Here is a 403965-nt window from a genome sequence, read left to right as displayed (position 1 = left end):
CGCCCCGCTGACGATCGAGGTGCCGCTCGACACCCACAGGGCAGAGCCGATCAAGGCGGGAACGCTTGCGAATATCCGGCTCGATACCCTGCCCGACGCGCCGCAATCGGCCACGCTGACGCTGATGCGCGTGTCTCCCCCGCCGCAGACCACGCCCCCGCTTGCCGTGTTCACGATCGAGAAGCCCGGCCCGCAAGTCCGTCCCGGCATGAAGGCCACCGTCGAGATCGAACTGCCCGAGCGGCAGAACGTGCTGCTGGTCCCCAATGCCGCGCTGGAATTCGAGCCGGGCGCGCGTGGACCGCAGCGGCGCGAGCGCATCTTCGTGCTCGACGGCGGCGAGCCGCGCCGGGTCTACGTCACCGTCGGCGCCAGCGACGGCAAGCGCACCGAAGTCTTCGCGAACGACCTCAAACCCGGCGATCGCGCGATCATCGGTTGGCGGGACGCGACGGCCGGAGGCGGCCAGTCAGGCGGATGAAAGGTTCCTCCTGCAACAATTGCCGCGTCCGTGCGTATGGGCATTCGACGGAAAATCCGAGGCAACAAGGGTAAGCAGCATTCTGAACGACGACGCGCAGATGTCGCGCCGCACGGCCATGGGGCTGATGGCGGCGCTCGCAGCGGCAAGCGCCCTGCCTGACGGGGTGAAGGCCGCGACGGGCGGGCGTCTCGGTACGCCCGAGCCGTTTTCGTGGGATCGCCTGGTGGCACAGGCCCGCGATCTCGCCCGCAAGCCTTATGCGCCGATCGCCGAATCCACGCGCGCCGCCGCCGACTACGATGCGGCCGGGAAGCTGACTTACGGCGATGCCCCGATGGTTGCGGGCAACGTGCGGCTGTTCCCCGCCGTGCGCGGCACCGCGCCCAAACCAGTGACGATCGCGGTGGTCGAGGGCGGGCAGGCGCGCGCGATCGTCGATACCAGCGATCTGTTCGTCGGCGGTCACAACACCGACGCCGTAGGCTTCCGCGTCATGGACGCGACCGGCCGCAGCGACTGGCTGGCCTTTCAGGGCGCGAGCTATTTCCGCTCCTCCGGCGACCGCGACCAGTATGGCCTCTCGGCGCGCGCCATCGCCATCGACACCGGCCTTGCCACCGGCGAGGAGTTTCCCGACTTCACCCGCTTCTGGATCGAGCAGACCGGCGCCGACAGCGTGCGCATCCATGCCCTGCTCGACGGGCCGAGCCTTGCCGGCGCCTATGCCTTCGATTGCCGCAAGACGGCGAACGGGGTGACGCAGGACGTCACTGCCGCGCTGTTTCTGCGCAAGGACGTCAAGCAACTGGGCCTCGGCGCCGCGTCGAGCATGTTCTGGTACGACCAGTCGAGCCCCGCCCGCGCGCGCGGCGACTGGCGGCCGGAAATCCACGATTCGGACGGCCTCGCGATCTGGTCGGGCAATGGCGAGCGGGTCTGGCGGCCGCTGGAAAATCCCGCGGTGGCGCGGCTTCATGCGCTGCGTTCGGATTCGCCAAAGGGCTTCGGCCTGCTGCAGCGCGACCAGGCTTTCGATCACTATCAGGACGACGGCGTATTCTACGACCGTCGCCCCTCGCTCTGGGTCGAGCCCAAGGGAGACTGGGGCGCGGGCGCGGTCGGCCTCTATGAAATGCCGACGGGCAGCGAGACGCTCGACAACATCGCGCTGTTCTGGCGCCCCGACCGTCCCGCCAAGGCCGGGCAGCGCCGCGATTTCGCCTATCGACTGACCTGGACGTCCAAGGACCCGACCATCGATGGCGGCTCACGCTGCGTCGATGTCTTCGAAGGCCCCGGCGGCAGTCCGGGTTCGCCGCCGCTGGAAGGCGTGCGCAAGTTCGTGTTCGATTTCTCCGGTCCCGCGCTGGCGGGCCTCGACCGGACCAGCGGCGTCACGCCCGATACCGACTTGCCCAAGGCTGCGGTGGTCTCCGCCGTCGCCTATCCGGTGGCGCGGTCTGACGGGCGCTGGCGAGCGATGATCGACGTGCGATCCGCCGCCCTGACCCAGCCCCAGTTCCGACTTTTCCTCAAGCGCGGCAACTCCGCGCTCAGTGAGACCGTTATCAAGGCTCTAGAATCGTGAGTGCGACGCCGATGAACCATTCGCCGATGCTTCCGGCCGAATCGCCCATGGCGATGCCGATCCAGAACCTGTGGGGCAATCCGCCCGGCGCGCGCGAGGTGAAGACCGCGCCGCACGGGATGCTGGTCAAGCGCCTGCTGCTGCTCGCGCTCACTGCCGCCATCGGCCTCGCCGCATCGAGCACGGTCCGCATGGAACTCTCGCGCGACGGGCTCGACTGGGTCGAAGCGCTGCTGCTGGTGTTCTTCGTGCCGCTGTTCTGCTGGATCTCGTTCGGCTTCGTCACCGCGACGATGGGCTTCCTCAAGCTCATCACCGGCGAGCATCCCGGCTTCACCGCGCTGCCCAGCCCGGCTTCCAGCCTGCGCCACAAGACTGCCGTGCTGATGCCGGTCTACAACGAGGGCGTCGAGGAAGTCTTCGCCCGCGTGCGCGCCATGGCCTACTCGATCGCCGAAGCCGGCGGCGCGCCATGGATCGACTTCTTCGTCCTCAGCGATTCCAACCCCTTCCACGGCAAGCGCGAGGAAGCCGCCTGGCACGAACTGGCCGATCACGCGCCGATCAAGATCTACTACCGCCGCCGCGAGAAGAACATCGCGCGCAAGCCCGGCAATATCGCCGAATGGGTCAAGCGTTTCGGCGGCGCCTACGAGAACATGCTGATCCTCGACGCCGACTCGATGATGAGCGGCGAGACGATCGTGGGCATGGCCTCGATCATGGAGGAGCGCCCCTCGATCGGCCTGCTCCAGACGGTGCCGATGATCACCAACGCCCGGACCCTGTTCCAGCGCTGGATGCAGTTCGCAAGCGAAGCCTACGGCCCGATCGCGAGCGCCGGACTGCTGTGGTGGTCGGGCTCGGAGGCCAACTTCTGGGGCCATAACGCGATCGTGCGCACCCGCGCCTTCGCCGAGGCCTGCGGTCTTCCCGAGCTTCCCGGCAAGGCTCCGTTCGGCGGCCATATCCTCAGCCACGACATGCTCGAATCCGCCCTGCTGCGCCGGCGCGGCTGGGCCGTCCACATGGTCATGATCGGTGGTTCCTACGAGGAATTCCCGCCCACGATCATCGACATGGCGATCCGCGACCGGCGCTGGATGCAGGGCAACCTGCAGCACCTGCAGCTCCTCGGCGCCTCGGGCCTGCACTGGGCGAGCCGCCTGCACCTGCTGATTGGCGCCTCGGCCTACCTCACCTCGCCGGGCTGGCTGCTGCTGATCCTGACGATGATCGGCCAGGTCGCGACGCATGGCGATGGCGGCTTCGTCACCCTCGCCCCGCCAAGCGTGCTGGCGCTGACGGTGATGCTGCTGTTCGGCCCCAAGATCATGGGGCTGATCTGGGTCCTGGCCGACGGCGAGCGGCGCCGCAGCTTCGGCGGCGGCTTCGCGGCCGTCCGCTCGGTCCTGCTGGAGACGGTACTGGCGATGCTGCTCGCGCCGATCACCATGGTGACCCAGACCAAGGCGCTGCTCGGCCTGCTGCTGGGCATCTCGGCGGGCTGGAACACCCAGACCCGCGATGCCCGCCGCATCACCGTGCGCGAGGTGCTGCCCGACTTGCGCGAGCACCTGCTGCTCGGCGCGGGCCTGACGGCGACCGCGTTCCTCGACATGACGACGGCGATCTGGCTCTCGCCGATCATCGTCGGCCTGTTCCTCTCGCCCTGGCTTATCAGCCTGTCGTCTAGCGAGAACCTCGGCGACAAGGCGGACGCGGCCAAGGTTTTCCGCGTGCCCGAACCTGGCATCGTCGAGGCCAGCGAAGATCCGCGCAAGGAGGCCGCGATCCTCACCGAAGGTCAGTCGCTGGTCGAAGCCTGAACGAAAAACCGCGCCGCCGCTTCGGGAGCGGACGGGAAGTAGCCATGCATGTAGCTCGCCGTGAGCGAGCCGACGCGATAGAGCGCTTCCCCGTCCCGCCCGTCCGGCGTGCTGGCGCGAGCCTCCGGGACGAGCCCGGTTTCCAGCCGCGAATAATGAAACGTGTGCCCGCGCAAGGTCCCTCCCGGCAGCGCGATGTGCTGCATGCCGAGGGCGGCGAAACGCCGCTGCATCGCGGCGTGCCCCTCCAGCAATCCGAGCAGATCGGCCCGATACCCCTCTACGTCCGTCAGCGATGCACAGGCGTAGAGCATGCCCCCGCACTCGGCGAGAATCGGCCTGTCCGCCGCATGATGTGCCCGGATCGCTTCCAGCATCGGCGCATTGGCGGCAAGCGTCTGCAGATGCAGTTCCGGATAACCTCCGGGGAGCCAGATCGCCTCGCAATCGGGCAATCGCGCGTCATGAAGCGGTGAGAAGAAGGCGAGCTGCGCGCCTGCCCGTTCCAGCCATCGCAAGTTGGCGTGGTAGATGAAGGCGAAAGCCTCGTCCCGCGCGATGGCGATGCGCAGACCCGCCAGATTGGGGCTCTCCTCCGGGACCTCAGGCGCCGGGAAGCTCACCGGCGGCGGCAGGTCCAGCACGGCATCAGACAGCAGGCTCGCCGCCCGATCCAGTCGCGCGCCGAGATCCGCGACCTCGGCTGCCTGCACCAGCCCGAGGTGCCGCTCGGGCAGCGTCACTCCGGCCTCGCGCGGGAAAGTGCCCAGCCACTTCACCGACGCAGGCACGCCCTGCTCCAGCAATTCCGCGTGCCGCGCGCTGCCGACGCGGTTGGCGATCACCGCATGGACCTCCAGCCCCGGCCGGTAGGTCGCGAGGCCGTGGACCAGGGCGCCGAACGTCTGCGCCATCGCCGATCCATCGACCACCGCCAGCACCGGAAAGCCGAAGCGTTCGGCGAGGTCGGCGGCGCTGGGGTCACCGTCGAACAGGCCCATCGCGCCTTCGACGAGGATCAGGTCGGCCTCGCGCGCCGCTTCGTGCAGGAGGGCGCGGCACTGCGCCTCTCCGCACATGAACAGGTCGAGCTGATGGACCGGCGCGCCGCTCGCGACTTCGAGCACCATGGGGTCGAGGAAGTCCGGCCCAACCTTGAAAACGCGCACTTTTCTGCCCGCGTTGCGGTGTCTTCGGGCCAGAGCGGCAGTCACCAGCGTTTTGCCCTGACCCGAGGACGGAGCGCTGATCAGGTACGCCGGGCAGGCGGGGGCATCTTCTTGGCGCGGAGTGTCCATCGCCCCCGCACCTATGGTTTCCGGCAGGTCGGCGCAAGCATTGGCCTCTTGCGCGGCGCCCCGGCGCACGATACTTGCCGCGCCGCGACAGGTTCCCCGCGAGGGGATTGAAAGGGAACGCGGGTGAGATACCCGGGCTGCCCCTGCAACTGTAAGCGGAGAGCCGTTCTGCCACATGCCATTGGGGGTGCAAGCCCCTGAGAAGGCGGCCGAAATCGGCGACGACCCGTGAGCCAGGAGACCTGCCCGTCGCCGTCGTTCTTCGACCGGACAGGGTGTGCCGGACGAACGGGGGAAGTGCATTCCTCGCGCAACGACAGCCATCGTTCCGGCGGCCTGAGGGGGCTTGCGGGAGGTGTTGCGCTGCCTGTCCGCGCCCACTGTCCCAATATCCTTCACCGGCCGACGGAGCACCGCCGTTCGCATGAAGGAATACAAGTGAAACAGTATCTTATCATTACCACCGCCGCCATCGCACTGCTCGCTTCGGCCTCTCCGGCATTCGCCGACACAGCGGCACCCAACGATACCACAACGGCACCTGGCGATACCGACGGCGACACTCGGCAAGATGACAACATCGTCGTCGGCGCGCTTCGCACCCCCGTCGCGATCGAGCGCGTCTCCGCCACCGTGACCGTGCTGGGCGAGCCCGCGATCGTCGCCCTGCAGCCCATCGCCCTGACCGATGCCCTGCTGCGCACCCCCGGCGTCTCGATGTCGCGCAACGGCGGCTACGGCACCACCACCTCGCTGCGCATCCGCGGCGCCGATGCGGGCGAGACCGTCATGGTGATCGACGGCATGCGCCTGTCCGACCCCTCGGCGACGGCGGGCGGCTACGGCTTCTCCAACCTGCTGCTCGACGACGTCGACCGGATCGAGATCCTGCGCGGGCCGCAGTCGATCCTGTGGGGCAGCGACGCGACCGGCGGTGTCGTCAACGTGCGCACCCGCCGCCCGACCGAGCGGCTCGAAGGCAGCTTCGCCGTTGAGGCCGGAACCCATGACACCGTCTCCGCCCGCGCGGGCGTGGGCGGCACCTCGGACCTCATCGACTGGCGCCTCTCCGCCTCGCGTTTCACCACCGACGGTATCTCCGCCCGCGCGAACGGGACCGAGGCCGACGGTTTCCAGCGCAGCGCCGCCAGCGGCACCGTCACGGTGCGCGTCGTCCCCGGCGTCAGCCTCGACCTGCGCGGCTACTGGGCCGACGGGAAGAACGATTTCGACGGCACTTCGGGCGACACCCTCGCTTATGGCACCACGAAGGAATGGTCGGGTTACGCGGGCCTCAACTTCGCGCTGCTGGACGGCAAGCTCGTCAACCGCGTCGCGGTGCTGCAGAACGTCACCGACCGGGAGAACTTCGACCCCACCCGCTCGATCCGCGCGATCACCTTCGACGCGCACGGCCGCCTGCGCCGCTACGAGTACCAGGGCACCTACACCTTCAGCGACGCGATCCAGGCCGTGTTCGGCGCCGAGCGCGAGGAGCAGCGGATGACCACCGCCTCGCCGACGAACTCCGCCGCGCCCTACACGCTGACGCCCTACTCGGTGGACATGGACAGCCTCTACGCCGAACTGCGCGTGAGCCCGGTCAAGGGCCTCACCCTCGACGGCGGCGCGCGCTACGATCACCAGTCGCGCTTCGGCGGGCAGACCGTGTGGAGCGCAGGCGCGGCCTATACCCCCAACGAAGGCGCCACGGTGCTGCGCGCCAGCTATGACGAGGGTTTCAAGGCCCCCTCGCTCTACCAGATGTACAGCGCCTACGGCACCGCCGACCTCGCCCCGCAGAAGGCGAAGGGCTGGGAAGTGGGCGCCGAGCAGAACTTCGGCGAGGCGCTGCGCCTCACCGCCACGTGGTTCCAGCGCGACACCGACAACCTGATCGACTTCGCCTACTGCCCGACCAGCGGCACCCTGCCCGCCGCGTGCTACATCCCCGGCACCACGACCACGCGCTTCGGCTACTACGCCAACGTCAAGACGGCGAAGGCCAGCGGCCTGGAACTCGCCGCGTCGGCGAAGCTGGGCGTGCTTTTCGCCGAGGGCAACTACAGCTGGACCCGCGCCGAGGACCGCACTGAGGGCGCCTCGACTTATGGCCGTCAGCTGCAGCGCGTACCGCGCCACATGGCCAATGCCGAAGCGGGCATCGACCTGCCGCAAGGGCTTCGCGCCAGCGTCGCGGCGCGCTACTCGGGCGAGACCTTCAACGCCGCCACCGGCACCGCGAAGCTGGACGACTACTGGCTGATCGACTTTCGCGCGCAAGTGCGGATCAAGGAGAACCTGATGCTGCAAGGCCGCGTCGAGAACCTGACCGACAAGGACTACCAGACGGCGGCGGGCTATTCCGCACTGGGACGCACGGTCTACGTCGGCGTGCGCAGCCGGTTCTGATGACAAGGAAGGCCCACCCCCGCCCCCTCCCGCAAGCGGGAGGGGAGAAGCACAGCCCTCCCGTTTGCGGGAGGGCCGCGAGACTAGGCAGCTTGCTGCCTAGTCGCAGCGGGGTGGGCCTCACCACCAATACCAAGGTGACACCCCCATGCTGACGCCCGTACCTCCCGGCCCTTCGGTGGTCGTCTGCAATACCTGCCGCCACACCGCCGACGCCCGCGAGGACGAGACCGGCCAGCGGGGCGGCGCCCTGCTCGAAGCGGCGATGCGCAGCGTTCAGGCCGCCGACCCCGAACTGCAGGGCGTGCAGATCCAGGCCATGCCCTGCCTCTTCGCCTGCAGCCGCCACTGCACCGTCCACATCCGCGCACCGGGCAAAGTCGGCTACGTGCTGGGCGACTTCACGCCGGACGAAGACGCCGCCCGCGCCATCCTCGAATATGCCGCGCGCCATGCCGAAAGCGAGCACGGCTGCGTGCCCTTCAAGGAATGGCCGCAAGGCGTGAAGGGCCACTTCATCACCCGCACGCCCCCGGAAGGCTACGTCTGCACATGACCCGTTTCGCCGATCCCGCCTCCTTCGCCGCTGCCCTTGCCGCGCTGCCCGAACCCGACGAGGCCAGCCGCACCGCCGCGCTGAACCGTCAGGCCCGCCTCACCAAGCCGACCGGCGCGCTCGGCCGACTGGAGGACATCGCGGTGTTCATGGCCGGATGGCAGGGCAGCGAGCGCCCCGAGGCGGACCCGGTGCAGGCGGTCGTCTTCGCGGGAAACCACGGCGTCACCGCGCAGGGCGTCAGCGCCTACCCGCCCGAAGTCACCGTCCAGATGGTCGCCAACTTCGAGGCGGGCGGCGCGGCGATCAACGCCCTGACGGCGGCGTGCGGCGCGCGGCTCTCGGTGGTGGCGCTCGATCTCGACCGGCCGACCGGCGACATCACCCGCGAGGCGGCCATGAGCGCGGAGGAATGCCTCGACGCGCTGAACCAGGGCGCCGCCGCGCTAGGCGCCGATACCCGGCTGCTGCTGGTGGGCGAGATGGGCATCGGCAACACCACGCCCGCCGCCGCGCTCTGCGCCGCCGTGCTGGGCGGCTCCGCGCAGGACTGGGTCGGACGCGGCACCGGGATCGACGACCTCGGCCTCTCGCGCAAGGCGGTGGCGGTGGAGGCAGCCGTGGCGCTGCACTCCGGCGCCGCCACCGACGCCTTCGAAACGCTGCGCCTTCTCGGCGGGCGCGAGATCGCCGCGATGGCGGGGGCGATCCTCGCCGCGCGGCTGGCGCGGGTGCCGGTGCTGCTCGACGGGTTCATCGCCTCGGCCGCGATCCTGCCGCTGCTGCGGGACAACCCGCGCTTCACCGATCATTGCATCGCCGCACACTGCTCGGCCGAGGCGGGCCATGTGCTGCTGCTGGACAAGCTGGGGCTGGAGCCGCTGCTCCACCTCGGCCTGCGGCTGGGCGAAGGCACCGGCGCGGCGCTGGCGGTGCCGATCGTGCGCGGGGCTCTGGCGACGCACAACCGGATGGCGACGTTCGACGAAGCGGCGGTAACCGATAAGGCATGAGCGGCATCGCGCTCCACCTGATGCGCCACGGCGCCCCGGCAAGACCGGGCCTGCTGCTGGGCCACCGGGACGAGCCCGCATTGCCGTCCGAGACCGCCCGCTGCGTCGCGCGCGCCGAGGGGCTGACGTTCGATCGGGTGATCTCCTCCGACCTCTCGCGCACGCACGATCCCGCCGCGCGCATCGCCGCCGCGCGGGGGCTGGAGCACCGCGTCGATCCCGACTGGCGCGAGCTGGATTTCGGCGACTGGACCGGCCTTGCCGCCGCAGAGGTCGACCCTGCCGCCTATGCACGCTTCTGGCAGGACCCCGACGCCCACGCCCCGCCAGGCGGCGAGCGTTGGTCGGCCCTGCGCGCGCGGGTGGAGCGGGCACTGGCGGGGATCACGGTGCCGAGCCTCGTACTGACTCACGGCGGCGCGATGCGCGCGGCGCTGGCGGTACTGTTCCACATGGAGCAGCCGCAAGTCTGGGCCTTCGACCTGCCCTATGCGAGCTTGCTGAGCCTGCGCCTCTGGCCCGGCGAAGGCGCGCAGATCGTGGGGTTGTCGTAATGGCCTGCCTGCGTCCTCGTCGTCCCGGACTTGCTTCGGGACCGCTGGCCGTGAACAACCCACCGGGCTGCAGGCGCCCTGCCGAGCGCGCGCGCCTGAAGACAGCCACCGGTCCCGGATCAAGTCCGGGACGACGGGAGTGTGCGCCTTCATGAAGCACCTCGTCCTCGCCCTTCAGTTCCTCACCCGCCTGCCGCTCCCCGCCGTTCAGGCCGACGCGCAGGATTTCGCCAAAGCCATGCGCTGGTTCCCGGTCGCCGGGCTGGCGGTGGGCGTGGCGGTGGCTCTGCCCTGGTGGTTTTTGGGGTGGCTGCTCCAGCCGCGCGATCCGTGGCTGGGCGCTCTGGCCGCGCTTGCCGGTTGGGTGGCGATCACCGGCGCGCTGCATCTCGACGGCCTCGGTGACGTGGCGGACGGTGCGGGAGCCGCCCACGGCGACCGCGCGCGCCTCTCCGCCGTCATGGCCGACCCGCACGTCGGCAGCTTCGCCGTCGTCGCGATCGGCCTGCAGCTGCTCGCCAAGCTGGTGCTGCTCCACGCGCTGGCGCCCGCGCAATGGCCCGCGCTGGTCATGGTGCCGGTGCTGGCGCGCATCGCCCCGATCGGCTGGACGCTGTTCCTGCCGCCGCTGCACTCCGGCCTCGGCTCCCGCTTCCGCGAGGGCGTCAGCCGCCTGCACCTGATCGGCTGGAGCCTCGCCGCGATCCTCGCCGCCGTGCTGACCTCGCCCGCGCTGCTGGCGCTGTTCGTCGCCGTGCCGCTCTGGGGCTGGTGGCTGCGCGCGAAGCTCGGCGGCATCTCGGGCGACGGCCACGGCGCCGGGATCGAGCTTGTCGAGACCGCCCTGCTGCTCGCGCTGGTGCTGCTGCCGTGACCCCCGACCTGCTCCACCACGGCGGCCGCCTCGCCGAAGCCGCGCGCCTTTACGGCGGCGATCCGGCGCAGTGGCTGGACCTCTCCACCGGCCTCAATCCCGCGCCGTGGAGCCCGCCCGAAGACTTGCGCATAGACTGGCACGCCCTGCCCGATCCCGAAGCGCTCGCCGCCCTCGAACGGACCGCCGCCCGCCATTTCGGCGCCGAGCCCCGCCACGTCTGCGCCGTCCCCGGCAGCGAGACCGCGCTGCGCCTGCTCGCCGGAATCTTGGACCTGCCCGGCCGCGCGCTGGCCCCCGCCTACCGCACCCATGCCGAGGCCTTCGCCCGCTCCCGTCCGATCACCTTCGCCGCGCCGGCCGAGGGTGCCGAGGCCGTCGTCCTCGCCAACCCCAACAACCCTGACGGCCTGTTGCGCGAACCCGCCGCCGTGCTCGACTGGCACGACGCCATCGCCGCGCAAGGTGGCTGGCTGATCGCCGACGAAGCCTTCGCCGACTGCCACCCGCAAGCCAGCGCCGCCCGCCACGTCGCCGACGACCGCCGCCTCATCGTCCTGCGCTCTTTCGGCAAGTTCTTCGGCCTTGCAGGCCTGCGCCTCGGCTTCGTGATCGCGCCGAGGCACGTGCTGGACCGCCTGCGCGCCCTGACCGGCAGCTGGCCCCTCCACACCGCCGCGCTCGAACTCGGCAGCGCCGCCTATGCCGACGCCGCGTGGATAGAGCGCACCCGCGCCGAACTCCCCGGCCGGGCCGCCGCGCTCGACGCGGTGCTGGAGCGCCACGGCCTGTCCCCGCAAGGCGCCTGCCCGCTGTTCCGCTACCTCTCGGGCGTGGACGCAGGCGCGCTGTTCGAACGGCTGGCCAAGGCTCGCATCCTCACCCGTCCCTTCGCCGAGCGCCCCGACACCCTGCGCCTCGGCGTCCCCGCCGATCCCGCCGCGCTGGACCGCCTCGACCGGGCGCTTGGTGATGGCTGAACCCATCGCCGCCGCCGCGCTCGCGATCGAGGCCGCGCTCGGCTGGCCCGCCCGGCTCCATGCCCTGACCGGCCACCCGGTCGGCCTCTTCGCCCGGATCATCCGCGCTTGCGAGCGCCGCCTCAACCGCCGTGACGCCTCGCCCGCGCAGCGCCGCCTCGCGGGTGTCCTTGCCACTGCGCTGCTCGTCGCCCTCACCGGCGGCCTCACTCTCGCGATCGAGATCGCCGTCCGCGCCTTCGCAGGCGCATGGGCTTGGCCGATCCTCGCCCTGCTCGCCTGGCCCGCGATGGCCGCGCGCAGCCTCGACGACCACGTCCGCCCGATCCGCGACGCCCTGCTACGCGGCGACTTGCCCGAGGCCCGCCGCACCGTCGGCATGATCGTCGGCCGCGACACCCGCAACCTCGACGCGCCCGCCACCGCCCGCGCCGCCATCGAGAGCCTGGCCGAGAGCTTCTGCGACGGCGTCGTCGCGCCGCTGTTCTGGCTGCTCCTGCTGGGCCTGCCGGGCGCGTGGATGCTCAAGGCGATCAACACCGCCGACAGCATGATCGGCCACCGCGAGGAGCCTTACGGCCCTTACGGCTGGGCCGCCGCGCGCCTAGACGATCTCGTCATGCTGATACCCGCCCGCCTCGCCGGAATGCTGCTGTGCGTTGCGGGCATGGGGGCCGGGCTCAAGGGCTGGCGCGTGATGGCCCGCGACCACGCCCGCCACGCCTCGCCCAACGCGGGCTGGCCCGAGGCGGCGATGGCGGGCGCGCTGGGCATCCGCCTCGCCGGTCCGATCGCCTACGACGGCGTGCTTGCCGACAAGCCGTGGATCGGTGAAGGCGGCATCGCGGCACCGCACCACCTCTCCCGCGCGCTAACGATCTACCGACGCGCCTGCCTGATACTGGGACTGATCGCTATGGGAATCGCATGGCTGGCCTGATGCTGCAGGGAACCGGCTCCGACGTCGGCAAGTCGGTGCTGGTCGCAGGGCTCTGCCGCGCCGCCGCCAACCGGGGCCTTCGCGTCCTGCCGTTCAAGCCACAGAACATGTCGAACAATGCCGCCGTCACGCCCGAGGGCGGCGAGATCGGCCGCGCGCAGGCGCTGCAGGCCATCGCCGCGCGCGCGCCGCTCCATGTCGACATGAACCCGGTGCTCCTGAAGCCCCAGGCCGACCGCACCTCGCAGCTGATCGTCCACGGGAAGGTGCGCGGCACGCTGGGCGCCGCCAACTTCCGCGAGGCGCGCCGCCCGCTGCTCGGCGAAGTGCTCGAAAGCTACCGCCGGCTGGAGGCTCGCTGCGACCTCGTTCTCGTCGAAGGCGCGGGCTCTCCCGCCGAGATCAACTTGCGCAGCGGCGACATCGCCAACATGGGCTTCGCGCGCACGGCCGGGGTGCCGGTGGTGCTGGCGGGCGACATCGACCGGGGCGGCGTCATCGCCGCCGTGGTCGGCACCCGCGCGGTGATCGATCCCGAGGACGCGGCGATGATCCACGGCTTCATCATCAACAAGTTCCGCGGCGATCCCGCGCTCTTCACCGACGGCTACGAGGCGATCGAGCGCCTGTCCGGCTGGCGCGGCTTCGGCGTCCTGCCGTGGGAGCCCGCCGTCGCACAGCTGCCGAGCGAGGACGCCGTGATCCTCGAACGCGGGCTCGGCGCGAAGCCGGGCAAGCTGCTGGTCGCCTGCCCGATCCTGCCGCGCATCGCCAACTTCGACGACCTCGACCCGCTGCGGCAGGAGAGCGGCGTGGACGTCGCGATGATCCCGCCCGGCACCCCGATCCCGGCCGAGGCGGCGCTGATCGTCCTGCCCGGCTCCAAGGCGACGATCGCCGACATGGCCTTCCTTCGAACACAGGGCTGGGACATCGACGTCCTCGCCCACCACCGGCGCGGCGGGGCGGTACTGGGCATCTGCGGCGGCTACCAGATGCTCGGCCGCAGTATTGCAGACCCCCACGGCATCGAGGGGCCTCCGGGCGAAGTCGCCGGGCTCGGTCTGCTCGACGTGACGACGGTGCTGGCAGGCCGCAAGACGCTGCAGCAGGTCGAGGGCACGGCGATGAACGCCCCGTTCACCGGCTACGAGATGCACATGGGCGTGACCGAGGGGCCTGACGCCGCCCGGCCTTTCGCACGACTGGCGCAGGGCCGCGCGGACGGCGCCATCGGGCGAGACGGGCGGACTTTCGGCACCTACTGCCACGGCCTGCTCGCCAAGCCGGGCCTTCGCGGCGCCCTGCTCGCACGAATCGGCGCGCAGTCGGACGGCTTCGACAACGACGCCCGCGTCGATGCCGCACTCGATGCGCTGGCCGAGACGATGGAGCGCCATCTGGACATTGACGGGCTGCTCGCCCTGGCGGGAGTTACCTTATGATGCGCAGCCTTCTGGTCTTGGGCGGCGCCCGTTCGGGCAAGAGCCGCCATGCGCAGGCGCGCATAGAAGCGCAGCCCGGCCGCCTTTGCTACATCGCCACCGGGCAGGCATTCGACGGTGAAATGACCGAACGCATCGCCCGGCACCGCGAGGATCGCGGGCCGCGCTGGACCACGCTGGAGGAACCGCTCGATCTGGCAGGCGCCATCGACAGGGCCGCGCGGGGGGCGGACGCGGTGCTCGTCGACTGCCTGACGCTGTGGCTATCGAACCTGATGCTGGCGGACCTGCCGCTGGACGGGCCGGTCACAGCTTTGCAGGAGGCGATCCGTCGCTGCCCGGTCCCGCTGGCGCTGGTATCCAACGAGGTGGGCCTGAGCATCGTCCCCGAGAACGCCCTCGCCCGGCGCTTCCGCGACGAAGCGGGACGCCTGAACCAGACCATCGCCGCGACGGTCGATGAAGTCGAATTCGTCGCTGCGGGGCTGCCGCTCAAGCTGAAATAGAGAAATTCCGCCTCAATTGGGCAGTGAATGTCGCCGATCCTGCGCAAACGGATCGTGGCGATAGCCGGCTTCCCATGCGGCTCTCTGCTGGGGACTGGCGTAAGGATTGCTCGAAAGCGGAATACCGGCCTGCGCGGCCTTGATGCCCCAGAAATGGGCACGTTGAACATTGGACAATGTGCGGCTCATGACTTGCGGATACTGCCTGCTGCAACGCGGCAACGCACGCGCAAGATGCAGGTGTTAACGCATGTTAACGGCAGACAGCGCCATGAACGCGATGAACTGCGCGGGGCGATGAGACGTCAATGTGGGGATATGGTGCACCCGACAGGATTCGAACCTGTGGCCTCTGCCTTCGGAGCAATTTGTCCTGGCTATCCGAAAAGCACGCTAGGACACGCTATGATACTACACTGCCTTGAAATGTATGGACAATTCGGTTTCCCCCGCCGAAATCTGTATCCGGAACTTCGCTCCAACTTTCATCCGCCTGCTTCCGTGGTGCTTCCGTGGAGGCAACCGGCTCTCCAAGGAGGAAACGCGTAATGGCCAAGCTGACGAAGCGCGTCGTGGACGCAGCCGCGGTCCGTGTGAAGGACTACTTCATCTGGGACGACGAGCTGCCAGGCTTCGGCCTTCGCGTTTTCGCGTCCGGAAAACGCAGCTACCTTATCCAATATCGAGCCGCAGGTCGAACCCGTCGCTACACGATCGGTTTCCATGGCATCTGGACGGCGGAGACGGCGCGGCAAGAGGCGAAGGTGCAGCTCGGCCGCGTTGCGCAGGGTGATAACCCCTCGGAGGAACGCCTGCTCGATCATCAGGCAGTCACTGTCAAAGAGCTGTGCGCGATGTATCTCAAAGATCTCGAAGCCGGTCTCATCCTCGGGAAAGGTGGTCGACCGAAGAAGGCAACCACCATTATCACCGACACCGGTCGGATTCATCGGCACATCATCCCGCTCATCGGCAGCCGTCGGGTTAAGGACCTGGCGAAAGCCGACATCGCCAAGGTTTTGAAGGACATCATGGCTGGCAAGACGGCGGTGTCGGTGAAGACGAAGAAGCTACGCGGCAAGGCCGTTGTAACAGGCGGCGCCGGCACGGCCACACGAACGATTGGACTTCTTGGCGGCATCTTCACCTATGCAATGGAAGCCGGGATCATTATCACCAATCCGGCACACGGCATCCGCAAGCCCAAGGACAATGTACGCGATCGTCGTCTCATCGAAGCCGAGTACCGGATCCTGGGCGAGATTCTTCGCGAAGCGGCTGCAACCCCGAAATTTGAAATGACCGTCGAAATCATTCGCCAGATCGCGCTTACTGGCTGCCGCCGCAGCGAGATAATCGGTCTCATGTGGACCGAAGCAGACACCGACGCGAGTTGCATGCGTCTCGTGGACAGCAAGGAAGGTGCCTCGGTTCGTCCCATCGGGCTTGCTGTGGTCGAGTATCTGGAAGAACGCCGCAAGACCGCGACGGGTACGTATGTCTTTCCCGGCCAGGGAGAGGACAACGCCTTCGGCGGCTTTCCCAACCATTGGAGGCAAATTTTTAGAGACTCCCCGCTGTCCGATGTGACGCCGCATGTCCTGCGCCATAGCTTCGCGAGCATCGCAAATGATCTTGGCTTCACCGAAGTTACGATCGCCGCACTGGTCGGTCACTCCAAGGGCACGGTCACGAGCAAGTACATTCACACGCTCGACACGGCCCTCATTATGGCTGCCGACACGATCTCAGGTTATATCCAAGGGCTGCTCGATGGGGTCAAATTTAGGCAGACTACCTATGCGCTTGACCGGGATTCTCGGAAGGCCGCGCTCGCGCTTTTCCTCCGCAAGGCCAGTGGGGAAGATGCGCTGAAAGTCGGAGAGCAACGACTTGCTGCCTAGCCTGCTGATGGAGGACAGGCGGCTTTGGCAAGACCTCGCCATCGTGTTCGCGCAAGCAGTAAGAACACCTCCATGTTCCAAACATCTCTAGAACCGGCCACGCACGCGATGGATTGGTTGGTTCCATTCGTAAAGCTTGCGCAGCATTTTGGATTCGTCGTGTCCCACATGACGGTCACTGTCTCCGTGTGCCGCCGCGCTGACTGATACGTCCATATCTGTCGCATTGCCCCATTATCTCTGTCTGGAACGATGGAGAGCCGCATGAGCCACGAACAATATTTGACCCTCGATCTGATCGCCCGCTTGGCGGGGCGCTTTGGCCCGACAAGCCGCGTGGCGAAAGAACTGCCCGGTTGGCTCGAATATCTGACCGAGGTCGACTGCCCTGAACGCCCCCGCTCACGCCCCGGTGCGATCTGGTGGACGAAGTTCCGCCAGATCAGCCGCAATCTGGTGCCGAAGGCCGGTGGCGGTGATGGAGAAATCCTGAACCGAAACTGCGGCGCACTGGGCGCACATTTCGGCCTGTCGCAGGTTGATGTCGGAATTCTGACCTTCGCCGCGCACTACAAGGTGTTCGACGGATTTGAGCATGTCGTCGATGGCGCGCTGGACACGAAGGAGGTTACCCTCCCGCTTCTGCTGTCTTGGTTCTGCGGGGCGGTGGAGCCCGAAATCCGGGCGGCACTGCGGCCATCGGGGAGACTCGTTGCGTCGGGGCTGGTGCAGCGCAATCGTGGCGGGCGTTACAATCGCATGCCATTCGATCTGTCGGAAAGGCTGCTGACGGCGCTCATGGCGGATGTGAGCGGTGTTGGCGACCTGATCGGCATCATGTTCCCGACTGCGCAACCTCCGCAAGCAGAATGGCAGGATTTCGAGGGGCTGGGGCATCAAGCCGAAATCATGCGCGACCTGACCGTCCGGGCTCTGGCCAGCCGGGCTCGGGGTGTGAACATCCTGCTCTATGGTCCGCCCGGCACAGGCAAGACCGAATTCGCCAAGGTGCTGGCCAGCCAGATCGGTGCCGAGCTTCGTGCCGTGGGGGAAGCCGATGATGAAGGTGGTGAGCCCTCCCGCCGAGAACGTTTGGCCGAGATGGGCATGGCCTGCCGGATGCTGGGCGAGCGGTCTGACACGATCCTGCTTTTCGATGAGATGGAGGATCTGTTCGGGGGCGCCAACCCCTTCTACGGCAATGACCGCCCATCCAAAGTCCATGCCAACCGGATGCTGGAGACCAACCCGATCCCTGTGATCTGGACCACGAACTCGGTGGAAGCCTGCGATCCAGCCTTCCTGCGCAGGATGAGCTATTCCGCGCTGATGCGTCCACCTTCCGGACGAGTGCGGGCGCGGATCTGGCAGCGACTGGAAACCCGCCACGCGGTCGGTATCCCCATGGCCAGCCTGCCGGACCTCGCCGAGCGACATGATCAGGCACCTGCGCTGGTCTCGGATGCGATGCGCGTCGCCCGGCTTTGCGATGGCGGCGATCAGATGGTCACACGGGTGCTCGATGCGGCGACACGGCTGGCAAGGGGCGGTGCCGACCCGGCACCGCGCCACCATTCCGAGGCGCCGTGGAGCCCCGAACTCGCCAATGCCGATCTCGACCTGCGCCTGATCGAGACGCGGCTGGCGGCACCCGACGCACCGCGGCGGGTCAGCTTCTGTCTCGACGGTCCGGCCGGCACCGGCAAAAGTGCCTGGGCGCGGCAACTGGCCCGCACTATCGGCATGCCGGTGATCGAAAAGCGCGCATCAGATCTGATCTCGAAATGGCTGGGTGAGAGCGAGCAGAATATCGCGCGCGCCTTTGCCGATGCCCGTGCAGATGGTGCAATGTTGATCTTCGACGAGGCGGACAGCCTGCTTGCGGATCGCCGTAATGCTGAGCGCAGCTGGGAGGTCAGCCAAGTCAACGAGATGCTAACCTGGATGGAAAGCCACCCCCTGCCATTCGTCTGCACCACCAACCTAGTCGAAAAGCTGGACGCCGCAACGCAGCGCCGTTTCACCTTTCGCATCCGGTTCGACCATCTCTCGGGCGATCAACTCGATTCGGCATGGCGCGCCCATTTTCCCCTGCCAATCCCCGATGGGCTGTTACGTCTCGACCGGCTTGCGCCGGGTGATTTCGCGAATGTGGCCCGCAGGATGCACGCATTGGACGAGACCCGCCCGCGGGAAATCCTGCGGGAACTGGCCCGCGAAGCGGAAGCAAAAGAAGGGGCGACGCGCCCAATCGGCTTTGGCCGTTGACACCCCCTATGCCGCGCCGCGAAGCTGGCGCGGTATTTGGCCGGAGGCACCATGCGCTACGCCCGTCAGGAAGATCTGCAGAAACTGGCTCTGACGATGCAGGGCTCGGCCGAAGGGATTTGCCTTGTCGATATCGAGCGGGAATTCGGCGTGTCGCGCCGGACGGCAGAACGCATGCGCGACGCTGTGCGCAATACCTATCCGCAGATCGAGGAAATCCTCGGCGACAGCGGTCGGAAATACTGGCGCTTTCCGCCGGGTTCTTTGGGAAAAATGGTTGAGCCGACACTGGACGAACTGACCGCCGGACACAGGGCAGCCGCCATCGCACGGCGTGAAGGCGATGATTTGACCGCCGAAACGCTGGAGCGTCTGCTTGCGAAGGTGCAGGCAATGTTTCGTGCAGATCGACGCCGGACGGTTGCGGCCGATCTGGAGGCTCAGCTTATGGCCGATGGGGTCGCCTTCCGCCCAGGTCCACGCGAGAAAATCGCACCCGAGATACTCTCGGCCCTGCGCGAGGCAATTCTTGCGGGCGTCATGGTTTCGACCGACCACCGCGCTCGCAGCACGGGCAAACTGTCACGCAACGCCCGCCTTGGTCCTGTCGCCATGCTCTTCGGGCAAGGCCGCCAATACCTGCTGGCCTGGAGTGAGTACCAGGATGATCTGCGCCTGTTCGCTCTGGCCGGGTTTGAGCGGGTTTCGCTGGAGCCTGACGTCTATACCCGGCCCGCAGGGTTTGATTTGCAGGAATGGCTGTCCGAAAGCTTCGGTATCTGGCGCGATAATGATCCACAGGATGTCGAATGGCGTTTCCTGCCAGACGTGGCGGACGAGGCGGCGGGATATGTGTTCCACCCGAAGCAGACATTGGAACGGCTGGAGGATCGATCGCTGGTCGTGCGGTTCAGGGCCGGTGGACGGCAGGAAATGGAGTGGTATCTGGCTCGATGGGGGGATCGGGTGGAGGTCCTATCGCCAGGATAGTCGGAGATAAGTCTTCAGCGAACCACGTGACCCAGAGAATGCCCTGCGATTGTGCTCGCATCAATGCCGTGGCAAAGATTCATACGACCGGATTTGACGTATCCCTGCTCTATTAAGCAGAGACCCGGTTCAAGGAGATACATTTGTCCCGCACGAGCACCACCCACCCCCTTCGCATTGACAGCCTGCCGCTTGCAAACGGCCAGATCGGCCTCACACTTTGCCCAGGCAAGCAGGGGGACAGCGTGTTCGGCGCAGCTTGGGCCCGTGATCTGGCGCTTGATCTTGATGCGGTTGCGTCCTGGGGCGCAGATATGGTGCTCACGCTGATCGAGGACCACGAGTTCGACATGCTGGCCGTCCGCGGGCTGGGCGAGGCGTTGAAAGCGCGCGGCATGGAATGGCTGCATTTCCCGATCCGTGATGTCGATGTGCCTGCCGCCGACAGTGCAGGACTCTGGCGCGGGCTGTCGCGCCGGATCCATGACAGACTCGAACGTGGCGGCAAGGTTCTAATCCATTGCCGGGGCGGTCTGGGCCGTGCCGGGACGATCGCGGCCCTGCTGATGATCGAACGGGGACAGAGCGCGGCGCGGGCTATCGCAGAAGTGCGTTCTGTTCGGCCCGGCGCCGTTGAAACCCGCGCACAAGAGCAATGGTTGCGGGATCAGGCCAGTGGGTCGAGCGACAGCGCCAAGACCTTGCAGGCTTGCTTGCTGGGCGGCGCCATGGGGGACAGTCTCGGCGCCGACATCGAATTCCACTCTCTGGTGGCCATCCAGGCGCGCTTTCCGGCGGGGCTCACCGACTTGCCCCCCTATGGCGGACAGCGGGGCGCTATTACCGATGACACGCAGATGACATTCTTCACCGCCGAGGGCATGATCCGCGCACGGATCCGAGGCCAGTTGCGCGGCATTTGTCACCCGCCTTCCGTCGTTCATCACGCGCTGCTGCGATGGTACCGGACGCAGGAAGGGCATTCGCGAGCAGAGACAGATGATATAGGTCTGATCGAGGACCGCAGGCTTTGGTCAAAATGCGCCCCGGGCATGACATGTATGTCGGCCCTGGGTGCCAGCGGCCGTTTCGGCGACCCGGCCCGCAATGACAGCAAGGGCTGCGGCACGATCATGCGGGTCGCCCCAGTTGCTCTGATCGCGCCGCGCGATCAGGTGAGAGCCTGGGCGATCGAGACCTCGGCCCTGACCCATGGCCATATCACCGGCCAACTCGCAGCCGCCGCCTGGGCGGAGATGCTGGCCGATGTCGCAGCGGGCGAGCCGCTGGAGCGGGCCGCCGAGCGGATCGCCACGGAGTATGCCCGGCTGGACGGTGGCGATGAGACCGCCCACGCCATTCACGCAGCTCTTACGGCGAGGCAAGACGGGCGGCCCGAAACCGTCGAAAGCCTGGGCGGCGGCTGGACGGCCGATGAGGCGCTGGCCATCGCACTTTACGCCTGCCTCCGGGGGAGCGGCCTGGACGAGTGCCTGCGCATCGCGGTGACCCACGGCGGCGACAGCGATTCCACCGGCGCGATTGCAGGCAATATGTTGGGCGTCATGACCCCCGATGCCGTGCTGTCGCATCCATGGGCGACCGTCATTCAGGGTGCCGATATTATCGGCCGCCTCGCGCGCGATCATGACCGGCTGTTACACCGTCCGGACGCAGCCGATGCACTATTCGAATTCTATCCGGGGGGGTAATCAAATGCCAGGTCTGCAAGAACTTGCGGGCAACAACCGCCGGTGAGATGACGCGTCAAACGCCACTTATCACGCCGCTTTCTGTATTGACCCTCGCGCGCCGGATACGCTTCATGAAAGAAGCAAGACATTTCAAAAAGAGCTGTTTAAACATATGTCTCAATTCGATTACTTTCGCGAAAAGTTGCGGTGTCTTCGTGATCAGGACCCGGTGCTTGATAGATTTTCATCGACACCATGAAATCTGCAGCTGATTGGGACTGGGGCGCCGCCCATTATCCGGTGATTGACTGATCCATAGCGCCGGCGCGCCCCACATTCGGACTGAAACAAGCATGCATTACCCGTTCCTCGTCATCGATCCACGTTCCGGTTTGCAGTATCGGCTGACAGATACCGGCTTGGCCGAGCTATCTCTGGCTCCGATCCCGCCGGAGTGGTCGCCGGGGCGCGCCATATCCGAGGTGCCTGATCCTGTCTGGGCGGATAGCCTCGCCAATGCACCGGTCGAGACGATTTCGGCGGTGACGACGGCGCTGGAAGATCTGGTGCTGGCCACGCCTGACTTGCGGGTGCCTGTAGTCGATCACCTGTCTGACAGCCGGGCAAAGCGGCATCTCTCGGCACTGATCGGTCTATGGCGGACATTGGGGGACGGTCTGCCCGAAGGTCTTGCACCGCTGCGCCATGTGCTGAACCTCTCCAATGGGCGCTTTCTCGACCCGGTTCCGGTGGTCGAAGGCTCGATCGATCCGCTGGCGCCTGCCGCGATGCAGACGCTTTATGCCCGGTTGAAGGAGGAGTTCGGTTCGGTTCCGGCTTCCCCTCGACTCCGAGCGGCGGCACTCGGCAGCCGGCTCCACGCCCTACAGGGCGGGGTGACCGCACAGCAGCTCGAAGCCGCGCCTCTCGATGGCAGCCTCGCTTTCTTCGGTCTGCGCGATCCGGCGGCTGCGGCCGACTTCTCTGCCGCCCGCGCCCGTGCGCTGATCGATGACGGCCTTCCGGCGCGCGAGATTTCCGTGCTTACCGCAGGTGATCCGCGCCAGATCGCCCGCGCTTTTGCCGCCCAGGGCGTGCCGCTCTCGGGTCTGCCCGCAGCTTTGCCCCAACGCGATATCATCGGTGAGACCGCGCTGCATCTGACGCTGGCCAAACGCCCGCCGACCCCAGCGATGGTACTGGCGAGCCTCGCGCTTTCGCCATTGATGCCGTGGTCCGCCCAGACCGGGCGCGATCTGTCCGAAAGTCTGATGGGCGGTGACTTCCGCGGCGCGATCTTGACCGCCACTCCTGCGCACAAGGAACTTTGGGACGACATCCGCGCCTCGGCTAGCAGCTTGGCGCAGTTGCGTTTTCTGCTCGATCGCATTTGCGATCAGCTTGCGCAGGGCGATCAGGTCCGGGCGCGTCTGCCGGTCCCGCCGGGCGAAGGCGCCCCCGACTGGGAGGCGATCTTGCGCGGTATTCAGGTCATGCCGCACACCAGCGCGGAGCCGGACCGCAATCTGGAAGGCGTCAGCCTGTGGGCCGCCCATGAAAGTCCTTGGCGGTCCTGTCGGCACCTGATCGTGACCGATTTCACCGACGGGCTTTACCCCACCCGGCCGCGCGCCAACCCATTGTTTCTGGACAGCGAGATTGCTGCGCTCCGCGAAGCCACCGGCCTAGCATTGCGTGGCCGGGCCGAGGGGCTGGCGCAGGGGCTTTCGCTCTTCGACCAGCAGCTGCAGGCGGTGACGGACAGCATCACCTTCCTCGTTCCGTGGCGCGATCTGTCGGGTGGGCGCTTGCAACCCTCGGCGGGGCTTTCGCTAGTGGCGCGGGCCATCTCCGGCGTCGAGGATGCCAGCGACCTGATCACCGATCTGTCGCGTCTTTCACCCGGCGACTGGCCGGTCGCGCATCATCATCTGCCGCCTTTGGCTGAGGCTCTCGAACTGCCTGAGGCGCTGGATTTTGCGGGCCAAGACCTACTCTCCTTGCGGCGCAAGGATGATGGCACGGCGAAACCGCAATCGCCCTCGCGGCTGGAAACGCTGCTGGTCAGTCCGCTCGCCTGGCTCCTGGGCGAGGTGGGGGCGGAGGACATGTCCTGGTCGGCCGAGGAACTGGACGTCATGGCCAAGGGCAATATCGCGCATGACGTTTTCGAACATGTCTTCCTGAAGGATCTGTCCATCCCGGACCCCGACACATTGGCCGCCGCGGTGCCCGAAGCCTATGAGCGCGCTCTGATCCGCCATGCCGGCTACCTGCGCAGCCCGTCATGGGAGATGGAGCGCAGGGGGCTTGAGCGCGAGATCATGGCCGCCGCTCTGCGCTGGCGCGACCATCTGCTGGCGCTCAAGGCAAAGATTATCGGTAACGAGATCTGGCTGGCCGGTGAGGCGCATGGCATCAGCCTGCATGGCAAGGCGGATGCGATCATCGAGCTGCCGGATGGCGCGCTGCTGATCGTTGACCACAAGAAAAGCAGCACTTCGGGGCGGCGTAAGCGGATGGAAGCGGGTTGGGATCTGCAGGCAGGCCTTTATCGGGACATGATCGCGCGACCGCATCGGCGCGAGGGCGACGGGATGGATCCCTTGATCGGCCGCAAGGTCGCCGTTGCCTATCATCTGATGAATGACGGCGGTCTTTTGACATCCGGCCTGCCGCTGACTGATGGCTCGCCTGCCCGCGACATGGGCGATGCAGTGAATGAAGGCGCTGTAGAAAAACTGGCCGAGCGGCTGGAGGAACTCGGCGCAGGCCGGGTGGTGCTAAACACATCCGAGGATGAAGCCTTCTTCAAGAAAGAGGCCGGCTTCACCCCCTATGCGCTGACTGATGGCTCGGCCTTCGTCACCGCCTTCATCCGTCAGATCGAGGAGGAATGACCATGGATCAGGGACTGGTCATCGTCCCCGCCGGCGCGGGCGCGGGCAAAACCCATCGCATCAAGACCCAGCTTTCCGACTGGGTGAAGCGCGGCGTGGTGCGGCCTGAACGCATCCTTGCTGTCACCTTCACTGAGGCCGCAGCGGGCGAGTTGCGCGAACGGATCCGCGCCGGGCTTTTGGCTGATGGATTGGTTTCCGAGGCAATGGCGGTTGAACGTGCCTATGTCTCCACGATCCACGGGCTTGGCCTCAGGCTTCTGACTGAGCACGCGCTGGCGGCGGGTGCCTCACCGCAGCCGCGCCATCTGGGCGATGCCGAGCGTGACCTTTTGATCCGTCAGGCCCTGGCCCATGCCAAATCGCTCGACCCGATCAAGGCCGAGCCCGAGCGTTTCGGCTATGAGGCGAACTGGCAAAAAGGCGCGACAGTCGAGGACAACTTGCGCGGTAGGGTGCTTTCGATGATCGACCTTCTGCGCGGCCTTGGTGACAAGGGGCGAGATCCCGGTCTGATCGCGCAAGCGCTCTCGCGGCTTGATGAGGTTTACGGCGAAGTGCTGACGGATCCTACTTCCGCCGGTGCTGCGCTGACTGCCGCAGTTCTGGCGATGGTCGCGGCCTTTCCCGAAGGCGGCATGGCCACCGTTACCGCCAAAGGCCCGCGTGAGACGCTTGAGAAGAACCTTGTTCTTTTCCGCCGCGTGTCCCGTGATCCAGGGCTGCTCGGCCGGGACTGGGGCCTCTGGCAAGGCCTGCGCGGATTGTTCACCTCGAACGGCCGCACGAAAACACCCGACGGCTATGACGATCTGGCGACCGCCATCATCGAGGCAGCTGATGTCCTGCACGCCCATCCCGGTCCGCTTGCGGATGCGAAGCTGCATCTGTCGTGTCTGATCGCCTGTGCGCAAGAGGTGATGGAGGCCTATGATGCCCGCAAGAAGGCCTTTAGCCTAATCGATTTCGCCGACATGATCGTGGGGGCCGAGCGGCTCTTACGGACAGATCCGGCTGTGCGGCGGGCCGTGCTGGATGAAATCGATTGTGTCATCATCGATGAATTCCAGGACACCAACCCCGTGCAATTCGCGCTTTTGTGGCAACTCGGGGCGCATGCGCCTCGCACGCTGCTGGTGGGCGATGTGAAACAGTCAATCATGGGCTTTCAGGGTGCCGATGCGCGGCTTTCGCAGGCCTTGGCGGCGGCGAACCCCGATGCAACGCAGCCGTTGGACCGCAACTGGCGATCGACGCCTGCGGTGATGGACTTCGTCAATGCGATGGGTGCGAGCCTCTTTGGTGCGGGCTACAATCCCCTGGTGCCAACCCGCGATCCGGTCGCTGGTCCTGCCATTGAAGTGCTGAATGCGGCCAAATCGCGCGGCGTACGTACAGCATCGAAGCCGCAGGAGCATATCGCCGAGCGTGTCGCCCGCATCCTGACCGACGGCGATACCATCACCGATCGTTACACGCAGGCGACGCGCCCGGTACGGCCCTCGGATATCGCGCTCCTCGTATGCCGCCACACTACCGCCGCCCGCTATGCCGAGGAGCTGCGCGCTCGCGGCGTTCCCGTGCGCATCAGTGAAGATGGCTGGGCACAAAGCCCCGTCGTTACCGCAGCCCGCGCCGCGCTGGCCTTTGCCGCGAACCCCGCCGACATTCATTCGGGGCTCTTGTTGCGCACGCTTGGCCCCGATCCGCTGCCCCTGCAAGCGGCGCTTTCCTCACAGATCGAAGGGCGGTTGGCGGATGATCCGGTGCTGATGCGGCTTGTAGCCCTGTCGGCCCGGCTGGCAAGTCTGCCGGTTGCTGCGGGCCTCGATCTGGTGCTTGATGCCGCCGACCTGCGGCTTTGGGCCGATAGCCAGCCCGATGCGGCCCAGTCCCGCGCTGATCTTTTGCGCCTCGAGGCCGAGGCCGGTGAGTTCGAGGCCGCGCATCGCGACCTCAAGGCTGCCTCGGGCTTCCATGGCGAGACCGCGAAAGTGTTCCTCGGTTGGCTCGATGCCCGCGCGGATGAGCGTGACTTCGACCGCCGTCCTGATCCGGCAGCCAACAGTGCCGAGGCGGTCGAGATCGTGACCTGGCATGCCTCAAAGGGGCGCGAATGGCCGATCACCGTAGTGGCCGAGTTCGACAATGGCATCGAGGAATGGGCCGGCTCTACCGCAACGCGTTTCGATGCGCTCGACCGGATCGACGATATGGCCGTTGTGCTTGGCTCTGCCGCGCTGATCCACACGCCTGGGTTTGCGGCCCCCGAGGCCGAGCGTCGCTTCATCGAAGACCGCCGCCCGGATTTTGAGGCCAATGCGAAAAATCTCATTTATGTCGCGCTGACCCGTGCCCGTGACCGGCTGGTGCTGGAATGGCCAGGCTTTCTCAAGGATCGCGAGGAAGACGCGCTCGAGGCAAAAAACCTGTTCCACCTTCTTGAGGACAGTTGCGCCCCGCAGATCGCGGCCGGCTGCCTGCGGATCGGTGGCGTGGACTGCCCTGCGGTCATCACGCAACTGCCCGACCAGGCGGGCTTTACCGAATATGCGAATGGGGCGACCACTGTGGCTTCCCGCTTCGGTCCGGCGACGGCTTTGCCCGCAGCGCCCCTGACGCCCTGGCGACTGCAACCGTCACAAACCCGCAGTGCGGGTGCTGCGCCGGAAACCTGCAGTATCGACCTTGGTGCGCCATGGCCCAAGACGCTTAACGACGCCACACGCGGCACGGCCCTCCATCTGGCCTTGCGTACCTGCCTGACCCGGCCTGAACTCATCCCGGCACTGGCCGCTGCCACCGGGCTCGAGGAAACCACGATCACGCTGGTTTCCGAGCGCGCCGAGACGTTGAGAAACTGGCTGGCGGCCGAGGGCTATACCGACCTGCGCGCCGAAATCCCGGTCCTTGGGTTCTCGCCAGAGGGGGCCGAAATCCCCGGCACCATCGATCTTCTGGCCGTTGGATCAGGGGGATGCATACTTATCGACCATAAATCCGGCGGCGGGGGCGAGGGTTTCGGTTCCTACTGGCCACAGCTGTCAAGCTATGTGGCACTGGTGGCAAAGCTGTTCCCGCACCACCCGCTGAAAGGGGTGGCGGTGTTCTGGGTCGACCACGGGCGGCTAGAACTGGCCGGGCCACAGGCCGGCAGCGGGTCGCCGGACGCCGCCGAACCACTTTCACCCAACGAGTAGCCCGATGTCCTACCTTGCCTGGATTGATTTTGACCCTGAAGAACGGCGGAGAGCTCAGACCCTCATCGATCTGTTCAAGCAGCCAGAGGCACGTGACGAGCTTGGCCTGGGTACGATCAGGGACGGGCTGGCTGATCTCCTTTTCCCGGGCACCAGCACTATTCAGACACGGCTACGCTACATGCTGTTCGTTCCCTGGATCTATCGGGAAGCACAGCAGCGCAAGGCCAGTCAAGCAGAGCGAACGATTATCGCCCGGGATCTTGAGTTCGAACTGAGTGAAGCGCTTTTGCGCGGCGGAGAGCGCGAAGATGTGATTGGCCGCCTTGCCGGAAGGAGCCTGAAGAGACTCGCGTCGAGCGTTTATTGGGCTGGCATGCATACGCTTGGCATCCGCACGCTAGCGGGCAATCAGGCAACATTCTTGTCCTATGGGCGGGAGAGTTTGAAGGATCATGATCTCAGATTATGGGGCACGGGCCTTCCCAATGCGCCCGAGAACCTGTTCGAGCAAACGAGCTTTACACTGTTGCCTGAGGAAGTTGGTTTCCTGCGCGATCGTATTGCTGGCAGTGCCAAGGCAAGTTTGCTGAACGAACTTGCCTCTAAGCAGAAGAACTTCAGCGAGGATTGGGCATGGCAGGTCCGCGAGGACACCGTGTCAGACCGCAATCGATCCATTCTCCGCCATGCGGAACGCTTCTCGGGCGTGATGCACGGTGCAAGCCTCCTCTACAATCTGCTGCTTGCATTGCGAGCGGCGGAGCGCCCGAATGCCAAAACCCATGGCGAAGCATCCGCATTGATCGAAGATTACCGCCAATTACTTGAGGATTGGCGCGGAGATCTTCAGCACCTCGCGCTGCAAAGCTGGGACTTGGACGACCTTTTCCAGATCGTTGGATTGACCACTCACAACCTTACCCAGTCCTCTCGGGAGTTCGTTAGAGGCTGGCTCGCCATTGCGCTGCAAAGCTCTAAGTCGTTGGAGACAGACCACGAAGCCATCGATCTGCTCAGAAAGCGCGAACAGTCGCTGAAGCGGATGAAGGCCCGGCTGCTCCACGATGCACCCCTCGAACGCTGGTCAGGCGCTTCAGGTCTCGCACGGCTGGATTTCCGCTGGGGAATTGCGCGGCGTTATCTCGGGGAGCTTGTCGATGTCGGCTGATTCGTCTTTCGACCCTGAGAACCGTGAGCTTTATACTGCACTTGTTCGTGCCCCGGATGGGTACAGGTTCGGGCATGCCGTCGCTACGACGTACTCACTCGATTTTGAGACGGCGCTTGCCATTCCGATCAGCATCGTGTTCCGCGATGCTGAGAACAGAGACGAAATGCTGCGAAGCCCTCTCGCGTTGCTGCAGAGTGTCGAGCGGATGGCCGACCGCATTGCCGTCTATTGCGATCGGGGCCGCATCAAGGAGGCTCACCCGAATGCTGCGAGGCTGATGGCACTTTACGAGAAGACGATTGTGGAAGTTGCGGCGCCGGGTGGAGGCGCCTTCCATCCGAAGCTGTGGTGTATTCGTTTCGAGCCCGAAAAGAAAACCGATCCCGTTCGAATGAGAGTGGCAATCCTGTCGAGGAACCTCACAAATGATCGTTGCTGGGATCTCGCTTTGGCTCTCGATGGTGCAGTACACGATGAGGAGAATGAGAATAACCGCGCGCTGACGAAGTTGCTGCGGGCCCTGCCCAGGCTAGCCAATCCAGCCACCCGGCCTGCGCCGCCCAAGTTCCTGCCTTCGCTGATCTCGGATTTGGAACGAACCTGGTGGGAGGGCCTGCCTGCTGGCGCAACAAAGGTCAGCTTCGCCGTCAATGGTCTTGATGGTGACGGCTGGGCGCTTCCCCGAGGCGAGAAGCTGGCGGTTCTTTCACCTTTTATCTCTGCTCCCGCGCTGAAAAGGCTGTCCGACGGATACGGCTCGCGAGATAATCTCCGGCTCATCTCGAGAGCAGAGGAACTCGACTGGATAGATCCCGAGACACGCGAGCTTTTCACGATCTCGACTCTCGATGAGCGTGCAACGGAGTATGAGGCTGAAGGAGTGGATGGGCCAAGTTCGGCCGATCTCGAGGGACTTCATGCGAAAGCCTACCTCGTCGAGCGAGGATCGCGCCTCCAGATCCACCTCGGTTCGGCAAATGCTACCACGGCTGCGATGATTCCCACCAAGCGCGGGAAGACGCAAAATGTCGAGGTGATGGCAACATTGGACGGTCCGAAGACGCGCATGGGTACGATCGACAACGTCCTGTTCTCCGAGGCGTTCCAGCGGCTGCTCGCCACCTACACGCCGAGCGAACCACCGACGCAGGACGCGGCCATGGCGGCGGAAAAGGCGCTGGAGAAGATGCGGTCAGACATCTCGGCGCTGCCACTTGATCTCCACTGTTCCGAAGAGGACGACCTGATCCACCTTGAACTGCAGATTGCCACCAAAGAAAAGCACGTTCTGCTGCCGGATGGCGTCAGGTGCTTCGTGCGGGCGATCACAGTCCCTAATGAACGCGGATATGATGTAGGCAGGTTGCTGTGTGGCTCCGATACAGAGCTTGCATTGGGTGCTGTTCCTCTTGGCGACGTTACGCGCTGGCTCGGAATTCGGCTGCTCGATGAAGCGACGAAGGTGGAACTGACGTTCACACTTGGTGCGCGCTTGGTCGGCGTTCCAGAAGGCCGGGACGCAGCTGTTCTTCGTGCCCACATCGCGAACGTGGACAACTTCTTCCGTTATCTCAGTCTGCTGCTCGGCACGCTTGGTGAAGGAAGCTTTCTGGAAAGCGACACGGGCGGCGAAGGTCAGTGGCTTCGTCGCTTGGGCGAGGGAAACACCTCGCTTCTCGAGCCGATGATGCGGGCGCTCAGTCTAGAAAGCGGCGAGCTAGAAGAGATCGGCCGGCTAATCGAACGGCTTGAAGACCCAGACGGTGGAGAAACCATTGTTCCCAAGGAGTTTCTGGCACTGTGGCAGAATTTCAAGCCGCTTGTAACGAGCAAGAGGGGGCGCCGGTGACTTACAGCGCTGTCGAGCACCTTGCGTTGCTGAAGCCGTTTCAGCAAACGACTGTCGACTACGTCTTTCGAAGGCTGTTCACGGATAAATCACCGACAGATCAGTTCCTAGTCGCTGACGAGGTCGGGCTCGGGAAAACCATGGTTGCCCGCGGCGTGATTGCGAAGACCATCGAACACCTGCTGGGCAAGGTCGACCGCATCGACATCGTTTACATCTGCTCCAATCAGGCGATTGCTGAACAGAACATCAAGTCGCTCAATGGGCTGGGCTCTGCAACCAAGCCACTCAATACCCGCCTTACGCTGTTGCCGCTTGAGATCGAGAAGGAAGGCGGGATTGCTTCGCGAACCATCAATCTGATCAGCCTCACCCCTGGAACGGCGCTAGACCTTAAGTCATCCCTTGGGACTGCACCGGAACGGGCGCTGATCTTTGAAATGCTCCGTGAGCGTATCGGTCTGCGCCATCGCGGCATCCAACGAGTGTTCCGTGGCGGCGTTTCCGATGAGAACTGGCCGGGCTGGACGGCATGGATCCGAAGCGAACGGATTTCGCGAGATATCGCTGATAAGTTTAACCGGGTGGTCGATGATACATTTATCGAAAGGATTCGTGAGGCGGCAGATCTCGCCAGAAGGCACAAGCATCCCCATTACCCCGACGACCAGCGCCCCGCAGCGATGATCGGTGAGTTGCGCCGAATGCTTGCGAAGATCTGTGTGGACGCATTGACGCCGGACCTCATCATTCTCGACGAATTCCAGCGCTTCGCTGAACTCCTGCACGATCATGATGTCGAGGTAGCGCCTGAAAAGGCAGCTGCCGCAGAATTGGCGCGGGCCTTGTTCTCATACAATGGGGAGGATGGGTCGAAGGCGAGGCTCCTGCTTCTGTCCGCCACGCCTTATCGCATGCTAACGCTGAGCAGCGATGCGCCGGAAGAGGGCGAGCATTACGACGACTTTTTACGGACAATGCGCTTTCTGTTCGGCGATGCTGAAGGCCCGGCTCGCGTAGAGGAATTGAAGAGCGAGCTCATCAAGTTCAGGCGATCGCTCCAGTCGATGCCAGATGCCCGAGCGGCAGCAGTAGCGCAACGAGACAGACTACATGGTATCCTGAGCCAGGTCATTGCCCGCACTGAACGCGTTGATTCTACCGAAGATCGCAATTCGCTCGTCCAAGAAGTCATGCCCGAGGTAGCGATCGCCACCGATGATCTGCGAGAGGCGAAGGCAGTAGCGAAAGTTGCAGAACTCGTAGGTGCTCCCAGCATCGTCGAGTACTGGAAATCGGCTCCTTACCTGTTGAACTTCATGAGGGGGTACAAGCTGCGCGACCGGCTTCAGGCATTGAAACCCAAGCCGGCCGCAGAACTGTGCAAGGCCATTAGAGAGGCCTCAACGCACTTCATCAGCAAAAAACAGGTTGAGGACTACGCGGCGATTCCATTTCGCAATGGGAGGATGCGTGCCCTTGCGGATCTGGCGTTCAATGACGCCCTTGATCGATCGCTCTGGATCCCGCCATCGCGTCCCTCATTCGGCACGCCAAGGTCGGCCACAAAGGCATTGGTCTTCTCAGATTGGTCAATGGTGCCGGATGCGATCGCGGCTTTGCTTTCGCACGAGGCGAGCCGCCGAATGGGTATGTCGCCGGATCTTGTCAGCCGGACCAGCAGGCCGATTGGCGTCGATGAGCTTATGCCGATGCTCTACCCGTCGCCGTCGTTGGCAGAGCTTGTTGATCCTCTCGCTTTGGAGCGGCGGTTCGGCCGCGCTGAAAGCTACGATATTTTGCACGCTCAAGCCTGCATGGTTCTGCGTGAACAGCTTGCGGTGGACGCCATCGCAGAATTCGCTCAAACAAGTGACCGGCTCCTCGCACTTGCCCTGGACAGGACGCTCGAGCGCGAAGTGGAATGGTCGAATGTCGGCGTCGTTGACCATGAGGCGCACGACGAACATGGAGCGATGTCTCGGACCATCGCCACACTTCGCGATGCACTCCAAACTGACGAGCATCAGGGCGATGTCGACCCTGACACAGTGATCGAAAAGCTCGCCAGCCTTGCGCTTGGCTCGCCTGCGGTATGTGCGCTGCGTGCACTTTCGCGACTTTGCCCGGAGATCGCCACAGACGACCCCGTATTGATCAGTGCATCAATCGGGATCGCGCTCGGTTTTCGCAGCCTATACAATCAACCCGAAACCCGCGCATTGCTCGCTGAAACCTCGCCTCTCAATTATTGGCGCGATATCATAGAGCACGCCGCGCGAAACGACCTTCCGGCGGTTTTGGACGAATATCTTCAGCTCGTCCTGGAAAGCGAGCGCGCCGAAAACTTAGCCCCGCAGGATCGCGCGAAGATCATTGCATCAAACGTGATTGCTGTGGTCGCCTTGCGCCCTGCCCAGATCACGTTGGACCACTGGTCGACAAAAGCGGGTCGTCTGTATGATCAGACATTCGAAGTGCGCGCCCGTTTCGCCATGCGTTTTGCAACAAAAGCCGAGGAAGAAAAGGGTGTACGCCGAACATCCGTGGTCCAGGCAGCTTTCAAGTCGCCGTTTCGGCCATTTGTTCTCGCTTCCACGTCGATTGGACAGGAAGGATTGGATTTTCATCCCTACTGCTCCCGGATTGTGCATTGGAACCTCCCGAGGAACCCTGTTGATATCGAGCAGCGTGAAGGACGGGTCCATCGTTACAAAAACCATGCTGTTCGGCGCAATGTCGTCGCTGCTTTTTCGGCCACTCCTCTCGCTGCGCAGAGCAGGCAATCACCATGGGTCTCCATGTTTGAGGCAGCGCAAGCTGATGAGGTTTCAAAGGGCCGCTCGGGAGACATCATTCCGTTCTGGGTCTACCCAGGTAATCACAAGATTGAGCGGGTCGTCCTCATTCCGCCCTTCAGCCGCGAGAAGGAACGCTACAAGGATCTCATCACATCTCTGGCCACTTACCGGCTGGCCTTTGGCCAACCGCGCCAAGATGAATTGATTAGCCTCTTCTCGGGTATGGACGACGACTTTATCCAAGAATTATCGGAGCTTCAGATATCGCTTAGGCCAAACTGACACAGCACGCAGAGAGGGGCACCTCCAGCGCAGCACGAGATCGATCAGTCATCTTCGCGCCTGGCTTGAAACCAGAGGGGCATAAAGCATCCGCCCGTGAGCGCACCGAGACTGGCAAAGACTTGAGGGGAAAGCCTTCCCCTGCGGCCGAGCCAAGGTCTCGGCCGACCCCTTCTGCGGGGGCGCCCCGCAACGCCCCGAGAGTGAGAGTGCAGACGGGTTTTCCGTGACGGGTTGAGGGTTGGAGGAGTGGCCTCCGGCGCCCGTCGCGGAGACATTCCGATGGCCAGACAGGACAGCGCGCGCGCAGGCGGCGCCCGCAGCAATCTCCACGACGACATCACCAACAAGATCATCGGCGAGCTGGAGGACGGGCGGCTGCCCTGGGTCCAGCCCTGGGGGACGGCGGCGGCGAAAGCACCGCTGGCCATGCCGAGGAACGCCGCGACGGCGCGGCAGTATTCCGGGATCAACGTCCTGATCCTCTGGGGCGCCGTGGTCCAATACGGCTATCCGACCCAACATTGGCTCACCTTCCGCCAGGCCCTGTCGCTCGGCGGCAATGTCCGCAAGGGCGAGCGTGGCACCACCGTGGTCTATGCCGACCGTTTCACCCCCGAGGACGAGAAACGCCGCGCCAGGGAAACAGGCGAAGAAGCAGGCAGCATTCCCTTCCTGAAGCGCTTTACCGTGTTCAACGCGGCGCAGTGCGAGGGTTTGCCCGAGGACATTGCCGTTGAAGCGCCACCACCGCCGCCCGGCATGATCGAGCCGAGAGTCGAGGCACTGATCGGCGCAACCGGCATCGACGTCCGCATCGGCGGCGATCGTGCCTTCTATGTCCCGTCGCTCGACTACGTCCAGGTGCCACCGCCGGCTGCCTATTTCGAGTCCATCAATTGGCACAGGACCGCCCTGCACGAGATGGGCCACGCCACGGGTCATGCCTCGCGGTTGGGGCGGGATTTTTCGGGCAGCTTCGGCACCAAGAAATACGCCTTCGAGGAACTGGTAGCCGAGATGAACGCGGCTTTCTGCTGCGCCTCGCTCGGAATCGTGCCGACCGTGCGCCATGCCGATTATATCGGTTCCTGGCTCGAAGTGCTGCGCGAGGATAATCGCGCCATCGTCCGCGCCGCCTCTCAGGCCAGCAAGGCGGCCGACTGGCTGTTGGCGCATTTGCCCGATGAGGAGCATGCCGAACCGCACGACAATCTCATCGAGCGGAGGGCTGCGGCATGATCCTCCTGACCCGCACACAGCGCGCGCAGCTCCTCGCCAATGGCCGGCAGAGCGATGTGGATCACATCCCCGTCGTCAAATTCTACAATCCCCTTGGCGCAGGCGTCTGGCTTGCGACCGAGCTGGACGAGGACGGCGACATCATGTTTGGTCTGGCCGACATCGGCTATCCCGAACTCGGTAGCTGGTGCTTCGGTGAGCTGGAGGCGATCCGGCTCCCCTTCGGCATGGGGATCGAGCGGGACGTGCTTTTTACCGGCATATTCCCGATCTCGGTCTGGGCTGAAGCTGCGCGCATGGCTGGCAGCATTCGCGCAGCCGAGAAAATCCTGTCCGCCGGTTCCGCAGTGATACTGCACGGACCTTGAATCCCACCGATACAGAAAGCCGGAAAGCCTGAGATCCGGCTGTCTGGCTTTGCGTTTTGCGCCGCTCTCTCGGAGGTAGAGGGCGGCGTCTCTCGTCGTGACGTGGTGAAAGTTCCGGCGCCGGGCCGGCTGCCCGTCGGGAACCACGATCATGACGCGACACATGAGCAAACTCGCTATCAATCGGCAGCCGTGCCAGTTTTCAGCGCAGGAGCAGGCCGTTGTCTACGAGGCGCGCCAGATCCTGCTGCGCCATCTCAACCAGAATCCGGTTCTATCCACATGGCAGGCGGTTCTGGACTATTGCGCGCTGACCATCCGGGGTGATGTCGAGCGCTTCCATGTCCTCTATCTCGACCGGAAGAACCGGCTCATCTCGGACGAATGTCTTGCCATAGGCACGGTTGATCATGCCCCGGTCTATCCCCGGGAAGTGCTGCGGCGGGGCCTGGCACTCAACGCCAGTGCGCTGATCATCGTCCACAATCACCCATCCGGCGATCCCGAGCCTTCGGCTGCGGATCTGGCGATGACCAAGGAAATCCAGAAGGCCTGCAAGGTCCTGGGCGTGGCGCTGCATGATCATATCATCGTGGGTGGCAGACGGGAGGTCAGCCTGCGGAGCCGCGGTGAGATCTGATGGACGGGGATTTGGCGGGCGGCAGCCAGGAGAGGAAAAGGAGGGATGGGATTTTCGTGACGGGCTGATAGCCGGAGAGAGAGGCTCCCCGGCGTCCGTCATGGAGTAACTGACATGGCCACTGCCGTTCAGAAGATCACCCTGTCGTCCTCGCGCGACATTCCGTTCAACAAGCTGGTGCTTTCCCAGTCCAACGTCCGGCGCGTCAGGGCCGGTGTCTCGGTCGAGGAACTGGCCGAGTCCATTGCCCGCCGCGGTCTGATCCAGTCGTTGCATGTCCGCCCGGTGCTGAATGACGATGGCGTGGAGACCGGCATGTTCGAGGTGCCCGCCGGCGGCCGGCGCTTCCGGGCGCTGGAACTGCTGGTGAAGCAAAAGCGCCTCGCCAAGGTCGCCCCGGTGCCCTGCGTGGTGTCCGAGGTAACCGGCGATGTGCTGATCGACGAGGTGTCACTGGCCGAGAATATCGAACGCGCCCCGCTGCATCCGCTCGACCAGTTCCGCGCCTTCCAGACCATGCGCGAGAAGGGCATGACCGAGGAAGCCATCGCGGCCGCCTTCTTCGTTGATGCCAAGGTGGTGAAACAGCGCCTGCGACTGGCTTCGGTCTCACCCACTCTGCTCGACATCTATGCCGAGGACGGCATGACGCTGGAACAGCTCATGGCCTTTACCGTCACCTCTAACCATGCCCGCCAGGAACAGGTCTGGGAGGCGATCAAAGACGGCTGGCAGAAAGAGCCATATACCATCCGCCGACTGCTGACCGAGACCACGGTGCGTGCCGCCGACAAGCGGGCGGTGCTTGTCGGCATCGACGCCTATGAGGAAGCCGGTGGCTGTGTACTGCGCGATCTGTTCCAGCAGGATGATGGCGGTTGGCTCCAGGACCCGGTGCTGCTCGACCGGCTGGCGAACGAGAAGCTGCAATCCGAAGCGGAAACCATCGCCACCGAGGGCTGGAAGTGGGTCGAGGTCGCCATGACCTTCCCCTACGGTCACGATCATGGCCTTCGCCAGCTTGTAGGCACCACGGTCGATCTGGCCGAGGACGAGCGCGCCACCCGCGAGGCGTTGCGCGAGGAATATGACCGGCTCGAAGCCGAATATGCCGAGGCCGATGAATTGCCCGACGAGATCGATACCCGTCTGGGCGAGATCGAGCAGGCGCTGGAGGCTTTCGAGCGCCGTCCGATGACCTTCGACCCGGACCAGATCTGTAAGGCAGGCGTCTTCATCAGCATTGATGCCGATGGCATCTTGCTGGTCGAACGCGGCTATGTTCGCCCCGAGGATGAAGCGCCGGCGGAACCGGAGGCGGAAGTCGTCGATCCCGAGACCGGGGAAGTCCTTCAACGGGCCGAACCGCAGGCCAGCCACCAGCGCGCGGTCATCATGCTCGGCGGCCAATCCCCCGAGCCGGAAGAGGAAGACGAGATCGATGCCATCAAGCCGCTGCCCGACCGGCTGGTCAGCGAGCTGACCGCCCATCGCACGCTGGCGCTGCGCGATGCCGTGGCATCGAGCCCGCATGTCGCGATGACAGCGCTGTTGCACCGGCTGGTGACGGATTGCTTCCTGCCGCATTCCACCAAGGGCTGCCTGGAGGCGCAGGTCCGCGAGGTGCATTTCCCGGCGCAGGCCGAGGATCTGCGCGACAGCGCCTCGGCCAAGGCAATCCAGGACCGGCATGAACGCTGGGGCGATCATATCCCGGCCGATGATGCGGCGCTCTGGGATTGGCTGGTCGATCTGGACGACGGATCCCGCATGGACCTGCTCGCCCATTGCGTGAGCTTCGGCGTCAACGCGCTCTACGAGAAGCCGAACCCTTATAGCGGCATGGGCGTCAGCCAGCACGGGCTGGAGATCCGCCTTTCGCAGGCCGACCGGCTGGCGCGTTCGACCGGCCTCGACATGGTGGCGGTGGGCTGGCAGCCGACGGTCGGCAATTATCTCGGCCGCGTGACCAAGCCGCGTATCATTGAGGCCGTCCGCGAAGGCGCCGGTGACCGTGCTGCTGAGCTGATCGAGCATCTGAAGAAGGGCGACATGGCGAAAGAAGCCGAGCGTCTGCTGGCCGATACCGGCTGGCTGCCCGAGCCGCTGCGTATGGTGGATGTGGATATCGAGGCGGACGTGGCGCAGGCCACCGACGCTGAAGCCGACGATCTGCCCGATTTCCTCTCGGGCGATGGTGAGGAGGACGATCCGGCTGACGACGAGGAAGAGCAGCACATGGTCGCCGCTGAATAACCCTCAAACGGGGCGGCTTCGGTCGCCCCGTCCACTCCGTTTCCGCAACTCGCCCGGTCCTTGTGACCGGGCTTTTTCTTTGGAGGCCAGCGATGCCCGCGACCATCAACATCGACCAGATCTTCCGTGAAGATCGGGAGAATCCCCCAACGGAGCGCACACTGCCCTGGGAAGAGACCCGCGACGGCCTCACCGTCATCGTGGAACCGAAACCCCATTGGGCCGAAGACATGCGGGCGTTCTGGCTCGATGCCCGCGAATATTGCCGCTACGTCGAATGGACAGCACATGGCGGTCGTGCCCGATTTTTTGGTCATATCAACACGTCAGGCGATGACCTGATGATGAAGGCGCGCGCGATGATCGCCCGCGAAATCGCCGATGGGCTTTGGGGCTGAAGACCCCGGTCGTTCTGGTCTCGAACCGTCAGCATGGGATGGTATCGCCCGAACGGGGTCCATCTCCAGCTTCACCATGAAGTTTGTCGTTTTCGTACCCGGGCAAGCGGCTGCCGATCCCGGCCTGAAGGGAACACGATCCTGCTGACAGCATGGTGGCAAGGCTGGCGCGGCAGAGCATCTGCGATGGGTATCCGGCACCTGTCAGATGCGATGAACCACCCCCGCTTCCATTCGCAAACCTTGGTCCGATCCGTCTCTTCATCAATCAACCCGTAAAGGGTCGGCTTACGCGCACGTGCCGCCCTCGGGGATTCGGAAAAAGAGTCCGAACGCCCTCGGGTGATTGCAGATCCGGTCAGACACTTCGGGCGCCTGTCGCGCGGGGGATAATCCCCCGCCTCCCAAAGACAGGAGCCGGAACCCATGTCCTATGCAGATGCCACCGCCTTTGCCGCCAGCCTCGCCTCCACGCTGATGGTCGTGATCGTCGTGTTTCAAGCCGGTGACGGCACCCACGCCGCTTGCCCCGCCGCCGAATTCGACGGCGACGACGACATGGTGAAGCTGGAGCTGGATCCCTTTGCCTGAGGCGCAAATGCGCCTCATCCCCGATGGCCCGGACGCGGTAGTCCCGCGAACGGGCCTTTAGCCCTGCGATGGTTACCCATCGCCGGCAGCGGAACCGGGGACGGCCCCGGTCAGAGAGGAAGAGTGCGGGCCGTTCGGCCGTGACGGGTTGAAGGCTGGAGAGAGAGGCTTTCCGGCGCCCGTCATGGAGTGATCCCGATGATCCTTTCCCGCCATGATACTTTTCGCCCGATCGGCCAGATACTAGCGATCGATGTGCTGCCCGCGCTCTACCGGGCGCAAAAGCTGCCGCTGCGCATCTCCTGCCTCGGCGTGGCCAGCACCGGTGCCGGTGATGATGCCGGCAGTTTCGACCGCATGATCCCGCTCGGGGAATGCCCATCGCCGGAAGAAGCCATGCGTTTTGCGGCCTTGCGCCTGTCGCGCAGCGACATCTGCACCGGGCCGGACAGCTTCCCCCATTTCCGCCCGCGCATCATGCTCATCCGGGACCGCGATCATGGATTGGTCCTCGCCGGCGAAATCCGCGCGAGCGTTATTCTCTGGCAACAGCCTGTCACCTCGCACGCCGAGGCCCGCCGGATTGTCACCGAGGCCAGCCGGTTGCGCGGCCTTGCCTTCAGAACGTCCGCGCCTGCCGAGGCTCGTGAGCTTCGCTACCGGGCCGCTGTGCTGGAAACCCGGCTGGTCGATCCCTTCTGGCGCGAAGCCGCGGCCGATCTGCTCCGTCTGCCGCAGGCCGCCTGAGCTTCACCTGTTCCATTCATCCGGCCCGGTCACGCACCGGGCCTTGTCATGTCCGGAGACCGTCATGGCCGATTATTACACCCATTTCTCCTGCCTGCTCGACGTGGGCACACCCGAAAACGCCGCTCGCGCGCTCGACCTCTACAATACGCTGGCGGGTGAAAATGCCGCCGAAGATCCGCCCTCGGACGGATTCCTGCTCTCGATCCAGCCCGAACATGGCGGCACGCAGCTCTGGGTGCGCGATGACGTTACCGGCGATCCCGAGCACGTCATCCAGTTCGTCAAACGCTGCGCGAAAGAGTTCGGCCTGACCGGCCTGTGGGGGATGCAATACGCCAATAGCTGCTCGAAGCCCCGCATCGACGGGTTCGGCGGCGGCGCTCATGTCCTCGACCTCGCCACCGGCGAGACGGTGGACTGGATTTATACCGATGGCTGGCTTTCCACCGTGCTGGAGGGAGGCGATCCCTATGAGTGAGATCATCGAAACCACCGTCTATCGCCTCGACGAACTATCGGATGCGGCGAAGGACAAGGCGCGCACTTGGTATCGCGAAGGCGGCTTCGACTACGACTGGTACGATGCCGTCTATGAGGATTTCCAGCGCATCGCGGAAATCCTCGGCCTGGACCTCAAGACCCGATCCGTCCGGCTCATGGGGGGCGGCATCCGGCAAGAACCCTGCATCTGGTTTCGGGGCTTCTGGTCGCAAGGGGATGGCGCGTGTTTTGAGACCTTCTATGCCCACCGGAAAGGCGCTCCGCACCGGATCAGGGAATATGCGCCGCAGGACGCCGAGCTGCACCGGATCGCCGATGCCTTGCAGGCGATCCAGCGGCGCAATTTCTACCAGCTTCGCGCCGAGGCCAGCCATCGCGGTCACTACTATCACGAATATTGCATGGCGATCTCGGTCGAGCGCGACAGTCCGACATATCAGGACATGACCGCCGATGCCGAGGAGACGGTCATCGAGGCGCTGCGCGATCTGGCGCGCTGGCTCTACCGCCAGCTTGAACGCGAATACGACCATCTGTCTTCGGACGAGGCGGTCGATGAGACCATCGCTGCCAATGATTACACCTTCACCGAGGCCGGTCGCCGCTTCGGGTGATGATGACAAGCGCCCCACCATCCGGCTGGGGCGCTTTTCTCATATGGCCGTTGGAGAGCCAGAGGGGGGCCGGAAGGGGTTAAGTCCGAGCGGTTGAGAGAGAGCGCTGTCCGGGCTTGTCCCTCCCGCTCTCCTGAGGTTCCTTGACATGAACATGGTGTTCCCCGTGGCCGATCCGGTCACGCCGCTGGCGGCTGCGCCTGCGGTCCTGACTGCTGCCAATCTTCTACTTCCCCATATTGAGCGCGGCCAGCGCATCGACGCCGCAACGCTGCGAGCAGCGATGGAAACGGCCTTCGGTGCGTCCGATGCGACCGGCGCCTGGGACTGGAAACTGGCCTATGAGGCTTGCGAGGTCGCCACGGTGCTGTTCCTGCGCAAATACGGAAAAGCACTTTTCCGTAAAGCCGATTCTCCGGCTGCACGAGCTCCCGTACTGGCTAAGATCGCGGGGCTATTGCCGACGCAGACCCGCCGCTCCGAGGAAAGCCAGAACTTCCAGCAGTTCTCGACGCCTCTGCCTCTCGGCCTGGCCGCACTGTCGGCAGCCGCGATTACGCCTGATGACGTGGTGCTGGAACCCTCGGCAGGCACCGGCCTCATGGCGATCCTCGCGCAGACCGCTGGCGGTTCGCTGATCCTCAACGAACTGACTGAGACCCGCGCCGATTGTCTCGCCTCGCTCTTTCCGGCCTCTCCCGTCACACGCTTCGATGCCGCCCAGATCGACGATCATCTGGCCCCGGATGCCATCCCGTCCGTGGTGCTGATGAACCCGCCATTTTCGGTCATGGCCAATGTCAGTGGCCGCGTCACTGACGCCGCATACCGGCATGTCGCTTCGGCATTGGCCCGTCTCGCCCCTGGCGGACGGCTGGTCACAATTACCGGCGCAGGCTTCAGCCCCGAAGCTCCGGCCTGGCGGGGCGCTTTCATCCGCCTGCAGGAACGTGGGCGCGTCGTGTTTACTGCCGCCATCGACGGTACGGTCTATGCAAAACACGGCACCCGCATCGACACGCGGTTGACCGTGATCGACAAACTGCCCGCCGACGATCCGGCCAGCTTTCCGGGCTCGCCGGGCATCGCGCTCGATATCGCGACCCTCATTGGCTGGATCGGGTGCCAAGTTCCGCCGCGCCTGTCGGTCGAGTTGCCGAAGCTTGCCGTATCGGCTCCGGTCGCTGCGGCGAAGACCGTGCGCGGCTATCTCGCGCGCTCGGCAGTCTCCCGATCTGTCGCTGCGCCGGCCAATGATCCCGAAGGCGTGGAACTTGCCTATGAGATAGTGGACTGGACGCCGCCCGAAGGCGCACGTCTGTCGGATGCGATCTACGAGGAATATGCACTGCAATCGCTGCGCATCCCCGGCGCGCAGCCGCATCCGACCAAGCTGGTGCAATCCGCCGCAATGGCATCGGTCGCACCGCCCAAGCCCTCCTATCGGCCCATGCTGCCCGCCGACATCTGCGCGCGCCTGTCCGATGCCCAGCTTGAGACCGCGATCTATGCAGGCGAAGCCCATGCCGATCATCTCGCCGGCGCCTGGACCGTGGACGAGCATTTCGACAATGTGAGCGCTGCGCCAGAAGATGCTACCGGTTCTGTCCGGTTTCGCCGGGGCTTCATGCTCGGTGATGGGACCGGCGCGGGTAAAGGCCGCCAGTCTGCCGCGATCATCCTCGACAACTGGTTGCGCGGACGGCGTAAGGCGGTCTGGATCTCCAAATCCGACAAGCTGATCGAGGACGCACAGCGCGACTGGTCGGCGCTCGGCATGGAACGTCTGCTGGTCACGCCGCTGTCACGATTCCCACAGGGCAAGCCGATCACGCTGTCAGAAGGCGTCCTTTTTACCACCTATGCCACGCTCCGCTCCGACGACCGGGGCGAGAAGGTTTCCCGCGTGCGTCAGATCGTCGATTGGTTGGGGTCCGATTTCGATGGAGCAATCATCTTCGACGAGAGCCATGCCATGCAGAATGCCGGTGGCGGCAAGGGAGAACGCGGCGATGTCGCCGCCTCGCAGCAGGGCCGTGCGGGTCTGCGGTTCCAGCACGCCTTGCCCGATGCCCGCGTGGTCTATGTCTCGGCAACCGGTGCCACTACTGTCCACAATCTCGCCTATGCCCAGCGGCTCGGTCTCTGGGGCGGGGAGGATTTCCCCTTCGCGACCAGGGCCGAGTTCGTCGAGGCGATCGAGGCTGGCGGCGTGGCAGCGATGGAGGTACTGGCCCGCGATCTGCGGTCCCTCGGCCTCTATACTTCCCGGTCGCTCTCCTATGATGGCGTTGAATATGAACTGGTCGAGCACCCGCTCACCGACGAACAGCGCCGTATCTATGACGCCTATGCCGGGGCCTTCGCCGTCATTCACAACAATCTCGACGCGGCGATGGAGGCCACAAACATCACCGGCAGCGAGGGGACGCTGAACCGGCAGGCCAAATCCGCCGCGCGCTCGGCTTTCGAGAGCACGAAGCAGCGCTTCTTCGGTCATCTTCTGACGTCCATGAAGACGCCGACCCTGACCCGGTCCATCGAGGTCGATCTGGAAGCGGGCCATGCCGCTGTGATCCAGATCGTCTCAACCGGCGAGGCACTGATGGAGCGGCGGCTGGCCGAGATCCCGACCGATGAATGGAATGACATTTCCGTGGATGTCACGCCGAGGGAGTATGTAGGATCGTATTTGCAGCATTCCTTCCCGGTGCAGCTCTATGAGCCGTTCACCGACGGCGAGGGAAATCTGTCGTCACGGCCGGTTTTCCGCGACGGTCAGCCGGTGGAATGCCGCGAAGCCGTCGCCCGGCGAAATGAAATGCTTGAGCAACTGTGCTCGCTGCCACCCGTGCCGGGGGCACTTGATCAGATCGTGCAGCGCTTCGGTACCGACATCGTGGCCGAGGTCACGGGGCGTTCCCGGCGGATCGTTCGTCGCGGTGAAGGTGCGGCTGCACGCCTGGCGGTCGAGAACCGCGCGCCTTCCGCGAACCTTGCCGAAACTTCGGCCTTCATGGATGACCAGAAGCGCATCCTCGTGTTCAGCGATGCTGGCGGCACCGGGCGCAGCTATCACGCCGAGCTCTCGGCGCGGAACCAGCGACTCAGGGTACATTACCTGCTGGAACCGGGCTGGAAGGCGGATGCCGCCATTCAGGGGCTGGGGCGCACCAACCGCACCAATCAGGCGCAGCCGCCCTTGTTCCGGCCTATCGCCACGGACGTCAAAGCCGAGAAGCGGTTCCTCAGCACGATTGCCCGCCGCCTCGACACGCTGGGGGCCATCACGCGCGGCCAGCGCCAGACCGGCGGCCAGGGCCTGTTCCGGCCCGAGGACAATCTGGAATCCACCTATGCCCGCGATGCTCTGCGCCAACTCTACCTGCTGATAGTGCGCGGCAAGGTCGAGGGGTGCTCGCTGGAACGCTTCGAGACCGCGACGGGCCTGAAGCTGATGGACAGCAATGGCGTGAAGGACGATCTGCCGCCGATCACCACCTTCCTCAACCGGCTGCTGGCCCTGACCATCGAGCTTCAGGGCATCCTGTTTTCAGCCTTCGAGCAGCTTCTACAAGCCCGGATCGACGGGGCGATTGCTTCGGGCACCTATGACATGGGGCTGGAAACGCTTCGGGCCGAAAGCTTCAACGTCACCGACCGGCAGGTAATCCACACCCATCCGGGCACCGGAGCGGAGACACGGCTCCTGACCGTCACCGAGCGTAAGCGCAACCAGCCGGTGACGCTGGATGCGGCGCTGGCTGAACGCGATGATCCGCGCGCAAAGCTGCTGGTCAACGAGCGCTCTGGCCGCGCTGCCGTACAGATCCCGACCACCAGCGTCATGCTGGATGATGGCGAGATCGAACGCCGCGTCCGACTGATCCGGCCGATGGAGGCGATGAATATTCCTGTGCGCGCAATGGGCGAGACCCATTGGGTTGAGACCGACCGTGCTGCCTTCGCCTCGGCCTGGACCGCAGAACTGGCCGAGGTGCCGGAATTCACCGATAATATCCTGCATATGGTGACGGGGCTGCTTCTGCCGATCTGGAAGCGCCTGCCGCAGGAATCCTCCCGCGTCTATCGCCTTCAGAGCGATGAAGGTGAGCGCATCATCGGTCGCCGCGTCTCCCCCGCATGGGCCGCCAATGCCTCGACCAGCGGTGTCAGCAATACCCTGACACCAGACGCCGCCCATGCCGCGCTGCTCGAAGGCCGGACCATCCTCGATCTGGCGGAGGGACTGCAACTGCGCCGTGTCCGCGTCATGGGCGCGAACCGTATCGAGCTGACCGGATTCACCGACGCGATGCGGGATCGGCTGCGGGCTTACGGCCTCTTCAGCGAGATTATCTCGTGGAAACTGCGCTTCTTCGTGCCGGTGGGGGCATCCGGGCCGGAGATCACCGGCAAGCTCTTCGACCGCTTCCCGGTCGAGCGCATTGGTGAGCGGGAGGCAGCGTAATGGCGCGTCTCAGCGCCACCGAACTGGCGCAGCGTCTCGGTCGACAGGCCGAGGCGGTATGCCGCCATTATCTGTCGAACGGTCGCAAGCACGGCAACTACTGGCAGGTTGGCGATGTGCAGAACAATTCGGGCCGGTCGATGTTCGTTCGCCTTACCGGGCCGGAATCCGGCAAGGGGGCGGCGGGAAAATGGAGCGATGCGCAAAGCGGTGAATATGGCGACTTGCTCGACGTCATCCGCGAAAGCCTCGGTCTGACCGACTTCGCTGATATTGCTGAGGAAGCCCGACGCTTCCTCAGCCTGCCGCATCCCGAGCCGGAGCCACCAGCCCGGCAGTCTCGAACACCGCTCGCGCCATCGGGATCATCCGAGGCAGCACGCAGGCTCTGGCGCATGACGCAGCCACTGATCAGCTCCGTCGCAGAGACGTATTTACGCCGACGCGGTATTACGGATTTACGCGGAACCGCAAATCTGCGCTTTCATCCGAACTGCTACTGGCGACCCGAGGGCGATGGTCCGACGCAAGTCTGGCCCGCCATGATTGCTGCCGTCACCGACCTCGATGGCAGGATCACTGGCGCACACCGCACCTGGCTCGCCCGCGACGGGTCCGGCAAGGCGCCTGTCGATCCGCCGAGGAAAGCGATGGGAGACTTGCTCGGGCACGCCGTCCGGTTTGGCGATACGCAGGATGTACTGGCAGCGGGGGAAGGCATCGAGACCATCCTGTCGCTGCGGCAGGCCGTGCCAATGATGCCGTTAGTCTCCGCGCTCTCGGCCGGACATCTCACAGCAATCCTGTTCCCGCCGCATCTGCGCAGGCTCTATATCGTTCGCGACAACGATCCCGCAGGCGACAGCGCGCGGGATAGTTTGGTGGACCGGGCCATCGAGGCCGGAATCGAGGCGATCACGCTCTCGCCCATGCTGGGGGACTTCAACGACGATCTTACCGCCCGCGGGCTGGATGCGCTTCGGGCACAGATCCGGGTGCAGATCGCCCCCGAGGATGTCAGCCGCTTCATGGCCCTGACGCCATAGCCGCCACCGGGGCCGTGATCGGGCAGGATCGATCCTGTCATGAGCGCGGGGCTGCACCATCATCGGCAGAGGACCACGCCTTGGCCTTCTGAGAGGGCGATCGGCCCACAAACACTCCGGTCCGGCAATGGCGGCGCCCGACTGATTTCCGTCGGCGGCAGAGCCGCCTTTACAGCGCGAAACAAATCAGCCGGGCTTTGCCATCAAGGCCCTCGCAAAGGGCTCGGGCTGCCAGACCGGAGCACCCGTGGGCTTTCGTCGCCATGAAGGCCGCGACGGTCGCGGTCCAACCGAAGGACGCATCCCATGGACGCACATGACGAATTTGAACGCGATCACAGCACATCCCCGACCGGCCATGTCATCGAAGACCTCGAACTCTATGGCTACCGTCCCACCGAGGACGAGGCCGATCCCCGGATCACGCCTGAAGACAATGTCATCCAGGGCGCGGTCGCCGACATCTTCGATGCCCTGATTTCCACCATGGCCGACACCAGCCTCGATTTCGACCTCGACGAGATCATGTGGTCCACCGTGAACACCTTCCACCGTGCCGTGGAGCGAATCGAACGCAAACTCGACGATAACGAGCAAGCCCAGAAGCGCCTTCAGCGCGAACAGGACGGCAGCGAGGTCAAATCCGTCCAGTTGGAGACCCTGATCGGCGCGGGTCAAAGCCTGATCGAGCGCCGCGACAGCATGGAGACCTTCCGCGACACCGCTGCCGACATCTATCTGCGCACCACCGGCACGCCCTGGTCACAGCGCTCCGGCTCACGGGTCAACCATCGCCAGATGACCTCGGCCATGATCGACAGCCGCGACTTCATCGCCGCCAAACGCCGGGCCGATAACGAGGTGCTGCTGCCCGCCGGACCGAAGATCGCCTTTTCGGGCGGCGACACCACCGATCACAAGACGATCTGGGCCAAGCTCGATCAGATCCATACCAAACACCCGGACATGGTGCTCATGCATGGTGGATCGCCGAAAGGCTCCGAGCGCATCGCGGCCACCTGGGCCAATAATCGCAAGGTCGCGCAGGTCGCCTTCAAGCCCGACTGGACAAAACACGCCAAGGCCGCGCCCTTCAAGCGCAACGACCAGATGCTTGGCATCATGCCGATCGGCGTCATCATCTTTCCCGGCACCGGCATTCAGGACAACCTGGCCGACAAGGCCCGCAAGATGGGCATCCCGGTCTATCGCTTCGGAACGGGCAGCGCGTGAGCGCTGCCTTTCCCATTGCCATAAGCCGGATGGTCGAAACCACCGATCATTCTGGCTCGCGCCGGCAAGCATGTTCATGCTATATTCCGCCTTGCGCCATGGTGGTGGTGGAAGGCGCAACCGTTCAATCCCTTGCACGGAGACACCACCATGATCGTTCTCGGAATTCTTGTTTCCATCGCGGCCATCGGCACCATGTGCTGGTTGCTGTTCAATCTCGCCGTCTTTTCCCTACCGTTCTTCATCGGCTTGACCGCAGGCACCTGGGCCTATGGCACGGGTTCTGGCTGGCTTGGCGCGATTCTCGTCGGCCTCGTCGCCGCTGGCCTGACACTGGCCGTCGGTCAGGGCTTGCTCATGCTGATCCGCCCGATCTGGGCGCGGCTGCTGATCGCGCTGGCCTTTGTCGCACCGGCTGGTGTTGCCGGGTTTCATGCAACGCTCGGTATCGTCAAACACATGATGCCGTCCGAAACTTGGCAGATCATCTTTTCGGTGATCGGCGCAGCCGCTGTGGGCGTGACGGCCTTTCTGCGCGTCGCGGGCATGGCTGCAACCGCGCCTGCGGACGGGAGCTTCGCCCGCATGTGAGGGGGCAATGCCGTTGCGGAGAGCCCTTAGCTGCCAGTCGGCTGCTCTCTTTGTATGTCCGCTTGCAACTCATGCCGTTCGAAGGTGAGGCTATGGAACGGCAGGTTTCACTAGGACCGGTCGCTTGTCGAGCGGCTGGCTGACTACCGTAACCACAAGCTGTTCATCTTGAGGTGCGCACGGCCTGAACGTTCGGACTTTCGAATTGAAAAGTTGACAACGGCCATGCCAACGCATGAACTCCAACGATGGGGATCATAAAAAACATTAAATCATTGCAAGGAATGGGGATATACGCCGACCGCGGCGCTCGCTCGACCTCTCTCCAGTTCCGCCGCTACAATCTCGTCTACGGATTCAATGGGTCGGGGAAGAGCACCCTGTCTCGCCTCTTCGCGAGTCTCGAGGCCGGCGGACCGCACCCCAAGCTCCCCGCGGGTGGCACATTCGAGGTGGAGCTAGACGATGGCTCAGCGTTTGGATGCCCTAACAATCCCATCGGCCTCGAGCAGCGGCTGCTGGTCTTTAACTCGGACTACATCGAGCAGAACCTGCAATGGGCCGCAGGGCGCGCGAACCCTGTGTTCTACATCGGCACGGACCAGGCTGAAGCCGCTAACGAGCTGACGAAGGTCGAAGGCGACATCATCCAGGCGGATGCAAAGAGGGATACTGCATCCGCAACAGAGACGGCAGCGGAGAAGACGTTCGCCAACTACAAGAGGGAGCGCGCCAAGTCGGTCGCATCCCGCCTCCACCTCGGCAGCCGCAAGTACGAGGCGCCGGCTCTCGCCAAGGATTACGACGCCTGGAAGGACGATGATCGGCCCGCACTCACGGACGACGAATTGAAGGCGGCCGAGGACATGCGCCGGCTTGAAGAGCCGATGCCGCGCCTCGAAGCGATGTCGTTCGAAAAGGCCTCCATCGAGACTGCCTACCGCTTCATCGCCGACGTCTGCGGCCAGTCGCTGGCGACGGTGGCGCTCGACGAGGTGCAGCAGTATCCCGACATACTGCTTTGGCTGAAGCACGGGCATGAGTACCACGAAACTCGCGGGATCGCGGACTGCCTCCTCTGCGGTAACGCGATCTCGGCCGAGCGTCGCGGGCTCCTCGCCGCCGCCCTCGACGACAGGGTCGATCAGTTCGTCGCACGCCTCAATAAGACTGCCGAGCGGCTGAGCGGTCTCATCCAGTCATCGACCCAAATGGGCGCCAAGATACCCGCCTTGGACGATTTGGCGACGGAGCTGCGGGCCGCTTTCAGGGATGTCCGTGAGAATGTGTCGAAGGACGTGCGCCTGCTCGCGAAGCAGCTAGGCACGCTGCAGACGGTACTCTCCGCGAAGCTGGAGCGTCCAGCCACGCCCGCCGACATGACGGATGTCGCCGCAGAGGCGGATGTCCTCGCCACCGCGGAGCGGCTTGCTGCGGGCGTCGCGACCATCAACGAGGCCATTGCGGCCCACAACCAGGCGGTTACCGATTTCGCGAAGCACAAGGAAGCCGCCGAGACCTCGATACGGCGACACTTCATCGTCGACTGCCGCGACGACTACGCGAAGACGGCGAAGGAGCTCGACGACGCGACGGATAAGCTGAAGGTCGAAACCGACGGTGCTGCGGCGCTGCGGGAGAAGGCTCGCGAACTCCGCCAGCAGATAAGGACACACGGACCCGCCGCCGGGGTAATCAACAAGCTGATCGCGGCGTATCTTGGACACGGCGAACTCACGATCAATCCCGTCGACGAGGGCTACGAACTCCAGCGGCACGGCACGCCGATCACCGGCGCCCCGAGCGAGGGCGAGAAGACCGCGATTGCGATATCCTACTTTCTGTCGTCCATCGAGGCAGACAATCGGAAGCTGAAGGACGTGATCGTGGTCGTCGACGATCCGGTGTCGAGCCTGGACACGAAGGCGCTAAACTTCGCGTGCTCCCTCGTGAAGACCCGCCTCGAAAAGGCCGCGCAGGTGTTCATCCTCACCCACAACCTGCAGTGCATGAACGAGTTCAGGAAGGCCTGGAAAGGCAGGGCCCGTCCTCCGGCTGGCAAGGACCCGACGGCGACGTTCCTCTTCATCGACGTGACGATCCCGGAGGGGCAGCCCCGTCGGTCCTCGAAGATCATCGAGATGTCGAAGCTGCTCCGCGAGTACGATTCCGAATACCACTTCCTCTTCAGCCACGTGCTCAGGTTCGTAGAGCAGCCCGACGCTTACGACGACCATGGCTACATGATCCCCAACGTGATCCGGCGGGTGCTCGACGTGTTCCTGGCCTTCAAGTGCCCAGGCGGCGGTGGGCTGCCCGGACAGCTCGACAAGCTGTGCACCGACTACCCCGAGCTGGATCGGGAGCAGCTGGCCGCCCTCGAGCGGCTCGCCCAGGTCGAATCTCACTCTGACAACATTGACGACTTGCTGTCCTTCTCGACTATGACGCTGGAGGAAACGAAGGGAGCGGCTGCCGCGCTCTTCGATATGATTGAGAAAGTCGATTCCAAGCACATCGAGCGTCTGAAGAGCCTCTGCCGCTAAACGCTCAACGACGGTGCAGATGGAGGCAGGCGCTTTTACTGGCGCTCCCGGGGATAAATAGTGATGACCGAATTTCGTTTTCTACACGCCGCCGATATCCATCTCGACAGCCCTCTCCGTGGCCTGTCGCGGTACGAGGGGATGCCGGAGGACGATATCCGCGGCGCAACCCGGGCCGCCTTCGACAATCTCGTACAGCGTGCCATCGACGAGGCCGTCGACTTCGTACTGATCGCCGGCGACCTGTTCGACGGCGATTGGAAGGACATGGGCACGGGGCTCTACTTCGCCCGCGCCATGGGGCGACTCAACCAAGCCGACATCCCGGTCTTCCTTCTCTCGGGCAACCACGACGCGGAGTCTGTGCTGACGCGCAGTATACCTTGGCCACCGAATGTGAGGCTGTTCGGCTCCAAGCGACCCGAGACCTACACGCTTCCCGACCTCGCGGTCGCTGTGCACGGCCAGAGCTTTGCGACGCCTGCCGTGACGGACAACCTCGTGCTCGCCTACCCCGACGCGACAAACCACCACTTCAATATCGGGATGCTTCACACTGCCCTGGCCGGCCGGCAGGGACACGCCGCGTACGCCCCGTGCAGCCTCGATGACCTCAAGTCGAAGCATTACGACTACTGGGCGCTAGGCCATGTCCACGAGCACGAGATCGTATGCGAGGACCCGTACGTCGTGTTCCCCGGCAATACGCAGGGACGCACTATCCGGGAGACCGGCCCGAAGGGTGCCGTGATCGTGACGGTCGAGGATGCGCAGGTCGTCGCCATCGAGCGCGTCGAGCTCGACGTTCTGCGCTGGGCGCGTGTTGAGGTGGAATGCACCGATGCCCCGGCGGACGCCGTCTCATCACTCATGCGCGCCTCGCTTCTGTCGGCTTGGCAGGGCAACGCTGCTGGCCTGCCACTCGTCGCGCGGGTCTCGCTGACGGGGCAGACCCCGGGCGCAGGTGCCCTCCACGACGGGGTGGGGTCTCTCCGCGACGACGCCCGCGCGGTGTCGGCATCGATCTCGCCAGACCTGTTCATCGAGAAGGTGAAGGTGCTGGTCACCTCGCCGGCGCAGGCGCAGCAGATGGTGATCGGGGACGACCTCGCATCGCTCATCGGACAGGCGGCGACCGACCCGACCCTCGCCGCCCTGCTCGCCGAGGACCTCGCCCCGTTTCTGCTAGCCGCGAAGACCTCGCTGGGCCAATTACCGGAGGAGGCTGACGACGAGGGCCTGCGGCGGTCCGCGAGCGATGGCGACTGGACTGCGGTGTTGGCGACAGCGACGCTCGCGCTCCAGTCACGCCTGACCGGAGAGGCGTAGAGATGCGCTTCGTTACCCTCGCACTCGAGCGTTACGGTCACTTCGACGACTGCACGCTCACATTCCGCAACGGCGAACCCGACCTCCACGTGGTCTACGGCGCGAACGAGGCCGGCAAGACCACGTCGATGGCGGCGGTCTCGGACCTGCTGTTCGGCTTCCCCGGCCGGTCGCCCTACAACTTCATGTACGATTACTCGCTGCTTAGGGTCGGCGCCGTACTCGAAGACGCGGGCCAGACGATGTCCTGTCGGCGCAAGAAGGCGCTCAGCGGATCGCTGCTCGGCCCCGACGACAAACCCATCGACGAGGGGCCACTGCTCGCGATGCTCCGAGGTCAGACGCGAGAGACATTCGGTCTGTCATTCAGCCTAGACCAGGAGGGCCTGCGGGCTGGCGGGAAGGCGATGGTGGAGGCGCGCAATGATCTCGGTAGGGCGCTGTTCGCCGCCGGATCCGGCCTCACGGGAATCTCCGACGAACTGGCGCGCCTCGAGCAGGAGGCCGACGCGATCTGGGGGCCTCGGGCGTCGAGCAAGAGGTCGTTCACAGTCGCGCAGCGAGAACTCGAGACAAATGCCCGGGCCATTCGCGAGCGTTCGCTGAGGCCGAAGACCTGGCTCGACGGCAAGGCAGCGGTGGCGACGGCGCAGGCCAAGCTGGAAGACGCGCGGGGACGGCGGGACGAACTGCTTGCCGAGATCAGCCGAGCGGAGCGATTACGGCGGATCGCTCCCTTGGCACGTCTTCGGACAGATCATCTGACGGCGCTGGCCGAGTACGGCGCCACCGTCGACATCCCGGCACAACGCGAGGACATGGCCGAGGCCGCGATGGCCGACGCCGCGCTCGCGACAAGGGCGAAGGCCGCTGCCGCCAAGCTAGCCGAAGAGGCGGCCGAACGCATGAAGGCGCTGGTGGCCGACGCGGCGACCCTCGCCCAGGCCGACCTCATCGACGAACTGGTGACGGCATCGGGCGCGGTCGAAAAGGCTGGCAGCGACATGGTCCGGCTGACGACCGAGCAGGCCACGCGCTCCGGCCGGATCGAGCGCCTCCGGGAGGAAGCCGGCGCACTGGCGGCGGATCCACCATCACGGATCGCAAGCGCGAAGCTGCGCGAACTGGCGCTCGCGCATATCGAGGACAAGTCGGCACTGAGTCAGATCGCCGAGAGCGAGCAGGAGCTCGAGGAGCGGCGGAGGGCTGCACCAGTGAACACGTCGACTGTCGACGACGGCTCGCCGGATGAGCTGAAGACGGTGGTCGCCGCCGTCGACGCAGCACGCGCGCTCGGTGCCGACATCGACGCCCGATGCCTGAAACTGCGTAGGACCGCCGACTCGGCCGCCACCACGCTCGCCCAGGCGCTCGTCCGGCTCGCTCCGTGGAGCGGCGGCGCGTCGTCACTTCTCGAGCTTCCAAGGATCGGCCAGGTCGAAGTCGACGAAGTGCGCAAGATGGTCTCCGATCTGACCACCGAGGTCGACCGCGAGCTGGCGACCGCCGCCCGCTCTAAGGCGGAGGCCGCATCGCTCTGCCTCCATATGGAGCAACTGGCGTCAGGCAAGGCGGTATCGGCCGACGAGATCGCGAGCGCGCGGGCCGAACGCGATGAACGCTGGCGTCCGCTGCGCGATCACGTGCTCTCTGAAATTCGCCTCGACGCTCCCAATGAGGCCGTCGCCGCATTCGAGACCACCCTCGCTCAAGCCGACGAGCGCAGCGATCTCAGGTTCGCGGCAGCCGACGAGTCGAGCCGACTTACCGACATGGGCAACCGCGCAGCGAAGCTGCTGCTGGATGCCGATCAGGCGGACATCCGGGCCCAGACCTTCACCGGGCGCCGGGAGGCAGCGCGAACTGCTTGGGGTAAGAAGCTCACCGCTGCGGGCCATCCCGACATGGAGCCGATCCGCTTTCTTGCCTGGAGCTCAGAAAGGGTCGCGGCGGAATCGGCGCACGCCGCGTCCGTCGTCGCCGCCGAAGAGGCCGATGCGACCAGCGCTCGGAGGGCGTCCGTCCTTGCGGGGCTCGCCTTGTGCCTGCCGGAAGGTGATGTCGCACGTGTGGGGGTCGAGATCGCTCCCGCGCTTGCCTCCGCCGCGCGCTTGAGGACCGACCTCGAGACGGCGCAGCAGCAGCGGCGGCTCGACGAAGCCGAGGCGGCCCGAATCGAGCAGGACGCCGAAGCGCTCGGGCGGCGTAGGAAACGACTCGAGGATGCCGCATCCACCCGTACCGACCAGTGGCGCCAGCAGCTGGAGCAGACCGGGCTCAGCCTCGAGATAGAGAGCGCGGTCGCCACGCTGGACGTGCTCGAGGAGCTGCGCGTCGAGATCGCAGCCCAGTCGGACCTCAAGGGACGACTGGATGGCATGGTCCGGGACGCCGGTGAGCACGACGGCAGGGTCGTCGCGTTGGCCGATGCTCTTGGCATCCCAGCGGCGAAGGAATCCGGCGATCGACTGGCCATTATGCGCACCAGGCTCACGGCCGCGCGGTCCACCGCCACCGTACTCGACAGCCTGCAGGCGACGGTCAGCAACCGCGACGAGGAGATGGCGACGGAGGACGCGAAGTTGACGGCGGCGCTGGATTCGCTGGCCGCCCTGATGGAGGAGACGGGAGCAACGGACATCGACGAGCTGACCGGCGCGATCGAGCGCTCGCGGGCGGTGCGTGCCCTGCGCGCGTCAGTCGCCGACACCGACGCAGCGATCAAGTCGGCCGGCGATGGCAAGGGTCTGGAGGAACTGCTCGGTTCACTCGAGGGCGTCGACCCGGATGGTCTCGCGTCCAGGACGCAGACCCTCTCGTCGGAACTCGCCGACCTCAACGCGGAAGTGGACGCTGCGGCGGCTGCACATGGGGACGCGCGAAGGGCATTCGCCAGCCTGGAGCAGGAGGGTGACAGCGCAGTCGACGCGGCGACCGACGCGGACCATGCCCGCGCCGAACTGGCCGTCCTCTCCGAGCAGTACATCCTGAAGCGAGCCGAGGCGATCACGCTGCGCTGGGCCATCGAGCAGTACCGCGAGCGCCACCAGGATCCGATGCTGCTGCGCGCGTCCGAACTCTTCTCCACCCTGACGATCGGGCGCTACGCTGCGCTGAGGATCGACAACGACGCGGGCATGCCGCGTCTGCTCGGGATACGAGACGACGGCAGGGCGGTGGTCGAGATCGGCGCCATGAGCGAGGGCACGACGGATCAGCTTTTTCTGGCGTTGCGCCTCGCCGCCGTCGAGCAGTCCGTCGCTTCCGGCATCCGCCTGCCGTTCCTCGCCGACGATCTCTTCGTCAACTTCGACGACGAGCGGTCGGAGGCCGGCTTCCGCGTTCTCGCGGACCTGGCCAAGTCCACGCAGGTCCTGTTCTTTACTCACCATCCCCATCTCGCGTCGATCGCACGTTCGGTAGTCGGGGCTGACGTCCACTCCGAGTGCTCGCTGGCTTGAGAGCGGTGCCGCCCGGACTGTTTCCGGAGTCTAAGCCAGAGTGGCCGGCGGTCAGCTTATTGACGGATGGGCTGCGCTTCGTGGACGCCACCGCGCTGATGCATCTTTCGCGCGGCCCGACCTGTGATCCACTGCAATCGGCCGAGGTACTGGACAGGGTACTAGGCGGCCTCGACGAGAAGACCGGCTACGTCTCGCAGGTATAGGCGTGAGTTCGCGGTGGTGGCCTGCACAACAGGGAGTGCCCGACGACTCCAACCGGCTGCATCGTCGCCGACGTCACCGAGGGGTTGAACGCCAAAAGGGAATCCCCACTCTGCAGCGATCCCGTCCGACGCCCCGCGAATGACCGACGCGAAACTCGTCATTCACTGTCGTGAGCAGTAAGGGCGGTTTTGTCCCAATTGCTGCGCCGAACGGCTATCCTATATGGTGCGGGCAAGGTGGCGGAATCGCCTTGTGCGCGCCTGTGGACGGTTGAGGGAATCGGATGCAGACACGGATAACTGCCATCTTCGCCAGGAGGCAGACAACGTCGGAGCGTAGATCCCGGATCGGTATTAGTCAGGACACGGCCAGAGTTGGATCGCTGGACGGGCAACGCCGATATGCGGGGGCAGGTCCGGGTCAGCCGGGGCGTGGTCATTGGAGCAGGCCGGGAAGAAGGATGCGCATGGCCTGAAACGCAAGGCGTATATGCCGGTGTTGCCGGTCTGGTCATCCTGATGGACCTCGATGTCGGCACGTCTCCGTTAAGCCTCCGTGTCTCAACCGCTCCAAACGGCCTCTTCAATGGCCTGATCTGGCCGAAGACCAGCGCAAGCGCTTCGACTGCTTTAACGCAACAGCGTCGTCATAACTTTCTTCCCCTGACGGCAGAGCCGCCATTCCTCGCGCGCCAAGAAAGTTTCTCCTGTGCTGTCCAGCCCCCGCAAACGGGGGGTGCGGAAGCGTTCGTCTCCGGCCGGTCGATCGCCATAGAGGCCGCAATGGTGCGGGCTCGGAAACGGAAAACGGAGACTTAAAATGGCGACCATCGGCACCTTCAAGAAAACCGGCTCGAACGAATTCACCGGCGAAATCGTCACCCTCAGCGTCCAGGCCAAGGGCGTGCGCATCGTTCCCGAACTGCGCGCCACTGGTGACAACGCCCCGAGCCACCGGGTTCTGGTCGGCCGCGCCGAGATCGGTGCCGCCTGGTCCAAGCGCTCGAACGAGGGCCGCGAGTATCTGGGCCTCAAGCTGGACGATCCGAGCTTCAACGCCCCGATCTACGCCAACCTCTTTGACGACGAGGATGGCGAGAGCCACTCGCTCATCTGGTCCCGCCCCAACGGTCGCCGCGGCGACTGAGGCGCGGCACAAAGGCTCCGACCGAAAGGTCGGGGCCTTTCTCATACCCGCGGCAAGCCATTACGCCCACATCCCTGTCCGGGAAAATTCGCTCAGCCGGTCAGGATCGGAAGCATGGCTTTCACATGGGCGTCGATCCGCTCCAGCACGGCCGAGGGAACGGCCTCGCGTTCTGGCAGGGTCCACCACTGCGCATCGATGCGCCTCACCGTCTCGGCGACGGCTTTGAGGACGGCCGGCTCGGGAAGCCGTGCCCGGTTGGCAAACGTCTTCCAGCGGGCCGGAGTCAGACCCTTGAATGCCCGTTCGCCGCCGAGTGACAGCGCCAGCCCATCGGCTGGAATATAGGGCACGGTCGAAAGCATGTCGTAGATCGGCGCAAGGGCGGGCGTGTCGCCACCGCCCGGATAGATCAGTGACCAGTTCTTGAGGTGCATGTCGCCATTGCCCATGACCACCGAGAAGGTCAGTCGCCGGACAAACTCCAGTGCGGCAAAGGGCGAGATCGCCACGTTCAGCACGGATGCGATGTCGTGGGAGGCCGCCCCGTCATATTTGCGCGCCGGGTACAGGCCGAAGACCTGCGCGAAATCTTCGATATGGATGCGCTGTCCATCGGTTCCACGATCGAAGCGCCGAACCAGCAGGACCAACCCTTCGGCAAGCGTCTCGAACTCTTCGGGAATGCCCTCGAACTGGTCGCGGCCGACCAGTTCCCGCTCGGGCACGTCCATGCCGATGGCTTCAGCAAGCGCAAGGTTCGCGAACTCGTTCTCCGACACACCCGGAAAGGCCGTGGACGGGAACTTGGCGATATACTGCCCTTCGCCATCACCGAGCGGCAAGGTCAGCCCGCCGCCCTTGCCGGTGTTCTTCATCACCGAGAGTTTCATCTGCACGCCCGCCAACGAAAAGCGCGCTTTCGGCTTGTCTGGAGATGCCGCCGTAGCGGCACCCGGTTGGCCGTCACTGGGCAGAACCCGCACTGCGCCCGGCAGATCCGCACCAAGAGCCGCGAGGAGATCGAAATCATTCCCTGGCCGAACATGGGCGGCGTGGTGTTTTTCCATCGCCTCGCGCAGCCTGTCTTCGGGCAGGAGATTGGCGAAGAAGGGCGGCAACGCGCCTGCGACCGGGCGTGGGTCTTTGCGTAGGCCGCCCGTCGCGGCACGCAACGACAAGCTCAGAACCGGGTAACCTCCTGTGGCGCGGTACGCCGGGTCAAGGCTGAAAGCGTTGAAGTCGCCGGGTGTTCTGACAATCGTGCCAACCCTCACACTGTTCAGGAACACGTCCAGTGACGGGATGGTCTCAGCGGTGCGGGCGGCTATCATCGTCGCTCTCCGGTTGCGGGCTGAAGGCGGGGCGATCCTCTTCAGCCTCAGGGCGCAAGAGCGCCTCGATGGCGGGCACCATGGCCTGGGGAACGAGCATCATTTCCAGACCGAGCGCTCGGGCAATATTGATCAAGGTCGTGGTGCGTGCTGCCGCCGCCCCGGTTTCAACATCGCGGTAGCGCGGACGCGATATGCCGGCCAGATCGGCCACCTGCTCCTGGGTCAGTCTGGCGGCCAGTCGGGCGCGGCGAAAATGGTCGCCGATCAACCCGAGCGCTTCTGCTTCCATCTTCATATGATTCCTTTGCGGATCATTTCTACGACATTGATCTGGAAACGTATCATGCTCTGGCGTGAATGCCAAGAATATGATCTTCAGACATATCATCTTCGAGAAATTGGATCGTTTGGGGCTCTTTTGGTGGCCCGACCGGTGCGGATGCCGATCCGAGTATCAGCGCCCCACAACCTTGCCGAGGCAGGCGAATCGGACGGGCCTGTGCGTTGTCCTGCGCAAATAACCTCTTGCCCAGATTCGACGATTTCATCTGGCAGAAAAGGAAAGAGCGACTAAAATAGCCGTAGTTCTGGAATGCGCGCCGGTCGCGATGGGAGGTGATCATGCATGATCACCGCTCGACAGTCGCGGGCCGCACGCGCGTTACTGGGTTGGACGCAGGAGACGCTCGCTGACAAGGCCCGAATATCGCTGACTGCCCTGAAGCGCCTTGAGTCCGAGAGCCGGCTCGAGGTGTATGAGACAACGCGGGATCAGGTACGCCGGGCGCTTGAAGCAGCAGGGATTGTTCTCTTGTCCACGGATCGCGGGCAAGGAGTGTTGCTAGTTCATGGCCAAGACGAGAAGAGACACCGACAGATCTACGACGGCTGATTGGCGCAGGCCCCATCATCGATCTGCGGCGGCGGCCTGTGTCTTGCGGCGATCCTCGACATGACATCTGCGGCCCCCTCCTTCGACGACATTGCGCCCATTAGCGACGAGCTCACCGAGTATGATCGCGCGCATATCAAGCTCTATATGCGGCTACTCGATGCCGCCGACGATGGCGCGGAATGGAGCGAAGCCGTCGATGTGCTGTTCGGCATCGACCCTGTTCAGGAACCCGAGCGCGCCAGGAAAATCCATGACAGCCATCTGGCACGGGCGCGCTGGATGACGCAAAGCGGCTATCGCCAGCTGCTCCACCGTCCGACGGATCGCGACTGACCTCGGCGCCGACCCCAGAATGATGCCCTATGGGCATCATTCTATGTCCCCTATCTGGCTTCCTTCCGTATAGGAACGCCGCAATCTTTTCACGCTCCACCTGTGCAATTTCAACCAGGAGCGGAGCAATGAAGCCGGATACTTCCCGCTGGCGAGACCAGAGCCAATATGAATTCTACGATGCGCTGCCCGTTGAGGGCGTTGCGTGGGAATGCTTACGCCGTAACGCTGCCTATCAAGCCAGCTTCGATGATCTTGTAACGCAAGACGCCGGACATCTTCCCCTTTCGGATGATGACCAGCGTCGCTGGGGGTTGCGATTTCCCGGCAGACCCCAAGCATTCCGCGCTCAACCAACCGGTCATCTGGTCGCCGCTTGCCAACCCGGCCGTGCTGATGCTTGGCGCCACCCCCGATTTTCTTACCCCTTCGCCGGCCGCGTTATCCGTCGAACCTCATGATGCCATCCGCGGGCCAGAGGGGGCGTACGGTGCGTGCCGCGCACGGGATGGCGTTCAATATGTGATCCTCTCGGACACCGATGCTGATGCCCAGCCCGCGATCATTCTGCCGCTTGACGACGATCTGCCGGACCGGCTCGAAGCCATTCTCAGGCTCTGGCACACGCTGACTGCGAAACCGGCGCGCCGAGACCCCAGGATGACGCCGTATCAGCGCCGGCGCTTCCGCCTGATGATGCAAGCCGCTGACGGAAATGCCAACCACGCGACCTATCGCGCGATTGCCATCGCGATCTACGGAGAGGACCGCGTACGGGCCGAGCCGTGGAAGACATCGGCTTTGCGCGCCTCTGTCATCGCCCTTGTCCGATCCGCCGCCGCGCTCATCGATGGCGGCTATCAAGACCTTTTGCGCCATCGTCGCAAACCCTGACGCTGACGCCTGATCGGGGGTGAGGATTTCACCCCTTCGATCTTCCTCATCCCCCATGCCGGCGTTCCTTCGCCACCGTGCGCATGACACGCCGCTGATCGTCAGCGGCATCCTGCACAACCACGGAGGCCCGCCCCATGCGACCTGATCTCGCCGCCTTGCCGCCACGATACCTGCGCACCAAGGAAGCCGCCGACTTCCTCAGCCTGTCAGCGCGCACGCTGGAAAAGCACAGGACCTACGGAACGGGGCCTGCCTATCACAAGCTCGGCGGCCGCGTTGTCTATTCGGTCGAGGATCTGGCGGCCTGGGTCGCGCGGGGATCCGTTACCTCCACGTCCGATCCGCGTGGACAGGTTCTCCCGGCAAAACCTCTGCCGGTGACACCGTTCACCTCGCCCAAACGCGTTACGCGCTGAACGCGGCTGCAGCTCCTCATGGCACCTCAGCACCGATCCGGCTCGGAACGCGGACAACTCGATCTGTTTCGGGCGCTTCCCGGTGAATTCGCACCACGAGACGCACAGGATCTCATGGCTTACCCCTTCTTCTCCCTTTCCAAATCACACCGCATCCGCCCGATTGATTTTGCCGCGGGCGACGTCTCGATCCGCGTCGAAGCTGTTCCCGACCACGGCATGGCGACGATCTGGGACGCTGATATTCTGATCTGGGCCGCAAGCCAGATTGTCGAGGCGCGCGATGCAGGCCTGCGCACTTCGCGCCTGATGGCAGCAACGCCCTATGAGATCCTCACCTTCACGGGGCGCGGAACCTCGCAGCGGGACTATCAGCGGCTGAAGGCAGCGCTCGACCGGCTGCAATCGACCACGGTCGCAACCTCGATCCGCCAGCCCGCCAACAGACGGCGGCATCGCTTTTCCTGGATCAATGAATGGCGGGAGCGGACCGATGCCAATGGTCGCTCGGACGGCATTGAGATGATCGTTCCTGACTGGTTCTACAGTGCTGTCCTGGATGAAGCGCTGATCCTCACCATCGACCGGGCTTATTTCGACCTGACCGGCGGGCTCGATCGCTGGCTTTATCGTCTCGTGCGCAAGCATGGTGGACGACAGAAAAACGGCTGGCGGTTCGATTTCCGCCACCTGCACCAGAAATCGGGAAGTCTGTCGCCGTTCAAGCGCTTCGCGTTCGAGCTGCGCGACATTATCCGCCGCCAGCCGCTGCCGGGTTACACTCTATTCGCCGAGGTCGAAACCGGAGGCCGGATGCTGCTCGCTTTCGAGCCTGTTCCCGCCTGTGGAAAACCTGTGGATAGTCTCGTGCTATCGGGAACCCGCACTATCGTGCCATCAGGAACCGGCGGCTCGTGCTATCGGGAACCCAAACAGCGCTTATCCTACGGGAATAAAAGCGAAAATCGTGCCCTTAACTTAGACTCTAACACAGAATCTAACTTTGAAGAGCGCCGGCGCGATGTGGCAAAGCTCATCGCGCAGGCTGGTGCGGCCCTCAGGATGGGTGCCCACAAAGGCAAGCTGAGCCCCCCAGAGCAAGAATCGCTCGCGCCGACAAACACGGCTGAATTTCCTCTCGGCAAACCGGGAGGGCGGCCATGATCGTCGCTCTCCTCAATCAGAAGGGCGGCGTGGGCAAGACCACGCTGGCGCTGCATCTCGCAGGGGCCTGGGCCGCGAAGGGGCAGCGCGTCATCCTGATCGACGCCGATCCGCAAGGCTCCGCGCTCGACTGGTCGCAGCGGCGCAGCCATGAAGGGCTGCCGAGGCTGTTCAGCGTTATCGGCCTGGCCCGCGACACATTGCATCGCGAAGCGCCGGAGTTGGCGCGTGATGCGGATCACATCGTCATCGACGGGCCACCCCGCGTCGCCGGTCTTATGCGCTCCGCGCTGCTCGCCGCCGACCTGGTGCTGATCCCGGTCCAACCATCACCTTTCGACGGCTGGGCTTCGGCAGAGATGCTGGCGCTGGTGACGGAGGCGCGGATCTACCGGCCCGAACTGGCCGCACGCTTCGTCCTCAACCGCTGCGGCGCGCGCACAGTCATCGCCAGGCTGACAGCCGAGACGCTGGCCGATCACGATCCTCCCTTGCTCGTCACTACCATCGGCCAGCGCGTGGCTTTCGCTGAGAGCGCGCAAACCGGACGGCTCGTTTCCGAGACCGACAGCGGGGAACGCGCCATGCGCGAGATTGCGACGCTTGCGGCCGAGATCGACGGCCTCGGGATCGGGAGGGCACGGGCATGACACGTCCTCCCGCCAAGGCCCGTTTCGCATCGCGTCCGGGCGATCCCGATGGTTGGATCAGGGCAGCGGATGCGCCGCCAACCGGCAAAGGCGCCGGCGAGGCATTCACCGCGCGCCTGACCATCGACATCACCCCCGAGCTGCGCGGGCGCATCAAGGTCGCCGCCTTCCGGCGGGGCATCACCGTCGCCGTCATGCTCCGCGGACTGCTCGACCGCGAGTTTCCATCCTCCGAAGGAGATCAACCATGACCGGAAAGATGGCATGCCATGCGCATGGCCGTCCGCTCCCGGACGGGCCAGCGCCCTTCACCACATTGATCGAACTGACATTCCAGAAGCAGAAGGTGGAACACTGGATACGTTTCGGCCGCAAGAGCTTTGAGCAGATCATCGACCGCCGCCGCAGCATCGTCGGCTTCGCACCCGAGAGCATCTTCGCCTTTGTCCGTTGGGCTTCCAACGACTACGGCACCATCATTTCGCGTCTCGACATCCTGCGCGCCATCGGACGCGGCGAACCATTCCAGACAGTTCCCTTCGTTCGCCCCGGTGGCGAGATCCTGTTGCGGATCGATGGCTGGCCAAAGGTACAGCGGGCGCTGGCCGTGATCGACGCCGTGGAGGCACTCAGCGTCGATGCCGCTGACGCATCGCCGGATTACTGGCGGCACGTCCATAACCGCCTGAGCGCGGGTCAGGAGCCAAACCCTTACACCCCGGAGCGCCATGCCGCGTGGATCGGCCGCCGGAGGCTCGCGCCATGAGCCGCCGCCATATCCTTGTTCTGGCGACGCTGGCGGTCGGCGCTCTTGTCGCCACGGCTGTCGCTGATCTGCCGACCCGGCTGGTCTGGAATGTCACCGCCAGTGCCCCCATCGGCTTCTACACCATCAAACCCGCCGATGCGCTCGAAGTGCCCGAACTGGTCGCCCTCATGCCGCCCGAACAGCTGGAGCAGTTCATGGTCGAGCGCGGCTATATCGGTCGCGGCGTGCCGCTCCTGAAGCGCGTCCTCGGCCTGCCGGGACAGCGTGTCTGCCGCAGCGGCGTGACCATCACCGTCGACGGCGTGGAAATGGGCGACGCGCTGGAGCGCGACCGCGTGGGCCGCGATCTGCCGGTCTGGCAGGGCTGCCGCATCATCCGCGACCGCGAACTCTTCCTCATGAATTGGGAGGTCCGTGACAGCCTGGACGGCCGTTACTTCGGACCTGTTCCCGCCAGTTCCGTCATTGGCCGAGCGCTGCCGCTCTGGACCGATGGGGAAGGCGATGGCCGCTACCAATGGCGCGCGGCCACGCACTGAACCCACCCCTAAACATCAACTACAGGAGACTTATCATGCCACAGATCGGACAGTTCACGCGCGATGCAACCGGCTTTACCGGGCGCGTTCACACCCTCACACTCTCCCGCGAACTCACCATTGTTCCTGCGGAACATTCGGATGCCGAAAACGCGCCGGCCTATCGCGTTCATTGCGGCGATGCTGATGGTCCGGAGGTTGGGGCGGCCTGGACACGCACTGGCGAAAAGGCCGGTGAATATCTTTCGGTGTTGCTCGATGATCCCGCCTTGCCGCAGCCGATCCGCGCCAACCTGTTCCGTGACGACGATGCGGGTACGTCCTGGTCGCTGCACTGGACCCGTCCGCGACTGCGCGAAGATCGGGACTGAGATCATGCGATCCCATGCCCTTCTTCTCTTCACGGCCTTGCTGTCGCTTGGCAGCGGCGTGACGCAGGCCATTGCTCAGGTGACGCTGCAACCTGCGCCTATTTCTGTGCATCCGCATGCTGCGTTTATTGCCGAGGCGTCACAGCGCTTCGGCATTCCAGAGCACTGGATTAGCGCTGTTCTGCGCGTAGAAAGTGCGGGCGATGTGCTCGCCGTGTCGTCGGCGGGTGCGATGGGATTGATGCAGGTGATGCCCGGTACATGGGCGGGCTTGCGCATCCGCCATGGACTCGGCCGCGATCCCTATGATCCCCGCGACAACATCCTCGCGGGCACAGCTTATCTGCGTGAGATGTGGGACCGCTACGGCAATGTGGCGGCGATGCTCGCCGCCTACAATGCCGGTCCCGGTCGCTATGACGAGCATCTCGCAACAGGCCGTGTTCTGCCCGCCGAGACGCGCGCCTATATCGCCACGCTCGCGCCGCTTCTCGGCGGCGCGGCCGCGCCAGATGCGCCGACAAGCGTGCCGCCACCACCACCGGATTGGCGCGAAGCTCCGCTGTTTGTCGCGCAATCCGGTGGCAATGGAGCTGCCGCCAATACGCCGTCGCGCGACGCACGCGCATCCGTTCCTGTGCGGGATCCTGTTGATGCGGAACCGCAGGATGGCCACATATTCGTGGCCCGCGCGAGCGATAGAGATGCGCCATGAGCATGGCGTTCCTGCGCTCTTTCGGTCCGGTTCCAGTGTGCAGTCAGGCAGGTTTACGCCTGGCAGCATTCCCGGCAGGAAGGGCAAAAAGGGAAGGAAGGGCGGAGGGCAAGATAAAAGAACATGGCACTCCATCGCGCCAGTTCGGGAAATTCTTGTTGTCTGCACACTGGTTAGCGGGGCCGCAGGCGGCACCACGGTTTTGGGCATCGCGTGCCGCGATTGGTCGCAATCCCTTGGATTTGCTGGGTTTTGACCGGCACTACGGCGGTGAAATGACCGGTTTCCGGCAATTTATGCCGGGGCCGCGCCGATGAGCGCCGACGACGAGAACCGCTTTCGCCCGAAGCCCGGCCGCATTCGATCCGACACGCCCAAGGCGGGCAAGGCGAAGAGCTTTCTGACGCAGGCGAAGAAGCTCGCCCGCCAGCAGGGCAATGCGCATTCCCGGTATTCACCCCGCTCTGGCTCCGGCAAGGCCGGAAAGAGTGGGAAGGCGTCATCCGGTGCCGATGGGCCTGGCATCAAGCGGGGGCGCGGCGCGTCCTTTGTTCGCGCCCGCAGCCTGACGGGTGGCTGGCGACACAGCACGGCGGGAGTGCGCCGCTGCGTCGTCAAAACCCGCTATGTCCAGCAGGCCGGAAAGAACGGCAAAGCCGCGGCCCATCTGCGCTATATCCAGCGGGATGGGACATCGCGTGATGGTGAGCGCGGTCAGCTCTATTCCGCGAATGACGACCGCGCCGATGGCGAGGCTTTTCTTGATCGCGGCAGGGATGATCGTCACCAGTTCCGGTTCATCGTCTCGCCCGAGGATGGCGTGGATCTCACCGACCTGACCGAACACACCCGCGATCTGATGAACAGCATCGAGACCGACCTTGGCACCCGGCTCGATTGGGTGGCGGTCAATCACTACAACACCGGCCAGCCCCATGTGCATGTCATCGTCAACGGCCGCGACGACAAGGGCGCCGATCTTGTCATCAATGGCGACTATCTCGCCAATGGTATCCGCGAGCGGGCGAGCGAGCTGACCACGCTGGAGCTTGGCCCTGTCACCGAGATCGAGCAGTCCCGCAAGCTGTCGGCCGAGATCGACCAGGACCGTTACACCCGCATCGACCGGGCGATGACGGAGGAGGCCAATGATCGTTTCCTCGACCTGCGCCAAGAGCCGGGCGATCCGCGTCGCCAGTTCAACCGGACGCTTCGCCTGCGCCGTCTCGCCAAACTGGAAAAGATGGGGCTCGCCGCCGAGCACGCGCCTGGCGTCTGGGAACTTGGCGCGAAGATGGAGTCGGCGCTGCGCGAACTGGGCGAGCGTGGCGACATCATCCGCGACATGCACAAGGCGCTGAAGGCCGATGGGCTGGAGCGTGACCCGATGACATTCCAGCTTCACGACGCCGCGCCCGCGACGCCAATTACAGGCCGCATCGTGGACAAATATCTCACCGATGAGATGGGCGAGAACCTGACCCTGGTGGTGGACGGGATCGACGGGCGCACGCATCATGTTCCCGGCATCGATCCCGCCCGCGTCGAGGACGCCCGGATCGGCAGCATCATCGAGGTCGGTCCCGCCGACACGGCAGGGCGTCCGTCTGATCGCACCATAGCGACCATCGCCGAAGACGGCATCTATCGGCCGAGCCGTCATCTCGAACAGGCCAGGTTTGAGGGGCGCGTGCCGGGCGGGGATTATGAGGGCTATGTGGATTCCCATGTCCGGCGGCTGGAGGCGCTGCGTCGTGCCGGGATCGTCGAGCGGATCGACGGCGATCAATGGCGCATCCCCGAGGACTTTGAGAGCCGTGCCGCGACCTATGATGCCGGTCGCAACCGGCTGGCCAGCATCCGTGTCGTCTCGACCGTTGATCTGGAAAAGCAGATTGGTGCCGATGGCGCGACCTGGCTTGACCGGCGGCTGGTGACGCCGGATGCCTCGGATCTCGCTCCAGTAGGGTTCGGGCAGCAGGTGCGCGAGGCGATGGATCAGCGCCGTGAACATCACATTGAACAAGGCGACGCCACCCGAAGTCGCGAAGGCCGCATCCTCTATCGTCGCAATCTCCTCGCCAATCTACGGAAACGCGAGGTGGCGCGGGTGGGAGCCGAGATGGCCGAGAGCAAGGGGGTGCCGTTCAGGGCGGCTGCCGATGGCGAGAATGTCAGCGGCAAGTTCACGGGGACCGCGCAGCTATCCAGCGGCAAATTCGCCGTGGTCGAGAAGAGTCATGAATTCACCCTTGTCCCGTGGCGACCGGTCATCGACCGCCAGCTCGGTCGTGAGGTGATGGGCGTCGTGCAGGGCCAATCGGTATCCTGGCAGTTAGGGCGGCAGCGAGGATTGGGGATATGATCCTGGACTGGCCTTGGGGCTGCGTAAATTGTTCTGGCTAAGCCGGAAAGGGAACCGCCCTTGAACTGACCCATCCGATTTGCCGCCGATAGTATCCGACAGCGCTTCGGCTCGGCCTTTCCTGTTGCCACTCGCGTAACCGCCTATTCTCTGATCGGCTCCATCTCTCTTGCCTATTGGAGCCTGTATGCGTGGAGGCCGAATACTCTGGGGCCAGATCATTGTCGTGTTCACCATCGTTATGGTGATGGTCTGGGCCGCGACGCAATGGGTCGCCTTCCGTCTAGGGTTCCAGCCCCAGCTTGGCAATCCTTGGTTCGATGTCGCGGGATGGCCTGTCTACTATCCTCCAGCTTTCTTCTGGTGGTGGTTTTCCTTCGACGCATATGCGCCCGGCATTTTCACCGAGGGCGCGATCATCGCCACATCCGGGGCGATGATCGCCATCGCCGCCGCCTTTCTCATGTCGATCATCAGGGCGCGCGAAGCACGCAATGTCGCCACCTACGGGTCGGCGCGATGGGCAGAGGATAAGGAAATCCATGCCGCCGGTCTGCTCGGCCCCGATGGCGTTGTGCTGGGCCGTCACAGCAAAGAGTATCTGCGCCATGACGGACCTGAGCATGTTCTTTGCTTCGCGCCCACCCGATCGGGCAAGGGTGTCGGCCTTGTCGTGCCGACACTGCTGACGTGGCCAGGAAGCTGCATCGTCCATGACATCAAGGGCGAGAACTGGAACCTGACGGCGGGCTTTCGTTCCCGTCACGGCCGGGTGCTGCTCTTCGATCCAACCAACGTCCATTCCGCAGCTTACAACCCGCTGCTGGAGGTGCGGCAAGGCGAATGGGAAGTCCGTGATGTGCAGAACATCGCGGACATCCTGGTCGACCCCGAGGGTAGTCTCGACAAGCGCAACCACTGGGAAAAGACCAGCCATTCGCTGCTGGTCGGCGCGATCCTGCATGTCCTTTATGCCGAGAAGGACAAGACGCTGGCGGGAGTTGCGAGCTTCCTGTCCGACCCACGCCGTCCAGTCGAGGCGACCTTGCGCGCCATGATGGATACGCCGCATCTGGGCGAAGCCGGGGTGCATCCGGTCATCGCCTCGTCGGCGCGCGAGCTCCTCAACAAGAGCGAGAACGAACGATCAGGCGTGCTGTCGACCGCCATGTCCTTTCTCGGTCTATACCGAGATCCGGTCGTGGCCCGCGTGACAGAACGCTGCGACTGGCGCATCGCCGATCTGGTCGGGACCGATGAGCCTGTCAGCCTCTACCTCGTCGTACCGCCATCCGACATCAACCGCACCAAGCCACTGATCCGTCTGATCCTCAACCAGGTCGGGCGGCGGCTGACCGAGGAACTGGAAACTGCCGGCAAACGGCATCGTCTCCTGTTAATGCTGGATGAGTTTCCTGCGCTCGGGCGGCTGGATTTCTTTGAATCGGCGCTGGCTTTCATGGCCGGCTATGGACTGAAAGCGTTCCTGATCGCGCAGTCGCTCAACCAGATCGAGCGCGCCTATGGTCAGAACAACGCCATCCTCGATAATTGCCATGTGCGCGTTGCCTTTGCCGCAAATGATGAACGCACGGCCAAGCGGATCAGCGATGCGCTCGGAACGGCGACCGAAATGCGCGACTCCACCAACTATGCCGGTCACCGCCTTGCGCCATGGCTCGGGCATCTGATGGTCTCACGGCAGGAAACGGCGCGGCCGCTGCTGACGCCGGGCGAAATCATGCAGCTACCGCCCACCGATGAGATCGTCATGGTCGCGGGCGTGCCGCCGATCCGTGCCGCGAAGGCGCGCTATTACGCCGATGCGCGGCTTCAGGGACGGGTGTTGCCGCCGCCAGATCTGCGCAAGCAGCCGACGAAGATTGCCATGCCGGCGTGCGATGACTGGACGAGCCGCATCGTCCCGGCGGCTAATACCAGCGGTTCGGGTGCGGGCGCAGTCGATGGCGATCCCGCCAATGCCGGTATCCGCCGTGAGCCGGAGCTGCCCGAACACGAGGAAATCGTTCCGCCACCGCCATCCCCATCGCAGGAGTTCGACATCCTCGATGATGAGCCAGACGTTGATGCCGGCAAGGCCCGAGCCATGCGTCAGCGGATGCGCATGGTGGCGCGGCAAGCGTCACTCGACCCCAACGACGGCATCGAGCTTTGAGATGGGAAACAGCCATGACCACCCGCACTCGCATGAACGTCTATTTCGCGCCCGATCTGCTGAAGCAGGTCGAGGCCCTGGCACTACGCCGCAATGTATCCAAATCCGCAGTGATCGAGGCCGCGGTGGCGTCCTTCCTGTCTGGTGATACAACCGAGCGGCTGGAAGCTGCCATGTCGCGCCGCCTCGACAAGCTTGGCCGCCAGCTCGACGGTCTGGATGAGGATTTCGCTGTGTTGGGAGAGACTCTGGCGCTCTTTATCCACTTCTGGCTGACGGTAACGCCGCCGTTGCGGGATTCCGCGAAGGAATCAGCTCGGGCGAAGGGAAACGAAAGGTTCGAAGGTTTCCTTCTGACTCTTGGACGCAAGCTGGCAACGGGCGACAGGTTTTTGAAGGACCTGTCGCGGGATATGTCAGGTGAGCAACTGGCCGACGAAACACCAATGCCACCGCAGGATCATTGAAAACCGAATTTGATAACTGCTTTGTGCTTTTCGCCAACCCAGTCGTAAAGCCCGAACGTCGCGCCTGAAAGCCGCCGTTAAAACGTGCACAGCGAATGGTACGCGCCCCGGGCGACGGACGTCGGATGGTAGCGTAAACTGTGGGTCAACTGCGGGATTGGGATGTTGGACAGTTACAAAAGAATTGGAGGTAAACGCCCCTAAGATACGTCTGTAGAATTCGTTTTTGCATGGACGCTTTAGCGCTTCATGAGCGGCAGCAATTCTCGTAGTGTATGTGGGGGGAGTCCAACACATTGACATTGCACACCTGTTCGCCGCCGAAAAACGCTCTGGATCGCTGGCTCACCAAATATCCGAGCGATGTCGATAACTACGGCCATCTTCTGCTGGAGCAGAATTGTGAGTGCGACGAAGATCTGATCCAGGATTTCGTCGGCTACTTCGAATCAGCGCACACTGATGCACGAGCTTATTTTCATGAGCAATTGGGCATCGACCTTCATCCCGATGCTGACGCGCCCGGCGCGCATGCAACCTATCCCAATATGCTCCCATCGATTACGCGGCGTGGGCTCTTCGGTGAAGTCATGGCCGGCATGCTCACCGAGCATTATGAGTTCGTCGGCGGTCACCACTGGGTAATTCCAGTTTTCCTGTTCCGCTTTCACGAAGATGCCGAGGCCTATCTCTTCGCTCTGGCGCGCGACGAGGAGCGCAAGCGTGAGGTTTATGGTCGCCGTGGTTCGGATTTCTTGGCGCTGGCACTCAATGACGCGGGCGAAGTGATCCGTTTCATCGCCGGTGAGGCCAAATGGCGTAAGAAGCTCCAGCCTGCGGTTGTCGCCGACCTCCTGTATGGAAAGAAAAAGACCGATCCGGCGACGGGGATCGCGGCACACGACGGAAAAGGCATTTGGTTTCAGATCAATCGGGACATACCGGCACCGCACGGGTTGCGGCAATTGCAGCGACTACTCCGAGAGATTGATCCAGATGCCTTTTCGGCCGCGATCGCCACGATTGATCGCGTGCTGGTAGTCAAGGGCGCCGAGCCGTTGCCGCGCACTAACCTGATCATGATTTCCGGTGGTGACGTGCCTAGTCGAAAGGCCAAGACATCTCTCATCCCATGGGAAGCCCTTCCCGATGACTACACTGCGCCGCACGACCTTCAGGTAGTCGAGCTTATTCTGACCGACGGCGAAGATCTGATCGACGGCGTCTATGACGCTTTGTGGCGCGCCTGATGCCTGCCTACGATCCGGAGCGCCTCGACCTCGCCAACGGCGCCCGCATTGGATTGGCCCTCGAGAATGAAATCTCCGCCAACCAGGCCCGCTCATACGTGCGCTGCCTTCAGATTGGCTGGCAGGTCGACACGATCGGATGGAGCCAAGCCGATTCGGAAGGACAGCTCGCCGATGCGCGCCGCCTGCTGCACGCGGCCGAGATTTTCGCCGAGATTGAAGGCTATGAAGCGCCACGGGCTATCGACTGCTACCGAAGAGCAGGCGAAATTCTCGAATGGCTGGCGCGGTCCAACGACGGGACTAAAATGTTTGCCCCGATCGAGTTACTCTCTGGGGCGGCATTCCAGCTCGGCGGTCTCCCTGCGATGGCTTCGGGCCTACTTGGCCAGCTCGACCTCGACGAAGATGGACCCGCGCTTTTTGCTGCCTTTCTTCGGGCCGATTTCGATGAGGTCCTGACTCTCGCGATGGCTTTCTGGAAGCAGCACCCCGGCCTAACTGCCGCAGACGCTTCCCCACGCATTCTCGAAGAGCAAAACGACGACCGCCTCGCGTGGTACTTTACCGTTGAGCTAGTCCGGGCGCTTGGTCTCTTTGCGGATTCCGCACGGCGCGGTGATGATGCCCGCCTCAGAAAGGCTGCCGCCAAACTCAAGGCTTTAGACTCAATGGCGGTCCGCACCTTCAGCGACGACGTCTCACTGCTGATCGGCCTCCTACGCCAAGTGGGCGAGCGATTTGCAGCTGCGAGCATCTATCGGTCGGTGCGGGCGCTCGGCCAACTGAATCTCGAACGCATGCCCCGTATGCTAGCCTTTGGGCGCGATCAGTTTGCGCGAGGACGAGGTATCCTCTGGTCTTCGCAACTGGCGGGTATCACCCGACTACTGGAGAATTCGTCCTTCGCACTCTGTACGCCAACGGGGTCGGGCAAAACGCTCGTTGCCAACCTCGGTCTCATCAAAGAATTGCTGCTGCGCGATCATGGCGATGTTATACCGCTTGCGCTCTACGTCGTGCCGTCGCGCGCGCTCGCCGGCGAAGTCGAGGCAAAACTGACCTCTGAACTCGGGCGCGATCTGATCATCACCGGGCTCTATGGTGGCGCGGATTGGGGCATTACCGACTACTGGCTCAACGCTGATCGCCCGACCGTTTTGATCGCGACGGTCGAGAAGGCAGATGCGCTGATGCGCTACCTTGCGCCGCTGCTCCTCGGCCGGCTGCGGTTGCTCATTGTCGACGAGGCGCACCAGGTGTTGCCCGAAGACACCGAGAGTGGCCGTAATGCCTTTGCCGATCACAGCAGTCGTGCGCTGCGGCTGGAGAGCTTTGTCGCGCGTTTGCTGACACAGGCCCCCGACATCGTCCGCATCGCGTTGACAGCGGTCGCCGGTGGCGCGGCCGGGCCGGTCGCGCGCTGGATGGAAGGCGACGCGGACGCGCAGGCGATAGGCACCCGCTATCGCAGTACCCGGCAGGTCATCGGAGTGCTCGAGACCGCATCGGAACGACGCAGTACGATGTTGCTCGACTTGATGAATGGTCGGCCACTCTACGTACGGGGCCGCGACGCCCCTGTGTATCTCAACCTCACCATACCTCCGATGGCACAGCTCCCGCCAGACATGCGCCGGAGCCTGTACTGTTTCAATCAGGTCACGGTTTTATGGACTGCGCTTCATCTCGCTGCGACCAATCGTCGGATTTTGATCTCGTTGGCTCAGAAGCCCGAAGAGACGATGGGCTGGTATGCTAAGTCATTCGATCTGCCGGCCTGGCAAGGGCTCTCTGCCTATGTCCCGCCCGAAGGTAGGCTTGGCGCCATGTTCGCAGAAGCAAGAGCAGCCTGTGTCGATTATTGCGGCCCGGAATCCTATGAAGTCGCGCTGCTGGACCGCGGCATCGCGACAAGTCATGGGCAGATGCCGCAACGCCTGCGTCGCCTCATGGTGCAGATGATCGACGAGAAGGTCTGTCCGATCACGGTCGCGACAGCGACCCTCACGGAGGGCGTGAATCTTCCTTTTGATATCATCTTCGTGACCTCGCTCAAGCGCAGCGCGTACGACAATGTGAAGCAGAAGCCGATCATCACGCCGTACACACCGGCGGAATTTCGTAACCTTGCCGGCCGGGCCGGACGCCCTGGTGCCACCAAGGGAATGGAAGGCCTGACCCTCGTCGCGCTCCCGACGACGATCGCCACCACTGCGAACGGCCAGAAGCAGACACAGCACAATCAGGTGGGCGCTCTTAGGGAAGATTATAACGTGCTTCGTGAGAACCTGCGTCTCGACGAGCTTGCCGGCGACGCCACTCTCAGCCCGCTGGCAATGTTGCTTCAGGAGCTTCGCAACAAGGCGTCGCTATATTTCGGCCACGTAACCGACGAGGCATTTCTCTGCTGGCTGGATCAGGTTCAGCCCGAGGAACTGAGCGACGATGCTGGCACCGGCGCCACCAGTGACTTAGCGCGACTGGCGGATACCGTTGATGAGCTCGATTCCTTTGTCATGACCGCGCTTGAGGAACTCAGTCTCCTCGACGACGGTCTCGATGGCGCGCAGGCGGAAGCCAAGCTTGCGGCGCTCTGGCAGAAGACATTCACGATGGCGGCAGCGGCGCAGGAAGCCTGGCTCGAACAAGCAATCGTGCGGCGAGGACGCGCCATTGTCGAAGAGATTTATCCCGACGCCGAAGAACGACGTCGGCTCTACCAATATGGCTTCTCACCCTATGTCGGCCGCCGCTTCGAAGCCGTCGCACCAGCCATCTCCGAAAAGCTGACCGAAGCCCTGAACTATGGCAGCGATACGCCTGCGCAACGACTCGCCCGGTTCACGGCGCTAGGAGAATTGCTCAAGAGTGATCGCGGGTTTGGATTCCGCGTTCGCGACACCGTGGGCGATCAGAACATACTCGCGACCTGGACGGACGTCCTCGCCTGGTGGATGCGCGGACCGGGTGGTGAAGTGCCGGAAGCCGGTAATTTGCGTGCCCGGCAACGCTTCGTTGCCGATAATTTGGAATTCAGGCTCGGAGTGGCGATCGGTGCTGTCGTCGCCCAAAAGTGGACGGCTGGGGCGGGTGATCCGCTTGCTGTGCCTTCGCTTGATGCATGGAAGGCCACGACCGGATTGCCTTGGTTTGGTTTCTGGGCACGAGAACTGCTGCGATGGGGTACGCTCGATCCGTTCGTTGCATTCGCCCTTGCCCAAGGGCGGGCTAAGACCCGTGAAGATGCGGAAGAGTTGCGATCATCGTTCGATGAATGGCTTGAGGCAGAAGTCAAAAATCCGACGAGCGAAGATCTCATCAGCCCCCAGCACTTTCTCGCGTGGGAGCGCGGCTTGCCTGCTCGTGAGCGGGAACGCGTCGAGCCAGTGCCGGATGAAGCCGAGCTTACAGGCACAACCGGAGCGATGCGGCGGTACAGTGTGCTGCCCATCACTGGTGACGAGGAAGTGCTCTGGGTCGATGCGGCCGGATACGAACTCGCGCGATCGTCCGACGAACCTAGGCACTATGACTCCAGCGACATCGCCAATGATTATGTGCTTGATACGGTTGCACAGCCGAGCGTGCGTCGTGTGTTTGCGCGCTCGCGTTGGCGGTGATGACTGTTCGAGATTTTTCGTGATTGCCGCGAAACGCGACTTCGCTCCTCTGTTCGCTGGCCCTCCGATTTTCCGCCGTCGGCCGCCGATGCCCGCACGCGCGTAAACATCTGTTGAAACAGCCCCAAATCAGGTTCTTTTAATCGACCCCGATCCGGGGTCCGTCTTTTGCGCGCCCCGTCATGAACGGGGCCGCCATGACCGCATCACATCAGAAACCCGAGACGATTGCCCGTGGCGCGCGGATGCTGCGCACCGCGCTCGGGGTATCCATTGCCCGGTTTCTGGAAGATCCCGGCGTGGTCGAGGTGATGCTGAACCCGGATGGCCGCATCTGGGTCGACCGGCTCTCCGAGGGTCTGGCCGATACGGGGGAGAGATTGTCCGCCGCCGATGGCGAGCGGATCGTCCGGCTGGTCGCCCATCATGTCGGCGTCGAGGTTCATGCCCGTAGCCCACGTGTCTCAGCCGAACTGCCCGAGACCGGCGAACGGTTCGAAGGACTGTTGCCGCCGGTAGTCGCCGCACCGACTTTTGCCATCCGCAAGCCTGCCGTCGCCGTCTTCACGCTCGACAACTATGTGACAGCCGGAATCATGACCAGCCTTCAGGCCGAGGTGCTGCGCCTGAACGTCGCCACCAGAGCCAATATCCTTGTCGCGGGCGGCACCTCGACCGGCAAGACCACGCTGACCAACGCGCTGCTGGCCGAGGTCGCGAAGACCACGGATCGCGTCGTCATCATCGAGGACACACGCGAACTGCAATGCGCCGCGCCGAACCTTGTGGCCATGCGGACGAAAGATGGCGTGGCGACGCTTTCCGATCTGGTTCGTTCCTCACTGCGCCTGCGCCCCGACCGCATCCCTATCGGCGAAGTTCGCGGCCCCGAAGCCCTCGACCTGCTCAAAGCCTGGGGCACCGGACATCCCGGCGGGATCGGCACCATCCATGCGGGTTCCGGCATCGGCGCGCTGCGCCGCCTCGAACAGCTCATCCAGGAAGCCGTTATCACAGTGCCGCGCGCCCTGATCGCTGAGACGATCCACCTTGTTGCTGTCCTCGCCGGACGCGGATCTTCCCGCCGTCTCGTCGAACTCGCCCGCGTCGATGGGCTCGGCCCCGACGGCGACTACGCCATCACCCCCGCAACCACCTCGAAAGGAGATCCTTCATGATCCGCACGATTTCGCGCGGCTACCGCTTCATGGCAACCGCTGCTACCGCCGTTTCCATCAGCCTGATGTTCGCCCCGGCTGCGCACGCTTCAGGCTCGTCCATGCCGTGGGAAGCGCCCCTCCAGAGCATCCTTCAGTCGATCGAAGGACCGGTTGCCAAGATCATCGCCGTCATCGTCATTATCTCCACCGGCCTTGCACTGGCCTTCGGCGATACAGGCGGCGGCTTCCGCAAGCTGATCCAGATCGTATTCGGTCTATCCATCGCCTTCGCGGCGTCGAGCTTCTTCCTGTCGTTTTTCTCGTTTGGCGGCGGGGCGCTCGTCTGATGGCGGTCGGCTTTGAGCAACTCGACGCGGTGCCGGGATTTTCCGTCCCGGGCCACCGCGCGCTGACGGAACATATCCTGCTCGGCGGCGCACCGCGCTCCATCGCCATCATCAATGGCACGCTGGCCGGAGCCGTGGGTCTCGGCCTGCGTCTCTGGCTGGTCGGTCTCGCCATCTGGGCTGTGGGGCATTTCCTCGCGGTCTGGGCGGCGAAACGCGATCCGCTCTTCGTCGAGGTCGGACGCAGGCATCTGCGCATCCCCGGTCATCTTTCGGTGTGAGGGCGCAGCCATGATGAATCTCACCGAATACCGACGCACCGCCACCCGTCTCGCGGATTTCCTGCCCTGGGCCGCTCTGGTCAGTTCCGGTGTTGTGCTGAACAAGGACGGCAGTTTTCAGCGCACCGCCAAATTCCGGGGGCCGGACCTCGATTCCGCTGTCGCGGCCGAACTCGTCGCAATCGCGGGCCGGATCAACAATGCCGTGCGCCGCCTTGGCTCTGGCTGGTCGATCTTCGTTGAGGCGCAGCGTTCGGAGGCTGCGACCTATCCTGGCAGCACGTTTCCCGATGCGGCCTCGGCTCTGGTCGATGCCGAACGCAAGGCTGTCTTCGAGGAAGCGGGCACGCATTTCGTGTCCGGCTATTTCCTGACCTTCCTCTGGCTGCCGCCTGCCGAGGATGCCGCCCGTGCCGAGACCTGGCTCTATGAAGGCCGCGAGCAATCCGGCGTCAATCCATGGGAGGTGATGCGGGGCTTTATCGACCGCACCGACCGCGTGTTGGCGCTGCTCGATGGCTTCATGCCCGAATGCCACTGGATCGATGACGCGGCGACGCTGACCTATCTCCACTCGGCCATTTCCACGAACCGCCACCGCGTACGCGTGCCGGAGATGCCGATGCATCTCGACGCCCTGCTGGCCGATCAGCCGCTGACCGGCGGGCTGGAACCGCGCCTGGGCGACCAGCATCTGCGGATCCTGACCATCACCGGCTTTCCGACCGCGACGACGCCCGGCCTGCTCGACGAGATGAACCGGCTGGCCTTTCCCTACCGCTGGTCCACCCGCGCGATCCTGATGGACAAGACGGACGCCACGAAGCTGCTGACCAAAATCCGCAGGCAATGGTTCGCCAAGCGCAAATCCATCGCCGCGATCCTGAAAGAGGTGATGACCAACGAGCAATCGGCGTTGGTGGACACGGATGCATCGAACAAGGCGCTCGACGCTGACATGGCCCTGCAGGAACTTGGCGCCGACATGGCCGGCATGGCCTATGTCACGGCCACCGTCACCGTCTGGGATGCCGACCCGCGCATCGCTGACGAGAAGCTGCGGCTGGTTGAGAAGATCATCCAGGGTCGCGATTTCACGGCCATGCCGGAAACCGTCAATGCCGTCGATGCCTGGCTCGGTTCTTTGCCCGGACATGCCTATGCCAACGTCCGGCAGCCGCCAGTCTCGACGCTCAACCTTGCCCACATGATCCCGCTATCGGCCGTGTGGGCGGGGCCGGAACGGAACGAACATTTCGGAGCGCCCCCCTTGCTTTACGGCAAGACCGAGGGTTCGACGCCGTTCCGGCTTTCCCTTCATATCGGCGATGTCGGCCATACCCTCGTCGTCGGCCCGACCGGCGCGGGAAAATCCGTGCTGCTGGCGCTGATGGCGCTGCAGTTCCGCCGCTACGAACGCTCCCAGATCTTCGCCTTCGATTTCGGGGGTTCGATCAGAGTGTCCGCACTCGCCATGGGAGGTGACTGGCACGATCTGGGCGGCGGACTGACCGAAGGTTCGGAGACCTCCGTCTCCCTCCAACCGCTGGCGCGCATCGACGACAGCTATGAACGTGCCTGGGCCGCCGACTGGATCGGCGCAATCCTCATGCGTGAAGGCATTACACTCACGCCCGACGTCAAGGAACATATCTGGACAGCACTGAACTCCCTGGCCTCTGCGCCGATCGGGGAGCGCACCATCACCGGCCTTGCAGTGCTGCTCCAATCCAATGATCTCAAGCAGGCACTGCGGCCATACTGCGTTGGCGGCGCCTATGGACGGTTGCTCGATGCTGAAGCTGAACATCTCGGTCATGCCGACGTGCAAGCCTTTGAGATCGAGGGGCTGGTCGGCACGGGCGCTGCGCCTGCGGTGCTGGCCTATCTGTTTCACCGCATCGGCGACCGGCTCGACGGGCGCCCAACGCTTCTCATCATCGATGAAGGCTGGCTGGCGCTGGATGATGAAGGCTTTGCCAATCAGCTCCGCGAATGGCTGAAGACGCTCAGGAAGAAGAACGCGTCCGTCATCTTCGCCACGCAATCGCTCTCCGACATCGACGGCAGCAACATCGCGCCCGCCATCATCGAAAGCTGCCCGACACGGCTGCTTCTCCCGAACGAGCGCGCCATTGAGCCGCAGATCACCGCGATCTACCGCCGCTTCGGTCTCAACGACCGGCAAATCGAAATCCTCGCACGGGCGACGCCCAAGCGGGACTATTATTGCCAGTCGCGGCGCGGCAATCGGCTGTTCGAGTTGGGGCTCAGCGAGGTCGGCCTCGCGCTCTGCGCCGCTTCCGCCAAATCAGACCAGACCCTGATTGCAAACCTCATGGCTGAGCATGGGCGCGATGGCTTCCTTACCGCCTGGCTACGCCATCGCGGCGCCGATTGGGCCGCAGATCTGATCCCGAACCTCACCAATCGCACTGAACCGACCGAACCCGCTGTTCCGGCCGCGCCAGATCATTCCCAGCCAAACCACCCCCATGAAGAGGAGACCCTGCCATGATCCGTATTCCCGTTCGCCGTCTCGTCGGTACTTCCGCACTGGCCGTCGCGCTCGCCGTACCCGTCGCGCTTTCGCCGATTCTGGTGAGTCCGGCCCATGCGCAATTCGGCTTCGGCCGCATCGTCTTCGATCCCTCCAATTACGCGGAAAATGTCCTCACGGCCGCGCGCACACTGGAGCAGATCAACAACCAGATTCAGAGCCTCCAGAATGAGGCGACCATGCTCATCAATCAGGCCCGCAATCTGGCGAGCCTGCCGTATAGCTCGCTCCAAACCTTGCAGCAGAATGTGCAGCGCACGCAGCAGCTTCTGAGCCAGGCGCAGAACATCGCCTTCGACGTCCAGAACATCGACCAAGCGTTCCAGCAGAAATACGGCAGTATCTCCCTGTCCGCTACCGATACCCAACTCGTCGCCGACGCGCGGTCCCGCTGGCAGAATACGGTTGGCGGCTTGCAGGACGCCATGCGCGTGCAGGCCGGTGTTGTCGGCAATATCGACACCAACCGCACCGAGATGTCTGCCCTTGTCGGTCAGAGCCAGAACGCCACCGGCGCATTGCAGGCCACGCAGGCGAGCAATCAGCTTCTGGCCCTGCAATCACAGCAGCTTTCCGACCTGATCGCGCTGATGTCGGCCAATGGCCGTTCGGAATCGCTGATCGAGGCTGAACGTGCGACCGCCGCCGAACAGGGCCGCATTCAACGTGAACGCTTTCTGACACCGGGATCGGGCTACCAGCCCGGCAACGCCCGGATGTTCGGCAACGGCAACAACTGACCCGACAGGAGGGGCGCGACATGGACGGCAAGCTGCTGGCCCGGATCGGCGCGATAATATTCGTCGCCATCGCGATTACCGCCACGGTGATCGAGATGACCCGCGAGGACGAACCGGCGCAAAGCCGTCCGGCTCCTGCGCTTCAACCTTCTGCCGATCCGCTCCGCCAGAGCCTCCGTCGTTGTCAGCAGCTAGGTGAGGCTGCCGTGAACGATCCCGGCTGCCTCGCCACTTGGGCCGAAAGCCGCGACCGGTTCCTCGGCCGAACGCCGGTGCCCGCAGCCCCGCATCAGAACGGGGGACAGTGAACCATGGGCGGCACCGGCGTCATCGACAATTTCCTGGGCGTCTTCACCACCTATATCGACAGCGGTTTCGGCCTGCTCGGCGGTGAAGTTGCTTTCATCGCCACCACCCTGATTGTCATCGACGTGACGCTGGCCGCGCTTTTCTGGTCCTGGGGCGCCGATGACGACATTATCGCCCGGCTGGTCAAGAAGACGCTGTTCGTCGGTGTCTTCGCCTATCTGATCGGCAACTGGAACAATCTCGCGCAGATCATCTTCGACAGCTTCGCCGGTCTCGGCCTGAAGGGATCGGGGACCAGCTTTTCCGCCGCCGATCTGCTGCGGCCCGGCAAGGTGGCGCAGACCGGTCTCGATGCCGGTCGCCCGCTGCTCGAATCCATCTCAGACATGATGGGCTACTGGTCGTTCTTCGAGAACTTCATCCAGATCGCCTGCCTGATGTTCGCCTGGGTGCTGGTGCTGCTGGCCTTCTTCATCCTTGCCGTGCAGCTCTTTGTTACCCTGATCGAGTTCAAGCTGACGACGCTTGCGGGCTTCGTCCTCATCCCCTTCGGCCTGTTCGGCAAGACCGCCTTCATGGCCGAGCGCGTGCTGGGCAACGTCGTCTCCTCTGGCATCAAAGTGCTGGTGCTCGCTGTCATCATTGGCATCGGCTCGACGCTGTTTTCGCAGTTCACGGCAGGTTTTGGTGGCGCGACGCCGACCATCGACGACGCCATGGCCATCGTGCTGGCCGCTCTGTCGCTTCTCGGCCTCGGCATTTTCGGCCCCGGCATCGCCTCCGGTCTCGTCTCCGGTGGTCCGCAGCTTGGTGCTGGCGCTGCCGTCGGAACCGGCCTTGCCGCTGGCGGCATGGTGCTCGCCGGTGGCGCTGCCGCAGGTATGGCCGCGAAGGGGGGAGCAGCGGCACTCTCCGGCGGAGCCGCTGCTGTCCGTGGCGGTGCTGCCGCTGCAGGTGCGGCAAGCGCCGCCTATAGTGTCGGCTCTCTTGGCCAGTCCGGTGCAGCAGGTGTTGCCTCCGGTCTGGGCGGTGTCGCTCGTACTGCCGGATCGGCTGCCGCGTCACCGCTGAAGCGTGCCGCCTCGAAAGCAGCGGAAAGCGTCAAAACCAGCTTCTCCGACGGTGCGCGGGCCGGGCTCGGCGTCACCGGAGGATCGTCCACGCAGGGAACTATTGGCGGTGCGAGTGCCGCCGCTTCCGCAGCGCCTGCCGCTCCGGCGGGCGGCCCGCCTGCATGGGCGCAGCAGATGCACCGCCGTCAGGCTCTCAATCACGGCACCACCATGGCCGCCCATGCCGTCCGCTCCGGCGACAGCCACGGCGGCGGCTCTTCCGTCAACATGTCCGAAAGCGACCGCTCATGAACATCTTCAGACGCCCATCGACCCATTACGGCAAATCGCCCGAACCGGAAACGCCTTACCAAAAAGCCGCGCAGGTCTGGGATGAGCGTATCGGATCGGCCCGCGTGCAGGCGAAGAACTGGCGCTACATGGCCTTCGGCTCGTTGATCCTGTCTGCGGGCTTCGCCGCCGCGCTTGTCCTGCAATCGGCACGCGGGACTGTCGTGCCCTGGGTGGTGCAGGTGGATAATCTCGGCCAGGCGCAGACCGTTGCCGCAGCGACGGCCGACTATCGCCCGACAGATCCGCAGATCGCCTTCCATCTGGGCCGCTTCATTGAGCAGACGCGCTCGATCCCGGCCGACGCCATCATCGTGCGTCAGAACTGGCTGCGCGCCTATGAGTTCACCACGGACCGGGGCGCCGCCGCGCTCAACGACTATGCCCGCGCCAACGACCCGTTCACGAAGGTCGGCCGCGTGGCTGTAGCGGTCGAAGTCTCCAGCGTCATCCGGGCCTCGAACGACAGTTTCCGCGTCGCCTGGACCGAGCGCCATTACGAGAACGGGCAGCTTTCCACGACCGAGCGCTGGACCGCGATCCTGACTATCGTGATCCAGACGCCGCGTGACGCCGAGCGTCTGCGTGCCAATCCGCTCGGCATCTACGTCAATGCAATCTCATGGTCGCGGGAGATGAGCCAATGACCCGCACGTTCCCCCGCAATTCCGGTTTCCCGGTTTTCCGTAAACCTGTCATCGCGGCTTTGCTGCTCTCGGCCACCATGCTGGCGGGCTGCGCCACCAACCGCACGCCGCAGTTCAGCTACGATGCCGAAGTTCCTGCGCTGCCGACCGTGCAGGCTGCTGTCACCGATGACCGGCCCCGGCCATTGCACACGCCGCCGGCATGGACGGTCGCGCGCGGCGGAACCGCAGCAGGCACGCCGGCAGGCCGCGTCGAGAACGCGAATGCCGCCGCTCGCGTCGAGCCGCGTCGCGAAGGCTACTATAACGCCATCCAGATCTACCCCTGGTCGGAAGGCGCACTTTATCAGGTCTATGCCGCGCCGGGGCAGATCACCAATATCGCGCTGGAGCCGGGCGAGAGCCTGACCGGCGCGGGGCCGATCGCGGCGGGCGATACCGCTCGCTGGATTATCGGGGATACCGAAAGCGGCAGCGGTGTGAACCGCCGCGTCCACATCCTCGTCAAGCCATCGCGGCAGGACATCTCGACCAATCTCGTCGTCACGACCGACCGGCGCACGTACATGATCGAACTGCGCGCCCGCGAGGCGCTCTATATGCCGTCCGTTGCTTGGGCTTATCCGGCACCACCGGCAAGTCAGCGCCAGACCGTTCCGGCAGCACCGATCATCCCGGTCGAGGCCGCGCGCAACTATCGCTACGGACTTACTGGCGACAGCCCGCCGTGGCGGCCGATCTCCGTCTTCGACGACGGCCGCCGGATCTATGTCGTCTTCCCGCGCGGCATCGTCCAGGGCGAGATGCCGCCGATCTTCGTTCTGGGATCCGATGGCGAGCCTCAGATCGTTAATTCCCGCATCCATCAGAACATCCTGATCGTCGATCGCCTGTTCGGTGCGGCCGAGCTGCGCCTGGGCAGCGGCAATCGTCAGCAGACCGTCAGGATTGTTCGCATCGAACAAAGACAGGCGGCCCAGCCCGCGAACACCGGGGAGTCGCCGTCATGAGCGAGGAGACCACCACGAATGCCGCGCCGATGCGCCTGCGCGCCGAGACACCGCGTGTCACGCGCCTGTCGCGCAAGATGCTCGCCGGTGTCGCAGCCGTCGCGTTGCTAGGGATCGGTGGGGCGCTGATCTATGCACTCCAGACCCGTGATCTGAGCGGTGGTGGCGAAGAACTCTATTCAACCGAGAACCGCCCCACGGCCGATGGCCTGTCCGGCCTACCGCGCGATTATACCGGCCCGGTCCTGGGACCGGCATTACCGGGCGATCTTGGCGGTCCCATCCTCGACGCCCAGAACAGTGGTCAGCCCGTCGCACCGCCCGCTATGGCGACGCCCGCCCGCGACCCTGCTGAAGAGCGGCGCCTCGCTGAAGAGGAAGCCGCGCGTCTGAGTACGGTCTTCTTCCAGTCAGGGCAGAGAACAGCAGCGACACCCAGTTCCGCAATGTCTGGCCTCACAGGCCTTGACCTTGGCAGCCAACCCGCAGCGCAGGACAGGCACACGGCTTTCCTTAATGGTCCGGTGGACCGCCAGACCGTTGCCTTGGATCGCATCATGGCGCCTGCGTCGCCCTACATTCTTCAGGCCGGAGCCGTGATCCCGGCGGCGATGATTACCGGCATCCGCTCCGATCTGCCGGGGCAAATCACAGCGCAGGTCACGGAGAATGTCTATGACAGCCCGACCGGCTCGCTGCTCCTGATCCCGCAGGGCACGCGCATCATCGGCCAGTATGATGCGGGCGTCACCTTCGGACAGCGCCGCGTGCTGCTGGTCTGGAATCGTCTGATCTTGCCCAATGGCCGTTCCATCGTTCTGGAGCGCCAACCGGGCGCGGACGCTTCCGGCTATGCCGGACTGGAGGATGGCGTCGATTATCACTGGTGGGATCTGATGAAGGCGGCAGGGCTGTCCACGCTGCTCGGCATTGGCACCGAGCTGGCGACCGATGACGACGACCGGCTGATCCGCGCCATCCGCGACGGGGCGCAGGACACCATCAACCAGGCCGGACAACAGATCGTCCAGCGCCAGTTGCAGGTTGCCCCGACACTGACCATCCGGCCGGGCTTCCCGGTCAGGGTCATCGTCACCCGCGATCTTGTGCTCGAACCCTACAGGAACTGACCATGGCAAAGCTGAAACTTGGACCCATCATTGAGGACAAACCCGTCAAACTCACGCTGGAATTGCCGGGGCCGCTCCATCGGGATCTCGTTGCCTATGCCGAGGTGCTGGCCCGGGAGACCGGGCAGCCTGCCACCGATCCCGTCAGGCTGATCGTACCGATGTTGGAGCGGTTCATCGCAACGGATCGGGGCTTTGCCAGCGCCAGACGAGCCCGCTCATGAGGCGGGAGGCCTATCAGAACAAGTCGCCGCGATGATCTCCATCAGCGTGTCGACGGCCTCTCGCGCCGTGTTCCATTTGGTGGACTGATCCATTTCCCGGTTCTGAAGGGTGAGGCTCACCGCGCCGTGTACCGTTGACCAGAACATGAAGCTGTAGCGGCTGAGATCCATGCTAGGCAAAAAGCCTTTGTCCTGAGAACAACGAAGTCCCGTCAGCAATAGATTCAATACCTGACTTCCAGCTTCGCTCGACCATGGGTCGTCGCTGACCCCGAGCCTCGGCGGCGGTGTGAACATCAAGCGGTATAGCGTGGAGTTTTCCAGAGCAAAGCGGACATATGCATAGCTGCCATCACGCAAATAACCGAACGGGTCACCGCGCATCTGCTCGAAGACAGCCAGCTTTTCTCTGTAGAGCCGGTTAAAACCCTCGTCCCGAACGGCGCGCAGCAAGGCGCTCTTGTCGTGAAAGTGGCCGTAAAGCGCTGGCGCCGTGCAGCCTATGGCATGCGCAACCGCGGTCAACGGTACGTCGAGGTCGCCGCGCTCCGCCAGCAGCCGGATGGTTTCGTCGACTGCGCGACGAGCAATATCAAGTTCTTGCTCCTTCCGGGGGCGAGCCATGGACATCCTGTCCCAACTGATCGTGAAAACTAAACGCGATTTACTTTTTTCGTTGACGGGGCGGATGTCAACAAGCAGCATTTCGGTAACTGAACGCCGTTTAGTTTGAGATTATGCGGAGAGGCGATGAGCGCGCGCAGATTCAAGCATCGTGGCGCGTGCATCGAAGGTGAAGCGCGCAGGCCGTTTCTTGCTCGGATGGTGGCGGGGTATTCGCCAGAAACCGAACACGGTTCCGGGTGACACGCCATGCCTGCGATCCGGAACAATCAGCCATCGCCTGATGATGCCCTCACGAACATTGTTGAGGGGAATGCCCGCAAGTCCGCAGTCCGGCTGCACCAGTTGCGATATTTTGTTGCTGCCGTCGACTATGGGAGCTTCCGCAAGGCCGCTACGGCGCTTGCCATCCAGGAGTCTTCCATCAGCCGACGGATCCGTGATCTCGAAGATGAATTGGGGGCGTCGCTTTTCGTGCGATATGCTGGCGGGGTGCGATTGACCGTCGCCGGGCGGGAATTCCTGCGCAATGCCCGCCATGCTCTTCGCCAGATCGACATCGGGGTGACCAAGGTGGCAGCGGTCGGCCGGGCAGAGCAAGGGCTGGTCAAAGTAGGGATATTCTCGTCCCTCGCATCAGGATTTTTGTTCGATTTGCTGCGTGCTTTCGGGTCGCGTCACCCGAAGGTGCAGGTCGACATCATTGATGGCAGTCCGCCTGAACACGTCGCTGCGGTTCGCAATCTCAATCTCGATGTCGCATTCATAACGGGCATGCCGGCTTGGGACGGTTGTGAAGCCGAGCACCTGTGGTGCGAGAAAGTCTTTCTGGTGTTGCCCGACGATCATCCTTTGGCAGATAAGCCCGACCTCGGCTGGGCCGATTTGGCCTCGGAACGGTTCATCGTGAGCGACGGTGCGCCGGGGCTGGAGATTCACGAATATCTTGTCGCACGACTTGCGGGTCTCGGCCGCAAAGTGGAGATTCAAACCCAACAGGTCGGGAGAGACAACATCCTGTCGCTGGTTGCGGTCGGCCAAGGCCTCACTCTGACGAGCGAAGCGACGACCGTCGCGCGGTTTCCGGGGATCACCTACCGGGAACTAGCGGGTGAGGTTTTGCCATTCAGCATGATCTGGTCCGCCATAAACGATAATCCTGCATGCCGGCGACTGTTGAGTCTGGCTCGGGCTGCTAGCAAGCAGGCATGAAACGCCGTCGCCGGTAACGGCGGCCACACAATCCACGTGGCTCACGCGCCCTTCGGCCATGCGGCCATATATAGAGGCGCGACAGCGCTGATTCCCCATGGTGACAGGCATCATTCCTCATATGTTTGTTCACCGATTCCAATTGATCTTCCACCGTTGCTTGGATAGTAAGATTGAAGGTCCAGAAACTGTGCCTGCATAGTTACGGTATGGATCATATCACTGGGAGTGCGCGGTGGGGGCGGGAAAGCCAGATCTCAGGTGGGGCGTAGAGCGTCGGTTCGAATTCATCGAGTTCCGTCTGTTTTGGGATGGGCATGTGAATCGCAGCGATCTGATGGATACGTTCGGCGTCTCGGTGAACCAGGCGTCTACCGATCTGAATCGGTACATCGGTATGGCTCCAGGCAACATGGCCTACGATAAGAGCGCCCGAACCTACATCCGGGGAACCGAGTTCCAATCCCTTTTTCTGAAACCGGATGCCAGCCGTTACCTCTCTCAGCTGCGCTCGGTCGCCGACGGTATTCTTGACCGTGATGAGGCATGGATGGGCCAATTCCCGTCCTACGACGCGGCACCGACCCCCGCGCGAGGAGTCAATGCCAAGACACTGCGCTCGGTCGTGGCCGCAATTCGGCGGTCCGAGGCGATCGAGGTCAAGTACCAGTCGCTATCCCAGCCGGAGTCACGCTGGCGCTGGATCGCGCCACATGCGATCGCATTCGACGGATTCCGTTGGCACGCGCGGGCCTTCTGCCTCACTGACCAGCTCTTCAAGGACTTCCTCCTTTCCCGGATCATTGAAACGCGCGGCACAAAGCCGAGCGGTGTCGGAGCTGATGCGGACGCCGATTGGAATGACCAGGTAACTTTGGAAATAGGGCCGCATCCGGAGCTGTCCGACACACAGCAGAAAGTCATCGCCCTCGATTATGGTATGCGCGGGGGTAGCGCCAAGATCCCTGTGCGGAAGGCACTTCTCTATTACGCCCTCAAGCGGCTGGGCCTAGACACCGATCCATCTGCGCGGCGTCCGCAGGATCAGCAAATCGTGCTGCTCAACGGCGCGCTGCTCGACCCCAGGGCGAAGGCTCAGGCATCCGCCTATCGGATGGAGGGTTGAACGATGATCGAGAAACTGGATCGCCTTGTCGAGGATATATCGGGTCTTAACAGCAAGTTGGTAATCTTGATCGGGCCACCCCGGTCTGGCAAGAGCGATTTCCTCGGGCAGTTGGCCACACGTCGGCAAGCACGTGTTCTAAACGTCGGCGCCGCGCTTGGTCGCGAGTTGCTTACAGTACCGAGCACCAGAAGACATTTGCATGCGGCAGACCTGCTGAAGGAACTCGCAGATAGATTTTCCAGTCGCGGGCTCTTGCTCGTGGACAACATCGAGCTGCTGTTCGATCGTACGCTGCAGCTCAGCCCGCTAGATTTACTGAAGCGACATGCTCATGCGCGTCGCGTCATTGCGGTGTGGCCAGGAGATCTTCGGGACGACCGACTTTCCTACGCCACGACAGAACATCCAGAACATCAGGACTATGGCATCGACGGCCTGGTCCCGTTCAAGATTCATTGAAGGGGGAACACGGGATGCCGATGCGTTATGGCGATCTCATTCAATTCGAGCCGATCGAGTCGGTCATTCAGCTTCTGGACGCTAACCGCCCGGATGAGGCGAAGAAGCTTGTATCGACCTACGTCATTTCCGACGACATGGCCGAACGGATAGCGAAGCAAATGATCCCCCAGCTCTCGTTCGACGAGGCTGTGGACCACAAGGGCGTACTAATTGTCGGCAACTACGGGACCGGTAAGTCGCACCTGATGTCGGTGCTCTCGCTGGTTGCTGAGGACGCGGCCTATGTCCCGATGATCCGCCATCCGAAAGTAGCCGAGGCCGCCGAGGCGATCGCGGGCAAATTCAAGGTTCACCGGATCGAGATCTCCAGCCAGATGTCCTTGCGGGACATCATTACGCAACAGCTTGAGGTATTCCTCGAAAAGCACGGCGTCAGCTATTCCTTCCCCCCAGCGGACAAGGTCATCAATAACAAGGCTGCCTTTGAGGAGATGATGGCGGCATTCGCAGAGGTCCACCCGAACCACGGCGTCCTCCTCGTGGTCGATGAGTTTCTTGAATACCTGAGATCCCGAAAGGATCACGATCTGGTTCTTGATCTGTCGTTCTTGCGTGAGATCGGCGAGGTCACAAAGCATCTCCGCTTTCGGTTCGTCGCCGGCGTTCAGGAAGCGATCTTCGACAGCAGCCGATTCCAGCATGTCGCTGATAGCCTTCGTCGTGTGAAGGATCGTTTCACGCAGATCCTGCTTGCCCGCCAGGACGTCAGCTTCGTGGTGGCCGAACGCCTCCTTAAAAAGACGGCAGATCAGCAGAACAAGATTCGCGCCTACCTTACGCCATTCGCCAAATTCTATGGCTCAATGAACGAGCAATTGGATGAATACGTCAGGCTTTTCCCGGTGCATCCGGACTACATCGGAACTTTCGAGCGGCTTGTATTTACCGAAAAACGCGGTGCTCTGGTTACTCTCCGGGACCAGATCCAAGCCATCCTCAACGATGAGGTGCCCGATGATCGACCAGGGCTGATCGGTTACGACAAGTTCTGGGAGACGGTCACATCAAACTCCGTGCTGCGCGCAGATCCGAACATCGGACCGGTGCTCAAGGTGTATGAGGTGCTGTCGGAGCGGGTGAAAAAAGCGTTCACGCGCCCTGCATACAGGCCGATGGCCATCCGGATTATTGACGGGCTTTCGGTCCATCGCCTGACAACGGGTGGTGACATCTATGTTCCCGTAGGCCCAACCGTCGAGGAACTCCGCGACACGCTCTGCCTTTTCCAGCCCGGCATCGAAGACATGGGCGGAGAGCCGGAAGCCGACTTGCTGTCCCTTGTTCAGACCGTCCTGCGGGAGACGCTGAAGACCGTCAACGGCCAGTTTATTTCCAAAGCACCGGACACTGAGCAGTACTATCTCGATCTGAAGAAGGACGTGGACTATGACGCCCAGATTGAGAAGCGGGCTGAAGCCCTGTCCGATGATGCGCTGGATCGTGCCTATTACAATGCAATCCGGCAACTAATGGAGCGCACCGACGAGACGAGTTACGTCACCGGCCATCAGATCTGGCAATACCAGATCGAGTGGCAGGATCACCGCGTCGAGCGCAGTGGCTATCTCTTCTTTGGTGCTCCGAACGACCGGCCGACGGCCCAGCCCGAACGAGATTTCTACATTTATTTCATTCAGCCGTTCGAGCCCCCGCGGTTTCGCGACGACCACAAGGCGGACGAGGTTTTTTTCCGGCTCAAAGGCCTCGACGACGCGATCCGGCGTCACCTCTCCTTCTACGCTGCGGCTCAGGATCTTGCCTCCACAGCCAGCGGTGGGGCGAAGTCCATCTACCTCGACAAGGCCAAAGACGCCCTGCGCGACATGAGCAAGTGGCTGCAGGAAAAGCAGATGTCGGCCTTCGACGTCACCTACCAGGGCAAGACAAAGTCCCTGCAGGAGTGGACCAAGGGCGTCTCGCTGCGTGATAAGGCCCGGCTTGGGCCGGAGGAGCGGATCAACTTCCGCGACGCCGTAAACGTCATCTCTGGCCTCGCGCTGAATAATCAGTTCGCTGAGGTCGCGCCCGAATATCCGACATTCGCCGCGCTAGTGACCGAGGCAAACCGGAAGCAGCTCGTCGGCAACGCTCTGCGCGCGCTGGCGGGCGGAAACCGCACGAAGGACGCAGTCGTCATTCTTGACGGGCTGGAGATGCTCGATGGTGATCGTATCGATCCCACGCGGTCCAAGTACGCACAGGAGGTGTTAGCCCGACTGAATGCAAAGGGGCATGGCCAGGTCCTGAATCGCAGCGAACTGGTCAGCGGCGATGCCGACGTTGAGTATTTCGCGCCGATTAAATTCCGCCTTGAGCCCGATCTTTTGGCCACCGTACTCGGCGGACTGGTCTACGCCGGCGACATCGTTTTGGCGATCACCGGCGACAAGATCGACTCCGGCAAGATCACGCTGCTTGCCGAGCGGCCCCTCGATGAGCTGAAGCAGTTCAAACACGTCGAGGCGCCGAAGGAAATCAATGTTGCCGTCCTCCGCTCACTGTTCGAGGTGTTGGGCCTGCCGCCCGGACTCGCTCAACAGGCAACGCAAGGCTCGGACGAACCTGTCAAACGCCTCCAGGAGGAAGTCAGCAAGCTGACGCGGCGTGTGCTCAGCGTAACTACGGACATGACCGGTCGGCTGAGCTTCTGGGGACAGCCGCTTTTGCGGGATGAAGAGATCCGCGATTGGCGCACCAAGCTTGATGCGCTGAAGGCTTTCTCCGAAAGCCTGGCGCCCTATAACACGGTCGGCAAGCTCAAAAATCTTCGCTTTGGTGCTGATGATATCGCGGCCCAGAAGAAGAACCTCGAAGTCCTGGAAGCTGTCGAGGGGATGCTGGAGCTGGTCACCGAGCTCGGCGCAACGGCCAGCTATTTGTCGCAGGCCGAGATGGTCCTGTCAGCGGATCATACCTGGGTGAAGCAGGCGCAGGAGACCCGGAGGCAGCTTCTTGACAAGCTCGCGTCGGATCGGACAGCGCAGCATGCGAGCGAGTATCGGCAGACACTCGCCCGACTGAAGAAGGATTACATCACCGCCTATGTCGGGCAGCATAGCAAGGCGCGCCTTGGGGTTTCTGAAGACAAGACGAAATCCGCGCTCCGCAAAGACTCGCGGCTGGCCGCGATGCGGGCGCTGGCGGGCATCTCGCTTATGCCGACCAGCCAGTTATCCAGCTTCGAGGAGAAGCTGGATAAACTGAAAAGCTGTGCCTCGCTGATCGACTCCGAACTCTCGGCATCACCGGTCTGCCCGCACTGCAACTTCCGCCCGGCTAACGAGCAGGGTGATCTGCTTCCGGCCGCCAATGTCCTGAAGCAGCTCGATGACGAGCTTGACCGTCTTTTGGAAGGGTGGGTGCAGACGCTGGTCGACAACATCGAGGATCCGATCATCCAGTCAAACTTTGAGCTGCTGAAGGGCTCGTCGCGCAAGATCGTCACAGGCTTTGCCGAAACGAGAACTCTTCCAGAGTTGGTCACGCCTGAGTTCATCGCCGCAGTTCAGGAGGCACTATCCGGTCTCGAAAAGATCGACGTCACCGGGGAGGACATCCGGAAGGCGCTGCTCCAAGGCGGATCGCCCGCTACGCCAGAAGACCTGCGCAAGCGGTTCGAAACCTTCCTGAACGACCGCTGCAAAGGCAAGGATACCAGCAAACTTCGATTCGTGGTGGAGTGAGATGTCGCAACTGGCGTGCTGTAAAAAGATTGAGATAAACCGATGAGTGACCTTCTGAGCAACGCGACCAAAGACGGCGGTTCTGTCGAGTGCCTCGGCTTGACCTTTCCCAGCGACGATGCCCGGCGCGAGCATTTTCTGAATCTGCTGGCGGAGAAGCTGCGGGATCCGGCGTTCCGGGCTCAAGAAGGGTTTCCGGTGGGGACCGACGAGGCCATTTTGGCGATGTCGGATCCGCCCTATTACACGGCTTGCCCGAACCCCTGGCTGGCGGAGTTCGTGAGGCATTACGGCCACCCCTATGACCCGGCTGAGAAGTATGCGCGCGAGCCGATGGCGATTGACGTGTCAGAGGGGAAGACCGACCCTCTCTACAGGGCGCATTCCTACCATACCAAGGTGCCACATTTGGCCATCGTGCCGTCGATCCTGCACTACACCGAGCCCGGCGATATCGTGCTGGACGGCTTTGCCGGTTCGGGGATGACCGGTGTTGCGGCGCAGTGGTGTGGCACAGCGCCCGCCACCTATCGGCACAAGCTGGAGATGGAGTGGAAGAAGGCTGGCACTCCGGCACCGAAATGGGGCGCGCGACGAGTGGTGCTGAACGATCTGTCGCCTGCCGCGACTTTCATTTCCGCCAACAACAATTTGCCGTTCCTTGCTGATGCATATGAAGAATCTGGGAAAAGATTGCTTGCAGAGCTTTGGACCTCGATTCGGTGGATGTATGAGACTTTGCACTCAGACGGTAAGACGCTTGGTCGAATTGAATACACCGTTTGGAGTGAAGCGTTCATATGCCCAAGTTGCAATGGGGAGAACGTCTTCTTGGATGCTGAGAAGGTCTCCTATGAGGGTCAGCGTGACCGAATACGCTGCAGCTCATGCGGAGCCGAAGCTCGAAAGGAGGAAATGGCGCTCGCTCAAGTTCAATTTTTGGAGGATGGCCAAGTCCAGTGGCGCCCTAAGCGTGTAGCTGTTTCAATTTTCTATAAAATTGGGTCAAAGGTATTTGAGAAGAAGCCCGACCAAATCGATCTCGAGGTATTGAAGAGAATTGATGAACTTGAGATTCCAGAGAATTTTCCACATGTTGCATTTCGCTCATCAAAGACCTTCAACGAAGGACGGATGCGAACCACTAACACAAGAAATACGAGAAGTATTTTTCTGCCAAGAGCGGCACATGCGATAGCGAAAATCTGGGCTTTAGCCGAGGGCGAACACGATAAAAAACTGAGAATGAATCTGCTCTATAGCATAGAGCAGGCAATAATTAGTATGAGCGTTTTTAATCGATATCGACCGACTGGATATTCACAGTTTGGGCAGCATCTAACCGGAGTTTTTTATGTTGGCTCACAGCATGCTGAGTGCACGCCTTGGTATATCCTTGAGGGAAAATTTGGTCGCGTCGAAAAAGCATTTCAGACTTTCAGAACGAAATTCGGAAATGCCATTGTCAGCACTGGATCGTCGACGGCACTGCCTTGCCCGGATGGAACCATAGATTACGTCTTCGTCGATCCACCTTTTGGGTTTAATATCTTCTATGCTGACCTAAACAATATTGTTGAGGCTTGGCATCGAGTTATTAGCGAAGTTGGCGGAGAGGCAGTAATTGATGATTATGCTGGAAAGGACATTCACGTTTATCAAAGATTGATAAGGGGATGTTTCTTAGAGTTCTTTAGGGTGCTCAAGCCTGGCCGATGGATGACAGTTGTCTTTTCAAACAGCCAAGCTAAAGTTTGGAATGCTATCCAAGTCGCATTGCAAGAAGCTGGCTTTGTGGTGGCCGAGGTTACAACTCTCGACAAAAAGCAAGGCAGCTTTAAGCAAGTTACATCCACCAATGCCGTCAAGCAGGATCTAATTATCTCTGCTTACAAGCCCAATGGCGGGCTGGAGCAGCGACTGGCTGAGCGTGGTGCTGCCCCTGAATCCGCATGGGATTTCGTGCAGACCCACCTTCGCCAACTTTCCGTCTCAAAGTCGAAGGACGGCGTGCTGGAGTTCGTCGTCGAGCGGGACCCCCGCCGCATCTACGACCGGATGATTGCTTGGTTCGTGCGCCACGACGTTCCAGTGCCGCTGTCAACCGAAGAATTCCTCGACGGGCTACGCAGCCGTTTCTCCGAGCGCGACGGAATGGTCTTTTTGCCAGATCAGATCCCGGAGTATGAACGCAAGCGTGCACAGGCGGCTCAACCACCTCAGATGGAAATGTTCGTGGCCGATGAGCGCAGCGCCATTGACTGGCTGACCGACTTCCTGCGCAAGCGGCCGTCAACTTATCAGGAAGTGCATCCCGAGTTCACGACCCAGCTTGGTGCTGGCTGGAAGAAGCACGAAACCCGTCCGGAGCTGTCGGCGCTACTGGAAGACAACTTCCTTCGCTACGACGCGTCGGGCGAGGTGCCGAGCCAGATCCACAACTACCTTTCAACGAATTTCCACGACCTGCGAAACCTCGAGAAATCCGACCCTCGCCTGAGAGCGAAAGCGAAGGATCGTTGGTTCGTGCCTGACCCCAACAAGGCGCAGGATCTGGAAACGAAGCGCGAAAAGGCACTGTTGAAGGAGTTCGACGAATACCGCACGGCCCCCGGGCGGCGGCTGAAGGAGTTCCGCCTCGAAGTGCTTCGCGCGGGCTTCAAGTCCTCGTGGGCGGCACGGGATTTCAAGACCATCATTGCGATCGCACAGAAGGTTCCCGAAGAGGCTCTGCAGGAGGATGAGAAGCTGCTGTTCTGGTACGACAGTGCGCTGACGCGCATGGAGGCCAATGCGTGACGCGTGGGGATCTCGAACACGGTATCGGTGAGTGGTGCTGGCATGAACGTCATGCCTCGCCCTGCCGTGTCGTGGATCGGGAGGAGATCTGGGGCGAGACTGCCTATCGGGTCTGGCTACCCGGCAAGGATGCCGTCGTCCGCGCCCGCTCGCGCGACCTGATCCCGCTCGATTCCATCCAGCCCACGGTCGAGCACATCCTCCACACGGCCGCGGCAGCAAAGCTGCTGGATGCGCTGGAGGACAACCTTCTGCTGGCGCCGATCCAGTCGAGCGTCGTGCCGCTGCCGCACCAGCTCTACGCGCTCAACCGGGCCATGAGCCGGGACAGGATCCGCTATCTGCTGGCGGACGAGGTAGGCCTTGGCAAAACGATCGAGGCTGGGCTGATCCTTCGCGAGTTGAAGTTGCGCGGCATGGCACGGCGGATCCTCGTCGTCGCGCCCAAAGGCCTGGTTCGCCAGTGGCAGGCCGAGATGCGGCTGCATTTCGGCGAGACGCTGCAGTTCGTTGAGCCGTCCGAGCTGTCGGCCTTCCGCCAATGGCGAAGCGAGGAAGAAAACCTGTGGCGCCTGCACGATCAGGTCATCTGCTCGCTAGACTCGGTCAAGCCGATGGAGGGGCGGCGTGGCTGGAGCGCCGAGCAGCTCAGTACCTATAACCGCGAGCGTTTTGAGGATCTGGTCTCGGCGTCCTGGGATCTGGTCATCATCGACGAAGCGCACCGGATGGGTGGCAGCACAGATCAGGTGGCGCGCTACAAGCTGGGCGCGGCACTGGCGGAAGCTGCCCCTTACCTGCTGCTGCTTTCGGCCACTCCGCATCAGGGAAAAACCGACCAGTTCCATCGGCTGATGCAGCTTGTTGACCGGGATTCCTTTCCGGATGAGAGCAGCATCAATAGCGACCGTGTCCGCCCGTTCGTGATCCGGACCGAAAAGCGCGCGGCGATTGATGCGGAAGGCCAGCCCCTGTTTAAGCCGCGCATGACGCGACTTCACGCGGTAGCTTGGTCCGAACGGCATGCTGCACAAAGGCAGCTTTACGAAGCCGTGACCGATTATGTGCGCCATGGGTACAACCAGGCAATGGCAGCCAAGCAGCGGCATGTCGGTTTCCTGATGATACTGATGCAGCGGTTGGTAACATCGAGCACAGCTGCCATTCGCACCACACTAGAGAAGCGCCAGGCGCTCCTCGATCAGCCGCAACTCCAGGCCTCGTTGTTCGACGGCACCGATGTCGATGAATGGGCCGAGCTGGACGGGCAGACGCAGGTGGACATCGCCGTGCAGGCTAGAGGCTGGGAGACGGAGAAAGCCGAGGTCGAAACACTTTTGAACCTCGCGCGTGCGACCGAAGGCCAAGGCACCGACGCGAAGGCGGAAGCGCTTCTCGAGCTGATCTACAAGTTGCAACAGGAGGAAAATGATCCGGCACTTAAGATGTTGGTGTTCACTGAGTTCGTGTCGACGCAGGCGATGCTGGTCGAATTCCTGGAAAGCCGCGGCTTCTCGATTGCCACCCTGAATGGCGGCATGGACCTCGACGCTCGGGCCAAAGCGCAGCAGGCCTTTGCGCGCGACGTGCGCATCATGATCTCGACCGACGCTGGCGGCGAAGGCCTGAACCTTCAATTCTGCCACGTGATCGTCAACTTTGACATGCCGTGGAATCCGATGCGGGTCGAACAACGCATCGGCCGCGTCGATCGCATCGGCCAGCCCCATGTTGTGCGGGCGTTCAACTTTGTTCTCGAAGATACCGTCGAGCACCGCGTCCGGGAAGTGCTCGAGACCAAGCTCGCGATAATCGCGGAGGAGTTCGGCGTCGACAAGGCAGCGGACGTGATGGACTCGGTCGAGACTGAACCGTTGTTCGATGAACTGTTCGTGCAGGGACTTCAGAACCCCGACGCTATCGAAAGTGAATGTGATGCGGTCGTCTCGCAGCTTCGATCGACCATCGCGGAAACCAGCAAGAGCAGTGAGCTTTTGTCGGATAGCCACGAGCTTGATGCGGACGATGCCCGCAAATGGCGGGACCATCCAGCACAGTTCTGGCTGGAGAGGGCGATCACCACCGGGTTGCCCGCGCGTGGTGGAAGTGCTGTCAAAGAAGGCGACGCATGGCAGGTTCGTTGGGCGGATGGCAGCGAGTCGGCAAAGGTCTGCTTCGACGCGAGAACAGCGGAAGAGCGGCCGGACATCGAATGGGTCACGCTCGAAGATCCCCGCGCCCGGGCAGTTATCAGCGATCTGCCGCGCCACGTTTCAGCTCAGCCTTTGGCAACAGTCCGGATTACGGGACTTCCTGACAGTGTCCGCGGCGTGTGGTCGCTTTGGGAAATCAGCCTGTCCGCTGATGATTTTAGCCGGCGGCGTTTCCTATCCGTGTTCGTCAACGACGAAGGCCGAACCTTCCTGCCAACAGCTAAACGCATCTGGGATCTTCTTTTGACGGAACAGGTCGAGCCGGTTGGATCGATCTCTGCGGAAGATGCTGACTGGTTCGCTCGCTCAAGGGGTGCCGCTCTTGCGCAGGGCGAGCGCATGTTCACCGAGCTGGTTGAGGAACACAGGACCCGTATTCAGGAAGAGCGTGAACGCGCGAAATACGCCTACGATGCCCGACACCAAGCCATCGGCCGCGTTGGCCTGCAGACTGTTCGGGATTTCCGCCGCAAGCGCCTACAGGCTGATCACGATGCCCGCATGGCGCAGCTTAATGCCGCAGATGCCTATATCCCGGATCTCAATGCCGTACTCATGTTGCGCGTCGGCGAAGCAGCCCCCGGCGCATCATGAGCGCTTGGACCAACCGCATATTGCAGGAGTTCCCTGCGGACCTGTCTCGCTTCTGGATCGCTTGCGACCCCGACGATCTCCTGTTGGATGAGCGCGTCCTACACGACCTTCGGGAGCGGGGTTTCGAGGTGCTGCCGTTTGAGGATCCGGTTGCCTTTAGGGCTGAATACGAAGAGCGCTACCGGGCCGCTTGGGATCGAGGTGAAGAAGGGTCTTCAAAGGCGCTTGTCCTGCAGCTGTGCGGAACCGATTTGAATACACTGCCCTGGGACTACGTCCGTATGGGGCGCAAAGTCAGCCTGAGCCTGGCCGACCTGATTCCAAGGCTGAGCTATGGAGTAATCCGACAGGTCGATTCGGAATATCATGAAGTCCTGTTTCTGGCACACAACAAGCATTCAACTCAGCCCCTCGGGGAAGGTGAAACCAAGAACTTCATTCTTACCCACATCTTTCGCATCAGCCCTTACTTGCTCAACAAACCCGAGGATTTTTGGCGGGAGGTTCTAAGGCTCCACTACCGGGGAGCTGGTCTGCCGGATCTGCTCGCCAAACATGTTGCAGCAATATTGAAGGACACGCCCCTCGGCGGGCTGCCTATCGTAGAGCTGCTTTCGTCGAAGAGCTACATGGTGCGCACCGTGCAGGATGCATGGAGCCGATTCTTGTCGCAGTACGGGATCCAGAGCGATCGCACTTCGAATGACGACGCGATGGGTGCGCGACCAGAGGTTTTGGTCCCGTTTGAGCATCCAGATGTAAAGGTCATCGTTGATACGATGTTCCTCGAAGGAGCCCTACAGCCTGTCCGCGCACATGACTTGCCTCGCGATTTACCGGAATGGATTAAGGTTGGGCTGGTTGACGATCCCCGGGCGCTCGGCGAACTCATATCGGAAGGCGCAAAGAGGATTGCCGCGGACTTGCCAGCCGTCGAAGCATCGTATCGAGACTGGGTCGAAATGGCGCGGCGCCTGGGTGAGATTATCGCGCGCTTCAATGGTTTGAACGCAGGAACAGTCGAGCCCATTCAGCAACAGATCCACGCGCTACAGCGCGCCGCAGACGATCGGCTGAAGGACTGGCTCTTTCACCATTACGCGGACCTGCCGTCTCTTCCGGCCGCGAAAGGTCCGGTGATGGTTCATCACGTGCCACGATATCTAGCCTTACGTCGGAACGCCGGTGAGGATCGGGTGGCGCTTCTCGTATTCGACGGCTTGGCGATGGATCAGTGGATCCAAATCCGAGAATATTTGGTGGCACGCCTACCCGACTTTTCCGCAGATGAGGGCGGATGCTTCGCATGGCTTCCGACTCTGACCTCCGTCTCACGACAGGCTTTATTCTCAGGTCTCAAGCCGCGTGAATTTTCGAACTCGATTGAGACAACGTCCCAGGAGCCATCTCTGTGGACGCGCTTCTGGCAGGAGAATGGTCTTCGTAAGCCAGATGTCGTTTATCAGAAGGGCTTGAAGAGGACGGACCAATTGGCCGACCTAGAGGAGGCTATTGCCAGGCCCAATGTTAAGGTCGCCGGGATAGTCGTCGACATGATCGATGAAATCGTTCACGGCGCGATGCTCGGCAAGCGTGGTATCGCCGGGCAAATCAGCGCATGGTGCGACACCGGCTTCGTCGAAAAGTTGTTCCTGCTCCTCGCTGAGCATGGATATCAAATCTACCTAACTGCCGATCACGGGAACGTCGACGCGGACGGCATTGGCCGGATCAATCAGGGGGTAGTGACCGAGCTGAAAGGTGAACGGGTCCGAACTTACCGCAGTGAGGCGCTGGCGGCGTCAGTACCATCCGACATCGATGCCTTCCGTTTCGATAGCCCAGGCCTACCGCCTGATTTCTTGCCGCTGTATGCAGCGACCAGGGGCGCTTTTGTTCCAAAGGGAGACCAGATCGTCGCGCACGGCGGAATCTCGGTGGAAGAGTTGATTGTTCCTTTCGTCAAAATTGAGATCGCGAAGAGGACGTCATGAGCTCGCCGTCGCCACAAATAGGCTTCGACCGTTTCATCCAGTTAGATTGGGCGACGGCTGCGCTGCGTGTCAGAACGGGCTTAACCACAACCGATGATCTCTCGGATCTCCTAGATTCCGCGCATGCGGGAGCAGCCGCGAAGAAGAAGACGAAAACTGTACTCAACCGCTTGTGGTTGGAACCGCGGCCGGATCTTGTTGAATTTGCTGATCGCGGCATCGAATTATATCGCGAGACACCAGATGCGACCGTTTTCCCCCTGACTTGGGGCATGGCCATCGCAACATATCCGTTTTTCGGGAAGGTAGCGGAGATTGTTGGTCGTCTGACGGCGCTCCAGGGCGACTGCACGTCCGCTGAAGTCCACAGGAGAATGGCCGAGATTTACGGGGAACGAGAAGGCACTCGCCGCATGACGAATATGGTCCTCCAGTCACTGGCGAACTGGGGCGCTATTACCCGTACCGAAAGGGGCAAGGTGATCCTACGCCAGACGCCGGTCAAACTACTGGGATCTTCCGTAGTCGCTTGGCTCGTCGAAGCGTGCTTGCGATATACTAGCTGTGCACTCTCGGTAACAAATATCGAGTCCAGCCCATTCATTTTCCCGTTCGACCTTGGTGGTTCCACCGCATACCTTATTTCGCGGTCGAGCGCGCTTGAAGTACGGGTTGACAGCGGGAGCAATCAAATCGTCGGCCTGGTGCGGTGAACGCTTCCGCGGGCGCCTGCCGAAACGTGCTCGTGCGATGTGTCACCAGTTTGGTTGTGAAACAATGGGGAGCTAGGCTCGACCCATAAAGCCAACCCTTAAGGAGGGTGGCGCGCCGATCAGAACAAATCTATGAACATCTATCAAATCGTAAGCGCGTAGCCGAAGCCGTTATGGCCTGAAGTTCCAGGGCATGAGGTCGGCGATCTGGCTGTTGGGCCAACCGCCAGCGATGCGCTCGAGGGTTTGGGTCAGCCAGGCATTGGGGTCGATGCCGTTCATTTTGGCCGTGGTCAGCAGCGTGGCGATTGTCGCCCAGGCCCGCCCACCACCATCGGAGCCGGCGAACAATGCATTCTTGCGCGTAATGGCCTGGGGTCTGATCGTCCGTTCAACAATGTTGGAGTCGATCTCGATGCGGCCGTCGGTTAGGAAGCGTTCGAATGCAGCGCGGCGGCTCAAGGTGTAGCGGATGGCCTCGGCCAGTTTGGATTTGCCTGAGATGCGCGGCAGTTCCTTTTCGAGCATGACGAACAGCTCGGTGACGATGGGGCGGGAGCGCTCTGCGCGGATGCTGGCGCGCAGTTCGGCACCATGGCCGCGGATGTCCTCCTCGATGGCCCAGAGCGGCGCCATGGCCTTGACCACGGCACTGGCAAAGGGCGAGCCATCGCTGGCATGCAGGTCGAAGAACTTGCGGCGCGCGTGTGCCCAACACCCGGCCAGGGTCATGGCATCATTGGCGCCACGGTCCTTGCCCAGCCGGTTGTACGCCGCATAGCCGTCGACCTGCAGGATCCCGCGATAACCATCCAGATGCTGGGCGACGCAATCGCCTGACCGAGAGTCCTCGAACCGATAGGCCACCATGGGTGGTCCTGATCCACCGAACGGTCGATCGTCCCGGGCATAGGCCCAGAGCCAGGCGGTTTTCACCTTGCCAGAGCCCGGCGCCAATGTCGGCAATCGGGTCTCGTCGGCAAAGACGCGCTCGCCTTGCTTGATCGTGTGCAGCACATACTGGGCCAGCGGCTCGAGCTCGAAGCCGAGCCGGCCCATCCACTGGGCCATCAGCGAACGGTCCAGTTCCACCCCGTCGCGGGCATAGATCTCTTGCTGGCGGTAAAGCGGCAAGCCATCGGCGTATTTGCTGACCGCCACCTGGGCCAGCAGCGCCTCGGTGGGGATGCCGCCGACAATCAGGTAATCGGGCGCCGGCGCCTGCACGATGCGATCTTCGCCGTCAGCCAGGCGGTAAGCATATTTGGGGCGGCGGGTGACGATGACGCGGAACGTGGCAGGGGTTACATCGAGGCGCTCGGAGACGTCCTCGCCAATGCGAACAGCTTGGAGGCCCACGCAGTCGGTCGGCACCTCTGGTTCGATAATCTGCTCGACCCGCTCCAGGTGCGGCGCAAAGCCCTTGCGGGGGCGAGACGGCCGCACCGCCGAAGCGCCCGCACGCTTGTCTTGTCCGGCCCGGATCTCGCCAAGGCCGGTCTGCAACTCATCGAACACGAAGGCCAACTGCTCGGCATCGAGCGGATCGATGCGCAGCTTTTCCGAGCGTGTCCCGAACTGCGCCCGCTTGAGCATGGCGACGATCGATTCCAACCGAGCGATCTTTTCGGCATCGGCAGTCTTTGCCGCGCGCATGGCAACGATCTCGGCTTCATGGGCCGCAATTTCTGCCTGATGGACGCTAATTTCTGCCCGATGGGCCGCGATCGTGGCCTGCAGCGCCAGGCGCTCCTGATCGGCCGATGCCTTCTGGGCATGGGCAGCAGCGATCATCGCCTTGAGGGCGTCAACATCATCGGGAAGCTGCTGCGGATTGGCCGGGATCATGCCTGTAGGATGGCACAAAAAGTCCCGGCTTGCCTCAGTTTTTGTGCCACTGAGTCAGTCTGCCGCAGGCTTTTACCCGGCCGATTGTGGCCGGCTCACTGGCACCGCACGCACCCGTTTCCAGTCCATGCCATCGACCAGGGCCAGCAGTTGAGCATGGCCTAATTGGACCCGGCTGTGACCGATCCGCGGCCAGCAGAACGCCGCCTTCTCCAACCGCTTGGCGTAAAGGCACAGGCCGGTGCCATCCCACCACACGATCTTGATCCGATCAGCCCGTTTCGCGCGGAACACGTAAAGCGAACCATTGAACGGATCGGCACCCGCATCCCGAACCAGACCGACCAGCCCATCGGGTCCCTTCCTGAAGTCCACAGGCTGGCTGGCCAGGAACACCTTCACACCCGAGGGGATCATGCGGAGCGGACGGCGCGGATGACACGGCGCAGGTGATCCTCGCCCACCATGGGGCCGACGCGGACCGTGGCACCCGCAATGCCAATCTCGATAACCCCGCCCCCGGTGCCAGCGTCCTCGTCGTGTCACTTCTCAGCAGAAATCAACACTGTTCGACAGAACGGACATGCTGAAGCCGATCTTGTGGATTGCCACCGCGCCGCACCAGTTTCGGTTTCTCCGCTGGCCCGACTCGACAACGTTCCCTATCGATTTGTCGTGGACGGAGTTGTGCGATGGGGAAACGGAGGCTTCCCAAAACTCAGGATCGATCGAGGCTCTTCGATGTACCGACTGACGAGGACAACCTGATCAGGCACTACTCGTTGTCGGCGGCCGACCGGCTTGAGATTGGACTGCGACGGCGGGAACACACCAGCTTGGCTTTGCTGTCCAGCTCTGCCTGATGCGATTCCCGGGCCGATCGTGATCACGCGGCCTGCTTGATGGCCTATCTGGGCACAAGGACAGCAACAGCGCAGGACCGTCGAGCTGCGTTACTGGGAGCAATTCAGGCGGCCACCCTGTCCGACGATGGTGCAGCGATAAGGAATTGCATTGTCGCCGCATTTCGCGAATGTGAGCTTCTTCTGCCAGCCATCGATACTATTGAACGCATAGGTCTTGCAGCGCGCGCCATTGCACGTAGACGGGCTGAAAGAGCGCTGATAGAGTCGACACGCACACAATTCTCGTCTGTCCGAAATGCGGCTATCAACGCCTGTCCGTCGACACCGACCGTTCTGCGGGAACCGCCCACGCACTGTTTGGCTTAACTGTCGTGCAGAGCTTACGGCACACCAGCGCCGCGACTCACTCTACTCAGCTGGGGTCACGGTCAGTTCAACCGGCTCGAGACCATCGACCTCACCTCGAATGTGCTGACCGGCCACGACGGGTCCGACACCGGCCGGCGTTCCGGTATAGATCAGATCGCCCGGGGCCAAGTGGTAGAATTGTGAGAGGTGCTCCAGCAATTCACCTGGGCTCCAGATCAAATCAGACAGATGCGCATCCTGCTTAATCGTGCCGTCGACCGACAGGCTGATACGCCGTGGGCCCATTTCGCCTATGCCCTCGCGCCTGGTGATTGGGCCGATGATTGCCGATCGCTCGACGTTCTTGCCGATGTCCCAGGGACGTTGCTTTGCGCGCGCATCGAGCTGCAGATCGCGCCGGGTCATATCGAGGCCGCAGGCGTAGCCGAATACAGCGGCCTCGGCGTCCGAACGCGACGCGCGGAAAATCGGCTGGCCGACAGCCAGGACCAGTTCCATCTCATAGTGGAAGTTCGACGTGCCGGGCGGATAGGGCACCGTGCTGCCGCTGGCGACGAGGGTCTGGGCATCCTTCATGAAATAGAAGGGCGCTTGACGATCGACCTCGGCGCCCATCTCCTTGGCATGGTCGGCATAGTTGCGGCCCACACAAAATATACGGTGGACTGGGTAACGGCCCGGCTCACCAGTCACGGGCACTGTAGGATAGGTCGGCGAGGCGAACAGTCGATGCGCTGTCGTCTGCTCTTCTTTGCGTTCGAAAGACATTCTCGCTCCAAATGAGGACCGCGGTCGTCGCGGTGGCATGGATTGGCGTAAGTATCGCCAGCAAGCGACCCGCGGGTCGCCTGCTGACCGCCGGCGTGGCGTCAGGCCGACGAAACGAGCGGATCCGCAGCAGCGACGAGCGGCTCGGTCCAGGCGTTGTGGCCATAGACCCAATCGGCGTCCGTCTTGTTCTTCATCCAAGTGTTCTCCGCTGCTGTTTTTTGGATTGCCGACGTGCGAGGCTTGCGAACCGCTTCATATAGCTTCAGGGCTTCCGAAATCCCGTCGCGATCGACTTGCTGGATGCAACGCGACAGCACCGCGGCGTCTTCAATCGCAGTTGCGGCACCCTGCGCCATGTAGGGCGTCATGGGATGGCACGCATCGCCCAACAGGGCGACGCTGCCCGTGCTCCAACTCGCCAGCGGCTGACGGTCGACAAGAGCCCATTTGTGTACGCTGGGGCACGCCTTGAGCACTGCCTGCACTTCCGGATGGAACCCGGCATAGTGATCGCGCAGCATGTTAACATCGCCCTGTGTCGACCAGGACTCGATCGAGAACCCCTCCTCTACCAGACTGGTGACGAAGTAAACTTCCGACTTCTCGCGCGTCGTATAGTAGATGACGATATGCTTGTCGGGGCCCCACCACTTGGTGCGGTCAGCGATCTGCAATTCGCCCATAAGGCTCGCCGGGAAAGTCGTGCGATAGGCAACGCGGCCGCTGAATACAGGATCTGTCTTGCCGAACAGGATTTCCTGCGTCTTGGAGTGCACGCCATCAGCGCCGATGATGAGATCGGCCTCGATAACGGTCCCGTCAGCAAAATCCGCCTTGGGTCGGCCGCCATTGGGTTCAATGCCCACCAGCTTCTTGTTCAGATGCAGAATACCCTCGGGTACGGCCGACAGGATGCCCTCGTGCAGATCACCGCGATGCATGAGCAGGAAGGGCGCGCCATAGCGAGACTCGATGGCCTCGCCCATCGGCAGGACATTGGTAATCGCACCAGTGTCCCAGTCCTTGCTGACGCCAAAATGCGGGTAGAACGCCTTTTTTCGTAGCCAGCTTTCCAGCCCGAGTTCACGCAGCACCACGGTCGCGTTCGGACTCTGCTGGATGCCTGCGCCGATACGGGCGAGCTGGTGCGCCTGCTCGTAGATATCGACCTTGCAGCCAATGCGCGACAGCATCGCAGCAACGGCCAGTCCCCCCATCCCCGCCCCGATGACGGCAACTTCGATTGGCTTGCTCATACTCAATTCTCCTTCGTTCCCGTTGACGGCCGCGCGCCCTAAGGCTCAGACCAGGGCCGGATATGATCCACCGTCTAGGTGCAGATTCTGGCCTGACATGAAGCCTGCCAGTCCGCTGCAGACAAAAGCGCAGGTCGCGCCGAACTCTCGCGGATCACCCAGTCGCCGCGCGGCGATGGAGCGAACCTGCATTGCGCGGGCCTCTTCATAGGTGACCGCGTGTCGTTTCATCATGTCGTGTGCCATGTCGACCTGCCGCTGCGTGTCGAAGCGCTCTGGCAGAAGATTGTTGATCGTCACATTGTACGGCGCGGCGGCAAGTGACAGCCCCTTGAGGGCAGCCGTCAGGCCACCCCGGGCGCCCGCCGAAAGCGTCATGTGCGGACGCGGCGTCGTTACCATCGCAGACGTAATGTTGACGATGCGCCCGAAACGACGTTCCTGCATGCCCGACAGAAAGCGACGCACCAGCATCAGCGGCGCCACCATGTTGCTCTCAAGAGCGCGCCGCCAATCCTCCTCGGTATTGAGCATGAAATCGCGCGGGTTCGGCCCCGCGCAATTGTTGACCAGAATGTCGGGCTCCGGACAGGCAGCGGCGAGAGCTTCCTGTCCCTCGCGCGTCGTAACGTCGGCCGCGATCGGCGTAACTGCCCAGCCCTTTGCGGCCATCGTCGCCGCAACGTTCTCCAGATTGGCGCGATCGCGACCGTTGATCACGACATGAACGCCCTCGGCGGCCAGTGCTTCCGCACACGCAAGGCCCAACCCCCTGCTGGACGCACAGACGATTGCCTTTTTCCCTTGAAGCCCCAGATCCATAACCTGCCACTATCCAATCGTTCTAGTATTGCGCTGCTGCCGAAAATTATTCATGCGACCAGGTCCGCAGAGGCTGCCTTCAGATTCAGCTCATGCCTTACGAGATGGCTGCGCGTGATTGATCCCGGGGCCGATAGAATGCGACGCGATAACATATGCAGGGACGGCGCCTGAGCCGTTTCGCACACCGCAAGGCGGTCTTGACGGAACCCGAAGACTGCGTAAGCCCCATTGGGTAAATGACAGTCCAGCCAATCATCGATGCCGAGCGACAGGCCGGCAATCTGCAACATCACGCCGACCTGCTCGCTCCAAAAGAGGGGCAGACCGATGGCCGGCACCGGTCGTCCGGCCAATGCGGCCGCAACGATGCGCCCGTGCTCGGTGGCGCTCTGCACTGACTCCAACCGGACTCGCCCGACCCCACCCGCCCACGTCACGGTGCAACAATCACCGATAGCCATGATGTTGGGTGCGGATGTCCGGAATTGACTGTCGACGACTATGCCGTTGTCGATCTCCAGTCCGGCGTTGGCGGCCAGTGATGTTTCGGCGTCTATGCCGATGGCCACCAGTACGAGATCAACGTCGAGGCGCTCTCCCGATGCGAGCACGACAGTCGCCAGTCTGCCATCGATGCCCTCGAATGCAGTTACCGATGCGCCCAGGCGCATGTCCACGCCGGCGTCGACATGGCGCTGTCCGAGATGCGCCGACATGAGGGGCGATAGAGCGCGCGCAGCAGCCCGTGTGCCTGCTTCCAGCACAGTAACGACACATCCGGCAGCGGTGGCCACCGAGGCGAACTCCAGCCCAACAAAGCCAGCGCCCACGATCGCTACTCGCAGGCCGCCACGCAGGCGGTCGCGCAGTACCGTTGCGTCGGACAATCGCGTAAGACGGAATACCCCGTCAAGCTCTGCTCCGGGCACCGGCAAGCGGCGCGCCCGCCCGCCGCACGCCAATATGAGATTGTCGAAGTCCATGGCCGAGCCATCGGCGAGATGCAGAGCCTGCGCCGCCCGATCGATGCCAACCGCGGTTCCGGTTGTCAGCTCGATACCTGACGTTTCGTAAAAGCTAGGCAGCCTGAACGCTAGGCTCCCGACGTCGGCCTTGGCGGAAAGATAAGCCTTGGAGAGCGGGGGCCGCTGGTACGGCGCCACGTCTTCGCCGTTGACCAGTACCAGGCGTCGCCCGAGGTTCGCTTCGGCCAAGCTGGCTGCAGCTTGAAAACCAGCATGTCCCGCGCCAACGATGACAATCGGGCCGCTCATCAGTACTGAGCCTCGGGAACGATGATCGTAGCGCCGTCATTGTCGCTTCCGAGAACTACCTGACAGCCGAGCCGGCTGCTCGGCTTTCGGGGACTGGCCGTGCATTCGAGCATCTCATTCTCGACCGGGTTGATCTCGGACTGACTGCCGATGAACTCGTCCAGATATACGTGGCAGGTACAGCACAGGGCCGAACCACCGCACTCGCCGACAATTCCCGGAACGCCGGATTGCACGGCCGCACGCATGATCGACGTCCCGCTGTCGCAGACGACGTCGTGCTCGGTCCCATCTGGCAGGCGGAAAGTGACTTGAGGCATGGTCTTGATCTCAGTTCGGAAGGATGCGCACCGGCAGCGACGAAAGCCCGCGCAGTGCGTTGTTCAGGCGCCACACAGGTTCGCCGGTAAGCTCGAACGAGCGAACGCGACGAATGAACTGGGCGAAGATGACTTCGGCCTCAAGCCGCGCGATCAACTGGCCCAGGCAGCCGTGAATGCCCGTACCGAAGGCGACGTGGCCCTGCGTATCACGGCCGATGCGCACATCATTGGGGTCCTCCCAGCGATCTGGGTCGCGATTCGCCGCGCCTAGAAACAAGATGACCTTTACCTTGGCTGGAATGACGTGTTCACCGACAACGACCTCGCTTGTGGTCGTCCGCAAAATGGAGTGAATCGGCGATTCCCACCGCACAATTTCATCGAAGGACGGACGGATCAGGCTCGGGTTATCCACTAGCCGCTGCCACTCTGCGGGATAGCTGGCGAACGCCAGGACGGCGTGAGCGAGCCCATTGACTGTTGTGTCCATGCCGGCCGTGAGCAATGAGCGAATGACGCTAGCCGCTTCCCTTTCGGCAATCTCGCCGCGCAACGCCGCGTCCCAGATCTGACGCCCAAGGCCGCCAGGAGCTAGGTTCTCCATCTTCGTCTGGTCGAGTAGCCACTCGACCACGGGACGGCCGATCTTGTCCGAACGTTCATAGATGTCATTCTCCGGACCGAAGGCATTGAACACCATGTCCGAAAACGGCAGCAGCTTCTCGCGCCCTTCAAGGCCAAGCCCCATGGCGTCAGGGAAAACCTTGACCGGGAAGAACTCGGCCATATCCTTGACCGCATCGAACTCACGCAGGTCCAGCAATCGATCGACGAGCTGACCCGCCTCTTCTTCAAATCTGCTTCGCAGCTGCCGTATCACCAGCGGCGAGAGCACGCGTCCGATGACGGCACGCATGGCGGTGTGATTAGGGGGATCGGCCTCCAGCAGCAGCGACTGTGTTCGCCGCATCGTCCCTTCGGAGAAGCGTTCTAGCCCAACGCCATCCGCCGAACTGAAAGTCTTCCAGTCACCCAGCGCGGCCGCCACGTCCTTGTGACGAATGATGCCGTAGACATCATATGCGGCAAAGTGACTGACCGAGCCGGCAGCTCGCAATTGCTCGTGAAACGGATAAGGCGACGACAAATAAGCTTCGGAGAACGGATCGAACTCGCTCGCTGAATAACTGCGCATTCTGTGTGTCCTTGTCTCAGCCGGCTAGCGCTCAGGGATGGTCGAGTAGCAGAAAGGCTTTGGAGGTGAAGTGATCCGCCAGGCCCTCGGTGCCCATCTCAGAGCCGATGCCACTATTCTTGACGCCGCCGAATGGCCCTTCGGCCATTGCTGCGGCGAAACTGTTGATCGATACGGTGCCCGCCTGCACCTCGTCCCGAATCCGTCGCATCGCCGTCATCGAGTTGGTGAAGGCATACGCAGAGAGGCCAAATTCAGTCGCGTTGGCGCGTGCGATCGCCTCGTCAAGTGTATCGAAACCCACTATCGGCGCGATCGGGCCAAAAGGCTCTTCATGCATCATCCGCGCCGTGTCGGGCACGTCGTCGAGGACAACTGGCGGATAAAAGAGCGGACCCGGCAGAGCTCCACTCTGGGGATGCGGCGTAACATGGCGCGCACCTTTGGCGATGGCATCCTCGACCAGAGCCTCGACGGCCGCGACCCGACGTGTGTTGGCGAGCGGCCCCATGCGAGTCTGGGCATCGGCACCATTTCCTACGATGAGCTTTGCCGCAGCGGCGGCGAACTTGTCGACGAACTCTGCCTTGATACTGTTGTCCACGATGAAGCGACTGGGCGACATGCAGATCTGACCGGCATTGCGGAACTTCGCCGCTACACTCAATTCCACCACGCGATCGACGTCGACGTCATTCGTCACGATGACGGGAGCATGACCGCCAAGTTCGAGCGTAATCTTCTTGAGCTGCTGCGCTGCCAGCCCAGCCAGGCGCCGACCCACCGAGGTGGAGCCGGTGAACGATATCTTCCGAATTCTCGGATCGGCAATCAGTTGCGACGACACCTGCTCCGGATCGCCAAAGATGAGGTTCACCAAACCGGGCGGCACGTCCAGTTCGTGGATGAGACGCGCGATCGCGACCAGTGCTCCCGGCGTCTCTTCGTCTGGTTTGATGACGATCGGACAGCCCGCAGCTAGCGACGTGGCAATCTTGCGGCAGGAAAGCGCCACCGGGAAGTTCCACGGTGCAAACGCGGCGACTGGTCCCACGGGCTCGCGCAGCACGGCGAAATCACTGCCGGGCAGTCGAGATGGGATGATCCGTCCGTATACACGCTTGCCCTCCTCCGCCATCCACTCGAAAGCATCGGCAGCGTTGCCGACTTCGATCTCGGCTTCCGCGAGGGGCTTGCCCTGGTCAGTCGTCAGGATCGCCGCCAGGTCGCGCTGCTTGTTGCGAATGGATGCCGAGATCGCTTGCAAAACGCGAGCACGGACCAATGAGGTCTGGCTCTTCCACGGTCCGAAGGCGGCGGCCGCCGCCGCTGCCGCGCGCTCGATATCCCCGGCTTGAGCCAACGGCAGGTCGCCGACAGTCTCACCTGTGGCCGGGTTAATCACCGGCCGCGTCGGCAAGCCCGCGTCGATCTCTTGGCCAGCAATGAAAAGTGCGAGTCGGGGATACATCTTTGCCTCAGTTCTTCCAGTCGGTCGCGAGCTGGACGACAGCGTCACGGTCGACCAGGGCCGCTGCCTCGGCGAACAGGCTGCCATCAACGATGTCGCTTACGGTGATCGAGGCCGAAGCAACGCCCTCCGACTTCAGCACGTCCAGCAGGCCCTGCGTTCTGTCGGCATCGAACGGACGGATACGTTCATTGCCCGAGGCGTTGTCGAGTTCGAAGTTGAGCTCGGACAGGCCGACCTCGACTGCCGCAGCCTCATCACCCGCTGGCCTCGCTTCCGGCTGGATCTTCCAGTAGATGCGCAGAGCGGCTTCCGGGTTGGTCTTGACGAACAGTTCCGCCTTCAGCATAGCACCGAGGAACCGCACCAGCTTGTCGCGCTGGCCGGCCAGGGTCGCGTCCGACACGAACAGGCCGTAATTGCTGAAGCCCGAGATAGCATCGTCCTTGAAGTAGCGGAAGGCAAAGCCAGAGCGCTCGAGCGCGGCGAATGCCGGACGGTGCAGGGCCAAGGCTTGGACTTGGTTCGTGCGCAACGCATTCAACGCGGAATCGCCCATGCCGACCGGTGCGAAGGAGGTATCGGCAAGCGTAAAGCCCGCTTCCTTTGCCATCGCCTTAGCGTAGTAGATGCTGGAGCTGCCCATGCTCAGTACTCCGATGGTCTTGCCTTCGAGCTGGGCGAACGTGGTGATGTCGCTGTCGACCGGTACGCCGACATAGAACAGGTTCTGATCGCCAATCGTCGCGATGAATTTGCCTCCCATTCCCTTATCGAACGAGGCAACGTAGGGCTCGAGCGTGATCAGGCCGACATCGCCGTGGTCAGACGCGACCAGTTGGGTCGCGACGGCGCCGTTCTGGGCATAGTTCACATCGGGCTCAAGACCAGCCGTGGCCAGGAAGCCAGCTTCTTGCGCAACGTAGAATTCCACCATCGACACAGATGGCGGCGCGCCCTGGATAAAACGCAGCGGCTCGGCATTTGCCGTTCCGATAGCTGCGATCGCTAGTACTGATGCCGCAATAAACTGTCGCACAAAATTAGAATGCATGTCTTCCTCCTTCGTTATTTTCTTTGGCGCCGCTCTGCTTCAGGTCGGCAGGATTCGTTCAGTTTGCGACCAGGCAACCAGCGGCATCGAGACAAGCTTGAGAATTGCATGCAATCCGAGCCCCATGGCCGACATGAAGAACAGCACGGAAAACACGCCCTCGACGTCCGCCATTGCCTGCCGCTGCACGATGATCGCACCCAGGCCAGCCGAGGCGCCGATGAACTCACCAACAATTGCGCCAGTAACCGAGAAGACGATCGCCACTTCGAGCCCGGCGAACAGAAACGGCAGCAAGCTAGGGAAGCGTACCTTGAAGTAGGTTTGCAACGGCGAAGCTCGAAGCGAGCGCATGAGCAGGATGCGTCTGGCGTCGACGGTGCTCAGGCCGACGACAACGTTCACCAGGATCGGAAAAAACACGATCGTTGCAACGGTGACGATCTTGGACGTGATACCAAAGCCAAACCAGATCAGGAACAGCGGCGCCAACGCCACCTTCGGGACCGTCTGGAACGCCAGAATTATCGGATAGAGCGCGCGGTTCACCTTCGGCATCAGGCCCAGCATCGTTCCTATGCCCACACCGAGCACCGCAGCAATCGCGAATCCGATCAGTACTTCGGTCAACGTCAGCATAAAGTGGGGCACGATGGCACCGCTCGACAGGTCGGCGATAATCTTGGCACCGACACTCGCAGGTGTGGGGATAAGATAGGCCGGCACCGCGAAGGCCAATGTGGATACGTGCCAGACACCAATCAGGGCGATGACAACCAGAGTGGAGAGTAGCCAGTTCGGCAGCAGGCCAAGCAACACGGGGCGGCTGGCATTTTCAGTTGAGACGCTCATGCGTGTTTGGCACCTTCGTCAAAGATCGCTCGGATGTGCGAGATATGTCGACCCAGCAGATCCGAGGACAGCAGGTCGATAGGGCGCGGCCGCGGGATATCTATCCGCACGATCTCCTTGACCGTCGAGGGACGCCCCGTCATCACCATCACGCGGTCCGACAGGAACGCCGCTTCCGAAATTGAGTGCGTAACGAAGACCACAGTGGCTCCCGTCTGCAGGCTGATACGCTGAAGTTCCAGGTTCATCTGATCGCGGGTCATCGCGTCGAGCGCGCCGAACGGCTCATCCATGAGCAGCAATGACGGGTCCAGCGTCAGCGCACGGGCGATAGCAACTCGTTGCTGCATGCCACCCGACAGCTCATTGGGAAATTTGTCCTCAAAGCCCTTCAGGCCGACCAACTCGATCATATCGAGCGCTTTCTGGCGGCGAGCGGACCGCGACACCTTGCGGACCTCTCCCGGAAGCTCGACATTGCCGAGCACGTTTCGCCACGGTAGCAGAATGGCATCCTGGAAGACGATGCCGAAGCGGTTTTCATCTCCATCGGCCACTGCGTGGACGATGCGCCCCTCGCTGGGGAGCAGCAACCCGGCGATCATCATCATAAGGGTGCTCTTGCCGCAGCCAGATGGGCCCAGGATCGAGACGAACTCGCCCGCGCTGAACTCGGCGGTGACACTGTCAACGGCTCTGATCGTACCCCTGCCGACAGTCGGGTAGGTTTTGGCAACTGCATCCAGTTGCAGGACACGACCAGCCGAGGCAGTCGGCTGCGCCACGCGACCATCTGCCGAAACGGGCCGCTCTAGCTTTGCGATCACGTTCAAATCCCCTCCCCCTCCTCAACAACGATAAAGGCTGTATCGGATCGTGACGACTTTGGCTACGAGATCGTTTTTGAGTCAATAAATATTTTTCTTGCAGCCATAATATGATTCAGGCAGATCGGAGGGAACCTGGAGGTCCTGTCATGTTTGATTACATCATCGTGGGTGGCGGCTCTGCCGGATCTGTACTGGCCAACCGGCTGTCGTCTGACAGCAAGCGGCGCGTCCTGCTACTGGAGGCCGGCCCGGACATCCGTCGCGCCTCGGCGCCCGCCTCAATTCAATCGGCGGACCCGATGGCGGGGCTGCAACCAGCCTATCTATGGCCGCAAATGAAGGCGAGACAGACCGCCGCCACCGCACCACGATTCTACGAGCAGGGTCGCGTGATCGGTGGCGGTTCCACGGTCAATGCGCAGGTCACCAATCGCGGTCTGCCAGCAGATTACGACGAATGGGCACAACTCGGCGCGAACGGCTGGAACTGGGCTGCGGTCCTACCCTATTTCCGGCGCCTGGAGCGTGACCTCGACTATACGGGCCCCCTGCATGGGAACGACGGCCCGATCCCTATACGGCGTATTCCCAAAGCCGGGTGGCAGCCATTGGCCAAAGCCGTAGCAGCGGACCTCGAAGACCTTGGGTTCACCGATATCGGCGACCAGAATGGCACTTTCATCGATGGCTACTTCTCGTCTGCAATCTCCAACATCGACGGTCGCCGCGAAGCCGTCGCATTTAATTATCTCGATGATGCGGTCCGCCAGCGGCCCAATCTCGAGATCAAGACCAACGTGCTTGTAGATCAGGTGCTGTTGTGTGACCATGTCGCCGTCGGCGTCAGACTGGCCGACGGCACCGAGCTGAATGGTCGGCAAATCGTCCTCAGCGCCGGCGCCTTGCAGACGCCGGCCATCATGATGCGATCGGGTCTCGGGCCTGCCGAGGTCCTTAAGCGCGTGGGCCGCAACGTCGTTCGCGACATGCCGGGCGTCGGTCGAAATTTGCGTGAACATCCTGGCCTCACCTTTTCCGGCTATCTGCATCACGCCGGAGGCGTTGCAAGACCCAGGCCAGATCGTCCGGGAGAACTGTGCTTCAGATTTTCGTCGGAGGCGCCCGGTGCGCCGCGGTCAGACATGTATATGGCGGTGTCTGTCCGGTCCGGCTGGCATGCCGTCGGGCAGCGGCTTGCCCTCTTCTTCGTATGGCTGAACAAACCGCTCTCGACTGGTCGCGTTGAGATCCCCTCTCTCGACCCGCAAGTGATGCCGGAAGTTGACTTTAACATGCTCGATGTGGCGGCCGATCGCGACCGGCTGGCGCGCGGCGCTGTCACTGCGATTCGCCTTATGAAGGGCCCGCGGGTCGGGAAACTGCTGACAGACCCCTTCCCTGCCGTCTACGATCGTCGCGTCAGGCGCACATCCGCTCGCACATGGAAGAACCGTCTCCTGATGAACGTTCTCGGGCGGGCCTTGGACATCAACTGGTTGCGGCCACTGCTGATCAGGAGCCTTATCGCCTCGACCCGTGTCGACGATCTGCTGGCGCAGCCGGCCGTCATGCAAAATTACATCATGCGCGCCGCCGCGGGCGTCTGGCACCCTGCCGGTACATGCAAGATGGGGGCGGCCGATGACGCGCTTGCCGTCACGGACAGCTCTGGCCGGGTGAAGGGCATCGATAGGCTGTCCATCTGCGACGCCTCGGTGATGCCGACACTTCCCGCGGCAAATACGAACATTCCGACGATCATGATCGCCGAAAAGATGAGTGCCGACTGGCTGGGCACGGCCGGCATCTAGCGGCCGGCCCGGCCGAAGGTGTCAAACGATACTGCTTGCGAAGTTGGCGACGAGTGTCCCAAATGCTTCCGGCTTGTCGATCACCGAAAGATGTCCAGCGCCCTCGATGACGGCCATATTTGCACCGGCAATCATGTCGCGCAGGCGCGCCGCTTCAGCGACAGGCGTACTTGAATCTTCGTCGCCCACGATCACCAGAGTCGGTGCGCGAATGGCGCCTAAGCGCGCTGTCCAGTCCTGACTCTGGATCGACGTCAACTGGAGTAAGAAGACATCGGGAATGGTTGGACGGGACAAATCAGCGAAGGCCCTCACCGCTGCCTCGGATGCGGCCTTGGCAAGCCGGCTTCGCGAATACTCCACTGCATAGGCATCGGCGCCGATCTCAGCTATTCGCGCTGCGGCCTGCGCGACGCGGGCGGCACCGCCGGGGCGACCACCAGCCGAGCTGTCGGCGATGATCACTCCTCGCACCCGGGCCGGCGTATCAAGAGCGATCTGCATGGCCGCGTGACCGCCCATCGACAGCCCAACCGGTATGAACCGATCAATGCCCAGAGCTGCACAGAGCAACGCCCCGTCGCGAGCAAAGCGTTGCACCGAAATCTCGCCTCGCGCCGGACTGTCGCCGTGACCTCGAGCGTCGAAGCTCACGACTGTGAAGCGTTTGCTCAGCGTCCGCGTGACGTCATCCCACAACGCAACGGATCCACCCAGCGAGTGTAGGAGCAGTAGCGCCGGTCCCGAGCCCGACATCCGGTAATGGATTTCGGTGTCCTCAATCTGCTGATACGGCATGATGTTTCCTTGTTGATCGACTGCGCTATTTTGAAATATTGATTGACATTTTGTCCATCAAAAACTATTTTTGCATAATTTGGTGGGGCTATGTTCCCCAGAAACAGCCCTTGGGAGGGTTTGCGTGGAACATCGATCGATGTCCCCTGATCGCGACGCGCGCCGAACACTGATTTCGTATGTATATCACGAACTGCGCGCGATGATCATTGACGGAGTGGCGATCCCAGGCAGCAAGCTGCACATCGTCGAGTTGAGCAAGAGGTTCAACGTCTCGCCGAGCGCGACGCGCGAGGCGCTTTCGAAACTCGCGGCCGAACGTCTGGTCGAGCTCGAAGAGCAGCGCGGCTTCCGCGTTGCGGGCGTTTCCGTGCGTGAGCTGCGGGATATCACCTTTGTTCGCGTCCAGATCGAGCAACTGGCACTGCGCCGCGCGGTTGAGCTAGGTGACACCGAGTGGGAAGCGGGCGTAGTGGCCGCCTTCCACCGGTTGGTTAAAACCAAATATTTCGACGACGAAGCGGCGGGCGAAGGAAAAGAGGACTGGAGTGCTCGTCATCGCGACTTCCACCGCGCCCTCATAGCCGCCTGCGATTCCGAATGGCTCCTGCGCTTCCACGATAATCTGTTCGATCAATCGGAACGCTATCGCCGGCTTAATCGCATCTACCAGAACGCCGAGATGGCGGGCCTGCGCCGCGACGTTCTTGCCGAGCACAAGACGTTGACGGAAGCAGCCCTGGACCGGGACGCCGATCGCCTGTGCACGGTCATCGCACAGCACCTCAACGGCACTGCCGAGCGCGTCATCGCCAAGCAGAGCGCCAATCTTGCCGCTAGCGCGAGCGTCGCTGATAAGGAAGCGCGTACGCGGCGTCGGACAACGCCTGCAGCGAAAGACCGCGTCACGTCACGATGAGAATAGGACGTCCGCCACCGCCGCCTCGTCTCGGTGCAACGCGCGCGCCCATCGGGTCCTGCGATTGCCATGTTCATGTTCTAGGCCCCCAGTCTGCCTTCCCTCTAGCGGCCGACCGCAGCTACGACTCGGTCGATCTGGCCGCGAGCGACGTCATCCACCACCTCAATACGCTGGGACTTGAGCGCGCGGTTGTTGTGACGCCAACGGCCTATGGTGCCGATAATTCGGCTACGCTGTCCGCCATTCAGCAATTCTCGTGTCGGTTGCGCGGCATTGCTGTGCTGGATGGCTCTGAAAGTGACACGACCCTTTCGACTCTCAGTTCCGCCGGTTTCAAGGGGGCACGGCTAAATCTGCTGAGGAGCGGTGCCGGCCTGAAATATGTCGGAGGGGCTACCCTAGCCGATGCCGAACGGCTCGCGCCGCGCCTACGCAAGCTAGGCTGGCATCTGCAGCTGTTCATCCACTTTCGTGATCTATTGGCTGACCTCGACAGATATTTGGCATTAGGCGTGACTCTCGTCGTCGATCATCTCGGCCGGGCTCTCCCCGACGATTTGGCGACAGAAGACTTCGGACGCTTTCTGGACCTGCTTGCTACCAATAGCGTCTGGTGCAAACTGAGCGGCGCAGACCGGCTTTCATCCGACGGCGCGCCCTTCACAGACATTGACGCTGTTGCCCGCCGCATAGCCGATGCGGCCCCAACAAAAGTCGTATGGGGCTCTGACTGGCCGCATGTTGCCTATTTTGATCGGGATCCACCACACGCCGCTGACTTACTAGATGCGCTATTCCGCTGGGCCGATCCTGCGGCGCTACGTCAGATCTTGTGCGAGAATCCCGCCAGGCTGTACGAATTTTGACCGAACAATCAGGGCTCTGCTGTTTAAGGGCGGTGCTTCACCGGCTTGTTTACGATCAGCCGAACGCACGACAAGCCAGCGTTTAATCAGGTCACCGGTCCGAACTTCTTCGACCGCATAAATGCGACCGCCGGAGGGCGCGGTCGATCCCGCCCTGGAGTCACTCCTGAACGAAACCCACGCTATTGCGACCGGGGCAACCATCCAGAGCGAGGGGCTGGCCGAAGCCATCAAGGTCGCGCAAGCCAACACATCGGGCACCACCAGCGCTGCGCCGGCGGGCGCCACCGTCACCCTGCCGAACGGTGCCAGTTCCATCACCGAGAGCTTTGGCGACTGGACGGTCAATTGCGCGATTCAGAACAACCAGAAGTTCTGTACAATGTCCCAGGCCCAGGGCAACAACCAGACCGGGCAGCAGGTGTTCGCCATCGAGCTGAGGGGACCTGTAGAGGGTACGACCACCGGCGTCCTCGTCATGCCCTTCGGCCTCGACATCCAGGAAACCGTCAACCTCAGAGTCGACGACCAGCAGCTCGGCCAGGGCGCTCGCTTCACCACCTGCGTTCCCACCGGCTGCATCATCCCGGTCAAATTCCCAACCATCGCAACCGACGCCCTCAAGAAGGGCACGACCCTGCTCGTCACCGCCAGAGGCGCAGCCTCGGGCAGCGAAGCCGTCGAGTTCAAGGTCTCCCTAACCGGCTTCACTGCCGCGGCAGCGCGAACCGAACAGCTCGCGAAATAAATCCATGTCGCCAAGTTATCGCATCGGCAGCTGCATGTGGCCCGACAATCCGTCTCGCCACGGGTTGATCGGCCAACTGCTAATTTGGCCATGGCGATCGTGGCGCACCGGTCGGACCCTTCCTCATCGGACAAGGACCGCCTATGATCCTCGTTCGCTATCCTCGTCGTGGCAATCGTGGGGGCGGCCTTGGGATTGCTCAGCATCTCCCGCCGCCCACGACATCACGGCCTGAAGGCCGAGCCGTAGGTGCCGTCCCACATCCTGCTGGATGGTCTCACCGTGGCTGTTCCTGGGATCGCAGTGCTCCGGATCTACGGTGATGGTAACGGATGGTCTACCGCCGGACTCCCTGTCGTTCCCGCAGCATCCGACAAAACCGAATGGATGCTCGCCGCAGGCACCGCGCTGCACGGCCGCCTCGTATGGATTCTCATCGCGCTCATAGCAGGTCACGTTGTGATGGCCGTCGCCCATGCCTTGCTCAGGGACGGGACCATGTCGAGGACGGCTGGCCCGCTCGCAACCAGACCCAAACGCTCCTGACATAGTAACCGCTCGGGAGTGCTCCGGTCCAAATGCTGGCCCCAACGACCTTGTGATCGACGCCAATGTAGTATATTTATTGCGAAAGATACTAGATAAGGTGAGCCATGCGAATGTCCTATATGACGAGCGCCGCGTTCAACCAGAATCCGAGCAAGGCCAAGAAAGCAGCAGACCAGCAACCCGTCGTCATCACCGATCATGGCGAAGAGGCCTATGTTCTGGTGCGCTACGCCGAATTCGCCGCGAACTGGAAGCGCTCGGCCAGCCTTCTCGAGTCGCTGCGTGACCCGCAGGCGGCTGACGACAAGGACTTCCTTCCCGATCGGACCAGCTTCGAAGGCAGGGATGTCGAGTTCTGATGGCGCTCCTGCTCGATACCAATGTCGTATCGGCGGCGCGCCGTCCCGACCGTCAGGACGAGGCGTTCCGCCTCTTTCTGCGCGACTACGATATCGGCGAGGCTTTCATCTCGTCGGTGACGCTGATGGAGATCAGGTTCGGCATTCAGCGTGAGGAAGGGCGCGATCCCGAATTCGCCCGCGATCTGACCCGCTGGCTCGACAAAATCGTACTCCCTGTCTTCGACGGGCGCGTACTCGACTTCTCGCGTGAAGCCGCGCTTGCCGCAGGCACGCTGCCCACGGCGCAGAAACGACCGACCGCCGACGCGATGATCGCGGCGACAGCGCTGACCCATGGGCTGGCCGTCGCGACGTGCAATGTCGCGGATTTCTTGCCGCTCGGCGTGCAGTTGGTAAACCCCTGGACCTATTCAGCCACCAGCAATCCCATTGGCTGACTTTGGTTCACCAAGCATCGGCGAGCGTCTCCAACCGAAAGGACGTAAGGCATGTACAAGCACATTCTCATCTCGACCGATGGTTCGGACGTGGCGCAGAAAGGCGTCGATCACGGCCTGTCGCTGGCCAAAAGTCTCGAAGCCAAGGTTGACCATCGTCACCGTGACCGAGCGCTTTCCCATCTATGCCGGCGCCGCCGGACCCGGGTGGGTTCCGGGGCCGGACGAAATGGCCGAGTATGACGCCGGCCAGAAGGAAGCTGCCGGCAAAGTCCTCGCGGACGCGAAGGTAGCTGCAGACAAGCTCGGTGTTGACGCCGAAACCCTGCATGTTCCCGACGCGCAGCCTGCGGAGGCGATCATCGCTGCTGCCAAGGATCGCGATTGCAGTCTGATCGCGATGTCTTCGCACGGACGCAGGGGTATCGGCCGGCTGCTTCTCGGCAGCCAGACCTCCGAAGTTCTGGCGCATAGTCCGGTACCAGTGTTGGTCGTGCGCTGAGTAGAGGTCAAACTGATGGAGGAAGGGTGATGACAGGATTGCCGGAGGGCATGGTCGCCTACAGTCGCTCCCCAGAATTCACGGAGGCGACGTTGCCGGCCGCGCTACGCCGTCAACACAGCACCAAGGCCGGAACATGGGCGTTGATCCACGTGCTCGAGGGTGAGCTCATCTACCGGATTTATGAACCCGCCTCGCAGACGACGCTGACGCCCGGAACGCCGGGCGTCGTGGTCCCGGAACAGTTGCACGAGGTCGAGCCGCTCGGCGCGGTGCGCATGTATGTCGAGTTTTATTCGGCTCCGAAGGGCGAATAGGGGACCGACCGGTAGTATATCGGCAGACCTGGAGGATTGGAATGTGACATCGCTCTACGAGCACCTTCCCGAAGCCATCCGTCATAGCGTTGACGAACTGGTCGACGAATTGCGCGCAGAAGACTGGCCAACGCGCTTCCTGGCCCTGATCGGCCTGCTTGGCGAAAAGCTGAAGGAACGCGCCGATCCCGGTCCTGCCTTGCTGTTGCAGCAATGGGCGGGCCTCGTGACCGCCGTAATGGAGAAGCTGCCGCCGGACATCGATGTGATGGAAAGCGCCGCGCTGATGAGCATCAGCTATAACGACACCTGGCGGGCGCAGGCTCTTGCCCGGATCGATCGGGACTTGGAGTTCATGGACAATCTGGTCGAAACATACCCAGCCTGGCCCGACATTGTGGAAAGCCTCGCTGAAGCCGGAGCGCGCCGCCCGATCCGCCGCTGAGCGAAAAAATGCACCGGCGCCACGGTCAGCGGGCAATCAATCCTTGTCCTCCGGGGCCACCCCGGAAACATCCTCGAACCCCAGCTCATCCAGCAGTTCTGTCACTGCCGCGTGCGCCTTCTTCATGTTCGCCTCGGCCTTTTCCCACGGTCTTTCGAGATCGGCGAACAGCTTGTTATATCGCAGCAGCTCTTCTCCAGAACGGCGGTCAATGGTCTCCCCAGCCCTGACGCGGGCCGCAATCGCAAGCACCATCGCCTCCCTTTCCGCTTCGAGCGTCTCAATCTGGCGGGCCAGTTGGTCATAAGGCACGCGGGCCTTTTCATAGGCTTGCATGGCGCGCCTTGCCCTTAGTCGTTGAAGCAGGTTGGGCTCGCGTGCCACGCGCCATCCGTCGTTGCTCTCCACTTCGTGCCTCCTTCAGCAGTGCCAGGAGAGTGGGAGAGCGTGCACGGCTGGTCAACCCGTCGAATCTGCCGGGTTGCACGAAGTCACCGTCGCCCGTCGATGATCTGTTTCCGTATCTCTTCTATCCTATATGATCCGTGGCCAGATCATCCTAATTGACAACAACAGAAATGATCCCTATACGATTCCTTGTCGGCGGAGTTGATCTGTTAGGAGATCATTATGCAATCTGAATCTGATGCACTGCGAGAAATCGGCCTTCTGCTGAAGCAAGCCCGGCTGAGTTCGGCAATGACACAAGAGCAGGTCGCGGACCTCGCCGGCATCTCTCGCCCTCGTTATCGCGACATCGAGACGGGCACCGCTGCCGCCCGCGCCACGACCTTGGTCAACATCGCGCGCGCCCTTGGTCTCGAGATGATGCTGATACCGCTGTCCATGGTGCCTGCGGTCAACGCGCTGCTGCGGCCGAGCGACGAAGACGACCTTCCTGCCTTCCTGACTCAGCCGGACGAGAGCGATCATGGCTCAAACCGTTAAGGCCCCGAAGTCCATTCCCTCACTCGATGTTCTGCTGACCGACGTCAAGGTCGGAACGATCGTCAGGACGCCGGGCGATTTCAACGCCTTCAGCTTCGATGAGGCCTATCGTGCAACGGGCGGCTTTCCGGTTCTCAGCCTGTCCTTCCGAGCCGCGGCCGGCGGATTGCGCAAGGACCCAAAACCGCTTGCCGGCACCCTGCCGGCCTTCTTCGCCAATCTTCTTCCAGAAGACAAGCTGCGCGAAGCGATGGAAAAGCACCACGCCGGCAGTGTGCGTGCCGGCAACGATTTCGACCTTCTCGCCGCCCTCGGCGCGGACCTGCCAGGCGCTGTCCGCGTCCTGCCGAGCGACGGCACGACTATCGTCGCCGAACATTCCGGACACGGCAAACCAAAGGCGCGGTTTTCTCTCGCAGGCGTGCAGATGAAGCTGTCTGTAATGAAGAACACCGGCAAGGGCGGCGGCCTGACCCTGCCATTGGGCGACGGGCAGGGCCAATACATCGCCAAGTTCCCTTCGACCTCGTTCCCGGGGGTTTCGGAGAATGAGTTCGCAAACCTGGCGCTGGCGGCGGCAATCGGTATGGACGTACCGGAGCGCGAACTCGTCGAGAAGTCTGATTTCGAAGGCATACCGGAAGAGTTCGACACGCTGTCCGATGGCAAGGTTCTTCTCGTCAAACGCTTCGATCGCGGACCCGAAGGCGCGCGCATCCATATCGAGGATTTCGCCCAGGTCTTCGGCATCTATCCAGCGCGCAAATACGAGGGTGCGGCCTATCACGATATCGCCTCGGCGCTGGGCATGGCGGTTTCGCCAGCCGCCGCGCTCGAATTCGTGCGCCGCCTGGCTTTGACGGTGATCACGGGCAATGGCGACATGCACCTCAAGAACTGGTCGCTGATCTATCCCGGCAATAGCGACAAGCCCAAACTCTCCCCGATCTACGACGTGCTATCAACCGTGCCCTATATCCCGGCTGACACTTTGGCGCTGTCGCTCGGCGGCGAGAGATCCTTCAAGGCGCTGACAGCGCCCCGCTGGAAGGCTTTCGCCAATCGCGCGAAGCTGGCGGAACCCGCGGTTCTGAAAGCATAGGTAATCGGGCTCGCTCTGAGCATGAGGCGGGTTCCCTGATATAATTGTTGGTCTTTTGGACCACTGAGAAGCAGGGAGACTATGATGGGACATTATGTTGGTGTTGACGTTGGCCTGCGGTCGTCGTCGCTGTGCATTATCGACGAGCAGGGCAAGGTATGCCTTGAACGTGAAGTTGCCTCGGAGATCGATGAGATTGCCGACGCGATACGAAGCTTTTCCGAGCATGTTGATGGCGTTGCGCTGGAGACCGGCAACCTCACACCGTGGCTGACGGCGGGGCTGCGGGCCGAAGGCTTCCGCGTTGTCGTGATGGAAGCCCGGCAGGTGAAGACGACCCTGTCGAGCCTGCGCAACAAGACCGACCGGAATGATGCACGCGGCATTGCCCAAATCCTGCGCACCGGCTGGTACCGCGAGGTGCATGTGAAGAGCCTTGAGAGCCAACGGCTGAAGACGCTGCTGGCGGCACGCAAAGCGCTGTTGCGGCGGCGCATCGACCTCGAAAACGAGGTACGTGGCCTGCTCAAGGTCTATGGCTTCAAACTGCCGGCGCAGATCTATCATGCCCGGTTCGACGATATGGCGCGCCAGGCTGTGATTGCAGATCCCGCGCTGGCCGAAGCGCTTGGTCCGCTGCTGGATGCCCGCAGTCACCTTTACCGCGTATTTCTCGAGATCGATAAGCGCGTCAGGTCCATCGCGCATGATGATCCGATTTGCCAGCTGCTCATGTCCGCGCCGGGCGTCGGCTTTGTCGCTGCGCTGACCTTCAAGGCAGCAGTGGATGACCCTAAGCGCTTCCGACGCTCGAAGACGGTGGCTGCCCATTTTGGGCTTACCCCCAGACGCTACCAGTCTGGAGAAAAGGACAATCCAGGCCACATATCCAAGGCCGGAGATGTCGAAGTTCGGTCGGCGTTGTTCATGGCGGCCAACACGATCATGAACGGCCGCGGCCAGCCTTCATCGCTGCGCAGCTTTGGTGCCCGGCTGGCGCGCCGGAAGGGTCGCAAACGCGCAATGGTCGCCGTGGCGCGGAAGCTTGCTGTCCTGCTCCATGCCATGTGGACCGATGGCACTCTGTTCTGCAACGTCGAGAAGGAGGCGCTCGCCTGACGATGTGTTCGCCTACCAGGAAAACCAGCTCGTCGTTGCAGTTCGTCCGGTGCGGACGAGGGAGCCGGGGCCAAGCCGCAAATGTCTGCTGCGCATCATAGCGCGTCTGAAAGCAAGGCACCCCGACCCGATCCGACCAATGCTTGTGGCAGCTCCGGCTCGCGCCGGTACGCCGACCACGAAAAGAAGCGTGACCCGCCCAAGACGAAACGCAGTGGAAGAGAAGATTGGAGCTTGACCTCAATGCCCGATTAAAGAAGCAGTCATTGAGATTGTCGAGCGGGTAAACGCCACCTGGTGGGAGCTGCCCGAACGCGCGGTCATTCCGGGGAAGGTGCTCGAACGCATCGACGAACATGTGAAGACGATGACGCCGATATTGGGATCCTGCGCGGATTGAACCCGCCAAACGGACATGATGCTTCCTGTTCATTTCCGCAGATCGATCTCCGAGACAAAGGCTTCGCCGATGTGGAGCCTGGCGCCGTAGCGTCCCCCGTCTGAGAGCGGCGGTGCAAAAACCGGCCACGGTAGCGGCGGGATAGTCCGGCCGCGGGCGGAGTAAAATCCGGCCACCTATTTCCCTTCTGCATTGAACGCAGGAGGGACAGGGGATCTACACCGTGGAACTTTATCTGAAGGTTCGCCTGGCCGTCTCGGAAGGGATGAGCCGGCGTCAGGCAGCGAAGCATTTCAACATATCGCGCGACAGCGTTGCCAAGATGCTGTCGTATTCGACTCCTCCCGGCTATCAGCGCCGGTCACCGATCCGACGTCCGAAGCTGGATGCATTTGTTTCGACCATCGATCATTGGCTGGATGAGGACCTGACGGTTCCGCGCAAGCAGCGCCATACGGCCAAGCGAGTGTTCGACCGGCTGCGTGCCGAATGCGGGTTCACCGGCGGCTACACGATCATCAAGGATTACATGCGCGAGCGAGAGCAGCGCTGCCAGGAGATGTTCGTGCCGCTGTCGCATCCGCCCGGCCATGCACAGGCGGACTTCGGCGAGGCGATGGTGGTGATCGGCGGTGTCGAGCAGAAAGCCCGTTTCTTTGTGCTCGACCTGCCGCATAGCGACGCCTGCTATGTGCGAGCCTATCCCGCTGCGGTGGCTGAGGCGTGGGTCGATGGCCACATCCATGCGTTCGCCTTCTTCGGGGCCGTGCCGCAATCGATCGTCTACGACAATGATCGTTGCCTGGTGGTCAAGATCTTGCCCGACGGCACGCGCAAGCGAGCGGCGCTGTTCAGCGGCTTCCTGTCCCACTACCTGATCCGGGATCGCTACGGTCGCCCCGGCAAGGGCAACGACAAGGGGAATGTCGAGGGCCTCGTTGGCTATGCTCGTCGCAACTTCATGGTTCCGATCCCACGGTTCACGACATGGGATGTGTTCAACACCTGGCTGGAAGAGCAGTGCCGCAAGCGCCAGCACGACAGGCTGCGCGGCGAGAGCGAGACGATCGGAGAGCGGCTGCAGCGCGATCTCGCCGCCATGCGCGCATTGCCGGCTTCGCCGTTCGATGCCTGTGACCAGGCCAGCGCCAGAGTGACGGCGCAATCCCTGGTCCGCTACAAGACCAACGACTACTCTGTTCCGGTCGCCTATGGCCACAGGCAAGTCTGGGTCCGGGGTTATGTCGACGAGGTGGTGATCGGCTGCCGCGGCGAGATCATTGCTCGTCATCCCCGGAGCTGGGAACGGGAAGACGTCGTCTTTGATCCCATCCATTACCTGCCGCTGATCGAGCAGAAGATCAATGCATTGGATCAGGCCGCCCCTCTTCAGGGATGGGAATTGCCCGAAGAGTTCGCCACGCTGCGCCGCCTGATGGAAGCACGTATGGCCAAGCAGGGCCGCCGTGAGTATGTGCAGGTGCTGCGTTTGCTGGAAAGCTTCGATCTCGTCGATCTGCACGGGGCGGTGAAGCAGGCCCTCCAACTCGGCGCGATCAGCTTCGACGCCGTCAAGCATCTTCTCCTGTGTCGGGTGGAGCGCCGGCCGCCACGGCTGGACCTGTCCATCTATCCTTACCTGCCAAGGGCGACGGTCGAGACGACGTCGGCGAAGGCATACATGCGCCTCCTGTCATCGGATGCAGGAGAAGCGGCATGAGCGCCGAAGCGCCTGACAATCCCCCTGCGATTTTGCTTTCCCATTACCTCAAGACCCTCAAGCTGCCGACCTTCCAGCGCGAGCACCAGAAGCTGGCCCGGCTATGCGCGTCCGAAGGCGTGGACCATGTCGGATACCTTGCTCGTCTTGCCGAGCGGGAGATGATCGAGCGGGACCGCCGCAAGGTCGAACGCCGTATCAAGGCGGCGAAGTTCCCGGTCGTCAAAAGCCTCGACAGCTTCGACTTCACCGCCATTCCGAAGCTCAACAAGATGCAGGTATTGGAATTGGCGCGCTGTGAATGGATCGAGCGCCGCGAGAACGTCATCGCGCTCGGCCCCAGTGGCACGGGCAAAACTCATGTCGCCCTCGGTCTCGGTCTGGCCGCCTGCCAGAAGGGCTTGGCAGTCGGCTTTATCACGGCCGCCGCTCTCGTCAGCGAGATGATGGAGGCTCGCGACGAACGGCGTCTTCTGCGCTTCCAGAAGCAGATGGCTACCTACAAGCTCCTCATCATCGACGAGCTGGGCTTCGTGCCGCTCTCCAAGACCGGGGCGGAACTGCTGTTCGAGCTGATCTCGCAGCGTTACGAACGCGGCGCGACGCTGATCACCAGCAATCTGCCTTTCGATGAATGGACGGAGACGTTGGGCTCCGAGCGTCTGACCGGCGCACTGCTCGATCGCATCACCCACCACGTCAACATCCTCGAGATGAACGGCGAAAGCTACCGTCTCGCCCAAAGCCGCGCCCGAAAGGCAGGCTGAAGCCCTCACGAAAATAGCCGACGCCGCAAGCGGGAAACTCTAGTCGGGCTACGCCCTCCCGCCGTTCCCCGCTTGCGGCGCCAAGTGGCCTACTTTTGCGCCGCCCAACGGCCTGGTTTTGCTCCGCCGTTGACACCCGTCAGTCGTCGTGCGCTCCTTTGCCGTCCTCATATTTCCGTCCACTTCCTGGATCGGCTCCTCGACAAGAGGATGGTTCGACAGGTTGCCAAGGAAGTCCAACCCGACGCCGTAGCGGATACGGACCGAACGGATGACACGTCTGTCGACAGTGATCGGGGCGGGAAGATCGAATTCGATCTGGCGGCCGAGATAGCGCTGCTTGTCAGCAGTGAAAGCGGTCCGCTCGCGCCGGTTCTTGAGTTCCTCGGCGGCGCGCGCCTCTTTGGCTTCCACCGTCTCGCGTCGCATCCGCTCGTAGCGCCCCGTCGTTGGTCTGGCGCGGGGCGTTGCTCCGGAAGGAGCCGACATCGCAGTCGAGCTTGCGCCAAATCCGGCAAGCCGCAGAGACCGTGCACTGACTGCCCTTATAGGCCCAGTCGGCCCGAAGCTGCGATTTTGGCCAAGTTGAAGAACGTTGTGGGAACACGGCGGATGGCGTTGACGGCTGACTTGGCGGGGAATGTCGTTCCACTCCGGTAGAAGGAGTGGTTTTATGGGTTTTGGTCTTTCGAATGGAGATCTGATCGGGCGCTGGAGCCTGAGTTTTTCCGACATTGATTTTGTGAACGGCAAGCCGGAGGTGGCGCGGCTGGGATTGGCGGTTCAGTGTTGATTTCCGCTGAGAAGTGACCCGGTTCTGGAGTGAACCCCTGGGACTGGACCAGCGCAGCGTTCCAAACTAAGCCGCCTGTTGGGCGAGTTGGGTTTCAAATTCCTCTGGTGAGCGATAGCCAAGGGCGGAGTGGAGCCTTCGGGTATTGTAGATTTCCTCGATGAACCTTGGCAACCTGTCGACGACATCGGTAAAGGTTTCGTATTCGCAGAGATAGACCTCCTCGACCTTGAGCGTTTTCATGAAACTCTCGGCCTGCGCGTTATGATAAGGATTGCCGATGGCGCTCATCGAGCCCCGCAGTCCGGCGGCTTCAAGCTCATTGCGATACCGCTCGCTTGCGTATTGGCAGCCGCGGTCCGAATGGTGAATGCACCCGGGAGGTGGTTTTCTGTTTTCCAATGCAGATTGCAGCGCTGCCAGGGTCAGCGACGTATCGATCTGCCTGGACAAGGCATAGCCGACCACCTTACGGCTGCACGCATCGAGAATGACCGCGAGATAGCAGAAGCCGCGTGCAAGGCGGATATAGGTCAGATCAGCTACCCATGCCATATCAGGCCGCTCCGGGATGATGTTGCGGTATAGGTTCGGGTAGATCGGCGAGGTATGAGCGCTGTCGGTCGTTTTCACGAACCGCTTTCGCGGCTTAATCCCCAATCCGTTCTCCCTCATGATCCTGGCGATCCTTTTGTGATTGATCCTATGACCGCGGCGGTGCAATTCGTGGGTGATGCGACGATAGCCATAGCCAGGCAGATCATCCTGAATGGCCTCTATCAGCTCGACCACTTCCGTATCTGCGATCCCGCTGGACTTGTTGGGGCGGTAATAGAATGTACTCCGTGGAAGACCGATCATTTGGCATCCCCGCCTGATGGAGCAATGCGCGGGCCGGTGACAATCGATGAGTTCTCGTTGACGGGTCCTGGAGAGGGGCGCGGCGTTTTTTTGGCCATGTCCAGTTCCATGGTCAGTTGCCCGACCTTGCGCTCAAGAGCTGCAATGCGGCCCTCGTATTCCGCAACGACGCTTGCTTCGGCTTCTTCCTGATTGAGTTCGCCACGATCGAACTGGGACAGCCAGAGCTGGATGAGATTGGCGGAAACTCTATAGGTGCGCTGCGCGTCTCGGCGCCCGATGGCGCCATTGCGGATGTCCTGGCAAAGCTGCAGCTTGAACTGCATCGAGTGACGGCGGTAGGGACCTCTTGGTGACATGGACCTTCTCCATTCAAGGCCCACAGAGCGTATCAGCTTTTCTTCCTCGCTGGTCCAGTCCCAGGGGTTCACTCCATTCAGGGAGATTTTTCCACTGAGAAGTGACCCATGTTTGAACGCTATCCTGCTCGTTTTGGGCGGGAGATTCAGGAGTGTTGGACATGGCGTTTTTGAGCGTTATCCGGCGCTGGCATTTCCGGGACGGTTTATCGATCCGGGAGATTGCACGGCGCACCGGCCTGTCCCGGAATACCATTCGCAAATACCTTCGGACCGATACGATTGAGCCGAAGTTTCATGTGCCGGATCGACCAAGCAAGATCGATACTTTTGCCGAGAAGCTGTCGGGCTGGCTGAAGGCCGAGAGTCGTAAGCCTCGCAAGCAGAGGCGTACGGTCAAGCAGATTCATCTGCCGATCTGGTGAGCCTGGGTTTCGAAGGCTCTTATGGCCGTGTGGCGGCCTTTGCCCGTCGATGGAAAGAGGAACGCCAGCGCGAGCAGAATGTGAGCGGCAAGGGCGTTTTCGTTCCTCTTGCTTTTGAACCCGGCGAAGCTTTCCAGTTCGACTCACATGGGGAGAGAATGGTCAAGAATCGTTTTCCGTTGGCGTGTTCCTTTCCATCGCTATTTCGGCATCCATGGTCTGAGCCTTTTCTCCAGCACGGGCGTGTTTCCCTCGCCGGTGCAAACTCACATACGGTCGCTGTTCGAAACAGCTGCACCCTTATCCCGCTTACGTTGCGGCTGAGGCTCAGGAGGACGGGGCCATACTGGAGCACGGCGGTTTAGGCCAAATCGAACTGCGGCTCGCCCACCTGGATCCGCCCGGAATTGATCAGTCCCGGGAGATTAAAATAGCTGACAAACCCATCCTCATGCTGTTTTCATACTGGCACCCTCGATTACGACACCAGCTGTCACGTATTTCCACAAGGCGACCAACAGCTTCCGGGCCAGCGCGACAATCGTGCTCTTTTTCATGCGCCCATTATTGGACTCTACTCTCGCCTTGAACCAGATCGTCAATGCCGAGCATGGCTGGTGCCGCACCCACAGCCACGCCAATTGGATCATTGTAGTTCGTAGTCGCGCATTGCCGGCTTTGGAGACCCCTTGGTCCCGATCGATTGTGCCGCTCTGCCATGGAGAGGGCGCCAATCCGGCATAGGCCGCCACTTGTCTTCGATTATCGAAGTGGCGGAAAAGCCCTTCACCCCAGAGGATTGCAACAAACTCGGTGCCAAGGCCCCGGAGATGGAGAAGCATCTGGATGGACGCGGGTTTGGCGGTGTCGGAATTTTCTTGCATGAACAGCAATGCATCCCGTTCCCGCTCGACGACCACAATTTGGTCCAGCAATAGTTCGAGGCGGTCCAACTCACGGCCAATTTGCATTTTGACGTGAGGTGGCAGAGGACGACCATCGCCTGTGGCGAGTGCCTCCAATCGTTGACGGCGGTCGCTGCGCACGGGTCTGTAGTCGCTGATGCCCTGAGCAAAAAGAAGGCCCTTGATGCGATTGACGTGCTTGATGCGCTCGGCGATCAGAACCTTGCGCTCTCTGCAGATGCGGCGTCGATCTTCTTGCTCAGGTTCCGGCACTTTCACCATGGCGCAAACTCGAGGTTCACCGCGTTTGTAGGCCAGCAACGTTCTGACCAAGGCTTCGCCGTCTAACTTGTCTGTCTTGGCACGCCGGCTTCTGCGGGAAACGGCCACAGAAGCGGGATCCACGACATGACTTTCAATGGCGTTGGCCTGCAAAGCACGGTGTATCCAGAAGCCATCGAGTCCTGCTTCTTGGATCGTTATCACCGGATATTCAACGCCAGTTCGGGCCTTCGTTCTCGACTGAAGCTGTGTGAAGCGTTCCAACAATGCGGCCATATCGCCGCCTTTCACAGAGTGCTTCGACATTTTACCGCCGCTGCCGGGCGAGGTTGACGTTACAAGCCAGGTCGAGCGACTGAGTTCCAGCGAGACGAAAATCGCGGCGAAATCGCTGCCGAGAGCAGTTGATGCTTCGGAATTTTGTACCGTGTCCATAAAGTGCACTCCGTAAAACCGAGGAAATAGTCTGCCTCACTCTGGCTGAGTATCGGCCGTCTTTCATCCCCATGGGATCTGGAGCGAGGACTGGGCGCTGATCGGGGGCGAGCGGATCAAGCTCCAGGTAGCCCATACCAAGCTCTGCTACAGCCGGGCCTTTATGGTGCGGGCCTATCTGCTCCAGACCCATGAGATGCTGTTTTGAGCGGGCTCGTGTCCAGTCGGGCGATGACACCGTGATCGATCCGGCCAAAATCACGGCGTTCTCCGACCTCATGACGGACATTCTCGATTCGGCAGAAAACCCTGCGCGCAAGGCGTGGCTGCGATCTCTCATCTCGAAGGTCGAGGTCGATGCCGACCGTATCCGGATCGTCGGCAGCAAGGATGTGCTCAATGCCGCAGTGGCGGCTTCGGCAAATTCGGGTGAAAACGTTCAGAAATGTGTACCGGAATGGCGCACCCGACAGGATTCGAACCTGTGACCTACGGCTTCGGAGGCCGTCACTCTATCCAGCTGAGCTACGGGTGCATCAATGTTCAGATAGTATCCGCGATTGAGCAGGGTCAATCCCGAAACCATATTCTCGAATCGGCGCTCTTTGTGCAGGTCCGAAGCCTGCCAAATTCCGCCGTTCGCGCTCTACAACCTCCTTCAAGTTTGCTTCCGTGGTGCTTCCGCGACCCAGAGAGCGGTTTTCATGCTTCCGTCGATTTCCGCCAACTACTTGGCTTTCCTCGATTTTTTTAGCACCCCCAACAAGAACTCTTGACTTAGCGTTGCCTTCGGAGGGCAGCGCTCTATCCAGCTGAGCTACGGGTGCAGTGCCAGCGCGGTTAGCAGACGGAAGCGGGGCTTGCCAGCGCCAAATGCGATGACTTGTCAGTTCTCGATATGTTCCTATGATGGCGATCATGGCCGAAGCTGATTCGCTCTCCCTCGCCCCTTCGCATGGGCATACCGCCGTGGACGTGGCTCGCGGGATCGCCCGGCTGTTCGCCCGCAACGGCATCTGGTGCATGCCGGAAATGCCGCTGCGCTGTGGGCGGCGGGCCGATCTCATGGGGATCGACGCCAAGGGGCACGTCATCATCGTCGAGATCAAGGTGGCGCGCGCGGACCTGCTCGGCGACGGCAAGTGGACCGACTATCTCGACTACTGCGACCGGTTCTACTGGGGGCTCTCTCCTTTGCTGGACCGCAGCCCGCTTGAGAGCGAGGCGTTCCTGCCCGACAGTTGCGGGGTGATCGTGGCCGATGGCTACGACGCGGAAATCCTGCGCCCCGCTCCCCTGCGCCAGCTTGCCGCCGCCCGGCGCAAGGTGGAGACGGAGCGTCTGGCGCGCGCCTCGCTGCGGCGGCTGGTGACGCTGGGCGATCCGCATACGCTGCAGTGGGGGAGCGAGGGCTAAGAGAGCCCACCCCCAACCCCTCCCGCATGCGGGAGGGGAGCGAGACTTGGTCCTGACCGCAGGGAAGTGCCTAGCCGCAGCGGGGTGGGCACCACGCCAGGCTATCCGCCACAGCCGGGCACTTCTGCAACTTATCCGCAATTTTCTTGCGCTTTGCCGTAATTCACACTAAGTGACCCGCCAGCAACCGGCGTGCGGGGTCCGCCCCGCCGCAATCCGAGAGCAGCGTGAGGTCGCGGCATCCAGCCAAGACCGGCCCGGACTGGCGGTTGCGACCAACTAGCTTCCTTCCTCACGCAGGGTCGCCGCAACGACACCTCGCTGTGCGCGCGCCTTTTTTCAAAAGCCTTGCGCGCCCCGCACTTTTGAAAGTGACGCATGTCCTATTTCTCCGAACTTGGCCTCGCCGAGCCGATTCTCCGCGCGCTCGCCGTCAAGGGTTACACCGATCCCTCGCCTATCCAGCGCAAGGCGATCCCCTCGCTGCTCGAAGGCCGTGACCTCCTCGGCATCGCGCAGACCGGCACCGGCAAGACCGCCGCGTTCTCGCTGCCTTCGCTCCACCGTCTCGCGCAGGACCCCAAGCCGCGCCAGAACGCCGGCTGCCGCATGCTGGTGCTCTCGCCCACCCGCGAACTCGCCGCGCAGATCGCCGAGAACATGCGCGGCTACGCGAAGTTCCTGAACCTGACGGTCCAGTGCATCTTCGGCGGCGTGCCCGTGGGCAAGCAGGCCCGCGCGCTGGAGCGCGGCGTCGACATCCTCGTCGCCACCCCCGGCCGTCTGCTCGACCTGATCGACCAGCGCGCGCTGACGCTGCGCCACGTCGAGATCTTCGTCCTCGACGAAGCCGACCAGATGATGGACCTGGGCTTCATCGTCCCGCTCAAGCGCGTCGCCGCGCTGCTGCCCAAGACGCGCCAGAGCCTGTTCTTCTCGGCCACCATGCCGCAGGCGATCGCCGACCTCGGCCGCCAGTTCATCAACGACCCGGTCAAGGTCGAAGTGGCGCCGCAGTCGACCACCGCCGAGCGCGTCGAACAGTTCGCCACCCACATCAACCAGGCCGAGAAGCAGGCGCTGCTGACCCTCTCGCTGCGCGCGGGCCTTGCGCCTGATGCCGAGGAGAAGGCATCGCACGGCGCCATCGACCGCGCCCTGGTGTTCACCCGCACCAAGCACGGCGCCGACCGCGTGGTGCGCCACCTCGTCGCCGCCGGTATCCCGGCAGCCGCGATCCACGGCAACAAGAGCCAGGCCCAGCGCACCGCCGCCCTCGGCGGCTTCCGCCAGGGCACCGTGCGCGTCCTCGTCGCCACCGACATCGCCGCGCGCGGCATCGACGTCTCGGGCGTTTCGCACGTCTATAACTTCGAGATCCCGAACGTCGCCGAACAGTACGTCCACCGCATCGGCCGCACCGCGCGCGCCGGCGCCACCGGCGTCGCCATCAGCTACGTCGCGCCGGACGAAAAGCCCTACATCCGCGACATCGAACGCCTGACCCGCGTGAAGCTCGACCCGCTGGCGCTGCCGGAAGACTTCCAGAACCAGGCCGCACGCCTGCCCGCACCCTCGCGCAAGGTGGAGCAGCCGCAGGGCGAGCGCCGCCAGGGCGGCGGCGGACAGCGCGGCGGCAACGGCGGCGGCCGTGGCGGCCAGCCGCGCCGCGATGGCCAGCGCGGCGATCGTCCGCAAGGCGAGCGTCGTGAAGGCGGCGAGGCCGAAGGCGAGCGCAAGCGTCGCTTCCGTCCGCGCGGCCCCAAGGGGCTGGGCGCGCACAAGGGTGCGGTGAAGCGCGCAGGGTAAGAATGAAATAAAGGGAATCTGGGGCCATTGCCCCAGACCCCATTACTGTCGTCGTTGTTCGCGCAGCTACCTAGCGCGCTCCCTGCAATGGGCAGCACCGCGAAGCTGCGCGCGTGACCACGGCAGTATGGGGGTCTGGGGCCTTTGGCCCCGGGCTTTCTCTTTTTATCTTCCCCTTCCCCTCCTGAGGGCATACTCCCCGCGCCCATGGCGCTCGACGCTCCCCTTGTTGCGGTGCTTGTTTCCGCCTTTGCCATGACGGCGATCGTGGGCGTCCGTTATCTCCTCACGTCCGGCCTGTTCGCCTGGATCACTGCGCGAGTGCGGCCCGGCCATTACAAGGGCCTGGACCGCCAGATCCGCAGCGAGATCGCATGGTCGCTCGCCTCGGCCGCGATCTACGGCATTCCCTCAGGCGTCGTCGCATGGGGCTGGCGCGAGCATGGCTGGACGCGCATCTATACCGATGTGCACGACCAACCGCTCTGGTGGCTGCCGGTTTCGGTACTCGTCTACCTTTTGCTCCACGACACGTGGTTCTATTGGACCCATCGCTGGATGCACCGGCCACGGGTATTCCGCATCGCCCATGCCGTCCACCACGCCAGCCGCCCGCCTACGGCGTGGGCGGCGATGAGCTTCCATCCGACCGAAGCGCTGACCGGGGCCGTGGTGATCCCGGCGCTGGTGCTGCTGGTGCCGATCCACGTCGGCGCGCTGGGGATCGTGCTGACAATCATGACGGTGATGGGGATCACCAATCACATGGGCTGGGAGATGTTTCCCCGTGCCCTCGTTCATTCGCCGCTCGGGCGCTGGCTCATTACCGCCAGCCATCACCAGCGGCACCATGAAAGCTATCGATGCAACTACGGCCTCTATTTCCGCCACTGGGACCATCTGTGCGGCACCGATGCCGGGCTGTCACAGGCGTTCTCGCGGCCCTAAGCCTGGTCGTAGTGCTGGCCGGGGCGACGGCGCCGCAGAACACGGACGTGTCGGTTTCGGTGACGGACATGCGCTCGGCGAAGGGGCAGGTGCTGGCCTGCCTGACGACGCGGCCCGATGCCTTTCCCGATTGCGAGAAGGACCCGCAGGCCCGCAAGCTGACGGTCCCGGCGGCAAGCGACCTCCATCTGGACTTCGGCGCGGTGCCGCAGGGCCGCTATGCAGTGTCGCTGATTCACGACGAGAACGGCAACGGCAAGCTCGACACCCGGCTGATGATCCCGCGCGAAGGCTACGGCTTTTCGCGCGACGCGCCAGTGCGGATGGGCCCGCCCAAGTTCGCACAGGCCGCGTTCGATGTCGCGGGGGAACCTGTCCGCCTGGCGATCCGGATGCGATATCTGCTCTGACCGACTTGCCCCCGCCACCGCCGCGCCTTACGCCTGAAATGTGAGACGGGAAGAGGACAGGATCGAGCAGGCCGTCGAAAAGACGGTCGAGGTGGCAACGGCGGACCTTGTACCGCCTCCGCCGACGGGCGCGTTCTCGCCTTTTCGCTATCCGGTGTTCCGCGCGATCTGGACCGCCAACTTGTTCTCGAACCTCGGCGGCACGCTGCAGGGCGTTGCGGCCGCCTGGATGATGACCGAGCTGACCGCCTCGCACCAGCTCGTCGCGCTAGTGCAGGCATCGGCGACGGTTCCGATCATGCTGTTCGGCGTCTTCGCGGGCGCCATCGCCGACAACTATGACCGCCGCCTCGTCATGCTGACCGCGCAAGTGGGGATGCTGGTGGTCTCGGCCGCGCTGGCGGCGATGGCCTACGCGCACATGCTGACGCCGTTCCTGCTGCTGGCTTTCACGCTGAGCGTCGGCATCGGCACTGCGCTGAACTCCCCGGCATGGCAGGCCTCGGTGCGCCAGCAGGTAGAACCGCGCGAGCTGCCGCAGGCGATCGCGCTCAATTCGATCTCCTTCAACATCGCCCGTTCGGTCGGCCCGGCGCTGGGCGGATTGCTGATCTCCATTTGGGACGTATCGTTCGCCTTCGCTTTCAATGCGATAAGCTACATCGGCCTGATCGGCGTGCTGTTGTGGTGGAAGCCGCCGCCGCGCCAGATCGAGCGCCGCCCGATCCTGCCCGCCGTGGGCGTCGGCATCCGTTACTGCGCCACCAACCCGCAGCTACGCCGCATTCTGGCGCGCTGCTTCGCACTCGGGTTCAGCCTTGCCGCCTACCAGTCGCTGCTGCCGACCGTGGTGAACGGGCCGATCCATGGCGATGAGCTGGACTACGGGTTGATGCTCGGCCTGTTCGGCATCGGCTCGATCACCGCCGCCCCGCTGACCGGGCCGATCCGCCGCAGGATCGGGCTCGAGGGCATTCTCGCGATGGGGGCGGTGATGTTCGTGTTCTCGCTGTCGCTGATCGCCGAGGTGGACCGGATCGCCTACGCCCTGCCCGCTGCCTTCGTATCGGGCATGGCCTGGGTGATGATCCTGACGACGCTGAATACGGCCGTGCAGCTGCGTTCCCCGGATGCGATCCTCGGCCGGTGCCTGTCGATCTACCAGGCGGTGACCTTCGGCGGGATGGCCCTGGGCGCGTGGACCTGGGGGGCGCTGGCCGACTGGAGGGACCTGCCCTTCGCGCTGCACGCCGGATCGATCTTCCTGATCGTCTCCTTCGTGGCCTTACGCATCCTTGCCCCGCTGCCCAAGCCGGGCGAGGGAATCATCAAGCAGGCCTGATGATTCCGGCAAGCTCCACGGGCGCAACTTAATCCTTATTACACCATGTTGCGCCAGAACCGGCCCTCTACAGGGGCGAGTCGGGATTCGACATGGACAGTTTGCGCGGCGAGTTTTCGGGTGAAGGCAATTCCGAAGGGGAAGACGTCACCGCCGCCGCCCCGGTCGCCAAGCCGGGCAACGACGAGCGCCGCATGCAGGTGCGCGCCTACAATTTCTGGGCAAGCCTGCTGGGCGAGAAGACCTTCCCCGACATCGCCGACCTCGATCCCGCCAACTTGCCCGATTTCGGCCCGCGCAGCGTCCTGCTCGACTTCACGGACGGGATCGAAGATCCCGCCATCGCCTATGTCGGCGCGATGCTGGTGCAGGAGTGCGACGCGCAAGGGACGATCCGTCGCCTTGCCGATGTGCCCAGCGGCTCGCTGCTCTCCCGCATCACCGACCACTACATGCAGATCCTCGCCAATGAGGCGCCGATCGGGTTCGAGGCCGAGTACGTCAACCCGCAGGGCATGACGGTGCTCTATCGCGGCATCCTGATGCCCTTTTCGCGCGACGGGCAGCGGATCGACTACATCTACGGCGTGATCAACTGGAAGGAGAGCGCCGAGCCGCTGCCTCCCCGTCGCCAGCCGGGCGAGGCCGACGACGGCATGGACGGGCGCCCGGCCATGCTGCGCGCGCCCGAACCGCTGACCGACTGGGCGGACGGGCCTGCGGATTTCGGCAGTGGCGACTTCTCACTTCCCGCGATCGACGCCTATACCCCGATGGAACTGCCGAGCCCCGGCTTCTCCTTCGAGGCCGAGCCGACCTCCTTCGTCGATCACGCAATGGGCCTCGCCGACTGGCTCGCCTCCGCGCGCGAACTGGCGCTGCTGGCCCGGCGCAGCGAGGAGCGCTCGCATCAGGCGCTCTACGACGCGATCGGCCGCGCCCACGACTTCGCGCTGGCGGCGCAGGACGCCCCGGAAGACCTCGCCGAACTGATCGAGGACGCAGGGCTGAAAGCGCAGGAACGCGCGCCGCTGTTGCCGCTGGTCAAGCTCGTGTTCGGCGCCGACTACGACAAGACCCGCCTGACCGAATTCGCCACCGTCATCGCCCATGCCGGACGGATCGGCCTCGCGGTCGGCACGCTCTCCGCGCATCTCGCGGCGACGCCCGGCGGCGTGAAGGCGCTGGTCCGCGAGGAACGCCGCCTGCGCCGCGAGGAAGCCGGCACCGTGCCCGCGAATGCCCGTGAACGCCTCGCCAGCGAACTGCGCGCGATCGAGGCACGCCCGCTGGCAGAACTCGATGCCACAGGCGAGGAATTCACCGTGCTCGTCGCGCGGCGTCTGGCCAATGGCGAGGTCGTGCTGGTCGGGGAAGTGAGCGACGACGAAGCGCTGCTACAGCGGGCGGCAAGGCGGCTGTTGGGCTAAACCTCCCTTCGTCATTGCGAGCATAGCGAAGCAATCCAGGGCGGCGTAGTGTTGCCCTGGATTGCTTCGCTATGCTCGCAATGACGAAAGAGGCGTGGGCCTCGACACCTCCACCCCAACCGTGCATGCATGCGGCTTCATCGCCGGTTAAGCCCCCGGGGTCCCCAAGAGAGCCGATGCCCAAGCTGCGACTACCTGCCCTGCTGTTCGCGATTCCCGCGCTGCTCGGGGCCTGCGCCGCTCCCGCTTCGGCCCAGTCGATCCTGCGCGATGCCGAAACCGAAGCGCTGCTGCGCGACATGGCCGCGCCGCTGGTCAAGGCCTCGGGCCTGAGGCCGGGCGACGTCGACATCGTCCTCGTCAACGATTCCTCGGTCAACGCCTTCGTCGCGGGCGGGCAGGCGGTCTACGTCAATTCCGGGCTCATCGACGAGGCGGACACCGCCGCCGAAGTGCAGGGCGTCGTCGCGCACGAACTCGGCCACGTGACCGGCGGCCATGCGGTGCTCAACATGGGCGGCAAGGGCGCGACCAATATCTCGCTGCTCTCGCTCCTGCTCGGCGCGGCGGCCGCGGCGGCGGGCGGCGGCGAGGCGGCGATGGGCGTCATCATGGCCGGGCAGCAGGCGGCGATGGGCAAGTATCTCGCCTATAACCGCTCGCAGGAAGCCTCGGCCGACGCGGCGGGCGCGCAGTATCTGTCGAAGGCCGGGATCAGCGGGCGCGGCTCCATCGCCTTCTTCGAGAAGCTCCAGAACATGGAGTTCCGCTACGGCTACCGCCCCAAGGACGGGGACGAGTTCTACTCCAGCCACCCCCTGACCGGCGACCGCATCGCCACGCTCAAGGACACCTACGAGAAGGACGCCGCCTGGGAAAAGCCGGACGACGCGGCGATCCAGAAACGCTTCCTGCGCGCCAAGGCCAAGCTCTTCGGCTTCCTTGCCGAGCCTTATCAGGTCCTGCGCAAGTACCCGATGACCGACAACTCGGTCCCCGCCCGTTACGCCCGCGCCTATGCCTTCCATCGCGAATCGAAGTTCGCCGAGGCCCGCGCCGAAACCGAGGCGCTGATCGCCACCGATCCGAACGATCCCTATTTCCTGGAGCTCGACGGCCAGATCCTGCTCGAGGCGGGCAAGCCTGCCGAAGCGCTGCCTATGCTGCGCAAGGCCAACGCGATTTCCGGCAACACGCCGCTGATCGCCACCCTCTTCGGCCACGCGCTGATGGCGACCGAGGACCCGGCAAACTACAAGGAAGCGCAGGAAGTCCTCAAGACTGCCGCCGCGCGCGACCGGGAGAACCCTTTCACCTGGTATCAGCTGGGCATGATCTACGCCGCCAACGGCGACATGCCCCGCGCCTACCTCGCCAGCGCCGAGCAGCAGGTGCTCTCCGGCCGCATGGAGGAAGCCCTGCGCAGCGCCCAGGCGGCAGAGACGGGGCTGGCGCAAGGCTCACCGGACTGGATCCGCGCGCAGGACATCGAGATGCAGGCGCGTGCCGAACTGGAACGCGACAAGAAGCGGCGCTAAAGCGTCCGCAAAACGCCAATCAAGACAGGTATTTATCAACGTCATGAGTACAGCCGGCAAGTTCGCAATGGGGATCGTGGGACTGGCCGTCGTCGGCGGCGCAGGCTGGTACGGCGGCCGCATCGCCGTGCAGCACGTGGTCCACGACTACATCCTCGAAAACCCTGAGATACTGCCGCAGGCGATGGACGAACTGCGCCGCCGCGAAGCCGCCAAGGCGCTCGGCGGAGTCCGTCAGGCGGTCGAGACGCCCTTCCCCGGCGCCGTGCTCGGCAATCCGAACGGCAAGGTCACGCTGGTCGAGTTCTCCGACTATGCCTGCGGTTACTGCCGCCAGAGCCTGCCCGACGTCGCCCAGCTGATCGCGAAGAACCCGGACCTGCGCATCGTCGTGCGCGAACTGCCGATCATCAGCCCGCACAGCCCGGATGCCGCCAAGATGGCCCTCGCCGCCGCCGAACAGGGCAAGTACGCCCAGTTCCACGATGCCATGTACAAGGCCGGACAGGTCGATGCGCCCACCATCGAGGCAGTCGCCAAGGCCATCGGCCTCGACATGGACCGCGCCCGCCGCATCGCCGCCAGCCCGACGGTGGAGGCCGAGCTTGGCCGCAGCATGGAAATGGCCCAGCGCCTCGGCTTCTCCGGCACCCCCAGCTGGATCGCGGGCGACAAGCTCATTCCCGGCGCGGTCGGCTTCGACCAGTTGTCGGAAGCCGTGAAGGCCGCACGTGGCGCATGATTTGAAACCTTTACAAGATCGTCTAGGTTTGCCCGCATGAGCGTCCTGCCTATCCAGCCCATTCCCTTCTTCGCCGACAAGGACCGCGCGTTCTGGCGCCTGCAGTTCATCGGCTGGGGCGGCGCCATGGTGCTGCGCACGATGTCGACGCTGGCGAACAACCAGTCCTCGGCCTCGCTTGTCCTGGTCGTCATCGCCACGATCACGGGCTTCTCCGTCTCGCTGGTGCTCTCAGTGATCTATCGCGCGCTGATCAAGCGCCGGCCGATCGTCACCTGGGGCCTGACCGCGCTGATGCTGCCGGTCGCGGTGGCGCTGCACGCGTTCATAGACGCCTGGGTCATCTCGCTCTGGCGCGGCGAGGGGGACAGCTTCGCGCAGCTGTTCCTCGGCGTCTTCTACTTCGACGCGACGCTGCTGGGTGCGTGGACCGCCCTCTACTACATGGTGAACTTCTACCTGCAGGTGGAGGAGCAGAACGACCAGCTGATCCGGCTGGAGACCCAGGCCACCAGTGCCCAGCTGGCGATGCTGCGCTACCAGCTCAACCCGCACTTCCTGTTCAACACGCTGAACTCGATCTCGACGCTGGTGCTGCTGAAGCAGACAGAGCCCGCCAACGCGATGCTCAGCCGCCTGTCCTCGTTTTTGCGCTATACGCTCATCAACAAGCCCTCCGCACGCGTCACCGTGGAGCAGGAGGTCGAGACCCTTCAGCTCTACCTCGACATCGAGCGCATGCGCTTCGAGGAACGGCTGCGCACCACCTTCACCATCGATCCCGCCACCGAAGCCGGGTTGCTGCCCTCGCTGCTGCTCCAGCCGTTGGTCGAGAACGCCATCAAGTACGCCGTCAGCCAGCAGGAAGCCGGGGCCGAGATCACCGTCGCCACGCAACTCATCGGGCCGATGCTTCGCATCACCGTCTCGGACACCGGGCCGGGCTTGCAAAGTCCCACGACCGACAACAGGCTATCGGGCATGACCTACGATGGAGGGGAGCCGGTTTCCACCGGCGTGGGATTGTCCAACATCCGCGACCGCCTGTCGCAGGCCTATGGCGAGAACCACCGTTTTGAAACGATCGAACCGCTGGAAGGCGGCTTCGCAGTCGTGATAGAACTCCCTTTCGAGCGCCGCGAAACCACCGAGGACATGTCCGAACCCGCGCGTCAGCCCGTTCAGATGGCGCGATGAAACAATCCTGCCCCGTGCGCGTTAGCCGCACCGGAGACACATACCTATGACCATTCGCACGATTCTCGTCGACGATGAGAAACTCGCAATTCAGGGCCTGCAACTGCGGCTCGAAAAGTACCCCGACGTCGAGATCATCGACACTTGCGCGAACGGGCGCGAGGCGATCCGCAAGATCAAGACGGAAAAGCCCGACCTCGTCTTCCTCGACATCCAGATGCCCGGCTTCGACGGCTTTTCCGTCGTCAAGGGCGTGATGGAGATCGAACCGCCGCTGTTCGTCTTCGTCACCGCCTACCAGGAACACGCCGTCCGCGCCTTCGAGGCGAACGCGGTGAACTACCTGATGAAGCCGGTGGACGAGAGCAAGCTGGACGACACCCTCGCCCGCGTGCGCCAGCGCCTGTCCGAGAAGCGCAGTTCCGAAGAAGCGGAGAAGCTCAAGACGGTCCTCGCCGAAGTCGCCCCCGACGCGGTGGATCACATGCCCGAGGAGACGGACCCGAACTCGGACCGCTACGAAAAGCTCATCAATATCAAGGACCGCGGCCAGATTTTCCGGATCGACGTCGACTCGATCGAGCACATCGAGGCTGCCGGCGACTACATGTGCATCCGCACCGCCGACAACTCGCTGATCCTGCGCGAGACGATGAAGGACCTCGAACGCCGCCTCGACCCGCGCGTGTTCCAGCGCGTGCATCGCTCGACGATCGTGAATCTCAATCAGGTGCGTCAGGTGAAGCCGCATACGAACGGCGAATGCTTCCTCGTGCTCGATTCGGGCGCGCAGGTGAAGGTTTCGCGTTCATATCGGGACGTAATCGCGCGGTTCGTTCACTAAGAATTGGGAAGCGTAGAAGCAGGGGAGCATGCCCCCCTGCACCCCAGTACCGTCGTCGTCGTGCGCGCCGCTTCTTGGGGTGCTGACCTCAACCTTCGTCATTGCGAGCGTAGCGAAGCAATCCAGGGCGGCCTTCAACTGCTCTGGATTGCTTCGCTACGCTCGCAATGACGAAATGAGTTGGAGGCGCCGCAGGCTATGTGATCTCCCATCCATCACCCCAGACGCCGCTGCACGCGCGACGACGACAGTTCCGGGGTCTGGGGCAATGGCCCCAGGACTTCCCCTTTCTTCACTCGACAACCCGCAGATAAAGCGCAAATAACCCGGCCATGACCCAGTTCTCGCTTCCGGCTTTCGACCTCACCGCATTCGTCACCGCCACTTTGGCCGAAGACCTTGGCGAAGGTCTTCCCGGCGGCGGCCGTGACGTCACTTCGGAAAGCGTGATCGACGCCGACGCGAGGTTCTCCGGCGTTATGGATTCGCGCGATCCGATCACCGTCGCGGGCCTGCCGATCGCGGCGGCGTTCTTCCGCCAGCTCGACCCGGCGATGGAGATCGAGATACTCATCGAGGAAGGCGCGCAGGTCGCTCCCGGAACGCAGCTGATGCGCCTGACCGGCAATGCCCGCGCCATGCTGACGGGGGAGCGCAGCGCCCTCAACACCGTGCAGCACCTGTCGGGCATCGCCACGATGACCCGCGAGTACGTGGACGCCATGGCCGGGCACGCGACCCTGCTCGACACCCGCAAGACGATCCCCGGCCTGCGCCATTTGGAGAAGTACGCAACCCGCATGGGCGGCGCGCAGAACCACCGCATGGGCCTGTGGGACGCGGCGATGATCAAGGACAATCACGTCCTTGTCGCCGGCGGTGTCGGCCCGGCGGTGGCCCGGGCGAAGGCGGCGGGCGTGGCGCAGATCATCTGCGAGGTCGATCACCTCGACCAGATCGAACCGGCCATCGCGGCGGGCGCCCATCACCTGCTGCTCGACAACATGAAACCGGACGTGCTGCGCGAGGCCGTCGCGGTGGTAGCGGGCCGGGTGCCGACCGAGGCTTCGGGCGGCGTCAACCTGGGGACCATCGGCGCCATCGCCGCCAGCGGCGTCACGTACGTCTCGGTGGGGCGCCTGACGCAGAGCGCCCCGGCCGCCGATATCGGGCTGGACTTCACGCCGCTGTGAGGCTGGCCGCCACTATCACAGCGGCTTTGGCCGTGCTTCCGGCTCCGGCGCTGGCACAGGCCTACCAATGCTCCGTACCGCGCCAGATCGCGCCGGTAAGGCCGCTGACACCCGACGGCCCGGTACGGCGCACGGCGATCGCGGGCTACACGCTGTCCGCCAGTTGGTCCCCCGACTACTGCAAGACCAGCGGCGATACCCGCTCGATGCAGTGCAACCGCGCCAGTGGCCGCTTCGGCTTCATCCTGCATGGCCTGTGGCCCGAAGCGGCGCGTGGCCCCTCGCCGCAGTGGTGCGGCGCGCAGACCGTGCCCTCGCCGCAGGTCCTGCGCGAGAACCTGTGCATGACGCCCTCGCCCGGCCTGCTCGCGCATGAGTGGGCCAAGCACGGCAGTTGCATGGTCGCCAGCCCGCAGAAGTATTTCCGCGTCAGTGCGATCCTGTGGCGCTCGATCCACTGGCCCGACGCCGATCGCCTTTCCCGCAAGCGCGACCTCACGGTGGGCGATCTGCGCGAGGAATTCGTCGCGGCGAATCGGGGCTGGCCGCGCGAGGCCGTGGGCATCCAGATCAGTCGCACCGGATGGCTGCGCGAGGTTCAGCTTTGCTACGGCAAGGACTTCCGCCCTGCGCGGTGCGAGGCGCGCCAGTTTGGCCCGAGCGATTCGACACCGCTGAAGATCTGGCGCGGGTTATAATCGTCGTCCCGGACGACGTTATCGTTTGGCCTGGAAGAACCCGCGCAGCATTTGCGCCGCCTGCGCCTCGCCGATCCCCGCATAGACCTCGGGCCGGTGCAGGCACTGCGGATGTTCGAAGACCCGCGCGCCATGCTCCACCGCGCCGCCCTTGGGATCGGAGGCCGCGTAATAGACCCGCCCGATTCGCGCATGGGCAATGGCGCCTGCGCACATCGCGCAAGGCTCCAGCGTCACCCACAGCTCGCAACCCTCCAGCCGTTCGTTACCGAGAAGCCGGGCAGCCGCGCGAATCGCCTCGATCTCGGCGTGGCTGGTAGGGTCGTGGCGTTCGCGCGGGGCGTTGCGGCCGGTGGCGATTACACGGCCATCCTTGACGATCACCGCGCCGATGGGCACTTCGCCGGAATCGGCGGCGGCCTGCGCCTCCTGCAGGGCAAGCGCCATGGGTTCGGGAAGAGGCCAGCGAGTCATTCGTCCGCGCTAGCCCTTCAAAAACCTGTGTGCAACTTGACCTTGGGTGGGGGAATCGGTAAGGGCGCGCCTTCCCGTACTTAACGGCAAGCAATTTTCGAGCGAGAAAGACTATGTCCCGCATCTGCGAACTGACTGGCAAGGGCCGCCAGGTTGGCTGCAACGTCAGCCACGCGAACAACAAGACCAAGCGCGTCTTCCTGCCCAACCTCCAGAACGTCACCCTGATGTCGGAAGGTCTGGACCGCAGCTTCAAGTTCCGCGTCTCGACGCACGGCCTGCGTTCGGTCGAGCACAACGGCGGCCTCGACAACTGGCTGCTGAAGACCTCGGACGCCAAGCTGTCGCCGCGCGCCGCCAAGGTGAAGCGCGACCTCAAGAAGACCCAGGCCGCCTGATTGCCTGCTCCTCCTGACGGGGGAGCGCATCGGGAATACGGGTTTTGAAAAAAGCGTGCGAAGCTCTGCTTCGCGCGCTTTTTCGCGTATGAACTCGCCCCCTATTTAGGCCAGGGCAACTGCTTCGGATCGACCGAGAGCTTCCACAGCAGGGTACGCTGGAGCACCCGCATCGCGTTGTCGTCCGACATCAGCCATACGGTGATTCGTCCATCCGCCCGCGGCACCGCCGCAATCGCCTCGAAATTATCGACCGGCAGGACAGAGGCGAGCGAGGCCAATGGCGCCGAGTGCCAGACGTTGCCCGGCCTGATCCGCGCGGTATCGGCAATGACGATCCGCCCGACAAATCGCATGGGCATCGGCCAAAGCAGACGCCGCATCAGGATCAACGCGCGCCCGTCAGGCAATACCGCCATGTCCACGACCGAAAAATTGTCCGGGCCGTCGAAGCGGAACCGCTGGGGGTGCGGATGGCTGATGGGGTCGCCCGAGAATATCAGCGCGTCGTGAAGACGCGATTCGCGCCAGGAAGGTGTAACCTCGCGTATCGTCACGAAGCGGCCGTCCTTCAGGCGCGCCAGCGCTTCGGGGCCGGTATTGACGCCCCAGCCGCTCATGGCCGGGGGCGTGACTTCCCCGGTCGCCCTGAACTTGCCGTCTACCTTCACAATCGAGTTCCGGCCCTCAAGACCCAGCCAGTAACCGCCCGAAGCGGGATCGCGCGTCGCCGACTCGACGTCGCGAGCGGCCTTGGTCGCCGCCTTGCGTTCAAAACGGATCCAATTGGGCCGTGGTGGCAGGCCGGGAACGCCGGGAGGCGCAAAGCGCAGGATATCGCCCGAATCATTGAACGCCGTCAGTCTGCCGTCGGGCTCCGGGACCAGCGCAGAATAGCCGAACACCATCGTGTGCCTCGACTTGATCTGCCACGCCCCCTCCAACTTGAACGGTCCAAGATACTCGGCCAGCTTTCGTCGATCGGGCAGGTCTTCCGGCACGACGGCATCGATGACCGGCAGATCCTTGGGCGACTCGTGGCGAGGCGACCGCCCCCACGTGATCCAGAGCAGCGGTGAAACGACGAGGAGAAGAGCAATGCTGCGGCGCACAAGCGCTGAATAGGGAGCCTTGCCCGATTGGCAACCCCGCTTGGCGCAAAGTCAGTTGGCGGGAAGGAAAAGCAGCGGATCGAGCCGCGCGTCATTCCACTTGATCGACCAGTGCAGGTGCGGCCCGGTGGCCCGTCCGGTCATGCCGATCCGGCCGATGACCTGGCCCTGCCGCACGTGCTCGCCTTCTTTCACAAGGATTTGCGAGCAATGCAGGAATGCGCTGTTGAGGCCCATGCCGTGGTCCAGCATCAGCAGGTTGCCTTCCAGCGTGAAGGGCTTGTCCGCCGCGAGGATGACCACGCCATCGGCCGGAGCGACGAAGGTAGCGCCGCTGCCGCCGGGTGCGAGGTCCAGCCCGGAATGGTACGCTCCCGGCTCACCTCGATAGATGCGCTGCGAGCCGAAACGGCCGGAAATGCGCGCCTTGATCGGCCAGACGAAGCGCTGCCGCCAGCCCTGCGCGTCATTGACGAGGGCACGCGCCGCCTCGATGCGCGCAAGTTCGGGGCGACGCAGCGCCATGAACGCCTCGGACGGGCCGCCGGGCTTGCGGGGGATATTGACGTTCTCGATCTGCCACGCGCGCGGCGCGACGGAGAGACGCTGCTCACCGAGCGTGCCGTTGGAATAGGATATGCGCAGCACCGCCTGCGCCCCGGCATCGCGGTCGAAGGCGACGAACCATCCGCCATCAGGCGCCACCTTCACTGGATTGCCATCCAGCGAGAGCGAGCGCACTCCACCGGGCAAAGTCCCGCGCAGCCAGCCGCCTTGCGTTAACTCGCCAACGAAAGGGAGCGTCACGGGTCGCGGCGGTGCGGCCGGGGCCACCGGGGCGACGCGTTGCGCGGCGCGCAGGGCCACAAGCGGCAGCGACACGGCCGCAGCGGCCGCGATCACCGCCAGCGATACGAGCCCCTTCACGCGGCGCGTCATGGTGGCGGGCTCAGACCTGTCCGAGGAGACGTTTCGTCGCGATCTCGGCGGTCGCGTAGGCTTCCTGGCGCTCGACGCTCCAGTAACGGAGGGTTTCGAGCGAAATCTGCTCGCCGGTTACGGCGCACGTGACGTAGTGGCCCGGGCTGAGCACGCGAAAGCCGTTCGGGCCGTAAGCGAGCTTGGCGGGGCGGTCTGCGGAGGACATCAACATGGCCATGATCCTAGCAGAGCCGCCGCCTCAGAACAAATCGCCCTGTCGTGGAGGGCTTGAAGACTGTCGCGCGGGCTTGGCCGGTGCTGGCCGCGGCGTGGCGGCCTCGGTGCCCTCTCCCGTGGTGACCGGCAGTTCGCCGTCACGGAATTCTATCACCAGACTGCCCTCGCGCAGCGCCGCTTCGCGTGTGGTCAGCGCGGCGCCCGAAGAGGACTTCACCAGCGCGTAACCGCGCTGCAGCGGCAGGCGCGGGTCAAGCTGTGGCAGCACCCGGTTGACCGGCGCCAGCGCATCGCGCGCCAGCATCCAGCGCCGTTCGAGCAGGCGCGGGGTCAGGCCGATGCGCGCCAGCCGCTCGTCGCAGACCTGCACGCGGTGGCGCAGCAGCGGCAGCGAGAGACGGCCCGCGACCTGCTGTAGCGAACGCCCCTTGGCGGTGGCGCGGTCCTGCAGGCCCCGGCGCAGACGCTCGGAGAGTTCGTCCAGTTTCTGCGCCTTGGCGGCGAGGATCGCCTCGGGCTTGGGCAGGCGCTGGACGCGCGCGTCCAACCGTTCGCGCCCCAGCGTAACCGGACGCAGCGCGCAGCGGCGCATCCGCAAGCCCATCTCGTCGATCTGGTTCACCAGTTCGGCACGCACCGGCACTGCCATTTCCGCTGCAGCGGTGGGCGTCGGTGCGCGGCGGTCGGCAGCATGGTCGCACAAGGTGGTGTCGGTCTCGTGCCCGACCGCCGAGATCACGGGGATCGTCGAATCGGCGACGGCGCGCACGACGATCTCCTCGTTGAAGCTCCACAAGTCCTCGATCGAACCACCGCCGCGCGCGACGATCACGAGGTCGGGGCGGGGAACCGGACCGCCGGGCTGGATGGCCGAGAAGCCGCGCACCGCGTTCGCCACTTGCGCCGCCGCGCCCTCGCCCTGCACCAGCACCGGCCAGACCAGCACCCGGCTGGGGAAGCGGTCGGCAAGGCGGTGGAGGATGTCGCGGATCACCGCGCCGGTGGGCGAGGTCACCACGCCGATCACTTGCGGCAGGTAGGGCAGCCCGCGCTTGCGCTCGGGCGCGAACAGGCCCTCGGCGGCGAGGCGGGCGCGCAGTTTTTCGAGCAGCGCCAGCAGCGCGCCTTCGCCCGCGATCTCCATCGTCTCTATCACGATCTGGTACTTCGAGCGACCCGGATAGGTCGTCAGCTTGCCGGTGGCGATGACCTCGACGCCGTCCTCGGGGCGGAAGGCAAGGCGCTGGGCGCCGCCTTTCCACATCACCCCGTCGATCACCGCCTTGTCGTCCTTGAGCGCGCAGTAGAAGTGCCCGGAGGCCGCGCGCTTCACGCCCGACAGTTCGCCGCGCAGGCGCACGAAGCCGAAGCGGTCCTCCACCGTGCGCTTGAGGAGATTCGAAATCTCGCTGATCGAGAGCGGCGCGGCGTTGTCCCCGGCCGACTCCTTCGCTACCAGCCCCCCCGAACGACCGTCATTGTAATCATCGTCGTAGAATTGATCGGAAGGCACGGGAAATGAACATCCTGCTACTGGGCTCGGGCGGCCGCGAACATGCGCTGGCCTGGAAGCTGGCGCAATCCCCGCGCTGCGATACCCTGTGGGCCGCCCCCGGCAACCCCGGCATTTCTAGCCTCGCGACGTGCATCGACCTCGACGCGACCGACCACGCCGCCGTGCTGGCCTTCTGCGAGGCGAACGTGATCGGCCTCGTCGTCATTGGCCCCGAGGCGCCGCTGGTGGACGGCCTTGCCGACTCGCTGCGGGGTGAGGGCTTCGCGGTGTTCGGCCCCGGCAAGGCAGCGGCGCAGCTCGAAGGCTCCAAGGGCTTCACCAAGGACTTGTGCGCCCGCGCGAACATCCCGACCGGCGGCTACGAGCGCGTTTCTTCCGAAGCCAGCGCCATGGCCGCACTGGCGAAGTTCGGCGCCCCGGTCGTCATCAAGGCCGATGGCCTTGCAGCGGGCAAGGGCGTCACCGTGGCGATGACCATGGACGAGGCAGAAGCCGCCGTGCGCGACATCTTCGCCGGGCGCTTCGGTGAAGCGGGCGCGGAAGCGGTGATCGAGGAATTCCTCGAAGGCGAGGAGGCCAGCTTCTTCGCGCTGACCGACGGCTCCACCATCGTCCCCTTCGCCTCGGCGCAGGACCACAAGCGCGTCGGCGACGGCGATACCGGCCCCAACACCGGCGGCATGGGCGCCTACAGCCCGGCCAAGGTGCTCACCCCCGAACTGCAGGCCGAGGCGATGACGAAGATCATCGCGCCGACCGTGCGCACCCTCGCCAACGAGGGCATGCCCTATTCCGGCGTGCTGTTCCTCGGCCTGATGCTGACCGCCAAGGGCCCGCAGCTGATCGAGTACAACTGCCGCTTCGGCGACCCGGAATGCCAGGTCATCATGATGCGGCTCGAATCGGACCTCGTCGAACTGCTCCACGCCTGCGCCGAGAACCGCCTTGCCGCGATCGAGCCGCCGCGCTTCTCGGACGACGTCGCGCTGACGGTGGTGATGGCCGCCGACGGCTATCCCGGCACCCCGGCCAAGGGCGGCGCGATCCGCAACGTGGCCGAAGCCGAGGCGGAGGGCGCCAAAGTCTTCCACGCGGGCACCGCGCTGAAGGACGGCGAACTGGTCGCCAGCGGCGGGCGCGTGCTGGCAGTCACCGCCCGTGCGGGCAGCGTGACCGAGGCGCAGGCCAAGGCGTATGCTGCCGTCGATGTCATCGACTTCCCCACCGGCTTCACCCGCCGCGACATCGGCTGGCGCGAAGTGGCGCGCGAAAAGAGCCATGCTTAAGCACGCCGACCCGATCCTGAAGCTGTGCCTCGCGCTCGGCGCCCTGATGGGCGGGGCGGGCGTGGGCTACTACTACGGCATCTACCTGCCCGCGCAGGACATCCACCAGCAGACGCTGGCGATGGCGGAGAAGCAGTCGAAGGCCGCCGAGCAATCGCGCGCACTGGCCGAACGCGCGCGGCGGGAACAAGAGGCCCAGGCGGCCTACAGCCAATGCACGGATCTGGCCGAAAGCGCTTATCGCCAGCGCTGGACGCAGGCCTGCCAGGCGATGCACGACGCCGACCAGGCCGCCTTCGACGACTGCGCCGACAACCTGTTCAGCACCCGCAGCGGCTGCCTTGCCAAGCATCCGATCCGCCCGGCGCAGGACTGCGCGCTGCCTTCGCAGGCGGCGCAGTCGCTGTCAGCGGCGCGGGATCAGAGGAAGGCGCAGTGCGCCGCGCAATTGCAGAGCGCGCAGCGGGGCGGGCAATAAAACGTCGTCCCGGACTTGATCCGGGACCGCTGGCCGTGAACAGCCTTGCCATCGACGGGGCGCCCTGGCGATGGCGCTAGCCTAAAGACAGCCACCTGTCCCGGATCAAGTCCGGGACGACGGTTCCACCTCACCGTCCACCAGCAGCTTGACCACCATCGCCAGCCGCTTGGCGTCCTCGCGCGCCAGATGTTCCTTGGGGAGCAGGCGCTTCGCCTCTTCCAGCGCGGCGACCACCTGCGGACGCGAATAGCCGCCGTCCTTGAGGAATTCGCCGAGGTAGTGCACCGGAAACGGCAACTTCGCGCCCACCGCCTGACACAGCACTTCGAGCCAGAATTCGTCGAGATCGGCATCGGCATAGACCGGGCACCCGGCCACGAACTCGGCCATTTCCGCCAGAACCTGCGCGGGTGGCAGGCCCTCGTCGTCGAGCATCTGCCGGCTGATGCCGTGCAGCGCCTCGGCCTCGTCCGACCAGTCCCAGTAGCGCCAGGCCTCGGCGGGTCGGATGAGCCAGGCCCGGTTCGAACCGTCGATCCGCGCCACCGCGACTTCGATGGGATAGGACTGCCCATATTCGGGCAGGCAGCTCGCTTCGAAGTCGATCAGCGCGGGACAGCTCAAACCGGGTCTCTCCTTACATACGTGCAGCGACGAAGTCCGCGAGGTCACACTCAGGACGCGCGCCGTAGTGCGAGATGATCTCGCTCGCGCAGATTGCGCCCATCTTGAGGCTTTCCTCAAGCCCCTTGCCGCACACGTGGCCGTAGAGGAAGCCCGCCGCGAACAGATCGCCGGCGCCGGTGGTGTCGACCACGCGCTCGATCGGCTGCGCGGCGACTTGTGCCCGCTCGCCGCCCGAGAGCGCCACGGCGCCCTCGGCGCCCTTGGTCACGACCAGCACCGAGACCTTGGCCGCCAGCATCGCGATGCCGTCCTCGAACGAAGACAGGCCGGTCAGTGTCGCCAGTTCGGTCTCGTTGCAGAAGAGGAGGTCGATCAGGCCATCGTCGATCAGCGACAGGAAATCGCCGCGGTGCATGTCGATGATGAACGATTCCGACGGCGTGAAGGCGATCTTGCGGCCGGCGGCGCGGGCCGCCGCGATCGCCTTGCGCATCGCCGCGCGCGGCTCCACCGGATCCCACAGGTAGCCTTCGAGGTAGAGCACGGCCGCCTCGGCGATCGTTTCATCGGCCACCATGTCGGCGGACAGCAGGTGCGAGGCGCCGAGGAAGGTGTTCATCGTGCGCTGGCCATCGGCGGTGACGAAGATCAGGCAACGCGCGGTCGGCGTCTCACCGGCGCGGGCGGGAACCTCGAACTCGATGCCACCGGCGCGGATGTCGTGGGTGAAGACCTCGCCCAGCTGGTCGTCGGCGACCTGACCGATGAAGCCGCACTTGGCGCCCAGCGCGGCGAGGCCCGCCAGCGTGTTGGCGGCCGACCCGCCCGAGACTTCGCGGGCCGGGCCCATCGCGTCGTAGAGGGTGCGGGCCTGATCGCCGTCGATCAGCTGCATGCCGCCGCGCACCAGGCCGAGTTCCTCGATCTGCGCGTCCGAGCAGTTGCCGATGACGTCGATGATGGCGTTGCCGATGGCGATGACGTCCAGACGGGGTTGCGTCATGGGGTGGGTAAGTCCTTCAGTGGAGGCCGGAAACAGGTCCGGGAATTTCGATTGCCCGAGCGACTAGCGCGCGGCCGGATGCGCTGCAAGGTGACGCAGGTTTACACGGTTGACACGGTCCAGAGGAAAAAGGTGTCACCTTGCGGCGTTTCCGGGCGGTTTCGGGCTCGAAAGTGTCACCTTGCGGGCTCCGATGTGTCACCTTGCTCCGCAAAGGTGTCACCTTGTGCGGGCGATGTGTCACCTTGCGGGCCGAAGGTGTAACCTTGCGCCGCTTGCAAGCTGACAGGTCCGGGAAGCGGGCAATCCGAAGCATGGCGCCGGAATACCCCGGCCCTGCACTTGTAGGAAAGCCGCCGTTCCCCGCAGGCGCATGGGCTTCGGGCGATGGCCCGTTGACTCGGCCGCGCCCTCGGGCGATGCCGCCTGCAATCATGAGCACGACGTCTTCCGGGAGAGTTCCCCTGCAGCCCCGCTTCCTTCTTCCGCTTGGTGCGGCTGCGCTGGCGCTTGCCCTGTCGGCCTGTTCATCGACCGGCGGCAACGTGGCGAGCACGCCCGCGCCGCCACCCGGCAAACGGATCAAGGGCGTCCCCGTCACCCGCCAGCCGACCCGCGCCGCACCGCGCGACGCCGCCGTGCAGATGGCGCCGGGCCTCGAAGGCGTGATCGGCGCCAACCAGGGCCAGCTCACCCGCATGTTCGGGGAGCCCCGCCTCGACGTGTGGGAAGGTGACGCGCGCAAGCTGCAGTTCACCGGCACCGCCTGCGTGCTCGACGTGTTCCTCTATCCCAGCACCAGCTCGAAGGAGCCGCACGCCACGTACGTGGAAACGCGGCGTTCCTCGGACGGGCAGAACGTGGACCGGGCCGCCTGCGTCGCGGCGCTGAGGCAGAAGTAAGGGCCGGCGGGCAGGAAACGCTCACCGGCCCATGCCCGCTCAGAACAGCTTGTAGGCGGTCAGCTTGGCACGCTGCGCCGTCAGCAGCAGATTGCCTGGCGTGATCGCCAGACGGCCGCCGGTCGGCGCCGTCCAGACGATCTTGTGCCCGGCATCCTTGAGGTCGATCGCCCAGGTCTCATTCTCGGTCGAGACGAAGACATGGCTTGCGGTGGCCACGACATTGCCCGCGAACGTGTCCGAGGTGGGAATCGAGGTCGACCACTTGACCTCGCCCGTTGCCGCATTGATCGCGCTCAGCACGTGGGCATCGTCCCGCACGGCGTAGATCGTATCGCCGGCATAGGCGAAGGCCGTCGTGTACCGCACGATCGAGCGCCACGATGTCGTCTCGGTATTCAGGTCCAGCGCGATCAGCTGGCTTGCGGTGTAGAACGTCCGATTGGCCGAATAGAGAAAGACCTTGCCGCCCGATCCCAGGACCGGCGCGCTGAACCAGTCGTAGCTCTGCTGCTGGTATCCGGAATCGGCGACGCTGCGCACGAGTACGCCGGTGCCCCGGTCGATGACGTCCAGCGCCCGGCCCGAATAGTAATAGACATAGTTGTCATCGACCGCCGGGCTTTCTCCCGCCCAGACGCCGTAGCTCCCGAACGTCTCCCAGCGCTTGGCGCCGGACAAGGCATCGAAGCCGTAGACCACGTTGCCGTAGTACCCCGCCGACATGTAGACGGAGCCCGCCGAAGCGACCGGCTGGTTGAATGTCGACCATTGCGACGCGAAGTGCATCTGCTGCTTGAACGCGCCGGTAGCGAGGTCGAACACCCATTGCGGGTTCGTGCCGCTCGAACTCTCCATCGAGGTCACGTGCACCAGTCCGTCGGAGATCGCGGGACCGCTGAGATAGCCGGAGGCATAGACCTGCGAGCCCAGATCGTAGTTCCACTTCTCGACGCCGTCCGCAGCATTGAGGCCGCGCACCGTGCCCCGATACTGCCAGGTCCCGCCGGTCGACGGCTCGACGGTCGTGATAGCCACCATGTCGGCCGTCGCGGCCGGGGCCTGGATCGACTGCCCAGCGTATTCCCAGGCCTTCACGAAGTCCGCGACCTTGTAATTCACCGGCACGTAGCCGGTATGGGCACCGTTGCGCTGGAAGGTGCCCCACGCCTGCAGCGGCACGTCGAGGTTGACGGTGAAGGTCTGGGTAGAACCCGGATAGACGGTGCCGCATGCCGCATCGGTGCAGAGGCGGAAGGTCACCTCGGTAGAGGTCTTGCCGCCCGCCGGAAGATCGACGGTGGCGAACTTCACGGTGTAGCCCTGCCCTGCCGCAACCGGCGTACCATCGAGGACGAAGCGCCGGTCGGAGAACTTCACGTCGGCCACGACATTGCCCGAAGACGATCCGGTGTAGCTGGCGCCGATCTCGAAATGGCCGGTCTGGCCTTCGGCGGAGCTGACGTTCAGCGTCGGGGCTGACATCGTGACGTTCAACGTCGCCAGGGGCGGAGGGCCTCCGTTGCCATTGCCATCGTCACCGCCGCACGCACCCACCATGGCGGCCGCAGCAATCGCCGCGCCCCAGTACACGATCTTCATGAAATCCCCCGTTCGCCTGCGGGCTGCAGGCGGTCATCGGGTGCATCAGAAAGTCCGAAAATACAAGGTAATGAACGAGTTGTAATAACAGGCGGGACAGACGCAAAAACCTCCCGTTCCTGTGCTCCTCACCCCACCCGGATCGGCGGCAGCACGTCCAGACCCGCATCGCCGGCCTCGTCAACCAGTCCTTCGGGGTCCGGGTGGATCAGGATCTCGGTGCCGGGAAATTCCGCCTTCAGCCGCGCTTCCAGAGCATCCATCACCTTGTGCGCCTCGCGCACGGTCATGTTCGCATCGACCCAGACGTGGAACTGCACGAAGTCGCGGTTACCCGACGTGCGCGTGCGCAGGTCATGCACTCCGGTGATGTCCGGGTTGCGGGCGAGCACTTCGAGGAAGCGCTGCTTCTTTTCCGCCGGCCACTCGTGGTCCATCAGCTGGTCGAGCACCTCCTCGGACGCCTTCCAGGCGCCCCAGGCCAGCCACAGCGCGATGCCGAGGCCGAACAGCGGGTCCGCGCCCGAAACGCCGAGGTACTGGTCGATCACCAGCGCCGCGATCACCGCGACGTTGAGCAGCAGGTCCGACTGATAATGCACGCTGTCGGTCGCGATCGCGAGGCTGCCGGTCCGGCGGATCACATGGCGCTGCCAGGCGATCAGCGCGAACGTCACCACGATCGCCGCTAGCGAGACGCCGATGCCGGTGCCCGCCGCCTCGACCCTTGCGCCCGCGAAGAAATCCTCCACCGCGCGCGCGGCGATGCCCAGCGCCGAGATCGAGATCAGCACGATCTGGAACAGCGCCGCGATCGCTTCTGCCTTGCCGTGGCCGAAGCGGTGCTTGTCGTCGGGCGGGTGCGCGGCGATCCACACGCCCAGCAAGGTCGCCACGCTGGCGACGAGGTCAAGCGCGGTGTCGGCCAGGCTCCCCAGCATCGCGGTGGAGCCGGTGGACCATGCCGCCCAGCCCTTGATCGCGATCAGCAGGCTCGCCGCGCCGATGCTGGCGAAGGCCGCGCTGCGGTTGAGAGCGCCCCAAGAGGCCGAGGCGTCGCTCACGGATAGAGCAGCGAACTGGCCCAGCCTTCCGGGCCGTGCGCGAAGCGGCGGCGCTCGTGGAGGCGATAGGGGCGGTCGTGCCAGAACTCCATCGCCTGCGGGCGCACGCGCCAGCCGCCCCAGTGCGCGGGACGCTCGACCTCGCCGCCCTCGAAGCGGGCACGCACGTCCTCATAGCGGGCGAGGAAGGTTTCACGCGAATCGAGCGGGGCGGACTGGTCGGACGCCACTGCGCCGAGCTGCGAATCGCGGGCGCGCGAATGGAAATAGGCCTCGGCCTCGGCCTCGCTGACGGACGAGAGCGTGCCTTCGATGCGGATCTGGCGGCGCAGGCTCTTCCAGTGGAACAGCAGCGCGACCTGCGGGTTGGCGGCAATCTCCTGCCCCTTGCGGCTGTGGCCATTGGTGTAGAACACGAAGCCTGAGGTGTCGTAGCCCTTCAGCAGCACCATACGCACCGAGGGCTGGCCGTCCGGCGTCGCGGTGGCGAGTGCCATTGCGTTGGAATCGTTGGGTTCCGTTTCGCGCGCTTCATCGTACCACTGCGTGAACAGCGCGAAGGGATCGCCATGCGGGATAACCTCGCGGGCGTCGGTTTCGGAAGGATGCGCTATGGTCACTGTGCGAATTCCTGCGTTTCGAGATGGGAACCCTTGCGCGGATGCCCGGTTGCACGGGAGATGGCCTTGATCGCGGACAAGTCTCCTGTGCGAACTAGGGAACGCAAACGTTCCGCGCAACCTGCGAGAGCGCTTGTCCAAACCCGCCACGCAACCTAGCTAGGGGCATCATGGCAGCAGATCCCTATACCACCCTTGGCGTGCCCCGCGGTGCGAGCGAAAAGGACATCAAGTCCGCCTACCGCAAGCTGGCGAAGGAACTCCACCCCGACACCAACAAGGACAACCCGGCGGCGGCCGCGCGCTTCAACGACGTGACGCGCGCCTATGACCTGCTGTCCGACAAGACCAAGCGCGCCCAGTTCGACCGGGGCGAGATCGACGCCGAGGGCAACCCGGCCAGCCCCTTCGGCGGCGGCTTCGGCGGAGGCGGCTATGGCGGCGGTCCCGGCGGCCAGCGCGGCTTCGGCGGCGGTTTCGGCGCCGAGGAAGGGATCGACCTCGAAGACATCTTCGGCGGCATCTTCGGTGGCGGCGGCCGCGCCGGGATGGGCGGCATGGGAGGCGGCCGGGGCCGCGCCGCGCCCAAGGGCGCCAACGTGAACTACCGCCTTGCCGTGCCGCTGACCGACGCGGCGGAACTGAAGCCCCAGCGCATCACCCTGTCCGACGGCAAGACCATCGACCTCAAGCTGCCCGCAGGCGTCGAGGACGGCACCCAGATGCGCCTTGCGGGCAAGGGCGAGCCCGGCCCCGGCGGCAATGGCGATGCCACCGTCACCGTCCACATCCAGCCGCACGCCTTCTTCCGGCGCGACGGTGACGACTTGCGCCTCGACCTGCCGATCACGCTGGACGAAGCGCTGCTCGGCGCCAAGGTCAAGGCGCCGACGCCTTCGGGAGCGGTGATGCTCTCGGTTCCGGCGGGCTCCAGCTCCGGCAAGGCGCTGCGGCTCAAGGGACGCGGGATGACGCGCAAGGACGGCACGCGCGGCGACCAGTTGATCACCCTGCAGATCACGCTACCCGAGGGCGATGCAGACCTCGCCGCCCGCCTCGAAGGCTGGAGCGACAGCCGCGACGTGCGCGGGAAGTTTGGCGTCTGATCCTGACCATGAGGCGCTGAGCAGGAAGCTGCGGCGTAAGGCGGGACCGGGCACCCGGACATTCCGCGTAATCGGCCGCGTCGTGTCGGGCACCTGGGACGACGGGTTCATCCATGCGGGCAACCTTGCCTACATGAGCCTGCTGTCGCTGTTCCCCTTCTTCATCGCGCTGGCCGCGATCCTCTCGGCGCTGGGCGAGCAAGACCAGATGGGCGCCTCGATCGACACCATCCTGCGCGCCCTGCCTCCGCGCGTGGGCGACGTGCTGCGCCCGGTGGCCCACGACGTCGCCGCCGCGCGCCATGGCTGGCTGCTGTGGATCGGCGGGTTCCTGGGCATGTGGACCTCTGGCAGCCTGATCGAGACCATCCGCGACATCCTCCACCGCGCCTACGACGCGAAGAAGCGCCACCGCTTCTGGCGATCCCGGCTGGTGTCGAGCGCGGTGATCTTCGGCTCGGTGCTGCTGCTGCTGATCTCGCTGTCCTCGCAAGTGCTGCTCTCGACCGCCGAGACGGTGCTGGCGACGCTGTTCCCCCGGCTCGATACGCTTTCCGAGCAAATGGCGCTCACTACGGCGATGAGCGGAGGCGGCATTTTCGTCTCGATCTATCTGCTGTTCTATCTGCTCACCCCTTCGGCATACCAGAAGCGGCGCTACCGCAAATGGCCCGGAGCGGCGTTCGTCACGCTATGGTGGCTGCTGGTCGCCTGGGCGCTGCCGAAAGTGTTGCAGAGTTTCCTCATGTACGATTTGACGTACGGAAGCCTCGCCGGAGTGATGATCGCGCTTTTCTTTTTCTGGCTTGTCGGCTTAGGGATGGTCATAGGCGCGGAGTTGAACGCGGCGCTCGCGCAGGCGAACGAGGGTACAGGTGTCCCCGTGGAATTCGGCGCGGGTTCCGGCCCGGCGAACGGGCCCAACGATTAAAGTGGTTACAGGAAGAAACGAATGACCGGTCTGATGCACGGCAAGAGGGGGCTCATCATGGGCCTCGCCAACGACAAGTCGCTGGCCTGGGGTATCGCGAAGAAGCTGCACGAACAGGGGGCCGAACTGGCCTTCGCCTATCAGGGCGAGGCGCTGGCCAAGCGGGTGAGGCCGCTGGCGGAAAGCCTCGGCTCCGATTTCCTCATCGACTGCGACGTGTCGAACATGGACGCGATCGACACCGCCTTCGCCACTCTGGCGGAGCGCTGGGAGACGATCGACTTCGTGGTCCACGCCATCGGCTTCTCGGACAAGAACGAGCTGCGCGGCAAGTATGTCGACACCAGCCTCGACAACTTCCTGATGACGATGAACATCTCGGCCTACTCGCTGGTCGCCGTGACCAAGCGCGCGATGGCGATGATGCCGAATGGCGGCTCGATCCTGACGCTGACGTACTACGGCGCCGAGAAGGTCGTGCCGCACTACAACGTCATGGGCGTGGCCAAGGCGGCGCTCGAGGCCTCGGTGAAGTACCTCGCCAACGACCTCGGCCCGCAAGGCATCCGCGTCAATGCGATCTCGGCCGGCCCGATCAAGACGCTGGCCGCCAGCGGCATCGGCGACTTCCGCTACATCCTCAAGTGGAACGAGCTGAACTCGCCGCTGCGCCGCAACACCACGATCGAGGACGTGGGCGGCTCGGGCCTGTACTTCCTGTCGGACTTGTCCTCGGGCGTGACCGGCGAGACGCATCATGTGGACTCGGGTTACCACCTCGTCGGCATGAAGCAGGAAGACGCGCCGGATATCGCGCTGGCCTGAGGGCCTTCTCGAACTGCCGAAGTACAAAAGGCCGGAGCTGATGCTCCGGCCTTTTCCATTTTCGTCGTCCCGGACTTGATCCGGGACCGGTGGCTGTCTTTAGAAGTAAGCGATAGGCAAGGCACCCTGCCGTGGGCCGGGTCGGTCTCGGCCAGCGGTCCCGGATCAAGTCCGGGACGACGAAGTCTCAGCGAACCTCCGCCGCCTTGGCCGGAGCAATGACGTCCACCTTCACCTTCTCCGGCGCGTTGGCTTTCACGAACAGTTGCCATGACGAGACCGCCAGCACCGCCGCCAGCAGCGGCTGCAGCACTTTGTCCGGCGCGCGGGAGGACAGGTAGCTGCCCACCACCACGCCCGGAATCGAGCCGATCAGCAGGTTGGTCAGCAGCGTTCCGTTGACGTCACCCATGATCCAGTGCCCGGTGCCCGCGATCAGCGTCAGCGGCACGGCATGGGCAATGTCCGACCCGACGATGCGCGCCACCGGCAGACGAGGATAGAGCACGAAGAGCACGGTGACCCCGATCGCTCCCGCCCCCACCGAGGACACCGAAACGGCCACACCGATCAGCGCACCCAGCGCGATCGTGCCGCCGAGTTCCACTATCGGCGAACGCTGCGCGGCACCGTCATGGGCATGGCGGAACAGCCACTTGCGCCCGATGACCGCGAGCGAAGTCAGCGCCAGAAGGCAGGCCAGCGAGAGGAGAATGACGTGCTCCGTGGACTTGCCGACCGAACCCATCCGGGCCATCACCAGCAATGTCACCACGGCGGCGGGCACGCTGCCCATGGCCATGCGGCGCACGATCTTCCACTCCACGCTCTCGCGCGAGCCATGGACCGCCGATCCGGCGATCTTGGTCACGGCGGCGAACAGCAGGTCGGTGCCCACCGCCGTCTTGGCGCTGACGCCGAACAGCAGCACCAGCAGCGGCGTCATCAGCGAGCCGCCGCCCACCCCGGTCAGTCCGACCAGCAGACCGACGAGCAGCCCCGCGATGGCATGGAAAAAATCGATCGAACCCGTCACGCCCATCGCGAACCCGTATCCTTGCCTGGCTTATGTTGTCGGGCGCCGTTCCAGCCGGTTTGCCCGCCCAAGACAAGCGGAATTCGGGTTTCAGGGGGTGAAGAGGGGCTTGTGAGGCGTCTGCCCCAGCAAAACCGTAACCCTCCTCAACTCGTCATTGCGAACGTAGCGAAGCAATCCAGGGGAGTATGAAACCGCTCTGGATTGCTTCGCTACGCTCGCAATGACGAAGGTGTGGCGCTTTACTTGACGCTTGGCGGCGGCGGGGTAGCGCCGGCAGCCGCATCCTGCTGCGCCTCCTGGCGCTGGCGCTGCTCGAAGTAGGCCTTCTCCGCTTCCTCGACCCGCGCCTGGTCGGCGGCTGCATCGGCATCAATCGTGGAGAGGCGCTTTTCACGTTCGGCCTGGATCAGTTCGCTGAAGCGGACTTCCGAGCCGTTAGCCTTTTCCGCATAGGCACTGTTGATGAGCTGCTGCGTGCAGCCCAGCCAGCCGCCCGAACCCGCCGGCGAACAGCTCTGCGTGCCGAAGCGACCCACGGTTTCGTATGCCTGGACCTTGTTCGCCCATGCCTCGGACTGGGGCTGGTCGATGCCGCGCAGCGGCTCGGGGATGCGGTAGCGTTCTTCCTCGGGCTTGCGCGCGCAGACGGTGATGTCGCCCGAGGCCGATTGCGGGCACGGATCGTCGCCGTAGATGATCAGCTGGTTGACCTTCTCCCCGCCCGGATCGGTAAGCCCGGCGTCCTGTGCGAATGCGGCGGGCGCGACGGCCAGCGAAAGAGCGGCAGCTGCAGCAGTGAGGAGAAGGCGGGTCATCGGTGGCTCCAGCAGGTATCGGCCCGGAGGCGTCATGATCGGGTCGCACCCGATATAGGCAGGCTACGGGTTGAATGACAGCTTAAGAGCGTTTTCTAATCGGGTGGAAACGCCCGATGACTCGGAAAACGCGGCAAATACAACCAGACAACCCGCGAGAGGTCAGATCCGTTCCGACAGCTTGATGGCCACGCGGCAGCCCATGCGGATCGCGTGGAACAGCAGCGGATAGGCCGGGGCCTTCTCCGCGCCCGCCGCCAGCGCGGCATCACGGTGCTCGCGCTCCTCGTCGCGGAACTTCAGGATCGCGGCGCCAAGTTCGGGGTCTTCGTCGCCCAGTTCCTCGAGCTGCTCGGTATAGTGGCGGTCGATCTCGGTCTCGATCGCGGCGGTGCAGGCCATCGCCGCCTCCGGCCCGATCAGTGCCGTCGCCGCGCCCAGCGCAAAGCCCGCGGCCGACCACACCGGCTGCAGCAGCGTCGGACGCACGCCGCGCTGCGCGATCATCGCGTCGAACTTCGCCTGATGCTCGGCCTCCTGCGCGGCCATGCCGGCGATCTCGGTCGAGTGCGGACCGCGCGTGCCCATCACCGCCAGTTGGCCCGCGTAAATTCGGTTGGCGCCGAATTCGCCCGCCTGATCGACCCGCAACATCCGTTCGCTGCGCTTACTCATCGCGTTCATCTCAAGCCTTTCGGTCGCTGCGGGCGATGAGGGCGAAGACCGCCAGCGCGCCCAGCGTCGAGAACAGGAAGTTGAAGCCCGCCAGCGAAATGCCGAAGAGGCTCCACGGCGCCACGTCGCAGCGGATCACCGGCGCCTTCATGATCGCGTCGAGCGGATCGCCGCCTGCCGCGAAGGGGCTGGCGGTGCAGGCGGTCACGCCTTCCCACCACTTATATTCGACCCCGGCGTGGAAGCCGCCGATCAGCCCGGACACCAGCACCGCCAGCGCCGCGACGGCCACCAGCGGGCGCACCGGCCGCCAGAAGAACGCCAGCAGCGCGAAGACGATGGCCAGCATGTGCGGATAGCGCTGCCACCAGCACATCTCGCAAGGGTTGAGCCCGAACACGTACTGGCTCACCAGCGCCCCGCCCAAGGCGATGACGGGAATGCCAAGCGCCAGCATACGCGCGGCGCGCACAGACGGTGCGGCGGAAACGGCCATGCCCTTCGTGCCCCTGCCGTCAGTTCTTGGAAACGGCGGCAAGCGCGGGCTTGCCCGCCGTACGCTGCAGCGTGGAGATCGCGTAGTGCAGCTGGAAGTCCTTGATGCCCTGCTTTTCCAGTTCGGCGGCGGTCACCTTGAAGCGCGGATCATCCTGCTTGTCGGTTTCCAGATCCTTGTCCTTGAGCGCCGCCTCGTTGATGAGGTGGCCGCGCAAGTCGGACTCGCGCACCGCACGTTCGGCGCGGGCACGGGCGTCGGGATCGGACAGCTGCGGAACCTTGATGTCGGGGGCGATGCCGCCCTCCTGCACCGAGTGGCCGGAAGGCGTGTAGTAGCGCGCCGTCGTGATCTTGATCGCGCTGTTCTGGTCGAGCGGCAGGAACGACTGGACAGAGCCCTTGCCGAACGTGCGCTCGCCCATGATCACCGCGCGGTGCTGGTCCTGCAGTGCGCCAGCGACGATCTCCGAGGCCGAGGCCGAACCCGCGTCCACCAGCACGACGACCGGCAGGCCCTTGGCGACGTCGCCCTTGAACACCGATTCGGCGCGGTAGAACTGGTTCTCGTTCGCGTTGCGCCCGCGCTGCGAGACGATGTCGCCATGGTCGAGGAACAGGTCGGACAGCGCCACCGCTTCGTCCAGCGAACCGCCGGGGTTGGAGCGCAGATCGAGCACGAGGCCGGTCAGCTTGCCGCCCTTCACCGCCGCCTGCTTCTTGAGGTCGGAAATGGCGTTGTTCACGTCGTTACCGACATCGCGCGAGAACTCGTTGACCGAGATCACGCCGACGTTGTCCTTGAATTCCCAGGTCACCGGCTCAAGCTCGATCACGCCGCGCGTCACGGTGACGTCGAACGGCGCGTCGCGGCCCGGGCGGAAGATCGTCAGGCGGATCGAGGAGCCCGCCTCGCCGCGCATCTTCGATACCGCCTCGTCCAGATCGCGCTCGTAATAGAGCACGCCATCGAGGTGGGTGATGTAGTCGCCCGCTTTCAGCCCCGCCTTCTCCGCCGGGCTGCCCTTGAACGGCGAGACGATCTTCACCGCGCCGTCATCCTCGACCACCGAGAGGCCGAGGCCGGTGTACTTGCCGTCGATCATCGTCTCCAGCCGCTGCAGCGACTGGCCGTCGAGGTAGTTCGAATGCGGGTCGAGGCTGGCCAGCATGCCGTCGATGGCGCCCTTGAGCAGCTTGTCGTCGCTCACCTGGTCGACATAGTTGTCCTTCACGATCTGGTAGATCGTGAAGAGCTTGTCGAACTCGTGACTGGTGCGCGTGTCCACCGCCGACAGGCCAGAGGTCGCCACAGGCAGCACGGCCACGGCGGAAACCAGCAGGGTAGCCCTGAACAGCTGGGGGATTAGCGGGGCAATCTTCATCGGGCGTGATGCCTCTTCAATGCGTCGGTCCGGCGCGGTGGCCGGCGGGGGTTCATGACCGTCATCCTATCGTCCGATGACCGTGAACGCCAGCGGAACGGCAGGATTTGCGTTCATATAGGAGGCATCAGGTTAATTGCCCGAAAAACCATGTCGTCGTCCCGGACCTGATCCGGGACCGCTGGCCGTGAACAGCATTGCAAGCGGTGAGGCGCCTTGACGACGGCGCGTGCCTAAAGACCGCCACCGGTCCCGGATCAAGTCCGGGACGACGCCTTACAATGCCCGGATATACTGAAGCGGATTGACCGGCGCCCCGCCCTGCCGCAGCTCGACCATCACGCGCGGATCGCCCGGCCCGGTCACGCCGATGGGAGACCCGGCGACCACTTGCGCGCCCACTGCCACGTCCAGCCGCGCCAGGCCCGTGACAAGCGAGGTCCAGCCGCCGTCGTGCTCGATGATGACGATGCTCTGGAAGCCGCGATACGGCCCCGCGAAAGCCACTCGCCCCGGCGCCGGAGAGACCGCCTGCGCATGCGCGCGCGGGGCCATGACCAGCCCGTTGGAGCGCGCCTGCCCCGGCGCATCCTCGCCGAATCCGGTCACCAGTCGCCCGGTCACCGGCAGCATGTAGCTGGACAATCCCTCGGGCAGCGGCGTGAACTGCCCGGCGCCGATGACTTGCGCATCCTCCGGCCGGGCGGGCCGCATGATCGGCCCCGGCAGCGCCGCGAGGCTCGCCCGCAGTTCCCCTTGCCGGCCGACCTGCACCACCAGATCGCCCAGATCGCGCGCCTTCTCCGCCAGCGCCAATGCCCGGTCGCTTTCCCGCGCGGCGATACCGCTGGCTTCGCGCCCGGCCAGCCGCTGGCGCGATTCGATGGCGGCGAGTTGCCCGCGTCGCTCGCGCATCTGCGCCTGTGCCTGCGAGAGCCCGGCCGCGGCGGCCTTGGCCTGCTGCTCCAGCGCCCGCCCACGCTCGATCGCTACCCGCAGGCCCGCCGTGCGCGCCTCCACCTCGGGCAGCATCGTGTCGAGCAATGCCCGCATGTAAACCGCATCGCGTACCGAACCCGGCCGCAGCAAGGCCAGCAACGGAGGCCGCCGCGACAGCCGCTGCAATGACCCGGTGAGTCGCGCCAGAGGCCCCTGCTTCTGCGCCAACTGTGCCCTCAGGCCCTGCCGCTGCGAAGCGATCAGCCGGATCTGCGCGCACTGCACGGCGATCTGCGCATCGGTTTCCTGAATCCGCGCGGCGATAGCGGCGGCCTCACGCGCAGTGGTTTCGGCCTGCTCGGTGACTTCGCGGGCACGTGCCTCCAGCTTTTCCGCCCGCTTGCGAGCCGCTGCACCTTCGCGCCGGGCGGCGATCATGTCCGCCTGCGCCTGCCGCGCATCGACCGCCGGGTCGAGCACCGCAAGCCCGCCCTGCTGCGTCAGCGCCTGCGTGGCAAACGCGACGGAGCCGAGCGCGGCGACGGTCAGGAGAATGCGGTGGGCGGGCTTCACGGCGTCGTGTTAGGACAGCCGGAGTCAGGCGGGAAGAGACGAAATGCGCCTTTATCCTCCCTGTTCCGCAGGAATGGGGAGGGGGACCGCCGACGAAGTCGGTGGTGGAGGGGGAGAAGACCCCTCCGTCAGCGCTTCGCGCTGCCACCTCCCCATTCCTGCGGAACAGGGAGGATAAAATGCCTTCACCTTGGATGGCGCGCGGCCAGCGCAATTCCGGCAAGGTTCTGCTGACGCTTGATCCACCGTATGCGCGCAGGACGAACCTGAGCCGCCAGCGCAAGGAAGCGCGCCGCGTGCCGCCCCACGCCATGCCCGTCGCGCAAGGCCCGGTTGGCCTGACGCACAACCTCCACCGCATCGCCGATCAGCTCGACATGCTCCAAACCCTGCGCCCGGCAGACCTCCAGCGCATGGATCAGGGCCAGCCACTCGGCATCGCTGTTGGTGCCGCAGCCGCAATCCTCGAAGACATGCGCCACCCCGCGTATCACCACTGCGACTTCGATGGGGCCGGGATTCGGACGGCAGCCGCCGTCGAAGAAGACCTTCAGGCGCTTCATCAGCCCGAGCGGTGGTAGGGATGCCCGGCCAGGATCGCGGTGGCGCGCCACAGCTGTTCGGCGAGCATCGCGCGGACCATCAGATGAGGCCAGGTCATGCGGCCGAAGCACAGAAGGTGGTCGGCCTGCGCCCGCGCCTCGTCGCCGTGGCCGTCGGCGGCGCCGATCAGGAAGCGGCATTCGCGCACGCCCTCGTCGCGCCAGCGGCCGAGCAGCGCGGCGAACTCTTCCGAGCTCATCAGCTTGCCCCGCTCGTCGAGCAGGACTTCACGGACCGGGGTATGGGCGGGAGGAGGCACTTTGCCGCCGACATCGGGCAGCTCGCTGTGCCTGAACGGCCAGGTGATGCGCTTCGCGTAGCGATCCAGCATCTCACCCTCGGGCGAGCGGGCGATCTTTCCGCGAGCGATGATGTGCAGCAGCATGGGTTCAGGGTGCAATCAGGCCGGAACGCGGGGACGGAGCAGGACCCCCGCGTGATTTCCTTGCGATTTTCCGGTCACCGTCGCGACCGGAGGATCATCCTCTAGACAGCGGTCAGGCTGCCCCGGACGGGCCGTCGAAGCCCCACATCCGCTCGAGGTTGTAGAACGTGCGCACTTCGGGACGGAACAGGTGGACGACCACGCTGCCCGCATCGACGAGCACCCAGTCGGCCGCCGGAAGGCCCTCGATACGCGGATGGCCGAAGCCGTTCTGCTTCAGTCGCTCGCCGAGTTTCTGCGCCATGGACGCAACCTGGCGGGTCGAACGGCCCGAGGCGATCACCATGAAGTCGGCGATGCTCGATTTGCCGTCGAGGTCGATCGTCACCAGCTCCTGCGCCTGATCGTCGTCCAGCGACGAGAGCACGAGGTTCAGCAACGGATCATCGCTTTCGATCGTGACCGGAAGCGGGGTGGCGCCGGTTGATTCCGGCTGTAGTTCTGCCTGTGGCATCTTGGTTGGGTTCTGCTCCTTTCAAAACCGACCGGGCAGGATGAAGGCCATCCTGCCGCGTTCGATCGTTTGCCGTGTAAGCCGGGTATGCGGGAAGATGGCCTGAAAGCCGATCATTCCGCCGTTCCGGGGATCAAGTGGTACGTGACCGCGTCACGCGAAGGTCGATCTGAGAACCTTCGTGCCCAGTCCGGATCGGCCTGGCGTATCGCCGTTGCCGACCGCGTATCGGGGTCGAATCGCAATGTCACCAGCGCGGGTGCGCTCCACTCTTCCGGACCGCGAAGACTGGTCAGGGGTCTCCGGAATTTCCCCAGCCAGGCCATCGCGGGGCTCGCGAGGGCAGCGCCATCATACCCCGGACGCGCGATTACCGCAATCGGCATGAGTCGGCACAGCGTCCGCCAGTCCTTCCAGCGGTGCAACTGGGCGAGGTTGTCCGCCCCCATCAGCCATACGAAGCGCCGTTTCGGGTAGCGGTGAAGGAGCGCGCGGAGGGTGTCGACGGTGTATCGGGTGCCCAGTTCGCGCTCGATCGCGGTCGGCCTGATTCTCGCCCCCCGTGCCTGCCTCAGCGCCGACTTCATCCGCGCGGCCAGCGGCGCCATCCCGGCCTTGGGTTTGAGCGGATTGCCCGGCGAGACCAGCCACCACACTTCGTCGAGCGCAAGCGCCTCGACGGTGAACAGGGTGACGCGGCGGTGTCCACCGTGGGCCGGGTTGAAACTGCCGCCGAGCAGGCCCGTGACGGGGCCGGGGCGGGTTCGGGTCCGCCTCAGAACCAGATTCAGGGCCGGGCCTGCCCGGTTCCGCGCACCTGCCACTTGTAGGTGGTCAGACCCTCCAGAGCCACGGGACCGCGCGCGTGCAGGCGGCCGGTGGCGATACCGATCTCGGCGCCGAGGCCGAACTCGCCACCGTCGGCGAACTGGCTGGAGGCATTGACCATCACGATCGCGCTGTCGACTTCGGCAAGGAAGCGCTCGGCCGATTCCGCGTCTTCGGTAACGATCGCATCGGTGTGGTGCGAGGAATGCGCGGCGATGTGCTCAAGCGCCGGTTCGATGCCGTCGACCACGGCCACCGCCAGAACGGCGTCGAGGTATTCGGTGTCCCAGTCCTCCTCGCTGGCAGGCAGCACGCGCGGGTCGAGCGCCTGCGCACGGGCATCGCCGCGCAGTTCGCAGCCCGCGTCGAGCAGGCCGGCAACGACCGATTCGCTCTCGGGGAACTGGGTGTCGAGCAGCAGCGTCTCCATCGCCCCGCAGATGCCGGTGCGGCGCATCTTGGCGTTGAGCGTCAGGTCGCGCGCCATCCCGGCATCGGCCGAGGCATGGACATACGTGTGGCAGATGCCGTCGAGGTGGGCGAGCACGGGCACCCGCGCATCGGCCTGCACCCGCGCGACGAGGCTCTTGCCCCCGCGCGGCACGATCATGTCGATGAGGCCCGCCGCCGTCAGCATCGCGCCGACCACCGCGCGGTCCTGCGTCGGGACCAGCTGGATCGCCGCCTCGGGCAGACCCACGGTGGCGAGACCCTTCGCGAAGGCGGCACGGATCGCGTGGTTGGAATGGATCGCCTCGCTGCCGCCGCGCAGCAGCACCGCGTTGCCCGAGCGCAGGCACAGCGCGGCAGCGTCGGCGGTGACGTTCGGGCGGCTTTCGTAGATGATGCCGATCAGGCCGATGGGAATGCGCACGCGCGACAGCTTGAGGCCGTTGGGGCGTTCGCTGGAAGCGATCACCTCGCCCACCGGGTCGGGCAGGCCCGCGACCTGATCGACCGCATCGGCGATCCCTGCCAGCCGCGCCGCATCGAGCCGCAGGCGGTCGAGCATCGCACCTGACAGTCCCTTAGCCTCGCCAGCCGCGATGTCCTTCGCGTTGGCTTCGAGAATTTCCCCTTCCGCCTCGCGCAGCGCCGTGGCGGCGGCGCGCAGGGCGGCGGCCTTATCGGCGTCCGTCAGCTTCGCCAGCACGCGCTGCGCGGCCCGGCCGTCGCGGGCCAGTTGCTCGACAAGCGCCTCGGGCGAAAGCGCTGCAGGTTCGGCGATCAGAGTGCTCTGCAAAGTCATGGGCGCGGCCTATCATTCCAGCGTGCAGTTGTCACCGGAATGCAGCCGCCAAAATGCACGCATGCAATCGATTCGTATGTCGTCTCACGGTCGCGCCAAGGTAAGGTTCCTCGGCTCACCGCTATCTGTTTTCGACTCGCCCCGATTCCGCAGAGGTTCGGGCCAAGCCGATTCGCTTTGGTAACTACCGCCTGCTACCGGCGCGATCCGGGACTGAGACATAGATTTCAAGCGGGGTCGTTTTGCTTTCCAAGTCAACCGGGGCGTTCATCCAGCGCCTCAGGACGGCGTTCCCCGACCGCGAGTTCATCATGCGGTCGCAGGGACAGGTCCGTTTCATCCGCGTTTCCGCGCGGGCACAGAAGATCGCCGCAGGTGCGGCCGTCGGCGTGCTCGGCATGTGGGCCGCATCGGTCGGCGCTCTGGCGCTCTCGCAGGCATCCGTCGGCAGCGAAAGCGCTGCCCTCGCCGAGCGCGCGGCCAATGTCGCCAAGGCCGAGAAGAGCGTCGCGCAGTACCGCCGCAACGTCGATTCGGTCGCGTCCGACCTCGCCCGCCGACAGCAGTTCATCGAACAGATGGTCGATGCGCATATCCAGGAACTTCCCGAGGAGTCCGGAGATACCCGACCTACCGCGCAGACCGAAGCGACCGCGAAGAAAGTCAGCGCCGCCGTTCCCGGCGTCGGCAACCTTGCCGACATCGAGGCGAAGCAGCTGGCGCTGGTCGATCGTCTCACCCGCTACGCCGACCAGCGTTCGGACGCCGCGATGGCCTCGATCCGCAAGCTGGGGCTCAATCCCAATGCGATGATTTCGCGCGCGCGCATGGCCGAGGGTGGTCCGCTGGTGAAGCTGGCGACCGGGGCCGACGGCAGCGTCGATCCGCGCTTCCTGACGATGGGCAAGAGCCTTGCCCGCATGGACGCGCTGGAGAACGGACTCGCCTCGATCCCGCAGGTGAGCCCGGCGCACGTCGCCTACGTCTCGTCCAGCTACGGCTATCGTTCGGACCCCTTCACCGGCGGCGCCGCGTTCCACGCGGGCCTCGACTTCCCGGGGCCGATGGGCTCGCCGATCTACGCCGCCGCCAAGGGGCGCGTCACGTTCGTCGGGCAGAAGTCCGGTTACGGCAACTGCATCGAGGTGACGCACGGCAACGGGCTGATGACCCGCTACGGGCACCTTTCCGGCTTCCGCACCCGCGTGGGTCAGGACGTCGATGCCGGGGCGCTGATCGGTGCAATGGGCAGCACCGGGCGCTCGACCGGCCCGCATCTCCACTTCGAGGTTCGCGTGAACGACCATCCGGTCAACCCGCGTCCGTTCCTCGAAGCGGCACGTCTTCAGGGGGCGAACAACAGCAGCAACAGGGGCCAGGAGGAGAACCACTGACATGGCCAAGGCCTTCATAAGCTCGCGTGCGAGCATCAACAGTTCGAGCTTCTCGATGCTGGGCGGCGACACCGTCATCAGCGGAGACATTTCGGCAAGCGCCGACCTGCACGTCGACGGCAGCGTCAACGGCGACATTTCCTGCAAGGCCCTGATCCAGGGCGAAGGCAGCGAGATCAACGGCGCGGTGCGGGCCGAATCGGTACGCGTCGCAGGACTCGTGCGCGGATCGGTTTCGGCGCGCGAAGTCGTGATCCTCAAGACCGCGCGGATCGAGGGCGACGTGTCCTACGACACGCTGACCATCGAGCAGGGCGCGCGCCTCGAAGGGCGCCTGTCGCCCAATGGCGGACAGATGCCGCCGTCGATCGCTCGCCTGCCCGCTTCGGCGCCGATCGAGGTCATCGCCGAGGAAGACGAAGAGGAGCTTTCGGCGGCGGCGGAGTGAGGGCTCAGCCGTGACCCTTCGACAAGCTCAGGGTGGGCGGAAGTAGTGTAAACCTCAAACCCCGCTCAGGCTGAGCTTGTCGAAGCCCCCCGAGAGCGGACACGAAAAAGGGGACATGGGATCAGCTCCCATGTCCCCTTTTCGATTCAGCCGTCAGGCCAAAGCGAAGTTACTCGCCACGAGCCTCGGCGGCTTCGGCAGCGCGCTTGGCTTCAAGCCAGGCGGCGACTTCGGCTTCCTGCGCGGCTTCCGACGCGGCCTGGACCTGCGCCTGACGCTCTGCGCGCAGTTCGTCGATCAGCGCCTGACGGTCATCGACCAGGCGCTCATCGCCCTCGCCGGTGTCCTGGATGCCCGCCTTCTTCGCGGCCTTGGCGACGAGGGCGTCCAGCTCGCGCTGCGAGCACAGGCCCAGCGTGACCGGGTCCTTGGGCGTGATGTTGGCGATGTTCCAGTGCGAACGGTCGCGGATCGCCGCGATCGTGTTGCGCGTGGTGCCGATCAGCTTGCCGATCTGCGCGTCCGAAACCTCGGGGTGGTTGCGCAGGATCCAGGCGATGCCGTCCGGCTTGTCCTGACGCTTCGACACCGGGGTGTAGCGCGGGCCCTTGGTACGGTTCTGCGCGAGCGGCACCTTGTGCATGCGCAGCTTGTAGTCAGGGTTGGCCTGCCCCTTCTCGATCTCTTCCATCGTCAGCTCGCCCGAGCGAACGGGGTCGCGGCCGGTATACTTGCTGGATGCCAGATCGTCGGCCATCGCCTGCACTTCGAGCATGTGCAGGCCACAGAATTCTGCGATCTGCTCGAAAGTCAGCGAGGTAACGTCGACCAGCCACGAGGCGGTCGCGTGCGGCATCAGCGGAGTGGGCTGGCTCATTCTCTATCTCCGGCGGAAACAATAAGGGCCGCCCCTTCGCGGAGCGGCCTCACGGTTTCGATTTAGGGAATTTTTGCCGAAGGAGCAAGCAAAAGGGGCCGAAAATTGCGTCATTCCGTCGATGCGTTTCACGTGAAACGCGCATTTCGTCATGATTTGACGGCACTCAAAGGCACCCAAGGGTACCATAAGTGCACCTTTCACACCTCCAGCACGATCTTCCCGACGTGGTCTCCGGCCTCCATCCGCGCATGCGCGGCGGGGGCTTCGGCGAACGGAAAGCGCGTGTCCATCACCGGGCGCAGCAGGCCTTCCTCGACCAGCGGCCAGGCGCATTCGAGGATCTCCTGCGCAACCGCTTCCTTGAACGCGTCCGTGCGCGGGCGCAGCGTCGAACCGGTCAGCGTGTAGCGCCGGGTCATGACCACCGCCATGTTCACCTCCGCTTTCGCACCGCCCTGCACCGCGATGGTGACGTGGCGGCCATCGGGCGCGAGGCACTTGAGGTTGCGCGCGACGTAGCTGCCCGCGACCATGTCGAGCACCACGTCGACGCCGCGCCCTCCGGTGATCCGCGCGACTTCCTCGACGAAGTCGGTGGCCTTGTAGTCGATCGCGTGATGCGCGCCGATCTTCAGTGCCGCCGCGCACTTGTCGGGCGAGCCGCAGGTGACGATCACCGTCAGCCCGAAGTGCCGCCCCAGCATCGCCGCCATCGTGCCGATGCCGCTGGTGCCGCCGTGGACGAGTAGCCACTCGCCCTCACGCGCCAGGCCGCGCTCGAAGACGTTGTGCCAAACGGTGAAAAGAGTTTCCGGCAGCGCCGCGGCTTCCGCAAGGGACAAGCCCTCGGGCACCGGCAGGCAGTGCCCGGCCTTGGCGATGCAGTACTGCGCATAGCCGCCACCCGAAACGAGCGCGCAGACTTCCTGGCCGGGAAGGAACTGGCTCACACCTTCGCCCAATGCCGCGATGGTGCCGGAAACCTCCAGCCCCGGGATCGGCGAGGCGCCCGGCGGCGGCGGATAATTGCCAAGCCGCTGCACCACGTCGGGGCGATTGACGCCCGCGAAGGCGACCTTGACCAGCACCTCGCCGGGGCCGGGCCGGGGCACCGTGACGGTTTCAGGGCGCAGGACTTCGGGGCCGCCGGGTGCATCGTAGCCAACGGCGGTCATGGTGACAGGAAGGTCAGCTAACATGAACCTCCCTGTGCCACAGGATGCGGGGGGTGGGGAACTCCCTTTCTTGGCCCTGCCTCCCGAAGCGGGACGGTGCCTGCGGCCGCACTGACAAAGTCTCTCGATTTTATGATGATAGTGGTGTTCACTCCACTTCGGGTCGCAGCCGTACCGTGCGGATGGGTTCATCAGAGGAAGTACGGAAGTGGGCGTGTCGACTATAGCTCTATCCGTTCTGTTGGCGGGCGGCGGAGCCAACCTTCAGGATCACCCGGCGATCGGGACGCCGGGCGCGGTGACGACTCCCGTGCCGGAAGTGGCTGCACAGCCGCTGGCCGACCACGCGCCGACCATTCACGCTCCGGCCCCGCCTGCGGGAACGCCCCCGCCCGGCAGCGTGCCTGCGGCGGAGGACGAGAACGTCATCATCGTCAGTTCCAGCCCCCGCCAGATAGAGGCCGACCCGTTCTCGGGCGTCAATGCGGCCAGCTTCGCGGTGGTTGAGGCGGTGGACAAGGTGGTCGTCGCCCCGGTCGCGGGAACGTACGAGCGGGTCGTGCCCAAGCCGATCCGCAACGGCCTGCGCAACTTCCTTATCAACCTCGCGGAGCCGATCGTCTTCGTGAACTACCTGCTGCAGTTCAAGCCGGGCAAGGCGATGGAGACGGCAGGCCGCTTCGTCATCAACAGTACGGTCGGCGTCGCCGGGCTGTTCGACATGGCCAAGCGCAAGCCGTTCCGCCTGCCCTACCGCGAGAACGGATTCGCCAACACTTTCGCCTATCACGGCATCGGCAACGGGCCGTACCTGTTCGTGCCCGTGCTGGGTCCGACGACGGCGCGCGATCTGGTCGGACGCGTCCTCGATCTGGCGGTGTTGCCCACGCTGATCGGCAAGCCGTTCAACAAGCCGGTCTACGGGCTTTCCACCGGCATCGTGAAGTCGATGAACGACCGAGTCGCCTTCGACGAGCAGATCAAGGCCAACCGCGCCGCCGCCGACCCTTACGTAGCCACGCGCGATTTCTACCTCAAGCGTCGCCAGGCCGAAGTGGACGCGCTGCACAGCCCGGAATACCGCGCGCGCAAGGGCATTGCGGAGCCGGGGGTGGACGGCAAGTAGTGGGTGGAGAGCGGGGCGCAAACACGGGGCGCCCGCTCAAACACGCCCGTCATCCCAGCGAAGGCTGGGACCGCTGGCCGCCGTGCTGAACGCTGCGGGCTGGGCGTATGCGGCAAGCACGCAACGTCCGCTCAAAAACGCTCGTCATCCCAGCGAAGGCTGGGACCGCTGGCCGTCATGCTGAACGCTGGCGTGCGGGGCTTTTGTGGCAAGTGGTTTGCGAACGACAGTGCGCAACAGGGTCATAGCGGTCCCAGCCTTCGCTGGGATGACGGGCGTTTTCACCATGGCGGGCGCTTTGAACGGCGCCCCCGCTCACAACAAACGCTCGAACAGATCCGCCCATTCCGGATTGGCTTCCTCGATAAGCCGGATCTTCCATTCCCGCTTCCACGCCTTCATCGCCTTTTCGCGCCGAATCGCATCCTCGATCCGGCCGTGCGGCTCGATCAGCACCAGCCGCTTGAGTCCGTATTTCCGACAGAACGCCGACCCCGCACCGCCGCGATGCTGCATCATGCGCGCGGGCAGGTCAGCCGTGACGCCGATGTACAGCACGCCATGGGGCTTGTTGGTGAGGATGTATGTCCAGCCAGGCATCACGGCAGCGTAGAGCAGACGGCCAGCGGTCCCAGCCTTCGCTGGGATGACGACAGAGTTTTAACCCGGCCTCGCGCCGGAACACATATCCTCCGGCCAGTCGAAGGACCCATTGACAGCCTCGCATTCCAGTCCGATGCTGCACCGCAATGGACGAAGAAGACCGACCTCTGCGGCGGTCATCCGAGGGCGACTTCGGAGCCGCCAGCCACCTCGCCGGTGAAAGCCTCGATCGCTATTCGCTGGACGAACTCGACGCGCGGGTTGCGCTTCTCGAAATCGAGATCGCCCGCATCCGCGCGCACCGGAACGCATCATCGGCCCACCGCCTCGCGGCGGACGCCCTGTTCAGGCCGCGATCATCTTGAGAATCGCAGCCTCCTCTGGCAGCCTTCGGGCGACCTCGGGCGCTTACCCCCATGGCCACCCTCGCAACCATCCTGAACGTCCCTATATCAACCTCGTAACCCTGACCCGCCAATCTCCCCTGCGGGCCGGGAACCTCCCGGGAGAGCCGTCCCTCACGATGAAGGTCGCCTAAATGCCAAGTTTCGCCCAAAGCCTTGAAAAGACCCTGCACTCGGCTCTGTCTCACGCGTCTGAGCGGAGCCACGAGTACGCGACGCTCGAGCACCTGCTGCTCGCGCTGATCGACGACACCGACGCGGCGCAGGTCATGCAGGCCTGCGGCGTGGACCTCGGCGATCTGGGCGACGTGGTGCGCCAGTATCTCGACCAGGAATACCAGTCGCTCAAGACCGAGGAAAAGGGCGATCCCGCCCCGACCGCCGGTTTCCAGCGCGTGATCCAGCGCGCGATCCTGCACGTGCAGTCGTCCGGCAAGGACACCGTGACCGGCGCCAACGTGCTCGTCGCGCTGTTCTCCGAGCGGGATTCCTACGCGGTCTACTTCCTGCAGCAGCAGGACATGAGCCGCCTCGACGCCGTCAGCTATATCAGCCACGGCATCGGCAAGGGCGGCAAGCGGATCGAGGATCGCACCGCCAAGGGCTCGTCCGACGAAACCCCGCCCACGCCCGAGGACAAGGCCGAGGCCAAGGCGTCCGCCAACAAGAAGGACTCCGCGCTCGACCAGTTCACCGTCAACCTCAACGAGAAGGCGCTGGCGGGCAAGGTCGATCCGCTGATCGGCCGCGGCCCCGAAGTGGACCGCACGATCCAGATCCTGTGCCGCCGCTCCAAGAACAACCCGCTCTACGTGGGCGATCCGGGCGTGGGCAAGACCGCCATCGCCGAAGGCCTGGCGCGCAAGATCGTCGAGGGCGAAGTGCCTGAAGTGCTGACCGAGGCGGTGATCTACTCGCTCGACATGGGCAGCCTGCTGGCGGGCACCCGCTATCGCGGCGACTTTGAAGAGCGTCTGAAGCAGGTCGTCTCCGAACTGGAGAAGATGCCGCACGCGGTCCTCTTCATCGACGAGATTCATACGGTGATCGGCGCGGGCGCGACCAGCGGCGGGGCGATGGACGCCTCTAACCTGCTGAAGCCGGCACTGTCGGGCGGGACGATCCGCTGCATCGGCTCGACCACCTACAAGGAGTTCCGCAACCACTTCGAGAAGGACCGCGCCCTGCTGCGCCGGTTCCAGAAGATCGACGTGAACGAGCCCACGGTCGAGGATACCATCAAGATCCTCAAGGGCCTGCGCACCGCGTTCGAGGATCACCATCGCGTCAAGTACACGCCGGATGCGATCAAGACCGCGGTTGAGCTTTCGGCCCGCTACATCAACGACCGCAAGCTGCCCGACAAGGCGATCGACGTGATCGACGAAGTGGGCGCGATGCAGATGCTGCTGCCACCCAGCCGCCGCAAGAAGACCATCACCGCGCGCGAGATCGAGCAGGTCATCGCAACGATGGCCCGCATCCCGCCCAAGTCGGTCTCGTCCGACGACAAGAAGGCGCTGGAGAACCTCGAACGTGACCTGAAGCGCGTGGTGTTCGGCCAGGACAAGGCGATCGGCCTCCTCGCCACCGCGATGAAGCTGAGCCGCGCTGGCCTGCGCGATCCGGACAAGCCGATCGGCTCGTTCCTGTTCAGCGGGCCTACGGGTGTCGGCAAGACCGAAGTGGCCCGTCAGCTCGCCAGCATCATGGGCATCGAGCTGAAGCGCTTCGACATGTCCGAATACATGGAGCGTCATTCGGTCAGCCGCCTGATCGGTGCGCCTCCGGGCTATGTCGGCTTCGATCAGGGCGGCCTTCTGACCGACGCGATCGACCAGAACCCGCACTGCGTCCTCCTGCTCGACGAGATCGAGAAGGCGCACCCCGACCTGTTCAACATCCTGCTGCAGGTGATGGACAACGGCCGCCTGACCGATCACCACGGCAAGACCGTCGATTTCCGCAACGTGGTGCTCATCATGACCACCAACGCGGGCGCTTCGGACATGGCCAAGCAGGGCATCGGCTTCGGCGACACCTCGAAGGAGGATGCCGGCGAGGAAGCGGTGAAGCAGATGTTCACCCCCGAATTCCGCAACCGCCTCGATGCGATCGTGCCCTTCGCGTACCTCGCCAAGGACACCATCAGCCGGGTCGTGGACAAGTTCATCCTCCAGCTGGAACTGCAGCTGGCCGACCAGAACGTCCATATCCAGTTCGACTCGGACGCACGCAGCTGGCTGGGCGACAAGGGCTATGACAAGCTCTACGGCGCGCGCCCGATGGGCCGCGTGATCCAGGAGAAGGTCAAGCAGCCGCTGGCGGAAGAACTGCTGTTCGGCAAGCTGGCCCACGGCGGCGAAGTGCACGTCTCGGTCAAGGAGAACGCGCTGAACTTCGAACTGACCCCCTCGGCGCCCAAGGTGTCCAAGACGAAGAAGAAGGTGCCGGTGAAGCGGGCGAAGAAGCCCGGTCCGCAGGCGGATACCAACGCCGACGATTGATCCGGGAATTGCCCACCCCTGCCCCCTCCCGCAAGCGGGAGGGGAATGAGAGACCGGTGTTTTGCCTTCCCGCCTGCGGGGAGGGCCGGGAGACTTACGAGCGAAGCGAGTTAGTCGCACCGGGGTGGGCGCGTGACCACACAACATGGAGAGGCCGGGAACCACACGGGTTCCCGGCCTCTTCTGCTATCCATGCCCCGCGATTTCTCCTGGATCAGACCCGAGCCCTGGGGCATCCACGTCGTCCCCGCCGACTGCTGGATCGATCCCGCCCGCCCCGTCGATCGCGCGCTGGTGACTCACGGCCATGCCGACCACGCCCGCGGCGGCCATGGCGCGACGTTCGCCACCCCCGAAACCCTCGCCATCATGAAACTGCGCTACGCCACCGAGGAAGGCGCGGTGCCCGTCCCCTACGGAACCCGCATCGCCCTGCCGGGCAAAGTCCACGCCACCTGGATTCCCGCCGGACACGTCCTCGGCTCCGCGCAGATACTGCTCGAACACGCGGGCGAGCGGATCATCGTCACCGGCGACTTCAAGCGCCGCGCCGATCCCACCTGCCCGCCCTTTGAGGTCACCCCTTGCGACGTGCTCGTCACCGAGGCGACCTTCGGCCTGCCCGTCTTCCGCCACCCACCGGTGGAGGAGGAGATCGCCAAGCTGCTCTCCGCCCTCGCCGCCAATCCGGAGCGCTGCGTGCTCGTCGGCGCCTATGCGCTGGGCAAGGCCCAACGCCTGATCGCCGAACTGCGCCGCGCCGGGCACCAGGACACGATCTGGCTCCACGGCGCGATGGAGCGGATGTGCCGACTGTATGAAGAATGGGGCGTCGATCTGGGCGACCTGCGGCTGGTGTCGGATGCTAGCAAGGAGCAACTCACCGGCGCGGTGATCGTCGCCCCGCCCTCGGCGCTCAACGACCGGTGGAGCCGCCGCCTGCCCGATCCGATCACGGCGATGGCCTCCGGCTGGATGCGGGTGCGCCAGCGCGCGCGGCAGCGGATGGTGGAACTGCCGCTGGTGATCTCCGACCACGCCGACTGGGACGAACTGACGCAGACCGTGGTGGACGTGAACCCCGCCGAGACATGGATCACGCACGGGCGCGAGGAAGCCATGCTGCGCTGGTGCGAGCTGAACCAGAGGAAGGCGCGGGCGCTGGCTCTGGTGGGGTATGAGGATGAAGATGATTGAAGAGAAGTCCTGGGGCCCCAGAGCTTATCGGCGCCCCAGCCCCCTTTACTGTCGTCGTCGTGCGCGCAGCCGCCTCAGCCCCACTTGGCGCCGCAGGCCATTTGTCTCCCGGCTCGAAGTGAGCGCGAAACGAGGCTGCGCGCGCGACCTCGACGCTATGGGGGTCTGGGGCGATGGCCCCAGAACTTCTCTTTCCTGATGGAACACTTCGCCGCCCTTCTCGACGCGCTGGTCTACACCCGCAGCCGCAACGCCAAGCTCAAGCTGCTGGCCGACTACCTGCGCGACACGCCCGATCCGGATCGCGGCTGGGCGCTTGCCGCGCTGACCGATGGGCTCGATTTCCCGGCGGTGAAGAGTTCGACCATCCGCAATCTCCTGACCGAGCGGATCGACCCGGTGCTCTGGACGCTCAGCCGCGAATACGTGGGCGATTCCGCAGAGACCGCCAGCCTGCTCTGGCCCGAACCGGCGGAGGCACCCTCTCCGCCTACGGTGTCGGAGGCGGTGGATGCGCTTTCCCGCATGACGCGCGCCAACGTCATGGTGGAATTGCCGAAGCTGCTCGACCGGCTGGATGCCAACGGCCGCTATGCCCTGCTCAAGCTGGCGACTGGGGCGATGCGCATTGGCATTTCGGCGCGTCTCGCCAAGACGGCTTTCGCGCAGGCTTTCGACGTCGCGGTGGAGGATGTGGAGGAGCACTGGCACGGCCAGACGCCGCCTTATGCCCCGCTGTTCGACTGGGCCGCGCACGGTGCCGAGCCTCCCAATTCCGAAGATCTGCCGCTGTTCCGGCCCTTCATGCTGGCGCACGGGCTGGAGGACACGGAGGTCGATCTGGCCGACTATGCCGCCGAATGGAAGTGGGACGGCATCCGCGTGCAGGTGGTTCGGGCGGGCGGAGAAACGCGCGTCTATTCCCGCTCCGGCGACGACATTTCCGCCACTTTCCCCGAGGTCGCCGAGGCGCTGCATATCGACGGCGTGCTGGACGGCGAACTGCTGGTACGCGGTGCCCATCAGGGCGGCGAAGAGGGCGGCGCGGCCAGCTTCAACGCGCTGCAACAACGCCTCGGTCGCAAGACCGTCTCGAAGAAGATGCGCGAGGAATATCCCGCCTTCGTGCGCCTCTACGACGTGCTGATCCTGGAGGGGCAGGACTTGCGCCCCCTCCCCTGGAATCAGCGCCGCGCCGCGCTGGAGGCGCTGTTGCCGCGCCTGCCCGCCGACCAGTTCGACATCTCCACCGTGATCCCCGCCGCCGACTTCGCCGACCTGTCCGCCATCCGCGAACGCGCGCGAGACGATGCGATCGAGGGGGTAATGCTCAAGCGGCGGGACAGCCCCTATGTCGCGGGGCGCAAGACCGGGCTGTGGTACAAGTGGAAGCGCGATCCGCTGCTGATCGACTGCGTGCTGATGTATGCCCAGCGCGGATCGGGCAAGCGCTCCTCGTTCTATTCGGACTACACCTTCGGCTGCTGGGACGGCGATCCCGATGCCGGAGCGGAGCTGCTGCCGGTGGGCAAGGCCTACTTCGGTTTCACCGACGAGGAACTGAAGTGGCTCGACCGCCACGTGCGCAACCACACCGTGGGCCGCTTCGGCCCGGTGCGTGAGACGGACAAGTCGCTGGTGTTCGAGGTGGCTTTCGATTCGGTCCACGCCAGCAAGCGCCACAAGTCCGGAGTCGCCATGCGTTTCCCCCGCATCAGCCGCATCCGCGCCGACAAGCCCGCGCACGAAGCCGACCGCATCGAAACCCTGCGCGCCCTGATCCGCGATTGACCGCGATCAATGCGTGCGTGCGGACGATGCGCTAGAGGGGCAGCATGGAACAGCCCTCCCCCGTACCGGACACCCCCTACCACCGCCTCGGCGGCGCTCCGGTGTTCGAGGCGATCGCCAACCGCTTCTACGACCTGATGGACAGCGATCCGGCCTATGCCGAGCTGCGCGCGATGCATGCGGCGGACCTGACGCCGATGCGGGCCTCGCTGCCGAAGTTCCTCGCCGGGTGGGCGGGCGGCCCGCGCGACTGGTTCGAGGCAAACCCCGGCCGCTGCATGATGAGCCTGCACGCGCCCTTCACCATCGAGGCGCTGACGGCGAACCAGTGGGCCGATGCGATGGAGCGCGCCATCACCGACGTCGCGCCTGAGCCTGCGGAAATCGCGACGTCGATGCGCGAAGTGCTCGGCAGGCTGGCGCGCGGGATGGGGCGGTAGGTCCGTGTTCCTCCCTGAGCTTGCTCGGGGAGGTGGCGCCGACGAAGTCGGTGACGGAGGGGGAATTTCCCGCCTCCTGCCCCTCCACCACCGCCTGCGGCGGCGGTCCCCCTCCCCTAGACAAGCTCGGGGAGGAACCCGCATCAGTTCACCCGGAACTGCTTCTCACGCGATGTTGCGCCTCGCAGCAGTTCCAGCCGCGAAGGCGCCACGCCCAGCGCGCGGGCGAGCAGGTCGCGCACGGCGGCGTTGGCCTTGCCGTCCTCCGGCTTTGCGCGGACTTTGGCGGTGAGGCGGTTCCCGGCGATTTCCAACGCTTCGACTTTGGCGCCCGGGGTTACGCGCAGGGCCAGGGCTCCTTCCGCATCGACCAGCGCTCGCAGCGCCTCGGCATCAGGCAGCATCGCCCTGGGCCGCGCCATCAGCCCTTCAGCCCGAGCGCCTCGGCATGCAGGCGGCCATTGAGGACATAGCCCTTCACGCCCGCCTGGTTGGCGACAACGGCCTCGTCGGTCAGATCGCGCAGGTACTTTGCCGGGCGGCCCATCCAGAGCTGGCGAGCACCGATGCGCTTGCCGGTGAGCTGCGAGCCCGCCGCCAGCATGCCGTCGCTCTCGACATAGGAGCCGTCCATCACGATCGCGCCGAGGCCGATGAAGGCGCGGTCTTCCAGCTTGCAGCCGTGCAGCATGACCATGTGGCCGATCAGCACGTCCTCGCCGATGATGGTGGCGTAGCCTTCGGGGCGATGCGGCTTGGGGCTGTCGCAATGGACGACGGTGCCGTCCTGGATGTTGGTGCGCGCACCGATGACCACGCGGTTGATGTCGGCGCGGATCACGCAGTTGTACCAGATGCTGGCGTCGGCGCCGATCTCGACATCGCCGATGATGCGGCAGCCGGGCGCGATGAAGGCGCTGGAATGGATGCGCGGCGCCTTGCCGTTGAAAGGCGCGATTGTGATGTCGTTACGGTCGGTCATGGATTCCCCGTCAGCCTGCTCCAGCGGACATACGGCAGGATGGAAGCGTGATCGTCCGTCCAGGGTTCCGGCGCCCGTTCTTCAAGCTTGCTCCATGGGGCATCGGGGTGCTGCCTTGCAAGCCTGTCGAGCACGGCCCGATCCGCCGAAAGCGCGATCCAACGCGAGGGGGTGTAGCGCACTTCGTCCTCGGGAAAGTCCAGCCGCGAAAGCGCCATGAGCGCGCTCGCTCGCGCATTGGCGCCGACCACCGGCGCAAGGTCGATGTAGCGGTTGGAGATGTGCAGGATCAGCAGCCCCCCCGGCGTCAGCGCGCGGCGGTAGACCGCCAGCGCCTCGGTCGTCAGCAGGTGCATGGGGATGGCATCGGAGGAGAAGGCGTCGATCACCAGCACGTCGAAGCTGCGCGGCGCGACGTGTGCCAGTTCCAGCCGGGCATCGCCGATCACCACGCGGGCCTTGGGGGTGCAGTCCTTGAGGAAGGTGAACTGCCGCGTCGTGGAGAAGCGCAGCACCACCGGGTCGATCTCGAAGAAGGTCCAGTCCTGCCCCCGCTGCGAGCGGCAGGCGAGCGAGCCGGTGCCGAGCCCGACGACGCCCACGCGCGCCTGCGGCCCCTCGATGGCGGGTACTGCCGCCAGCGCGAGGGCGACGCCGGAGCCGGGACCGTAGTAGGTCAGCGCATCGTGCGTGTGCGCGGGATCGAGCGCCTGCATGCCGTGTAGCGTGGTGCCGTGGGCGAGCGTGCGGAACCGCCCTTCCGCATCATCGCGCAGGGTATAAATGCCGAAATAGCTGCGGGTGCGCTCATGCTCCAGCGTCGCGCGCACGGTCCAGAATCCGCCCTGCCCGACCATCGCGATCAGCAGCACCGCCGCGAAGCCCCAGCGCCAGGCCATGACCATGATCCCGAGGCCAACGAGGAACACCGTCAGCATCAGACTGAACAGCACCTCTTCCGGGTCGAGCATCGTCTCCAGCAGCTCCCAGCCGAGGAAGCCTGCGAAGGCCAGCACCACGCCGAGCGCGATGCGCGCCATGCCGGGCTCCATGTCGGCGTTGTCGCGCCAGTTCAGCAGCGGGCGCAGCGGCATGAGCAACGCGGCGGCGAGGACCAGCAGGGGGTGCTCCCAGGCCCAGTCGAACACCAGCGGCGCGATCAGCGCGGTGAACACGCCGCCCAGCGCTCCGCCCGCCGACATGACGAGGTAGAAGCGGGTAAGCTGCGCCTCTCCCGGCCTCAGGTCATAGAGCCGCGCGTGCAGCGTCGTCGCCACGCAGAGCAGCAGCAGGCAGGTGCCCGCCACCGCCCACAAGGTGCCCGACCCGTTCGACAGCATCGCGTAGCTGCCCATGAACAGCACCACCACCGGCGCCACGCGGCTGACGACGGTGGCAGGGCCGCGCCGGTCGGAGAACGCGATCACGAAGCTCAGCAGGTAGAGCCCGAGCGGGATCACCCAGAGCAGCGGCATCGCGAAGATGTCGGTGGTGAGATGCGTGGTGGTCGAGAGCATCAGCCCCGAGGGTACTGCCGACAGCAGCAGCCACAGGCCGATGGTGCGGCCGGGGATGCGCTCGGCTGCGTGGGCCTGCGTAACCGGCGCGGGAGCAGTCCGGCGGCTGAACCCCGCGAGCGCCACCAGCACCACCAGCACCGCAAAGCCGCCCGACCACGCGAGGCTCTGCAAGCGCACGCTCAGCAACGGCTCGGCCAGCAGCGGATAGGCGATCAGCCCTGCGAAGCTGCCCAAGTTTGAGGCGGCGTAGAGCGCCCAAGGTGCACCCGCTTCGGGCGCAGCGGCGAACCAGCGCTGCATCAGCGGCGCCTGCGCGGAGACTACGAAGAATACCGGGCCGATGCTCGCGCCCAGCAGCAATGGCACCCATGCGGCCTCGGGCAGCCCGGCGATGCGCGGCATGTCGATCAGGCCGACCGGAAGCGTCAGCGCGGCGACCAGCAGCAGCGCGAGGTGAATCATCGCCTGCCGCTTCAGCGCGAACCGGCCGAGCCAGTGCGCATAGGCGTACCCCGCCAGCAACAGCGCCTGATAGACCAGCATCGCGCTGTTCCACACGTTCGGCGCGCCTCCGAGCCGGGGCAGCGCCATGCGCGCCACCATCGGCTGGACGAGGAACAGCAGGAAACTGCCGACGAGGATGGTGGCGACGAACAGGCCGCGGCGTGGCGGGGTTGTCCGGGCGGTTTGCAGCATGTGCTCGGCGGTGTCGGTCATTGCGGCAAGACAGGTACGTGGTGCCGGCAGGGAAGGATAGACCTTCACTCGTCATTGCGAGCGCAGCGAAGCAATCCAGGGCAGTTTGGCGCCGCCCTGGATTGCTTCGCTGCGCTCGCAATGACGAAGTGTGTGGTGATGACCTACGGCTAGCGCCCCGCGCGCCCAATGCTCCGCCACACCCCGGCGGTGATCGAATGGACGATCGTATCGCCCACCGGCGGCTCGAACCGCGCATCGACGAAGTCCAGTTCCGCGCGCCGCACCATGCCGAGGCGCAGCATCAGGCCCCAGCTGGCGGTGTTCTCGATATTGGTGATGGCGAAGATCTCCGCCGCCCCGAACCGCTCGAACCCGGCATCGAGCGAGGCGATGGCGGCTTCCTTCGCATATCCCTGCCCCCAGGAGTCCTCACGGAACCGCCAGCCGATCTCCATCTCGCCGGGGAACGTCGCCCCCGGCGCGTCGATAACCTTGAGGCCGCAGAAGCCGAGCACCGCGCCGTCGTCCTTGCGCTGGGCGATCCAGAAGGTGTGGCCGAGACGGTGCTGGAAGCCCAGCACGCGCTCCTCGAACAGCGCCACCTTGGCATCGTCCATCACCCCGCCGAGGTGGCGCATGACGGCGGGCGTATTGGTGCCCTCGGCAAAGCGCGCGATGTCGCCCTCACCCCAGTCGCGCAGGATCAGGCGGTCGGTCTCGATCCTAACCACGCAGCAGCCGCGCCGCATGGGCAGCGTGATATGTCAGCACGCCCGAGGCGCCGGCGCGCTTGAAGGCGGTCAGCGTCTCCAGCACCATGGCGTCGCGATCCGCCGCGCCCGCCGCGACGGCGTGCTCGATCATCGCGTACTCGCCGGACACCTGATAGGCGAAGACGGGCACCTCGAACGTGTCCTTCACCCGGCGGATGATGTCGAGGTAAGGCAGGCCCGGCTTCACCATCACCGTGTCGGCGCCTTCGGCGAGGTCCATCTCGACCTCGCGCAGCGCTTCCTCGGTGTTGCCGGGGTCCATCTGGTAGGTCTTCTTGTCGCCCTTGAGCAGCCCGCGCGATCCGACCGCGTCGCGGAACGGGCCGTAGAACGCCGAGGCGTACTTGGCGGCGTAGCTCATAATCTGGACGTTGATGTGACCCGCGTCCTCCAGCGCGTCACGGATGGCGGCGATGCGGCCATCCATCATGTCCGACGGGGCGATGATGTCAGCACCCGCGTTGGCCTGGTTGAGCGACTGGCCGACCAGTGCCTCGACCGTCTCGTCGTTGAGGACGTAGCCCGCATCGTCGATCAGCCCGTCCTGTCCGTGGCTGGTGTAGGGATCGAGCGCCACGTCGGTGAGCAGGCCGATTTTATCGCCCAGTTCCGCCCGGATCGCGCGGATCGCGCGGCACATCAGGTTGTCCGGGTTGAGCGCCTCGGCCCCGTCCTCGCTACGGCGATCGGGCTGGGTGTGCGGGAACAGCGCGAGCACCGGGATGCCGAGGTCCACCGCTTCCTTCGCCCGTTCGACGATGAGGTCCACCGACCAGCGCGACACGCCCGGCAGCGCGGCGATGGGCTGCTCCACGCCTTCGCCCTCGGTGATGAAGAGGGGCCAGATGAGGTCCGCCGGGGTCAGCACCGTCTCGCGGTGAAGCGCGCGGCTCCAGGCGGTGGCGCGGGTACGGCGGAGGCGGGTGTGGGGATACGTGCCGGTCATGGCGGGGTGCTTGCCGGAAAACGAAGGCGGGGGCAATCGGGGGAGGGTTGCGATTTGCGCGGGTTGGAGTGCGCGGGACTGCCTTGATCCTCCCTGTCGCGAAGCGATGCGGAGGTGGCAGTCGCGCAGCGACTGACGGAGGGGGCCGGCTCCCCTCCACCACCGACTTCGTCGGCGGTCCCCCTCCCCATCGCTGCGCAACGGGGAGGATAAGGCATCACCGCCCCAACTTGTCGATCTCGCGCGTGGTCTCGACCGGATCGCTCGCCACCGGCTCGATCGATCCCAGCGCCGCACCCGGAGTCACGCCCAGCAGTGCATTGAGCCGCGCCTTGAAGGCATCGCGCTCGCGCCCGTCGATCTCGGGCCGCTGGATCACCGCGATTCCCGCCGGGTTGATGGTGCGCCCGCCGCGATAGGCCTCGAAGTGCAGATGCGGTCCCGTCGAAAGCCCGGTGGAGCCCACATAGCCGATCACCTGCCCGGCTCGCACATGCGTACCATTGCTGACGGCGATGCGGCTCATGTGGCCGTAGCCGGTGCCGAGACCGCCGCCGTGCTGCAGCCGCACGTAGTTGCCGTGCCCGCCATGCCGCCCGGCGAACGTCACCACGCCGTCCGCCACCGCATAGATCGGCGCTCCGTAAGGCGCGCCGAAGTCGATACCGGCATGCATCCGCACATAGCCGAGGATCGGATGGCGCCGCCCGCCATAAGGCGAAGTGATCCGCGTGCTCGCCACCGGCTGGCCGATCGGCACCGCGCGCGGCTGGCCGATGGAGCTGGCGGCGAACATCTGCCCATCATTGCCCCAGCGCATCAGCTGCAGCTGCGGCTTCCCGCCCCGCGCGACGCCTGCATAGAGCAGGTCGCCCACCTCGCGCTCGCCCTTGGCCGAGCGTTTGTAGGACAGGATCATGTCGAATTCGTCGCCCGAGCGCAGGTCGCTGTCGAGGCTGAGATACTTGTCCACCGCGCGCAAGTACGACTGGATCGCCCCCACCGGCGCCCCGGCATTGCGCGCCGAGCGGTAGAGGCTGGAGCCTACGGTGCCGCGAATGCGCAGCGGGGTCTCGTCGACCCGGATCGGATGGCGCACCGCCATCAGACCACCGGCACCGCGCTCGATGGAAAGATCGAGGTCGAAGCGCGCCCGGAACGACAGCGAATCGAGCGCCCGCGCCGCGCCCTCGGCGGGACGGCGGCCCAGCGTGATGTCGAACTGCGTGCCCGAACCGATTTCTCCGGCCGGCACGACCTGGCTGACCAGCTGCGTCACTTGCGCCACCTCGGCCGATCCCAGTCCCGCGCGCTGGAGCAGGCCGGGGAGGGTGTCGCCCTGTCCCAGCGTCGAGGTCAGTTGCACGGTCGGCCGCTCGGGCACGCCGGTCAGCGGGCTGACCAGCGGCGTCGCGCCCATGTGGCGGCCGGTGTCGGCCCCCAGCGCGAGCGGGGCGATCGACTGGCTGCGGAATTCGCCCTGCTGGCTGGCGCCCAGCGGCATCGTCGCCGCAGCCTCGACCGCGCTGAAACCGGGGAGCAGCGCCAGCGCCGCGCCGCTCAGGCCCAGCATCGTGGCGAGCCCGCGCAGCCACTTGCGACTGCCGATGTCGGCGGCAAGGTCGGGGGCCAGTTCGATACGGTCGCACCAGCTCTCGACCCGGGCGCTCAGGGAAGGGCGGGGTGAAGCTTCGTCGTCCCGGACCTGATCCGGGACCGCTGGCCGAGAACGGCCTTGCTCTGCGGGAAACACCAGAAGCACGGCATCGTCGCGCCGCGTGGCCGCAGGCGTCAGCCCGTCCGGGTTCTGAGTTTCAGCGCGATCATCGCGATCGCGCTGCTGCGGCTTGAACACCTTCGCGCGGTTCCCTCGTTGCAACCCTTTGGTCCGCAGCGGCGGACCTCGCGCAATTTCCCTGCCCGAACAAGGTTACGAACATCCTAAGACTGTGGATTCAGGGGGGTCTGCGGGATACCCCGAGTCTTGCGAGCGGCGGGCTGCGGTGCCACATTCACCGGCATAATGGTTCAGCACCGGAACGGCTCGGCATTAAAGGACGCTCCCGGCGCGGTGAAGGCGGTGCTTGGCCCGACCAACACCGGCAAGACACACCTCGCGATAGAGCGGATGTGCGCCCACTCCAGCGGCATGATCGGCTTCCCGCTGCGACTGCTGGCGCGCGAGGTCTACGACCGCGTAGTCAAGATCAAGGGCGAGGCCAGCGTCGCGCTCATCACTGGCGAGGAGCGGATCGAGCCGAAGAACGCCCGCTACCTGCTCTGCACGGCCGAGGCGATGCCCGTGTCCGAACGCTCGATGGCCTTCGTCGCCATCGACGAGGCGCAACTGGCGGCGGACCGCGAGCGCGGCCACGTCTTCACCGACCGCCTGCTGCACGCACGGGGTCGCGAGGAGACGATGATCCTCGGCTCCTCCACCGCCGAGCCGCTGGTGAAGGCGCTGGTGCCCGGGGTGGAGGTCGTCACCCGCCCGCGCTTCTCCACCCTGACTCACGCGGGCGCGAAGAAGCTCAGCCGCGTGCCGCCCCGCAGCGCCATCGTCGCCTTCTCGACCGAGCAGGTCTACGCCATCGCCGAGATGCTGCGCCGGTTCCGGGGCGGCGCGGCGGTGGTGATGGGCGCGCTCAGCCCGCAGACGCGCAACGCCCAGGTGGCGCTCTACCAGTCGGGGGAGGTGGACTACCTCGTCGCCACCGACGCGATCGGCATGGGCCTCAACCTCGATGTCGAGCATGTCGCCTTCGCGGGCCTCTCCAAGTACGACGGCCGCCGCCACCGCCGCCTGACGCCGCCCGAGATGGCGCAGATCGCCGGGCGGGCAGGGCGCCACCAGAAGGACGGCAGCTTCGGCACGCTGACGGGAACGGGCGGCCACGATTCCGAATTCGATCCGGAAGAAATCTACGCGATCGAGGAACACCGTTTCGCGCCGCTGACCAAGCTGTTCTGGCGCGAGCCCGAGCCCCGCTTCGACAGCCTCGCCACCCTGATCGCCGACCTCGAGACGCCGCCGCTGCGCCCCGAACTCGCGCCTGCGCCCGAGGCCATCGACCTTGCCGTGCTCAAGCGCCTCGCGGACGAGGGACCAGTGGCCGACACCGTTCGCGGATTCGGTCAGGTCCGCCGCTTCTGGGACGTGTGCCGCCTTCCCGACTTCCGCCAGCAGGGCGTGGAGACGCATTCGCGCTTCGTCGCGCGGCTGTGGCAGGACCTCCGCAGCGGCGAACTCGGGGCCGATTTCGTCGCCGGGCAGATCGCGCAACTGGACCGCACCGGCGGCGACATCGACACGCTGCAGGGCCGCATCGCCGCGATCCGTTCGTGGGCCTACATCGCCCAGCGTCCCGATTGGGTACTCGCCCGCGACGAAATGGCCGCCCGCGCCCGTGCGGTTGAGGCTCGACTTTCGGACGCACTTCACGGAAAGCTGACGGAACGATTCATCAACCGCAGGACGGCCGTTCTGATGAAGAAGCTGGGACCGGATACCGGACTGCTCTCGGTCCGGCTGGAAGACGAGGAAGTGCTGGTCGAGGGCGAGCACATCGGCTCGCTGCGCGGCTTCACCTTCCAGGTCGATCCCGGCGCGCGCCTGTCTGATCGCAAGCTGCTGCTGGCGGCGGCGGAAAAGCACTTGTCCACGCTGCTCGGCACGCGTGCGGATGCGCTGGTCACGGGCATTCACGAAGGCACCGCCGCGATTACCCTGGCCGACGGCGCGCTTGTCTGGGACGGGCAGAAGCTGGCGAGCCTCGCGCCCGGCCGCGCGCTGCTGACGCCGGTGATGGTGCCCGACCGCGCGCTCGATGCCGTGCCCGACGTGTCGCGCAAGGCGCTCGTCGCCGCGCTGGAAGTGTGGCTGGAGGCGGCGCTGAAGCCGCTCGCCCCGCTCGCCAAGCTGGACGAGGCGAGCCGCGCGACCGACGCCGGGTCGGACTTGCGCGCGCTGCTCATCACCCTGGTCGAGCGCGGCGGCATGACCGCGCGCGAGGATTCGGGGCTGGGCCGACTCGACAAGCAGCGCCGCACGATGCTGGCGCGGCTGGGCGTGCGGGTAGGGGCGCTCGACCTTTTCGTGCCCGCCATGCTGCGCACGCCGGTCATCGCGCTGTGGCGGCAGCTGGCGAAAGTTTCGGGCAAGAAGGAGGGCGGAGCGCCCGCTCCCGACATGCCGCCGGTGCTCCCTGCCGGAAACCACCGCCCGCCGCCCGGCTACCGCGCGCTGGGCAAGCAATTGCTGCGCCTCGACATGGCCGAGAAGCTGCTGCGCGAAGCGCATGAACTTCGTGCGGCGGAAAAGCGCGGCAGCTTCGCGCTCGATCCGGCGCGGGCGGTCTCGATGGGACTGACGACGTCCAGCTATGCGCGGCTGCTCCGGCTCGGCGGATTCCAGCCGCTGATGCCGCGCGCGCTGGCGGAAGGACAGCACGGGCCGCCCGCCCCGGTGCGCTGGCGCTGGCGTCCGCCCCGCCGCCAGGCCGAGCCCGAGCGCGCGGCCCCGGTGCGGCGCGACGGCGCCTTCGCGGCGCTTGCGGACATGGTGCGGTAGCCGGGTGCGGTAGGGAGGACCGATGGCGACAGGGATGCGCGTCGACAAGCTGCTGTGGTTCCTGCGCCTCGCCAGGACCCGGCCGGTCGCGCAGACGCTGGCCGAAGAGGGCCACATGCGGCTCAACGGCCGCCGCATCGACCGCGCCCACCAGAAGATCGCGGCGGGCGACGTGCTGACGCTTCCGATAGCTGGAGGCGTGCGGGTGATAGAAGTCCTATCCTTGCCCGAACGGCGCGGACCCTATAGCGAAGCTGTCAGCTGCTACAGAGTGCTTGACGGCAGGCCCGTCGATCCCATAGCTGCGCCCGAATCGAATGACGCCTGAAGGAAGGATACCGCACTCATGACGTATGTCGTCACCGACGCCTGCATCAGGTGCAAGTACACGGACTGCGTGGAAGTCTGCCCCGTGGACTGCTTCTACGAAGGCGAGAACATGCTGGTCATCAACCCCAGCGAATGCATCGACTGCGGCGTGTGCGAGCCCGAATGCCCGGCGGAAGCGATCCTGCCCGACACCGAGAGCGGCCTTGAGCAGTGGATGGAGATCAACGCCAAGTATTCGGCGGAATGGCCCAACCTCACCACCCGCAAGGACGCGCCGGACGATGCCGACGCGATGAAGGGCGAGGAAGGCAAGTTCGAAAAGTATTTCTCGCCCGAACCCGGCGAAGGCGACTGATCCTGCTGCGGCGGGCCTGAGGCTCGCCGATCAAAACCCGCAGATTCCCGTGGTTTGCGCTTTGTGCAACAGAGCCACGGAAGACCCATGAGGCGCGAAACGGAAACGTTTACGCGCCTCTGGATTTTTTGGCATATTGCTGCTATATAATCGTTCAACTGCCCGAGCCTTCTGCTCGTTCGGCAGGCATTTTCATTGCGAGGCAGGGTTCGAAAGCAGACGGTTGGGAGAGTGATCTGACCGGGCGCGGAGACGATTCGTCTCCCTGTCGCACCCCCGGTTATCTCCCGATTTGAACAAACTGGAACCCTGCAGGTGAAAGGACGATACATGGCAACCAGGATCGATGCATTCGATGTTGGAGATTACGTCGTTTACCCGAAGCACGGTGTTGGTCGGGTTATTGAGCTGCAGAAGCAGGAAATCGCCGGGATGCAGCTCGAGCTTTACGTGTTGCGGTTCGAGAAAGAGCGCATGACCCTGCGCGTTCCCGTCAACAAGGTCGAATCGATCGGCATGCGCAAGTTGTCTTCGGACAAGACCCTGCGCGAAGCGCTCGATACCCTCAAGGGCAAGCCCAAGGTGAAGCGCACCATGTGGTCGCGCCGTGCCCAGGAATACGAAGCGAAGATCAACTCGGGCGACCTCGTGTCGATCGCAGAAGTGACCCGCGACCTGTTCCGCGCCGACGACCAGCCCGAACAGAGCTATTCGGAGCGTCAGATCTTCGAAGCCGCTTCGTCGCGCCTGGCCCGCGAACTCGCGGCAATGGAAAAGACCGACGAGCAGGCCGCGCTCAAGAAGATCCTCGCGATCCTCAACGAGCACGCGCCCAAGTACTACGACACCGCCGAGACCGCCTGATCCTTTCAGGCGTTCCACGTGAAACCATGGGGCCGCTTCCGCAAGGGAGCGGCCCCTGTCGTTTGTAGTCCGGCGTTTTAGAGGCGATTGTTCATTGCGCTATCATCCGGCGCGTGTGAAATTGGCGTGGTGAAACGAATTGTCCTCCCTGTCGCCGTGCTGATGGCCCTGCCGATGCTCTCGGGCTGCGTGCGCACCGCCGCCAGCATCGTCACCGCCCCGGTACGCGTGGCGGGCAAGGCGGTGGACTGGACCACCACCAGCCAGTCCGAATCCGACGAAAAGCGCGGTCGCGCCCTGCGCAAGCGGGATGAGGAACTGGGCAAGCTCAACCGCAGCTACGAGAAGAACACCCGCGACTGCCAGCGTGGTTCCGAAGCCGCCTGCGACCGTGCGCGCAACGATTACGGCGCGATGCAGGACTTGCGCGAAAAGGCGATCTGATCGCGCGCGGGGAGGGCGATGGTGACTCCTCCCATCCTTCGACAAGCTCAGGATGAGCGGGTGGGAGGTTTATAACACCCTTCGCCGAGAGGTTTAAACTACCTCCGCTCACCCTGAGCTTGTCGAAGGGTCACCGCTGAGCTTGAGGAAAGCTCCAGCTATCAATGCACCGGCGGATCGACCGGCGGCACCTTGCCGACCGGCGACACCGGCTCGCCGGGTTCGCGCGGGGGGAGGGCGTTTTCCGGCACTTCGTCGATCTGCATCGCCGGAGTCGGCACCTTCTCGAGATTGCGCGCGGTCACCCGGATCTGGTCGCCGTCGATCACGATCTCGTTGAAGCTCGGCGGGGTGGAGCGGATGCGCTTCGACAGCGTGCCCGCACCGATCATCCGCAGCGGCCCGGCGGGCGTCTGCTCGGTCAGGTCGAACGGGTCGTGGATATGGCCCGAGAGCACCGCCATGACCTTGCGCCCGGCCAGCACTTCCATCGTGCGGGTGCCGTTGATGGTCAGCAGCTTACCGTCCGCGCGGCGCTCGGGCAGCGGGTGGTGGCAGGTGACGAGGACGCGCGTGCCTTCGGGCAGGGCGTCGATCTGCGCCAGCGTCTGCTTCAGGGCATGATCGGTCACCCAGCCGTTCGACCAGGGAAAGCGCTGATACTGCGCGCGCGTGGTCGTGCGCAGCGGCACGATGGCGAGGTTGGGGAGGTCCAGCTGGGTCTCGACCATCCGCTCGATCGCCTTGAACCGGCGGTAGGGGTCGAAGAAACGCTGGTAGAGGTTGAAGTAGGGGATGTCGTGGTTGCCCACCTCGACCGTCACCGGCACGTCGAGGCCCTGAATCCACTCGCACGCGGCCTGGAATTCGGGGTGGCGGGCACGCATGGTCAGGTCGCCGGTGATCGCGACGGCATGCGGCATCTCACGATCGATGCAGGCCTTGGCCCAGTCGATGGCCTGCTGATCGACCAACCCGAAATGGATGTCGCTCAGGTGGAACAACCGCAACGGACCGTTGTACATCGAGGCCGTCTTGCCGTGCATTATCCGTCGAACTCCTTCGTCGTCACCAGGTCGACCTCGCAGGTGCCCAGTTCGAAAATTTCCTCGGCGGCGCCGTCGAACGGCTCGCCGTCTATCAGCAGGCCCATCGGCTCGCCCGTGGGGCAGACCAGCCGTAGCCTGGGGTGACGGCCCAGTTCGTCGTGCGGGCCGTCGCGAAAATTCCGGTTGAGCAGGGCGATGCCTTGCCCGGCGTAGTCCCCCAGCGACTCGGCATAATAGCCGTTCGCTCGCAGGCCGTCGTCCTTGGGAACAACCGTGATCGCGGCATAGCCTTCCTCTCGTCCCCCGTCGACCTCCGTACTACCGACCTCGGCGCACATGACTTTCGGGCCGTTCGCGGACTGGGCGATCGCCTCGCGCGTCGAGGCGACGAAATCGATCACGTTCATCGCGCGCATCGCCTCGCGCACTTCGTTCCACACCGTCCCCGGCCCGGCGAGCGCGCCGGTGAGGCCGATGCCGTGGCGGGAGACGATCACCGGCGGACGCAACGTGCTCAGCGCCGCGCCGGAAAGTCGCGCGACGATCTCGGGCGCAGGTACGTCGCCGTGCATGCGCTTGGCCAGCAGGTTCATCGTCCCGCCCGGCAGCACCAGCACGGCACCGCCCCAGCCATAGGCCTCCATGACCACCGAGTGTGTGGTGCCGTCACCGCCGAATACCGCCAGCATATCCACGCCCGCCGCATCGAGATCGGCGGGCTGAGGGGCGGGATCGTCGGGAAAGCGCAGCACCCGGTCAGGGCCGAGGCCAGCCGCCTCGAAGGCTGCGAGCAGTTCCTCCACCGCCGCGTCGTTGTTGCTGCCGCTGGCCGCGTTGCAGACGAGCCAGACCTTTGCCGAAGATGTGCCGTTTGAAGTCATGCCCGCACAAGCGCCCGAGCCGGGGCAGGGTTCCCCGGCGAAGTTCCCTTCAAACGCGCCCGCTGAAGACCAGCCAGGCGGACACGCCATTGAGGGCGGTATAGAGCGCGTAGAGCAGCGCCCAGCCGGTCGATCCCGACGCCGCGACGATCATCACGCCGACCAGCATTACGAACTCGACGATGAGGCTCAGCCGCCCGCCAAGCGCCTGGAAGAACCACGGCACATGCATCAGCATCGGGTGGTTGCTTTCGAGCAGCGCCTTGTGCGCGGCGAAATTGACGATTCCGAGGCAGAATACGAGGATCAGGGGGGTCATGTGCGGCCAGTCTATCGACTGCGCGGCGACAGCGCCACCGCCTTGCGCACGATTCGATCGCCCGTGGCGCACGACGCGTCATCATCTTGCATGTCGTTCGTCGACTACAAATGTCGTTGGTCCGTCTGCCTGCGCCTTCGTCGGATCACTTCTGCCCGCAATCGACCTTCGCGTGATCGTCCGCCGGGTGTGAGGCACATCACACTCATCGAGCCGGACGGAACACAGTTCTTCCCCACGGCTCACACCGTGAGGAGGAAAATACCATGTTCAAGACCGCACCCAAGACCGCCATCTTCGCCGCCGCAGCCCTCTGCACCGTCGGCCTGTTCTCGGCCCCGGCCGCCTTCGCCAAGAGCGTCGAAGTCCGCTACGCCGACCTCGACCTCGGCACCGTCGAAGGGCAGGGCATGCTGCAGAAGCGTATCAACAAGGCCGCCCGCAGCGTCTGCCGCGTCAGCCGTCCGACGACGGGCACCCACATCGACAGCAACGTCGACACCGAGTGCTACCGTCAGGCCCGCCTGAACGTGCAGCAGCAGGTCGCCGCCGCGATCGACAAGGCCGACGACACCCGCCTCGGCGGCTAAGGCTTAAACCCCATCAATCCAGGTCCCAAAAGAAGAAAAGACCCGGAAAAATCCTGATGGCGGGCTTAGCGGCCCGCCATTTTCTTTACGCCGGGAAGATACGTTCGACCGATCCGCAAGGCCTCTCCGTCCGCCGTTTCCGCCGACCAGACGCCAAGCCCTTCGTGGCGCAAGCCCGAAACGTGGATGCGTTGCAGGATGCAGCTGCGATGGATACGGATGAACCGCTCGGGGTCGAGGCGCTCCTCCAGACTGGTGATGGTCTGGAGCAGCAGGTAGCTCTGCGCCCCCACATGCAGCCGCACGTAATCGCGCTCGGCATCGATGCGCTGGACTTCGGCGGCGGGCACACGCACCAGTTCGGATCGGTGCGGCACCCAGAATTCGTCGAGCCACTGGCTGAGCGCCGGAACCTGCGCCCGCTCGCCCCGGCGCGACACCACGCGGGTCACGGCGCGCTGCAGGCGATCAGGCGCCACCGGCTTGAGGACATAGTCCACCGCATCGAGATCGAACGCCTCGACCGCGAACTCATCGTGCGCGGTCACGAAGATCACCGCCGGAGCGTCCGGCCGACCACCCAGCGTGCGCGCCACGGTGAGCCCGTCGGTCTCCGGCATCGTCAGGTCGAGCAGCACCAGATCAGGCGTCAGCGCATCGATCAGCCGCAGCGCGGCCTGGCCGTCGCTCGCCGTGCCGATCACGGAAATTCCTTCGATCCGGGAGCAGATCACCTGCATGCGCTCGACCGCCAGCGGCTCGTCGTCGACGATCAGGGTGCGCAGGGGAGCGGCAGGCGCCGCGCCTTCGGGCTCAGACATTACCCGCCTCCAGCGGCATGCGCAGGATCGTCGCGAAACCGCCGTTCGGGCGCTTGCCGTAGGAGATCGTCGCAGCCTCGCCGTAACGCGCCCGCAGGCGGTCGCGCACGTTGTTGAGGCCGATGCCGCAACCCTCGGTCTTGCTCTTCAACTCGCCGCTCATCTCTCCGGGTCCATCGTCATGGACGGCGACGACGAGCTGGCCACCCTCGCGCCGCGCCTCGATGGCAATGGTCACCGGCCGCTGCGTCGCGGCGACGGCATACTTCACGGAATTCTCGACGAGTGGTTGCAATATCATGCCCGGAACTTTCGCATCGAGAACGGCCTCGTCAATATCGATATGCGTTAGCAATCGATTGGGGAAGCGGACTGCCTCGATCGCGAAGTAAAGGCGCTGCAGCTCTATCTCGTCAACCAGCGAAAGATCGTTGGTGGGATCACCTGACAAAGTGCGGCGGTAGAACGTCGACAGCGTCTGGATCATCTCTTCGGCATCGTCCTGCCGTCCGACCATGACCAGCGCCGACAGCGAATTGAGCGTGTTGAACAGGAAGTGCGGATTCACCTGATAGCGCAGCGAACGCAGTTCGGCCTGTTCGGCGGCGCGGCGGTATTCGCCCTCGCGCCGTTCTGCCGCGCGGGCCTCCTCGGCCTTGGCGAGCGCGAAGTAGAGCGCCACCCACGCGAGCACGAGGAAATAGCGGCCGAACGCCGTGTCGGCGATGTTCGCCCAGCGCCCGAAATTGGCGCCGAGGGCAGAGTTGGTCTTGATCGTGATCGCCGAGGAGTGCTGCGGCTGGGCTGCGCCGCTTTCCTCGCTCGGCGCATCCGTCGGCTCGTCCGGAACCTCGCTGGATCCAGGTGCTGGCGGGGCGGGGGGAGCGGGCGGCGGCAGGATCTTGGGCAGGTCCACCAGGATGTTGCCGGCCTCGTCCTGCGTGATGCGCACGTTGCCCGCAGCCACTGCTGCCGCATCTTCCTCGCTGCCGTAGGCTGCCGGGCGTTCTATGTCGGAGAAGATCACATCGTTGACGATGCTGAGCACCAGCGACAGCGGGAAAGCGCCGATCAGCACGATGGCGAAGCGGACCCGGCCCGATTTGCGATCCAGCAGTTGCAGCAGCGGCCAGACGGCGGCCATCACCAGCATCGAGACGATGCAGATCGTCAGGCGCCGCGACAGGAACGACCAGTCGAGGTCGAACCCCATGACCAGACCGCGCAAGCTGGCCACGATGAAGTAGCAGGCCCACAAGGCCGCCAGCGACAGGAGGACGAGCCGCGCCGGAACGCGGGGAGGGGGTGCTGCTTCGGACATTACCGCCCGGTCTAGCGCGAAAACGGTTCGTCGCACCACACCTTCCATCGGACGGAGATTGTCGTTGGTCGAAGGGGGGGTCTAGCCGAAGGGGCTTCGACAAGCTCAGCCTGAGCGGACTCTATATTCCGCTCGGGCTGAGCTTGTCGAAGCCCCCTCCTCATCAGGAGGAGGGGGCAATCGGTTACGCCAGCAGGTGTTCCTCGGCGATCTTGGTCTTCCACACCGGCGGGGCCAGCGTGTGGACGTTCTTGCCTTCGGAATCGACGGCCACGGTCACCGGCATGTCCTGCACGGTGAATTCGTAGATTGCCTCCATGCCGAGGTCCGCGAAGCCGACGACCTTGGCTTCCTTGATCGCGCGGGCGACGAGGTAGGCGGCGCCGCCGACCGCCATCAGATAGGCCGACTTGTGCTTGGCGATGGACTCGGTCGCCGCCGGGCCGCGCTCGGACTTGCCGATGCTGGCGAGCAGGCCGAGGTCGAGCATGGTGTCGGAGAACTTGTCCATGCGGGTGGCGGTGGTCGGGCCGGCCGGGCCGACGACTTCCTCGCGCACCGGATCGACCGGGCCGACGTAGTAGATCACGCGGCCCTTGAAATCGACCGGCAGTTCCTCGCCCTTGGCCAGCATGTCGGCGATGCGCTTGTGCGCGGCGTCGCGCCCGGTCAGCATCTTGCCGTTGAGCAGCAGGCGGTCGCCCTGTTTCCAGCTCTGGACTTCCTCAGCGGTCAGCGTGTCGAGGTTGACCTTGATCGCTTCCTTGCTGGGCTTCCACTCGACCTTGGGCCATTCGTCGAGGTTCGGCGTCTCGAGGAAGCTCGGGCCGGAACCGTCCAGCGTGAAGTGCGCGTGGCGGGTGGCGGCGCAGTTCGGGATCATCGCGACGGGCTTGCCCGCAGCATGGCACGGCCAGTCGAGGATCTTGACATCGAGGATCGTGGCAAGGCCGCCCAGGCCCTGCGCGCCGATGCCGAGCGCGTTGACCTTGTCGAAGATCTCGATGCGCAGCGCCTCGATGTCGTTCTGCGGGCCGCGCTGCTTGAGCTGGGCCATGTCGATCGGCTCCATCAGGCTCTGCTTGGCGAGCTTGACGCAGTGCTCGGCGGTGCCGCCAATGCCGATGCCCAGCATGCCCGGCGGGCACCAGCCGGCACCCATCTGGGGCAGCATCTCGATGACCCAGTCGACGATGGAATCGCTGGGATTCATCATCTTGAACTTGGACTTGTTCTCAGACCCGCCGCCCTTGGCCGCGACGTCGACCGAGATCTTCGAGCCCGGGACCATCTCCACCGACAGCACGCAAGGGGTGTTGTCCTTGGTGTTGCGGCGGGTGAAGGCGGGATCGGCCAGCACCGATGCGCGCAGCTTGTTCTCGGGGTGGTTGTAGGCGCGGCGCACGCCGTCATCGACCACGTCCTGAAGCGAGCGGTCGGATTCGAGGCGGCAGTTCTGGCCCCACTCGATGAAGACGTTGACGATGCCGGTGTCCTGGCAGATCGGGCGGTGACCCTCGGCGCACATGCGGCTGTTGGTCAGGATCTGGGCGATGGCGTCCTTGGCCGCCGGGCCCTGCTCCGCTTCGTAGGCGTCGCCCAGCGCGCGGATGTAATCCATCGGGTGGTAGTAGCTGATATACTGCAATGCGTCGGCGACGGACTCGATGAGGTCCTCTTCGCGGATGGTCACCATTTCTGTCATGGAATTCTCCGGTCTTCTTGGCCCGATCTGGCGGATAACGTCGGATTTTTGCCGCTCCATAAGCCGCATGGGCGTGATCGTCAAAGTGCTTGATCGGATCGACGGGCGTTGTTTCATGGGGCTTGGCCTGAGAGGCCGGTTCGCATAGAAGCGGCCGCATAGTGTCGTCTTCGCGATTGCAGCGATCTGCCGCAAGCCCCGCGAGCGAGTGAGGGAATACACGAATGACCTTGACCGAGGACCGGTCGGCTCCTGCCACCGACTTTTCTGCCGCCCGTCGCGCCATGATCGTCAGCCAGCTGCGGACCAGCGGCGTGAACGAGCCCTGGGTGCTGGAAGCGATGGCCGGTGTTCCACGTGAAAACTTCGTGCCCGCCGAACTGCGCGACGCCGCCTATATCGACCGCGCCGTGCCGCTGGGCGATGGCAAGTTCCTCGGCGCCCCGCTGGTGCAGGGCAAGATGCTGCAGGAAGCCGTTCCGGCGAAGACCGACAAGGCGCTGATCGTCGGCGACGGCGAAGGCTACCTCGCCACGCTGCTGCGTCCGCTGGTCGGCTCGCTCGACGCGGTAGCACCTGCCGCTGCCGATGAAGCCGCTTCGGGCGCATACGACCTCATCGTCATCGACGGCGCCATCGAAGTGCTCCCCGATGCCCTCTCCGCACGTCTCGCCGAGGGTGGCCGCGTGGTCACCGGCGTGACCGAGCGCGGCGTGACCCGCCTTGCGGCCGGCACCAAGGCAGGCGGCGTGACCTCGCTGCTGCCGCTGGCGGAGCTGGGGATTCCCGTGCTTCCCGAATTCGCCGCTCCCAAACGCTGGAGCTTCTGAGCATGGCCCGGATCGCGTGGCGTTCCGGGCTGCTCGCGGGGGGATGTCTGATACTGACGGCCGGCGCGCCTGCGCGGGCCGACACCCTGCGCGATGCGCTCGTTTCCGCCTATCAGACCAATCCCACGCTGGAATCGGCGCGCGCCCAGCAGCGCGCCACCGACGAAGGCGTGCCGATCGCCAGGGCTGCAGGGCTACCCAGCCTCAGCACGACCGAAACTTACACCAAGAACCTGAAGCAAAGCGAAAACTCGCTCACGGCTCCCTCGAAGATATTCACGGCGGACGCCCAGCTGGGCGTGCCGATCTATTCGGGCGGCGCGGTCAGGAACCGGGTCAAGGCTGCCAAGCTGCGCGTCGGCGCCGGTCAGGCCGATCTGCGCGGCACGGAGGCTTCCGTCTTCTCGCAGGTCGTCGCGGCGTACATGGACGTGATCCGCACGGAAGCGATCGCCGGGCTTAACCGCAAGAACGTGGCGGTCCTGCAGACCAATCTCGATGCGACCAACGACCGGTTCCAGATCGGCAACCTCACGCGCACCGACGTCGCCCAATCGCAGTCGCGCCTAGCGACTGCGAAGAGCGACCTGCTGACGGCGGAAGCCAACCTTGCCGCCGCGCGCGAAACCTACATCCGGTTCGTCGGTCATGCACCCGAAGCGCTCGACGCGCCGCCGCCGCTGCCGAACCTGCCCGCCAACGCCAGCGAAGCGGCGACGATCGCGCTCGATGCGAACCCGGACATCATCGCCGCACGCGAACGCAGCAAGGCCGCGGACAAGGACATCGACGTCGCGGGCGCCAGCCGCCTGCCGACGCTACGGCTCTTCGGCCAGGGCACGTACAACAACTACTTCAACACGCTGGCGCGCGGCGCGGTGAACGCGAGCGTGGCGCAAAGCGATTCGTCTGCGCAGGCCGGGGCGCAGCTGTCGATCCCGATCTTCCAGGGTGGCCTTCCCGCCGCGCAGCGTCGCCAGGCACAGGCGACGGCTTCGGCCACGCTGGAGCAGGAAATCGCCACCGAACGCGACGTGATCGCGCAAGTCCGCTCGGCCTTCACCTCCTACGTCGCGTCGAACGACCTGATCCGCTCCTCGCAAGTCGCAGTGGATGCGGCGACGCTGAGCCTCGAAGGCGTGAAGGCGGAGAATTCGGTGGGTCGGCGCACGATCCTCGACATCCTCAATGCCGAGCAGGAATTGCTGAACGCGCAGGTCACGCTGGTGACCGCGCGGCGCAATGCCTACGTCGCCGGGTTCTCCCTGCTCGCGGCGATGGGCAAGGCCGAGGCGCGCGATCTGGGCCTCGACGGCGGCACCCTCTACGATCCCGACGTCAATTACGAACGCGTGCGCGGCAAGTTCTTCGACTGGGACGACGACGATGCGCCAGTGGCCCGGTCCACGCGCACCGTTGACACGCCGGTGCAGGACGGCAACATTCCCGCTTCGCAGGAGCCCTGATCCCGTTTGCGGATAAGGACTTGGATGCGCGGGACTACAGGGATTTAGGCAGATGCGTCAGAACGGTGAACCTTCGGTCGAGGAGATCCTCCAGTCGATCAAGCAGGTCATCGCGCGCGATTCCCGCCTCGAAACCCGTACCAGCCGCACCGAACGCCTGATGCGCGAGCCGGAACCGCTCTACGCCGACGAGGATGAGGACGATGTGCTCGAACTCCAGGAAGCCTCGCAGATTACCGCAGCGGGCGAGACCGACGAAGGCCCGTTGCTGCACGATCAGGCGCGCGATTCGATGCGCGAATCGCTCGCCGCGCTCGCCATGCTGTCCGAGCCCGGCGCGCAGCCGCAGATCGTCCGTTCGGGAGAAACCTCGCTGGAGGCGCTCGCCAAGGAGCTTCTCCGCCCGGCACTGACCGAATGGCTTGACCGCAACCTGCCGGCTATGGTCGAACGCCTCGTCGCTGCCGAAATCGCGCGGATCGTCGGCAAGAAGGGCTGATGGGGCTTCGACAAGCTCAGCCTGAGCGGCGTTGAGAGGTTTACAACTACACCCGCTCACACTGAGCTTGTCGAAGGGTCACGGCTGAGCTTGTCGAAGCCCCATCGTGCGGACGGGCTGGACCTGAGGCCCCGCACTTCCTACCTTCACCGGGTATGCCGAAACCCGATCCCGCGCTGCTCGATCCCGCGCGTTACCCGTTTTCCTGTCGCATCGAGCCGCGCTTCGGCGATCTCGACGTCAACATGCACATCAACAACGTGGCGATGGCCGGATTCCTCGAGGATGGCCGCGTGCGCTTTCACCGTGCCAGTCGCTATCGCGAGGGACTTGTCGGTCTGTCCTCGATGATCGTCAGCATCGGCATCGAATATCTCGGCGAGGCGCACTATCCCGATGCCCTGACCGTCCATACCGCCATCGAGCAGGTCGGGCGTTCCAGCCACGGCCTCGTCCAGTTGGTGACGCAGGACGACCGGATCGTCGCGTTCTCCCGCTCCACGATGGTAACGGTCGGCGAGGACGGCCCTGCGCTGATGCCCGCCACTTTCGCCAGCCAGACCGAGGAATGGAAACTGCGGCCATGAGCCACCACGCCATCGCCAAGGCCGAGGAAGCCTTCGCCAAGACCGGCAGCGACATGATCCGCCGCCACATCTTCATATGCGCCGAACCGCAAAAGGGCGAATGCTGCTCGCCCGAGAAGGGGCAGGCCGCGTGGAAGTTCCTCAAGAAGCGGCTCAAGCAGCTCGGGCTGGACGGAAAGGGCGGCGTGGCCCGTACCAAGGCGGACTGCCTGCGCATCTGCCACGCCGGGCCGGTCGCGGTCGTGTGGCCGGACGGAGTCTGGTATCACTCGTGCGACGAGGACGTGCTGGAGCGGATCATCCAGCAGCACCTCATCGGAGGGGAGCCGGTCGAGGAGTTTCGACTGCACGCGCCGGGAGATTGAGGCTCACCCCGTCCGGCTAGATCGCTACGCTCTCAAGCCTCCCAGCCCTCCCGCAAGCGGGAGGGCTGACGCACATCTCCCCTCCCGCTTGCGGGAGGGGCAGCGAGACTTGGGAGCTTGCTCCCTAGTCGCAGCGGGGTGTGGCTGACGGCGGGCCCTTACTTGTAAGGATCATCATCCTCGAGCGGATCGACGATCGCCTCGTCATGCCCGGTCCCGCTCGACAGGAAAGCAAGCCCCATCAGCGCCGAGGCCAGCAGCATGGTGAAACCGATGCCCAGCGCGGTCGCGATGTAGAAGTGGATCGAGACCATCCCGTTGGAGCGGTACAGCAGGATTATCGACCCGATCACCAGCCCGACCGTGATCGTCATCATCCAGCGCATGATGCGCAGGTAGCGCGCCCAGGCATGGGCAGCCTTGCCGGGATCGTCGAGGGGCGAAGACGGTATCATCGCGCCCTATCTGGGCCTGACGGCGTCTCATCGCAAGCATGACGTGACGAGTCCGACGCGGCTGTGATACGCTCCGCCCCGGGGGCAAGCTGCGGGAACAGAGGCTCCTTTCAGGAACAGGGAGAGCTGACGATGACCATCGGTCGAATTATCGAAGGCCGCGATGCCGTAGTCACCTGCGACGTTGCCATGACCGTGCGCGAGGCCGCCGGAATCCTCGCCGAAAAGAGAATCGGCGCAGTGCCGGTGATGGAAAACGGCGAAATCGCCGGAATCTTCTCCGAACGCGACGTAATCTACAAACTGCGCGAACTGGGCGCCGACATGCTCGACATGCCGCTCGGCCACATCATGACCGCGCTGCCCGTGACCATCGAGCCCGAAACCTCGGTCATGGCGGCGCTGTCGCTGATGACCCGCCGCCGCATTCGCCACCTGCCCGTGGTGAAGAACGGGCGCATGATCGGGTTCGTATCGATCGGCGATCTGGTGAAATACCGGATCGACAAGATCGAGAACGAGGCTGCCGCGATGCGGGATTACATCCAGACGGCGTAAGGGCTTCGACAGGCTCAACCTGAGCGGAGTTGAAGGTGTGGCACCACGTCCGCTCACCCTGAGCCTGTCGAAGGGTCACCCCGAGCTTGTCGAAGGGTCAGGCCGCGCCTACATCGGACGCATGGAACAGCAGACCGTGACTCTCAGCCCCTCGGCCGCCGCGCGCGTCGCCGCGATCGCGAGCAAGCAGGGCAAGCCCGCAATCCTGCGGCTTGCCGTCGAAGGCGGGGGCTGCTCGGGCTTCCAGTACAAGTTCGGCCTCGCCGACGCCCCCGACGCGGACGACAGCGTGGCCGAGACCGACGGGGTGAAGCTCCTCGTCGACTCGGTCAGCCTCGACCTCGTCCAGGGCTGCGTCGTCGATTTCGTGGAGTCGCTGGGCGGCGCGGCGTTCCGGGTGGAAAACCCGAATGCCGCCGCAGGCTGCGGCTGCGGGTCCAGCTTCTCGGTATGAGGATCTCCACCTTCAACATCAACGGCGTCAAGGCACGCCTGCCCCGTCTGCTCGAATGGCTCGAGGAAACCCGTCCCGCCGTCGCCTGCCTGCAGGAGATCAAGACGCAGGACGAAGGCTTCCCGATCGCCGAGTTCGAAAAGCTGGGCTACAAGGGCATCTGGCACGGCCAGAAGGGCTTCAACGGCGTCGCCATCCTCGCCGACGGGGAAATGCCCGTCGAAGTCCAGCGCGGCCTCGATGGCGAGCCCGAGGACGAACATTCGCGCTATCTCGAAGCGCAGGTCTTCGGCGTGCGGGTCGTGTGCATCTACCTGCCCAACGGCAATCCGCTGCCCGGCCCCAAGTTCGACTACAAGCTGCGCTGGATGGAACGCCTGCGCCGCCGCATGGACGTGATCAAGGCCGAGGAAGTGCCGGCCATCATCACCGGCGACTACAACGTCATCCCGACCGACCGCGACGTCTGGACGTCCTCTGCAATGGCCTCCGACGCGCTGATGCAGCCGGAATCGCGGGACGCCTACTTCCGCCTCCTCGGAGACGGCTGGACCGACGCGCTCGCCACGCACAACCCGCGCGGCGGCGTGTGGACCTACTGGGACTATCAGGCAGGCGCCTGGCAACGCGACCACGGCTTCCGCATCGACCACTCGCTGCTCTCGCCCGAACTGGCGGACCGGCTGGCGGCGTGCGGTGTCGACAAGGTTCATCGCGGGCGGGAAAAGGCCAGCGACCATGCGCCTGTGTGGGTCGAACTGAAGGCCGCCTGAAACAAAAAATCCTCCCCGTCGCGAAGTGATGGGGAGGGGGACCGCCGACGAAGTCGGTGGTGGAGGGGAAAACCCCTCCGTCAGCCCTGCGGGCTGCCACCTCCCCATTCCTACGGAACAGGGAGGGTCAGCGATCAGCGATAGAAGATGTGGTTATCCACCTGAGCCAGCTTCGTCAGCTTGCTCCAGCGCGGCGACACGCGCTTGGCGTGGAAGAACAGCGCACCCTTGGCCTTGCTCTTCCAGGCGCCGTCCTCGGCGATCTGGGCGATCGCGACGGCTTCCTGCCAGCTGGGCGAATTCTCGCGCACGGCAGGCATCGAGCGGCCGCGAATGAACGAGAACTGCGAGGGCTGGTAGACCACGCCGCAATAGCTCGTCGGGAAGCGGCCCGACTTGGTGCGGTTGACGATCACACGGCCAACGGCGAGCTGGCCTTCCAGCGATTCACCGCGTGCTTCGAAGTAGATCGCGCCGGCCAGGCAGCGCATGTCGCGCGACATGTCATCCGGCGTCTCCTGCTGAGACACCAGTTCCTGAAGGGAATCCGCATCGGGGGCGTCTGCTTCCTCGGTCTCGGTCTCGGCGGCGGGAAGCGCCTGCACGACCGGTTCGGAAACGAACTGCGGGGCGGGCTTCGTTTCTACCAGCGTCGGAATGAAATCCGATGCGGCGGCGCCCGAGCCCGTGGCGCCTAGAAGAGCGGTGAGAACCGTCGCGGCCAGCGCAATCGCGCTCGCCCACTCAACTTTCTTTCGCATTCAAACTTGATCAAAGGCGGTGAACCGGTCCGACACAGGCTGGAACGGAATGCCACGAAGTGACGTTCTGTTTCCGTCGAGCCTGCCGACGATTCCCCGTCTGCGTGCTAGCCGGACAAGCCGAAGTGCTGTCCGAGCCGCTTTCGCGTCAGTGAAGGGGGCCTTTAGGCTGTGGGCCGGGCAAGTCAACCCGCACCGGGTCAGGCCCCGATGAAGCGTTCGGCGTCTGCGCCATCGAGTTCGACGATCCACACGTCGGGGTCCTGACGCTTGCGCCGGTCTAGGTACTCCTGAAATTCGAACGGGTTTTCAGGATCCTGAGTCTTGGAGCAGCGCCAGCGCCGGGTGCCGTCGAGTTCGGGCATCCGTTCATGAAGGCGCACATTCGATCCATTGTGCGAAAGAACGACAAGAATCGTCCCGGCGTCCTGTTCGCCTTTAGCCAGCACCGTCGCGAATCCGCCCTCGCCATTGACGCGGCGAATCAGCGCGGAAACCTCGAGGTGAGCGGGGAGGCGGGAATCCATCAGGCTTGCGGAATCGAATAGCCGGGCAGGCTGGAGAGCGCGATGCGCGATCGCATGAACGTTCCGGTGCCGCGCCCGCATTCCTCGCCGTCCTCGTCGATCAGCCAGGACTCGGCCACCAGCACGCGGCGGCGACCGCTCACCCAGCGGCCCTCGCACACGATACGGCCGCCCTTGATGGGCTTGGACAAGTGCAGGTTGAACGAGGTCGTCAGCAGGAAGCGATCGGTGACGTGAGTGTTGGCGGCGTAAAAAGCCGCATCGTCGAGCATCTTGAAATAGATGGTCCCGTGCGCCGCCCCGGCCGCATGGAAACAGTCGGGCTCGACCAGGAACGTGATGCGCGCATGCCCATCGCCGACGATTTCCAGCTTTGAGCGGAACATCTGGTTGATGGGGGCGGAGGCATAGAGCCCCTCCAGCGCGCGCCAGTGAAGCCCGGCGCCGCCCTGAATCTGGCCTTCGGCAGTGTCTTCAGGCTGCATCGCGGTCGATGACGTTGCTCAGCAGGCTGTAGAGCGCTTCGGTGCCCGGAGCGGCCAGCAGAGCTTCGTGCATGCGCTCGTCACGCATCATGCGCGAGATCGCCGCCAGAGCATGAAGGTGGGTCGCGCCCGCTCCTTCGGGGGAGAGCAGGCCGAACACGAGGTCGATCGGCACGCCGTCCGCGGCTTCGAATTCGACCGGGGAAGCGAGGCGCATGAACACGGCAACGGGACGCGTCAGCCCGGCCATGCGCGCATGGGGGATGGCGATGCGTCGCCCGAACCCGGTGCTGCCAAGCTGCTCACGCTCGGTGATGCGCGCCAGCACAGCCTGATGGTCGAGACCATAGACCGAAGCGAACCGAGCCGCGAGGCGGTCCAGGATGATGTCCTTGCTGTCCGCGTCGAGGGTGATGACAGCCTCGGGCGCCAGCGAAAAAAGCCCACTCATTGCGTTTCTGATACTTGACCGGTTGCCAACATTGCATGCTCCGAAACCCCCGGCGGAAAACCGGGGGTTCGTTTCTTCCTCTCGTTGCGATCAGAAGCTGTGCGCGAAAAGCGTCAGTGCGGTTCGACCCAGCCGATCGACCCATCACCGCGGCGGTAGACCATATTATGCCGCCCGGTGCCAGCATTTTTGAAGAAGAGAGCCGTAGTATTGCGCAAGTCGAGCATCATTACCGCGTCCGAAACGGTGGCTTCGGGAACGTCCACCCGGGTTTCGGCAATGACCACCGGGGCGTCGGCTTCGAGGTCGTCCGTGTCGTTGTCTGCGACGTTCTCCTCGAAGATCGTGTAGGCGGCGTCCTCGGCCGCATTGGCATGGGCCGTCTGTTCGGAGCGGTCCTTCAGGCGGCGCTTGTAGCGGCGCAGCTGCTTGTCGATCTTCTCGGCGGCCTGATCGCAGGCGACATGCGCGTCCTGCGCCATGCCGCTGCCCTTGAGCACGAGGTTCTGCATCACGTGCATGATGATGTCGCACTTGAACGCCCCGGCCGGCGCTCGGCCGAAAGTGACGTGAGACGACAGCGCCCGGTTGAAATACTTCTCGATGATCGCCGTGAGCTTGTCGTTGGCGTGGACCTGCAGGGCCTCGCCGGTTTCGACCTGGTGACCAGAGACGCGGATATCCATGGGCGTTTCTCCTTAGACTTAGAGTTCAGGCACCCCAGAGCGGGGTATCGACCGACTTGAGAAACTCTGCGTGCGCAGAGAGTTCCGCCTCGGTAGCCGCGTGGGGACGCGGCTGACGGAAAATACGGTTCTTCGTGTTGAGAACCTTGATTTCCGTCACGATCTCAGTGGTTTCTGCAGAAAGTTCGAGGCCGATCTGACGGCCTCCCCGCAGTTCCACGTAAACTTGGGCAAGCAGTTCGGAGTCGAGCAGCGCGCCGTGCTTGGTGCGGTGGCTGCGGTCGATCCCGTAGCGACTGCAAAGCGCGTCGAGCGAGAGCTTGGCGCCGGGATGGCGCACTTTGGCGAGCGCCACGGTATCGACCATGCGCTCACGCGAAACCTCGGGAAGCCCGCATAGCTTCAGCTCGGCGTTGATGAAGTTGAAGTCGAAGTTGGCGTTGTGCGCCACCATCGCGCTGTCCTCGATGAAGTCGAGGAATTCCTGCGCGCAGGCCGAGAACAGGGGCTTGTCGGCGAGGAAGGCGTCGGACAGGCCGTGCACCGCCTCTGCCTCCGCGGGCATGCCGCGTTCTGGGTTGAAATAGGCGTGGTAGGTGCGCCCGGTCACCACCCGGTTGACCATCTCGATGCAGCCGATTTCCACCATGCGGTCCCCGTTTTTCGGGTCGAAGCCGGTCGTTTCGGTGTCGAAGATGATCTCTCTCATCCCTCTCCATATCTGCCTGTGCGCCCCCATGTGCAAGGGGCTGGAGCGGATTATTCGGCTCGCCTCAGCGCCTGCACGATACCGGCCACCTGTTCGCGGGTCGCATCGAGCGTAGTGCCGGTGTCGATCACGTAGTCGGCAAGCGCGCGCTTCTCGGCATCGGGCACCTGAAGTGCCAGAATCTGCTCGAATTTTTCTGCAGTCATGCCCGGCCGCGCGAGCACCCGGCGGCGCTGTTCCCCGCCCGGGGCGGACACTACCGCGACCGCATCGAGGCCCTTTTCGCTGCCCTTTTCGTAGAGCAGCGGAATGTCGAAGACGACCAGCGGCGCCTCGGCATTGTCCCGCAGGAAGTCCCCCCGCATCGCCGCGACGGCGGGGTGGACGATTCGCTCCAGAGTCGCGAGCTTGTCCTTGTCCTGGAACACGACGGCACCCAGCAGGGGTCTAACGACACCTGACGCATCCGTAGTGCCGGGAAAGGCCGCCTCGATCAGCGGCACCAGCGCGCCGTTCGGACCCTGCAGTTCGTGCACCGCCGCATCGGCATCGAACACCGGCACGTCGAGGTCGCGCAGCATCTGCGCGACGGTCGACTTGCCCATGCCGATCGATCCGGTCAGACCCATAATTTTCATGACAGAATCAGCTCGCGCAGAGCGGCATCGCGGTCGCGGGGAGGGCGGGCGCCGAAGAAATGCATGAATGCCGAGTCCGCCTGCCCGATCAGCATGGAAAGGCCGTCCACCGTCTCGAATCCGGCGCCGCGTGCATCCTGCAGGAACTGCGTGTCGAGCGGACTGGTGACGATATCGTAGACCACGCTGCGCGGCGGCGCGTGGCTGAAGTCGAAGGCCAGCGGCGGCTGCCCGGTCATGCCGAGCGGGCTGGCGTTGACGACGAGGTCGAAGCACTGCTCGCGGTCGTCGAAGGCGAAGTCGGTGGCGTCGGCGAAGTGGTCGAGGCCGATGGCGTGGTGCTCGCCGCCCGGCGCGAGTTCGTCGAGCATGGCGCGCGCCTTGGCCGGATCGCGGCCCGCGAGGACGATGACGAAGTGCTCGTTGGCCAGCGCCGCGATGATCGCCCGCGCCGCGCCGCCGGTCCCGAGGATGCGCGCCATGCGGAACAGGTGCGTCTTCGCCAGTTCATCGCGCACCGGCTCCAGGAATCCCGGCGCGTCGGTGTTGTAGCCGGTAAGGGTGCCGTCGGACTCGCGCACGACGGTGTTGACCGCGCCGATCTGCGCGGCGAGCGGGTCGAGCCGGTCCATGAGCGGCAGGATCGACAGCTTGTGCGGCATCGTCACGTTGCAACCGCGCCAGTCGGGATCGGCGCGGCGCTTCGCGAGATAGTCGCCGAGGTCCTCCAGCTTGACGAGGCAGTGGTCGTAGCGGCCTTCGATCCCCAGCTCGGCAAGCCAGAAATTGTGGATCGCGGGCGACTTGGACTGCGCGATCGGATCGCCGATCACTTCGGCATAGCGTGTCATCGCGTCAGGACTCCCAATCCGCGCAGCGCCGCCTGCACCTTGAGCAGCGGCATGCCGAGGATCGTGAAATAGTCGCCGTCGATCTTCTCGAACAGCTGCACGCCGCGTCCCTCGATCCGGAAGACGCCGACGCAGGCACCGACTTCGGGCCATTCCGCGTCGAGGTAGCTCTCGATGAAGGCATCGGACAAATCCGCGACATGCAACTGCGCCACCGCGTTCTCCGCCCAGAGCACTTCGCCATCGCGCACGAGGGCAGCCGCGCTGTGCAGCTCCATCACCTTACCCGAGAAGAAGCGCAGATGCTCGGCCGCGTTCTCCCGGCTGGCGGGCTTGTCGAACCGCCGCTCACCGCAGGACACGAGGGAATCGCTACCGAGCACGACCGCACCCGATGTTTCACGTGAAACATTCAGGGCCTTTGCCTTCGCGAGTTCCAACGCGACTTCGGGCGCGGAGGCATCGCCGAGCGCCGCCTCGATCCCGCGTTCGTCGACATGGGCGGGCTGGGCGCGGTAGGCGATGCCCGCCGCTTCGAGCATGGCGCGGCGCGAGCCGCTCTGGGATGCAAGAACGATCATGGAAAACTCTGTCAGATGGGCTTCGGGCCGACCTGGCCGGTCTGGCCCGCCGCCTTGCGTTCGTTATAGAGGTTGATCACCGCCGCGGCGGTCTCCTCGATCGAGCGGCGGGTGACGTCGATCACCGGCCAGGAATTGTCCGCGAACATGCGCCGCGCATATTTCAGCTCGCTCTCCACCGCATCGGTCGCGACATAGTCGGTGTCGGGCGACTGGCTGAGCGAGAGCAGGCGGTTGCGGCGGATCTGGATCAGCCGATCGGGCGCGGTCGTCAGGCCGACCACCAGCGGATGGCGCAGCCCGAACAGCATCTGCGGCGGCGGGCTTTCGACGACGATCGGAATGTTCGCCACCTTGTACCCGCGATTGGCGAGGTAGATCGAGGTCGGCGTCTTGCTGGTGCGCGACACCCCGGCGAGCAGGATGTCGGCTTCCTCCCACTCTTCCCACAAAACGCCATCGTCGTGGGCAATGGTGAACTGGATCGCATCGACGCGCGCGAAATAGGCGTCGTCGAGCCGGTGCTGGCGGCCCGGACGTCCCTTCGCCTCCTGCCCCAGCAGCGCCTCGAGCGCGTCGGTCACCCCGTCGAGCACCGCGATCGCTGGCAGGCCGAGTTGCTGGCACCTCTCTTCGAGGCGCCCGCGCGTCTCCTCGTTGACCAGGGTGAAGAAGACGAGGCCCGGGTTCGCGGAAATCTCGCCCATGATCCGATCGAGGTGCTGCTGCGAGCGGACCATCGGCCAGAAATGCCGCAGGACTTCACCGTCGTCGTCGAACTGCGCGAGGGCCGCCTTGGCGATCATCTCCAGCGTTTCGCCGGTGGAATCTGACAGGAGGTGCAGGTGGAAACGCGCCATGCCGGCTCAGGGCCTCCGAAGGGCAAGGGGTGTGGATATGTGGCGGCATAAACCATGGGAGGAGCCCGGTGACAACTCGGTGAAAACTCCTCAGCGGCATTTCCTGCCCGCTATGGGGATTCACCGAGTCAGTTTCTGGACAGGCGGGCCGACTCTTCCCACACCCTGTGGACAAGGCGAACAACCTTTCGTTGACTCACTCTCGTCCAAGAGTCGCATCTGACTCTTCAATCTGTTCATCCGGGGGTAAATCGGGCAAGGCGAGCCAATCCCCGATATCCACAGGGCCAACAGACTCCATCATCCTTATATAAAATTTCTATTTTTTTTGTTGGGACGTGACGCGATGCCCGGAATCCTCCTCGAAACTCTGCGCGGAAACAACGCGCGCAGGCGGCCGCTGTGGCTCATGCGCCAGGCTGGCCGCTACTTGCCCGAATACCGCGAGTTGCGCGCCGAAAAGGGCGGTTTTCTCGCGCTCGTCTACGATACGGACGCCGCCGCCGAGATCACCCTGCAACCGATCCGCCGTTTCGGCTTCGATGGCGCCATTCTGTTCTCCGACATCCTCATCGTGCCTTACGCGATGGGGCAGGACCTCCAGTTCCTCGCCGGAGAGGGGCCGAAACTGACTCCCCGGCTTGTGGACAATGCGCTGGAGGGGCTGACTCAGGTGCCCGAGCGTCTTTCGCCGATCTACGAGACCGTGCGGAAGGTTCGCGTGGCGCTCGATAGCGACAAGACGATGCTCGGTTTCGCCGGTTCGCCCTGGACCGTCGCGACCTACATGGTGGCAGGCGAGGGGAGTCGCGACCAGCACGACACCCGCGCCATGGCCTATCGCGATCCGGGCGCCTTCGGAGCAATCATCGATGCGGTGATTCAGGTGACCGTGGAATACCTGTGCGGCCAGATCGAGGCCGGCGCCGAAGCGGTGCAGCTGTTCGATTCATGGGCAGGCAGTCTCTCGCCCGCGCAGTTCGAGCGCTGGGTGATCGCCCCCAATGCCGCGATCACCGCTGCCGTGAAGGCGCGTCACCCCGAGACTCCGATCATCGGCTTCCCGAAGGGCTCGGGCGAGAAACTTCCCGCCTATGCCCGCGAAACCGGAGTCGACGCGGTCGGAATCGACGAGACCATCGACCCGATCTGGGCCGCGCGCGAACTTCCCCAAGGGCTGCCGGTGCAGGGCAATCTCGATCCGCTGCTCCTGCTGGCGGGCGGCGAGGACCTCGACCGGCAGGCCCGCGCGGTGCTTGACGCATTCGCGGACCGTCCCCACGTGTTCAACCTCGGCCACGGCATCGGCCAGTTCACCCCGATCGCGAATGTCGAGCAGTTGCTGGCGATCGTTCGCAGCTGGGAGCGTTGAGTCTCGGTTGAGACTGGCATGACGACGCGCTAAAGGGCTTCCACCATGGCAATTCTCGCAAGTCTCTATCCCTGGCTCAAGGCCGGGCACGTCATCTTCGTGATCTTCTGGATGGCGGGGCTGTTCATGCTGCCGCGCTATTTCGTCTATCACCAGGAGAGCGATCCCGGCTCGGCGGAGGAAGCGCGCTGGGTCGATCGCGAGGCGAAGCTGCGGTCGATCATCCTGACGCCCTCGATGGTGCTCACGTGGGTTCTGGGGGTGCTTACAGCGCTTTCGATCGGTGCGTTCGATCAAGGGTGGCTTCATGCCAAGTTGCTCTTCGTGGTGGCTCTCTCGGGCTATCACGGCTGGCTGGTCGGTTATGCGAAGAAGCTGGCGCGCGGCGAGCGGCCGCTGACCGGCAAGAAGCTGCGCCTCCTGAATGAGGTTCCGGGCCTGGCGGCGGTGGTGATCGTCATTCTGGTGGTCGTGAAGCCGTTCTGAACGGAGTGAAGTGATGATCGTTTCCCTGCTTGCCGCCGCGTTGTCTCTCTCCGCGCTGCCGCAGGCAGATCAGGACGATCTTCACTGTCTGGCCTATCTCTCGGTTGCGGCCGGGAAGGTGCAGGGGGACTTGCGGACGAAAGTGGACGGCGGCGCGCTGTACTACTTCGGCCGGATTCAGGCGCGTTCCCCGCAACTGGACATCACTGCCGCGCTGGACGCGATCCTCGAGGCGCCGGGGTACGGGGCACAGACCTATCAGGCCGACAAGGCGCGCTGTCATGCCCAGCTGGACCCGCTCGCAGGGCAGTTCGAGACTTGGAAGGACAAGTACGAGGGCGCTCGCTAGGCCCACCCCGCTGCGACTAGCTTCGCCTTCGGCTCGGCAAGTCTCGCTCCCATCCTGCTTGCGGGAGGGGTTGGGGGTGGGCTTTCGCGCCTCGATTTCGATTCACCCCACCGGCCTGCCGCCCTGCGGATTGACTCGTTGACCGAGCCGCCGCGAATGCGTATCTGAGCGGCGTTCCGGCAACAGGGCGCGAGCCTTTGTCTCCTGCCTGGATCTGCTTTCCCCAAGCCCATCGATCCCGCCGGCCGACACTACAAATCCATCTGGAATTCACGAAAATGCATCTCAAAGAACTCAAGAAGAAGTCATCGGCCGAGCTGGTCGAAATGGCAGAGGAACTGGGCGTCGAAAGCGCCTCCACGCTGCGCCGCCAGGACCTGATCTTCGCCATCCTCAAGGAAGTGGCCGAAGACGGTGAGGAAATCATCGGACAGGGCACCATCGAAGTGCTGACCGACGGTTTCGGCTTCCTGCGCAATGCCGAGGCGAACTACCTCGCCGGCCCCGACGACATCTACGTCTCGCCGAACCAGGTCCGTAAATGGGGCCTGCGCACCGGTGATACCGTCGAAGGCGAAATCCGCGCCCCCAAGGAGGGCGAGCGCTACTTCGCCATCACCAAGCTGATGAGCGTCAACTTCGACGATCCCGACGCGGTGCGCCACCGCGTCAACTTCGACAACCTGACGCCGCTCTATCCGAACGAGCGCCTCCGCCTCGACTCCCTCGACCCCACGGTCAAGGACAAGTCGGCCCGCGTGATCGATCTCGTCTCGCCGCAGGGCAAGGGCCAGCGCGCGCTGATCGTGGCGCCGCCGCGCACGGGCAAGACCGTGCTGCTGCAGAACATGGCCAAGGCCATCACCGACAACCACCCCGAGGTGTTCCTCCTCGTCCTGCTCGTCGACGAGCGCCCCGAGGAAGTCACCGACATGCAGCGCAGCGTGAAGGGCGAGGTCATCTCCTCCACCTTCGACGAACCCGCGCAGCGCCACGTCCAGGTCGCCGAAATGGTGATCGAGAAGGCCAAGCGCCTCGTCGAGCACAAGCGCGACGTGGTCATCCTGCTGGACTCGATCACTCGTCTCGGCCGCGCCTACAACACCGTGGTGCCCAGCTCGGGCAAGGTGTTGACCGGCGGTGTCGACGCGAACGCCCTGCAACGCCCCAAGCGCTTCTTCGGCGCCGCGCGCAACATCGAGGAAGGCGGCTCGCTTTCCATCATCGCCACCGCCCTGATCGACACCGGCAGCCGCATGGACGAAGTCATCTTCGAAGAGTTCAAGGGCACCGGTAACTCGGAAATCGTCCTCGACCGCAAGGTGGCCGACAAGCGCATCTTCCCGGCGCTCGACGTCGGCAAGTCCGGCACCCGCAAGGAAGAACTGCTCGTGGCGAAGGATCAGCTCACCAAGATGTGGGTCCTGCGCCGCATTCTCATGCAGATGGGCACCATCGACGCGATGGAGTTCCTGCTGGACAAGATGAAGGACTCCAAGACCAACGAGGACTTCTTCGCCACGATGAACCAGTAGGCGCCCGGGGAGACGATGTTGGATATCCTGACGATCCTTGCCGCAGCACCCCAAGCGGCAGGGGGTATCCAGAGCCCGGCGGAGATCTGGCACCACATCGTCACCGACTTTGCGAACATCGGCACCCCGGCGGCGCTTTCCGCGTTCCTCCAGGTGCTGATGATCGACGTCGTCCTTGCGGGCGACAACGCGATCGTCGTCGGCGCACTGGCGGCGGGGCTCCCGGCAGACCAGCGCAAGAAGGTCATCGCCATCGGTGTCCTCGCCGCGCTGGTCCTGCGCATCGGCTTCGCGCTGGTGGTGACCTGGCTGCTGGGCATAGTCGGCCTCGTCTTCGCCGGCGGCCTGTTGCTGCTGTGGGTCGCGTGGAAGATGTACCGCGAACTGCACCATAGCCCGGTGGGCGAGCATTCCGTCGGCTCGCCCGAGATCGAGGGCGACGAACGCTCCGGTCTCGCGCCTTCCAAAAGCTTCGCTTCAGCCGCCATTTCGGTGGCGGTGGCGGACGTGTCGATGTCGATCGATAACGTGCTCGGCGTGGCCGGTGCCGCGCGGGAGCATCCCGGTATCCTCATCGTCGGCCTGATCGTTGCGGTGGCGATGATGGGCCTCGCCGCGAATTTCATTGCGCGGTACATCGAGCGGTATCGCTGGATCGGATGGGTCGGGCTTGCCGTGATCCTCTATGTCGCGGTCAAGATGATCTATGAGGGGTGGACTGATCCAACCCTTGGAATTATCACGCTTTTTTGAGATTGAGAGATAAATCTGGGGCAGTGGCCCCAGATTTATCCTGCCTGCTTCTACGGAACCAGGATCGTAGATCCCGTCGTCGACCGACTCTCCAGAGCCCGATGCGCATCCGCTGCGTCCTTCAGAGCGAAGGTCTGCCCGATCTTCGGCTTCAGCACTCCCGAAGCAATCCGATCGAACAGCTTCTTCGCGCTCGCCGCCAGCAGTTCGGGCGTCGCTACATGGTCCGCCAGCGTCGGCCGGGTGACGTAGAGCGATCCCCCTCGCATCAAATCGAGCAATGCGATCGGCGGCACCGTGCCAGACGCATTGCCATAGCTGACCATCATCCCACGCTTGCGCAGCGAGGCGAGCGACGCCTCCCAGGTTGCGGCGCCGACGCCGTCGTAGACGACGTTGCACATGGCCCCGCCGGAGATGTCCCGTACCGCCTCGGGCAGTTCGGCAAAGGGGCAGTGCAGCGAGTGTTCTCCCGGCACTTGCGCGGCTTTCTCGGCGCTGCCCGAGTGTGCAATCACCGTCACGCCCTTGTCGAGCAGCCAGGGCACCAGCAGAGAGCCCACGCCCCCTGCCGCGGAATGCACGAGCGCGACGTCACCCGCCTTCGCGGGGAAGGTGTCTTCGGCCAGATAGCAGGAAGTCAGCCCCTTGAGCATCACGGCGGCGGCGATTTCGGGTGCGACGCCTTCAGGGATGCGCATGGCCTTGGCGGCGGGGATCGCGCGATGCGTGGCATAGGCCCCGCCGTTCTGCGTCGTGCCGACGCGGTCACCCACCGCGAGGTCGGCGACGCCTTCGCCCACTGCGACAATCCGCCCGACGCTCTCGGAGCCGAGGCTGATCGGCAGGGCATCGGGGTAGAGGCCCTTGCGATAATAGGTATCGATGAAATTGAGCCCGACCGCTTCGGTCTCGATTACCACTTCGCCGGGAGCAGGCGACGGGATCGCGAAGTCCTCCCGCTCGATGACTTCCGGGCCACCGTGGGCGCGCACGATCATGCGATAGCTGCTGGTCATGTCCCGTCCTCTCAGCCGATGTGCGCGGCGAAGAAGGCTTCGGTGCGACCGTCGGCAAGTTCGGCGCCGGCCTCGTCGCGGCGCGCACCTATCTCAGCCGCGAAGCCATGGTCGAGCCCTTCGTAGTCATGCAGCGTGACCTTCGGGTGATCGTCCAGTCCTTCGTGCATCGCCTTCTGCGCTTCGGGGCTGACGAAGTGGTCGGCGGTGGGGATATGCAGCATGAGGGGGCGGGCGATCGCGTGCTTCTCGTTCAGCATCTGGTCGATCATCACGCCGTAGTAGCCGACCGAGGCGTCGATGTCGGTCCGCGCGGCGGCCATGTAAGCGATCTTGCCGCCCATGCAGAAGCCGACGAAGCCGACTTTCTCGACCTGCTTCTCGCGGCGGATCCAGTGGATCGCGGCTTCGATATCCCGCATGCCGAGGTCGAAGTCGTGGCTCATCATATGGCCCAGCGCGGCCTGCATTTCCGCCTCTACGTAAGGGCTCAGCTCGATGCCCGGCTTCTGCCGCCAGAACGTGTCAGGGGCGACTGCGAGATACCCTTTCGCGGCCCACTGGTCGGCCTTGCGGCGGATGCCTTCGTCCACGCCGAAGATTTCCTGCTGCACGATGATCGCGCCGCGCGGCGTGCCTTCGGGAGCGGCGACGTAAGCAGGGAAGGTGCCGTCACCGTCGAGGGTGGGAATCTCGGTGTTCGTGGCCATGTCTGTTCTCCTGTTCGCTTTGCGGCGAGTAAGGCACTTGGATTGGACTTTGCCAAGCGCATGTGTCAGTCATGCTGCGATAATTCAGCGGGAGCCGAGCGATGAAGGTCAATGTCGAGGTCGAATGCTCCCCTGAAGAGGCGCGCCGTTTCCTCGGCCTGCCCGACGTCACCCGTGCGAACGAGGCTTACGTCGATGCGCTGACCAACGCGATGCAAGGCACCACCAACTTCGACCAGATGAACGAGCTGGCCAAGCAGGTCGCGCCGATGGGGCAGATGGGGCTGAAGCTGTTTCAGCAGTTCCTCGAAAACGGCGTGGCCATGGCGATGAGCGGCGCCAAGCCAAAGAAGGGCGAGTAGCGTCCGCTTCGCCTCCCTGCTAGGGGAGGGCGGGCATATGGACGATACGATCTTCGCGCTTTCCAGCGGCTCTCCGCCTGCCGCCATCGCCGTAATCCGGATAAGCGGACCGAGAGCCGGCGAGGCGCTGTCGAGCCTTGCCGGGGCCATCCCCACACCGCGTCGCGCCAGCTATAAGCGCCTGAGTGTTTCACGTGGAACAGTGCTCGACCATGCGCTTGTTCTCTGGTTTCCCGGGCCGAACACGGCAACCGGCGAGGACCTGGCCGAACTGCATCTGCATGGTGGCAAGGCCGTCGTCGCTGCGGTCGAGGGGGCACTGGCCGATCTTCCCGGTTTGCGCCGCGCCGTCCCGGGGGAGTTCACCCGCCGTGCATTCGCCAATGGCCGCATCGATCTTGCCGAGGCCGAGGGGCTGGCCGACCTGCTCTCGGCCGAGACCGAACTGCAGCGGCGCAGCGCCATCGCCATGGCGGGCGGGGCCTTGTCCCGGCAGGTGGATGACTGGCGCATGCGAGTGCTCACCGCATCGGCGTCGGTGGAGGCGGTTCTCGATTTCGGGGATGAAGACGATGTCGCGGACCTCCCTGCCGACTTCATCGCTCGCATCGACGCCCTGGCGACCGAAGTGTCCGACTGGCTCTCGCGTCCCCGCGCGGAGACTCTGCGCGAGGGCTTTCGCGTGGTGCTGGCCGGTCCGCCAAACGCAGGCAAGAGCACCTTGTTCAATGCGCTGGTAGACGACGAGGCGGCGATCACCGCGCCACTGGCCGGAACCACCCGTGACGTCCTGACGCGCGCCGTCGCGATCGGCGGCGTGCCGTTCGTCTTCGCCGACACTGCCGGTCTGCGCGACGACACGGACGATGTGATCGAGGCGATCGGTATCGATCGCGCCCGTGCGGCGTTGGACCGTGCCGACCTCGTGCTGTGGCTTGGAGCGGCGGGGGAGGGGCCTGACGCGGCGTGGGAAGTGACCCCGCAGATCGACACACCCTCAGCTCGGCCGAACCCGGCTGCGCGCCATGCGATTTCAGCGGTGACCGGCGAGGGCCTCGATGCCCTGCGCGATGACCTTATCGAGACTGCGCGGCACGCGATGCCGCGACCCGGTGATGCGGCCCTCAATGCGCGGCAGCATGCGTTGCTGACCGATGCCGAACTGGCCTTGCGCGCGACACGGCATGAGACCGACCCGTTGCTGGTCGCGGAGTGCCTGCGCCGCGCGCGCGTGGCGTTCGATGGTTTCGTCGGCCGGGCGACGACCGAGGACATGCTCGACGCTCTGTTCGCCCGCTTCTGCATTGGAAAATGAGCGATGTTCCACGTGGAACATGCCGAGGTGCTTTGACGTGAAATCCGCGACGCGGTAAGGCGACGTCATGCACTCCTTCGATGTGATCGTGATCGGCGGCGGCCATGCCGGCTGTGAGGCGGCGGCAGTGGCCGCCCGCATGGGCGCGCGCGTGGGGCTCGTCAGCTTCGACCTCGACGCGGTCGGGGCGATGAGCTGCAACCCGGCGATCGGCGGACTGGGCAAGGGCCATCTCGTGCGCGAGGTCGATGCCTTCGACGGACTGATCGCGCGAGCGGCGGACGCAGCGGCGATTCACTATCGCATGCTCAACCGGTCGAAGGGCAGTGCGGTTCAGGGCCCGCGCGTGCAGGCGGATCGCGTACTGTTCAAGGCGGCGATCCAGCGGCTGCTCAAGGAGCAGGGCGATCTCACGCTCGTCGCTGGTGAAGCGTCTGCGCTGGTGCTCGAAGGCGGCCGCACGGTCGGTGTCGATCTTGCCGACGGCACCCGGCTGAGCGCGCCCGCGACGATCCTGTGCACCGGCACGTTCCTCGGCGGCACGCTGTTCCGGGGTGAGGAGCGTCTGGTCGGGGGTCGCATCGGCGAGGCATCGGCGCAGCGGCTCGCCGCGCAGATGCGCGATGCGGCGCTGCCGATGGCGCGGCTCAAGACCGGCACGCCGCCCCGGCTCGACGGGCGCACCATCGACTGGTCACGTCTGGGCGAGCAGCCTTCGGACGGCGAGGCCTGGACCATGTCGCCGATGGAGCAGCGGCGCGCGGTGCCGCAGGTGTTCTGCGCGATCACCCGGACCAACCCGCGCAGCCATGACGTGATCCGCGCGAACCTCCATCGGTCCCCTCTGTTCTCCGGCGCGATCGGGGCGCAGGGGCCGCGCTACTGTCCCTCGATCGAAGACAAGATCCACCGCTTCGCCGACCGGGACGGGCATCAGATCTTTCTGGAGCCCGAGGGGCTGACGACGCACCTCGTCTATCCCAATGGCATCAGCACCTCTCTTCCTGCCGACGTACAGCTGGAAATGCTGCGCACAATGGACGGGCTGGAGACGGTGGAAATGGTCGTGCCGGGCTATGCCGTCGAGTACGACCACATCGATCCGCGCGCCTTGCGGACCAGTCTGGAACTGCGCGAGATTCCCGGGCTCTATTGCGCGGGCCAGATCAACGGCACGACCGGATACGAGGAAGCGTCCGCGCAGGGTCTGGTCGCCGGGCTTCATGCTGCGGCTTCCGTGCTCGGCCGCGATGCGCCTGCGCTCGACCGGGCGAACAGCTACATGGCGGTGATGGTCGACGACCTTACGCTGCACGGCGTCAGCGAGCCTTACCGCATGCTGACCGCGCGCGCGGAGTATCGTCTGCGTCTACGCGCCAACAATACGACGACTCGCCTGACGCCTCTGGCAATCGAGGCCGGGGCCGTGACCGCTGCGCGCCGGGACTGGTTCGCTCGCCGCGAGGAGGCGAGGGCGGCTCTGGGCCAGGCGTTCGATGCGCCCTTGGCCTCGACTGAACTGGCGGCGGCGGGACTGCCGGTTCGCTCCGATGCCGGGCGTCTGCCGCTGCGCGAATGGTTGCGCTTCGGCGGTGTCGATATGGCCGGGCTGTCGCCGTGGATCGATCCCACCCTTCGCGCCGACGCCGATCTCGTCGAGGAGATGGCCGAGGACGCGGCTTATGCGCCTTACCTTGAAAGGCAGGAGCGCGAACTGCGGGACTTGCGCGCCAGCGAAGCGCTGAGCCTCGGCGACGATTTTCCTTACGACCGGATCGCCGGCCTCTCCCGCGAGATGGTTGAGCGGCTGACGAGGGCGCGTCCCGCGACCCTAGCGGCAGCAGGACGGATTCCGGGAATCACTCCGGCGGCGCTGGCGGCGTTGCTTGTCCATGCCCGCAGGGAGGCCGCGTGATCACGACCGAAGATGAGGCGCGCGAATGGCTGCGTGCGCTGCCCGAATGCGATGCGATGGCAATGGAGCGACTGGAACTGCTCGTCGCCATGCTGGCGGAAGAGAACCAGCGCCAGAACCTCGTATCGGCCGCCAGTCTAGATCAGGTCTGGCTGAGGCATATTGTCGATAGCGCGCAGTTGCTGCCGCATGTTCCACGTGAAACATCGACGCCCTGGATGGACCTTGGAACCGGCGCGGGATTTCCAGGGCTGGTGATCGCGGCGCTTCGGCCCGAATGCGAAGTGGTGATGGTCGAATCGCGCGCGCGGCGAATCGAATGGCTCGACCGCGCGCGAATCGCGATGGGACTCGATCGCGCCTCGATTGCCGGACAACGCCTCGAACTGGTCGAAAGTCGTCAGGCAGCCGTCATCTCCGCGCGTGCTTTTGCGCCTCTCGACAAATTGCTGACGTTATCCGCGCGATTTTCCACAAGTGACACCGTGTTCCTGTTGCCCAAAGGGCGGTCTGCCGGTCAAGAATTGCAGGACCTTCGCAAGTGGCGGCATGTGTTCCACGTGGAACAGTCCCTGACGGACCCGCAGGCGGGCATCATTGTCGGCACCCTTGCCGACGGGAAGGGTAAGATCGGGTGATTCGCATTGCCATCGCCAACCAGAAAGGCGGCGTCGGAAAGACGACGACGGCAATCAATGTCGCGACCGCGCTTGCCGCTACCGGGTGGAAGACACTCCTGATCGACATCGACCCGCAGGGCAACGCATCCACGGGAATCGGGGTCGGGGCCTCGGAACGCGGAGCGTCGTCCTACGACGTGCTCGTCGACAAGGTGCCGGTGTCGCAGTGCGTCATGCCGACGCGGATTCCGAATCTCGATCTGCTGCCCGCGACGGTGGACTTGTCCGGGGCCGAGGTCGAACTGGTCAGCGCCGACGACCGCGCGCATCGCCTGCAGCGCACGCTGACCCCGGACCTCGGCTACGACGTCTGCCTGATCGACTGCCCGCCCTCGCTGGGCCTGCTGACGCTCAACGCGCTCAATGCCGCCGATACCCTGCTGGTGCCGCTGCAGTGCGAGTTCTTCGCGCTCGAGGGGCTCAGCCAGCTGCTGCAGACGGTGGAGCGGGTGCAACAGCGCTTCAACCCCGATCTCGGCATTATCGGCATCGCGCTGACCATGTACGACCGCCGCAATCGTCTGACTGAACAGGTCTCAGACGACGTGCGCTCCGTGCTGGGCAAGCTGGTGTTCGAGACCGTCATTCCGCGCAACGTGCGCCTCTCCGAAGCGCCGAGCCATGGGGTTCCGGCGCTCATCTACGATCACGCCTGCGCCGGCAGCCGCGCCTACATGGCGCTCGCGCGCGAGCTGATCACCCGATTGCCCGAAAAGAGGAAAGCGGCATGAACGACGACTCCATCGTGCGCTTCAGCGTACCCCAGCCCAAGGCGGGCGGGCAGAAGCCCAAGGGTCTTGGCCGTGGCCTCGGCGCGCTGCTGGGCGAAAGCCGACGCGAGGAGCCGGTCCCGGCGACGGGCGAGGGCGGTACGGTCGCGCCTACGCGCGGTGGCCTGGCGGTGCTGTCGATCTCCGACATCAAGCCCGATCCGCATCAGCCGCGTCGCTATTTCGAGGAATCGGCGCTGGAGGAACTCGCCGCGTCGATCGCGCAGCGCGGGGTGATCCAGCCCATCATCGTGCGCCCGCTCGATAATGGCCGTTACCAGCTGGTCGCCGGTGAGCGGCGCTGGCGTGCGGCGCAGAAGGCGCAGCTTCACGAGATTCCGGCGCTGGTCCGTGAACTGTCCGACCGAGAGGTCATGGCGCTGGCGCTGATCGAGAACCTCCAGCGCGAGGACCTCAATCCGATCGAAGAGGCGCGGGCCTACAACCGCCTTGCCGAACTGGAGGGCATGACTCAGGCGGAGATCGCCCGCATGGTCGACAAGAGCCGCAGCCATGTCGCCAACTTCCAGCGCCTGCTCGCTCTGCCCGACGGCGTGATCCTGCTGGTCGAGAAGGGCGATTTGTCGATGGGCCATGCCCGCGCCCTGATCGGCTGCGACGACGCCGAGGACATAGCGGTGGCTGCCGTCTCCAAGCAGATGTCGGTGCGCGACGTGGAAAAGCTGGTGCGCAAGAAGCAGCGCGGCGACGTGGCACCCCGCCGTTCCGCACGCGCGGCGCGGAGTGGTTCGGAGGATGCGGACATCGCGGCGGTGCAGAACCACCTCGAGGAATTCCTCGGCTTGCCGGTGAAGATCAGCGCCGATGCCGATCCTTCGACCGGCACCGTGACGATCCGCTATGCCACGCTCGATCAGCTCGACCTGATCTGCCAGCGGCTGACCGGCGGCGCGATCTGAACTTTCGTCATTGCGAGCGAAGCGAAGCAACCCAGGGCAGCAATAGGCCGCTCTGGGTTGCTTCGCTTCGCTCGCAATGACGAAGTGATTTACTTGATCGGCACCCGCTTGTCGGGGACGATCTTCACGCGCTTGTCCGGGACCACCTTGCTGCGGCGGGGAATGACGCGGCGGGCGGGGCGGACCGGCACGTCCTCGTAGACGTATTCGACGGTCTCGGTGCAGTTCGGCTTGGGCTGGGCGACCGGGACCATCATCATGGGCTGGGTCATGCAGCAACCCTGCGCCGGGTAGCCGTAGGCGGGGTAGTAGCCCTGCGGCGCGTAACCGGGGTAAGCGCCGCCACGCTCGTAGCGGGCATAATAGTCGTCGAGATAGGCTTCGCATTCGTCGCGGTTGCGGCCGCGATCCTCGGCCTTGTCGATGGCCGCTCCGGCGACGGCGCCTACGGCCGCGCCTGCTACCGTGCCGACGGTACGATTGCCGCGCCCCGCGATGCGGTTGCCCGCAACGCCTCCGACCAGGCCGCCGATGACCGCGCCACCGACGCCGGAATCGCGCGAGGACAGGCGCTGACGGCAATCCGCGAGCCAGGCTTCGCGCGGATCGTAGCCGCGCCCGTCATAGTCCCGATCATAACCGTAGGGACCGGCTTCGGATTCGCGGTGCGGGCCATCATGGGCGAGCGCCGGTGATGCGGCTAAGGACAGCGTCGCGATGACGACGGCATGCAGGGGAAGACGCATCGAGGGCACCCTTTCGCGAGAAACGCGGGGCGATGAAAGTCAGCCCCGTCAGTTAACGCGAAATTTAGCATCGTGATCCGCGCAAAACCAAGCGTCTTGCGCGGATGTGCTGCCGGTGTCCCGTTTTGGTGCGGGCTCAGATGGCCAGAGATCAGATGGCCAGCGAGGCGACCTGTGCGAGAAGCTGCATCCCGGCAGCGTCCTCGTCATCGAAGCGGCCGGGGGTGGGGCTGTCGAGATCGATCACCGCAATGACCTTGCCGTCGCGCAGAACCGGCACCACGAGTTCGGAGCGGCTGTCGGCGTCGCAGGCGATGTGGCCGGGGAAGGCATGGACGTCGGGCACGACCTGCGTGGTGCCGAGCGCTGCCGCCGTACCGCATACACCGCGGCCGAAGGGGATGCGGATGCAGGCGGGCTTGCCCATGAACGGGCCGAGCACCAGCTCGTCCTCCACCGTGCGATAGAAACCGGCCCAGTTGAGGTCGGGCAAGAACTGCCAGATCACCGCCGCCAGATTGGCCATGTTGGCGATGGGATCGGGCTCTCCCTGCACCAGCGCATCGGCGGCGCGGGCGAGGGCGCTGTAGAGTTCGGGCTTGGGGAGATCGGCGTCTGCGGCAAAGTCGTACATGCTGCGCATTTAGCGCAAGTCTTTGTTGTCGGCCAGCCGGTGCGGCTCTATCTCTTTGCGCATGAATCCGATCGTCAAGAAGACCGCCATCGCCTCCGCCGTGATCGTCCTGGCTGCCGCCGGGTTCGTGTACTGGGGCCTGAACTCCAACACCTCGGAGCTGCCGAGCGATGCGACGGCAGGCAAGAACCCGCAGCTGGTCGAACCCAAGGCGCAGTGGATACCCAGCATCAAGCTCGCCAAGCCGGTGGGCTGGGCTGCGGGCGAGGCACCCAAGGCGGCTCAGGGACTGACGGTTGCTCGCTTCGCGGAAGGGCTCGATCATCCGCGCACCATGCTCACGCTGCCCAACGGCGACGTGCTGGTGTCGGAGACGAATGCTCCGGCCGGGAACAAGCCGGGTGGGATCACCGGCTTCGTCATGGGCCTGATGTTCAACCGCGTCGGCGCCGGGGAGGCTTCGCCCGATCGCATCGTGCTGCTGCGTGACGCCGACGGCGACGGCAAGGCCGAACTGAAGACGACGCTGCGCAGCGAGGACATGCACTCGCCCTCGGGCCTCGCCTACCGCGACGGCAAGCTCTACGTGGCGAACCACGACAAGGTGCTGGAATTCGCCTTCACGCCCGGCCAGACCAAGCTGGAGGGCCGGCCGCTGCGCACGATGATCGACCTGCCGCCCGCCGGTAACCACTGGATGCGCAACCTGCTCCTGAGCGAGGACGGCAAGCATCTCTACGTCGCGGTCGGCTCTGCCAGCAACGTTGCCGAAAACGGCATGGAGGAAGAGACCGGGCGCGCGATGATCTGGGAGGTCGACGTTCAAACCGCCCGCCGCCGCCAGTTCGCGGTCGGCATGCGCAATCCCAATGGTCTGGGCTGGAACCCCTCGACCGGCGAGATGTGGGCGACGGTGCAGGAGCGCGACATGCTTGGCCCGGATCTCGTGCCGGACTACCTCACCAATGTGCCGGTCGGCGCGCAGTACGGTTGGCCGTGGGTCTACTGGAAGGACACTTTCGACGAACGCGTCCAGTGGCCGATGCAGACTTACATGATCGAATATACCCGCAAGCCCGAATATGCGCTCGGCGCTCATGTCTCGGCGCTGGGGCTGACGTTCGCTAATGGCGGCAATCGCATGGGCAAGGGCTATGAGAACGGCGTCTTCATCGCCCGCCATGGGTCTTGGAATCGCCGTCCCTCGGCGGGCTACGACGTGGTGTTCATTCCCTTCGATGCCAACGGCAACCCGAAGGACGTGAAGCCGCAGCCGGTGCTGACCGGGTTCCTCAAGGACAACGGCGATACCGACGGCCGTCCCACCTGGGTCACGTGGGACAAGGGCGGCGCGCTGCTCGTCAGCGATGACACGGCGGGGATCGTCTGGCGCGTGGTGTCGCCGGGGGCGCAGCCCTCACCGGCGATCAAGCCCGTCGTCACCGAGCATATGAAGCCGCGTGAGGACATCAAGGACCCGACTTCTCCGGAAGAGGCGGCGAAGTTGATGGGTGGATTCCGGAAGGAAGACGATCGGCTGTTGCCGCAGTAATTAGAAGAGGAAGTTCTGGGGCCATCGCCCCAGACCCCCATACCGTCGTCGTCGTGCGTGCAGCTACGGTGATGCGCGCACAGCGACGACGGTAATGGGGTGCAGGGGTATTAACCCCTGCTTTTATATTGTCTTCCCTGCTCGTCCTGCCAATTCATTGACGTACTGCCAGGCCACGCGTCCAGACCGCGCCCCACGCCGCCGCGACCATTCCAGCGCGTCCGACGGCTCCCACTCCAGTCCAAACTCGCCTGCATAGCCACCGATGATGGCGAGGTAGGAATCTTGGTCGCAGTTGTGGAAGCCGATCGAGAGGCCGAAGCGATCGGCCAGAGCCAGCTTTTCGTCCACCGCGTCACGGGCGTTGATGGGATCGTCCTGCTCCGACATCGAGCGGCCGACGATGGCGCGGCGGTTCGACGTGACGGCGAGGCGCACGTTCGCGGGCCGTGCCTCGACGCCGCCTTCCAGCCACGAGCGCAGGATGCGCGGCCCGGCGCCGTCGCCTTCCTCGAAACCGAGATCGTCGATGAAGACGAGGAAGCTGCGGTCGACCTTGCCGAGTGCGGCGAAGAGGTCGGTCACGCCGGAGAGCGCTTCTTGCGCCACCTGCACCAGCGCGATGCGCCCCGGATGCGCCGTGTCGGCGGAGCGGACGGCCGCGCGCAGCAGGGCCGACTTGCCCATCCCGCGCGAGCCCCAGAGCAGCATGTCATGCGCGGCGTGTCCGGCGGCAAGGCGCTCGACGTTGGTGACCACACGGTCCTTCTGCGTGTCGATACCGCGCAGCAGGGGCAGGGCAGGGGCGTCGAGTTGCGTGACCGATCGCGCGGCGCTGCCCGTCCATACGTAGGCGGGATGCGCGAGCCAGTCGGTCGCGGTCGGGGCGGGTGGCACGAGGCGTTCCAGCGCTTCGGCGATGCGGGTGAGAACCTGGGTATGCTCCGCGGGCTGGGTCGTCATCTTTTGCATGTCCTTGGCATTCGTCGCCGTGGGGCTATAGCGACGGGGTATGGAGCACGCCAGCCAGCCCGAGATGCTTGAAGCCTGTCCCGCCGGGATCGAAGCCGCCGCGCGTCTGTTACGGGAAGGGCGCCTTGTCGCGGTGCCGACGGAGACGGTCTATGGCCTTTCGGCAAGAGCGGACCGGGACGAGTCCGTAGCGGCGATCTACCGAGCCAAGGGGCGGCCGAGTTTCAATCCGCTGATCGTCCACGTGGAACATCTCGTTTCGGCGCAGGTGCTGGCCGAGTTCGACGATCGCGCGCTGTCATTGGCTGAGGCGTTCTGGCCGGGTGCCTTGACCATAGTTCTGCCATTGCGAAAGGGCGCGCCGATTGCCGCTGCGGTCACCGCCGGGCTCCCCACGATCGCGCTGCGCTGTCCGGCGCACCCGGTGATGCGGGCGGTCATTGCGGCGACGGGCCTGCCGATCGCGGCGCCCTCGGCCAATCGCAGCGGCGGGGTCAGCCCGACCGAGGCAGGGCATGTCGTCGCCTCGCTCGGGGCGAATGTCGATGCGGTGGTCGATGGCGGCGCCTGTGAGGCAGGGCTGGAATCCACGATCGTCGCATTGCGGGACGGGGGGCGCTGGCAGGTCCTGCGTCCCGGCCCCATCGCCGAGGATCGCATTGCCGCTGTACTCGGCGGCGCGAGCGAGCCGGTGACCTCGCAGGCCATCGAGGCGCCGGGGCAACTCGCCAGCCATTACGCGCCGGGCAAGCCGGTGCGGCTCGATGCGATCGAGGCAGAGGCTGACGAATTTCACATCGGTTTCGGCGCAGTGGCGGGGGAGGTAACCCTGTCGGCGAGCGGAGATCTGATCGAGGCGGCCTCGCGGCTCTATGCGCTGCTCCATGCCGGAGCGGCCGCAGCGCAGCCGCGCATCGCCGTAGCCCCGATCCCGGAGGGCGACATAGGCGCTGCCATAAACGACCGCCTGCGCCGGGCTGCAGCCTGATACGACAAGGCCCGCACCGTCACTGACGATGCGGGCCTCGTATGTTCCACGTGGAACGTTTCTCAGTAATCGTGGTCGATATCGCCGATGCCGTTCATCCGGCTGCGCAGCGTCTCGGGCTTGCGGACGAGGGTGACGTTGCCCGCGCCGTTGATCTCCACATCCACCACGCCGGTGGCGCCAATCGTTACGTCGCCCACGCCGTTGATCCGGATCGTGGCGTCGCGGCCCTGCACCTTGCCGAGGTCGATGTTGCCCGCACCGTCGGAGGTCACGAACGTCCGGGCGACCTTGCCCGATGCATCGAGGTCGATGGCGCCGCGAGCGTTGATGCGCAGGCTCTCCTGGTCGAGACCGTGGAGGTCTACGTCGCCCGGTGCGTCGAGGTCCAGCCCGGCGATCTCGGGAGCGGTGATCCGCACCTTGAGGCCACGATGGATCCGGGCACTGCCGTTAAGCGAGAGGCGGCCGTTTGCCCAGACCAGCCGGTCGACCACGCTGGCGGGGCCTTCGACGGTCATCTCGGCCTTGTCACCACGCGTGAACTCAAGGTCCACCGGCACTTCCATGGCGAGCTGGCTACCCGACTGGATGGCGAACACGCGGGACTTGCGCGGTCCCTGGTCGTGGTGATCGTCGCCGCCGTCGAAGTACCAACCCTTCGTCTCGAATTCCTGTTTCATTTTCTCGCCGCCGAAAGTCCAGGCGAGGGCGAAGGCGGCGATCGACAGGATCAGGCCGCTGGCGAATACGATGAGCAGTTTCCTGAGCATCACTTGGTCCTCCTTGTCGTCGTCAGTCTTCGGGATGGATGGCGGGTTCGAGAACGCGGTAGTGCAGGCGGCCGAACCACATGAGGGCGTTGACCACGCCGATGCCCACGATGGTGAGCAGGGCGCCGATGCCGACCGCAGCACTCATGGTGCCGAGGCCCAGCAGGATCGCGATCAGCGGGCCGCCGGGGAAGCCGGAGAAAGGCCCGGCAATCAGCATGAAGCCGCCGCCGACGAAGGCCGCCAGCACCGCCACGAACAGGCCGAAGACCACGCCCAGAACCGGCAGCACGATCGGCAGCAGGATCAGGATGTCGATCGTGGCGAGGCCCATGAAGGCAAGGATCGCGCCCCAGGCGGACGACGGCGTGCGATCACTCTTCCAGTTGCGGAAGCCGGTTTCGAAGCGCAGTTCGCGGGCAAGGCGGCTCGGGTTGCCGAGGGCCGTCGCAACCTCCTCTTCGCTGCGGCCCTCGGCAAGGCCGGCTTCGAAGTGCTCTTCGTAGTCGGCGACGATGTCGTCGATGGCGTCCTGCGGCATGCCCTTGAGGCCCGCCTTCAGGCGCTTGATGAATTCGTTACGCATCATGGCTGGGCTCTCCTTCCTGAATCGGGCCTTCTTGTACGGCAGTCGGCTCGGCGGCATCGTCGAGCAACGTGTCGACGGCCTTGGTGAAGCCGCGCCATTCGGCGATCTGCTCGGCAAGGCGCGAGCGGCCGGTTTCGGTGAGGCTGTAGTACTTGCGGGGCGGGCCGGACGGCGATTCCTCAAGGTAGGTCTTCACCAGGCCTTCGGACTGCATGCGGCGCATCAGCGGGTAGATCGTGCCTTCGCCCATATCGACCGCGTCGGCCATGCGGCTCGCGATCTCGTAGGCGTAGCTGTCCCCCCGCGAGAGCAGCGCCAGGACACAGAGCCCCAGCACCCCTTTCTTCAATTGGATTTCGATTTCGGACATCGAATCATCTCCTGCGGATGCCCATCGTATATAACCAGCTACTGTGTATTGCAAGATACCTTGCTTAGAAAAGTACAGGTCTAGGCAAGATACCTTGCTATCAATAGGTATCGATCAATGGACTTCGGCTGATTTCCGGGGTTTTCGGCGAGGAGGAGGGCAGCTAGGTTGCGGCGCGATGACCACGCCTTACCATCCTCCGGTCAAACGTTCGGTGGAGATCGCCGGGCACAAGACCTCGATCAGCCTCGAGCCGGTGTTCTGGGACCTGCTCAAGCGCGCCGCCGCGCAGGAGGGGTTGCCGGTGAACGCGCTCGTCGCGCGGATCGATGCGGAGCGACTGGAGGCCGAGACGCCGCCGGGGCTGGCCGGGGCGGTCAGGGTCTGGCTGGCGACTTCGGTTCTGGGCTAGCCTTCAGGCGGCGCGGCTGAGCCTCGGTTCGGCGGGCTTGCGCATCAGCATGTCGAGGCTGACCGGCCCCCATCCAAGTCCGTGCGCGGCCACGCAGTTGTGACCGGGGCGGCTCCACGCGTACCGGGTATGGCCGTGGAGTACGAGCGCATCGTCTTCCAGCGCCTTCGCAGGGTCGTTGATGAGGGTCAGAGTTCCATGGGCCGTATCGAGGCGCTGCATGTCGCAGACGCTGGCGTAGCGGCCCGTTGCGAGACAATTCCACGCTTGCGGGTCATTCGGTCCACGCACAAGGTGCTTGATGCCGGGAAGGCTGCCGAGATGGACGGGGTTTCCGACATTGCCGAGAATCCAGACGGTGTCGTCGTCGGCCACGCGGGCGCGCCAGACCTCGCAGATGCGGCGGGTCATCTCGGCGCTATCGGGAAAGCCGTAGGGAATCGCGTGAAGGGCGCTCTCGCCGTTGAAGTTCAGGTCCGCGACAAAGTGGATCGCCATCATCTTCTTCCCGTCCCGGAGGCGGCCATCCCGGCGCTCCGACAAGGGTTTCAACGGGTTAGGTAAACAATTCGTTCCAGCCAGGATGCGGGGAATCAGCCAGGCCGCGGGAATTTGCGACGGATGGCAAAAGGGCGGGGAAGCCTTTGCTTCTCCCGCCCTTTCTAGCGACCGCGACTGGAGATCAGTATGTCGATGGAGGATCGCTCGCCGGGAAGCTCTCGTCGATCGCTTCGTCGGTCTTGTCCCAGCTCTTGGGCGGGGTGTTCATGTGCTCCGGACCGGAATCGCGCACGCCGCCTGCGAACTCGGCTTCCTGCTTCTTCTCGGTCGCGTATTTGTAGAGGGCGTAGCCGACCGCTCCGGCGGCCGCCAACTTGATGAGGCCCATGTTCGTCTCTCCTCTCGGCAGTTCGAGAGGCAAACGCGCCATGGGCCTTCGGAGTTTCCTCAGTCGCCGCCGACGCGTTCGATCTGCGCGCCGACCAGTGCCAGCTTCTCCTCAAGGCGCTCGTAGCCGCGGTCGAGGTGGTAGAGGCGGTGCACCTGCGTCTGGCCCTTTGCGGCGAGACCGGCGATCACGAGGCTCATCGAGGCGCGCAGGTCGGTCGCCATGACGTCGGCACCGGTGAGGCCCTGTACGCCGTGGACGATCGCGGTGCGACCCTTGGTCTCGATCCGCGCGCCCATGCGGTTGAGTTCGGGAACGTGCATGTAGCGGTTCTCGAAGATGGTCTCGGTGAGCACGCTGGAGCCTTCGGCCATGCACAGCAGGGCCATCAGCTGGGCCTGCATGTCGGTGGCGAAACCGGGGTAGGGGGCGGTGGAGATCGTGACGGGCCTCAGCTTGCCGTCCGAGGCGACATGGAGGCCGTCGGCCTTGGGCTCGACGTGGACGCCTGCATCGCGCAGCGCCTGCACGGTGGCTTCCATGTCCTCGATCTTCGCGCCTTTGAGCAGCACTTCACCGCCGGTGATGGCGGCGGCGCAGGCGTAGGAGCCGGCCTCGATGCGGTCGGGCATGACCATGTAGGTCGCGCCGTGGAGGCGGTCGACGCCGTGGATGGTGAGGTCGCTCGTGCCGATACCCTCGATCTGCGCGCCCATCGCGACGAGCAGGTTGCACAGATCGACGATCTCGGGCTCGCGCGCGGCATTGTGCAGGGTGGACTTGCCCTTGCACAGCACGGCGGTCATCAGCGCGTTCTCGGTGGCGCCGACGGAAACGACAGGGAACGAGTAGCGCCCGCCCGGCAGGCCGCCGTCAGGGGCGATGGCGCGCACGTAACCGGCGGCCAGTTCGATCGTCGCGCCCAGCGCTTCCATGACCTTGAGGTGCAGGTCGATCGGGCGGTTGCCGATGGCGCAGCCCCCGGGCAGCGACACGGTCGCCTCGCCCATGCGCGCCAGCATCGGTCCAAGGACGAGGATCGAGGCGCGCATCTTGCGCACGAGGTCGTAAGGCGCGACCGAACTGGTGATACGCGTGCCCTGAAGGGTCATCACGCGGCCGAAGTCTTCCGGACGGCTGCCCGCGATCGCGGTGGAGACGCCGAACTGGTTCATCAGGTGCTGGAAACCGTCGATATCCGCCAGACGCGGCAGGTTGCGCAGCGTCAGCGGTTCTTCGGTCAGCAGCGCGCAGGGCAGCAGCGTGAGCGCGGCGTTCTTGGCGCCGGAAACGGGAATGGTGCCGGAAAGGCGCTTGCCGCCCTCGATGATGATCTTGTCCATCACCGTCCTTTAGCGCCAAACGCGCGTGCTTCAACGGGATCGGATGCAATTTCGCGGCGGATTAAGGGTTCGGTAAGATTAACATGGGGTTGTTGCGCTAAGACTATTTCCGGGCTTTAAACGCAACCGCAACATGAGCGAGGCATTATCCAGACCCATGAGTGACTCGAACTTCCGCAAGCCGGTCCGAAAAGCCGTCTTTCCCGTCGCCGGTCTCGGCACCCGTTTCCTGCCCGCCACCAAGGCGATCCCCAAGGAACTTCTTCCGGTCGTCGATCGGCCTCTGATCCAATACGCCGTCGATGAGGCGCGCGAAGCCGGAATCGAGGAATTCGTCTTCGTGACGGGCCGTGGCAAGACCGCGATCGTCGAACATTTCGATACTGCTTACGAACTCGAAGCGACGATGACCGGGCGCGGCAAGTCGCTCGACCCGCTTGAGCCGACCCGCATCCAGCCCGGCAACCTCGTCACTGTGCGTCAGCAGGTGCCGCTGGGCCTCGGTCACGCGGTATGGTGCGCCCGCGCCGTCGTGGGGGATGAGCCTTTCGCGATCTTCCTGCCCGACGAACTGATGTACGGCACGCCCGGCTGCATGGCGCAGATGATCGAGGCCTATAACGAAGTGGGCGGCAACCTCGTCTCGGTGCTCGAAGTGCCGCATGAGGAAGTGTCGAGCTACGGCGTGATCGCGCCCGGCGAGAGCCGGGGCAACCTCACCGAGGTCAAGGGTCTGGTCGAGAAGCCCAAGGTGGACGAGGCGCCTTCGAACAAGATCGTCTCGGGCCGCTATATCCTCCAGCCTGAAGTGATGGGTCTGCTTGAAACGCAGGGGAAGGGCGCGGGTGGCGAGATTCAGCTGACCGATTCGATGGCCAAGCTGATCGGCCAGCAGCCGTTTCATGCGGTGACCTTCAACGGCCGCCGTTTCGACTGCGGTTCGAAGGTCGGCTTCGTGGAAGCGACGCTGGCGATCGCGCTCGATCGTCCCGACATGCGCGACGATGTGCGCGCGATCGCGAAGAAGCTGCTGGGCTGATCAGACAAGCCGAATGGTGATGAAAAAAGCGCGCTGCTGTAAGGCGGCGCGCTTTTTCGTGCGCAATCGGCAGGGCGTGCTGGACCCTTCGACAAGCTCAGCCTGAGCGGGGTATGGGGTAAACCTCCCAATCCCGCTCAGGCTGAGCTTGTCGAAGCCCTCCGGGGCACAGAACTTTACTGCCGGACTGGATCCGTCAGCCGCGCCATGATCGAGGCTACGTAGGCCCGGGTCTCGCGGATATTGGGAATGCCCCCGGCCTTGAGCACGCGGGCGGGACCGGCGTTGTAGGCCGCCAGCGCCTTTTCCAGATCGCCGCCGAAGGCATCGAGCTGCATGCGCAAGTAGCGCGCGCCGCCCTCTAGGTTGGCCATGGGATCGGCGGGATCGACGCCCATCTGCGCGGCGGTGCCGGGCATCAGCTGGGCCAGCCCACGCGCACCGACGGGTGAGAGCGCCAGTTCGTTCCAGCGGCTTTCCTGCCAGACCACCGCTTCCAGCAGAGTCGGGCTGATGTCGTACTTGGCGGCTAGCTGGGCGACGCGCTCACGCCAGCGGGTCGGGCCTGCCGCGTCGAGTGCTTCGGTGATCGATTGCGGGTGCAGGCGGGAATCGACCTCCATTGGGGCCGATTCCACCTGCTCGGGGGCGCGAGCGACGGTGCTGCCGATGAAGCCCACGCCGGACGAGGGATCGACTTGCGCGAGGTCGGATGCGGCGGGGAGGGTAGCCGGGCCTCCGGCGACCCATTCGGCCCCCGCATTGCCGATCTGCAAGACGTCCGCGCAGGCCATGCCGGGCAGTAATGCACAGGAAACGGCGACGAGCACGCCGAATGCCTCGATCCGCTTCATCGATTCGTATCCCTCACCATCGCCGCCGTCCTACCGCATCCGCGAGATTGAGTCACACGCGGATGCGGCGCCGCGGTAGAGCAGGTTACCGGATGCCCAGCGCGGTGCGGATCGAGCGCCACGACAACAGCTTGAAGTTCTGCGCCTCGGGGGCGTTGTCGCCGTCCTGCGCCATGAACAGCCCTTCGGGATACTGCGGTCCGAAGTCGCCGAGCACGACTTCGATGCCGTCGGTATCGCTGGTTCCGCCCAGCGTGCCGCCATTGATGCGGAAGCGGCCTGCGGGCTTGCCGGAGGCGAGGTCGAACAGCGCATAGGCGTTGTCGCCCTGGCTGGAGGCGACGAGCCAGGCGCGGCCTTCGGCGTTGCGGGCGATGGCAAGGCCCTCGATGTCGTCGACCAGACCGTCCGTCTCACCCACGCGGGCGTAGGAACTGGCGGTCAGGGTGGGGGTGCCAAGCGGCACCTTCCAGATCGCCACGTCCTCCTCGGCTACGTAGAGCGTCTTCGTCACGTCATCGACGACGCAGCCCTCGGACTGGGTCGCGAACTTGACGTCGCGCAAGTGCTCGGCCGCGATCTTGCCGGCCTTCTCGACGAGGCGGCTCTCGGCGACCGTACCGTCCTTGAGCACGACGTAGGCGCGGGCGAGTTCGCCCGCCGCGAGCGGAGCACCCATGCAGAAGCCGTAGGCCTCCGCCGGGGCATGGCCGGCGGGCAGGAACGTCCCGGAGCCGAGCACCGAGAGCTTGCCGGTCGCGCCGTCGAGGCCGAACAGGGCGATGCGCGGTTCGGCGCGGTCGGTACGATCGCTGGCGCCGACGAGGATGCGGGTGGAGCCGTCCGCCATGCGCACTTCGCGCAGGTCCGCGTTGTTGAGCGCACCGGCGGGCGAGAAGTCCTTCACCGTGCCGTCGAGGGCGTAGACGTAGAGCCCGGCCTTCTTGTCGGTGCCCAGGATCAGGCTGGCGGCGGGATTCGCCGCATTGCGCCAGATCGCCGGGTCGTCCGCCGCATCGGCATTGCCGGTGCCTACGGGCGCGGTCTCGCCTTCTGCCGGGATATCGGTGGCGGGATAGTGGGGACGTGGGGCCTCGGGGGCAGCGGTGCCGGGGGCGATGGTCGTCGTCGCGCAGGCGGAAAGCAGGAGGGCCGGGAGCAAAGCTCCCGACCCCAGCTTCACGACATCGGCGATGCTCGTGAGGTTGCGCTTCATCAGAACGACATCCTTGCGCCGAACTTCACGGTCGAGCCGTACTCCTCGTACTGGAGGAGACGCTGCGCGCCCGCGTAATTCTGGTAGGCGTAGTACTTGGCGTTGTTCACGTTGACCCAGTCGGCGAAGAGGCGGATGTTCTCGGTGACCTTGTACTTGGCCGAGAGGTCCAACTGGAAGTGCTGGTTGACGATGCGGTCCTGATCCACGGCGTCGCCCACCTCGTCGAGGTACTTGTCGCGGAAGGTCCCGGCGGCACGCAGACTGATCGGACCCTTCTCGTAGCCCAGAACGACGTTGAAGGTGTTCTTCGACGACTTGGGCAGGTTGATTCGGCGCGCGATCTGGTCACCCTCGTCGTTCTCGTAGAACACCGAGCCGCGGGCATAGGTATAGGTGTAGTTCACCTGCGTGAGCAGACCGTCGAACGGCGCCGGCAGCATCGAGAAGACCTGACTGTAGCCAAGCTCGATCCCGGCGATCTCGGCCTTGTCGCCGTTCACCGCCTGCTGGACTTCGGTGTACTCGACGCCGTTGAAGGTGCCGCTGGCGGTCGAGGTCTGGTCGTAGATGTAGTCCTTGACCGACTTGTAGAAGGCCCCGAACGTCAGCGCACCGTTGTTGGCGAAGTAGTATTCGAAGCCCGCGTCGAAGTTCCAGGACTGGTAAGGCTTGAGCGCGGGGTTGCCGAATGTGCCCTCGCCGTCCTCGTTGATGGTATAGCTCGGCGCCATGTCGCCAAGGTTCGGGCGCACGACCGTCTTGTAGCCGGCGAAGCGCGCGACAAGGTTCTGCTGCGGGCTGTAGCGCACCGTCAGGCTGGGCAGCCAGTTGGTGTAGTTGCGCTTGTAGGTAACCGGCGAGACGGCGATGACGGCGTCGCCGTCGTCGTTCTCCGAAACCGCGACGAGGTTGCCGCTCATGTCATTGTGGGTACGCTCCACGCGCACGCCACCGATCACGCGCAGCGTCGCAGAGTCCCACCGGCCGAGCAGGTAGGCGGCGGTGACGTCTTCCTTGACCTTGTAGTCGCTGGTCGAGCTGTCGATCAGGCTGTCGTCTTCGTTCAGTTCGAAGCCGGCGCTGTTGGCGAGGTAGAAGTCGGCCGAACCGCTCTTGTTGGCGACTGGACCCATGTTCAGCAGCCGGTAGGTCTGCTTGCCCAGCACGTCGGCGAGGGTGAAGTCGCCGTCGTAGTCGTCGAAACGGCTCATGTTGAAGTTGTAGGACTTCGTGCGCCAGCGTGCCTTGGCGCCGCCCTGGATGGTGAAGTCGCCGTTGTCGCCCGCGAACGTGCGTGCGAGGTCGGCCTTGGCGGCCCATTCCTCGTCCTGGCTGTCCGAGAGGGTGGTCAGTTCGAGGCGGTCGAACTTGTAGTCGCTCGCGGTGTCGATGCCGCTTGAGGTGTAGGTCGGGAAGTACCGGCCAGAGTTGTCGACGGAGACGGCGGCGCCCGAATTGTTCTCGAACTCGCCGGTGAAGCGCATCGGGTCGAGCGAGAAGGTCTCCTTCTCCGTCGATTTGGCGTAGCTGGCCTGCCAGTTGAACTTCCAGGTTCCGGTGTCTGTATCGCTGCCGATCGATACGGTACGGATACGCTGGCGCTCGAAGCGGTCCTTGAGGTCGCGTTCGACGGTCAGTTTGTCGCCGTCGTCGAGGTCCGCGGTGTCGAAGCTGACCGTCGAGCCCGAGGCCGTTGCAAGATCGCCGAAGTCGCCGAAATCGAAGGTCGTGCGGCGGCGGTATTCATGGTCGTCGAATTGCGACCAGTTGCCGCGCACGTAGGCCTTGGTCGTGTCCGAGACGCGCCAGTCGAACGAAAGTGCCGCGTTGATGCGGGTGCGCTCCACGTCGTAGTCGCGGTATTCGAGGGTTTCGCCGTAGACCGCGCCGTCGTCGTTCTCGGTCCAGTCGGCCATCTCGACGTTGTCGGTCTCGAACTTGCGCTTGTAGTAGCTGACCGATCCGGCGACGCCGAAGTCCTCGCCCAGCTTCTGGGTGAAGTCGAACGAACCCTTCGGGGTCACCTTGCCCGAGTAGTCGTTCCAGCTGCCCTCGGCACTGACGTTGTAGCGGTTCTTCTTCGAATCGAAGGCGCTGGTCGTGTTGATCTGGATCGAGGCACCGACGAAGTCGCCGTCCATGTCGGGCGTGAAGCTCTTCTTGACCTCGATCGATTCGATCGTGTCGGCCGAGATCACGTCGAGCGCGACCTGGCGCACGTCGGATTCGGGTGCGGGGACGCGCACGCCGTTGAGCGAGGTCGAGTTGAGGTTAGGGTCGAGGCCGCGCACGGCCACAAAGCGCCCTTCGCCCTGGTCGTTGAGGATGTTGACGCCCGGCAAGCGACGCAGCGATTCCGCCACGTTCTGGTCGGGAAACTGGCCGACCGCGTCGCGCGTCAGGACTGATTCAACACCGTCAGCGGCCTTCTGGCGTGACAGGGCGCTGGTGAGGTTCGCGGTCTGCCCGGTGACGAGAATGTCGCCACCGCCGATCGCGGGGAGGTCGAAGCTGCCGTCGATCCGGCCCGTGGCGGGCACCGAGACGCTCTTGGTGATCACTTCCGCGCCGACGTAGCGTGCTTCGAGCGTGTAGGTGCCTGCGGGCACGTCACCGAAGACATAAGAACCGGCGCGATCGGTCTCGACCTGGCGGTTGAGTTCCACGATGCGAACGGTGGCCGACTGCAGCGCGCGGGTGCCGGTGGCGTCGTTGACGTGGCCGGCGACTTCACCCGCGTGAGCGATGGTGGCGAACGATGCCGAGGCAAGCAGCCCGGCAACGAGCTGAAGCGAACGATTCATGGTGCGGAATATTCCCTGTTACGGAGTCTAGTGTCCTGGGGACGTGCACCTAGGGTTGCTTCATGACAGTTGCGTGAGATTGGAAAGACACAACGATGACAGTTGCTGTACCGCAACAAAACGTAACAGTCGGCGCGCGGCGCAACGCGAAAACGCGGCGTCAGGTCATCGGATCATGTCAGGGGAAAAAGAGAGGGGGAATGGTGCTGCTAGGGAGGATTGAACTCCCGACCTCGTCATTACCAATGACGCGCTCTACCACTGAGCTACAGCAGCACATATTCCAGGCCCGGGTAACCGGGGCGTCTGTCTGCCGGGCCAGAAGCCCCCGAGACAGGGGGGCGCTATTGTCCGCGCGGCGTTCGATTGTCAAGCGCCTCTTGTGCTTTCTTTTTCGGAGCGGCAATGCAGCGGGCGATGAACGCGCCGCAATCGCCTCGAAAACCCACGAAGGAAGAGCGTCTCGCCGCCAAGCTGCGCGAGAACCTGCGTCGCCGCAAGGCGCAGGCTCGTGCCGTATCGGCGCTTGGCGAATCGCCCGACAGCAAACCGCCACTGGCCAAATCGCCACCGGAAAGCTAGGGGCTGCGGCAAGACCGCGTCGGTCCTTGACAGTATAGGGAGCCTACATTGCCTCGCCTGATCCTGCTTCGCCACGGCCAGAGCCAGTGGAACCTTGAAAACCGCTTCACCGGCTGGTGGGACGTCGACGTCACCGAAAAGGGCGAGGCCGAGGCCCGCGCTGCCGGTGCGCTGCTCAAGGACAAGGGCCTGCTGCCCGACGTCGCCTTCACCTCGCTGCAGACCCGCGCGATCAAGACGCTGCATTTCGCGCTCGAAGCCGCCGGTATCCTGTGGATCCCCGAAACCAAGGACTGGCGCCTGAACGAGCGTCACTACGGCGGCCTCACCGGCCTCGACAAGGCTGAGACCGCCGCCAAGCACGGCGAGGATCAGGTCAAGATCTGGCGCCGCAGCTTCGACATTCCGCCCCCCGTCATGGACAAGGGCAGCGAGTTCGACCTCTCGGCCGAACCGCGCTACGCGGGCATCGACACGCCGATGACCGAGAGCCTTAAGGACACCATCGCCCGCGTCCTGCCCTATTACGAAGGCTCGATCGTGCCGCACCTCCATGCCGGTTCGACCGTGCTGGTCGCCGCGCACGGCAATTCGCTGCGCGCGCTGGAAAAGCACCTCTCGGGCATCTCCGACGAAGAGATCACCGGTCTGGAGATCCCGACCGGCCAGCCGATCGTCTACGAGTTGGACAACGATCTCAAGGTGCTCGACCGCTACTACCTCTCGGAGCGCTGATCCGTGACTGCACCAGTTGCAATCGTCATGGGCAGCCAGTCCGACTGGCCGACCATGATCAAGGCCGCCGAGATGCTCGACAAGCTGGGCGTCGCTTATGACGCCCGCATCGTCTCGGCGCACCGCACGCCCGAGCGGCTGGTGGACTTCGCGCATGGCGCGGACGGCGAAGGCTTCAAGGTGATCGTCGCCGGGGCAGGGGGCGCTGCCCACCTGCCCGGCATGATTGCCGCGATGACGCATCTTCCGGTGCTCGGCGTGCCGGTGCAGAGCAAGGCGCTGTCGGGACAGGACAGCCTGCTCTCGATCGTGCAGATGCCTGCGGGTATCCCCGTCGGCACGCTGGCGATCGGCGAGGCGGGCGCGGCCAATGCCGGTTTGCTGGCGGCGGCGATCCTGGCCACCTCGGACGAGGCGCTGGCGGGACGCCTCAAGGACTTCCGTGCGGCGCAGACCGCGAGTGTGGCGGAAAAGCCGGTCTGATGTTTCCCGCTCGGCTGAGGTGCTTCGACACGCTCAGCACGAGCGGGGTTGGGTTTTAGAATTTCAGCACTAAGTCCGCTCACCCTGAGCTTGTCGAAGGGCACCGGCACAAGGCAGGCGTAAAGGCGTAATGATCTCTCCCGGCGAAACCATCGGCATTCTTGGCGGCGGCCAGCTCGGGCGGATGATCGCCATGGCGGCGGCGCAGCTGGGCTATCGCTGCCACGTCTACGCGCCCGAGGCGGACTCGATCGCCGCCGACGTTTGCGCCGCCTTCACTTGCGCCGCATGGGACGATGCCGAGGCCATGGCGAAGTTTGCCGCCGACTGCGCGGTGGTGACGTACGAGTTCGAGAACGTCCCCGTTGGCCCGCTCGCGGCGCTGGGCGACACGCCGCTGCTCGCCCACGCCCGCGCTCTCGAAACCGCGCAGGACCGCCTGAACGAAAAGCGCTTCGTCACTGACCTCGGCGGCACCCCCGCCCCCTTCGCCCCGGTGGATAGCGCGGAGGATCTTGCGCAGGCCATCGCCGCGATCGGCGCGCCGGGCATCCTGAAGACCCGCCGCGACGGCTACGACGGCAAGGGCCAGTGGCGGATCATGACGCCCGCGGACGCTGCCGCGCTGGACCTGCCTGCGACGCCGCTGATCTACGAGGGCTTCGTCACCTTCTTTGCCGAATTCTCGGTGATCCTGTGCCGCGGCGCGGACGGCGAGGTGCGCTTCTTCGACAGCGCCCACAACGTCCATGAAGGCGGCATCCTGGCGCTCAGCACCGTGCCCGCGCCCGCCGACCTGCTGGAGCAGGTGCCCGCCGCGCGCGAACTCGCGACGAAGGTTGCCGATGCGCTGGACTATGTCGGCGTGCTGACGCTGGAATTCTTCGCCACGAAGGACGGCCCCGTCTTCAACGAGATGGCCCCGCGCGTCCACAACTCGGGCCACTGGACTATCGAGGGCTCGGTCACCAGCCAGTTCGAGAACCACGTCCGCGCGATCTGCGGGCTGCCGCTGGGCGACACCGGCCTTGCCGCCAAGGGCGTGGAAATGCGCAACCTCATCGGCGACGAGGCGCACGACTGGCCGACCATCCTCGCCGACCCGGCCAACCACCTGCACCTCTACGGCAAGGCCGCCGCCCGTCCGGGGCGCAAGATGGGCCATGTGACGCGGCTGATCCTGAGCTGATGGCGCAGGAGGTCTTCCTCATCTACGCCCGCGCCGAAAACGGCGTGATCGGCCGCGACGGCGCGCTGCCCTGGCGGCTCCCGGCGGACCTCAAGCGGTTCAAGGCGCTGACCATGGGCAAGCCGATGGTGATGGGCCGCAAGACCTTCGACAGCTTTCCCGCGCCACTGCCCGGTCGCCGTCACATCGTGCTGACCCGCGACACCGGCTGGAGCGCGGAAGGCGCCGAAGTCGCGCATTCGGTGGACGAGGCGTTGGCGCTTGCCGGAGAAGGCGAAGTCGCGGTGATCGGCGGGGCCGAGATCAATGCTCTCTTCCTCCCGCTCGCCGCCCGGATCGAGCTGACCGAGATCGCGGGCGATTACGAGGGCGATACCGTAATGCCCGAAGTCGGCCCCGAGTGGGTTGAAATTGCGCGCGACGCCCATGCGGCGGACGGTGCCCGACCGGCACATGCTTTCGTGACTCTCACACGCGCCCTATAGCCGAGACGCCCATGATTCGCCTCGACAACCGCCAACCCGTTCCCGAATCCCTGCGCGGTGCCGTGCTGGCGCTGGGTAACTTCGACGGGTTCCACCAGGGCCACCAGGCGGTGGTGGGAGAGGCGATCGGCTGGGCGAAGGCGCAGGGCCGCCCGGCCATCGTCGCCACCTTCGACCCGCACCCCGTCCGCCACTTCAAGCCTGATGCCGAGCCCTTCCGTCTGACGACTCTGGAGCAGCGGCAGGAACTGTTCGCGGCCGCCGGCGCGGATGCGATGCTGGTGCTGCACTTCGATTCGGCGATGGCGGCGATGCCCGCCGTGCAGTGGATCGAGGAGATGCTGGTGCGTCACATGGGCGCGGTCGGCGTCGTCACCGGCGAGGATTTCACGTTCGGCCGCGCCAAGGGTGGCAATCCGCAATTGCTGCGAGAGGTCGGCGCGGCGCACGGGCTTGAAGGCCGTACCGTCGGCCCGGTCAGCGACGCGGGCGGCACCGTCTCGTCGAGCCGCATCCGCGAGGCGCTCAAGTCCGGCGACTGCCAACTGGCCGCACGCCTGCTGACGCGGCCGTTCTCGATCCGGGGCCGGGTGCAGCATGGCGACAAGCTGGGCCGCACCATCGGCTTTCCCACCGCCAACCTCGACATGGCGAACTACCTGCGCCCGCTTTACGGCATCTATGCGGTGACCGGGCGCATGCCGGACGGCCGCGTGGTCCACGGTGCGGCGAACATCGGCATCCGCCCGACGTTCGACCCGCCCAAGGAACTGCTGGAGCCGCACTTCTTCGACTTCGCAGGTGACCTCTACGGACAGGAGATCGAGGTGGCGTTCCACCATTTCCTGCGGCCCGAGGCGAAGTTCGATTCGCTCGACGCGCTGATCGAGCAGATGGACCGGGACTGCGTGAAGGCGCGCGAATTGCTGGCGGGGCTATCCTGACGTCGTCCCGGACTTGATCCGGGACCGCTGGCGGTCTTTAGGCGAGCGTTGTCGCGCAGGGTGCCGCGCCCGTGAGGTCGGCTGTTCATGGCCAGAGGTCCCGGATCAAGTCCGGGACGACGCCTACTTCCAACGATCGCGCATTTGTTCTAGTGCCCCGCGATCATGACCGAACAGCGCGACTATCGTAGCACCGTCTTCCTGCCGAAGACCGATTTCCCGATGAAGGCCGGACTCCCCCAGAAGGAGCCAGGCATTCTTACGCGCTGGCAGTCGGAAAAGATTTACGAGAAGACCCGTGACGCCCGCCGCGGCCGCGACAAGTTCGTGCTGCATGACGGCCCGCCTTATGCCAACGGCGACATGCACATCGGCCACGCGCTGAACCACATCCTCAAGGACATGGTCGTCCGCACCCAGACCCTGCTGGGCAAGGACGCGCCTTACGTTCCCGGCTGGGACTGCCACGGCCTGCCGATCGAGTGGAAGGTCGAGGAAGAGTACCGCAAGAAAAAGAAGAACAAGGACGAGGTTCCGGCGGAGGAATTCCGCGCCGAATGCCGCGCCTATGCCCAGAACTGGGTGAACGTGCAGCGCGAGCAGCTCAAGCGCCTCGGCATCAACGGCGACTGGGACAACCCGTACCTGACGATGGACTTCCAGGCCGAGGCGACCATCGTCGGCGAACTGCTCAAGTTCGCCGAGAACGGCATGCTCTATCGCGGCGCCAAGCCGGTGATGTGGTCGCCGGTGGAGAAGACCGCCCTTGCCGAAGCCGAGGTGGAGTACGAGGACATCACCTCGACCCAGATCGACGTGGCGTTCGAGATCGTCGAATCCAAGGTGCCCGAACTGGTCGGCGCCCATGCCGTGATCTGGACGACGACGCCGTGGACGATCCCGGTGAACCAGGCTTTGGCTTACGGGCCGGAGGTTGAGTATCGGCTATTCGCACTGTCGGGGCGCAAATTTCTAATTGCAGCTGATTTGTTTGCATCGGCGATGGTCCGCTGGCAGCTAGGTCAGCGTCCTATCGGCGCTGGTCTCGACGAAGATGGCAACCGTATTGGCGTTGATGGCAATCCAGTTGCGGAACTGCCGGAGTTCTTGGCAACCATCAAAGGCTCCGACCTCGCCGGCACCATCGCCCGTCACCCGATGCACGCGCTCGGCGGGTTCTTCGTCGAACCGCGTCCGCTACTGGCGGGTGATTTCGTCACCACCGAGAGCGGCACCGGCCTCGTCCACATGGCGCCCGACCATGGCGAGGACGACTTCGATCTGTGCAAGGCCAACGGCATCAACCCCAAGTTCGTGGTCGAGGCCGACGGCAAGTACCGCGAGGACTGGCTGTGGCTGGCCGGGCAGGGCTCGGTCATCAATCCGAAGTTCAACGCCCCCGACGGCCCGATCTGCTCTGACCTGCGCGAAGCGGGCGGCCTGCTGGCGGCTTCGGCGGATTACAAGCATTCCTACCCGCACTCGTGGCGTTCCAAGGCCAAGGTGATCTACCGCTGCACCCCGCAGTGGTTCGTGCCGATGGACAAGGCGATGACGCATATCTCGCCCAAGACCCCGGCCGACAAGCGCTGGGAGAACGAGGGCGGGGCGATCGATCCCGCCGAGGAAAACCTGATGGACGCGCCGACGCTTCGTCAGGCGGCGCTGCAGGCCATCGCCGAAACCCGCTTCGTTCCCGACAAGGGCCGCAACCGCATCGGCGCGATGGTCGAGGGGCGCCCCGACTGGGTGCTCTCGCGCCAGCGCGCATGGGGCGTGCCGATCACGCTGTTCGTGCATCGCAAGACCGGCGAATACCTCGTCGATCCCGCCGTCAACGAGCGTATCCGCGCCGCGATCCTGGCGAAGGGAGTCGATGGCTGGTCGGACGAAGCCGCGCAGGACCTGCTCGGCAACGGCTACAACGCCGACGATTACGAGCGTGTCGCCGACATTCTCGACGTCTGGTTCGATTCCGGCTCCACGCACGCTTTCGTTCTGGAATCAGGCCGTTGGCCCGATCTGCTGCGCCCCGAAGGCTATACCGGCCCGAAGGCGGATCTCTATCTCGAAGGCTCCGACCAGCATCGCGGCTGGTTCCAGTCCTCGCTGCTGGAAAGCTGCGCCACGCGCGGCCATGCGCCGTACAAGGCGGTGCTGACCCACGGCTTCACGATGGACGCCAAGGGCATGAAGATGTCCAAGTCGCTGGGCAACACGATCAGCCCGCTCAAGGTCATGGAGACCAACGGCGCCGACATCATCCGTCTCTGGGCGCTCTCGGTGGACTTCACCGAGGACCACCGCATCGGCGACGAAATCCTCAAGGGCGTCGCCGACCAGTACCGCAAGCTGCGCAACACCCTGCGCTACCTGCTGGGCGCACTGGACGGCTTCGACGAGGCGGAGCGCCTTCCCGTGTCGGAGATGCCCGAACTGGAGCGCTACGTGCTTGCGCTGCTGGGCAAACTCGACGCGACGCTGCGCGGGGCGATCGATGCCTTCGACTTCAACACCTACGTCCGCTCGCTGCTCGATTTCTGCAACGAGGACCTCTCGGCGTTCTTCTTCGATATCCGCAAGGACTGCCTCTACTGCGACGCGCCGACGGACCCCAAGCGCCGCGCCTACCGCACGGTGCTGGACACGCTGTTCCACGCGCTGATCCGCTACGCCGCGCCGGTGATCGTGTTCACCGCCGAGGAGACCTGGGGATCGCGCTATCCGGACGGCGACAGCGTTCACCTGCTCGAATGGCCGGAAGTTCCGGCAGTGGATCACGAACCCGGGGACAATCCTGATCTTGACGGTGCTCACGATCTTGAGCGGAAGTGGGATCGCTTGCGAGTTGCTCGAGCCAAGGTGACAGAGCAGATTGAACCGCTACGTCGTGAAAAGGTAATTGGCTCTGGCCTTCAAGCGAAGGTCGAGTTGGGTGATGCCGTGCTACCCGTCGGGGACTTCTCGGAAGCTGATCTCGCCGAGCTGTTCATCACCGGGACAGTCACGCGCGGGCAGGGCGAGGAGGTGACCGTCACCCCCTCCACCGACCACAAGTGCGGCCGCTGCTGGCGGCATCTCCCGGAAGTGACCGAGGACGGCGCGCTGTGCGACCGCTGCGACGACGTCGTGGAGCCGGTGGAATGAACCCCTGGATGAAGCGCGCGATCGGCCTGCTGGTCGCCGTGGTCGTCTATGCGATCGACCAGGGCATCAAGGGCTGGATCACCGAAGGCATCGATCTCGACCGGATCGGGCAGGTCTATGTCCTGCCGTTCTTCAACCTGACGTGGACGCAGAACTTCGGTGTCTCGCTGGGCCTGTTCACTGCGGGTTCGCCCGAGGGCCGCTGGGCGCTGGTCGCCATGACCGGCGCGATCGCGGCCTTCGTGTTCGTCTGGCTGCTGCGCGAGCGCAAGCTGCCGGAGATCGCGGCGCTCGGCATGGTGCTGGGCGGGGCGGCCGGAAACATCCGCGACCGTTTCGGCGTCGGCTATGTCATCGACTATGCCGACCTGCATTTCGGAGCATGGCGGCCCTTCCTGATCTTCAATCTTGCGGACGCCGCCATCACCATCGGCGTCCTGATTATCCTTGCCCGTTCCCTGTTTTCGCGCGACAAGCCCGAGACAGAGGCGCAACCCGCCCCGATTGCAGATTAAACGCGAGTTGAATTTGATGCGCATGAAGAAAACCGCTGCCCTCCTCCTCGTCGCGACGGGCGCGGTCATGCTGTCCGCTTGCGGCAGCACCGGCCTGTTCAACCGTGCTCGCCCCGACGAGTTCGCCGTGCAGCGCCAGACCCCGCTGGTGGTGCCGCCCGACTTCTCGCTGAGCCCGCCGAAGCAGGGCCAGCCTCGCCCGACCGACGATTCGGTGCAGCAGCAGACGCTCGATGCGCTGTTCGGCGGCCCGCAGGCCCGCAGCGACATCGAGAAGTCGGCGCTCAGCCTGGCCGGCACCGCCGAGCCGTCCATCCGCTCGACGGTGGGGGATCCGCAGACCTACACGGTCGCCAAGGGTCAGCTGACCCGCGCGATCCTCGCCGCGCCGGAAGGCGACGGGCGTGACGCGCAGACTGCCGTGGGCGGTTGATCTTTGCGCTGGAACGTAACGAGAAGGGCCGGGCGAAAGTCCGGCCTTTTTCGTATCGGCAAGGCGCAACCCCGTCATCCCAGCGAAGGCTGGGACCGCTGGCCTGTTACTGCCAGAGCGATTGCCCCACCCTTCGTCATTGCTTCGCTGCGCTCGCAATGACGCTTCAAGGTTTAGCTATCGTCAAAGCGTCCGGTCGAGGGTCGGGCTTTGCGCGGCCAGCGGCCCCAGCCTTCGCTGGGATGACGGGGTTTGTTTTGCGATGCCCGCCCTAATTCTTTCTGCGCATGAAAAGGGGCACGCGGGTCGCCCCGCGTGCCCTCTCAATCATGGCCTAGCCCGCCAGCAGGCTTGTCAGCCGTCGCCGGTGACGCCGTCGTCCTCATCCTCGACGCTGCTGACGAGGAGCTTGTCGATCTTGAGCCCGTCCATGTCGATGACTTCGAAACGCCAGCCCTGATCGGTGAAGTGCTCGCCCTCGCGTGGGACCTTGCGCAGTACGTGGAGCACCAGCCCTGCGAGGGTCGCGAAATCACGGTCCTCGGGCAGCGTGATGCCGAGGCGATCGGCCAGCGAATCGGCAGGCATGGCGCCGGAAACCAGCAGCGATCCGTCCTCGCGCTCGGTCACCATGGGCTCGTCGCCCTCGTCCTGGTGCGAGACGAAGTTGCCCGCCAGCGCCGCGAGAACGTCGGAGGGGGTCACCACGCCTTCGAGGTGGCCGTATTCGTCGTGGACCACAGCCATCGACACTTCGGCGGTCTGCAGCTTGCGCAGGGCATCCATGGCGTCGAGCTGGTCGGGGATGACCTCGGCCTTGCGCATCATCGCGCGGACCTCGACCGTCCGGCCCTCGACCAGCGCGGCGAGCACTTCCTTGACCTTGAGGATGCCGACCACGTTGTCTGGTGCGCCTTCGCCCGCCACCACCGGCAGCAGCGAGTGCGGCGAGGCGGCGATCTTGGCGCGCAGCTGGGTCTCGTCGGCGTCGGCGTCGATCCAGTCGATCTGGTTGCGCGGGGTCATCAGTTCGCGGACGGGACGCTCGGCGAGACGCATCACGCCGGTCATCATCGCGCGCTCCTCCTCCTCGATAACGCCGGTGCGGGTGGCCTCGGCGAAGATCATGTGGAGTTCCTCGGCGGTGAGACGCTCGGTATCGCCGCTGCGGATCGAGAACAGGCGCAGGATCAGGCCCGAGGACTTGTCGAGCAGCCAGACGAACGGACCCATCGCCGTCGCCAGGATGCTCATCGGGCGGGCCATGACCAGCGCGACCGGCTCGGCCATGCGCAGGGCCAGTTGCTTGGGCACCAGTTCGCCGACGACGACGCTGGCGTATGTCGTGGCAATGATCACCAGCGCGAAACCCAGCTCGCCTGCGAAACGGACCGGCACGCCGAGCGTGGCGAGGCGATCGCCGACCGGCTGGCCGAGACTCGCGCCCGAATAAGCGCCCGCGATGATGCCGATCAGGGTGATGCCGATCTGCACGGTGGAGAGGAAGCGGCCCGGGTCGGCTGCCAGTTCCATCGCGGTCAGGGCGGCCCGGCTGCCCTTGTCGGCGGACATCTTGAGGCGCGGCGTGCGCGCGGAGACGATGGCCAGTTCGGACATCGAGAACAGGCCGTTCAGCAGAATCAGCCCGATGATGATGAGGACGTCGGTCCAGGGAAAGGGTGTCACAGTGCTTCCACCGCTAGCAGAGATTGTGCGCCGCGCGAAGAACCTGTGTTGCGCCGCAACGCTTTGCAATCTGCCTTGTGGGTGGGAACCGCATGCAATGCTGTGTGTTGAAGGGCGCACAAGCCATTCGCCGTTCATGTTCACTACCGCACAGATGTCCGGTATAAGGGCACATCAAGAGGAAGGGACACCCAAGAGATGAAAAAGTCGCGCCTGATCACTTCGGCCGCCGCGGTCTTCGCGCTGGTTTCGGTTTCCGCCTGCGTCACCGACCCGAACACCGGTGAGCGCAAGGTTTCGCGCACGGCGATCGGCGGTGCCGGCGGCGCGGGCCTTGGCTATCTGCTGGGCAGCGTCATTGGCGGCAAGACCGCGCGCATCGTTGGTGCCGGTATCGGCGGCGTCGCGGGCGGCGTCGTTGGCTACCAGATGGACAAGCAGATCAAGGAGCTGAAGGAACAGACCGCCGGTTCGGGCATCGACGTCACCCAGCAGGGCGACGGCATTCTGGTGAACCTGCCGGACGTGACGTTCGCGGTGAATTCCACCGTCGTCAGCCCTTCGTTCCAGACCTCGCTCGACAAGGTCGCGCAGTCGATGGTGCAGTATCCGAACAGCCTCGTCGACGTCTACGGCCACACCGATTCGACCGGCTCGGCCGCCTACAACATGGACCTGTCGAAGCGCCGTGCCGATTCGGTTGCGCGCTACCTGATCAGCCGGGGCGTCTCGTCCTCGCGCATCCAGACGCAGGGCATGGGCATGAACTACCCGGTCGCGGACAACAACACGCCCGAGGGCCGTGCCCTCAACCGCCGTGTCGAGATCAAGATCACGCCGGTCACCACCGACGACGCCAACTCGGCGAAGTAAGAGCTTCCGCAGGAAGCGGGATCGGGGAAGGGGCCGGTGCGGGAAACCGCACCGGCCCCTTCTTCGTAACCACGTGATTTCCATAGAGTAACTTGAAACGCCGCAATATCGGCGTAGTCTGCCCGCGAACTGGGTTCGGGGGGACTTGATGCGTTTCAGGATTGTGATGGCGGCGCTGGCTGCGTGGCTCTCGGCAGCGCCAGCCCAGGCGGCCTGGACCGAGGCGTCGAGCGAACACTTCGTCATCTACGCCAACGATTCCGACAAGGACATCACCCGCTTTGCGCAGCAGCTCGAGCGGTATCACGCGGGGATGGCCTTCGTTCTCGCCACCAAGGTCGCCAAGCCCAGTCCGTCGAACCGCGTCACGGTCTATGTCGTGAAGAACACTCGCGAGGTGCGTGAACTTCATGGCGGCGACAACAAGTTCGTCGGCGGCTTCTACGTGCCGAGGGCGGGGGGCTCGCTGGCGATCGTGCCTGCGGTGCAGAGCGGCAGCGGGCCGGTGACCTGGTCGATGATCGTGCTGCTTCACGAATATGCGCACCATTTCCTGATTTCCAGCAACGTCTCGGCCATGCCGCGCTGGCTGAGCGAAGGGTCGGCGGAGTTCTTCGCTTCGGCCAAGTTCGAGGCGGACGGCGGGCTCTGGCTGGGCCGTCCCGCCAATCATCGCGCGGGGGAACTGCTTTATGCGCAGGACGTCAAGGCGGCAGACCTGCTCGATCCCACCGATTACGACAAGCGCAAGCACACCAGCTACGACGCCTTCTACGGCAAGAGCTGGCTACTCTATCACTACCTGACCTTCGGGGCGGACCGCAAAGGGCAGTTCACCCGCTATACGGACCTGCTCGCGAAGGGCCGAGGGCAGCGGGCGGCGGCGCTGGAGGCGTTCGGAGACTTCGACAAGCTGGAAAAGGATCTCGACCACTATCTGAAGCAGCGGAGGATGACGGCGCTGACGCTCAAGCCGGAACTGCTGACGATCGGCCCTGTGTCGCTGCGCACGCTCTCGGCGGGGGAGGCGGAGATCATGCCGGTGCGCATCCGCTCGCGGCGCGGCGTGTCGAGCGAGGAGGCAGCGACGCTGCTGGTCGAGGCGCGGGCGATCGCGGCGAAGTATCCCGATGATGCAGCGGTGCTCGCCGCGCTGGCTGAGTGCGAATATGACGCCGGGCACGACAAGGAGGCCGTCGCCGCCGCCGATACCGCGATCAGGCGTGATCCCTCGCAGGTCAATGCCTATGTACAGAAGGGCTATGCGCTGTTCCGCGAGGCCGAGGATAGCAAGGGCGACGACAAGGAGCGCGCGGCGGCCTACAAGACCGCGCGGGCGCCTTTCATCGCGCTCAACCGGCTGGAGAACGACCACCCGCTACCGCTGATCTACTTCTACCGCAGCTTCGTTGAGCAGGGCATGCAGCCGCCGCAGCTGGCGGTTGACGGATTGATCCGGGCGGTGGAACTGGCACCCTTCGACCTTGGCCTGCGCATGACGCTCGGGACCACGCTGCTGCGTCTAGGCCGTTCCCCGGAAGCCCGGATCGTGCTGGGGCCTGTAGCGAACAATCCCCACGGCGGCGGCATGAGCGCCTTCGCTCACAATCTGATCGAGCGGATGGAAAAGGAGCCGTCCTGGAAAGGTGAGGACATGGGCACGGAAATGCCCAGCGACGCCGAGGGTGAGGGGGCGGAAGGGAATTGAGGCGGGGCCGCTACCGTCCGATCAGGCCGAATAGCGACGTGCGCGGTCGGCAAGTCGCTCGACAGCGGCAGCATGGATACCGTTGGACGAAACCAGCACGCCGAACGCGCGCGGATCGCGCTTGTTGTAATTGAGCGGCTGGCCGAAGGCATCGGTTACGGCCGCCCCTGCTTCGCGCGCGATCAGTCCGGCGGCGGCAATGTCCCACTCGTAGCCCCAGCGCAGCGTCGCCAGAAGATCGGCCTCGCCGGATGCGATCATCGCCATGCGCAGGGCGATCGAATTGGGCTGCTCGACGAGAGTGAGGTCGGCATCTTCGAGCGCCAGCTTGTGCGCCGGGACGCGCGATCCGGCCAGTACTTCGCGGCTGCTTGCGGAGAGCCGGACGCCGTTCAGCCATGCCCCTTTACCCGCCTCGGCCGACCAGAACTCGCCGCCATCCTCACGGTTGCGCACGGGGGCGAAGAGGTAGCCCAGCAGCGGGCGGCGGGTGTTCACCAGCGCCACCGAGATCGCCCAGCCCTTGCGACCATGAATGTAGTCTCGGGTGCCGTCGATCGGATCGACCAGCCAGACCAGTTCATGGTCCTGCCGATCCTGCGTGTCGGCCGTCTCTTCCGAAAGCCATCCTGCCGCAGGCAGCAATGCGCGCAGTTCGCGCTTGAGGTAGGCATCGACCGCGAGATCGGCGGTGCAGACCGGGCTTCCCGGCGTCTTTTCCCACGATTCGAGCGCGTGCCCATCGCCTGGCCATCCGGCAAGGGCGATGCGTCCGGCCTCCCGGACGATGGCTTCGAGTCGCTTTCTGTCGATCATCGGGCGCGCTCCCGCATCAATTGCTATTGAGAACTGATATCAAATAAGGTCGATGAAATTCGACGTGGCTATGCATTTGCGCAGGCGCCGGGCCTTTTCAAGGGCGCCGGGATGTGCTTAGGCGGACGCCGAACATATGGCTACGGCGCCTTCCCCGGGAACCTCCAGCAGAAAGCGATTTGAGCGATGAACATTCACGAATATCAGGGCAAGGAACTCCTCGCGAAGTATGGCGTGGGCATTCCCGCCGGCATCGCCGCCCTCACCGTCGAAGAGGCAGTCGCCGCTGCCAAGCAGCTTCCCGGACCGCTCTACGTCGTCAAGGCGCAGATCCACGCAGGCGGCCGCGGCAAGGGCAAGTTCAAGGAACTCCCCGCTGACGCCAAGGGCGGCGTGCGTCTTGCCAAGTCGATCGAGGAAGTCGAGGCTTTCGCCAAGGAAATGCTCGGCAACACCCTCGTCACCATCCAGACCGGTGAAGCGGGCAAGCAGGTCAACCGTCTCTACGTGACCGACGGCGTCGACATCGATAAGGAATACTACCTGTCGATGCTCGTGGACCGCAAGACCGGCCGCGTCGCCATGATCGTGTCGACCGAAGGCGGCATGGACATCGAGGAAGTCGCCCACAACACGCCCGAGAAGATCACCACGATCACCATCGATCCGGCCGAAGGCTTCCAGGCGCACCATGGCCGCGCCGTCGCTTTCGCGCTGAAGCTGTCGGGTGACCTCAACAAGCAGGCCCAGAAGCTCGCCAAGCAGCTCTACACCGCGTTCATCGCGATGGACTGCGACATGGTCGAGATCAACCCGCTGGTCGAATCGAAGGGCGGCGAGCTGCTCGTCCTCGACACCAAGATGAGCTTCGATTCGAACGCTCTCGCCCGTCACCCCGACATCTTCGCCCTGCGCGACGAGACCGAGGAAGACCCGGCCGAGATCGAAGCCTCGAAGTACGACTTGGCTTACATCAAGCTCGACGGCGACATCGGCTGCATGGTCAACGGCGCCGGCCTCGCCATGGCGACGATGGACATCATCAAGCTGAACGGCATGTTCCCGGCCAACTTCCTCGACGTCGGCGGCGGCGCCAACAAGGAGAAGGTGACCGCGGCGTTCAAGATCATTCTCGCGGACCCCGCCGTGAAGGGTATCCTCGTGAACATCTTCGGCGGCATCATGAAGTGCGACATCATCGCCGAGGGCATCGTTGCCGCGGCGAAGGAAGTGAACCTGCAGGTTCCGCTCGTCGTCCGCCTCGAAGGCACCAACGTCCAGCAGGGCAAGGACATCCTGGCCAACTCGGGCCTCGCGATCGTCCCCGCCAACGACCTGGGCGATGCCGCCAAGAAGATCGTCGCCGAAGTCCAGGCCGTCGCCTGATCCTTTCGGTGATGCGCATCATGCGCACGATCATATAGCGAATATTGAGACGGCGGGGGTTTCGCGACCCCCGCCGTTTCTGCATGTATGCGTTGCGCGAAGTTTCTCTTTTCCCGTCGCAAGCTCTTAGCGCTTTAGCGAGGCTTGACGTCGAGGCAGAGGAACGCGATAGCTCGCACCAGAATTTAATCGTGCGGTTAAATTTGCCGTCCCAGCAGTGAGAGGACAGATCGCAATGAAGATCATCGTGCCCGTTAAGCGGGTCATCGATTACAACGTGAAGCCGCGGGTCAAGGCCGACGGCACGGGCGTTGACCTTGCCAACGTCAAGATGAGCATGAACCCCTTCGACGAGATCGCCGTCGAGGAAGCCATCCGCCTCAAGGAAGCGGGCAAGGCCGAAGAGATCATCGCCGTCTCGGTCGGGCCGGCAAAGGCGCAGGAAACCCTGCGTACCGCGCTCGCCATGGGCGCCGACCGCGCGATCCTGATCGAGACCGACGCTGAAGTCGAACCGCTGGCCGTGGCCAAGATCCTCAAGGCCATCGTGGCCGAAGAGAACCCCGGCCTCGTGATCCTCGGCAAGCAGGCGATCGACGACGATTCGAACCAGACCGGCCAGATGCTCGCCGCGCTGACCGGCCGTCCGCAGGGCACCTTCGCCTCGAAGGTCGATGTTGCCGGCGACTCGGTCTCCGTGACCCGCGAAGTCGATGGCGGCCTCGAGACGGTGAAGCTGTCGCTCCCCGCCATCGTCACCACCGACCTGCGCCTCAACGAGCCGCGCTACGCTTCGCTGCCCAACATCATGAAGGCGAAGAAGAAGCAGCTCGATGTGAAGTCGCCCGCCGACTACGGCGTGGACATTGCGCCGCGTCTCAAGACCCTCAAGGTCTCCGAGCCGCCCGTCCGTTCGGCCGGTATCAAGGTTGCCGACGTCGACGGCCTCGTCGCCAAGCTCAAGGAACTGGGAGTCGCATAATGAAGACGCTCGTTTGGGTCGAACACGACAACGCCTCCGTCAAGGACGCTACCCTCTCCGCCGTCACCGCTGCTGCCAAGCTGGGTGAAGTCCATCTCCTCGTCGCCGGTTCCGGCGCGCGCGCCGTGGCTGACGCCGCTGCGCAGATCGCTGGCGTGGGCAAGGTTCACTTCGCCGACGACGCGGCCTACGAGCACGCGCTGGCCGAGAACATCGCGCCGCTGATCGTGGACCTGATGGGTCACCACGACGCCTTCGTCGCGCCGGCCACCACCACCGGCAAGAACGTCGCCCCGCGCGTTGCCGCGCTGCTCGACGTCGCGCAGATCTCGGACATCCTCTCGGTCGAGGGCGAGAAGACCTTCACCCGTCCGATCTACGCGGGCAACGCCATCGCCACCGTCGAATCGAGCGATCCGAAGCTCGTCATCACCGTGCGCGGCACTGCCTTCGCCAAGGCCGAGGCCACTGGCGGCTCGGGCGTGGTCGAGGACGTGACGGGCGCCGGTGATGCGGGCCTCTCCAGCTTCGTGGGCGCGGAAATCGCCAAGTCGGAGCGTCCGGAGCTGACCAGCGCCAAGATCATCGTCTCGGGCGGCCGCGCGCTGAAGGACTCGGAAACCTTCGAGGCCACCATCATGCCGCTCGCCGACAAGCTGGGCGCCGCCGTCGGCGCTTCGCGCGCTGCGGTCGATGCGGGCTACGTGCCCAACGACTACCAGGTCGGCCAGACTGGCAAGATCGTGGCACCGGAAGTCTACATCGCGGTCGGTATCTCGGGCGCGATCCAGCACCTTGCGGGCATGAAGGACTCCAAGACCATCATCGCCATCAACAAGGACGAGGATGCCCCGATCTTCCAGGTGGCCGACGTGGGCCTCGTGGCGGATCTCTTCACTGCCGTGCCGGAGCTTACCGGCAAGCTTTGAAATCTGAGAATCCCCGTCTGTCACAAATGCTTAACCCTCGGATGCAAATCCGGGGGTTATTTGCTGGGTATCGTGTGGATGTCAGTGCCTGCACGATGTGCATGGTCGGGGGACGTTGCAATCATGAGGCATCGGAATTTTTGGGCTCTTCTTGCGATGCTCTGCGGGTTGACCGTCGGAACCTGCTGCCACGCCAAACCCAAAATCACGACGTTGCCCGCGATTTCGCAATGGTTGGTAGATTACCAAAAGACGAGTTGCGTCATGGTTCGACGCTTCGGTACCAGTAAAAGACCGGTTTTGCTGAGCATGAGGACATACGGCCCCGGTCGCGATTTCGAAGTTACCGTTGCAGGCGAGATCGCTGCACGGCTGCAGCAGGCGCCGCAATTCGGAATCGCCTATGGCCTCCACGAGCTTTCGTTTCCCAGTCTGCATCACAACGCACGCGCGGGCGCATACGGTCCCGCGGTTCTGTTTTCGAGTGCATTGGCTACCAGGAAGCACCGGCAGGTGGGGGGCTTCGCAGCCGAGCCGATGCCGGATTCTGATTTCGAGGCCACGGTCGATCGGATCAGTCTGGCGACGTCGCATCAGACATTCGTTCTCGACACCGGCAGTGTTCTTCCGGTGCTTTCCGCGCTGCGGACTTGCACCGACGCGCTGGTGCGGAATTGGGGCCTTGACCCAGCCGAGCAGGCCGAGCTTACGCGTCGCCCTAAAGTGGCAGACAAAAAATGGATCTCCGAGATACTCAAGGGTTTCCCGTCTGAACTCGAATATCAGGGCAAGGATGGGCGCCTGAACTTGCGCGTCATGGTGGACAAGGCCGGACAACCGACGCAGTGCGAAACGGTAAACGCCTTCAGGAATGCCAACTTCAATACTAAAGTTTGCGAAATAGTAATCGGCATGGCCAGATTCGAGCCTGCGCTTGATAGCAACAGCCAGCCTGTCGCCTCGTTCTTTTCAGGCAGTATCGTATACGTTAACTGACGCCGCACTCAGCGGCCGCCAGGCAAGCGCTCGAACAGCATGAGCATCGTATCGTCGCTGACATGCGCGCCGTAGCGCGCGAAGCCGAGGGCTGCCGCGACGCGTTCCGACGCCGCATTGCCCTCCTCGATCATGCAGGCGATGCGTTTTGGACCATGTGCTGGATCGAACCAGCCGAGCACGGCCTCCATCACTTCACCCGCCACGCGCTTGCCCCACCAGTCGCGGCGGACGATCCAGCCCGCCTCGGGAACGTCGTCCATGCCGACATCGTGGCCGAAGCCACGCCACGAATGGAAGACACCGCATGCAGCGATGATGCTGTCTGCGCCATGCGGACGCACCATGAAGGTGCCGTAGCCATAGAGCATCCACGACCCCGCATTCCGCATCAGGCGGTCGAACTGCGGCTGCCGTTCGGCTGAAGCAGGGCCGAGGTAGCGGCGGGTTTCCTCGTCGTCGATCAGGGCACAGAGCTGGGGCAGGTCGCTCGCCACCGGGCGCCACAAGTCGAAACGGTCGGTTGTCAGCAGTGGTCCATCGGTCATAGCAGCCGATCGATCGCATGGATGCATAGGCCGAACAAGCCACCCACCAGCGTGCCGTTGATGCGGATGAACTGCAGGTCGCGGCCGACTGCGCCTTCGAGGCGGTTGCTGATCGTGCGGGCGTCCCAGCGCTTCACGGTGCCCGAGACGAGGCCGACGATCTCCTCGCCATAGCGCGCGGTGACGCCCACCAGCGTGCGGCGCGCGAAGCGGTTGATCTGGGCCTGCAGGCGCGGATCGCCCTGCAGTGCGGTGCCCAGTTCGCCGAGCATGGTCGTCAGTTGCCCCGCCAGCGCCGCGTCGGGATTGCGGGCGGCGTCGATCAGCTTGCGGCGCAGGCGTTCCCAGACCGACTGCCACCACTGGCCGACGGCGGGATTGGCGATCAGTTCGCGCTTGGCGTTTTCCACCCGCTCGCGTGTTTCCGGATCGTTGACGAGGCGGTCGGCGAGGCTTTCCAGCATCTGCTCGACCTTGAGCTTCAGCGGATGGTCGGGCTGGACGATCATCTCGGCGAGCAGCTTGTAAAGGCCGTCGAGCACCGAATTGGCGATGCGGGTGTCGAGGCCGGTCAGGCGCAGCAGGCTGTGGGCGCGCTCGCGGATCATGGCGCGTACCATCTCCTCGTTCGCCTCCAGAGCCTCGCCCACCCAGCGCACTGCACCTTCGACGAGCGGCAGGTGGCGACGGTCGGCGATCATCGCGCTGAGCATCTGGCCGAGCAGGGGGCCGACTTCCACCCGCTCCAGCTGGCGTGCGAGGCCCGACCGGACCTGGTTGCCGAGCCGTTCGGGATCGAGTGATTCGAGCACGTCGGCGATCAGGTTCGCCGCGCCCGCGCGGATGCGCGATTGGCCGCCGCGTCCCGGGTCAGCAAGGAAAGTGCCGGCGGCGGCCGCGAAGTTGAAGGCGTTCACGCGCCGCGCGACGACTTGCGGGGTGAGGAAGTTCTCGCGCAGGAACGTCGCCATCGAATCGGCGATGCGGTCCTTGTTCTCCGGAATGATCGCCGTGTGCGGGATCGGCAGGCCGAGCGGGCGGCGGAACAGCGCGGTTACCGCGAACCAGTCCGCGAGGCCGCCGACCATCGCGGCCTCGGTGAAAGCGATGGCGTACCCCCATGCCGGGTGCGTGCCTGCAACCTTGTGGAGCACGACGAAGGCGACACCCATCGCCAGCAGCAGCCCGGTCGCGAACAGGCGCATCCGGCGGCCTCGATCGATGGCGATGCCCGTCAGCGGTATACCTGCATTCCGGCGGCCCAATGGCAGCAAGCTGGCCCCTTCCTTACTCGGCCGGGTGCGCGTGAGTGGGCGTCCCGGCGTGGTGCTGATCGGGGTCATAGGTCAGCAGCGACTTGCGCAGCTTCGGCCCGACCCGCTTCTCGAAACCATCGGCGAGGCTGAAGGCTGCAGGCACGATCACCAGCGTGAGCAGGGTGGAGAGCAGAAGTCCGCCGATCACCGTCACGCCCATCGGCGCACGGAACGCGCCGTCGCCCGAGATCGACAGCGCGGTCGGCACCATGCCCGCGGTCATCGCCACGGTGGTCATGACGATCGGCTGGGCGCGCTTGTGCCCGGCGTCCATGATGGCGGTGAGCTTGTCGACGCCCTTGCTCATCTCCTCGATCGCGAAGTCGATCAGCAGGATGGAGTTCTTGGCGACGATGCCCAGCAGCATCAGGATGCCGATGTAGACCGGCATCGAGATCGGCTGCCCGGCGACGGTCAGCGCCAGCATGCCGCCCAGCGGCGCCAGCAGTAGCGAGGCCATGTTCACCAGCGGCGAGACGAAGCGCTTGTAGAGCAGCACCAGCACCGCGAAGACCAGGAAGATGCCCGAGATGACGGCGGTGACGAAGTTGGTGATCATCTCCGCCTGCCACTTGTCCTCGCCGACGGGGGCGTTGGAGACGCCCATCGGCAGGTTCTTCATGATCGGCAGGTTCTGGATCTGCGTCATGATCGGCCCCTTGACCTGCCCTTCGCCGAGGTCGGCGCCGACGAAGATACGGCGCGACTGGTTGTAGCGCTGGATCTGCGTGGGGCCGGCGCCGAAGCGGATTTCCGCGACGCGCTTCAGGGGCACGGTGCCGCCGCTGACGGTGGAGACCGGCAGGTTCTCGATCGTCGAGAAATCGCGGCGCGAGGTGCGGTCGAGGATCACGCGGATCGGCACCTGGCGGTCGCTCAGCGAGAACTTGGCGGCATTCTGGTCGATCTCGCCCAGCGTTGCGATGCGGATCGTCTGGCTGAGAGCGGACGTCGTAACGCCAAGCTGCGCGGCAAGGTCGGGGCGCGGCACGATCAGCAGTTCGGGGCGCTGCAGGTCGGCGGCGATGCGCGGGGCAACGACGCCGGGGATCGCGCGCATCTGCTCCACGAGGGTCTGCGCGGTCTTGTTGAGCAGTTCGGAATCGCTGCCCGACAGCATGATCGACAAGTCGCGGCCCGAACCGAACCCGCCCGACTGCGAGGCGAAGCTGACGCGCGCATCGGCGACGTCCTGCAGTTGCGGGGCCATGCGGCGCTCGAATTCGATGCTGGTCGCCTCGCGCTCCTTGGCGGGCTTGAGGGCGATGTAGAGCGTGCCGGAACCTTCGCCCGCGAACTGCAGCACGCGCTCGACCTCGGGCTGCTTTTCAAGCAGGCGCGAGACGCGGCCGCCGATTAACTCGGACTGTTCGAGCGTAGTGCCGGGCACCAGTTCGATCTTGACCTCGCTGGTGTCATTGTTGGTGCTGGGCTGGAACTGCTGCGGCAGGCCGGCGAGCAGCGCGAACGTGACGACGAGCGCGTAGACCGAGGCGCAGAAGGCGTAGAAGCGGTGGTCGTGCATCCGCGCGATCACACGGTCGGTGTAATAGCGATACCAGCGGCCGAGTGCGCCCATCGCGCCGGCGAGCAAGCGGAATAGCTTGCCGAGCAGCCAGATCGCCACGGGAATGGCGAGCGGGGAGAGGATTGCGGCGATCACGAAGGCGGCGCCCTTGAGGCCGATCTTGGTGATGCCGGTCTGCAGGGTCGTGAACAGCAGTCCGGATGCGGCGAGCCCGGCGGCGATCAGCAGGATGAACGCGATCGTGGCAACTACGGCGTAGGCGGGGTGGAAGGGCTGGCGCACCAGCGCGGCCTTGCGGCGATGCGCCTCGGTGCTGTCGAGCGTCCACGCGAGGATCTTCATGTAGACGTCCATCGCCTTGCCGCCGCCGTGCTCGGCATGGCCGTGCGCCTTGAGGAAGTAGGCCGCGACCATCGGCGTGATCACGCGCGCAACCGCAAGGCTCATCAGCACCGCGACCACGACGGTCAGGCCGAACGCCTTGAAGAACTGCCCCGGAATGCCCGGCATCAGGCCTACCGGCAGGAACACCGCGACGATCGAGAAGGTGGTCGCGACGACCGCGAGGCCGATCTCGTCGGCGGCGTCGATCGAGGCCTGGTAGGCGCTCTTGCCCATGCGCATGTGGCGCACGATGTTCTCGATCTCGACGATGGCGTCGTCGACCAGCACACCCGCGACAAGGCTGAGCGCGAGGAGCGAGAGGAAGTTCAGCGTGAAGCCCAGCAGGTCCATGAACCAGAAGGTCGGGATCGCCGAAAGCGGGATCGCCAGCGCCGAGATCATCGTCGCGCGCCAGTCGCGGAGGAACAGGAAGACGATGACGATGGCCAGCACCGCGCCTTCGACCAGCGCCTCCATCGAGGAGGTGTACTGGCCGCGCGTGTAGTCCACCTGCGAGAACAGGCGGGTCAGGTGGATGTCGGGGTGGGACTTCTGGATTTCCTTCAGCTTCTCCATCGCCGCGTCGTAGACGGCGACGTCGGAGGCGCCGCGCGCGCGCTCGAACCCGAAAGTGACGACCTCGCGGCCGTTGACGCGGGCGATGTCGGTCTGCTCGGAGAAGCCGTCATGGACGCTGGCGACGTCGGTGAGCTTCACCGAACGACCGTTGCCGAGGTTGATGCGCTTCTGCGAGAGGTCGTAGGCGGTCTGGGCATTGCCCAGCACGCGCACGGACTGGCGCGATCCGGCGATCTCCGCCTGACCGCCCGCGGCATCGACGTTGACCTGGCGCAGCACGTTGTTGAGCGCCTCGGCGCTGACGCCCAGCGCCTGCATGCGCTGGGGATCGACGACGACGCGGATCTCGCGGTTGACGCCGCCGTCGCGGCTGACGGTCGCCATCCCCTCGACCCCGAGCAGGGTCTTGGCGATGGTGTCGTCGACGAACCAGCTGAGCTGCTCGATCGTCATGTCGTCGGCGCGCACAGCGAAGTAGGCGAGCGAGCCGCCACCGCCCGCTTCGATCTTCTGGACCTGCGGTTCGAGGATGCCGTCGGGCAACTGGCCGCGCACCTGGTCGACCGCGTTCTTCACCTGCTGGGTCGCGACGTCGACGTTGGTGCCGACGGAGAAGAACACCAGCGTGGTCGAGCGGCCTTCCGAGGCGGTCGACTGGATTTCCTCGACGCCGGGGATCGAGCGGACCGAGCCTTCGACGATCTGGGTGATCTGTGTCTCGATCTCGGTCGGGGCGGCGCCGGGCTGCGAGACGCCGATGTGGACTCCCGGAAACTCGACGTCCGGCATGTTGTTCACGTCCATTCGGTTGAACGAGACGATGCCGGCGATCATCAGGCCGATGAAGAAGACGATCGGGATGATCGGGTTGCGGATCGACCAGGCCGAGATGTTGCGCATGGGTTCGGCTCGCCCGTTACTTGGCTGCAGTCGAGGGGCGCGGCTTGACCTTGTCCCCGTCGTTGAGGAAGCCGCCCGCGCGCATCACGATCTTCTCGTTGCCATTGAGACCCGAGGTGACGGTGATGCCCGTCGCGGTGACGAGGCCGGTCTTCACCGCCTGCCGGTGGACGCGGTCGTCCTTGCCGACGACGTAGACGAACGCGCCCTTGGCATCGTTCTGGATCGCGGATTCGGGCAGCATCGGAGCGACGACCGTGCCGCTTTCGATCACGGCGGTGGCGAAGCCGCCTGGACGCAGCGCCGGGTCGTACTTGAGCGCGATGCGCGCGGTGCCCTGGCGGGTGGTGTTGTCGATGGTGGGCGCGAGCTGCCAGACCTGCCCGGCAAAGCTCCTGCCCGAGCCGACCGGCGTGACGTTGGCGGCGACGCCGACGTGCAGCTTGGCAAGGTCGTCCTCCGAAAGAAGCGCCAGCAGTTCCATCTCGCCGTCGCGGGCAAGGTTGAACAGCACGCCGCTGCCGCCGCTCACCACCTGGCCGACCTCGACGTTGCGTGCGAGCACGAGGCCGGATGCGGGGGCGACGATGTTGAGCCGCGCATTCTGCGCCTGCAACTGGCCGAGCGTGGCGCGCGCCACGCCGACGCGGGCGACTGCGGCATCGCGGGTCGCGGTCAGCTGGTCGATGTCCGCCTTGGAGATGAAGCCGCGATCGACGAGCTTGAGGCCGCGATCGAGGTTGGCTTGTGCGAGCCGGGCATCGGCATCTGCCACGCGGATTTGCGCGGACTGGCTGGCCGCGGACTGGACCTGCACCGAACGGTCGATCACAGCGAGGACCTGGCCCTTTTCGACCCAGTCGCCCGCGTCCACGCGAACTTCGCGCACTTCGCCGCCTTCGCCGACCGAGCCCACCGGCATCGCGCGGCGTGCAGCGAGCGATCCGGTGCCGGTGATTTCGCCGGCAACGCTGGAGCGGCCCGGCACGACGACCGAGACGACGGGAACCTGGGTGGTATCGGCTCCGGCGGCATCGGCCGCGTCGCCCTTGTGGAGCACGAACCACAGCGCGGCCGCCAGCAGCACGACGGTGACGATGACGAGTACGATCACCCGGCGCGAGCGACGGTCCAGGGCATCGTCCCTGTCGAGCGACGTTCCCGTCGCGTCGAAGACGTGAGGTTCGTCTGCCTGCCCGCCGACCTGAGAGGGGCCGGCTTCAATCTTGCCATCGTAGTTCATCTGTTCACCGCACGCATGCACGCGCCCCCGGGCGGCGTGCTCTCCCGCCGCATCGTCCGCCCTTGTGCCTGTATTCAGGCGGGGCTGCCGATATGGCTTAAACCGCTGGATTCATATACTCGCGGGAACAGGGTGGCAACGCGAACCGGGTTTCACGTCGACAGGCATCGACGAACGACTTCATTGCGCCAGTCTGGCCAGGTAAATGCGTTTTATTGCGTCGGAACGTGAAAAGGCGACCGTGAAGATGCTCCACGGCCGCCTTTGGACTTGGTTGACGAAGTTAGAGGGTGCTCAGAACTTCTGCTGGCGCTCGTAGAGATCGCGATAGTGTTGGATTCGTGTCACACGCAGGCCCTGCATGCCCGAACGATCGACGGCGCGCTGCCACGAGGCGAATTCCTCGAGCGTGAGGCAATAGCGCTCGCAGACTTCGTCGATCGTCAGCAGGCCGCCGTTGACGGCGGCGACGACTTCGGCCTTGCGGCGCACGACCCAGCGCGTGGTGTTTGGGGGGGGGAGGTCGGCAACCGTCAGCGGCTCGCCGAGCGGGCCGATCACCTGTGCCGGACGGATTTTCTGGTTCTCGATCATCTTTACCCTCGTTCGCCGCTATCGTTCACATCGGCGACTGGAGAATCCTTGCGTCCAACGGGCTTGCCATTGCTTGAAGCATCAAGGTTAACGTTTCTTGAGCATTCTTCGTAAGCATTAAGGGCCGAGGCGGCGCACCCGTCGAAGCTGCCGCGCAGCCGAAGCCGCGTGGCTGCCGCGTCCTCTCCCAGCACACCGAGCCGGTCGTGCGTGGCGAAGAGGCGGGAGCGCAGCGCCTGCCAGTCGATCATTGCGGGATCGGCGGGGAGGTGCCCTTCGGAAAGCCCGTCGCAGCCCGGAACCGCAGGTATCCCTGCGGTGCGACCCGGAGCGTCCCCTGTCTCGGGGGTCATGTGATGTGGTGCGACGTTCATGATGCAGGCCCTATAACCCGCAGGTGGTCAAGGGATCGTAAAAGCCCTTTTTACCCTTTCTTCACGATGGGAAAGGGAGCGAAAAAGGCGGAGGATAGGAATCCGGCGCGCTTGGCTGTATGTGCGCCCCCACCATGACCGCGTTTTCCGATCTTCTTTCCGGGCTCGACCCCGCCGAACTGTTCCAACTTGCCGAGCCTCTGTCCGCCCGCCGCATCGTCGTGGCCATGTCAGGGGGCGTGGACAGTTCGGTCGTCGCCGCTCTTGCCGCCGCGAGCGGGGCGGAAGTCATCGGCGTGACGCTGCAGCTCTACGACTACGGTGCCGCGACCGGCCGCAAGGGTGCGTGCTGCGCGGGCGACGACATTCGCGACGCGCGCGCCGTCGCCGACCGCCTCGGCATCGCCCACTACGTCTTCGACCACGAGAGCGCCTTCCGCGAGGAAGTGGTCGAGCGATTCGCCGACGACTACCTCGCCGGGCGCACGCCGATCCCCTGCATCCGCTGCAACATGGGGCCGAAGTTCACCGACCTGCTGACGATGGCGCGCGAACTGGGGGCGGACTGCCTCGCCACCGGCCACTACGTGCGCCGGGTGATGGGCGCGGCGGGTTCGGAACTGCACCGCGCCCTCGATCCAGCGCGCGACCAGAGCTACTTCCTTTACGGCACCACCGAGAAGCAGCTGGATTTCCTGCGCTTTCCCCTCGGCGGCCTGCCCAAGACCGAGACGCGCCGTCTGGCCGAAGCGGCGGGCCTGCGCGTCGCGGCCAAGCCCGACAGCCAGGACATCTGCTTCGTGCCCGATGGCGACTACGCCAAGATCGTCCGCGCGGTCCGTCCCGAGGGCGAGGCACCGGGCGAGATCGTCCATGCCGAGACCGGCGCGGTGCTCGGCAGCCATCGCGGCGTCATCCACTACACCGTGGGCCAGCGCCGGGGCCTCGAGATCGGCGGCCAGCCCGAGCCGCTCTACGTCACCGGCATAGAGGCGGAAACCCGGCAGGTCCGCGTCGGCCCGCGCCGCCTGCTGGCGACCGCCTCGGCACGGCTGGTGGAGACCAATCGCATCGGCCCGATTCCCGATGCACCGCTGACCGCCAAGGTCCGCTCGCTGGCCAAGCCGGTGCCGATCGTGCTCGACGGCCCGCTGGGCGAGGGCGCGGACACGACGATCCGCTTCGCTGTGCCCGAATACGGCGTTGCGCCGGGGCAGGCGGCGGTTATCTACGCCGGGGAGCGGGTGATCGGCGGCGGCTGGATCGATTCGACCGAAAGCGCGGCTTAACCCTCGTCATTGCGAGCATAGCGAAGCAATCCAGCGCGGTGTGAAACTGCCCTGGATTGCTTCGCTGCGCTCGCAATGACGAAAGGGTGGTCAATCCTGCCACGGCTCCAGCCGGCACCCGCGCGCGGGATCGAAATCCGCGCTCTGCTTCGCCAGCAGCGGCACCGAGGCCCTGACCGTGCGCGTATCGGCATCCTCCGACAGCGACACCCAGCGCCCGGCGCCCGCGAGTCCCGCCACCTTGAGATCGCCCTCGCACAAGTCCATCGGGCGCTGCGATACGAACCGGCAGACGCAGCCGATCCGTGCGCCATAGGCGGCGCCGACCAGCGCTTCCTCACGCAAGCCGCGCCACATCCAGCCGAGCCCCAGTACGGCGGCCAGCAGCACGAGCAGGATCACGTTGCGCTTCCACCGCGAGGGCTGCCGCGTCGGGTAGGCCCCGCCTGCGGCCTTGTCCCCCGGTCCGGGTTGCCCGGATGTTGCCATTCTCAAACGCCTCGCACATGACCGGCGCGCCATGTCGGTGCGCCGTCCCCCCCTTATCGCCGCGATGCTGATGCTGCCAGCCCTGTGGGGCTGCGGCTCCGGCGCGCCCGAAGGACCGCCGCCGCCGAGCACCGAATCGCTCGCCGCGATCAAGGATGCTGGCGGCGCCCCGCGCGAATCGCTGGGGCGGACCATCGACCGCCTGTTCGACGACGAGGCGGTGGGCAAAACCGACGCCCTCGTCATTCTCAAGCGCGGCTCGGTCGTGGTCGAGCGCTACGGCGAGGGCGTTAAGCCCGATTCGCGCCTTCCCGGCTGGTCGGCTGGCCAGTGCGTGACCGCGCTGATGATCGGCCAACTGGTCAGCGACGGCCGCCTGCGCCTCAACGAATCGGCGCCTGTGCCTGAATGGCAGCGACCCGGCGACCCGCGCGGCGTCATCACCTTACGCCAGCTCCTGCAGATGCGCTCGGGCCTGCGCCACGTCGAGACGACCAGCGCCGGAACCGGCCGAATCGAGGACGAATCGGACCGCATGCGCATGCTGTTCCTCGATGGCCGCGACGACATGGCCTCCTACGCCGAGGCGCAGCCGCTCGAGGCCCCGGCGGGCAAGATTTTCGTGCATTCCTCGGCCAGCGCGGTGATCCTTTCGGACCTCGCCGCACGCGTACTCTCGCCCGATCACGATGCGCTGCGGCGGCGGGCGGCGGTGAGCGACTACTTACGCAACCGCGTGCTGCAGCCGATCGGGCTGGGCTCGGCGATCGTCGGGTACGACCGGGCGGGTACGATGATCGGCTCGGGCATGATCGCCATGACCGCGCGCGACTGGGGCAATCTGGGCGAGTTCATCCGCCACACCGGCTCGGTCGGCGGCGCGCAGATCCTGCCGCGCCGCTGGATGCAGTTCATGCTGGAACCAAGCCCGCGCGAGCCCGGCTACGGTGCGGGCGTCTGGCTCAATCGCGGGGAGGCGAGCGACGGCGCCCGCCTTTGGCCCGGTGCGGCGGAGAAGGACGTCTTCGCGTGCCTTGGGGATTACGGGCAGTTCGTGATCGGCTCGCCCGGGCAACTGCTGACGGTCGTGCGCATCGGCCACAGCGACCCGGCGCAAGCGCGCGAGGTGCATGACCGGCTGGGCGCGTTGCTGGCACTGTTTCCGAAGAATTGAGGTGCGGGCGGGGTGCCCACCCCGCTGCGACTAAGGCCTGCGGCCTAAGTCTCGCTGGCCCTCCCGCTTGCGGGAGGGCCGGGAGGCTTGAGAGCGAAGCGAACTAGCCGGACGGGGTGGGGCCTGAAGGCCCTAGACCGTGAAGCTTTCGCCGCAGCCGCACGCGCCCTTGGCGTTGGGGTTGTTGAACACGAAACCGGCGGTGAAATCGTCCTCTACCCAGTCCATTGTGCTGCCGACGAGGTACAGCACCGAAGCGCCGTCGATGTAGAACAGGCCGCCGGGGGTCTCGATCTTCTCGTCGAACTTGGCTTCCTCGGTCACGTAGTCGACCGAGTAGGCGAGGCCCGAGCAGCCCCGGCGCGGGGTGGACAGCTTCACGCCGATCGCGCCTTCAGGGGCCTCGCCCATCAGCTTGGCGATGCGGGTTTCCGCGTTCGGCGTCAGGATGACGGCGGCGGGGCGGGCAGGGCGGGTCTTGGTGGTGGTGTCGGTCATGAGAGCCTCTTCTGCCAGAACAGCGCGTGTCCGGTTTCGGGGTCGAGCTGGTAGTCGCCGTAGCCCAGCGATGCGTAGAGTTCCTTGGCGCGCTGGTTCCCGCTCAGCACTTCGAGCGTGATCTTGCAGGCGCCGCGCTTACGGGCCTCGACCTCGATCGCGGCGAACAGGGCGCGGGCGATGCCCTTGCCGCGATGGCCGGGGGCGACGGCGATGTCGTGGATGTTGACCAAAGGGCGCGCCGCGAAGGTCGAGAAGCCGGTGAAGCAGTTGGCGATGCCCACGGCCTCACCGTCTAGCCGCGCGAGCAGCACGAAGGCGCCGGGCACTTGCGCCAGAGCCGGCACCAGCCGTTCGCGCACGTCGTCGGAAAGCGGTTCGCCACCACCCATCGGATCGCGCGCATAGACGTCGAGCATCGCCACGATCGCCGCCGCGTCGGCAGGATCGGCGAAGTCGGCGCGCGTGATCACAAGGTCAGGGGCGAGGGTATCGCTCACAGCATTCCCAGTTCCAGCTTGGCCTCGTCGGTCATCTTGGCCATGTCCCACGGCGGATCCCAGACGAGGTTCACTTCGCAGTCGCGCACGCCGGGTACGGCGGAAACGCGCAGTTCCACTTCGCCCGGCATCGATTCGGCCACCGGGCAGTGGGGGGTGGTGAGCGTCATGATGACCTGCACCGAGGCTTCAGGCGAAACCTCGACGCCGTAGATCAGTCCGAGGTCGTAGATGTTCACCGGGATCTCGGGGTCGAAGATCTCCTTCAGCGCATCGATCACGCCGTCGTAGATCGCACCGCCCGGGTCGGCCGGATCGATGGCCTGTGGCTTTTCGGCGAGGAACCCATCGAGATAGTCGCGCTTGCGTTCCTCGGGCGGGGGCACGGCATCGTCCACGCGCGCACGCGGAGCGGGGGGAGCCGCATCGACTTCCTCTACGCTGAATGCAGGCTTCTGGTCACTCATCCGAAAATTCTCCTGGTGCGCTCGATCCCTTTCAGGAGCGCCTCGATATCGCTTTCATCGCTGTAGAGACCGAAGCTGGCCCGCGCCGTCGCGGGGACGCCAAGGTGTTCCATCAGCGGCTGGGCACAGTGGTGCCCGGCGCGGATCGCCACGCCTTCTTCGTCCAATATGGTGCCGAGGTCGTGCGGATGCACCCCGTCGAGCGCAAAACTGACGATGCCGAGCGAATCGTCCGGCCCGAACAGCGTCACATCGTTACGCTTGCGCAGTTCGCTGCGCAGCAGGACAGCAAGATCACGCTCGTGCTTTTCGGCGCGGTTCAGGCCGATGGCGGCAAGCCAGTCCATCGCGGCGGCCATGCCGATGGCCTCGACGATGTTGGGCGTGCCGGCCTCGAAGCGCTGTGGCGCGGGGGCGTAAGTGGTCTTCTCGAAGGTGACCTTGTCGATCATCGAGCCGCCGCCCTGCCAGGGCTGCATCCCCTCGAGGATTTCCTTGCGCGCCCAAAGCACGCCGATCCCGGTCGGGCCGTAGAGCTTGTGCGCGGAGAAGGCGTAGAAGTCGCAGTCGAACGCCTTCACGTCGAGCGCGAGGCGCGGGGCGGCCTGGCAACCGTCGATCAGCAGCTTGGCGCCGACCGCATGCGCCAGCTTCGCGGCGTGTTCCACGTGGAGCACCGAGCCCAGCACGTTCGACACATGGGCGAAGGCGACCAGCTTGTGCGCGGGCGTCAGGATGCGCTCGGCGGCTTCGAGGTCGATCCGGCCTTCGGCGTCGAGCGGGCAGACGTCGATCTCCACGCCGTTCCTGAGCAGCTGCCAAGGCACGATGTTGGAGTGGTGCTCCAGCGTCGAGAGCAGGATGCGGTCGCCCGCCTTGAGATTGGCGGCGGCCCAGCTCTGCGCGACGAGGTTGATCGATTCGGTCGCCCCGCGCGTGAAGACGATCTCGTCCTCCTCGGCGTTGAGGAACGCGGCGGTGCGGCGGCGGGCCGCCTCGAACGCCAGCGTCATGTCGGCCGAGCGTGCGTAGACGCCGCGATGCACGGTCGCATAGTCGCGGCCCATTGCGGCGACGGTGGCGTCGATCACCGCTTGCGGCTTCTGCGCGGTGGCGGCGGTGTCGAGGTAGTGCCAGTCGCCGGCAAGGCCGGGGAACTGGCTCTTGAGCGCGAGTTCTGCGGTGTCGAGACTCACAGGATCGCCTCCAGACGGGCGATCGCCGCCGCGCTCAGTTCCTCTTCGCCCGCCGCGCCGGTGAAGGCTTCAGCGATGAAGGCCTGCAGCATCAGGCGCTTGGCCTGCGGCGGGGTGAGGCCACGGCTCATCAGGTAGAACAGGCCCTGCGCGTCCAGCTCGCCCACCGCGCAGCCATGCGCAGCCTTGACGTCGTCGGCGTAGATTTCCAGTTCCGGGCGCGCGTTGGCGGTCGCCGTGCGTTCCAGCAGCATGGCGCGGACCGACTGTTCGGCGTCAGTGCCGTCGGCGCCGCGCTCCACCGCGATGCGGCCGAGGTACGTGCCGACCGACTTGCCCGCCAGCACCGTGCGCACGATCTGCTCGGAGGTGGCGTTGAGGCCCGCGTGGGTCACTTCGGTGACGATTTCCAGCGTCTCCTCAGCCGTAGCCAGCTGCGCCGCGCCCAGCGTGAAGTCGGCGCCTTCGGCCAGCCGTACGTCCACCGCGATGCGGCCATAGGCCGGCCCGGCGGTCAGCACGCGAAGATCGAACTTCGCGCCCTTGCCGAGCGTGATGGCGATGTGGCGGGCGACGGCTCCGGCACCGGTCTCGACGATCTGAAGCGTCTGCTCCGCGCCTTCGGCGACCACGATCTCCTCGGTCACGATCGGCCAGACAGTGCCCAGCGCCGCGATGTCGGAGTAGCGGAAGTCCTCGTGCCTGCGGGTGGGGAGGGCCAGTTCGACGTTCATGCCGCCTCCTGCACCACCGCCTCGTAGCCCTCTTCCTCAAGGCGCAGGGCGAGGTCGGGGCCGCCCGACTTGACGATGCGCCCGGCGGCGAGGACGTGGACGAAGTCCGGCTTCACGTAGTCCAGCAGGCGCTGGTAGTGGGTGATGAGCAGCACCGCCTTGTCGGGCGCGCGCATGATCGCATTGATGCCTTCGCCGCAGATGCGCAGCGCGTCGATGTCGAGGCCGGAGTCGGTCTCGTCGAGGATCGCCAGCCTGGGGTTCAGGACGCCCATCTGCACCATCTCGGCGCGCTTCTTCTCGCCGCCCGAGAAGCCGACGTTCACCGGGCGCTTGAGCATGTCCATGTCCATGCGCAGCAGGCCGGCCTTCTCCTTGGCCAGCTTGAGGAATTCGCCGCCCGACAGCGGTTCCTCGCCGCGGCCCTTGCGCTGGGCATTGGCCGCCTCGCGCAGGAACTGGACGAAGGAGACGCCGGGGATCTCGACCGGGTACTGGAAGCCCAGGAACAGGCCCGCAGCAGCGCGCTCGTGCGGTTCGAGTTCGAGCAGGTCCTGCCCGGCGAAGTCCACCGAACCACCGGTCACGTCATAGCCCGGACGGCCGCCCAGCGTGTAGCCCAGCGTCGACTTGCCCGCGCCGTTGGGGCCCATGATCGCGTGGATCTCGCCCGGATTGATGGTGAGCGACAGACCCTTGAGGATCGGCTTGTCGGCGACGTTTGCTGTCAGGTTATCGATCTTGAGCATGGCTTATCCTTCGTCGCTCACGAACGTCCCTGCCGGACGCGAGCCAGCCTTCTTGCGCGCGGAGCGCTTGTCGAAGGGCACGTTGAGTTCGGTGTTGATTTCGCGGACCACGGTATCGACCTGGCCGAGCACTTCCTCTTCCGAGAAGCGCAGCACGCGGATGCCGACTTCGGTGAGCTTGCGGTCCTGCAGTTCGTTGACGTCGGGGTTGGAATCCTCGGCGCTCAGCTGGATCACGATCCAGCGCGAAGGGCAGGCGAAATCGACGATCGCCGAGCCGACGATCGACTGCCGCGTGAACTTCACCCCGCCCAGCTGCGAGCCGGACAGCTTCGCCCACAGCGCCTTCTGCGCCTCGCTGGGGTTGCGGCGCTGGTCCTTGGCGCGCTCCTTCAGCGTTTCGAGGCGCGTGCCGGTGACGGCAAAGCTGGCCTTGGCGTCTGCCTTCGGCCCGTTGGAGGCGAGGCTGATGCCCAAAGTCTTGCGGGCGGCGGTCATGGTTTCTGGTCCTTCGTTATTCATGTCGGGGGAGGGGGGTCAGCCCACGCTCCCCTCAAGGCTGATGCCCAGCAGCTTCTGCGCTTCCACCGCGAATTCCATCGGCAGCTGCTGCAGCACTTCCTTGGCGAAGCCGTTGACGATCAGTGCCACCGCCTGTTCGGTGTCGAGGCCGCGCTGCATGGCGTAGAACAGCTGGTCGTCGCTGATCTTGCTGGTGGTCGCCTCGTGCTCGATCTGGGCGCTGGGGTTGCGCACTTCGATATAGGGCACCGTATGCGCGCCGCACTCCTTGCCGAGCAGCAGCGAATCGCACTGGGTGAAGTTGCGCACATTGTCGGCGTTCGCACCTACGCGGACGAGGCCGCGATAAGTGTTGTTGCTCTTGCCTGCCGAGATGCCCTTGGAGATGATCGTCGAGCGGCTGCCTTTGCCGTTGTGGATCATCTTGGTGCCGGTATCGGCCTGCTGGTAGTTATTGGTGACGGCCACCGAGTAGAACTCGCCCACCGAATCCTCGCCGTTGAGGACGCAGCTGGGGTACTTCCACGTCACGGCAGAGCCGGTTTCCACCTGGGTCCAGCTGATCTTCGAACGCGCGCCCTGGCACAGGCCGCGCTTGGTGACGAAGTTGTAGATGCCGCCCTTGCCGTTGGCATCGCCCGGATACCAGTTCTGGACGGTGGAGTACTTGATCTCCGCATCCTCCATCGCGACCAGCTCGACCACGGCGGCGTGAAGCTGGTTCTCGTCGCGCATCGGCGCGGTGCAGCCTTCGAGGTACGAGACGTAGCTGCCCTTTTCAGCCACGATCAGGGTGCGCTCGAACTGGCCGGTGTTCTCCGCATTGATGCGGAAATAGGTGCTCAGCTCCATCGGGCAGCGCACGCCCTCGGGGATGTAGACGAAGGTGCCGTCCGAGAAGACCGCGCAGTTCAGCGTGGCGAAGTAGTTGTCGTGGACTGGCACCACGCGGCCCAGCCACTTCTTCACCAGCTCCGGGAATTCGCGGATCGCCTCGGAGATCGAGCGGAAAATGACGCCCGCCTGCTCCAGTTCCTTGCGGAAGGTGGTGGCGACCGAAACCGAATCGAACACCGCGTCCACCGCGACCTTGCGTGCGCCCTCGACGCCGGCGAGCACTTTCTGCTCCTCCAGCGGAATGCCCAGCTTCTCGTAGACGCGCAGGATCTCGGGATCGACTTCGTCGAGGCTGGCGAGCGCATCCTTCTTCTTGGGCGCGGCCCAATAGTAGGATTCCTGGTAGTCGATCGGCGGAATATCGAGCTTCGCCCAGTCCGGCGGCGTCATTTCCAGCCACTTTGCGTAAGCCTTCAGGCGCCAGTCGAGCATCCACTCCGGCTCGTCCTTCTTGGCCGAGATGAAGCGGATGGTGTCTTCCGACAGTCCCTTGGGACCGTATTCCTGCTCGATGTCCGAGGACCAGCCATGCTCGTACTCGGCGACGCGGGCGGCGGCTTCGCGTGCGGCCTGATCGCGTTCTGGCGCGATGGGGAGGGTTTCTTCGGTCATCTCAAACTTCCTCGACGAGCTGGGTCAGCGCCACCTGGGCGAGCGCCCCGCGCACGGCCGCATTAACCTGCGGCCAGTGGCCTTTTACGTTGCAACAGGATTCCAGCGTGCAATCGCTTTTCGCGCGATCGATGCAGGCGGTGAGGGCGATCGGCCCTTCCACTGCCTCGACGATGTCCGCCAGCGAGATCGTGGCGGGAGGTCGTGCGAGTCGCAGACCCCCACCGACACCGCGCGACGACCGCATCAGTCCGGCTGCGGAGAGCTTGCTCACCAGCTTCTGGACGGTAGGAGCAGGCAGGCCGGTTTCCTCCGCCAGCTGGGCGGCGGAAATACGCGCACGCTTGCCGCCCGCCTGCTCGATGAGCGAACAGGTGCCGCAATGCCGCGCCGCAGCGGACATTATGACGACGGCATAGTCTGTCATACTCGACAGGCGCATGAACGGGCTTTCTGGTTCCTGTGTTTAAATCGGATCAATTCTTTCCGATTTGCACCTAGTGCAGCGCGCGGCGGGTTTCAATGGCCGTTTCGCACCTGCGAGCGGTTCGCACGGTTGATCGCTGCCGCGCCATAGCTCGTCGCAAAAGATACGCAAGCCATGGAAAAAGGCTTGCTTAACGGTCGATCTATGGGAGCTTGCCGTCAAGAAGCGCGAAAAAAGGCGGTTCCCGATCGAAATCGGAAACCGCCTTAAGTTATAAAGAACTCGAGCGCATCCCGCTACGAGCCCTTCGGGTCGCAGGACTCGTGTATGCTCCGGATGGGTCGATTTATTGTATAAACGCGACACGTTCGCAGGTCCGGATGGCTCGGGATGACCCCTAACGGGCTTTTTCATCTCGCACCGCAGCAGAAGAAGCGTTTGAGCAACACTCCCGGGGGCGTTATGCGCACGCTCGTGCTCTATTCCCTCATCCGACCCGCCCTTTTCCGAATCGAGGCCGAGAAGGCCCATGGTCTTGCGCTCAAGGCCCTGAAGCTGTCCGGCCCCGGCAGTGCGCCGCGCACCGATCCGGCTTTGGCCAGCACCGTGGCGGGAATCGCCTTCCCCGGCCCGGTCGGCATGGCTGCCGGGTTCGACAAGGATGGCGAAGTGCCGGACGCGCTGCTCGGCCTGGGCTTCGGGTTTGCGGAAGTCGGCTCGATCACGCCGCTGCCGCAGGCCGGCAACCCGCAGCCGCGCCTGTTCCGGCTGGTCGAGGACCGCGCGGTCATCAACCGGATGGGCTTCAACAATGGCGGCGCGCAGGAAGCGGTCTACCGGCTGGAGGCGCGTGTGCGGCGTCCGGGCGTCGTCGGCATCAACATCGGCGCGAACAAGGATTCGACCGACCGCGTCAACGACTATGCGATCATGGCGCGGCTGATGGCGCCGTTGGCGGGCTATCTTGCGGTCAATATCTCCAGTCCGAACACGCCGGGTCTGCGCGCCCTGCAGGACGAATCAGCGCTGACCGGCCTGCTCGACGCGGTGATCGAATCGCGCGACGAGGCTTGCGGCGCAGGGCACCGGCCTCCAGTCTTCCTCAAGGTTGCACCCGATCTCGAGCCCGCCGACATCGACGCCATCGCGCGAATCGCCATCGACAAGCAGTTGGCCGCGCTGATCGTGTCCAACACCACGATCTCACGGCCGCCGCTGGCCTCGCAGCACAAGGGAGAAACCGGCGGCCTCTCCGGCGCGCCGCTGCGTGATCTGGCGCAGCAGCGCCTGCGCGATTTCCGCAAGGCGACCGGCGGGGCGGTGCCGCTGGTCGGCGTGGGCGGCATCGCCAATGCGGCGGACGCCTGGGCGCGCATCCGGGCGGGGGCGAGCCTTGTCCAGCTTTACAGCGCCATGGTCTACGAAGGGCCGGGCATCGCCAAGGCCATCAACAAGGGCTTGCTCGAACTGATGCGCCGCGATGGCTTCGCATCGATTGCAGAGGCGGTTGGAACCGAATAAGCCTTTCTGCAATGTCCGGAAAGCTGATCCTGGGGCTGACTGCCTCGCTCGCCCTCTCTGGTTGTGCCGCGACGACGGCGACCATCCCTTCGCAACCCACTGCGAGCAGTCCTGCCGTAACCGGACCTGCCGTTTTCGACGCCGGTATGGTCAGCGCTGCCGATCCTCGTGCGGCGGAGGCGGGGGCCTCGATTCTCCGCCGCGGCGGCAGCGCCACCGACGCGGCGATCGCGACGATGCTGGCGCTAACCGTGGTCGAGCCGCAAAGTTCGGGCATCGGCGGCGGCGGTTTCCTGATGCTCGGCAACGAGAAGGGCGAGGTCGAATCGTGGGACGGGCGCGAGACTGCGCCGAAGGCTGCGACCCCCGCGCGTTTCCTCGACGCCTCGGGCCAGCCTTTGCCGTTCCGCACCGCCGTCGTAGGCGGGCGCAGCGTCGGCGTGCCGGGCAACATCGCACTCGCGGCGAAGATTCACGCCGAGCATGGACGCCTGCCATGGGCAGACCTGTTCCAGCCCGCGATCGACCTTGCACGCGAAGGCTTCACGCTGTCCCCGCGCGGTTTCCAGTCACTCTCGCGGCAGCCCGACACCGGCGCCCATGATGCGCAGGCGCGAGGCATCTACTACGGCGCGGACGGCAAGCCGCTCCCCGTCGGCACGACGATCCGCAACCCGGCGCTGGCGAGCACGCTGGAAATGCTCGCAGCCAAGGGGCCGGAAGGGTTCTACAAGGGGGACCTCGCGCGGGAGATCGCCGCCAAGGTCGCGGCCGAAACCCCCGCGAACGGCAGGATGACCGAGGCGGACATCGCCGCTTTCGCGGCGAAGGAGCGGCCGAGCACCTGCGCGAAGTACCGCGTCTACAGGATCTGCAGCATGGGGCCGCCGTCCTCGGGCGCGACCACGGTGCTGGCGACCCTGATCCAGCTGCAGGGCTTCGACCTCGGCAAGCTCGGGCCGGACTCGCCGGTCGCCTGGCACCTCATCGCCGAATCCGAGCGGCTGGCTTATGCCGATCGCGACCTGTTCCTTGCCGATCCCGATTTCGTGAAGGTGCCGGTCGCGGCGCTGATCGACCCTGCGTACCTCAAGCGGCGCGGCGCGCTGATCTCCGCCGATCGGACGATGCCGACCGTGAGCGCCGGGCTGCCCGCGCCCAAGCTGGCTGTGGGTCGTCATTACGTCGAGCACGGCACCTCGCACTTCGTCGTCGTCGACAGGCAGGGGGACGTGGCCTCGTGGACATCGACGATCGAGAGCGCCTTCGGTTCGGGCATCATGGTCGGCGGTTTCTATCTGAACAACGAACTGACCGATTTCAGCTTTGCGCCTGAAAAGGACGGCGCGGTCGTCGCCAACCGGGTCGAGGGCGGCAAGCGTCCGCGCAGTTCGATGGCGCCCACCATCGTCTATGGCCCCGACGGCAAGCTGCTGTTCGTCGTCGGCGCCGCAGGCGGGGCGACGATCCCGGTTCAGGTCATCCGCGCGCTCGTCGGCGTGCTCGACTGGAAGCTGCCGGTGGACAAGGCGCTGGCTCTGCCCGTGCTTTTCGCGCCGAGCGACACGATCAACGTCGAGAAGGGCTCGCCGCTGGAGGCGATGATACCGGCGCTACAGGCGCTCGGCCACACATCGGTCCGGGCGATGGAGATGCCGCTCAAGACCAACGGGGTGCTGGTGGTGGACGGCAAGCTGATGGGATCGGGCGATCCGCGTACCGAAGGTGTCGCCGTTTCGCAGTAAGCTTGTGGCAACCCGCCAGCCCACCTAGACGTTCGCCTACAATACAAGTTCGTAAGGATACACCGGGGGCCGCCATGAACATTGCCGATTTCGACAGCAGCGCCAACGTCGTGTCGCTGTTCCTCGCCCGCGCCGACGCGCTGGGCGAGGCGCCGATGCTCTGGGCCAAGCACGATGGTCAGTGGCGCTCGATCAGCTGGGCCGAGGCGGCGCGCCGGGTATGCCTGATCGCCGCATCGCTGCGCCGCATGGGCCTGCAGGATGGCGAGCGCGTGCTGATCGTCTCGGAGAACCGGCCCGAATGGTGCCTTGCCGACCTTGCGATCATGGCGGCGGGCTGCGTGACGGTGCCGACTTACACCACCAACACGACGCGCGATCACATCCACATCCTGGAGAATTCCGGCGCCCGAGCGGCGATCGTCTCGACCGCGAAGCTGGGCAAGGCGCTGCTGCCGGCCGTGGTGCAGACCGACATGTGCCGCCAGGTCATCGGCCTGGAGCCGCTCGTGCCGATGCAGGGCGGGGCCTATGAAACGCATATCTGGGACGAACTGCTCGAAGGTGATGCCACCTCGGCGCGCGCCGAGGTCGATCGGCGGATCGCGGGCATCGGCCGTACGGACCTCGCCTGCATCATCTACACCAGCGGCACCGGCGGCGCGCCGCGCGGGGTGCGCCAGCATCACGGCATGCTGCTGTCTAACGTGGCGGGCGCCGCGCAGATCATCGAGCAGGACTTCGGCTGGGATCGGGGACCGGACAAGCGCGAGATTTTCCTTTCGTTTCTGCCGCTCAGCCACGCTTACGAGCACACCGGCGGCCAGTGGCTGCCGATCGGGCTGGGCGGGCAGATCTATTATTCGGAAGGCCTCGACAAGCTCGCCGCCAATATCGAGGAAGTGCGCCCGACCGTGATGGTCGTGGTGCCGCGCCTGTTCGAGGTGCTGCGCACCCGCATCATGAAGCAGATTGAGAAGCAGGGTGCGGTTGCCAACCGCCTCATGGACTGGGCGATCGGTGGGGGCATGCGCCGTCTGAACGGCAAGCGCGGGCTGCTCGACTATCCGCTCGACCTGGTGATCGAGCGGACCCTCCGGCCCAAGATCCGCGCCCGCTTCGGCGGGCGGATGAAGGCGCTGGTTTCGGGCGGGGCGCCGCTCAATCCGGAGATCGGCGTATTCTTCGACGCGATGGGGCTGACGCTGCTGCAGGGCTACGGCCAGACCGAGTCGGGGCCGATCATCAGTTGCAACCGTCCTGCTGCCGGCGTGAAGTTCGACACCGTCGGCCCGCCGATGCGCGGGGTCGAGGTCAGGATCGCCGCGGACGGCGAGATTCTCGTGCGCGGGGAACTCGTGATGTCGGGTTACTGGCAGAACGAGGCGGCGACGGCGAACGTGCTCAAGGACGGCTGGCTCCATACCGGCGACATCGGCCATATCGACGATCGCGGGCGCATTGCCATCACCGACCGCAAGAAGGACATGATCGTCAACGACAAGGGCGACAACGTCTCTCCGCAGAAGGTCGAATCGATGCTGACGCTCCAGCCGGAGATCGCGCAGGCGATGGTCTACGGTGACCGCAAGCCCTACATCGTCGGCCTGATCGTACCCGACGCCGACTGGGCGCTGCAGTGGGCACGGGATAACGGCGAGACTTTCGATTTCCGCAAGCTGCAGGGGCTTCCGGCGTTCCGCACCGCGCTGCGCAATGCGATCGACCGGGTCAACGCCGACCTCTCGGTGATCGAGAAGGTGCGTCAATACGCCTTCGCCGACGAGCCGTTCTCGATCGAGAACGAGGAAATGACGCCGAGTCTCAAGATCCGGCGGCACAAGCTCAAGGAACGGTACGGCACTCGGTTAGACGCGCTTTATCGCGCGTAAGGAAACGGTGGCGCGCTTCCTGCGTTGACGGGGCAAACGTCAATTACAGCGAGTGCGCCATGCGTGCCTTCCCCTGCCCGAACTGCCGCCGCCTGAATCATTTCGAAGTCCGGGTTTGCCCCGGCTGCCAGGCCACCCTTGGCTACGATCCCGAAATCGACGGCTTCCGCTTCCTGGCCGACGGCGCGACTGTCTGGCGCGATGCAGAAGGTGAGGTGGCCGAAGTGGTCGTATGCGCCAACAATAACGATTATCGCATCTGCAACTGGCTGGTGGCGAGCGACGACACGACGCCGATGTGCCGCGCCTGCCGCCACAACCGCACCATTCCCGACTTGTCCGAACCCTCTGTCCCGTCCCGATGGGCCAGGATCGAGGCAGCGAAGCGGCGGCTGTTCCACACGCTGATGAGGCTGGGCCTCCCGCTGGAAACCAAGGCCGAGGAAGGTCCCGGAACACAGGGCCTCGCCTTCGATTTCCTCTACGATGCGGCGGCGGAGCAGGCGGGCAGTCCGCGAATCTTCACCGGTCACGACGGCGGCGTCATCACGCTCAACCTGATCGAGGCCGACGATGCCGAGCGCGAGCGGATGCGCCATGCGATGGGCGAGCCCTATCGCACCCTGCTCGGCCATTTTCGGCATGAAGTGGGCCACCACTACTGGTCGCGGCTGGTCGAGACCGATCCGGCCGAACTGGAGGCTTTCCGCTCGATATTCGGTGATGAGCGGATCGACTATCAACAGGCGCTGCAGGCGCACTACAATGATGATGGGTCGAAAGTGTGGACCGACGCTTTCGTCAGCTTCTACGCGACCTCCCATCCGTGGGAGGATTTTGCAGAGACCTTCGCGCATTACCTGCACATCGTCGACGTTCTGGCGACGGCGGGCGGTTTCGACCTGTCGCTGGCTCCGCTGCCGGGCGACGCGGTCGGGCTGGAGGTGGAGCTGGATTTCAATCCCTACACGGCTGACACCCGTGCGCTGACCGAAGCGATGGGGCCGCTCTCTTTCGCGATGAACGCGATCAACCGCTCGATGGGGCAGCCGGATCTTTACCCCTTCCACCTGTCCGACGCGATCGTCGCCAAGCTGGACTACGTCCATAACCTGGCGGCGAAGGCACGGGCAGGGGGCTCTGTCGTCGAGCCGGTGCCGGCTTAAGCCGCTTCCTTCTCGATGAATTCGGGATAGAAGCTCGGCTCGCGGTCGGACCAGCCGGGCGCGGTGGCGGCGGCTTCGCTGATCGAGTGGAGCAGGGTGCGGCGGCGGTCAGGGCGGATCTGCGGCAGTGCTGCGGCTCCGCAGAAGGCCCCCGGGAGCCACGGCCGCGCCCAGCCGCCGAGCAGGCGCTCGTAGAGGAAGCGGAAGGCGGAGAAGCTCGTCAGGCGCTCCTGCGCGAGGTCGAATGCGGCCATCCGGACCAGCTTGCCCATGAAGGCGTCGACGTCGTCGAAGCTGTAGTCGTCCGGCCGCATCGCGCGCAGGGCCTTGAGGTCCTGATAGGCGACGTACTGCTTTTGGATCGAGGCCAGTTCGTCCTCGTCGCGCGCCCAGAGCTTGAAGGCATCCTGGCGGCCGAGGCCGATGTCGAGGCTGCGCCGGATGTAGCGCTGCTCGCTGGGGGAGAAGCTGGCGAATTCGCGCAGTTCGTTGATCGTCAGACTAGCCGTACCTGTGTGGGCCATCGTGATTGTCCCTGATGTGTCGGGAAGATCCCCGTCACGAGTCGGATTTAACCACGATCATCCTTTCTGGACGGTTTACGATGCAAAGGTTTGTATGCGCAGTTTGCCGTCGGAAACGGGAAAGGTGGGAAGGCCGTCCCGTTTCGGTACGGAGGCGCTCAGATCAAACCGGCGAGCGGGCTCGACGGGTCGGCGTAGCGACGCTGGCCCATGCGGCCGGCGAGATAGGCGTGGCGTCCGGCTTCGACCGCCAGCTTCATCGCCCGGGCCATGCGCACCGGGTCCTTGGCCTCGGCGATGGCGGTGTTCATCAGCACGCCGTCGCAGCCCAGTTCCATCGCCACGGCGGCTTCCGAAGCGGTGCCGACGCCTGCATCGACCAGCACCGGCACCTTCGCGCCCTCGACGATGAGGCGCACGGTCACCTTGTTCTGGATGCCAAGGCCCGAGCCGATCGGCGCGCCCAGCGGCATCACCGCGACGGCGCCCGCGTCTTCCAACTGCTTGGCGGCGATCGGATCGTCCACGCAGTAGACCATAGGCAAGAAGCCTTCGTTCGCGAGGATTTCGGTGGCCTTCAGCGTCTCGCGCATGTCGGGGTAAAGCGTGCGTGCCTCGCCCAGCACTTCGAGTTTCACCAGATCCCAGCCGCCCGCCTCGCGCGCCAGGCGCAGGGTGCGGATGGCGTCGTCAGCGGTGAAGCAGCCTGCGGTATTGGGCAGGTACGTGATCTTCTTCGGGTCGATGAAGTCGGTCAGCATCGGCGCCTTGGGGTCCGACACGTTGACGCGGCGCACCGCGACGGTGACGATTTCCGCGCCCGAGGCTTCCACGGCGGCGGCGTTCTGCGCGAAGTCCTTGTACTTGCCCGTGCCCACGATCAGGCGCGAGGTGAAAGTACGACCGGCAACGGTCCAAGTATCAGCGGGGAAATCGGTCACGAAGCGCGTCCTTTCGGGGAAGCGTGAATCAGGAAAAGCGGGGGCAGGGCGGCCCGATCAGCCGCCGCCGACGAAGTGGACGATCTCCAGCACGTCGCCATCGGACAAGGTCACTTCGGCAAGCGTCGAGCGCGGCGCGATCTCTGCGTTATGCTCGACCGCGACCTTCTTCGGGTCGAGGCCGATCTGCGCGACGAGGTCGGCGATGCTGGAACCGGCGGCAATGCGGCGCGGTTCGCCATTCACGGTAAGCAGGATTTCGGCAGCCATGGCTGCCGAATAGCGCTCAACAGGCGCCGTGCAAGTTCCGAATGTGCGCGAAGGCGACGAGGCTGACCCCTGCGATCGTCAGCACGGTCTCCTCGATCCCGTGATCGACGAGGAGGGCGATGCCCATCAACGTCAGGCCCGAAGCACCGATCGCCAGCGGCGCGACCCGCCCGTGGCGCAGCACGCCGAAGCCGAGCGAAATGATGCCCACGACCAGAGCCATCGCCAGTCCGATGCGGTGGATACTGGGTGAAAGAAGCGCTTCACCGCCCAGCCCCAGCACGCCGACAAGCACGACGCCCAGGATGCAATGCACCGCGCACAGCCCGCTCAGGATGATTCCGGCACGGTCGAGGCGGTTACGAATCGCAAGAAGGGCAGTACGCATGGGCAGCTATCTATGTAACGTTGTATCATTCCGCAAGGGCCGGACGCAAAATTTTCACGCAGGACTCGTCGAAAACACGTGCCGTCGAACGCCCTCTTGCGCAAATGCCCGCAAAATCGCAGGAATCGCCCGCATGACGGAAGAAGCAGACGCATGAGAGTAAACGACGGTCGCCCGATCATCGGGACAAGTGACGATATCGCCCCGATGGTGCGCTGGCTCCTGAGTGTTGCGGTGCTGGTGGTGCTGATCGTCGCGGTCGGCGGGATCACCCGGCTGACCGAATCGGGCCTTTCCATCACTCAGTGGAAGCCGCTGACCGGCGCAATCCCGCCGCTTACCGACGCCCAGTGGCAGGCCGAGTTCGCCCGCTACAAGCAGATCCCGCAGTATCTCGACGTCAACGGCCCGGCAGGCATGACGCTGGCGCAGTACAAGTTCATCTACTTCTGGGAATGGTTCCACCGTCTTCTGGCGCGCACGATCGGCCTCGTCTTCGCGGTTCCGCTGGCATGGTTCTGGTACAAGCGCACCATTCCCGGCGGCTACAAGCCGCGTTTGCTGGCGCTGTTGGCGCTGGGCGGCCTGCAGGGCGTCGTCGGCTGGTGGATGGTCTCCTCCGGCCTCAGCGCCGAGGCGCTCGACCGGGTGAGTCACTTCCGCCTCGCCGCGCATCTGCTGGTGGCGCTGTTCACGCTGGGCGGCCTCGTCTGGACTGCGCTGGACCTCAAGGCGATGGAGCGGGGAGAGCAGCGCGCGCGGCTGACCCGCTTCGGCGCCCTGGCGCTGGGCATGCTGGCGCTGCAACTGTTCATGGGCGCGATGGTGGCGGGCCTGCGTGCCGGCTATGTCGCCGGTGCCGGCTGGTGGAGCTGGGACGCCTGGCCGCTGATGCAGGGCAGCGTCTTCCCCGAAGGCGTCGATTGGGCGCGCGGGTTCTTCTCCTCGCTGGTCAACGATCCCTACCTCACGCACTTCATTCACCGCTGGTGGGCCTGGGCAATCGTCGCGGTGCTCGTCGTCATGGGCCGCAGGCTCAAGGCGAAGCACGAGAGGCTGGTCTCGGTCGCGGTGCACTGTGCGTTCGGGACGCAGGTGCTGCTGGGCATCTTCACGGTGTGGTCCGGCGTGACCTTGTGGATCGCCGTGGCGCACCAGCTTTGCGGTGCACTGCTGGTCGCCGCGACGGTGTGGGGCGCGCATGCGCTCGGACGTCGGGGGTAGGTTTCGGCCTGTCCATCGGCTACCCACTCCATCCGGCTAGGCAGCAAGCTGCCAAGCCTCCCGGCCCCCCCTCCTTCGACAAGCTCAGGATGAGCGGGAGGGCGAAGCGGAAATCTCTCATTCCCCTCCCGCTTGCGGGAGGGGGCAGGGGTGGGCAACGTCCCAACACAAACTTCACGGTATTATTTTACCTCTCTGCAATCCCGCGCATTGCTTGACTTACGCAGCCATTTCGACGATTTGGCCGCCTTCCGCGCTATCAGGGGATTCGCTCCCGTGGCTGGCGCTCGAATTATAGGGAATGACCAGCCATGAAGGCGCTCACGAAGGTCACCCGGTCGATCAAGCCGGCCGAGGTGGAGAAGAAGTGGCATCTGATCGATGCCGAGAATCTGGTTGTAGGCCGTCTGGCCGTGATCATCGCCGACCTGCTGCGCGGCAAGCACAAGCCCAGCTTCACCCCTCACGTTGATTGCGGCGACCACGTCGTCATCATCAACGCGGAGAAGGTGCGCTTCACGGGCAACAAGCTCAAGCAGCAGACCTACTACAAGCACACCGGCTATGCCGGCGGCATCAAGGAAGTCACCGCGGACAAGGTCCTCGCCGGTCGCTTCCCCGAGCGCGTGCTTGAAAAGGCTGTCGAGCGCATGATTCCCCGTGGTCCGCTCGGCCGTGACCAGATGCGCGCCCTGCACGTCTACGCCGGCACCGAGCACCCGCACGGTGGCACCCAGCCCGAAGCGCTCGACGTCGCTTCGATGAACCGCAAGAACAAGGTGGGCGCATAATGTCCGACAACGAAACCGTGCAGAGCCTGTCCGACCTCGCGGACATCGCCGGCAACGTCACCGTCGGTGACGAGACCGTGGCAGCCGCTCCCGTCTCGAACGCTCCGCTGCGCGAGCAGCAGATCGACGCGCAGGGCCGCGCTTACGCCACCGGCCGCCGCAAGGACGCCGTTGCCCGCGTGTGGATCAAGCCCGGCTCGGGCAAGATCATCGTCAACGGCCGTGACCAGGAAGTCTACTTCGCACGTCCGACCCTGCGCCTCGTGATCAACCAGACCTTCCAGGTCGCTGGCCGCGAAGAGCAGTACGACGTCATCGCCACCGTCAAGGGTGGTGGTCTGTCGGGTCAGGCCGGCGCCGTGAAGCACGGCATCGCCCAGGCTCTCGCCAAGTACGAGCCGGCCCTGCGCTCGGCCGTCAAGGCAGCCGGCTTCCTCACCCGCGACAGCCGCGTGGTCGAGCGTAAGAAGTACGGCCGCGCCAAGGCACGCCGCAGCTTCCAGTTCTCGAAGCGTTAATCGCTTTCAGAGCTTCGGCTACAAAAAGGGGTCGCGGGAAACCGCGGCCCTTTTTCGTTATGCCCAATGTGGGATGCCGAGCGCAGACAAGGCGCCAAGACTTTGAATTTCCCGACTCGGCGTTGCGTTTTACGGCATCGGTCTGGTACGCGTTTCAGCCTGCTCGGCTGGAGTTGACCTGAGATGGAAACAACGGTTCCCTCGGAACTGCGCGACTTTCTGGCATCGCTGCCGATGGCGCTGGCTCTGGCATCTATCGAGGGGGATCATCCGCTTCTGTTCGTCAATGAGCGTTTCAGCGAACTGACCGGCTATTCCAGCGACGACGTGATCGGTCGCAACTGCCGCTTCCTGCAGGGCGATACACGGGATGGGCAAGCCCATGCGAAGTTCCGCGCTTTCCTGCACAACGACGACACCATGTCGGCCAGGGCGCCGATCATCAATTTCCGGCGAGACGGTTCGGCCTTCGTGAACCTGCTCTACCTGACACGGTTGCGGGCGGAGTCGGGCGAGACATGATATATCCTGGGCTCGCAGTTCGATGTGAGCCGAGTGGAGGTCGAGCGCTTGCAGGCGTACGACAGGGATCTGGCACGGGCGCTGACCGGCCTCGGCCCCCTGAGCGTGGGGTGCGGCATTGCCATCGATGATGCGCTTGCGGTCATCGGAGATTCCGTCAGCCTGATGACGCAGGCGCATTTACGGCTGCTCGACCCTTCGTCCAGTCTGAATTGACTGGGTCAGGCCACAAGGCGCCGGTCGTACTCCACCCGGGCTTTCTCCACGTCTTCCATGTTGGCGATCGTCCAGCCGTACAGCGCCTTGAACGGAGTCTGCAACGAGCGGCCCAGCGGAGTGATCTCATACTCCACCCCGATGGGGGATGCGGCGATGACCCGTCGCTCCAGCAGGCCGTTGCGCTCCAGCCGCCGCAGGCACTGCGTAAGCGCCTTTTGAGTCACGCCTTCCAGATGACGCTTGATGCCGTTGAAGCGCATCGGTCCAGCGTCGAGCACCGTCAGCACCATCATCGACCACTTGTCGGCGATCTGGTCGAACAGCAGGCGGCTGGGGCAATCGACGGAGAAATGCTCGCATTCCGGCATCAAGGTATCCCTGGATATACTTGCGCACCATAAGGTGCCTCATTGACGTCAAGTATCCAATATATACCTAAGTGGCTCCCCCAGCAAACCGGAGTTCCTCCGCAATGACCGCAAGTGCCACCGACGTTCTGTTCAAGCCGTTCCGCATCGGCTCGCTGGACCTTCCCAACCGCATCGTCATGGCGCCGATGACCCGGGCCTTCGCCGCCGAGGGCATCCCCGGCGAGGCGCAGGCCGCTTATTACCGCCGCCGGGCCGAAGGTGGTGTCGGCCTGATCCTGTCCGAAGGCACTGTGATCGACCGCCCTGCCTCTCGCAACGATCCGGGGATCCCCTTCTTCCATGGTGAGCCTGCCCTGGGCGGCTGGAAGCAGGTAATCGATGCGGTGCACGGAGCAGGCGGCCGCATGGGGCCGCAATTGTGGCACACCGGCGCGACCAAGAGCTTCATGACCGAGTGGGTGCCCGATGCGCCCGTCGAGAGCCCGTCGGGCTACGATGCGCCCGATGTCCCGCGCGGCGAGGCGATGAGCGAGGAAGCCATCGCGGACAGCGTGGCCGCGTTCGCTCGTGCTGCGGCCGATGCAAAGCGGCTTGGCTTCGACGTGGTCGAACTGCACGGTGCGCATGGCTACCTCATCGACCAGTTCTTCTGGTCGGGCAGCAACCTGCGCACCGACCGCTACGGCGGCGCGACCATTCGTGAGCGTTCGCGCTTTGCGGCCGAAGTCGTGGCGGCGGTGCGCGAGGCGGTGGGGCCGGGCTATCCCCTGATCCTGCGCCTGAGCCAGTGGAAGCAGCAGGACTATGCCGCGCGCCTTGCCGAGACTCCGGACCTCATGGCCGACTGGCTAGAGCCGCTGGTCGAAGCGGGCGTAGATGTCCTGCACTGTTCGCAGCGCCGTTTCTGGGAGCCCGAGTTCCCGGAGATCGACGGCGAGAACGGGTTGAACTTCGCCGGCTGGGCCAAGAAGCTCACCGGTGCCACCACCATCAGCGTCGGGTCAGTGGGACTTTCCGGCGATTTCATGGCTGCGTTCGGTGGCGAGGGCTCGTCGAGCGTCGGCCTCGATCGACTCGTGGAACGCATGGAACGCGATGAGTTCGACCTGATCGCCGTTGGCCGCGCGCTCATCACCGATCCCGACTGGGTCTCCAAGGTGCGTGATGGAAATGCTGGCGAATTGAAGGGCTTCGACGCGGCAGCGCTGGGCGAACTCGTCTGACGCTTGATGAGAACAAATATGGAACATGTAGGATTTTTCCTATAGGGTGATCAGCGGCGGCACTCCTGCCGTCGATCCCTTGGAGGAAAAGCCAGTGTCGTTTGCTGACTTGTGCCTCTTCCTTGGGGCCTTGTTCGCCTTTGCCACCCTCATCCTGAAGGTGGTGGAGGTGAAGGGCCGGAAGTAGGCAACGGGTGGGGGATGCGTTGCAGCGTGTCCCCCAGACGTTCGGTTCAGGGCGTTCTGCCCGAAAACGACTAAGCCCCCGCCGTTGCAGCGGCGAGGGCTTGATCCACATGGCCACAGACCAGTGTCGTTTGCGGCGGTAACCCTACGCTTTTCGGGCGATGAGTTCAAGTTGCGCCTGTTGTTGCGCCGCCGCGTTGCCTGCCACCATCAGTACATATGCTGGCCGCCGTTGATGCTCAGCGTCGATCCGGTGACGAATGCCGCGTTCTCCGAGCACAGGAAGGCACAGCCGCGCGCAATCTCATAGGCGCTGCCGAGACGGCCGACCGGGATCTTGGCGACGATCTTCTCCAGCACCGGCGGCGGCACGGCGGCGACCATGTCGGTATCGATATAGCCCGGCGCGATCGCATTGACGGTCACTCCGTACTTGGCACCTTCCTGCGCCAGCGCCTTGGTGAACCCGTGGATACCGCTCTTTGCAGCGGCATAGTTCACCTGGCCGTACTGGCCGGCCTGTCCGTTGATCGAACCGATGTTGACGATGCGGCCCCAGCCACGCTCGCGCATGCCCGAGAAGGTCGCCTTGGCGGTGTTGAAGCAGCCGCCCAGATTGACGCGCATGACGTCGTTCCAGTCGTCGAAGCTCATCTTGTGGAGCACGCCGTCGCGGGTGATCCCTGCGTTGTTGATCACGATGTCGATCGGACCGATTTCGGACGCGATGCGCGCGCAGCTGTCCTGCGTCGCCTCGAAATCACCCACGTCCCACTTGTAGGAAGGGATACCGGTGCGCTCGGTGAAAGCGGCCGCCTTTTCTTCGTTGCCGGCGTAATTCGCGACGACGGTGTGACCGCGTTCTTTCAGTGCGAGCGACACAGCTTCGCCGATACCCCGGGTCCCGCCGGTTACAATTGCAACGCGCGCCATATGTTTAGCCTTTCGTTGTGAGCATCCACCGACGACAAGGCTATGGAAGGATTATGACGGCGGCAAGGCCGACCATTGACCTAAATGCAGCATTCTTGATTGCGGATTTTGCAATCAATATTGCTTGTATCAGAACTTGAACTGCGTTCCGACATAGACCGCCTGACTATCCTGTTTCCGGTCGGTCAGGGGGACGAGGCGTTCACGATCCTGCGAATAACGCACCCCGGCCGTCACATCGAGATTTTCGGTGACGCGATAGGCGCCGCCGAGATCGACTTCGCTGCCATCGATTGCGAATGTGCGCGGGGCCCGACCTGACGCCTTCTTCTCGTCGAGAGATATCCTCGGGCTGAAGCGCGGCTCGTCCTGCTTTGCCGTTCCCGGTGAAAGGCTGAACTTCTTGAGGTCCGGCAGTTCCGCCATTGGCCGGCTGGGCGCCTGCGGGACGAGGTTCTGCGCGAAGTTCTGGTATCCGCGCGACACGCCGAGATTGAAAGCGGTGGGCGCGATACGCAGTCGCGCGGGATCCTGGCTGATCTGCGCAAGCGGTGACCGGCCATGGACGATGATTGCCTGCGCCGCCTCGGGATCGACGCGGACGGCGACGGTCACGGCACGATCCGGGCGGTTGGGCGTGCCCGCCGGCGTAAATGGAAAAAGATCGCCTTTAGCCAGCGAACGCATTGCGATGGCCTGCGACAGGTTCTCCTGCGTCGTCTCGGGCGCCAGCGGATCGATCTGTCCCGAATTGGCCGCGGTGTCGCCCTTGAAGTCGGTGGAGAAGGCGAGCACCGCGCTGGGCAGGGCCAGCAGGGCGACACAACCCGCCAGCAGCAGGCTTCCCTTCATGCCTCCTCGGGTAGCGCCTTCACCCTCGGTACTCATCAAACGCCCCTGTCTGCTTCTCTTTGCCCCGTGGCAGACTCGCCGTGACGGGGTCTGCAAATGATGACGGTCGCAGATTAACACGTCCTGAGTGCGGGGGTAAAGACGCAGCGCCTTCCGTTCAGGACGCGCTCATCCTTGCCCTGCTTGGGACTTGGCATCGGAAAGGCGCTCTTGCCGCTGGCCCACTGGCGGTTATAGAGGCGTTTTGACGACAGGCTCGGCGTGCGCCGCGTCTGCAGCCTCTGACACCGGATTTGGGAACGAACATGAAAGCCAGCACCGACAACGGCCTCTTCACCGTGCGCACGCTGACGACCGTGGGCATCTGCGCCGCGGCGGCGCTGGCACTGGCCGGTTGCGGCGGTGGCAGGAAGAAGGAGCAGGCCAAGCTCGCGCCTTCGCAGGTCACCACCATCGGCGTGAACAGCTACCTGTGGCGCGCCAGCCTCGATTCGGTGTCGTTCATGCCGCTGCTCCAGTCGGACAGCGCCGGCGGCGTGATCATCACCGATTGGTACGTCAATCCCAAGACTCCGACCGAGCGCGTGAAGGTGTCGATCGCGATCCTCGACCAGGACCTGCGCGCCGATGCGCTGCGCGTCACCGCCGTGCGCGAAGTGGCGCAGGGCGGTGGCTGGGTCGCCGCGCCGGTCCAGGCCGCGACGGTGCAGAAGCTCGAGGACATCATCCTCACCCGTGCCCGCGACCTGCGCCGCGATTCGATCGGCGGTTAAGAATTATCGGGCGGCCCTTGCGGCCGCCCCGTTCATTTGGCGGGCCGGTCCCGCAGGAGTTTAGACAAAGATGACCGAGCGGTTCGATCCCGCACAGGCGGACACGCGCTGGCAGGCTGCGTGGGACGAAGCGCAGAGCTTCCGCGCCGACGACACTTCCGCGAAGCCGCGCAGCTACGTGCTGGAGATGTTCCCGTATCCTTCGGGCCGCATCCATATCGGCCACGTCCGCAACTACACGATGGGCGACGTGCTGGCGCGCTACAAGCGGATGAAGGGCTTCGAGGTCCTGCACCCGATGGGCTGGGACGCCTTCGGCATGCCCGCCGAGAACGCGGCGATGGAAAAGGGCGTCCACCCCGGCGGCTGGACGCGCGAGAACATCGCGAACATGAAGGCGCAGCTCAAGCGCCTCGGCTTCGCGCTCGACTGGAGTCGCGAGATCGCGACCTGCGAGCCGGAATATTACGGCCACGAACAGGCGCTGTTCCTCGACCTTTACGCCCACGATCTCGTCTATCGCAAGGAATCGGCGGTCAACTGGGACCCGGTCGACCAGACCGTGCTGGCGAACGAACAGGTGATCGACGGGCGCGGCTGGCGCTCGGGCGCGCTGGTCGAGAAGCGCAAGCTCTCCCAGTGGTTCCTCAAGATCACCGACTTCGCCGACGAACTGCTGGACGGCCTCTCCACGCTCGACAAATGGCCCGAAAAGGTCCGCACGATGCAGGAGAACTGGATCGGCAAGTCGCAGGGCCTGCAGTTCAGCTTCGACCTTTCGACCGGTGGAAAGGTGGAGGTCTACTCGACCCGCCCGGACACGATCTTCGGCGCAAGCTTCGTTGCCGTTGCCGCCGATCACCCGATCGCGCAAGGCGCGGCCGAAGGGCGACCCGAGGTTCAGGACTTCATCGCGCTGTGCAAGCAGGGCGGCACCACCGCCGCAGAGCTTGAAACGGCCGAGAAGCTGGGCTTCGACACTGGCATCACCGCGAGGCACCCGTTCACGGGCGCGCCGCTGCCGGTCTACATCGCCAATTTCGTGCTGATGGACTACGGCACCGGTGCGGTCATGGCCGTCCCCGGCCACGACCAGCGCGACTTCGAGTTCGCGACCAAGTACCGGCTTCCGATCGCGCGCGTCGTCGCGGCGAGCGCGGAGGAGGCCGACAAGCCTTTCGACGGCGAGTCCGAGGCCGGCGACGGCGTTCTGGTGAACTCCGACTTCCTCGATGGCCTGAGCGTTGCGGAGGCCAAGGCCGCCGTCATCGCCCGCGCCGAAGCCGAAGGCTGGGGTGAGGGCAAGACGGTTTGGCGCCTGCGCGACTGGGGCGTTTCGCGCCAGCGCTACTGGGGCACGCCGATCCCGTTCATCCATTGCGAGGTTTGCGGCGTGGTGCCGGTGCCCAAGAAGCACCTGCCCGTCGTGCTGCCCGAGGACGTCGATTTCCAGACGCCGGGCAACCCGCTGGTGCGCCACCCGACCTGGAAGCACGTCGACTGCCCGCAGTGCGGCCACCCGGCCCGCCGCGAGACCGACACGCTCGACACTTTCGTCGATTCCTCGTGGTACTTCCTGCGCTTCGCCAGCCAGCCTGACGACCGCCCGTTCGACCCGGCAAAAATTGCCGAGTGGCTGCCGGTGGAACAGTACATCGGCGGCATCGAGCATGCGATCCTGCACTTGCTCTACGCTCGCTTCTGGACCCGCGCGCTGGCCCGCATCGGCAAGATCGAGGTCAAGGAACCGTTCGGCAGCCTGTTCACGCAGGGCATGGTCACGCACGAGACGTATAGCCGCGTGAACGAAGCCAACGGCCAGCCGATCTACTTTGCCCCCAGTGAAGTGGACCGCACCTCCGAAGGCGCGACGCTCAAGGCCGATGGCGCCCCGATCGAGGTCGGCCGCGTCATCAAGATGTCGAAGTCGAAGAAGAACGTCGTCGATCCCGACGAGATCGTCGCGACCTACGGCGCCGATGCGATCCGCTGGTTCATGCTGTCCGACAGCCCGCCCGAGCGCGACCTGCCCTGGTCCGAAGCTGGGATCGAAGGCTGTGGCCGCTTCGTCCAGCGCCTGTGGCGCCTGTTCGCGCAGTACGACGCGGCGGCGACCGGCGAGGACAAGGCCATCGACCGCAAGGTTCACCAGACCGTGGACGCGGCGGCGCGTGACATCGAATCGCTCGGCTTCAACAAGACCGTGGCGCGCATTTACGAACTGACCGGCGCGGTGGAGAAGGCCCAGCCCTCCGCCAGCCGTTCCGCCGCGATCCGCACGCTGCTGCTGCTGGTGTCGCCGATGATGCCGCACCTTGCCGAAGAGGCGTGGTCTTCGATAGGCGAGGGCCTGATCGCCGACGCCGCATGGCCCGAAGTCGATCCGGCGCTGCTGGTGGATGACGAGGTAACCGTGGCGGTGCAGGTCAAGGGCAAGCTGCGCGATACCCTCACCGTCGCCAAGGGCACGTCGAAGGAAGACCTCGAGGCGCTTGCCCTCGCCAGCGAGAAGGTGCAGCGTGCACTCGATGGTGCGGAAATTCGCAAGGTGATCGTGGTGCCCGACCGACTGGTAAATCTCGTCGCGTGAAGGCTTTAATTGCCCTCACTGGAGCCGTGCTGCTCGCCGGGTGCGGGCTGCAGCCGATGTATGCGGGCGGCGGCAATGCCGCCGTCGCGCAGGGGCTTGCTGCTGTCGAAGTGTCCTCGATTCAGGGCAAGGCCGGCTGGCTGGTGCGCAATGCGCTGGTCGACGAGCTTGGCGTATCGGGCGCCAAGGGCGTCGCGCCGAAGTACCGGCTCGACGTGCGCCTCGACGACAAGCTGGAGAGCTTCGCGCTACTGTCGGACGATACCGTGGGCCGCGAACGCCGCACCCTGCGCGCGCGCTACCAGTTGGTGGACGTGGGTAGCGGTGAAGTGGTCCTTGACCAGACCGCAGGCTCCGACGCGGGGATCGACGTCGTCTCCTCCGACTACGCGACCATTGCGGCCGAACAGACTGCGCTGGAGAACATGTCCAAGGACATCGCGACGCGCATCGTCACCAACATCGCGCTGCGTCTGCGCGGTGAAACCGCCCAGTAACAGGCCGTGAAGGCCACTCAGAAGGAATTCGCGGGCCTCGCCCAGCGTGCTGCCCGCGATGCCCGTGTCTTCTTCTTCTGCGGTCCCGACGAATCGGGAGCCTCGGATGCGGCGGCGAAGATTCTCTCGTTTCTCCCCGACATTGGCGAGCGTGTCGAAATGTCGGGTGCAGAACTGCGCCGCGATCCGGTCCGTCTTGGCGACGAGGCCCGTTCCACTTCGCTGTTCGGCGGTGCGCGCCATATCTGGGTGCGCGCGCAGGGCGATGAGGCGCACGATGCCGTCCAGACCCTGCTGGAGAACGACGTGGAGGGTTGCCCGGTCCTGATCGTTGCCACCGGTGCCACCGACAAGTCGCGCACCGCCAAGTTGCTCGCGGCCCGGCCGGATGGCCTCGTGGCGATGTTCTATCCGCCGGACCTTGCTTCGGTAACCGCTTCGGTGCGGACGATGGCGAATGCTGCAGGGCTCAAGCTGGGCAGCGAGATCGCCGAGCGCATTGCGCGAGGTGCTGGGCTCGATACGCGACTGGCGCGCTCGGAAGTCACCAAGCTGGCGCTCTACCTTGATGCTTCGCCCGAGACGCCCCGCCCGGTCGCCTCCGGAGACCTCGACGCGATCGGCGCATCGACCGAAGATGACGATTTTTCGCCGCTCGTGGATGCCGTGCTGGGCGGCAGGCGCGATGCCATCGGTCCCGAACTCAAGCGGATGCGCGATCAGGGCATGAACCCGGTCGGCCTTCTGCTCGCCTTCGAGCGCCGAACGGCACAGCTCGCCGGTCTGAATGCACGGCTGGGCGACAGCCGCGACGTTGGAGGGTTCCTCAAGGCCGAGGCCGGCGCGAGGCGGATATTCTGGAAGGACCAGCCGGCGCTGACTGCCCAGTTGCAACTCTGGCGCGGGTATCGGCTTGAGCGGCTCGTCGCTCGATTGGTAGCGCTGCACCAGATGCTGCTAGCTAACAGTCAGAATGCCGAGCTTTTATTGGCTGACGGTCTTTTGACAATTGCAAGGTCAGCGCGTCCTAATTCGAAACGACCGACAATTACCACGTCCTGACTGAATCCGCTTTTCGGGTTGCCTCGCCAGTACATACGGGCATATACCTATTGCGTCGCAGCATGATGTCCATGCGGCGCGCGCTGAGGTTCTGATGAGGGAGGCATTCAGCGTGAGTTCGCAAGCCCGGGTGCTGCCAGCATGAACGCCCCATTTGCCGCAGGTTCACTTGCCAAGGAGCGGGCCGATCTCGACGATCTTCTCGTTGCACCTTCGCTCGAGCGTCGGCGCCTGCAGTGCTACCTCTCCCTCGTCGTCGGCGATATCGTTTCGATTTTCATCGGTTTTGCATCGACAGGTTATATTCTGGCAGGCGCGCAAGGACTTGGCGAGAGCTTGGTCCATGCCCAACTCATCCTCCCTATCTTCCTGACTCTGGCGCTTTACAACGGTGCTTATTCCACCGCCTCGCTGCAAGATGGTTGGAAAGGTGTGTTCAGGGCGCTGCTTGCGGTCGTGATCGCGATGGTTGTCGTGGTCTTCGTGCAGTTCCTGATTCGGCCCGATGCCGATGTCTCGCGTTCCGGCTTTAATGGCGGCGCGCTGGCGGCAATGGCGGTGATCGCATGGATGCGGCTGCAACTGCGCAGCTTCGTGCGGTGGCGTTGCGGCGACAACATCATCAATGAACTCATAATCGACGATGGTGGACCGCAAGTGCAGGTGCGCGGTGCGATTCGCATCTCGGCGGCAGGAATGGGCCTGCGGCCCAACCTCAACGACCCTAATGCGTTGGACCGCATCGGGCTCGTCCTGCGCAATATCGACCGCGTAATCGTGAGTTGCCCTGCAGGACGCCGCGCCGAATGGGCGATGATGCTCAAGGGCGCCAACGTCGATGGCGAAGTCCTCGACGACGAGGTCGCGCGCCTCGGCGCGCAAGGTGCGCGTGTGGTTGGCAAGCACGGGTTGCTGATGGTGTCTGCGGGGCCGCTCGGGCTACGTGATCGTGCCGTCAAGCGCCTGTTCGACGTCGCCTTCGCGGGAGGTGCAATTCTCGCCTTGTCCCCGCTTCTGGTCGTGGTTGCGCTGGCGGTGAAGGTGCAGGACGGCGGGCCTGTGTTCTTCACACAGCGCCGCATGGGTCGGGGCAACCGCTTCTTCAACATGTACAAGTTTCGTTCGATGACGCAGGCCCTGTGCGACACGAACGGCAACGTTTCGGCCTCCAAGGACGATCAGCGGATCACCCGCATCGGTCGCTTCATCCGCCGCACCAGCATCGATGAACTGCCGCAGTTGTTCAACGTGCTGCTCGGCGACATGAGCCTGGTCGGCCCGCGTCCGCATGCGACGGGTTCTCTGGCGGGCGACAAGCTCTTCTGGGAAGTCGATCTGAGGTACTGGCAGCGTCACTCGCTCAAGCCGGGATTGTCGGGTCTTGCGCAAGTACGCGGTTTTCGCGGCGCCACGGATCACGAATCCGATCTCGTCAACCGCCTCCAGGCCGACCTCGAGTACCTGGAGGGGTGGACGATCATGCGTGATCTTCAGATCATCTTCCTGACCATGCGGGTGCTGGTGCACGATCGGGCGTTTTAAAGTTCAGATCCGGACGTTTACGACTGAACCATATTTATGGTCTGCGCTTCGGCGGTGCCGACGATGGGTACGGCATACAACGATAGCGATGGCATGCTGGAATTCACCGTGCATGTGAGCATGACGGTGCCGTTCGTTGCGCTGGTGGCAAACACCGGACTTCCCATGGTCCCTAGTTGTATCGCTGCCACCGGGCTTGAGGATACAATGGACGCGACGACCCCTGTTCCAGCCGTCTCGATCAACGAGATGTCAAGTCGACATGCTTGCGATTGCCGAACCACAGAGGATGCGTCTCGTCCGACAATCTGAATGAACAGGCTGGCTGCGGCTGCGGAATTTGTCGGCAATCCCGACAGTGTCATGAATGGGGTTGAGGCTCCCGGAGTTATGGCGGTCGTGTAATTCTTGTTCACGATAGGAACCAGTGCCGACTTACCGGGCTGGGCGATCTTGATATATTCGGCTTCAAGCTGGGAGTATCCGGACGTGTTGGCGTAGAAACGTCCTTTGGTAACTCCACGACGCCTTACGGAATATCCAGACCCGCCCGCGCCATCTACGTAAGATGTCATTGCGGCGTTATCGGTATCGTGCTCGACACCCGCCGAAGTGTAATCGTAGGCACTGCCTGTCAAAGGAACGATGGTGTTGGGTGTCGTACCCGTTGCCATCAAATCTCCGAATAGTCGCATCGCTTGAGTTGTCGCTCCGCCGATCGCGGCTTTGCCCCACCTACAATTGTTGGTGCGGAACGGGCCTGTCAGGTTGATGCGCCCGTTCGAAGCCGCGATCAGGCCGTAACCAAGTTGTTCGACCCACCCGCCACCGATGGATACGTTTGAATTGGCAGCGAATATTCCACAGAACTGTGGCAACGGCGGGAATCGATCTCGTGTTTCGGCATAGTACTGACGCACATCTGCCGAGACGATATCTTGGAAATACAGGCCGATACCGAAATATTCTGACTGGACGACTCCTGCCCAGATTGCCTTGCCGCGACGGATGGATACACCGCGGGTCATTCGGACGACGGCATACTGCCAATTCTCCCCGGCCGTTTTGCTGGCGGAGAATGTGTTGGCTGAAAGGCCGCCGCTCACCCAGTTTGGCGGGACATGCCAGCCGGTTCTGCCGTCGGCGGAACGCATGACGCACCAACCGTAGCGTGGAGGTGCATCGTTATTCCACGCAATGGTATCGTGCGTGGAATCTGGGGTTCCCGGAGTAATGACGACATCGCTGGCAACGATGCCATTCCCGGAAGGGCTTCCGTTGATGTTGATATTGTCCATCGTCCAGGCACTCTCGCCCGACGAGCCGGCACCGCTTGTGCCACCAAGGTTGATCCCGCCAGTTCTAAAGCCGACGCCAACGATCTGATTGTAATAGAGTCCCCAAGGATGATTCCAGGCCGTATCGAAGAATATGCCAATATCCGCATTGGCGACGTAGACGCGCTCGATCCGGGCGATTCCCGCCGATGCGGCATCGGGGCTGCCAATCAGATAGCAGCCATCGAGATTGTTGCCATTGAGTTTTACGTCGCGGATATCATAGGACGCCTTCGGTCTCAGCATCCAGCCCTTGAATCCGGGGGCAGCGTTCAAGACGCTTTGCTTGTCTCCCGTGTTGCGATGCCCGCTTATGACAAGGTCCGTACCGTCGGGGGGCCTGATCTCGGCATTGATCTGGTAGATTGCGCCAGGCCGAAGCAGAACCGGCTTGCCAGAGTTCACTGCTTGCTGAAGCGCAGACGTATCAATCGCGGCATTGGCCACACTGCCGTCGCCGATGGCCCCGAATGATTCAGGTGTGACCCAGTTTATACGGTCTCGGACGGTTCCGCCGCTATCCATTCCGATCAGTGAAGCGCCTTTGCGCGGCGCTTTGGAAGCAAGGTTTCGGCGATGGGCTGTGTTCGCACCGCGCGCAATGATATCGATAGGCATGGATCGTCTCTCCTACGGAAAAGTTTGCGTCGGCTATTGCGCGACCCGATAGGTTAACGACCCCGAAGTCAGGGTAATCGCGAGGTAGAGAGCAGCACCGCTTTCGAATTCCTCCCACACCGGCTCACAAACATTTTGCGAGAAAGTGCCCCAGGCATCGCCCCCCAGCGTCAGGGGCTGCTGCGTCACTCCGCCATCGATAGAACGGAGCAGGGTGGCGGAACCTTGCCAGATTCCTGTCAGGGTAATGAATACCGGTCTTCCCGGCGCTGGAAGGAATGGCCCAGTCGATGTGCTGGTCGCCGTAGTGCCAGTCAGAGGTTCGGGGGTGGAAGCCGACAGCGTCGTGACCGGCAGGGGGCGGCCGTTTTCCACTAAGGACAGACTGCTGCTTTCTCCATCGGTGAAACCGATAGCGAAGGCGGTCGCATAGCCCGAAGGCATCTGGATAGGGCTGGTGGGCATTGGGGCTCCTCGGCTTGGAACGGAACCCTTATCCAGATACGCATCTCAAATTGTGTAGGAAAACGCCATTTAGGTTAAATATTCTTAATTGAGAGTAAGCCTTTGCAGGCTCAGTTCCCCTTCTGCTTCGGCACCGAGAATGTGCCGGATACCCGACCATTCGGTCCGGCCGAGGCAGAGGAGACGCCGCTATTGAGGTCCACCACCAGTCGGCCGCCACGCAGCACGTCGCCGTTGCTGCGCTTGATCGTGGCATTGCCGGTCATGGTGATGATGCGCTGGTTGAAGTCGTAGACGCCGACATCACCCGTCGCGGTTTCGTCGGGGCGAGAGACGACAACGCCACCGCTCGCGGTGATGCGCTGGATCTGCATCGAGCCTTGATTGGTAAAGTTCACCACCGTGCGCGACGCGCGCAGGCGCAGTTCGGCCTGCTTCACGTCGACGTTGCCGGACAGGATTACGCGATCCTGCTTGTCCTGCAGTTCGATGCGGTCGGCGGCATAGTCCACCGGGGCGTTGGAGTTGTGACCGTTGAAGACCTGCGCGCCCAGTTGCTGCGACCCGGCAAGGGCGGCGAGGCCCAGCACCGGCAGGACCAGTGCGGTACGGTAGAGCATGCGGGGGGCGGCGATCATTGGGGTATCCTGAGTTTGCCCGGCGTCATGCGCAGGCGGGCGTTGCCTTCGAGGGTCACGGTGCGGTTCTCGAGGTCGGCTTTCATTGAGTCCGCACGAAAGGTGCCCGTCGGCACGGTGCCATCGACACCCCCTGTACCCACGGCGGTCTGTTGCTTCACATCGATGGCCACATTGCGCGTGGTCATCTTGTACCCGTCGGGAGCGGCGAAGTTGACCGGACCATCGACGGCGATCTGCTCGCTGTCGTAGTTGTAGGCGCCGCGCGGGGCGACGATTTCGGCCGGGCCGTCGTTGAGGTTCATCAGGGCCTTGAGGCCCAGCATCTCGACGATCGGCGTGGTCGCGCTCTTCTGCACGGCGGTTCCGGCATTGACCGTGAAGTCGCGGTTCTTGTTGTCCTTGCCGCGATAGGCGGCATCGTCCGCGCGCAGGCGTTCGCTGGTGATCGCAACCTTGTTGCGGTCGAGCAGGAAGCTGATCTCGCCGCGCGGGGACAGCGGAACGAGAATCATCACGGCGGCGACAAGGCCGATACCCGCCGGGAGCACCTTTGCCAGCAGCCCGACGAGCCGATCATGCGAGCCACCGGGCGCGGCGAAGTGCCGGCGGCGGTTCTGGATCTTGATAGCTTCGACGGACATGGCGTTTCAGGTAACTCCCGTGGACGGGTCAGGCTGCTTCGTGGCTGAAGATGTCGTGGTCCGGCCAGCCTGCAAGGTCCAGCCGGGCGCGCGCCGGAAGGAAATCGAAACAGGCCTGGGCGAGTTCGGTGCGGTTCTCCCGCGCCAGACGCACCACGAGGATTTCGTGCATCGCATGCAGGTAGCGCACGTCCGACGCGGCGTAGTCCTTCTGAGCCTCGGTCAGTTCAGGGGCGCCCCAGTCGCTCGACTGCTGCTGCTTGGACACTTCCTTGCCAAGCAGTTCGCGCACCAGGTCCTTCAGGCCGTGGCGGTCGGTATAGGTGCGCACCATCTTGCTGGCGATCTTGGTGCAGAACACCGGCGCGGCGGTTACGCCGAGGTAGTGCTCGATCGCGGCAAGGTCGAAGCGGGCAAAGTGGTACAGCTTCAGGCGCGCCGGATCGGCCAGCACGGCCTTCAGGTTCGGCGCGGCGTAATCGCTGCCGGGCTTGAAGCGGACGAGGTGCTCGTCGCCCTTGCCGTCCGAAATCTGCACGACGCAGAGCCGGTCACGGGCGGTGATGAGGCCCATGGTCTCGGTGTCGATAGCGACGGGACCCGGCGCGAGCACGCCTTCGGGGAGATCTTCTTCGTGGAGATGGACAGCCATGATCCGAAAATGCTTAGGGACTGGCTGGCGGTTTCGCAATGGCGCGCGCACTGCCGCGCGGGTTTTTCGGAAAGGTTGAGGGCATGTCGGCAACACAGGACGTCCAGGCCGTTCCGGAGAGCTGGGCTTCCGCGCTGGGGCCGGTGCTTGCCACCCCCGAGGCGCGCAGGCTGGGCGGCTGGCTCAAGGCCGAGGAAGCGGCGGGCAAGGTGATCTATCCCCCGCGCGGCACCCGGCTGCGGGCTCTGGAACTGACGCCGCTCGATCAGGTGCGCGTGGTGATTCTGGGGCAGGACCCCTACCACGGGCCGGGACAGGCGCATGGCCTGTCGTTCTCGGTGCAGGAGGGGGTGAAAGTGCCGCCCTCGCTGGTCAACATCTACAAGGAACTGGCGACCGACTGCGATGTCGCCGCGCCGGGGCACGGCAATCTGGAGCACTGGGCGCGGCAGGGCGTGCTGCTGCTCAACAACGCGCTGACGGTGGAGGCCGGGCAGGCCGGTTCGCACCAGAAGCGCGGCTGGGAAGCGATCACCGACGCGGCCGTTGCGGCCGTTGCGGCGAAGGCGGAGCCCTGCGTGTTCATGCTGTGGGGCAGCCATGCGAAGAAGAAGGCGCTGAGCGTGCCGGGGCTCATGGAGAGCCATCATCTGGTGCTGACGGCGCCGCATCCGAGCCCGCTGTCGGCTTATCAGGGATTCTTCGGCTGCGGGCATTTCAGCCGGGCCAATGCGTTTCTCGCGGAGCATGGGCGCGGCACGATCGACTGGTGATTCCGGGGCGACGAGTCAGGCCGAACGGCCCTCTACCGCCTCGTCCATCACGTAGTGGCTCATTGCGCCGCCGATCGAGAGATCGCCGAAGCAGGCTCGGAATTTGCCGAATGCTTCAAGCGTGCGGGCGTTCTGGTGCGCTTCCATCGAAGTCCACACAACGTTGAAGGTGAACTTCGACGGGTTCTCCACCCCGCGCCCGAAGCGGGCGGAGACGACGCCCTCGCAGGTGGCGAGGTGGGCTATCCCGGCATCACGCATAGCACTGGCGAACTGGTCTTCGGCTCCGGGACGTACTTCGATTTCCGCGATTTCGAGCAGCATGACGGGTCTCCCTTTGGGTGCGGAGAGAGCCGGGCGATGGGTTCGGGGTCAAGGCGGCGGGAGAAGTGATCGCGCGGGCGTGATGCGTGCGGCGAAGGCTTCGGCAAGCTCAGCCTGAGCGGGTTGGAGAGCCGTTCTTTAAATTCCGCTCAGGCTGAGCTTGTCGAAGCCCCAGAGGCAAGGCGCAACGAAAAAGGGGCGCGCCTTGCGGCACGCCCCCTCTCAATCCGGCAACGCCGCAAATCAGCGCGGCAGCTGGCTCACGCCCATCAGCGCCTCGTCCACCGAACGCGCGCACTGGCGGCCTTCGCGAATCGCCCAAACGACCAGCGATTGACCGCGGCGCATGTCGCCGCAGGACCAGATCTTCTCGTCGCTGGTGCGGTATTCGAAGACGTTCGCCTTCACGTTGCCGCGCGCGTCCAGTTCGACGCCCGACTGGTCGAGCATGCCGGCCTTGCGCGGGCCGAGGAAGCCCATGGCGAGGAAGATCAGGTCGGCTTCGAGCGTGAACTCGCTGCCTTCGATCTCCTGCATCTTGCCGCCCTTCCACTCGACGCGGACGCATTCGAGGCCCTTGACGTCGTTGTCGCCGATGACGCGCTTGGTCAGCACGGCCCAGTCGCGGGTCGCACCTTCCTCGTGGCTGGAAGAGGTGCGCAGCTTGAGCGGCCAGAACGGCCACGACAGCGCCTTGTCTTCCATCGTCGGCGGCTTGGGCATGATCTCCAGCTGGGTCACCGAAGCGGCGCCCTGGCGGTTGGAGGTGCCGACGCAGTCCGAACCGGTATCGCCGCCGCCGATGACGATGACGTGCTTGCCGGTGGCCGACAGGGTGCCGCGCGGGGCGGCGCGCAGTTCGTCGTCGCCGGCGTTGCGCTTGTTCTGCTGGGTCAGGAACTCCATCGCGTAGCGCACGCCGGGAAGCTCGAAGCCGGGGATCGCGAGCGGGCGCGGGTCTTCGGCGCCGCCGGCGAAGACCACCGCGTCGAAGTTCTCCTTGAGCGAGGCGACCGAGACGGTGACGCCCACTTCCACCGACGTCTTGATCTCCACACCTTCCGCCATCATCTGCACGAGGCGGCGGTTGATGAGGTGCTTCTCCATCTTGAAGTCGGGGATGCCGTAACGCATCAGCCCGCCGACGCGGTCGTTCTTCTCGAACAGGGTGACCGAGTGACCGGCGCGGGCGAGCTGCTGGGCGCAGGCCATGCCCGCCGGGCCGGAGCCGACAACGGCGACCGACTTGCCGGTGCGCTTTTCGGGCACCTGCGGCGTGATCCAGCCTTCCTGCCATCCCTTGTCGACGATCGCGCATTCCACCGACTTGATGGTCACGGGCTCGTCGATGATGTTGAGCGTGCAGGCCGCCTCGCACGGGGCGGGGCAGATGCGGCCGGTGAACTCGGGGAAGTTGTTGGTCGAGTGGAGGACTTCCAGCGCGTTCTTGAAGTCGTCCTCGTAGACCAGGTGGTTCCAGTCCGGGATGATGTTGTTGACCGGGCAGCCGGTGTGGCAGTGCGGCACGCCGCAGTTCATGCAGCGCGACGCCTGTGCCTTCAGCGCCTCGGGCGAGAGGGGGACGACGAACTCGTTGTAGTTCTTGAGGCGATCCTCGACCGGACCGTACGTGCGGTCCTTGCGGTCGAGTTCGAGGAAGCCGGTTTCCTTGCCCATCTTGATACGTTCCTAAATCTTATTCTGCTGCGACCGAGGCGGCTTCGAGGCGTTCGGCTTCCTGCTGGCGCAGGGCCTTCGCGAAGTCGCGCGGCATCACCTTGACGAACTTGCCCAGCGTAGTTGCCCAGTCGTCGAGCAATGCGCGGGCTCGCTTCGAGCCGGTGTGCAGGTGGTGGCGTTCGAGCAGGATGCGCAGGCGCTCCGCATCGTGGCGCAGCATGTCGCCCATACCCAGGTCGCGGACCGAGACGGTGCGCTGCTGGGGACGACCCGTGCCTTCGTCCTCGTCGGCTTCGGCCGAGATCGGCTGCAGGTCCACCATCGAGGGGTTGACCAGCTTCGCGAACTCGCCGTCCTCGTCGTAGACGTAGGCGATGCCGCCCGACATGCCTGCCGCGAAGTTGCGGCCGGTCTTGCCCAGCACCATCACGACGCCGCCGGTCATGTACTCGCAGCCATGGTCGCCGCAGCCTTCGACGACCGCGATCGCGCCCGAGTTGCGGACCGCGAAGCGCTCGCCCCCGACGCCGTTGAAGAACGCCTCACCGGAAATCGCGCCGTAAAGCACGGTGTTGCCGACGATGATGTTCTTGAGCGGGTCACGGTTCACGTGACTCGGCTGGCGCACGATCACGCGGCCGCCCGACAGGCCCTTGCCGACATAGTCGTTGGCATCGCCGGTCAGGTCGAGCGTGACGCCGTGGGCAAGCCAGGCGGCGAAGCTCTGGCCGGCGACGCCGGTGAGCTTCACGTTGATCGTGTTGTCGGGCAGGCCGTCATGGCCGTAGCGACGCGCCACTTCACCCGAGAGCATCGCGCCGACCGTGCGGTTGACGTTGATGACGGGCTTTTCGATGCGGACGGCTTCGCGCTTTTCCAGAGCATCGGCAGCGCCCTCGATCAGCGCGTTATCCAGCGCGTGTTCGAGGCCGTGGTCCTGCACTTCGCTCCAGCCCAGCGAGGGGCCGTCGCCCAGCGGTGCCTGGTAGAGCACCTTGGAGAGATCGACGCCCTTGGCCTTCCAGTGGCTGATCGCCTTCTTCATGTCGAGGCGATCGACGCGGCCGACCATCTCGGGGATGGTGCGGAAGCCGAGTTCGGCCATGATCGCGCGCAGTTCCTCTGCCACGAAGAAGAAGTAGTTGATGACGTGCTCGGGCTGGCCGGTGAAGCGCGCGCGCAGCACAGGGTTCTGCGTGGCCACGCCCACCGGGCAGGTGTTGAGGTGGCACTTGCGCATCATGATGCAGCCCGCCGCGATCAGCGGTGCGGTGGCGAAGCCGAACTCCTCGGCGCCGAGCAGCGCCGCAACCGCGACGTCACGGCCGGTGCGCAGGCCGCCGTCGGCCTGGACCACCACGCGGCTGCGCAGGTTGTTGAGCAGCAGGGTCTGCTGGGTTTCGGCAAGGCCGATTTCCCAGGGCGAACCCGCGTGCGTCAGCGAGGTCAGCGGCGAAGCGCCGGTGCCGCCTTCGTAGCCCGAGATCGTGATGTGGTCCGCGCGCGCCTTGGAGACGCCCGCAGCCACGGTGCCCACGCCCACTTCGGACACCAGCTTGACCGAGACGCGGCTGGTCGGGTTCACGTTCTTGAGATCGTGAATAAGCTGCGCGATGTCTTCGATCGAGTAGATGTCGTGGTGCGGCGGCGGCGAGATCAGGCCGACGCCCGGGGTCGAGTGACGGGTCGCGCCGATGGTCTTGTCTACCTTGTCGCCCGGCAGCTGGCCGCCTTCGCCGGGCTTCGCGCCCTGCGCCATCTTGATCTGGATGTCGTCGGCGTTGACCAGGTACTCGGTGGTGACGCCGAAGCGGCCCGAGGCGACCTGCTTGATCGACGAGCGCATGGTGTCGCCGTTGTCCAGCGGCTTGAAGCGCTTGGGATCCTCGCCGCCTTCGCCGGTGTTCGACTTGCCGCCGATGCGGTTCATCGCCACGGCCAGCGTGGTGTGTGCTTCCCAGCTGATCGAGCCGTAGCTCATTGCGCCGGTGGCGAAGCGCTTCACGATCTCGCTCGCGGGCTCGACGTCGTCGATGTGGATCGACTGGCCGGGCACGAAGTCCATCAGGCCGCGGATCGTGAGCATGCGCTCCGACTGGTCGTTGATGGTCTGCGCGAAGGCGCGGTACTTTTCAGGCACGTTGCCGCGCACGGCGTGCTGGAGCAGGCCGATGTTCTCGCTGGTCCAGGCATGTTCCTCGCCGCGCACGCGCGATCCGTAGATGCCGCCCACGTCGAGCATGTTCTTGAAGACCGGGTTGTCACCGTAAGCCGCATCGTGGCGGCGCACGGTTTCTTCCGCGATCTCGGCAAGGCCCGCACCCTCGATGGTGGTGGCGGTGCCGGAAAAGTACTTGTCGACGAACGCGGTGGACAGGCCGACGGCGTCGAAGATCTGCGCGCCGCAGTACGACTGGTAGGTCGAGATGCCCATCTTGGACATCACCTTACGGATGCCCTTGCCGATGGCGTAGACGTAGTTCTTCGCCGCCTGCTCGGCCGAGACCGGCAGGTTCTTGCGGACCCGCATTTCCTCGATGGTTTCGAGCGCGAGGTAGGGGTTGATCGCTTCGGCGCCGTAGCCTGCCAGAGCGCAGAAGTGGTGCACTTCGCGCGCTTCGCCGGTTTCGACGACAAGGCCGGTCTGCATGCGCAGGCCCTGACGGACGAGGTGGTGGTGGACCGCCGCCGTCGCCAGCAGCGCGGGCATGGCGATCCGGTCCGGGCCGACGCTGCGGTCGGACAGTATCAGGATGTTCTTGTCCGCCAGCACCGCTTCGGTCGCGGCCCAGCACATTTCCTTGATCGCCAGCTCAAGCCCGGCGGCGCCGGTCTTGGCGTCCCAGGTCATGTCGATGGTGCCGGTGCGGAACGCGCCGTCGAGCGCGGCCTCCACTGAGCGGATCTTGGCAAGGCCGAGGTCGGTCAGGATCGGCTGGCTGACTTCGAGGCGCTTGTGCGTGCCGGCGTCATGACCCAGCAGGTTCGGGCGCGGGCCGATCATGGTGACCAGGCTCATCACCAGTTCCTCGCGGATCGGGTCGATCGGCGGGTTGGTGACCTGCGCGAAGTTCTGCTTGAAGTAGTCGTAGAGCAGGCGCGACTTGTGCGACAGCACCGGGATCGGCGTGTCGGTGCCCATCGAGCCGAGCGGATCGTCGGCGTTGACGGCCATCGGTTCGAGGAAGCGGGTGGTGTCTTCCTGCGTGTAGCCGAACGCCTGCTGGCGATCGAGCAGCGTGCCGGTGGGCTTGGGCAGCTCGGCCAGTTCGGGTTCGATCACATCGAGATCGGCCAGCTTGTACTGCGTGCGATCGAGCCACTCTTCGTAGGGCTCGGCCTCGGCCAGCTTGGTCTTGATCTCCTCGTCCTCGATGATGCGGCCTTCCTCGAAGTCGATCAGCAGCATGCGGCCGGGCTGGAGACGCCACTTGCGCACGATGTTGTCTTCCTTGATCGGAAGGACGCCGCTCTCGGACGCCATGACGCACAAGTCGTCGTCGGTGACGAGGAAGCGCGCGGGGCGCAACCCGTTGCGGTCCAGCGTGGCGCCGATCTGGCGGCCATCGGTGAAGGCGACGGCGGCCGGGCCGTCCCACGGCTCCATCAGCGCGGCGTGGTATTCGTAGAACGCGCGGCGTTCCGGGGTCATCAGCGGGTTGCCGGCCCATGCCTCGGGCACCAGGATCATCATGGCGTGAACCATGGAGTATCCGCCCGCGATCAGCAGTTCGAGCGCGTTGTCGAGGCACGCGGTGTCAGACTGGCCGTGCGGGATCAGCGGCCACATCTTGTCGAGATCGGCGCCGAGCAGCTCCGATTCCATGGTGCGGCGGCGCGCGTTCATCCAGTTCACGTTGCCGCGAACCGTGTTGATCTCGCCGTTGTGCGCCATGAAGCGGAACGGGTGCGCCAGCTTCCAGCTCGGGAAGGTGTTCGTCGAGAAGCGCTGGTGCACGAGGCCGAGGGCCGAGACGAATTCCGGGTTGCGCAGGTCGTCGTAGAACGAGCCCACCTGGGTCGCCAGCAGCAGGCCCTTGTAGACGATCGTGCGGGTCGAGAAGCTGGGCATATAAAGCTCGGTGAGCCCCGGCATGTCATGCTTCTCGGCCAGCGCCGCCAGCGGGTTCTGGGTCTGCTTGCGGATCGCGAGGATCTTGCGCTCGAAGGCGTTCTGGTCGGCGCAGCTTTCACCGCGCCCGACGATGCACTGGCGGATGACCGGCATCGATTCGAGCACGGTCTTGCCGAGGCCGTCGAGCGTGACGGGCACGTCGCGCCAGCCGATCAGGTGCTGGCCTTCCTTCTTGATGAACTTCTCGAAGATCGAGACGATCATCTCGCGCGCGGCATCGTCCTGCGGCAGGAAGCACATGGCGACCGCGTAGTCGCCCGCCTGCGGCAGTTCGAGGCCCTCGGAAGTGGCCCAGGTGCGCAGCAGCTGGTCGGGAATCTGGGTCAGGATGCCCGCGCCGTCGCCCAGCAAGGGGTCGGCGCCCACCGCACCGCGGTGGTCGATGTTTTTCAGAATCTCCAGAGCCTGGGTAATGATCGCGTGGTTTTTCTGGCCCTTGATATGGGCGACGAAGCCCACACCGCAGGCGTCGTGTTCATTGCGCGCGTCATAGAGGCCCTGGGGCTTAGGAAATCCCATCGATATAAACCCATCCTGTGTTTTTTTGGCGCCATTTGGCAGGGGATCACTGGGCATGCCTGCGGATTCGCACCGAATCGTACGAACGACCCCACGCGGCATAGTGACCCCACGGTCCCCATGACGATTCAGGGACCGTTTTGCAATGGCGAACACGGCTAGCTGCGCAGCAAGATGGCGTGGATGACGGATTTCTCGGCATTTTATTATCAAAAACCCCGCCCGGATTGCGCCGTATGGGGGTTTTCGAATCCGCTTGAGGTGGTCGAGGGGCGGTTTCAGGCCGCTCCGCTCATGCGCTGCAGCGTGGCGAGCGCCGCGCGCAGGGCGCGTTCGGTGGCCTCCGGGTCGTTGCGCGGGGCGTCGAAGGGCCGCTCCTCATAGTCCGCCGGAGCTTCGCCGGTGGGGTTGGGGAGAAGGACCGGGCGGCCGAACGGCGCGGCTTCCTGGCTTTCCTCCTGGATTTCCTCGGCGGATTCCACCGGGGTGGCATGGGCGATCTCGTCGCCTGCCTCGTCGGGGTCGCCGAACTGGAGGAACGGCTTGCGGACGGCTGCGTGGCGCGAAAGGTTGAACAGCGAGGCATAGCCCTGCTGCAGGACCGAATCCTCTTCCTCGTCTTCAGCGGCTTCCGGTTCCGCCTCGAAGGCGGTGTGCGGGAACGGGCTGCTGGGGAAGGGGATGGCCGCGTGCGGGTCGAAGCGCTCGTCAAAGCCCGGGCGCTCTTCGCTCGAGGTGAGGCCGATGTGGCGGGGCGCGGTAAAGCCTTCCAGCGGCTCGACGGCATCGTCGATCGGATCGAGCGCGATCGGGCGCAGCGCGCTGGGTACGGCGGCGGGCCACGACGGGGCGGGTTCCGGCGGATGAGCGTCTACGTAACCGTCCTGCGCTTCGGGCTCAGCCTCGACGATCGGCGCGGCGAATGGCGTGACGATGGCCTGCGGGATCACGACGGCTGCCTCGGCGGCGCGGCGCGCATCCTCGCGGCGGCGCTCCATGGCGAGCGCGAGGCGTTCGAGCAGTTCGACCTGCGACAGCGAGCCGAGGTCGGCATCGGCGATGCGGGCGCTCGACCGCGGTTCCTCCACGGCATCAACGAAAGTTTCGGCCGGAGCCTCCGGTTCCGCTTCGAAGGGAGCCGCGAAGGGCGCGGGCTCTTCGTGGAAAGCGACGATCTCGATGCCGGAGGGCGCTTCGTCAGAAGGCGATTCTTCCGCAGCAGGTGCCGCGAAGGCCGGTACGGACCACGCAGGCGCTTCTTCCGCTTCGAGTTCGGCCTCGGGCGCGCGCCAGTCGCCTTGCGGCAGGCGCGGCAGCAGCTTGAAGCCGGGTGCGGCCCTTTCGAGGCTGGAAGTGGCGCCGGCCAGAGGCTCTTCGACCGTTTCCGGCACCGCATCGGCCTTTACGTCGCTGCGGGGCGAGAATTCACGTGAATAGGCTTCGAACAGACGGCTGCCGACGGGCGCTTCGACGGGTTCGCGAGCGGCCTCCTCGGCGGCGTCGAGTTCGGCCTTGAATATCTGTGCGCCGGGAGGCGTCGTGAACACGCCGCGATCGGCGCCGAACGTCGATTCGGGCTCGCGCCAGGCGGTTTCGGCATCGAGCCATGCAGGCAGGTTGTCGTCCTCGTCGGCATCGTCGGCGGTGCTGTCGATGGCGGCGGCTTCCACCGGGCGACGGAACACGGGCTGGTCGTGGCCTTCGTCGAAGCTGTCGATGTCGAAATCGGCGACGTTGAGGATGCGAGGGTCGGTCGGTGCGCCGGGCAGCGGTGCGTGCTCTTCGGCGACGGGGGCTGCTTCGGGCTCGATGGCGAGGGCACGGCGGCGACGCGCGGTCGGTGCGGGTGCGGCGGCGGCCTGCTCGATCTCATCGCCTTCGGCGGCGTCGGTTGCAGGCAGGGCGGCGGGGCGGGCGATGCGCCGGGCGATCAGGCCGCCGATCGCAGCGCCGAGGCCGGTCATGCCGAGCGCCAGCAGGATGCGCATCGTCGTGCCGAGCGGCGGCGCGGCCATCGGGATCACCTTGTCGATGCCAAGCGCCAGCACCAGTCCCTCGATCGTCGAGGAGCTGACGATCACGCTGCCGAGCCCGGCGAGCGCGCCGAACCACAGTGCGACGATCGCCGGGAACAGCGGGTGGCGCGTGATCGGCTGTCCGCCGGTTCCCGCGTTGGCGCCCGCGCCCTCGGTGCCGCTCTCGATGGTGAGCTTGGTGTCGGCCACTGCATTACCCTTATGTCTTGAACCGGGACCTGTGCTCACGCGGCGGCTCCCAGCCCTGCTTGATCGGTCTTTGCTGCCAGCATTTGGTAAACGAGAGGATAACGACGGGCATTCTCGGCCCAATCGTGCCGGGTTTCCACGTGCTTGCGGCCCGCAATCCGGTAGGATTCCCACTCGTCACGGGCATTGAGCAGCCGTGCCAGCGACTCGGCGCAGGCGGATGCATCGTCGGGGGTGAACAGCACTCCGGTCAAGCCGTCGGTGACAAGCTCGCGGTGGCCGCCCACGTCGCTGGCAGCGACGAGCTTGCCCTGTGCCATCGCCTCGAGGGGTTTCAGCGGCGTGACGAGGTCGGTCAGGCGGCTCTTCTTGCGCGGGTAGGCCATGACGTCGCACAGCGCGTAGTAGCGGTCCACCTCGTGGTGCGGAACGCGGCCGACGAAGTGGATGGCCCCGGCTGCGGGCGAGGCTGCCGCCTGTGCGCGCAGGGCCTCCTCGCGCGGGCCGCCGCCGACCATCAGCAGCTTGGCGCGCGGCTGGCGGGCAACGAGAGCGGGCATCGCGTCGATCAGGACGTCGAGTCCTTCGTAGTCATAGAAGCTGCCGATGAAACCGATCACGGGGCCGTCGAAGCCGAGCTGCGCGGCAAACGCCTCGTCACGCGGCAGCGGCGTGCCGAACAGGGCAAGGTCGACGCCATTGGGCATGACGGTGATCTTGTCCTCGGGAATCCCGCGCGTGGCGAGGTCGGCGCGCAGCCCCTCGCAGATCGTCACCACCGCGTCGGCCTTGCGCACCACATGCGTTTCGAGCGCATGGGTGAGGCGGTATTTGAGCGAACCCTCGCTGCCGGTGCCGTTGCCGACGGCGGCGTCCTCCCAGAAAGCGCGAATCTCGTAGACGAGGGGAATGCCGTACTTGCGGGCGACCTTGAGCGCGGCCTGTCCGCACAGGACCGGCGAATGGGCGTGGATGACGTCGGGACGCCACTGCTGCACCACCTTCTCGATTCCCGCCGCGAACAGGGCGATCTCACGCCACTCGCGCACGACCGGAGGGCCTGAAACCTTACTGCCGACGCGGTGGAACAGGAGTCCCTCGTGTTCCTCGACCACCTCGTCGCCCTCGTTATAGCGCGGGCCGGTCACGCCGCGCACGTCGAGGCCCAGCGCCTGCTGCGCTTTCAGGATCGCGCGCGTGCGGAAAGTATAGCCGCTGTGGATCGGCAGCGAATGGTCGAGCACGTGAAGAATGCGGGTCATAAGCTGCATTTCCTAGCGGGGAACGCTTAACGCGCCGTCAACTTGGCGCTGCTAACGCGGCTGTCGATGGTCGACATCCTTGCCCTTGCCATATCGCACGGACTGCTGCTGCTCGCCGCATGGCGCTTGCTGTGGCGGTCAGACCTCGATTCGGAAGGGACCGATTCGCAGGCCCGCTCGGGCCGCAAGCCCGCAACGCCGATGCGCGTCAATCGGGCGGCGGGTGAAGAGGAGGAGCACGGCGATGCTTAACCTCGCGCTGACCGGCTTTTTCGCGGCGATGATGCTGCTCGGCTTCAAGCGGCCGTTCCTCTGGGTGCTGTGCTACCTCTACGTCGACATCGTCGCGCCGCAGATCATCTCGTGGGGTTTCCTGACGCGCCTGCCGATCTCGCTGATCGCCTTTTCGGCGGCGTTCCTCGGCTGGCTGGTGTTCGATGACAAGCGCGATTCGCGTTTCAGCTGGCGGCAGGGCCTGATCGGGGTGCTGCTTCTCTATTGCGCCATGACCACGTTCACGGCCGACTATCCCGAGGAAGCGCTGACCAAGTGGTCGTGGGTGTGGAAGGCACTGGTCTTCGCGCTGTTCCTGCCGCTGACCTTGCGCACGCGCCTGCGAATCGAGGCGGTGGCGCTGGCGATGGTGCTTTCGGCGAGCGCGCTGATCATCGACGGCGGGCTCAAGACGGCGATGGGCGGCGGCGGCTACGGCAGCCTCATCATCTTCGTGGAGAACAACACCGGGCTCTACGAAGGCTCGATCATCTCCTGCGTCGCCATCGCGCTGATTCCGGTGGCGGTGTGGCTGGCGCGATATGGCACGATCTTTCCGCCCGACTGGAAGGTCTGGCTGTTCACCGGCGCGCTGATCTTCGCCTGCTCGCTGATCCCGATCGGCACGCAGGCGCGCACCGGCCTCGTCTGCCTGGCGATCCTGTTCGGACTCTATCTGCGCACGGCGAAGAATCGGGTGCTGATCTCGGCGGGCATGGCTTTGGCGCTGGTGGTAGTCGTGCCGTTTCTGCCGCAATCCTACATGCAGCGCATGAACACGATCGAGGACCACAAGTCCGACCAGTCCGCCAGCACCCGAATCGGCGTGTGGAAGTGGACGCTGGGCTATGTGAAGGACCATCCGATGGGCGGCGGCTTCGAGGTCTACCTGTCCAGCAAGGTCGCCTACGACACCGTCTCCAGCCAGACCACCGGCAGCAACGTGACGATCACCCGCACCCCCGTCGTCGAGACCGGCCGCGCGTTCCACTCCAGCTACTTCGAGATGCTGGGCGAGCAGGGCATCCCCGGCTTCGCGCTGTGGCTGCTGCTGCAGCTTTCGGGCGTGGTGCAGATGGAGATGATCCGCCGTCGCTGGAAGAATCGCAAGGAGCCTGACGAAGCCTGGGCCGCACCGCTCGCGGTGGCGCTGCAACTGGCGCAGGTCGTCTACATGATCGGCTCGCTGTTCGTCGGCATCGCCTTCCAGCCGTTCATCCTGATGCTGATCGGGCTGCAGTGCGGGCTGTGGAGCTACCTCAAGCGCATCGACCGCCCGGCGGAACGCGTGCGCCGTGGCCGTCAGCCGATGCAGGTAGCGAAGGCCGTGGCGGGTTAAGAATCGGCCCGCCTCGAATCGTTTGCATTTTCTTGCGCGGCTTCCTTAACATTAACCACCGTCCGCCGTTCTGGTGAGCAATGGCGCGGTTCGCGCGCCGTCACGCCGGAAACCACGTTTGAAATACTTAAGGGAAAATCCGGCGTTTACGACGAATTAACCTTTAACCTTCATTGGTCATATGGTTAATACAACGCAATGTCCGCAAAAGGCTGCGTCAGCCGCGGGCATCGGGGGCAAGAAGGAACCGACCCATGCGAGTGCTGCTGATCGAGGATGAACCGACCACGGCCCGGGCTATCGAGCTCATGCTGACGGCGGAAGGATTCAACGTCTACTCCACCGATCTGGGCGAGGAAGGCCTCGATCTGGGCAAGTTGTACGACTACGACATCATCCTTCTCGACCTCAACCTGCCCGACATGCACGGCTACGACGTGCTGAAGAAGCTGCGCGTCGCCAAGGTGCAGACGCCGGTGCTGATCCTGTCGGGCATCTCTGAGATGGACAGCAAGGTCCGCTCGTTCGGCTTCGGCGCGGACGACTACGTGACCAAGCCGTTCCACCGCGAGGAACTGATCGCCCGCATTCACGCCGTCGTGCGCCGCTCCAAGGGCCACTCGCAGTCGGTCATCCGCACCGGCAAGCTGGTCACCAACCTCGACGCCAAGACGGTCGAGGTCGATGGCGCCCGCGTGCACCTGACCGGCAAGGAATACGCGATGCTGGAACTGCTCTCGCTGCGCAAGGGCACCACGCTGACCAAGGAAATGTTCCTCAACCACCTTTACGGCGGCATGGACGAGCCCGAACTGAAAATCATCGACGTCTTCATCTGCAAGCTGCGCAAGAAGCTCGCGCATGCCTGCGGCGGCGCCAACTACATCGAGACGGTGTGGGGCCGCGGCTACGTCCTGCGCGATCCGGACGAGGCTGCCGAAGCGGCATAAGCCAGATTACCCTGCACCCCTTGCAGGAACCAAGGCGGCCTGCCCTCTCGAGGGGCGGGCCGTTGTTTTGTGAGCGGCCGGGCCTTGCCGCCGGGGCTTCGACAAGCTCAGCCTGAGCGGGATTTGGAAAACTGCTCTCAAAACCGCTCGGGCTGAGCTTGTCGAAGCCCCTGGCGGCAAGGCACACCCTTAAACCAGCAGCGCCACCACCGACAGCAGCGCCGCCGTCACCACGGCATTGAGCGCCATCGCCAGACTCGCCATCGCGCCAGCCGTCGCGTCCACCTGAAACGCCCGCGCGGTGCCGATCCCGTGTGCGGCAACGCCGAGGGCAAAGCCGCGCGCGCGGTAGCCACCCAGACCCAGCGCATTGAGCAGCGGCGTCGCGACCATCGCGCCGAAGACGCCCGCGAACAGCACGATCACCGCCGCCAGTGCCGGGACGCCGCCAAGCTGTCCCGCCACCGCCATCGCGACGGGCGTGGTGGTCGCCCTCGGCGCGATCGAGGCGAGAATCTCGCGCGGCGCGCCGAAAAGCGCCAGCACGCCGACCGCGCTGACGATCGAGGTCACCGCGCCCGCACCCAGCGCCAGCACGATCGGTATGGCCAGCCGGCGAATGCGTGCCCGCTCGCGCCAGACCGGCACCGCCAGCCCGACGACCGCCGGGCCGAGCAGGAAGCTGACCGGGAAGGTCGCGGCCTTGTATGTCTCGTAGGAGGTGCCGCTCGCCAGCAGCAAGGCGATCAGCACCGGCGTACTCCAGAGCACCGGATGCAGCAGCGGATGGCGGTCGCAGCGCTTTGATAGGGAGTCGAAGACCTCGAACACGCCCAGCGTGACCGTCAGCCAGAGCAGCGGGGTCGCCAGCAGTGCGGGATCGCTCACGCCTCGCCCTCCGGCGCGAACCGGACGAAGGCCCAGCGGAATACCAGCGCCGTCACGATCAGCGTCAGCAGCGTGGAGGCCACCGTGGCCGTCACCAGCCCCACGCCGTACCGCGAAAGAACCGGGCCTTCCTCGATCAGCCCGACGGCGGCGGGGACGAACATGATGGACAGGTGCGCGGTGAGCCAGCCGGTCACCACGGTCAGCGTCGGCCGCTCGCGCGGGACCAGCGCCAGCCATCCGACCAGCAGGACCATGCCGATGACCGCGCCCGGCAGGGGCAGGCTCGTGATGCGATGGATCGCTTCGCCCGCAAGCTGGCAGGCGAGAAGGAGGAAGATGGCGCGCAGCATGACCGGGATAAAGCAGGGCGACACATGCTCGGCAATCCGCATTTCGGTCCGCCAAGTTGCGCCGCGCAACTATGCCCGATTGCGAGTCCCGCCCCCCTTGTGTATCGGCGCGCGCCATGACGGCTTACAAATCCGGCGATCCGACCACGCTCAACCGCCTCTACGGCCGCGCCAAGGGCAAACCCCTGCGCGCTGCGCAGCAGAGCCTCGTCGACGACCTGCTCCCGCGTATCTCCATGCCCGAGGAAGGCCCGATCACCGCGCAGGTGCTGTTCGGCGACGATCGCCCGCTCCACTTCGAGGTCGGTTTCGGTGGCGGCGAGCACATGGCGCAGCGCGCCGACATGCTGCCCGATCACGGCTTCATCGGTGCCGAACCGTTCCTCAACGGCGTGGCGCAGGCGCTCACCCACGTCAGCGGCGACAACGGCGCGCATCCGCCGATCGGCAACGTGCGCATCCATCACGGCGATGCGCTGGAAGCGCTGGAGCGCATCCCGGACGGCTCGCTCTCGTTCCTCTACCTGCTGCACCCGGACCCCTGGCCCAAGGCGCGCCACGCCAAGCGCCGGATGATGAACGACGGTCCGGTCGACATGTTCGCCGCCAAGCTCAGGCCCGGCGGCGAGTTCCGCTTCGGCACCGACCACGCGATCTACCTGCGCCATGCGCTGATGGTGATGCAGCGGCATACCGAACAGTTCGAATGGCTATGCGAGAAGCCCGGCGATTTTCAGGTTCGCCCGGGCGGCTGGCCGCAGACGCGCTACGAGCACAAGGCGCGTACGGTTTACGGGCATGAGGTCTGGTATTTCCGTTACAGGCGGAAGTAGAAGTCCTGGGGCCATCGCCCCAGACCCCCATACTGTCGTCGCTGCGCCCGCAATGACGAGGGTGGAGATATGCCAGCGGAATTGCGCCGCAGGCTTTATAAGTCTCCCGACGAAGCCTTGGCGGAACGACGTCGCTTCGCGCACGACCTCGACGGTATACGGGGTGCAGGGGTGGTAAACCCCTGCATGCTCCCCTTCAAATTCAGCCCGTGATCCCCGCAGCCGCCAGCGCCGCCAGCGTGAGAACGTCCGGCGCGATGGCGGTCATCGGCACGATCTGCACCGGCTTTTCCATGCCCAGCAGCATCGGCCCGATCGAGGTCGTGCCGCCGATTTCCTTGAGCAGCTTGGCCGAGATGTTGGCCGACTGCAGGCCCGGCATGACCAGCACGTTCGCCGGAGCGGACAGGCGGCAGAACGGGTAGAGTTCCATGATCTTGGGGTTAAGCGCCGCGTCGGGGGCCATCTCGCCCTCGTATTCGAAGTCGACCTGCTGCTGGTCAAGCAGCTGGATCGCCTCGCGCGTGGCGTCGAGCCACTTGCCCGCAGGGTTGCCGAAGGTCGAGTAGCTGAGGAAGGCGACGCGCGGTTCGTGGCCCAGCTTGCGGGCGACGGCGGCGGTTTCCTTGGCGATGACCACCAGTTCCTCGGCGGTGGGGCGCTCGTTGATGGTGGTGTCGGCCATGAAGACGGTGTGGTTCTTGCCGACCATCATGTGAATGCCGCAGGGCAGTTCGCCCTCGGCCGGGTCGAGCACGCGGCGCACTTCCTTCATCGACTGCGCGAAGGGCCGGGTCATGCCCGTCACCATCGCATCGCCGACGCCCAGCTTGAGCAGGCCGGAGGCGAAGATGTTGCGGTCGGTGTTGCACATGCGCTGCACGTCGCGCTTCAGGAAGCCGCGGCGCTGCAAGCGGTCGTAGAGCATCTCCACCATCGGCTGGACGTGCTCGGACACCATCGAGTTCTCGATGTGGAAGCTCTCGGGGTTGGGCACGCCGAGGTCCGCCATCCGGTCGAGGATGGTCTGGGTGCGGCCCACCAGGATCGGCTCGCCGTAGCCGAAGTCGCGGTACTGGATCGCGGCGCGCAGGACGACTTCGTTGTCGGCCTCGGCGAAGATCACGCGCTTGGGGTTGGCTTTCAGCTGCTCGTAGACGCGGGTGAGGACCGAGGTGGTCGGGTTGAGGCGGGCCTTGAGCTGGTCGCGGTAGGCTTCGAAGTCCTCGATCGGCTTCTGGGCAACGCCCGAATCCATCGCGGCCTTGGCCACGGCCATCGGCACCACTTCCATCAGGCGCGGATCGAACGGCGCGGGGATGATGTAGTCGCGGCCGAACTGCTGCGTCTCGCCGCCGTAGGCCGCCGCGACGTCCTCGTGGACCTGCTCGCGCGCCAGTTCGGCGATGGCGGTGGCGGCGGCGATCTTCATCTCCTCGTTGATCGCGGTCGCCCGCACGTCGAGCGCGCCGCGGAAGATGAAGGGGAAGCCGAGCACGTTGTTGACCTGGTTCGGGTAATCCGAACGGCCGGTGGCGACGATCGCGTCGGGGCGCACTGCCTTGGCGTCGGGCGGGGTGATCTCCGGGTCCGGGTTGGCCATCGCGAAGATGATCGGCTCGGGCGCCATCGACTTGACCATCTCGGGAGTGATCGCGCCCTTGGCCGAGAGGCCGAGGACGACGTCAGCGCCAACGAGGGCTTCGGTCAGCGTGCGCTTGTCGGTCGAGACGGCGTGGGCGGACTTGAACTGGTCCACGCGCTCGCGGCCCGGATAGATCACGCCCTTGGTGTCGCAGACGAGGACGTTCTCATGCTTCACGCCCATGGACTTGATGAGCGAGGTGCAGGCCAGCGCCGAGGCGCCCGCGCCGTTCACCACGACCTTGATCTCGTCCAGCTTGCGGCCGGTGATGAGGCAGGCGTTGATGAGGCCCGCCGCCGCGATGATCGCGGTGCCGTGCTGGTCGTCGTGCATGACCGGGATGTTCATGCGTTCGCGCAGGGTCTGCTCGATGATGAAGCATTCCGGCGCCTTGATGTCTTCAAGGTTGATGCCGCCGAAGCTGGGCTCCATCATCGCGATGGCCTCGATCAGCGCGTCGGTGTCCTCGCTGGCGAGTTCGATGTCGATCGAATCGACGTCGGCGAAGCGCTTGAACAGGACCGCCTTGCCTTCCATCACCGGCTTCGACGCCAGCGCGCCGAGGTTGCCCATGCCCAGGATCGCGGTGCCGTTCGAGATCACCGCGACGAGGTTGCCCTTGGCGGTGTAGTCGTAGGCGGTGGCGGGATCGTCGGCGATGGCCTGCACCGGCACGGCGACGCCCGGCGAATACGCGAGGCTGAGGTCGCGCTGGGTGGCCATCGGCTTGGAGGCGATGATCTCGATCTTACCCGGACGCTGGGTCTGGTGGTAGAACAGCGCCTCGCGATCGGTGAACTGGACCTTGGACTTATCGGACAAAGCTTGATCTCCCCAGATTTGCCAGAGGCCCTAACGGATGAAATCGCGACGCGATAGGGGAAAGGATGTCCCACCCCGCTTCCCAAAATGACAGGTGCGCCGCTAACGCTGCTGGCATGACTTCCGGCGCGACTCCGATGATGGCGCAGTACCTTGCGCTGCGCGAAGAGGCAGGCGACTGCCTGCTGTTCTATCGCATGGGCGACTTCTTCGAGCTGTTCTTCGAGGACGCGAAGACGGCGAGCCAGGTGCTCGACATCGCGCTGACCACGCGCGGCGAGCATCTGGGCCAGCCGATCCCGATGTGCGGGGTGCCGGTGCACGCGGCCGAAGGCTATCTTGCGCGGCTCATCAAGGCAGGCTGCCGCGTCGCCATCGCCGAGCAGACCGAGACCCCCGCAGAGGCCAAGGAGCGCGCCCGCAGGGAAGGTCGCGCCTCCAAGTCGCTGGTCGCGCGCGGCATCGTGCGCTTCGTCACGGCGGGCACGCTGACCGAGGAATCGCTGCTCGAGCCGCGCCGCGCCAATGTGCTGGCGGCGGCCTGCGAAGTTCGCGGGATCGTTGGCATCGCGGCCTGCGACATCTCCACCGGCCGCATGGAACTGGAAGAGTGCGCGCCCGAGCGGCTGGCGGCGGCGATGGCCCGGCTGGGCGCGAGCGAGCTGGTGGTGCCCGAGGGCTGGGATCAGGCTCCCGATGGCGCCATCGGGCGCGGCGGCCACGAATTCTCCTCCGACGGCGGCGAGGAGCGGCTGAAGCTGGTTCACGGCGTTGCCACGCTAGACGGCTTCGGGGCCTTCACGCGGGCGATGCTGGCGGCCGCCGGGGGCCTGATCGCCTATCTCGACCATGTCGGGCGCGGCAAGCTGCCGTTGCTGCTCCCGCCCGAGGCGCGCGCGAGTGACGCCGCGCTGGCCATGGACGAAGCCACGCGCGCCAGCCTCGAAATCCTCGAAGCCTCAAGCGGCGGACGCAAGGGCAGCCTGATCGACGCGATCGACCGCTGCGTGACCGGCGCGGGCGCGCGCCAGCTGGCGGACGATCTTTCCGCGCCGCTGACCGACCGCATGGCCATCGCCGAGCGGCTGGAACTGGTCGAATGGCTCCACGGCGATGCGCTGCTGCGCGAGGACATGCGCGCGGCGCTGCGGGCACTGCCCGACGTGGGCCGCGCGCTCGGTCGCGTAGTGGCGGGGCGCGGCTCTCCGCGCGATCTCGGTCAGTTGCGGGATGGCTTGAGCGGTGCACGCCGGATCGCCGATCGGCTGGGGCAGATGGACGACCTGCCGGTGCTGCTGGACCGCGTACTGCCCGATCTTGGCGGGCATGGCGCACTGGTCGATCACTTCGCCCGCGCGCTGGTGGAGACGCCTCCGACCGAACGCGGGCAGGGCGGCTATATCGCCAGCGGCTACGACGCCTCGCTCGATGAGCTGCGCGTGATGTCGGGCAATGCCCGCCGCGCCATCGCTGCGCTGGAGGCCAAGTACCGCGAGGATACCGGCGTCGCCTCGCTCAAGATCAAGCATAACAACGTGCTCGGCTACTTCATCGAGGTTGCCCAGCGGCATTCCGACCGGCTGATGGAGCCCGACAGCGGCTTCTCGCACCGCCAGACGATGGCAGGCGCGATGCGCTTCAACGCGCTGGCGCTGCACGAGGAAGCCGCGCGCATCACCGAGGCGGGTGGCCATGCCCTCGCGGCGGAGGACGCACATTTCGAGAAGCTGGTGGCCGAAGCGGTCGCCGCACGGCGGGAGATCGCCCGCACCGCCGCCGCGCTGGCCCGCATCGATGTTGCCGCCGGTCAGGCCGAACGCGCCGCCGAGGGCAACTGGACCCGCCCGCAAGTGGTGGACGGCCTTGCGCTGGAGATCGAGGGCGGGCGGCATCCGGTGGTCGAGGCAGCCCTTAAGGCGCAGGGCGAGCGCTTCGTGGCGAACGACTGCCGCCTCGCCAGCCATGACCGGCTCTGGCTGATCGGCGGCCCGAACATGGGCGGTAAGTCCACCTTCCTGCGCCAGAACGCGCTGATCGTGCTGCTCGCGCAGGCGGGCGGCTTCGTGCCCGCCAAGTCGGCGCGGATCGGCATGGTCGATCGCCTGTTCAGCCGCGTCGGCGCCTCGGACAACCTCGCGCGGGGGCGTTCGACCTTCATGGTCGAGATGGTGGAAACCGCCGCCATTCTCGCGCAGGCTTCGGAGCGCAGCTTTGTGATCCTCGACGAAGTCGGGCGCGGCACGTCCACCTATGACGGACTTGCCCTCGCATGGGCGGTGGCCGAGGCGGTGCATGAAACCAACCGCTGCCGCTGCCTCTTCGCCACGCATTACCACGAGATGGCGCGGCTGGCCGAGACCTGCGAGGCGCTCTCGCTCCACCACGTCCGCGCGCGCGAGTGGAAGGGCGATCTCGTCCTCCTCCACGAACTGGCCGAGGGTCCGGCGGACCGCAGCTACGGTCTTGCCGTAGCACGGCTGGCGGGCGTTCCGCCCAAGGTCATCAGCCGGGCGAAGTCGGTGCTGGAGAAGCTGGAAAAGGGCCGCGCCGAAACCGGCGGCCTCGCCGCGGGCCTCGGCGACCTGCCGCTCTTCGCTGCCGCCGAGGCGACCCGCGAGGAGGAGTGCGATACCTTGCGCGACAAGCTACGCGATATGGACATCGACGCGCTGTCTCCGCGCGATGCGCTGGAAATCCTCTACGACCTCAAGCGCGAGGCAGGCACGGAGGACTGATGCCCTCATTCGTCATTGCGAGCGAAGGGAAAAGGGCGAGCACGGAGTCTTAACCTTCCGCTGTTATCCGGTCGGCATGTTCGGCACCAAGATCACGCATGTTTTTCGCAGCCGCTGGCATGCGCTGATGTGGTCGGCGGGAGTGCTCGCAACGGCCTATTGCAGCATTCCGACGCCGGATAATGGCGATACGGGCACCGACTCCGCCGCCCAGCAACAGGCGCAGGCGGAGCAGGCTCAGCAGGCCATGGCGGCATGGTCCAACGCGACCGGCGGAAAATGAGATGGCGCTGTCCCGGGGGTGATCAGGGGCAGGCTGGCCTAAAGCGTATTTTCCAGAATGGTTCTTCCGAACCTCCATCACTGTCATTCCCGCGAAGGCGGGAATCCATCTCCCGAGAGTGCCTGCTGCGCGAGAATCAGCTGGGTCCCCGCCTTCGCGGGGATGACGGCCGGTGTCTTGTCCGATGTCGCCTCGTCTAAAAGGCCGCGAGCGACCCCCGGATCAGTTTCAACACCGTCTTAAGAATCGTCGTCGCTGAATTCCGGGTCGGCCGCATTGTCCTTGCCGTAGCGGCTTTCGAGATCATCCATCGTTTCCTCGCCGTCATAGGCGGACATGTCGATAGTGCCGCTGGTGTCCATCTGGTTCATGTGATCGACGATGTCCTGAACGTCGTCCTCACCCTGAATACCGCCCTTTGCCTTGTCGCTGTAGCCGAGGCCCTTGGCACCGCGCGCCTGCGCCTGTTCGGCGATGGTCTGTGCCTGCGCGGCTTCGTCTTCCTGCTCGTCGTTCACCGTTTCCGGGGCGAGGTCGTCGGGACGGTCGGTCATTTTGGGATTCTCCTTCGTCTGGTGAAACGGGTAGGAGAACGGGGAGGTTCCAAAGAGGAATCTGGGGCCATCGCCCCAGACCCCCGAACTGTCGTCGTTGCGCGCGCAGCCGCGTCAGTCTTACATTGCGCCGCAGGCTATAATGTCTTCCGACGCCGCGTCAGTGAGTGACGCAGCTACGCGCGTGATCTCGACAGTTTACGGGGTGCAGGGGTGGTAAACCCCTGCGTTATCCCTTTTGCAGATTACCGCGAAGGAACCGGCGTCTCGCCGGAATAATCGTAGAACCCCTTGCCCGACTTGCGGCCGTACCAGCCTGCTTCGACGTACTTCTGCAGCAGCGGCGCGGGGCGGTATTTCGGGTCGCCGGTGGTCGAGTGGAAGACCTTCATGATCTCGAGCAGGGTGTCGAGGCCGACGAAGTCCGCCAGCGTCAGCGGTCCCATCGGGTGGTTGAGGCCGATCTTGCAGCCCGCGTCGATATCCTCGACCGAGCCGATGCCGGCGCCGAGCACGAAGATCGCTTCGTTCAGCATCGGGCACAGGATGCGGTTGACGACGAAGCCGGGTTCGTCGCCCGCGAGCACCACGGTCTTGCCCAGTTTCTCGCCGAACGCCTTCATGCGGTCGATGGTGTCCTGCGAGGTGGCGAGGCCGGGGATCACTTCGACCAGGCCCATCAGCGGGACCGGGTTGAAGAAGTGCAGGCCGCAGAAGCGCGCGGCGTCGGGCGAGCTGGCGGCCATGCGGGTGATCGGGATCGAGCTGGTGTTGGACGCCATGATGGCACCCGCGCCGAGCACCTTGCCGGCGGCTTCGAAGATCTTGTGCTTGATGTCCTCGCGCTCGGTGGCGGCTTCGATGATGAGGTCGCAGGCCGACATTGCGGAGTAGTCGGCGGCGGGGGTGATGCGGGCGAGCAGCGCGTCGGCGTCGGCCTGGATGATCTTTTCCTTGGCGACCAGCTTGGCCAGGCTCTTGGCGATGCCGGCCTTGCCCTTTTCGGCGTTCTCGAGGCTGACGTCCGTGAGGATCACGTCCATGCCCTTGCTCGCCACGGTCTGGGCGATGCCCGACCCCATGATGCCTGCGCCGATGATGCCGACTGACTGCACTGCCAAACTCCTCTGTCGTTTAACCGGGCGCTTAACACCTCGGGATCGCGGAGGGAACCTAGCGGTTTTGTCCCGGCACCCAAAGCACGTCATCGGCGCCGTCGCGATTGACCGCACGGGCGAGGACGAAGAGGTAATCGCTCAACCGATTGAGATAGCCGAGCGCAGCGGGGTTCACGGCATCGGTCGCGGCGAGCGCGGTGGCGCGGCGTTCGGCGGCGCGGGCAGAGGCGCGGGCGACGTGGACGCGCGCGGCGGCCTCGCTCCCGCCGGGCAGGATGAAGCTGCGCAGGGGGGAGAGGTTTTCGTTGATCGCGTCGATGGCATTTTCGAGCCAGACGACTTGTGCGGGGACGATGCGCAGGGTCATCTCGCCGGGGATGAAGTCGGTGCCCGGTGTTGCCAGATCAGCGCCAAGGTCGAACATGTCGTTCTGGATGTGAGTGAGCGTAGGGGCGTGTTGAGTGCCGGTGAGTGCCGCTATGGCCACCCCTATCGCACAGTTCGCCTCATCCACGGCACCGATCGCCTCCATGCGCGCAGCATGCTTGGGCAGGCGCGAGCCATCGACGAGGCCGGTGGTGCCGTCATCGCCGGTGCGGGTGTAGATCTTGTTGAGCCGGACCAAGGATCAGCGCGCCATGGCCAGGAGCAGCGCACAGACCAGCACGGCGGCGGCCTGATACTTGATGCGGTTGAACATCATCTTGTTCTGCAGCAACTGGTTAGCCGACGGGCCGGTGGCGTTCGGGTCGCTGTTCAGATCATCGCGGGTGCTGTTCATGAAGGCCACGATGCCGCGCACGAGGCTGACGACGACCATGATCACCAGCACGATGATGACGGGGACGAGAATGTAGCTCATGGCGCCTGATGTACGCCCTGTGACAGCGAAAGGCCAGCGGGGAAGCGCCCTTCGCGCAGTGCCATGGCGACGGCGCGGCCGTCCTCCCCGGCGCGGCGGCGGTCGGCGAGCGAGGGTGCGCCGCGCCGCTTGGCCAGCTTGCGTCCGTCCTTCTCGATCAGCAGCGGATGGTGGAGCCAGGTCGGCACCGGCAGGCCGAGCAGCGCCTGCAGCAGCCGGTGCACGTGGCTTGCCGGGAACAGGTCCATGCCGCGGGTAACGAGGGTTACGCCATCCGTCGCATCATCCAGCGTGACGGCGAGATGGTAGCTGGCGGGAAGGTCCTTGCGCAGCAGTACGACATCGCCGAAAATCTGCGGGGTAGCGGCCTGCGATCCGGCGCCTTCGTCCCGCCATTCGAGCGGGCCGGTAAGTGTCATCGCCTTCGTTACGTCGAGGCGCCATGCGGCATTCTCGGGATCGACTTCCCGGTGTCGGCAGGTTCCCGGATACACCGGGCCGTCTGGTCCGACCTGCGTGGCGGCGGCGGCGATTTCGGCGCGGGTGCAGGTGCAGGGGTAGAGCAGGCCCATCGCCTTCAGCTGCTCTCCGGCGGAGGCATGACTGGCCAGCCGGTGGGACTGGAACACCGCCTCGCCGTCCCATTCGAGGCCCAGCCATGCGAGATCGCGGAAGAATTCCTCCACGAACTCCGGGCGATTGCGTTCGCCATCGATGTCTTCGATGCGCAGGATGAATTCGCCATCGCGCGCCTTTGCCGTGTCGTGCGCGACGATCGCGGCATAGGCATGGCCGAGGTGCAGCGGGCCGTTGGGGCTGGGGGCGAAGCGGGTGCGCATCGGCTTTGTCCTAGCGTTCGCCGTGCCATCCGCAAACATCCCTGTGGATTGCGGAAGGGCCTCGCGAATCCGCCATCTTGACGCGGACTCCGTCAAGTGCTGGAACTAACGCATGGACTGCCATCAAACCGCAATCCCGGCCTGCGACAGGAGGCCATGCTCAAGTCGGAGCTGATAGAGCGCGCGGCCCGGTTCCGCAGCGCGGAGGGTGATCCCTCCCGAAGTCTTTCCGACTGCCCTGCTCTTGTGCTGAATGCGGATTACACGCCGCTATCCTACTACCCGTTGAGTCTCTGGCCCTGGCAGACCGCGATCAAGGCGGTGGTGCTGGAGCGGGTCGATATCGTCTCCAGCTACGAACGCGCCGTACATAGTCCGAACTGGACGATGCAGATCCCCTCGGTAATCGCCCTGCGCCAATACGTGAAGCCGAGCGAATTTCCCGCCTTCACCCGCTTCAACCTGTTCCTGCGCGACAGGTTCTCCTGCCAGTACTGCGGCAGCCCGCATAACCTGACCTTCGACCACGTCGTGCCCCGCCGTCTGGGCGGGCGGACGAGCTGGGAGAACATCCTTACCGCCTGTGCCCCCTGCAATCTCAAGAAGGGTGGGCGCACGCCCAAGCAGGCGAACATGCCGCCGCTGGTGCCACCGATCCGCCCGACCAGCTGGCAGTTGCAGGAGCGCGGGCGCGGGTTCCCTCCCAACTATCTGCACGAAACCTGGCGCGACTGGCTCTACTGGGATATCGAACTGGAAGAATAAGGCTTCAGAAGCCGAGCATTTCCGGTCGGAACAGCCGCCGCCGCGATACGCGTTTGCCTGAAAGCATGAACACTCCGTCGCCGACGTAGTGCAGGTATTCCGGCTGTTTTGGCGCAGGACGTGCGCTGATATGCGTTACTTCCAGAATGAACAGGTTGTAGCGCTCTATCGCGCGGTCGTCCCGCAACCGACATTCCAGTTGCGCGTGGCATTGCGGCAGTACCGGGGCATCGACGTCTTGCGCTTCAGCCCTTTCGAGACCGAATGCGGCGAATTTGTCGATTTCCTCGCCGGAGGAATTGCCGACGCGCACTACGGCATCGAGCATGTCGCCGGTCGGAACGTTGAGAACGCACTGGCCTGAGGCGCAAAGCATGTCGAAGCTTCGGCATCCGCGTGAAACGATGCAGCTGATCATCGACGGCGTGCGTTCGAGGACCTGGTGCCAACCCACCGTCATGACATTGTCGTTCCCCGCGTGGCGAGTGGTCAGCAGGACCACCGGCCCGGGTTCGAGGAACTGGCGGGCACGAGAGGCGGGGATGCTTTCGAAGCGCTCTGCTGCAAGCAAGGGCGATGTGGCCAAGATCGGGGGCTCCTGTCGCTGGAGTGGCCCTTGCTCAGCGAATTACATCCATTTCGGTTTCTTTTTACTGCGATGAACCGTTCAGTGGATGGTTTCAGCCGTTGCAGGCTGCTCGTCGATCCCGGCATCGACGGCCGCGGCGACCGCCACGTCCATGGTGACATTGCCGATCGTCCGCATCAGGTCGGGCAGGACTTCCACTGCGACCAGGACGCCCAGCGGCCAGAGTGGCACGCCCATGGCTGCCGCGATCGGTCCGATAGATGACACGAAGCTGATCGTGCCAGGCAGCGAGACGGCGCCGAAGGTGGTCGCGAAGGCCACGAAGGCGCCGGCAGCGAGTGCTCCGGTCGTGAGTTCCAGTCCTGCTAGCTTTGCCGCATAGACCGCCACGGCCATATTCATCGCCGGGCCGGTGGCGCGAAAAAGCGTGACGGCGAGCGGCAGCACGAACTCCGCAGTCGTCGACGAGACACCCAGCTTACGGCTCGACGCCAGCATGGCTGGCACGGTCGCGATCGAGGACTGGGTGGAAATGGCGACGACCTGTGCAGGCAGCATCGCGGCCGCGAAGGCGGGCAGGCTGCGCTTGCCGCCGATCACCGCGATCACGTAGCCCGCGATCATCACGACCGTTCCCACCGCCACGACGAGCAGGATGTAGTGCGCCAGCGTGCCCAGCGCCGCACCGCCGCTGCGCACGCCCAGCGTCAGGCCCAGCGCGAAGACCCCGATCGGTGCGAGCATCAGCACCCAGCCGATCACCACCATCATCGCGCCTGCCAGTGCCTCGAACAGCACGGCAAGGGCGCGGCGCGGCTCGTCCGCAAGGCGCGTGGAGGCCAGTGCGAAGAGGCCGACGAAGACGATCACTGGCAGCATGGCACTTGCCGCTGCCGCCGAGATTACGTTGTCGGGCAGTAGCGAGGCGAGGAATTCGGAGATGCCCGGCACTTTGCCCGGATCTGCGCCGTGCGGGAAGCTGACCCCGGCGGGCACCGGGAACAGTTCGAGCAGCAGCGGCATCGCCACCGCGCCAAGTATCGCGCTGAACGCGAGGAAGCCGACGATGATGCCCAAGGTGCGGCGCGCCATGGCGCCTGCGCGGGCGGCGGCGACGGTCTCGACGATGCCGGAGAACAACAGCCCGGCGACCAGCGGCAGGATCGTCATCTGCAGGCCCTGCAGCCACAGTGAGCCGATCGGACCTGTCACTTTCAGCGCGGTATCCGCAATCGGCTTTCCTGCAATCAACAGCCCGATGACCAGCCCGGCGACGAGGCCGATCAGGGTCAACGCGCCGGGCACGCGGATTTCGGGGATGCGCGAGGCGCTGGAGGGAGCGGGATCGGGGGACGTCATGCGGCTCGACAAATAGGCGGGGGCGGTGCGGTTGGCAATTTGGCGTTGCTCAACTCCGCAGTGAGGGCAAGAATCGCCATTCGACGGAATCCTAAACTGACTGTAAGGCAGCGTTCAGAGGGCGGTAACGCCTCCGGTTGCACAGCGCAGGCGAGAGATTCGAATCTTGCGCGCAAGAGGACAGGTAATGGGTAAGCAGTTCTTCGGCACCGACGGCATCCGTGGCCGCACCAACCAGGGGGCGATGACCGCTGCCATGGCCATGAAGGTCGGGCAGGCCGCCGGCGCGCGCTTCCTGCGCGGCACGCACCGCCACCGGGTGGTGATCGGCAAGGATACCCGTTTGTCGGGCTACATGCTGGAGAACGCGATGGTCGCGGGCTTCACCAGCGTCGGCATGGACGTCGTGCTGCTCGGCCCGATGCCGACTCCTGCCGTCGCCCTGCTGACCCGCGAACTGCGCGCGGACGTAGGCGTGATGATCTCGGCCAGCCACAACCCTTACGAGGACAACGGTATCAAGCTGTTCGGTCCCGACGGCTTCAAGCTCTCCGACGAGGACGAACTGGCGATCGAGGCGATGCTGGTGGGCGAGGACCTTGCCCTTGCCGCCTCGCCCGAGATCGGCCGCGCCCGCCGTGTTGAGGACGCGCGCGGGCGTTATATCCACGCGGTGAAGGCCTCGCTGCCCAGCACTGTCCGGCTCGACGGGCTCAAGATCGCGGTCGATTGCGCCAATGGCGCGGCCTATCAGGTCGCTCCATCCGCCTTCTGGGAACTGGGCGCCGAGATCGTCGCGGTTGGCGTCACCCCCAATGGCAAGAACATCAACGAGCGCTGCGGTTCTACCCATGTCGAACTGCTGCAGGAAACGGTGGTGTCCTCCGGCGCCGACATCGGCATTGCGCTGGACGGTGATGCGGACCGGCTGATCGTCGTGGACGAGAAGGGCCAGACGGTAGACGGCGATCAGATCATGGCGCTGATCGGCAGCCAGCTGGCCGCGCGCGGGGAACTGCGCGGCGGCGGCGTGGTGGCGACGGTCATGTCGAACCTTGGGCTTGAGCGCTATCTTGGCGGGCGGGGCCTGTCGCTGGAGCGTACTGCTGTCGGCGACCGCCATGTGCTGGAGCGCATGCGCACAGGCGGGTTCAATGTCGGGGGTGAACAGTCGGGTCACATGATCCTGCTCGACCATGCCACTACCGGCGATGGCACCGTCGCGGCGCTGCAGGTGCTCTCGGCGCTCGTCCAGTCGGGCAAGCGCGCGAGCGAACTGCTGCATCTATTCGATCCCGTCCCGCAACTGCTGCGCAACGTGCGCTTCGGCGGCGGCAAGCCGCTGGAGGCCGCCAGCGTCAAGGCGGCCATCGCCGATGCCGAGGCCTCGCTCGACGGGCGCGGCCGCCTCGTGATCCGTCCTTCCGGCACTGAGCCGGTGATCCGCGTCATGGCCGAAGGCGACGACGCGGGCGAAGTGGAGGCCGCCGTCGCCTCGATCTGCCATGCCGTTGAAAAGGCCGCCGCCTGATGCCCCTGGAAATGCGCCCTGATTGCGAACGCTGCGGCACCGACCTCCCCGCCGAGGCCCCCGGCGCGTTCATCTGCTCGTTCGAGTGCACCTATTGCGCCGAATGTGCCGATGCGCTGGACGACATGTGCCCCAACTGCGGCGGCGAAATCGTCGACCGACCGACGCGGGCGAAGCGACACCACGATTCCGCGCCGCCGTCGAAAGTGCGGCACTATCAGGGCTGATACTCGACTCGGGGTGCGTTGAGCGGGTAAGGAACGCGGCCATGAACCAGGCTCCTCGCATTCTTTCCATCGCCGGGTCGGACAGTTCCGGCGGTGCCGGCATCCAGGCCGACATCAAGACGATCACCCTGCTCGGCGGCTATGCCATGACCGCGATCACCGCGATCACCGCGCAGAACACCAAGGGCGTCACCGATGTTACGACTCTGTCGGCGCAGATGGTCGCCGCGCAGATCGATGCCTGCGTCAGCGACATCGGCGTCGATGCGGTGAAGATCGGTATGCTCGGTAGCGCCGAGATCGCCGGTGTCGTCGCCGACCGGCTGGACGGGCTGGGCGTGCCGGTGATCTTCGATCCGGTCATGGTCTCGACCGCCGGTTCGGTGCTGGCGGATGCGGCGACGATCGCGGCGTTCGAGCGGCTCATGGGGCTCGCCTGCCTGACCACGCCCAACTTCGACGAACTCGCCGCGCTGGGCGGTGACGCGGCTCTCGCGGCAAAGGGCATCGCCTATATCGCCAAGGGCGGCGACGCGCCGGGCGAGGTGGTGGAGGATCGGCTGGTCCTGCCGGGCCAGGAGCCGGTGGTCTGGACCGCGCCGCGCGTCGATACCCGCCATACCCACGGTACCGGCTGCACTCTGTCGAGTGCCATCGCGACGTTCCTGGGGCAGGGCGCTCCGCTGGTCGAGGCGATCGAGGATGCACGGGACTTCGTGCGCGCGGCGCTGCTGGCGGCGCCGGGCTTCGGTGAGGGGCACGGGCCGATGGGGCACCACGCGGTTCGGTGATCTTGGCTTGGGGGGGCAAGGCCCACCCCGTCCGGCTAGTTCGCTGCGCTCTCAAGCCTTCCGGCCCTCCCGCAAGCGGGAGGGTGATGGCATCTCCTTCTCCCCTCCCGCTTGCGCGGAGGGGCCGGGGGTGGGTCCTTCTTCTTCAATTCAGCCGCGAACGGCGGCGCAGCGCGGTATCCGCCAGCAGGCCAACCGCCGCCATCGCACCGCCGGTAAGACCGGCGGTGCTGAGCGCCACGATCACGGGCTGGGCATAGTCCGCGAAAGCACGGGCGCGGTCGTTCAGGGGTTCGATGATCTGGCTCATGGTGCGTGTCCTGCGGGGGGCTCGGTGTGAACACGCAGATGCACCGAATCGCCCGTTCAAGGCACTCGGATAAGTTCGCTTATTGTGTTCGGATTTTTCGAACGACCATCATCCGCAGTCGAGATCGTAGAACTGCTGGACGTGGCCCCAGCCTTCCTCGGCGGTCTCGCACCAGCGGAACAGCGAGAGATCCTTGGCGTTGATGACTCCCTCCTCGGCCAACGCCTCGAAGTTGACGACCCGTTCCCAGAATTCGCGGCCGTAGAGCAGGATCGGGATCGGCTTCATCTTGCCGGTCTGGATCAGCGTCAGCAGTTCGAAGAACTCGTCGAAAGTGCCAAAACCGCCGGGGAACACGGCCACTGCGCGAGCACGCAGCAGGAAGTGCATCTTGCGCAGCGCGAAGTAGTGGAACTGGAACGAGAGGCGCGGGGTCACGTAGCGGTTGGGCGCCTGCTCGTGCGGCAGCACGATGTTGAGGCCCAGCGATTCCGCGCCCACTTCCGCCGCGCCGCGATTGGCCGCTTCCATGATCGAGGGACCGCCGCCCGAGCAGACCACGAACTGGCGCATGCCCTTCTCGACGATGGCGCACTGGCTGGCGAGGCGGGCGAGCTTGCGGGCTTCCTCGTAATACTTGGCCTTATCGGCAAGGCGGTCGGCGACCTTCTTCTGCTCGTCGGTGACGGCAGCGGTGCGCACCGCATCGGCCTTGTCGGGCGAGGGGATGCGGGCGGAGCCGTACATCACCAGCGTCGAACCGATGTTGGCTTCCTCAAGCAGCATCTCGGGCTTGAGCAGTTCGAGCTGGAAGCGCACCGGGCGCAGTTCGTCGCGCAAAAGGAAGTCGGTGTCGCGGAAGGCCAGCTGATATGCGGGGTGGCCGGTCTGAATGGTGTCGGCCTGCTGCTCGGCGAAACCGGCTTCCTGCTCGGCCTTGTAGAAACGGCGTTCGGTGAGGTCTTTGTCTTCTTTTTCAGTCATTGGCTCATCTTAGGCATGACGCGGGGCGCGCGTCGAGAACGGATATGTGTGCGCACTGTTGCACGCATTCGTACAGGAACTAGGCTGCGGGCATGATGAACGGATCGGCCTTCACGCGGCGCGCAGCCCTCATGGGAATCGGAGGCGGGGCTCTCGCTCTTCCTGCATTACGGGCGCTGGCGGCTCCACCTGCTCAGGCCCGTGATATGGTGCGCCCGCCGCGCCTGCGCAACGGCGACGTGCTCGGGCTGGTCGCTCCGGCAGGGTTCGTGGCCGACCGCTTCGGCCTCGACGAGATCGGTGCGACGGTGCGGGCGATGGGGCTGGAGCCGCGCTTCGCCCCGCACCTGACCGCGCGCGACGGTTATCTTGCGGGGTCCGACGCGGCGCGCGCGGGCGATCTCAAGGTGATGTTCGCGGACGAGGGCGTGCGCGCGATCATGGCGGTGCGCGGCGGTTGGGGCTCGGCGCGGCTGCTGCCGCTGCTGGACTTCGCGGCGATCCGCAAGAGCCCCAAGCTGTTCACCGGTTTCAGCGACAATACCGCGCTGTGCCTCGCTCTGGCGCGGGCCGGAGTGGTCTCGATCCATGGCCCCACCGCCGCGACTTCGTGGCCGCCCGCGTCTTGGGAGTCGTTCCGCCAACTGGCTTTCGAGGGGGCGATGCCGACTTATGCGGTGCCAAGCTACGCCGGGCCGAACCTCGGCGGACGGGGACCGGCGGTTAGGACCTTCCGGGGCGGCAAGGCGCGGGGGAGGCTGATCGGCGGCAATCTCGCGGTACTCAGCGCTCTGGTGGGGACGGCCTATCTACCTGACTTTGACGGCGCGATCCTGTTTCTGGAAGAGACCAACGAGGCGGAGTATCGCATCGACCGGATGCTGACCCAACTGGCGCTGGCCGGGCTGCTGGAGCGGCTGGCAGGCGTGGTCTTCGGACAATGCACCCATTGCGAGAACCCTGACGGCGGGTTCTCCAACTTCACCGTCTACGAAGTGCTCGACCAGCGATTCGCGTCGCTCGGCGTACCCGCGTTTCAGGGGCTGATGATCGGTCACGTCGGCGGCCAGATCAGCGTGCCCGAAGGCGCCATGGCCGAGATCGACGCCGATGCGGGAACCCTGCGGCTGCTGGAGCCGGCGGTCAGCTGATCAGGCCCGCGCGGGGTCTTCGCTGGTGAGACCGTATTGCGAGACCAGTTCGGCGAAAAGGTCGTCGGGCAGTGGGTGGACGAATTCCAGCCCGGCGCCATTGCCGTTCGTCCAGGCGACGAAGGCGATCATCGGCCGGCATTCGGGCAGGGTGAGGGCGATGACCTCGTCCATTTCCAGCGGCCCGACGCTCTCGATTCGCGCGCCGAGCGGGGTCAGGTCCTTGAGGACGACGGTATGGCTGGCAAGGTCGCGGCGGAAACGAGCGAGCATTTCAACCCGCTCGCGGGCGTGGCGGCGGTCACCGTCGAGCGATTCGGGAATGGGCACGGCCTCAACACCCATGATCGCGGGTGCCGGGGCATCGGTCGGGAGACTTGGCTCCGGCATTGTCGCGTGATCCTTCCACGATAGTTAACCGGAGCAGCGGCCCGGCCATGAGGCTATTGCTATAGTCCTGGAATCCTTGCGGCTGTGCCCTTCAGAGCAATGCGTACTTTCCCCGAATCATGTGTTGGCGCGGGGAATTCAGCGGCTATAAGACATGGTTAATTTGCAAAGGATTGCACGACTGAGCCCCTGTTTTGCCTGTTTTGCGCAACACTGTTGCCGGAATGGCACCTTTCCCCTCCTTACCGGGGGGGGAATCGATGATCCGTTAGCTGCGACATACGGTTTCTTAACCATTCTTTGTGCAGAATTTACGTGTTCATACAGGGGTTCTTATGCGCATCGATGCCAGAAATCTGCTCGACCGGCTTGGCAAGAACGACTTCGCCTACAAGGAATTCGAAGATCGTTTCAGCGAACTGGAACTGTGGCCGATCCTCGAAGCACTGCTGCGCGATCCGCGCCTGCAGGCGATCGATCAGTCCGAGGCGACGGTGGCGGCAAAGCCCGAACCCGCTCCCGCCGAAGTGGTCGAGACTTATTCCGGCGAAAGTCTGAGTTCCCTGTTCAGCCGCTATGGCAACGGCCCCGCCGCGAGCATCCCCGCCGATCGGCGCGGGGGTGCGCAGCAGCAGGACGTACGCGCCATGCTCCGCCACTTGTCCGATCTCGGCTCGCAGGGGAAGATCTGATGCCCGTCATCGTAACCCACGGCCTCAAGGGCGGTGCCGGAACCACCTTCATCGCCGCGCATATCGCGATGGCGCTGTCCGAAGCGGGCGCCGACGTCACCGTGCTGACGACCACCCAGCGTGACACCATGCCGCTGCACTTCGGCCTCCAGCCCGCGATGTCGCTGCCCTCGCTGTTCGCGCCGGCAGAGGACGCCGTGCTCGCCGCAGGTATCGACCTGCGCAGCCTGACCACCGCGCCCGAGGACAACGACTTTGTCCCCGCCCTGCGCGACCTCGGCTTCCTCGAAACCGGGCAGGACAAGGTGATGGTCATCGACGTGCCCGCCAGCGAGTTCGCTTTCGCGCGCCGCGTCGTGCCGCACGCCAGCGCCAACGTCTGCGTGATCAACGCCGCGCCCGATACCCTTGCGCTGATGCCGCAGGTGCTGGACGAGGCGAGCCCCGAGAACATCGCTTCGACCAGCTTCGTGATCAACGCTTTGGACGAGACGCGCCGCCTTTCGCGCCATTCCTCGGCGTTCATCCGCGAACTGGTGGGCGCGCGCCTGCTCGGCCGCGTGCGCCTCGACGAATCGGTGCCCGAGGCGATCGCGATGCTTCAGCCGCTCGGCAAGTATGCGCCCTCCAGCGCGGCACTCGCCGACGTGAAGATGATCGGCGCCGCGCTGGTTCCGGCGCTTGAGACGCCCGGCCGCCCGTGGGTGGCGCGGGGTTCCAATCCCGCCGCTTCGTCCCATTCCTCGTCATCTCCGAGCCGCGCCGCATGATCGAGAAACTGGCCGCCCGCGTGCTGGATAACCGGCTCGCCCGCTATGCCTCCGTTGCCGTGATCATCGGGATCGCCGCAGTCGTTATCGGCGTGCCGCTGGACGGCACTGCGCAGTGGGTCTGCGCCGGTGTCACGATGGCGGGCGCGCTCGTCATGCGCCGGATCAAGGGCCGCATGGGCGCGGTCGCGCTCGGCATTCTGGCGGTGCTGGTCTCGACCCGCTACCTGTTCTGGCGCACGACGCAGACGATCGCGTTCAACACCCCGCTCGAATTCCTGTTCGGCGGCGTGCTCTACCTCGCCGAGCTGTATGCCTGGGTCATCCTGCTGCTGGGCTTCCTGCAGACTACCTGGCCGCTCGACCGCCCGGTGATCGAACCCGAGGGCGAGCCCGACACCTGGCCGACCGTCGACATCTACATCCCGACTTATAACGAGAGCCTGGAGATCGTGCGCAACACGGTCTTCGCGGCGATGGACCTCGACTATCCGGTCGACCGCTACCGCGTCTTCATCCTCGACGACGGCAAGCGTCCCGAATTCCGCGCCTTCGCCAAGGAAGCGGGCTGCGGCTACATCACCCGCGACAACAACCTGCACGCCAAGGCGGGCAATCTGAACGCGGCGATGAAGAAGACCGACGGCGAACTGATCGCGATCTTCGACTGCGACCACGTGCCGACCCGCGCCTTCCTGCAGCTGACCGTGGGCTGGTTCCAGCAGGACCCGCGCCTGGCGCTGATCCAGACCCCGCACCACATGTATTCGCCCGATCCGGTCCAGCGCAACCTGGCGCAGACGATGGGCGACATGCCGGGCGAGGGCGACTTGTTCTACGGCCCGGTGCAGGGCGGCAACGACCTGTGGAACGCCACCTTCTTCTGCGGTTCGTGCGCGATCATCCGCCGCGAGGCGCTGATGGAGACCAACGGCTTCGCGGGCGAGACCGTAACCGAGGACGCGCACACCGCGCTCAAGCTGCAGCGCACCGGCTGGAACACCGCGTATATCTCGGCGCGCCTGTCCGCGGGTCTCGCGACAGAGCGCCTCGTGCTCCACGTCGGCCAGCGCATCCGCTGGGCGCGCGGCATGACGCAGATCCTGCGCATCGACAATCCGCTGCTCGGCCGCGGCCTCACCTGGCAGCAGCGCCTCTGCTACCTCAACGCGATGATGCACTTCCAGTATCCGGTGCCGCGCATCGTGTTCCTGACCAGCCCGCTCGCCTACCTGATCTTCGGCCAGAACATCATCCAGGCGTCCGCCGGGCTGATCTTCGCCTATGCGCTGCCGCACCTGTTCTGCTCGTCGGTCGCCAACGAAAAGACGCAGGGCGGCTGGCGCCGTCCGTACTGGGGCGAAGTCTACGAGACGATCCTGGCCTTCCACCTCGTCAAGCCCACGGTCATGACGTGGTTCCAGCCGCGCAAGGGCAAGTTCAACGTGACCGACAAGGGCTCGCTGCTCGACCAGACGTACTTCGACTGGGCGATCGTCAAGCCGCACCTCATCTGCATCGGCTTCGTGATCCTGGGGATCACCATGGCGGTCGTGAAATGGGCGTTCTTCCCGTACATGTTCAACATCCAGACCGATACGCTGGTGCTGAACGTGGCCTGGGCGCTGTTCTCCCTCGCGATCCTGCTCGCTGCCGTCTCGGTGGCGCGCGAGACCCGGCAGGAGCGCGTGGACATCCGCATCCCGGTGCAGTTGCCGGTCACCGCCTACCTCGCCTCGGGCCATACCGTCCCGGCCGAAACCATCGACATCTCGATGGGCGGCGCGGCGCTGTGTCTGCCGGAAGAGCTGCCGACCAAGGATCGCACCGTCAGCCACATCACCATGGCCATGGGCGACGAGGTGCTCTCGATCCCGGTCACGACGATGCGTACGAACCAGCGCAATTCCTACGTGCGCTTCGAAAAGCTCGACATTCTCGCCGGCCGCCATCTGGTGCGCGCGGTGATGGGCCGCGCCGATGCGTGGCAGCCGTGGGGACCGCCGGCCATGGTCGGCACGGCCCGTTCGTTCGGCGACATTCTCAGGGTGGATATGGTAACGTTGAAGCGCATGCTGCGTCTGAATTTCGCCGAACGCCGCCAAATGAAGGCCGCCAACGCCGCCAAGCGCGCAGCGATGGCCAAGGCGGCGAAGGAAGCCGAGAAGAACGACCCCAAGAGCGCCAAGGGCAAGGGCGGCCTGCCGCTCGCCAAGGCGGCGATGCTGGCCGGTGCCGTCGCCCTGGGGGCTGCCGGGCTGCTGTTCGGCACTTCCGAAGTCCACGCCCAGCCGACCGCCAAGGCGCCCGAAACCGCAGCTTCCGCCGCCAATCCGGGCGTTGCCAACACCAGCGGCATGAGCGAGCGCCTGACCCTCAAGGACCTGCGCGTCTCCCAGCCGATCCGCCTGCGCGGAACGCAGGGCGAAATGGGCATCCCCTTCGGCATGCGGCAGGACCGCATCGCCACCGGCGCCGTGCTGCGCCTGCAGATGGCCTGGTCGCCCTCGATGCTCGATGACCTCAGCCAGCTGGTGGTCATCGTCAACGGCGAAGTCGCGCAGACGGTGCCGCTGACCCGCGCCAATGCCGCCGGGCAGGTGCTGGAGGTCCCGGTAAACCCTGCGCTGCTGCTGCCGGGTGACAACCAGCTCAACCTGCGTCTCATCGGCCACTATGCGCGCGATTGCGAGGACCCGTTCCATTCCTCGCTGTGGGCCAACATCTCGAACACCCGTTCGTGGTTCGATTTCAGCTACCAGCCGCTGACCTTCGGCCCGGATCTGTCGCGCCTGCCGCTGCCGTTCTTCGACAAGGGCCAGAACGTGCCGCTGCGCATGCCCTTCGTCTTCGCCACGCAGCCGCGCGCCGGTGAACTGCAGGCCGCTGCCGCGACCGCCAGCTGGCTCGGCTCGCTGGCCAGCTATCGCGGTTTCAGCTTCCAGCCGGTCGTCGGCTCGATCCCGCGCGGCAATGCCATCGTGTTCCTCAAGGGCACGCAGGGCATCCCCGGCCTCGACATCGCGCCCGCCGGTGGCCCCGTCGCTGCCGCGTTACGCAATCCCAACGATCCCAACGGCACGCTGCTGGTCATCATGGGCCGCAACGACGAGGACCTGCGCCTCGCCGCCGCTGCCGTCGCGCTCGGTCGCGGCGTGTTCGGCGGCCAGCGCATGAGCTTCGACGGCGTGCGCATCCCGGCATGGCCACGCTACGGCGCGGTACGCTGGCTGACCACCGACAAACCGGTCGAGCTTGGCTCGATCATGGAGCCTTACGCGCTGCAGGGCATGGGCATCCCGCCCGGCCCGCTGACCACCCGCTTCCGCGTCGCGCCCGACCTGTTCTTCTGGCCGCGCGAAGGCGGCAAGCTGAACCTCGGCTACCGCTATCCGGTTGCGCAGTGGCTGGACAAGCGTGCCTCGCGCCTCGACGTCTCGATCAACGGCCAGTACCTCAAGACGCTGCCGCTCGGCGCCGCCTGGTGGAGCCAGCTGTTCGGCCCGGCCGGCGCCAAGAGCGCGGATTCCAACGCCACCGTCACGCTGCCGCGCTACAACCTGTTCGGCCAGAACGAGCTGACTTACGACTACAACCTGCTCATCGCCGACAAGAAGAAGTGCACCGGCACCCTGCCGGACAACGTGCGCGTCTCGGTCGACCCGAAGAGCACCATCGACCTCACCAGCGCCTATCACGCGATCATGATGCCTGACCTCGCGACGTTCGCGGGCGCCGGCTTCCCCTTCACCGCCAGCCCCGACCTGGCGCAGACCACCGTGGTCGTCGCGCCGAACCCGTCGATGGCCTCGGTGCAGGCGTTCCTGACCTTGATGGGCCGCTTCGGCGATTCGACGGGCGTTCCGGTGACGGCGGTGACGGTGACCTCCTCGATCGACGGTGATGCACTCGCCAGCCAGGACGTGCTGGTCATCGGCGGCACCGCTCTGGCCGAGGCGGACATGTTCGCCGAAGCGCCCGTCCGCTACGAGAACGGCCGCCTGCGCGTGTCCGAACGCTCCCCGTTGCAGTACGTGACGGCGCTGTTCGGCGGTTCGCAGGAGAACGACCCGATGGCCGCCGCGCCGGTGGTCTACAACGCGCAAGGGTTCTCCGGCATCGTCAGCTTCCAGTCGCCCTATGCCTCGGACCGCACGGTCGTCGCGCTGCTGTCGGACGATGGCGCCGCGCTGCCCGCACTGGTGGACGGCATGGCCGACGTGAAGATCAACGCTGCGATCCAGGGCGACCTTGCCGTTACGCGCGGCGACGGCATGACCAGCTTTGCGCTCTCGAACCGCTACTGGGTCGGCTCGCTGCCGATCTGGATGAAGCTTGCCTACTATGTCAGCCAGCGCCCGATGATGCTGGGTGTGTTCACGCTGCTGCTGGCGCTGGCCCTTGCCGGACCTGCCTACATCTTCTTCCGCCGACAGGCCCAGAAGCGCCTCGCGCGCCAGGACGATCACGCATGACGATTTCGCGTACCTCCAAGTTCGGTGTCGCCCTGCTGCTCTCGACCGCGCCTTTGACTCTTGGGGCGCTGCCCGCGGTGGCCGAGGCGCAGAGCGCGGGCGTCGAGGCGCTGGTGAAGCAGGCCCAGTACTGGCGCTCGAAGGGGCGTGAGGATCTCGCCCAGCAGGCGATGAAGCGCGCCCGCGCGCTCGATCCGAACAACCCGGCGCTCAAGGCTCCAGCACAGGCGCCCAAGCCGGCCGCTCCCAAGCCCGCGCCGAAACCTGTGGCCAAACCCGCTGCGGCGAAGCCTGCACCCGCGCCCAAGGCCGCCCCGGCTCCTGCGCGCGCCGCTGCGCCCAAGCCGACGCCTGCGCCGACCCCGACGCCCGCTCCCGTCTCGGCCGCCGACCGCGCGGGGCGTGCCCGTGTCTCAGGCTTCGATGCGCTGAATGACGGCAATCTCGGTTCGGCGGCCTCGCAGTTCCAGCGGGCGCTTGGCGTCAACCGCCGCGATCCCGATGCGCTCGGCGGTCTCGGTCTCGTGCGGCTGCGCGAGGGGCAGTTCGCCGAAGCGGCCAGCCTGCTCGAACAGGCTTCGGCGAATGGCAAGGCAAGCCAGTGGGCCGAGGGCCTGTCCGCTGCGCGCTTCTTCGCGGGGGTGGACGAAACCAAGGGCCTGATCGCCCAGAACCGCCTCGCCGAAGCGCAGAGCCGTGCCGAGCAGCTGGCGCGCTCAGGCTACAAGGAACCCGGCCCGGCGCTCGAACTGCTGGCCGACGTATACGAGCGCCAGAGTCGCTATGCCGACGCTGCCGACCTCTATCGTCAGGCCGCGCAGGGCGGTACGGCTGCCGACGACAAGCGCCTGCAGCTGCGCGCCGCGCGCGGGCGGGCGCTCGCCGCCGCCGAGCGCGGTGACGACTTCGGCGCCGTGCGCGAATTCCAGCAGGGCCTCGTCATCGACCCCAGCGATCCGTGGATTCGCTACGAATTCGCCCAGTTCCAGATCGAGCGCGGCCGCGTGCCCGAAGCGGAATCGCTGATCCGTTCACTGGCGACCAGCGGCAATGCCGACTCGCTCTATGCCGCCGCGCTGCTCAACAACGACCTCGGCCGGGCGAGCGAGGCCGACCGCCTCATCACCATGATCCCCGAAACGCAGCGCACCGCGCCGATGCGCAATCTTGCGCTCAGCGTGAAGACCGACGCCGCCATCGCCCGCGCCAAGGCCATGGCCGCCAGCGGGCAGGGCGCGCAGGCAGTGGGCGGTTTGCGCCAGCTCGGCGCGATGGCCTCGATCCCCGCGGGCAAGCAGGCCGCCGTCGCCAACGCGCTGTTCGACCTCGGCGACACGCAGGGTGCGGCCGAAGTCGCCGCCAACGCCGCGACCGGCCGCATCGACAACATCGCCGATTACGAGGGCCTGATCGGCGTCCTCACCCGCACTGGCCGCAGCGACCTTGCCCAGCAGGCGCTCCAGCGCGCCTCGCAACTGGCAGGTTCCAGCGCCGAAGGACAGAAGGCCTATGCTCGCATCAGTGCGGGCATGATGGTCGGGCAGGCCGACGAGGCCCGCATGGGCGGCCGCTATGCCGAGAGCTTCGACATTCTCCAGCAGGCCTATGCCGCCGCGCCGGACAATACCGAGATTATGTCCGGCCTTGCCCGACTCTACCAGACCGGCGGGATGCCTGCGAAGGCGGCGCAGACCTACCAGCTGGTGCTGGCGCGCAAGCCCAACGACAAGGACGCGCTGCTCGGCCTTGCCGACACCGCACAGGGTGCGGGTGACCGCGACTTGTCGGAACAGGCCCAGAAGCAGGTGCTGCGGCTCTACGGGCAGGACTATCAGGTCCGCATGGGCCTCGCCAACGTCGAGCGCGCACGCGGCAACGACCGTGCGGCGGTGGCGCTGCTCAAGGACGCCCGTGCCCTCTACGCGCGCCAGAGCGGCGGCGTGGCGATGGGCGGCAACCCCTTCGCAGGCATGAGCACCGCAGGCGGCGCGAACCCGTTCCGGAACCAGATGCAGGCAGCACCGCAGCAGGTGAACCCCTTCGCGCTCGGCGGCGGGACGCGCCTTCCGGCCGCCTATCCGCAGCAGGCCCCGCAGAGCGGGTTCGGCTACGCGGCTCCCCAGCAGGCAAGCGCTTTCGGCGCCGCGCCGGTCGGGCTTGGAACGGGCCAGAGCGGCTTCGGCGGGTTCGCCGGAGCACAAGCGCCGCAGGCCTACGCGGCGCCGCAGGCAAACTACTCCGCCCCGGATCGCTACGCCTCGCCCAGCGGCAGCACCGCTCCGGCAGCGGCATGGGCCGCCCCGGCCAGCGCGCCGGGCTATGACGGCCCGCAAGTCCCGGTCGCCTACGCAGGCGATCCGGTGATGACGCAGATCCAGTCGCAGATCGATCAACTGGCGCAGGACACCGGCCCGCGCGTCGACGTCCAGACCGGCTATCGCGGCCGCTCGGGCGAGACCGGCCTCTCCAAGCTCGACGAGATCAAGGGCTCGGCCAAGTTCTCGACCGGCGCCGCTGGTGGCCGCGTCTTCGCCAAGGCCGAGGCCGTGGTGATCGACGCGGGCCGCCCGACCGGTTCGGGCCTTGCGCGTTTCGGCCGCAACGCCACGCCGGAGGCGCAGGGCATCGTTGCGGCGCAGCCGTCCGCGCTGGTCAATGCGGATACCCAGAACGGTTCGGGCGTCGCGCTGTCGGCGGGCTACGAGAACGACTGGGTCCAGATCGAGGGCGGCACTACCCCAATCGGCATGGGCAAGACCAAGTTCGCAGGCCGCGCCGCCGTCACCCCCAAGCTGGGCCCGAACGTGCGCGCCACCGCCTTCGTCGAGCAGAAGCCGGTCACCGACTCCATCGTCTCCTACGCGGGCACTCGCGACCCCGTCACCGGTGAGCGCTGGGGGCAGGTGATGCGCACGGCGGGCGGCCTCGGTCTGAGCTACGACGAAAACGGCTCGGGCGTCTATGCCGAGGCACGCTACTACCGCCTGCGCGGCGAGAACGTGGCGAACAACGATGGTATCGAGGCCAACGTCGGCGGCTATCTGGAAGCCTACAAGGGCCGCAATTCACGCGTCACCGTGGGCCTCAACGTGAACTATCAGGCCTACGACAAGAGCCAGAACTACTTCACGTTCGGCAACGGCGGCTACTTCAGCCCGCAGAACTTCATCTCGGTCGGCTTCCCGGTGAACTACACCATGCAGGACGCGCGCTGGGATGTGGCCGCCTCGTTTACCCCGGGCTTCCAGAGCTACAAGGAAGACCAGACGGCGATCTACCCGACTGACGATACCGCGCAGGCCGAACTCAACGCGCTCAAGGCCGAGAATTCGGACGTGCGCTCCTACTTCGACAGCCTGAGCAAGACCGGCTTCGCGCTTTCGGCGCAAGGGTCGCTCTATTACAAGATCACGCCCAATACCCGCATCGGCGGCGAACTGGGGTACAACACGTTCGGCAGTTATGACGAGTTCCGCTCCATCCTCGGGGTGCGGCAGAGCTTCGGGAGCACTGGTAAATGAAGATGCAGGCCTTTCCCCAGCCCCGCAGCGGGCCTTCGGACAATGCCGTTGGCGGCCTCGCGCTGCTGGCGATCGCCACCGCCTCGGAAGTGTCCGAGGGTATCCCCGAGGAACAGGCGCACGGCTTCTTCCTCGCCATCGGCCGCCGCATGGCCGCGCTGGAACCGCTTGACGGCGTGAACGACGCATCGGTGCTCTGCGCGCGGATCAACGCGTTCTGGCAGGCGCTGGACTGGGGCGAGATCGAACTGGCGGTCGGCCGCGAGGCCATCATCGTGCGCCACCGCGACCTGCCGACCGAGATCGCGCCCGACCGTGCGGGCCACTGGGCACGCATGCTGCTCGGCGTCCTGGAAGGGGCTTATGACAGCTGGTTCCGGGTCCTCGGCAGCGGACCGGCGCTGCGCACCACTGCGGAATGGAAGGGGGAGACGCTCGAGCTTCGTCATGGCCGCTGACTCCATTTTCCGGCCGAAGGTCGATCGTCGCACGTTTTCGCTGGGGGCGCTGATGGCCTTCACTGCCGCATGCAATACCGCGCCCAGCCAGGGCCGGGCCCAGCAGGTCAACGACCCGCTATGGACCCAGTGGCGCGACCGCTTCGTCGCGCCCGAGGGCCGCGTGGTCGACACCGGAAACGGCCGCATCAGCCACTCCGAGGGCCAGAGCTACGGCATGATCCTTGCCCTGCGCGCCGGGGACCGCGAGGCTTTCGAGCGCATCGCCAAGTGGACGCAGGACACGCTCGGGCGTGAGGACATGGCGCTCCATTCGTGGAAGTACGATCCGACGGCGGCGGTGCCCGTCTCCGATCCCAACAATGCGACGGATGGTGATCTCGTCATCGCCTGGGCTCTGGCGCTTGCCGGTCAGCGGTGGAAGCGCTCCGAGTGGAGCGACCGCGCGCGCGAAGTCCGCAAGGCGATCCGCGAGCACTGCGTGATCTCGCGGTTCGGGCGCGAATTGCTGCTGCCCGGTGTCGTCGGGTTCGCGGAAGGGGCGCAAGTCATGCTCAACCCCTCGTACTTCGTGTGGCCCGCGCTCGACCAGTTCGCCAAGGCGGACGGCGCTGCGACATGGGGCGGTGTGGTCCGCGACTGCGAGGCGATCACGACGCTGGCGCGCTTCGGCATGCATTCCCTGCCGAGCGACTGGGTGGCGGTGAGCGGCTACAATGCCGTCGCCCCTGCGGTCGGCAAGCCGCCGCGCTTTGGCTACGACGCGATCCGTATTCCGCTTTACGCTGCGGTCGGGGGGCGTTCCACTCTGGTGCAGCCGGTGGCCGACTGGTGGCGCTCGCGGATCGCGCAGCACCGCTCGATCCCGGCGTGGGTGGATGTGGTGACCGGCGAGGAGGCGAACTATGCGCTCTCCAGCGGCGGCGCGGCAATCGCGGCGCGGCTGATCGGATCGACTCCGCCGGTGGCGCTGGACAGCGATTACTTCAGCGCATCGTTGCAGATGCTGGCACGGCTCTGAGGCCCACCCCGTCCGGCTAGGCCCTTCGGGCCAAGCCTCCCGGCCCTCCCTCCTTCGACAAGCTCAGGATGAGCGGGAGGGCTGAACTACACTTTCTCCCCTCCCGCTTGCGGGAGGGGCCGGGGGTGGGTTTTCCTGCCTTCGCTCAAACCCGCTCGGCCCGCACCGCCATCAGCCCGAACAGGCTGAGGAGCGCCGCGCCGGAAATGTAGAGGCCCACGAACAGCACGCCGCCGCTGTCGGCCAGCCCCTGCGCCACGGCGGGCGCGAAGCCGCCGCCGACGATGCCGCCCACGTTGAACGCGATCGAGGCGCCGGTGTAGCGTACCCGCGCCTTGAACAGCCTGGGCAGCAGTTCGGCGATCGGGCCGTAGACGAGGCCCATGGTGAACAGCGCGACGCACAGGAACACGCCGATCACGAACAGCGATCCGGTCGAGAACATCAGGCCCATCACCGTGCCCAGCAGCACCGCGCAGAAGCATCCGAACATCAACACTGAACGCGAGGAGCGCCTGTCGGCCGCATAGCCCGCAACGACGATACCTACCGCCATGAACAGGATCGCGAACAACTGTACGCCAAGGAATTGCTGACGGCCGAAGCCCAGCGTCGCAGTGCCGTAGCCCAGTGCGAAGGTGGTCGCGAGATAGTAGAGCGCGAAGCAGGCGATCACCGCGAAAGTGCCCGCCACCGTCTCGCGCATGTGGGTGCGGAACAGCTCGACCACGGGGATGGCGCGGTGGTGGTCGTCTTCCTTCGCGAAGACCGGGCTTTCGGAAAGGCGAAAGCGGATCCACAGGCCGAGGCCGACGAGTACCGCGCTCAGCAGAAAGGGGATGCGCCAGCCCCAGGCGGCGAACTCCGCGTCGCTCAGCACCGAACTGATGACGAGGAACAGCCCGTTGGCCGCGAAGAACCCAACCGGAGCGCCCAGCTGCGGGAACATGCCGAAGCGCGCCTCGTAGCCCTTGGGCGCGCTCTCCACCGCCAGCAGCGCCGCGCCGCCCCACTCGCCGCCAAGGCCCAGGCCCTGACAGAAGCGCATCAGGCACAGCAGGGCAGGGGCGATCCAGCCCGCGCTCTCATACGTCGGCAGCACGCCGATCAGTACCGTCGCCCCGCCCATCAGCAGCAGCGAGGCGACGAGCGTGGACTTGCGCCCCACGCGGTCGCCGAAATGGCCGAACAGCGTCGCCCCCACCGGCCGCGCGATGAAGGCGATGGCGAAGCTGGCATAAGCGGCAAGGTGCTGGACGGTCGCGGACTCGGCCGGGAAGAACAGCGGCCCGAAGACGAGCGCGGCGGCGGTCGCATAGATGTAGAAGTCGTAGAACTCGACGGCGGTGCCCACGAGGCTCGCGGTCAGGACGCGGGCGTTCTGGCGGTAGACGTTCATGCTTCGTGGTGCTCCCCTCGCTCGGCGGTATCCTCTAGCGGGCCGGAACGCTCATGACGAGAGGGTCCGTCGTTCCGGCTTGCGCTCAGTTCTGCGCGGAGATCGCGTGGATCGGCAGCAGCGCCGCGCCCAGCGTAACCGGAGACCCGCGCAGCCCGGACACGCGCACCGGCGGGCCGCGCCCGTCCACCGTCGTCACCAGCGAGGCCGCGCGCAGGCGCGAGGCGAGACCCTCCAGCACGTCGCCGGGCACCGCACCCGCCAGCACGATGGCGCCGGGATCGAGCCAGGCGAAGGCGGTGTCGGCGACGACCTCCAACTGCCGCGCGGCGCGGTCCATCCATTGTTCTATCGCGGGGCGCTGGGCTTCGGAGGCAAGGTCGATCTCGCTCACCGAGGTCAGGTCGCAGCCGCTGGCGCGCAAGGTGGAGAGCAGGTCGAGCGGGCTCGGCCGCGGACGGTCGCCGGGGAACAGGCAGCCGACTTCCCCGGCCACGCCGAACTGGCCGCGTACCAGCCGCCCGTCGACGATGACCCCGGCGCCGATCCCGTAGCCGAGCAGCAGCACCACCACGGTCGAGAATTCGCGCAGCAGGCCGCCCATGTAGAACTCGGCGATGGCGGCGACGTTGGCGTCGTTCTCCAGCCACAGCGGCCAGCCCAGTTCGGCGCTCAGGATCTCGCGCAAGGGTGTGCCGCGCCAGCCGGGCATGTCCTCGACCACGCTCCACCGCTCGCCTTCCAGCGAGAGCGCCGGGCCGGGCACCGCCACGCCGATGCCGAGCATGCGCTGGCCGAGCAGGCCGTGCCGGTCGACAAGGTCGTGCGTCACGCGGCGGACGCGCTGCGCGAACTGGCGAGGGTCAATGGGATCGCTGTCTTCGCGGTGGGTGGCGATGGTCCGGCCCGCGAAATCGACGATGGCGATGTCGAGCAGGCCCTTGTGCGCCGTGGCGCCCACCGCATAGCCGCCCTTCGACGCCAGCCGCAGCGGGATCGCAGGGCGTCCGCGCCCTTGCGCGCCGCCTTCGGTCACTTCCTCGATGAGGCCGAGCGTCAGCAGTTCGCGGGAGATGCGGGTGAGGGCTGTGTGGCTGATCTCCAGCCGCTCCGCCAGCGCCGAGCGCGACAGCGCGCCCGCCTTGCGCAGCTCATGAATTATGCGCCGCTGGTCGATATCGAATGCGGGAGTGGCCATGGGGATCCTCGTCGTCCCGGACTTGATCCGGGACCGGTGCCTGTCTTTAGGAGAAGGAGTTTCGGCAAGACGCTTGCACGCGACGTGGGCGGTTCACCGCCAGCGGTCCCAGATCAAGTCCGGGACGACGTACTCGCTTTATTTATTTTCACAACAATAATTAAAAACGTCACACAGCGCGTCCAGAGCGCCCCCGTCGCCGCCTCCCCGGCGATCCAGATTCATGAGGGGCCGTCATGCTCAAGTCCGTTCTCGCCACTGGCGCGGCGTTTGCCGCGCTCGCCACCGCCTTCACGCCCGCCTACGCCGACGAGGCGCCCGCTGGTGCGCCCACCGCTTCGAACGAATCGACCGGCGATGACATCATCGTCACCGGCTCGACCCGCGCCGAGCGCCGCTTCGACGTGTCCTATGCGGTCAACACGATCTCGCAGGAAGATTTCGAGAAGATCGCCCCGGTCAACTTCGCGGACCTGATCGGCCAGCTTCCCGGCTTCCAGACCGAGATCACCGGCGGCGAAGTGCAGAACATCTACCGCATCCGCGGCCTGCCCAACGATGGCGGCTTCGTGAGCTTCCAGCAGGACGGCCTGCCGCTGTTCCACGAGAACGACGGCGTGTTTTTCCGCGGCGACGCCATCCTCAAGCAGGACCTGATGACCGACCACGTCGAAGTCGTGCGCGGCGGTCCGGCCCCGGTCTACGCCAGCTACTCGGGCGCGATCATCAACGCGATCACCGTCACCGGCGGCGAGGAAGCGCGCGGCAAGGCGCAGGTCACGCTGGGCGATACCGGCCTCTACCGCCTCGACGCCTATCAGGCGGGCAAGCTGGCCAAGGACACCTACTACGCGGTCGGCGGCTTCATGCGCTACCACGACGGCTACCGCGACAACGGCTTCCCCAATGACAAGGGCGGCCAGATCCGCGCCAACATCAAGCATGTGACCGACAACGGGTTCATCAAGCTGAACTTCAACTACGTCAACGATCACAACACGTTCTATCTGCCGATCCCGACCAACAATCCGCTGACCGGCGCGTCGCTGAACCAGTACATCGACTACTTCGACGGGACGATGAACTCGCCGGCCTTCCGCAACGTCAACCTCAAGTACCGTGACGGCAACGGCGTGGTGCAGAGCCGCAATTCCGATCTTTCGGACGGCCGCCACATGCAGATGGTGAACTTCGGCGCGCATTACGAAGGCGACTTCGACGGGTGGCTTGTGACCGCCGCTGCCGGTTACACGCAGGGCAAGAACGACTTCACCGCATTCTACTCGACCACCAACCCGGCCGACGGCAACGCCTTCGCGGCAGGCTACCTCGCCCGCGCCACCACGGCGTTCGGCGCGGTCGACCACTTCGGCTACACGCTGGCGGGGACCAACACCGTCTATGATCCCTATGCCGCTTCCGGCCTCGTCATGCAGGGCCAGTACCGCGACATCCACTCGAAGTTCTATTCGGGTCAGGCCAACCTCTCGGTCGCACGCAAGTTCGACACCGGCATCGGCACCCACGACATCAAGCTTGGCGTCTACGGCAGCCTCTATGGCGAGGACAGCCGCACCCTCTACCAGAACTACCTGATCGAAGTGTCCGGCAAGCCCCGCACGCTCGACCTCGTCGCGTACAACGCCGCCGGCTCCGAACTGGGCCGCGTCACCGACAACGGCGTGCTGAACTACGCCGCGACGCTCAACCAGGGCGACAGCGACGCCAAGATGTTCGCGCTCTACGCCAACGACACCTGGGAAATCGTGCCCGGGCTGCGCATCGACGGCGGCATTCGCCACGAACGCTACAGCTACAAGGGCTGGGCCGCGCTGACCGAAGCCGCTAACCTTGGCGACACGACCACGCTGGCCGACGACAGCACCCGCGCCTTCACCGGCGTGATCCTGAACCAGAAGCTCAAGCCCAGCGTCACCAACTGGACGATCGGCGCGAACTACGACTTCTCCAGCCACATCGGCGTCTACGGCCGCGCCTCGCACCTCGAGACGCCGCCCAACGTCCAGACCGTGATGAGCATCAACCCGACGATCATCACCACCGTCGCCGACCAGTTCGAGGCGGGCCTCAAGCTGTCGATGGGCCGCTCGTACCTCTATGTGACGGGCTTCTACACTAACTTCGACCCGCTCAATGCCTCGTTCCTGGCCTACGATCCGACCACGGGCCGCAATGACGTGAACGTGCCCTTCATCGGCGAAGCGCAGGTCAAGGGCATCGAGTTCGACGGCGCCTGGAGCGTGACCCCGTGGTTCACCCTCAATGGTGCGCTGACCGTCAGCGATCCGAAGTACAAGAACTTCCAGAGCAGCACCGGCGCCGACCCGGAGCAGGCCGAGGGCAACCAGATCGTCCGCCAGCCGAAGGTCTACGGCAACATCCGTCCGAGCTTCGACTTCACCACGGGCGACACCGACGTGTCGATCTATGGCCGCTACACCTACATGGGCAAGCGCTTCGTCGATCTCTACAACAACACCGCGCTGCCCGCTTACGGCACCGTGGGCGCGGGCGTGACGGTGAAGCACGGCACATGGCAGCTGCAGGTCGTCGGCGACAACCTGTTCAATGCCCACGGCCTGACCGAAGGCAATACCCGCACCGACTCGCTGGCAGGGCAAGGCAGCGCCGAGGCGATCTACGGGCGTCCGATCTTCGGCCGCAACTTCCGCCTCGTCGTCGGCAAGTCCTGGTAAGGACGGCGGCAATGCGGAAAGGTTCGGCGCGCATGGCAGCGGTTGCCGTTGCTGCGGCACTCTCGCTCACGACGGTCTGCGCGTCGGCACAGGATGTCAGGGCGCAGGCCGTCAGGGACACGGTGACGGAGAGCCTGTCGCAGCGGTTGTTCCCGTTGTTCGACGCGCTGGGCCGCGATCCTGCGGCGCTCAATGCGCTGCAGGCTCGCCCCGAGGTCGCCGCCATGCTGCGCGCCCGGTTCGACCGGCGGGCGGCCTGCGGCACCGACCTCGGCTGCGTGGCGCAGGCGATGGTCTGGACTGACGGCGAGGCGCAAGTCCTCGCCGCTGCTGCCTCGGGGAAGGCCGCGGACGACGGCCCCGCCGCGCAGGCCGGGCGCGAGATCGCAGGCATCAACACGATCGTGCGCACGTATGGTCTGGGTCAGGTGCCGCCGTATCCCGGCATCGACGGTGCCGGCATGGTCGACCCGCAGGAGGCCCGCTCGCGTCTGCAGGCGGCCACATGGCTGTCGCAGACGGTGCGCGCGAATTCGCTGCAGGCGCTCGATCCCAGCCTGGACTATGCGCTGGCGCTGCTCGATGCCGCCGACCGCCGCGATGCCATCAGTTATGAGCCGCTCACCGGCGGCCTCAACGCCCCCGCCTTCAGGCGCGCTAAGGGCCTCGACTGGAAGCGCTACCGCTATAGCGCGCTGATCGTCACCGGCGTCGGGCCTGAGGTCGATGGCATGCCGCTCAGCCCTTACGGCAAGTACCACGTGCGCCTTGCCGCCCAGCGTTTCGCGGCGGGGGACGCGCCGTTCCTGATCCTCACCGGTGGCCATGCCCACCCGCGCGCCACCGCCTTCGCCGAAGCCGAGGAAATGCGCCGCGCCCTGATCGAGCGCTACGGCGTCCCCGCCGAGGCCATCGTCATCGAACCGCACGCGCGCCACACCACCACCAACTTGCGCAATGCCTCGCGCCTGCTGATGGCCATGGGCGCCCCGCTGGACAAGGACACGCTGATCGTCTGCAACCCGGACCAGAGCGCGATGATCGAGAACCCCGAGTTCGCGGCGCGCAATAACCGCGAACTGGGCTATCAGCCCGGCACCATCGGTGCGCGCGTCTCACCGACCGATCTGGAATTTCGCCCATCCGCCCTTTCTGCGCGCGTGGACCCGCGCGATCCGCTGGATCCCTGATCGGAGCCGTTCCCCATGCGTAACATCCTCCTCGCCACCATCGCCGCACTCGGCCTCAGTCCCACTGCCGCACTGGCCTGGGGCGGCACTGCCCACACCGTCATCGACCGCGCCGCGATCGAGGCCATCCCCGAGGACGGCCCGGTGTTCCTGCGCAAGTACGAGGACTATATCGGCGCCTCCTCGCTGCTCCCCGACAGCTGGCGGGGCAACTCCGAGAACTTCTCCAAGATCGAGGAAGACCCCAACCACGGCTGGTTCCGCGAGCAATTCACGTTCCTCAAACCCATCCCCCGCTCGCGCTACGAGTTCGTGATCGCGCTCTACAAGCAGTACGAGAAGATCAAGGACAGCGATCCCGAAACCGCCGCGCGCACCAATGTGCGCTGGACCGGCACGCTGCCTTATGCCGCGATCGAGGCCTATGACCGCATCGTCGTGTGCATGCGCCGCATCCGCGCGGCGAACGCGGAAGGCAAGGACGCCTCCGTGGCCGAGCAGAACTGCGCTTTCGACGTCATCCGCCTCGGCCATTACATCGGCGACGGGGCCAACCCGATGCACGATTCGGTCAGCAGCGATGGCTGGCGTGGGCCGAACCCGCATGGCTACACGACCGACCGCACCGTCCACGGCCGCTTCGAGAGCCAGTTCGTCGACGGCATGAAGCTGACGGTGGCCGACATCGCCCCGCGTATCGGCAAGCCCGGCCGGACCTCGGGCGACATGTTCGACGCGGTGCTGGCCTATCTCGACCACTCGGGCGACAAGGTGGGCGAGGTCTTCGCGCTGGAGAAGCGCGCTCAGTTCGCCGACTTCACCGACAAGCGCGTGCGCGAGATGGTCTATGAACGCACGGCTGCGGGGGCGACGATGCTGCGCGACATGCTCTGCCGCGCCTGGGCCGAGAGCGCCGCGCCTCCGGCCAAGGTCGAACCTTCGCCGATCGACTTTGCCAACCCGAAGTTCAACCCGGAAACCGGCTCGGCGCCCGATTGAACTTTCCGATCCAGCGCGGCGCGTACCCGGGCGTGCCGCGCGTGGCCGATGTCGAAGCGGCGTAGCAGGACGATGGCGGACAGGGCTCCCATCAGCGGCAGGCCCAGTCCCAGCGCCAGCATGCCGGTTTCGACCGAAGTGCCTTGGTGCTCTCCGGGCACGTAGCCCAGCCAACCCAGCGACCACCCGATCAACGCCGTCGCCGCCGCGCCGCTGGCCTTCACCGCGACGAGGTAGAAGGCGAAGAGACCCGTCTCCAGTCGCCGCCCATGGCGCAGCGCCACGAAGTCCACCGCGTTGGCCAGCAGTCCCCAGGGCAGCATGAACACCGAGGCGAGGCCGAAGCCGATCACCGCCACACAGGCTAGCAGGGCGTCGGGGCGATCCAGGCACAGGGCGAACAGCACGAAGCCCACTGCGCTGACGCCGTGGCCCATGGCCAGAACCCGCGCCTGATCCATCCGCGCCGTCAGGGCGGTCCAGAACAGCACCCCGGCAAACTGCCCGCAGGTCATCGCCAGCAGCAGCGTGGCGACCAGATCGGGCCGCTCGACCACGTATGTGCCGATGAACAGGATCATCCGCCCGAACGTCGGCATCGCGAAGCCGGTGACAAGCGCCAGAAGGCCCATGCCCAGCACCAGCGGATCGCGCAGCGGCACGCGGATGGCGTCCTGTCCGGCGGCATCCGCTGACGTCCCGGCCTGGCGCCCCGAGGTCGCGACGCACAGGATCATGGTCAGCGCGAAAAGCCCTGCAGCGAATGCTCCGGTCACCGCCAGCGCATCGAAGGCGCGGCTGCGCGCGGCATGCTGCACGAGCGGGGTCAGCACCATCGCCACGCAAAGCGAACTGGCGGTGCTGAACAACAGCCGATAGCCGGATACGCGCCCGCGCGCCCGGCTGTCGCTGGTCATCTGCGCCATAAGCGCGTTGTGCGGCACGTCGATCACCGCGTAGGCGCCGCGAAACACCAGCATCGCCGCCGCCAGCAGCCAGCCCTGATGGAGACCGGAGGCGGGCATGGCGTAGAGCATCGCGAAGGCCATGCCGCAGGGCACCGTGCCGGTCGCGACCAGCCAGCGATAGCCGCGTCCCTTGCGTCGCAGCCGGATCACCAGCGCGGCCGCGACCAGATCGAACACGAGGTCGCCCGCCAGCGCGACCAGCATCAGCGACCCGGCCGCCGTCGCGCTCAGGCCGAGCAGGTCGGTCAGCAGGAACAGGATCGTCATGTCCGCCCCGGCAAAGACCAGCGCCTTGCCGAAATTCCCCGAGGAATAGGCGAACAGCCGCGCCTCACGCGCGATGACGGCCAGAGTGTGGCCTGGGTTGGGCATGGAACCGGCCGCTAGCGGCGGATCATGACGGCTGTGCGACACAGGGCCGTGTTAGGGGCCGTTCAACAAAAGAGAAGGGCCGCCATCCCGGTGGATGGCGGCCCTTTCCGGTATCGATCCTCGCGCCGGAGTTAGCGGCTGGCGAGTTCCTTGTTCAGCCACAGGGCCAGCAGGGTCGCCAGCGCGCCCGAGAGCAGGTAGCCGCCCGAGGCGATCAGGCCGAAGTGGGTGGAGAGCAGCAGCGCCGCCAGCGGGGCGAAGCCGGCGCCGAACAGCCAGGCAAGGTCGCTGGTGAGCGCCGAGCCGGTGTAGCGGTGGTCGGTCGGGAAAGCCGAGGCGACGACGCCCGAGGACTGGCCGAACGACAGGCCCAGCAGGATGAAGCCGCCGATCATGAAGACCAGCTCACCGGCCGTACCTCCGTCGAGCAGCTGCGGCGCGAAGCCGCTGAATACCGCGATGCCGACGGCGCAAGTGCCGAGCAGGGTGCGGCGGCCGTAACGGTCGGCGAGGCGGCCCGAGAACAGCACGGCGACGAGGCCGAAGACGGCGGCCAGCACTTCGATCAGCAGGAAGCGGGTCGGCGCTTCCTTGGTGAAGAGGAACACCCACGAGAGCGGGAACACGGTGACCATGTGGAACATCGCGAAGCTGGCGAGCGGGGCGAAGGCGCCGATCAGGACGGTGCGGCCTTCCTTGCTCACGGTGCCCATGACGCTGACGGGCTGCAAGTCGCGGCTTTCGAACAGGGTCTGGAATTCCTCGGTGACGACGATGCGCAGGCGCGCGAAGAGCGCGACGACGTTGATCGCGAGCGCCACGAAGAACGGATAGCGCCAGCCCCACTCCAGGAAGTCGGCGGCGGGCAGCACGGCGATCATGTAGGCGAACAGCGCGCTGGCGACGATGAGGCCGAACGGCGCACCGAGCTGCGGCACCATCGCCCACCAGCCACGGCGGTTTTCCGGGGCGTTGAGCGCGAGCAGCGAAGCCAGGCCGTCCCAGGTGCCGCCGAGCGCGAAGCCCTGCGCGATGCGGAAGATCGCCAGCAGCCAGATCGCGGTGGCGCCCATGGTCTCATAGGTCGGCAGGAAGGCGATCGCGGCAGTGGAGCCGCCGAGACCGAACAGCGCGATCGTCAGCTTGACGCCGCGGCCGTAGGCACGGTCGAGCGCCATGAAGAACAGCGAACCGAACGGGCGCGCGATGAAGGCCAGCGCGAAGATCGCGAAGCTGTAGAGCGTGCCGGTCAGCGGATCGACGAAGGGGAAGAACAGCTTCGGGAACACCAGCACCGAGGCGATGGCGTAGACGAAGAAGTCGAAGAATTCCGAGGTACGGCCGATGATCACGCCGATCGCGATCTCGCCGGGCGAAATCGCGTGGTGCGGCTTGAACGTCGGCAGGCCGAGTTCCTCGCGGGTCGGGGTCGTGGTTGTGCTCATCTGGCGTATCTCGGCCTTCGTCTGGTATAACACGGGAATAAGCGAGAGTCCCGCCCGTCCGCGAATCGCACCGGCGCGACGGACGCGCGGCTTCACAATTGGCCGCCCTATTGTATCTGAAACGCCGTAAGGGGATTGGACAAAATGTCCTATGTTCGCATCCGCAGCACGGGCCTAGGCGACGCGCCATGCAACCGCCCGAGTCACGTCTGAACCCGCCCGGCCGTCGTTTCGGCCCGTTCCGTAACCGCGCGATGCGCGTCGTGGGCGCCCTCGGGCTGACCGCTGCGCTGTCGGCGTGCAACACCCTCGTGCTCAAGCCGTCGGGCGATGTTGCACAGCAGCAGGGCGACCTCGTGGTCGTCGCGACGCTGCTGATGCTGCTCATCGTCGTGCCGGTGATGCTGGCGGTGGTGATCTTCGCGTGGCGCTACCGTGCCAACAACAAGGACGCGAAGTACGAGCCGGACTGGGATCACTCGACCCAGCTCGAACTGATGATCTGGGCCGCGCCGCTGCTCATCATCATCTGCCTTGGCGCCGTGACCTGGACCAGCACCCACCTTCTCGATCCCTACCGCACCATCGGCCGCATCGACGCCCAGACCCAGGTTTCGCAGGATGCGAAGCCTCTCGAGGTCGAAGTCGTCGCGCTCGACTGGAAGTGGCTGTTCATCTACCCCGAGCAGGGCGTTGCCACGGTCAACGAACTGGTCGTGCCGAGCGGCCGCCCGCTGAACTTCAAGATCACTTCCGCGAACGTCATGAACTCGTTCTACGTTCCGGCGATGGCGGGCCAGATCTACGCGATGCCGGGCATGGAAACGCGCCTGCACGCGGTGATGAACTCGAACGTCGAGTCGGTCGGCTTCTCGGCCAACTACTCGGGCGCGGGCTTCACCCATATGCGCTTCAAGATGCGTTCGGTTTCGGACGCGGACTTCGCCAAGTGGGTCGGTGACGTGAAGACCACCGGCACCAGGCCGCAGCCTGCGGGCGACGTGATCGCCGCCGAATCGTTCACCGGCGTTCCCGCCAAGCAGATGGGCGGCACCCTTGACCGTGCGGCCTACCTCGAACTCGAGAAGCCGACGCAGAAGGTTCCGGCGATCCGTTTCGCCAACGTCGATCCCAAGCTCTATGACGCCGTCGTCAACATGTGCGTCCAGCCGGGCAAGATGTGCATGAGCGAGATGATGGCTCTCGACGCGCGCGGTGGTCTGGGCAAGGCGGGCATCCGCAACGTGCAGATGCTGTCGTACGACAAGGACGGCCGCGACAGCGCGGTTGCCGAGAGCGCGAACCCCAGCGACGCGGTCAAGCGCGAGCTGGCCTGGGTCCGTGCGCTGTGCGAGCAGATGCCCGGTCAGGTGCGCGACGGTTCCGTCAAGGCGCCTTCCGACCTTCGCTCGCTGAACGGCGCCGGGATCCCCGCGCCGCAGTCGATCGGCTTCGGTGGTGAGGACGCGCCCGCCGCGTCTTCGCCGAAGCCCGCTCACATTTCCCTGAATTCGCGGAACTGACACTCATGGCCATCGAAGCCGAAGCCCATAACCACTGGAGCCCGCTACTCGGGCGCCTGTGGCTGGATGCCATCCCGCAGGAGCCGATCGTGCTCGCGACCTTCGTGGTCGTGATGCTCGGCGGCGCCGCGCTCGTCGCGGGCCTGACCTACTTCACGCTCTGGGGCTATCTCTGGAAGGAGTGGTTCACCAGCGTCGATCACAAGAAGATCGGCATCATGTACATGATCCTGGGTCTGGTCATGTTCCTGCGCGGCTTCGCCGACGCGATCATGATGCGCGCCCAGCAGGCGATGGCGTTCAACGGCAACGACGGTTACCTCAACGCCCACCACTACGACCAGGTCTTCACCGCGCACGGTGTGATCATGATCTTCTTCGTGGCGATGCCTTTCGTCACGGGCCTCATGAACTACATCGTGCCGCTGCAGATCGGTGCGCGTGACGTCAGCTTCCCGTTCCTGAACAACTTCAGCTTCTGGATGACCACCGCCGGTGCGGTGCTCACCATGATGTCGCTGTTCGTGGGTGAGTTCGCGCAGACCGGCTGGCTGGCTTATCCGCCGCTGTCGAACCTGGCGTACAGCCCGTGGGTCGGCGTCGACTATTACATCTGGTCCCTGCAGATCGCGGGTGTCGGCACGCTGCTTTCGGGCGTCAACCTGGTGTGCACCATCGTCAAGATGCGCGCGCCCGGCATGACCATGATGCGCATGCCGGTGTTCACCTGGACCTCGCTTTGCACCAACATCCTGATCGTCGCCGCCTTCCCGGTGCTGACGGCGGTGATGACGATGCTGACCGTCGACCGCTACCTCGGCTTCAACTTCTTCTCGAACGACTTCGGCGGCTCGCCGATGATGTACGTGAACCTGATCTGGATCTGGGGTCACCCCGAGGTCTACATCCTCATCCTGCCGCTGTTCGGCGTATTCTCGGAAGTCGTCTCGACCTTCTCGGGCAAGCGCCTGTTCGGCTACTCGTCGATGGTCTACGCCACGCTGGTCATCACCATCCTGTCGTACCTCGTGTGGCTGCACCACTTCTTCACGATGGGTTCGGGCGCGAGCGTCAACTCGTTCTTCGGCATCACCACCATGGTGATCTCGATCCCGACCGGCGCGAAGCTGTTCAACTGGCTGTTCACGATGTACCGCGGCCGCATCCGCTACGAGCTGCCGATGATGTGGACCGTCGCGTTCATGCTGACCTTCACGGTCGGCGGCATGACCGGCGTGCTGCTCGCGGTGCCGCCTGCGGACTTCGTGCTGCACAACTCGCTGTTCCTGATCGCGCACTTCCATAACGTGATCATCGGCGGCGTGCTGTTCGGCATCTTCGCGGCGATCAACTTCTGGTGGCCCAAGGCCTTCGGCTTCAAGCTCAACCAGTTCTGGGGCAAGGTCAGCTTCTGGCTGTGGGTTCCGGGCTTCTGGTTCGCCTTCATGCCGCTCTACATCCTCGGCCTGATGGGCGTGACCCGCCGCATGCGCGTGTTCGACGATCCGTCGATCCAGATCTGGTTCGTCATCGCCGCCTTCGGCGCCGTGATGATCGCCGGTGGCATCGGCGCCATGCTGGTCCAGTTCGCCGTCTCCATCTGGAAGCGCGAGGAACTGAAGGACGAGACGGGCGATCCGTGGAACGGCCGTACGCTGGAGTGGTCGACCTCGTCGCCGCCGCCGGAGTACAACTTCGCCTTCACGCCGCTGGTCCACGACCTCGACGCCTGGGACGACATGAAGCGCTGCGGCGTCCAGCGCCCGACCTCCGGCTTCCGTCCGATCCACATGCCCAGCGGCACGGGGACCGGCCTGATCCTGGCGGGTCTGTCGACGGCGCTCGGCTTCGCGATGATCTGGTACATCTGGTGGCTTGCGGCGGTCTCGTTCGCCGGGATCATCGGCTATGCGATCTTCCATACGTTCAACTACAAGCGGGACTACCACATCCCCGTCGAGACGGTCGAAGCGACCGAGGCGGAACGCACCCGCCAGCTCGCCGCCGCGGGAGCCTGAGACATGACCGCTACGACCGCACCGACCCACGATCTCGATCAGGCGCAGCTTCAGGCCGCGTTCTACGACCTGAACGAGCATGACCACCCCGAAGGCGGCAGCACCATGCTGGGCTTCTGGGTCTACCTGATGAGCGACTGTCTCATCTTCGCCATGCTCTTTGCGGCATACGGCGTGCTGGGCGGCAGCCTGGCCGCCGGGCCGGGGCCGAAGGACCTGTTCGAGCTGCCGCTGGTGGCGCTCAACACCGCCATGCTGCTGTTCTCGTCGATCACTTACGGCTTCGCCATGCTGGCCATGGAGAAGAACAACAAGGGCGCGACGCAAGCCTGGCTGCTGGTCACCGCCGTGTTCGGCGCATGCTTCCTCGGCATCGAACTCTACGAGTTCAGCAACCTCATCCACGAGGGTGCGACGCCGATGCGCTCGGGCTTCCTCACCGCGTTCTTCTCGCTGGTAGGCACGCACGGTCTGCACGTCACCTTCGGCCTGATCTGGCTGTTCACGCTGGTGGTGCAGGTCGGCAAGAAGGGCCTGATCCCGGCCAACAAGCGCCGCCTCATGTGCCTGTCGCTGTTCTGGCACTTCCTCGACGTCATCTGGATCGGCGTCTTCACCTTCGTCTACCTGATGGGAATGCTGTGATGGCGAACGAACACGCCCACCCCAACCCCGCCGCGCACGATCACCACGACGAGCACGGCGCGAGCCATGGCTCGATGCGCGAGTACGTCGTCGGCTTCCTGCTGTCGGTCGTGCTCACCGCGATCCCGTTCTGGCTGGTGATGACGGGCGCGATCCCCGACAAGCAGACCACCGCGCTGGTCATCATGGCTTTCGCCGTGGTGCAGATCGTGGTCCACATGATCTACTTCCTGCACATGAACACCAAGTCGGAGAACGGCTGGACGGTCATGGCGCTGATCTTCACGATCGTTCTGGTCATCATCACGCTGTCCGGTTCGCTGTGGGTCATGTTCCACCTCAACACCAACATGATGCCGATGAGCGTCCACGACATGGGCCAGCTGCCCTGACCGAGGACCGCACAACGGCGGCAAAAGGAGCGCGGCGGCCCATCGGGCTTGCCGCGCTTCTGCTAGTGGCCTTCGCGATATTCGTGGGCCTGGGCATCTGGCAGATCCAGCGGATGCACTGGAAGCATGCGCTGATCGCCCGCGTCGATGCGCGCGTCCATGCCGCTCCACAGGCGCTGCCGCAGGACGGCAGCCTCGGCCCCGATCTCGAATATCTTCGCGTCCGCGTCTCGGGAGTCTATGACGGGCCTGCGACCGCGCTGGTGCGGGCCGCCACGGAACGCGGAACGGGCTACTGGACGATGACGCCGCTGCGCCTCGAAGACGGCAGGCTCCTGTGGGTCAACCGCGGCTTCGTGCCCGCCGGGACCACCCGCGCCGCCGCCGGAGCCTCGGCGCCTGCGGGCAAGGTGTCGATCGTCGGCCTGCTGCGCCTGCCCGAGCCCAAGGGCAGCATCCTGCAGTCCAATGCCCCGCAGGACGATCGCTGGTACTCGCGCGATACCGCCGCACTGGCGCAGGCGCGCAAGGTGGGCGCCGTCTCCCCCGCCTTCGTCGATGTGCAAGTGGAGCAGGCGAGCACCGCGCCCGCCCTCAAGCCCGTACCCGGCCTCACCCAGATCACGTTCCCCGACAGCCATCTCAGCTATGCCCTGACCTGGTTCGCGATGGCGGCGCTGTCGCTGGTCGCGCTCGCCTATACATGGCGCCGGGCGTGATCGAGCGCCTGGCGGCGCTGTTCGCGCCGCCGGAGGTGCCGGGCAGTACGCCGAGCCGTTCCAGCGTCGTCCTGCTCACCCAACTGCGCTGGACGGCGGTGTTCGGGCAGCTGGCCACCATCGTCGTGGTCTCTGCCGTGCTCAAGGTCCGCCTGCCGCTGGCGCCGCTGCTGCTGGCGCCGCTGCTGCTGATCGTCATCAACCTGACCATCGCGCGGGTCGTGCTGCAGCGCGAATCGTTCACCCAGCGCGAGATGTTCTCGGCGCTGATGATCGACGTCGTCGCGCTGTGCTGGCAGCTTTACTACTCGGGCGGGGCGACAAACCCGTTCACCTTCCTGTTCCTCCTCCAGATCGTCATCGGCGCGATCATCCTGGAGGCGCGCTGGAGCTGGCTCGTCGCGCTCAACGCCTGCCTGTGCATGGCGTTGCTGACCTTCTTCTACGAGCCGCTGCAGCTGCCCGATCGCTTGGCGGGCGATCACTTCCACCTCTACATCTACGGCAGCCTGTTCTGCTTCGTGCTGGCCGCGGTGCTGCTGATCGTCTTCGTCGTGCGGCTCGATCGCAACCGGCGCGAAAGCGATGCGCGCCTCGCCGCCTACTACCAGCAGGCTGCGGAGGAGGACCATATCATCCGCATGGGCCTGCTCGCCTCGGGCGCGGCGCATGAACTGGGCACGCCGCTCTCGTCGATCTCGGTGATCCTGGGCGACTGGAGCCACGAGCCGACGATCAGGGACGATCCCGACATGGCCGCTGACCTTGCTGACGTGCGCCGCGAGCTGGAGCGCTGCAAGACGATCGTATCGGGTATCCTGATGTCGGCGGGTGAAGTGCGCGGCGTCGATCCGGCGGTGACCACCGTGCGCGGCTTCATCGATGATCTCGCCGAGGAATGGCGCACCCGCATCCCCGGCGAACTGCGGGTGATCGACCGCATGGACCATGACGTCGAGATCATCGCCGATCCGGGCCTGCGCCAGATCGTTGGCAACGTCATCGACAACGCCATCGAGGTCTCGCCCGACCTCGTCCTGATCGAGGTCTGGCTGGAAGGGGAGGGCGCCGCACGGCAGGTCATGCTGACCGTAAGCGACCGCGGCCCCGGCTTCGCGCCCGAAGTGCTGCGCCGCATCGGCCAGCCCTATATCTCGACCAAGGGGCGCGACGGGGGCGGGCTCGGCCTGTTCCTCGTCGTCAACGTGATCCGCAAGCTGGGCGGGGCGGTCTCGGTGGAGAACCGTGAAACCGGCGGTGCGAGCGTGCAACTGGCGATCCCCCTCGCTACACTGGCGCTCGAAGAACAAGAACAACGGCAGGAGAAGCAATGACCGACACTCCCTCCGCCATCGGCGCGACGGGCGCCAGCCTGCTCATCGTCGAGGACGACCCCACGTTCGCGCGAACCCTGCGCCGCTCCTTCGAACGGCGCGGCTACCGCGTCGCCTCCGCTGCAAGCCCCGAAGAGGCCGAGGCGCTGTTCCTGGCGGACAGCTTCGAGTTCGCGGTGGTCGACCTGAAACTCGGCGCGGGTTCCGGCCTCACCGTGGTCGAGGCGCTTCATGCCCATGCGCCGCAGACGCGCATCGTTGTGCTGACCGGCTACGCCAGCATCGCCACCGCCGTCGAAGCGATCAAACTGGGCGCCTCGCACTACCTCGCCAAACCCTCCAACACCGACGACATCGAGGCGGCCTTCGCGTCGCTGCGCGGCGATGCCAGCGTGCCGGTGGAGGGCCGCAAGACCTCGATCAAGACGCTGGAGTGGGAGTACATCCACCAGACGCTGGTGGAGTGCGAATTCAACATCTCCGAAACCGCGCGCCGCCTCGGCCTCCACCGCCGCACGCTGGCGCGCAAGCTCGAGAAGCGGCAGGTTTGACACCTTCGACAAGCTCAGGGTGAGCGGAGGTAGCGTAAACCTCCAACCCCGCTCAGGCTGAGCCTGTCGAAGCCCCTGCAGTTTCCCGCGAGCCGCCAATACGCTATACAACCCACGAGAAGCCCCCGGTGATCGGAAACCATGTCCAGCTGTGATCTTTGCGTCGTCCGCAACCGGGCGATCTGTGCCGCGCTCGACGCCGGCGAACTGAACGCGCTCAACGCCATTGGGCGCACGCGCAAGCTGACCGCCGGGGAATCGATCATCTGGGAGGGCGAGGATTCGGTCCTCGTCGCCAATGTCATCGACGGCGTCCTCAAGCTCTCCACCAACACCGAGGACGGGCGCGAGCAGATCGTCGGCGTGGTCTATCCTTCCGACTTCATCGGACGCCCGTTCGGCGGCACCACCGGGCACGGCGTCACCGCGCTGACCGACGCCAGCGTCTGCGTGTTCTCCCGCCGCGACTTCGACGCCTTCGCGCGCGAGCATCCGGCGCTGGAGCACAAGCTGCTCGAACGCACGCTGGGCGAACTGGACCGCACGCGCCGCTGGATGTTGCTGCTCGGCCGCAAGTCGGCGGCGGAGAAGATGGCGAGCTTCCTCGTCGAGATGACCGAACGGCTCGGCGGCGCCGGCTGCCGGATCGATTTCGAGCATCCGGGGCGGCGAATCCTGACCCTGCCGTTCTCGCGCCAGCAGATCGCCGACGTGCTGGGCCTGACGATCGAGACCGTCAGCCGCCAGTTCACCCGGCTCAAGAACGAGGGCGTGATCGACCTGCCCTCGCGCCGCGAAGTGACGATCCTCGATTTCGACACGCTGGTCGCCGAGGCAGGGTAACGGTTCGTCCCTGTAACCGGCTCGCGGGAAACCATGGCGAGGCGGCGGCGTTGCCACTGGCATGTTTCATTCGCCCATCGTGCCGGGCTCCCTTGGCGCTCACCCGCACTACGGCCTGTTCAGTCGGCACACGGCCGTGCTGTTCGTGCGCAATGCCGTGGCCTCGTGCCTGTGCTTCGCGATCGACATGGCGCTGATCTGGCTGATGGTCTCGCAGCTTGGCATCGACAAGTTCGTGGCGGTGACGGTGGGGTTCCTCTTCGCCAACTCGCTGAATTACGGCCTTGCACGGGTCTGGGTGTTTCGGGAGAGCGATCGCGGGATCTTCACCGGCTATGTCTATTACCTCACCAACGCGCTGGTGGGGCTGGCGGTGATCCTCGGCGGTTTCGCGCTGCTGACCACGGTGTTCGACGCGCATTATCTGCTCGCGCGGGTGATCGTCTCGCTGTGTTCGGGCACGCTGGTGTTCATCCTGAACGCGACGCTGAACTTCCACGAAGTGTGAATGGGTAGGATGCGGGAACGCCGTCACCCAACACCGTCATCCCAGCGAAGGCTGGGACCGCTGGCCGAGTAAAGCCCAACCCTCGGCAGGGCGTTTGAACGATAGTTGGCCGTAACAGGCCAGCGGTCCCAGCTTTCGCTGGGATGACGATGTCGTTCGTGCAGCGGGGTCACGCAAAAATACCCGCTGGCGAGTGCGGGCCATTACGCCGGGGAAATCAACGCATCCGAAGGTAACATCGGGTCGGCGTCGGGAGCGTCCTCACCGGGACGCGGGGTTTTGTTTTCCGTGAAGCTCTGGCGAGCGGCCGGGTAACTCACGGTGCAGCCCGGTTCGACCTGTATTCCATCGGACTTGTCCCATGTGGCCATCGTTAGGGTTCGCAGCGTTATCGGCCGAAGGCTATCCGGGATGGCCCTCCCATGCCCTGCCGTGTGTCGCAGGAACGTATGGACGGCGTTTCCGGTAGCGCAGAGACAGTCCGGGTCTTCGATGGGCGCGTGGTTTGCACAGCTGCGGCTTGAAACCGCATCCCGGCCCACGACGCCGACCCGATACACCGGAGCGACGTGATCATTCGCCGCTCCGGATGTCGGGCCATATAACCTATGTGGTTATGTTTGTCAAGGGCAAGCGCGCTCAGAACCGGTACGACAGGCCCGCGCTCAGCACCCACGGGTCGAGGTCGTGCTTCGTTTCCAGCACCTTCGCCCCATCGGCATAGAAGCTGGCGGTCGGCTTGATGAAGTACTTCTTGGCATCGAGCGTCACGCCGTAGCCGCTCTGGCCGAGCGCGATGTCCACGCCCGCCTGCAGCACCGCGCCAAAGGAGTTCGACATCTTCACCTTGTCCACGCCGAGCGCCTGTGCGGTGGCGCCGGGCTTTTCGTCGAACACGAAGAACAGCGCGGGGCCGGCGCCGACATAAGGCTTGATCGGGGTGCCGGTGTCGAGGTGGTACTTGGCGGTCACGGTCGCGGGCAGGATCAGCACGTGATCGACAAGCCGCGTGCCCGCAAGGTCCGCCGCACCGCCCACGTGATGTTGGGTGAAGCAGCAGATCGTCTCGACCGAGACGGCCTTGGTGAAGAAATACTCGACCGCGAGGGTGGGCACGACGTTGTCGTTCGCCCGGGCGTCCACATCGGTGACGCCCATGCCGGTGAGCGTGGTGGCAAGGCCCGAATCGATCGACTTGACCTTGTCGATCCCGCCGTCCGGCAGCACTGCCGTGCCCAGCACCTTGACCTGAAACCTGCCGTCCGGGCTTCCGGCCATCGCGGGCGTGGTGAAGGCAGTGGCCGCAAGCGCGGCGGCGAGCAGGGTGATCTTGCGCATATCCGTGTCTTTCGAATGACCGCCGGGGCTGCACCATGCATGTCCCCCCTCTTGAGCGGCCCTTGCGGTTTGCGCTTCATGCAACCGGGATGAATTGATCGGGCGCAAGTCGGGGAGAATTTTGCTTTCGCCCCGTCGTCCCGGACTTGATCCGGGACCGGTGGCTGTCTTTAGGCGCGTGCTGCGCGGCGGGGGCTTCGACAAGCTCAGCCTGAGCGGGACTGATAACTTCCTCTCAACACCGCTCAGGCTGAGCTTGTCGAAGCCCCTGCGGCGCGCACCGCGAGGCGGGCCGTTCACGGCCAGCGGTCCCGGATCAGGTCCGGAACGACGAGGGTTTTTGATCCCCGTCAATGCGACTCCCGGCTCCAGCGCCCAAGGCGGACCCTGATCAGCAACTCATCTCGAAAAGAGACAGCTTATGGTTTCGGTGCTGGCGCGGGCAGGCGTGTGGCTTGCCGTGCTCTTCCTTGCCGTGATGGCCTCCGCGCTGGCGGTGGATCAGGGCTTCGCCATCCACATGGGGATCGTCGCCATCGCGGCGATGACCGCCTTGTGGTTCACCTTGCGCGGCGCCGACTACGACGGCATCGCCCGCGGCGTCCTGCGGTTTCCCGATCAGGGGCGCTATGACGACGACCCGATCCGCTGGGGCATGATCGCCACGGTGTTCTGGGGCATGGCGGGCTTCCTCGCGGGCGTGTTCATCGCCGCGCAGCTGACCTGGCCCTGGCTCAATCTGGAGCCCTACCTCAACTTCGGCCGGGTCCGCCCGCTGCACACCTCGGCGGTGATCTTCGCGTTCGGCGGCAATGCCCTGATCGCGACGAGCTTCTACGTCGTCCAGCGCACCTGCCGCGCGCGGCTGGCCTTTCCCGGTCTCGCCCGCTTCGTGTTCTGGGGCTACCAGCTGTTCATCGTGCTGGCCGCCACCGGCTACCTCCTCGGCATCAGCGAGGGCAAGGAATACGCCGAGCCCGAATGGTACGTCGACTGGTGGCTGACCATCGTGTGGGTCTGCTACCTCGCGGTCTTCGTCGGCACGATCGTCAGGCGCAGCGAGCCGCACATCTACGTCGCCAACTGGTTCTACCTCGCATTCATCGTCACCGTGGCGATGCTGCACGTGGTCAACAACCTCGACCTGCCGGTCAGCCTGCTGGGCTCCAAGAGCTACCCGCTGTTCGCGGGCGTGCAGGGGGCGCTGGTGCAGTGGTGGTACGGCCACAACGCGGTGGGCTTCTTCCTGACCGCCGGCTTCCTGGCCATGATGTACTACTTCGTGCCCAAGCAGGCCGAGCGACCGGTCTATTCCTACCGACTGTCGATCATCCACTTCTGGTCGCTGATCTTCCTCTACATCTGGGCGGGGCCGCATCACCTGCACTACACCGCGCTGCCCGACTGGGCGCAGACGCTGGGCATGGTGTTCTCGATCATGCTGTGGATGCCGAGCTGGGGCGGCATGATCAACGGCCTGATGACGCTCAACGGCGCCTGGGACAAGGTCCGCACCGATCCGATCATCCGCATGATGGTGATGGCGCTCGCCTTCTACGGCATGAGCACCTTCGAAGGCCCGGTGATGAGCATCAAGAGCGTCAACTCGCTCTCGCACTATACCGACTGGACCATCGGCCACGTCCACTCCGGCGCGCTGGGCTGGAACGGGATGATCACCTTCGGCGCGATCTACTACCTCGTGCCGCGCCTGTGGGGCCGGGAGCGGCTCTACTCGCTGCGCATGGTGAACTGGCACTTCTGGCTCGCGACGCTGGGGATCGTGTTCTACGCCGCCAGCATGTGGGTGGCGGGCATCACCCAAGGCCTGATGTGGCGCGAATACGGGGCCGACGGCTACCTCGTGAACTCCTTCGCAGACTCCGTGGCGGCGCTCCATCCGATGTACGCGCTGCGCGCCTTCGGCGGCGCGCTCTACCTCGCGGGCGGGGTCATCATGACGGTCAACGTCTGGGCCACGATCCTCGGCAAGCTGCGCGAGGAAAAGCCCCTGCGCGATGCCGCCTACGATCCCGCCGCCGACCGCCCGATCCTCGCGAACTGACGACGAACAGGGACAAGAACCATGACCACCATCGTCGAACGCCACAAGACGCTCGAGAAGAACATCACCCTGCTGGGCATCTGCGCGCTGGTCGTCGTCGCCATCGGCGGCATCGTCGAGATCGCGCCGCTGTTCTGGATCGACAACACCATCGAGAAAGTTCAGGGCGTGCGCCCCTATACCCCGCTGGAGCAGGCGGGCCGCGACATCTACGTGCGCGAGGGGTGCTACGTCTGCCACAGCCAGATGATCCGCCCCTTCCGCGACGAAGTGGAGCGCTACGGCCACTACAGCCTCGCGGCGGAATCGATGTACGACCATCCGTTCCAGTGGGGCTCCAAGCGCACCGGGCCGGACCTTGCGCGCGTGGGCGGCAAGTATTCGGACAGCTGGCACGTCCAGCACCTGACGAACCCCGAGGGCGTCGTGCCCGAATCGGTGATGCCGAAGTACGGCTTCCTCGCCGAGCGTGACCTGCAAGTCGCCGACCCCGCCGCGAACCTCACCGCGCTGCGCCGCGTGGGCGTGCCCTACACCGACCGCGACATCACCAGCGCGCTGGCCGACCTCAACGCGCAGGCCGACCCGGAAGCCGATCCCGGCGACCTGCTCAAGCGCTACCCCAAGGCGCAGATCCGCGACTTCGACGGCGACCCCAGCCGCGTGACCGAGATGGATGCGCTCGTCGCCTATCTGCAGGTGCTGGGCACCATGGTCGATGTCAACGCCGCCGCCGCGCAGGAGCAGTTGGCCAAGGAGAAGGGGCGATGACCTTCTCCCTCAGCACCCACTCCACGTACGACATGCTGCGGCATCTGGCCGACAGCTGGGGCCTGCTGGCGATGCTGGTGGTGTTCGTCGTGCTGATCGCCTGGCCCTTCCGGCCCGGCCACCGCGCGAAGAACGACGCCGCCGCTACGATGATCTTCAAGGACGAGAACGATGGCTGAGCATCATCCAAAAGGACGCCTCGACGAAGCCACGAACACGGAAACCGTCGGCCACGAGTGGGACGGGATCGAGGAACTCAACACCCCGCTGCCGCGCTGGTGGCTCTGGACCTTCTACGCCTGCATCGTCTTCGCGCTGGGCTACAGCGTGGTCTACCCGGCGTGGCCGATGCTTTCGAGCGCGACGCAAGGCACGCTCGGCTGGACCAGCCGGGGCGAGCTGGACAAGGACATGAAGGCCGCCGCCGCCACCCGCGCGAAGACCGTGGCGGCGCTGGCGGACATGAGAATCGAGGAGCTGCCGAAGCACCCCGAACTGATGCGCGCGGCGGTGGCGGGCGGCGCGGCGGCGTTCAGGATCAACTGCGTCCAGTGCCACGGCGCCGGCGCGGCGGGGTCGAAGGGCTTCCCCAACCTCAACGACGACGACTGGCTCTGGGGCGGCGATCTGAAAACCATCGAGACGACGTTGCTCCACGGCATCCGCCAGCCGGGCGATGACGCCACGCGCATGTCGATCATGCCCAACTTCGGCAGCGACGGCCTGCTGACGGCGGCGCAGATCGATGCGGTGGCCGGGCACGTCCTCTCGCTTTCGGGCAAGGCGCGGGGCAACGCGGAGGGCGCGAAGCTCTTCGCCGACAACTGCGCCGTCTGCCACGGCCCGGCAGGCAAGGGCAGCCGCCAGTTCGGCGCGCCGAACCTGACCGACGCGATCTGGCTCGACGGCGGCACGAAGGACGATGTCGTCGCGCAGATCGGCAAGCCGCACATGGGGGTGATGCCCGCATGGACTGGCCGTCTCGATCCGGTGACGATCAAGATGCTGGCGGCCTACGTCCACTCGCTCGGCGGGGGGGAACAGACGCCTGCGCCCGAGCCCGAAGCTGCCGCCACCCCCTGACCCGTCATTCCCGCGAAGGCGGGAACCCATCTGATGACCGTGCAACATGCCAGTTCAGGAGATGGGTCCCCGCCTTCGCGGGGATGACGGAGAAAAAGGAAGCACTCCCAGGCGGGACAAGTACCATGAACAAGCCCCCCGACATGACCCAGCTCTCGCTCTACGCAAAGCGCGAACCGGTCTTCAATCGCCGCATCGACGGCAAGTTCCGCCGCATCAAGTGGGCGATCATGGCGCTGTGCCTCGCGGTCTACTGGGTCACCCCGTGGCTGCGCTGGGATCGCGGCCCTTATGCGCCAACCCAGGCGGTGCTGATCGACCTCGCCCACCGCCGCTTCTACATGTTCGGCATCGAGATCTGGCCGCACGAGTTCTACTTCGTCGCCGGCCTGCTCATCATGGCGGGGATCGGTCTGTTCCTCGTCACCAGCGCGGTGGGGCGGGCATGGTGCGGCTATGCCTGCCCGCAGACCGTCTGGACCGACCTGTTCCAGCACGTCGACCGCCTGATCGACGGCGACCGCAATGCGCGAATGCGGCTCTACAAAGCCCCGTGGGGACCGGCCAAGATCGCCCGGCGGCTGGTGAAGTGGGCGATCTATCTCGCCATCAGCCTCGCCACCGGCGGCGCGTGGATCTATTACTTCGCCGACGCGCCCACGCTTTGGACCGAATTCTGGAGCGGCACCGCCGATCCCGTCGCCTATGCCACCGTAGCGACGCTGACCGCGACCACCTTCGTGCTCGGCGGCTTCATGCGCGAACAGGTGTGCATCTACATGTGCCCCTGGCCGCGCATCCAGACCGCGATGACCGACGAGAAATCGCTGACCGTCACCTACAAGGACTTCCGCGGCGAACCGCGCGCCAGCCTCAAGAAATCGCAGAAAGCGCCCGACGTGTTCGGCGACTGCATCGATTGCAACCAGTGCGTCGCCGTCTGCCCCACCGGCATCGACATCCGCCAGGGCCCGCAGGTCGGCTGCATCACCTGCGCCCTGTGCATCGACGCCTGCGACCGGGTGATGCACGACATCGGCCGCCCGCGCGGGTTGATCGACTACGCCACGCTGGACGATGCCGAGCGCGAGAAGGCGGGACAGCCGCCGACGCGCCACCTGAAGCTGATCTGGCGCCCGCGCACGCTGGCGTACCTCGCGGTCTGGGCGGGCATCGGCCTTGCCCTGCTGTTCGCGCTGGGCACCCGCGTCCACACCGGGCTGACCGTCGCCAAGGATCGCAACCCGCCGTACATCCTTCTGAGCGACGGCTCTGTGCGGGGCGCCTACACCTTGCGCCTGCGCAACATGGAGGGCCGCCCGCGCAGGATGGAGATCGCCATCGTCGGTCTCCCCGGCGCGGTGATGTGGACCGACGACAGCGCCCGCGCCGATGCCGCCCGTACCCTCACCCGCACGATCCCCGCCGACGCTACGCTGCCTCTGCGCGTCTACGTCGTCGCCCCGCCGACAACCGCCGCGCAGGACTTCACCTTCCGCGTCACCGCCGAGGGCGAGGCGCGCGAGACCGCCCTATCCGAAGTGACCTTCGACACCCCGCAGGAGGCGAACCCATGACCGTGCAGACCCGCAAGCCTTTCAACGGAAAGCATATGACCGCGATCCTCGTCGCCGGGTTCGGCGTGGTGCTGGCAGTCAACGTGACGATGGCGACGCTCGCCAGCACCACCTTCGGCGGGATCGTGGTGGAGAACTCCTACGTCGCCAGCCAGGACTTCAACCGCTGGCTGGATGAGGCGGCGAAGGAGAAGGCGCTCGGGTGGCGACTGGAAGCGCGGCGGGGGGCGGAGGGCAGGGTGGTGGTTGATCTGGAGGTCGCGCCATCCATCCTTCGACAAGCTCAGGATGAGCGGGGTGGGGTTAATAGCCCTGCTATAAATCCCGCTCAGGCTGAGCTTGTCGAAGCCCCCGCCGTCCACACCAAGCTCACCGCCATCGCCCGCCACCCCCTCGGCCGCCTCCCCGACACCGCACTCACCTTCCGCCGCGAGGGCGGGCACTGGATCAGCACCCGGCCGCTGCCCGCAGGCCGCTGGACCCTGCGCTTCGATGTCGAAACCGAGGGCCGCCAATGGCGCACCGAACAGGAGATCGGTGCATGAACGCCATAACACCCCCGCCGTCGGTCCCTGCCGAAACCGCACTCGATACCGCGCCCAGCATCGACAGCCGCTTCACCGTCCCCGGCATCCGCTGCGCCGGCTGCATCGGCAAGATCGAGCGCGGCCTCGCTCTCGTCCCCGGCGTGGCTTCGGCGCGTGTGAATCTATCCGCCAAGCGCGTCGCCGTCAGCCATGCCGGGACGCTCGATGCCGAGACGCTGATCGAGGAGCTGCGCAAACTCGGCTTCGAGGCCGAACGCGCCGCCGGCAACCCGCTCGCCCGCGACGATGTGGAGACGAAACGCCTGATCCGTGCGCTGGCGGTGGCAGGCTTCGGCATGATGAACATCATGCTGTTCTCGGTCTCGGTCTGGTCGGGCACCGACGCGGTGACGCGCGGCATGTTCCACTGGATCAGCGCCCTGATCGGCATCCCGGTGGTGGTCTATTCGGGCCGCCCGTTCTTCGCCTCGGCGTGGATGGCGCTGAAGTACCGGCGAACCAACATGGACGTGCCGATCTCCATCGGCGTGATCCTGGCGACGGGCATGAGCCTCTACGAAACGCTGACCGGGGGCGAGCACGCCTACTTCGACGGCGCGGTGATGCTGCTGTTCTTCCTGCTCGCGGGCCGCACGCTCGACGCGATGATGCGCGGCCGCGCCCGCTCCGGCATCGCCGCCCTGCTCAGCCGCATGGGGCGGGGCGCGCAAGTGATCGACGAGGACGGCACTGCCCGCTATGTCGAGGCCGACAAGCTGCGCCCCGGCATGACGATGCTGGTGGCGGCAGGCGAATCGCTCGCCGCCGACGGCGAGGTCGTCGAAGGCCGCACCACCATCGACACCGCGATGCTGACCGGCGAGAGCGCCCCGCGCCCCGCCGTGCCCGGCGACCTCGTCCACGCGGGCACGATCAACCTCGGCAACCCGGTGCGGGTGCGCGTCACCGCCGCCGCGCAGGACACCGCCATCGCCGACATCGCGCGGCTGATGGACGAGGCGGGCCAGTCCCGCTCGCGCTACGTGCGCGTGGCGGACCGCGCGGCGCGGCTCTATGCGCCCGCCGTCCACACCCTCGCGTTCCTCAGCTTCTGCAGTTGGCTGATCGCAGGGGCGAGCGTCTACAAGGCGCTGACGATCGCCACCGCCGTCCTCATCATCACCTGCCCTTGCGCGCTCGGCCTTGCGGTTCCGGCGGCGCAAGTCGTCGCGGCGGGGGCGCTGATGCGGCGGGGCCTGCTCATCAAGGACGGCTCGGCGCTGGAGCGGCTGGCCGAGGCGGACGAAGTGTTGCTCGACAAGACCGGCACCCTGACGCTGGGCGAACCGCGCCCGGTCACGCTGGCCATGCTCGGCCCGCGCAGCCGCGCCATCGCGCTGGGTCTGGCGCAGGCGAGCCGCCATCCGCTGAGCCGTGGGCTCGCCCATGCGCTGCGCGGCGAAGGCGCGGAGCCCGCAGCCGTCGAACTGGTGCGCGAGGCTCCCGGCTCCGGCATGATCGGGCGATGCGACGGCGCCGGAGTCGCGCTGCTGCGGCCCGAGGTGGAGACGGACACTCTCGCCGTCGATCTTCTGGTCGATGGCACCCGGACCCGCATAACCTTCGCCGACAGCCTGCGCCCTGACGTGACTGAGACATTGGCGGCGCTGAAGGCGCAAGGCCTCATCGCCGCGATCGCCTCGGGCGACCGGGTGGAGGCGGTCGGCGGCGTCGCGCGGAAACTGGGCCTGTTCGCCACGGCGGCGATGCGCCCGGCGGACAAGCTGGCGCTGCTCGAACGCCGCGCGGGGCTTGGGCACAAGGTGCTGATGGTCGGCGACGGGCTCAATGACGGCCCGGCGCTGGCAGGCGCCCACGTCAGCCTCGCGCCCGGCGGGGCGAGCGACGTCTCGCAGCAGGCGGCCGACGGCGTCTTCGTCGGCGAGCGGCTGATGCCGGTGGCGACGGCGGTGAAGGTGGCGCGCGCCACGATGCGGGTGGTGCGGCAGAACTTCGCGATGGCGGTGGGCTACAACGTGCTGGCGGTGCCGCTGGCGATCCTCGGCCACGTCACCCCGCTGGTGGCGGCGCTGGCGATGTCGGGCTCTTCGCTGCTGGTGGTCGGCAATTCGCTGCGGCTGGCGCGCGCGGCAGGGAAGGAAGCGCAATGACGATTCTCGGCTTCATGATCCCGCTCTCGCTGGCGATGGGGCTCTGCGCGCTGGGCACGTTCTTCTGGACGATGCGCTCGGGCCAGTACGAGGATATGGACGGCGCCGCCAACCGCATCCTGATCGACGAGGACGCGCCATGACACGGCGCCTGCTCGCGCTGTTCGGCACGCTGGCGCTGGTCCCGGCGATGGTGGGCCCGCTGCAGGTCGAGGCGCGTGACTTCGTCGCGATGACCTGCGGCGGCGGCGTGCTGAGTGTGCCGGTCCCCGCACCTCCGGGACCGCCGCAGGGGCCATGTTGCGCCAAGGGCTGCCATTCCGATTCCAAACGCAAGCGGCTTGATCGATCGCAATGACGGCGCGGAGGGATAAGGCAAAGTTGCGGCCATGTGGACCTATCACCCCGAACTGCTGGCGATTCCCGTGCCGCGCTACACCAGCTTCCCCACCGCCGCCGAGTTCGCTGGCGGGATAGGCGCGGGCCAATACGAGGAGGCGCTGGAGCGCACGCAGGGCGAGGTATCGCTCTATGTCCACATCCCGTTCTGCGAGAAGATCTGCTGGTATTGCGGCTGCAACACCAGCGTCGCCAACCGGCGGGACAGGGTAGCGAGTTACCTCGACGCGCTTCACCGCGAGATCGATCTCGTCGCCGAACGCCTTCCCGCAGGGGCGCGGGTGACGCGCATCGCTTTTGGCGGCGGCAGTCCCAACGGCATTTCGCCGATCGATTTCGTGCGGCTGGTCGATGCGCTGACGCTGCAGTTCGAGACCTCGCACCCGGTCATCTCGATCGAACTGGACCCGCGCACCCTTGGCCCCGGGTGGGCGGGGGTGATCGCCTCGGTCGGAATCGCGCGTGCCAGCCTCGGCGTGCAGACCTTTGCGGAGCCGTTGCAGCGGGCGATCGGCCGCGTGCAGCCCACCGCGATGATCGAGCAGGCCGTCGCCATGCTGCGCGGCGCGGGCGTGGGTTCGCTGAACTTCGATCTCATGTACGGGCTGCCCGGCCAGACCATGGCGCACCTGAAGGATTCGCTGGAGCGCGCCGTCGCGCTCGGCGCCGATCGCATCGCGCTGTTCGGCTATGCCCACGTTCCGCACCTGATCCCCCGCCAGCGCAAGATCGATGCGAGCGAACTGCCCGGTGCCGAGGCGCGCTTCGCCATGGCGGCTTACGGGCACGCCTTCCTGCTGGACCGGGGCTATGTCGCGGTGGGCTTCGACCATTTCGCCCTGCCCGGCGATCCGCTGGCGCAGGCGACGCTGACCGGACACCTTCGTCGCAACTTCCAGGGCTTCACGGACGATCAGGCGCCGGTCCTGCTGGGGCTGGGGGCCTCGGCGATCGGCGGCTTTCCGGACCTGCTCGTCCAGAACGAGAAGAACACCGGGCGTTATCGCATGATGCTCTCGCAGGACCGCCTGACCGCGACGCGCGGGATCGTTCGGAGCGCCGAGGACCAGCGGCGCGGCGCGGTGATAGAGGCGCTGCTGTGCCAGGGCCGCGCGCCTGTGGCGGCGGACTTGTGGCAGGAGGCCGGGCCGCTGCTGCGCCCCTACCTCGATGCCGGATTGTGCGAGACCGATGGCGGCGACCTCGTCGTGCTGCCGGGCGGACTGCCTTACGCGCGCTCGATCGCGGCGCGGTTCGACCCGTATCGCAAGGATTCGCTGCGGCGCTTCAGTTCGGCGGTGTGAACTTGCTCTAATTTCGTCATTGCGAGCGTAGCGAAGCAATCCAGGGCGGCGCCAAACTGCCCTGGATTGCTTCGTTACGCTCGCAATGACGAACGGAAGGTTTCACCCCCGCGTATCGAACTCCACCCCGAACAGGTTGCCCTCGCGCCAGCGCACGAGGCCCCAGACCTCGCGGCCGTCCTCCAGCGTGGCGCGCACCACTTCATTGAGGCTGGGCGGCTCCCCCGCCGCAGCGGCACTGAGCCCGCGCGAGGATATGTCGCGCACGATCACCGCGATCTCTACCCCGCGTGAATCCATCAGCGCAAAGCGCGTGCAGCGCCGGCGGCGGCGCTCGCGCAGGATCGGGGTGGGCCGGAAGCGGGACGTGTCCATTTCAGGCCAAGAACGGCGGCGCGCAGCAGAAATTCAGCGGGTTTGCGCGGAATTGACCGCGATCAATGTGAGACGCGGCCGCCAGTGCGAAGACCGTCTTGCCGGTCCACCGCACCAACCCCTTCCGCTCCGGCGGAGCCCCGGTGCGGTAACCGCTTCTCCCCAACTTCAAGGGGCGGCCCACCCTCGTGACGGACCGCCCCATTTTTTTGGCCCCTTTTTTGGCGCATCGCGGAACACAGGCAAAAGAAAAGGCGGCCTTGCGAGCCGCCTCTTCCTCCTCTCAACAGGAAAACTCTGGTCAGTTGGCCGAAGCGAGGCTCGGCTGCTGCATGTAGGGAACCGGGTTCACGGCCTCGCCGTCGACGCGCACTTCGTAGTGGAGGTGCGGGCCGGTCGAGTTGCCGGTGGAACCGACGTAGCCGATGATGTCACCCTTGTGGACGCGCTGGCCGTCGGCGACGTTGAGGCGCGACATGTGGCCGTAGCGGGTCTGCATGTCGCCGCCGTGCTCGAGGCTGACGAACAGGCCGTAGCCGCTGAACCATGAGGCGCGGCTGACGGTGCCGTCTGCGGTGGCGTAGACCGGGGTGCCGGTGGGGGCGGCGAGATCGACGCCCTTGTGGGCGCGGCGGCCGCCGAGAATGGGATGTTCGCGCATGCCGAAGGTGCTGGTCATGCGCTCTTGAGCGAGGGGGTTGCGCGAGGGGATGGCGACGGTGGCGATGCCGCCGACGGCTGCCTTGGGCTTGGCGGCGGCAAGGCCGGTTTCCTCATAGTTCTGCCAGGAGCTGAACAGCTGGCTGAACTGCTCGTCCTCACCGCCGGTGACCGACTGGTTCGCGGCCTGGCTGGTGCGCAGGGTGGAGGAAATGTCGGCAGCGGCAGCGCTGCTGTTGGCCATTGCAGGTTGCGCTGCAATGGACAGTCCCGCTGCGACGAAAACGCCGGTCACTGCGCGGAACTTGGCGAAAAATTTCGTTACGACCACTCGCAATACCTTGCTTATCCGCCGTCATTCCGAGGAAAGCGGCGATATTTTGAGCACGCCGAAACCGGTCGCGCCAAGGAGTATGGAGATCGTCGGAACCCCCCGCCGTCTCGTGAGTGTGACTTATGCCGTTAGTTTTGACTCAGGCAAGCGCGGTATACAGATCGCGCGACAAACCGGCAGCGAGGCGCGCTGAGTCGTTGAACGGCGGTTTAACGGAGCCGTGAAAGTAACGAAAAACCAAGGATTTCCACAGCTCTCCGGGCTCGTCGCCCAACCGTTCGGCGTGGTCGGCGAAATGATTTGCGCCGAATCGAACGTGGGCGATTTCGTCGTCAAGGATGCGTTCAAGGATGCGTGCGCCGCGCTCGTCGCCCATCGTGCGGACCCGCTCGATCGCCGCTGGGGTGACGTCCAGCGCCCTGGCTTCCAGCACCATCGGCACGACGGCGAGGCGGCCGCCGACATCACCCCGAGTCTCGTGCGCGGCGCTCCACAGTCCGTCATGGGCGGGCAGGGCGCCATAGTGGCTGCCTTGCGTGCGCAAATGCCTGTCGATCAGGGAAAAGTGCATGGCCTCGTCCGCCGCGACCTTGAGAAAGTCGGACACGAACTGCCGCCCCATCGATTCCCCGAACCGCCCGGCCATGTCGAGCGCGAGATCGATCGCCACGAACTCGATATGCGCGAGCGCGTGCCACAGGGCGATGCGGCCCCGTTCGCCCCCTCCCTTGCGCCGGGGCATCTTGCCGGGCGGCAGCAGTTCGGGCGCGTCCGGACGGCCGGGGGTCTCGGGCATCGCGGCGTCGAACGCGAAGGCGAGCCGCCCGAGCCGCCAGTCGCGCGCGACCTTGCGGGCGGCCATCACCTTGGCGTGCGGATCGCACTCGAGCAGGGCGGCGCGGATGGCGGCGGCGATGGTGGTCTGCATTGCAGTTCTCCCAAGTTTCGTCATTGCGAGCGCAGCGAAGCAATCCAGGGCGGCTTGAGGCTGCTCTGGATTGCTTCGCTGCGCTCGCAATGACGAAGAGTGAGTTATAGCGCCTTTGCGGCTTCCAGCACTTTGGCGGCGTGGTCCTTGACCTTCACCCTGTCCCAGACCTGTGCGATACTGCCGTCCGCTGCGATCAGATACGTGGTGCGGACCATGCCCATGTAGGTGCGGCCATAGTTCTGCTTCTCGGTCCAGATGCCGAGCGCGTCGGAGAGACCGTTCTCCTCCGCATCGGTCGCGAGCGGGGCCTTGAGGTCGTGCTTGGCGATGAAGTTCTGGTGCTTCTTCGCCGAGTCCTTGCTGACGCCGAGCAGGGCGGTGTTTGCCGCTTCGAACTCGCCCTGCAGCGCGGAAAACTCGATGTTTTCGGTGGTGCAGCCGGGGGTCGCGTCCTTGGGGTAGAAGAACACGACCAGCTTGCGACCGGTGAAGTCGGAGGCCTTCACGCTGCCGCCTTCCGGCGTTTCAAGGGCAATGTCGGGGAACGGGTCGCCGATGTGCGGGCGGGTCATGCGTCTATCTCCAGGGTTTCGTCGAAGGCCGCGCGCCAGGCGTCCGCGATGTGGCGGCGCGCCGTTGCGAGGCCCGTTTCGAGCGCTTCCCAGTCCCCATAGCCGCATGCGCGCACGAGTGCCAAGCGCGCAGCAGGGCCGGGCACTTGCGCATCGGGCGCCAGCAGCCGTCCGGCTACGAGCAGGCGGGTAAGCGCGTCGTGCGCCTCGACCAGCGGGGCATCGACGAGTCCCGCTGCGGCCAGTCCGCGCACCGCCTCGCCGAGATCGGGATCGAGGCCGGGTCCGCGTTCGCGCAGCTGGATGAAGTGGACGATGAACTCCAGATCGACCAGCCCGCCGCGCATCAGCTTGACGTCGAGCGGGCCGCCCGGCGGCTTGTGGCGGGCCATCTTCTCGCGCATTTCCAGCACGTCGGCGCGCAGCTTTTCGGCCTCGCGCGGGGCGGTGAGGACGGCGTGCACGACTGCGGCCAGCGCCGCGCGGCCTTCGGGCGAGCCGTAGAGCGGGCGGGCGCGGCACAGCGCCATGTGCTCCCACGTCCACGCCTGCTCGCGCTGGTAGGTATCGAAGCTTTCGAGGCTGGCCGCGGGTGGCCCCTGCTCGCCGGATGGCCGCAGGCGGGTATCGACCTCGAACAATGCGCCTTGCGCGGTCGCCACCGACAGCGCCGAGATCGCTCGCTGCGACAGGCGGTTGTAATAATGCGTGGCGCCCAGCGGGCGGCGGCCGTCCGATTCGCGGCGGAAGTCACCGCTGAACAAGTATACAAGGTCGAGGTCCGAGGCGTGCGTCAGCACTCCGCCGCCCATGCGGCCGAGGCCGAGGATCAGCATCTCGCTCTGCGCGATATGCCCGTGGGTGCCCTCGAATTCCTCGGCGGTGGCATCGGTAAGGACGACCAGTGCGGCCTCGGCGATGCGGGCGAGGGCGTGGCCGATCGCGACGGGATCGTTGGCGCCCTCGATCAGCTGGACGCCCAGCTTGAAGCGCAGCTCGCCGACCTTACGCCGCACCGCGTCGAGCTTGCGTTCGTAGTCGTCGCCCGCCTCGAACCGCGTCAGTTCGGCGACCAGTTCCGCAACGCTGCCGGGCAGGTCGAAGGCGCTGGCGTCGATCAGCGGGTCGAGCAGGTCGGCGCGGCGGGCGAGGGCATCGGCCAGCGGCGGGGCAAGGCCGAGAATGCGCGCCAGCATCTCGATCAGCGCCGGGCGGGCCTGCAGCAGGTTGAACAGGTTGATGGCGCTCGGCAGGTTGCCGAGCAACTGCTCCCACCGGGCGAGCGCGCGATCGGGTTCGGGCGCGGCGGCAAGCGCGGCGAGGAGGTCCGGGGCGATCGCGACGAACGCCGCCCGCGCGGCATCGGAACGCAGGGCGCGGACCTTGCCGCCGAGCCAGCCCTCGATGCGCTGGGCGACGCCTGCGGAATCGGCGAAGCCCAGTGCTTCGAGGTCCTCGGGCATGGTCGACTGGTCGGGCACCGCGACCGCGCCGGTGGGCGTATTCGCCATGATCAGCGTGTCGTAGCGCTCGCCCACCGCCTCGGTGATGGCGGTGAGTTCGTCGAGCAGGGCCTGACCGCTCGCCATGCCGTCGAGCCGGGCGACCGCCTCGATGCCCTCGGCGGTTTTCGGCAGGCTGTGGGTCTGCTGGTCGTGCTGCATCTGCAGGCGATGCTCGATCGTGCGCAGGCGGTCGTAGTGCTCGCCGAGCAGGCGCGCTTCCTCGGCCGGGACCAGCCCCGCCTCGGCCAGCGCGTCGAGCGTCGCGCGGGTGCCGCGCAGGCGCAGGGCCGGGTGACGGCCGCCGTGGATCAGCTGATGGGTCTGGGCGTAGAACTCGATCTCGCGGATGCCGCCGCGGCCTTTCTTGAGGTCGAAGCCGGGGCCGACTTGCGGGGAGCCGCGCGTGCTGGCGCGAATCTGCGCGGTCAGGCGGCCGATCTCGGCGATGGCGCCGAAGTCGAGGCTGCGGCGCCAGACGAAGGGGCGGATCGCGGCAAGGAACGCCTCGCCCGCCGCGACGTCCCCGGCGCAGGACCGGGCACGGATGAAGGCGGCGCGTTCCCAAGTCAGGGCGGAGGATTCGTAATGGCTCAGCGCGCCTTCGACCGGGATCGCCAGCGGGCTGACTTCGGAGGCCGGGCGCAGGCGCAGGTCGACACGGAAGACGTAGCCCTCGTGCCCGACGTGCGAGAGGATCTCCACCACCGCGCGGGCGATGCGCTGGGCGGCCTCGCCGGGCTCGTCGCGCTCGCGGCGGGGCAGGAGTTTCGGGTCGAACAGCAGGATCGGGTCGATGTCGGAGCTGTAGTTCAGCTCCCCGGCGCCGTGCTTGCCCAGTGCGAGGGCGAAGAAGCCTTTTGGCTCGGCGGGGTCGTAGTCGGGCACGCGGCGGCGGATTCCGGCGACGATCGCAGTGTCGAGCGCCCGGTCGGCGAAGGCGGAGAGGGCGCCGGTCACCTCCAGCAGTGGGAAGGCACCCGCAAGGTCGCCGATGGCGAGAGCAAGGCCGAGCGCCTGCTTCTCGCGGCGCAGGGCGGAGGCGGTGTCGGCGACGCCCTCCCCTGCCTTGCGGGCCAGCGCGAGAGCGGCCTGACCATCGCCGGCCTGCAGCAGTTCCGTCACGGCGGGAAGGCGATCGAGCGCGTTCGCAAGGAACGGCGCATGGGCGCGGGCGCGGTCGATCGCGCTGGTCCAGTCGGCACTCATGGCCGGCGTTCTGCCCTCGGCTTGCGGTTTGGGCAAGATTTCGTCGTCCCGGACTTGATCCGGGACCGCTGGCTGTCTTTAGGTGAGGCCTTGCGTCGGGGCGTTCGAACGCGATGTGGGCCGCTCACGGCCAGCGGTCCCGGATCAAGTCCGGGACGACGTCGGCGCATACTTGCCCCCACCCGCGCCGTCTGGCACCTGTGCGCCCGTTCGTCTGGAGGTCCCCCCATGAAGCCTTACCTGCCGCTCGTCGCGTTGGCCGCGCTTGGCGTTTCGCTCGCCGCTTCGGCCCAACCCTTGCCCAAAGGCACCGCGCTGAAGCCGCCCGCCGATGCAGGCGCGCAGCCGGACGTGCCGGTGGACCTGATGAAGGCCGTCACCAAGCGCCTCTCCGCCGACGACTTCGAGGGCCGCGCGCCGAGCACCGCGATCGAGCCGAAGGTGCTCGACTACATCGTCGCCCAGTTCAAGGCGGCGGGCCTGCAGCCGGGCAACAAGGGCCAGTGGCTCCAGCCGGTGCCGACGGTGGAGATCACCGCGAGCGACTATACGCCGCTCAAGGTTTCCGGCACGGCAACCTCGCTGTCGTTCAGGCCGGGCGACGACTATGTCGCGTCGAGCTACCGGGTGACGCCGAAGTCGCAGGTGCAGGACAGCGAACTGGTCTTCGTCGGCTACGGCATCAATGCGCCCGAACTCGGCTGGAACGACTATGCCGGGCTGGACATGAAGGGCAAGACGGCGGTGATCCTCGTCAACGACCCGGACTATGCGATGGAAGGCGAGCAGGGCATCTTCAAGGGCCGCCGCATGACCTACTACGGCCGCTGGACCTACAAGTTCGAGGAAGCCGCGCGGCAGGGCGCGACCGCCGCGCTGATCGTGCATGACACGTTCCCGGCGGCCTACGGGTGGAACGTAGTCAACTCCAGCTGGACCGGCGCGCAGTATTCGGTGCAGACCCCGAACGACGCGATGGACCAGACGGTCGCCAACGGCTGGATCCAGAAGCCCGTGGCCGAGGCGATTCTCAAAGCCTCGGGCAAGGACCTCGCAGCGCTGACCAAAGCGGCGCAGACCAAGGGCTTCAAGCCGGTCCCGCTCGGCCTCAAGGTCAGCTTCGGGTTCGACAATGCCATCCGCCGCTCAACGTCCAACAACGTCGTCGGCGTGCTGCCGGGCAAGTCGCGGCCGGACGAGGTCGTGCTCTATTCGGCGCACTGGGACCACCTCGGCCACTGCACGCCGCAGGGTGGCAAGCCGAACGACGACATCTGCAACGGCGCGGTCGACAATGCCGACGGCGTCGCGGCGCTCACCGCCATCGCGAAGATGAATGCCGAGACTGGACCTGCCGAGCGTAGCCAGGTCTTCGTGGCACTGACGCTGGAGGAATCGGGGCTGCTCGGCTCTGAGTTCTACGGCGCCAACCCGATCTATCCGCTCGACCACACCGTCGGCGGAGTGAACATGGATGCACTGCTGCCTGCGGGCCGCGCGAAGTCCTACACCCAGACCGGCGGCGACAAGTCGGAGCTGGGCGATCTCTACCTCGCTGCGCTGAAGGCGCGCGGCCTGACCGACGTGCCCGAGGATCACCCCGAGCGCGGCGGCTACTACCGCTCCGACCACTTCAGCCTCGCCAAGCGCGGCGTGCCGATGTTCAACGTCGAGCGCAGCGGCGACCTCATGAACGGCGGCACGGCGGCGGGCGAGAAGGCCGCGCAGGACTATACCGACAACCGCTACCACGCCCCGGCCGATGAATACTCGGAAAACTGGGACTGGAGCGGCATCACCCAGGACGTCGAACTGTTCTACGACCTCGGCCGCACGCTGGCGGACGGCACGATGTGGCCGAACTGGCGCGCAGGCGACGAATTCCGCGCGATCCGCGACAAGGCCATCCACGACCGGGACTGCGCCGCTGCAACCAAGGGATGCAATACCAAGTGACTTTCACTCTTCCCCCCGAATGGGCCGCGCAGGACTGGCTGTGGATCGGTTTTCCGCATGATCCGGTCGAGTGGCCCGGCTTCCTGGAACGCGCGCAGGAACAGATGGCGGATTTCGCCAGCGCCGTCGCCGAGAGCGGACAGGAAGTGCGCCTGATCGTGCGCGACGAGGTCAATCGCGCCCGCGCGCTGGAGCTGGTGTCCGAAAAGGTGAAGCTTGAAACCCGCCGCTACGGCGACGTCTGGCTGCGGGATACCGGGCCGCTTGTCACCGTGGACTCGCATGGTAACCGCAAGGGCATGCGCTTCGGCTTCAACGGCTGGGGCGGCAAGTACCTGATGGACGGCGATCAGGAGATCGGCGAGGAACTGGCGCGCGATGCGGGTCTCGACGTCGAGATGGCCGACTGGATTCTCGAAGGCGGGGCGATCGATGGTGACGGCACCGGGCTGGTGGCGGTGACCGAGCAGGTCTTCCTCAACCCCAACCGGAACCCGCATCTGACGCGCGCCGACCTCGACATGCGGTTGCAGCGTGATCTCGGTTACGAGCGCGTGCTGTGGCTGGGCGACGGCCTCATCAACGACCATACCGACGGCCACGTCGACAACCTCGCCCGGTTCGTGGCGCCGAACCTGCTGGCGGTGCCGCGCGCGACCGGCAAGGACGATCCCAACGCCGCGATCTATGCCGACGCGAAGGCGCGGGCCGAGGCGATGGGCGTCAAGGTTGCCGAGGTCCCTTCGCCGGGCCGGGTCGAGACCGATGGCCGGGTGGAGCCCGCCAGCTACATGAACTTCGCGATCACCTCGAAGCTGGTGGTCGTGCCGATCTACGGCACCGAACATGACGAGGAGGGCGTTGCCGCCATCGCCGCGCTGTTCCCGGACCGCGACACTCTGGGCGTCATGGCCGATGCGGTGCTGGCGGGCGGCGGTTCGTTCCATTGCTCCAGCCAGCAGATGCCGTCGGTCTGAGACGTTGCCTTAACGCTTTGGAAACCACTGCGCGTGCATAGTCGCGCGCATGGCTCGCATCGTCGCTCTCGCGCAGGTTCATCGTCCCGTCATCGGGAGCGAATGGTTGCGCCCGCTGATCGTGGGCGGCTGCGCATTGGCGCTCATCCTCGCGCGCGACGCACTGCCCTTCTGAGCGCCAGGCCGTTCATCGGCCGGCAATCTTTTCAAACAAATTCAACGTTTCGTGACAGAGCGTGGCTGCGTCTTGTCTCGCTTGTTGCACTGCACACCTAGATATTGCGTTGCAGCAAAGTTTTGTCGCATTGGGATGATGCAATCGAAATCGGGCGTCCCCAATCTTTAAGGCGACCCTTTGATGGAGATGACAATGCGCAACATGACTGACGCCGACCGCGCCCGCGTGCGCGAATCGTTCATCGGCAACGGCCTGCTTTTCCTGTTTGGTTGCGGCGTTCTGGCCTTTCTGGTCGCCGTGGACCGTGTAGACTGGTTCTCGATCCGGCCCGCTACCGGAACTTCGATCGCGATGGCCCGTTCGACCGAGGGTGCTCCCAAGGTCGGCCCCGCCGCTGCCGAGCCCGTGAGCCCGAAACCGTGACAACGGAGCCTGCCAGGACCCAATGATCGTCGCCAAGATACCGAGTTCCACCCGCGTCATCCAGGAGATCTGGAAGCCGCTGACGCTGCTCTTCGTGTGGGACGTGATCGTCACGATCACCTATTACATACTCCCGTTCAAGGCGCCGGAGCTGCCGATCACGCTGTTCGGCTCGGCGCTGGCGCTGTTCCTCGGCTTTCGCAGCAACTCGGCCTATCAGCGCTGGTGGGAAGGGCGCGGGCTGTGGGGCCTGATGATCAACGCCAGCCGCAACATCGCGCGTGCGGCTCGCAACTTCATGCCCGACCCCGAGGCGTCGGAGCTGAAGCGGGAGATCGTTTATCGCCAGATCGCCTACGTCAACGCGCTGCGCTGCCAGCTCCGCCGTCTGCCGCAGGACGAGGAAGTCCTTCGCGTATTTCCCGGTGACGAGAAGGACCCCGCATTCAGCCGCGTCAACGTCGCCAACGGCATTCTCGACGGCACCGGCCGCCGCATCGATCAGGCTCGCCGCAAGGGCTGGATCGACACCATCCAGCAGACGCAGATGGAGGCGGTCCTCGTCGATATTGCCAACTCTCAGGGCGGCATGGAGCGGCTCAAGAACACGCCGTTGCCGTTCCAGTACCGCTTCATCCCCGAAGTGTTCACCCACCTGTTCTGCGTCCTCCTGCCGATCGGGCTGGTCGAGACGCTGCAGTTCGCGACGCCGCTGGGCTCGACGATCGCAGGGCTGATGTTCCTCGCGGTGCTGGCGATCGGTGACGATCTCGTCGACCCCTTCGCCAACGACGTCCACGACCTGCCGCTCAATTCCATGTGCCGCACGATCGAGATCGACCTGCTGCAGGCGATCGGCGAGCCAGCGCCCGCACCCGTCCAGCCTGACAAGCACGGGGTGCTGTGGTAATCCTGGGGGTATGAAGCTCTACAAGGATCGTCAGGTCACCAGCGCTGCGCTGCGCTTCGGCAAGGTCTTCAGCGCGGAAGCCCGGGCGGATTTCAGTCCGGTTGGGCTTCTGGCGGTTGGGGCCATGGTTACCGGGATATTGCTCGGCAGTGCGGTGATCGTGGCGGTTTCGAAGGGTTCGAAGAAGAAAGCAGGGGAGCATGGCCCCCCTGCACCCCCGTTACCGTCGAGCTGATTGCGGGCAGCGGCGCCGCACGCTCATTGTGAGGCTATCACCTCGATATTGCGAGCGTAGCGAAGCAATCCAGCGCGGTATGAAACTGCCCTGGATTGCTTCGCTACGCTCGCAATGACGAACTTGAGGTGATGCGCCGCAGGCCATTATTAAGGCTGCAGTCCATACGAAACGCTACTGCGCGCGCTACGACGACAGTTCAGGGGTCTGGGGCAATGGCCCCAGACTTCCCTTATTCGCTCTTGGACGCAAACCAGATCACGTGCTTCGGCCCCTTGCCGTTGCTGCGCGCGTGGACCTTCACTTCGTCCACCGCGAACCTCGCCCGCTCGATGCGGCGGGTGAAGGAAGGATCGGCACCGGCCGACCAGATCGCCAGCACGCCGTCCGGGGTCAGCGCCCCGTAAGCCTCGCGCAGGCCGACCTTGGAATAGATGACGTTGTTGTCCTCGCGCACCAGCCCATCGGGGCCGTTGTCGACGTCGAGCAGGATCGCATCGTAGTCACCATGGCCGTCGACGATGGCCTGCGCGACGTCGCCCATCACCAGGTTGACGCGCGGGTCTTCGAGGCAGTCCCCGGTCAGGTGCGCCATCGGGCCCCGCGCCCACTGGATGATCTCGGGCACCAGTTCGACGACGGTGATCTTCGCATCGGCGGGCAGCACCCGAAGCGCGGCGCGCAGGGTGAAGCCCATGCCGTAGCCGCCGATCAGGAAGTGCGGGCGCTTGGAAGAGCCCTTGATCCGGTCGTAGGCCATCGTCGCAAGGGCCTCTTCCGAGCCCCACTTGCGCGTGCTCATCAGCTCGTTGTGGCCGATGACGATCATGAAGTCCTTGTCGTGTCTGAAAAGCTCCAGCTTTTCGCCGTCCGGAATCCATGCACTGTCGAGGAGTTCGCGCTGGATCATGCCTTCAGGTCCGGCGCGGTCGCTTCGGCGGTCAGCAGGGCGATGGCTTCATCGAGGGGCATCACCTTCTGGTGCTCGGCGCCGAGGGTGCGCAGGGCGACGGTGCCTTCCTCCGCCTCGCGCTTGCCGACGACGACGAGGTGCGGGACCTTCTTGAGCGAGTGTTCGCGCACCTTGTAGTTGATCTTCTCGTTGCGCACGTCGGTTTCGACGCGCACGCCCGCCGCCTTCAGCTTGGCGGCGACTTCGGCGGCATAGCCGTCGGCGTCCGAAACGATCGTCGTCACCACGGCCTGAACCGGGGCCAGCCACACCGGCAGCTTGCCCGCGAAGTGCTCGATCAGGATGCCGATGAAGCGCTCGTACGAACCGAAGATCGCGCGGTGCAGCATGACCGGGCGGTGTTTCTCGCCGTCTTCGCCGATGTAGTGCGCGTCGAGGCGCTCGGGCAGCATGCGGTCGGACTGGATCGTGCCGACCTGCCAGGTGCGGCCGATCGCGTCGGTCAGGTGCCATTCCAGCTTGGGCGCATAGAACGCACCTTCGCCGGGCAGTTCTTCCCAGCCGTATTCCTCGGTGGCGAGCCCTGCGCGCACCACGGCGTCACGCAGTTCGGCCTCGGCCTTGTCCCACTGCTCGTCGGTGCCGATGCGGTTGTCCGGGCGCAGTGCCAGCTTGATCGCGTAAGTGAAGCCGAAGTCGCGGTAGACCCGGTCCGCCATCTCGCAGAACGCCTGCACTTCGCCGACGATCTGGTCTTCGCGGCAGAAGATGTGGCCATCGTCCTGCGTGAACTGGCGCACGCGCATCAGGCCGTGGAGCGCGCCGTGCGGCTCGTTGCGGTGGCAGCAGCCGTTCTCGACGATGCGCAGCGGCAGGTCGCGGTACGACTTGATGCCCTGCTTGAAGATCAGGACGTGCGCCGGGCAGTTCATCGGCTTGAGCGCCATCCACTGCGCGTCGTCCGAGATGATCGGGCCGTCGTCCTCGGTGTTGGGCACCTCGTCGGGGATGACGAACATGTTCTCGCGGTACTTGCCCCAGTGGCCGGACTGCTCCCACTGGCGCGCGTCCATGACCTGTGGCGTCTTCACTTCCTTGCAGCCCGCATCGTTGACGGCGCGGCGCATGTAGTCTTCGAGCGCGCGATAGATCACGTAGCCCTTGGGGTGCCAGAACACCGAGCCGTGCGCCTCGTGCTGGAGGTGGAACAGGTCCATCTCGTTACCGAGCTTGCGGTGGTCGCGCTTGGCGGCCTCTTCGAGGCGCGTCAGGTGCTCGGCCAACTGCTTCTTGTTGAGCCAGCCGGTGCCGTAGATGCGCGAAAGCATCGCGTTGTTCTGGTCGCCGCGCCAGTAGGCGCCCGATACGCGCGTCAGCTTGAAGGCGGCGGGGTCCAGCTTGCCGGTCGAGGGCAGGTGCGGACCGCGGCACATGTCGAGCCAGTCGTCGCCCGACCAGTAGACCGTCAGAGGCTCGTCGCCGGGGAGTTCGGCGGCCCATTCGGCCTTGAAGCTCTCACCCTGCTGCTTCCAGCGGCTGATGAGCTGTTCGCGGTCCCATACCTCGCGGCGCAGCGGCTTGTTGGCGGCGATGATCTTGCGCATCTCCGCCTCGATCGCGGGCAGGTCCTCGTCGGTGAAGGGGCGCTCTGCCGGGGCGAAGTCGTAGTAGAAGCCGTCGTTCGTCGAAGGGCCGAAGGTGATCTGCGTGCCGGGGAACAGCGCCTGCACCGCTTCGGCAAGGACGTGCGCGAAGTCGTGACGGGCCAGGTCCAGCGCTTCGGCCTCGTCGCGGCTGGTCACGAGCGCAAGGCTGGCGTCGCCGGTGAAGGGGCGCGACAGGTCGACCAGCTCACCGTCGATCTTCGCGGCGAGGGCGGCCTTGGCGAGGCCGGGGCCGATGGCGGCAGCGACGTCGGCCGGGGTCGAGCCTTGCGGCATCTCGCGCACGGAACCGTCGGGCAGGCTGATCTTGAACATTTCGGACATGGACGAACTCATTCTCTCGTTTGCCCCATGCCATACCAGAGCATGTGGGCGGAAAACCTTTGGGGGCGCCATGGCACAGGCGCGCCTCCGGGTGAAGGTGCGGCGTCGGCTGAAATGGCTCTATTTCGGAAACGAGAGACGCCAATCTCGCCCGAAATCCGGGCGACGGCGGTTCGCGTGCTCAGCCTGCGACCAACCGTGCCCGGACGAGCCGAGTAGTCTGGGTCGTAGTCTTGGCGGTGCCTAACAGCATGAGCGCGATGTAGCGATTCGGGCGCGGAAAGCCAAGCGTGGTCTCGGGATCACCCGATGACGACGAGGCTACTTTCCATAATGTCAATGTTGCTTGACTTATGGTGACTAGAATGACAAATTCCCTTTACACATAAGCAAGGAGGCTTGTCATGACGGACCAAACCCTGTCGCGCGGACCCGCTTGGTTCTGGGGTGGCGCGTTTTTCGTAGGCATGTTCGGCACAGGGTTCGCCGCGCGTGCGCTGGATCTGGGGTCGATTCCCTCAGCGCTGGTGATGATCCCACCGATGCTGCTGCTGATCCCGCTGGTCCGCGCTTCCGAGAAGGCACAGGCAGCGTGCGGAGCGCTGTCTCCCGCAACGCGGCGCTACAATCGCCGGGGCCTGATCTGGGCGTTCGGTTATGTGATCTTCCTGTTCGTGGCCGTCTTCGGGGCCAAGTCCGGCGCATCCGGGCCTCTGCTCTGGCTGCTGGCGCTGCTGCCGGCGCTGCCGATCTTCTTCATGCTGTGGACGATGGCGCGCTATCTGGTGGAGGAGACCGACGAGTATCTTCGCCTGCGTGTCATCAACGCGGCTCTCTGGGCCACCGGGCTGCTGCTGGCGGTGGCGACCGTCTGGGGCTTCCTCGAGACGTTCGAACTGGTCCCGCACGTTCCCGGCTGGGCCGCCGTGCCGGTGTGGGCGGTGGGACTGGGCGCCAGCTCTATCGTCAATCGCTGGAGGGAGGCGTGAAGAACCGCCTCAAGGTCCTGCGCGCCGAGCGCGGCTGGAGCCAGCAGGATCTGGCCGAGCGGCTGGAAGTCTCGCGCCAGAGCGTCAACGCGATCGAGACGGGGCGCTACGATCCCTCGCTGCCGCTGGCCTTTCGCATCGCCGACCTCTTTGGTATGACGATCGAAGAGATATTCCAGAGGGGCGAGTGATGGCTGGCGGGCCGTTGAAGCGAAGGCGTGGGGCACGGGTCGGCGTGGCGGTAGCGATCGCGGCGGCTGTCGCGGTGTCGCTGGGACTGTTCCAGTCCGCCGCCGAACCTGCCCGGCCGCGTGAGGAGACCGGTTTCGGCACGATCCGTGCCGATGGCAAGGTGATCCTGCGGGTCGTGGCGCCGATCCTGTACTGAGCGGTGCTTTCTGCGCAGGGGCTTCGACAAGCTCAGCCTGAGCGGGAATAGGGGTATTTCTGAAATCCGCTCAGGCTGAGCTTGTCGAAGCCCCTGCGCCTCACGCTGCCACGTTGCCGGTTCACAACCACCCGTCCAGGGCTCGAGCCCTTCAGTGCAGAGTATGCACGTGCGTTCCGCGTTCGCTCAGCTTGCCCAGCGCCGTCATCGCCAGCCACCCGGCCGTCATGCAGACCCACGGCATCACCGGATAGTGAAACCGCGACTGGCCCGAGAACACGAGGCAGATCAGCGTCGGATAGAGCGCGATCCCGTAAGGCAGCAGCCACCAGCCGATCCACCGCTGCCCGTCGCGCCGACGTCTTGCGATCATCACGAAGAACGCGGCGCCAAAAGCCGCCATCAGCAGCACGTAGTACCCCTGATTGAGCACCCGCACCGCGCGATAGACCATCTCGAACCGCGCATAGCCCGGCGCGCCGCCCTGATAGGCCCACTCGGCCTCGCCATCGGGCAGCCAGAGGCGCAGGAACTTCTTCGGCAGCAGCTTGGCGAAGCGGTCGGGATGTGCGGTGATCCACGCCATTCCCAGTCGCCGCGCCTCGGCGTCGCGCGCCACTTCGTCGAGGCCGGGGCGGGCCATCAGCTCCTTCACCACCGGCGCGTCGGGGGTGTAGTCGCCGGTCGCGGTGTCGTGGTTGCCGGTGAGGAGCGTATAGCCGCCGTTGGTCGAGACCGCGACCCAGTGGCCCAGCTGGATCTCGTTGCGGATCGTCCAGGGCAGCACCGTCAGCGCGGCGAGCGCGAGCACCAGCAATCCTTCACCGAAAAGGCGCGGGAAGCGCTTCCACACCTGCCCCATCCTCAGCCACTCGATCGCGAACAGCAGCGGCACCACCACCAGCGTCTGTGCCTTGACCATGGTGGCGACGCCGAACAGGAACCCGGCGCTGACGAGGTGCCAGCGGCTGGTGCGCGTCACGATCACCCAGCATCCCGCCATCAGCAGCGCGGTGTAGAACACCTCGGTCAGCGCCAGCGGGACGTAGCCGATCGCGTTGGGGTAGACCGCCAGCAGCAACAGCCCGGCGCGCGCTGCGCCCTCCGAGCCGAACAGGCGGCGCCCCAGCGCCAGCGCCATGGCGCCGATCAGCATTGCGCTCACGAGGTTGAACAGGCCGAGCGAAACCTGGCTGGCGCCGAACTTGGCGAACACCAGCCCCAGCGCGATCGGCCAGCCTGCGGGCCAGAACGCCGTGGGCGCCCCTTGGTTGTCGAGATAGCCTTGGCCCGCCGCGAGACTGACGGCGCGCGTGAAATACCACTCCGCATCGGACGTTGGCGCCACGTCGATCAGCAGCACCGCCACCCGCAGCGCGAAATACAGCGCCCAGATACCGAGCAGTACCGAGCGATCGGTGGCGAACCATTCGAGCCGCAGCGCAAGCCGGGACGGGCGGGTGGGGAAGTGGATGACCTTGGCGCTCATATCGGCCCGAACGGTTAGCGGTCGGGACTTAAGATCGCATTACGGTGAGGGCGTCCAGAGGTTTCGATACCAATCTGGCCCACCCCGTCCGGCTAGGCCCTGCGGGCCAAGCCTCCCGGCCCTCCCGCTTGCGGGAGGGCGAAACGTCCTGCTCCCCTCCCGCTTGCGGGAGGGGTTAGGGGTGGGCCTTCTCTTAATTCACACCGTCGCCTTGCCCTGCAGCCAACCACTTCCCACTAAGGGCACCATGACTTCGACCAGCTATCTCGATCTCTCCGACGGGCGTTCGATCGCCTACCGTTTCACTCCCGGCACTGGCCCGGTCATCGTCTTCCTCCCCGGCTACATGTCCGACATGGCCGGTTCCAAGGCCGCCGCCCTGTTCGAGATGGCGCGCGCCAGCGGGCTCCCCTGCCTGCTGTTCGACTATTCCGGCTGCGGCGAATCGCCGGGCGACTTTGCCGACGGCACTCTCACGCGCTGGAAACAGGAAGTGCTCGCCCTCGTCGCCGCGCTGGAGACGGACGAGAAGATCGTGCTGGTCGGTTCCTCGATGGGCGGCTGGCTGATGCTGATGGCGGGCCTCGCGCTGGGGGACCGGCTGGCGGGCCTCGTCGGCATCGCACCGGCGCCGGACTTCACCGAATGGGGCATCCCCCAGATGGATAAGGCGCTGCTCGCGGACGGGGAAATCCTCTTCGAGGACAATCCCTACGGCCCCGAGCCGACCCCCACGCACCCCGGTTTCTGGGCAGACGGACAGGCCAACCTTATGCTGGAGGGCGAGATCGCCATCGACGCCCCGGTGCGCCTGCTCCACGGCCAGCGCGATCCCGACGTGCCTTTCGAAATCTCCCTGAAGCTGGCGGAGAAACTGCGTTCAGCCGACGTGCAGGTCACGCTGATCAAGGACGGCGATCATCGCCTCTCGCGTGATGCCGACATTCGCCTGCTCCTGCGCACCGTCGCGGAACTGGTGCTTCCGTTGGCAGGGCCGCGCGCAGAGGGCACCCCGGAGTCCTGATCCCCATGTCCTCGCTGCTTCTCCTCCTTCCGCTGATGGCCCAGGTCGGCCCTGCTTCCAGCCTGCCGAGTTCGGCACGGCCCTATGCTTCGCAGCTGCCGCTGGAGATCATCGAGAAGAAGGACAAGGAAGACCGCGACCGCCGCGCCCGCGAGGCGCAGAACGTCGCGATGCCTGCCGCCCGCAGCAGCGCCGGTTGCATGAGCGCGGTCGAGGCGAACCCGGAGAAATCCGCCGAACTCGCCCGCAGCGCGGTGGCCGACGCCATCGGGCGCGAGCAGGTGCGTGCGGGCCTGTGCCTCGGCGTGGCGCTCAGCGACCTCGACCGCTGGGACGAGGCGCGCACCGCCTTCACCAATGCCCGCGATGCCGCGGATCCTGCCGACCATGCCAGCCGCGCGCGTCTGGGGGCGATGGCGGGCAATGCCGCGCTCGCCGCCGGGCAGGCGGGGCAGGCGCTCTCGCTGCTCGCCCCTGCAGCGACGGACGCCAAGATCGTCGGCGATGCGGACCTCACCGCCTCGATAGCGCTCGACCGTGCGCGCGGGCTGGTCGCCGTGAAGCAGCCCGACGAGGCCGCCAACGCCCTTGCCGAAGCCCGCGCCGCGCAGCCGGACAATGCGCAGGCGTGGCTGCTTTCGGCCACGCTCTCGCGCCGTCAGGACAAGCTGGCACAGGCGCAGACCCAGATCGAGAAAGCTGCGAGCCTCGCTCCGCAAGACCCCGAGATCGGGCTGGAGGCGGGCGTCATCGCCATGCTTTCGCACAACGATGCCGCCGCGCGGCGCAGCTGGGAATCGGTCGTTGCGGCCGCGCCTTCCAGTGACGCTGCGGTGACGGCGAAGCAGTACCTATCCCAGCTCGGCTCTCCTGATCCGGCAAAATAAGGTTTCTCCCATGATCCCGATGTCCGTCCTCGATCTCGTCACCGTCCGCGAAGACGGCACTGTCGCGGAGGCGCTCGATATCTCCGTACGGACCGCGCAGGCGGCCGAGCGCGCGGGATACCGGCGCTACTGGGTGGCCGAGCATCACGGCATGGACGGCATCGCGGGCGGCGCGACCTCGGTGGTCCTCGCCCATCTCGGCAATGCGACCAGCACGATCCGCATTGGCGCGGGCGGCATCATGCTGCCCAACCACACGCCTTACGTGATCTCCGAGCAGTTCGGCACGCTGGCGGCGCTGTTCCCCGGCCGCGTCGATCTCGGTCTCGGCCGCGCGCCGGGCGCCGACGGGCGGCTGGCCCATGCGCTGCGCAAGGACATCCACGCCGCGTCCGAGCGCTTCCCCAACGACGTGGTGGAACTGCGTGCCCGGTTCCAGGGGCAGGCGGCGGGCGGCGTTCCTTCGCCTCAGGCCGCGGGGGCGGATGTCGAGATGTGGATTCTCGGCTCCAGCCTGTTCGGTGCGCAGCTGGCGGCGATGCTGGGCCTGCCTTACGCCTTCGCCTCGCACTTCGCTCCCGCCGCACTGGATGATGCCGCGCGGGTATACCGCGAGCGGTTCGAGCCCTCCGAAACCCTGGCGAAGCCGCACTTCATGGCCGCGATCAACGTGGTCGCCGCCGATACGGACGAGGAGGCGGTCTACCTGTCCTCCTCCACCGACCAGAGCTTCGTGGCGCTGCGCTCGGGCAATCCGGGCCGCCTGAAGCCGCCGGTACGCGATTACCGCGCCGGTCTTCCCGGCGCGGCGCGGGCGATGCTGGAGCAGGTGCGCTCGGTCAGCGCGGTCGGCAGCCCGGCGACGGTGCGGCAGGGGATCGAGGACTTCGTCGCCCGCACGCAGGCGGACGAACTGATCGTCAGCATCGCCACGTATGATCCCGAGGCGCAGATTCGCTCGCTGGAACTGACGATGGACGCGATGAAGCAGCCTGTAGGCTGAACGTTTGTCCAGCAATGCGATGCCCCCTATCAAGGTAACTAGATTTCGTCTGGGGCATTGACCGCGCGGTTAAATTGCGGAACTCAACGCGCCATGGAAAAATCAGACGTCGTCATCGTGGGAGCGGGACATGGGGGAGCGCAATGTGCGCTCGCCCTGCGCCAGAACGGGTTCACCGGAACCATCACCGTCATCGGCCGCGAGCCGGAGCATCCTTACGAGCGCCCGCCGCTTTCGAAGGAATACTTCGCGCGCGAGAAAACCTTCGACCGTCTCTACATCCGTCCACCGACGTTCTGGGCCGAGAAGGAGGTGACCTTCAGGCTCTCCACCGAAGTCACCAAGGTGGACGCCGAGGCGAAGGAACTGACGCTCTCGAACGGCACGACCTTCGGTTACGGCAAGCTGGTCTGGGCGACCGGCGGCGATCCGCGGCGCCTGTCGTGCGGCGGCGCCGAACTGGCGGGCGTCCACGCGGTGCGCACCCGCGAGGACTGCGACACTCTGATGGCCGAAGTCGATGCGGGCACGAAGAACATCGTCGTCATCGGCGGCGGCTACATCGGGCTGGAAGCAGCGGCGGTGCTGTCGAAGATGGGGCTGAACGTGGTGCTGCTCGAAGCCCTGCCGCGCGTGCTGGCGCGCGTCGCGGGTGAGGAACTGTCCGAGTTCTATCAGAAGGAACACCGCGATCACGGGGTGGACCTGCGCACCGGCGTTGCGGTGGAATGCCTCGAAGGTGACGGCCACCGGGTAACGGGCGTGAAGCTGGTCGATGGCGAGGTGATCCCCGCCGAGGCGGTGATCGTCGGCATCGGCATCGTGCCCGCCGTCGGTCCGCTGATCCTCGCAGGTGCCTCGGGCGCCAACGGCGTGGACGTGGACGAGTTCTGCCGCACCTCGCTACCGGACATCTACGCGATCGGCGACTGCGCGGCCTTCGCCTGCGACTATGCGGGCGGCACGGTGATGCGGGTGGAATCGGTGCAGAACGCCAACGACATGGCGACGTGCGTGGCCAAGGCGATCTGCGGGGACGCAAAGCCGTACAAGGCGTTCCCGTGGTTCTGGTCGAACCAGTATGATCTCAAGCTGCAGACGGCCGGGATCAACATGGGCTTCGACCAGACGGTGACGCGCGGCGACGTCGAGGGGCGCAGCTTCTCGGTGGTCTACCTCAAGCAGGGCAAGGTCGTGGCGCTGGACTGCGTGAACATGGTCAAGGACTACGTGCAGGGCCGAAAGCTGGTCGAGGCGGGCGCCACGCCGGACGTCGAGCGCCTCGCCGACGCGGGCGTGCCGCTCAAGGAACTGGTCTGACAATGGCGTCGTCCCGGACTTGATCCGGAACCGCTGGCCGTGAACCGCCTTGCTGTCGGCAGGGCGCCTTTACCCGAGGTCGCGCCTAAAGACCGCCACCGGTTCCGGATCAAGTCCGGGACGACGTCAGCTTGCCTCTCGCCCATCGTGCCGCATCTGCAACGGCATCGTCTGCATCCGCCAGCAGCGGCTCCACCTGCGCCAGCAGCACCTTCCGGCCGCTGTTGCCCGCCGCATAGAGGCAGTTGCGCACGAACCGGTCCCGCCCGATCCGCTTGATCGGACTTCCCGAGAACAGCTTGCGAAACCCCGCATCGTCCAGCGTGAGCAGATCCGCCAGCTCCGGCGCCGTCAGTTCCGCGCGCGGCAGGAACGCCTTCATCGTATGCGCCGTCTCGGCGAACTTGTTCCACGGGCAGACCGCGAGGCAGTCATCACAGCCGTAGATGCGGTTGCCCAGCCCCTCGCGCATGTCCTCGGGCACCGGCCCCTTGTGCTCGATGGTGAGGTAGCTGACGCAGCGCCGCGCATCGAGGCGGTAGGGCGCCGGGAAGGCATCGGTCGGGCAAGCGTCCTGGCAGGCCCGGCACGATCCGCAGCGATCGCGCGCCGGGGCCGAGAGCGGCAGGTCCAGTGTCGTGTAGATCTCGCCGAGGAACAGCCATGATCCATGTTCGCGGCTGACGACATTGGTATGCTTGCCCTGCCAGCCGAGCCCTGCGGCAGCGGCGAGCGGCTTTTCCATCACCGGCGCGGTGTCGGTGAAGACTTTCACCCCGACCGGCCCCAGCCCGCGTTTGTCCCCCTCGCTCACCATCCAGCGGGCAAGGTTCTTGAGCGCCTTCTTCACCGTGTCGTGATAATCGGCGCCTTGCGCATACGCCGAAATCCGGCCGATCCCGCCTTCGTCCGCCAGTCGCAGCGGGTCGGCGGCGGGGGCATAGCTCATGCCCAGCGCGATGACGCTGCGGGCTTCGGGCCAGAGCCCCTGCGGACTGCGGCGATGGTGCGCGCGCTCCTCCATCCAGCCCATCGAGCCGTGCATCCCCGCTGCCAGCCAGGCGTCAAGCCGCGCCGCGCGGTCCTCGTCCGTCGCGGCCGAAGCCACGCCGAAAGCGCAGAAGCCGAGAGCGCGCGCCTCTCCCTCCACCGCCTCGGCAAAATTGCTTAGGGCGGTCTTAACCGGGACTGCGCCATCAGGGGCGCACGTGCTAGACCCAGGGGGCTTCATGGATGCGCAAGTAGGAGATCCTCGGTTGACCGGCAATGTGTCAGGTTTCGATTGCCCCCTGGCGATCGAGGCGCGGGGGCTCGTCAAGCGGTTCGAGGGGACCACTGCCGTGGGCGGTGTCGACCTCTCGGTGCCGCAGGGCTCGGTCTATGGCATCCTCGGCCCCAACGGTGCGGGCAAGACGACGACGCTGCGCATGCTGCTGGGTATCATCGAGCCCGATTCGGGTTACCGTCGCATTCTCGGCGCCGAGCGGCCGCACGACGTCGCCCACGCCATCGGCTACCTGCCCGAGGAGCGCGGCCTCTACCCGTCCATGAAGGCGACGGAGGCGATCGCCTTTCTCGGCGCGCTGCGGGGCCTGCCGCTGAAGGAAGGCCGTCGCCGCGCGCACGAACTGCTCGAGCGGCATGGCCTCGGATATGCCGCGGATCGTCAGATTCGCCAGCTTTCCAAAGGCATGGCGCAGCAGGTGCAGATCCTTGGCACGCTGGTTCATCGCCCGCGCCTGGTCATCTTCGACGAGCCGTTCTCCGGCCTCGATGCGCTCAACCAGGGCAAGCTGGAGGCGATGATGCGCGGTCTGGCGGAGGACGGCACGACCGTGATCTTCTCCACCCACGTCATCGCGCATGCCGAGCGCCTGTGCGACGAGGTCGCGATCATCGCGGGAGGTCGCGTCCCGTTCGCGGGGCCGGTCGACGTCGCGCGCGACCGGATTCCCGCACAGGTCCGGCTCGAAACGCAGGCCGACGAGGGACTGTGGCGCGCTGCCTTGCCGACCGATTCGCGGCGCGAGGGGCGGTACTGGAACTTCGCGCTGCCCGAAGGCGGAATCGAGCCGCTGCTGCGCGCGCTGATCGCGGGGGAGGCGGGTATCCTGTCGCTGTCCATCGAGCGCGCCGGGCTGCACGATGCCTTCGTCGCCATCGCCGGGGAGGCTGCCGCCCGCGCCCTCGAAGCGGAAAAGCCCGAGGAGCCGCGCCGATGAACTTCGATCTTTCCGCGCCCGGTCATCGCGGCCGCCTGTCGATGCTGGCCGCAGCCTGGGTGGTGGCCCGGCGCGACTTCACCGCGATCCTGTTCTCGCGCACGTTCTTTTTCTTCCTGCTCGGTCCGCTGTTCCCGGTGATCGTCGGACTGCTGGCAGGCAGCGTCGGCCAGCGCGTCGATCAGAGCGGCGAGGCGCCTGCGATCGGCGTGGTCATGGCCGAGGCCGACGCGAAGGCGATGGTCCGTGCCCGCGATGCACTGGCCGACCGGCTCGGAGGCGGCCTGCCGGACATGCATGTGGTCAAGGACCTGACCCCGGCCGAGCAGGCCGATCCGGGTGTGGTGCTGGCGTCACGCAAGGGTGCTTTCGCGGGCGTGCTGTCGGGCTCTCCCGCCGCGCCGGTGCTGACCGGGCCGGGACCGCTCATCAAGGACTGGCGGGGGGATGTCGAACTGATCGCGGCCGAGGTTCGTGACGGATCTCTGGCCTTCTGGCCACAGGTGAAGCTGGCCAAGACCTCGGTGGCGGCGCCCGGCGATTCGCGCAGCCGCCTACGTACGGCGCAGGGCGCGCAGACCTTGCTGTTCCTGCTGACGATGATGCTGGCCGGGATGGTCCTGTCCAACCTTGTCGAGGAAAAAGGCAACAAGATCATCGAGGTGCTGGCCGCCGCGATCCCGATGGAGTCGGTGTTCTTCGGCAAGCTCTTCGCCATGCTCGGCGTGTCGCTGGTCGGCATCGCGGTGTGGGGTAGCGTCGGCGGAGCGATCTACCTGTCGGCGGGATCGGTCGTGGCACTGCCCGAACCGGCGGTCGGCTGGCCGATGCTGGTCGGGCTGGGGGTGATCTACTTCGCGATGGCCTACCTGCTGCTGGGCTCGGTGTTCCTCGCGATCGGCTCGCTGGCGAACACGGTGCGCGAGGTGCAAACGCTGTCTATGCCCGTCACGATGATGCAGCTCATGTTGTTCTTCTTCGCGACTTACGCGATGACCCAACCGGGCAGCGCGGTCGAGATGCTGGCGGTGGTCCTGCCGTTCAGCTCGCCCTTCGCGATGCTGGCCCGCGCCGCGCAGGAGCCGGCGCTCTGGCCGCACGTCGCGGCGCTTGGGTGGCAGGTGATGTGGGTGGTGCTGCTGGTTCGTGGCGGCTCGATGCTGTTTCGCAGGCGGGCGATGAAGTCGGGGCCGCAGGGGGCAGGTCGCAAGTGGTGGCGGCGCGTCGTTTCCGAAGGCTAGCGGGCGCCCGCTTCCTGCATGTGGAAGGCGCGGACCGCCAGTTCCTCGAGGCTCATCAACTGCCGGAAGACGATGCCGTAGGACGGATGCCGGCGCCAGCATACGGTGGCCTCGAATTCGGGCATGAGGGCGGAGCCGATGCGCAAATGCTGCCCGATCGCGAGATAATGTTCGGTCTCGATCCCGGCGCCCTGGCGCGAGAGATCGCGCACCTTGGCGGCCGAAGTTTCCCCCGCGATCGTCACCTGCACCGGATGGCCGACGCAGACGCGGATCGGGCGCTTGGGATAGGGGCCGGCCTCGGCGATGAAGCGCTGGACCTCGATCGGGACGTCGAAGCGGAAGCCCGCCTCCCCGCCGTTCTCCCAGACCTTCTCGACCGCAAGCCGGTCCCCGGCCGCGCTTTCGAGGGCCAGGCGACGCTCGGTGGCTAGCGAGTGGAACAGGCGCAGCTTCACGCCGGTCTCGGACACGTCGCGCACGATGCAGAGGTATTCGCCATGCGCCCCGATCAGCTTCGCGGCGCGTAGCAGCAAGGCGAAGCGCGGACTGGCGCGCTGGTCCTCGTAGCTCGGCTTGCTGCCGGCGGACAGGCTTTCCGGGAAGGACATGCGAAAGATCACCCCTAAGTACCCATGCCGTGGTGTCCGGACGATACCATGAAAGGTGGGTACTTAGTAATTGATACCAGTTCTCAAGTTACGCATTTGTAAACGCAAACGATTGAACAAAATTCGCTCGCCGAATAAATGCGCAGTATTCGTCGGTATCGAAAATCTGGTGCGGGCGGCGGGACTCGAACCCGCACTGGAATCCCAAGCGGATTTTAAGTCCGCAGCGTCTACCATTCCGCCACGCCCGCACGGCCCGGCTGGGCGTGGCAGCGTCTAGCCGCCTGTGAGCGGCGGCGCAATCTTCTGAACGCGGTCTTCTATTCCCCGACGTTGAGGCGGACGCGCATTTCCTTGCCGGGCTTGAAGTAGGGGACGCGCTTTTCCGGTACTTCGACGCTTTCGCCGGTGCGCGGGTTGCGGCCCTTGCGGCCGTCGCGGTGGCGGGTGGAGAAGGCGCCGAATCCGCGCAGTTCCACGCGCCCGCCGTCGGCGAGGCGCTGGCTGATCTCCTCGAAGAAGGTATCGACGGCGCGCTCGACGTCCTCGGCACGCAGTTCCGGGTTGTCCTTGCCCAGTACCTGAAGCAGTTCGGACCTGATCATCGCGACTTTCCCCCAAAAAAGCGTGCCCATGGCGGCAGGGTGTTAAAAATTGTTCACCCGCGCACCGAAACAGAAAATTACGTCTGGCCTCCCCATGGCCTGTCGTGAAAATGCCACCAGCGTGCGCTTCGCGCAATGCCTCGCGTGAGATGCGCAAAAGTGATCATTTGAGCGTGGGGCAAGCACCATCCGTGGCGGCCTCGCCCCATTTACAGGGGAAAATAGCGCGCTAACCTCCTGTTCCTTCACGCGCGGCCGGTGGCCCGCGGGACCAAGAAACAATATACAAACATTCAGGGCGCGAAGGCATCAGCACCATGAAAGACATGTCACTCTGGACGGAAGGGGACTGGATCGGCGCTGCGGGCGCGGTCTTCCTCTTCGCCGTGCTCGCCGTGGGCGGCATCATCGCCACCCGCAGGAGCGATGAATTCGCCGGCCACCCTCGCGGCCTCTTCGTGCTGTTCTATGCCGAGATGTGGGAGCGTTTCTCCTACTACGGCATGCGGGCGCTGCTGATCCTCTACCTCGTCAAGTTCTGGCTGTTTTCCGACGGCCAGTCGAACCTCATCTACGGCGCCTATACCAGCCTCGTCTACATCACCCCGGTACTGGGTGGCTACATCGCCGACCGCTGGCTGGGGCAGAGGAAGGCCGTGCTGTTCGGCGGCATCGTGCTCGCGGTGGGCCACCTGTTCATGGCCTACGAGGGCCTTCAGGGCGTCACCGACCCGGCGACGAAGCAGGGCGACCCGGCAATCAATGTATTCTGGCTGGCGCTGGCGCTCATCATCGTCGGTTCGGGCTTCCTCAAGGCGAACATCTCGGTGATCGTCGGGCAGCTCTACAAGATGACCGACACCCGGCGCGACGCGGCCTACACGATCTTCTACATGGGCGTGAACACCGGCGCGACGCTGGGCACGATCCTCGTCGGTTATCTGGGCGAGACGATCGGCTGGTCGTGGGGCTTCGGCCTTGCGGGTATCGGCATGTTGCTGGGCCTCGTCATCTTCGTGCTCGGTCGACCTGCGCTCAAGGGCCGGGGCGAGCCGCCCAAGCCGCTGACGAAGAACCGCGAGTTCACGCTCTACGGAGTGGCCATCGCTTCGGTCGCGGTGATCTGGTTCCTGATCCAGTACGTCTCCGTGATCCAGACCCTGCTGATGGTCTCGGGCGTCGCGATGCTTGCCTATACGCTCTACGAAGCGTTCAAGCTGCCCAAGGAACCGCGCGAGCGTATCTTCGCGATCCTGTTCCTGATCGCGCTCAACCCGATCTTCTGGGGCCTGTTCGAGCAGGCGGGCGGCAGCCTCAGCCTCTATACCGACAAGTTCGTCGATCGCGGCGGAGTGCCGACCAGCCTCTTCCAGTCGATCAACCCGATCTACATCGTGCTGTTCGGCCCCATTTTCGCGGGCCTGTGGGCCTGGCTCGGCAAGAAGGGCCTTGAGCCCAGCGCACCTGCCAAGTTCGCACTGGCGCTGGCGCAGGTCGGCCTCGGCTTCCTCGTCTTCGTATGGGGTGCGGGAACCGGCGATCCGGCGGTGATGACCTCGGTGGTCTTCGTGTTCCTGATCTACATGCTGCACACGACCGGCGAGCTGTGCCTGTCGCCCGTGGGGCTCTCGGCGATGACGCGCCTGGCGCCGCTGCATCTGGGCAGCTTCATCATGGGCGCGTGGTTCTACATGACCGCCGTGGGCAACTTCGTGGCGGGCAAGATCGGCGAGGCCACCGGCGGCGAAAGCGGCACCATGGACAAGGCGCTGACCCTCTCGATCTATTCGAAGATCGGCTGGATCACGCTGGGCGTGGCGGTCGTGGTGCTGGCGGTCTCGCCGCTGGTCAGACGCTGGATGCACCTCGACACGCTGGCGGACCGGGGCATGGACGCCGACCTTGAGGGGCAGGCCGGGATCGGGCTGGAGGCACAGGAAGCGGGCCTCCACCCGACCATCAGGCACTGAGAATGACTGACCGGCCCGGGGTGCTCCCTGGGCCGGTTTCGTATTGCAACAGGGGAAATTGCCAATGAGGGAAACGCCTTGGAAGCGGCGTCTGCTGTGTGGCCTGGTCATGAGCGCCGCTCTCGTGATGACCACGCAGGCCGCCGATGCGAAGAAGAAGGACAAGGACGCGAAGTCCGGACCAGCACCCTATTCTTCGACTTACAAGCCCTATCCGGGCCGGCCGACGGCGCTGGTCGGCGCGACGGTCTATGACGGGCGTGGTGGGCGGATCGACAACGGCACCGTCCTGTTCGAGAACGGCAAAGTCGTCGCCGTCGGGGCGGCGGACCTAGCGATTCCGGCCGGTTACGATCGCGTGGACGGCTCCGGCAAGTTCGTGACGCCGGGCGTGATCGACATCCACTCGCACCTCGGCGTCTATCCCAGCCCTTCGGTCGATGCGCTGTCGGATGGCAACGAGATGACCAGCCCGACCACGCCGGACGTCTGGGCCGAGCATTCGGTCTGGCCGCAGGACCCCGGTTTCACGCGGGCGCTCATCAATGGCGGCGTCACCACGCTGCAGATTCTCCCCGGTTCCGGCAACCTCATCGGCGGGCGGGCGGTGACGCTCAAGAACGTGCCCAGCCGCACCGTGCAGGGCATGAAGTACCCCGGGGCGCCCTATTCGCTGAAGATGGCCTGCGGCGAGAACCCCAAGCGGGTCTACGGCGCCAGGAACCAGAAGCCCATGACTCGCATGGGGAATTTCTCGGTCGACCGGCAGGCGTGGATCGATGCGAAGAAGTATATGGACGGTGATCATGCCGATCGCGATCTCGGCAAGGACACCCTCGAAGGCGTGCTGAAGGGCGAGATTCTCGTTCAGAATCATTGCTATCGCGCCGACGAGATGGCGCAGGTCCTCGATATGGCCAAGGAGATGGGCTACAAGGTCACCGCCTTCCACCACGCGGTCGAGGCTTACAAGATCGGCGACCTGCTCAAGGCCAACGACGTTTGCGCCGCGATCTGGGCAGACTGGTACGGCTTCAAGATGGAAGCCTACGACGGCATCCCTGAAAACGCTGCACTTTTGGCCAAGCAGGGGGCCTGCGTGGTGATCCATTCCGACGACGAGAACGGCATCCAGCGGCTCAATCAGGCGGCGGCGCGCGCGCAGGCGGCAGGCAGGCGGATCGGGGTGGACGTGCCCGACGGGCAGGTCGTCGGCTGGTTCACCTACAATGCCGCCAAGGCCATGGGAATCGGCGAGAAAACCGGCAGTCTGGAGGCCGGGAAGATGGCCGACGTGGTGCTCTGGAACGGCAATCCGCTGTCGGTCTATTCGCGCCCGGAGAAGGTCTGGTCGGACGGTGCGCTGCTCTACGACGCCGATGACCCCAAGCGAAAGCCGGTCAGCGATTTCGAGCTTGGCCAGCCCGGCGAAGGAGACGTGAAATGAATCGCCTGATCCTCGCCATCCTTCTCGGCGCCGCGCCGATTTCCGTTTCCGCTCAGGATTTTGCCATTACCAACGCGACCGTCGGCACCGGCGACGGCAGCGCCCCGATCGAACACGCAACCGTCGTCGTCCGGGCTGGAAAGATCGTTTCGGTAGGACGGGACACGGCGGCACCGGGCGGCACCCAAGTGATCGACGGGACGGGCAAGTGGGTCACACCGGGCCTGTTCTCCGCCGTCACCGACCTCGGCCTGTGGGACGTCGAAGCGGTCGACGACAGCAACGACACCTCGGCCGAAAAGTCCCCCTTCAACGCCGCGCTCGACGTCGCCACCGCGCTCAACCCTTCCAGCGAACACATCGCCGTCAGCCGCGAAGGGGGCGTCACCCGCGCCAGCGTCGCGCCGATGAACGGAGCCTCGATCTTCGCCGGACAAGGCGCCGTGATCGACCTCGGCCAGGACGCGGCGATCGTCATGAAGCCGCGCGCGTTCCAGTACGTGGAGCTTGGCGAATCGGGCGCGCGTCTCTCCGGCGGCAGCCGCGTCGCGGCGCACACCGCGCTGCGCAACGCCCTGCGCGAAGCCCGCGAAGTCGCCGCGCTGCCGGTAGGCGCGCAGCGACAGGGCGACGTCCTGCTGACCCGCGCCGACGCCGCCGCGCTGGCGAAAGTTATCGACGGCACGCAGACCCTCTACGTCGGCGTCGAACGCGCCTCGGACATCCGCGGCGTCCTCGCGCTCAAGGCCGAGTTTCCCAGGCTCGACCTCGTCCTCGTCGGCGCCACCGAAGGCTGGCTCGTCGCGCCTGAGATCGCGGCGGCGGGCGTTCCCGTCGTGACGATGCCGATGCGCGACCTGCCCGCCACCTTCGAGACGCTGGCCGCCACCATGTCCAACGTCGGCCGCATGAAGAAGGCCGGCGTCAAGGTCGCCATCGGCATGTTCATGGGCATGGACCAGCCCCGCAACGCCCCGCAGCAGGCCGGCAACCTCGTCGCCCTGACGAAGATCCCCGGCGCTTCGGGCCTCACCTGGGGCGAAGCACTGGCGGCGATCACCTCGATCCCGGCCGAGATCAGCGGCTTCGGCGGAAAAGCCGGGGTGCTCGCCCCCGGCGCGGCGGGCGACGTGGTGCTGTGGGACGGCGACCCGCTCGAATTGTCTTCCGCGCCGGTCTCGGTGTGGATCGACGGGGTGAAGCAGCCCGTGGACAGCCATCAGGCGCGGCTGCGCGAACGGTACAAGGATCTGGACGAGACCTATCTGCCCAAAGCCTACGACTGGTAAGAGAGAAGGTAAGGCAGGGGGCCATCGCCCCCTGCACCCCGTTACTGGCGTCGTCGCGCGTGAGGCGGGGCTGCGTGCATATTGATGGCCTGCGGCAGTTGTCAGAGGCGCCACGGCAGCTTTCGCCGCCATTGCGGACAGTAACCTCGCCAGTCAGGATCGCAGAATGAGCTACGCAAACCGTCCAACGAACTGGGGGTGTCTCACCGCTTTTGTGCTGATGACTCCTATCGCATTTATCTTGTTCATCGCGAGCATCATGGGCGGTGGCGGGTGCGAAGGACGGAAACCGCCCTGCGTTGGCGACTACACACCCATGTGGATCATGATGGGGGCTGTAATTGCGGTCGCAATCGGACTTGCCTTGTGCGTCAATCTGCTGATCGCAAAAGTCCGTTCTTGGCGCGATAGGCCGAACGGCAGCTAGCCAACCTTTATCGTCATTCCCGCGAAGGCGGGAACCCATCTCCTGACGGCTTGTGTTGCCCGGGCATCAGTTGAGCTCCCACTTTCGCGGGAATGACGAAGTGCGATTAACCAGGTTTCTGAGTTATTCGTCTACGTCGAAAGCTGGGCAAATAATCACGCAAG

388 protein-coding genes, 4 tRNA genes, 4 pseudogenes and 1 riboswitch (1 of these 397 only partly in view) are annotated in these 403965 nt (G+C 65.1%); of the genes and pseudogenes, 243 read left to right on the top strand and 153 right to left on the bottom strand.

Translation table 11 applies throughout. The annotated features are described in order from the left end of the window. The 3 genes from BES08_RS14595 to mdoH form a co-directional block, all read left to right on the top strand. On the top strand, positions 1-481 hold the 3' portion of the coding sequence (locus BES08_RS14595) for an efflux RND transporter periplasmic adaptor subunit (RefSeq protein ID WP_008829832.1). 713 nt of this gene lie to the left of the window's left edge; 481 of the gene's 1194 nt are visible here — the last part of the coding sequence; the start codon falls outside the window, past its left edge; it ends in the stop codon at positions 479-481. A gap of 100 nt (positions 482-581) precedes the next feature. Then, positions 582-2072, top strand: coding sequence for an OpgD/OpgG family glucan biosynthesis protein (locus BES08_RS14590; protein ID WP_069708755.1), 1491 nt, complete (start codon positions 582-584; stop codon positions 2070-2072). A gap of 11 nt (positions 2073-2083) precedes the next feature. Next, complete coding sequence (gene mdoH / locus BES08_RS14585; RefSeq protein ID WP_069708754.1) at positions 2084-3901, top strand: glucans biosynthesis glucosyltransferase MdoH; 1818 nt, start codon at positions 2084-2086, stop codon at positions 3899-3901. Here the strand turns inward: mdoH and BES08_RS14580 are convergent. Further along, a complete protein-coding gene (locus BES08_RS14580) occupies positions 3880-5268 on the bottom strand; it encodes a cobyrinic acid a,c-diamide synthase CobB (protein WP_231958037.1) in 1389 nt (462 codons plus the stop codon). The two genes, mdoH and BES08_RS14580, sit on opposite strands and share 22 nt — an antisense overlap. 3 nt (positions 5269-5271) lie before the next feature. Next, positions 5272-5463, top strand: a riboswitch (cobalamin riboswitch). Between the two features lie 174 nt (positions 5464-5637). Between BES08_RS14580 and BES08_RS14575 the strand changes: the two genes are divergently transcribed. The 9 genes from BES08_RS14575 (at position 5638) to cobU (ending at position 14479) form a co-directional block, all read left to right on the top strand. Next, on the top strand, positions 5638-7611 hold the full coding sequence (locus tag BES08_RS14575; protein ID WP_069708753.1) for a TonB-dependent receptor: 1974 nt from the start codon (positions 5638-5640) through the stop codon (positions 7609-7611). Between the two features lie 148 nt (positions 7612-7759). Continuing rightward, positions 7760-8167, top strand: a complete 408-nt coding sequence (locus BES08_RS14570; protein ID WP_069708752.1) for a DUF1636 domain-containing protein — start codon at positions 7760-7762, stop codon at positions 8165-8167. Further along, positions 8164-9180, top strand: coding sequence for a nicotinate-nucleotide--dimethylbenzimidazole phosphoribosyltransferase (cobT, locus tag BES08_RS14565; protein WP_069708751.1), 1017 nt, complete (start codon positions 8164-8166; stop codon positions 9178-9180). The genes BES08_RS14570 and cobT overlap by 4 nt, the downstream gene beginning before the upstream one ends. Beyond that, a complete protein-coding gene (locus tag BES08_RS14560; protein WP_069708750.1) occupies positions 9177-9734 on the top strand; it encodes a histidine phosphatase family protein in 558 nt (185 codons plus the stop codon). The genes cobT and BES08_RS14560 overlap by 4 nt, the downstream gene beginning before the upstream one ends. Before the next feature lie 151 nt (positions 9735-9885). Next, positions 9886-10608, top strand: a complete 723-nt coding sequence (locus tag BES08_RS33650; protein WP_069708749.1) for an adenosylcobinamide-GDP ribazoletransferase — start codon at positions 9886-9888, stop codon at positions 10606-10608. Further along, a complete protein-coding gene (locus tag BES08_RS14550) occupies positions 10605-11588 on the top strand; it encodes a threonine-phosphate decarboxylase (RefSeq protein ID WP_069708748.1) in 984 nt (327 codons plus the stop codon). Before BES08_RS33650 ends, BES08_RS14550 begins: the two co-directional genes overlap by 4 nt. Continuing rightward, positions 11581-12528 carry an adenosylcobinamide-phosphate synthase CbiB gene (gene cbiB, locus BES08_RS14545; RefSeq protein ID WP_069708747.1) on the top strand — a complete coding sequence of 316 codons (948 nt, stop codon included), beginning with the start codon at positions 11581-11583 and terminating at the stop codon, positions 12526-12528. The genes BES08_RS14550 and cbiB overlap by 8 nt, the downstream gene beginning before the upstream one ends. After that, entirely contained in the window at positions 12516-13973 is a 1458-nt protein-coding gene (locus tag BES08_RS14540) for a cobyric acid synthase (RefSeq protein WP_069708746.1), read from the top strand. Before cbiB ends, BES08_RS14540 begins: the two co-directional genes overlap by 13 nt. Then, entirely contained in the window at positions 13973-14479 is a 507-nt protein-coding gene (gene cobU / locus BES08_RS14535) for a bifunctional adenosylcobinamide kinase/adenosylcobinamide-phosphate guanylyltransferase (protein ID WP_036525517.1), read from the top strand. The genes BES08_RS14540 and cobU overlap by 1 nt, the downstream gene beginning before the upstream one ends. A 12-nt stretch (positions 14480-14491) precedes the next feature. Here the strand turns inward: cobU and BES08_RS32930 are convergent, their stop codons facing one another. After that, positions 14492-14668 (bottom strand): ribosome modulation factor, encoded by a 177-nt coding sequence (locus BES08_RS32930; protein WP_155986223.1) that lies wholly within the window; start codon positions 14666-14668, stop codon positions 14492-14494. A gap of 359 nt (positions 14669-15027) precedes the next feature. On the opposite strand from BES08_RS32930, the gene BES08_RS14530 reads away from it, so the two are divergent. The 28 genes from BES08_RS14530 to BES08_RS14410 all read left to right on the top strand — a co-directional run bounded on the left by BES08_RS14530 (position 15028) and on the right by BES08_RS14410 (position 56931). Beyond that, on the top strand, positions 15028-16383 hold the full coding sequence (locus BES08_RS14530; RefSeq protein ID WP_069708745.1) for a tyrosine-type recombinase/integrase: 1356 nt from the start codon (positions 15028-15030) through the stop codon (positions 16381-16383). A gap of 282 nt (positions 16384-16665) precedes the next feature. Beyond that, a complete protein-coding gene (locus BES08_RS14525; RefSeq protein WP_197524391.1) occupies positions 16666-18651 on the top strand; it encodes an AAA family ATPase in 1986 nt (661 codons plus the stop codon). A 51-nt stretch (positions 18652-18702) separates the two neighbouring features. Continuing rightward, complete coding sequence (locus BES08_RS14520) at positions 18703-19641, top strand: helix-turn-helix transcriptional regulator (protein ID WP_069708743.1); 939 nt, start codon at positions 18703-18705, stop codon at positions 19639-19641. 143 nt (positions 19642-19784) lie between these two features. After that, entirely contained in the window at positions 19785-21353 is a 1569-nt protein-coding gene (locus tag BES08_RS14515; RefSeq protein WP_069708742.1) for an ADP-ribosylglycohydrolase family protein, read from the top strand. A gap of 335 nt (positions 21354-21688) precedes the next feature. Next, a complete protein-coding gene (locus BES08_RS14510; protein WP_069708741.1) occupies positions 21689-24235 on the top strand; it encodes a PD-(D/E)XK nuclease family protein in 2547 nt (848 codons plus the stop codon). After that, on the top strand, positions 24232-27435 hold the full coding sequence (locus BES08_RS14505; RefSeq protein ID WP_069708740.1) for a UvrD-helicase domain-containing protein: 3204 nt from the start codon (positions 24232-24234) through the stop codon (positions 27433-27435). Before BES08_RS14510 ends, BES08_RS14505 begins: the two co-directional genes overlap by 4 nt. Positions 27436-27439: 4 nt before the next feature. Further along, complete coding sequence (locus BES08_RS14500; protein ID WP_069708739.1) at positions 27440-28606, top strand: DUF6361 family protein; 1167 nt, start codon at positions 27440-27442, stop codon at positions 28604-28606. Continuing rightward, positions 28596-30458 carry a phospholipase D family protein gene (locus BES08_RS14495; RefSeq protein WP_069708738.1) on the top strand — a complete coding sequence of 621 codons (1863 nt, stop codon included), beginning with the start codon at positions 28596-28598 and terminating at the stop codon, positions 30456-30458. Before BES08_RS14500 ends, BES08_RS14495 begins: the two co-directional genes overlap by 11 nt. Then, the gene (locus BES08_RS14490; protein WP_231958036.1) at positions 30410-33541 is read left to right on the top strand and encodes a C-terminal helicase domain-containing protein; all 3132 of its coding nucleotides are present in this window, start codon (positions 30410-30412) and stop codon (positions 33539-33541) included. The genes BES08_RS14495 and BES08_RS14490 overlap by 49 nt, the downstream gene beginning before the upstream one ends. Before the next feature lie 282 nt (positions 33542-33823). Beyond that, positions 33824-34783 (top strand): ArdC family protein, encoded by a 960-nt coding sequence (locus tag BES08_RS14485; RefSeq protein ID WP_069708736.1) that lies wholly within the window; start codon positions 33824-33826, stop codon positions 34781-34783. Continuing rightward, the gene (locus BES08_RS14480; RefSeq protein WP_069708735.1) at positions 34780-35151 is read left to right on the top strand and encodes a DUF2958 domain-containing protein; all 372 of its coding nucleotides are present in this window, start codon (positions 34780-34782) and stop codon (positions 35149-35151) included. The genes BES08_RS14485 and BES08_RS14480 overlap by 4 nt, the downstream gene beginning before the upstream one ends. 163 nt (positions 35152-35314) lie before the next feature. Beyond that, positions 35315-35791, top strand: coding sequence for a RadC family protein (gene radC, locus BES08_RS14475; protein ID WP_069708734.1), 477 nt, complete (start codon positions 35315-35317; stop codon positions 35789-35791). Between the two features lie 114 nt (positions 35792-35905). After that, positions 35906-38047 (top strand): ParB/RepB/Spo0J family partition protein, encoded by a 2142-nt coding sequence (locus tag BES08_RS14470; RefSeq protein ID WP_069708733.1) that lies wholly within the window; start codon positions 35906-35908, stop codon positions 38045-38047. Positions 38048-38139: 92 nt separating this feature from the next. Further along, positions 38140-38445, top strand: a complete 306-nt coding sequence (locus BES08_RS14465; RefSeq protein ID WP_069708732.1) for a hypothetical protein — start codon at positions 38140-38142, stop codon at positions 38443-38445. Between the two features lie 426 nt (positions 38446-38871). Continuing rightward, positions 38872-39036, top strand: a complete 165-nt coding sequence (locus BES08_RS32925) for a hypothetical protein (RefSeq protein ID WP_156799874.1) — start codon at positions 38872-38874, stop codon at positions 39034-39036. A 198-nt stretch (positions 39037-39234) separates the two neighbouring features. Further along, positions 39235-39783, top strand: coding sequence for a hypothetical protein (locus BES08_RS14460; protein WP_069708731.1), 549 nt, complete (start codon positions 39235-39237; stop codon positions 39781-39783). 64 nt (positions 39784-39847) lie between these two features. After that, positions 39848-40264 carry a hypothetical protein gene (locus BES08_RS14455; RefSeq protein ID WP_069708730.1) on the top strand — a complete coding sequence of 139 codons (417 nt, stop codon included), beginning with the start codon at positions 39848-39850 and terminating at the stop codon, positions 40262-40264. Next, a complete protein-coding gene (locus BES08_RS14450; RefSeq protein ID WP_069708729.1) occupies positions 40257-40901 on the top strand; it encodes a DUF8835 domain-containing pootine in 645 nt (214 codons plus the stop codon). Before BES08_RS14455 ends, BES08_RS14450 begins: the two co-directional genes overlap by 8 nt. A gap of 148 nt (positions 40902-41049) precedes the next feature. Further along, complete coding sequence (locus BES08_RS14445; protein ID WP_069708728.1) at positions 41050-45372, top strand: strawberry notch family protein; 4323 nt, start codon at positions 41050-41052, stop codon at positions 45370-45372. Next, entirely contained in the window at positions 45372-46418 is a 1047-nt protein-coding gene (locus BES08_RS14440) for a DUF7146 domain-containing protein (RefSeq protein ID WP_069708727.1), read from the top strand. The genes BES08_RS14445 and BES08_RS14440 overlap by 1 nt, the downstream gene beginning before the upstream one ends. 306 nt (positions 46419-46724) lie before the next feature. Then, a complete protein-coding gene (locus tag BES08_RS14435) occupies positions 46725-47651 on the top strand; it encodes a DUF2493 domain-containing protein (protein ID WP_069708726.1) in 927 nt (308 codons plus the stop codon). 150 nt (positions 47652-47801) lie between these two features. Next, on the top strand, positions 47802-48242 hold the full coding sequence (locus BES08_RS14430; RefSeq protein WP_069708725.1) for a hypothetical protein: 441 nt from the start codon (positions 47802-47804) through the stop codon (positions 48240-48242). Between the two features lie 248 nt (positions 48243-48490). After that, positions 48491-50788, top strand: a complete 2298-nt coding sequence (locus BES08_RS14425; protein WP_069708724.1) for an AAA family ATPase — start codon at positions 48491-48493, stop codon at positions 50786-50788. A gap of 63 nt (positions 50789-50851) precedes the next feature. Continuing rightward, entirely contained in the window at positions 50852-52117 is a 1266-nt protein-coding gene (locus tag BES08_RS14420; RefSeq protein ID WP_069708723.1) for a metallophosphoesterase family protein, read from the top strand. 2 nt (positions 52118-52119) lie between these two features. Continuing rightward, positions 52120-55578 carry an ATP-binding protein gene (locus tag BES08_RS14415; protein WP_069708722.1) on the top strand — a complete coding sequence of 1153 codons (3459 nt, stop codon included), beginning with the start codon at positions 52120-52122 and terminating at the stop codon, positions 55576-55578. Between the two features lie 59 nt (positions 55579-55637). Next, the gene (locus BES08_RS32920) at positions 55638-55784 is read left to right on the top strand and encodes a hypothetical protein (RefSeq protein ID WP_156799872.1); all 147 of its coding nucleotides are present in this window, start codon (positions 55638-55640) and stop codon (positions 55782-55784) included. Between the two features lie 375 nt (positions 55785-56159). Then, positions 56160-56603 carry a hypothetical protein gene (locus BES08_RS33645; RefSeq protein WP_197524390.1) on the top strand — a complete coding sequence of 148 codons (444 nt, stop codon included), beginning with the start codon at positions 56160-56162 and terminating at the stop codon, positions 56601-56603. 1 nt (position 56604) lies between these two features. Next, positions 56605-56931: a DUF736 domain-containing protein gene (locus BES08_RS14410; protein WP_069708721.1), complete on the top strand. Its 327-nt coding sequence runs from the start codon at positions 56605-56607 to the stop codon at positions 56929-56931. Between the two features lie 92 nt (positions 56932-57023). Here the strand turns inward: BES08_RS14410 and BES08_RS14405 are convergent, their stop codons facing one another. From BES08_RS14405 to BES08_RS32910, 3 genes are read right to left on the bottom strand one after another with little or no spacing between them, the layout of a single operon-like run. Continuing rightward, positions 57024-58265, bottom strand: coding sequence for a type II toxin-antitoxin system HipA family toxin (locus BES08_RS14405; protein ID WP_069708720.1), 1242 nt, complete (start codon positions 58263-58265; stop codon positions 57024-57026). Next, positions 58243-58563 (bottom strand): type II toxin-antitoxin system RelB family anti-toxin, encoded by a 321-nt coding sequence (locus BES08_RS14400; RefSeq protein ID WP_069708719.1) that lies wholly within the window; start codon positions 58561-58563, stop codon positions 58243-58245. Before BES08_RS14400 ends, BES08_RS14405 begins: the two co-directional genes overlap by 23 nt. Before the next feature lie 46 nt (positions 58564-58609). Beyond that, positions 58610-58891, bottom strand: a complete 282-nt coding sequence (locus BES08_RS32910) for a hypothetical protein (protein ID WP_156799871.1) — start codon at positions 58889-58891, stop codon at positions 58610-58612. A gap of 2 nt (positions 58892-58893) precedes the next feature. Here BES08_RS32910 and BES08_RS14395 point away from each other — a divergent pair, with 2 nt between their 5' ends. The 29 genes and pseudogenes from BES08_RS14395 to BES08_RS14265 all read left to right on the top strand — a co-directional run bounded on the left by BES08_RS14395 (position 58894) and on the right by BES08_RS14265 (position 84709). Continuing rightward, positions 58894-59160, top strand: a complete 267-nt coding sequence (locus BES08_RS14395) for a helix-turn-helix domain-containing protein (protein WP_069708718.1) — start codon at positions 58894-58896, stop codon at positions 59158-59160. After that, positions 59161-59496, top strand: coding sequence for a DNA -binding domain-containing protein (locus tag BES08_RS14390; protein ID WP_477529337.1), 336 nt, complete (start codon positions 59161-59163; stop codon positions 59494-59496). A gap of 29 nt (positions 59497-59525) precedes the next feature. Beyond that, the gene (locus BES08_RS34715) at positions 59526-59957 is read left to right on the top strand and encodes a transcriptional regulator domain-containing protein (RefSeq protein ID WP_420873457.1); all 432 of its coding nucleotides are present in this window, start codon (positions 59526-59528) and stop codon (positions 59955-59957) included. Next, positions 59893-60390 carry a DUF2285 domain-containing protein gene (locus BES08_RS14385; RefSeq protein ID WP_069709275.1) on the top strand — a complete coding sequence of 166 codons (498 nt, stop codon included), beginning with the start codon at positions 59893-59895 and terminating at the stop codon, positions 60388-60390. The genes BES08_RS34715 and BES08_RS14385 overlap by 65 nt, the downstream gene beginning before the upstream one ends. 137 nt (positions 60391-60527) lie before the next feature. Further along, the gene (locus tag BES08_RS14380) at positions 60528-60809 is read left to right on the top strand and encodes a helix-turn-helix transcriptional regulator (RefSeq protein ID WP_069708717.1); all 282 of its coding nucleotides are present in this window, start codon (positions 60528-60530) and stop codon (positions 60807-60809) included. A gap of 18 nt (positions 60810-60827) precedes the next feature. After that, positions 60828-61649 (top strand): annotated as a pseudogene (locus BES08_RS14375) (replication initiator protein A); the annotation flags it as partial. 320 nt (positions 61650-61969) lie between these two features. After that, positions 61970-62623: a ParA family partition ATPase gene (parA, locus tag BES08_RS14370; RefSeq protein ID WP_069708715.1), complete on the top strand. Its 654-nt coding sequence runs from the start codon at positions 61970-61972 to the stop codon at positions 62621-62623. Then, on the top strand, positions 62620-62874 hold the full coding sequence (locus BES08_RS14365) for a hypothetical protein (protein WP_069708714.1): 255 nt from the start codon (positions 62620-62622) through the stop codon (positions 62872-62874). The genes parA and BES08_RS14365 overlap by 4 nt, the downstream gene beginning before the upstream one ends. Beyond that, the gene (locus BES08_RS14360) at positions 62871-63389 is read left to right on the top strand and encodes a DUF2840 domain-containing protein (protein ID WP_069708713.1); all 519 of its coding nucleotides are present in this window, start codon (positions 62871-62873) and stop codon (positions 63387-63389) included. Before BES08_RS14365 ends, BES08_RS14360 begins: the two co-directional genes overlap by 4 nt. Further along, complete coding sequence (locus BES08_RS14355) at positions 63386-63931, top strand: S26 family signal peptidase (RefSeq protein WP_069708712.1); 546 nt, start codon at positions 63386-63388, stop codon at positions 63929-63931. The genes BES08_RS14360 and BES08_RS14355 overlap by 4 nt, the downstream gene beginning before the upstream one ends. Positions 63932-63966: 35 nt before the next feature. Further along, positions 63967-64302 (top strand): DUF736 domain-containing protein, encoded by a 336-nt coding sequence (locus tag BES08_RS14350; RefSeq protein WP_069708711.1) that lies wholly within the window; start codon positions 63967-63969, stop codon positions 64300-64302. Between the two features lie 4 nt (positions 64303-64306). Continuing rightward, a complete protein-coding gene (locus tag BES08_RS14345; RefSeq protein WP_069708710.1) occupies positions 64307-65017 on the top strand; it encodes a lytic transglycosylase domain-containing protein in 711 nt (236 codons plus the stop codon). Next, positions 65014-65334, top strand: a complete 321-nt coding sequence (locus tag BES08_RS32905; RefSeq protein WP_156799869.1) for a hypothetical protein — start codon at positions 65014-65016, stop codon at positions 65332-65334. Before BES08_RS14345 ends, BES08_RS32905 begins: the two co-directional genes overlap by 4 nt. Then, complete coding sequence (locus BES08_RS34625; protein WP_069708709.1) at positions 65331-67382, top strand: relaxase/mobilization nuclease domain-containing protein; 2052 nt, start codon at positions 65331-65333, stop codon at positions 67380-67382. The genes BES08_RS32905 and BES08_RS34625 overlap by 4 nt, the downstream gene beginning before the upstream one ends. Before the next feature lie 187 nt (positions 67383-67569). Continuing rightward, positions 67570-69558: a conjugal transfer protein TraG gene (locus BES08_RS14335; protein ID WP_069708708.1), complete on the top strand. Its 1989-nt coding sequence runs from the start codon at positions 67570-67572 to the stop codon at positions 69556-69558. Positions 69559-69572: 14 nt separating this feature from the next. Continuing rightward, positions 69573-70025, top strand: coding sequence for a ribbon-helix-helix domain-containing protein (locus tag BES08_RS14330; protein WP_069708707.1), 453 nt, complete (start codon positions 69573-69575; stop codon positions 70023-70025). A gap of 296 nt (positions 70026-70321) precedes the next feature. Continuing rightward, on the top strand, positions 70322-71275 hold the full coding sequence (locus tag BES08_RS14325; protein WP_231958032.1) for an aminotransferase: 954 nt from the start codon (positions 70322-70324) through the stop codon (positions 71273-71275). After that, entirely contained in the window at positions 71275-74898 is a 3624-nt protein-coding gene (locus tag BES08_RS14320) for a DEAD/DEAH box helicase (protein ID WP_069709274.1), read from the top strand. Before BES08_RS14325 ends, BES08_RS14320 begins: the two co-directional genes overlap by 1 nt. Before the next feature lie 197 nt (positions 74899-75095). After that, entirely contained in the window at positions 75096-76076 is a 981-nt protein-coding gene (gene trbB / locus BES08_RS14315) for a P-type conjugative transfer ATPase TrbB (RefSeq protein WP_069709273.1), read from the top strand. Further along, complete coding sequence (locus BES08_RS14310; protein WP_069708705.1) at positions 76073-76405, top strand: TrbC/VirB2 family type IV secretion system protein; 333 nt, start codon at positions 76073-76075, stop codon at positions 76403-76405. Before trbB ends, BES08_RS14310 begins: the two co-directional genes overlap by 4 nt. After that, positions 76405-76686, top strand: coding sequence for a VirB3 family type IV secretion system protein (locus BES08_RS14305; protein WP_069708704.1), 282 nt, complete (start codon positions 76405-76407; stop codon positions 76684-76686). The genes BES08_RS14310 and BES08_RS14305 overlap by 1 nt, the downstream gene beginning before the upstream one ends. 10 nt (positions 76687-76696) lie before the next feature. After that, positions 76697-79204 carry a conjugal transfer protein TrbE gene (trbE, locus tag BES08_RS14300; RefSeq protein WP_069708703.1) on the top strand — a complete coding sequence of 836 codons (2508 nt, stop codon included), beginning with the start codon at positions 76697-76699 and terminating at the stop codon, positions 79202-79204. Then, positions 79201-79986, top strand: coding sequence for a P-type conjugative transfer protein TrbJ (trbJ, locus tag BES08_RS14295; RefSeq protein ID WP_069708702.1), 786 nt, complete (start codon positions 79201-79203; stop codon positions 79984-79986). The genes trbE and trbJ overlap by 4 nt, the downstream gene beginning before the upstream one ends. A gap of 20 nt (positions 79987-80006) precedes the next feature. Continuing rightward, positions 80007-80294: a putative entry exclusion protein TrbK-alt gene (trbK-alt, locus tag BES08_RS14290; RefSeq protein WP_069708701.1), complete on the top strand. Its 288-nt coding sequence runs from the start codon at positions 80007-80009 to the stop codon at positions 80292-80294. Between the two features lie 3 nt (positions 80295-80297). Beyond that, the gene (trbL, locus tag BES08_RS14285; protein ID WP_069708700.1) at positions 80298-81659 is read left to right on the top strand and encodes a P-type conjugative transfer protein TrbL; all 1362 of its coding nucleotides are present in this window, start codon (positions 80298-80300) and stop codon (positions 81657-81659) included. A 2-nt stretch (positions 81660-81661) separates the two neighbouring features. Continuing rightward, positions 81662-82345 (top strand): conjugal transfer protein TrbF, encoded by a 684-nt coding sequence (gene trbF, locus BES08_RS14280; RefSeq protein WP_477529339.1) that lies wholly within the window; start codon positions 81662-81664, stop codon positions 82343-82345. Then, positions 82342-83355, top strand: coding sequence for a P-type conjugative transfer protein TrbG (gene trbG, locus BES08_RS14275; protein ID WP_069708698.1), 1014 nt, complete (start codon positions 82342-82344; stop codon positions 83353-83355). The genes trbF and trbG overlap by 4 nt, the downstream gene beginning before the upstream one ends. A gap of 29 nt (positions 83356-83384) precedes the next feature. Beyond that, complete coding sequence (locus tag BES08_RS14270; RefSeq protein WP_477529338.1) at positions 83385-84485, top strand: TraB/TrbI/VirB10 family type IV secretion system protein; 1101 nt, start codon at positions 83385-83387, stop codon at positions 84483-84485. Positions 84486-84487: 2 nt separating this feature from the next. Continuing rightward, positions 84488-84709 (top strand): DUF2274 domain-containing protein, encoded by a 222-nt coding sequence (locus BES08_RS14265; protein ID WP_069708696.1) that lies wholly within the window; start codon positions 84488-84490, stop codon positions 84707-84709. Here the strand turns inward: BES08_RS14265 and BES08_RS14260 are convergent. Beyond that, the gene (locus BES08_RS14260) at positions 84704-85414 is read right to left on the bottom strand and encodes a TetR/AcrR family transcriptional regulator (protein ID WP_231958029.1); all 711 of its coding nucleotides are present in this window, start codon (positions 85412-85414) and stop codon (positions 84704-84706) included. The two genes, BES08_RS14265 and BES08_RS14260, sit on opposite strands and share 6 nt — an antisense overlap. A 168-nt stretch (positions 85415-85582) precedes the next feature. On the opposite strand from BES08_RS14260, the gene BES08_RS14255 reads away from it, so the two are divergent. The 8 genes from BES08_RS14255 (at position 85583) to BES08_RS14220 (ending at position 100192) form a co-directional block, all read left to right on the top strand. Continuing rightward, the gene (locus BES08_RS14255; RefSeq protein WP_069708695.1) at positions 85583-86545 is read left to right on the top strand and encodes a LysR family transcriptional regulator; all 963 of its coding nucleotides are present in this window, start codon (positions 85583-85585) and stop codon (positions 86543-86545) included. A 235-nt stretch (positions 86546-86780) separates the two neighbouring features. Continuing rightward, positions 86781-87671, top strand: a complete 891-nt coding sequence (locus BES08_RS14250) for a BrxR family helix-turn-helix transcriptional regulator (RefSeq protein ID WP_069708694.1) — start codon at positions 86781-86783, stop codon at positions 87669-87671. A gap of 3 nt (positions 87672-87674) precedes the next feature. Next, complete coding sequence (brxF, locus tag BES08_RS14245; RefSeq protein WP_069708693.1) at positions 87675-88133, top strand: BREX-3 system P-loop-containing protein BrxF; 459 nt, start codon at positions 87675-87677, stop codon at positions 88131-88133. Positions 88134-88147: 14 nt separating this feature from the next. Beyond that, a complete protein-coding gene (locus tag BES08_RS14240; protein ID WP_197524389.1) occupies positions 88148-91879 on the top strand; it encodes a DUF6079 family protein in 3732 nt (1243 codons plus the stop codon). Positions 91880-91921: 42 nt separating this feature from the next. Beyond that, positions 91922-94678 carry a DNA methyltransferase gene (locus tag BES08_RS14235; protein WP_069708692.1) on the top strand — a complete coding sequence of 919 codons (2757 nt, stop codon included), beginning with the start codon at positions 91922-91924 and terminating at the stop codon, positions 94676-94678. Next, positions 94675-97485, top strand: coding sequence for a DEAD/DEAH box helicase (locus tag BES08_RS14230; protein ID WP_069708691.1), 2811 nt, complete (start codon positions 94675-94677; stop codon positions 97483-97485). Before BES08_RS14235 ends, BES08_RS14230 begins: the two co-directional genes overlap by 4 nt. Beyond that, positions 97482-99479 (top strand): BREX-3 system phosphatase PglZ, encoded by a 1998-nt coding sequence (gene pglZ, locus BES08_RS14225; protein WP_069708690.1) that lies wholly within the window; start codon positions 97482-97484, stop codon positions 99477-99479. Before BES08_RS14230 ends, pglZ begins: the two co-directional genes overlap by 4 nt. After that, positions 99476-100192, top strand: coding sequence for a hypothetical protein (locus BES08_RS14220; RefSeq protein ID WP_069708689.1), 717 nt, complete (start codon positions 99476-99478; stop codon positions 100190-100192). Before pglZ ends, BES08_RS14220 begins: the two co-directional genes overlap by 4 nt. Before the next feature lie 171 nt (positions 100193-100363). On the opposite strand, the gene tnpC is transcribed toward BES08_RS14220, so the two are convergent. After that, positions 100364-102040, bottom strand: coding sequence for an IS66 family transposase (gene tnpC / locus BES08_RS14215; RefSeq protein ID WP_069708688.1), 1677 nt, complete (start codon positions 102038-102040; stop codon positions 100364-100366). Positions 102041-102112: 72 nt separating this feature from the next. Next, positions 102113-102442 carry an IS66 family insertion sequence element accessory protein TnpB gene (gene tnpB / locus BES08_RS14210; protein ID WP_197524388.1) on the bottom strand — a complete coding sequence of 110 codons (330 nt, stop codon included), beginning with the start codon at positions 102440-102442 and terminating at the stop codon, positions 102113-102115. 290 nt (positions 102443-102732) lie between these two features. Here tnpB and BES08_RS34710 point away from each other — a divergent pair. Continuing rightward, positions 102733-103272 (top strand): annotated as a pseudogene (locus BES08_RS34710) (DUF4158 domain-containing protein). Between the two features lie 42 nt (positions 103273-103314). Here BES08_RS34710 and BES08_RS14205 read toward each other — a convergent pair. From BES08_RS14205 to BES08_RS14160, 10 genes are all read right to left on the bottom strand, one after another. After that, positions 103315-104043, bottom strand: coding sequence for a fumarylacetoacetate hydrolase family protein (locus BES08_RS14205; RefSeq protein WP_069708686.1), 729 nt, complete (start codon positions 104041-104043; stop codon positions 103315-103317). 101 nt (positions 104044-104144) lie between these two features. Then, entirely contained in the window at positions 104145-105302 is a 1158-nt protein-coding gene (locus tag BES08_RS14200; protein WP_197524385.1) for an FAD-dependent monooxygenase, read from the bottom strand. Positions 105303-105347: 45 nt separating this feature from the next. Next, positions 105348-106124, bottom strand: coding sequence for an SDR family oxidoreductase (locus tag BES08_RS14195; protein WP_069708684.1), 777 nt, complete (start codon positions 106122-106124; stop codon positions 105348-105350). 50 nt (positions 106125-106174) lie between these two features. Beyond that, positions 106175-107401: an NAD(P)/FAD-dependent oxidoreductase gene (locus BES08_RS14190; protein ID WP_069708683.1), complete on the bottom strand. Its 1227-nt coding sequence runs from the start codon at positions 107399-107401 to the stop codon at positions 106175-106177. Further along, positions 107401-107721, bottom strand: a complete 321-nt coding sequence (locus BES08_RS14185; protein WP_069708682.1) for a 2Fe-2S iron-sulfur cluster-binding protein — start codon at positions 107719-107721, stop codon at positions 107401-107403. The genes BES08_RS14190 and BES08_RS14185 overlap by 1 nt, the downstream gene beginning before the upstream one ends. Positions 107722-107731: 10 nt before the next feature. Continuing rightward, a complete protein-coding gene (locus BES08_RS14180) occupies positions 107732-108919 on the bottom strand; it encodes a cytochrome P450 (RefSeq protein ID WP_069708681.1) in 1188 nt (395 codons plus the stop codon). Positions 108920-108950: 31 nt separating this feature from the next. Next, entirely contained in the window at positions 108951-110390 is a 1440-nt protein-coding gene (locus tag BES08_RS14175; RefSeq protein WP_069708680.1) for an NAD-dependent succinate-semialdehyde dehydrogenase, read from the bottom strand. 7 nt (positions 110391-110397) lie between these two features. Continuing rightward, complete coding sequence (locus BES08_RS14170; RefSeq protein WP_083274689.1) at positions 110398-111444, bottom strand: ABC transporter substrate-binding protein; 1047 nt, start codon at positions 111442-111444, stop codon at positions 110398-110400. A gap of 39 nt (positions 111445-111483) precedes the next feature. Beyond that, a complete protein-coding gene (locus BES08_RS14165) occupies positions 111484-112296 on the bottom strand; it encodes an ABC transporter permease (RefSeq protein ID WP_069708678.1) in 813 nt (270 codons plus the stop codon). Next, complete coding sequence (locus BES08_RS14160) at positions 112293-113123, bottom strand: ABC transporter ATP-binding protein (protein ID WP_231958232.1); 831 nt, start codon at positions 113121-113123, stop codon at positions 112293-112295. The genes BES08_RS14165 and BES08_RS14160 overlap by 4 nt, the downstream gene beginning before the upstream one ends. Positions 113124-113272: 149 nt before the next feature. Between BES08_RS14160 and BES08_RS14155 the strand changes: the two genes are divergently transcribed. After that, positions 113273-114937, top strand: a complete 1665-nt coding sequence (locus tag BES08_RS14155) for a GMC family oxidoreductase (protein WP_069708676.1) — start codon at positions 113273-113275, stop codon at positions 114935-114937. A 21-nt stretch (positions 114938-114958) separates the two neighbouring features. Here BES08_RS14155 and BES08_RS14150 read toward each other — a convergent pair whose 3' ends face one another. Beyond that, a complete protein-coding gene (locus tag BES08_RS14150) occupies positions 114959-115735 on the bottom strand; it encodes an alpha/beta fold hydrolase (RefSeq protein WP_069708675.1) in 777 nt (258 codons plus the stop codon). A gap of 139 nt (positions 115736-115874) precedes the next feature. On the opposite strand from BES08_RS14150, the gene BES08_RS14145 reads away from it, so the two are divergent. From BES08_RS14145 to BES08_RS14110, 10 genes are all read left to right on the top strand, one after another. Continuing rightward, the gene (locus BES08_RS14145) at positions 115875-116654 is read left to right on the top strand and encodes a GntR family transcriptional regulator (RefSeq protein WP_069708674.1); all 780 of its coding nucleotides are present in this window, start codon (positions 115875-115877) and stop codon (positions 116652-116654) included. After that, positions 116651-117523, top strand: a complete 873-nt coding sequence (locus BES08_RS14140) for an amidohydrolase family protein (protein ID WP_069708673.1) — start codon at positions 116651-116653, stop codon at positions 117521-117523. Before BES08_RS14145 ends, BES08_RS14140 begins: the two co-directional genes overlap by 4 nt. 121 nt (positions 117524-117644) lie before the next feature. After that, entirely contained in the window at positions 117645-118271 is a 627-nt protein-coding gene (locus BES08_RS14135; RefSeq protein ID WP_069708672.1) for an invasion associated locus B family protein, read from the top strand. Positions 118272-118520: 249 nt separating this feature from the next. After that, a complete protein-coding gene (locus tag BES08_RS34705) occupies positions 118521-118817 on the top strand; it encodes a cytochrome b (RefSeq protein ID WP_156799868.1) in 297 nt (98 codons plus the stop codon). 113 nt (positions 118818-118930) lie between these two features. Then, a complete protein-coding gene (locus BES08_RS14130) occupies positions 118931-119179 on the top strand; it encodes a type II toxin-antitoxin system prevent-host-death family antitoxin (protein ID WP_197524383.1) in 249 nt (82 codons plus the stop codon). Continuing rightward, the gene (locus tag BES08_RS14125; protein WP_069708670.1) at positions 119179-119619 is read left to right on the top strand and encodes a type II toxin-antitoxin system VapC family toxin; all 441 of its coding nucleotides are present in this window, start codon (positions 119179-119181) and stop codon (positions 119617-119619) included. The genes BES08_RS14130 and BES08_RS14125 overlap by 1 nt, the downstream gene beginning before the upstream one ends. Positions 119620-119670: 51 nt before the next feature. Beyond that, the gene (locus BES08_RS34700; protein WP_420873456.1) at positions 119671-119862 is read left to right on the top strand and encodes a universal stress protein; all 192 of its coding nucleotides are present in this window, start codon (positions 119671-119673) and stop codon (positions 119860-119862) included. Next, positions 119774-120121: a universal stress protein gene (locus BES08_RS14120; protein ID WP_420873466.1), complete on the top strand. Its 348-nt coding sequence runs from the start codon at positions 119774-119776 to the stop codon at positions 120119-120121. Before BES08_RS34700 ends, BES08_RS14120 begins: the two co-directional genes overlap by 89 nt. 50 nt (positions 120122-120171) lie before the next feature. Next, positions 120172-120438, top strand: a complete 267-nt coding sequence (locus BES08_RS14115) for a TehB family protein (protein WP_069708669.1) — start codon at positions 120172-120174, stop codon at positions 120436-120438. 43 nt (positions 120439-120481) lie between these two features. Next, positions 120482-120883 carry a hypothetical protein gene (locus tag BES08_RS14110; protein ID WP_069708668.1) on the top strand — a complete coding sequence of 134 codons (402 nt, stop codon included), beginning with the start codon at positions 120482-120484 and terminating at the stop codon, positions 120881-120883. A 36-nt stretch (positions 120884-120919) separates the two neighbouring features. Here BES08_RS14110 and BES08_RS14105 read toward each other — a convergent pair whose 3' ends face one another. Further along, the gene (locus BES08_RS14105; protein ID WP_156799867.1) at positions 120920-121291 is read right to left on the bottom strand and encodes a hypothetical protein; all 372 of its coding nucleotides are present in this window, start codon (positions 121289-121291) and stop codon (positions 120920-120922) included. A 222-nt stretch (positions 121292-121513) separates the two neighbouring features. On the opposite strand from BES08_RS14105, the gene BES08_RS14100 reads away from it, so the two are divergent. The 5 genes from BES08_RS14100 to istB all read left to right on the top strand — a co-directional run bounded on the left by BES08_RS14100 (position 121514) and on the right by istB (position 126939). Next, positions 121514-121831, top strand: coding sequence for a type II toxin-antitoxin system RelB family anti-toxin (locus BES08_RS14100; RefSeq protein ID WP_069708666.1), 318 nt, complete (start codon positions 121514-121516; stop codon positions 121829-121831). Continuing rightward, a complete protein-coding gene (locus BES08_RS14095; protein ID WP_083274686.1) occupies positions 121815-122933 on the top strand; it encodes a type II toxin-antitoxin system HipA family toxin in 1119 nt (372 codons plus the stop codon). The genes BES08_RS14100 and BES08_RS14095 overlap by 17 nt, the downstream gene beginning before the upstream one ends. A gap of 84 nt (positions 122934-123017) precedes the next feature. After that, a complete protein-coding gene (locus tag BES08_RS14090; protein WP_069709270.1) occupies positions 123018-124052 on the top strand; it encodes an IS110 family RNA-guided transposase in 1035 nt (344 codons plus the stop codon). Positions 124053-124675: 623 nt separating this feature from the next. Next, positions 124676-126172 (top strand): IS21 family transposase, encoded by a 1497-nt coding sequence (istA, locus tag BES08_RS14085; RefSeq protein ID WP_069708665.1) that lies wholly within the window; start codon positions 124676-124678, stop codon positions 126170-126172. Beyond that, a complete protein-coding gene (gene istB, locus BES08_RS14080; protein ID WP_069708664.1) occupies positions 126169-126939 on the top strand; it encodes an IS21-like element helper ATPase IstB in 771 nt (256 codons plus the stop codon). Before istA ends, istB begins: the two co-directional genes overlap by 4 nt. A 48-nt stretch (positions 126940-126987) precedes the next feature. Here the strand turns inward: istB and BES08_RS14075 are convergent, their stop codons facing one another. The 3 genes from BES08_RS14075 to BES08_RS14065 form a co-directional block, all read right to left on the bottom strand. Continuing rightward, positions 126988-127368, bottom strand: coding sequence for a hypothetical protein (locus tag BES08_RS14075; protein WP_197524382.1), 381 nt, complete (start codon positions 127366-127368; stop codon positions 126988-126990). A 430-nt stretch (positions 127369-127798) separates the two neighbouring features. Then, positions 127799-128611: an IS3 family transposase gene (locus BES08_RS14070; protein WP_231958231.1), complete on the bottom strand. Its 813-nt coding sequence runs from the start codon at positions 128609-128611 to the stop codon at positions 127799-127801. After that, the gene (locus BES08_RS14065) at positions 128590-128919 is read right to left on the bottom strand and encodes a hypothetical protein (RefSeq protein ID WP_231958021.1); all 330 of its coding nucleotides are present in this window, start codon (positions 128917-128919) and stop codon (positions 128590-128592) included. Before BES08_RS14065 ends, BES08_RS14070 begins: the two co-directional genes overlap by 22 nt. Before the next feature lie 194 nt (positions 128920-129113). On the opposite strand from BES08_RS14065, the pseudogene BES08_RS31845 reads away from it, so the two are divergent. After that, positions 129114-129520: pseudogene (locus tag BES08_RS31845) on the top strand (helix-turn-helix domain-containing protein); the annotation flags it as partial. Between the two features lie 306 nt (positions 129521-129826). Here the strand turns inward: BES08_RS31845 and BES08_RS14055 are convergent. Beyond that, positions 129827-130999: an IS110 family RNA-guided transposase gene (locus tag BES08_RS14055; protein ID WP_069708659.1), complete on the bottom strand. Its 1173-nt coding sequence runs from the start codon at positions 130997-130999 to the stop codon at positions 129827-129829. 239 nt (positions 131000-131238) lie between these two features. On the opposite strand from BES08_RS14055, the gene BES08_RS31840 reads away from it, so the two are divergent. Continuing rightward, positions 131239-131487 carry a hypothetical protein gene (locus tag BES08_RS31840; RefSeq protein WP_083274685.1) on the top strand — a complete coding sequence of 83 codons (249 nt, stop codon included), beginning with the start codon at positions 131239-131241 and terminating at the stop codon, positions 131485-131487. Here BES08_RS31840 and BES08_RS14050 read toward each other — a convergent pair. Both BES08_RS14050 and BES08_RS32890 read right to left on the bottom strand, forming a co-directional pair. After that, positions 131458-131534 (bottom strand) — tRNA-Arg (locus tag BES08_RS14050). The genes BES08_RS31840 and BES08_RS14050 overlap by 30 nt on opposite strands. A gap of 219 nt (positions 131535-131753) precedes the next feature. Then, positions 131754-131826 (bottom strand) — tRNA-Arg (locus BES08_RS32890). A 91-nt stretch (positions 131827-131917) separates the two neighbouring features. Here BES08_RS32890 and BES08_RS14045 point away from each other — a divergent pair. From BES08_RS14045 to BES08_RS13990, 12 genes are all read left to right on the top strand, one after another. Beyond that, entirely contained in the window at positions 131918-132415 is a 498-nt protein-coding gene (locus BES08_RS14045; protein ID WP_036525822.1) for an MmcB family DNA repair protein, read from the top strand. Positions 132416-132793: 378 nt separating this feature from the next. Beyond that, positions 132794-134224, top strand: a complete 1431-nt coding sequence (locus tag BES08_RS14040; RefSeq protein WP_069708658.1) for a DEAD/DEAH box helicase — start codon at positions 132794-132796, stop codon at positions 134222-134224. 207 nt (positions 134225-134431) lie between these two features. After that, entirely contained in the window at positions 134432-135172 is a 741-nt protein-coding gene (locus BES08_RS14035; RefSeq protein WP_069708657.1) for a sterol desaturase family protein, read from the top strand. Between the two features lie 47 nt (positions 135173-135219). Further along, entirely contained in the window at positions 135220-135582 is a 363-nt protein-coding gene (locus BES08_RS14030) for a DUF2141 domain-containing protein (RefSeq protein WP_268957450.1), read from the top strand. A gap of 40 nt (positions 135583-135622) precedes the next feature. Then, positions 135623-136924 (top strand): MFS transporter, encoded by a 1302-nt coding sequence (locus BES08_RS14025; protein ID WP_083274684.1) that lies wholly within the window; start codon positions 135623-135625, stop codon positions 136922-136924. Between the two features lie 92 nt (positions 136925-137016). Next, complete coding sequence (locus tag BES08_RS14020) at positions 137017-138354, top strand: PAS domain-containing protein (protein WP_069708656.1); 1338 nt, start codon at positions 137017-137019, stop codon at positions 138352-138354. 176 nt (positions 138355-138530) lie between these two features. Next, on the top strand, positions 138531-139892 hold the full coding sequence (locus BES08_RS14015) for a M48 family metalloprotease (protein WP_069708655.1): 1362 nt from the start codon (positions 138531-138533) through the stop codon (positions 139890-139892). 43 nt (positions 139893-139935) lie between these two features. Further along, positions 139936-140634 carry a DsbA family protein gene (locus tag BES08_RS14010; RefSeq protein ID WP_069708654.1) on the top strand — a complete coding sequence of 233 codons (699 nt, stop codon included), beginning with the start codon at positions 139936-139938 and terminating at the stop codon, positions 140632-140634. 36 nt (positions 140635-140670) lie between these two features. After that, positions 140671-141831, top strand: a complete 1161-nt coding sequence (locus BES08_RS14005; RefSeq protein ID WP_036525575.1) for a sensor histidine kinase — start codon at positions 140671-140673, stop codon at positions 141829-141831. A gap of 46 nt (positions 141832-141877) precedes the next feature. Further along, complete coding sequence (locus BES08_RS14000) at positions 141878-142675, top strand: LytR/AlgR family response regulator transcription factor (protein ID WP_008831834.1); 798 nt, start codon at positions 141878-141880, stop codon at positions 142673-142675. A gap of 332 nt (positions 142676-143007) precedes the next feature. Next, positions 143008-143868 (top strand): carboxylating nicotinate-nucleotide diphosphorylase, encoded by an 861-nt coding sequence (gene nadC, locus BES08_RS13995; RefSeq protein WP_069708653.1) that lies wholly within the window; start codon positions 143008-143010, stop codon positions 143866-143868. A gap of 32 nt (positions 143869-143900) precedes the next feature. Then, positions 143901-144566 (top strand): ribonuclease T2 family protein, encoded by a 666-nt coding sequence (locus tag BES08_RS13990; RefSeq protein ID WP_008831832.1) that lies wholly within the window; start codon positions 143901-143903, stop codon positions 144564-144566. Between the two features lie 18 nt (positions 144567-144584). Here BES08_RS13990 and BES08_RS13985 read toward each other — a convergent pair whose 3' ends face one another. Then, complete coding sequence (locus BES08_RS13985) at positions 144585-145040, bottom strand: nucleoside deaminase (RefSeq protein ID WP_008831831.1); 456 nt, start codon at positions 145038-145040, stop codon at positions 144585-144587. Positions 145041-145153: 113 nt separating this feature from the next. Here BES08_RS13985 and rpmB point away from each other — a divergent pair, with 113 nt between their 5' ends. Next, positions 145154-145438 (top strand): 50S ribosomal protein L28, encoded by a 285-nt coding sequence (rpmB, locus tag BES08_RS13980; RefSeq protein ID WP_008831830.1) that lies wholly within the window; start codon positions 145154-145156, stop codon positions 145436-145438. Between the two features lie 101 nt (positions 145439-145539). Here rpmB and BES08_RS13975 read toward each other — a convergent pair whose 3' ends face one another. The 4 genes from BES08_RS13975 to xseA are packed head-to-tail and all read right to left on the bottom strand — an operon-like array spanning position 145540 to position 149221. Continuing rightward, the gene (locus BES08_RS13975) at positions 145540-146550 is read right to left on the bottom strand and encodes an esterase-like activity of phytase family protein (protein WP_069708651.1); all 1011 of its coding nucleotides are present in this window, start codon (positions 146548-146550) and stop codon (positions 145540-145542) included. Between the two features lie 51 nt (positions 146551-146601). Then, positions 146602-147489, bottom strand: a complete 888-nt coding sequence (locus tag BES08_RS13970) for a M23 family metallopeptidase (RefSeq protein WP_083274683.1) — start codon at positions 147487-147489, stop codon at positions 146602-146604. Positions 147490-147499: 10 nt separating this feature from the next. Further along, a complete protein-coding gene (locus BES08_RS13965) occupies positions 147500-147703 on the bottom strand; it encodes a DUF2093 domain-containing protein (RefSeq protein ID WP_008830887.1) in 204 nt (67 codons plus the stop codon). A gap of 27 nt (positions 147704-147730) precedes the next feature. After that, positions 147731-149221 carry an exodeoxyribonuclease VII large subunit gene (gene xseA, locus BES08_RS13960; protein ID WP_069708650.1) on the bottom strand — a complete coding sequence of 497 codons (1491 nt, stop codon included), beginning with the start codon at positions 149219-149221 and terminating at the stop codon, positions 147731-147733. Positions 149222-149226: 5 nt separating this feature from the next. On the opposite strand from xseA, the gene purD reads away from it, so the two are divergent. Continuing rightward, a complete protein-coding gene (purD, locus tag BES08_RS13955) occupies positions 149227-150510 on the top strand; it encodes a phosphoribosylamine--glycine ligase (RefSeq protein ID WP_069708649.1) in 1284 nt (427 codons plus the stop codon). After that, the gene (locus BES08_RS13950; RefSeq protein WP_069708648.1) at positions 150503-150988 is read left to right on the top strand and encodes a hypothetical protein; all 486 of its coding nucleotides are present in this window, start codon (positions 150503-150505) and stop codon (positions 150986-150988) included. Before purD ends, BES08_RS13950 begins: the two co-directional genes overlap by 8 nt. Before the next feature lie 105 nt (positions 150989-151093). Here the strand turns inward: BES08_RS13950 and BES08_RS13945 are convergent, their stop codons facing one another. Both BES08_RS13945 and BES08_RS13940 read right to left on the bottom strand, forming a co-directional pair. Next, positions 151094-151615: a 3'-5' exonuclease gene (locus tag BES08_RS13945; RefSeq protein WP_036525588.1), complete on the bottom strand. Its 522-nt coding sequence runs from the start codon at positions 151613-151615 to the stop codon at positions 151094-151096. Between the two features lie 13 nt (positions 151616-151628). Then, entirely contained in the window at positions 151629-152621 is a 993-nt protein-coding gene (locus BES08_RS13940; RefSeq protein ID WP_069708647.1) for an adenosine kinase, read from the bottom strand. 434 nt (positions 152622-153055) lie between these two features. On the opposite strand from BES08_RS13940, the gene BES08_RS13935 reads away from it, so the two are divergent. Beyond that, the gene (locus BES08_RS13935; RefSeq protein WP_069709267.1) at positions 153056-153523 is read left to right on the top strand and encodes a hypothetical protein; all 468 of its coding nucleotides are present in this window, start codon (positions 153056-153058) and stop codon (positions 153521-153523) included. Positions 153524-153562: 39 nt separating this feature from the next. Here BES08_RS13935 and BES08_RS13930 read toward each other — a convergent pair whose 3' ends face one another. From BES08_RS13930 to pdxH, 3 genes are all read right to left on the bottom strand, one after another. Further along, complete coding sequence (locus BES08_RS13930) at positions 153563-155125, bottom strand: outer membrane protein assembly factor BamB family protein (protein WP_069708646.1); 1563 nt, start codon at positions 155123-155125, stop codon at positions 153563-153565. Between the two features lie 128 nt (positions 155126-155253). Continuing rightward, on the bottom strand, positions 155254-156189 hold the full coding sequence (locus tag BES08_RS13925; protein WP_069708645.1) for a cation diffusion facilitator family transporter: 936 nt from the start codon (positions 156187-156189) through the stop codon (positions 155254-155256). Then, entirely contained in the window at positions 156186-156809 is a 624-nt protein-coding gene (gene pdxH / locus BES08_RS13920) for a pyridoxamine 5'-phosphate oxidase (protein WP_083274682.1), read from the bottom strand. The genes BES08_RS13925 and pdxH overlap by 4 nt, the downstream gene beginning before the upstream one ends. Before the next feature lie 170 nt (positions 156810-156979). Here pdxH and BES08_RS13915 point away from each other — a divergent pair, with 170 nt between their 5' ends. The 3 genes from BES08_RS13915 to fabI are packed head-to-tail and all read left to right on the top strand — an operon-like array spanning position 156980 to position 159671. After that, complete coding sequence (locus BES08_RS13915) at positions 156980-157915, top strand: DnaJ C-terminal domain-containing protein (RefSeq protein ID WP_069708644.1); 936 nt, start codon at positions 156980-156982, stop codon at positions 157913-157915. Next, the gene (locus BES08_RS13910) at positions 157905-158846 is read left to right on the top strand and encodes a YihY/virulence factor BrkB family protein (RefSeq protein WP_069708643.1); all 942 of its coding nucleotides are present in this window, start codon (positions 157905-157907) and stop codon (positions 158844-158846) included. Before BES08_RS13915 ends, BES08_RS13910 begins: the two co-directional genes overlap by 11 nt. A gap of 21 nt (positions 158847-158867) precedes the next feature. Further along, complete coding sequence (fabI, locus tag BES08_RS13905; protein WP_036525594.1) at positions 158868-159671, top strand: enoyl-ACP reductase FabI; 804 nt, start codon at positions 158868-158870, stop codon at positions 159669-159671. 187 nt (positions 159672-159858) lie between these two features. Here the strand turns inward: fabI and BES08_RS13900 are convergent, their stop codons facing one another. The 11 genes from BES08_RS13900 to BES08_RS13850 all read right to left on the bottom strand — a co-directional run bounded on the left by BES08_RS13900 (position 159859) and on the right by BES08_RS13850 (position 169171). Continuing rightward, on the bottom strand, positions 159859-160713 hold the full coding sequence (locus BES08_RS13900) for a sulfite exporter TauE/SafE family protein (protein WP_036525595.1): 855 nt from the start codon (positions 160711-160713) through the stop codon (positions 159859-159861). A 236-nt stretch (positions 160714-160949) separates the two neighbouring features. Next, the gene (locus BES08_RS13895) at positions 160950-161525 is read right to left on the bottom strand and encodes a hypothetical protein (RefSeq protein ID WP_036525596.1); all 576 of its coding nucleotides are present in this window, start codon (positions 161523-161525) and stop codon (positions 160950-160952) included. Between the two features lie 162 nt (positions 161526-161687). Further along, on the bottom strand, positions 161688-162209 hold the full coding sequence (locus tag BES08_RS13890; RefSeq protein WP_036525597.1) for a demethoxyubiquinone hydroxylase family protein: 522 nt from the start codon (positions 162207-162209) through the stop codon (positions 161688-161690). A 1-nt stretch (position 162210) separates the two neighbouring features. Further along, positions 162211-162696: a disulfide bond formation protein B gene (locus BES08_RS13885; protein WP_008829645.1), complete on the bottom strand. Its 486-nt coding sequence runs from the start codon at positions 162694-162696 to the stop codon at positions 162211-162213. A 19-nt stretch (positions 162697-162715) separates the two neighbouring features. Beyond that, positions 162716-164080 carry a S41 family peptidase gene (locus BES08_RS13880; RefSeq protein ID WP_036525598.1) on the bottom strand — a complete coding sequence of 455 codons (1365 nt, stop codon included), beginning with the start codon at positions 164078-164080 and terminating at the stop codon, positions 162716-162718. 276 nt (positions 164081-164356) lie between these two features. After that, on the bottom strand, positions 164357-165592 hold the full coding sequence (locus BES08_RS13875) for a murein hydrolase activator EnvC family protein (protein ID WP_069708642.1): 1236 nt from the start codon (positions 165590-165592) through the stop codon (positions 164357-164359). A 185-nt stretch (positions 165593-165777) separates the two neighbouring features. Continuing rightward, entirely contained in the window at positions 165778-166155 is a 378-nt protein-coding gene (locus BES08_RS13870; protein WP_083274681.1) for a ribonuclease HI, read from the bottom strand. After that, on the bottom strand, positions 166155-166580 hold the full coding sequence (locus BES08_RS13865) for a 23S rRNA (pseudouridine(1915)-N(3))-methyltransferase RlmH (RefSeq protein ID WP_008831382.1): 426 nt from the start codon (positions 166578-166580) through the stop codon (positions 166155-166157). Before BES08_RS13865 ends, BES08_RS13870 begins: the two co-directional genes overlap by 1 nt. 112 nt (positions 166581-166692) lie before the next feature. After that, positions 166693-167094, bottom strand: coding sequence for a ribosome silencing factor (gene rsfS / locus BES08_RS13860; RefSeq protein WP_008831383.1), 402 nt, complete (start codon positions 167092-167094; stop codon positions 166693-166695). A gap of 113 nt (positions 167095-167207) precedes the next feature. Next, a complete protein-coding gene (locus BES08_RS13855) occupies positions 167208-167918 on the bottom strand; it encodes a nicotinate-nucleotide adenylyltransferase (protein ID WP_083274680.1) in 711 nt (236 codons plus the stop codon). Then, a complete protein-coding gene (locus tag BES08_RS13850) occupies positions 167882-169171 on the bottom strand; it encodes a glutamate-5-semialdehyde dehydrogenase (protein ID WP_008831385.1) in 1290 nt (429 codons plus the stop codon). The genes BES08_RS13855 and BES08_RS13850 overlap by 37 nt, the downstream gene beginning before the upstream one ends. A gap of 242 nt (positions 169172-169413) precedes the next feature. Here BES08_RS13850 and BES08_RS13845 point away from each other — a divergent pair, with 242 nt between their 5' ends. Then, positions 169414-170565, top strand: coding sequence for a M23 family metallopeptidase (locus BES08_RS13845; protein ID WP_008831386.1), 1152 nt, complete (start codon positions 169414-169416; stop codon positions 170563-170565). A gap of 1 nt (position 170566) precedes the next feature. Next, the gene (locus BES08_RS13840; RefSeq protein WP_008831387.1) at positions 170567-171013 is read left to right on the top strand and encodes a bactofilin family protein; all 447 of its coding nucleotides are present in this window, start codon (positions 170567-170569) and stop codon (positions 171011-171013) included. 169 nt (positions 171014-171182) lie between these two features. Here BES08_RS13840 and BES08_RS13835 read toward each other — a convergent pair whose 3' ends face one another. Further along, entirely contained in the window at positions 171183-171890 is a 708-nt protein-coding gene (locus tag BES08_RS13835) for a DUF1013 domain-containing protein (RefSeq protein ID WP_008831388.1), read from the bottom strand. Positions 171891-172090: 200 nt separating this feature from the next. Beyond that, positions 172091-173092, bottom strand: coding sequence for an NAD(P)H-quinone oxidoreductase (locus tag BES08_RS13830; protein ID WP_069708641.1), 1002 nt, complete (start codon positions 173090-173092; stop codon positions 172091-172093). A 190-nt stretch (positions 173093-173282) separates the two neighbouring features. On the opposite strand from BES08_RS13830, the gene BES08_RS13825 reads away from it, so the two are divergent. Then, positions 173283-174194: an MlaA family lipoprotein gene (locus BES08_RS13825; protein ID WP_231958018.1), complete on the top strand. Its 912-nt coding sequence runs from the start codon at positions 173283-173285 to the stop codon at positions 174192-174194. A 315-nt stretch (positions 174195-174509) separates the two neighbouring features. Here BES08_RS13825 and BES08_RS13820 read toward each other — a convergent pair whose 3' ends face one another. Next, positions 174510-174794, bottom strand: coding sequence for a GIY-YIG nuclease family protein (locus tag BES08_RS13820; protein ID WP_083274679.1), 285 nt, complete (start codon positions 174792-174794; stop codon positions 174510-174512). Positions 174795-174943: 149 nt separating this feature from the next. On the opposite strand from BES08_RS13820, the gene BES08_RS13815 reads away from it, so the two are divergent. From BES08_RS13815 to BES08_RS13795, 5 genes are all read left to right on the top strand, one after another. Continuing rightward, positions 174944-175162, top strand: a complete 219-nt coding sequence (locus BES08_RS13815) for a DUF1192 domain-containing protein (protein ID WP_036525606.1) — start codon at positions 174944-174946, stop codon at positions 175160-175162. Between the two features lie 173 nt (positions 175163-175335). Then, entirely contained in the window at positions 175336-177708 is a 2373-nt protein-coding gene (clpA, locus tag BES08_RS13810; RefSeq protein WP_036525608.1) for an ATP-dependent Clp protease ATP-binding subunit ClpA, read from the top strand. A gap of 192 nt (positions 177709-177900) precedes the next feature. Next, positions 177901-178905: a ligase-associated DNA damage response exonuclease gene (locus tag BES08_RS13805; protein WP_069708638.1), complete on the top strand. Its 1005-nt coding sequence runs from the start codon at positions 177901-177903 to the stop codon at positions 178903-178905. 198 nt (positions 178906-179103) lie between these two features. Beyond that, the gene (locus BES08_RS13800) at positions 179104-180696 is read left to right on the top strand and encodes a cisplatin damage response ATP-dependent DNA ligase (protein WP_069708637.1); all 1593 of its coding nucleotides are present in this window, start codon (positions 179104-179106) and stop codon (positions 180694-180696) included. Between the two features lie 44 nt (positions 180697-180740). After that, positions 180741-181136, top strand: coding sequence for a group II truncated hemoglobin (locus tag BES08_RS13795; RefSeq protein WP_069708636.1), 396 nt, complete (start codon positions 180741-180743; stop codon positions 181134-181136). 143 nt (positions 181137-181279) lie between these two features. On the opposite strand, the gene BES08_RS13790 is transcribed toward BES08_RS13795, so the two are convergent. The 6 genes from BES08_RS13790 to BES08_RS13765 all read right to left on the bottom strand — a co-directional run bounded on the left by BES08_RS13790 (position 181280) and on the right by BES08_RS13765 (position 187911). Further along, positions 181280-181558 (bottom strand): DUF167 domain-containing protein, encoded by a 279-nt coding sequence (locus BES08_RS13790; RefSeq protein WP_069708635.1) that lies wholly within the window; start codon positions 181556-181558, stop codon positions 181280-181282. Next, a complete protein-coding gene (locus BES08_RS13785; protein WP_069708634.1) occupies positions 181558-182118 on the bottom strand; it encodes a gamma carbonic anhydrase family protein in 561 nt (186 codons plus the stop codon). The genes BES08_RS13790 and BES08_RS13785 overlap by 1 nt, the downstream gene beginning before the upstream one ends. Further along, positions 182115-184355, bottom strand: a complete 2241-nt coding sequence (locus BES08_RS13780; RefSeq protein ID WP_083274678.1) for a spermidine synthase — start codon at positions 184353-184355, stop codon at positions 182115-182117. Before BES08_RS13780 ends, BES08_RS13785 begins: the two co-directional genes overlap by 4 nt. A 149-nt stretch (positions 184356-184504) precedes the next feature. After that, a complete protein-coding gene (locus BES08_RS13775) occupies positions 184505-185086 on the bottom strand; it encodes a GNAT family N-acetyltransferase (protein WP_069708633.1) in 582 nt (193 codons plus the stop codon). Then, complete coding sequence (gene hemB, locus BES08_RS13770) at positions 185061-186056, bottom strand: porphobilinogen synthase (protein ID WP_069708632.1); 996 nt, start codon at positions 186054-186056, stop codon at positions 185061-185063. Before hemB ends, BES08_RS13775 begins: the two co-directional genes overlap by 26 nt. Positions 186057-186273: 217 nt before the next feature. Next, entirely contained in the window at positions 186274-187911 is a 1638-nt protein-coding gene (locus tag BES08_RS13765) for a M23 family metallopeptidase (RefSeq protein ID WP_231958014.1), read from the bottom strand. A 168-nt stretch (positions 187912-188079) separates the two neighbouring features. Here BES08_RS13765 and BES08_RS13760 point away from each other — a divergent pair, with 168 nt between their 5' ends. From BES08_RS13760 to BES08_RS13740, 5 genes are all read left to right on the top strand, one after another. Next, on the top strand, positions 188080-190626 hold the full coding sequence (locus tag BES08_RS13760) for a helicase-related protein (protein ID WP_069708631.1): 2547 nt from the start codon (positions 188080-188082) through the stop codon (positions 190624-190626). 22 nt (positions 190627-190648) lie between these two features. Further along, the gene (locus BES08_RS13755) at positions 190649-190954 is read left to right on the top strand and encodes an RNA-binding S4 domain-containing protein (RefSeq protein ID WP_008830933.1); all 306 of its coding nucleotides are present in this window, start codon (positions 190649-190651) and stop codon (positions 190952-190954) included. Between the two features lie 18 nt (positions 190955-190972). Then, positions 190973-191311, top strand: a complete 339-nt coding sequence (gene fdxA / locus BES08_RS13750; RefSeq protein WP_008830932.1) for a ferredoxin FdxA — start codon at positions 190973-190975, stop codon at positions 191309-191311. Between the two features lie 330 nt (positions 191312-191641). Continuing rightward, positions 191642-192175, top strand: a complete 534-nt coding sequence (locus tag BES08_RS13745; protein ID WP_008830931.1) for a CarD family transcriptional regulator — start codon at positions 191642-191644, stop codon at positions 192173-192175. Positions 192176-192304: 129 nt separating this feature from the next. After that, on the top strand, positions 192305-192619 hold the full coding sequence (locus BES08_RS13740) for a hypothetical protein (protein WP_083274677.1): 315 nt from the start codon (positions 192305-192307) through the stop codon (positions 192617-192619). 161 nt (positions 192620-192780) lie between these two features. On the opposite strand, the gene BES08_RS13735 is transcribed toward BES08_RS13740, so the two are convergent. The 3 genes from BES08_RS13735 to BES08_RS13725 are packed head-to-tail and all read right to left on the bottom strand — an operon-like array spanning position 192781 to position 194868. After that, positions 192781-193665, bottom strand: a complete 885-nt coding sequence (locus tag BES08_RS13735) for a metallophosphoesterase family protein (protein WP_197524381.1) — start codon at positions 193663-193665, stop codon at positions 192781-192783. After that, the gene (locus BES08_RS13730; RefSeq protein ID WP_008830928.1) at positions 193665-194549 is read right to left on the bottom strand and encodes a diacylglycerol kinase family protein; all 885 of its coding nucleotides are present in this window, start codon (positions 194547-194549) and stop codon (positions 193665-193667) included. The genes BES08_RS13735 and BES08_RS13730 overlap by 1 nt, the downstream gene beginning before the upstream one ends. A gap of 49 nt (positions 194550-194598) precedes the next feature. Beyond that, positions 194599-194868, bottom strand: coding sequence for a hypothetical protein (locus tag BES08_RS13725; RefSeq protein WP_036525843.1), 270 nt, complete (start codon positions 194866-194868; stop codon positions 194599-194601). A gap of 266 nt (positions 194869-195134) precedes the next feature. On the opposite strand from BES08_RS13725, the gene BES08_RS13720 reads away from it, so the two are divergent. Beyond that, complete coding sequence (locus tag BES08_RS13720) at positions 195135-195458, top strand: UrcA family protein (protein WP_008830926.1); 324 nt, start codon at positions 195135-195137, stop codon at positions 195456-195458. A 65-nt stretch (positions 195459-195523) separates the two neighbouring features. Here BES08_RS13720 and BES08_RS13715 read toward each other — a convergent pair whose 3' ends face one another. From BES08_RS13715 to BES08_RS13705, 3 genes are all read right to left on the bottom strand, one after another. Further along, positions 195524-196279, bottom strand: coding sequence for a LytR/AlgR family response regulator transcription factor (locus tag BES08_RS13715; protein ID WP_069708629.1), 756 nt, complete (start codon positions 196277-196279; stop codon positions 195524-195526). Continuing rightward, positions 196272-197600, bottom strand: a complete 1329-nt coding sequence (locus tag BES08_RS13710) for a sensor histidine kinase (protein ID WP_069708628.1) — start codon at positions 197598-197600, stop codon at positions 196272-196274. Before BES08_RS13710 ends, BES08_RS13715 begins: the two co-directional genes overlap by 8 nt. Positions 197601-197784: 184 nt before the next feature. Beyond that, the gene (locus BES08_RS13705) at positions 197785-199305 is read right to left on the bottom strand and encodes a fumarate hydratase (RefSeq protein WP_051211511.1); all 1521 of its coding nucleotides are present in this window, start codon (positions 199303-199305) and stop codon (positions 197785-197787) included. A 224-nt stretch (positions 199306-199529) separates the two neighbouring features. Here BES08_RS13705 and BES08_RS13700 point away from each other — a divergent pair, with 224 nt between their 5' ends. From BES08_RS13700 to BES08_RS13680, 5 genes are all read left to right on the top strand, one after another. Next, positions 199530-200135 carry a protein-L-isoaspartate O-methyltransferase family protein gene (locus BES08_RS13700; RefSeq protein WP_069708627.1) on the top strand — a complete coding sequence of 202 codons (606 nt, stop codon included), beginning with the start codon at positions 199530-199532 and terminating at the stop codon, positions 200133-200135. A gap of 2 nt (positions 200136-200137) precedes the next feature. Next, positions 200138-201601 carry a TolC family outer membrane protein gene (locus tag BES08_RS13695; protein ID WP_069708626.1) on the top strand — a complete coding sequence of 488 codons (1464 nt, stop codon included), beginning with the start codon at positions 200138-200140 and terminating at the stop codon, positions 201599-201601. Positions 201602-201653: 52 nt separating this feature from the next. After that, positions 201654-202100: a DUF2497 domain-containing protein gene (locus BES08_RS13690; RefSeq protein WP_008830920.1), complete on the top strand. Its 447-nt coding sequence runs from the start codon at positions 201654-201656 to the stop codon at positions 202098-202100. A gap of 155 nt (positions 202101-202255) precedes the next feature. Further along, positions 202256-202687: an acyl-CoA thioesterase gene (locus BES08_RS13685; protein WP_069708625.1), complete on the top strand. Its 432-nt coding sequence runs from the start codon at positions 202256-202258 to the stop codon at positions 202685-202687. After that, a complete protein-coding gene (locus BES08_RS13680; RefSeq protein WP_069708624.1) occupies positions 202684-203052 on the top strand; it encodes a (2Fe-2S) ferredoxin domain-containing protein in 369 nt (122 codons plus the stop codon). The genes BES08_RS13685 and BES08_RS13680 overlap by 4 nt, the downstream gene beginning before the upstream one ends. A 158-nt stretch (positions 203053-203210) precedes the next feature. On the opposite strand, the gene BES08_RS13675 is transcribed toward BES08_RS13680, so the two are convergent. Further along, complete coding sequence (locus tag BES08_RS13675; protein ID WP_008830917.1) at positions 203211-203507, bottom strand: hypothetical protein; 297 nt, start codon at positions 203505-203507, stop codon at positions 203211-203213. Positions 203508-203639: 132 nt separating this feature from the next. Here BES08_RS13675 and BES08_RS13670 point away from each other — a divergent pair, with 132 nt between their 5' ends. From BES08_RS13670 to xth, 3 genes are all read left to right on the top strand, one after another. Next, positions 203640-204065 carry a CBS domain-containing protein gene (locus BES08_RS13670; protein ID WP_069708623.1) on the top strand — a complete coding sequence of 142 codons (426 nt, stop codon included), beginning with the start codon at positions 203640-203642 and terminating at the stop codon, positions 204063-204065. 121 nt (positions 204066-204186) lie between these two features. Beyond that, complete coding sequence (locus BES08_RS13665; RefSeq protein WP_036525641.1) at positions 204187-204519, top strand: HesB/IscA family protein; 333 nt, start codon at positions 204187-204189, stop codon at positions 204517-204519. Next, positions 204516-205292: an exodeoxyribonuclease III gene (xth, locus tag BES08_RS13660; protein ID WP_069708622.1), complete on the top strand. Its 777-nt coding sequence runs from the start codon at positions 204516-204518 to the stop codon at positions 205290-205292. Before BES08_RS13665 ends, xth begins: the two co-directional genes overlap by 4 nt. Before the next feature lie 134 nt (positions 205293-205426). On the opposite strand, the gene BES08_RS13655 is transcribed toward xth, so the two are convergent. The 10 genes from BES08_RS13655 to BES08_RS13610 form a co-directional block, all read right to left on the bottom strand. After that, positions 205427-206053 (bottom strand): cell wall hydrolase, encoded by a 627-nt coding sequence (locus tag BES08_RS13655; protein ID WP_069708621.1) that lies wholly within the window; start codon positions 206051-206053, stop codon positions 205427-205429. Positions 206054-206253: 200 nt separating this feature from the next. After that, a complete protein-coding gene (locus BES08_RS13650) occupies positions 206254-206580 on the bottom strand; it encodes a DUF1491 family protein (protein ID WP_069708620.1) in 327 nt (108 codons plus the stop codon). Beyond that, a complete protein-coding gene (locus BES08_RS13645; RefSeq protein WP_008829268.1) occupies positions 206580-207065 on the bottom strand; it encodes a PaaI family thioesterase in 486 nt (161 codons plus the stop codon). Before BES08_RS13645 ends, BES08_RS13650 begins: the two co-directional genes overlap by 1 nt. Then, entirely contained in the window at positions 207055-207516 is a 462-nt protein-coding gene (locus BES08_RS13640; protein WP_036525647.1) for a PTS sugar transporter subunit IIA, read from the bottom strand. Before BES08_RS13640 ends, BES08_RS13645 begins: the two co-directional genes overlap by 11 nt. Positions 207517-207629: 113 nt before the next feature. Beyond that, on the bottom strand, positions 207630-208202 hold the full coding sequence (hpf, locus tag BES08_RS13635; protein WP_008829266.1) for a ribosome hibernation-promoting factor, HPF/YfiA family: 573 nt from the start codon (positions 208200-208202) through the stop codon (positions 207630-207632). A 25-nt stretch (positions 208203-208227) separates the two neighbouring features. Next, positions 208228-208911 carry a DNA polymerase III subunit epsilon gene (dnaQ, locus tag BES08_RS13630; RefSeq protein ID WP_008829265.1) on the bottom strand — a complete coding sequence of 228 codons (684 nt, stop codon included), beginning with the start codon at positions 208909-208911 and terminating at the stop codon, positions 208228-208230. Between the two features lie 50 nt (positions 208912-208961). After that, a complete protein-coding gene (coaE, locus tag BES08_RS13625) occupies positions 208962-209549 on the bottom strand; it encodes a dephospho-CoA kinase (protein ID WP_069708619.1) in 588 nt (195 codons plus the stop codon). After that, positions 209546-210400 (bottom strand): shikimate dehydrogenase family protein, encoded by an 855-nt coding sequence (locus BES08_RS13620; protein WP_069708618.1) that lies wholly within the window; start codon positions 210398-210400, stop codon positions 209546-209548. Before BES08_RS13620 ends, coaE begins: the two co-directional genes overlap by 4 nt. After that, on the bottom strand, positions 210397-210981 hold the full coding sequence (locus tag BES08_RS13615) for a Maf family protein (RefSeq protein WP_069708617.1): 585 nt from the start codon (positions 210979-210981) through the stop codon (positions 210397-210399). The genes BES08_RS13620 and BES08_RS13615 overlap by 4 nt, the downstream gene beginning before the upstream one ends. A gap of 11 nt (positions 210982-210992) precedes the next feature. Continuing rightward, positions 210993-211841, bottom strand: coding sequence for a pyruvate, water dikinase regulatory protein (locus tag BES08_RS13610; RefSeq protein WP_008829261.1), 849 nt, complete (start codon positions 211839-211841; stop codon positions 210993-210995). Positions 211842-212187: 346 nt separating this feature from the next. On the opposite strand from BES08_RS13610, the gene hemE reads away from it, so the two are divergent. The 5 genes from hemE (at position 212188) to BES08_RS13585 (ending at position 216336) form a co-directional block, all read left to right on the top strand. After that, on the top strand, positions 212188-213213 hold the full coding sequence (gene hemE, locus BES08_RS13605) for a uroporphyrinogen decarboxylase (protein WP_069708616.1): 1026 nt from the start codon (positions 212188-212190) through the stop codon (positions 213211-213213). A gap of 45 nt (positions 213214-213258) precedes the next feature. Continuing rightward, entirely contained in the window at positions 213259-213699 is a 441-nt protein-coding gene (locus tag BES08_RS13600) for a CopD family protein (RefSeq protein ID WP_008832525.1), read from the top strand. Between the two features lie 13 nt (positions 213700-213712). Beyond that, positions 213713-214048: a hypothetical protein gene (locus BES08_RS13595; protein ID WP_069709262.1), complete on the top strand. Its 336-nt coding sequence runs from the start codon at positions 213713-213715 to the stop codon at positions 214046-214048. Positions 214049-214326: 278 nt separating this feature from the next. Continuing rightward, the gene (rho, locus tag BES08_RS13590; RefSeq protein WP_008832527.1) at positions 214327-215583 is read left to right on the top strand and encodes a transcription termination factor Rho; all 1257 of its coding nucleotides are present in this window, start codon (positions 214327-214329) and stop codon (positions 215581-215583) included. A gap of 15 nt (positions 215584-215598) precedes the next feature. Next, a complete protein-coding gene (locus tag BES08_RS13585) occupies positions 215599-216336 on the top strand; it encodes a TerC family protein (protein ID WP_081799005.1) in 738 nt (245 codons plus the stop codon). A gap of 50 nt (positions 216337-216386) precedes the next feature. On the opposite strand, the gene BES08_RS13580 is transcribed toward BES08_RS13585, so the two are convergent. Both BES08_RS13580 and BES08_RS13575 read right to left on the bottom strand, forming a co-directional pair. Further along, positions 216387-217355, bottom strand: a complete 969-nt coding sequence (locus tag BES08_RS13580; RefSeq protein ID WP_069708615.1) for a quinone oxidoreductase family protein — start codon at positions 217353-217355, stop codon at positions 216387-216389. Between the two features lie 11 nt (positions 217356-217366). Next, positions 217367-218065: a dienelactone hydrolase family protein gene (locus tag BES08_RS13575; RefSeq protein WP_069708614.1), complete on the bottom strand. Its 699-nt coding sequence runs from the start codon at positions 218063-218065 to the stop codon at positions 217367-217369. A 101-nt stretch (positions 218066-218166) separates the two neighbouring features. Between BES08_RS13575 and BES08_RS13570 the strand changes: the two genes are divergently transcribed. The 6 genes from BES08_RS13570 (at position 218167) to BES08_RS13545 (ending at position 224027) form a co-directional block, all read left to right on the top strand. Continuing rightward, entirely contained in the window at positions 218167-218427 is a 261-nt protein-coding gene (locus tag BES08_RS13570) for a DUF6489 family protein (protein WP_008832531.1), read from the top strand. A gap of 37 nt (positions 218428-218464) precedes the next feature. Continuing rightward, the gene (gene mnmE / locus BES08_RS13565) at positions 218465-219742 is read left to right on the top strand and encodes a tRNA uridine-5-carboxymethylaminomethyl(34) synthesis GTPase MnmE (RefSeq protein WP_069708613.1); all 1278 of its coding nucleotides are present in this window, start codon (positions 218465-218467) and stop codon (positions 219740-219742) included. 67 nt (positions 219743-219809) lie between these two features. Beyond that, positions 219810-221657, top strand: a complete 1848-nt coding sequence (mnmG, locus tag BES08_RS13560; RefSeq protein WP_069708612.1) for a tRNA uridine-5-carboxymethylaminomethyl(34) synthesis enzyme MnmG — start codon at positions 219810-219812, stop codon at positions 221655-221657. Continuing rightward, the gene (rsmG, locus tag BES08_RS13555; RefSeq protein ID WP_069708611.1) at positions 221654-222295 is read left to right on the top strand and encodes a 16S rRNA (guanine(527)-N(7))-methyltransferase RsmG; all 642 of its coding nucleotides are present in this window, start codon (positions 221654-221656) and stop codon (positions 222293-222295) included. The genes mnmG and rsmG overlap by 4 nt, the downstream gene beginning before the upstream one ends. Then, positions 222292-223068 (top strand): ParA family protein, encoded by a 777-nt coding sequence (locus BES08_RS13550; protein WP_008832535.1) that lies wholly within the window; start codon positions 222292-222294, stop codon positions 223066-223068. The genes rsmG and BES08_RS13550 overlap by 4 nt, the downstream gene beginning before the upstream one ends. Continuing rightward, positions 223065-224027: a ParB/RepB/Spo0J family partition protein gene (locus BES08_RS13545; protein ID WP_069708610.1), complete on the top strand. Its 963-nt coding sequence runs from the start codon at positions 223065-223067 to the stop codon at positions 224025-224027. Before BES08_RS13550 ends, BES08_RS13545 begins: the two co-directional genes overlap by 4 nt. 89 nt (positions 224028-224116) lie before the next feature. Here the strand turns inward: BES08_RS13545 and BES08_RS13540 are convergent, their stop codons facing one another. Continuing rightward, complete coding sequence (locus BES08_RS13540) at positions 224117-224773, bottom strand: glycine zipper 2TM domain-containing protein (RefSeq protein WP_069708609.1); 657 nt, start codon at positions 224771-224773, stop codon at positions 224117-224119. A 151-nt stretch (positions 224774-224924) separates the two neighbouring features. Next, positions 224925-225407, bottom strand: coding sequence for a free L-methionine (R)-S-oxide reductase MsrC (locus BES08_RS13535; RefSeq protein WP_069709261.1), 483 nt, complete (start codon positions 225405-225407; stop codon positions 224925-224927). A gap of 61 nt (positions 225408-225468) precedes the next feature. Between BES08_RS13535 and BES08_RS13530 the strand changes: the two genes are divergently transcribed. Then, a complete protein-coding gene (locus tag BES08_RS13530; protein WP_069708608.1) occupies positions 225469-226959 on the top strand; it encodes a PQQ-dependent sugar dehydrogenase in 1491 nt (496 codons plus the stop codon). Between the two features lie 123 nt (positions 226960-227082). Here the strand turns inward: BES08_RS13530 and BES08_RS13525 are convergent, their stop codons facing one another. After that, on the bottom strand, positions 227083-227922 hold the full coding sequence (locus tag BES08_RS13525) for a DUF815 domain-containing protein (protein ID WP_069709260.1): 840 nt from the start codon (positions 227920-227922) through the stop codon (positions 227083-227085). Positions 227923-227971: 49 nt separating this feature from the next. Here BES08_RS13525 and BES08_RS13520 point away from each other — a divergent pair, with 49 nt between their 5' ends. Then, positions 227972-228919, top strand: coding sequence for an L-threonylcarbamoyladenylate synthase (locus BES08_RS13520; protein ID WP_069708607.1), 948 nt, complete (start codon positions 227972-227974; stop codon positions 228917-228919). Between the two features lie 62 nt (positions 228920-228981). Here BES08_RS13520 and BES08_RS13515 read toward each other — a convergent pair whose 3' ends face one another. Genes BES08_RS13515 through BES08_RS13505 form a run of 3 tightly spaced genes read right to left on the bottom strand, consistent with a single transcriptional unit; the run spans position 228982 to position 230651 of the window. Beyond that, entirely contained in the window at positions 228982-229692 is a 711-nt protein-coding gene (locus BES08_RS13515) for a GIN domain-containing protein (protein WP_008832542.1), read from the bottom strand. 22 nt (positions 229693-229714) lie between these two features. After that, entirely contained in the window at positions 229715-230281 is a 567-nt protein-coding gene (locus BES08_RS13510) for a DUF1700 domain-containing protein (RefSeq protein ID WP_008832543.1), read from the bottom strand. Continuing rightward, complete coding sequence (locus BES08_RS13505; protein WP_036525668.1) at positions 230271-230651, bottom strand: PadR family transcriptional regulator; 381 nt, start codon at positions 230649-230651, stop codon at positions 230271-230273. The genes BES08_RS13510 and BES08_RS13505 overlap by 11 nt, the downstream gene beginning before the upstream one ends. Positions 230652-230829: 178 nt before the next feature. Between BES08_RS13505 and BES08_RS13500 the strand changes: the two genes are divergently transcribed. Continuing rightward, on the top strand, positions 230830-231063 hold the full coding sequence (locus BES08_RS13500; protein WP_069708606.1) for a ribbon-helix-helix domain-containing protein: 234 nt from the start codon (positions 230830-230832) through the stop codon (positions 231061-231063). Positions 231064-231066: 3 nt separating this feature from the next. Here BES08_RS13500 and BES08_RS13495 read toward each other — a convergent pair whose 3' ends face one another. From BES08_RS13495 to murA, 3 genes are all read right to left on the bottom strand, one after another. After that, a complete protein-coding gene (locus tag BES08_RS13495; protein ID WP_069709259.1) occupies positions 231067-231561 on the bottom strand; it encodes a metallophosphoesterase family protein in 495 nt (164 codons plus the stop codon). Positions 231562-231745: 184 nt separating this feature from the next. After that, on the bottom strand, positions 231746-231994 hold the full coding sequence (locus BES08_RS13490; RefSeq protein ID WP_338043841.1) for a hypothetical protein: 249 nt from the start codon (positions 231992-231994) through the stop codon (positions 231746-231748). A 17-nt stretch (positions 231995-232011) separates the two neighbouring features. Then, complete coding sequence (murA, locus tag BES08_RS13485) at positions 232012-233295, bottom strand: UDP-N-acetylglucosamine 1-carboxyvinyltransferase (RefSeq protein WP_008832548.1); 1284 nt, start codon at positions 233293-233295, stop codon at positions 232012-232014. 157 nt (positions 233296-233452) lie between these two features. On the opposite strand from murA, the gene BES08_RS13480 reads away from it, so the two are divergent. Continuing rightward, on the top strand, positions 233453-234334 hold the full coding sequence (locus BES08_RS13480) for a UTP--glucose-1-phosphate uridylyltransferase (RefSeq protein WP_008829118.1): 882 nt from the start codon (positions 233453-233455) through the stop codon (positions 234332-234334). A gap of 176 nt (positions 234335-234510) precedes the next feature. Here BES08_RS13480 and BES08_RS13475 read toward each other — a convergent pair whose 3' ends face one another. From BES08_RS13475 to BES08_RS13460, 4 genes are all read right to left on the bottom strand, one after another. Beyond that, positions 234511-235188: a lytic transglycosylase domain-containing protein gene (locus BES08_RS13475; RefSeq protein ID WP_069708605.1), complete on the bottom strand. Its 678-nt coding sequence runs from the start codon at positions 235186-235188 to the stop codon at positions 234511-234513. A gap of 85 nt (positions 235189-235273) precedes the next feature. Continuing rightward, positions 235274-236404, bottom strand: coding sequence for a phytase (locus BES08_RS13470; RefSeq protein WP_069708604.1), 1131 nt, complete (start codon positions 236402-236404; stop codon positions 235274-235276). Further along, the gene (locus BES08_RS13465; RefSeq protein ID WP_036525674.1) at positions 236404-239211 is read right to left on the bottom strand and encodes a TonB-dependent receptor; all 2808 of its coding nucleotides are present in this window, start codon (positions 239209-239211) and stop codon (positions 236404-236406) included. The genes BES08_RS13470 and BES08_RS13465 overlap by 1 nt, the downstream gene beginning before the upstream one ends. A gap of 201 nt (positions 239212-239412) precedes the next feature. After that, positions 239413-239487: transfer RNA gene (locus tag BES08_RS13460), tRNA-Thr, on the bottom strand. Positions 239488-239616: 129 nt separating this feature from the next. Between BES08_RS13460 and BES08_RS33625 the strand changes: the two genes are divergently transcribed. The 9 genes from BES08_RS33625 (at position 239617) to BES08_RS13420 (ending at position 247724) form a co-directional block, all read left to right on the top strand. Then, on the top strand, positions 239617-239793 hold the full coding sequence (locus BES08_RS33625) for a hypothetical protein (RefSeq protein ID WP_197524380.1): 177 nt from the start codon (positions 239617-239619) through the stop codon (positions 239791-239793). Positions 239794-239841: 48 nt separating this feature from the next. After that, entirely contained in the window at positions 239842-240528 is a 687-nt protein-coding gene (gpmA, locus tag BES08_RS13455) for a 2,3-diphosphoglycerate-dependent phosphoglycerate mutase (RefSeq protein ID WP_008830758.1), read from the top strand. A gap of 27 nt (positions 240529-240555) precedes the next feature. Beyond that, positions 240556-241011, top strand: coding sequence for a 5-(carboxyamino)imidazole ribonucleotide mutase (gene purE, locus BES08_RS13450; RefSeq protein ID WP_083274675.1), 456 nt, complete (start codon positions 240556-240558; stop codon positions 241009-241011). Positions 241012-241141: 130 nt separating this feature from the next. Next, positions 241142-242200, top strand: a complete 1059-nt coding sequence (locus BES08_RS13445; protein ID WP_069708602.1) for a 5-(carboxyamino)imidazole ribonucleotide synthase — start codon at positions 241142-241144, stop codon at positions 242198-242200. Next, entirely contained in the window at positions 242200-242685 is a 486-nt protein-coding gene (locus BES08_RS13440) for a dihydrofolate reductase (RefSeq protein WP_069708601.1), read from the top strand. Before BES08_RS13445 ends, BES08_RS13440 begins: the two co-directional genes overlap by 1 nt. A gap of 11 nt (positions 242686-242696) precedes the next feature. After that, a complete protein-coding gene (locus tag BES08_RS13435) occupies positions 242697-243629 on the top strand; it encodes a bifunctional riboflavin kinase/FAD synthetase (RefSeq protein ID WP_197524379.1) in 933 nt (310 codons plus the stop codon). Between the two features lie 165 nt (positions 243630-243794). Further along, positions 243795-246776 (top strand): isoleucine--tRNA ligase, encoded by a 2982-nt coding sequence (locus tag BES08_RS13430; RefSeq protein ID WP_069708600.1) that lies wholly within the window; start codon positions 243795-243797, stop codon positions 246774-246776. Continuing rightward, positions 246773-247291 carry a signal peptidase II gene (gene lspA / locus BES08_RS13425; RefSeq protein WP_051586831.1) on the top strand — a complete coding sequence of 173 codons (519 nt, stop codon included), beginning with the start codon at positions 246773-246775 and terminating at the stop codon, positions 247289-247291. The genes BES08_RS13430 and lspA overlap by 4 nt, the downstream gene beginning before the upstream one ends. A gap of 16 nt (positions 247292-247307) precedes the next feature. Continuing rightward, the gene (locus tag BES08_RS13420; protein ID WP_008832503.1) at positions 247308-247724 is read left to right on the top strand and encodes a DUF3035 domain-containing protein; all 417 of its coding nucleotides are present in this window, start codon (positions 247308-247310) and stop codon (positions 247722-247724) included. A 354-nt stretch (positions 247725-248078) separates the two neighbouring features. Here the strand turns inward: BES08_RS13420 and BES08_RS13415 are convergent, their stop codons facing one another. After that, complete coding sequence (locus BES08_RS13415) at positions 248079-249410, bottom strand: hemolysin family protein (protein ID WP_069708599.1); 1332 nt, start codon at positions 249408-249410, stop codon at positions 248079-248081. Between the two features lie 198 nt (positions 249411-249608). Here BES08_RS13415 and BES08_RS13410 point away from each other — a divergent pair, with 198 nt between their 5' ends. Together BES08_RS13410 and BES08_RS13405 are read left to right on the top strand one after the other, a co-directional pair. Beyond that, positions 249609-250283: a YiaD family glycine zipper/OmpA-like lipoprotein gene (locus BES08_RS13410; protein ID WP_069708598.1), complete on the top strand. Its 675-nt coding sequence runs from the start codon at positions 249609-249611 to the stop codon at positions 250281-250283. A 148-nt stretch (positions 250284-250431) separates the two neighbouring features. Further along, positions 250432-251991 carry a DUF1570 domain-containing protein gene (locus BES08_RS13405; protein ID WP_231958011.1) on the top strand — a complete coding sequence of 520 codons (1560 nt, stop codon included), beginning with the start codon at positions 250432-250434 and terminating at the stop codon, positions 251989-251991. A gap of 21 nt (positions 251992-252012) precedes the next feature. Here BES08_RS13405 and BES08_RS13400 read toward each other — a convergent pair whose 3' ends face one another. Next, positions 252013-252807, bottom strand: coding sequence for a 3'(2'),5'-bisphosphate nucleotidase CysQ (locus BES08_RS13400; protein WP_069708596.1), 795 nt, complete (start codon positions 252805-252807; stop codon positions 252013-252015). A gap of 186 nt (positions 252808-252993) precedes the next feature. Here BES08_RS13400 and sucC point away from each other — a divergent pair, with 186 nt between their 5' ends. The 4 genes from sucC to BES08_RS13380 all read left to right on the top strand — a co-directional run bounded on the left by sucC (position 252994) and on the right by BES08_RS13380 (position 257100). Continuing rightward, positions 252994-254193, top strand: coding sequence for an ADP-forming succinate--CoA ligase subunit beta (sucC, locus tag BES08_RS13395; RefSeq protein ID WP_008829363.1), 1200 nt, complete (start codon positions 252994-252996; stop codon positions 254191-254193). Between the two features lie 235 nt (positions 254194-254428). Next, entirely contained in the window at positions 254429-255175 is a 747-nt protein-coding gene (locus BES08_RS13390; RefSeq protein WP_069708595.1) for an electron transfer flavoprotein subunit beta/FixA family protein, read from the top strand. Next, on the top strand, positions 255175-256104 hold the full coding sequence (locus BES08_RS13385; protein WP_069708594.1) for an electron transfer flavoprotein subunit alpha/FixB family protein: 930 nt from the start codon (positions 255175-255177) through the stop codon (positions 256102-256104). Before BES08_RS13390 ends, BES08_RS13385 begins: the two co-directional genes overlap by 1 nt. Before the next feature lie 264 nt (positions 256105-256368). Next, on the top strand, positions 256369-257100 hold the full coding sequence (locus BES08_RS13380; RefSeq protein WP_197524378.1) for an energy transducer TonB: 732 nt from the start codon (positions 256369-256371) through the stop codon (positions 257098-257100). Between the two features lie 8 nt (positions 257101-257108). On the opposite strand, the gene BES08_RS13375 is transcribed toward BES08_RS13380, so the two are convergent. The 6 genes from BES08_RS13375 to BES08_RS13350 form a co-directional block, all read right to left on the bottom strand. Further along, positions 257109-257648 (bottom strand): GNAT family N-acetyltransferase, encoded by a 540-nt coding sequence (locus tag BES08_RS13375; RefSeq protein ID WP_069708592.1) that lies wholly within the window; start codon positions 257646-257648, stop codon positions 257109-257111. Continuing rightward, complete coding sequence (locus tag BES08_RS13370; RefSeq protein WP_069708591.1) at positions 257645-258853, bottom strand: DUF445 domain-containing protein; 1209 nt, start codon at positions 258851-258853, stop codon at positions 257645-257647. The genes BES08_RS13375 and BES08_RS13370 overlap by 4 nt, the downstream gene beginning before the upstream one ends. A gap of 82 nt (positions 258854-258935) precedes the next feature. Next, positions 258936-262355 carry an efflux RND transporter permease subunit gene (locus BES08_RS13365; protein WP_069708590.1) on the bottom strand — a complete coding sequence of 1140 codons (3420 nt, stop codon included), beginning with the start codon at positions 262353-262355 and terminating at the stop codon, positions 258936-258938. 16 nt (positions 262356-262371) lie between these two features. Beyond that, positions 262372-263598: an efflux RND transporter periplasmic adaptor subunit gene (locus BES08_RS13360; RefSeq protein WP_069708589.1), complete on the bottom strand. Its 1227-nt coding sequence runs from the start codon at positions 263596-263598 to the stop codon at positions 262372-262374. A 294-nt stretch (positions 263599-263892) separates the two neighbouring features. After that, positions 263893-264192: a CtrA inhibitor SciP gene (sciP, locus tag BES08_RS13355; protein WP_008829371.1), complete on the bottom strand. Its 300-nt coding sequence runs from the start codon at positions 264190-264192 to the stop codon at positions 263893-263895. 2 nt (positions 264193-264194) lie between these two features. Continuing rightward, positions 264195-264443 (bottom strand): hypothetical protein, encoded by a 249-nt coding sequence (locus BES08_RS13350; RefSeq protein ID WP_069708588.1) that lies wholly within the window; start codon positions 264441-264443, stop codon positions 264195-264197. 257 nt (positions 264444-264700) lie between these two features. On the opposite strand from BES08_RS13350, the gene mnmA reads away from it, so the two are divergent. Further along, a complete protein-coding gene (gene mnmA, locus BES08_RS13345) occupies positions 264701-265855 on the top strand; it encodes a tRNA 2-thiouridine(34) synthase MnmA (protein ID WP_069708587.1) in 1155 nt (384 codons plus the stop codon). A gap of 90 nt (positions 265856-265945) precedes the next feature. Here the strand turns inward: mnmA and BES08_RS13340 are convergent, their stop codons facing one another. After that, a complete protein-coding gene (locus tag BES08_RS13340; RefSeq protein ID WP_008829374.1) occupies positions 265946-266344 on the bottom strand; it encodes a hypothetical protein in 399 nt (132 codons plus the stop codon). A gap of 31 nt (positions 266345-266375) precedes the next feature. Here BES08_RS13340 and BES08_RS13335 point away from each other — a divergent pair, with 31 nt between their 5' ends. After that, positions 266376-267518, top strand: a complete 1143-nt coding sequence (locus BES08_RS13335; RefSeq protein WP_008829375.1) for a serine hydrolase domain-containing protein — start codon at positions 266376-266378, stop codon at positions 267516-267518. 132 nt (positions 267519-267650) lie between these two features. Here BES08_RS13335 and BES08_RS13330 read toward each other — a convergent pair whose 3' ends face one another. The 9 genes from BES08_RS13330 to BES08_RS13290 are packed head-to-tail and all read right to left on the bottom strand — an operon-like array spanning position 267651 to position 274135. Beyond that, positions 267651-268016: a HesB/IscA family protein gene (locus BES08_RS13330; protein WP_069708586.1), complete on the bottom strand. Its 366-nt coding sequence runs from the start codon at positions 268014-268016 to the stop codon at positions 267651-267653. Beyond that, a complete protein-coding gene (locus BES08_RS13325; protein WP_069708585.1) occupies positions 268013-268516 on the bottom strand; it encodes a GNAT family N-acetyltransferase in 504 nt (167 codons plus the stop codon). The genes BES08_RS13330 and BES08_RS13325 overlap by 4 nt, the downstream gene beginning before the upstream one ends. Continuing rightward, a complete protein-coding gene (locus BES08_RS13320) occupies positions 268513-268983 on the bottom strand; it encodes an SUF system Fe-S cluster assembly protein (protein ID WP_008829378.1) in 471 nt (156 codons plus the stop codon). Before BES08_RS13320 ends, BES08_RS13325 begins: the two co-directional genes overlap by 4 nt. Next, complete coding sequence (locus BES08_RS13315; RefSeq protein ID WP_069708584.1) at positions 268980-270179, bottom strand: aminotransferase class V-fold PLP-dependent enzyme; 1200 nt, start codon at positions 270177-270179, stop codon at positions 268980-268982. The genes BES08_RS13320 and BES08_RS13315 overlap by 4 nt, the downstream gene beginning before the upstream one ends. Continuing rightward, entirely contained in the window at positions 270176-270913 is a 738-nt protein-coding gene (locus BES08_RS13310; protein WP_069708583.1) for a SufD family Fe-S cluster assembly protein, read from the bottom strand. The genes BES08_RS13315 and BES08_RS13310 overlap by 4 nt, the downstream gene beginning before the upstream one ends. Next, positions 270910-271662, bottom strand: coding sequence for a Fe-S cluster assembly ATPase SufC (sufC, locus tag BES08_RS13305; protein WP_069708582.1), 753 nt, complete (start codon positions 271660-271662; stop codon positions 270910-270912). Before sufC ends, BES08_RS13310 begins: the two co-directional genes overlap by 4 nt. A gap of 3 nt (positions 271663-271665) precedes the next feature. Continuing rightward, the gene (locus BES08_RS13300) at positions 271666-272160 is read right to left on the bottom strand and encodes an endonuclease domain-containing protein (RefSeq protein ID WP_069709257.1); all 495 of its coding nucleotides are present in this window, start codon (positions 272158-272160) and stop codon (positions 271666-271668) included. A 39-nt stretch (positions 272161-272199) separates the two neighbouring features. Beyond that, positions 272200-273693: a Fe-S cluster assembly protein SufB gene (sufB, locus tag BES08_RS13295; protein ID WP_069708581.1), complete on the bottom strand. Its 1494-nt coding sequence runs from the start codon at positions 273691-273693 to the stop codon at positions 272200-272202. 1 nt (position 273694) lies between these two features. After that, a complete protein-coding gene (locus tag BES08_RS13290; protein ID WP_008829384.1) occupies positions 273695-274135 on the bottom strand; it encodes an SUF system Fe-S cluster assembly regulator in 441 nt (146 codons plus the stop codon). A 447-nt stretch (positions 274136-274582) separates the two neighbouring features. On the opposite strand from BES08_RS13290, the gene BES08_RS13285 reads away from it, so the two are divergent. The 4 genes from BES08_RS13285 (at position 274583) to BES08_RS13270 (ending at position 280444) form a co-directional block, all read left to right on the top strand. Continuing rightward, on the top strand, positions 274583-275641 hold the full coding sequence (locus tag BES08_RS13285) for a quinone-dependent dihydroorotate dehydrogenase (RefSeq protein WP_069708580.1): 1059 nt from the start codon (positions 274583-274585) through the stop codon (positions 275639-275641). Between the two features lie 11 nt (positions 275642-275652). Further along, positions 275653-277386, top strand: coding sequence for a gamma-glutamyltransferase (ggt, locus tag BES08_RS13280; RefSeq protein WP_069708579.1), 1734 nt, complete (start codon positions 275653-275655; stop codon positions 277384-277386). Positions 277387-277460: 74 nt separating this feature from the next. Beyond that, positions 277461-279278 (top strand): AMP-dependent synthetase/ligase, encoded by a 1818-nt coding sequence (locus tag BES08_RS13275; RefSeq protein WP_069708578.1) that lies wholly within the window; start codon positions 277461-277463, stop codon positions 279276-279278. Positions 279279-279337: 59 nt separating this feature from the next. Beyond that, positions 279338-280444 carry a zinc-binding metallopeptidase family protein gene (locus tag BES08_RS13270; RefSeq protein ID WP_069708577.1) on the top strand — a complete coding sequence of 369 codons (1107 nt, stop codon included), beginning with the start codon at positions 279338-279340 and terminating at the stop codon, positions 280442-280444. On the opposite strand, the gene BES08_RS13265 is transcribed toward BES08_RS13270, so the two are convergent. From BES08_RS13265 to BES08_RS13250, 4 genes are all read right to left on the bottom strand, one after another. After that, positions 280441-280968 (bottom strand): hypothetical protein, encoded by a 528-nt coding sequence (locus BES08_RS13265; RefSeq protein WP_069708576.1) that lies wholly within the window; start codon positions 280966-280968, stop codon positions 280441-280443. The two genes, BES08_RS13270 and BES08_RS13265, sit on opposite strands and share 4 nt — an antisense overlap. Positions 280969-281126: 158 nt before the next feature. Continuing rightward, entirely contained in the window at positions 281127-281909 is a 783-nt protein-coding gene (locus tag BES08_RS13260; protein WP_069708575.1) for a bifunctional sulfur carrier protein/thiazole synthase protein, read from the bottom strand. Between the two features lie 57 nt (positions 281910-281966). Continuing rightward, positions 281967-282179, bottom strand: coding sequence for a sulfur carrier protein ThiS (gene thiS / locus BES08_RS13255; RefSeq protein ID WP_083274674.1), 213 nt, complete (start codon positions 282177-282179; stop codon positions 281967-281969). Between the two features lie 16 nt (positions 282180-282195). Then, complete coding sequence (locus BES08_RS13250) at positions 282196-282567, bottom strand: MerC domain-containing protein (protein ID WP_008831264.1); 372 nt, start codon at positions 282565-282567, stop codon at positions 282196-282198. Between the two features lie 153 nt (positions 282568-282720). On the opposite strand from BES08_RS13250, the gene BES08_RS13245 reads away from it, so the two are divergent. The 5 genes from BES08_RS13245 (at position 282721) to BES08_RS34025 (ending at position 285838) form a co-directional block, all read left to right on the top strand. Then, positions 282721-283791 carry a COX15/CtaA family protein gene (locus tag BES08_RS13245; protein ID WP_008831263.1) on the top strand — a complete coding sequence of 357 codons (1071 nt, stop codon included), beginning with the start codon at positions 282721-282723 and terminating at the stop codon, positions 283789-283791. A 311-nt stretch (positions 283792-284102) separates the two neighbouring features. After that, the gene (gene rplM / locus BES08_RS13240) at positions 284103-284582 is read left to right on the top strand and encodes a 50S ribosomal protein L13 (protein WP_008831262.1); all 480 of its coding nucleotides are present in this window, start codon (positions 284103-284105) and stop codon (positions 284580-284582) included. Continuing rightward, entirely contained in the window at positions 284582-285100 is a 519-nt protein-coding gene (rpsI, locus tag BES08_RS13235; RefSeq protein WP_008831261.1) for a 30S ribosomal protein S9, read from the top strand. The genes rplM and rpsI overlap by 1 nt, the downstream gene beginning before the upstream one ends. Before the next feature lie 183 nt (positions 285101-285283). Then, positions 285284-285622 (top strand): PAS domain-containing protein, encoded by a 339-nt coding sequence (locus tag BES08_RS34030; protein WP_231958009.1) that lies wholly within the window; start codon positions 285284-285286, stop codon positions 285620-285622. Positions 285623-285655: 33 nt separating this feature from the next. Then, positions 285656-285838 carry a hypothetical protein gene (locus tag BES08_RS34025; protein ID WP_231958007.1) on the top strand — a complete coding sequence of 61 codons (183 nt, stop codon included), beginning with the start codon at positions 285656-285658 and terminating at the stop codon, positions 285836-285838. A gap of 5 nt (positions 285839-285843) precedes the next feature. Here the strand turns inward: BES08_RS34025 and BES08_RS13225 are convergent, their stop codons facing one another. Continuing rightward, complete coding sequence (locus tag BES08_RS13225) at positions 285844-286209, bottom strand: winged helix-turn-helix transcriptional regulator (protein ID WP_069708574.1); 366 nt, start codon at positions 286207-286209, stop codon at positions 285844-285846. Positions 286210-286313: 104 nt separating this feature from the next. Between BES08_RS13225 and BES08_RS13220 the strand changes: the two genes are divergently transcribed. Then, positions 286314-287435 (top strand): NADH:flavin oxidoreductase, encoded by a 1122-nt coding sequence (locus BES08_RS13220; RefSeq protein ID WP_069708573.1) that lies wholly within the window; start codon positions 286314-286316, stop codon positions 287433-287435. 396 nt (positions 287436-287831) lie between these two features. Here the strand turns inward: BES08_RS13220 and phbB are convergent, their stop codons facing one another. Both phbB and BES08_RS13210 read right to left on the bottom strand, forming a co-directional pair. Continuing rightward, positions 287832-288554: an acetoacetyl-CoA reductase gene (gene phbB / locus BES08_RS13215; protein WP_008831527.1), complete on the bottom strand. Its 723-nt coding sequence runs from the start codon at positions 288552-288554 to the stop codon at positions 287832-287834. Positions 288555-288683: 129 nt separating this feature from the next. Continuing rightward, on the bottom strand, positions 288684-289442 hold the full coding sequence (locus BES08_RS13210; RefSeq protein ID WP_069708572.1) for a hypothetical protein: 759 nt from the start codon (positions 289440-289442) through the stop codon (positions 288684-288686). Between the two features lie 269 nt (positions 289443-289711). On the opposite strand from BES08_RS13210, the gene BES08_RS13205 reads away from it, so the two are divergent. The 5 genes from BES08_RS13205 to BES08_RS34020 all read left to right on the top strand — a co-directional run bounded on the left by BES08_RS13205 (position 289712) and on the right by BES08_RS34020 (position 295870). Beyond that, complete coding sequence (locus BES08_RS13205; protein WP_008831529.1) at positions 289712-290179, top strand: DUF3576 domain-containing protein; 468 nt, start codon at positions 289712-289714, stop codon at positions 290177-290179. Positions 290180-290249: 70 nt separating this feature from the next. Further along, positions 290250-292769 (top strand): leucine--tRNA ligase, encoded by a 2520-nt coding sequence (gene leuS, locus BES08_RS13200; RefSeq protein ID WP_008831530.1) that lies wholly within the window; start codon positions 290250-290252, stop codon positions 292767-292769. Then, on the top strand, positions 292766-293266 hold the full coding sequence (gene lptE / locus BES08_RS13195; protein WP_036525729.1) for an LPS assembly lipoprotein LptE: 501 nt from the start codon (positions 292766-292768) through the stop codon (positions 293264-293266). Before leuS ends, lptE begins: the two co-directional genes overlap by 4 nt. A gap of 6 nt (positions 293267-293272) precedes the next feature. Next, positions 293273-294328, top strand: coding sequence for a DNA polymerase III subunit delta (gene holA / locus BES08_RS13190; protein WP_069708571.1), 1056 nt, complete (start codon positions 293273-293275; stop codon positions 294326-294328). 141 nt (positions 294329-294469) lie between these two features. Next, positions 294470-295870: a sugar transferase gene (locus BES08_RS34020; RefSeq protein ID WP_008831533.1), complete on the top strand. Its 1401-nt coding sequence runs from the start codon at positions 294470-294472 to the stop codon at positions 295868-295870. Positions 295871-295887: 17 nt separating this feature from the next. Here the strand turns inward: BES08_RS34020 and BES08_RS32885 are convergent, their stop codons facing one another. The 5 genes from BES08_RS32885 to BES08_RS13165 form a co-directional block, all read right to left on the bottom strand. Then, positions 295888-297825 carry a hypothetical protein gene (locus BES08_RS32885; protein WP_156799864.1) on the bottom strand — a complete coding sequence of 646 codons (1938 nt, stop codon included), beginning with the start codon at positions 297823-297825 and terminating at the stop codon, positions 295888-295890. 33 nt (positions 297826-297858) lie between these two features. Further along, positions 297859-298290, bottom strand: coding sequence for a hypothetical protein (locus BES08_RS32880; protein ID WP_156799863.1), 432 nt, complete (start codon positions 298288-298290; stop codon positions 297859-297861). A 110-nt stretch (positions 298291-298400) separates the two neighbouring features. Beyond that, positions 298401-298928 (bottom strand): LptA/OstA family protein, encoded by a 528-nt coding sequence (locus tag BES08_RS13175; RefSeq protein WP_008832483.1) that lies wholly within the window; start codon positions 298926-298928, stop codon positions 298401-298403. Further along, on the bottom strand, positions 298925-299572 hold the full coding sequence (gene lptC, locus BES08_RS13170; protein ID WP_069708569.1) for an LPS export ABC transporter periplasmic protein LptC: 648 nt from the start codon (positions 299570-299572) through the stop codon (positions 298925-298927). The genes BES08_RS13175 and lptC overlap by 4 nt, the downstream gene beginning before the upstream one ends. A 28-nt stretch (positions 299573-299600) precedes the next feature. Further along, positions 299601-300224, bottom strand: coding sequence for a ribonuclease D (locus BES08_RS13165; protein ID WP_008832481.1), 624 nt, complete (start codon positions 300222-300224; stop codon positions 299601-299603). An 83-nt stretch (positions 300225-300307) separates the two neighbouring features. On the opposite strand from BES08_RS13165, the gene ung reads away from it, so the two are divergent. Beyond that, complete coding sequence (gene ung / locus BES08_RS13160; protein ID WP_069709255.1) at positions 300308-300997, top strand: uracil-DNA glycosylase; 690 nt, start codon at positions 300308-300310, stop codon at positions 300995-300997. A gap of 15 nt (positions 300998-301012) precedes the next feature. On the opposite strand, the gene BES08_RS13155 is transcribed toward ung, so the two are convergent. The 5 genes from BES08_RS13155 to BES08_RS13135 form a co-directional block, all read right to left on the bottom strand. Next, a complete protein-coding gene (locus tag BES08_RS13155; protein ID WP_069708568.1) occupies positions 301013-301321 on the bottom strand; it encodes an antibiotic biosynthesis monooxygenase family protein in 309 nt (102 codons plus the stop codon). 243 nt (positions 301322-301564) lie between these two features. Further along, entirely contained in the window at positions 301565-302998 is a 1434-nt protein-coding gene (locus BES08_RS13150) for a glutamate synthase subunit beta (protein WP_069708567.1), read from the bottom strand. A gap of 19 nt (positions 302999-303017) precedes the next feature. After that, positions 303018-307655: a glutamate synthase large subunit gene (gene gltB / locus BES08_RS13145; RefSeq protein ID WP_069708566.1), complete on the bottom strand. Its 4638-nt coding sequence runs from the start codon at positions 307653-307655 to the stop codon at positions 303018-303020. 278 nt (positions 307656-307933) lie between these two features. After that, positions 307934-309880 carry a hypothetical protein gene (locus BES08_RS13140; RefSeq protein ID WP_069708565.1) on the bottom strand — a complete coding sequence of 649 codons (1947 nt, stop codon included), beginning with the start codon at positions 309878-309880 and terminating at the stop codon, positions 307934-307936. Between the two features lie 35 nt (positions 309881-309915). Next, positions 309916-311142 (bottom strand): TIGR04063 family PEP-CTERM/XrtA system glycosyltransferase, encoded by a 1227-nt coding sequence (locus tag BES08_RS13135; protein WP_069708564.1) that lies wholly within the window; start codon positions 311140-311142, stop codon positions 309916-309918. A gap of 42 nt (positions 311143-311184) precedes the next feature. Here BES08_RS13135 and BES08_RS13130 point away from each other — a divergent pair, with 42 nt between their 5' ends. The 3 genes from BES08_RS13130 to ctrA all read left to right on the top strand — a co-directional run bounded on the left by BES08_RS13130 (position 311185) and on the right by ctrA (position 313704). After that, positions 311185-311394, top strand: a complete 210-nt coding sequence (locus tag BES08_RS13130; protein ID WP_083274672.1) for a hypothetical protein — start codon at positions 311185-311187, stop codon at positions 311392-311394. Next, positions 311387-312754, top strand: a complete 1368-nt coding sequence (locus tag BES08_RS13125) for a putative O-glycosylation ligase, exosortase A system-associated (protein WP_069708563.1) — start codon at positions 311387-311389, stop codon at positions 312752-312754. Before BES08_RS13130 ends, BES08_RS13125 begins: the two co-directional genes overlap by 8 nt. 254 nt (positions 312755-313008) lie before the next feature. Continuing rightward, positions 313009-313704 (top strand): response regulator transcription factor CtrA, encoded by a 696-nt coding sequence (ctrA, locus tag BES08_RS13120; protein ID WP_008832472.1) that lies wholly within the window; start codon positions 313009-313011, stop codon positions 313702-313704. A 189-nt stretch (positions 313705-313893) separates the two neighbouring features. Here the strand turns inward: ctrA and BES08_RS13115 are convergent, their stop codons facing one another. Together BES08_RS13115 and BES08_RS13110 are read right to left on the bottom strand one after the other, a co-directional pair. Beyond that, positions 313894-314592 carry an LrgB family protein gene (locus tag BES08_RS13115; RefSeq protein WP_069708562.1) on the bottom strand — a complete coding sequence of 233 codons (699 nt, stop codon included), beginning with the start codon at positions 314590-314592 and terminating at the stop codon, positions 313894-313896. After that, positions 314589-314987 (bottom strand): CidA/LrgA family protein, encoded by a 399-nt coding sequence (locus BES08_RS13110; RefSeq protein WP_338043840.1) that lies wholly within the window; start codon positions 314985-314987, stop codon positions 314589-314591. Before BES08_RS13110 ends, BES08_RS13115 begins: the two co-directional genes overlap by 4 nt. A 74-nt stretch (positions 314988-315061) precedes the next feature. Between BES08_RS13110 and trmB the strand changes: the two genes are divergently transcribed. Next, positions 315062-315778 carry a tRNA (guanine(46)-N(7))-methyltransferase TrmB gene (trmB, locus tag BES08_RS13105; protein WP_069708560.1) on the top strand — a complete coding sequence of 239 codons (717 nt, stop codon included), beginning with the start codon at positions 315062-315064 and terminating at the stop codon, positions 315776-315778. Positions 315779-315980: 202 nt separating this feature from the next. Here trmB and BES08_RS13100 read toward each other — a convergent pair whose 3' ends face one another. After that, positions 315981-318245, bottom strand: coding sequence for an NADP-dependent malic enzyme (locus BES08_RS13100; protein WP_069708559.1), 2265 nt, complete (start codon positions 318243-318245; stop codon positions 315981-315983). Between the two features lie 116 nt (positions 318246-318361). Between BES08_RS13100 and mutS the strand changes: the two genes are divergently transcribed. Both mutS and BES08_RS13090 read left to right on the top strand, forming a co-directional pair. Beyond that, entirely contained in the window at positions 318362-320980 is a 2619-nt protein-coding gene (gene mutS, locus BES08_RS13095) for a DNA mismatch repair protein MutS (RefSeq protein ID WP_197524377.1), read from the top strand. 76 nt (positions 320981-321056) lie between these two features. Beyond that, positions 321057-321263 (top strand): hypothetical protein, encoded by a 207-nt coding sequence (locus BES08_RS13090; protein WP_008832466.1) that lies wholly within the window; start codon positions 321057-321059, stop codon positions 321261-321263. A 239-nt stretch (positions 321264-321502) separates the two neighbouring features. Here BES08_RS13090 and BES08_RS13085 read toward each other — a convergent pair whose 3' ends face one another. The 5 genes from BES08_RS13085 to gluQRS all read right to left on the bottom strand — a co-directional run bounded on the left by BES08_RS13085 (position 321503) and on the right by gluQRS (position 324636). After that, complete coding sequence (locus tag BES08_RS13085; RefSeq protein ID WP_008832465.1) at positions 321503-321817, bottom strand: hypothetical protein; 315 nt, start codon at positions 321815-321817, stop codon at positions 321503-321505. Positions 321818-322062: 245 nt separating this feature from the next. After that, on the bottom strand, positions 322063-323025 hold the full coding sequence (locus BES08_RS13080; RefSeq protein ID WP_268957449.1) for a 3-hydroxyacyl-CoA dehydrogenase family protein: 963 nt from the start codon (positions 323023-323025) through the stop codon (positions 322063-322065). Next, on the bottom strand, positions 322991-323560 hold the full coding sequence (locus tag BES08_RS13075; protein WP_069708558.1) for a cob(I)yrinic acid a,c-diamide adenosyltransferase: 570 nt from the start codon (positions 323558-323560) through the stop codon (positions 322991-322993). The genes BES08_RS13080 and BES08_RS13075 overlap by 35 nt, the downstream gene beginning before the upstream one ends. A gap of 3 nt (positions 323561-323563) precedes the next feature. Beyond that, positions 323564-323797, bottom strand: coding sequence for an HIG1 domain-containing protein (locus BES08_RS13070; protein WP_069708557.1), 234 nt, complete (start codon positions 323795-323797; stop codon positions 323564-323566). After that, positions 323794-324636, bottom strand: coding sequence for a tRNA glutamyl-Q(34) synthetase GluQRS (gene gluQRS / locus BES08_RS13065; protein ID WP_069708556.1), 843 nt, complete (start codon positions 324634-324636; stop codon positions 323794-323796). Before gluQRS ends, BES08_RS13070 begins: the two co-directional genes overlap by 4 nt. Positions 324637-324792: 156 nt before the next feature. Between gluQRS and BES08_RS13060 the strand changes: the two genes are divergently transcribed. Then, positions 324793-325401: an HNH endonuclease gene (locus BES08_RS13060; RefSeq protein ID WP_008832460.1), complete on the top strand. Its 609-nt coding sequence runs from the start codon at positions 324793-324795 to the stop codon at positions 325399-325401. Positions 325402-325405: 4 nt separating this feature from the next. Here the strand turns inward: BES08_RS13060 and BES08_RS13055 are convergent, their stop codons facing one another. Together BES08_RS13055 and BES08_RS13050 are read right to left on the bottom strand one after the other, a co-directional pair. After that, on the bottom strand, positions 325406-325903 hold the full coding sequence (locus BES08_RS13055; protein ID WP_231958006.1) for a flavin reductase family protein: 498 nt from the start codon (positions 325901-325903) through the stop codon (positions 325406-325408). Positions 325904-326068: 165 nt separating this feature from the next. Continuing rightward, positions 326069-327349 (bottom strand): dicarboxylate/amino acid:cation symporter, encoded by a 1281-nt coding sequence (locus tag BES08_RS13050; RefSeq protein WP_069708555.1) that lies wholly within the window; start codon positions 327347-327349, stop codon positions 326069-326071. A gap of 187 nt (positions 327350-327536) precedes the next feature. Here BES08_RS13050 and glmM point away from each other — a divergent pair, with 187 nt between their 5' ends. From glmM to thiD, 3 genes are read left to right on the top strand one after another with little or no spacing between them, the layout of a single operon-like run. Next, positions 327537-328880, top strand: coding sequence for a phosphoglucosamine mutase (gene glmM / locus BES08_RS13045; protein WP_069708554.1), 1344 nt, complete (start codon positions 327537-327539; stop codon positions 328878-328880). Further along, positions 328880-329107, top strand: a complete 228-nt coding sequence (locus tag BES08_RS13040; RefSeq protein ID WP_008831819.1) for a DUF1272 domain-containing protein — start codon at positions 328880-328882, stop codon at positions 329105-329107. Before glmM ends, BES08_RS13040 begins: the two co-directional genes overlap by 1 nt. Positions 329108-329148: 41 nt before the next feature. Then, positions 329149-329898, top strand: a complete 750-nt coding sequence (gene thiD, locus BES08_RS13035) for a bifunctional hydroxymethylpyrimidine kinase/phosphomethylpyrimidine kinase (RefSeq protein ID WP_069708553.1) — start codon at positions 329149-329151, stop codon at positions 329896-329898. A gap of 145 nt (positions 329899-330043) precedes the next feature. Here the strand turns inward: thiD and BES08_RS32875 are convergent, their stop codons facing one another. Both BES08_RS32875 and BES08_RS13030 read right to left on the bottom strand, forming a co-directional pair. Further along, the gene (locus BES08_RS32875; protein WP_155986253.1) at positions 330044-330208 is read right to left on the bottom strand and encodes a hypothetical protein; all 165 of its coding nucleotides are present in this window, start codon (positions 330206-330208) and stop codon (positions 330044-330046) included. 108 nt (positions 330209-330316) lie between these two features. Continuing rightward, the gene (locus BES08_RS13030; protein WP_008831197.1) at positions 330317-331192 is read right to left on the bottom strand and encodes an LOG family protein; all 876 of its coding nucleotides are present in this window, start codon (positions 331190-331192) and stop codon (positions 330317-330319) included. A 92-nt stretch (positions 331193-331284) separates the two neighbouring features. Here BES08_RS13030 and BES08_RS13025 point away from each other — a divergent pair, with 92 nt between their 5' ends. Then, the gene (locus tag BES08_RS13025) at positions 331285-332343 is read left to right on the top strand and encodes a S66 peptidase family protein (protein ID WP_197524376.1); all 1059 of its coding nucleotides are present in this window, start codon (positions 331285-331287) and stop codon (positions 332341-332343) included. Here BES08_RS13025 and BES08_RS13020 read toward each other — a convergent pair whose 3' ends face one another. Beyond that, a complete protein-coding gene (locus BES08_RS13020) occupies positions 332344-332733 on the bottom strand; it encodes a hypothetical protein (protein ID WP_231958005.1) in 390 nt (129 codons plus the stop codon). It abuts the gene before it with no gap. Between the two features lie 335 nt (positions 332734-333068). Between BES08_RS13020 and BES08_RS13015 the strand changes: the two genes are divergently transcribed. The 6 genes from BES08_RS13015 to BES08_RS12990 are packed head-to-tail and all read left to right on the top strand — an operon-like array spanning position 333069 to position 343670. Next, complete coding sequence (locus BES08_RS13015; RefSeq protein WP_008831194.1) at positions 333069-333425, top strand: hypothetical protein; 357 nt, start codon at positions 333069-333071, stop codon at positions 333423-333425. Continuing rightward, a complete protein-coding gene (locus tag BES08_RS13010) occupies positions 333425-334195 on the top strand; it encodes a cellulose synthase operon protein YhjQ/BcsQ (RefSeq protein WP_008831193.1) in 771 nt (256 codons plus the stop codon). Before BES08_RS13015 ends, BES08_RS13010 begins: the two co-directional genes overlap by 1 nt. After that, complete coding sequence (gene bcsA / locus BES08_RS13005) at positions 334192-338670, top strand: UDP-forming cellulose synthase catalytic subunit (protein WP_197524375.1); 4479 nt, start codon at positions 334192-334194, stop codon at positions 338668-338670. The genes BES08_RS13010 and bcsA overlap by 4 nt, the downstream gene beginning before the upstream one ends. After that, positions 338667-342191, top strand: coding sequence for a cellulose biosynthesis protein BcsC (locus BES08_RS13000; RefSeq protein ID WP_069708552.1), 3525 nt, complete (start codon positions 338667-338669; stop codon positions 342189-342191). The genes bcsA and BES08_RS13000 overlap by 4 nt, the downstream gene beginning before the upstream one ends. Next, the gene (gene bcsD / locus BES08_RS12995) at positions 342188-342649 is read left to right on the top strand and encodes a cellulose biosynthesis protein BcsD (protein WP_008831190.1); all 462 of its coding nucleotides are present in this window, start codon (positions 342188-342190) and stop codon (positions 342647-342649) included. The genes BES08_RS13000 and bcsD overlap by 4 nt, the downstream gene beginning before the upstream one ends. Continuing rightward, positions 342639-343670, top strand: a complete 1032-nt coding sequence (locus BES08_RS12990) for a family 8 glycosyl hydrolase (RefSeq protein ID WP_069708551.1) — start codon at positions 342639-342641, stop codon at positions 343668-343670. Before bcsD ends, BES08_RS12990 begins: the two co-directional genes overlap by 11 nt. Positions 343671-343815: 145 nt before the next feature. Here the strand turns inward: BES08_RS12990 and BES08_RS12985 are convergent, their stop codons facing one another. Then, positions 343816-345069 (bottom strand): MFS transporter, encoded by a 1254-nt coding sequence (locus BES08_RS12985; RefSeq protein WP_008831188.1) that lies wholly within the window; start codon positions 345067-345069, stop codon positions 343816-343818. A gap of 85 nt (positions 345070-345154) precedes the next feature. Further along, a complete protein-coding gene (locus tag BES08_RS12980; protein WP_069708550.1) occupies positions 345155-346267 on the bottom strand; it encodes an ROK family transcriptional regulator in 1113 nt (370 codons plus the stop codon). A gap of 236 nt (positions 346268-346503) precedes the next feature. On the opposite strand from BES08_RS12980, the gene BES08_RS12975 reads away from it, so the two are divergent. Genes BES08_RS12975 through BES08_RS34015 form a run of 3 tightly spaced genes read left to right on the top strand, consistent with a single transcriptional unit; the run spans position 346504 to position 351173 of the window. Then, complete coding sequence (locus BES08_RS12975) at positions 346504-348984, top strand: TonB-dependent receptor (RefSeq protein WP_069708549.1); 2481 nt, start codon at positions 346504-346506, stop codon at positions 348982-348984. Positions 348985-348995: 11 nt separating this feature from the next. Further along, positions 348996-350174 carry a YdcF family protein gene (locus BES08_RS12970; RefSeq protein ID WP_231958003.1) on the top strand — a complete coding sequence of 393 codons (1179 nt, stop codon included), beginning with the start codon at positions 348996-348998 and terminating at the stop codon, positions 350172-350174. A gap of 15 nt (positions 350175-350189) precedes the next feature. Beyond that, positions 350190-351173, top strand: a complete 984-nt coding sequence (locus BES08_RS34015) for a phospholipase C/P1 nuclease family protein (protein ID WP_231958001.1) — start codon at positions 350190-350192, stop codon at positions 351171-351173. Positions 351174-351232: 59 nt separating this feature from the next. Here BES08_RS34015 and BES08_RS12960 read toward each other — a convergent pair. After that, a pseudogene (locus tag BES08_RS12960) lies at positions 351233-352513 on the bottom strand (MFS transporter); the annotation flags it as partial. Between the two features lie 131 nt (positions 352514-352644). After that, entirely contained in the window at positions 352645-353958 is a 1314-nt protein-coding gene (locus BES08_RS12955) for an MFS transporter (protein WP_069708547.1), read from the bottom strand. A gap of 188 nt (positions 353959-354146) precedes the next feature. Here BES08_RS12955 and cyoA point away from each other — a divergent pair, with 188 nt between their 5' ends. The 9 genes from cyoA (at position 354147) to BES08_RS12910 (ending at position 362491) form a co-directional block, all read left to right on the top strand. After that, positions 354147-355481, top strand: coding sequence for a ubiquinol oxidase subunit II (gene cyoA, locus BES08_RS12950; protein WP_069708546.1), 1335 nt, complete (start codon positions 354147-354149; stop codon positions 355479-355481). 5 nt (positions 355482-355486) lie between these two features. Continuing rightward, positions 355487-357499: a cytochrome o ubiquinol oxidase subunit I gene (cyoB, locus tag BES08_RS12945; RefSeq protein WP_197524373.1), complete on the top strand. Its 2013-nt coding sequence runs from the start codon at positions 355487-355489 to the stop codon at positions 357497-357499. Positions 357500-357502: 3 nt separating this feature from the next. Beyond that, a complete protein-coding gene (gene cyoC / locus BES08_RS12940) occupies positions 357503-358144 on the top strand; it encodes a cytochrome o ubiquinol oxidase subunit III (protein WP_069708545.1) in 642 nt (213 codons plus the stop codon). After that, positions 358144-358536, top strand: a complete 393-nt coding sequence (gene cyoD, locus BES08_RS12935) for a cytochrome o ubiquinol oxidase subunit IV (RefSeq protein WP_008831373.1) — start codon at positions 358144-358146, stop codon at positions 358534-358536. The genes cyoC and cyoD overlap by 1 nt, the downstream gene beginning before the upstream one ends. A gap of 65 nt (positions 358537-358601) precedes the next feature. Further along, on the top strand, positions 358602-359255 hold the full coding sequence (locus tag BES08_RS12930; RefSeq protein ID WP_083274670.1) for an SURF1 family protein: 654 nt from the start codon (positions 358602-358604) through the stop codon (positions 359253-359255). Next, on the top strand, positions 359240-360589 hold the full coding sequence (locus BES08_RS12925; protein WP_069708544.1) for an ATP-binding protein: 1350 nt from the start codon (positions 359240-359242) through the stop codon (positions 360587-360589). Before BES08_RS12930 ends, BES08_RS12925 begins: the two co-directional genes overlap by 16 nt. Next, on the top strand, positions 360586-361140 hold the full coding sequence (locus tag BES08_RS12920; protein ID WP_069708543.1) for a response regulator transcription factor: 555 nt from the start codon (positions 360586-360588) through the stop codon (positions 361138-361140). Before BES08_RS12925 ends, BES08_RS12920 begins: the two co-directional genes overlap by 4 nt. A gap of 141 nt (positions 361141-361281) precedes the next feature. Continuing rightward, positions 361282-361983, top strand: a complete 702-nt coding sequence (locus tag BES08_RS12915) for a Crp/Fnr family transcriptional regulator (protein ID WP_008831369.1) — start codon at positions 361282-361284, stop codon at positions 361981-361983. Positions 361984-362044: 61 nt separating this feature from the next. Beyond that, entirely contained in the window at positions 362045-362491 is a 447-nt protein-coding gene (locus BES08_RS12910) for a GtrA family protein (RefSeq protein ID WP_008831368.1), read from the top strand. Positions 362492-363130: 639 nt separating this feature from the next. Here BES08_RS12910 and BES08_RS12905 read toward each other — a convergent pair. Further along, complete coding sequence (locus tag BES08_RS12905; protein WP_069708542.1) at positions 363131-363829, bottom strand: OmpW/AlkL family protein; 699 nt, start codon at positions 363827-363829, stop codon at positions 363131-363133. 421 nt (positions 363830-364250) lie between these two features. Between BES08_RS12905 and ccoN the strand changes: the two genes are divergently transcribed. The 10 genes from ccoN (at position 364251) to hemN (ending at position 373726) form a co-directional block, all read left to right on the top strand. Next, complete coding sequence (gene ccoN / locus BES08_RS12900; RefSeq protein WP_036525759.1) at positions 364251-365894, top strand: cytochrome-c oxidase, cbb3-type subunit I; 1644 nt, start codon at positions 364251-364253, stop codon at positions 365892-365894. Between the two features lie 21 nt (positions 365895-365915). Then, the gene (ccoO, locus tag BES08_RS12895) at positions 365916-366665 is read left to right on the top strand and encodes a cytochrome-c oxidase, cbb3-type subunit II (RefSeq protein WP_008828423.1); all 750 of its coding nucleotides are present in this window, start codon (positions 365916-365918) and stop codon (positions 366663-366665) included. After that, positions 366662-366844 carry a cbb3-type cytochrome c oxidase subunit 3 gene (locus tag BES08_RS12890; RefSeq protein ID WP_008828422.1) on the top strand — a complete coding sequence of 61 codons (183 nt, stop codon included), beginning with the start codon at positions 366662-366664 and terminating at the stop codon, positions 366842-366844. Before ccoO ends, BES08_RS12890 begins: the two co-directional genes overlap by 4 nt. Continuing rightward, the gene (gene ccoP, locus BES08_RS12885) at positions 366837-367748 is read left to right on the top strand and encodes a cytochrome-c oxidase, cbb3-type subunit III (protein ID WP_069708541.1); all 912 of its coding nucleotides are present in this window, start codon (positions 366837-366839) and stop codon (positions 367746-367748) included. The genes BES08_RS12890 and ccoP overlap by 8 nt, the downstream gene beginning before the upstream one ends. 125 nt (positions 367749-367873) lie before the next feature. Then, the gene (ccoG, locus tag BES08_RS12880) at positions 367874-369325 is read left to right on the top strand and encodes a cytochrome c oxidase accessory protein CcoG (protein WP_069708540.1); all 1452 of its coding nucleotides are present in this window, start codon (positions 367874-367876) and stop codon (positions 369323-369325) included. Beyond that, positions 369322-369870, top strand: coding sequence for a FixH family protein (locus BES08_RS12875; RefSeq protein WP_069708539.1), 549 nt, complete (start codon positions 369322-369324; stop codon positions 369868-369870). The genes ccoG and BES08_RS12875 overlap by 4 nt, the downstream gene beginning before the upstream one ends. Next, on the top strand, positions 369867-372023 hold the full coding sequence (locus BES08_RS12870) for a heavy metal translocating P-type ATPase (protein WP_069708538.1): 2157 nt from the start codon (positions 369867-369869) through the stop codon (positions 372021-372023). Before BES08_RS12875 ends, BES08_RS12870 begins: the two co-directional genes overlap by 4 nt. Further along, a complete protein-coding gene (gene ccoS, locus BES08_RS12865) occupies positions 372020-372166 on the top strand; it encodes a cbb3-type cytochrome oxidase assembly protein CcoS (RefSeq protein WP_008832429.1) in 147 nt (48 codons plus the stop codon). Before BES08_RS12870 ends, ccoS begins: the two co-directional genes overlap by 4 nt. Further along, positions 372163-372381 (top strand): hypothetical protein, encoded by a 219-nt coding sequence (locus tag BES08_RS12860; protein ID WP_069708537.1) that lies wholly within the window; start codon positions 372163-372165, stop codon positions 372379-372381. Before ccoS ends, BES08_RS12860 begins: the two co-directional genes overlap by 4 nt. Positions 372382-372412: 31 nt before the next feature. Continuing rightward, positions 372413-373726, top strand: coding sequence for an oxygen-independent coproporphyrinogen III oxidase (hemN, locus tag BES08_RS12855; protein WP_069708536.1), 1314 nt, complete (start codon positions 372413-372415; stop codon positions 373724-373726). 102 nt (positions 373727-373828) lie between these two features. Here hemN and BES08_RS12850 read toward each other — a convergent pair whose 3' ends face one another. The 5 genes from BES08_RS12850 to BES08_RS12830 form a co-directional block, all read right to left on the bottom strand. Continuing rightward, entirely contained in the window at positions 373829-374101 is a 273-nt protein-coding gene (locus BES08_RS12850; RefSeq protein WP_069708535.1) for a PilZ domain-containing protein, read from the bottom strand. A gap of 301 nt (positions 374102-374402) precedes the next feature. Continuing rightward, positions 374403-375092, bottom strand: a complete 690-nt coding sequence (locus BES08_RS12845; RefSeq protein ID WP_008832433.1) for a M23 family metallopeptidase — start codon at positions 375090-375092, stop codon at positions 374403-374405. A gap of 142 nt (positions 375093-375234) precedes the next feature. Further along, a complete protein-coding gene (locus BES08_RS12840) occupies positions 375235-376023 on the bottom strand; it encodes a ferritin-like domain-containing protein (RefSeq protein WP_069708534.1) in 789 nt (262 codons plus the stop codon). Between the two features lie 104 nt (positions 376024-376127). Beyond that, a complete protein-coding gene (locus tag BES08_RS12835) occupies positions 376128-376598 on the bottom strand; it encodes a peroxiredoxin (protein ID WP_069708533.1) in 471 nt (156 codons plus the stop codon). Then, the gene (locus BES08_RS12830) at positions 376595-379309 is read right to left on the bottom strand and encodes a bifunctional [glutamine synthetase] adenylyltransferase/[glutamine synthetase]-adenylyl-L-tyrosine phosphorylase (RefSeq protein WP_069708532.1); all 2715 of its coding nucleotides are present in this window, start codon (positions 379307-379309) and stop codon (positions 376595-376597) included. Before BES08_RS12830 ends, BES08_RS12835 begins: the two co-directional genes overlap by 4 nt. A 228-nt stretch (positions 379310-379537) precedes the next feature. Here BES08_RS12830 and BES08_RS12825 point away from each other — a divergent pair, with 228 nt between their 5' ends. From BES08_RS12825 to BES08_RS12805, 6 genes are all read left to right on the top strand, one after another. Next, the gene (locus BES08_RS12825) at positions 379538-381265 is read left to right on the top strand and encodes a M28 family metallopeptidase (protein WP_069708531.1); all 1728 of its coding nucleotides are present in this window, start codon (positions 379538-379540) and stop codon (positions 381263-381265) included. Next, positions 381250-382242, top strand: a complete 993-nt coding sequence (locus tag BES08_RS12820) for an agmatine deiminase family protein (protein ID WP_083274669.1) — start codon at positions 381250-381252, stop codon at positions 382240-382242. Before BES08_RS12825 ends, BES08_RS12820 begins: the two co-directional genes overlap by 16 nt. A 49-nt stretch (positions 382243-382291) precedes the next feature. Beyond that, complete coding sequence (locus tag BES08_RS34500) at positions 382292-382417, top strand: hypothetical protein (RefSeq protein ID WP_256434585.1); 126 nt, start codon at positions 382292-382294, stop codon at positions 382415-382417. 195 nt (positions 382418-382612) lie between these two features. Beyond that, positions 382613-382843, top strand: a complete 231-nt coding sequence (locus BES08_RS12815; RefSeq protein ID WP_051586844.1) for a hypothetical protein — start codon at positions 382613-382615, stop codon at positions 382841-382843. A 22-nt stretch (positions 382844-382865) separates the two neighbouring features. Then, entirely contained in the window at positions 382866-383753 is an 888-nt protein-coding gene (locus BES08_RS12810) for a bestrophin family protein (protein ID WP_036525784.1), read from the top strand. 10 nt (positions 383754-383763) lie between these two features. Further along, positions 383764-383988 carry a hypothetical protein gene (locus BES08_RS12805; RefSeq protein ID WP_069708530.1) on the top strand — a complete coding sequence of 75 codons (225 nt, stop codon included), beginning with the start codon at positions 383764-383766 and terminating at the stop codon, positions 383986-383988. A 232-nt stretch (positions 383989-384220) separates the two neighbouring features. Here the strand turns inward: BES08_RS12805 and BES08_RS12800 are convergent, their stop codons facing one another. Together BES08_RS12800 and thrS are read right to left on the bottom strand one after the other, a co-directional pair. Beyond that, positions 384221-384898, bottom strand: a complete 678-nt coding sequence (locus tag BES08_RS12800) for a spermidine synthase (protein ID WP_069708529.1) — start codon at positions 384896-384898, stop codon at positions 384221-384223. Beyond that, entirely contained in the window at positions 384895-386889 is a 1995-nt protein-coding gene (gene thrS / locus BES08_RS12795; RefSeq protein ID WP_069708528.1) for a threonine--tRNA ligase, read from the bottom strand. Before thrS ends, BES08_RS12800 begins: the two co-directional genes overlap by 4 nt. Positions 386890-387293: 404 nt before the next feature. Here thrS and BES08_RS12790 point away from each other — a divergent pair, with 404 nt between their 5' ends. From BES08_RS12790 to BES08_RS32870, 3 genes are read left to right on the top strand one after another with little or no spacing between them, the layout of a single operon-like run. Then, positions 387294-387878 (top strand): hypothetical protein, encoded by a 585-nt coding sequence (locus BES08_RS12790; RefSeq protein ID WP_069708527.1) that lies wholly within the window; start codon positions 387294-387296, stop codon positions 387876-387878. Further along, positions 387875-388069, top strand: coding sequence for a type II toxin-antitoxin system RelB family anti-toxin (locus BES08_RS12785; RefSeq protein WP_036525793.1), 195 nt, complete (start codon positions 387875-387877; stop codon positions 388067-388069). Before BES08_RS12790 ends, BES08_RS12785 begins: the two co-directional genes overlap by 4 nt. A gap of 44 nt (positions 388070-388113) precedes the next feature. Further along, positions 388114-388266 (top strand): hypothetical protein, encoded by a 153-nt coding sequence (locus BES08_RS32870; RefSeq protein ID WP_155986255.1) that lies wholly within the window; start codon positions 388114-388116, stop codon positions 388264-388266. Positions 388267-388417: 151 nt separating this feature from the next. On the opposite strand, the gene BES08_RS12780 is transcribed toward BES08_RS32870, so the two are convergent. After that, positions 388418-389755, bottom strand: a complete 1338-nt coding sequence (locus BES08_RS12780) for a glycosyltransferase family 39 protein (RefSeq protein WP_069708526.1) — start codon at positions 389753-389755, stop codon at positions 388418-388420. Positions 389756-390002: 247 nt separating this feature from the next. Here BES08_RS12780 and BES08_RS12775 point away from each other — a divergent pair, with 247 nt between their 5' ends. The 4 genes from BES08_RS12775 (at position 390003) to BES08_RS12760 (ending at position 393989) form a co-directional block, all read left to right on the top strand. Then, complete coding sequence (locus tag BES08_RS12775; RefSeq protein ID WP_069708525.1) at positions 390003-390779, top strand: alpha/beta hydrolase; 777 nt, start codon at positions 390003-390005, stop codon at positions 390777-390779. A 5-nt stretch (positions 390780-390784) separates the two neighbouring features. Continuing rightward, positions 390785-391666, top strand: a complete 882-nt coding sequence (locus tag BES08_RS12770; RefSeq protein WP_069708524.1) for a tetratricopeptide repeat protein — start codon at positions 390785-390787, stop codon at positions 391664-391666. Positions 391667-391676: 10 nt separating this feature from the next. Beyond that, entirely contained in the window at positions 391677-392669 is a 993-nt protein-coding gene (locus tag BES08_RS12765; RefSeq protein WP_036525801.1) for an LLM class flavin-dependent oxidoreductase, read from the top strand. Positions 392670-392762: 93 nt separating this feature from the next. Beyond that, a complete protein-coding gene (locus BES08_RS12760; protein ID WP_069708523.1) occupies positions 392763-393989 on the top strand; it encodes an NAD(P)/FAD-dependent oxidoreductase in 1227 nt (408 codons plus the stop codon). A gap of 109 nt (positions 393990-394098) precedes the next feature. Here the strand turns inward: BES08_RS12760 and queG are convergent, their stop codons facing one another. Further along, complete coding sequence (gene queG, locus BES08_RS12755) at positions 394099-395139, bottom strand: tRNA epoxyqueuosine(34) reductase QueG (protein ID WP_069708522.1); 1041 nt, start codon at positions 395137-395139, stop codon at positions 394099-394101. A gap of 79 nt (positions 395140-395218) precedes the next feature. On the opposite strand from queG, the gene BES08_RS12750 reads away from it, so the two are divergent. Together BES08_RS12750 and BES08_RS12745 are read left to right on the top strand one after the other, a co-directional pair. After that, on the top strand, positions 395219-396211 hold the full coding sequence (locus BES08_RS12750; RefSeq protein WP_069708521.1) for an ABC transporter ATP-binding protein: 993 nt from the start codon (positions 395219-395221) through the stop codon (positions 396209-396211). Next, positions 396208-397452, top strand: a complete 1245-nt coding sequence (locus BES08_RS12745) for an ABC transporter permease (protein WP_051586836.1) — start codon at positions 396208-396210, stop codon at positions 397450-397452. The genes BES08_RS12750 and BES08_RS12745 overlap by 4 nt, the downstream gene beginning before the upstream one ends. On the opposite strand, the gene BES08_RS12740 is transcribed toward BES08_RS12745, so the two are convergent. From BES08_RS12740 to BES08_RS12730, 3 genes are all read right to left on the bottom strand, one after another. Beyond that, positions 397449-398063 (bottom strand): PilZ domain-containing protein, encoded by a 615-nt coding sequence (locus BES08_RS12740; RefSeq protein ID WP_069708520.1) that lies wholly within the window; start codon positions 398061-398063, stop codon positions 397449-397451. The genes BES08_RS12745 and BES08_RS12740 overlap by 4 nt on opposite strands. Positions 398064-398230: 167 nt before the next feature. After that, a tRNA-Leu gene (locus BES08_RS12735) sits at positions 398231-398314 on the bottom strand. A gap of 69 nt (positions 398315-398383) precedes the next feature. Further along, positions 398384-398668: an integration host factor subunit beta gene (locus tag BES08_RS12730; RefSeq protein ID WP_036525893.1), complete on the bottom strand. Its 285-nt coding sequence runs from the start codon at positions 398666-398668 to the stop codon at positions 398384-398386. A gap of 317 nt (positions 398669-398985) precedes the next feature. Here BES08_RS12730 and BES08_RS12725 point away from each other — a divergent pair, with 317 nt between their 5' ends. From BES08_RS12725 to BES08_RS12710, 4 genes are all read left to right on the top strand, one after another. Then, a complete protein-coding gene (locus BES08_RS12725; protein WP_036525809.1) occupies positions 398986-400638 on the top strand; it encodes a peptide MFS transporter in 1653 nt (550 codons plus the stop codon). Between the two features lie 64 nt (positions 400639-400702). Continuing rightward, positions 400703-402085 (top strand): amidohydrolase, encoded by a 1383-nt coding sequence (locus tag BES08_RS12720; RefSeq protein ID WP_069708519.1) that lies wholly within the window; start codon positions 400703-400705, stop codon positions 402083-402085. Beyond that, entirely contained in the window at positions 402082-403374 is a 1293-nt protein-coding gene (locus tag BES08_RS12715; protein ID WP_069708518.1) for an amidohydrolase family protein, read from the top strand. Before BES08_RS12720 ends, BES08_RS12715 begins: the two co-directional genes overlap by 4 nt. Before the next feature lie 166 nt (positions 403375-403540). Next, positions 403541-403801: a hypothetical protein gene (locus BES08_RS12710; protein WP_036525814.1), complete on the top strand. Its 261-nt coding sequence runs from the start codon at positions 403541-403543 to the stop codon at positions 403799-403801. Positions 403802-403965 lie beyond the last annotated feature (164 nt).

Source organism: Novosphingobium resinovorum (assembly GCF_001742225.1).
Taxonomy (GTDB): Bacteria; Pseudomonadota; Alphaproteobacteria; order Sphingomonadales; family Sphingomonadaceae; genus Novosphingobium; species Novosphingobium resinovorum_A.
Note: the sequence above shows the minus strand (reverse complement) of the source record. Positions and strands in the feature narration are given on the sequence as shown.

What these genes read in the sequence shown, in the direction of transcription:
- BES08_RS14590 (WP_069708755.1), top strand. Translation starts at nt 582, where the DNA reads ATGTCGCGCCGCACGGCCATGGGGCTGATGGCGGCGCTCGCAGCGGCA.
- mdoH (WP_069708754.1), top strand. Translation starts at nt 2,084, where the DNA reads ATGAACCATTCGCCGATGCTTCCGGCCGAATCGCCCATGGCGATGCCG.
- BES08_RS14570 (WP_069708752.1), top strand. Translation starts at nt 7,760, where the DNA reads ATGCTGACGCCCGTACCTCCCGGCCCTTCGGTGGTCGTCTGCAATACC.
- cobT (WP_069708751.1), top strand. Translation starts at nt 8,164, where the DNA reads ATGACCCGTTTCGCCGATCCCGCCTCCTTCGCCGCTGCCCTTGCCGCG.
- BES08_RS14560 (WP_069708750.1), top strand. Translation starts at nt 9,177, where the DNA reads ATGAGCGGCATCGCGCTCCACCTGATGCGCCACGGCGCCCCGGCAAGA.
- BES08_RS33650 (WP_069708749.1), top strand. Translation starts at nt 9,886, where the DNA reads ATGAAGCACCTCGTCCTCGCCCTTCAGTTCCTCACCCGCCTGCCGCTC.
- cbiB (WP_069708747.1), top strand. Translation starts at nt 11,581, where the DNA reads ATGGCTGAACCCATCGCCGCCGCCGCGCTCGCGATCGAGGCCGCGCTC.
- BES08_RS14540 (WP_069708746.1), top strand. Translation starts at nt 12,516, where the DNA reads ATGGCTGGCCTGATGCTGCAGGGAACCGGCTCCGACGTCGGCAAGTCG.
- cobU (WP_036525517.1), top strand. Translation starts at nt 13,973, where the DNA reads ATGCGCAGCCTTCTGGTCTTGGGCGGCGCCCGTTCGGGCAAGAGCCGC.
- BES08_RS32930 (WP_155986223.1), bottom strand. Translation starts at nt 14,668, where the DNA reads ATGAGCCGCACATTGTCCAATGTTCAACGTGCCCATTTCTGGGGCATC.
- BES08_RS14530 (WP_069708745.1), top strand. Translation starts at nt 15,028, where the DNA reads ATGGCCAAGCTGACGAAGCGCGTCGTGGACGCAGCCGCGGTCCGTGTG.
- BES08_RS14520 (WP_069708743.1), top strand. Translation starts at nt 18,703, where the DNA reads ATGCGCTACGCCCGTCAGGAAGATCTGCAGAAACTGGCTCTGACGATG.
- BES08_RS14510 (WP_069708741.1), top strand. Translation starts at nt 21,689, where the DNA reads ATGCATTACCCGTTCCTCGTCATCGATCCACGTTCCGGTTTGCAGTAT.
- BES08_RS14505 (WP_069708740.1), top strand. Translation starts at nt 24,232, where the DNA reads ATGACCATGGATCAGGGACTGGTCATCGTCCCCGCCGGCGCGGGCGCG.
- BES08_RS14500 (WP_069708739.1), top strand. Translation starts at nt 27,440, where the DNA reads ATGTCCTACCTTGCCTGGATTGATTTTGACCCTGAAGAACGGCGGAGA.
- BES08_RS14495 (WP_069708738.1), top strand. Translation starts at nt 28,596, where the DNA reads ATGTCGGCTGATTCGTCTTTCGACCCTGAGAACCGTGAGCTTTATACT.
- BES08_RS14485 (WP_069708736.1), top strand. Translation starts at nt 33,824, where the DNA reads ATGGCCAGACAGGACAGCGCGCGCGCAGGCGGCGCCCGCAGCAATCTC.
- BES08_RS14480 (WP_069708735.1), top strand. Translation starts at nt 34,780, where the DNA reads ATGATCCTCCTGACCCGCACACAGCGCGCGCAGCTCCTCGCCAATGGC.
- radC (WP_069708734.1), top strand. Translation starts at nt 35,315, where the DNA reads ATGAGCAAACTCGCTATCAATCGGCAGCCGTGCCAGTTTTCAGCGCAG.
- BES08_RS14470 (WP_069708733.1), top strand. Translation starts at nt 35,906, where the DNA reads ATGGCCACTGCCGTTCAGAAGATCACCCTGTCGTCCTCGCGCGACATT.
- BES08_RS14465 (WP_069708732.1), top strand. Translation starts at nt 38,140, where the DNA reads ATGCCCGCGACCATCAACATCGACCAGATCTTCCGTGAAGATCGGGAG.
- BES08_RS32925 (WP_156799874.1), top strand. Translation starts at nt 38,872, where the DNA reads ATGTCCTATGCAGATGCCACCGCCTTTGCCGCCAGCCTCGCCTCCACG.
- BES08_RS14460 (WP_069708731.1), top strand. Translation starts at nt 39,235, where the DNA reads ATGATCCTTTCCCGCCATGATACTTTTCGCCCGATCGGCCAGATACTA.
- BES08_RS14455 (WP_069708730.1), top strand. Translation starts at nt 39,848, where the DNA reads ATGGCCGATTATTACACCCATTTCTCCTGCCTGCTCGACGTGGGCACA.
- BES08_RS14450 (WP_069708729.1), top strand. Translation starts at nt 40,257, where the DNA reads ATGAGTGAGATCATCGAAACCACCGTCTATCGCCTCGACGAACTATCG.
- BES08_RS14445 (WP_069708728.1), top strand. Translation starts at nt 41,050, where the DNA reads ATGAACATGGTGTTCCCCGTGGCCGATCCGGTCACGCCGCTGGCGGCT.
- BES08_RS14440 (WP_069708727.1), top strand. Translation starts at nt 45,372, where the DNA reads ATGGCGCGTCTCAGCGCCACCGAACTGGCGCAGCGTCTCGGTCGACAG.
- BES08_RS14435 (WP_069708726.1), top strand. Translation starts at nt 46,725, where the DNA reads ATGGACGCACATGACGAATTTGAACGCGATCACAGCACATCCCCGACC.
- BES08_RS14430 (WP_069708725.1), top strand. Translation starts at nt 47,802, where the DNA reads ATGATCGTTCTCGGAATTCTTGTTTCCATCGCGGCCATCGGCACCATG.
- BES08_RS14425 (WP_069708724.1), top strand. Translation starts at nt 48,491, where the DNA reads ATGGGGATCATAAAAAACATTAAATCATTGCAAGGAATGGGGATATAC.
- BES08_RS14420 (WP_069708723.1), top strand. Translation starts at nt 50,852, where the DNA reads ATGACCGAATTTCGTTTTCTACACGCCGCCGATATCCATCTCGACAGC.
- BES08_RS14415 (WP_069708722.1), top strand. Translation starts at nt 52,120, where the DNA reads ATGCGCTTCGTTACCCTCGCACTCGAGCGTTACGGTCACTTCGACGAC.
- BES08_RS14410 (WP_069708721.1), top strand. Translation starts at nt 56,605, where the DNA reads ATGGCGACCATCGGCACCTTCAAGAAAACCGGCTCGAACGAATTCACC.
- BES08_RS14405 (WP_069708720.1), bottom strand. Translation starts at nt 58,265, where the DNA reads ATGATAGCCGCCCGCACCGCTGAGACCATCCCGTCACTGGACGTGTTC.
- BES08_RS14400 (WP_069708719.1), bottom strand. Translation starts at nt 58,563, where the DNA reads ATGAAGATGGAAGCAGAAGCGCTCGGGTTGATCGGCGACCATTTTCGC.
- BES08_RS32910 (WP_156799871.1), bottom strand. Translation starts at nt 58,891, where the DNA reads ATGATCACCTCCCATCGCGACCGGCGCGCATTCCAGAACTACGGCTAT.
- BES08_RS14395 (WP_069708718.1), top strand. Translation starts at nt 58,894, where the DNA reads ATGATCACCGCTCGACAGTCGCGGGCCGCACGCGCGTTACTGGGTTGG.
- BES08_RS34715 (WP_420873457.1), top strand. Translation starts at nt 59,526, where the DNA reads ATGGGCATCATTCTATGTCCCCTATCTGGCTTCCTTCCGTATAGGAAC.
- BES08_RS14385 (WP_069709275.1), top strand. Translation starts at nt 59,893, where the DNA reads ATGCTTGGCGCCACCCCCGATTTTCTTACCCCTTCGCCGGCCGCGTTA.
- BES08_RS14380 (WP_069708717.1), top strand. Translation starts at nt 60,528, where the DNA reads ATGCGACCTGATCTCGCCGCCTTGCCGCCACGATACCTGCGCACCAAG.
- parA (WP_069708715.1), top strand. Translation starts at nt 61,970, where the DNA reads ATGATCGTCGCTCTCCTCAATCAGAAGGGCGGCGTGGGCAAGACCACG.
- BES08_RS14365 (WP_069708714.1), top strand. Translation starts at nt 62,620, where the DNA reads ATGACACGTCCTCCCGCCAAGGCCCGTTTCGCATCGCGTCCGGGCGAT.
- BES08_RS14360 (WP_069708713.1), top strand. Translation starts at nt 62,871, where the DNA reads ATGACCGGAAAGATGGCATGCCATGCGCATGGCCGTCCGCTCCCGGAC.
- BES08_RS14355 (WP_069708712.1), top strand. Translation starts at nt 63,386, where the DNA reads ATGAGCCGCCGCCATATCCTTGTTCTGGCGACGCTGGCGGTCGGCGCT.
- BES08_RS14350 (WP_069708711.1), top strand. Translation starts at nt 63,967, where the DNA reads ATGCCACAGATCGGACAGTTCACGCGCGATGCAACCGGCTTTACCGGG.
- BES08_RS14345 (WP_069708710.1), top strand. Translation starts at nt 64,307, where the DNA reads ATGCGATCCCATGCCCTTCTTCTCTTCACGGCCTTGCTGTCGCTTGGC.
- BES08_RS32905 (WP_156799869.1), top strand. Translation starts at nt 65,014, where the DNA reads ATGAGCATGGCGTTCCTGCGCTCTTTCGGTCCGGTTCCAGTGTGCAGT.
- BES08_RS34625 (WP_069708709.1), top strand. Translation starts at nt 65,331, where the DNA reads ATGAGCGCCGACGACGAGAACCGCTTTCGCCCGAAGCCCGGCCGCATT.
- BES08_RS14335 (WP_069708708.1), top strand. Translation starts at nt 67,570, where the DNA reads ATGCGTGGAGGCCGAATACTCTGGGGCCAGATCATTGTCGTGTTCACC.
- BES08_RS14330 (WP_069708707.1), top strand. Translation starts at nt 69,573, where the DNA reads ATGACCACCCGCACTCGCATGAACGTCTATTTCGCGCCCGATCTGCTG.
- BES08_RS14320 (WP_069709274.1), top strand. Translation starts at nt 71,275, where the DNA reads ATGCCTGCCTACGATCCGGAGCGCCTCGACCTCGCCAACGGCGCCCGC.
- trbB (WP_069709273.1), top strand. Translation starts at nt 75,096, where the DNA reads ATGACCGCATCACATCAGAAACCCGAGACGATTGCCCGTGGCGCGCGG.
- BES08_RS14310 (WP_069708705.1), top strand. Translation starts at nt 76,073, where the DNA reads ATGATCCGCACGATTTCGCGCGGCTACCGCTTCATGGCAACCGCTGCT.
- BES08_RS14305 (WP_069708704.1), top strand. Translation starts at nt 76,405, where the DNA reads ATGGCGGTCGGCTTTGAGCAACTCGACGCGGTGCCGGGATTTTCCGTC.
- trbE (WP_069708703.1), top strand. Translation starts at nt 76,697, where the DNA reads ATGATGAATCTCACCGAATACCGACGCACCGCCACCCGTCTCGCGGAT.
- trbJ (WP_069708702.1), top strand. Translation starts at nt 79,201, where the DNA reads ATGATCCGTATTCCCGTTCGCCGTCTCGTCGGTACTTCCGCACTGGCC.
- trbK-alt (WP_069708701.1), top strand. Translation starts at nt 80,007, where the DNA reads ATGGACGGCAAGCTGCTGGCCCGGATCGGCGCGATAATATTCGTCGCC.
- trbL (WP_069708700.1), top strand. Translation starts at nt 80,298, where the DNA reads ATGGGCGGCACCGGCGTCATCGACAATTTCCTGGGCGTCTTCACCACC.
- trbG (WP_069708698.1), top strand. Translation starts at nt 82,342, where the DNA reads ATGACCCGCACGTTCCCCCGCAATTCCGGTTTCCCGGTTTTCCGTAAA.
- BES08_RS14270 (WP_477529338.1), top strand. Translation starts at nt 83,385, where the DNA reads ATGCGCCTGCGCGCCGAGACACCGCGTGTCACGCGCCTGTCGCGCAAG.
- BES08_RS14265 (WP_069708696.1), top strand. Translation starts at nt 84,488, where the DNA reads ATGGCAAAGCTGAAACTTGGACCCATCATTGAGGACAAACCCGTCAAA.
- BES08_RS14260 (WP_231958029.1), bottom strand. Translation starts at nt 85,414, where the DNA reads ATGCTGCTTGTTGACATCCGCCCCGTCAACGAAAAAAGTAAATCGCGT.
- BES08_RS14255 (WP_069708695.1), top strand. Translation starts at nt 85,583, where the DNA reads ATGCCTGCGATCCGGAACAATCAGCCATCGCCTGATGATGCCCTCACG.
- brxF (WP_069708693.1), top strand. Translation starts at nt 87,675, where the DNA reads ATGATCGAGAAACTGGATCGCCTTGTCGAGGATATATCGGGTCTTAAC.
- BES08_RS14240 (WP_197524389.1), top strand. Translation starts at nt 88,148, where the DNA reads ATGCCGATGCGTTATGGCGATCTCATTCAATTCGAGCCGATCGAGTCG.
- BES08_RS14235 (WP_069708692.1), top strand. Translation starts at nt 91,922, where the DNA reads ATGAGTGACCTTCTGAGCAACGCGACCAAAGACGGCGGTTCTGTCGAG.
- pglZ (WP_069708690.1), top strand. Translation starts at nt 97,482, where the DNA reads ATGAGCGCTTGGACCAACCGCATATTGCAGGAGTTCCCTGCGGACCTG.
- BES08_RS14220 (WP_069708689.1), top strand. Translation starts at nt 99,476, where the DNA reads ATGAGCTCGCCGTCGCCACAAATAGGCTTCGACCGTTTCATCCAGTTA.
- tnpC (WP_069708688.1), bottom strand. Translation starts at nt 102,040, where the DNA reads ATGATCCCGGCCAATCCGCAGCAGCTTCCCGATGATGTTGACGCCCTC.
- BES08_RS14205 (WP_069708686.1), bottom strand. Translation starts at nt 104,043, where the DNA reads ATGTCTTTCGAACGCAAAGAAGAGCAGACGACAGCGCATCGACTGTTC.
- BES08_RS14200 (WP_197524385.1), bottom strand. Translation starts at nt 105,302, where the DNA reads ATGAGCAAGCCAATCGAAGTTGCCGTCATCGGGGCGGGGATGGGGGGA.
- BES08_RS14195 (WP_069708684.1), bottom strand. Translation starts at nt 106,124, where the DNA reads ATGGATCTGGGGCTTCAAGGGAAAAAGGCAATCGTCTGTGCGTCCAGC.
- BES08_RS14190 (WP_069708683.1), bottom strand. Translation starts at nt 107,401, where the DNA reads ATGAGCGGCCCGATTGTCATCGTTGGCGCGGGACATGCTGGTTTTCAA.
- BES08_RS14185 (WP_069708682.1), bottom strand. Translation starts at nt 107,721, where the DNA reads ATGCCTCAAGTCACTTTCCGCCTGCCAGATGGGACCGAGCACGACGTC.
- BES08_RS14180 (WP_069708681.1), bottom strand. Translation starts at nt 108,919, where the DNA reads ATGCGCAGTTATTCAGCGAGCGAGTTCGATCCGTTCTCCGAAGCTTAT.
- BES08_RS14175 (WP_069708680.1), bottom strand. Translation starts at nt 110,390, where the DNA reads ATGTATCCCCGACTCGCACTTTTCATTGCTGGCCAAGAGATCGACGCG.
- BES08_RS14170 (WP_083274689.1), bottom strand. Translation starts at nt 111,444, where the DNA reads ATGCATTCTAATTTTGTGCGACAGTTTATTGCGGCATCAGTACTAGCG.
- BES08_RS14165 (WP_069708678.1), bottom strand. Translation starts at nt 112,296, where the DNA reads ATGAGCGTCTCAACTGAAAATGCCAGCCGCCCCGTGTTGCTTGGCCTG.
- BES08_RS14155 (WP_069708676.1), top strand. Translation starts at nt 113,273, where the DNA reads ATGTTTGATTACATCATCGTGGGTGGCGGCTCTGCCGGATCTGTACTG.
- BES08_RS14150 (WP_069708675.1), bottom strand. Translation starts at nt 115,735, where the DNA reads ATGCCGTATCAGCAGATTGAGGACACCGAAATCCATTACCGGATGTCG.
- BES08_RS14145 (WP_069708674.1), top strand. Translation starts at nt 115,875, where the DNA reads ATGTCCCCTGATCGCGACGCGCGCCGAACACTGATTTCGTATGTATAT.
- BES08_RS14140 (WP_069708673.1), top strand. Translation starts at nt 116,651, where the DNA reads ATGAGAATAGGACGTCCGCCACCGCCGCCTCGTCTCGGTGCAACGCGC.
- BES08_RS14135 (WP_069708672.1), top strand. Translation starts at nt 117,645, where the DNA reads ATGCGACCGCCGGAGGGCGCGGTCGATCCCGCCCTGGAGTCACTCCTG.
- BES08_RS14130 (WP_197524383.1), top strand. Translation starts at nt 118,931, where the DNA reads ATGTCCTATATGACGAGCGCCGCGTTCAACCAGAATCCGAGCAAGGCC.
- BES08_RS14125 (WP_069708670.1), top strand. Translation starts at nt 119,179, where the DNA reads ATGGCGCTCCTGCTCGATACCAATGTCGTATCGGCGGCGCGCCGTCCC.
- BES08_RS34700 (WP_420873456.1), top strand. Translation starts at nt 119,671, where the DNA reads ATGTACAAGCACATTCTCATCTCGACCGATGGTTCGGACGTGGCGCAG.
- BES08_RS14115 (WP_069708669.1), top strand. Translation starts at nt 120,172, where the DNA reads ATGGTCGCCTACAGTCGCTCCCCAGAATTCACGGAGGCGACGTTGCCG.
- BES08_RS14100 (WP_069708666.1), top strand. Translation starts at nt 121,514, where the DNA reads ATGCAATCTGAATCTGATGCACTGCGAGAAATCGGCCTTCTGCTGAAG.
- BES08_RS14095 (WP_083274686.1), top strand. Translation starts at nt 121,815, where the DNA reads ATGGCTCAAACCGTTAAGGCCCCGAAGTCCATTCCCTCACTCGATGTT.
- BES08_RS14090 (WP_069709270.1), top strand. Translation starts at nt 123,018, where the DNA reads ATGGGACATTATGTTGGTGTTGACGTTGGCCTGCGGTCGTCGTCGCTG.
- istB (WP_069708664.1), top strand. Translation starts at nt 126,169, where the DNA reads ATGAGCGCCGAAGCGCCTGACAATCCCCCTGCGATTTTGCTTTCCCAT.
- BES08_RS14075 (WP_197524382.1), bottom strand. Translation starts at nt 127,368, where the DNA reads ATGCGACGCGAGACGGTGGAAGCCAAAGAGGCGCGCGCCGCCGAGGAA.
- BES08_RS14065 (WP_231958021.1), bottom strand. Translation starts at nt 128,919, where the DNA reads ATGCAGTTCAAGCTGCAGCTTTGCCAGGACATCCGCAATGGCGCCATC.
- BES08_RS14055 (WP_069708659.1), bottom strand. Translation starts at nt 130,999, where the DNA reads ATGGACACGGTACAAAATTCCGAAGCATCAACTGCTCTCGGCAGCGAT.
- BES08_RS14045 (WP_036525822.1), top strand. Translation starts at nt 131,918, where the DNA reads ATGGCCGAAGCTGATTCGCTCTCCCTCGCCCCTTCGCATGGGCATACC.
- BES08_RS14040 (WP_069708658.1), top strand. Translation starts at nt 132,794, where the DNA reads ATGTCCTATTTCTCCGAACTTGGCCTCGCCGAGCCGATTCTCCGCGCG.
- BES08_RS14035 (WP_069708657.1), top strand. Translation starts at nt 134,432, where the DNA reads ATGGCGCTCGACGCTCCCCTTGTTGCGGTGCTTGTTTCCGCCTTTGCC.
- BES08_RS14020 (WP_069708656.1), top strand. Translation starts at nt 137,017, where the DNA reads ATGGACAGTTTGCGCGGCGAGTTTTCGGGTGAAGGCAATTCCGAAGGG.
- BES08_RS14015 (WP_069708655.1), top strand. Translation starts at nt 138,531, where the DNA reads ATGCCCAAGCTGCGACTACCTGCCCTGCTGTTCGCGATTCCCGCGCTG.
- BES08_RS14010 (WP_069708654.1), top strand. Translation starts at nt 139,936, where the DNA reads ATGAGTACAGCCGGCAAGTTCGCAATGGGGATCGTGGGACTGGCCGTC.
- BES08_RS14005 (WP_036525575.1), top strand. Translation starts at nt 140,671, where the DNA reads ATGAGCGTCCTGCCTATCCAGCCCATTCCCTTCTTCGCCGACAAGGAC.
- BES08_RS14000 (WP_008831834.1), top strand. Translation starts at nt 141,878, where the DNA reads ATGACCATTCGCACGATTCTCGTCGACGATGAGAAACTCGCAATTCAG.
- nadC (WP_069708653.1), top strand. Translation starts at nt 143,008, where the DNA reads ATGACCCAGTTCTCGCTTCCGGCTTTCGACCTCACCGCATTCGTCACC.
- BES08_RS13985 (WP_008831831.1), bottom strand. Translation starts at nt 145,040, where the DNA reads ATGACTCGCTGGCCTCTTCCCGAACCCATGGCGCTTGCCCTGCAGGAG.
- rpmB (WP_008831830.1), top strand. Translation starts at nt 145,154, where the DNA reads ATGTCCCGCATCTGCGAACTGACTGGCAAGGGCCGCCAGGTTGGCTGC.
- BES08_RS13970 (WP_083274683.1), bottom strand. Translation starts at nt 147,489, where the DNA reads ATGACGCGCCGCGTGAAGGGGCTCGTATCGCTGGCGGTGATCGCGGCC.
- BES08_RS13965 (WP_008830887.1), bottom strand. Translation starts at nt 147,703, where the DNA reads ATGTTGATGTCCTCCGCAGACCGCCCCGCCAAGCTCGCTTACGGCCCG.
- purD (WP_069708649.1), top strand. Translation starts at nt 149,227, where the DNA reads ATGAACATCCTGCTACTGGGCTCGGGCGGCCGCGAACATGCGCTGGCC.
- BES08_RS13950 (WP_069708648.1), top strand. Translation starts at nt 150,503, where the DNA reads ATGCTTAAGCACGCCGACCCGATCCTGAAGCTGTGCCTCGCGCTCGGC.
- BES08_RS13940 (WP_069708647.1), bottom strand. Translation starts at nt 152,621, where the DNA reads ATGACGCAACCCCGTCTGGACGTCATCGCCATCGGCAACGCCATCATC.
- BES08_RS13935 (WP_069709267.1), top strand. Translation starts at nt 153,056, where the DNA reads ATGAGCACGACGTCTTCCGGGAGAGTTCCCCTGCAGCCCCGCTTCCTT.
- BES08_RS13930 (WP_069708646.1), bottom strand. Translation starts at nt 155,125, where the DNA reads ATGAAGATCGTGTACTGGGGCGCGGCGATTGCTGCGGCCGCCATGGTG.
- BES08_RS13915 (WP_069708644.1), top strand. Translation starts at nt 156,980, where the DNA reads ATGGCAGCAGATCCCTATACCACCCTTGGCGTGCCCCGCGGTGCGAGC.
- fabI (WP_036525594.1), top strand. Translation starts at nt 158,868, where the DNA reads ATGACCGGTCTGATGCACGGCAAGAGGGGGCTCATCATGGGCCTCGCC.
- BES08_RS13900 (WP_036525595.1), bottom strand. Translation starts at nt 160,713, where the DNA reads ATGGGCGTGACGGGTTCGATCGATTTTTTCCATGCCATCGCGGGGCTG.
- BES08_RS13895 (WP_036525596.1), bottom strand. Translation starts at nt 161,525, where the DNA reads ATGACCCGCCTTCTCCTCACTGCTGCAGCTGCCGCTCTTTCGCTGGCC.
- BES08_RS13890 (WP_036525597.1), bottom strand. Translation starts at nt 162,209, where the DNA reads ATGAACGCGATGAGTAAGCGCAGCGAACGGATGTTGCGGGTCGATCAG.
- BES08_RS13885 (WP_008829645.1), bottom strand. Translation starts at nt 162,696, where the DNA reads ATGGCCGTTTCCGCCGCACCGTCTGTGCGCGCCGCGCGTATGCTGGCG.
- BES08_RS13880 (WP_036525598.1), bottom strand. Translation starts at nt 164,080, where the DNA reads ATGAAGATTGCCCCGCTAATCCCCCAGCTGTTCAGGGCTACCCTGCTG.
- BES08_RS13870 (WP_083274681.1), bottom strand. Translation starts at nt 166,155, where the DNA reads ATGAAGCGCCTGAAGGTCTTCTTCGACGGCGGCTGCCGTCCGAATCCC.
- BES08_RS13865 (WP_008831382.1), bottom strand. Translation starts at nt 166,580, where the DNA reads ATGCTGCTGCACATCATCGCTCGCGGAAAGATCGCCCGCTCGCCCGAG.
- rsfS (WP_008831383.1), bottom strand. Translation starts at nt 167,094, where the DNA reads ATGCCACAGGCAGAACTACAGCCGGAATCAACCGGCGCCACCCCGCTT.
- BES08_RS13850 (WP_008831385.1), bottom strand. Translation starts at nt 169,171, where the DNA reads ATGACTTTGCAGAGCACTCTGATCGCCGAACCTGCAGCGCTTTCGCCC.
- BES08_RS13840 (WP_008831387.1), top strand. Translation starts at nt 170,567, where the DNA reads ATGGCCAAGGCCTTCATAAGCTCGCGTGCGAGCATCAACAGTTCGAGC.
- BES08_RS13835 (WP_008831388.1), bottom strand. Translation starts at nt 171,890, where the DNA reads ATGAGCCAGCCCACTCCGCTGATGCCGCACGCGACCGCCTCGTGGCTG.
- BES08_RS13830 (WP_069708641.1), bottom strand. Translation starts at nt 173,092, where the DNA reads ATGTTAGCTGACCTTCCTGTCACCATGACCGCCGTTGGCTACGATGCA.
- BES08_RS13820 (WP_083274679.1), bottom strand. Translation starts at nt 174,794, where the DNA reads ATGCCTGGCTGGACATACATCCTCACCAACAAGCCCCATGGCGTGCTG.
- BES08_RS13815 (WP_036525606.1), top strand. Translation starts at nt 174,944, where the DNA reads ATGGACGAAGAAGACCGACCTCTGCGGCGGTCATCCGAGGGCGACTTC.
- clpA (WP_036525608.1), top strand. Translation starts at nt 175,336, where the DNA reads ATGCCAAGTTTCGCCCAAAGCCTTGAAAAGACCCTGCACTCGGCTCTG.
- BES08_RS13805 (WP_069708638.1), top strand. Translation starts at nt 177,901, where the DNA reads ATGCCCCGCGATTTCTCCTGGATCAGACCCGAGCCCTGGGGCATCCAC.
- BES08_RS13800 (WP_069708637.1), top strand. Translation starts at nt 179,104, where the DNA reads ATGGAACACTTCGCCGCCCTTCTCGACGCGCTGGTCTACACCCGCAGC.
- BES08_RS13795 (WP_069708636.1), top strand. Translation starts at nt 180,741, where the DNA reads ATGGAACAGCCCTCCCCCGTACCGGACACCCCCTACCACCGCCTCGGC.
- BES08_RS13790 (WP_069708635.1), bottom strand. Translation starts at nt 181,558, where the DNA reads ATGGCGCGGCCCAGGGCGATGCTGCCTGATGCCGAGGCGCTGCGAGCG.
- BES08_RS13785 (WP_069708634.1), bottom strand. Translation starts at nt 182,118, where the DNA reads ATGACCGACCGTAACGACATCACAATCGCGCCTTTCAACGGCAAGGCG.
- BES08_RS13780 (WP_083274678.1), bottom strand. Translation starts at nt 184,355, where the DNA reads ATGACCGACACCGCCGAGCACATGCTGCAAACCGCCCGGACAACCCCG.
- BES08_RS13775 (WP_069708633.1), bottom strand. Translation starts at nt 185,086, where the DNA reads ATGCGGCGCGGCTGCTGCGTGGTTAGGATCGAGACCGACCGCCTGATC.
- hemB (WP_069708632.1), bottom strand. Translation starts at nt 186,056, where the DNA reads ATGACCGGCACGTATCCCCACACCCGCCTCCGCCGTACCCGCGCCACC.
- BES08_RS13760 (WP_069708631.1), top strand. Translation starts at nt 188,080, where the DNA reads ATGGTTCAGCACCGGAACGGCTCGGCATTAAAGGACGCTCCCGGCGCG.
- BES08_RS13755 (WP_008830933.1), top strand. Translation starts at nt 190,649, where the DNA reads ATGGCGACAGGGATGCGCGTCGACAAGCTGCTGTGGTTCCTGCGCCTC.
- fdxA (WP_008830932.1), top strand. Translation starts at nt 190,973, where the DNA reads ATGACGTATGTCGTCACCGACGCCTGCATCAGGTGCAAGTACACGGAC.
- BES08_RS13745 (WP_008830931.1), top strand. Translation starts at nt 191,642, where the DNA reads ATGGCAACCAGGATCGATGCATTCGATGTTGGAGATTACGTCGTTTAC.
- BES08_RS13735 (WP_197524381.1), bottom strand. Translation starts at nt 193,665, where the DNA reads ATGCACGGCAAGACGGCCTCGATGTACAACGGTCCGTTGCGGTTGTTC.
- BES08_RS13730 (WP_008830928.1), bottom strand. Translation starts at nt 194,549, where the DNA reads ATGACTTCAAACGGCACATCTTCGGCAAAGGTCTGGCTCGTCTGCAAC.
- BES08_RS13725 (WP_036525843.1), bottom strand. Translation starts at nt 194,868, where the DNA reads ATGACCCCCCTGATCCTCGTATTCTGCCTCGGAATCGTCAATTTCGCC.
- BES08_RS13720 (WP_008830926.1), top strand. Translation starts at nt 195,135, where the DNA reads ATGTTCAAGACCGCACCCAAGACCGCCATCTTCGCCGCCGCAGCCCTC.
- BES08_RS13715 (WP_069708629.1), bottom strand. Translation starts at nt 196,279, where the DNA reads ATGTCTGAGCCCGAAGGCGCGGCGCCTGCCGCTCCCCTGCGCACCCTG.
- BES08_RS13710 (WP_069708628.1), bottom strand. Translation starts at nt 197,600, where the DNA reads ATGTCCGAAGCAGCACCCCCTCCCCGCGTTCCGGCGCGGCTCGTCCTC.
- BES08_RS13705 (WP_051211511.1), bottom strand. Translation starts at nt 199,305, where the DNA reads ATGACAGAAATGGTGACCATCCGCGAAGAGGACCTCATCGAGTCCGTC.
- BES08_RS13700 (WP_069708627.1), top strand. Translation starts at nt 199,530, where the DNA reads ATGACCTTGACCGAGGACCGGTCGGCTCCTGCCACCGACTTTTCTGCC.
- BES08_RS13695 (WP_069708626.1), top strand. Translation starts at nt 200,138, where the DNA reads ATGGCCCGGATCGCGTGGCGTTCCGGGCTGCTCGCGGGGGGATGTCTG.
- BES08_RS13690 (WP_008830920.1), top strand. Translation starts at nt 201,654, where the DNA reads ATGCGTCAGAACGGTGAACCTTCGGTCGAGGAGATCCTCCAGTCGATC.
- BES08_RS13685 (WP_069708625.1), top strand. Translation starts at nt 202,256, where the DNA reads ATGCCGAAACCCGATCCCGCGCTGCTCGATCCCGCGCGTTACCCGTTT.
- BES08_RS13680 (WP_069708624.1), top strand. Translation starts at nt 202,684, where the DNA reads ATGAGCCACCACGCCATCGCCAAGGCCGAGGAAGCCTTCGCCAAGACC.
- BES08_RS13675 (WP_008830917.1), bottom strand. Translation starts at nt 203,507, where the DNA reads ATGATACCGTCTTCGCCCCTCGACGATCCCGGCAAGGCTGCCCATGCC.
- BES08_RS13670 (WP_069708623.1), top strand. Translation starts at nt 203,640, where the DNA reads ATGACCATCGGTCGAATTATCGAAGGCCGCGATGCCGTAGTCACCTGC.
- BES08_RS13665 (WP_036525641.1), top strand. Translation starts at nt 204,187, where the DNA reads ATGGAACAGCAGACCGTGACTCTCAGCCCCTCGGCCGCCGCGCGCGTC.
- xth (WP_069708622.1), top strand. Translation starts at nt 204,516, where the DNA reads ATGAGGATCTCCACCTTCAACATCAACGGCGTCAAGGCACGCCTGCCC.
- BES08_RS13655 (WP_069708621.1), bottom strand. Translation starts at nt 206,053, where the DNA reads ATGCGAAAGAAAGTTGAGTGGGCGAGCGCGATTGCGCTGGCCGCGACG.
- BES08_RS13650 (WP_069708620.1), bottom strand. Translation starts at nt 206,580, where the DNA reads ATGGATTCCCGCCTCCCCGCTCACCTCGAGGTTTCCGCGCTGATTCGC.
- BES08_RS13645 (WP_008829268.1), bottom strand. Translation starts at nt 207,065, where the DNA reads ATGCAGCCTGAAGACACTGCCGAAGGCCAGATTCAGGGCGGCGCCGGG.
- BES08_RS13640 (WP_036525647.1), bottom strand. Translation starts at nt 207,516, where the DNA reads ATGAGTGGGCTTTTTTCGCTGGCGCCCGAGGCTGTCATCACCCTCGAC.
- hpf (WP_008829266.1), bottom strand. Translation starts at nt 208,202, where the DNA reads ATGGATATCCGCGTCTCTGGTCACCAGGTCGAAACCGGCGAGGCCCTG.
- dnaQ (WP_008829265.1), bottom strand. Translation starts at nt 208,911, where the DNA reads ATGAGAGAGATCATCTTCGACACCGAAACGACCGGCTTCGACCCGAAA.
- coaE (WP_069708619.1), bottom strand. Translation starts at nt 209,549, where the DNA reads ATGAAAATTATGGGTCTGACCGGATCGATCGGCATGGGCAAGTCGACC.
- BES08_RS13620 (WP_069708618.1), bottom strand. Translation starts at nt 210,400, where the DNA reads ATGACACGCTATGCCGAAGTGATCGGCGATCCGATCGCGCAGTCCAAG.
- BES08_RS13615 (WP_069708617.1), bottom strand. Translation starts at nt 210,981, where the DNA reads ATGATCGTTCTTGCATCCCAGAGCGGCTCGCGCCGCGCCATGCTCGAA.
- BES08_RS13610 (WP_008829261.1), bottom strand. Translation starts at nt 211,841, where the DNA reads ATGGCGCGTTTCCACCTGCACCTCCTGTCAGATTCCACCGGCGAAACG.
- hemE (WP_069708616.1), top strand. Translation starts at nt 212,188, where the DNA reads ATGCCCGGAATCCTCCTCGAAACTCTGCGCGGAAACAACGCGCGCAGG.
- BES08_RS13600 (WP_008832525.1), top strand. Translation starts at nt 213,259, where the DNA reads ATGGCAATTCTCGCAAGTCTCTATCCCTGGCTCAAGGCCGGGCACGTC.
- BES08_RS13595 (WP_069709262.1), top strand. Translation starts at nt 213,713, where the DNA reads ATGATCGTTTCCCTGCTTGCCGCCGCGTTGTCTCTCTCCGCGCTGCCG.
- rho (WP_008832527.1), top strand. Translation starts at nt 214,327, where the DNA reads ATGCATCTCAAAGAACTCAAGAAGAAGTCATCGGCCGAGCTGGTCGAA.
- BES08_RS13585 (WP_081799005.1), top strand. Translation starts at nt 215,599, where the DNA reads ATGTTGGATATCCTGACGATCCTTGCCGCAGCACCCCAAGCGGCAGGG.
- BES08_RS13580 (WP_069708615.1), bottom strand. Translation starts at nt 217,355, where the DNA reads ATGACCAGCAGCTATCGCATGATCGTGCGCGCCCACGGTGGCCCGGAA.
- BES08_RS13575 (WP_069708614.1), bottom strand. Translation starts at nt 218,065, where the DNA reads ATGGCCACGAACACCGAGATTCCCACCCTCGACGGTGACGGCACCTTC.
- BES08_RS13570 (WP_008832531.1), top strand. Translation starts at nt 218,167, where the DNA reads ATGAAGGTCAATGTCGAGGTCGAATGCTCCCCTGAAGAGGCGCGCCGT.
- mnmE (WP_069708613.1), top strand. Translation starts at nt 218,465, where the DNA reads ATGGACGATACGATCTTCGCGCTTTCCAGCGGCTCTCCGCCTGCCGCC.
- mnmG (WP_069708612.1), top strand. Translation starts at nt 219,810, where the DNA reads ATGCACTCCTTCGATGTGATCGTGATCGGCGGCGGCCATGCCGGCTGT.
- BES08_RS13545 (WP_069708610.1), top strand. Translation starts at nt 223,065, where the DNA reads ATGAACGACGACTCCATCGTGCGCTTCAGCGTACCCCAGCCCAAGGCG.
- BES08_RS13540 (WP_069708609.1), bottom strand. Translation starts at nt 224,773, where the DNA reads ATGCGTCTTCCCCTGCATGCCGTCGTCATCGCGACGCTGTCCTTAGCC.
- BES08_RS13535 (WP_069709261.1), bottom strand. Translation starts at nt 225,407, where the DNA reads ATGTACGACTTTGCCGCAGACGCCGATCTCCCCAAGCCCGAACTCTAC.
- BES08_RS13530 (WP_069708608.1), top strand. Translation starts at nt 225,469, where the DNA reads ATGAATCCGATCGTCAAGAAGACCGCCATCGCCTCCGCCGTGATCGTC.
- BES08_RS13525 (WP_069709260.1), bottom strand. Translation starts at nt 227,922, where the DNA reads ATGACGACCCAGCCCGCGGAGCATACCCAGGTTCTCACCCGCATCGCC.
- BES08_RS13520 (WP_069708607.1), top strand. Translation starts at nt 227,972, where the DNA reads ATGGAGCACGCCAGCCAGCCCGAGATGCTTGAAGCCTGTCCCGCCGGG.
- BES08_RS13515 (WP_008832542.1), bottom strand. Translation starts at nt 229,692, where the DNA reads ATGCTCAGGAAACTGCTCATCGTATTCGCCAGCGGCCTGATCCTGTCG.
- BES08_RS13510 (WP_008832543.1), bottom strand. Translation starts at nt 230,281, where the DNA reads ATGATGCGTAACGAATTCATCAAGCGCCTGAAGGCGGGCCTCAAGGGC.
- BES08_RS13505 (WP_036525668.1), bottom strand. Translation starts at nt 230,651, where the DNA reads ATGTCCGAAATCGAAATCCAATTGAAGAAAGGGGTGCTGGGGCTCTGT.
- BES08_RS13500 (WP_069708606.1), top strand. Translation starts at nt 230,830, where the DNA reads ATGACCACGCCTTACCATCCTCCGGTCAAACGTTCGGTGGAGATCGCC.
- BES08_RS13495 (WP_069709259.1), bottom strand. Translation starts at nt 231,561, where the DNA reads ATGGCGATCCACTTTGTCGCGGACCTGAACTTCAACGGCGAGAGCGCC.
- BES08_RS13490 (WP_338043841.1), bottom strand. Translation starts at nt 231,994, where the DNA reads ATGGCGCGTTTGCCTCTCGAACTGCCGAGAGGAGAGACGAACATGGGC.
- murA (WP_008832548.1), bottom strand. Translation starts at nt 233,295, where the DNA reads ATGGACAAGATCATCATCGAGGGCGGCAAGCGCCTTTCCGGCACCATT.
- BES08_RS13480 (WP_008829118.1), top strand. Translation starts at nt 233,453, where the DNA reads ATGAGTGACTCGAACTTCCGCAAGCCGGTCCGAAAAGCCGTCTTTCCC.
- BES08_RS13475 (WP_069708605.1), bottom strand. Translation starts at nt 235,188, where the DNA reads ATGAAGCGGATCGAGGCATTCGGCGTGCTCGTCGCCGTTTCCTGTGCA.
- BES08_RS13470 (WP_069708604.1), bottom strand. Translation starts at nt 236,404, where the DNA reads ATGAAGCGCAACCTCACGAGCATCGCCGATGTCGTGAAGCTGGGGTCG.
- BES08_RS13465 (WP_036525674.1), bottom strand. Translation starts at nt 239,211, where the DNA reads ATGAATCGTTCGCTTCAGCTCGTTGCCGGGCTGCTTGCCTCGGCATCG.
- BES08_RS33625 (WP_197524380.1), top strand. Translation starts at nt 239,617, where the DNA reads ATGCAGCGGGCGATGAACGCGCCGCAATCGCCTCGAAAACCCACGAAG.
- purE (WP_083274675.1), top strand. Translation starts at nt 240,556, where the DNA reads ATGGGCAGCCAGTCCGACTGGCCGACCATGATCAAGGCCGCCGAGATG.
- BES08_RS13445 (WP_069708602.1), top strand. Translation starts at nt 241,142, where the DNA reads ATGATCTCTCCCGGCGAAACCATCGGCATTCTTGGCGGCGGCCAGCTC.
- BES08_RS13440 (WP_069708601.1), top strand. Translation starts at nt 242,200, where the DNA reads ATGGCGCAGGAGGTCTTCCTCATCTACGCCCGCGCCGAAAACGGCGTG.
- BES08_RS13435 (WP_197524379.1), top strand. Translation starts at nt 242,697, where the DNA reads ATGATTCGCCTCGACAACCGCCAACCCGTTCCCGAATCCCTGCGCGGT.
- BES08_RS13430 (WP_069708600.1), top strand. Translation starts at nt 243,795, where the DNA reads ATGACCGAACAGCGCGACTATCGTAGCACCGTCTTCCTGCCGAAGACC.
- lspA (WP_051586831.1), top strand. Translation starts at nt 246,773, where the DNA reads ATGAACCCCTGGATGAAGCGCGCGATCGGCCTGCTGGTCGCCGTGGTC.
- BES08_RS13420 (WP_008832503.1), top strand. Translation starts at nt 247,308, where the DNA reads ATGCGCATGAAGAAAACCGCTGCCCTCCTCCTCGTCGCGACGGGCGCG.
- BES08_RS13410 (WP_069708598.1), top strand. Translation starts at nt 249,609, where the DNA reads ATGAAAAAGTCGCGCCTGATCACTTCGGCCGCCGCGGTCTTCGCGCTG.
- BES08_RS13405 (WP_231958011.1), top strand. Translation starts at nt 250,432, where the DNA reads ATGCGTTTCAGGATTGTGATGGCGGCGCTGGCTGCGTGGCTCTCGGCA.
- BES08_RS13400 (WP_069708596.1), bottom strand. Translation starts at nt 252,807, where the DNA reads ATGATCGACAGAAAGCGACTCGAAGCCATCGTCCGGGAGGCCGGACGC.
- sucC (WP_008829363.1), top strand. Translation starts at nt 252,994, where the DNA reads ATGAACATTCACGAATATCAGGGCAAGGAACTCCTCGCGAAGTATGGC.
- BES08_RS13390 (WP_069708595.1), top strand. Translation starts at nt 254,429, where the DNA reads ATGAAGATCATCGTGCCCGTTAAGCGGGTCATCGATTACAACGTGAAG.
- BES08_RS13385 (WP_069708594.1), top strand. Translation starts at nt 255,175, where the DNA reads ATGAAGACGCTCGTTTGGGTCGAACACGACAACGCCTCCGTCAAGGAC.
- BES08_RS13380 (WP_197524378.1), top strand. Translation starts at nt 256,369, where the DNA reads ATGGTTCGACGCTTCGGTACCAGTAAAAGACCGGTTTTGCTGAGCATG.
- BES08_RS13375 (WP_069708592.1), bottom strand. Translation starts at nt 257,648, where the DNA reads ATGACCGATGGACCACTGCTGACAACCGACCGTTTCGACTTGTGGCGC.
- BES08_RS13370 (WP_069708591.1), bottom strand. Translation starts at nt 258,853, where the DNA reads ATGCGCCTGTTCGCGACCGGGCTGCTGCTGGCGATGGGTGTCGCCTTC.
- BES08_RS13365 (WP_069708590.1), bottom strand. Translation starts at nt 262,355, where the DNA reads ATGCGCAACATCTCGGCCTGGTCGATCCGCAACCCGATCATCCCGATC.
- BES08_RS13360 (WP_069708589.1), bottom strand. Translation starts at nt 263,598, where the DNA reads ATGAACTACGATGGCAAGATTGAAGCCGGCCCCTCTCAGGTCGGCGGG.
- sciP (WP_008829371.1), bottom strand. Translation starts at nt 264,192, where the DNA reads ATGATCGAGAACCAGAAAATCCGTCCGGCACAGGTGATCGGCCCGCTC.
- BES08_RS13350 (WP_069708588.1), bottom strand. Translation starts at nt 264,443, where the DNA reads ATGATCGACTGGCAGGCGCTGCGCTCCCGCCTCTTCGCCACGCACGAC.
- mnmA (WP_069708587.1), top strand. Translation starts at nt 264,701, where the DNA reads ATGACCGCGTTTTCCGATCTTCTTTCCGGGCTCGACCCCGCCGAACTG.
- BES08_RS13340 (WP_008829374.1), bottom strand. Translation starts at nt 266,344, where the DNA reads ATGGCAACATCCGGGCAACCCGGACCGGGGGACAAGGCCGCAGGCGGG.
- BES08_RS13335 (WP_008829375.1), top strand. Translation starts at nt 266,376, where the DNA reads ATGTCGGTGCGCCGTCCCCCCCTTATCGCCGCGATGCTGATGCTGCCA.
- BES08_RS13330 (WP_069708586.1), bottom strand. Translation starts at nt 268,016, where the DNA reads ATGACCGACACCACCACCAAGACCCGCCCTGCCCGCCCCGCCGCCGTC.
- BES08_RS13320 (WP_008829378.1), bottom strand. Translation starts at nt 268,983, where the DNA reads ATGAGTGACCAGAAGCCTGCATTCAGCGTAGAGGAAGTCGATGCGGCT.
- BES08_RS13310 (WP_069708583.1), bottom strand. Translation starts at nt 270,913, where the DNA reads ATGAACGTCGAACTGGCCCTCCCCACCCGCAGGCACGAGGACTTCCGC.
- sufC (WP_069708582.1), bottom strand. Translation starts at nt 271,662, where the DNA reads ATGCTCAAGATCGATAACCTGACAGCAAACGTCGCCGACAAGCCGATC.
- BES08_RS13300 (WP_069709257.1), bottom strand. Translation starts at nt 272,160, where the DNA reads ATGACCGCCGCCCGCAAGACTTTGGGCATCAGCCTCGCCTCCAACGGG.
- sufB (WP_069708581.1), bottom strand. Translation starts at nt 273,693, where the DNA reads ATGACCGAAGAAACCCTCCCCATCGCGCCAGAACGCGATCAGGCCGCA.
- BES08_RS13290 (WP_008829384.1), bottom strand. Translation starts at nt 274,135, where the DNA reads ATGCGCCTGTCGAGTATGACAGACTATGCCGTCGTCATAATGTCCGCT.
- BES08_RS13285 (WP_069708580.1), top strand. Translation starts at nt 274,583, where the DNA reads ATGCGCACGCTCGTGCTCTATTCCCTCATCCGACCCGCCCTTTTCCGA.
- ggt (WP_069708579.1), top strand. Translation starts at nt 275,653, where the DNA reads ATGTCCGGAAAGCTGATCCTGGGGCTGACTGCCTCGCTCGCCCTCTCT.
- BES08_RS13275 (WP_069708578.1), top strand. Translation starts at nt 277,461, where the DNA reads ATGAACATTGCCGATTTCGACAGCAGCGCCAACGTCGTGTCGCTGTTC.
- BES08_RS13270 (WP_069708577.1), top strand. Translation starts at nt 279,338, where the DNA reads ATGCGTGCCTTCCCCTGCCCGAACTGCCGCCGCCTGAATCATTTCGAA.
- BES08_RS13265 (WP_069708576.1), bottom strand. Translation starts at nt 280,968, where the DNA reads ATGGCCCACACAGGTACGGCTAGTCTGACGATCAACGAACTGCGCGAA.
- thiS (WP_083274674.1), bottom strand. Translation starts at nt 282,179, where the DNA reads ATGGCTGCCGAAATCCTGCTTACCGTGAATGGCGAACCGCGCCGCATT.
- BES08_RS13250 (WP_008831264.1), bottom strand. Translation starts at nt 282,567, where the DNA reads ATGCGTACTGCCCTTCTTGCGATTCGTAACCGCCTCGACCGTGCCGGA.
- BES08_RS13245 (WP_008831263.1), top strand. Translation starts at nt 282,721, where the DNA reads ATGAGAGTAAACGACGGTCGCCCGATCATCGGGACAAGTGACGATATC.
- rplM (WP_008831262.1), top strand. Translation starts at nt 284,103, where the DNA reads ATGAAGGCGCTCACGAAGGTCACCCGGTCGATCAAGCCGGCCGAGGTG.
- rpsI (WP_008831261.1), top strand. Translation starts at nt 284,582, where the DNA reads ATGTCCGACAACGAAACCGTGCAGAGCCTGTCCGACCTCGCGGACATC.
- BES08_RS34030 (WP_231958009.1), top strand. Translation starts at nt 285,284, where the DNA reads ATGGAAACAACGGTTCCCTCGGAACTGCGCGACTTTCTGGCATCGCTG.
- BES08_RS13225 (WP_069708574.1), bottom strand. Translation starts at nt 286,209, where the DNA reads ATGCCGGAATGCGAGCATTTCTCCGTCGATTGCCCCAGCCGCCTGCTG.
- BES08_RS13220 (WP_069708573.1), top strand. Translation starts at nt 286,314, where the DNA reads ATGACCGCAAGTGCCACCGACGTTCTGTTCAAGCCGTTCCGCATCGGC.
- phbB (WP_008831527.1), bottom strand. Translation starts at nt 288,554, where the DNA reads ATGGCGCGCGTTGCAATTGTAACCGGCGGGACCCGGGGTATCGGCGAA.
- BES08_RS13210 (WP_069708572.1), bottom strand. Translation starts at nt 289,442, where the DNA reads ATGAGTACCGAGGGTGAAGGCGCTACCCGAGGAGGCATGAAGGGAAGC.
- BES08_RS13205 (WP_008831529.1), top strand. Translation starts at nt 289,712, where the DNA reads ATGAAAGCCAGCACCGACAACGGCCTCTTCACCGTGCGCACGCTGACG.
- leuS (WP_008831530.1), top strand. Translation starts at nt 290,250, where the DNA reads ATGACCGAGCGGTTCGATCCCGCACAGGCGGACACGCGCTGGCAGGCT.
- BES08_RS34020 (WP_008831533.1), top strand. Translation starts at nt 294,470, where the DNA reads ATGAACGCCCCATTTGCCGCAGGTTCACTTGCCAAGGAGCGGGCCGAT.
- BES08_RS32885 (WP_156799864.1), bottom strand. Translation starts at nt 297,825, where the DNA reads ATGCCTATCGATATCATTGCGCGCGGTGCGAACACAGCCCATCGCCGA.
- BES08_RS32880 (WP_156799863.1), bottom strand. Translation starts at nt 298,290, where the DNA reads ATGCCCACCAGCCCTATCCAGATGCCTTCGGGCTATGCGACCGCCTTC.
- BES08_RS13175 (WP_008832483.1), bottom strand. Translation starts at nt 298,928, where the DNA reads ATGATCGCCGCCCCCCGCATGCTCTACCGTACCGCACTGGTCCTGCCG.
- lptC (WP_069708569.1), bottom strand. Translation starts at nt 299,572, where the DNA reads ATGTCCGTCGAAGCTATCAAGATCCAGAACCGCCGCCGGCACTTCGCC.
- BES08_RS13165 (WP_008832481.1), bottom strand. Translation starts at nt 300,224, where the DNA reads ATGGCTGTCCATCTCCACGAAGAAGATCTCCCCGAAGGCGTGCTCGCG.
- ung (WP_069709255.1), top strand. Translation starts at nt 300,308, where the DNA reads ATGTCGGCAACACAGGACGTCCAGGCCGTTCCGGAGAGCTGGGCTTCC.
- BES08_RS13155 (WP_069708568.1), bottom strand. Translation starts at nt 301,321, where the DNA reads ATGCTGCTCGAAATCGCGGAAATCGAAGTACGTCCCGGAGCCGAAGAC.
- BES08_RS13150 (WP_069708567.1), bottom strand. Translation starts at nt 302,998, where the DNA reads ATGGGCAAGGAAACCGGCTTCCTCGAACTCGACCGCAAGGACCGCACG.
- gltB (WP_069708566.1), bottom strand. Translation starts at nt 307,655, where the DNA reads ATGGGATTTCCTAAGCCCCAGGGCCTCTATGACGCGCGCAATGAACAC.
- BES08_RS13135 (WP_069708564.1), bottom strand. Translation starts at nt 311,142, where the DNA reads ATGACCCGCATTCTTCACGTGCTCGACCATTCGCTGCCGATCCACAGC.
- BES08_RS13125 (WP_069708563.1), top strand. Translation starts at nt 311,387, where the DNA reads ATGCTTAACCTCGCGCTGACCGGCTTTTTCGCGGCGATGATGCTGCTC.
- ctrA (WP_008832472.1), top strand. Translation starts at nt 313,009, where the DNA reads ATGCGAGTGCTGCTGATCGAGGATGAACCGACCACGGCCCGGGCTATC.
- BES08_RS13110 (WP_338043840.1), bottom strand. Translation starts at nt 314,987, where the DNA reads ATGCGGATTGCCGAGCATGTGTCGCCCTGCTTTATCCCGGTCATGCTG.
- trmB (WP_069708560.1), top strand. Translation starts at nt 315,062, where the DNA reads ATGACGGCTTACAAATCCGGCGATCCGACCACGCTCAACCGCCTCTAC.
- mutS (WP_197524377.1), top strand. Translation starts at nt 318,362, where the DNA reads ATGACTTCCGGCGCGACTCCGATGATGGCGCAGTACCTTGCGCTGCGC.
- BES08_RS13090 (WP_008832466.1), top strand. Translation starts at nt 321,057, where the DNA reads ATGTTCGGCACCAAGATCACGCATGTTTTTCGCAGCCGCTGGCATGCG.
- BES08_RS13085 (WP_008832465.1), bottom strand. Translation starts at nt 321,817, where the DNA reads ATGACCGACCGTCCCGACGACCTCGCCCCGGAAACGGTGAACGACGAG.
- BES08_RS13080 (WP_268957449.1), bottom strand. Translation starts at nt 323,025, where the DNA reads ATGACGTGCTTTGGGTGCCGGGACAAAACCGCTAGGTTCCCTCCGCGA.
- BES08_RS13070 (WP_069708557.1), bottom strand. Translation starts at nt 323,797, where the DNA reads ATGAGCTACATTCTCGTCCCCGTCATCATCGTGCTGGTGATCATGGTC.
- gluQRS (WP_069708556.1), bottom strand. Translation starts at nt 324,636, where the DNA reads ATGCGCACCCGCTTCGCCCCCAGCCCCAACGGCCCGCTGCACCTCGGC.
- BES08_RS13060 (WP_008832460.1), top strand. Translation starts at nt 324,793, where the DNA reads ATGCTCAAGTCGGAGCTGATAGAGCGCGCGGCCCGGTTCCGCAGCGCG.
- BES08_RS13050 (WP_069708555.1), bottom strand. Translation starts at nt 327,349, where the DNA reads ATGACGTCCCCCGATCCCGCTCCCTCCAGCGCCTCGCGCATCCCCGAA.
- glmM (WP_069708554.1), top strand. Translation starts at nt 327,537, where the DNA reads ATGGGTAAGCAGTTCTTCGGCACCGACGGCATCCGTGGCCGCACCAAC.
- BES08_RS13040 (WP_008831819.1), top strand. Translation starts at nt 328,880, where the DNA reads ATGCCCCTGGAAATGCGCCCTGATTGCGAACGCTGCGGCACCGACCTC.
- thiD (WP_069708553.1), top strand. Translation starts at nt 329,149, where the DNA reads ATGAACCAGGCTCCTCGCATTCTTTCCATCGCCGGGTCGGACAGTTCC.
- BES08_RS32875 (WP_155986253.1), bottom strand. Translation starts at nt 330,208, where the DNA reads ATGAGCCAGATCATCGAACCCCTGAACGACCGCGCCCGTGCTTTCGCG.
- BES08_RS13030 (WP_008831197.1), bottom strand. Translation starts at nt 331,192, where the DNA reads ATGACTGAAAAAGAAGACAAAGACCTCACCGAACGCCGTTTCTACAAG.
- BES08_RS13025 (WP_197524376.1), top strand. Translation starts at nt 331,285, where the DNA reads ATGATGAACGGATCGGCCTTCACGCGGCGCGCAGCCCTCATGGGAATC.
- BES08_RS13020 (WP_231958005.1), bottom strand. Translation starts at nt 332,733, where the DNA reads ATGCCGGAGCCAAGTCTCCCGACCGATGCCCCGGCACCCGCGATCATG.
- BES08_RS13015 (WP_008831194.1), top strand. Translation starts at nt 333,069, where the DNA reads ATGCGCATCGATGCCAGAAATCTGCTCGACCGGCTTGGCAAGAACGAC.
- BES08_RS13010 (WP_008831193.1), top strand. Translation starts at nt 333,425, where the DNA reads ATGCCCGTCATCGTAACCCACGGCCTCAAGGGCGGTGCCGGAACCACC.
- bcsA (WP_197524375.1), top strand. Translation starts at nt 334,192, where the DNA reads ATGATCGAGAAACTGGCCGCCCGCGTGCTGGATAACCGGCTCGCCCGC.
- BES08_RS13000 (WP_069708552.1), top strand. Translation starts at nt 338,667, where the DNA reads ATGACGATTTCGCGTACCTCCAAGTTCGGTGTCGCCCTGCTGCTCTCG.
- bcsD (WP_008831190.1), top strand. Translation starts at nt 342,188, where the DNA reads ATGAAGATGCAGGCCTTTCCCCAGCCCCGCAGCGGGCCTTCGGACAAT.
- BES08_RS12990 (WP_069708551.1), top strand. Translation starts at nt 342,639, where the DNA reads ATGGCCGCTGACTCCATTTTCCGGCCGAAGGTCGATCGTCGCACGTTT.
- BES08_RS12985 (WP_008831188.1), bottom strand. Translation starts at nt 345,069, where the DNA reads ATGAACGTCTACCGCCAGAACGCCCGCGTCCTGACCGCGAGCCTCGTG.
- BES08_RS12980 (WP_069708550.1), bottom strand. Translation starts at nt 346,267, where the DNA reads ATGGCCACTCCCGCATTCGATATCGACCAGCGGCGCATAATTCATGAG.
- BES08_RS12975 (WP_069708549.1), top strand. Translation starts at nt 346,504, where the DNA reads ATGCTCAAGTCCGTTCTCGCCACTGGCGCGGCGTTTGCCGCGCTCGCC.
- BES08_RS12970 (WP_231958003.1), top strand. Translation starts at nt 348,996, where the DNA reads ATGCGGAAAGGTTCGGCGCGCATGGCAGCGGTTGCCGTTGCTGCGGCA.
- BES08_RS34015 (WP_231958001.1), top strand. Translation starts at nt 350,190, where the DNA reads ATGCGTAACATCCTCCTCGCCACCATCGCCGCACTCGGCCTCAGTCCC.
- BES08_RS12955 (WP_069708547.1), bottom strand. Translation starts at nt 353,958, where the DNA reads ATGAGCACAACCACGACCCCGACCCGCGAGGAACTCGGCCTGCCGACG.
- cyoA (WP_069708546.1), top strand. Translation starts at nt 354,147, where the DNA reads ATGCAACCGCCCGAGTCACGTCTGAACCCGCCCGGCCGTCGTTTCGGC.
- cyoB (WP_197524373.1), top strand. Translation starts at nt 355,487, where the DNA reads ATGGCCATCGAAGCCGAAGCCCATAACCACTGGAGCCCGCTACTCGGG.
- cyoC (WP_069708545.1), top strand. Translation starts at nt 357,503, where the DNA reads ATGACCGCTACGACCGCACCGACCCACGATCTCGATCAGGCGCAGCTT.
- cyoD (WP_008831373.1), top strand. Translation starts at nt 358,144, where the DNA reads ATGGCGAACGAACACGCCCACCCCAACCCCGCCGCGCACGATCACCAC.
- BES08_RS12925 (WP_069708544.1), top strand. Translation starts at nt 359,240, where the DNA reads ATGGCGCCGGGCGTGATCGAGCGCCTGGCGGCGCTGTTCGCGCCGCCG.
- BES08_RS12920 (WP_069708543.1), top strand. Translation starts at nt 360,586, where the DNA reads ATGACCGACACTCCCTCCGCCATCGGCGCGACGGGCGCCAGCCTGCTC.
- BES08_RS12915 (WP_008831369.1), top strand. Translation starts at nt 361,282, where the DNA reads ATGTCCAGCTGTGATCTTTGCGTCGTCCGCAACCGGGCGATCTGTGCC.
- BES08_RS12910 (WP_008831368.1), top strand. Translation starts at nt 362,045, where the DNA reads ATGTTTCATTCGCCCATCGTGCCGGGCTCCCTTGGCGCTCACCCGCAC.
- BES08_RS12905 (WP_069708542.1), bottom strand. Translation starts at nt 363,829, where the DNA reads ATGCGCAAGATCACCCTGCTCGCCGCCGCGCTTGCGGCCACTGCCTTC.
- ccoN (WP_036525759.1), top strand. Translation starts at nt 364,251, where the DNA reads ATGGTTTCGGTGCTGGCGCGGGCAGGCGTGTGGCTTGCCGTGCTCTTC.
- ccoO (WP_008828423.1), top strand. Translation starts at nt 365,916, where the DNA reads ATGACCACCATCGTCGAACGCCACAAGACGCTCGAGAAGAACATCACC.
- BES08_RS12890 (WP_008828422.1), top strand. Translation starts at nt 366,662, where the DNA reads ATGACCTTCTCCCTCAGCACCCACTCCACGTACGACATGCTGCGGCAT.
- ccoP (WP_069708541.1), top strand. Translation starts at nt 366,837, where the DNA reads ATGGCTGAGCATCATCCAAAAGGACGCCTCGACGAAGCCACGAACACG.
- ccoG (WP_069708540.1), top strand. Translation starts at nt 367,874, where the DNA reads ATGAACAAGCCCCCCGACATGACCCAGCTCTCGCTCTACGCAAAGCGC.
- BES08_RS12875 (WP_069708539.1), top strand. Translation starts at nt 369,322, where the DNA reads ATGACCGTGCAGACCCGCAAGCCTTTCAACGGAAAGCATATGACCGCG.
- BES08_RS12870 (WP_069708538.1), top strand. Translation starts at nt 369,867, where the DNA reads ATGAACGCCATAACACCCCCGCCGTCGGTCCCTGCCGAAACCGCACTC.
- ccoS (WP_008832429.1), top strand. Translation starts at nt 372,020, where the DNA reads ATGACGATTCTCGGCTTCATGATCCCGCTCTCGCTGGCGATGGGGCTC.
- BES08_RS12860 (WP_069708537.1), top strand. Translation starts at nt 372,163, where the DNA reads ATGACACGGCGCCTGCTCGCGCTGTTCGGCACGCTGGCGCTGGTCCCG.
- hemN (WP_069708536.1), top strand. Translation starts at nt 372,413, where the DNA reads ATGTGGACCTATCACCCCGAACTGCTGGCGATTCCCGTGCCGCGCTAC.
- BES08_RS12850 (WP_069708535.1), bottom strand. Translation starts at nt 374,101, where the DNA reads ATGGACACGTCCCGCTTCCGGCCCACCCCGATCCTGCGCGAGCGCCGC.
- BES08_RS12840 (WP_069708534.1), bottom strand. Translation starts at nt 376,023, where the DNA reads ATGCAGACCACCATCGCCGCCGCCATCCGCGCCGCCCTGCTCGAGTGC.
- BES08_RS12835 (WP_069708533.1), bottom strand. Translation starts at nt 376,598, where the DNA reads ATGACCCGCCCGCACATCGGCGACCCGTTCCCCGACATTGCCCTTGAA.
- BES08_RS12830 (WP_069708532.1), bottom strand. Translation starts at nt 379,309, where the DNA reads ATGAGTGCCGACTGGACCAGCGCGATCGACCGCGCCCGCGCCCATGCG.
- BES08_RS12825 (WP_069708531.1), top strand. Translation starts at nt 379,538, where the DNA reads ATGAAGCCTTACCTGCCGCTCGTCGCGTTGGCCGCGCTTGGCGTTTCG.
- BES08_RS12820 (WP_083274669.1), top strand. Translation starts at nt 381,250, where the DNA reads ATGCAATACCAAGTGACTTTCACTCTTCCCCCCGAATGGGCCGCGCAG.
- BES08_RS34500 (WP_256434585.1), top strand. Translation starts at nt 382,292, where the DNA reads ATGGCTCGCATCGTCGCTCTCGCGCAGGTTCATCGTCCCGTCATCGGG.
- BES08_RS12815 (WP_051586844.1), top strand. Translation starts at nt 382,613, where the DNA reads ATGCGCAACATGACTGACGCCGACCGCGCCCGCGTGCGCGAATCGTTC.
- BES08_RS12810 (WP_036525784.1), top strand. Translation starts at nt 382,866, where the DNA reads ATGATCGTCGCCAAGATACCGAGTTCCACCCGCGTCATCCAGGAGATC.
- BES08_RS12805 (WP_069708530.1), top strand. Translation starts at nt 383,764, where the DNA reads ATGAAGCTCTACAAGGATCGTCAGGTCACCAGCGCTGCGCTGCGCTTC.
- BES08_RS12800 (WP_069708529.1), bottom strand. Translation starts at nt 384,898, where the DNA reads ATGATCCAGCGCGAACTCCTCGACAGTGCATGGATTCCGGACGGCGAA.
- thrS (WP_069708528.1), bottom strand. Translation starts at nt 386,889, where the DNA reads ATGTCCGAAATGTTCAAGATCAGCCTGCCCGACGGTTCCGTGCGCGAG.
- BES08_RS12790 (WP_069708527.1), top strand. Translation starts at nt 387,294, where the DNA reads ATGACGGACCAAACCCTGTCGCGCGGACCCGCTTGGTTCTGGGGTGGC.
- BES08_RS12780 (WP_069708526.1), bottom strand. Translation starts at nt 389,755, where the DNA reads ATGAGCGCCAAGGTCATCCACTTCCCCACCCGCCCGTCCCGGCTTGCG.
- BES08_RS12775 (WP_069708525.1), top strand. Translation starts at nt 390,003, where the DNA reads ATGACTTCGACCAGCTATCTCGATCTCTCCGACGGGCGTTCGATCGCC.
- BES08_RS12770 (WP_069708524.1), top strand. Translation starts at nt 390,785, where the DNA reads ATGTCCTCGCTGCTTCTCCTCCTTCCGCTGATGGCCCAGGTCGGCCCT.
- BES08_RS12765 (WP_036525801.1), top strand. Translation starts at nt 391,677, where the DNA reads ATGATCCCGATGTCCGTCCTCGATCTCGTCACCGTCCGCGAAGACGGC.
- BES08_RS12760 (WP_069708523.1), top strand. Translation starts at nt 392,763, where the DNA reads ATGGAAAAATCAGACGTCGTCATCGTGGGAGCGGGACATGGGGGAGCG.
- BES08_RS12750 (WP_069708521.1), top strand. Translation starts at nt 395,219, where the DNA reads ATGGATGCGCAAGTAGGAGATCCTCGGTTGACCGGCAATGTGTCAGGT.
- BES08_RS12745 (WP_051586836.1), top strand. Translation starts at nt 396,208, where the DNA reads ATGAACTTCGATCTTTCCGCGCCCGGTCATCGCGGCCGCCTGTCGATG.
- BES08_RS12740 (WP_069708520.1), bottom strand. Translation starts at nt 398,063, where the DNA reads ATGTCCTTCCCGGAAAGCCTGTCCGCCGGCAGCAAGCCGAGCTACGAG.
- BES08_RS12730 (WP_036525893.1), bottom strand. Translation starts at nt 398,668, where the DNA reads ATGATCAGGTCCGAACTGCTTCAGGTACTGGGCAAGGACAACCCGGAA.
- BES08_RS12725 (WP_036525809.1), top strand. Translation starts at nt 398,986, where the DNA reads ATGAAAGACATGTCACTCTGGACGGAAGGGGACTGGATCGGCGCTGCG.
- BES08_RS12720 (WP_069708519.1), top strand. Translation starts at nt 400,703, where the DNA reads ATGAGGGAAACGCCTTGGAAGCGGCGTCTGCTGTGTGGCCTGGTCATG.
- BES08_RS12715 (WP_069708518.1), top strand. Translation starts at nt 402,082, where the DNA reads ATGAATCGCCTGATCCTCGCCATCCTTCTCGGCGCCGCGCCGATTTCC.
- BES08_RS12710 (WP_036525814.1), top strand. Translation starts at nt 403,541, where the DNA reads ATGAGCTACGCAAACCGTCCAACGAACTGGGGGTGTCTCACCGCTTTT.